This window comes from Nisaea sp. (assembly GCF_034670185.1).
Lineage (GTDB): Bacteria > Pseudomonadota > Alphaproteobacteria > Thalassobaculales > Thalassobaculaceae > Nisaea.
The window spans coordinates 1-461,373 of record NZ_JAXMNY010000003.1 but is presented as its reverse complement, the minus strand read 5'-3'; the positions used below and the strand labels follow the sequence as shown (position 1 = coordinate 461,373).

The following is a 461,373-nucleotide window of genomic DNA, read 5'->3' as shown; positions in this document are numbered from 1 at the left end:
GCGGCGAAGAAATAGCTGTCGGTACCATGCTCAAAATGGGGGAGGGCATGGCCGATTTTGTTCAGATAAACCATCCGGGAACGACCACATTGCCTCATCCGACCCTCCGGGGCCTAGGAGACTTGGAAAAGGACTCAGAACAGCCGTTCGCCGGCTATGTGGGCGGCGTGAGCCAGACCGATCTGCCGATTCCGATCGACGCAGTGCCGGATCCCCTTGTCGTTTTCGATGCCGAGGGCATCATTCGCGGCGCGAACCGGCTATTGAGCCAACTACTCGATTACAACGCGTCTGAGCTTATTGGCCAGCCAGTAGAAATTCTCTATCCCGATGCGGATCGTTCGGCGCACCGCTCGGTGCGTCAGACCTTTCTGTCCCAGGCGGCGGAGCCGGCGCAGACGATGCGGCGAGAGGTTTTTGCCCGCAAGCGCAACGGCGCGCTGATTCCGATCGAACTGTCGATGATGCTGGTGCCGACGACGGTTGGCGTCATGTTCACGGCAAGCATGCGGGACGGATCCCGCCATGTCGAAATCGAGAAGGCCCTGACCGAAGCGGCTGACGAGGCTGATGCCGCCAACGTCGCCAAGAGCCGGTTCCTCGGCACCATGAGCCATGAGTTGCGCACGCCACTGAACGCGATCATCGGTTTTTCCGAGATGATCCAGCATGAAACGCTGGGCCCGCTGCCACATGAGAAATATGCGGACTATGTCCAGACCATCGGCGTTTCCGCACGCCACCTGCTTGACCTGATCAACGAGCTGATCGATCTGTCGCTGATCGAGGACAACAGCCTCCGGCTCAAGCTCGAGCCCTCGGACATCAAGGAAATCCTGGAAGAGTGCCAGGCGGTCATCGAACCGAAGTCCCGCTCGCAAAGCCTTAAAATGCGCCTCCTTCTGCCGCAAGGACCGGTCGCGCATCCGGTCGATCCGCAACGGTTGCGGCAAGTGGTGCTTAACCTTCTCAGCAACGCCATCAAGTTCACGGATTCCGGCGGCACCATCAGCCTTGCCCTGAGCAAGGACGCCACCGGCATGAAGGTGCAGGTGTCCGATACCGGTACCGGTATCGCGCCATCGGTTCTGGAGAACATATTCGATCTCTATGTTCGCTCGGAGACCGACCGCAACGTCACCGCCGGCGGGCTCGGCATCGGGCTGCATGTCTCGAAACGGCTGACGGAAGCCATGGGCGGCTCCATCAACATCACAAGCACCCTCGGAGAAGGCACCACGGTCACCCTCTCCTTCCCGCCGAAAGCCGCCATTCCAGCGAACGAGCGTTAACCGGATCATGACAAGCCTCCGCATCCCCGCCTGTTTCATACGTGGAGGCTCCAGCAAGGGGGTGTTCTTCTCACTGGAAGATCTGCCGCCGGACCGATCCTTCTGGGACCCCCTGTTTCTGTCCGTCATCGGCAGCCCCGATCCCTACGGGCGCCAGCTCAACGGCATGGGCGGCGGGGTTTCGTCCGTGTCGAAAGTGGCCGTGATCTCGCCAAGCGATCGGGACGACGCCGATCTCGATTTTACCTTCGGACAGGTGGCCGTCGGCAATCCGCTGGTGGATTACAGCTCGAACTGCGGAAACCTGTCCTCCGCCGTCGGACCCTTCGCGCTGGAACGCGGCCTGATCCGGCTCGCCGACGGCCAGCGCTCCGTCCGTGTCTACAACACCAACACCGACAAGATCCTGATTGCCCATTTCGCCGTCGAGGACGGTCTTGCGACCGAAACCGGCGCTTTCGCCATCCCCGGTGTCGCCGGCACAGGCGCCCCGATCCGGCTCGAATTCCTCGATCCCGCAGGCGCTGGAACCGGCAGCCTGCTTCCGACCGGCAACCTGACGGACCAAATCAGGACCGACGACGGCCGGAGTTTCGATGCGACGCTGATGGATGTCGGCAACCCAAGCGTTTTCATCGACGCGGCGGCTGTTGGCCGCACCGCGAACGAGACCATCGCGGAACTCGAAGCCGACCGGACGCTGATGGACCTGCTTGATGAAATAAGGCGCAAGGCTGCCGTCATGATGGGGCTGGCCAAGGATGAAGCATCAGCGCCCTCCGCCGTTCCCAAGATCGCCATCGTCGGCGCGCCGCAAGCTGCCCGCGACCTGGCCGGTAACACGATCGATCCGGAGATGGCCGACCTGGCCGTCCGGATGCTCTCCATGGAGAATGTCCACCGGGTTCTGCCTCTGACCGGCGCCATGTGCACCGGCGTTGCCTGCCGATTGTCGGGAACTGTCCCAGCGGCTTTGACGAAGATACCGGACGGGGATGTGCGCCTCGCCAATCCATCGGGCATCCTGCCCGTCGGTGCAGACGTGACCGCGAATGACGGGCCCACAGTCCGCTCCGTTACCGTCATCCGCACGGCACGACTGCTGATGAACGGCGAGGTAGCTGTCCCTGTCTAGCGGTTCAGCGCAATCAGGACCACCGAGCCACAGACCACCAGCACCGCAGCAGCAATCCGCAGCGTCAGAACTTCGCGCCGGAAGACGATCAGGCTCAGCATCATGCTGAAGATCGGCGAAGCGGCAATGATCGGCACCACCGTCACGACTTTACCAATCAACAGCGCCTGGTTGAGGCAGACAACCGCGCTTCCGAAGGTCAGCCCCGCCACAGCAAACCAGCGCGGCCCTGGCGCGTTCCAGGTGAAAGGCACATCGGCCTTCTTCACGAACCGGGCCCCCGTTGCGACAACCGCCGAAACAGTAAAGCCAACGAGCGTGGCGAAATAGGGATCGGGAATGAATTCCATGCCCACCTTGGAAAGCACATGCGCGGCCGAACGGATCGCCGCAGCGGCGACCGGGAACAACAGCGCCCAGACCGGCCAGGAAACCTCCGCCATCTTGCCCCGGCGGGACAGCATGACGACGGCCACAACGATGCCAACCGTGCCAAGCGCGGTCTGCCAGGTCAGCGCCTCACCAAGAACGAGAATACCGAGAGCTAGACCAAACAACGGTGATGTCGACGACAGGGTGGATGACAGGGTCGGGCCGAGATAGCGGATCCCGACGACAGAGAAATTCGCGGAAAGTGCCGGCCTGAAGATGCCGACAGCCATGAAAATCAGTACCGCCGGATGCGCCCATGCAGACCAGTCCATGAAGAACGGCGCGGCGCACCAGCACATCAAGGCTGAGGTGCTGATCGAAATTGCGGTGCCGGTCCGGGAGTCGACCGTTTTCACGCCAAGATTCTGCAACTGCCCGCCGATGGCAAACAGGAACGCCGCGAACAGCGCGAGAAGTAGAGGCGTGTATTCAGACATCCGGAAAGCCCGCTGCAAAGAATTGGCAACGGGTCTGGTAATCCGTGCCTGAACACTGATATTGCTAAAAATTCTCCCTCGTCGGTAGCGCTATTCCACGCACTTATCTATGCCAGATCGCGGCGCCAATGCTGAGCTGTCAGGTACTGGCCATAGGCCTGTTCGTCTTCTTCTGCATAAAGCGTGAACCCGGCCACCTCATAGACGCGGCGTGCCGCGGTCAGCATGCTGTAGGTCGAGAGCACCATCTCGCGATAACCGCGCGAACGGGCAAAATCGATACAGGCTCCGACAAGCTTGTGCCCGAGTCCCAGTCCGCGTGCGTCCGGCTCGACATAGACGATCCTGAGTCGTGCTGTTTCCGGCCCGTCGCGCACCACAGCCGCTGATCCGGCGACCCGGTCATCCACCTCAGCAATCCAGAGGCAATCATCGTCCGGGTTGTAGTGCTCGAGAAACTCGCGTCCGATCTTCAGCAGGGTCAGCTCAAAACCACCGTCCCAACCGTATTCCTGCTCATAAAGCATGGCTTGCCGGGCAAGCGCCCAGGACAGCTCGCCGACCCGATGCGGCCGGATCACCGGCACCGGTTTTCCGGCGGCACTCTCACCACCGAGCAAGTGCTCAGCCTTGCGCAAGGTGGAGACCAAATCTCGACGCGCGTCCTGCCCCAGCGGTTCCAGCACCGCGGAAACCTCCGCACGCGATTTTGCCTGAAGAGCTTCAAGCGCGCTGCTTCCGGCATCTGTCAGCGCAAGGACATGGCGCCTCCGGTCCATCTCGGATACCGACCGGGTGAGGATACCGCGACGCTTCAGGCCATTCAGAAGGCGGCTGAGATACCCCGGATCGAGCCCCAGCATGTCCGCCAGATCGCGGGCACTCATCCCGTCGCAATGGCCAAGCTCGAAAATCACACGGGCTTCCGGCAGCGAGAATTCGCTCTCCAGCAGACGGTCCGCCAGAACATTGATTCTGCCGGTATAGAAACGGGAAAAGTGGCGGACAGCCTCCACCGGGTCATGCATATCGGTCACCATGTTCCTCCCTCATGTGGAAGCATGGTGACCATATTGAATGCTGAAAGCAATTAATTGATTGCCAAAAGCACCTACTTTGCTTTTGGCGCCCGTTGAGAGAAGCGTTTCTCGAAGACACCTTCAGCGATCCGGTTTTTCATCATCTCAAGGCTGCCGCCGGCGATTTGCCAGCCGCGCGTCCGGCGCCAGCAGTATTCCACCAGGCTTTCCTCCGTGTAACCGAGAGCCCCCAGCACCTGCATGGCATCATTCGCGGCCCGGAACCCGGCCTCATTGCAGAGAAACTTGGCGATGGCCGTGTCATAGGCGGACGGCAGTCGCTCGGCAGCTTCCGTCGCGACCTTGTAGAGCATGAGCTGGGCTGCCTCGATCTGCGCGGCGGCTTCCGCAAATTTCCACTGTATGCCCTGGAATTCAGCCAACTCCCTGCCGAACTGTTTGCGTGTCAGGGCATGTTCCCGGGCAATCTCGAACGCGTGCCGGCCAAAGGCCAGCGCCCGGGCGGAGTTGCCGATCCGTTCAACATTGAAAGCCGCGATCTGCTTGCGGAACCCGCCCTCGCCGAGCAACACATTTTCCGCTGGAACGTAGACATCCTCGAAATAGAGCTGGCACCAGTGCTCGCCGCCGACATAGCGCACCGGCTTGCCCATGGTGAAGCCTTCCTGCCCGCGCTCAAGGATCACCGACCCGATCCCGTCCAACCCCGGCCCGAAGCGCACATAGATCAGGAAAATTCCCGCTTCCGGGCTGTGGGTGGAAAAGACCTTCGTGCCGTTGACCCGGAAGCCGTCTCCGTCCGGCGTGGCCGACGTGACGAGATCGGTCGCGGCGGACCCTGCTTCCGGCTCGGACATACCGAGCGAGATCGCCATCTCACCGGCCAGAAGCTTGCCTAGCCACTTCTCCTTGTGAGCGGGGCTGGCATATTCAGCGAAGGTGCGGATCGGGCCGAAATTACCAGCCTGGATGACATCGGCGCTGCGCGGGCAAATCTCGGAGACGGCCTGAATGGCAAGCACCGCGTCCATCACCGAGCCGCCCTGCCCGCCGTCGGCTTCGTCGAACGTGATCCCCATCAAGCCTTGCCCGGCCATCAGTTTCGCCACATCGAACGGGAAACTCTCTTCATGGGCCCGGGCGAGCGCGCCTTCCTGCAGGTGACGCTCCGCAAAACCGCGCACGGAATCCTGGAAGAGACGCTGCTCCTCACTCAAATTGAAATCCAAAACTTCCTCCTGTAAAGCGCGGTTATTCCGCTGCTGATTTTGCCGCAATTTCGCCGAATGGCAGATCGGACAGGGATGCCAGGGCATCGATCCGCCAGAGCGCATCCCGCAATGGCTTGGCCGCCGTGCCCAGCACGCCGCCGGTCAATTCAAAGAATTTCTCATCCAGTTCCGCGTCACTAAGCGGCAAATCGGGATCTCCCTTGCGGGTCCGCGCATAATGGCTGAAACGCTGGCCATCCGCGGTCTCGATCGTGACTTTTGCTGAGCGCCGGCGCGGGAAGGCCGCATCGCATTCAGGGTCGACCGTATGCTCGACCTTCGCCGCGATGTCGCGGATCATCGGGTCGGCAAGCGCCTCCGGAGAGAAGGCCGCGATCCGGACCGCACCGGTCGCGATGACCGCGCCGAGGCAATACGGCAGAGAGAACTTCGCTTCGAAAGCCGTTTTGGGATCGGCATTGCCACAGATCTCAAGCGACTTCTGATAGGAACCAGCTTCGATCCGGCGGATCGACTCTGCCGTGAGGTTATTCGCGGTGACGATTTCCCTCACAGCATCGACGGCCGCATGAACATGCCCGCAAGCAGCGTGGTTCTTCTGCGTGGTCCGCTCGATGGTCCAGTCGGAACCAAGCCCCTCAACAGCGGCCTCCCAGTCCACATCCCGGCTCATCGCCGCTCCGAACCCGGCGGCGCCTTCCAGAATATCGAGCGCGCCGGTGATGCCGGCTTTTGCCATCCGCGCCGCCAGCACGCCGCCTTCCGACGCCCGGCCGGCATGCAATGGCTTGCTCATGGCCTCGGCCCGGAAAGCCTGCTGCAATCCGGCCGCCATGGTCCCCGCAGAGGCAAGCGCATGCGCCGCCTCGGATGCGGTCAGGCCGAGCAGGACGGAAGAGGATGCCGTACCGCCGAAATACCCGATGGTCGCCGTTGTGTGCCAGTAATCGTAATGCGCCGGATTGACCGCTGCGGCGATCCGGTTGGAGACTTCGTATCCGGCAATGACCGCACGGAGAAAAAGCGCGCCATCCGCTCCTGTTTCCTCGGCAAGCGCAAGCGCGGCGGGAATGACGGCAACGCCGGGATGATAGAGTCCGTCCCGGTAAATATCGTCGAACTCAACCGTGTGAGAGCCGGCGCCATTGATCAAGGCCGCGGCCCGCGCTGTCGCAAACCTCCCGGACGGGATCAGCCGCGCGCGCCCGCGGTCAAGATCCTCAGGAACCGCATCGGGCAGCAATGTCGCCGGCGGCAGCACGCTTCCCGGAACCGCCGCCGCGAACCAGTCGAGGACACAACGTTTTGCATGATGTTGTGCCGTCTCCGGGACGGGCATGCCGCTCATCGCGGCAATGAAGTCTCCGTATGTTTCGGTCGGGCTCTTGTCGGCCATTCCGCTTCTCCCTTTTAAAACAGCTTCAGCAGCCGAGCTTGTCGGCAACGCCCTCCATCGACTCCGCGATGACATCGAAATCGTGCTCGGCTTTGAAATCGACCGTCTGCTCCGGTCCGTACTCCGTCGGCCGCGCGATAAAAGCCGTTTTCAGGCCGAGTGCACGGGCAGCGACCAAGTCGCCGTTATGGGCAGCGACCATCATGCATTCCTCCGGAGCGAGACGCAGCATGCGGCACCCGGCGAGATATGTTTCAGGGTCCGGCTTGTAGCTCTGCGCGATCTCGGCCCCGAGAATCATGTCCCAGGGCAATCCGCCATGCTTCGCCATGTCGACCATAAGCTTCACGTTGCCGTTCGACATGGTCGCCAGAATGAATTTGGTTTTCAGCCGGGCCAGCCCCGGCACGCTGTCGGGCCAGGGATTAAGACGATGCCAGACCATATTAAGATGCTCGACGTCGGCGTCACTCAGATCCGCGACCCCAAACTCCTCCAGCACCTCGATCAGGTTTTCCCGGTGCAATGTGTCGAGGTCAATGAAACCGCGCTCGCCACTGCGTATTCGAGCCATTGCCGGGACGTACCGCCGCCTCCAGGAGAGCGCGAAGGCCTGCCCGTCCAGGCCCAGGCCCTTTTCGTCAGAAAAGCGGTCTACTTCCTCAGCAATGCTGTTCCGCCAATCGACAACGGTCCCAAAAACATCAAAAAAAAGCGCTTTAACCACCGTCATTTTGTTTCCATTCCCTCGACATGTTCCCGTAGTCCGGAAAAGCACGTCCCGTTATGCAGTGTTTCCTTGACCGGAAATCGAAAGGCGGGACAATGATATTCAGTTCGATCAGCTGAAAGACCGGAAAACAACGGTTAGCAGACTGACGAAAGGGTAGGCGAACGGAGGAACTTCAGACAACGGTCCAATTGGTAATGAGTCCGTTCTTCGCTTGGCGAAGAAGCAGTGACGTTCATTGCTGGCCGAGCCTATTCAAAAAACAATAAACAAATTCGCTACTAGGGAAGGAACACGTTTATGAAAATGCTTTGGCGCTCTGCAGCCACAACAGCGCTTGCGCTGGGTGTTGCTGCCATCTTCGGGCCCGCCAGCCCCGCAACAGCCGAAACGCCGCAATATGGCGACGAGCTGCGGTTGGTTGTCGGTTCGAAAATTCCGTCTTACGACGCACATATCGAATCCACCTTCGGCATGATCCACCCGATCCGCCCGTTCTACAGCTTGCTGATACGGGTAAACCCGGACAATCCCTCCTCGCCGACAGACTTTGTCTGCGACGTTTGTGAAGGCGATGTTCCGAAGGCGACGGACGGCGGTACCAAATACACCTTCAAGATCCGCAAGGACGTGAAGTTCCACGACGGCACGCCGCTGACCGCGCACGACGTCAAGGCTACCTTCGACAAGATCGCCTTTCCGCCGGAGGGCATTGCCTCGAACCGGCAGGCATACTTCAAGACTGTCGAATCGATTTCAGCGCCTGACGATTACACCGTCGTCTTCAAGCTGAAGAACCCGTCCGGCACCTTCTTGCCGTCTGTCGCCATGCCGTACAACTTCCTCTATGCGAAGAAGGATCTGGACGCGCACGGTTACACTTGGCACCAGAAAAACATCAACGGGTCGGGCGCTTTCCGGTTTGTCGAGCACGTTCCTGGCAGCCACGTAAAGGGTGTCAAGAACGAGAACTACCATCACAAGGGCATGCCCTATCTGGACGGTTTCACCGCGATTTCAGCGCCGAAAATGTCCGTTCGCCTGCAGGCAATTCGTGGTGGCCAGGCCGACATCGAGTTCCGCGGTTTCCCGCCGAAAGCGCGTGACGATCTTGTCAAAGCCCTTGGCGACGCCATCACGGTTCAGGAAAGCGACTGGAACTGCGTTCTAATCGTGACCCCGAACCACAAGGTCAAGCCGATGGACGACGTGCGGGTGCGTAAAGCACTGTCGCTCGCCATCGATCGTGAGGGCGGCTCCAAATACCTGTCCCGTATTGCGATCGTGAAAACCGTTGGCGGCGTTGTCTTCCCGGGTCACCCGCTCGCAGCAACCGAAGCCGAACTTTCTCAGCTTGCCGGCTATGGCAAAGACGTCGAGGCGAACCGCGCCGAAGCGAAAAGACTGCTGAAGGAAGCCGGTCACGAAAACCTGAAGATCACCCTGCACAATCGCGGCGTCGACCAGCCCTACAAGGTTGTCGGCACATGGCTGATCGATCAGTGGAAGAAGATTGGTGTCCAGGCGGACCAGTGGGTCCAGCCGACCACGCCTTTCTACGCCACACTGCGTAAGCAGAAAGACTTCACCATCTCGCTCGACTTCAACTGTCAGTCGATCGTGAACCCGATTGCCGACATCTCGAAGTTCCTGCCCGGCGCCGGCAACAACTACGCCGAGTTCCAGGATGAGCAGTTGCTCAAATGGTATGACGAGCTTCTGGCCGAAGGTGATGAAGCAAAACAGCGCGCCATCATCCGCAAATATGAAAAGCGGGTACTGGACGAGCTGGCATCGCAGTTCATTACGCTCTGGTGGTACAAGATCAACCCGCACCGTTCCTATGTGAAGGGCTGGAAGATCGCACCAAGCCACTACCTGAACCAGGCACTCGACAACATCTGGATCGACCAGGCCGAGAAGAAAAGACAACTCGGCGGTTAATCTACTGCTAAAGACGTCGGCCGCCCCGCCCCCCGGCGGGGCGGTCGCCCTTTTCCAGCAAAGGTTTTACGGCAAGGCATGTACGGATACATCGTCAAACGCTTGCTCATGCTGCTTCCGACCCTGATCGGAGCGGCTATCCTCGTCTTCCTTCTTCTAAGGCTTGTCCCGGGCGATATCTGCCTGATCAAGTTCGGTGGCGAAGGTGCATACGCGGACCCAGAGCAAATCAGGCAATGTCAGGTAAGTCTCGGACTTGAGAACCCAATTTATGTCCAGTTCTGGGACTATATGAAGGGGTTCTTCGTTCTCGATCTCGGCACATCCATGTGGACAGGCAAGGATGTTACATACGAAATCGGCGTCCGGTTCGAGCTGTCGTTGCAGGTCGCAATCATGGCAACACTGACTTCCATCGTAATCGCCATTCCGCTCGGGGTTATCTCCGCAGCGAAGCAGAACACGATGGTCGATTATGTCGTCCGCGGTTTCAGCATCGCCGGCATCGCAATGCCGTCCTTCTGGCTCGGCATTCTCATGATCCTGGGCCTGTTGATCGGAACGCAGGAATTCATGGGAAGACCCTGGATGCCGCCGATCAGCTTCAAATCGATCTTTGATGATCCGGCACATAATATATCGCAGCTCATCTGGCCTGCACTGGCAACGGGATATCGATATTCCGCTGTCGCGACACGTATGACCAGATCGGCCATGCTCGAAGTGCTCGGGGAGGATTATATCCGCACCGCCCGGGCCAAGGGTCTGATCGAGAAAGTCATCGTCAACAAGCACGCGCTGAAAAACGCGATGCTGCCGGTGGTGACCATCATCGGGATTGAATTCGCGTTCCTGATGGGTGGCCTTGTCGTGACCGAGCAGGTGTTCAACCTGAACGGCCTCGGGAAGCTGTTCGTCGAATCCGTGACCCAGTCCGATTACACACTGACACAGGCGCTGGTGATGCTCGTGGTGACGATCTTCGTCTTCATGAACTTCGTCGTCGATGTGCTCTACGCGTGGCTTGATCCGCGCATTCGCTACAGCTAGGGGAGATGCAGGACATGAGCACCATGGATGCAAGTCCCGAAACTAACACCGGCTTCAAGCGAGTCCGGGTTATCGACCACATCAGCCGTATGGTACGGCGCCAGCCGCTGGGCACCGGCGGAGCGATTGTCATCATTCTGATGGTCTTCATGGCTGTCTTTGCCGAAGTCATTGCTCCATACGACCCGGAGGCCAATAGTTTCGAGCATATGCTGGTCGCGCCGAGCATGGATTTCCTGCTCGGCACCGACCAGTTCGGACGGGATCTCTTCTCGCGCATCGTGTACGGCGCCAGAACGGCTCTCTTCGTAGGGTTCGCCTGCGCCTTGGTGGGCGCGTTCGGTGGCCTCATTCTCGGTGTCGCGAGTGCCTATTTCGGCGGCTGGTTCGATCTGATCATGCAGCGCATCATCGATGTCTTTATGGCATTTCCGCTGATCATCATGGCTCTGGCCATCGTCTCGATCTTCGGCACCGGCACGGACAAGGTGATCATTGCGATCACCATCCCCTTCGTGCCGCGCTGCGCTCGTGTCGTGCGGTCCAGTGCACTGGCGATCCGTGAGATGCCCTATGTGGATGCGGCCCGGTCCATCGGATATGGGCATATGCGCATCATCATGAAACACATTGCGCCGAACGTACTCGCACCGTTCCTGATCATGCTGACGGCCTTCCTCGGTGAAGCGATCCTGCTGGAAGCCTCCCTCTCCTATCTTGGGATGGGTGTGCAGGAGCCGACACCGGCCTGGGGCCTGATGCTGCAGGGCGGAGCCGAGGAATATGCGGAAAGTGCGCCTTGGGTTCCGATCTGGCCAGGCCTCGCGATTACCATCGCGGTCTTTGGCTTCAATCTCTTCGGGGACGCGGTCCGGGATATCCTGGATCCGAAACTCAGAACCCGCTGATTAGACCAACACCTTCAGCAAAAAGCCCCGCCATTGGCGGGGCTTTTTCTTTGTCTGGGGATTAACCCAGACAATCAAAATAAAGCTCAAGCGCGGACAGCTTACTACACGGCCACATCGCCCAGCGTTCCGCAAAACTGCTCGAAATCGATATTCCCGCCGGTAGCCATCACAACGACGCGATTGCCTTGAATATAATCTGGCCGCTGCAGCAAGGCCGCCAGCGCCACGGCTCCCGACGGTTCAAGCACAAGTTTCAGAGTCTCGAACGCAACCCGCATTGCCGCACGGACAGTATCGTCACCCACCGCTACATGATGCTGCATACCCGTTGCTCTGGCGCAGGCGAATGGCACCTCCCCAGGAGCCGTTGCCTGCAGCGCATCGCAAATAGATGAACTGTCGCTGCGGATCCGGGTTACCGCGTCCGCTTTCAGGGACTGCCCAAAGCTGTCAAAGCCTTCCGGCTCCACTGCGACGAGCCGTGTCGATGGGGAGAAACGGTTGAAACCCGCAGCAAGGCCTGCAATCAAGCCGCCGCCGCCAACGCATGAGAAAACAAAATCGGGCGCCTCTTTCCCACCGCGCCGCAGCCCCTCGATTATCTCCGCTGCCGCGCTGGCATGTCCCGTCACAACAAGCCGATCATCAAAGGGATGCAGCAAAACCTTGCCTTCACGCTCTGAGATTTCCCTGGCCAGTGCGCTGGCTACCTCCTCGCGCGGGCGGTCACCGTGTTCACTCAAAACAACTGTCGCGCCATAGGCTTCCGTCTTGTGGCGCTTTGCCTCCGGTGCGTCCACGGGCATCACAATCGTGGCCGGAACCCCCAAGACCATCGCCGCGGCGGCAAGTCCCTGGGCAAAATTCCCGGAAGAATAGGCGACGACACCCGCCTGTTTTTCCACATCGGTCAAATTGCAGCACCGCCAATACGCTCCCCGGAATTTGAAGGAACCCGTACGCTGGAGCGACTCAGCTTTCACATAGACCTCTGCCGCTCCCGACAAGCTGGCCAGGTGCGGGGCCGCCATCAGTGGCGTCTCCTCGGCAACGCCCGCCAGCGCGGCTACAGCCTGATCTATATCCGTGCCGCTGGGTACCGCCTGTCCGAGGTCTGTCATTATCGCTCTCCCGCCTGAATGCCGGCAGACTATATCCGGATTTCACACATCGAGACGGCAACAAAAAACGGCGCCCGAAGGCGCCGTTTCTTATTTCAGATCATATCGCTGCCAGATCAGCTCTCCAGCACGAAATGCCCTTCTCCGACCTGCCGGTACACCTGCTTCGGCGGCTCGTAGCCGATCGGCTTCAACGGACTCGGGATCTCATCCGTCATCAGGTTGAGGTCACGCTTGCGGCGCGAAGGATCGGCGACCGGAACCGCTGACATCAGCTTTTTCGTATAGGCATGCTGAGCATTCTCGAACACTGCCGCACGGGGGCCGATCTCTACAATCTCACCGAGATACATAACTGCAACCCGGTGACTGACACGCTCTACCACGGCCATGTCGTGGCTAATGAAGAGATAGGCAAGACCGAACTCTTCCTGAAGATCCATCATCAGGTTCACGACCTGCGCCTGGATCGACACGTCCAGAGCCGAGACTGCTTCGTCCGCAATGATCAGCTTCGGGCCAAGACCCAGAGCCCGTGCGATGCAAAGCCGCTGACGCTGACCGCCGGAGAATTCGTGCGGATACCGTTCCGCATGCTCGGCATCAAGACCGACACGGCGGAGCAACGAAACGACGCGCTCATCCGCATCCTTGCCGGAAGCGATGTTGTGCACGATCATCGGCTCGGCAATGGCCGAACCTGCAGTCATGCGCGGGTTCAGGGACGCAAACGGATCCTGGAAGATCATCTGCATGTCGCGGCGCAGCGGGCGCATGGATTTCGAGTCGAGGTCCATCAACTCCTCGCCCTCGAACTTGATACTGCCGCTGTTCGGCTCCACCAGCTTGATGATGGACCGCCCCGTGGTCGACTTGCCGCAACCGGATTCTCCGACCAATGCCAATGTCTCTCCAGGCTGGAGAGCGAAGGATACACCCTCAACAGCGTGAACCCGTGCCGTGGCTGATCCGAACATACCCTTGCGGATATCAAACCGGGTGGTCAGGCCCTCGACCGTCAGCAGCGGCTTCGCATCATGACGGACCGTGTCCTTCATTTCCTGCAACTCGTGCCCGGCGGACGCGTCCTTGACCGCATCGCCTTCGGCCCTGTTCACATCGACGTTGGAGAACTTGGCCGGGAAGGTCATGCCCTTCATGGAGCCGAGTTTCGGCACGGCGGCAAGCAACGCCTTGGTGTAAGGGTGCTGCGGCGAATGGAAGATCTGCTCCGCCGGCCCCTCTTCGACCTTCTTGCCTTTCAACATGACGACAACGCGATCCGCAACCTCGGCCACCACCCCCATATCGTGGGTGATGAACATGACGGACATGCCGATTTCCTGCTGCAGCATCTTGATCAGATCAAGAATCTGCGCCTGGATCGTCACGTCGAGCGCGGTGGTCGGTTCGTCCGCGATCAGCAGACTTGGACGACAGCTCAGCGCCATGGCGATCATCACCCGCTGGCGCATACCGCCGGACAACTGATGCGGATACTGGCTCAACTGCTTTTCCGGCTCCGGAATACGGACCAGCTTCAGCATCTCCAGGGCCATGTCGAGCGCTTCCTGCTCGCTCTTTCCCTGGTGCAGCATGATGGTCTCGGCAATCTGGAACCCGATGGTGAAGACCGGGTTCAGCGAGGTCATCGGCTCCTGGAAGATCATCGAGATATCGTTACCGCGAATATCCCGCATCGTTCCCTGGCCGGCCTTGGCGATATCGATCACCTCACCGTTCTTGCGCCGGAAATCGACCTTACCGGACGCTATATGCCCACCGGCATAATCGGTCAGCCGCATCAGCGACATCGCCGTCACGGACTTGCCGGACCCTGACTCGCCGACAACAGCCAGCGTTTCGCCCCGGTCAATATGCCAAGAGACTCCATCAACCGCCTTGACCGTCTGGTCATCCAACGGAAAGTGAACCCGAAGATCGTCGACTTCGATCAGTCGGTCATCATGCATTTACACGGCCTCCCATGGCTCGCCTGTTCTGTGCGGTGCTTAAATTTTTTTTCTTTTTGCACCATTTTCAGCGGGGCAGTCTGTATGCTTTTGGTAGTCAAATCCAGACGCAATCTGTCAAATTTCGCACCCCGGAAGAGTTAAGACGTATGAGGCGGCCGTGAGCGAACGGAAAACCGAGAGCGAACATAGCCCCAACCGGAAACAAGCCTTTCGTGAAGGCGTCCGTCACGGTCTCGCGGTCCCGTCGATTGTCGTCTTCGCAACCATGCTCGGTTATGGCTCTCTCGCGCATGCCAACGGCTTTTCCGCCTTCGAGGCTTTGCTCTCGACAGCGCTTATATGGGCCATGCCGGGTCAGGTTGCGATGGCGGACCTGCGGGCCTCCGGTGCAGATCTGTTCGTAACGCTGCTGGCGGTCTCCATGGCCAGCGTCCGGTTCTTCCCGATGGCGACGATCCTGGTCGGAACCTTCCGCGATGCCGTCAAACATCCGCTGAAGCGGATCTTCATCGCACACCTGATGTCTGCATCGACCTGGCCGATGGGCATGGCCGCGGCTCAGCGTATGAATAGAGAGTCGGCTCTGGCTTATTATTGGCCCGTCGCGGGGCTCTGCATCACCATGGGCTGCATTGGCACGCTTGCTGGATACTGGCTTTCAGCGGACATGCCGGCAATTATCCGTCTGACGCTGGTCTTCCTCAATGTTGTGTTTCTGTCGTTGCTGTTTGCACTAAACCGGGACCGACTTGTCATTCTTGCCGTCTGTGCCGGCGCCGTCATCGGGCCGCCCCTGCACAGCATCGAGCCGAATTACGGGGTCATCCTGACAGGCCTGATCGGCGGAACGCTTGCCTACATCGTTCTCGGGAGGCGCCGATGAGCACCGCTGCGGTTTCGCCGCTCGCGCTGGTCCTGCTGGCGGCCTCGGTCACCTTCATCTGGCGCGTCCTCGGCGCCCTGCTTGCGTCGAAGATAGACACGGACGGCGCGCTGTTCCGCTGGATCGGCTGCGTTTCCTACGCCACCGTCGCTGGCCTGATCTCCCGCATGGCGATCCTGCCGACCGGCGATCTGGCCGACACCCCGCTCATGCTCAGGGTCGGTGCAGTGGCGATCGGCTTCGCGGTGTTCTTCCTGGCAAAACGTAACCTGCTGCTGGGCGCTGCAGTCGGCGCAGGATGTTTTGCCGGAGGACTTGCAATACTCAGCCTCTGATCTGTATTGCATGTCCATTCAGCGTCCGATCACAGTCGGCAAAAACGCAGCCGCTCGCGGAACAGCGATTCTCATGTCAAATCTTTCGTCACGACGGAGCATCGGGTGACAGTTCCCAAACACGACGTCGTGCTCGTCAGCACAATGAAACCGGCACCATCCCAAATGAATCACTTCCGCACCGACTGCCGATGCCAGAAGTATGGGAGCGGCCCCCATACCGACAACACAATCAAGCGCCGACAGCATTGCTGCAACGCGGTCCAGTTCATTGCGCTGATCTATCCCCTCGGGGACATGAATCCGGCACCCGTATAGGGCTTCAACCTCATCCAGTTCCTCGTCCCGCGCATCATAAACGAGGCTCACATAATCTGCGTCATCTGCACCGAGGGCGCCCACCAAGTTTGCGGCGCTTGTGAAAAAGGCTTCGCGTATTTTTGTAACCAAGCCACTACGCCAGCAGATCCCAATTTTCGGCTTGTTGCCGAGTCGGTCGAATTTCGACTTCCAGGCAGCCTTCTCAGCCTCATCGACCTTGAGATAACCGCCATGAGGCCCCGGCACCTGCGCATCACGGACAAAAAGACCAGGCAGAGAACCCGCGAAAATTGCATGATCTATATCCTGGCGGCCTGACCAGTTGCTATAATCAAAAATTGCACGACCATGCTCATCGGCGCGGATGTGGCGCCCGACAAATGTCACACCGGGAAAACTTCGGGCATAGAGCGGAAGATTCCGTTCGTCGCACTCGACCGTAAGTCGATCCACCTTCTCGGCGAGCGCCGGAAGAAAACTCAGGAATACGTACTCATCGCCAATACCCTGCTCTGCGGCGACAAAAAGCTGCCCCGGATCCTCCGCCCTGTTTTCCCACAAGGGCGGCAGCGCGATCCGCGCGGGTGATATTCTCGGATCAAGACGCTCCTCGAAAAGAGCCCAGCCCTTTTCAAAATTGCCGCGCCACAATTCCGTTTCAGCGGCGATCAATTTCAGTTCGGCGATATACGGGTAAGCGACAAGTCCACGGTAACATGCCCGTCGCGCCGCTTCGTGATTTCTGCTGCGGTAAATATCCGCAGCAAATCCGTTATGGGATGACTCGTTCAAAGGGTCGAGCACTTGTGCCCTAATGCCCGCGCGGACTGCCGCATCGACTGAATGCTCGCGCGAACATTCGACGGCGAGCTTCGACCAGAGATTAGAGGCTCCAGGACGCAGTCGGGTCGCATACCGGGCCCACTCCACATAATCGATCCGCTTACCTGGGGCAGCATTGGAGCCAGAAAGATGCAGGTAGAACTCGAAAGTACCCGGCGCAATGATAATTCCCCGGCGCACCGCTTTTTCAGCAGCAATCCGATCTCCGGCCGCCTTCCATGCCAGGGCGGTATGCAGATAAGCCTCAAGAGCCAACGGATCGGCCCGATGCACCCCGGCCAGCGCAGACAATGCCGCCTCTGCCTGCCCCGCTTTCAGCAGAAGCGCGCCCAGTCGGCCCAAAGTGACGGCGTGGGCCGGCAGAATATCCACCGCTCGACGGGCCGAAGTGATCGCCTCATCAAGCCGATTGAGCTGTTCAAGCGCCTGCGCCTGGCTCAGCCACCCTTCCGCATTGTCTGCATCTACTGAGCAAACGATCTGGAATTCTTTAAGCGCATCGGCCGGGTTTCCGGCGGCCATCCGCGCGGCGCCCAAATGGAGCCGGGCGGAGGTGGACTCTGGCGCAAGGGCGACCGCACGCTCCAGGAATTCAAGAGCCCTTGCGATCTCTCCGGTTTGGTGAAGCAAAGTGCCGTAGAGGTCTAGTGTGATCGCATGATTGGGGAACCGGTCAAGAATCGCACGGTACCCTTCTGCCGCAATCTCCAGATCCCCTTTCTGGTGTGCGCCGAGCGATTTTTCGAGCAGATCGGAAAACTGCCGAGCGCTCTGCTCTGGAGTCATCGACATCCGGCGCTCCCCTCGCACGATCCCGCACAACGATCCCGAGAAGACCGGCAAGCCTCATGTCGTTCACAAACCCGGCCCAAGTAACTCTCAGCACGCATTTTAAACCTGTTGTACTGGCTTTCTTGAGGGCGACCGACCCCCAAAGAGTAAGCACCGGAGAACTTCATCGCTCTTCAAGCGTAGCACGGTAAAATATAGTGAGCTATCCGGTCCTCTGTCAGCCGGAGGCCCCAACTCAAGCAAGATTTATGAAAGAACGAAAGCGTTTAGCGCTATTATGTTCGGAATTCCGCCCCCGTTCTCGGCAACGTTGACACGCCTAGGGAAGAGGGTGAAGCGACGGAGAGGATCCGATCATGGCCAAGCCACTCAATCCGATCGACACCGATGAAGACCGCGTAGATCCGCTCAACCCGGAGGAAGATACCCCCAGTGAGCTTGAGGAAACGACCCACGCCGAATTCCTCGCAATCTATGCCGATGCCTCCGAAAACCTGCGCTTCGCGAAACATCAGCAATGGCGTGCCGTGCTCTATTTTTCCATCGGTGCCGCAGTCGCGACGGGCTACGGGGAATGGACCCACTGGAAAGATCCGATACTTGCGCATCTGCTTATGGTCATGGTCTGGATTTTCAGCCTCGCCAGCGCTGGCGTGATCCTCAGCTTGCAGTGGTGGCAGTCAGCTGAGGCTCGCAAGATCGACTATGTCACGTCCAAGTGGGGCAGCTTCAGTACCGCCGCCCGCAAGCGGAAATCGAAACTGATCAGCGACTTGCAGCGCTACGGCATGATGATCGCGATGGTGCTCTATCTGGAGCTGGTAACGATCGCGGTGACCAGAATCTTCCTGCTGAACATTTAGCATACTGGCCGGTCCGTTGGGCTGATGCCTCATGCCCTTCCTTCGGAGCGCGGCACCGGAACCATTAAACTTGCCATCAACAAAAGCCCGCCCATACCGGAAATAGCGAGGCAGACATTAGCCATCCCGGCGAAATCCGCGCCCCATCCAGCGAGGATAGTGAAAAGCGTCATGCCGCCGAGGGAGCCGCTGGTCATGGCGACAGATACAGCAGGAACGGCCTCCATCGGACAATCCGCCATCACGTCTGCGCTCAGCCTGACGAAAACGATCTCATGCAGGCACATAAACACGAAATAGAAACCAAGCGCGATCATCGGTGATGCGAAGAGCCATGTTGCAAGCATCATTGCGTATCCTGCCAACCCAATTACTTCATCTCTTATCTTCGAAACACGCTCTCCCCCGACGGTAAGGGCGACCATTATAGACCCGAGCAGAACACCCGCTATCGCGATGGATTGCAGCCAAGCCGGGCCGCTTGCGTCCATCCCCAGATCCCGTATTGGGAAAACAGTACGGGCGGCCATGTGGTAACCCTGCATCGTTGCTACCAGTAGACAGAACAGCATGAACCGGCGGCGTAGCAAGTGGTCAACCCTTAGGACGGATAGCTGTCTCCACCATGATGGCCGAACTTCTCCGACCGCCATCTCCTTGCTCGCGGCAGACAAGTTCAGTGAGGCATAGGCAACCGCTGCTAAGGCAAAACACCCGGACGAAATCAAAGCCACAGACCACAGGTCAAGCCTGTGAACGATGGCTGAGGCCATCAACCCCGCCACAGCCAGTCCAATCACAAAAGATGTCGAGTTTATCGAAAGGGCTTGCTTGAGCCGCTCCCCCGGAAATTGGAGACGTAGCACGATAAGACGCCCAGACTTTACTGCGACATCGATAAGCCCACGGACCACCAGAAGTGGAAATATTGCGGTAATGCCCGTGATCTCAATTGATCCGATCAGGCACACCAGCAGAACGCCCCCGAGCTCGCACGCAATTAATACCAGACGCGGCGAGTTGTAATTGAACAGCCAGCTTGTAGCTGGAGCCAGGAAGAGCGGCACCAGCCACTGCGCTGCATAGACAAGCGCCGCATCTCCGGCATGGTCAACACCCCGATCGTCGAGGATTTTCTGGCCGCACGTTTCTCGGCCGACTGGCAGGCCGGAGAATCCGCCGTGAATTACGAGCCGTTTACCGGCACCGAAAATCCGGGGAAAATCAGGGCGCTCTCCCTGCGCGGCAAGCTGCTTGCCCGCCCAAATCTCGGGCTCGATTCAACGCTGCTCCTGACCGCGTCGCACAGTAGCTACAAGGCACCGCAAGACGAGATCATCGCGCGCCCATTCGACGACCGGACTTCGAACTTCCCGGCACAACCGGTGCACAAACCCTCGACAACCAGCCTCGGTGGAGAGTTCGAGGTCGACCTGGACGAGAACTGGCGGCTGGAACTGGACGCCTCCGCCCCGGATTTCCGGTTTACGCGGACAGTCAGGCCGGGCACCTCGAATGCGCGTATCGACACGCTCGAATTGGCCATGGACCCGCGTGTTCGCTATTCCGGAGACAATGGTTTCGAAGTTCTGCTTGGGACCCATCTCTACCAGGCTCGTCAGGATGAGTTCATCGAGTTCGTCGCCCGGCAGAATTTTGACGACAAGGTCGACACCTACGCCATCTATGGCGAGACGATCATTCCGCTCGCGGATGCATGGGAGCTGACCGTCGGCGCCCGTTACGAGCAGGAACAGCACCGGCGCAGCGGTGGCGACGCGACCGGTACTGTTGCAATCATCGACAGCGACCGGACTTTCGATGCCTTCCTGCCGAGGATCGGCGTGAACTGGGAAGCGGCCTACAACCAGAATTACGGTGTGCTGGTTTCAAAGGGCTACAATGCGGGCGGCGGCGGCATCGCCTTCAACTCTCCCAACCCCTTCCCCGTCGTGCATTACGAATATGATTCCGAGACGGTCTGGAATTACGAGCTCTACGGACGACAGACCCTGGTGGGCGGACGGCTCGGCCTGACGCAGAACCTGTTCTATGCCCGCTATACCAACATGCAGCTGCCCTTCGACCTGACCCCGCTCGACACCCGGGACGAGTCCTTCGTGGTCCGCAACGCCGACCAGGTCGTGACCTACGGCGCGGAGTTGGGCGCGACGTTCGCTCTTCTCGAGAATGTCGGCCTGTTCGGCAATGTCGGCCTGTTGAAGACCGAGGTTGAGGAATATCCGGGCTCGGGGATCGAAGGGAACAGCCTATTCAGTGCTCCCAACCTTACAGGGTCCGCCGGTGTCTCCTGGCAGCAGGACGGCTGGAACGCCAGCCTGGCTGCACGGTATTCGGACAGCTACTTCACGGATATCAACAACCGGCCCCGTGGCAAAACCGACGCCTATATCGTGACGGATGCCGAGATGGGCTACACGTTCGGAAACATCCGCATATTCGGTGAGATGAAGAACATTTTCGATGCGGACACCGCCGTCGCCTTCTATCCCGGCAGCACCGAAGCTGCGGATACTGCCGTCCTGCTCCAGCCGCGCACATTCCGCCTCGGCGTCAGCGCCCTGTTCTGAGGAACCAGTTTGTGAGCATCACTTCCCGCATCGCATCGGACGACTCCCTCTGGCCGCTCGGCATCCTGATGCTGGAGGGAGCGCAGTCCCTGGAGCAGCATGAACAGATGCTGGCGATATGGGACGGCTGGTTTGCCCGTGGCGAGTGTTTTATCCCGCTGCGGGTCCATCTCGACGACAGCGCCCTCGATCAAGCGCCCGGCGTTGCCCGCGCAACAAAGCAATGGCTCAAAGCCGGCGCTGCCGAGAACATGCGCCGGCTGGTCACTGCCATGGTTATGGTGGTGCCGCCATCCCGCTTCGAGACCATGACGCATTTGAGCGTCGAGACGGTTTTCCGCGTCCCGGGAGGCATATTTCCGTGCCTGGACGAGGCACTAGATTGGGTTGGCAAATCGGATAATCTCTCGGCCGAAACGCCGAGCATTGCGCGCAAGATCGTGGAAAGCTTTTGTGCCGGACGATGATCTGCTTTGTGCCCTTTGCTCACGCAACTCCAGCGTTACCGCTAAGAGTTGAGTTACGTGTTCCCGAAATGCCATCCCGCCCCCTATTCCGCTTGTCAGCATTGCGTAGCCCCGGATCTTTTTGTTGAATATCCGAGAAGGTCCAACCTTCAGAAGGAACGTCAGATGCCCGACGATACAGACGGCGGAGAGGATCCATGCTTCAGTCATTTGCTGGTGGACGGTCACCCCGTCGACCCCGACACCCTGCGCGACGTGATTCGGTTCCGACGCGCGGAACGGCAAAGGCTGTACGAGGTCAGAAAGTCCTTCTCACCGGAGCAGCGCGGCGCGGCCACGGAAGCGATCATCAGGGACCTGAAACAGGTTACGGGGCCGCTGAAAGGACGGCGCATCGCGGTCTACTGGCCAATGCTAGGAGAGCCCGACATGCGTCCCTGGATGAAGGAAGCACATAGCCAGGGGGCGCAAATCCTGCTGCCGGAGGTGGTGGTGAAGAAACAGCCCCTGCAGTTCAGGGAATGGCAACCGGGCGCCCGCATGGCCCGTGGTATCTGGAACATTCCGGTGCCCGCCGATGGCGCCGTCGGCACACCCGACATGGTGATCTCTCCCCTGGTCAGCGTAGACGACAAATGCTTCAGGCTTGGCAATGGCGGCGGTTATTACGACATGACCCTGGCCCGCCTCGCTCCCCGCCCGCACATTATCGGGATCGGCCTCCCCGGATGCACCATCCCGACAATCTTCCCGATGCCGTGGGACATTCCCATGGATGTTGTCGTGCTGGGTGACGGCGCGCCGCGCGAACGGGTCGCCACCTGACAACAGAACTCCAGCCGCTACTGCTGCAGAACGTAGGTACCCGGCGCGTCACAGAGAGGCGCGTACCCCTTGTCCGGCGCCCCCATTGCCGGCAGCGCGGCGTCCTCCGTCGATTGACCAGCCAGCCAGGCCTGCCATTCCGGCCACCAGGAGCCGTCTTTCGAAGGGGCCTCCGCCATCCAGGTGTCCGGATCGATATAGCGTTCGCCCGCCTTCTTGGTCGCCACCTGATAGCTCCGGCGCGGGTGGCCCGGCTCGCTGACGATCCCGGCATTGTGGCCGCCGCTTGTCAGCAGGAACGTGACATCCGTCGCCGGGTGGAAGGTGATCTTGTGTACCGACCGCCAGGGCGCGACATGGTCCTTCACTGTTCCGACAGCGAAGATCGGTGCACGTATATCCGCCAGATTGATCGGCCGCTCTCCCACCGTGAACCGTCCCGAGGCGAGGTCGTTGTCAAGGAACAGGCTGCGCAGATATTCAGAATGCATCCGGTAGGGCATCCGTGTCAGATCCGCGTTCCAGGCCATGAGGTCGTTCATTTCCTGACGCTCACCCAGCATGTAGTCGTGGACCATGCGTGACCAGACCAGATCGTTCGTGCGCAACATCTGGAAGGCTCCCGCCATCTGATAGCCATCGAGCACGCCCTGGTCCCACATCATGTTTTCCAGATAGGCGACTTCGCTTTCCCGGATGAACAACATCAGCTCGCCGGCCTCGGTGAAATCCACCTGGGTGGCAAAGGTGCTTATGGATTTCAGCCGGTCGTCGCCATCCCTCGCCATGGCCGCTGCCGCGATCGAGAGCAGCGTGCCGCCGAGACAATACCCGACGGCATGAACCTGTGTGTCCGGGATGATTGCCGAAACCGCATCCAGGGCATCCATGACACCGAGTTCGCGGTAATCATCCATACCGAGGTCACGGTCTTCCGATGTCGGGTTGCGCCAGGAGATCATGAAAACCGTATGGCCCTGTTCGACAAGGTATTTGACCAGCGAATTATGCGGCGAGAGATCGAGGATGTAGTACTTCATGATCCAGGCGGGCACGATCAGAACCGGCTCCCGGAAGACCTGCTTCGTGGTTGGCTCATACTGGATCAGCTCGATCAGGTGATTGCGGTAGATAACCTTGCCCGGCGTCACTCCGACATCCCGCCCGACCTGGAAGGCATCCGCGCCGGACGGCTTCTTGCCGGCAATAGTGCGCTGCCAGTCGTCCGCCATATGCATGGCACCGCGCATCAGGTTCGCGCCGCCCTGCGCAGCCGTCGCCTTCAGTGCCTCAGGATTGGCCCAGAGCATGTTCGACGGTGCATAGCGATCAAGCATCTGCCGGGCCATGAACGACACCGCATGCTCGTCTTCCTTCGAGAGGCCGTCGATCTCCGTTGTGGCATTATGCCACCATTGCTGGGTCAGCAGGAAAGACTGGGAGATCATGTTGAAAGGCCACTGTTTCCAGGCCTCGCCCGAGAAACGGCGGTCCTGGGGAAGCGGTTCGATACAGGGGGGCGCTTCCGCGTTCATCCCGGCCGTTCCGGCATGGATCATAATCCGTGCGGCTTTGCGGGCCGCTTTCTCCACCAGCTCCATATGCTTGCCCGGGGACAGCGCGAGATGTGAGAACCAGTTGAAATAGGATGTCGCAAGCCCGGCGGGAGAGATACCGAGGGTCAGCCGCGCCAGATTGGCCTTGAACGCATGGTCGATCGCCTGCGCCGTATAGTGACCCGGTGTCGGCCGGTCACATTCGGGGACAAGCGGGGCGCTGGCGGGGGCGCTGAATGTCCGGGGCTTACCCTTGCCGGTATCCGTGCTCCGACGGGTCTTCCGCGTGCGTGACTTTACGGTATTGGCCTGCATGGCACTGAGCTCCATTAGAGAAACGCGCCCGCCACGGGACGAGTGAGGCAATCGCCATGAAGCGGACTGTGGAGAAAACCGGCTTGGTTCAGCCAGCGTTCACCGTCTTGTCCGATCCAATAGCGACACATGTGCAGTGCAGCATTGATTCAGGTCAAAAAACCGAGCCGATGTATGAGTGTCCGATGGTCGCTGCATATCTCATATGATCAGCGCGGGGCTTCCGCTCAAGCCCCCCGCACTCGACCTTTGACCCGCCACCGCCACCGCCATCGTCATCGTCACTCCCGCGCATGCGGGAACCCAAGGGATCGGGCCGCTGAACCGGCGGATCCTGGGCCGGCTTGCGCTACTGATAGGCGACGCAGGCTTCGCACGCGGTCCCGGCGACGGACTTTCTCAGATGGGCCTCTCTCAAAGGAGAATTGAGAATTAAGGGGACACACGGAATTGAGAATTAAGGGGACACACGACTTAATTAAAAGAATTAAGGGGAGAATTAAGGGGACACACGCCTTAATTCCGTCCCCGCTCCTCCCATGACACCGGCATGGCACGTTTGGCGCGCGTGGTCGTGCCCGGTCTCGCCCATCATGTGACGCAGAGGGGCAGCCGGAGACAGACCACTTTCTTTTCCGATGCGGATTACACGGCTTACCTGGAAATCCTGGCCGAGGCGCTGCCCCGTGCCCGCGTTGCGCTCCAGGCCTATTGCCTGATGCCGAACCACGTCCATCTCGTCCTTGCGCCGGAAACGGCCAGCGGTCTGGCAGAAGCTCTGGGTGAAGCACACCAGCGCTACACACACCGGGTCAATCTGCGGGAAGGCTGGCGCGGCTACCTCTGGCAGGGCCGGTTCGCCTCCTTCCCGCTCGACGACGCGCATCTGATCGCGGCGGCGCGCTATGTGGAGCTGAACCCGGTGCGCGCCCGGCTCGCGGCCCGGCCGGAAGACTGGGTCTGGTCGAGCGCCCGCGCTCATCTCGGTCTCGATGCAGCGGAGCAAAGAGGTGCCGCCGACCGCATCCTCACGTCAGACCTGCCGGACATGATCGGGGACTGGCGGCGCTTCCTGGATGGCGGCATCGCGCCGGAACTGACGGATCTGATCCGGCGCCACGAACGGACAGGGCGACCGCTCGGGAGCGACGGGTTTCTGAAGGATCTGGAACAGCGGCTCGGCAGAAGACTCAGAAAGCGGAAACCGGGCCCGAAGACGGACGCGACAGACCTGTTATGAGATGCGGAATTAAGGTGTGAATTAAGGTGTGTGTCCCCTTAATTCCCAAGGTGTGAATTAAGGTGTGTCCCCTTAATTCTGTGGATCTGGCGGCGCATCTAATTAAGTAGTGTGTCCCCTTAATTCCACAACAACTGACATTAGTTGAATTAAGGTGTGTGTCCCCTTAATTCTCACTCCAGTAGACGGCATTAATACATTATCAACCATTTACTCTGGCCTTCCCAAATCAAATTATCTGATCACGTTGTTCATCTAGTAACTTCCGGCTTCTACACTGCAATTTTCCAATCCAGAAAAAAATCGCAGGCATAACCACCAACACAAAAATTAATACACGACTTACGAAAACAAAATCAAACAAAGCACATAAAGATATTAAATAAATAAATGAAAACAAGAACGACAAAAAGAATAGAATATTATATGTTATGGAATATTTTATTTCCGATAAATTATTATAAAAAACTAAATATAATGATGAAACAAATGTAAGAAAACAAAACAAAAACACACACATTGATAAAGTTCGTAAATCTGCAATTAAAAGAAAAAATGCCACAACAACACCAACCCATGATGCTGGATGCACCATCCACACTAGAAATCTTACTTGACCGTGCAATAAAATTGTTAATCCTAGAGACATGAAAAAACCTCCATTATAAAATACTGAATAATGTGTTCATTAATTTCATCTTTCCCGCATCCCTTCACTCGCATAGCGCAGTACAGGCTGCAGTACATATTCCAGCACCCGTCTCTCCCCCGTCAGCAGGTCCGCCGTCACGGACATGCCCGGCACCAGGCGCACGTCCCTGCCGTCCACGTTCAGATGTTCTCGTTCGATCTCGATCCGCGCCGTGTAGGACAGCATCTGCGGCGCCGCCTGCGGGCCGGTTGTGGCCGCGCCCGCCGCGCCGGCGGCGTTGTTCGCGTCCTGGGGCACGACAGCGTCGGCGCTGAGGCTGACGATCCTTCCCTCGATGCTGCCGTAGCGCATGTAGTTGAAGGCATCAACCTTCACCGCCGCCCGCTGGCCGATCTCGATAAAGCCGATATCCCGGTTCGTCACCGTCGCCTCGACCGTCAGGCGGTCCCCGTCCGGCACGATCCGCATCAGCGGCGCGCCGGGCTGGATATAGCCGCCGAGCGTATGCACCGAGAGGCCGGTGACCTCCCCCGCCACCGGGGCCGCGAGGGTCAGGCGGCCGACCCGGTCACTTGCCTTGATCCGTTCCTGCATAGCCGCATTCGCCTTCTGCCGGGCTTCCGCCAGGGCGCGCTGGCGCTGTGCCTCGAAGGCGAGCAGCAGGTTCTCCGCCGTCGCCTCCGCGCTGGCGAGCGTCGCCTGCGCTTCCTCGATCTGCTTGTCCAGCACCAGGCCCTGATGCCGGGTCTCCAGCAGCGCCTGCTCATGCTCCAGATAGACTGACTTCTGCGTCAGCTGTTTTTCAAAGAGGATGCGCTGGCCGTCGACCCGCTCCGTCAGCAGCGGCAGTACGGCCGCCACCTTGTCCTGCTCCGCCCGGAGCGAGGCCAGGGTCGCCCGGGCCCGGGCCGCTTCCCGGCCGGCCCGCTGCCGCTCGCCCATCAGCGCCGCCCATTCCGCCCGCAGCCCCGCGATGCTGTCCGCCACCTCATGCGCGGGCGCACCCTCCGGCACCTCGAACAGCTCCTCCGGCGGGATAGGGGCGCCGCCGGATGCGAGTGCCGTGGCAATGTCCAGATGGCCGAACCGGCGCATATCAGCGAAACACAAGACAGGTCTCCGATGCACTTCCTTTGCACCGGATACTATGCATCCGCCCCCGTCGGATCACGCAAAAAAACACCTACTCCGCCGCTGGCACCCGCGCCTCCTTCAGCGCCGCCGCCTGCCGCTTCGCCAGCGCATCCACATCGAAATCCGCGACCAGATCGTGGAACAGGCGGTACCAATTCACTTCCGCCTTCAGATGCAGGAACACCGAGCCGAGCCCGATCGCGGCGCGGTCCATCAGGACGAATTCACGGGGTGGTTTGACGCCTTGCAGGCGGCGGAGTTCGACATGGACCTTTTCCGCCACCTCTCGGCCATACATGCCGGTGTTGGTTTCCTGGATGCGGCGGGCTTTGTCCTCCATCAACGGGGCGTAGATGAAGCGGGCCCACATGTTCAGTACCGATACCGTTTCCTTGTCCAGCCCCTGGAACCCCCAGCTTTCATAGGCATGGACCGCCAGCGCCTCGTCATCGGTTGAGAGGGCGTTGTAGAGATCGATGACGCCCTTGACGAAGCTCGGCGGGAAGACGCGGATACAGCCGAAATCGAGCAGGTTGACGGAGCCGTCCGGGCGGACCGAGTAGTTGCCGAGATGCGGGTCCCCGTGGATCACGCCGTATTCGTAGAACGGCACATACCAGGCCCGGAACATGTTGAGGGCGACGCGGTTGCGGCTTTCCTGATCGTCATGCGCGGCGATGAAATCGAGCAGCTTGGCGCCTTCCAGCCAGTTCATGCTCAGCACGCGCGGCGTAGTCAGGGCATCGACGCTGTGCGGCACATGCACGCCCGCCTCGTCCTTCAGCATCTGGCCGTAGAGCGCCATGTGCAGGGCCTCGCGCTGGTAATCCAGCTCCTCGCGCAGCCGGGCGGAGAGTTCCTTGTAGATCTCGTCCGTATGGATCGCCTTGTCGTAGCGGGCATAGATCGAGAAGATCAGCTTCAACTGGCGCAGGTCCGCCTCGACGGCTGACTGCATGTCCGGATATTGCAGTTTCACCGCCAGCGCGTTGCCGTCCGCATCCGTTGCCTTGTGCACCTGGCCAAGGGAGGCCGCCGCCGCCGCGTCATGCTCGAAGCTGCCGAATTTCTGCTGCCAGCCGGCACCCAGCTCCCGGCTCATCCGGCGCTTGACGAACAGCCAGCCCATGCTCGGCGCATCGGCCTGAAGCTGCACCAGCTCGTTGGTGTATTCCTTCGGCAGCGCGTCCGGGATGGTGGCCAGAATTTGCGCCACTTTCATCAGCGGGCCCTTGAGACCACCCAGGGCTTCGCGCAGCTCCGCCGCGTGCGTGCCCTTGTCCAGCTTCATTCCGAGATAGCGCTCGCCCGCGACCCGCGCCGCGAGGCCGCCAACAGCTCCGGTCACCCGCGCGTACCGCTTCACGCGGCCGCCCAGAGAATTGCGTTCCTGATCTTTCATGGCCGTGAAGATAGGACGCGACAGAGGCAAAGCCAGAGGCAAATGCTCCCTGCTCATTCGGGATTGCCCGAAGATGGTGTCAGCGCTAGGCTCCGCCCGCCGTCTCGCGAGGGACGGCATTGTTCTCGGGGCGGGGCGAAACTCCCCACCGGCGGTAACATGGGCCAACCTGTGAATGGGAAAGCCCATGAAGCCCGCGAGCGCCCGGCTTCGGCCGGGGTCAGCAGATTCGGTGTAACTCCGAAGCCGACGGTCACAGTCCGGATGAGAGAGAACGGCATGGGAGCGGAGATGGCCCTCGCGGGTTCCGTCCCCCTGTTTGTACTCGGCCTCGATTCCAGTGAGTTTTACATGGAGTTGGAACCGATAATGACGACCTCACCAAAAGATACAGGCATCGCGTCCGGCGACAGGATCGCCTTCATCCAGGCAAGCTGGCACAGCGACATGACCGACCGAGCCCGGGACGGTTTCATCGACGAGATGAAGCAGCGCGGCTTCGATACAGCGAAGATCGATTGCTTCCGCGTCCCCGGCGCCTTCGAAATCCCGCTGACGGCCATGAAGCTGATCGCCAGCGAGCGCTATGCCGCTGTCATTGCCTGCGGATTCGTCGTCGATGGCGGCATCTACCGGCACGATTTCGTCGCCTCAGCTGTGGTGGACGGGCTGATGCGGGTGCAGCTCGATACCGGCGTGCCGGTCTTCTCCGTCGTGCTGACGCCGCACCACTTCCACGAAACCGAGGACCATACCCGGTTCTTCCGGGAGCATATGGTCGGCAAGGGCCGGGAAGCCGCCGGAGCCTGCCTCGACGTGCTCGCGCTGGAAGAAACACTCGCGGCTTAGGCCGCTCAACACTTCCCAGCCCAAGGCCGCACCATTCCGGACACGGCCCTCTCACTGGCACGTGAGTAGCCGTGTCCGGCTGCCTGCCCTATGTCTGTTCCTGAGTTTGGTATCGTCGGAGGAACATCATGCTGCTGAAGCGATTGAAGGGCTGGGAATTGCCGGAACGGGCGGTCACGTCTGAATCCGTCTTTCACAACAGGCGCGCCCTGCTGAAAGGCCTCGCGGCCGGGCCGATGATTCTCTCGGCAGCCGCATTGGCCGGTTGCAGCGACGAGGCGAGCGCCGAGGCGGATGCAGCGAAACAGCTCGCCTCCGTGGAGCCCGATCCCTCCTCCCACCTCTATCCGGTGAAACGGAACCCGGCCTTCGCCGATGGCGGACCGGACCGGCCGATCACCGATCCGGACCTTGCCACCAGCTACAACAATTTCTACGAGTTCGGCAGCCACAAGAATATCAGCCGCGCCGCCCAGGCCCTGAAAATCCGCCCCTGGACCGTGACTCTGGACGGCGAGGTTGCCCAGCCGAAGACAATAGATATCGATGATCTGCTGGATCAGATGCCACTTGAAGAGCGTGTCTACCGGCTTCGCTGCGTCGAGGCCTGGTCCATGGTCGTGCCGTGGAGCGGATTCCCGCTGTCAGCGCTGGTCAAACTGGCGGAGCCGCTCTCCTCGGCGAAATATATCCGCATGGAAACCTTCATGGACCCGGATAATGCCAAGGGCCAGAAGCAGCATTGGTACCCCTGGCCCTATATCGAGGGGCTGAGCATCGAAGAGGCGATGAACGATCTCGCCTTCATCGCCACCGGTATCTACGGCAAGCCGATGCCACGGCAGAACGGCGCACCGCTCCGGCTGGCGGTGCCGTGGAAATACGGTTTCAAATCGACCAAATCCATCGTCCGCTTCACCTTCACCTCGGAGCGCCCTGTTTCCTTCTGGGAGGAGCTGCAGAAGAGCGAGTACGGCTTCTGGGCGAACGTGAACCCCGAGGTTCCGCATGCCCGCTGGAGCCAGGCTTCAGAACGGCCGCTTGGCGGCGGCAACGAACGGATACCGACCCTGCTCTACAATGGCTATGCCGAGCAGGTGGCGGGTCTTTACAAGGGCATGGAAGGTGAACGGCTGTTCACCTGAAGACCAGCACCCGGACAATTACGTAACTAGCCGAAAATCGTCCCGTAAACGGTGTCGCCCAGACTCTGACCGAAATTGCTGTGGCAAAAAGCGCCTTTAGAAAGCAACATGATACTCTTTCTAAAGTATCTTGGGTAACGCAACACTCGATCACAGCTCTGCGGTCAGATGAACGAAACCGGCAAAGAAAAAGCCCTGACGGAACTCCGCAGGCGCATTCCACATGCGAATGACAGCCTGTTTGCGTTCTTTGGGGCCTGGCTGGATGCACGCGGGGACGCGTTGGTGCCACAGCGCAAAGCCTTCTCTCCCAACTCCATTCCCTCTTTGCTGCCATTTGTCTGGATTTACAGGTTCGACCTGAATAGGGGCGATTTTGTCTGCCAGCTAGCCGGCGAAACCGTGAACGGTGCCTGGGGAAAAATTATTCGCGGCCGCACCCTGTGCGAAATCGTCGGGACTGTCGATTACCCGGCCATGCGCGGGCGATGGCTTGAGATCGTGGGCCGCCCGGCCCTTATGTATGGCGCAGTCGAAGAAAAGCTCGCATCTCAGGAAACCTGGCGGGCGGAACGGTTGATGCTGCCAATGTCATCGTCGGATGGAACGATCGATGTCGTCCTCGGACTCAGCCTCTATACGCTTCAGCACAGAGCTCCCGGAGCACAGACGGGCGCATCAGACTTTACGGCGCACTATTCCTGCTCAGACTTCCGATAATCCACAAACTCAGGATGCTTTCTCGCGCCGGTACATTACCAGGTTGGTATCCGCGATATGCATCAGCGGCAACGTCCTGGACAGCTCGTTCAGAAACGCAAACACATCCGGTGCATCCGGTTTGTAGTCGTGCCACAGGATCACCCCGTCATCCGTCAGCATGTTCAGTGCTTTGCGGGTGTCGCTCTCGACATAGGAACGGGTGTGTGCGCCATCGATAAAAACCAAATTCACGGAACCGCGCAGCGGCTCCTCATCATAGGATTTACTGTCGGAAAAGATCTGCTTTATGTGTTTTTCCGAAGGCTGGCCGTTGTAGTAAAATGTCTCGAAAGAAGACTCGGCCACCGCGATGTCCCGGTGTTCCTTGTCATCCCCTAATCCGAATTCCGTCGCGGCGAGATCGTCGGGATGCAGCGTCAGCGTGAAGATTTCCGAGTCCGGCGCGGCATTCTGCGCAAACACATGCGCGGTCTTGCCGGAGCAGGTGCCGAATTCGAAGACCCGTTTCACATTCTTCGCCAGCGCCGCCATGACCCAGGACTCCCGGTCGGAGAGTGACGCAACCACGCCTTCCCCGCCGATGAACCGGACTTCGGAGTCCGGGCTCGGCCCGTACCGGGTCATCTCGAAACAGGGCGCGACCTCTTCCAGCTTCACTTTCCGAACGGGATATTCCGAAAAGGCAAAGGCACGCTTTTTCTGTCGGCGGAGCTTCAGCATCCGGCGGGTAACAAAGAAGAGCGCTACCAGCGACACCAGATTGGTCGCGAGAAGAAGGGCTGTCAGCCAAGCGGGCCAATCGGGCATGGATTGCATTCCAATGCTGGGGCTATTTCTGGATCCAGATGAGACATGACGGCGTGGTTGGTGGCTGTCAAGAATCAGCTTTTGAACAATCACGTAACCGTGGAGCATAGGCATGGCGAATGCCGGGATCGAACAGAGAGGGCATTGCCTCTGCGGCGCGACCCGATACACATTTTCCGGCCCGGCGAACTGGGTTGGCCATTGCCACTGCGAGAGCTGCAGACGCCAGACAGGCTCCGCATACACCACCTATATCGGCGTTCCCCGGGAAGCCGCGCATTTCACAGGAACGCCCCCTGCGATTTTCACATCCTCGCCCGGCGTGGAGCGCCTGTTCTGCGGGCATTGCGGAACTCCTATTGCCTACCGCTCCGACCGGTTCGCCGATGAAATCCATTTCTTCGCGGCAACACTGGAAGATCCGGATTCGGTCACTCCCGCATTTCACGTTTACTGGGATGAGCGGCTTTCCTGGACATCCTGCGACGACGAACTGCCTAAACATGCAGGATCTTCTTATGAATGACCTTCGGGCGGCTTGTTCCGCTCTCGCCTGTTGCTTATGTTCGAAGGAACCCTCAGAGACCGGCCGAGACGCCCCCAGATAGCAGGACTGCCCGCCCCCATGACCGAACACCGCGAGAAAATTGTCATCATCGGATCCGGCGCCGCCGGACTGACCGCCGCCATCTACACAGCCCGCGCCAACCTCAAACCGGTTGTGCTCGCAGGCCTACAGCCAGGCGGTCAGATGACGATCACCTCCGAGGTGGAAAACTATCCCGGGTTCGCGGATGTTATCCAAGGCCCCTGGCTGATGGAGCAGATGCAGAAACAGGCCGAACATGTCGGCGCGCGGATCGTCTACGATCTCGTAACCTCCGTCGATTTCTCCAAACGGCCATACACGCTGTCGATGGATAGCGGCGACACGTTCGTCGCCGACGCCGTGATCATCGCCACTGGCGCGCAGGCCCGGTGGCTGGGTCTGGAGAGCGAGCAGAAATACAGCGGAAAAGGCGTGTCCGCCTGCGCCACCTGCGACGGGTTCTTCTTCCGCAACCAGGAAGTCATCGTGGTCGGCGGCGGGAACACGGCGGTCGAAGAAGCTCTCTATCTCGCCAATATCGCCTCCAAGGTGACGCTGGTGCATCGCCGCGACACACTGCGCGCCGAGAAGATCATGCAGGAGCGCCTGTTCCGGCACGAGAAGATCGATGTGGTCTGGGACAGCGCCGTCGAGGAAGTGCTCGGCGGAGAAGGCCCGATGGCCGGTGTCGAAGGCGCGCGCATCAAGAACCTGAAAACCGGCGACGTTTCCGAAATCGCAGCGACCGGATTCTTCGTCGCCATCGGTCACGATCCGGCGACAAAGCCGTTCATAGAAGCGCTCGAAGCGGATGACGAGGGCTATCTGATCACCGAAAACGGCAGCCCGCGAACCTCGATTCCCGGCATTTATGCGGCCGGAGACTGTGTCGACAAGGTCTACCGGCAAGCCGTGACGGCGGCAGGAATGGGCTGCATGGCGGCGCTGGAAGCGGAGAAATATATCGCCGCGCTTGAGGATCAGGCTGCCGTAGCGGCGGAGTAATTCCGGCCGACCCGGTAACGATCCGATAACCCTTTTGCCTTAAAGTGCTTTTTACATCGTGTTCCTCTGGCCCACAGGACTCCTCTGGCCTAGAATAACGCGCGGAACAGTGAGCTAAAAAGGCGAGATCGGTTCATCATGGCCATGGACTGGGACAAACTCCGGGTATTTCATGCCGTTGCTGAGGCAGGCAGCTTCACGCACGCAGGTGAGACCCTTAATCTCAGCCAGTCCGCTGTCAGCCGGCAAATCAGTCAACTCGAAGACTCACTCAAGGTCGCGCTCTTTCACAGACATGCGCGCGGCCTGATTCTGACCGAGCAGGGCGAAACCCTGTATCGGACAGCGCGAGATGTCTTCGCCAAGCTTGCCGCCGCCGAAGCCAGCCTCTCGGAAGGCAAGGAGTTGCCGCGCGGCCCGCTGAAGATCACCACACCGGTCGCCTTCGGCTCAACCTGGCTTGCTTCACGCATCGGCAAATTTCTGGAACTTTATCCGGAGATCACGGTCAATCTGATCATCGATGACGGTGAGCTGGATCTTGGCATGCGCCAGGCAGATGTCGCCATCCGCCTGACACCGCCCCGTCAGCCGGATCTGATTCAGCGCCATATAAAAAATATAAAACTGCACCTCTACGCTGCCCCGTCCTATCTGAAACATGCGGGAATGCCGCAGACTGCGGAAGACCTTCAAGACCATCGCCTGGTGCTTTACGGTGATACGCCGCACCCGCCCTTTCCCAACGTGAACTGGCTGCGCGACGTCGCGACGGGCGGCAACCGGCGCACACATATGAACACCTTCTCGGTGAATAATTACTATGCGATCCTGCGCGCCGTTCAGGGCGGCGTCGGCATTGCCGCGATACCGGATTACCTGGCCCAGGAAGACAGCAGCCTGGTGCGCATTATGCCGGATCTCGAAGGCCCTCAGGTCCCGGCCTATTTTGTTTACCCGGAAGAGCTACGGCACTCGAAAAGAATTACCGTATTGCGCGACTTTCTCATTCAGGAAGTCGCACTGACGCAGTTTTGAGCATAGTGGAATAACGGCCTACCCCACCATTGGCGTAACGATATTAAAGCCGAATGGGAATACCGGTTTTGATTCGCAATTTATTTCATTTCACTAATTTGACATATGAAGGCGAATGGCTATGCATTTTTTGCATATCGGAACTGAACAAAAATGCATGGTCGTTAACGTCTTATAGACATATCTAAATCATTATCACGGTGCTGCTTTGCAGCATCTGACCTTCAGGCCCCCGCCTGAAGTAGAGGGTCCTTCGGGATCCTACGTCTCCCAGACGTGAAGCCTCCCTGTTCAACTTGCCGGGAACCTAAGGGTTCTCGGCATTTTTTCTTTTGGGGATGCCGTATTTAATCCCTGTCCCACTCCGCAGCAAGATCAAACGCCCATATCCCTGCTGCGATGCACAGCCCAACACCGCGCTCTTATGCTTCCGCTCCAGCGGGGAGCAGGACGCGGATTGTCGTGCCGACTCCGAATGTGCTTTCGATGTTCAGACTGCCGCCATGCAGTTCAACGAACTTCTTGGATAGAGCAAGCCCGATACCCTTTCCGTCCGGGTTATGCTTTTTACCGTCCTTGAGCTGATTGAAAGGTTCCAGAGCCTTGGGAATATCAGCCTCGGCCATCCCGATACCCGTATCCGAAACGCTGATTTCCAGAAACCCGTCGGCATTCCTCTTCAAGGCGACGTCAATCCGCCCGCCCGGCAAGGTGTAGTGGATTGCGTTGTTGATCAGGTTGATCAGAACCTGACGCAGCTTGAGACGCTCTGCCGAAATGATCAGCGGGGCGCCATGCCCTGCAGGCACGACATGCAGCTCGACACCGCCCCTTCTTGCCAGTGGAGCCAGCAAATCCCGGCAGAAGACCATGATCTCCTCGACATCCACAGGCTCCTTATCGATCGATGCCTGAAGGCTCTCGTTTTTCCCCAGGTTCAACATTTCGTCGATCAGGTTCGACAAATGTTTTCCACTCTCTGCGACGAGTGATCCGTATTCCTTGTATTTGGCATTCCCGATTGGACCAACAGCCTCAGTGCCAATGATTTCAGCGAACCCGATAATGCTGTTGAGCGGCGTTCGCAATTCATGCCCCAGCTTGTTGAAGGTTTCCTGCTTCAGGTCCTTCTCGAGTTCCGCCTCCCGATGCGCCAGCTCGAGGTTGGCAAGCAAGTGCTCCTTCTCGGCAGCGAGCATCAGGCGCTCGTCTGCCGCCTTTGAAACGGTCCACCCCCAGATCAACACGACAACCAGAAAGACCACCGCCATGAGTGCCAGAACAAGACCGGCATCTCCGTCCATGAAGGCGATGCCGATTGTCGGGCCGATCCCGGCCGGCAGAACAAAGGCCCGGAAGACCTTCTGACTGCCCGTCATGGTGAAGGTCGCGCCTGCCAGCATTCCGCAGGCTGCCATCAACACAACGCCAAGGACTTCGATTGGCATCGGAAAGATCGCTATGGCAAGACCGATCGCCGCCCAGATGCATCCTTGCGCAGCCGCACACAGGAACATGCGCTGCTCCCACATCGGCGCGTCAGAGCTGCCGACTTCCGAGCGGCTAAAGCGTCCGTTGAGAATGATCCGGTATGTGGAGACGCCCCCCATCAACAGGAGCCATCCGAAAAGATACTCAAGCGGGACATGGTCTTTCGCGGCAATGCAGATCAAAGCCGCAATGGCGATATTCGATAAGGCTGGGAATCTGGAATAGAATAGTGGCTCGATACGCCGCAGCACCAATTCTCCACCAGCGTCGTGGAAGTCGGATTCTTTCAAACCCGGAGATGATTTCTTCATCGATCTTCCGCCCCATTGCTCTTTTCTCAAGGCCTATGGGGCGACTAAGCCTGCACGCAATCCAAGAGTCGAGGCCGAATCGAGTTCACTCAACTCCATCTTCCAGCCATTCCGATCTCTCAGAGCGCCCGGAAGCTCCTGAACATAGGTCAGCAATGTTGCCCGTCATACGACGTCCAGTCCAGCGATACACAACCTGAAGATGCATGTCGCTGGATGGCGAAGCCAGTGAGTCTACCCCTTGTAGCCAAGCAGACGCGGCAGGAAGAGCACGAAGTCGGGCACGAAGGTAATCACGCCAAGTGCAACCAGGAGAGCGGCTAGGAAAGGCAGCAGATCCTTGACGATCCGGATCAGCGGTTGCTTCGTGATCGAGGCCACGATGAAGAGCAGAAGGCCATAGGGAGGAGTAATCAGGCCGAGCATGGCATTGACCACGGCAACGACACCGAAATGCACCAGATCGATACCCAGCGCCTGGGCCGTCGGCAGGAAGATCGGCACGATGATCAGCAGGATCGCACCGGATTCGAGAATGCAGCCGAGGACCAGGAACATGAAATTGATGGCCAGCAGGAAACCCACACGCGAAAGATCATACTGTGCGAGGAAATCAGCCATCATCTGCGGCACGTTCTCCCGCGTCACCACATAGTCGAAAGTCAGGGCTCCAGCGATCAGGATACCGACCGTTGCCGTAGACCGGGCGGAGCCGAGCAGTGCCTGGTAGAAGCCCTTGAAGGTCACCGAGCGGTAGAGCAGCACCGAAATTGACAGGGCATAGAATGCGGCCACGGCAGCAGCTTCCGTCGGCGTCATCACGCCGCCATAGATACCGCCCAGCAGAATGACCGGCAGAAGCAGGGCCGGTATGGCGCGGAAAGTCGTCGCCGGCAGCTCCCGCAACGGGATGGCCTCGTCGGTCGCAAAACCCCGGCGGTGCGCGATGATCATGTTCATGATGATCAGCACGACGCCCATAAGCAGCCCCGGCAACATGCCGGCGGCGAACAGGTAGCCAACCGACTGATCCGAGACCAGGGCATAAAGCACCATGGGAATGGAGGGCGGGATGATCGGTCCGATTGTCGCCGAGGCCGCCGTGATGGCAGCGGCATAGGAGCCGGTATATTTCCCGTCCTTGGTCATCATGGTGATGATGATCTTGCCCATGCCGACGGCATCGGCGACGGCGGAGCCGGACATGCCGGAGAAAATCAGCGACGAGACCACGTTCACATGGCCGAGCCCGCCCTTGAAACGCCCGACCAGTGCCTGGCTGAACCGCAGCAGGCGATCCGCCAGGGTGCCGATATTCATGATGTCGGCAGCCAGGATAAAGAGCGGAATGGCAAGCAGCGTGTAGCCGTGGAAGAGCCCTTGCAGCAGCGTCTCGGAGGCGATCGAGGGATCGAAACCGCCAAGCAGCAGATAGGTGAAGGCGCCGCAGATCATCGCCAGCCCCATCGAGAGCCCGCCGAAAGCCAGGAACAGGATGAGCAGGAGTGCGACTGTAAACGGATCAATCATAATCGTGGGTCTCCGCCCCGTGCGTAGGGCTGAAGGCGGGGCCTTTGCCGGACAGGCCATACCAGACACTGCGCAGGGACCGGAAAATCACGGCCAGCGCAAAGGGGACATAAATGGCGAAGACATAATCGAAGCGCAGCCGGATATAGGCCGTCTTCTCGATCTTCATGAAATCGATGAATTCCCAGGCATTCGGTAGCGTCCAGGCAAATATACCGGCGCATATCATGCCCGTGATCACGTCAAGAGCCCGGCGTCCGCCGCGCGGGAACATGTCGTAGATGATGTCCAGCCGGATAATGTCGCTATCCCGGACAACAAAAGCGTAGCCGAACAGAATGCCCCACAGCCAGCAGATCGACACCATCTCGACCGTCCAGCCCAGCGGCAGGTTCAGCACGTAGCGGAAAACAATCTGTATGAGAAAGCTCGCGAACAATGCAGCGAGTACCAGCGCGAGAAAATTCTCGGCGCGACGCGAAAGCCAACCCAGCAAAGCGGTCCCTCCGGAAAAGACAGCGGCACCGGCGCCGCAAAAGCGCCGGTGCCGCCTTGGATTTTAGGTCTTGTTGATCTTTTCGAGGAGTCCGGCGGGCCAGTTCTTCGAATAGTCGGAGTTTTTGTACATATCGAGCGCGTGATTACGGAACGCATCGATGTCCGGCTTGTAGAGCTTCAAACCTTCTTTCTCGAAGAAGTCCGCCATCTCCTTCTCAAGCCCGAGCGTGCTCTTGTCCATGGCAGCCTGGAACTGCATGGAGCATTCCTTGACCTTCGCTTTCTGCGCGTCGTTCAGGCTGTTCCATTTCTTGCCTGACATGGCGAAGATGTTTGTGGCGACCCGATGACTGGTCAGGATGATCTGGTTCGTCACCTCGTAGAACTTCATCTGCTTGTTGGTCGGCAACGGGTTGTCCTGCCCGTCGACGGTACCGGTCTGCAGCGCCGTGTAGACTTCGGTGAACGCTACCGGCGTCGGATTGGCGCCGAGCGCCTTGCCCAGGAACTGCCAGCCCTCACCGCCTGGCATGCGCAGCTTGATGCCAGCCATGTCCGCCGGCGTCATAATCTTCTTGTCACCTTTGATGTTGACGTGGCGCGTGCCTATATAGGGATTAGCTAGGACCTTGACCCCGGTCTTCTCCTGAATCTCACTGAACAAACCGTCCATCACATCGCCATCGAACACCTTGCGCATGTGCTCATAGCCACGGAACAGATAGCCGGTACCAAGAATGGAGGCAGACGGAACCTGGTTCTCGAAGTCGTAGCTGGCGAGGTTGGCCATATCGAGGTTGCCGCGCTGCATCGCGGTCAACTCGGTGCCCTGCTTGAACAGAGTGGCGCCGAAATACGGCTTGAATTCAAAGCCGTCGCCAAGACAACCAGCGAAATGCTCCTTCAGGATACCGCTGCGGCGGTCCGTTTCCTGAACGGTGTCGGAATAGATGATCTCAACCTTGTCGGCGGCATTGACTGCCCCCGATGTGACCAGAAGAGCCATGGCGGCAACAGCACCTCGAAGGGTGCTTTTCATCGTTCGGTTTCGCATTGTTTCCTCCCTTTATTACGAATTTTGCGGACCCTGCGTTCCGCGACGGTCAGTCGAATGAGTCGAACACCGCCTTCATCCGGTCGGCATCCGGCGTAACGCCGGTGAACAGCTCGAAAGCCCGGACGGCTTGAAAGAGCGCCATACCGGCACCCGACAACACCGCACACCCCTTTGCCCGGGCATGTGCCAGCAACTCTGTTTCCAATGGAAAATAGACAATGTCCGCCACCCAATGACGGGGCTCGACAAGCGCGCCGTCGATTGGCATTCCCGGCATTTTCAGCATCCCCACCGGGGTTGCGTTGACGATGCCGTCGGCAGATCCAGCCGCATCTGCGACATCCTCGACAAGCTCGGCGCGCCCGGCACCGACGCGCTCGTTCAGCTCGGAGACAAGGGACGTGGCCAGATCCCGGTTCGTGTCGCAAACCAATAACGTTCCGACGCCGCCATCGATCAGGGCATGCGCGACGGCATGGCCGGCACCGCCTGCCCCCATCAGCAGCACCTTATCGCGCGCCACATCCGGAAGGCCGCGCCGCAGGCTTTCAGCAAAACCCCAATAGTCCGTGTTGTGCCCGATCCTGCCGTTCTTGGTGAACAGCACGGTATTGACGGCGCCCACCGCGCGCGCGTCATCGGAAAGCGCATCGAGGTGCGTCAGAATGTCTCTTTTGTACGGAACGGTTACATTGACGCCGCAATAATCGGCATCCTCCAGATCAGAGAGGATCCGGGCGAGTGTCGCCTCCCCCAGATCGCGCGGCAGATCGATCAGCCGATACTCGTAAGAAAGCCCGAGCGCCGCACCTTCATCCATATGCATCCTAGGAGTCCGCGAGGCCTGAATGCTGTTGCCAATCAGGCCCGCCAGCACACAATCAGGCAGCGAGGCTTCACCGATGCCATCGACTTCAACTTCCACAACGCCCATCCCTTATGTCCATGACCGTTAACAGTCTGGCTCATTTTTCTCGATATTGTTCACAGCGGTTAAATATGTCAATAGTGATGCCGTCAGCCCCTCATAGCGGGCCCGGGAAGCCCGGGTCGGCACGAAGGGCGCAGCCGCTTCAGTACTCCGTTATGCTGAGCCCAACGAAAGAAACTGAAGAACATGAAGGGAGGAAATGTTGGGCGAAGTTGACACGTCGGCAGAGCAGCCAGGCGAAATGTTTCGCAAAGGGTGGAAGCAGGACCCCGACGCGGTCCGGGCCAATATTCTCCAGATCGCACGCGAGATTTTCGCGGCGAAAGGGCTCTCAGGTGCCCGCATTTCGGAGATCGCGGCCAAGACCAAAACCTCGAAACGGATGATCTATTATTATTTCGGCGATAAGGAGGGCCTCTACCGGGCCGCTCTGGAAGACGCCTATCAGGAAATGCGCCGGTCCGAGGACGCCCTTGATCTGACCCAAATGCCGCCGGTAGAAGCCCTGCGGCAGCTTGCTGAATTCACCTTCGACCACCATCGCAACGCGGTCAATTTCGTCCGCCTCGTAACCATCGAGAACATCCATAACGGAGAACATATGTCCCGGTCCGACGGTATCGTCGGGCAGAACAGCTCGGCGATCCGGCTGCTTGAGAACATCTATGCGCGCGGCTGCGAGCTTGGATTGTTCCGGCGCGGACTGACGGCGCTTGAACTGCACTGGCACATCTCGGCTCTCTGTTATTTCAACGTTTCAAACCGGTCGACATTCTCCCGGATTTTCGGTGACGACCTGTTCAGCCCCAGGGGCCAGCAGATGCTGCGCCGGCATGTCGGTGACATGATCCTGCGCTTCGTCATGCGGACCGATACGGACAAAGGACGCAACGTGCTTAATTCATTGGACGAAACGCGCCGGATTCTTCCGGGCATCCTCAGGTTTCTCGACGTCTGGGACGGCAAGTGGGCCAGCCTGGCACCGGGCGCCACACCGGCTGACCGCCGGATCAGATTCGAGGCCATCGCCCGCGAAATGCGGCTGGAAACGCCGGAGAATGTGGAGACGGACGAGGAGCACTGGATCGACAGCCCCGGCGGTCCCGTCCGTGTTCGGATATTCCGTCATGCCGACAGCGCTCCGCAAGCCGCGCTGATCTATATGCATGGCGGCGCCTGGATGCAGGGCAGCCCGGAGACACACTGGGACATCACATCCCGGATCGCCGACTGGAACCGGCAGACGGTGATCAGCGTCGATTATGCGCTCGCTCCGGAACATCCCTATCCCGCCGCGTTCCAGCAATGTGTGTCGGTCGTACAATGGGCGCATGACAATGCCGGAAAACTCGGCATCGATCCGGCCCAGATCGCCATCGGCGGCGACAGTGCCGGCGGCAACCTCGCGGCGGCGGCAGCCCTGAAGTGCCGCGAATTGAACTTGCCACTGCAGGCGCAGCTGCTCGCCTACCCTTCCTGCGATTTCGACCGCACCCGGCCGTCCTATACCGAGAACGCGAACGGTCCATTGCTGAAAGTCGCCGGCATGGCGGGGAACAACGCGCTTTACTGCGCGGATGCAGAGCAGTTGAACAGCGATCCCTATATCGCCCCGCTCGCAGCCGACGACCATGCCGGACTGCCTCCGGCCTACATTGCAGTTGCCCAATACGACCCGCTGCGTGACAGCGGCGCCGCCTATGCGGACGCACTTGAAGCGGCAGGAGTACCGGTTAATCGGGATGCAGGTGAAGGCCTGATCCACGGCTATCTGCGGGCGCTGGAATACTGCCCCGAGGCAGAAGCATCCCTGCGCCGGATGTGCGCCTGGCTTAAAGCCAAATGTGCATAAAAGACCGCAAGAAAACTACGACAACTCCCGCACCTAAGGAGATATGACACCGATGAAAACCTCCATCGCCACGGTCTCGATCTCGGGTGACTTCGAGGAGAAAATGGCTGCCATCGCCGCAGCCGGTTTCGACGGCATCGAGATCTTCGAGAACGATTTCCTCGCCTTCGACGGATCGCCCCGCGACGCCGGGCAACTGGTGCGCGACCACGGCCTGGAAATCACCCTGTTCCAGCCTTTCCGTGATTTCGAAGGCATGCCCGAGCCGCAACGCACCCGCACCTTTGACCGGGCGGAACGGAAGTTCGACCTGATGGGGGAACTCGGCGCGGACCTCGTGCTGATCTGCTCCAACGTCTCACCACTCTCGCTCGGCGGCATCGATCGGGCGGCAGCGGATTTCGCCGAACTTGGCGAGCGGGCGGCCAAACGAGGAATTCGTGTCGGCTATGAAGCCCTCGCCTGGGGCCGCCATATCAACGACCACCGGGACGCCTGGGAGATCGTACGCCGGGCCGATCATCCGAATATCGGTCTGATCGTCGATTCCTTCCACACACTCGCGCGGGATCTTGACCCGAATTCCATCCGGTCCGTTCCGGGCGACAAGATCTTTTTCGTTCAGCTTGCCGACGCGCCGGCGATCGACATGGATCTCTTCCACTGGAGCCGGCATTACCGCTGCATGCCGGGCGAAGGCGATCTCGACGTCACCAAGTTTATGAGCGCCGTCGCAGCCACCGGGTACGACGGCTATGTCTCCCTCGAAATCTTCAACGATCAGTTCCGTGGGGGCTCCCCCAAGACCATCTCCATCGATGGGCACCGCTCCCTTGTCTATCTGATGGACAGGGTCAAACGCTCCGAGCCGGGCATCGTGATGGACGTTCCGGAGATGCCGGACCGGGTCCGGGCCTCCGGTATCGAGTTCATCGAATTCGCGGCGGACGAAAAAGAGGCCGAGGAGCTCTGCTCCCAACTGACGGCGCTGGGGTTCAAGAAAGCCGGACGGCACATCGCAAAGGACGTGAGGCTCTGGCGCCAGGGCGATATCAACATCGTCATCAATACCGAGCGCGAAGGCTTTGCCCATTCGTCCTATCTGGTTCACGGCACAACCGTCTGCGATATCGGCCTGAAGGTGGAAGACGCGACCGCCACAGTGGAACGGGCCCGCCAGCTCGGCGCGACGCTGTTCGAGCAACCCGTCGGCCCCGGCGAGTTGAGCATCCCCGCCATTCGGGGGGTTGGCGGCGGGATCATGCATTTCCTCGACAGCCACAGCGACCTTGCCCGGGTCTGGGAGATCGAGTTCAAGCCGGAAGACGATCAGGCTCCGGGTCTGGATGTCGGCCTGACCAGCATCGATCACCTGGCCCAGACCATGAACTACGAGGAAATGCTGACCTGGCTGCTGTTCTACACATCGATCTTCGATACCCGCAAAACGCCGATGGTCGATGTTGTCGATCCCGCCGGACTGGTCCGCAGCCAGGCAATTGAAAACCCGGAAGGCTCGCTCCGCATCACGTTGAATGGCGCGGAAAACAACAAGACCCTTGCCGGACATTTCATTTCGGAAAGCTTCGGGTCCGCCGTACAGCATGTGGCCTTCAAGACCGACGACATTTTCGCAACCGCGGAGCTCTTGAAGAAAACCGGCTTCGTCCCCCTCGCCATTTCACCGAATTACTATGACGACCTGGATGCCCGTTTTGCACTCGACGAAGATCTGCTCACGCGCCTTCAAAGCGCCTGCATTCTCTACGACAGAGACGAGCAAGGTGAGTATTTCCAGATCTACAGCCCCAATTACGGCGAAGGCTTCTTCTTCGAAATCGTCGAGCGGAGAGGTGGATACTCAGGATACGGCGCAAGCAACGCGCAGTTCCGGATAGCCGCCCAGAAGCGGGCGCTCGAAAGCGAGCCCACAAGCATAAGGGGATAATCTTGATCCATTTTTTCGCGAAAGCTTGAGATCGGCTATCATCTGAGACTGATTACAAGAACAAATCTGATTATTAAATCCAGCCACGGAGCACCGGTCCAGCGCTGCCTATTGGCGGCTCATTGGACCCGTTAGCAAGTCCTGAAAGGTCAGACTAAACGCACGAGCTTGCAGCGCTTCGCGAGCACTCCGGCTCTGAGTTACTCCGCCGCTTCAGGCTGCGGTTCCGGCGGCAGCGTTGCAAGCTGAGCCTCGAAGGCGCGCAGACGCTTATAGACGGAGATCAGCTCGACAATGGTTCCCCAGCTCCTGACCAGGAACTGGAAGGATGATTCCACCCGACCAAACGCCCGGACAATCTGCTGCATGACGCCAAGCGTGATGGCCCCGGCAACAATTGTCGGCGCAAGGGCGATATAGGGCACCAGAACGCCAAACTGCAGATAACTCCATTTGGCGATGTCGAAATACATGTAGTGAAAAAACAGCCGGAAATAGTTCCGCCGGACATTCTGGAACAATTCCCACACGGTCGGCGGTGTTGCACGGTCCTCGTGATCCTCCCCGTAGACCAGCTCCTTCCGGTAAGCCGCCTCAACCTTCTGGTTGTTGAACTCAAGTCCCGGCAGTTTCACACCAACCACAGCCAGCACCGCCGTCCCCAAAAGGGCAAAGATGATCGCGACGTAAACGAGCGCGTGCTCCACCTCGCCAAAGAACGGCACCTCCTTCACCTGCTTCGAGAGGACCCAGAGGATCGGCAGAAAAGCGACCAGGGTCATCAGGGAGTCCAGCAGATTGCTGCCGAGCGTTTCCATGATATTTGCAAATCGCTTGGTGTCTTCCTGAACCCGCTGACTCGCTCCCTCGATATGGCGCAGGCGCTGCCAGTGCGACATGTAGAAGTTGTTCATCGCCTGGCGCCAGCGGAACACCCAGTGCTTGGTGAAAAACCCGAGGAAGACCGCGACGCAAACATAGATCCCGGCAATCTGCCCGAATGTGAGAAGCAGCTTGTAGAATTCTCCGATGGTAATGCTGCCCGGCTCGCCCAACGCTTTCTGGACGGTGTCGTAAAATCCACCGAACCATTCATTGATCTGGACGTCGAGCTGAACCTGATACCAGGTGCCGCCGAAGATCAACGCCATACCAACCCACGACCAGACCGCCCATTCGCGGGTCAGAAAGAAGGATCGAAACATCAGGTCACCTGTTTTCGGTTCTGCTCAATGCTCAGGATGTATAGACAGATCGCCCCCGGAACAACCGGACATACGCACGCCCCGCCTGACGCCCCTGATAGCCTTGGCTAAGCGTCGTCGTCCGGATCTTCTTCGATATCGACCTTGGGCCCCACCGACGTTGTTTCCTGAAGCGCAGGTTTCGGGCCGAGTGCCGCATGCAGCCAGACCGTCACCTTGGTCCCGACACCGAGGGTGCTTTCTATCTTCAACTCGCCCGAGTGAGCCTCAACCAGAGATTTGACGATACTAAGGCCGAGCCCGGTACCTTCGTGGCTGTGATGTGGATGATTGCTCGCCTGGGAAAAGGGATCTGTGATGGTGGGGAGCTTGTCTGCCGCAATACCCTCGCCGCTATCCTCGACGACGATAGCAATCATGTCACCCCGGTCGGGCTGCGCGGAAAGCCGGATCCAGCCATCCTGCGGTGTAAATTTCACGGCATTGGACAGCAAGTTCAGGATGATCTGACGAACGGAGCGGAGGTCCGCGAACAGCCGCAACGGCGAACCCGGTAGCCCCACCTCAAGATTGATCGATTTATCGGCCGCGATTTTGGAAACTTCGACAGTGCTTTCCCGCAACAGATCCAGGAGGCCGATTTCCTCCTTCATGATCACCCGCTTGCCTGCCTCGATGGCGGAAATATCGAGAATGTCATTCACCAGTGCCAGCATATGGTTGCCGCTGTCATTGATGGCATCGGCATATTCCCGGTAGGCCGGCGCGCCGACCGGACCGAGGACTTCCTGCGAGAGCATTTCACTGAAACCGAGAATGGCGTTCAGCGGCGTGCGGAACTCATGGCTCATCGTCGCGAGGAATTCAGACTTCGCCCGGTTCGCCCGTTCGGCATCGAGTAGGGCACGGTCACGGGAAATCTCCGCCTCTCTCTGCCGGGTCACATCGCTGCCCGTTCCGCGATACCCGAGAAACGTGCCGTCATCGTCATAGAACGGCATACCGTTGATCATCACCGCGACTTCATGGCCGTCATCGCCGTGCAAGAGATACCGGAACCCGCTAAATGGCCGCTGCGCTTCGATGTCGGAGATATGCGTTCGCCATTTCTCCGAAGTCAGATCTTCGATTGTCGCCTCAAAACGGGTTCGCCCGAGATTGCTTTCAGGGATCAGTCCGCTGTAGTCCCGTGCGCCATGCGCGAAATAGCTGAAGCGCCCCTCGGCATCGGTTTCCCACAGCCAGTCCGAAGACGCCTCGGCGAAATCCCGGAACCGCTTCTCGCTTTCATGTAGCTGCATCTCCGTGCGATTGCGGTCTGTCATGTCCTGCATGACGACGACAGCTCCAGACCGGGAATCGTCCGGCATCGCCAGAGACATTCTGGAAACGGCGTAGCTGCGGGCCTGCCCCGAAGGAAGAGACAGCACCGTGGAGAAAGGCTGGACCCGGCCTTCCGACATGGGTCCAGCGTCCGGTTCCGCGCCTTGCACGATCCCCGCGTCCGACCAGATCTCGTCGATCTTCTTTCCCGCGACATCAGGCAGGTTGCAGCCTGCAAGCTGCGCAAACGCACTGTTCGCATTCACCAAAACACCGGCATCGTCTTCAACGAAAATCGGCATTGGCACGGCATCGATGATGTTCTGCCGCAAGTCGAGCTGCAAAAGTAAGGCGCTTTCGGCAGCATGGCGCGCATCGGCTTCAGTTTCGGACCGCGCCATCATCCTTTGGTGAGCAATGATCATCAGCCCGAACGCACAGCCGATGGCCAGTACCTGCGCCAGAAGAAAACCGTAAGGCGCAAACCACTCCACATTGCGCAAAAACGGGTAATCCAGCTGATGCAGTCCCCAGAAAACAAAGAGGGCTCCCGTTATCCGGTATCCAGCTCCCTTGCTGTCCGCACCCGCCTTTCGCCAGAGCGACCCGCCGGCAATGATCAACCCGGCTGCGGACAGGAGAAAGACCGGAACAGCTCGAACGAGAAACGGCAGCTGGAAAACTTCGGCTGCGAGGACCCAGAAAACGGTCAGACTGATACCCAGAACAACAAACTGGGCCAGAACTGTATATCCAAGAAATCTGCGCGTTCCGGCAGCCAGCATGAAAGCCGACATGGCCACCAGAGTTTCAAGGAAGATTGCCCCGTATTCCGGCGCAATGAACGCGATGCAGCCATTTGCACCGGAATAGGCCCAAAACCCGCCGGCCCACCAGCTCAATCCATCCGGGGCTTTCGGGATCGACCGCAAATACGTCAATGCAGCGGCAAGCAACAACGACGCTAGCATTGCGCTGAGCGCTGCAGTCTGCAGTGAAATGGCCATATTTAGGCAGTCCCGACTATCCATACGGTTTTCGTTGGAACGCCGAAACCGTAATTATTTTAAGTGCACTAGCGGATACTAAGCCGCGCACCTCGGGCCTGGGCAAGTCTAAATCGCTCTCACGACAATAATTTCACAAGCGAGCGAAAGCTCTACATGGCGTTCGGATTGGAGGCGAGCAGTCTCTCAGCGTTCCCGTATGCAATATTATTGCGAACAGGTTCGGGTAAGTCAGCGAGCCACCCTCGCACCCAAGTTATGTAATCGCCCACATCTTCCCAGCGGGATGGTGTGTAAGTATCGGTGCCGATAGTGAAGCGCTCAGGAAAACGAAGAAAGGTCCGGCGCCAGGCGGGAGAGATTTTCCCATTGGAGACGTGCTCGAAGCGAAAAGACAAGTCAGCCCGGAGTTCCGGGTGAGCACCGAGCATGGCTTCAACCCGCTCGCGGCCCTCGAAACCTGCATGTGCCCACAGGATTCGCGCTTCCGGGTCATGGCGGAAGATCCGGGCGATGGCATCGGCATCCGCGTGGGCATGGAGAAACAGCCCGTGCGTGCGCGCCAGGTCGACCAAGCCGCGAACTGCCGGCTTATCCGCATCAGCGCCAGAGACGTGAAATTCTCCGATCCCGGCATAGCGATTAGCCGCAAGCCGCTCGGCCACCATCCCCACCACGGTCGGATCGTCCACCCAGCTCTGCAATTCGCCCCGTTTCCGGTAGGGACGCAAGACCGGCACGATGAAGTCCGGAGCCTGCCGGTAGAGTTTTTGTGTCCCTTCATCCGGGGAGCTGGACACGAAGGCCCTGCGAAGCCCCGCCTGCCGCAAGATATCCACGGCGTCCTCAGCCGAATATCGCTCCGAGGCATCGTGGCTGAAGTGAATGTGGGTATCAAAGATCCGCAAGTCTTCCGCGGCTACCAGCTTAGAGGAAAGTCCCAGCATGATTGCCATAATCGCGAGGCCGCTCGCCAGTACCTTCATCGCACTCTCCCCACCTGATGCATATCCATCTGAATGATGTGGCGCATTCGCATTTATCGTCCAGCTTGAGCTCAAATTGGTTCGGACGATATGCTCCGGTTTTGAATGAACTCCGGAGAAATAAAATGGAGATTAGGGTCGATGACCTGACCGGACCGGAAATCGCGGAATTGCTGTCCGCGCATATGGAGCATGGCAATGCACATTCGCCGCCGGAAAGCGTCCACGCTCTAGATCTCGACGGGCTCCGCCACCCGGATATCACTTTCTGGAGTGTTTGGCAGGACGGGAGCCTGCTCGGGTGCGGCGCCCTCCGGCAGCTCGCGACGGAGCATGGCGAGCTGAAATCGATGCATACCGCGCGACAGCATCGCGGCAAGGGCGTCGCCCGGGTCTTGGTCGAGCATATTCTGGCCGAGGCGAAGCAACGCGGATACCGGCAGGTCAGCCTGGAGACCGGCTCCATGGAAGCCTTCGCGCCGGCCCGTGCGCTGTACAGCCGTTTCGGGTTCGAGGAATGCCCGCCTTTCGGGAGCTACACCCTCGACCCGTACAGCGTCTTCATGACCCGGGATCTCGCCGCCTGAGGCGTTCAGGTCAGCGGTTCTGCCAACTTGGCCGGCGCTTCTCCAGAAAGGCCGACATGCCTTCCCGGAAATCGGCGCTGGTATAGGCGGCCTCTATCAGATCGCGATCTTCAGGAACCGCTCCGCTGGTGCGCAACCGCCGCAACGCTTCCTTGGTCACGCGCATGGTGATAGGCGCGTGACCTTTCAGCGTCTCCGCCAGCTCGGCGGCGCGCGCCAACACACCGTCCCGGTCCGGCAGCACTTCGGAGACAAGGCCGATCGCCTTGGCTTCCTCCGCTCCGACAAGACGCGCGGTCAGCAGCATCTCCGAAACCCTGGCCGGGCCGACCAGCCACGAGAGGCGCCGCAGATTCTCGTTCGACAGGCAATTGCCGAGTGTGCGGGCAATCGGAAAACCAAACTTCAGGTCCGCCGCCGTCAGGCGAATGTCGCAAGAAGCTGCAACCGCCGCGCCGCCACCCGTGCACGCACCGTGGATCGCCGCGATGGTCGGCACCGGACAACGCTCGATATCCGCCATCATCCTGTTGCCGTTCTCTTCGTAGGAGAAGGCATCCTCGGCAGTCGAGAAATCCTTGAACTGGCCGATATCCGTGCCAGCCGCGAAGGCCTTGTCACCGGCGCCGCACATCACGATGGCGGCCACCGCCTCGCCTTTGCCCGCGTTCCGGCAGATCTCGGCAACACCTTCATACATCGCAAAAGTAAAGGCATTGCGAGCCTGCGGACGGTTGAAGGTGATCCAGCCGATCCCGTCCTTCACCTCGTAAATAAGATCTTCGGTCGCGTGTTCCACAACGTCTCCCCTTTGCCCGCTGACGGGTTATTGATTTTGCCGGTGTGCCCCGGAGAAGTCCGTGGCAGAGTCGGCCCCATGAAAGCAGGAAACAAAACCCTCGGTCCACGCCTTCGCGTCGTTCTCGACACCAATGTCGCCATCGGCCCCGGTCAGGTGGATCTTCTGGAAGCCATCGCGGAGACCGGATCGATCAGCAAGGCCGGCCGCTCGATGAACATGAGCTACCGCAGGGCATGGCTGCTGGTCCAACGGATGAACTCCCATTTCGCGGAACCGCTGGTGGAAACCGCCAAGGGTGGCAACAGCGGCGGCGGAGCACGGCTGACCGCACTTGGACAGGACATCGCCAGCTGCTATCGGCAAATGGAAGCCCGGGCCGCCGACGTGCTGGCGCCGGAGATGGAAAGACTGCGCGGGTTGCTGGCCACCGACTCGGAAGGCGGGGCAGACGATCAGGAGGATTCGGCTGTATCTTGACGAGAGCGTTATATCCAATGATACATAACGCTCATTTCACGGCACTCGCTGCACATCACTGGACCGATCATGAAACCGCGACTTTCCAGGAGTTTGACGAGGCATATCCTCTCTCTGCCGGCCCTCTCTCTGCTGGCCGGGATCGTGACCGGCATCGCCGGGACAGTTCCGGCCCAGGCCGCTGAAGCCACGATAGCCGTTGCGGCCAATTTCTCCTCCACCGCGGACAAACTCGCCAAAGCCTTCAAGGCCGCAAGCGGCGAGACGGTGGTGATCGCCAGCGGGTCCACCGGACAGCTCTATGCCCAGATCAAGCAAGGTGCACCATTCGATGCTTTCCTTGCTGCCGACGAGGCCCGCCCGGCCCTGCTGCATAAGGATGGGACCGCAACGACAGCGCCATCTACCTATGCGACTGGCCGCCTCGCCCTCTGGAGTCCGATCCCTGACACCATCCCGGAAGACGGTGCCGCCTTTCTCGGCCAGGCTGAGCTGAAACGCATCGCCATCGCCAATCCGAAGCTCGCGCCTTATGGCTTGGCCGCCAAGGAAAGTCTGACTGCTCTCGACCTCTGGCAGACCTACAAGACGCGCATCGTGATGGGCCAGAACATTGCCCAGGCGTTCCAGATCGTGGCGGCGGGTGGTGCCCCCGCAGGTTTCGTCGCGCTTTCGCAGCTGCTCGCCGCGCCGGAAGATCTGCACGGCAGCCACTGGACCGTTCCGATGGATCTGCATACGCCGATCCGGCAGGACGCAGTGTTGCTCAAACGCGGCGCGGGAAATCCTGCCGCCGAAGGCTTTCTTGCGTACCTGACCTCTCCCGCCGGCTGCGCGATCATCCGCGACGCGGGCTATCAGCCGCCTGATACCTGCAAATGAGCCCGGGCGATCTTTCCGCCATCCTGCTGACCCTGAAGCTGGCCGGCGCAACGTCGATCATCCTGATCCTCATCGCCACGCCGCTGGCATGGTGGCTGGCCCATACGCCATCCCGGCTGCGCTGGATCATCGAACCTGCCGTCGCCCTGCCGCTTGTCCTGCCGCCGACCGTGCTCGGCTTCTACCTGCTGATCCTGCTCGGCCCCGCGGGCGCCATCGGTGGCGCCTGGGTTCAGCTTACCGGTGAGACCCTGGCTTTCTCCTTCTCCGGCCTGCTGATTGCCTCGGTGATCTATTCCCTGCCATTTGCCGTGCAGCCGTTGCAGACCGCGTTCCAGTCGGTCGGCACCAAGCATATGGAAGCGGCGGCCACGCTCGGCGCCTCGCCACTTGACGCGTTCATGACCGTCGCCTCTCCCATCGCCATCCGTGGCTATTTCACCGCTGCGGTCCTGACTTTTGCCCACACGGTCGGCGAGTTCGGCGTGGTTCTGATGGTCGGCGGAAACATCCCGGATAAGACCCGGATGATCTCCATAGCCATCTTCGAGCATGTCGAAACCCTGTCCTACACAGAGGCCCATCGGCTTTCGATCGGGCTGCTGATCTTCTCCTTCCTTGTGCTGATGGCGGTGACAATCCTGAATCGTCGAACGCCTGTGCGGGCGGGGTGAGCTGGTCATGCTGATCATGCGCGGCACAATCCGGTTCCCGGAATTCACAGCGAACGTTGATGTCTCGGCCCCGCTCGCCGGCATCGTCGGTCTGTTCGGCCCGTCCGGACACGGCAAGACCACCTTGCTCCGGCTCGCCGCCGGTCTCGAGCGCGGCACGAACTGCTATGTCGAGCATGACGGCGAGATCTGGCAGGACGACAAGAACGGGATATTCGTCCCGCCCCACAAACGCCGGGCCGGTTTTGTTTTTCAGGACAGTCGGCTGTTTCCCCATCTCTCTGCCGGCGGCAATCTCGACTATGCGGCCAGGAGGGCAAATACCCACCGCGCCGACCCGACCCGCGACCAGATCGTCGACATGCTGGATCTCGCCCCCTTGCTGCACCGGAGAGTAGAGGAGCTTTCAGGGGGGGAGGCACAGCGCGTGGCCATCGGCCGGGCACTGGTCTCGCGGCCCCGCCTGCTTCTCATGGATGAGCCACTTTCATCCCTCGATATCCGGCGCAAGATGGAAATTCTTCCCTATATCGAACGCGTGCGGGAAGAAATGGAGATCCCCGTCCTTTACGTCACCCACTCTCTCGACGAGCTCAGCCGTCTCGCGGACCATGTGCTCCTGATCAGGAACGGGAGCGTCGCGGCGGAGGGAAGTGTCCCGGACGTGATGCAGCGGATGGATCTCGGTCCGATGCTGGGCCGCTTCGAGGCCGGCGTTATCGTGGAGGGGCCGGTCCTCGCACAAGACCCTGACTATTCCATGACCGACCTGGCAATCGGCGAGCAGGTCCTGCGCATGCCTAATATCGACGCAGAGCCCGGCACAATGATCCGGGTACGTATCCGCGCACGTGACGTGTCGATCGCCATCGACGAGCCCAACGGCCTCAGCATCCGTAATGCCCTGCGGGCCACGATTTCGGAAATCGTTCTGGAAGATGGCGCATTCGCCGAGATCTTGCTGGACCTGGACGGGGTCGGACTCCGGGCAAGAATAACCCGCGAGAGCGTTACCCTGCTAAAGCTTCAAACCGGAATGATTGTCTATGCCCTGATCAAGAGCAGCGCCATCGACCGCCGCCTGATCCCCGGCGGAGGGAAACGCCGGATTTAGAGCTGTTCTGGAGAGATAACGAGATCGTTATACGCCCATGGCCCGGGACGAAATTTATCAGGCTGGTCGATTACCTCAAAAAACCCAGCAGAATAGAGGGTTAGGCGTCCTTCATCCTAAACATTCTGCGGATTTCGATAACGACTCTCATAATTACAATTATTGCTATTGAGAAGAACTCTCATTATCACACTTCTTCTAACGGCTGATTCTTACAAAAAGTACGCGGAGGAAAGTTCATGCGCAGATCGTCAATTCTTGCCACCACAATGCTAACGGCTTTGGTGTTCTCGCTACCGGCGGCGGCCGATGACCGCGTCTATGCAGACTTTCCGGTCACCGTGAAAGGCTATACCGGCAGCAAGACCTCATCGGTCTCCTACTCCGGCCAGATTGCCCGTCATGCTCTGCATGATTCATTGAAGAAGCTCGCGGGTTCCGGCGACGGAAGCAGCCCGGAAGATCTCAAGACCAGAATGATGGCCTACTTTGCGAAAAGCGATGCCGGACGGGATATCCTGGCACCAAAATCCAAAGGGCCATTCGTCATCAAGCAGAGCACGATCGACGAAATCTCCAAGAAAAAGAACCTCGCCGGGAAAACCACGAAGGCGACCGTTACCGGCATGCCGAACAACATGACTGGCCCGGAGCTGGTCGAATTCTGGATCGACAAAGCAGCACAGACCGAGGGCGGGGTCGATCTCGCAAATGGCTACGACTACAGCCAGCTTATTTCCAAATTCGTCATGGGTGCGGTGTCCTACAATCAGGTCGTGGACGGGTATCTGGATGAATATCTGGGCGCGGACAAAAAACCGAACGACAAGCCCTACAGCGACGGCGCAGCGTATACGGGCAAGGAACATGCCTGGGACGAGGCCTTCGGTTACTTCGGCACGCCAGCCCATACGATGCAGCTGACCTCGCGCCAGGTCTATGACATCGCCAAAAGGTCGGGTGATGCGCTCGCCGCGGCGGACTTCAACAAGGACGGCAAAGTCGATCTGAAGACCGAGATGACCTTCGGGCCGGCCTACTACGCTGCCGGCTTCGATGCCTCTGTCTATGACAAAGACAACGCCACCAATTACCTGCACGCGATCACCGGCGCCTTCCTCGACGGCCGTCACCTGCTGACCGATGCCAAGGGCGAAAAGCTGACAGCCGCCCAGCGCGAACAGCTCCGGGCCTATGCCAAGGTTATTGGGGATAATTGGGAGAAGGTTCTCGCCGAAGCGACCTTCAAGTATGCCGGCTCCGTCTACAAGGACATGGTCAAATTGCAGACGATCATGGAAGCGAACGGCGACACGGCGAAGGTCGAGCGCAATTACATCAAGCACTGGGGTGAGCTCAAGGGCTTCAGCCTCGCCCTGCAGACCGGCAAGGAAAATCTCGGCGAGACAGCGACACGTCTTAACCGGCTCATTGGCTACAGCCCGCTGTTGACCAACGCCAGCCAGGTCGTCGATATCGACAATTCAGGAAACTATGTCCGCGACCAGGGATTGCCCTGGGGCGAATACATGCTGCACATGGCAAAAGTTCAGCAGCTGATGATCGACACGTTCAAGGTGCAGGCACGGAATAACGACGTCACCGGGGACATGGCCGAGCTGACGAAAAGCCTCGGCGGCACCAACAGCGCCGAAAACGACTGAATTCAACCATCCGGCGGGTGCTGTCAACGCAGGCTCCCGCCGGCCATATTCGAGTGTCATCAGCCATGGACGACGTCCTATACAGCTACATAGAGCAGGTCATCGCTCCTTTCTGGAACCCGGAGAAGCGGGTTTTCCTGGGCTATCTGGCTGGCGCGATCTTGCTTGCCGCAGTCTTCTATATTCTGACCACGCCGGGACATTGGCGTCAGGCACTGAAGGATGCGTTCGGACGGCGTGTCTGGTGGTCATCCTCGGCAAAGGCCGACTACAAGGTCCTGTTGATCAATCAGGCCGTTCTGATGGGGGTGATGCCCCGCCTTCTCTCGAAGCTTGCCGTCGCGACCGTGATCTTCGAGGGACTGCACATATGGATGGACGGGCGGACCCTGATTTGGCCGGACGCTCCGGTATGGGCCGTCGGCACGCTGTTCACCCTCACTCTCTTCCTTTTGGACGATCTGGCGAAATACCTGACACACAGGGCTCTGCACCGCTGGCCCCTGCTCTGGTGTTTTCACAAGGTCCACCATTCCGCCGAGACATTGACACCACTGACCGTTTACCGGACACACCCGGTTGAAGGCGTGATTTTCGCCTTGCGCGGCATCCTTGTTCAAGGCGCTGTCGTTGCGATCTTCATCTACTTTTTCGGCGGCCGTGCAGAACTGGTCACGATCCTTGGCGCGAATGCGGTTCTCTTCATATTCAACGCCGCCGGCTCTAACCTCCGGCATTCCCATGTCTGGATCTCCTACGGCCGCTGGGTCGAACGCCTTTTAATCTCGCCTGCTCAACACCAGATCCACCATTCCATCGCGCCCGAGCACTACGACAAGAATTTTGGCGCGGTGCTGGCGATATGGGATTGGGTTGGCGGCAGCCTGTGCCTAGCGGGGCGCTGGAAGCCGGTCTCGTTCGGTGTTACCGAACAAGAAGCGCCGACGCCGCATGCACTCAAATCGCTTTATATCACGCCCGTTTTCGAGGCCGCGCAGTGTGTGCGGCGCTCGGCGAGGAAAGGACTGTTCCTGATGTCGTCCATGCTATCGACAGCTCTTCGGCGCACTGTAGCCGGGGGCTTGATGTTTCTGCTCCTGGTTCTGACCACGGCCGGATATGCGTTCTCGCAGCAGGAACTGAATATTTACTCCCACCGGCAGCCCTTTCTGATCCAGCCTTTCATCGACGCCTTTACCGAGCAGACCGGGACCAAGGTGAATATCGTCTATGCCTCGCGCGGGCTCGCCCAGCGCCTCCAGGCGGAAGGCGAGAGCAGTCCGGCAGACGTCATCCTCACGGTGGATATCGGAAGGCTCCATGTCTATGCCGACAAGGACCTGCTTTCCGCCGTCGACTCCCCCGTGCTCCAGAAGAACATCCCGGCACATCTGCGCGACCCGAAAAATCATTGGTTCGCCTTCTCCAAACGGGCCCGCGTGATCGCGATCTCGAAGGACGTCGAAGATGTGCGCAAAATCTCCCGCTACGAGGACCTCAGCGATCCGCAATGGGAAGGCCGCATCTGTTCGCGCCCCGGGAGCCACGTATACAACCGCGCGCTCGTTGCTTCCATGATCGATGCCGACGGCGCGGATGAGGCGGAAAAGTGGGCACGCGGCGTCGTCCAAAACCTGGCGCAGCGGCCGCAGGGCAACGACCGCGCACAGGTTCGGGCGATCTTCCAGGGCGTCTGCGATATCGCGATCATCAACAACTATTATTTCGGCAAACTGAAATTCTCGGACAAACCGTCACAGCGAGAATGGGCGAATGCCGTCACCCTCATTTTCCCCAATCAGCAAGATCGGGGGACACACATCAACATCTCCGGCGGCGGCGTGGCGAAACACTCACGGAACAAAGCCGAAGCCGTCCGTTTTCTTGAATTCCTGACCTCGCCCGAAGCCCAACGGCTTTACGGCGCAATCAACTTCGAGTATCCGGTGAACCCTGCCGTCGACATTCCGGATGAACTCCGGTCGTGGGGAACATTCAAGGAAGATCAGATGCCGATTGCACGCATCGCAGATTTGGCGCCACAGGCACAGATGATCATCGACCGGGTTAGATGGTAGCAGAACCAGTTGCGCCCGGACGCACAGGCGTCCGGACCTTCACCAACCCACTGTTTCTGGCCAGCGGGCTGCTGGCGATTGTGCTGCTTTTCCCCATAGCCGCCGTTTTCGTTGCCGCCGCCGGAGACAGCGAGGGTTTGTGGTCGCATCTGGCCGCGACCGTGTTGCCCTATTATGTCGGCAACACTCTGGTTCTGATGGCCGGCGTCTCGGTCGTGAGTCTCTGTTTTGGGGTCAGTTCGGCCTGGATCGTCACCCGCTACGAATTCCCCGGCTCCCGGTTGTTCGAATGGATGCTGCTTCTGCCTGCGGCCGTGCCCGGTTACCTGATCGCCTACACCTATACGGACTTCCTGGAATATGCCGGACCAGTGCAGATGGCGCTGCGCGCGCTTTTCGGCTGGACCAGCGCACGCGATTACTGGTTTCCGGAAATCCGCTCGATGCACGGTGCAGCGCTGGTGATGGGCGCGGTTCTTTATCCCTACATCTACATGATGGCGCGTTCCGCCTTTTTGACGACACCAGCGTCGTTGCTCGACGCGGGGCGTCTGGCCAACCGCAACCTGTTCTGGGGCATCGCACTCCCCCTGGCGCGCCCGGCAATCGTCGCGGGGCTGGCGCTGGTGCTGATGGAGACGATTTCCGACTTCGGCACCGTCGAGTTCTTCGCCATCCAGACCCTCACCCTCGGCATCTTCAATGTCTGGCTGGGTATGAACAATCTGGCGGCAGCGTCACAGATCGCCTGCGTGGCCTTCGTTCTGATCCTTGCATTGCTCACGCTTGAAACCATGGCCCGCACGCGGCGGCGGTTCGCCGACACGTCGCGCAGGGCCAATACAATGACGGCCCTTCCGGCGCGCAAATGGAAAGCCGTTGTTTGCATTCTCGTCTGCTCAACGCCCATTACGATCGGATTTCTGATCCCTGTCGGCGTTCTGTTGAGCTTCGTCCTGAAAGGGCACTCGATCGACATGACAGGCGTCGCCGCCGAAGCCGTGGTGAACTCGCTCAGTCTCTCGGCCATGGTTGCGGCTCTGGTCGTTGCGTCGGCGACTTTCATGGGCCTGATCGCCGTCTACGGCGGCGGCACTCTCCTCCGCAAACTGACGGCTCTGGCGTCAATCGGTTATGCCTTTCCGGGGACAATCCTTGCGGTTGGCGTCGTAACCGCGGCGGGGCTGCTGGATCGGGGGATGGCCTCGCTTACCGGATACCTGTTCGGACACGCGCAAGGCGGATGGGTGACAAGCGGTATCGGATTGGTCGTGGTCGCCTGCGTTGTCCGCTTTCAGGCTGTCGGCTATGGAGCGGTAGCGTCCGGCCTGCAGCGGGTACCGTCAAATCTCATTGAGGCTGGCCGGACCCTGGGGCGCACATTGACCGGAGGCCTGGTCGAAATCGTTGCTCCGTTGATCCGGACTTCGGTGGCGGCGGGTGGCGTCCTCGTCTTCGTCGACGTGATGAAGGAACTGCCGATGACGCTTCTGTTGCGGCCGTTCAATTACGAGACGCTGGCAACCTTTGTCTATCAATACGCCAAGGATGAACTTTTGGAGGAAGCCGCCCTTCCGGCTCTTCTGATCATTGCGGCGGGCATCCTGCCGGTGATAGTTCTGAGCCGCGCGATATCCGCTTCCCGACCCGGACATCGCCGCCCCGCCTGAGGTCGGCATCGCGAGTCCGAAAATGAGTGCTGAGGCTGCAATTTCTGCGGCGGAACGCCGGAGCCTGTTCCTTCGGCTTTCCGGCTTCTACGGCACCTTCTTCCTGCTGTTCGGCGTTCTGCTGCCGTTCCAGCCGGTCTGGCTCGACAGCCGCGGGCTTGGCCCGATTGAGATCGCGTCGATCATGGCTGCCGTCTTCTGGGTAAAACTGATCTCGCATCCGCTGGTAGCGCATATCGCGGACCGGCGCGGCCAGGGACGGTGGCTCTCCATCATACTGGCCATGCTGTCGCTCTGTACCTGCCTCGCCCTGACCGGCGCCACCGGGTTCTGGCCAATCGCCCTGCTCTGCGGCCTGTTTGCCGCGCTCTATAATCCGATCCTGCCGGTGATGGAGAATACCGCGCTCCGCGTGGTGCGTGATGCGAAGCTCGATTATGGCCGGGTCCGGCTCTGGGGATCCATCAGCTTTATCGTCGGAACGACTGCGACAGGCGCCTTCCTCTCGGGCCGCGATCCGGGCTGGATCATGTGGATTGCCGCCGGTGCGGTCGGCACGATCCTGTTCGCCTGCTGGGGCATGCCGGAACGCGCCCGCCCGGCAACGACAAGCCGCAGCAACCCGCTCTCCCTGCTGGCACGACCGGACTTCCTGCTGTTTGTCGCCACTGCCGGGCTGCTTCAGGTCAGCCATGCGGTCTATTACGCATTCGGCTCCATATCCTGGCGCAATGCCGGGCTGGACGAGAGCATGATCGGGTTTCTCTGGGGTATCGGTGTTGTCGCCGAAGTCCTGCTGTTCGCCTTCGCCGGGCGGTTCTCCCGCAAAATCGGCCCGCTCGGCTTCCTCGCCCTCGCCGCTATCGGCGGGCTGATCCGCTGGCCGCTCACTCCGCTGACCAACGATCCGCTGCTGCTGGTGCCGCTACAATGCCTGCACGCCCTCACCTTCGGGGCGGCGCATCTGGGGGCGATGGCTTATCTCACCCGCGCCATCCCGGATCATCTCGGTGCCACTGGCCAAAGCCTCTATTACGCGCTGACCGGCGGCGTGCTGATGGGCATGACGATGCCGCTTGCCGGCATGATGTATGAGGATGTCGGTACCGCCGCCTATAACGCGATGGGCGCCTGCTCGGGACTGGCCCTGCCGGGGTTGTTCATTCTGTGGCGAATGCAGAAAAGGAAGACAGCCGAGGCTTCGGTCTAATTCAGGCCGCCTGCCGCCTCGGCACCAGCTCCGCCGCCTCACGGATCAATTCCGGTCGGGCATCTTCGCGAAAGGCATTTTCGGACAGATGGCGGCGCCACGCGCGGGCACCCGCACAGCCCTGGAACAGTCCAAGCAGATGCCGGGTGATACTCTTCAGCGGCACGCCCTCAGCCATGCGGCGGGCGGCATATTCCACCATCGCATCCGCCACATCCCAGGGGGTAAGATCCGTCTCGCCAGCATCGTAGAACCGGCGATCCACATCGGCCAGGACCCAGGGTGTCTGATAGGCCGCGCGGCCAATCATCACGCCATCGACATGCGCGAGTTGGGCTTCGGCTTCATCGAGCGTTGAGATACCGCCATTGATCGAGATCTGAAGCGCGTCAAACTTCTGCTTCATGGCATGGACCAGCGGATAGTCCAGCGGCGGCACGTCCCGGTTTTCCTTCGGGCTGAGGCCCTGCAGCCAGGCCTTGCGGGCATGCACGATCACGTGACGAGACCCGGCGTCAGAAACCTGACGGATGAAATCCGGCAATACCGTCTCCGGCTCCTGATCGTCCACCCCGATGCGGGACTTCACAGTGACAGGAATGGACACGGACTCGCTCATCGCCTCGACGCAACGGGCGACCAGATCGGGCTCCCGCATCAGACAGGCACCAAAACTGCCGGACTGCACCCGGTCGCTCGGGCAGCCGACATTGATGTTCACTTCCGAATAGCCCCAGTCCTCGGCCATACGGGCACACTCGGCCATGGCATCGGGCTCACTGCCGCCAAGCTGCAGCACGAGCGGATGCTCGGACGCGTCATATCGCAGGAAGCGCTTGGCGTCGCCGTGCAGCAAGGCGCCAGTCGTCACCATCTCGGTATAGAGGACCGCATGCCGGCTGATCTGCCGCAGGAAATAGCGGTCATGCCGGTCGGTCCAGTCCATCATCGGTGCGACGGATATGCGGTGAAGCTCAGTCACGTCTCTTTTGGTCCATGGCTGCAATCTGCCTCTTCATATCGTCTAGCAGGCAGGGATTCCAACGGGAAATCGGCAGACCTGATCTGCATTTAGCCGAGTGCACGGGCCCGGATCAGAACTCCTCGTGCTCTTCCAGCACGTTATGCAGAGCGTACCAGCTCGCCTTGTCGGATAGCCAGATGTGCCGCACCTCCTCCGATCCCGGATCCGTATCGAGCGTCCCAAGACGCAGGATGACATGACCCGTGCCCTGTTTCTTCGCATAGATCTGCGAGCCGCAAGTGCCGCAGAAATGACGCAGCTTTCCAGGCGATGACTCGAAGGATTTCATGTGCTCCCGACCGGAGAGCACGAAATCTTCATCGGCGACCCCGGCTACGCTGGAAAAGGCACTGGCATGGGCTTTCCGACATGTGGAGCAATGGCAATGCACGATGTCCCCGACCTCGCCCGTCACCTCATATGTCACAGCTCCGCAGAGGCAACTTCCTTCAACCATCCGCTTGTCCCTTTTGACTACCTCACAGAAAAGTGCCGGACAAAATCCGGGTCCGGCTCGATGCCGAGCCCCGGCCCTCCCGGCAGACCGACGCTACCGCCGCTTTCCTTCACCTGCTCGCCGACCCGGAGCGGTTCGGTCAGCAACTCCTCGCGGAACCGGTTCGGCGTGGTGTCATATTCCAGCATCGGCTGGACCGGGTGTGCCCCTCCCGGCAGGTCCGGCAACGCGGCCAGCAGATGCATGTTGGTTGCGACGGCCACTGCCGAGCCCCAGACATGGTTCACGATCGGCATGAAGTGAGCTTCGGCCAGCGCCCGGACTTTCAGATATTCAGTGATACCGCCAAGCCCGCAGACTTCCGGCTGCAGAACATCGACGCAGCGGTTATGGATCAGATCGCGGAAGCCCCAGCGGGTGAACTCACCCTCCCCTCCGGCAATCGGCATGTCGAGGGCAAGGCAGAGGTCGCGATAGCCCTGCCTGTCCTCCGGCGCGACCGGCTCCTCGAACCAGGCAACGCCGAGCCGCTCCAGTTCGCGCCCGAGCGGTATCGCTTCCCGTGCCGTATAGGCATGGTTTGCATCAACCATCAGCCCGATGTCGGGGCCAATGGCGTCGCGGACGGTTTCGACCAGCGCGATGTCCTCTTTCACGCCGCGCCCGACCTTCATCTTCATGGCCTTGTAGCCGGCTGCGCTGATCGCCGCGCTCTCGACAGCGAAGCGCTCCTTCAGGTCAGGCACCCTCTGCAGCATCATGCCGTAGCCATAGACCTGGATACGGTCCCGAAAGGCACCGCCGAGCAACCGGTAGACCGGCACGCCGTGGATCTTGCCGGCCAGATCCCAGAGCGCGATATCGACGCCGGAGAGAGATTGGATCGGCATGCCCTTCTGTCCGTGATCTCGCAGAAGGTTGTAGACCTTGTGCCAGATCACCTCGCGCTCAAGCGGGTCCATGCCGAGCACCATCGGCTGGATCACCCGTTCAACGATGGCCTTGTTGGCGAAAGCGATATCGCCGCCACCGAAACACTCGCCCCAGCCAACCACCCCCTCGTCCGTGGTGATCTCCACCAGATGGGTGGTGCGCTTCAGGTAATATTGCTGGGAATAGCCGAGCTCTTCATCGAGATCGTACTGGAGCACATGGCTCCGGATGCCTGTGATCTTCATGCGCGACAGACCTGCAGTGTTGCCAACACGGGAAGCCTAGATCATCCGGGATCACCCGGGCCATGGCCTTTTCACGGAACGATCCAACTCCCGACGTGAAGCGGCCGTGCCGGGCCGCCTCATGCGACGGATCAGGACGGAACGTCGTAAGCGGTGATTGTCATGTCAGCCGCTTCCTCGCGCAGCGGAATGATCGCCTGATAGGCGTCCGAAGCGTACCAGGCTTTCAAGTCCTGCATGCTCGGGAAGGAGGCTATGCCCGTCGCCTGATGATTGGCATCACCGCCGGTCAGAACCGCCCCTGCTTTCCCGCGCATCACCATTTCACCGCCAAACGGCTTGAAGGTTTCCGCGGCTTGCTTTGAGTAGTCCTGCATCTTGGCCGGGTCCTTGACTGCAACCACAGCTACAAAAAACGCCGTCATGAATATCTCCTCATTCCCTGAGCACTCGACAGAACTTGCCGGGCACGTTATGTACAGTTATGGATAAAACACGCGTCCAACGTTTTGTCCACTGCTGTATAAAAAATATTTTCGTGAGTGATTTGGCCCGCCCGAGCAAATTTGACAGAGACGAAGCCGTCGATACGGCCATGGAAATCTTCTGGCGGGAGGGCTATGAGGCCTGCTCCGTCAAGGCGCTTTCAGAACGTCTCGGGATCACCCGGTCAAGCTTCTACAACGCGTTTGGCAGCCGTGAAGAGCTGTTCCGCGAAGCGCTGACCCGCTATGGCGAACAGGCGCCGGACCGGGCTTTCGCAAGAGACCCTGCTTCAGCGGGCAGCGTCCGCAGGCTGATCACGCAGACGTTCCGCGCCGCATGTCACGCACGCGCCACCGACCCCGATGCGAAGGGCTGTTTCTCTGTGAAAAGCGTGGCTGAACTCTGCAATCGTGACGAAGCGCTCGGCCCGATGCTCGATGAGATGATCCAGGCCAATGTCGCTCGGCTGGAACGATTGCTTGAATTCGGCAAGGCGACCGGCGAGCTCTCCTCCGGGCTCGACCCGCACGCCACTGCGCTCGCGCTAAAGACCGTGTTGGTTGGCCTCAATGTCGTCTGCAAGGTGATCCGCGAGGAGGACGAACTCTGGCTTTCCGCCCGCACCGCCCTCAAGGCCCTCGACCTGTTTGAGGAAGATACCGCGGCCTGACGTGCGTTAGCCGCGAGCGGCCCGGGCACTGCGCCGGGTCGCCAGCAGCAGGTTGGTCTCGGAGTTCGCAATGCCTTCGATCAGCCTGATACGGCGCAGCACATCGTCAAAATCCATCAGGGTTTCGGCACCGATCTCGGCGATAAGATCCCACTTGCCGTTCGTACTGTGCACCGCGCCGACTTCACCAATGCCGGTGAGCTGGCGCACCACGTTCTCCGTCCCGCGCCCCTCGATCTCGATCAGCATGATGCCGCGTACCGGCATTTCCGACGCATCCCCGCGCAGCACCACCGTATAGCCGAGCACATGTCCGTCGCGCTCCAGCCGCTCCAGTCGGCTGCGCACCGTGGCGCGCGACACCCCGACCGTACCGGCAAGCTCGGAAATCCCGGCCCGCCCGTCCCGGCGCAGCGCAGCGATCAGTTTTTGATCAACAGCATCCATATTTCATATCGTCACATAATGATTACCAATTTGATCATATCATGGACCAAATTGCGCAAATTGCCATCTATTTTGCGCCAGAGACTTGCCCACATACTGAACCAAGTTCGATGCGGGCAGATGATCCGCACAATTTCATGGAGCCGAGAATGACCGATCACCGTTCCTGCGTTCTTGTCGGCGCCCCTGTTCAGATCGGGGCAGGCCAGCCGGGCTGCCTCATGGGGCCTGACGCGTTCCGCACTGCCGGGCTCGGCCGGGCGCTGGAAAGCCTCGGCCATAGCGTCGAGGATCTCGGGAACTGCACCGCTGCCACGCTTCCGGAACGCAGCCATCCGAACAAGGCGATCAAAAACCTGACGGAAACCGCTGGCTGGGTGGAGACGCTCACCGAAGCCGCCTATCAGGCCAAGCAGGGTGGACGCACACCGATCTTCCTCGGCGGCGACCATGCACTGGCGGCGGGAACCCTTCCCGGTATCGCCAAGGCCGCCAAGGAAGAAGGCCGCGAGCTTTTCGTGCTCTGGCTCGACGCCCATACCGACTATCACGACCTGAACAGCACCGAGAGTGGCAACCTGCATGGCGTGCCGGTCGCCTATTTCACCGGCCGGGACGGCTTCGACAGTTATTTCCCTCCTTTGGAAGCGCCCGTGAAGCCCGAAAACATCACCATGATGGGCATCCGCTCCGTCGATCCGGCGGAACATCGAGAATTGCTGGACCAGCCAATCGAAGTGATCGACATGCGTGCCATCGACGAGCATGGCGTCAACACACTGCTCAAGGATTTCCTGGCGCGGGTCGAAGCGGCGGACGGCATCATTCATGTCAGCCTCGACGTCGATTTCCTCGATCCCGAGATCGCGCCGGCGGTCGGCACCACCGTTCCCGGCGGCGCGACTTTCAGGGAGGCGCATCTGATCATGGAGAAGCTGAACGATTGCGGGCGCGTCGGCTCCCTTGATCTGGTCGAACTGAATCCGTTTCTCGACGAGCGCGGCAAGACCGCGCGCCTCATGGTCGACCTGGCCGCGAGCCTGTTCGGCCGCAAGGTCATGGACCGGCCGACACGTTCCTTCTGATACCCCGAACCACGGAGACAATCATGGCAAACGCCGCAGACTTCATCGCCACCGAACAGCGCCTCGGCGCGCACAATTACAAGCCGCTGGACGTTGTGCTGTCCCGAGGCGAAGGCGTGCATGTCTGGGACGTGGACGGCAAACAGTATCTCGACTGCCTGTCAGCCTATTCGGCGGTCAACCAGGGGCACTGCCATCCGAAGATCTTCGAGGCCATGGTCGAGCAGGCCAAACGCATCACCCTGACCTCCCGCGCCTTCCATAACGACCAGCTCGCCGGTTTCTACGAGGACATCGCCCGGCTCACTGGCTCCCACAAGGTGCTGCCGATGAACTCGGGCGCCGAAGCAGTTGAGTCCGCCATCAAGGCGGTCCGGAAATGGGGCTATGAGCAGAAGGGCGTGGAGGAGAACAAGGCCGAGATCATCGTCTTTTCCAACAACTTCCACGGCCGCACAATCGGTGTTGTCGGCTTCTCCACTGATCCGGTCGCACGCGGCGGTTTCGGCCCGTTCGCGCCTGGCTTCCGGGTGGTCAAGTTCGGCGACATCACGGCTTTCGAGCAGGCCATCACACCGAATACCGTAGCCGTACTGATAGAACCGATCCAGGGCGAGGCCGGCGTGATCATTCCGCCCACAGGCTACCTGAAGCGGATGCGGACGCTCTGTACCGAGCACAACATCACCCTGATCCTGGACGAGATCCAGTCAGGCCTTGGCCGCACTGGCAAGATGCTGGCCGAAGAGCATGAGGAGATCGAAGCGGACGTGACACTGGTCGGCAAGGCGCTGTCCGGCGGTTTCTACCCGGTCTCGGCCGTGCTTTCGAATACCGAAGTTCTCGGCGTCCTGCAGCCGGGCCAGCATGGCTCCACCTTCGGCGGCAATCCGCTAGCCTGTGCCATCGCCCGGGCCGCGCTCGACGTGCTGGTGAGCGAGGGAATGATCGAGAATTCCGCAGAGCAAGGCGCCTATTTCAAAGCCGGGCTGGAAAACATCCGCTCCAACGCTGTGAAGGAAATCCGGGGGCGCGGCCTGATGCTGGCGGTCGAGCTTCAACCGGAAGCGGGCGGCGCCAAGAAATACTGCGAGGCCCTGAAAGAGCGCGGCATTCTGGCAAAAGACACGCACGAGCATTCAATCCGCATCGCCCCGCCGCTGGTCATCACCCGCGATCAGGTCGACTGGGCGCTCGAGCGGTTCCAGGACGTGCTGACCAACATTCACTAATCGGCGGACGAAACCCGCGCCAGCATCCGGAGCCCGAAGAGACCCGGCTCCGGATGCCGGATGCGATAGACCGGAATAGCCGAGAGATATTCGCTCATCCGGCCCTCTCCGACGAAATGCGCTCGGAACAGATCCTCCCGGAAAGCTTCCCCGGCGTGGCGCAAAACACCACCTGTCAGGTAAACGCCGCCTCGAGCACCGATGGTAAGGGCAGCATTGGCGGCGACGGCACCTAGAAAGATCGCGAACCGGTCCATCGCCTCCCGCGCGATCGGACATTCCGCGTCCACCAGCCTTGCCATGACCTCTTCGCCGGCCCCAGCCCGTATCGCGGCGCCGCCCCGCTCCGCGAGGACATTGAACAAAGCCGCAAGGCCCGGACCGGAGAGAACGGTCTCCGCGGAAACAGGGCCATTCCGGCGCAGCATCCGATGAATCTCCGCTTCATCCTCATCCCGGCACGGCAAATCGACATGGCCGCCCTCTCCGCCCGGGGTCGTCCATTTTCCGTTCGCCAGTACGACCGAGCCGACACCAAGACCGGTGCCAGGGCCGAGCACCAGCTTGGGAGCCGTCAACACCTGCACACCCGCCTGCACCGTCTCCAGATCCTCGTCCTCGAGATAGGGCAGGGCCGCCGCGACGGCGGAGAAATCATTCATCAGCAGGAACCGGTCCCAGCGATAGCGCTCCGCCACAGCATTTCGGGAAAAGCTCCAGGGACTGTTAGTCAGCGAGAAGCAATCTCCGGACACCGGGCCCGCCACCGCCAGCAGCGCGGAAGTCGGGCGGGCGGGAGCGGGCAAGCCGCCCAGATATTGATCGAGAACTGATTCCAGTCCGGGATGATCCGCTGTCCTGAACCGGACCTCGGCTTCAATGGAGGTGCCGTTTGTCAGGGCAAGACGCAGGTTCGTCCCGCCGATATCGCCGATCAATGTCCTTGCGGTCATGCACTACCCGCCGCGCGCGGCGCGGTCCGTCCCTATAAATTCACACTCACGGGGTACCGGAAGCCACCATCCCGCGCAACCGGGACTCAGCAACAGCTCCCGGCTCAACCGTCAGCCGGACCGGGCTATAGGCTCTGACATTGCCGGGATTTCAGGCTCCTGACGAAGGCGTGATTTCACACACCGGGCCGGAACAGGCATATGCTTAACCTTGGTGAAATCGGGAAATACCAATGGAAAGCATCTATTACGTCCTCTCCTGGGCCTGCCACCGGCGCTGCAAGCATTGCTACGAGGAAAAGTTCCGGCCCTATGTCCGCGACGAGCTGAAAGCAGTTGTCGGCGCGGCGCAGGAGAATTTCCCGCGGATTATCGCGAACCTTCCTGAACGCCTGACCTATCTCGACCTCGAACAACCGGACGACAATGCGCCAGGCGGCTATGTCGAGCGAAACAGCCGGATCATTGTCTCTGGCGGCGAGGTGCTGATCGATCCGGTGCGAGAGACGATCCTCTATCCCGCGCTGGAAATGATCCGGGATAAATACAATACACAGGGCGGTGTCAGGCTGGTGGTTCAGACCACGGGCGATCTGCTCACCGAGAAGATCATCGACGAGCTGCTGGAGCGCGGCATCTACATGATCTCGGTCGCGGGGATGGACGATTTCCACGTTGGCATGGAAGGCGAGAAGCGGGTTCCGCTACAGGAACAGCTGACCCAGTGGTTCAAGGCTGCCGGCATGCGCGACTTCGTGCATGAGCCGTCCAAGCGAGCCTGGGAAGATGACGGGCCGGCCTTTTCCTTCTTCGGCGCGACGGAGGATGCCTGGATTGGAAAAATCTGGCCGCGCGGCCGAGCCTGGAAGAACGGCCTTTCGAAAGCCACGATCAGCGACAATTTCTGCAATGTCTGGTCCGGCGGCCTGAACTTCCTGAACCGGCGCTACTCCGGCTCCGAGGTCTCCATCGATCCGAACGGCGACGTCTTCCCCTGCTGCCTGAAGACCAAGGCGCCACTCGGCAACCTGACGGAAGAGCCGCTGGAAGACATCATCGACAGCCTGGTCGGCCACCCGGCCTTCGAGGCAATCTCGATGGGCCATCCGGAGCGCATGGGCATCGCCCACGGCTGGGATGTCGAGACCTTCCTGAAGAAGTCAGAGACCATCACCGTAAAAGGGGAGCCCTATCGCAACCTTTGCATCGGCTGCGACCGGTTCCATACCGAAGTACTTGCCGGCGTGCTAGAGACGGCACGGCACCAAAGACTGTCCGCAAGGAGCCAGGACGCAGCCGACTAGCGCGGACCGCTCGTCGCCAGCAGGACCGTGTAGACACTTTTGGTCGCGGTAATGAAAAGCCGGTTCCGCTTCGGCCCTCCGAAGCAGAGGTTCGAGACAACTTCGGGGACAAGTATCTTGCCGATCAGGTCGCCGTCCGGCGTGTAGCAATGCACACCGTCCGCCGCACTGGTCCAGATCTTCCCCTTGTTGTCGAACCGGAACCCGTCGAAGACGCCGGCCTCGCATTCGGCAAACACATCGCCGCCCCGCAGCCGGTTATCGTCCGTAACGTCGAACACGCGAATATGCTTCGGCGCGCCCGGATAGCGCGTCGCTCCGCTGTCCGCGATGAAGAGCTTCGTCTCGTCGAGCGAGAAAGCGAGACCGTTCGGGCAGGTAAAATCGTCTGTCACCTGAGTGATCGCACCCGTTGTACCGTCGATCCGGTAGACGTGCTGCCCGCCGATCTCTTCGTCGCCTTCGAAACCCTCATAGTCGGATTCAATGCCGTAGGCCGGATCCGTGAACCAGATCGATCCGTCCGATCTCACAACCACATCGTTCGGACTGTTGAAGCGTTTCCCTTCGAACCGGTCGGCAAGCGTCTCGATAGAGCCATCGTGGTTCATGCGCGTGACACTCCGGCTGCCGTGCTCGCAACAGATCACCCGGCCCTCGCGATCAAGGGTGCTGCCGTTCACATTGGCGCCCTCGTTGATGCGGAACTCGCCGACCGCGCCGCTGCATTCGTCCCAGCGCAGGCGGCGGTCGTTGGGGATATCACTCCAGATGAGCGACTTGTAGGCCGGGACATAGACCGGCCCCTCGGTCCATTTACCGCCGGTCCAGATCTGCTCGACGGTCTCGATCGCCTTGACGCATCGGCGGAAACGATCGTCACGGATCTCGTAATCGCTCGCACTCATTGTTGTTTTCTCCCCGCATGAAACCCCGGTCTTCCCATTGTCTTCACAAATCGGCAGGCTCGCTATGACAAAAGAAAATGCATTGGGGGGAACAATGGAACACCGTTACGACGCAAACGCGCTCACGGCCTTCGCCACAGGTCTGTTCGAAGCCGCGGGTCTCGATCGAGACAAGGCAGGTACAATCGCCCCCCTGCTCGTCGAAGCCGATCTTATGGGCCATACGACCCACGGCCTGCAGCTCTGCGCCCCTTATCTGAAAGCGCTTGAGGACGGCACCATGCGCAAGGAAGGTGGCCCGGAAGTGCTGAGCGACCGGGGCGCCGTGGCGACCTGGGACGGCCGCCGCCTGCCCGGCGTCTGGCTCACTGCCCGGGCGGTGGATCAGGCCGTCGAACGCGCGAAGCTTTACGGCACCGCGAGCATCGCCATCCGGCGCAGCCACCACATCGCCTGTCTCGCGGTCTTCCTGGAGCGGGCAACACGGGATGGCTGCATGGTGCAGATCACGTCTTCCGATCCGGCCGTTGCCAGCGTCGCTCCCTATGGCGGCACCGAGCCGCTCTTTACACCGGACCCGATTGCGGTCGGCATCCCCACCAGCGGCGACCCGATCCTGATCGACACAAGCGCCTCCATCACCACGAACGGGCTGACCGGCCGGTTGCACAGTGAGGGAAAGAAGCTGCCTGGAAAATGGGTCATGGATGCGGACGGCACGGCAAGCGACGACCCGGGCGTTCTCTTCACCGATCCCCCAGGCACGATCCTGCCCATCGGCGGCCAGGAGTATGGACACAAGGGCTACGGTCTGGCGCTGATGATTGAAGCTCTGACGCAAGGACTTGCCGGACATGGTCGCGCAGACCCTGCCGATGGCTGGGGTGCCGGCGTGTACATTAACGTATCCGATCCAACCGCGTTCTCGGGTAGAGACGCCTTCAACCGGCAGATCGACCACATCGTCGCGAAATGCCTTGCCACCAAGCCCGCCACTCCCGGAACCCCGGTGCGCCTGCCCGGACAGAACGCGATCCGGAAGCGCCGCGACGGCCTGGAGAATGGCGTACCGCTTTATTCCGGCATCATGGAGGCGCTGCAGCCATGGGCTGAGAAATACGGGATTCCTGCGCCATCAAACCTCGCCCACGTCTAAAGCGGGTCAAATTCAAGATCGCGCAACCAAGCATGCCATAACCCATATTAATTTTATGCGAATAGCCTTCCTAATTCTTGCAATGACAATTTTTGCCTGCAATGCTGTTCGTCCCCAATCGGTCCGGACAGTCAGTCCGACGGCTGCGCGGCCCGCCCAACTTTCGCTCGCAGTCCAGAAACCGGCCTAACGAACAGGAGTGGACATGAAGAAATTTCTTGCTGCGTCAGCGTTGGCTTCGCTGGCGCTTGTCTCTGCTATTCCAGCGGCTCTCGCTGGCAAGGCAGACGACACACTGAACATCGTGTGGGAACGCGAACTGGAGAATGTTGACAGCTACTTCAACACCGCCCGTGAAGGCATCATCGTTACCCGCCTGACCTGGGACGGTTTGCTGTACCGCGATCCGAAGACGATGGATTACGTGCCGCTGATCGCGAAATCCTTCAAGTGGGTAGATGATACCACGCTCGAGTTCGAGCTGCGCGAAGGTCTCACCTTCCACAATGGCGAGGAACTCGACGCCGACGACGTGGTCTTCACGTATAACTGGGTCGCGAATCCGGATAGCGGCGTGAAGACCCAGCGCAATGTGAACTGGATCAAGGAAGCCAAGAAACTGGACAAGTACAAAGTCCAGGTGATGCTGAAAGAACCGTTCCCGGCCGCTCTTGAGTTTGTTTCCGGATCTGTCCCGATCTATCCGCAGGACTACTATTCTAAAGTCGGTCCGGACGGCATGGGCCAGAAACCCGTCGGCTCCGGCCCTTACAAGATCACCGAAGTGGAACCCGGCAAGAAGATCGTCTGGGAAAAATTCGATGGCTACATGAAGGACGGGCCGAAAGGCGCGCCGACCATCGGCAAGATCGTCCAACGCACGATCCCGGAACGCAACACCCAGATCGCAGAGCTTCTGTCTGGCCGGGCCGACTGGATGTGGCGGGTGCCCGCGGACCAGGCCGACCGCCTGAAATCCTCAGGCAAAGTCCAGATCATCAACGAGGAAACCTTCCGCATCGGCTACATCACCATGGATGCGGCGGGTATCACAGGCGACACACCGCTGAAGAACCCGCTGGTTCGCAAGGCGATCTCCTATGCCATAGATCGGAACGCCATCGTCGAGGCGCTGGTCCGCGGCAAGTCGCAGGTGGTGAATTCCGCATGCTTCCCCAGCCAGTTCGGTTGCGAGAGCGATGTGACAAAGTACCCGTATGACCCGGCCAAGGCGAAAGCGCTGCTGGCGGAAGCCGGATACCCGGATGGCTTCGCCATCGATTTCTATGCCTACCGGAACCGGGACTACGCCGAAGCGATGCTTAACTTCTTGAGCGAGGTCGGGATCAAGGCCAACTTCAGCTATCTGAAGTACGCGGCCCTGCGTGACAAGATCCGGTCCAAGGAAGTCCCGATGGCCTTCATGACCTGGGGATCCTACTCGATCAATGATGTATCGGCGATCACCAGCCATTTCTTCACGCACGGCAAGGACGACCTTGCCCTCGATCCGAAAGTGAAGGAGCTGCTGCAGAAGGGCGACACCACGGTGGATTCGGCAGTCCGCAAGCAGGCCTACAGCGAAGCGCTCAAACTGATCGCCGAGCAGGCCTACTGGTTGCCGCTGTGGTCCTACAACACGAACTACGCCTTCTCGAACGACGTCGATTTCACGCCGACATCCGACGAGATTCCGCGGTTCTTCACGGCATCCTGGAAATAACCAGATCATCTTTTCGCCCCCGCTCCGGCCTGAACGCCGGGGCGGGGGTCCTTAATTATAATCCGAGCTGGTAAAAACCGGCCTTACGGGATTTGAGGCATGCTGGTCTACACCCTGAAACGACTGTTTCTGGCTCTGCTCGTCGCCATGACGGTGTCAGCCATTACGTTCTCGTTGACCTATCTTGCGGGCGATCCGGCCATTTCCATGGCTGGCGAGACGGCCAGCGACGCTGACATCGAGTATATCGAGAAGCTTTACGGCTTCGACCGTCCAATTGTGGTGCAGTATTTCGAATGGGCGCTCAACGCGTTCCGCGGCGATTTCGGAGAGAGTTACTACTTCAGGATCCCAGTTGCCGACTTGTTACTGGAGCGCCTGCCCGTCTCCATGACCCTCGGTGTCTCGGCCATCAGTTTTGCGATCCTGTTGTCGATCCCCCTCGGTGTGCTTGCAGCCATGCGCCCGAACAGCCTGCTTGATCGCCTTGCCCTCGGCATTTCCGTCGTTGGGCAGGCCATGCCGAGCTTCTGGTTCGCGTTGGTGCTGATCGTCATGTTCGCCGTCTGGTACCCGATCTTTCCGACCACCGGGTCGGAGACCTGGGTGCACTTCGTCCTGCCGACCATTGTGCTCGGCTACTATGCGACACCTGCCATCATGCGACTGACCAGGACCGGTATGCTTGAGGTACTGGGCTCTGATTACATACGCACGGCCCGGGCCAAGGGACTGCCACAGCACGTCATCCTCTTCAAACACGCTCTGCGCAACGCCGTGATCCCCGTCGTATCGCTGGCCGCCGTCCAATTCGGCTTCATGCTCGGCGGCTCGATTGTGATCGAGAGCATCTTCGCGTTGCATGGTGCCGGTTACCTCGCCTGGGAATCGATCGGACGGAACGATCTGCCGGTTGTGCAGGCCGTGGTTCTGGTTTTTTCGCTATTCTATATCGTCCTGACATTCCTTTCGGATCTGCTGAACGCTTGGCTCGATCCGCGTATCCGGGTGGGCTGAGAACATGACCACAACTATCGCCAATCGTGGCCTGCCCGCTGCGGAAGACATCGTCGGACCGACACCGGGCCAACAGCTGAGACGTCGTATATTCGGTCACCGGGGCCTGATGATCGGCGGCGGCATACTCGTCATCATGTTTCTGATGGCGCTCACGGCGCCGTTTTTGGCGCCTCACGATCCCTATTTCCAGGAACTTCTGGCCCGTGTGAAGCCGCCTGTGTGGACGACGGGCGAGTGGAAACACGTGCTCGGCACCGACCAGCTTGGCAGGGACTACCTCTCCCGCATCATGTATGGCGCCCAGATATCCCTGCTGATCGGTTTCGCAGCCGCCTTCATTTCTGGCGTCATCGGCACAACACTGGGTGTGGCCGCAGGCTATTTCGGCGGCCGCGTCGACATGGTGGTGACTTTCCTTATCACCGTGCGCCTCTCCATGCCTGTGGTGCTCGTCGCACTCGCGGTCGTCGCTCTGATAGGCGGATCTCTTACGGTCGTGATCAGCGTGCTTGGGTTGCTGCTCTGGGATCGCTATGCCGTGGTCATGCGGTCGGCAACCATGCAAATTCGGCAAATGGACTATGTCGCAGCGGCCAAGGCCGTCGGGTGTTCAACGCCGCGCATCCTGCTGACTGAAATCATGCCGAATATCATGAACAATCTGATCGTGGTCGCGACCCTTGAGATGGCACATGCGATCCTGCTCGAAGCGGCGCTGTCGTTCCTCGGAATGGGCGTGCAGCCACCACTGCCCTCATGGGGGCTGATGGTGTCAGAAGGCAAGGACTACATCCTCTTTGAAGCCTGGATGATCACAATACCGGGTGTCGCCCTCTTCCTGCTGGTGCTCGCGATCAACCTCGTCGGCGACGGCATCCGTGACGTTACTGCACCGGAGAACAGAAACTGATGCAAGCCCCCCTCAACTCCCAAATTGGAGCGAAGCGTGTCAGCAGTTCTTGAAGTCAGCGGCCTTACAGTCGACATCCCGGTCCCCTCGGGTGACCTGCACGCAGTTCGCGGCATCGATTTCTCTGTCGATAAGGGGGAAACGCTCTGCATTGTTGGCGAATCCGGCTGCGGCAAATCCCTTACGTCCCTGTCCATCATGGGGCTGCTCCCGAAACGGGCCAAGGTCAGTGCGGACAGAATGCATTTCGTCGGCACCGATCTCCTCGGTATGAAGGAACGGGAATTGGCGGCCATTCGCGGTAACCGGATGGCAATGATCTTCCAGGAGCCGATGACTTCGCTGAACCCGGCCTACACAATCGGCAACCAGTTGATGGAACCGCTGATACGGCACAAGAATGCGAGCGACAAAGAGGCTCGGGACCGTGCCATCTACCTGCTCGAGCGGGTCGGCATCACGGCGGCAGCCAGCCGCCTCTCACAATACCCGCATCAGCTTTCCGGCGGTTTGCGTCAGCGCGTGATGATCGCCATGGCGCTGATGTGCGACCCGGAGCTGATCATCGCGGACGAGCCGACCACGGCGCTCGACGTCACCATCCAGGCGCAGATCCTGCACCTGCTGGCGGAGCTCCGGAAGGAGTTCAACTCGGCCCTGATCCTGATCACCCACGATCTCGGCGTAGTTGCCCGCGTCGCGGACAAGGTGGCCGTGATGTATGCCGGCAAGATCGTCGAGGCCGGTACGGTCGACGAAATCTTCAATCAGCCGCTGCATCCCTATACCCAGGGTCTGATCAACTGCATCCCGGTGCCCGGCAAGACCGCGCGCGGCTCCCGCCTCGGCTCCATCCCCGGCATCGTCCCGACCCTGATCGGCGACATTAAGGGATGCAGCTTCCGCAACCGCTGCGCCTTCGCGCATGGCGAATGCGACACGAAAGACCCCTTCCATACGCTGAGCCCGGGGCGCGGTTACCGCTGCACCCTCGATGTGCCCGCGTGTGAAGCTAATGCGAAGGAGCTGGTATCCGCATGACCGGACAGACCCCGCCCCCCGTCCTCGAAATGCGGGACGTGACGAAGACCTACATGATCCGCCGCGGCATCTTCAGCCCGAAGCAGCCGCTGCGGGCAGTGAATGGTGTTTCCCTGAAAATCGACAGAGGCGACGTCCTGGGCCTGGTCGGGGAATCCGGTTGTGGCAAATCCACTCTTGCCAAGATCCTGCTCGGTCTTGAGATGCCGACCGACGGGGAAATCATGATCGACGGCAAACCGGTCGATCGGGACGGCGACCGGAAAGCGATCGCCCGCCGCATCCAGCCGATCTTCCAGGATCCTTATTCGTCTCTCAACCCGCGCAAGACGATTGGCTCCATCGTTTCCCTGCCATTACGCGTCCACAAGGTCGGCGATCCGTTGTCATGGCGGAAATCGGTCGAGGACATCCTCGACATCGTCGGCCTGCCGCGCCGGGTCTATGACAGTTATCCGAACCAGCTTTCCGGCGGTCAGCGTCAGCGCGTCGCCATTGCCCGAGCCCTGATCATGAAGCCGGAAATCGTGATCTGCGACGAGCCGACCTCGGCGCTTGACGTCTCGGTGCAGTCCCAGATCCTGAACCTGCTGATGGATCTGCGCGAAGAGTTGAACCTCACCTACGTGCTGATCAGCCACAACCTCGCCGTGGTGGAGCATATCGCTACCAAGGTGGCGGTAATGTATCTCGGCCGGATCGTCGAGGAGACAGGCACCGAGGCCCTGTTCGACAAGGCGCGTCACCCCTACACAAAGGCGCTGCTCAGTTCCGTGCTGACGCCGGAGCCCGGTCTCGGCGTGCCGGACAGCGGTCTCGGCATCGCTTTCCCGAACCCGATCAACCCGCCCAGCGGCTGCACCTTCCACCCGCGCTGCGCCAAGGCGTTCGGCCCCTGCTCGGTAGACAAGCCGCCGGTCATTATGGATGCCGACGGCCGCGTGGAGTGCCACCTCTACGCCTGAGGCGCCGAGCGGCAGGGATGGGTCCCGATGCTTTACCGGACACTGCGACCTGACGACTTCGATGACGCACTGGCGTTGTATCGGGAATTGTCCGGAACGAGGCCGGTCGCGGACGGAGATTTCGGCCGGGATCGCTTCCGGGAAGTTCTCGATCGCGACGGTACCGCAATATACGGCGCCGAGATGGACGGAAGCATAGTCTCCATGGCGACAATCCACCTGATGCCGAACATGACCTATGGCGGCCGCCCCTATGCGCTGGTGGAGAATGTCGTGACCCTGAAGACGCATCAGGGACGGGGCATCGGACGTGGCGTGATGAACGCACTGATCGATGCGGCATGGGCTGCCGATGCCTACAAGGTCATGTTGCTGACCGGACGGCGCGCCGAGGCAAGCGGCTTCTATGAAAAACTTGGGTTCGATGGAGACGAAAAGCACGGGATGATCCTGCGCAAAGCCTAGCTCTCCGCATGATTTTCCTGACCGCGTCACGCTGTTGTCATGCTCCCCCGCTAAGGTTCCGGTCATTCCATCAGACATCTTGCCGGAACCGTCATGCCCCTTACCTTCGCGACCTACAATATCCAGTTCGGCCTCGGTCAGGACGGCGCCTTCGATACCGGCCGCATTGCCGATGCCGTCGCCGCTGCCGATATCATCTGTTTTCAGGAAGTGGTGCAGAACTGGCCACGGGACGATTATGAAGACCAGGCCGCCAGCATCGCGGAGCGGCTGAACCTGTTCTATGTCTTCGGCTCCAGCTTCAATGTGGATGGCAGCTTTCGGAACGAGAGCGGCAAGGTCGTGAACCGGCGCCGGACCTTCGGCAACATGGTGGCAAGCCGCTGGCCGATCACGGCGTCCCGCACCCTGCATCTGCGGAAGAAACCGTCACCGGGCGTATTCGACCTGCAGCGCTGTGCGGTGGAAGCGATTGTAGACGCTCCCTCGGGCCCGATCCGGGTCTACAGCACCCACCTGGCACACCAGGCACCGTCGCATCGCATGCCGCAGGTCGAGGCGCTGAGAGAGTATATCTTCCGCGCGCCCTACGAAGGCGGCCCGATTGACGGCCCGCATCCGCTTCCGCCGGAAGCGGCCTTCGACTGGACGGAAGGGCTGGCATTCGCACCGGCGCCGCGCTCCGCAATTCTCGCGGGCGATTTCAATTGCCGCCCGACATCCGAGGAATATGCCCATCTCTGCGGCGAGCCGCACCCGAAGCACGGACGGACCCGGCATTATGACCAGCTGGTCGATAGCTGGGTTGCCGCCGGTAACGGCGAGGAAGGCGTCTCGACCCTCTATACCCGGGACGCCGACTACAAGATCGACCATGTGCTGACGACAGACGATCTTGCGCCGAAGGTTACGAAGAGCTGGGCGGCGACGGACGAGATCGCTTCCGACCATTATCCGGTTTTTGTCGAATTCGACCTCTGACCGGCAAGGCGATTGGCGGCGGGACCGGTTGAACGGCTCGCCTCCCAGGCGCGTCTGAGGCTCCCGCCCTCGCCTTCGAACCGTTCGTCCAGCGGCGTGCATTCATGCATCCGGTCCGGCCGGAAATGCCTGAAGTCCTTCCGCAACCGGCACCAGGCCGCCAGCACGGCAACCTCGGCGTAGTAGATCAGGGCAATCGGCAGGACCTTGCGCCGGGTCAGGGAGCCTGCATCGCCTGCATAGACGATCTGCAAGGTGCGCTCTTCCCGGATCGCAGCCCGGATCTCTGGAAGCAGATCCAGATCCGGCGCGCCCCAACTACTCGTCAGCAAGGCCTCGCTAAGCGGTGTGGCGGCGTTGAGCTTGCGCGCGGCGCGCTCTGCCGCCCTCTTCAGCCCTGCATCACCCGTCCGCGCCAGCATGGACAATCCGACGGAGATGGCTTCCGCTTCCTCGATATCGAAATTGATCGGCGGCAGGTCATAACCGCGCTGCAGGACGTAGCCAATGCCGGGCTCACCCGCGACCGGTATCCGCATGGACTGAAGCGCCACGATATCGCGATAGATCGTCCGGACCGAGACCTCAAGCTGTTCGGCAAGGCGCGCTGCGATTACCGGAGTGCGGGCTCCGCGCAAAATCTGGATGACCTCGAACAATCTGTCAGTAGGACGCATTGATGAACGCCTTTCATACTGAAAAATAACAAATCATTCCTGACAGCATGCTGTCAGCAGGAAATTGATACTGAGTGCCAGCCCAGTTATCCCGCCGAGGAAATGCTGCCATGCTTATCAGTCTGTCCACGCCATCGCCACGCCTCCGGGGCGTCTGCCTTGTCAGCATCTCCGTTCTGTTCTTCAGCACAGCCGGTCTGTTCACGAAAGGCGTTCCGGAAGACGCCTGGACCATTGTCTTCTGGCGCGGTCTGACAGCCACCGGTTTCACTCTTGGCTATCTACTGATGACCAACGGCTTGCGACGGGAGCTTGCCAGCTTCGGCTGGCCCGCCCTGTTCGTCAGCCTGCTCGGGGCGAGCGGGTCAGCCGCCTTCATTTCGTCCTTTAAACTCACCAGCATCGCCAACGTCGCCCTGATCTACGCCACCGTGCCTTTTCTGGCTGCGATCCTCGCCTGGATTTGTCTGCGGGAACGACCGACGAGCAGAACAATACTTGCCAGCGGTGCCACCCTTGCAGGGGTTCTGATCATATTCGGGGGGTCTATAGGCGCCTCCAGCCTGAGAGGCGACCTGCTGGCGCTCTGGATGACCATAACCCTCGCAGGCTCAATGGTGGTCTATCGCCGGTGGCCGGAGACGCCGGCGGGGATACCCTCCGCTCTCTCTTCCATCGTGCTGCTTCCCGTCGCTCTGCTCGTAGCCGCGCCGCTCGATGCCGCGCCCGAATACATGCCTGCCATGACCGGTTTCGGTCTGGTCTTCGCGGTCGCGTCCGTCACGTTGATGGCTGGCGCCCGGCTGCTGCCCTCCGCCGAGACCGCCTTGCTCAGCGCTCTGGAAACACCTGTGGCGCCGCTGCTGGCATTCCTGATCCTGTCTGAAGTTCCCCCGACAGCGACCTTTATCGGTGGCGGCGTGATCTTGTCGGCCATCCTCTGGTCCCAATGGCCCCGAAGATAATGCCGGAAATCAGGTCCCGGCGCGCTTGCGCCGGGCGACCGCTTCGCGGTGCGCGATGTAGGAAATGCTGCCGACGATGATCGCCGCCCCGATCCAGGTAAAAATCTCCGGCACTTCACCGAAGATCGCGAAGCCGATCAGGGCGGACCAGACGAGCTGGACGAACTTGATGGGCTGGATCGCAGACATTTCCGCGACCTTGAAACCCTGGGTCATCAGCAGATGTCCAAGCGTCGCCAAACCGGCAGTGATGAAAACCAGTACGAGTTCTTCAACGGTTGGTGCCCGCCAGACATACAGAGCCGGGATAAAGGTGAAGATGGTCACGAAGACCGACAGGTAGGCGACCACTGCGGCGCCCGTTTCCGTTACCGTCAGTTTCTTCGCAACGATATCGGCGCAGGCAAAGATTGGCGCCGCGAGCAGCATGGCGACTGCGCCAGGATCCACGACCTCGAAACCCGGACGGATGATGACAAGGGCACCGAAGAGTCCGAGCGCAATGGCCACGATGCGGCGCAGGCGAATGACCTCTCCAAGGAACAGGGCGGCCAACAGCGTGGTATAGACCGGCGCCGTGAAGCCCATTGCCGTGACTTCAGCCAGGGGCATCCGCGACATGGCATAGAACCAGAGCAAAACACCGGAACCGTGCAGGAACCCGCGCAGGGCATGCATCAGCAGCTTGGCGCCGCGAAGATCCGATGGTCGCAGCTTCATAAAGAAGGGCGCCATGAAGAAAAGCGCGAAGGCATAGCGCAGGAACCCGGTCTGGATCGGGTCCAACGTGGCGCCGACATAGCGCACGATTGCCATGAAGCAGGAAAAGACCAACCCCGAAAGGGCGATCCAGATCATGCCCTGAACATTGGGCGGAATGGCGTTAAAGCGGGATCTCAGATCCCTGAAGACGATCAAAGGCATATTGGCCATTTGGAAATAATCATGGACCTTTGTCCATCATTACTCCTCCAAGAGGAAATGACAAAGGCCACTTCGCGGCACCGCTATCGGTGGATACCGGCATGAGACTCATCCACAGATCACGCATCCTCATCAGCCGACAATAGATGCAGCCGGGCCTTCTGTGCCCCCCGGATATGTTCCCGCATCAGACGCTCGGCACATTCAGGGTCTTTATCGGCAATCGCCTGAACGATCGCCGCATGTTCGGCTTTCGCCGCGTCGGAACGACCCTCTACACGCATCGTGGTCGGCCCCAGCAACGCCATTGCATCCTGCAGGACATTCAGTGTCTTCAGCAGGTACCTGTTGTGAGCGGCGTGATAGAGGCTTGTGTGGAAGCGGCGGTTATGACCGGCGACCGCCGCGGGAGGGCCTTCACCGGCGGGATCGATCGAGACGATTTCCTGAAGGATCGACACTTCCGCTTCCGAAGCACGATGGGCGGCGAGACCGGCGGCGGTGCCTTCCAGCACCTCACGCATGAAATAGAGTTCCATCACTGCCTGATGGTCGAGTTGAGAAATCACCATCCCGCGATAGGGAGCAAAACTCAGCAAGCCATCCGCCTCCAGACGGCGAAAAGCCTCGCGCACCGGCGTGCGGCTGACATCAAGGCGTGCTGCCATCTCGCTTTCCCGGACCCTTTCGCCCGGCTTGAGCTCGCCGGACCGAATCGCGTCCTTCAGCTTCAGATAGGCGGTCTCTCCACGCGGCTCACCTGCCGGCGCCGCATCGCCATCCTTTGCCATCCGCTTGCGCGTCATTGCCGCCCCCTCCCACGCCGACTTGCAGGCGCTCTTGATATTACGCAACGATACTGGAACGTTCGCCTCGCGCCCACCCCAATGGACCAGACACTGACTTGTCTCTGGCCCGGCGCGACGGCCTCGGCTACGGTGCGCGTCATCTTGCCTGGAGGGAACCCAACACGATGCCTTACGTCTATCCGATCCCCAACCTGCTTCCGCCCGAACTCGTCACCGAAATCCGGAACCGGCTGGAAGCCGAACCGGATAACTGGGTTGACGGCGCACAGACCGCGGGCCGCGAAGCCTCCAAGAAAAACAATCAGGAGCTTGCAGCGGACAGCGCGCTGCGCGTGCAGGTCTCGGACGCGATCACGACGGTCCTGCGCGATTATCAGAGGCGCGAATCCCTGCTCTTCACCTTTCTTGCCGCCCCCGCAAAGATCGGCACCTTCCTGGTCTCCAGCACGGAGACCGGCGGCGGATACGGCGATCACATGGACAACAACGTGATGAGCAAGGGAACATCGGAGGAACTTCGCTCCGATCTCTCCATGACGATTTTCCTATCCGACCCGGAAAGCTATCAGGGCGGTGAGCTGGTGATCGACAGCGACATGACCTTCGCCCCGAGCTTCAAGATGCCGGCGGGCGGCGCGGTGCTCTATGCCACCAATTCCATACACCGGGTCAACCCGGTGACGGCGGGTAAGCGCGTCGTTGCCGTGACCTGGATACAGAGCGAGATCGCCGACCCCTTCATGCGCCAGATGAACGCCGACCTGCTGCAATGTCTGAATGCTGTGTCGCAGAATGCCGAGCAGATACCGCAACTGGCGAACTTCCTGACACTGAAGCTGGAAAAAGTCCGGGGCAACCTGCAGAAGCGGCAACGCTGAGGGAAATCGTCCGGGCGGGATATCCTTCGGGCCAGCCGGAAGGTCTCAGACCTTCCGGTTTTTCTTGGTCGTGACGTAGGTACCGTCCTCGTTCTGCACCAGATCGACCACATCATCTTTCTTGGCCGTGTCAGGCGCGCCGGCGCCATTGCCCCGCGCGGCCTCCTTCAGCTTCTGCTTGCGCGCGGCATCGAGCCTGCCCACGAGTTTGAAGCCGTACCAGATCGCCGTGATGACGGCGACGAGCACGAAGATTTTCTGGATACTGAACATAACCCCGTTTTAGCTGATCGGCCCGGGAGTTCAAGACCCGGAATCGCGATCTATCACATACTTGACCACGCCGTGAGGATGGCCGGGGCTTTCCCGCCGTCCGGCAAAGGTCATTCCGATCTTCTCCAGCACGGCGTGCGAACCCCGATTATCGCCGCGTGAATGGGCAACCAGGACGGGTAGCTTCAACACATCAAGGGCGATATCGCGGATAGCTGACGCCCCTTCAGTCGCGTACCCTTTTCCGCGAAACAGCTCGAACAGGCCGTAGGAAATCTCCACCTCCGCACCGTCATCAGTGTAACGCAGACCGCATTCCCCGCAGAACGCGCCGCTCTCCCGCTCGATCAGCGCATAGAGACCAAAGCCATGCGTGCGCCAGTGCTCCATCAGAATATCGAACGCCAAGCTGGCAGCCACCGGATCACGCGCACCGTATTTACGGATCGCCATGACCCCGGGGTCGCCATAGAAGCGCACCATCTCGGCACGGTCGACTTCCTCGAACCGGCGCAAAAGAAGGCGTTCGGTTTCGATCCGTTCCGGAGCAGCCGACATCACCCGCCGCACCAGTCTTCCGCATAATGGGAATTACTTTGGTTGTTATTGAATTGCCTGCTCATGCAATCATCTCTCCGATACGATTATATACTATGCCGGTGTCCCGCGCCGACAACAGCCGAGGAGAAAGCGTATGAAAGCCGCAGAATTGTCACGTGTTGGTCCGGCAGAGGAAGTCGTGATCTGCCGCGAGGTTGCGGACGCACCCCCTCCGGGCAAGGGTGAAGCCAGTATCGATCTGATTGCCTGCTCGATAAATCCGGCGGACATCCTCGGCATCGAGGGCAATTACGCCAGCATTCCCGAGACGCCATCCCCGCTTGGCATTGAAGGTGCCGGGCGCGTGACCGCCGTCGGCACAGGGGTGAAGGATCTCGCCGTAGGCGACCTGGTGATGAGCCTGCACCGCGCCAACTGGAGCCAGAGCCTGACCGTACCCGCAGCCGCTCTGGTAAAGCTCCCGCCCGACATCGATCCGGAACAGGCGGCGATGATGAAGGTCAATGCCGCCACCGCATTGCTGATGCTGAAAAGCTACGTCACGCTCAATCCCGGCGACTGGGTAATGCAAAATGCTGGCAATTCAGGCGTTGGCACCGACATCATCAAGCTTGCACGGAAACGCGGACTCAACACAGTCAGCGTCGTGCGCCGGCATGAGCTGATCAAACCGTTGCACGATATGGGTGCCAATGTCGTGGTGCTCGAAGGCCCCGATCTCGCCAACCGGGTTGCAGCCGCAACCAACGGGGCGGAGATCAAGCTCGGGCTGGATGCCATCGCCGGTTCCGCCGTAAACGACATGGCGGCGTGTCTGGCCGAAGGCGGCATCATCGTCAATTACGGGCTCCTCAGCGGCAATCCCTGCACACTGGACGCACATCAGGTCGTGTTCCGGGACATCACCCTCACGGGCTTTTGGCTGGCCAAACTGATGCGCGGCATGCAGCCAAAACAGATCCGGAGCATGTATGCCGAACTCAGCGGCTATTTCATCGACGGCACCCTGAAGGTCGCGGTCGAGGCACGCTACGGTCTCGACGACATCCAGCAGGCAATGGCCCACGCCAAACGCGAGAGCCGGAACGGCAAGGTGCTGTTGCGTCCAAACGGATGAGCTAGAGCCCGAACCTGTTCCAGAGCAGCCGCTCCTCGATTGCGGCGATCAGGGAATGGGCAAGCGACGGCGCTTCACCTGCGGGACCGCTGAAATCGGTCCCGCGCCGCAGCCGTTGCCAGAGCGAGCGCTTGGGCCCGTAGCGACGGAAACGGACATCCTCGCCATAGCGTTCCCGCATGACGCTGCGCAGCTCCCCAAGCCCATCTACCAGGCCCTTCTCCAGTGCCCGCGTTCCGGTCCAGACGGCGCCACTGAACAGCTCCTCGTCATCACCCTTCAACTTCGCGCCGCGGCGGCGGCGCACCAAGTCCTTGAAGGAATCGTAGAGATCCTGCTGCAGGGAATCGAGATGCGCCAGATCCGCCGGCTTCTCCGGCTGGAACGGGTCCAGCATTCCCTTGGACGTGCCTTTTGTGTGGACGCGACGTTCGATGCCGAGCTTCGCAATGGCGTCCTGCATCCCGAAACTTGCCGTGATCACGCCGATGGAACCGACGATCGAGGAAGGATGCGCGATGATCTCGTCCGCTCCCTGCGCGATCCAGTAGCCGCCAGACGCGCAGAGATCCTCGGTGAAGGCGGTGACCGGCTTGTCAAACTCGCGGGCCAACGACTCGATCCGGGTCTTGATCAGATCGGACTGCACCGGGGAGCCGCCGGGCGAGTTGATCGAAAGCGCCACAGCCGTCGTCCGGCGGGACTCGAACGCCGCCCGAAGCGGCTCTTCCAGACTGTCGATGGACAGCCCTTGCCGGAAGGCGGCGTTCCCGCCGATGGGGCCATGCAGGCGCACCACGGCAACTTGCGGGTCTTTGGGGCCAAACGGGTTCAGCCGCGACCAGATCGGGCGGGACATGGATGTTCTCCTCTAAAGCGGCGCGCCGAGCGCGAGTGCTGCCCCGTCGAGGGCGGCCGCAACCGGCGGTGAATAGCTCCCATCCATATTGTGCAGCACCACCCCGGATGAAAGGGAAAGCGGTGTCCGGACGCCCTTGCGGGCCATGACGATCACCCGTTTCGCGTCCCGCCCGGCCTTAGGGTAGAGCGGGTGCACTTCAATTCCACCGAAGCGCTTCTGAATGGGTTCCAGCATGTCCGCCAGCCGGTCAGCCCGATGTACCATGACAAGTCTGCCCTTGTGGCGCAGCGCTCGGTAGGCCGCCTCGACCCACTCGGCAAGCGGCACCCCTCCCTCGACATGGGCAGCAGCCTTCAGCGCGCTCTCAGGCAGATCTGCGCGATCTGTCTCAAGATAGGGCGGATTGGCGAGTACAAGATCGAACGCGCCTTCCTCGAAGAGAGGTGGCCGCGCCTCGACCCGCCCGAGATGCGGCGAGAAGCGATCGGTTACGCCGTTGAGAGCCGCATTGCGTTCGGCGAGATCGCGCATTTCCGGCGCCTGCTCGATACCGGTCACGGTCAGATCCGGCACCCGCGCCAGCAGACAGAGAGAAATTGCACCGGCGCCGCAGCCGAGATCGAGCACCCGGTCACCATCCTGCGCCGGGGCGGATGCCGCCAGCAGCACCGGATCGACCGCGGCACGATATCCATTAACCGGCTGCAAAAATCGCACGCGTCCACCGAGCAGGCTGTCCTCGGTTACGCCCACAGGCAGATCAATCCTCGTCGAGCTGCTCACCCGACTCCTCCAACACCCATTTCGCCCGGTCGAAATCTTCATCCCGCACGGCCAGGCGGCGCGGGATCGCGTTAGCGCTGCCCTCGAGCACGCTCATATGACTGTCCAGCACCAGCGGCTCCACACCCGCATCACGCAGCAGCGCGCTGAGGAAAGACAGCCGGACAATGTCAGTCGTACGCAGCAATTCTTTCATGGACGCTCCCTGGAGTGAGATGTGATCGGCGAGCACAAGCCCGCCACATATTCCCGGGTGCGTCACCGGGAAGCGGGCGCAAGACTTGACCGCCGCAAAACCGGACCTATGCTCGCTTCGCGAATGTGAGGCGTCAAGCGACACGGAGTTTGCCTTGGGCGTGGTTGTGGATTTCGAGGACAGCGGGAAGCGCAAAGCCTCAATCAATGGTCTGACCGATCTGGTCAAGGCTGATCTGGAGCGGGTCAACCAGACCATCATCGAGCATATGCAGAGCCCGGTGGCGCTGATCCCGCAGCTTGCGGGGCACCTGATTGCCGCCGGCGGCAAGCGGCTGCGGCCGATGCTCACCCTCGGCGCGGCGGCTCTGTGCGACTACAAGGGCGACAGGCATATACGCCTCGCAGCCTGCGTCGAGTTCATCCACACCGCCACCCTGCTGCATGACGACGTGGTCGACGAGAGCGACCTGCGGCGCGGCCAGGAATCGGCGAATGCTGTCTGGGGCAACCAGGCCAGCGTGCTGGTTGGCGACTTCCTGTTCAGTCGTTCCTTCCAGCTGATGACCGCCGACGGCTCCATCGAGGTCCTGCGGATTCTCTCCGAGGCCTCCGCCGTGATCGCCGAGGGCGAGGTGCAACAGCTCATCACCACGAACGACACTGCGACGGACGAAAGCGCCTATCTGGAGGTGATCCGGGGCAAGACCGCCAAACTGTTCGCCGCCGCCGCCGAAATCGGCGCCGTGGTCGCTGAACGGCCGAAGGCGGAGCAACAGGCGCTCGAAAGCTACGGCATGAATCTCGGCATCGCCTTCCAGCTGGTTGATGATGTGCTGGATTACTCGGCCGAACAGGAAAAGCTCGGCAAGACGGTCGGGGACGATTTCCTCGAAGGTAAAATCACCCTGCCAGTTATCCTCGCCTTCCGGCGCGGCGACGACGAGGAACGTGCCTTCTGGCGCCGTACCCTGGAAGAGCTTGATCAGCAGGACGGCGATCTGGAGAGAGCCCAGGAACTGATGGCAAAGCACAACACGCTGGCCGACAGCCTGGACCGGGCGCGCCACTATGCGTCGATTGCCCGCGACGCACTCGGCCTGTTCGAAGACGGCCCGGCCAAGGATTCCCTTATCGACGTTGTCGATTTCTGCGTCGAGCGGGCCTATTGATCGGCGGCGGCAACGTGCGCGATCCGTTTCACCTACATAGCAGCCGTTATCGCCTTCGCATTGGCGCCATTGTCGTGGAAGACGAGGCTGACAGAGCCATTGCGAGCGGAAGCTACCCGGCTCCGAATGCCGCTCGCAATGCCGTCGATTGAGATCGTACCGTCCGCGCCCTCAGCAAACTCCTGATCCGTTTCGACCTGGCACCCGCCCGGCGCAAGATCGACCACGGTGGCCGCTATCGGGGCTCCTCCGAACTGAAGCGTGCACCCGATCCGGACGGCCTTGCGCTCGTCCCGGCGGCGATCGACGTTCGGATCTGCGGAACGGACCGAAGCAACTACCGTTGACCGCAATTCCTGGACCTCCCGCGCCACTTTTTCGGCAACGCCAGCAACCTCGCCGGCGCGGCGCCCGGTGGATTCCGCTTCCCTGGTCACGGCGGTGATCTGTTCCGTCATCTCGCGTGATGCCGACGCCGTCTCCGCGACGTTGTGAGCGATCTCGTCGGTCGCGTTCTTCTGCTCGCCAACCGCGTGAGAGACGGCTCCAGCCACCTCCTCGATCTCTCGAACCTTGGCAATGATTTCGCTCACCGAGCGCACCGCCGCTTCGGTCACGTTCTGTACTTCGGCGATCTGCTGGTTGATTTCCTCGGTCGAGCTCCCGGTCTGATTGGCGAGGTTCTTGACCTCGCTCGCGACGACCGCAAAGCCCTTGCCGGCCTCACCCGCACGGGCCGCCTCAATGGTGGCATTCAACGCCAAGAGGTTCGTCTGCTCGGCAATGTCCCGGATCACGGTCACAACCTCGCTGATGCGCACCACTGCGGATTGAAGATCCAGGATCGTCTTTTCCGTCCCGGAGCCAAGATTGGCGGCATCCCGGATAATGCCGGTCGCATTACCCATCTGGCCACTGATCTCGTTGATTGAGGCCGTCAGTTCCTCGGCGGCGCTGGCGACGGTTTCCGCATTGGCAAGCGCCTCGTGAGCGGCCGCGGCGACGCTCTCGGAGCGCGCGGAAACACTTTCGGCCGACTGGCCCATTTCCGTTGCCGCATTGCGCAGCTCGGCGGTCTCTCTCGATATCTCTTCCGCAGCCGCGGCAGTCTCGCCTTCGACCGTATTCGCCATGGAGCGGAGGGCCTCAGCCCGAGCTTCCTCGGCACGCGACTGCTGTTCCATCGCCGCCCGCTCAAGAGCGGCGCGCTCCCGCGCGGCGCCGAGGAAAGTTCCCGCCGCCTTGTTGAGATTACGGACCTCCGTCGGCCCGGCATCCGCTTCCCCGATCTGGATAGAGTCGTTGCCGGCGGCAATCGCCAGAAGTGTGTCCGTGATACGGCCGAGTGGCCCCGTGGTTGAACGGATGATCATCCAGGCAGCCGACGCGGCAAGAACCAGAGCGACCAGATTGACCAGTAGAACCTGGATCATCTCGGTGAACTGCGCATCGATATGGCTCTGCGCGTCGAGGATCATCTTGTCCGCAAGCGTATCCTCGACCTGCTTCATCAGGTTGATTCTCTTGGTCGCGGTTGCGAACCAGTCGCCCCCGACAATGCCTTGCGTGTCGTTCGTGGTCGGCAAGTCGACGAGAACCTTCAACCAGTTCTGATATTGCTGCACGTCGGGACCGGTGACGATCCGGTCGAAGATCTCTGTCTCTCCCGCAATCGAGAAAATTTCGAATTCATGCAGGAAGATCTGCTGACCGCGGACAAAATTCAGAAAGCGGGCGTAGAGAGCCGGGTTTCCAAAATTTGTATTGAAGACGCCCGCACCAATCGCCCGTTCTAGCCCGGCATTCTCTTTCGCCCAGATCAGGGCGCGGAGCGCGAGCAACTCTTGTGAAATTTCAGGGTCCGGGCTGGCTTCCTCGACGATCGCGATGATGTCGATCAGATCGCGGATGATGGCGGAATAGAAACCGACATTCTGGGCCACACTTACCGAGCCGGCATCGACCGCAGATCGATGCGCCGCGAGGTCCGCAAGTTCGCCCTCGACCTTATCGAGGAACCTGTGAACATCTTCAAGGTGCTCACCGTCATGCAGAGAGCTGTTCTCTTTGAATGCCTTGGCGAAGGCATCGTAGCGACCGAGTTCTCCGTCGCTGACACCCCTTGCCTTCGCCACCCGCCCGGCAGCACCGGCACCGCCGGTCAACAAGCCGACAGAGGTCCCGCGCTCGATCTGAAGCTCATGCACAAGAGAGCCCGCGCGTTTCGAGAGCTCTCCCAATGGGATAAGAGCCTTCAAGCCATTATAGGTATTGAGCTGCGTGACCAGCAGGAAAAGCGTCACGGCCACCAGGGCCATCAGTGGAATGATCGCTATCAGCGCGATGCGAATTCCCAGCTTGTTGAAATCCATTAACTTCCCCTACCGCAATCCGCACCCGTTTCCGCACGCCAGTGCTCTCCGTATTTCGACATCTCGGAAAGCCGGCCCTTAGCGGTTTTTGCATCGCCTGCTAAACAAAGGGTTAAGGCGGCCGAGTTTTTATTAAAAATCAGAATTTTTTTGAACAGCCAAGCGTCGTAGAATTCTTATGAAAAAAACGAAAATCACCGCTTGATGCTCTCTGGAGACCACGCTATATAGCGGCCTCTCCTCGGTCGGGGAGTAGCTCAGCCTGGTAGAGTACTGCCTTCGGGAGGCAGGGGCCGGAGGTTCGAATCCTCTCTCCCCGACCATTAAACCAAGCACTTCAGCATTCCGGATGAGTTCGCCAGCCCCGGTTTTGCCATCCTTCCAAGCGCTGAAATCCGTCCAAGAAGTTCCCTGCCGCTTGCCGCGAGCACAACGTTCGGCCCACATAGTCTGCTTCCGGAGCCTTAGAGTTCAGCAGAGGCCTTCTTGTGCAGGCCGATGTGCGCCCCGCTCCCACCGTCTGGACGCTCCTGGTGCATCCCCATTTGATCGAGGGTAAATCGCGCCAGCGCAACAAAAGCGAAGGTGTCGCCCTCGATCCGGTAAGGGCAGATCAGACGCTCGATCTCCCTCACATATTCGAACTTTCCGATATACGGCCCCCTCGAGTAAATCGGACAGCGATTCAGGACGGTCAGCCCGAATTCCCGCGCCATCACTTTTTTATTTTTCAGGGGAACATCGGCTAGGAAACGCTTCGAGGCGGAAAACCCGTTATGGGTCTCGATCGCCTGTCCGACCAACTCGTAGAAAAAGCGTCTGGGCTTGCCGATCAGCTTGCACAGGATCAGGTGGCTGATCAACGCCGGCGGTATGTCGAGAACATCGAAGTGCCGATAGGCCGGAAAGACGTCCTCGGCGTCTGCCTGGTGCCTGTGCCAAGCCTCGAGCAAGGGAGAGAAGAATTGCGGGACATGTATATCTCCGTTTGAGAGCAGATGGCGTTCGACTGTATCGAGTCTCTTCATCGTCCCTCCCTCGCCCATCCGAACCGTCGATATGACGGCAGCAGTCAAGTATTTGAGCTGGCGCATCCCGAGCGCGAATAATAATAAAGAGCTTTTTCCAACCAAATAAACTCAATCAGGATATTGCTTTAGGCCGTCAGCGTCGTGTCTCCCCTATCAACCGAGCAGATCCAGCCGCGCTTGGAGCCAGATCAGGGACGGATAGGCGGCGGCCCATACCCAGACGAACCTGTTGAATCCGAACATGACGAAGTTTGCGACGTGGAACGCCATGGCGAGTGTCAGTCCGGCCGCAAGTGCTTCCGTCGACAGCATTGCCAGTGGGAAAAGCAATTCCAGCAGGATGACGGCCCACGACATTACCCAGAGCAAGCGCGGCTGTGTGGCCCATTCTCTGGTCGCTTCGCTGACCGGATAGACGGAAAACGCGAAGACATCCCTCAAGGCCTGCCCGCTCCGCCAGTCCCGGTAGATGACCTTGGCCCAGCCGGACTTGAAGTAGGAAAACACCACCTGAAGCGCCAGGTATCCGAAGACATATTCCTGCCATTGCGCGTTCGGCATCAGGTGCACGACGCAGAGGCAGGTGATCAACAGCACGCTCAACAGGTCGCTGCCGCCGTTATATGGCCCCTGAAAGCTCCTCAGAATGAGCAAGGCATTGATAAACAGGGCAACGCAGACCCATTGCGGCTCGATGCCCGCCAGCAGCAACACGCTCAGCACCAGGCGCACGAGATAATGCATCCGCTCATCCCGCAGTCCGAAAACATGCTCCAGGCTCTGCTGGATAAGGGCGATCGACAGCAGGATTTCCGTCAGCCGGATTGCGAGATCCAGGCTCATCGGTCAAGCGGATCGACGGTTTGATATGGCGGGGAGACGAAGGCGACATCGCGTCTCAGACTGTCATCGTCACGACTGACGAACACCAGCCTGAAGCGGAAAAAGGCCGGTATGTCCCCACCACCCCCCTCGCCTTCGGCACGCAGAAGATCACTTCGCAGGCGCCGCCGGATCTCACGGCTGGCATGCTCCTCCTGGCCCTGAACGAAACGTTCAGCGCAATTCGTCAGGTAGAGTGTTTCGTTCCATCGCGCATTCCAGAAAAACCCTGTAAGCCGGTCCCGAAACCCGAGCTGCGCCGGCCTCGGGCGGCATTCCCGCCAAACCGCTTCATCATTTTCGGGGTTATCGGTCAGGCAAAGCTCAACGCGCGGAGATGGCCCGATCACGTCAAAAAAACGCCATGACGGAAACAAGGCGGGCAGAAGCAGTTTCAATAAATTCAGAATCGCCAAAAACTCAGCTCGTCCCTGAAGCGCTTGATGACACAGGTCGTACGCACGCACATGCGTATCTCAAGTATCGACCAGATCACGCGAAACAGGCTACCGCCAACTTACCGCTTTCGCCTTAGCGCTTTCGGCCCGAGGATTTTTTATCCACGACATAAAGTTTCGGCGGAACAGGCGGTGTCGTCGGCGCCGGAGGCTCGCTGAGGGCCTTGCCCATAATCGTATTGATCGCGGAGACAGGTGCCTCGATCAGGCCGCGATCGCCGGTATCGACCAGGAACTCCAGAATATCCGGAGCAAGCGGCACCGCCTGCTCGGGTGTCATATCGAAACGTACCAGTTGTTCGGCAATCTCTTCGGCTGTCAGCCCCAGATACCCGTCAGCCCCGGCCTCTATCTTGGCTTCCGATCCTTCCGGAAGCCGCAAGCCAATGACGCGTCCCGCCACCGGGCGCATCTCCGCGTCGTGCATGGTCACACCGCTCAGGATGCCGGCCAGCACGACGCCCGGCGCCGGCGGCAGCGCGTAGGTAAAGGTGAGGAGCATCTCCTGATCGCGGCTGACAAGCTGGGTGGTAAGGTTGCGGCCGATCCGCTGTGCCGGGCCGCTCAGCTTCAGCGTGCCCCAGGGCAAATGCTCGATATAGTTAATGAGAAGATTGCCGTTCGGCCCGTGCGAGATGTCCGTCACCCCGGTGATCAGGCATCCGGGCCGGTGCGGAGACCAGGCCCGCGAAAGCGTCAGATACCTGCCAACAAGATACCCGGGAAGCGGATAGGCGGGCGGCGCCTCGTCACGTTCCACCGACGCCGCTAAATTGTTGCGGTCCGAGGCGAGGTCCGGCGCGGGTATATCCGCTAACAGGTCACCGTAACGCCCAAGAAGCAGGCGGTAGAAATCTTCAAAAGGGCAGGTGCGCAGTTCGTCACCGCTGATGCCCAGATCGATCAGGCGAGCGAGATCTTCATAGACCGAATGGTTACGCGGGCTGGAGCGACCCTGAACCCACTTGTATGCTCTGACCGGATCGTATCCTGTCTCCGGGTTAACGGATTTCAGCTTGGCGTAGAACTCCTTTTGGGTCTCGCATCCGGTGACCAGCAAAATCAGCCGGAGCTTGTCGGCGAAACCCTGCGTCACACCTTTCATCCGGTCGGAGCCATTCAATCCAGAATTCCTTTGGAAAAATTGGAAATCAGAGGCAAGCGCCTCACCCCTTATATATAGTGAACCAGCGCGATAAAATGAAGCCGTATTGTAGGAAGAACATTACTAGACAGTGATAATCCCCACTATTTCCCAGAGCATTAACAATAAAAGACAGTAATTAAGATGTATTTTCTTTTGATATTTGATTCAGATTAAATACAACAAAAAATTGATATATTGTCATTATTGGTAATTCCAAAAATTCCAAGCCACTTCCAACTCCTCCCGATATAGCTTGGCGGCGGCACCGTTATCTGCAGTTAGGTGTTGGCGCGGCAGGTGCGGATGTGGGATCGGCTCTACGTGGCAATGCCAGAAGACATGGCAGAGACGGTGTCAGGTTCTCATTTTTTGCATTTCAGAAAACGGATCCCTGAGGCCCTCCTGCCCGTTTCGGGCACACCAAGATAAACAGGCGCATTCAATTTATTCATAATTTCACAACACTTTAAAATCATTCGGCAATTTCCAAAAAAGACAATTTGTCATTTTTGGAAATTCCAACAATTCCAGCCCCTGTTTACCTCCCTTCCGGTTTAAGTGTGTACCGCGCGCCCACCAATGGCAGCGCTGAATGATGGGCGTCTCCGCAAGCCGCCGCCCGAAAGACCTTACGTAAGGATTTTCTATGTCCGCCATCTTTTGTCCGCATTATGGCGCCAAGGCCATGACGACCGGCCCGGCGGCCAAGAGACGCGCTCTGGCAATCCTAGACGCGGCGGTGCCGCAGCCCGACTTGCTGCTGGCCGGGGCCGATCCGGATATGGCCATTGCTCTGGCATGCCCGCACGCCGCCGATCCGGTCGGCAGCGCCCTCGCGAACAGGGAGCACCCGGTCAACGAGCTGCATCTGGTCAGTCACGGGGCGCCGGGGCGTCATGCAATCGGCGGAGAAACACTTGATGGGCGGGCACTGGCCGAACGGGGCCGGCAGTGGCGCCGCTCTCTGGCACCGGATGCGACGATCGTGCTGTATGGCTGCTCCTCCGGACAGGGTGCCGCCGGCCGCCGGCTCGTTCAGGATCTTGCGCGCGCGACAGGTGCCCGGGTTATCGCGTCCTCGACCCCGACCGGATCGGCCTCACGCGGCGGCGACTGGAATTTCGACGTCGCCTCGGCGCCGCTAGGCCACAGCAAGAACGTCGCGCGCGCGACCGTAAGCGCCTTCAGCCGCGCGCACGCCATCTGGCCGGGCTTGCTGACCAATGTCACCAACACCCTCGATACCGGCGCCAACTCGTTCCGCGCTGCAGCCAGCAGCAACTTGATCGACTTCACCGGTCTGGCCGGTGCCCAGAGCCTCACGCTGGGCAGCGCCGTCACGCTCAACAGCGGCGCCAATACGAGCCTTCTGCTCAGCGGCGGCACCACCAACCTGACCATCGATGGCAGCGATATCGCCCTCGCCCTGAGCAATAATAATTTAACAATCGGAGGAACAGGCGGTCCGCTGACCCTGACCATCAACTCGAATATCACCGGCAGCGGCTTGCTGCGCATCGGGGACGGGGACGACGACCTGACGGTCGTCCTCGGCGGCACCAACTCCATGGTCAGGACGACGGGCGGCGTCGGCAACACAGACGCCCCGGTCTCGATCCGGGTTCAGGACGGCGACACCGTGTCGATTTCGGACGACGCCGCGCTCGGAAGCGGGAAACTCAGCCTTGATGACGGCACCCTCGCCGTCACCGGCGCGACCACCATCGACAATGAAATCCATCTCGATAACCTCATCAGCACGATCAACAACAGTGCGGATGTCACGATATCCGGCGCCATCAACGGTACCGGCGGCCTGATCAAGACCGGCGCCGGAACTCTCACCCTCTCGGGCACCAACATCTATCAAGACACCACCACCATCACGAACGGCACCCTGTCCGTCACCGGCGACGCAAATCTCGGAAACAGTAACGACGCCATCATTTTCAACGGCGGCAATCTGACTGTCACCGGCGCCGGCACCATCGACAACACCGTCACCCTTACGTCAAACGCGACGATCACAAACAGTGCGGACGTGACACTGTCGGGCGTCATCTCCAGCACAGGCAATCTGACCAAGGCCGGCGCCAATACCCTGACGCTCTCCGGCGTCAACACCTATACAGGCACCACCACTGTCACCGACGGCACCCTCTCCGTTTCCGCCGACAACAGACTAGGCACAGGCGGCCTGACCCTCAACGGCGGCAACTTCACCGTCACCGGCGCCACTACAATCGACAATGCCGTCACTCTCTCCTCAAATGCCACGATCACCAATAGCGCGAACGCCACCCTCTCCGGGGTGATCTCGGGCGCCAATAACCTGACCAAGGCCGGCGCCAGCACGCTCACCCTCTCGGGAACGAACACCTATACCGGCACCACTACAGTCACCGACGGCACTCTCTCCGTCTCCGCCGACAGCAATCTCGGAAACACCACAAGCGCCCTCACACTCAATGGCGGTAACCTCACCGTCACAGGCGCAACAACCATCGACAACAGCGTTACACTCTCCTCAAACGCGACCGTCACGAACAGCGCCGATGTGACACTGTCGGGCGTCATCTCGGGTGCCAACAATCTGACCAAGGCCGGCGCCAGCGCGCTCACCCTCTCGGGAACGAACACCTATACCGGAACCACAACCGTCACCGGCGGTACCCTCTCCGTCTCCGCCGACAGCAATCTCGGAAACACCACAAGCGCCCTCACACTCAATGGCGGCAACCTCACCGTCACAGGCGCAACAACCATCGACAATACCGTGACGCTCGGTGCCAACGCGACGGTTACAAATAGCGCCGACGTGACACTGTCCGGGGTCATCTCGGGTGCCAACAATCTGACCAAGGCCGGCGCCAGCACGCTCACCCTCTCGGGAACGAACACCTATACCGGAACCACAACCGTCACCGGCGGTACCTTGTCCGTCTCCGCCGACAGCAATCTCGGGAACACCACCGGCGCCCTCACTCTCAATGGCGGCAACCTCACCGTCACAGGCGCAACAACCATCGACAACACTGTCGCGCTCTCCTCAAATGCCACGATCACCAATAGTGCGAACGCCACCCTCTCCGGGGTGATCTCGGGTGCCAACAACCTGACCAAGGCCGGCGCCAGCACGCTGACGCTCACGGGCACCAACACCTATACCGGAACCACAACCGTCACCGGCGGCACCCTCTCCGTCTCCGCCGACAGCAATCTCGGGAACACCACAGGCGCCCTCACCCTCAATGGCGGCAACCTCACCGTCACCGGTGCCACCACAATTGACAACACCGTTACACTCTCCTCAAACGCGACCGTCACGAACAGCGCCGACGTGACATTGTCCGGAGTGATCTCGGGTGCCAACAACCTGACCAAGGCCGGCGCCAGCACGCTGACGCTCACGGGCACCAACACCTATACCGGCACCACGACCGTCAATGCCGGCACCCTCTCGGTAAACGGCGCACTCAACGGCGGCGGCACCCTCACCGTCGCTTCGGGCGGCACGCTGGCCGGGTCGGGCAGCATTACCGGCGATGTCACCGTGGCTTCCGGCGGCGCGCTCACCCCCGGTAACAGCCCCGGCACACTCTCCACCGGCAACCTCACCCTCTCCGCTGGCTCCACGACGACCTTCGAGCTCAACGGCACGACGGCCGGCACCCAGTACGACCAGATCGACGTCACCGGCACCGTCAATGTCACCGGCGCCACGCTCTCGACCTCCGTCGGCTTCACCCCGGCGAACGGCAATACATTCACCCTGATCGACAATGACGGCGCGGATGCCGTCACCGGCACCTTCACCGGCTTGGCCGAAGGCAGCAGCTTTACCTCAGGCGGGCGCACCTTCCAGATCAGCTACACAGCCGGAGACGGCAACGATGTCGTGCTGACGGACGTCACGCCCGTCCCCGCCACACCTGGAAGCGGCAGCGATAGCGGCACCATCGTCGGAACTCCGGGCGCGGACAGCCTGTTAGGCGGCAATGGTGCAGGCACCATCTCGGCCCTCGCCGGAGACGACACACTCTACGGATATGACGGCAACGATACGCTGTACGGCGAGGCCGGCGCTGATCTGATCTATGGCAACCAGGCGGACGACCTTCTCTACGGCAATCAGGGCAGCGACACCCTGTTCGGTGGCCAGAACGCGGATACCATGTGCGGCGGACAGGATGCAGACATCCTCTACGGCAACCGGGGCGCGGACGTGATCTACGGCAATCGCGGAAACGACACCCTCCATGGCGGGCAGGAAGCCGACACGCTTTACGGCGGGCAAGGCGACGACAGTCTCGCCGGTAACAGTGGCAACGATCTGCTGTTCGGCAATATCGGTGCCGACAGCTTCGTCTTCACCCCCGGGTCCGGCGCCGACACCATCGCCGACTACAGCAAGGCCGAGGGCGACACGTTGCAGTTCTCCAGCGGCACGGAGGTGACATCCGCCGCAACCGAAACCGGCCTCACCCTCACGGCGGGCGACGTCACCGTCTCCCTCATCGGCGTCGCAAAGATCGAGGACGTCTCCATCCTCTTCGCCTGAGCAAGAGGGATGGCACGAAGGATCGCCAATGGCCGGATATGACACAATCACAAGCTGGGATCCGGTTCCGGCAGTCGACCACCTCGAGACGATTGTTGCCATCGACAACCGCGTCCCGGACTCGGAATTTTTGCTGGCAGCGCTGGCGGTGCCAGCCCAAACCATCCGGATCGGACCGGACGACGACGCTCTGTCGCGAATATTGAAGACAGTGAGGAAGTCTCCGGGGAACCGGCTCGTCATCATCTGTCACGGGGCGCCAGGCGCCTTGTTGCTCGGCGAACACACCGTCACCAGGGATATGTTGCTGACGCACCGGAACACTCTCTCCCGCATCGGCAGGGCACTCCGTGGAGCGCCCATTTCCCTCTATGCATGCTCGGTGGCACACGGGCGGGACGGGCGGGCGTTTCTGGCTGCACTGGCTTCCGGCACCGGCTGCCCGGTCTCGGCATCCTCGCTGTCGGTCGGCGATGCATCAAAGGGGGGGAAGTGGTCTCTCAATACGATGGTGTCGACAGACCCCAGCCGCTTGCCGGGGCGCGCCGAACCATCGGACGCCGGGCCGTTCGATCCGGACAAGCTTCCCGCCTATCAACACCTGCTCTAGGACCGCCGCAGCTCTACCGGATCAGTTTGCGGCTGCCGCGAGCAGGGAGATGAAGAAGGTACTTCCCTCTCCGGGAACACTCCTCACCTCGATCGACCCGCCATGCTTCTCGACAATCTTCTTGCATTGCGCCAGGCCAATCCCCGATCCGGGCTGACTGCAGCCGCTCTCGAGCCGGGTGAACAGGTTGAAGATTCTCTTTTGCTCCGTCTCGGACATACCGAGGCCATTGTCCTCGACAGTGAAGACGTAGCACCCGTCGTTCGGCCTACAGGCGACACGAATCAGCGGCGCAACGCCCTCACGGCGGTATTTGATCGCGTTCTCGATCAGGTTCTGGAAAAGCCGCAGGAGCTGGGTCTCGTTGCCAACGACCGGCGGCAGTTTTTCAACGTCGATACGGGTGCCGGTATCCTTGACGAGCTGGGCCAGGTTCGCCTGGACATCGGTCAGAACGGACGCGGTCGATACCGGTCTGTGCATCTTCTCACCACCGGTTTCCAGCGAGTATTCGAGAAGCCCCGCGACCATGCCGATCGCCTTGTCGATCCCGGCACCGGCCCGCGTCAGCAAATTGACGTCATCCTCACCCAGCTTGTCCCTGGCAGAGTGCAACAGGAGAGAGACGAAGCCCTTCGCCGCGCCGAGCGGATTGTTGAGATCGTGGGAAATGGCGTGGGCAAATTGCTGGAGCTCCTCATTCGACTCCTTGAGCTGGTTAGTCCGCTCACTGACACGCCCCTCAAGTTGCAAGCGTTCCTCTTCCAGAAGGAAGGTGACATATTTGAGGCGCCTGTTGAGGATGAACATGGCGACGGAGAAACCGGACAGCAGAACGATCAACGCTATCGTGGCCATGATGACCCAGCGGTATTGCTCCCAAACGGACTGCTCCGCGAAACGGATTTCGGCATTGGGGGGAAGCCGGCCGGTGGCGATATCCCACTTCTTCAGTTGCCGGTTGTCGTAGATGGACCGCATGTTGGTCCGGCCGGTCAATACCGGCGCCGCGCCGTGCATGATGGCGCTGATATGCTCCGCTGCGATCCGCCCAACCGCTTCGCCGGATAGCAGGCGTCCGCCCACGATACCGCTGCCCATCAATGTGTCCCATGCGGAAAAGACCGGGGCATTGGCGCTGGCTGCGATACGGCGCACAGCCTCATAGGGGATGAAACGTTCTCCCGCACCGTCCATGAAAACCGGCAGATAAAAGATCGCGCTGTCCGGAGGCAGATTGGCGACCCGTTCCTGAAGCTCAGCCATGGGCAGGTCCACCAGGTATTCGACCCCGGCGTCCGGCTTCAGCCGCTCGACTGCGGCCTCCGCCCCGCCAATACGGGTCTTGCCAATGGCCCCCGTCGTGTCCGCCACGATGAAGATGTGGCGCGGATCGGCGACCCGGAGCATTTCGGCGAACGCCTGTTCGACGTTCGCATTGTAATCAACCCGGGAAGCACCGGCAGGCGCCACAGAGCCCGCCCTCAGATAGAGGCGCGCCGCTCCTGGGAACAGGTCCGGATTGAGCGCAAGAAACCGGCCGGCAGCAAGGCTTTCCGAAATAACCAGATCAAGGGGCACACTGGAGAATTTTGCGTCAAAAAGCCTCCGATGCGCGTCCTCGACCCGCTTCCACGAGAAGCGTCCCGCATCAAGATACTCCACATAAATCTGCGCCTGCAGGCCTGCCTCGTGAAGCCCATCCCGGATCCCCCTCTCCACTGCGGCCTGCCAGGGCTGCTCGGGAAACCAGGAATTTAGGATGAGTATGGACGGAGTTTTCGCACCATCCTCGCTGCGGGCCGGAGCGGAAGCCATGGCGACAGCGAAGAATGCCAGTGCTGCTGACAACACAACGAAACCGGTCGAAAGACGGCTCCCAGCGCCGTCTCCCCGAGATAAAACCGCCCGCAGCCACCGGCGGCCGATCAGGGCGCAGGCACTTATCATTGGGCCACTCTCAAAATTCCTTAAACGAAATCTATTTAAAAACAGTTTAACCACATAATGATTGCACGATAGTAATTTTAGGAACCTCTAATCGGCCATTCGGCCAGCCCGAGCTGGCAAAACGCCTCACCCGAACCGCGAAAACGCGAACGGCTCCAGCAGTTTCGGCTTCGCGTCCTTCAGCACCCAGTCCGCCATCATCTGCGCAACCGCCGGTGCGATAGCCCAGCCGTGGCCGGTCCAGCCGACGGCGTAGAGCACATTTGCATTGCCCGGCAGGCTGTCGATGATCGGGATATGGTCGATGCTTTCAGCCTCGAGGTGATTTGTGTCGGCGGTCTCGATCTGCATGCCCTCCAGCGACGGGTAAGTCGCCACCGCGTCGGCGACGTTCAGATCGACTTCCTTCTGGATCGGCGTGCCGGTGCGCGTTGCCGGATCCCAGATACCGGGACGGCCTCCGGAGATCATCAACCGCCCGTCCGGCTCCCGCTTCAGCGACAGCGTGCGGCTGGCATGGCCGACGAGATGGCGTACCGGATTGTTCTCAAGCGGCTTGGAGACCGCGACGAGGAAGGTCCGGCTCCAGACCGGCAGATCGATCCAGGGGGAAACAAGCCCCTTCACACCGGCATTGCAGAACAGCAGCACCTTGCCGTCGGCGAGGATTTCCTCCCCTTCCGTGGTGAGAATTCCAACCACATTTCCGTTCCGCTCAAGCAGCTTGTCGGCTCCAATGCCCTCGCGCAGCACCGCGCCCTCTGCTTTCGCAAGGGCGGCATAGGCCAGCGTGGTTTTCTCGTGGAAGGCAACGCCGTCATCCGGGCAGAACAGGCCCGCCCGGATCGCCGGAGACACATCCGGCTCAAGCTCCCGAACTTCGTCCGAAGAAAGCACGCGGGACGGAATGCCGAGCCGGGTCTGCAAGGCGGCACGCGCTTCCGCCGGGGCAATATCGATCTCGCGCTCGATAAGCTGTAACTGGCCGGTCGTCTCGAAAAGTGGATCTGTGCCGAGGGTCTCGTGCAGCGTCGGCCAAAGCTCCCGGGCCCGGACCATCAGCGGGATTTCCCGGACGTCACGCCCGTTCGCCCGAACACCACGCCTGCCGGGCCCGCCGGAAGCACCGGTAGCGAGCTTTCCGGCCTCGATCAATTCGACCGCCTCGCCACTTTTAGCCAGATGCCAAGCGACGGCCGCGCCATAGACGCCGCCGCCGACAATGAGATGTTTGGACATGGACCGCTCCACAACAGGATTGCCCTACTCCTATAGGCGAAGACGGGCTCTCTGCGAAGCGGCACCGCAGGAAATGACCTATTCGAATTCCATCTGCGCGAAGACGCGCCCGGCATTCTTGGTCGCCAGTTCCTCATACGTATCCAGGTGCCTGTAGGGAGACTGGTCTACATAGTAGGCATCCGCGAGGGTGCCGCCCTTGTCGAGATGCTCTCGGATCCGCGCCCGAAGATAGACCAGGTAGTCTTTCGTATAGCGCCGCACCTGATCCATGTTGGTCGGGTGGCCATGGCCGGGAATGACATAGGTCGCCTTCAGCGGCTCGAAGCCCTCGTCCCAGCTTTCCAGCCAGGCCGCCGTGTCGGTCTCCTCGAAGATCGGCAGCATGCGCTCGTGAAAGGCCATATCGCCGGCAATCACCAGGCTTTGCCGGGGCAGCCAGACGGATACGTCCCCAGGAGCATGCGCCGGCCCCAGATTGAGAACCTCGATCGGGAAGTCGCCGAACTCGACGACATAGCGCTCGGCGAAGGTCTCGTCTGGCATGACGACCGCCGTCTTCTCTGCCTTCTCCTTCTGTAGCGTGCGAGCCGCTGCGAGACTGTCGTAGCCCGTCGCCTCGAATTCTTCCGCCGCCTCCTCGCTCGCCACGATCTTCACGCCCAGCGCATGCCAATAGCTGTTCCCCAGCATGGCATGGCCCTGGCCGTTTTCATTGACGATGAGGCGGACCGGCTGATCGGTAACCGCCTTGATCTCCTCATGCAGCGCCGCCGCGAGTTGCCATGACGCGCCGCCATTGACGACCACGACACCGTCGCCGGTCACGATGAAGCTGAGATTGTTGTTGTGGCCGCTATTCTCGTAGGTCGGCGGCGCAGTGGCCCCGATCGCCGAGAAGACACCCGGGATGAACTCGACCGGCTTCGAATACAGCACCGAGCCAGGATACTGGTCGGGAATGTCCTGGCTGGCCCCGGCATCCCCTGCGGCGCCCCAGAATAGAGCGCATATCGCCAGAGCGGCGCCTTTCATGATCCTGATCATCTGATGACATTCCTCCCGTCACGCATTGTCGCTGGAGCGTTCCGCTCCTTGATTGATGGCCCGGACTTCCGGACAAAAAACCCCGGCACGATGCCGTGCCGGGGGTAGAAAAGAAGTAGGCCTATTCAGCCGGAGCCTCGTGCCCCTTGGATCCCAGGATCCGTTCCGGCAGCAGCCAGGCAACGGCGATAAAGGCCGCCCCCATAACCAGGCCAATCATCTCACCCGACAGATCAAACAGAGCCGGGTAGTTCGTGCCTGCGATGGTGCCGAGGGTTGTCTTGCCGCCGGCGATATCTGCCAGAAGCCCCGTGGCCTCGACATCGGCATAGGTAACCATATAGGCGAAAGCGCCGAGCAGGCCGCCAAGAGCGAAGACAATGGCGTCATACCGGCCTGAGGCCGCCGCCGCGAGACCTGTGCCTGGGCAATAGCCCGCAACCGCGAAGCCAAGCCCGAGCAGTAGACCGCCGACAAAGACACCGAGATAAGCGGCCTTCACCGAAAGATGCCCAGGGTCGACCAGGCCTGTCAGCAGACCGCCGAAGGCCAGCACCGCGGCAACGCCAATGCCCATAAGGATGGCCCGCATCAGGTGCAGGTTGGTGAGGTTCAGCATCCGGATGATGAAGTTCGGGTTGGTCGCGCCGATCCGGTCAAGCGTGAAGCCGAAAGCGCCGCCGATGACGATTGCAAGAATAATGCTGCTCATCTTATTTCTCCTTCCGGAACAGAATGAGGGCCGTCGGGATACCGGCCGCGAAGACCCCAGCCGCGAAAATGAAACCGGAGACGGCGGTCTGCATCATCCCGCTCATCATGTGGCCGGAGGTACAACCACCGGCCAGGCGGGCTCCATACAGCACGATAAAGCCGGCCAGGAAGGTCGCGAGATAGCGCTTCCACGGCTCATCGCCGAAATTGACGCGCCAGACTTCGGGCATCAACCGTTCGGCTTTTTCCACACCGCCGCGCAGCCGTGCCGAGAGGGCGGCACCGGCCATCAGGGCCAGGACAAAGACGAAGCTGTAATTCAGCGGGTTTTCTATCGATTTTGCATAACTCCCGCCGCTCTTGGCAAGATAGGCATTGCTGCTGGTGTAACCGCTTTTGGTTTCAGCCGACTCGGTCACGATTGAACTGTCGAACGCATCCCAGAGGATGCCATCAAGGATCACAAACTGGGTCGAGACACCGATCGGCTTCACCAGAAGGACCGCCGCAAAGAACACGATCCCTAGCAAAAGTCCGCCGGCTTTCCAGGACAGGGGAGCTCTCATGGCACGACTTCCTTCATCTGCTACTGCAACAAACCGTTGTGCACACACCATACAGGACATGGCATCCATCGGCTGCATGATACATATTCATATTTTTGAATATAACAAACTTTTCTGCTGCATGTCACTAGAAACGGACGCTTTGTCGCACCCTGGGCGACTGATGAGCGCCCCTATTCGGTGAGAAATGCTCACGCTCTGCTTGCGTTTTCGGCGTAAAGTGAAAACATAAAGGAAAAGTAGGCCGTGGGAGAAATCGCTATGATACGACGCGTGGTCCCTGATGTTGTTTCCAATCAGAACCTCCTGACCCTGCCGAAAACCGCGACGGTCGAGCAGGCTGCGGTGTGCATGGCAGAGCGTCATGTTCGCTCCGTTCTGGTGGTCGACGAGGACCGGCTGGTTGGCGTCTTTACCGGCACCGATCTCATTGAGCGGGTCATCGCTGTCGGGAAAGGCCCGCAGGCAACGGTTCTTTCCGACGTGATGAGTGCCAGCCCCGAGACGATCGCCCCCGACCGCCCGGCAATCGAGGCACTTCGGATCATGCAGGCAGGTGGCTTCCGTCATCTTCCCGTCGTTCATAAAAACAAGCTTGTCGGCGTGCTGTCCCGGCGCGACTTCATCCGCGAGGAAGAAGATGAGATCGACCTGGAAGAAAAACTCTGGGAAGAAATGTAGAGATCGGGCTTATCGGGAGCTAATGGTTCTGGAGACCTGACCTGCCGCCAAACCGCTCCACCGACCTCTCAGAGGCCTTTTTCACACTGCGGATTTCACGCCCCATCAGATCTGGACGCGGCAGCCAATTGGCGTCCACACTCTCGGCCAAAATAAGGGAGCGAGAGAGATGGCTGACAAAAAGATTTCCACCGAGGCGCACGGCTTCGCACGCGGCCTGACCAATTACGGTGATTTCGACTTCTCGCTCTACCTGCGGCGTTCCTTCGCCGCCTCCATGGGCTATCTGCCGGAGACGCTGGAAAAACCGATTGTCGGCATCGCCTATACCGGCTCCGGTTTCAACAATTGCCACCGACATTTCCCGGAACTTCTGGAAGCGGTGAAACGCGGCGTGCTGATGGCAGGCGCTTTGCCGATCGACTTTCCAACCATCTCCCTCGGCGAGGTCTACCTCAACCCGACCAGCCTGAAATTCCGCAACCTGATGAGCATGGATACCGAGGAGATGATCCGGGCCCAGCCGATGGATGCGGTGGTGCTGATGGGCGGCTGCGACAAAACCGTGCCAGCCCAGTTGATGGGTGCTGTCTCCGCCGATCTGCCCGCCATCCAGCTAATCGGCGGGCCAATGATGACCTCCCGCTACACGACTGCGGCCGGTGATGAGGAACGGCTCGGCGCCTGCACCGACTGCCGCCGGTTCTGGGCGCAATACCGGGCCGGTACCGTCGATGACGTCGAGATCAGGGACATCGAGCGCCGGCTCGCCACCACGGCGGGCAGCTGCGCCGTGATGGGCACGGCCTCGACCATGGCCTGCATCGCCGAGGCCCTCGGCATGGCCCTGCCCGGCACCGCCGCCATCCCCGCCGTCCATGCAGACCGGCTGCGCGCGGCGGAAGCAACCGGCGCCGCTGCCGTGCGGATGATCGGCCGCCCGATCAAACCGACCGAGATCATTACCCGGAAGTCCGTCGAGAATGCGTTGCGCGTCCTGCTCGCACTTGGCGGCTCGACCAATGCGGTCATTCACCTGGCCGCCATCGCCGGTCGGGCGGGCATCGACATCCCGCTCGACTGGTTTAACGAGCTGTCTGAAACTACACCGGTACTGGTGAACCTGAAGCCGGTCGGCAGCCATTACATGGAAGACCTGTTCGCCGCCGGCGGCCTTGGTGCCGTGCTGCGGGAGCTGAAGCCTCTGCTCAATCTCGACTGCATGACCGTGACCGGGGAAACCCTGGGCGAACGGCTTGCCGCCGAGAGCGGTCCGGTGAACCGGGATGTGGTGTCTCCGGCCAGCGATCCTCTGGAGCCAAAGGGCGGGCTGGTCGCGTTGTTCGGCAGCCTTGCGCCCGGCGGGGCCATCCTGAAGCGGTCCGCTGCCGATCCGGCTCTGCTGGAAAAGGAAGGCCGCGCCGTCGTCTTCAACTCGCTGGAAGACCTGTCGGCCCGGATAGACGATCCGGATCTGGACGTGACGGCGGACGATATATTGGTGCTGCAAAATGCCGGTCCGCGCAGTCCCTCCGGGATGCCGGAGGCCGGCTACCTGCCGATCCCGAAAAAACTCTCCTCCAAAGGCGTGAAAGACATGGTGCGGATTTCAGACGCACGCATGTCCGGGACCGCGTTCGGAACCATCGTTTTGCATGTCACGCCGGAGGCCGCGATCGGCGGCCCGCTCGCTCTGGTGCGTAACGGAGACCGCATCGCCCTTTCCGTGAAGGATAAGCGTCTCGACCTGCTTGTCGACGAAGCCGAACTAGATCGCCGGCGCGCGGATCTGGTAACCACAGAGCGCGACCCGCAGACCTTGCGCGGCTATGACCGGCTCTATGCCGAACAAGTCCTCCAGGCCGACCAAGGCTGTGATTTCAGCATGTTGCAGCCAGTGGTGAAGAACTTAAAATAACTGAGGCATAGACTGTTGCGACACCCTTGCGAACACGCTATGGTACTCACACCACTGGCACGGGTGACGTCTCTATGGATGACAATATTCCACCGAACTGGAATTTCTTCGGTACTGTCGAACGCCTGATCAAGGCGACAGAAGCGCTTATAGACGAGCGTCCGGGGAAGACCGGCGACGATCAGGATCTGGTACGGAACATGGTCATGCGCCTGACGGTGATCATGGAAGATTCCGCGGGCTATCTGGCACAGGAAGAGCAGAGCCGACGCACCCTGCTTGAAAACCGGCTGAACTCAATCAGGGCCAGGCTATCGCCTGACTACGTTATCCGACCGGAGGCCGGGCGGGAACGCGTTGCCTTGGGTCATAACGTTCGGCGATTAGGACGGGCTCCCCTCTAGATCCCCCTTTCCGACGCTCGACGGGAAGCGACGGAAAGGCGGAACCCAGATAATTCCGGGTATTACTCCGCAGCCATCAAAATACCATTGAAGCTGTCGACAGTGGTTCGCATGCTGTAGCCCGGTGCGGTTTCGAGATACTGGGTGCGCATCCGCACTTCTTCCCGCATTTCATCCTCCGTGATCCAGACCAGAGCAAGCGGCACCTCCCCCTCGGCAAACGGGAAAGCATGCGGCTCCGCCATAAGCGAATGACGATATCCGTAAAGACGGGGAGCGAGCTGGGCCGCCGTAATCTTGGGGAGCGTATTTCCGACCGTCGCGGAGGCGCCGGCCTCGATCGCATAGGTATAGGCCACCGTCGTGATATACCAGCTGATGCTGTTGCCGCGGTCATAGCTGTGAAGCCCACCGCGCGAACAGATGTTTCCGCTCAGATTGACCTTTCCGCGCAAGCCGGAATGGTGGTGACGCCAGTCATGCTCCGAGGGCCTGTCGTAGAAGAAGCGGCCTTCCTCGAAATCATCCATAAAGTCGTCCGTCTCAAAGAAACGGAAAGCAATCGTACAGGCAAGTTCACCCGACTCCTTGCGAATACTGACGTAGCGGCTTGCAGACTGATCGAGGTTTTCCGGCATGAATTGCGGATTCACGAATTCTGAATGGCGGCGGATTTCATCGCACCAGAATTCCATGTCCGTGCCGCTTTCGAGCGTGTACCCGAAATTCTCAAGGTAGCTTGAAAAGACCCGCCGGCAACGCGGCACCAGAGCCGAAGATGAGTAATCCATAATTGATAACCCCGTCTCAAATTCAACGGCATTGCCAATTTCCTAGCGCCGTCGATCACAAGCACACGGCGTTCTGCCGCCAGCCAAATAATGACCCTGCAGTTTCAACTGCAAGTTCCCCAACCTGAACAGCGGAATACAGTTTTACCCTTCACCGTCGCGAAAGAACATCCGCCTGAATGTAATTATACACGACTTGAGTGTGAATCAGACGCGGATTCGTTTAGGGATTATTCATAAATCGGAAGAATCTTTATTTTGAAATCACTTCCGCGCGCTTACTCGACATGATTTTCAACCGAACTACGTCTCGGTACCTCCGTTGACCGCGATCATCTGACTACAGACGAATCCGCCTTCTTCGCTGCACAGCATGGAGACCACGGCGGCGATCTCACTTGCCTCTCCCAGACGTCCAACAGGGATGCGCGATAGCTGGGAACGGATATGCTCGGCATGTTCCGAGTCCGTCTCTTCGGGCCGTATGGGGCCGGGCGAGATCACGTTCGTGGTAATTCCTGCCGGGGCGAATTCCTTGCCCAGCGCCTTCGTCAGGCCCCATACCCCGTGTTTGGCGGCCGACACCGGCGCGCGGCCGGCATATCCGTGAATAGCGTTCATACCGGCCATATTCACAATCCGGCCCCAACCCGCATCGACCATCCCGGGTAGAAAAGCGCGGGCGAGATAGAAGGCACCGTTCAGGTCAACGGAAATAACCTGGTCCCAGTCGTCGTCCGACATCTCCAGAAGCTTCTTCTGCGGCCGGATCGCGGCATTATTGACGAGGACATCGACTCGCCCAAACCGTTCGAGGGCCTCGCTGGCCATTGCGCGGACATCGGCGCTGCTGCCGACATTGCCCATGACGACCATGGCATCAACGCCGGCTTCCTTGACTTCGGCCGCCACACGCTCGCAAGCGTCGCGATCACGGCTTCCGTTTACGATGATGTTGAAACCGTCTTGCGCCAGGCGGAGCGCGATGGCCCGCCCGATGTTCCGCGCCGAGCCACTGATGAATGCCGTTTTGTTTGTCGATGCCACGAATGCCGTCCTCCGATTTTTGACGGCAGGATAGCTGTTAAAATCCGGAGGCAAAAGGTGGGATTATTAACGGCGGCAGCGCGGTGGTTGGTCGTAGATCGCCGTGTTGGCGCAATCGCGCTCAAAAAAACCGGCCATATATTCGAACGGATTTTTATCAGCATAAGCTTCCGTGCCAACCCACGCCGCTCCGCCGACAACAGCCGCAGCACAACCGGAAAGACCGAAAAGAATGACCAAAAGGCCAAGCAATCTGGTGTATGGACGCATTTTGCCCCCTCAATCGCAACGCTTTTGTCGCAAATACTATCTAATATACTCTACCAGAACTTTCGACAAAGCACCAGAAGCTAGCGGCACGCTTCTTGCTCCGTTCTCATTGTACCCGGGACAGGGTATACCGGGTTACGCGAACGATAGCCGCAAACAGCATTCGGACGGACAATAATGGGTATTAGTTGGACCAGCGCAGACTATCCGAGACTTACCGATCCTCACTTCATTGATGCAATCGGTCAGATCGTCCATGCGCGCCAGACAGACGGCTACGAGTTTTCCATCGCGCTGATGGGCTATCAGGCGCTGTTCTTCGACCCTGCATTCGAGGAAATGGTCAAACAGGAAACAAAGATTACCGGGTTGCAGACCGTCGTTCACGAGATCCGACGGGGCTCCTTCATCAAGCCCGGTGCGGACGGCTGGGAAGTCAGTTTTCGCGCCGATATCCTGATCCGCAACGAACTCGATCTGGCAACCAAAAAGCCTGTCGGCGAAGTCGACTATGCTTCCGACCTCGAGTACCGCGATCAGGTTCTCTATGCGAGCGATGAAAACGGTTTCGAAAACTTCAAGGCCTGGTGCCGCGAAGGTGGCATTGAGCCCTGACCGGAAGGCGGGCTCAAAAACCTTTCCTTCGTTTGCCTGCTAGTCGCTGAACAGTTTGTCGAACGGGATCGAGTACACCAGAAGCACCGATTCCGTTCCCGGGTTCTGCTCGTCCAGCCCCGCATTCGAGATGTGATGGAATGTCAGGCCCAAACGGGAACGATCATCGAATCGATAGGCAAGCTCCACCCCGGACCGGAACTCAACAGCGTGGCCAAGGTCCTTGCCATCTCCGTTGCCATAGAGGCCAACCGCGAAGTTCGGCGTCAAAACCCAGCGATTACCGAAGAAAACATCGAAACCGATCCCGCCATATCCGTATGTCGCGCCCTCGGCAGTCGCCATAAGCCCGACGAATGGCGTGAAATGCCAGAGCTTGTTCGCTTCCGAGAAGCGGTACTCAACACGGGCTTCCCCGGTCGTCTCGCTGTCGTTCACATCGTAGATGCCGGCACCCACGGAAAGGAAAGCCGGCTCCTGCGCCCGAACGGCGCTTTCCATCGCGATAAAGGCTGCAATCGCCACAATCGCGAAGCTCAAATACTGACGCACAATGATCCCCCCACTTGGAACGCGGGCATGATAACCGGCCCGGCGCGCGCATCAAGTCCCGATAAATCTCCGCAAGCGATCCAGCGCAGCGACAAGCCCCTTGGCGATACCGGGCTCCATGGCCGAATGCCCGGCATCTGTCACGACCTCAAGAATCGCACCGGGCCAGGCAGACGCAAGGCTCACTGCCGTTTCGACTGGGCAAATCACGTCGTACCGCCCTTGAATGATTGTGGCGGGCAAATGCGCGATACGGTCGATGCGATTGATTATTTCACCCGGCTCAAGGAAAACCCGATTCACGAAATAATGCGCTTCCAGGCGCGCCAGGGAAAGCGATCGCGCCGGATCTTCCTGCCCGACGGCAGGCAACGGTAACAGCGTCGAACAAGCCCCCTCATACCCCGCCCAAGCCACAGCCGCCGGCAGATGAACGGCAGGATCGGAATCGATCAAACGGCGGTGATACGCGTGCAGGAGATCGCCCCGCTCGCTCTCTGGTAGGAACTGCTCAAACCGCCGTGCCGCTTCGGGGAAGAATTTACCCATGCCATGCATGAACCAGTCGAGCTCGGCATCAGAACCAAGAAAAATGCCTCGCAAGATGAAACCGAGACAGCGCTCCGGATGCACCTGGCCATATGCCAGCGCAAGGGTGCTCCCCCAGGAACCGCCGAACACGATCCATCGCTCCACCCCGAGCATTTCCCGGAAGCGCTCAATATCCGCGACAAGATCCTGCGTTGTATTGCCCGTCAACTCCGCCAGAGGCGTCGACTTCCCGGTCCCCCTCTGATCGAACAGCAGGACGTTGAAATGCTCCGGATCGAAAAACCTGCGATGCGCTTCGGAAATACCCGAGCCAGGACCGCCATGCAGGAAAACCACCGGAATACCGTCAGGATTACCCACCTGCTCCCAATAAAGCCGGTGCGGCTCGTCTACCGTCAGATAGCCACTGCGGCGCGCATCAACCCTCGGGAAAAGAACTCGGTCCGACACATCAACTCCCGCAGGATAAAACACTAAACGACTCAGGCATTGTCATCCCCACCGGCAAATGTCCGCGTGGAAAAGCAGCTTGCCTGATTCTGTATGTTTGGCGAGTAACTCGACATAGCCGAGATCATGCAGGAAGAAACATTCAGCGAAAACCTACATCACTGCCGAAGAAACAATCAATCGGACCATTCTGACTTCGGCAAACCTGCATCCTCTTCTAGTTCTTGAGACAGCGCGATAGGCGTGATCGGATAGCTCATGAACATTTGCCGCCCCCTGATCCGCTCCCTCGCGCTTTTCCTTGGCCTGCTTCTCTGCAGCATGCCTGCCGCGCAGGCCATTGAGAGGCCCCAGACAGGTCCAGCCGCGACCATCAGGGATCAGGCCGTGACAGAGATTGTCGACGGCGACACGCTGGTGCTGGCATCCGGTAAGGAGGTCCGCCTCGTCGGCATACAAGCGCCAAAACTGCCGCTCGGCCGTGCGGGCTTTGAGACCTGGCCACTTGCAGAAGAATCCCGTAACGCTCTGCAGACGCTGATCGGAAGCCATACTGTCTCACTTCATTTCGTCGGGCGACGGGAAGATCGTTACCGACGTTATCTTGCCCACCTCACACTGCCCGATGGCAGCTGGATCCAGGGAGAATTGTTGGCCAAGGGAATGGCGCGGGTCTACAGCTTCAAGGACAACCGGAAACTGATCAGCGAAATGCTTGCACTCGAACGGGCCGCTCGTCTTGACCGGCGCGGCATCTGGGCCCTTCCCGACTATCGCATCCGCAATCCGGCCGAGACCTGGAACGATATAGACAGCTTCCAGATCGTCGAGGGACGGGTCGTCGACGCCGCCCGGGTGCGCAATGTGGTCTATCTCAACTTTGGCCCGGACTGGCGGACCGATTTCACTTTCAGGATCGATCATCGCGCACTCCGCCTTTTTGAGCGTGCCGGCATTGATCCCCTGACCTTTTCCGGGCGGGCTGTCCGCGGTCGCGGATGGATCAAGCCGCAAAACGGCCCGTTGATCGAAATCACACATCCCGAACAACTTGAACTCCTGGGCGAATAGGTAAACATAACGGACACCGGAACCGTGATCCGACCGATGGAGAGCCTTTTGCCTGACTCGATCCGGCCTATGTTTGCCGCCTCACGTCGCAGCTTGGCGGCCGCCATACTGCTTTCCGTCGCAACGGCCACGCCGCTCCTTTCCGGGTGCAGCACCAATCCAGCGACCGGAGAACAAAGCTTCACGGCTTTCATGTCTCCCGAACAGGAACGCCAGGTGGGGAGCGAACAGGACCCTCAGATCAAGAAGGAATTCGGCGGCGCCTATGACGACGCGGAGCTGGCAGCCTATGTCACCCGGATCGGCAATAAACTCGCCGCCACATCCGAAATGCCCAATCTGGACTTCACGTTCACGGTGCTCAACACACCTGATATCAATGCCTTCGCCCTACCGGGCGGCTATGTCTACGTCACGCGCGGGCTGGTTGCCCTAGCAGAGAATGAAGCCGAACTGGCCGGTGTTATTGCCCATGAAATCGGCCATGTCACAGCCCGCCACAGCGCAGAGCGCTACAGCCGCGGCACGGCGATCGGGCTTGGCGCCGCGATCCTCGGCATCCTCACGGACAGCCAGGCAATCGCCGATCTCGCCGGACTAGGGTCGCAACTCTATCTGAAAAGCTACTCGCGGGATCAGGAATTCGAGGCCGACACCCTCGGGGTGCGCTATCTCAGCCGATCCGGGTACGAAACCGCTGCAATGGCAAGCTTCCTCCAGAAACTGGGCAACGCCAGCCGGCTCCAGGCAGAGATCGCCGGCGCCAATCACGACCCCGATGCCGTCGACCTGATGGCAACCCACCCGCGGACCATCGACCGCGTGCAGAAAGCCCTCATTGCGGCCAGCGTGCGGCCGGCATCAAACCCCATAGTCGGGCGCGATCCGTTCCTCGACCAAGTCGACGGCGTTCTCTTCGGAAGCGATCCGAAAGAAGGGATGATTCGCGGCCAGACCTTCCTGCACAAAGACCTCAATTTTCAGTTCGAGGTGCCGCCGAATTTCCGGATCTACAATCAGCCGGAGCGGGTTTTGGCCGCTGATCCGAATGGCGCCCGGTTCATCTTTGACGCCGCGCCTAAATCCGCCGGACAGGCCCCGGCCGGCTACATCCGGGATAGCTGGGCAAAGGGCCAAGCAGTGCGCGATCTGGAAAACATCGCGATCAATGGCATGGATGCGGCGACAGGCTGGCTGGCAATCACGGCAAAGAACGGCGCCACCTACATCTTGCGGCTGGTGGCCATTCGGTATGATGCAGACACGCTCTACCGGATCCAGTTCCTCATCCCGAGCCAGCGTGCGGGAGCCTTGAACGAAGACATGCGGCGGACGACCTACAGCTTCCGTCAGCTTTCCGCGGAGGAAAGGGCTGGTATCCGTCCCTACCGCGTAAAAGTTATGCGCTATGACGGAACGGCGTCGGAACAATCGCTCGCAGGCAGTATCCCGTTTCCGAGATATGAACTCCGGTATTTCAGGATGATCAACGGCCTTGAACGCGGTGAGCAGCCGCCGCCCGGATCACGCGTGAAAACGATCAGCCCGCAATAACGGCGGGCCTCACGCCTCTGAGTAGAGATCCGAGCTGCGATCGACATTGCGGCTGATATGCTGCTTCAGCTTGAGCAACGCGCGATGCTCAAGCTGCCGCACGCGCTCCTTGCTGACCCCGAGAACCGTCCCGAGTTCTTCCAGCGTTGCCCCATCATCAACGAGCCGACGGCGCTCTATGATGGTCTGCTCGCGCGGGCTCAACTCAGAGAGCGCTTCCTTCAGCCATTTTGAGCGGGTTTCCGCATCCCGCATCCCGATGACAATGGTTTCCGGAGTCGGGCGTTCGTCCGACAACATCTCCATCCACTCGTCCTCACCGCTTTCCCCGATCGTGGAGTTCAGCGACTGGTCAGCGCCGGACATGCGCTGCTCCATCGCCTCCACATCCTTCAGCGGAACACCAAGTTCGGTCGCGATACGCTCGCGCTGCTCCTCCGGAGAAAGGGTTTCGGAAGCCTGCTGGATCTTCGCGCGGAGGCGCCGCAGGTTGAAGAAAAGGGATTTTTGGGCCGCCGTGGTGCCGGTCCGCACGATGGACCAGTTCCGCAATACATAATCCTGAATAGCTGAGCGTATCCACCAGCTTGCATAGGTCGAAAAGCGGATCTCCCGCTCCGGCTCGAACCGGGCAGCGGCCTGCATCAGGCCGATATTGCCTTCCTGGATCAGATCACCCATCGGCAAGCCGTAATTGCGGTAGCGGGTAGCGGAGCTGACCACCAGACGGGTATAGGAGCGGACCATAAGATGCAGGGACTTCTCGCAGCCATCTTCGCGCCAGGCTCTCGCAAGCTCGAATTCAACCTCGCGCTCAAGCAACGGCTCGTTCATGCTCGACTTTATATACGAGACGTTGGCGCGCCGGGTTTCGGGATCGTCAATATGTGCCATGGCTTCATCTCCAGACCGCACCAGCGAGTTTTCTCACAAGTGGATACGCTCCCCCATGGAAAGCGGATCATTTCGGCCTGATTTTGGCGACTCCTATCGAATCACAAAACCGCGAGCCTACCAGATATGGAAAATTCGTCGGGGCCGGACCTACGCGCTGACCTGATCGACGATAGCGCCCGTGGCATCGAGGCAAACGGCATTCAACGGTCCGCCAAACCCTGCGCCCCCGTCGATGCTGAGCGTCATCTCATGCTCGACGATGCCTTCCCGGGCCGGGTCGTACCCACGTACCAGTCTTGTGAAGCCCTGGTAGCCGGACGCGGCGGCTTCAGTAAAGCCTTGGCTGTTCCACCAGAACCCGTCTTCCTGATCGTTGAGATCCTTGGACGGGTCCAGCCCGCCGCTGACAAACAAAAGCGCACCGTCATCCGTGTAAGCAGCCCGGCGAAATCCGGTCATGAATTCATTGTGCCCGGAATGCCCCCGGATGGCCTGCCGCAGCTGCCCCGTCCATCGGCTGACGGCGAGCAATCCCTCCATGATGGCAGAGCGGGCGTCAGAGGCGCGACCGCCATAGGCCGCAAGGGTCGCGTCCGCACCACGCTCCAGCATCCAGTCTAGTATCTCCTGACAGTCACCGGAGAACTGAAGCTGTAGCATCTTGCGCCACATCTCTTCCTGGCGGCCGCGCAAATACACGATATCGTCGAGATGGGTGTAGGGTGGCTGCGCCAGCACAATCCGCCGGAACCGCAGCAATTCGTCCACCGTTTCCAGAATTTCCGGCCCGTACCCGTAGTAATTCCCAAGGTAGACGAAGCGATCCCCCGCCTCATAGCGGTTGGTCAGCGTCTCATGCAGAGCATTGAGCCGTTCGACGTCGCCATGAATGGAGGCAATAGCCCAAATTCTCCGGCAGCGGCGCAATATCGCGAAGCGCTTGTCCGTTCCGGATGGAAGGCTGATGGTCTGGATCACGTTCTGTGCCGCATCTGACATTGCTGATGTGCTCCCACACTCCAGATAGCAATTTCAGCGTCGGCCGCCAACGCCTGTGCTGTATCCAGGGTTCCGCACAAATGAAACAGGCGGCACCGGAGGCGCCGCCTGTAATCACGAAACAATGAAGTTTCGACAGCCGATCAGGCTGCTGCCATGATTTTTTCGAGCCGGTCCGTGGCCGCGTCTTCATCAATTTTTTCAATCGCCGCGAACTCACGGGCAAGACGATCAAGCGCCGCCTGGTACATCTGACGTTCGCTATAGGACTGATCGGCCTGGCCGGTGTTGCGGCGCAGGTCGCGCACCACTTCGGCAATCGATACCGGATCGCCGGAATTGATCTTCGCTTCGTACTCCTGCGCGCGGCGGGACCACATGGTGCGTCGCACGCGTGCACGGCCTTTCAGCTTCGTGAGCGCGACATCCATCTGCTTGCGCGTGCTGAGCCGGCGCAGACCGGAATCGTTGGCTTTTCCGACGGGGATGCGCAACGTCATGCGATCCTGCTCGAAGGTGATCACCAGAAGATCAAGCTCAGTACCCGCGATCTGCTGCGACTCGGTGCCAATGATCTTGCCGACACCATGAGTCGGATAGACCACAAAATCCCCAGCCTTGAACTCCACTTTTTTTGTCATTAGTCGGTCTCTCTCACTTGTCAGGACCACGTAAAACGCGTAAAGCGCAAGGAATCGCCGGTATCGCTAAAAAGCAGGCCTCAGCCCGTCTTTGCGGATACCGCTCGGAATGGTCCGAAACCTTCTCGGAAACGGCGGCGAGGCGAGACGTTTTGCCCCACCGAATTCATAGACCTTATCACAAATCCGATAAAAGTGGGAGTCTGCGGGCGCATGGCCTGCTTTCGTTTGACGCATGGCTTACCGTTTTGTGACGGTTAGCCTCAGTCTCCCTTGCCCGGCGCGGGCGAAAAAAACTTTTCCATCTTGCCCTTAACCTGCTGAAAATCGTCAGCATCAGGCATGGCGTCGATCTTCCGGGTGATGTTTGGCCATTCCTCGGAATATTTCCGATTCATTTCGATCCAGCTCTCTGCTTCCGGCTCCGTATCCGGGAGAATCGCCTCGGCCGGGCATTCCGGTTCGCACACACCGCAGTCGATACACTCGTCCGGGTGGATGACGAGCATGTTCTCGCCCTCATAAAAACAGTCAACCGGACAGACTTCGACACAGTCGGTGTATTTACACTTAATGCACAGGTCGTTGACGATATACGTCATCGGCAGACTCCGGTCCGGCTTCAATCGTCGGTTTCGTTAATGAAAAAACGCCTATTCGGCAAGTCCGAGTTTCTGCATGACACGCTTGCGTGCAGCGCCACTCTCCTGATCGGTCACGTATATCAGTCCCGTGACCCGGCGCATCAGACTGGCTTCATATTCATGCAAGACACCGTCGGCATAGGCGACCTGCCAAAGCATTTCCATGAGTTCAACCCGCTGATCATGGTCGAACTCGTCACGAATTACCTTCGTGAAGCTGTAGAAATCGACGCTGCCTTCCAGATCTTTCACCGCCCCATCGACCTTTTCTGCCGCTTCATCCTTAGAACAGGCGAAACGGGCGGCGAGCAGTGCTTCAATCGCGTGCCGCTCTTGGGCGCCGAAGTCGCCATCAAGCGTCGCAGCCTTCACCAGCAGCGCGGCAACGGCTTCTTCAGATCCGTCGACCTTTGAAGCTTCGCTCGATCCCCCGGAGCGGACCGCATCGAAGAAAACTTTAAGGGAGCCGATCATGGCATTTCCCGGAGTTGGTTGGAATTCAGCCTTTTATCTAAGCTCTCGGCCCGATTTCGCAAGCACGTTTCCGGCGGGCGGACTATCCGGGCATTTTCCAGACGGCAATCGATAATCGACCAGATCATTCATCAGGGGATCGCAGATGGTCGATCAGCCGCCGATCCCGCTTGGTTGGCCGCCCGGCACCCGGGTCACGCTGTGCCGGGGTCGATTTCACCTCGGGCCGATCACTTTTGCCAGCGCCCGCTTCGATCGGCGCGAGATCCTCGTACAGCAGCTGGGCTTCCGGAGCCGGCCCACGGCGCTCAGCCAGAAACAGCACCTTCACGACCCGGATATGCGGCCCCTGCGGAAAGGTCAGCACATCACCGGAGCGGACAAGCTGGTGCGCCTTCGACACCACCTTGCCGGAAAGACGCAAACGCCCTGCACCAACCAGTTTGTTGGCGAGCCCGCGGGTCTTGAAGAACCGCGCACACCAGAGCCACTTGTCGAGACGCTGTGTCTCGTCTTCGTTCATTTTGCCAGTTTGAGCTGCTGCAATATGGCGAAGGGAGAATCCTCGGGACGCATGGCCGGCCCGTTCGAGCTGATCACCTTTGGCCCGCTATTCTGGCGTTTCGGCCGGTCATCCTGGCGCTTAGGCTTACGCGGCCCGCCTTTTTGTCCGCCCTTGGCGCCAGCATTGCGATCCCGCTTTTCACCGGAACCATCCTGCACCGGTTTACCCGGCTTCCTGGCGCGATCCGGTTTGTCCCCGCGCGCGGCTTTGCCGTCACCTTCGGACTTGCCGTTCTGTTCCGCCTTACGCTCGCCTTCCGGCCGGCGCTTCTGTTCCTGACGACGCCGGGCGATGAAACGAGGCTGCTCTTCCACATCCTCACCACGGCGGTACCCGAGATCCTTCAGGATTTCCGCCATGGCGTCATGGCCGACACCGGCGAGCGACAGCATGTCCGCGGAGATCGCAAACGCGCCCTCACGGGCCGCCTGCCGGACCATCTGGGCAACGCGTTCAAGCATATCCGCCCGGACGGCATGACCGCCGACGCGCTTGTAGCCAATCGCCAGGTAGAAGGCGTCGGTCGCATCCTCGGCACGCGTGATCATGACCCGGCCTGCCGGCGGCGGGCCTCCCTCGGGGAACTGGCCGGAGAAAACGCTCCACAACATGGCCCGGAATTCCACCGCCTTCGGCTTCAGCAGTACCGGCAGGAAAACGGTCTCGGTGCCGAAGCGAATGCCGAGACGGGCGAGCGACTTGCGCTGCTCGTCATCGAGATCCCGGCGCAACCCGCCGATCTGGTCGGCAGATACGCCGCCGATGCCTTCGAGCACCTGGAACCCGATACCGCGCGCGGCGCCCTCAAGTTCAGCCGTCTTGATTGCCAGCAACGGGCCGAGTCGTTCTTCCATCTCTCCGGTCAGCCAGGTGCGCAAACGGGTCTCGATCCGCTTGCGCATCTCGCCGTCGATCATCTCCTCGTTCACGACGCGGATCTGCGGCGACAGAATATCGGCACCCGCTTCCAGCGATGCGATTTCCGCCCCGAGCCAGATAAGCGTCCCCTTGGGGCCGATCGAGAAGGCTGCGTTGTCGGCAGCTTCGATTTGGCCCGTACGCCGGGCCAGTTCTTCCGGCAGGACCTTACGCGCAGCCGCCAGCACGGGCTTTGCGTTGGTGCTATCCACTACATCAGGCACGAACTTCAATCCTTCCATGTGACCGACGGCATGGCCCTCCACGACCACTGTGCTGTCAGGTTTTACTGCCGCCGCCAAGTTCCCCCCGTCCTTCAACTTGCGCAAGAACAATGCTGCGCGCTTGTCGACAAAACGCTGGGTAAGCTTGTCGTGCAGGGCATCCGAAAGCCGATCTTCAACTGCCCTCGTCTGGGCCTGCCAATGAACAGGGTCGGATACCCAGTCTGCACGGTGCGTAATATACGTCCAAGTGCGAATATGTGCGATACGGTTTACCAATGTATCTATATCACCGTCCGTCCGGTCGAAACGGCTGACCTGATTGGCGACCCAATCCGTCTCCAGACACTGCGCCCCGTCCGTCAAATCGAAATAGATTTTTGCCAGCAGATTGGAGTGGGATTCGCTCATCGTCTTGCGAAAATCCGGGATCTGGCAGATGTCCCACAACAACCGCACCCGGTCCGGCCCCTTTGCCCGCTCGACCACGGCTTCCATCCGCGCCAGCGATTCCAGCGTCCGGTGATCCTCCGCATCCCGTTTTCTGATCATGTGAGGCTGCTCGCTGTACACCCCGAGAGAGCGCTGCAATTCACCAAGGCTGCGGAACGACATGCGGTGATTACGCCAATAGACGTGCCGGAGCGGATCGAACCGGTGGCTTTCCAGCGCCTCGACCATCTCCTCGTCCAGCGGCGGGCAGTCTCCCGTGACGCCAAACGTGCCGTCATTCATGTGCCGCCCGGCCCGGCCGGCGATCTGCGCCATCTCCGGCGGCGTCAGGCGGCGCGGCGCGCGGCCGTCGAACTTCATGTCCTCGGCGAAGGCGACGTGATCAACATCCATGTTGAGGCCCATGCCGATCGCATCCGTCGCAATCAGGTAATCGACCTCGCCTTCCTGATACATCGCCACCTGTGCGTTCCGGGCCCGTGGCGACAATGCCCCCAGCACCACAGCCGCACCGCCGCGCTGACGCCGGATAATTTCGGCCAGCACATAAACGTCCGCCGCCGAAAAGGCGACGATGGCGGTCCGGCGCGGCAGCCGGGTCAACTTGCGCGGACCGGTATAGGTCAGCCGCGAAAGCCGCTGACGGCCGACAATCTCCGCCTTCGGCACCAGCTTCCTGACCAGCGGGCGAATGATGTCGGAGCCGAGAAACATGGTTTCCTGACGGCCGCGCGCATGCAGCAGCCGGTCAGTGAAGACATGGCCGCGCTCCCGGTCGCCGCAAAGCTGGATCTCGTCGATGGCGAGGAAATCCACCACCCGGTCGACCGGCATGGATTCCACCGTGCAGATGAAATAACGGGCGTGCGGCGGAAGTATCTTTTCCTCGCCGGTGATCAGGGCGACAGCGTTCTTGCCCTTCAGGGAAACGACGCGCTCGTAGTTTTCCCGGGCCAGCAGGCGCAACGGAAAACCGATCATACCGGTGGCATGGCCGAGCATCCGCTCGATGGCGAAATAGGTCTTGCCTGTGTTGGTCGGCCCCAGCATTGCGGTGATCCGACCGTCCTCAAAAACGCTGCTCATGGGAAATTCGGATCCGCTCTCGGCTCAAATGGGAAGTGCTGGGGTCTTGCGCTTGCTATCAACTTCCCACATATCAAGCTCCATCAATCATAACGATGTCATTCTAGGCAAGAGGTGATCACAAAGATGACTGCGGAAAAGCGGACGTTCCAGGCCGAGGTCAGCAAGCTCCTGAAGATCGTCGCCAATTCGCTCTATAGTGAGCGTGAGGTGTTCCTGCGCGAATTGATCTCCAACGCATCCGATGCCTGCGACAAGCTGCGCTACCTGGCACTTACACAGCCTGATCTGACCACTGGTGACGGCGAGTACAAGATAAAGATCGCGGCGGACAAGGATGCCAAGACGCTAACCCTGTCGGATAACGGTATTGGTATGAGCGCCGATGAGCTGAACGACAATCTCGGCACCATCGCGCGCTCCGGCACGGAAGCCTTCGTCTCCAACCTGTCCGGTGACGAGAAAAAGGATAGCGGCCTGATCGGCCAGTTCGGCGTCGGTTTTTATTCGGCCTTCATGATCGCGGACAAGGTCGAGGTCCTGACCCGGCGCGCCGGCGAGAGCAAGGCGCATCTCTGGAGCTCGGACGGTCTTGGCGAATACACCGTCGCGGATGCCGAGAAGGCCAATCGCGGCACCATCATCACCATGCACCTGAAGGACGACGCCCTCGAATTCCTCGAGGAGCAGCGCCTGCAGCACATCGTGAAGCGCTATTCAGACCATATCCCGGTGCCGATCCTGTTCGTGGAAACCAAGGACGGCACCACCGAAGAACGCCCGCTGAACGAGGCCTCCGCACTCTGGACCCGGTCCAAGAGCGACATCACGACGGAGCAGTACGGCGAATTCTACAAGCACGTCGCACATGCGTTTGACGAGCCCTGGCTGACCATGCACTGGAAAGCGGAGGGCGTGATCGAATACAGCTCCCTGCTCTACGTGCCGACCCAGCGCCCATTCGACCTGTTCCATCCGGAGCGCAAGAGCCGGGTAAAACTCTACGTGAAGCGGGTCTTCATCACGGATGATTGCGACGGCCTGGTGCCCGACTACCTGCGCTTCCTGCGCGGCGTGATCGATTGCGAGGACCTGCCGCTGAATGTCAGCCGCGAACTTCTGCAACGCAATCCCGTGCTGCAAAAGATCTCCTCCGCCGTCACCAAACGGGTGCTCACCGAACTCAGCAAGAAGGCGGAAAAGGACCCCGAGGCATACGGGGTTTTCTGGGACGCTTACGGCCCGGTGATGAAAGAAGGCATCTATTCCGAAAACGGCGAACACAAGGACACCCTGATCTCTCTCGCCCGCTTCGATACGACGGAAAGCGACACGCTGGTCAGCCTCGCCGACTACAAGAAGCGGATGAAGGAAGGCCAGGAGGCGATCTACTACATCATCGGCGAGAGCAAGGAAGCGCTGCTGAACTCACCCCATATCGAAGGCTTCAAGGCCAAGGGTGTGGAAGTTCTGCTGCTGTCGGATCCGATCGACGATTTCTGGATCCAGGCCATGTTCGAGGGCTTTGAGGGCAGCCCCCTCAAGTCGATCACCCGAGGCTCCGCCGATCTCGACGCGGTCAAAGGCGCCGACGACAAGACAGACGAGGACAAGGCAGCGGACAAGAAGGACGAGGAGAAAGCCTCCGCCGATATCGCGCCGCTGCTCGCCTCCATCAAGCTGGCCCTTGGCGAGGCGGTGAAGGACGTGCGGGAATCCACCCGCCTGACCGACAGCCCCGTCTGCCTGATCGCCGATGACGGCGACATGGACATCAACCTCGAACGGCTGCTGCGCCAACACAAGCAGATCGACAAATCCAATCCGCGCATTCTGGAAGTCAACACCAAGCACGCGGTGATCAAGGCCCTCGCCAAGCGGGTGAAGGACGGCAAAACCGGCCAGGAACTGGATGACGCGGCCCACCTGCTGCTCGACCAGGCCCGGATCATGGAAGGCGAAGCCATCCCGGACCCGAAAGCTTTTGCCCGGCGGCTGGCGATGTCGATGGAGCGGGGGCTGGTGGGGTAACCACACGTCTGCCATTTGGCGGAAAAGAGTGCGCAGCGGCCGGGTTTTCCCGGCCGCTTTTTTTAGGCCGTACAGGCAGTGCCGTTCCCTTGTTTTCCTGACGTGCCGGCAGACTTCCCGTGACGACACTCCCCGCACCGCCTAATATTCGTCACGGGAAAACAGCAACGGAACCGGATCGGTGGGACTGTATCGGAGCGGTGGCACATGGGCCTGGTTTGGCCATCTCGATATCGTGGTGGCGGCACCGGGCAAGATCGTGCCGGGCGGCAAGGTGAAGGTTGTGGAGAGCAGCCTGCCGGGGATCGTCCGCGCCATTCATGTCGAGGATGGCGATCACGTCGCCGAGGGCGCTCCGCTGATCTCCCTCGACCCGACGGAAAGCGACGCGGACCTCGAGAAACTGACCCGGGAATGGCTGGCGGCACTGCTTGAGGTTTCCCGGGAGGAAGCACTGATCGGCGCCGTGGCCCTGGCCTCCGGCGGCGCCCCGATCCCGCCGGAGGAGCTGTTCGAGGTGCCGGAGGGCGCGCCCGCGCATGAGGTGGCGGACAGCATCGCGGTGCTGCGGGCGGAATGGGCGGCGCTGATGGGCGAACGGCAGAGGGCCGGGCGCGAGGCGGCGCGGGCGCGGGCGACGCTGGCCTCGCTCCGGGCGGAGCATGACAAGGTGGCGGCCGTGCTGCCGCTGCTGACGGAGCGGGTCGACGGCCAGCGCATCCTCTATGAAAAACAACTGACGCAGAAATCCGTCTATCTGGAGCATGAACAGGCGCTGCTGGAAACCCGGCACCAGGGCCTGGTGCTGGACAAGCAGATCGAGGAAGCGCAAGCGACGCTCGCCAGTGCGGAGGCGACGGCGGAGAACCTGTTGCTCGCCTTCGAGGCGCAGCGCCAGCGCGCCCTGGCGGAAGCCCGTCAGAAGGCGAGTGCGGCGGCCCAGGAACGGATCAAGGCAACCGACCGGGTCGGCCGCCTGACCCTCGCGGCCCCGGTGGCGGGAGAGGTCACCGGCCTCTCGGTGCATACGCTCGGCGGCTATGTCCAGCCCGGCGCGCCGCTGATGCGGATCGTGCCGGACGGTGACCGTCTGACGGTCGAGGCGACGGTGACGAACCGGGATATCGGCTTTATCGAGATCGGCCAGCGGGCGGCGGTGAAGGTCGATGCCTTCAATTACATGCGCTACGGCAGCATCGAGGGCAGGATCGTCAGCCTCAGCGCCGACGCGGTTGTGCCCCAGGACGCGAACAACGCCGCCGGCGCGGCGGGGGCGGCCACAACCGGCCCGCAGGCGGCCCCGCAGATGCTGTCCTACACGGCGCGGATCGAGATTGAGCGTGAACATCTGACTGTCGACGGCAGGGACGTGCGTCTGGTGCCGGGCATGTCCGTGACGGCGGACCTGCTGACGGGAGAGAGACGGGTGCTGGAATACGTGCTGCAGCCGGTGCTGCGCTATGCAAGTGAAGGGATGCGGGAGCGATGATCAATAGAAAATCGGAAAGTTAGTAAATTGAACGTGAATTACTCCCCGAATCTTTATTCAAGTACAGGACCAGAATTTAAGATCTGGTTTTCGATTGTAGGATCTATTTTTATTCAATTTGTGTCTATTGTGTTATTTGTTGGGAAAATATCGGCTCCGTGGGTTTATTTAAATGTGTTGGCGATTGCGAATATTTTAATATTGTACAGATATGCGTTGCAAAACAGAAAATACAACATAGTAAATAGTTATTTTTATATAATTGGTGTTGTAATTGTGTTTTTGATTTTCTATTTTCAAATATTTATTATCTCAATATTGAGAAGTAATATTTACTTATTCATAATAAATGTTTCTGGGTTAATGCTTTTTGTTTTTTATAGTTTTTTTCGAATTAAGAAAGTGAGGCGAGAAAGGTTGCGGATGAGGAAAATACGTGGTGCTGGAAAACTTGGGGGAGATGACTGATGCCAATTACTCCATCGACTGGTGTGGTTCCATCGCAACCTATACCGGGTTTAACTAATAACCCGCAGAATTCTGAGAATAGCGATCGCGCCAATGGTGAATTAAGGGGACACACGACTTAATTAGGCGCGCCGCCAGCCCCCGTCTGTCTCCTCAGGAAATTAAGTTATGTCCCCTTATTTCCATCCCGGCCCCGAAAGCGTTTGCGCGGCGGCTGGCGATGTCTATGGAGCGGGGGCTGGCGCTCTAACGACGCGCCTACCGCGCCAGAAAGAAACGTAAGAGAGCGGATAGTCATGACTATCCGCTCTCTTTTTGATGCCTGCTTTACTGCAATCGTATCACAAGAAATCAAATAGATATGAGAACGATATTCATCGCCTCACCCTATTGATTCACTGGTTAAATCGCGTCGATAAGCAGCGAAAACTAGTCTGGTTCGTGTCCCCACAAGTATTCTTCAATTGGGGTGGTGCAGCGCCGTGTTGCCTTTTCAGCATCGGGGCGCCTTCTTCTGAACCTTGATTCAATTACAAGTAGTAATCCAGTAATTTTTCTCGGTGTTATAAAATGCAAGAACGTGACAGGTCGTTTTGTGCTCATCATTTTTGTATAGATAGCCGGTCACATGGGTGTTGCAGGAAGGTACGCCAGCACCGCCGTTGTGCCAGAGAGACGATTTCAAGTAAATGTTCCAATCGGCGGTCCCTGCGATGGCGTTAGCGATACGGTTGTCGTTTGCGCCAGCCAGAGCTTTTTGAACGGTCACATCCTTCTTGCAGGTCGATCCCGCGCTTCGCCCCGGCGTCTCGTTCTTTTGGTTTGTGGTAATAGCGGCCCACGTGTTGCAGTCACCGTCCGTGCAAACGTAGATGCCCGCATTTGCCGGCTGCGTGCCGACCATGAATGTGCCGATGAGCAGACCACCAATAAGCATGGCCGCATAGCGTATATTGAACATAGATAAATCTCCTCTTGCTCCTTGAACCTGGAAGGCTGGTGCGTGAACGGCGGGCCGGCATAGCGGGCATATCGCTCACATTAATGAATATATATTTACTCCAAATAAGGTCGTATTGATATATTATTTTTCGCCTTATACGAGAAACTCGACTTACAAGCACTTTGCCCGGGCAGCAATTGCAGGGACACGAGACCTAATTTGGGAATTAAGCGGACACGCTAAATTAATTTTACGCGCGACCAGCCCCACCCGCCTCCCCACCCAAAGCCACCATTGCGCCCACGCGCGAAGGCGCTATCGTGTCGCCGAATTCAAATTCTCGTTCACAGGATATCGCTCCATGGCGCCGCAGACGGCCACTTCACAGCTTCTCGACAATTGTCTTACCGACGCGGAATTCCCCGAGCTGCCGGATTTCACCCGTGGCAAGGTGCGGGATGCCTACAAACTGCCGGACCGGCGGCGGCTGCTGATCGCGACGGACCGGCAGTCCGCGTTCGATCAGGTCCTGGCGGCCGTGCCCTACAAGGGCCAGGTGCTGACCCAGACGGCGCGCTACTGGTTCGATCACACGAGCGATATCTGCCCGAACCATGTGATCTCCTATCCGGATCCGAATGTCGTCCTGTGCAAGGATCTCGACATGGTGCCGATCGAGATCGTGGTGCGGGCCTATCTCACCGGCTCCACCAACACCAGTGCCTGGACCATGTATGAGCGGGGCGAGCGGGTCATCTATGGCCACCCCTTCCCCGACGGCATGAAGAAGAACCAGAAGCTCGCCGAAACCATCATCACGCCGACGACGAAACCCACCGGCGGCGGGCATGACGCACCGATCACGGAAGCGGAAATCCTCGAAACCCAACTTGTGACGCATGAGCAATGGCGCGAGCTGGCGGAGAAAAGCCTAGCCCTGTTCGCGCGTGGGCAGGAACTCGCCGCCAAACAGGGGCTTATCCTGGTCGATACAAAATACGAATTCGGCATCGACGAGAACGGCACGATCACCATCGCCGATGAGATCCACACCCCGGATTCAAGCCGCTACTGGCGCGCCGACAGCTACGAGCAGAAGTTCGCGGCCGGTGAAGAGCCGGACAGCCTGGACAAGGAATTCCTGCGGTTGTGGATTGCCGGTCAGTGCGACCCCTACAATGACCCCATCCCGGAAATCCCCGCCGACACCCTGATCGCCTTCAGCAACAAGTATGTCGCCCTGTTCGAACAGCTGACCGGTCTGGATTTCGAGCGGCCCGACCCGGCAGTTCCCGTGCGCGACCGTATTCGCGCGGCGCTGGTCTCGGAACTGCCTGAATATTTCCAGGCAGGAAATTAGGGGCACCGAACTTAATTCCTGCCGGAACAACCCGCCTCCTTGCGCGTTTTGCTTTCAAAGGCGGTCCTCAATGTCAGAGAAAAACCAGTACATCGAAAAAGCCAGGGCGCGCATCGCGCAATCGGATGCAGAGATCGACAGGATAAAGGCCAGGGCGGACGAAGCCGGGGCCGACGCGAAGATCGAGTATCAGTCCAGCAGAATGCCATGCTACCGCTGGCTGACGATGCAGGCCGGCAGATGCCAACTCTTCACCGATCCAACATCCTGCAATCCGGCATCGCTCAGTAATTTCTTGGATTAACTGTCGGTATAATTTCGAACTCATATATTTTTAAGCTTAAAGAATCCAACTTCGATTGAAATCATCAATACTCACAACATAAGATATCAAAATCAATCTATTGAATATTATTTGAAACAATAAAAAATAATCCCATACTTCAATTCACTCAATTTTTTCCCATTTTATATTTATTTGGATAAATTAATATTTTGACATACTAAATTTTATCTAATTTTCCTCACATATAGCACTTCCAATTTCCAACTTTTCCAAAATATTTTCCAAAAATTCCCAAAAAGACACCATATTTTTCTTTATTTTTATTGTACCGCTTGGAGGCAGGCGCAGAACTCGAATTGCGCAAGCGATACAGAGAAAATTCGAGTTTGAGGGCTTGCCATGCGTTCCGGTTCATCTGTCGATTTCATCGATCCGTCTGTTTCCCAGCCGGAACTGCGTCATTCAGAGCTGATGCCAGATGCCGCATTAAAGGGAACGCACCCGAATTCCAGTCGCCCAGACTGTAATAGCGAAAGAGCATTGTGGATGAGCCATTCCAGATACCCATCCATTCTGTTCGTCGATAGCGCCGTTCCAGATCGCGAGATCCTTCTGGCGGGCGTCGACCCGCGCACCACAATCGTCCCGCTATCGCCAGCAGGCGATCCGGTTGGACAGATTTCGGATGTGCTAGCCGGTCTGAACGGCGTCCAGAACCTCTCGATCCTGAGTCACGGCGCTCCCGGCCAATTGCACCTTGCCGGGCGCATTGTGGATCTGAAAGCGCTGAGCGAAGCGGCGCCGCATCTGCTCCGGATCAAAGCCGCGCTCGCACCCGATGCGGAAGTCACACTGGTGGCTTGCGCAGCGGGGGCAGGCACTGCAGGCGCGCAGTTTGCCGACAGTTTGGAAGACGCACTCGGCGTTCCCGTGCACGCCGCATCCGCACCACTCGGCGGGGATGCCGGCTGGCGCGCCCTTCCGGCCGCAGCGGCTCTCTTTTCGGCCGAGGCCCTCGCCACCTACGCCCATCGTCTGGCCACCCTTAACGGGACCGCAGATGCCGACACGATACTTGGCACCGGAACTGCCGATGAACTCAACGGCCTCGCCGGAAACGACGTGATCAGTGGTTTCGGAGGCAATGACACCATAGACGGCGGCGCTGACAACGACCAGATCTCCGGCGGCACCGGGGTCGACAGCCTGGTCGGCGGCACAGGTGACGACACCTTCTTTATCACTTCCGGCGATGTCGCGGGCGGCGCCGAGACGATCGATGGCGGCGGCGACTCGGATATCATTTCGCTGGTCGGCGGCGGGAGTTTCGACTTCTCCGGTGCAACCGTCTCCGTGGAGACCATTTCCGGCGGCACCGGGGCGGACACGATCACCGGCACCACGGCCGCGGACCAGATCGACGGCGGCGGCGGCGCCGACATTATCTCGGGCAATAATGGCAACGACACGCTCAGCGGTGGCGCCGGTGCCGACACGATCGACGCTGGTGTTGGCAACGACCAGATCTCAGGTGGCACCGGGGTCGACAGCCTGCTCGGCGGCGACGGTTTCGACACCTTCTTCATCGCCTCCGGCGATGTCGCGGGCGGCGCCGAAACGATCAACGGCGGCAACAACTCGGATATCATTTCACTGACCGGCGGCGGCAGTTTCGACTTCTCCGGCGCGACCATATCCGTTGAAACCATTAACGGCGGTGGCGGGGCGGACACGGTCACCGGCACCACGGCCAGAGACGTGATCTACGGCTACAACGGCGATGACGTTCTGTCCGGTCACGGCGGCAACGACGATGTCTTCGGCCAGGGCGGAAACGACACACTCTACGGCGGCGACGGGAACGACCTGGTTCGGGACAACTTGGGCAACAACGTGCTTTACGGCGACGCCGGCAACGACACGCTCTCCGGCACAGTCGGTAACGACACACTCCAGGGCGGCACCGGCAACGATTCCCTGCTCGCGGGCAGCGGAACCAACCTGCTGGATGGCGGCGCGGGCAATGACACGATCCAGGGATCGCAGGCAAACCTGAATGGCGACACCCTGACCGGGGTCGATGCAGGTGACTCACTGGTCGTCTACTCGAAGGACCTGTCGAGCCTGAACGGCAGCACCGTTACCAGCTCCATCGATCTTGGCGACGGCAACACGCTCAATCTTTCCCTCGGCAACTTCACCGCCACGCTCAGCGCGAACGTGAGTGGCGGCAACACGACCATCGGCTTCGCTCTGAGCGAGATCCAGTCCTCCTCCGGTGACGGGTCAATTTCGAAGTCGAACCAGTCGAACGGTGACGTTGCCGGGACGGAAACCTCCTTCACCCTCGCCAATACCGGTAGCGCGGCGCAAACCGGAACCCTGCTCGAAGACTCTGGAAGCGGGAATATCGTTACCGTCCAGTTGCCAGGCTTCGTCTCTGCCACGGTCAGCGGCCCCGCTTCCTCCGAAGTGCCCGGGTCTGCCAGCGGCACCCTCAACGGCCAGGTCGTGGGCACCGGCTCCACCGATGCAAGCTTCCTGAACCTGCAGGGCTCCCGCTTCCTCGACAGCCTCGGTGCCGGGGCCAGCGTCGATGTCCGTACCATCACCTTCTCCGGCGCCAGCGTCACCACGCCGCAGACCATCGAGATCAGCGACCAGTCAACCGGCTCCGGTGTCGAGGCCTTCATCTTCGACATGTCCGGCCTGCCTGCGGGCTCCACGCTGGTACTGAACGATATTGACTTCGCCATCGTGATTGGCAACGTGACGGTGAACAGCAGCGGCAACGGCCCGATTTATCTCGCGGGCGACAGTTCGGCGCAGACCGTCTCCCTCGGCAATTTCGGCGATACAGTCGCCGGCGGCGGCGGCACCGATACGGTCAATGGCGGCTATGGCGAGGACATCGTCTATGGCAACCAGGGCAACGACTCCCTCTTCGGCGGCGGCGGCAGGGATACGCTCTTCGGCGGCCAGGATCAGGACAGCCTCAATGGCGGCAACGACAACGATATCCTCTATGGCAACATGGGCGAGGATACGCTGGTCGGCGGCGGAAATTCCGATCTGCTTTATGGCGGCCAGGGCAACGACATTGTCTATGGCAATCTGGGCGACGACAGCCTCAACGGTAATCTCGGCAACGACATCCTGTTCGGCGGTCAGGGCAACGATGTGGTCAATGGCGGGGACGGCGCAGACCAGATCGACGGCAACCAGGGCGACGACACGCTGGTCGGTGGAGGCGGGGCCGATACCTTCATCTTCGGCTTCGATACCGGCAACGATCAGGTGAGCGACTTCACGGCCGGCACCGACAGCTTGCAGGTCGCAGACGGGCTGACCTACACAGCGGCGGACAGCGGCGGAAATACTCAGCTCACCCTCTCCGACGGCGGCACCGTCACGCTGATCGGCGTCTCCAAGTCGGAACTCGGCATCACCGCGACTGCTGGATGGGACCTCGCGTAGAAGACGGAGGCTCCGTAAACAGACGGCCCTCCCGTTAGAAAGCGGAAAGCTATCACCGACCGCCCCGCCAAGGCGGTAAAGCGGGATCGTGCGCTCAGGGCTCTACTGAAAACGCTCACCTTTTAGGTCGGGCGCTGCCTGAAATATGGCGTTTGGCCCCATAATTTCACCTTTTTTTAATGTTGAATTGAAATAACTGGTTGTCTATCAGCTAGTCAGCACTCGCGGATTGGCCGCTTAGGTGCGCATGACGGCAATGGTTGATTGAGAGACCGATTTATTGACAAGTGAATTTCAATCCGCAGCGAACATGAGGGATGCCCTCATCAGCGACGACCTGAATGCCGTCGATCGCTATTTCCTGCAATTCGGCGCCCGCAATCCGACTGTCGTCTGGAATCCGGAAGGCAATCAGCTTGAGGATGAGCGCCTGCAACGCCTCTCTTCTTACTGGCGCGGGAAAGCCAACGGCAAGGATGCCGCCCCCGTCGCATCCATCGACCCGACGGATATGCGGTTTGTCCTGGGCTATCTCATGTTGCTCGATGTCATCGAGGACGGCTTCGATTTCCGCTACCGGCTATACGGAACGATGATTTCCCAACGTTTCGGCAGGGATGTCACCGGCACGACGGTCCGTGAGTTCGGCGACAAGGAGTATATCGTCAACTTCTTCCTTGGTGCCTATCAGGCCGTGATGGAGCGGCGTCAACCGCTGCTGACTGTTCACTATCCGAAAAAAGCCTCGGAAACGGCGAGCTGGACCCGCCTCATTCTGCCGCTGAAGAGCGAGAACAACGAGATCGCGAGGCTGCTTGTCGGACAAATCCCCGGCGAGTGGCGGCCAAGGCCTCACGGCGCGGAAGCACCGGCCTTCTGACTTGTCCGGCTAGACCTTCGAAGAAAGGCTCCGGGTTGCCTCCACATTTTCGTCAAGGCGCGCGTGCAGTTTCTCGAAGACCCGCTCCAGCGCGGCGCGCTCCGCATCATCCAGAACAGAGAGCAGATCCGCCTCGAAGCCGCTCGCCAGCGGCACGATCTGCCGGTAGACGGACCAGCCTTCGTCTGACAGCGTGATATCCAGCAACCGGTTATCGGCCGCATTGCTCGCCTTCAAAACGAGTCCCGCCTCTTCCAGCCGGCTGACCGCGCGGCTGACCTTCACCTTGTCCAGATTGACGCGAGCATGAATATCCCGGACAGAGACACGTTCCGACCGGGCGAGATGGGCGATCACTCGCCATTCGGCAATGGAAATGCCGAATTTTTTCGCATAGAGCGCCGACATGGATTTGCTGACCCGGGCGGCGATCACTGCCAGCCGATAGGGCAGAAAACCGTCCAGATCGAGCAGGTCTTTTTGGTCATTCTTCGGCAATTGACAATCATTTCATTTGTAACAATTATGATGACCCTACGGCAGATAGGCCCCCAAAACCAATCAGAAAACGCGCCTCGCTAGCACCTGCCATCGGGAGGAAAGCGATGAACAAGATCTCAGATTCCGCAACCGTGCACAGCGATCCGCTGTCAGGCACCACCTCAGGCTATATGCCGGGTTTCGGCAATGATTTCGAGACCGAAGCGCTGCCGGGCGCCCTGCCGCAAGGTCAGAACAGCCCGCAAAAATGCAATTACGGCCTCTATGCCGAGCAACTTTCCGGCAGTCCCTTCACCGCGCCGCGCGGCGAGAACGAGCGCAGCTGGCTCTACCGCATGCGTCCCTCGGTGAAACATACCGGCCGTTTCGCCCGTATCGCCGTGGATGGCTGGAAAACCGCCCCGCATCAGCCGGAACACGGCCTCGCCCTCGGCCAGTACCGCTGGAACCCGGTGCCGTTGCCAGGAGCACCGACCGATTTCGTATCTGGCGTCCACACCATGACCACCGCCGGCGACGTGAACACACAAGCCGGCATGGCGACCCATGTCTATGCCTGCAATGCGGACATGGTGGACGACTATATGATGAACGCCGATGCGGAGCTGCTCGTCGTCCCCCAGCTCGGCCGGATCGAGATCTTCACGGAACTCGGCCGCATGAGTCTCGGCCCGCGCGAGATCGCGATCATCCCACGTGGCATGATCTTCAAGGTAACGCTGCTGGACAGCGAAGCGCGCGGTTATGTCTGCGAGAATTACGGCGCCAAGTTCACCCTGCCGGGACGCGGCCCCATCGGCGCCAACTGTCTCGCCAATCCGCGCGATTTCAAGACGCCCGTCGCCGCCTATGAAGAGAAAGAGACGCCCTGCCGCCTGATCGTCAAATGGTGCGGCACGTTCAACGTGACGGAGATCGGCCATTCCCCGCTCGACGTCGTGGCCTGGCACGGCAATTACGCGCCCTTCAAATACGATCTCACCACCTTCTCGCCGGTCGGCGCCATCCTGTTCGACCATCCGGACCCGTCGATTTTCACCGTGCTGACGGCCCCGTCGGAGGTACCCGGCACGGCGAATATCGACTTCGTCATCTTCCCGGAACGCTGGCTGGTCGCCGAGCACAGCTTCCGGCCACCCTGGTATCACCGGAACATCATGTCCGAGTTCATGGGCAATATTTATGGTGCCTACGATGCCAAACCCGAAGGCTTCGTACCCGGCGGCATGAGCCTGCACAATTGCATGCTGCCGCATGGGCCGGACAACCAAGCCTTCGAAGGCGCGTCGAATGCGGAGCTGAAGCCGCACAAGCTGGCGGAAACCATGGCCTTTATGTTCGAGACCCGCTTCGCACAGCATCTGACGGAATATGCGGCCAAAGACGCCCCCTTGCAGGATGATTATGTCGGCTGCTGGACCGGGCTTGAGAAGAAGTTCGACGGAACGCCGGGCATCAAGTGACAATGAAAAGCTGGCTTCCTTCCGCCAACGTGCCGGAATGCGATTTTCCGGTCCAGAACCTGCCCTTTGGCGTCTTCTCCCGGGACGGCGAGCAACCGCGCTGCGGCACTGCCATCGGCGACCAAGTGCTGGATCTCGCCGCCCTCGAGCGCGACCGCCTGATCGAGACCGGCGGAACACCTGTTTTCGCGGCAGTCGTCCTGAACCCGTTCATGGAGCGCGGTCCCGATATCTGGAACCTGGTGCGCACCCGACTGACGGGCCTGCTCCGCGAAGGCGGTGATGACGCCGTGCGGGACAATGCGGACCGGTATCTGATCCCGATGACGGATGTCACGCTGCATCTGCCGTTCCGGGTCAGCGAATACACCGATTTCTACGCGGGCAAGCAGCATGCCTTCAATGTCGGCACCATGTTCCGGGGGGCCGAGAACGCCTTGCCGCCGAACTGGCTGCATATCCCCATCGGCTATAACGGCCGAGCCTCTTCGGTCGTCGTCAGCGGCACGGATTTCCACCGCCCGAACGGGCAACTGAAGGCGCCGGACGCGGACACACCGACATTCGGCCCGAGCCGCCGGCTCGATATCGAGCTTGAGATGGGCGCCGTGGTCGGCACCGGAAATGCCTTAGGCAAACCGGTGACGGTTGCCGAGGCAGACGCGATGATCTTCGGATATGTCCTGCTGAACGACTGGTCGGCGCGGGATATCCAGGCTTGGGAGTATCAGCCGCTCGGCCCGTTCCAGGGCAAGGCCTTCTGCACCAGTATCTCGCCCTGGGTGGTGACCCGCGCGGCGCTGGAGCCGTTCCGGACAGCGACGCCAAAGCGGGAAGAACCGCTGCTGCCCTATCTCGCGGAACCCGGCCCGATGCTCTACGACATCGCGCTTGAGGTCGGTCTGACACCTGCCGGGTCCGGCGAGGAAGCGGTGCTGTCTCGAACCAACTACAGCACGATGTATTATTCCGCCGCCCAGCAGCTTGCCCATCACACCAGCAGCGGCTGTCCGATGCGGACCGGCGACCTGCTTGGCTCCGGCACGGTCTCCGGCGACACGCCGGACAATTACGGCTCATTGCTGGAAATGAGCTGGGGCGGCAAGACCCCCATCACCCTGCCGAACGGCGAGACACGCAGCTTCCTTGAGGATGGCGACCGTGTCACCCTGCGCGGCCATGCTGCGGGGGACGGCTACAGGATCGGGTTTGGAAACTGTACGGGCACAGTACTGCCCGCGATTAAACAAGACTGACAAAGAAAACGGGAGGAAGGCCAAATGGCCAAGCAGTTCGCATCAGCCGGCGACATGGCGGAAAAGAAGATCACCTTCAGCGAGATCGGCCGGGACATCTGGGCCTTCACCGCGGAGGGAGATCCGAATACCGGCGTCGTCATCGGTGATGACAGCGTGATGATCGTGGACGCGCAGGCCACCCCGCGCCTCGCCCACAAGGTCGTGGAGAAAATCCGCACCGTGACCGACAAGCCGATCAAATATGTCGTGCTCTCGCATTACCATGCTGTCCGTGTGCTCGGTGCGTCGGCCTACGGGGCGGAGCAGATCCTCGCCTCCGAGAAATGCCGCGCCATGGTCTCGGAGCGCGGCCAGGAGGACTGGGACAGCGAGTTCGGCCGATTCCCGCGCCTGTTCCAGGGCCATGAATCTATCCCGGGCCTGACCTGGCCGACCATGACCTTCACCGACAAGATGACGGTTTATCTTGGCAAGCGCCGGGTCGACCTGATGCATCTCGGCCGCGCCCACACCGCTGGCGACATCGTCGCCTGGGTGCCGGATGAGCGCGTCATGCTGACCGGTGACATCGTCGAGTACAAGGCCGCCTGCTATTGCGGCGACGGCCATTTCAGCGACTGGGGCCAGACCCTCGACAACATCAAGAGCTATGACCCGCTGGCCATCGCGCCCGGCAGGGGTGCCGCCTTGGTCGGCACAGATCAGGTTGATGCCGCGCTTGAGTTCACCCGCGACTTCCTCTTGAACACCTACCGCCCGGCCGCAGCCGTCGCCGCGCGAGGCGGGTCTCTAAAGGAAGCCTGGGACGCGGTGCGCGCCGCGTGCGACCCGAAGTTCAGCGACGTGCCAATCTACGAGCATTGCCTGCCCTTCAACGTGACCCGCGCCTATGACGAGGCACTCGGCATGGACACGCCCCGGATCTGGACCGCCGAGCGGGACCGGCAGATGTGGGAAGCCCTGCAAGGCTAAGGCGGGAGCCTTTCCATGGCCGATATCTTCGAGCAGGCGCTCTATCCCTACCGGCGGTCGCCGGATCAGGACGCGGCAGCGCCGGTGCGCCATCCCGTGATCGTAGTCGGCGCCGGTCCGGTCGGTCTCTCAGCCGCACTGGACCTCGCGCTGAAAGACGTGCCGGTCCTGCTGCTGGACGACAATGACCGGGTCAGCACCGGCTCCCGCGCCATCTGTTTCGCCAAGCGCACGCTGGAGATCATGGACCGGCTAGGCTGCGGTCAGCCACTGGTCGACAAGGGCGTGACCTGGAACAAGGGCAAGGTCTTCTTCGACGAGCGAAAGGTCTACGAGTTCGATCTGCTGACCGAAGCCGGACATCACCGCCCGGCCTTCATCAATCTCCAGCAATTCTATTTTGAGGCGGCCCTGCTTGAACGGCTGCGCGAATTGGAAGCAGAAGCCAGACCGATCGAAATTCGGGGCCGGAACAAGGTCACCGGTGTTACCCGGGACGACAGCAGCGTTCAGTTGACCGTCGAGACGCCCGACGGCCCCTACACCCTCGAAGCCGACTGGCTGATTGCCTGCGACGGAGCAAAATCTCCAATCCGTTCGCTGATGGGACTCGATTTCCACGGCCGGATCTTCGAGGACAATTTCTTGATCGCCGACGTAAAGATGGAGGCGGCTTTTCCGACTGAACGCTGGTTCTGGTTCGACCCGCCCTTCAACCGGGGTCAATCGGCACTGCTGCACAAGCAACCGGATGGTGTCTGGCGCATTGACCTGCAGCTCGGCTGGGATATCGACCGGGACGTTGAAATGCGGGAAGAAAACGTCATCCCGCGCCTGCAGGCCATGCTCGGTGCGGATGCCAAATTCAGCCTCGAATGGGTCTCGATCTACACATTCCAATGCCGCCGGATGGAGCGCTTTGCCCATGGCCGCGTGCTGTTCGCCGGGGACAGCGCGCATCAGGTCTCGCCGTTCGGCGCACGCGGCGCCAACAGCGGCATTCAGGATATCGACAATCTCGCCTGGAAGCTGAAACTGGTGATCGATGGTAAAGCGCCCGAAAGCCTCCTAGAGAGCTACAACCGGGAACGTATTCAGGCCGCGGACGAGAACATCCTGAACTCCACCCGCTCGACCGATTTCATCACCCCCAAGTCCGATATCTCCCACGTCTTCCGTGATGCCGTACTTGATCTTGCCGAAGCCCATCCGTTCGCCCGCCCACTGGTGAACTCCGGACGGCTCAGCGTGCCGACGACCCATGCGGGATCTGAGCTGAATGGCGAGGATGCGCTGCCAGGCGGGCCCAAACGCACCCGTCCGGGCGCACCCGCCGTCGATGCCCCGGTGGGCGACGGCTGGCTGCTGGAAAGTCTTGGGACGGATATCGTCTTGCTTGGAATCAATACGTCACTGCCGGACATGTCCGGCGGCGATGCGCTCCCCGTGACAGTCCTGACGATTGAGACCGAAGACGATAGGCTGGGCGCCTTGAGAGAGCGTTATCTCGGGAGGAACGAACAGGCGGTCTACCTGATCCGCCCGGACCAGCATATCGCGGCGCGCTGGCCCACCTATGACCGCAAGGCCATATCAGCTGCCCTTACCGGTGCGACCGGAGGGACGACATGACGGACTTGATCACCACCCCCAACCTGACCGATGCCGACGGCTTTTACGAGGCGCTGATCGCCGCCCATCAAGACCTCACGCCGGAACAGAGCACGGCACTGAACGCCCGGCTGATCCTGCTGCTGGCAAACCATGTCGGCGACCGGGATATTCTGCTCGACGCCCTGCACAAGGCACGGGAAACCGGACGCTAGCCCTTCCTTTGTCATCACCGCCATCGCGGCAAGGGATGGCGGTGATGTGCGCGGAACCTAGGTGTCTCGGGGAACGTATGGCTCACCCTCGCCGCCGGCCGAACGGGCAAAGACAAAGACGCTCTCCGGGGTCGACTTGATAATCGAGAATTCCGGGGCCTCGTCAACGAAGCGGACATCGTCAACGCTGGTGAAATCCAGATAGACCTGATGGTTGAAGCCGCGCTGGAGATAGAACGGGATGCCGCGCCAATGGCCTGAGATCGGTCGGTGCACGTGGCCGAAGATCATCTGATCCGGCAGGCGTTTCTGAAGGACCTCGTAAAGCGCCTCTCCATCCAGCAGCCGGATCGCGTCCATGTGCGGAATACCGAGATCGAACGGCGGGTGATGGACCGCGAGCACGAAAGGCACGTCCGCCGGCAGTGCGTCGAGTTCCTTGTCGAGCCAGGCAAGCCGTGTCTCGCAGAGACGGCCGGCATGATCGCCCGGAATATCAACCAGGCTGTCGAGACAGACCACGTTGGCATCGCCGGTATCGACGGTGAACTGGATGAAGCCGCCTTCTATTTCCGGCGCGTCCGGAAACACCTCGCGGAACGGGGCACGGCTGTCGTGATTGCCCATCATCAGATGGACGGGCATTTCCAGAGGCGCCAGCACCTCCTTCAGTGTCTCGTAAGCTTCCTTCTCGCCGTAATGCGTGAGGTCGCCGGTGGCGATAACGCAATCGACATCGCCATGGTCGCGGCGGATCAGGGAAACGCCGTCGGCGAGACGCTGTTTCGGGCTGGTTCCGTAAAGCGGCTTGTCGCCGGGAACGAAGTGAAGGTCTGTGATCTGGATGAAGCTCATGACACCGATTTCTTTCCACCGGACGAATACCGGCGACAGGAAGGTAAGCGATTGAACGCAGGTAGCATTTAAAGGGACGGGCCGACAGGGCGGAACCCCGCCGGCCCGATGAAGGTTTTATTTCGGCAGCATGTCACCGACTTCGGCCACCAGATCGCTCTGCAGGGCCTTCATGTCGTCTTCCTCGCCGGTAACGATACTTTCGATACCGTCATAGATCACCTGGGTAACCGCGAGGCCCTTGTCGCCCGGATAGGCGAGCCAGTCGCGCAGCAGCGGGAGCTGGCGGACGGCGGTCTCCTTGTTCGGGTTCCGCTTGTAGAAATCCTTCAGGATGATTTCGTTCGCAGCCTTGTTCGGCGGCATGTAGCCCGTGGTCTCGGCGACAGCGGCGGCACCGGTGCCGGAGGTGATGTATTTCAGGAAGGTCCAGGCAGCCTGCAGCCGCTCCGGATCTTCGGACTGGGAGACCAGCAGAGCGGCGTTACCTCCGGCAGGCAAGCCCTTCGGCTTACCGCCGATGCCCGGGAATTCGGCCGTCTTCATCTCGAAATCGCCTTTCGAGCGTTCCACCGCACCAAGCGCCGAGGTGGACCAGAACATCATGCCGACATCACCGGATGAGAAAGCCGACAGTGCGTCTTTCCAGGACAGGTTCTGCATCTCGCAGCCCCGGAAGATCTTCTTCATGGTCTCGAACGCGACCAGACCGGCATCACCATCGAAATTGACCTTGTTGCCTTTGACGATCGGCTCGTCCTGGGTCCACATCAGCGCCTGCATGAACCAGTTACCGGTGATGTTCCAGCCCCAGAAAATCGGATTCTTGACACCGTTCGCCCGCATGTCCTTGCAGAGCGTGACCACCTCGTCCCAGGTCTGCGGCAGCTTGTCGGAGCCGGACTTGCGGACCAGGTCCATGTTGTAATAGCCGACCGGCAACGAGACGGAGAACGGCAGGCCGTGCACCTGACCGTTGAAGGTCGAGAGGCTCAACATCGCCTGGTGGTAACCGTCCTTCGCGAAGTCAGCTTCCTTGGCGATGAACGGCTCGAGCGACTTGGCGATGCCTTTCTCGACCAGGATTGCCTGCCGGTTCAGGCCCTGCATGGTGACGTCCGGAAGATTGCCCGAGACCGCTTCGCGCAGGATGATGTTGGTGCCGTCTTCATAGTTCTCGTAAGTGGCGCGGAACTTCACCTCGATCTCCGGATGCTCCTTCTTGAAGCTCTCCATGATCTTCTCGTAGGTGACGTCGAACAGGTGGCTGTAGGGATAGCCGACCTCGATCTCCACCGCGCCGGCGGGCGCCGCGTAGAAAGCCGCGGCAGCGGCCATTGCAAAAAGACGTTTCATATCGTAGCTCCTCACTGTTGTTGCGTGCGGCCGTGATGCTCCAAATGCTTTCGGCGACCCGCAATACGGCGGTCCCCATTGCCGTGGGGGCCGCCAAATCCTTTTCCTTCACGCCAACCCGGTCCGTCATTTCATGCCGGTGAGCGTGATCCCCTCGATGAAGCGCTTCTGGGCCATCAGGAATGCGACGATCAACGGCGTGACGATGATCGTCGCCGTCGCCATCATCGCGCCCCAGTTAGACCCGTCGCTGTCGCCCTTGAATTCACGCAGACCAAGCGGCGGCGTGTAGAGATCCCGATCCCCGGTGATCACCACACGGGGCCAGAAGTAATCGTTCCAGTGCGCCACCACGGAGAAGATCGCGAAGGCCAGCAGCGCCGGGATCGCAGTCGGCAGCATGACTTTCCACACGATGGAGAACTCGTTCATCCCGTCCATCCGGGCGGCATCGATCAGATCGTCTGGAACGGTCTTGAAGAACTGCCGCATCAGAAAGATACCGAAGACCGAAATGGTCCAGGGCACGACAAGGGATGCGTATGTGTTGGTCAGCCCGAGCTTGGCCAGCATGATGTAGAGCGGTAATGCGATCGCGTGGACGGGGATCAGCAGGCAGACCAGCACCATGCCGAAGACCATGTCGCGCCCCCAGAATTTGAGCTTGGCCAACGCATAGGCGCAGGGCAACGCCACCAGAGCCTGGATCAGGAAGATCGAAGCCGTAACGATCACACCGTTCGCCAGATAGCGCAGCAGCGGCGCCTTCTTGAAGGCCTGACTGTAATTGAAGATCGCAGGCGTCTCGAGGCAGTCTTCCCGGGCATTGCCCAGCTTGACGCAATACTCGTCGACCATCTGCTCCTGAGCGCCGAAGAAACCGCCTGTATTGGTCTCGATCTCGTGCGGCGCCTTCAGGGAATAGCTCACCATCACATAGAACGGCAGGATGACGATCAGAGCGCCGATGATCAGAACCGCGTGCTTCAGCGCTTCCGAGAAAGGCGAGGCATGTCCGGTCATGTGTAATGCACCCTTCTTTCGACGAGCCAGCGCTGCAGGAAGGTCAGGAACAGCACGAAGGCGAGGAAGACGACGGTGATCGCGGCACCGATGCCGATCAGATTGTGTTTGATCGCTTTTTCGTAGATCGCGAACATCATCACGTAAGTGGTCTTGGAAGGGCCGCCCCCGGTGATCGCTTCCACCGTGTCGAACACCTGGAAGGAGCGGATCGTGGTGATGGTGAGCACGAAGACCGTGGTCGGCCCGAGCATCGGCCAGGTCACCAGCCGGAAGCGGTCCCACGCACTGTCGGCGCCGTCGATGGCGGCAGCCTGGTAAAGCTCCCGAGGCACCCCGGTCAACCCGGCAAGATACAGCACCATGTTGAAGCCGAAGCCCTGCCAGATACCGATGAAGCAGATGGTCCAGATAGCGTAGTCCCGGTCGCCGAACCAGAGCGGGAAGTTCCGCGCGCATCCGGCCGCGTACCAGTCGGAGATCTGCTCCAGAAATGTGCCGCAACCGGACTCGAGAGTCTGGTTCACGATGCCGACCGTCGGGTGCAGGGAGAATTCCCAGACGATGGCCATGGCCAGCAGGGCCGCCATGACGGGCAGGAAATAGATTGTCTTGTAGAAATCCCCGAAGCGCTTCAGGGAATTGATCAGCAGCGCCGCACCAAGCCCGAGGCCGATGGATGCCGGCACGACCACCAGCACATAGGTCGCCGATGCGGTCAGCATCTTGGTGTAGGTCGAGCGGGAGAACATCTTCTCGTAATTCTCGGTTCCGACCCATTCGAACCCGGGATTGCCGAGGCTGTAATCGGTAAAGGACAGCGCGGCCGCGATCAGTACCGGGGCCACCAGTATGACCAGCATCAACAGGATTGCCGGAGCGACGAAAGCGTAACCGGCAAGGCTGGCAGGTGCCAGCGCCCGGCGCCTTGTTTGGCTGACCGGCGCCCGGATTGCCGGGCCCGCTGCAACATCAACCGCCATCTCAGACCTCCGCAAACCGCAGACGGCGGTTGTCCGCGCCGAAGGCCATGGCTTTGCCGGGTTGCGGCCGGACATGGATCTGCTGCCCGAGGGACACTTGCGCTGCCAGTTCCGGCGCGGCACGTGCAATCACCCGTTGCCCGCCACCATTGACATGGCCATGCAGGAAATAGTCGGAACCGAGATTTTCCTTGTGGCTGACCTTGAACGACCAGGCTTCCGTGTCCCCGCCAGCGGTCAGCACGTCGAGATGCTCCGGACGGACACCAATGGACAAAGCCTTGTGCCGGCCGCCAAGCGTTCGCTGCAGATGAATGCCGTGCGCGGTGACATGCCCCGCGCTGTCCGCCTCACCCTCGACCATGTTAATCCGGGGGCTGCCGATAAACTCCGCCACGCGCCGGTCGGCCGGATCGAGATAGATCTCATCCGGCGTACCGAGCTGCAGGATATCGCCCTCCATCATGACCGCCATGCGGTCAGACATGGTCAGTGCTTCGGCCTGATCGTGGGTGACATAGACGAAGGTGGTCTTCAGGGCGTGATGCAGTTCCGCCAGCTCGGAGCGCATATGAACCCTAAGCGCCGCATCGAGGTTCGACAGCGGCTCATCCATCAGAAAAGCGACCGGCTTGCGCACCATGGCCCGGCCGAGCGCGACGCGCTGGCGCTGCCCGCCGGACAATTGTCCCGGCTTACGCTGCAGCAGATGACCGATCTTCAGCGTGTCCGCGGTCTCCCGGACCAGACTGCGCAACGTCTCCAGCTTATCCCCGCGTCCCGGCATGGCGGCACCGACCAACGGCATCCGCTCCCAGCCGTTCAAGTCCCGAAGCCGGAGCGGCGTCTCCATGTTCTGCTGCACCGTCAGATGCGGGTAGAGCGCGTAGGACTGGAACACCATGGCCAGATCACGGCGGCTGGGGCGCACCTGGTTCACCACCGTTCCGCCGATGGCGACGTCTCCCGCGCTCTGCTGTTCAAGCCCGGCGATGATCCGCAACAGGGTCGACTTGCCGCAACCGGACGGCCCGACGAGGGTCAAAAACTCCCCATCGGCAATGTCGATATTGAGCCCGTTGAGAACCTGCGTCGTGCCGTAGCTTTTCTCGATACCAGAAAGAGTGATACGCGCCATAAGCCCTGCCCCGGCGTAAATGAACGAGAGCGAGCCTTATCAAAGATCCTTGACATCAAGATGACTGCGGAAGCGGATGAGTTTCAGGATTTGTCTACCTGAGGCCGCACAATCAAAGAAACATTAGACGCATATGAAAAATGGGAATCCCGAATAACGTCGAGATTCCCATTTGGTAAGAAGCTATTCGCCTCTCCCATGAGGAGGCGATCTCATTCACAAAAGCTTCAAGAAAAAACGCCGGTCATGCCCCCTGATGAGGTCATGAGCCCTTTCCGGACAGACCGCCCGATACTTCATCGGTCGATTCCTCGGACAATTCCTGCGGAAGCACCAGGTTCAGGACGATAGCGATGAAAGCCGCAGGCAGCAGGCCGGACGTCATCAGAATGCGAAGCGTATCCGGCAGATACTGCACCGCCTTCGGTTCCATCTGCAGACCGAGCCCGATGCTGAGGGCAATGGCGAAGATCACCATGTTCCGGCGGTTCCAGCGCACATCGCTCAGCATCGAGATACCGGCCGCGACGACCATGCCGAACATGACGATCACCCCGCCACCCAGCACCTCGATCGGAATGGTGCGGATAATCGCGCCGACCTTCGGTATCAGGCCGCATATGATGAGGAAGATCGCGCCATAGGTCACGACGTGACGGCTCATCACCCCGGTCATGGCCACCAGCCCGACATTCTGGCTGAAGGAGGTATTCGGCAACCCACCGAAGAAACCGGCCAACGCGGAACCAATACCATCGGCGAAGGTCGCGCCCCGGATTTCCTTGTCCGTCGCTTCACGCCCGGCACCGCCCTTCGTGATGCCGGAAACGTCGCCCACCGTCTCCACAGCGGAGACGAAGGCCATCAGACAGAAACCGATGATCGCCGCGCCGGAAAACTCGATGCCGTACTTGAACGGTTGCGGCAGGGCGAACACAGCCGCACGTTCCCACGAGGTGCCGATGGCGCCGAGCGGCAGCATGCCGATGGCAATGGCATAGATGTATCCGACGATCAGGCCGATCAGCACCGCAGACACAGAAAGCATGCCCCGGGCGAAGAATTTCAGGCCGAGTGTGACCAGAATGACGATCCCGGCAGCGGACCAGTTCAGCAGCGAGCCGTATTCCGGCTGGTTCACCGCCGGAACGCCGCCTGCGGCATATTGAATCCCGACCTTAACCAGCGCCAGACCGATCAGCGTGACCACAAGCCCGGTCACAAGCGGCGGCAGGGCAAAGCGGATACGCCCGATCACCGTGCCAAGCAGGGCATGAAAAATACCGCCGACAATGACACCGGTGAAGAGTGCCGCGAGCCCGTCCACGCCTTTACCCGCGACCAGCGGGATCATGATCGGCAGGAAGGCGAAAGACGTGCCCTGCACCACCGGCAATTTCGCACCGACCGGGCCGATGGAGAACGTCTGCAACAGCGTCGCCAGACCGGCAAACACCATCGACATCTGGATCATGTAGAGCAACTCGGGAAAGTCCGGCGAGTTGGAGCCGAACCCGAAACCGGCAGCACCGGCCACGATGATCGCCGGGGTGACGTTCGAGACGAACATGGCCAGCACATGCTGGATCCCGAGCGGGATGGCCGTCATCGGCGGCGGCGTGAAATCCGGGTCGCGAAGCTGGGCCGGCGTTCCAATTGAATTGTCAGACATTCCTGCACTCCTGCTGTTCAAAAGACAGGGCGTTTCCCCTTGGCTTCGCTTGTTCCCCCATGGAGTGTCCGTGCGGCCCCCGCCACACCGCGAAGTCTTGAATTTTCTGTATCATACATTCTGGTGAAGAGCATCCGGCACAGCGCAACCATTGCAGGCCGGCACCAACTCAATCACCCGATAAGGAAGCTCGCCGCGTCGAGTTCGGGCGGTGCCACGCCGATCAGGGTGACGGAGTTGCCTTCGGCGAGATCGAGCTGCGCGTTTCCTGAGCCGTCCGACGTGATACGGGCCAGCATCTCGTCCGCACTGGCAATGCCGGTTCCGTTGATATTTGTGCTCACGCTGATGACGTCCTGACCGACCACGAAGTCCGTGATCACGTCCGCACCGTCGCCGTCTGCGAAGCGGAACAGGTCGTTCCCGGTCCCGCCGACCAGGGTGTCCGCCCCCGCACCGCCGGAAAGCGTGTCCGCGCCGACATTGCCGCACAGGGAGTCGTTGCCAGCGCCGCCGTCGAGATGATCCGCGTCTTTCCCGCCGTAAAGCGTGTCATTTCCGGCTTCTCCATGGAGGGTATCGGCTCCGATATTGCCGTAAAGCAAATCGTTCCCTTCCCCGGCCCGAAGCGTGTCCGCGCCGAGATTGCCCCAGAGACTATCGTCACCCCTGTTTCCATAGACGGCGTCATCTTCCTGACCGGCATAGATCCGGTCGTCGCCCGCCCCGCCATAAAGCGTGTCCTGGCCCATGTTCCCGTAAAGAACATCCGCGTCCTGATTTCCATAGACCAGGTCGGCACCGTCATTGCCGTACAACAGATCGTTTCCGGCGCCTCCGGAGATCGTATCGTCCCCTGCCAGGCCGGATACGGTGTCATCTCCACCGAATACCTTGAACGTATCCGCGCTGGTTCCCCCGACGAGCCGGTCGTCTCCCTCAGAGCCCGACATAATCCCGTCCCCGGCGGCGGCAGGCGTTGCAGGTAGCGTCAGAACCACGTCGTTACCGGTGCCGCCCACATAGCTGATCGTGTAGGTGGCGCCACCGGCGGTAATCGATGCGCCTTCCGTCAGACCGGAAAAGGTCCCGGTGACCGCGTCGGCCCCGTCATTGTCGATCAGGACATAGGTGGCACCGGCTGAGGGAATGTCGGTGACCGTCAGGCTCAGGGTGGCCCCCGAGATCGTAACGGTTCCGGTGACCGCGATCTGGTCGTACCCGGTGCCCGCTGCGGTGCCCTCGATCTCCATGTTTGCCGTGGAGCCGGAGGCAAGCGTCAGGTTGCCGGTCGAGATCTTTCCCGGACTGTTGCCCGGCGCGATGGTGCCGCCGCTCGCGACCGTGACCGCCGTCGAGAAGGTGCTGGTGCCGGCGAGGGTGGCACCGGAAGCGACCGTATAGGTGCCGCCGCCTGCGATGGTGCCGGTGCCGCTGATGGTGCCGGAGAAATTGGTCGACGCGGAATCCGTGAGAGTGAGCGTCCCGGTGCCGATATTGAGCGTGCCGCTGCCGGTGAGGCTACCGATGGTCTCGCTTGTCCCGTTCAGGTCCAGCGTCGCGCCGGAAGAGACGGAGACGGCTCCCGCGTCGGCGAGGGCATTGCCGCCGGAAACTTGCAGGGTGCCGCCGTTCACCGTGGTCCCGCCCGAATAGGTGTTCGTGCCGCTGAGGGTGACGGTGCCCGTACCCGACTTCGTCAGGCCACTGGTGCCGGAGATGTCGTTGTCGATGGTCGTCGCACCGGTCACCGTCAGCCCGCCGCCGCTCAAAGCGACGTTGCCGGTGCCGAGATTGCTGTCGGTCGAGACGGAGAGCGTGCCGCCGCTGACCGTCGTGGTGCCGGAATAGGTGTTCGTGCCGCTCAGCGTCAGCGTGCTGGCACCTGTCTTGGTCAGGTTGCCCGCGCCCGAAACCACCCCGCTCATGGTGACATTTGCGCCGACATTGACGGTGCCGTGCGACGCCCCGAGCGCGATGGCATTGTCGATCGTCGTCGCCCCGGTCACCGCCAGCGTACCGCCGTTGATCGTCACCGTGCCCGCGCTCAGATTACTGTCCGCCGCGACCGAGAGCGTGCCCTGACTGACGGTCATGGAGCCCGTGGCAGTGTTGTTTCCGGACAGCGTCAGCGTGCCGCTGCCGGTCTTGGCCAGCACGTTCGTTGCGCCGCCCTGGACCACAGTGCCGGATATGCTGACAGTGTTGGCGCCGGTATCGATGGTCGCCGTATCCTCGACCTCGATATTCGAGGTGTAGGCACCGCTGGTCGTGAACCGGACGGTCGAGTTGCCCAGGATATCGATCAGGGGCGCCGATGTCGTCGTCCCGATCTCGGCGGTCGTGCCGCCGAGGACCCAGACCTTGCTCGTCCCGCTGATCGAGCCGTTGAGAGCGATGGTTCCGCCGCCTGCCGTCTGAACGATGTAGGACCCGCCGGTGAAAGTGACGCCCGAATTGAGGGTCAGCGTCTGCCCGGCGGAAACCGAGAAATAGAGATGCGAGGTCGCGTCGATGTCCGAACCGCCGATCGTGAGAGAGGTCGTCGTTCCGGTGAAACTGAAACTTGTGGCCCCCGCATTCGTGAAGGTCGGCGAGGCCGCGAGGGTGATCGTGGCGCCCGCCCCGAGGTTATCGAGACGCACAATTTGGTCGACAGCCGCAGCGGCCGCCCGGAGCGTTCCTGCGCTGGCGTCGCCGAGCGTGTTCGTAACATTTACGATGAGCAGGCCGGGCCATGCGGCTGCCCGCTCCGGATCGAGGAGAGGCCGCAGGTCGCCCGGCGACATGCCCGCCGCAACGTCCAGCGTCCAGTCGCCACCGCGCCCGGCAGCACCGGTCGGCGTGCTCGACGCATGCACCGGCGCGTCCAGCGCGAAGGAAAGCGCTTCGACGAACCGCTGCCCCGCCGCGCCGCGTCCAACCGAACAGCCATAGAGAACGAGCGGCCGTCCGGCGAGCGCGCGCCGGAAACCAGCGATACCGTATGCGTCCCGGGTTAGCGTATCGAGAGACACTTCTCCCGCAGAGAGGGAGACCACGCCCGGCCGGCCATGGCTGAACAGATGCACCGAGGAAGCCCGTGGGCTGGCCCGCCTGATCGCATCGCCGAGCACCTGGAAGGCATCGGCGGCGGCGCCAAGCCGGACAACATCTGGCGCCCCCGTCATCGCCTGCATCAGCAGATCCGGGGCGGGAAGTCCGCTGTCTAAAAGAACAAAAGGCGTATGACTGGATTCTGGAAAATGCGGATCACTGCACTTTCGCGAATCAAAATCCGCCCCACAATATACTTTGCAATCCGAAAGCAGTTCGACCATCTGGATTTAAATTCGTCACAAATTTCCCACGGAAACTGGATAAGTTTTTTAAATCACGCGCCGGGAAATAGCTGTTGGAAAAGTTGGAATTTCCAAAAATGACAAATTGGAAATTCTTTGCGCAGCTTTTGAAATTCGCTGAATGGCTGGATGCGGAACAACACGAGCAGCCCCGTCGGCACGGCGCTCCACACATTCTATAAAAGCGCGTTGTTCGCCTGCCTACTCCTCGGAGCGGCTCGTGGCGTCACGATCGCGGTCGTATCGTCGGGTGTCCGGAAACGGCGGCAACCAGGACTCCCGGCGGACACACCAGAGTTCGTAGGTCGGCTTCAGCTGGTCTGGTTCGTCCAGCGCCCCCAGATTCACTTCGATTTCATCCGCGCTACGCCCGAAAACGGTAGAGCCGCAGCGGGGACAGAAAAACCGCCCTTCATAGTCGCGTACCTCACCGTCGACCGTCACCGCATCCTGCGGAAAGATCGCGGAAGCATGAAACAGCGCCCCATGATGCTTGCGGCAGTCCAGACAGTGACAGAGGCCGACCCGGTACGGACGCCCCGACGCCACAATCCGGACATTGCCGCACAGGCATCCGCCGGTGAAACGTACCATGCCGCGCCTCCTTAACATTCAAACGGTCGAAATGGTTACAACGATCGGCACTGTAATAAGATTAGCCTGTAGAGGGCTGCGAGAAAATCAAGCCTGAGCCACGCACGCTATCAATAATTCCGCCCAGCCACATCGATTGATCGACGTGCTGTTCTAAATGCGAATTTCATCTGGGAAGGAATGGTGGGCGCGACTGGGATTGAACCAGTGACCCCTACGATGTCAACGCAACGTTCCGGATCAAAAACTGCTGATTTCTGCGGAAAATCGCGGACACAAAGTGCCTCGAAAGGCATGAACAGGATGCGAACAAACGCGATTTGTACCCAAGACACACCCAAGAGGCTCGGGCAACACCAAGATCCTCGTCATACCTGCCCAACGAACGGGGAGTAGCTCATAATAAATCGTTCAAAGCCGATGCTAAATCGGAAATCTGAAATGGCTTCGTCACGATAGGCGCATCAAGTTCATGAGATGAGAGCTCTCTTTCAAAGTCACCCAAATAGCCGGTAATGAACAGTGCAGGCAGAGTAGGGAAACGCTTTCGAACCAGCTTAGTAAAATTAAAACCATCTATTCCATCAGGCAGCCTTACATCGCTAACGACCGCTGAGATGGCGGAAGAGTCTTGTTCGAGAAACTCCAGTGCATCTACTGGTGAGCTAAATGCGATCACATTGAAACCATAATGGGCGAGACCATCTTGAACGAACGACCGAACGTTTTGATTGTCTTCGACAAACAGGATACGCTTTCCGGCCCCGTCGACTCTCATCAGCGTATTTGGAAATGATCCAGATTCGAGACGATTGCGCGAAAGAGGCAAAAACAAAGTTAATTTCGTTCCCGCTCCAGGCAGCGAGTAGATCGCTACTTGTCCCCCAGAATCATGCGCGAAATCACGAATGATTGATAATCCAAGTCCTGTTCCACCTTTATCAACTTTACTTGAGAAAAATGGCTCAAAGACACGGTCCTGGATCAAAGGGTCGATACCCATGCCGTCGTCTGAGATCGAGATACAAGCCATCGGAATTGGGTTGCCATCTAAAATTGCACGAGACAGCAAGAACCTGATTTGCCCTCCCTGAGGCATTGCATCTCGAGCGTTGGCAAGCGCATTCAGAATCGAACTTTCCAACCGTGCCTTGTTAACTTCACAAACAAGCTCTGCAGCTTCGCTCTTGAAATCAAATTCGATATGCTCGCCGACAAAACCTGTTACCGTTGACAGGAATTGTTCAACGAATGAAACAAGATTTATTGTCTCAGAAGATGAGTGTCTCTGATCGAAAAAATTTAGTAATCGTTCACATGATTCTGCGCCAACTTGAATGGATTCCCGAGCCCGATTGATGAGTCTTCCAGCGCCTTGACTCTCGCCGAACTCAATCTCCAAGAGTTCTAGATTTCCTCCAATGGTCGCAAGCAAATTATTGAAATCGTGAGCGATATCCCCAACCAAACGCGACAGCGTGGCGAGGCGCTCTGCCCTTATCAACCGCTCGCGCATCACGGTGATGCTTGACACATCCTGCACAGTGCCGCGAAAGATGACCGCTTGACCATCCTTGTCGAACTCATGTCGACCGCTCTCCAAAACGTGGGATACTGATGAGTCTGCTCGAATGATTCGATGTTCGATCTGATAAGGTGTCCCAGTCTCCCGCGAAGCATATACAGCAGCCAGCACAGCTTCCAGATCTTCGGGATGTATGAGCTGCTGAAAACTATCCAAGGTTGGATAAAAGGTCTCAGGCGAGACCCCAAAAATATTGTATGTGCGATCCGACCAATGAAGCGTGTTCTGGATAATGTCAACTTTCCAATATCCGATTCCAGTCAGCTGTTCGAATAGTAATGCATTCTCCAAAAAACTATCATTATTGCTATCCTCAGATAATCTATTACTAGTCATACAAGATCATCTCATTGCCATCGATTCATTGCTATCGATACGAAATTTTATTGCCAACATTACTGCTTCGACGCGAGTGCGAACGCCAAATACATCGTAAATTCGACTGACGTGTTCCTTAACGGTTGCTTCCGATATATTCAATAAAGTCGCAATTTGTTTGTTTGTCTTTCCCCTAACAATTAGATGCAGGACTTGACGCTGACGCTCCGTAATTTTGGGCGCTTCACCGATAGATTTCGACAGCTCTTCCTGGCTTTGATTTTTTGCAATTGCGCCAGACAGCGGCGGAAAATATGTCCCTTCCCGATAAACCTTCAGCGCGAGTTGGAGGACGGTTCTGGCGTTAAAGCTTTTCGGAATGAACCCGGCTGCGCCAGCAGACTTAGCAGCGTAAAGATCTGATTCTCCGATTGCTCCCGAGAAAAGTACAACAGGCGAGTTTCCGTATCTTTTGATCACTCTTTCTAGGTCTATCAATCCGCGACCGCCAGGCATCTTGAAGTCAACCAGGACGAGATCGGGCTGGTCCTCTGCACATTCTAAGTCCAAGGCCGATTGATAACTCCCAGCTTCATAGACTGTCAGGCCGGGGATATTCACCGTGAAAAATTCTGCGAGCGTCTCCCGGAGCACGACTTGGTCTTCTATAATCAGCAGGCTCTTCACTTAGCTCTCCAATCAAAGCCTCGCCTCTAACTCGTACATTGCAGACGAGCAAACCACCCTACGAACGGTGGGGCCGGGCATACACTGGTATGCTCGCTACAAAGCGCCCCAGCGCCCCAGCGGTACTTTGGAGAGCCAACAGATCAACGAACAAAAAATCTAAACTCTAGATTAATACATGTCTCGATACGCCACCGCTATACTGAATGGTCAACAACCACCGACTTACATCCGCCGAGCTTGCAACGATTGCGGCCACCCGAATTTCATTGCTCTAGAATAAACATTTCGCACCTGGGGAGTGCAAGGCACCTGATAGTCAATTGTAATTCAACATATTATTTTTCATATCAGGAGATTGCAATGGCGTCAGGTCATTGTCCGACACCTGGGGTTTTCTGGATAAGGGGTGCGGGCGCTACTAATTATCGCCACTCCGGACGTAGCCATACGTTTGGAGGGCGGCGGTAACACAAGATTTAATCAAATGTAAAAGTTCTTAAATCACAAGACACCTCAGATAGCACCTATATTGAGAGATTTTGAAGTGATTGACACATTTGATGCCGCACCGTCTAAAATCTCTGATCTCATTTTTCGCGAAATTGTCAGCAAAACTGCCGATGCGATCATCGTCATCGATCAAGATCAAAAGCTTGTTTTCTTCAATCGCGCCTCAGAAAAAATGTTTGGCTATGAAGCAAGCGACGTGCTCGGCAAACAACTGGAAGTTCTCTTACCGCACCGTCTGCGACTTTCGCACGCTCATCATGTCGGTGAATTTCTCAAATCATCAATTGACACCAAGTATATGGGAAATCGAAACCAGACCATACTAGGGCGCCGCGCAGATGGTTGCGATATCAAACTCGGGGTAACCATTGTACGCATTCGGGATGGCATGAAGGTTTTATTTGCTGCCGTACTGAGAGATATTGGGTGGCGCGTAGAATTAATTGATGAAATTACCGAGATCGCGCGAAAAGATCCTCTTACGGAAATCACAAACCGGCGACGCTTTGAGGAGATCGCCGAATTCGAGTGGGAGCGTGCGCGTTGCTACAAAACAAGTTTTTCTTTTCTTTTCATCGACATCGATAACTTCAAGACTATAAATGACAGATTTGGACATGATTCTGGCGATTATGTACTGAAAGAATTTTCCCAGATTCTACTAAGATCGATACGGGCGATCGATCATGTGTGCAGGTGGGGTGGCGAAGAGTTTGTTGCAGCTGTTCCCGATACAGATCGGGAAGGAGCTTTAGCCATGGCCGAACGATTCCGGCGCTCCGTCGAAGCTCATAGATTCTCCCTCTCCAATGGAGCCATCCTCGAGGTGACCGTTAGTATCGGAATAGACCATAATATAAACGTGGTTGGGGACATAAGCAGATCAATCCGAAATGCTGATGCAGCACTCTATACCGCCAAACAGGAAGGGCGAAACCGGGTCCTTGTCTACGATCACACCAATCCGACAAAGTTCGGCAGCCCAAGTCTTCAAAATCGTGCTGAAGAATGATCAGGTGATCTAAGACCAAAAGGACGGGCAATATTTCAGCGCCTTCAATCAGAGATTCTTTTGTGATTATATCTATTTGGAACTCAACGAGTTAAGAGTGGCATTATACTCAACTTTCCTCCGGCTGTTGATAAAGCCGGAGCGTCGATGCTCTGAGCCCTTTTGCAAGATAGCTCGCGGTTGTTGCTTTCGAGCTTCAATAAGCATGACGGATTCTCTTCGCTTGCCGATTCCGAGAGCCGTAAAGGCGTATTACCTGCTCGAGCTTTGCGGCAGTTGAGCGCCTTGAAAGACGTATTGGCTGCCGGCCTGCCGGACTGGATAACGTCGAGCGCCACGTCGTCCTCATAGACCCAAAGGTCCAGGTCACGAGAGGAATCCGAAACGTGTCGACGATGTTCGTAAGCTATTGCTTCTCCATTAAATATCTCGCTCGCACCTCTTTCGGGCCACCGGCTTCCAGATGGCCTTCAAGAAGCTTCACCCTTGCCCCCCCTTTGGAGGGGGCAGCAAGAATTTCCTTAATTGGGCCTTAAGGAGTTTGACGGAACATCAAACCCAACCCGTCTGGGATTCTGAACGCCAAATGATGTGAAACACTTAGGGCAACTAATTCTCTTTGGGCTAGAGAATCCGCAAGTGGCCTCTCCGCCAACCATCGCCGTAAGCATCAAATTTGATATCCGCTTTGTTGAAGAAAATCCTGTGAAAACAAATAAAAACCTATCAAGCATCCGGAATGAGTTTGTCGCAAATCTAGCGAAGCAAATAAGGGAAATCGAACAGGTTCTTTTTAATGCGAAGAAGCGCGGGGGGGCGGTCGGTCCGCTGAAAGACCTTCTCGGACTGGTGCACAGTATTGCTGGGAGCGCTGGTGCTTTTGAGTTGGCGAGTGTCTCGGAACAGGCCTATGAGATTGAAAAATTATTGCGACGCATAATTGAAGAAGAGTCGAAACCGACCCTCAATGATTGGGAGTTAATTTCTAATAAGGTTTCACGCCTTACTCGCGCTTTTGAAGCAAGGACAGATTCGAATGTGCCGAACTACGGAGTCCCAAGCGTTTGCGTACATACCGCCTCTCACTCACTAGTCTATATCGTTGATGACAATCACGAAACCAATAGCCAGCTCACCGCGCTTCTCCGGGAGAATGGCTACCGCGTGAAATCATTCTCAAACATAACAGACTTCTCGCGCGCTCTTGCGAACGAAAGCGCGGAAAAACCGAATGTGATTATTCTGGATATCGTCTTCGGCAATCAGCAACGTGCGGGCATCGAAAAACTCGAAGAAATTGCAGCAACCTACCAAGCAGACATCCCCATTATAATTTTGTCCGTCCGCGATGATCTCCCGGCAAGGGTCGATTCACTCAGAGCCGGAGCGGCCCGGTATCTCCGGAAACCGATCGATGCTCGGACACTTCTCCATGTTCTCGGCGACCTGACCGGCCAGGCGTTAGAAGAACCCTACAGAGTGCTTATGCTGGACGACGACAAAGTGCTGCTGGATCTCTATTCGCTACTTCTCGCCAGAGAAGGCATGGAAGTCCGCAGTCTGGACCAGCCGATGCAGTTCTTCGAAGTCCTCGACGAATTCGACCCCGACGTCGTTATTCTGGACGTCTACATGCCCGGTGCAACCGGCCCGGAGCTCGCTGCGGTTTTGCGAGACAGACCGGGGTACTCGGAGATACCTATCCTTTTCCTGTCGGGTGAGAACAACCTCGACGAGCAGCTTGCCGCGCTCGGGCTGGGGGGTGACGATTTCCTGGTAAAGCCTATCGAGAATAAGCATCTGATCGCCGCAGTTTCCGCGCGGGCCAAGCGTTATCGTCAGAGCAGGGCGATGGCTCGACAGGTCCAACAATTGCTTTATGAGAAGGAGCGCGAGCACCTTGCACTCAACCAGCATGCGATCGTCAGCATCGCCGACCGTGCCGGCCGAATCCTATATGTAAACGAGATGTTCTGCCGCGTCAGCGGATACGAAAGAGCGGAACTCCTCGGCGCAAATCACCGAATTGTAAAATCGGGTCTGCATCCCGACGATTTTTATAAGGAATTGTGGTCCACAATTTCCAAAGGACAAATTTGGAGTGGCGAGATTTGCAACACAAGGAAAGATCGCTCTCCATATTGGGTACAGGGTACTATTGTTCCTTTTCTCGATATAAATGGAAAACCCTACCAGTATGTCTCCATTCGAACAGATGTAACGGAGGCTAAAGAGAACCAACTCAAAACTGACTTCAAGAATAGATTGCAAAAACGCATCAACCATTGTGCAGAGAATATAGTCTCCGCGAATGCAGATCAGATCGACTTTGCTATCCATGACGCGATTGCCGAAATAGCGGAAGGCGTAGGGGCGGAACGCGCGTATGTACTGCTTATTTCTGACGACAACCAGCGCGTCGAATGCGCGTCCGAATGGTATGCGAACGGTATAGCGCGCGCACCTGACGACTTCTTAAACACCGAACATAGGGTCGCAACGTGGTGGCGTAGCGAAGTCGAGAAATATGGATTGTGCGTAGCCTCATCGGTGAGTTCTTTGGTGGATGAGGCGGAATATGAACGGACACTGCTTTCAGAAGCGGGGGTTCTGTCTCACTGCTCTGTCGCCCTTCGCAGTCACGGTCAGGTTATCGGTTTGATAGGTTTTGACACTGTTTCTGGGGAGCGAGAGTGGACCCACGAACAGCTCGATATGCTGCCAATTTTAGGTGGTATCGTCGGCAGCGGAATGAAGCGAAAGCGCGCGGAAATCGCTCTCGAAGAGAACAAGGAACGCCTTCGCCGAGGACAGATATTCGCCAACATAGGAACTTGGGACTTCAATATCCAGACCGGAGAACTCTATTGGTCCGAACGGATAGCTCCTCTGTTTGGATACCCTTCTGGGGATCTCAAGACGTCTTACGAAAATTTCCTGGAAGCAGTCTATCCTGACGACCGCCAGCTGGTGATCGACAGCGTGAACGCGTGCATCGAACGAGATGTACCCTACGATATTGAACACCGGGTCATTTGGCCGGACGGGACTGTTAGGTGGCTCTCCGAGCGTGGGGCTGTGGAGCGCTCCGAAGACGGTGAACCGCTCCGAATGCTCGGCGTCGTTCAGGACATCCATGACCGCCGGACAGCCGAGGAGGCGTTATTGGAACGTGAGGTTCAACTCAGGGAAGCACAAGCTCGAGCGAAATTAGGCAATTGGCGACTCGACAAGACGAAAGATCTTTTTGAATGGTCAGACGAGACATATCGGATATTCGGGTATGCCCCCGGATCAGTGAAGCCCACTTCGTCGGTGTTTATGGAGCGCATTCCTTTTGACGACCATGCGATCGTAGAGGACGCGCAAAGACGATCGCTAGAAACCGGACAGTTCGACTTGATTCATCGCGTTCAACGGCCGGACGGAAACGTTATTCACGTGCATGAACTCGCGGATATCAAGCATGACAGCGCTGGCAACATCACCGCCATGACCGGCACTGTGCAGGATATTACCGATCAGAAGGTAGCGGAAGAGCAACTGATTGCGGCTCGCGACGAAGCTGAACGCGCGAACAAGGCAAAGTCTGATTTCTTGTCCAGTATGAGCCACGAGTTGCGCACGCCGATGAATGCCATACTCGGTTTCGGGCAGTTGCTTGCCGCTGATGCCAACCTAAGCGAGGACAATGCCGACAGCGTGCAGGAGATCGTTAAGGCTGGGCAACACCTGCTCGACCTGATCAACGAAGTGCTGGACCTTTCGAGGATAGAGTCTGGAAAGACGGGACTCTCGATCGAATCGATCTCTCTGAAATCCATTATCGATGAATGTCTGCCGATCGCCAAATCACTCGCGCGCAAACGAGAAATCGAAATTCAGGCCATGCTGCCAGATAATTGCCACGCTCGTGCTGACCGGACACGAGTCAAACAGGTCGTACTGAATCTCCTATCGAATGCCGTGAAATATAATAATGATGCTGGTGCGGTAGAGATCATAGTCGAAGAAGTGCCTGATAGCAGGATCAGAGTTTCGGTAACTGATACCGGGCCGGGAATTCCGGAAGAGCGCCTCAACGAGGTATTCGAGCCTTTCAACAGACTGGATGCAAACCAGGGAGACGTTGAAGGCACGGGGATCGGGCTTACGATCAGCAAGAAGATCATTGAACAACTCGGGGGCAGGATCGGAGTCACCTCAGAACTTGGCAAGGGCAGTAAATTCTGGGTCGAGCTACCGAAGGAGGCCAACCCTCTTCCGGAAACTGAGTGTGAAACAACTCCTGAGAGTACGCTCTCAGCGGCTTCAGCCGGAGAAAGCGCACACACGGTTCTCTACATTGAAGACAACCCCGCGAACATTAAACTGATGCGACAGGTCTTCAAGAATCGGAAAAATGTTAATTTTATGACCGCCCATACACCCGAAATAGGGCTTGAATTGGCGCTGACGCATTGTCCGGATCTGATACTGCTCGACATCAACATGCCGCAGATGGACGGCTATGAGGTCCTTCGGGTTCTGAAAAAGGATGCGACTCTCAAATCAGTGCCAATCATCGCTGTAACTGCCAATGCGCACAAAGATGATATCAAGCGCGGAAAAGCCGCCGGATTTGCGGACTACATCACCAAACCTTTGATTATTGACAACCTAAATAAAATTATCGACGAGTTGATTTTCGAAACCGCTTAGAAAATTCACCCCCGGGCAGGCCACGCCATGTCAATGCATTGCCCTGAAGACAGCTCCGGTTCGGGTTCGGAGTCCTGATGCCTAACTGTTGTGTGAGACATGCAAGAGAGAAGACAATCGGAGTGCCGGAATGACTGACGCATATTCTTCCAGCCGCAAAATCATGGTGGTGGACGACGAACCAGCCAATCTCAAGTTGCTGCAGAAGACGCTCAGCCGCCATGGATATGATTGCCTAAGTCTGATTTCGGATTCACGTGAGGTCGTCAAGAGATACACGCTTGATCGGCCGGATCTCATACTCCTCGACCTGAACATGCCGCACCTAGATGGCTTCGAAGTCATGAGCCAGCTCGAGAACCTTGACGATCCGCTGCTTCCTCCAATCGTGGTGCTTACTGCGCAGACTGGTAAGGATTTCGTCTTGCGTGCCCTCACGCTCGGTGCGCGCGATTTTATCAGCAAACCGTTCGACCGCACCGAACTTCTCATGCGGGTTCGGAATCTATTGGATGCCCAACTGGCTCATCGGCTGATCCATGATCAGAAAGCGGAACTCGAGCAAATGGTGCGTTGGCGAACGGAGGAATTAGAGGCAACCCGCCTTGAGGTCGTCCGACGCCTCGGATTGGCCGCGGAATATAGAGACGAGGAGACCGGCAACCACATCTTAAGAATGAGCGGGATCTGTGCCGCAGTGGCGAGAGGCGCGGGCTGGGACGAAGAGAGGTGCCTGCTGATCTTGCACGCCAGCCCGATGCACGACCTGGGCAAGATCGGTATCCCTGACGCGGTTCTGCTGAAACCGGGAAAACTCGATCCAGCAGAATGGAAAATAATGAAATCCCATGCACAAATCGGAGCTGACCTTCTCGCAGGAAACGATTCGTCCTTGATGAGAATGTCGCGCGAAATAGCCCTTACGCACCATGAGAAATGGGATGGTAGTGGATACCCCAATGGTCTTTCCGGGCAAGATATCCCTGAAAGCGGTCGGATTGCAGCACTTGCGGATGTGTTCGATGCGCTGACCTCCGAGCGACCGTATAAAACGGCGTGGTCGATCGAGAAAGCTCTCAACCTGATCGAAGAGCAGCGCGGACAGCATTTCGATCCTCGGTTGGTTGATGTTTTTTTCAACGAGTTAGATCAAATTCTTGAAATAAAGAGGGAACGCGAACATTAGCAAAACACAACCGCGGCATCGGTTGCCTCGCTCGCATTCAATTGAAACGTACTAATCGCAAGCGTGAACCTCAGGGGACGAACCACGTTCAATAAACGAGCCGTTGCCTTAAGCTCAGGAGCCATAAAAGGGATTCCTGTCGAAGTAGTAATGTGATTCAAGCTCCGTAAATGCGGTAAGCTTCTCATGTCAAACTACCATTTCTGGAACCTGAACCAGAATTCACCCGCCTTGAGCCCTTGTTGCCGAACAAGCCGCGTGGGATTCCTCGGGTTGATAACCGTCGTCTCATTTCCGGGATCATCCATGTGTTCCGGGGGCGGCCTGATGTGGCGCGATGCGCCGGCGACCTATGAACAACCGAAGACGCTCTACAATCGGTTCATTCGCTGGAGCCGGGCCGGCGTGTTCGACCGGATCTTCCCCACGCTGGCTTCGGTGAGCACTTCAACCGACACCACGATGATCGACGCGACACATCTGAAAGCCCACCGCAGCGCTGCCTCGCTCCTTAAAAAGGGGCTATTTCCCGCCATATCGGACGTACCAAGGCGATCTGAACTCCAAACTACGCTCGGTCTGCGATGGTTATGGCAAGCCCCTGATCTTGCTCGTGACGGGAGGGCGGGTCGGCCGATTATAGCGGGGCCGCGACCGTCTTACCGGCCTTGCGACAGGCGGATATCCTGATTGCAGAACATGACTATGACAGCGATTGGTTCCACCACGCGCCACCGACCGGGGCGGCCAGCCGTGCATTCCGGGCGGTAAAAATCGCGAGCAGCGCATCGACTATGGCGCCGACCGATACAAGCAGCCAACCGCATCAAGCGCATGTTCGCCCTCCTCAAGGACTGGCGACGCATCTTATCGCACTGCGACCGATGCGCTCACACCTTCATGAGCGCTATATGCATCGCCGCAAACGTCATCTTCTGGTTATGAATCCCAAACCTAGAGCGCATCAGATACCCAAGGATTTAAGGCTCTCCATAGTAACTGTTTAAATACACCCTCCCCTCCGTTGGTAGGGAGAGCGCTCAACCTTGCCTTAATGAGAAGCGCGTTAAGCATAGTTGGTCGCTTAGTGGAGGAGCAGAATTTGAATTTCACCGGTAAAGAAGTATTTTTTGATCGCGATGATCTCATCGTGAGCAAAACAGATCCACAAGGCCGCCTTACATATGTAAATCACACTTTTCTTGAAATAGCTGAATACACTGAAGAAGAATGCGTTGGCCAACAGCACAACATGATCCGCAATCCGAACATGCCACGAGCGGTATTCGAGCTGTTGTGGAAAACTATCGCCAATGGCGATGAAATCTTCGCTTACGTCGTCAATGCAACCAAATCAGGTGGTCATTATTGGGTAATCGCCCACGTGACGCCCAGCATCGTGAATGGGCAGATCGTCGGCTACCATTCGACACGCCGTGTGCCGAATGGGGAAACCATTCGCAGCACTATCATGCCTCTCTACGACCGTCTCCAGTCGGTCGAGAAATCCAACTCGCTGAAGAAGGATGCGCTTGCCGCATCGGTTGGCGCCCTCAACGACATGCTGAGGGAAAAAGGCGTGACATATAATGAATTCATTTCAAACCTGATGAAGAGTGACTGACATGTTTATGCGCAACAGCAAGCCCAAGAATGGGTCATTCGCCACCATCAGTGACGAAAGAATCGGCGATATTCTGGACGTTCTCGAAAAGGTTTGCCTCGGCGATTTCGAAGCGCGGGTCAATAACATCACGACGGCCCAAGGCCGAGAGAGAGAGCTTTGCGTCAAGCTCAACGAGATGATCGACCGCGCCGATGCCTATGTTCGCGAGTCCAGAGCTTGCCTCGGCTTCATCGCGAAAAACCAGTATTTCCGACGAATTTCGGAGAACGGCATGCTCGGAGCCTACCGGGAGGCTTCGCAAGCAATCAACGTGGCCGCTGACGGCGTTGAAGAGAAGATGAACCGGTTTGGTGAAATGGTGGAGTCCATTGCCGGAGCTGCACGAGATCTCAACGAGAATTCCGGAACATTGCAGAAAGCCGCCACCATGGCGAGTGACCGCGTTGGTGCTGTCGCGGCAGCAGCAGAAGAGGCTGGAACGAATACCCAAACCGTGGCCGCGTCTGCAGAGCAATTGAACGCCTCCATTCAGGAGATCAACCAACAGGTCGCTGAGTCGAGCACGATGGCGGCCGACGCCAAAGACCGTGCCGGCGAAGCTAACGCGTTGATTGGAGGGCTCTCGGAAGCCTCCGAAAAGATTGGCGGCGTTGTCAAACTGATCAACGACATCGCCGGGCAAACCAACCTGCTGGCTCTCAATGCCACCATCGAGGCGGCCAGGGCCGGAGATGCCGGAAAGGGGTTCGCGGTCGTGGCCGCGGAAGTCAAGGGGTTGGCAGGCCAGACGGCCACAGCGACAGACGAAATCAAAAAGCAGATCGATGATATTCAGGAAGCCACCCGGCACGCCGTCAGGGCAATCAACGAGATTACCGAGAAGGTCACAATTTTCAGCGATGTAACGACATCCATATCGGCGGCCGTCGAGGAGCAGGGCGCAGCCACTCAGGAAATCACCCGTAATGTTCAAGAGACGTCGGCAGGTGTCAGTGAGGTGACGGAGAGTATCGTCTCGGTCAGTGGTAATGTCGATCAGGTGAACGACGTGAGCGGGAAACTCTTTTCCGTCGCAGAAGGCCTCTCAGGGCAAGCAGAGGCTCTGTCCAGAATTCTTCGGGATTAGTCCACGATCCAAGTCGCGGGTGCGGTCAGCCCCGAGACAAGCGAATGCGATAAATCGAGCCAGCAAGTTCGATGTCTGTACGGATGTCGTGCTTGGTGAGCGGGAGGGCGTAGTCAGAGCAACTCGTAAAGACTGAGGGGATCGCCAAAATTTTGGCGCTCATGCTGCGAGTTGACGCCACTCGCCCAAAGCGCAGGTCCGGTTGTGTTTGAAGATCTCACGGGTAGTCAGGTGCCGCTCGAGATTGAAAAGATTGTGGAATGAGGCATGGGCCGCGGGGAATTTTTGCAGGATCTTTACGTCGCGAAATTTCGACATCGCCTCTTCCCTTCGTCGGAATGGCTGGTGTGAATTTTCCGCCCGGTTGTTAAGGCGTCCACCACATTCTTGGCGCTTGGCGTTGCCGATAACATTCATCGCAGCACGGTATGGCGGAAGTCGATCCGTCACGACGGCATTTGGCTGGCCATAGCGCTTCATCGCGCACTTCAGAAATTTCAAAGCAGCGCTGCGTTCACGACGTTTCGTGACGAAGACCTCCAGAACCTCGCCCTCATGGTCTACAGCGCGCCAAAGGTAATGTGTTTCTCCATTGATCCGGACAAACACTTCGTCGAGGTGCCAACGCCAATTTGAGAAGAATCGCCGATCAGCCCGCCGCGTCCTGCTCTCTGCAGCAAAAATCGGCCCGAAGCGGTTCCACCAGAACCGGACGGTTTCGTGGCTGATGTCGATACCGCGCTCGAACAATAGGTCTTCAACCTGCCGGAGCGACAAAGCGTATCGCACGTACATCATCACGGCGAGGCGGATGATCTCCGGCGAACTGTTGAAATATCGGAATGGATTCCTCATCCATCAAAGCTACGAACCGCGCGCTTGCGCCTCAAGCCAGATTAGTCTGACAAAGCCCCCAAAAGCGAGCAATTCAAACTCGGCGGTTTCTGGATCGGAAAGGAATCCGATTCCCCAGGATCCAACTATTACCGTTACTGGTACCCGAATGACGGAAGAAAAAAGGTTAAGCGTGCGTCTCTTGGCACAGCAGATTGGGAAGCTGCCAAGCAAGCGCTCGCCCAATTCGTCCAGCTAGAGCATTCAGAAGGGCCATCTGGCCCGGAAGACATTTGCCTGACAATTGTACTCAAGAAGTACTTGCTGAGCGTGACCGACCGAAAGCCATTCGCGGAGCAGGCCAGGATCTCGGGTGCGCATATGTTGAAGTTCTTTGGAGCAGAAGCTCGTTTGTCGGACGTGTCACCCCGCATCCAGCGAGAGTTTATGCACTATAGCTCGAAGAAGCTGAAACATAGAGTCAGCACAATTGCCCGCACATTGTCGGTCCTCAACGCCGCCAAGAACTTCGCAATCCGGAATGAAATCGCAACACTCGCACCCGCGATCTTGTGTGATCCGTCTTACGTGGCTGAAACCCTAGACCAGGATAGGCCTGAACCCAGGGCATGGATCCCGTCGATCAAACAGATGGCGAACTATTCAACTGGGTTTGCTCCAAACCTCGGCGCGAGCACCAGTTCTGGTTCCTGTTCGGAATGCTGAACACCGGGGCCCGTCCGGCCGCAGTCCTGGAACTGGGACGCAACCAGGTCGAATGGGATCACCAACTCGAGCATCTGAATCCACCCGGTCGACGCCAGCAGCTGCGCAAGCTGCGTCCGTCGATCCGCATATCAAACTGCCTTTGGGACTGGATGCATTATCGCGATAATTGGGAGCACTGGGTCGGCTATGGGCAGAACAACCAACCGATTGCAAACATGAAGAACATGGCCAAGCGCGTCAGAGCCGAACTCGGTTGGGAAGAATATTGTACTTACTCGATTCGACATTTCGTCTCGACGCACCTCTACGCAAGGATGCGTGCCAATGGCGTCGCGGATGCGAAGCAGCAACTTGCCTACGTACTCGGGCACAGTGGCGAGCTGAACAGCACAACAGATCGCTATATCAAATACAGCCCGGATTTCATGTCGGCGCCCATCGATGCCGTGGATGATCTGATGAAAGACATCCAGGAACATACCAAGTACGAGCTGTTTGCACCCAAAACGCACCCAAAGCCCTGATTTTCAGAACTGACGAAACGCCGAAAAATCTAATGAAAATAATGGTGGGCGCGACTGGGATTGAACCAGTGACCCCTACGATGTCAACGTAGTGCTCTCCCGCTGAGCTACGCGCCCTATATCCTGCGGCATCGGGAAAAGTGCGCCGCGAAGGAGGCGTGTGTATAGCCAGCGGCATTCGGATTTGCAAGACCTGATTTAACGGTTTTTCGCCCGGATTTCGTATGACCGCTTCGGCAGCCATCACTGACCGTGCGCCCGGCCAAGGATACGACCCTCTTCTTGGTTTGCCCGTTCCGAATTCCATATTAGGGTGAGGTGAAATTCGCCGGTCCGGGAGACTGCGCTTGAGTGCCGATAAAATGACAGGGAATGCCGTCGGAGACGCGACGGCCGGGGACAGGCTCGAAGATGTCGCCTCGACGCTGATTGAGCCGGGTTTCCTCTGCTCTGGCGATGTGGCCGCGCATCCGGCTCCGGCGGTTCCCGACGAGATTGCCGGCGTTTACCGGATTGAACGCCCCGCACACGCCAACAGCCCGCTTGTCGTCGCCTCACCGCACAGCGGCCGTCTCTATCCACAGGATCTGCTGGACGCCACCCGGCTCGACCCGATGGATTTGCGGTCTTCTGAAGACAGCTTCATGGAGCAGGTGCTTGAGGGGGCCAATCAGGCCGGGGCGGCTCTGCTGACCGCTCTTTTCCCGCGGGTCTATGTCGATGTGAACCGTGAGCCCTTCGAACTTGATCCAAGCATGTTCTCCGATCCCCTGCCCGATGGCGCCGCGACCGACAGCATCCGCATTTCGGCGGGGCTCGGAACCATTGCCCGCGTGGTCGCCAATTCCGAGCCGGTTTACGCCCAAAAGCTCTCCTTTGAAGATGCCGCGCACCGCATCGGTAATTACTACGCGCCTTACCACCGGGCCCTGCAAAGGCTGATCGCCGAAGCGCTCGAGCAATTCGGTTTCTGCCTTCTGATCGACGGGCATTCCATGCCGTCCAGTGCCGTGCGCCATGTTCGCAGCGAACGCCGCCCGATCGATATCGTCCTGGGCGACTGCCATGGCGTGACCGCCGCTCAGGCTTTTACCGAACAAGCGGAGACGTTCTTCAGGGAGCGTCACTACACCGTGCGGCGCAACAGCCCCTATGCCGGCGGATTCGTGACCCGGCATTACGGCCGGCCGGAGGTTGGCGTTCATGTCCTGCAGATCGAGATCAACCGCGCCCTTTACATGGACGAGCGGCGGATCGAGCCACGGGCTGGTATCGAACCGCTGAAGAAGGACATCACGGCTCTGCTGAGCGCTCTGTCGGACACCGCGCGGCGCATGGCCGAGGACGGCACGGCCTCCATCCGCGCGGCAGCTGAATAGCCAGCAAATCAAATAATCGGCACGGTCCTTGCTTATATCTCCGGGTCACAGGAGAAAGACCATGCGCTATCTATCGATGCCGATCATTTTTGCCGCGATTGTCATTGCCACACTCGGCCTGCTCGCCGCGCCCAAGGCGCACGCACTCGGGCCGTCGGACAAGATATGCGCCAATGCGACCCGTCATGCCGAGCAAGAGCATCGTCTGCCGAAGCACCTGCTGTTCGCGATCTCCCTCAAGGAAACCGGACGCTGGAATGATGAGCGCAAGGAAAGCTACACTTGGCCCTGGACGGTGACGTCCGGTGGCGAGGGCCGCCATTATCCGACGGTATTCGCCGCCATGGCCGAAGTGCGCCGACTGCTCGCCAAGGGCACCACGAACATCGATGTCGGCTGCATGCAGATCAACCTGCGCTACCACGGCACCGCCTTCGAGGATCTTGCCGAGGCTTTCGATCCGCTGAAGAACACCGACTACGCGGCCCGCTTCCTGACCGAGTTGAAAGAGCGGCACGGATCCTGGCGGGATGCGACCGAGCACTATCATTCCGGCAACAGCGTGCGCGGCAAAAACTACCGGGACGCTGTATCCAAGCTGCAGCAGAAAGCCTACAGGGGCGAAGCCGTGACCATGGCCGATCCCTCCACCGATAATCTGACACTCGCGTCAGGCGCGGCAGATCGTGCCGACGCCCTGACCGCGAAAGCGCTGGCCCGCAAGGAACAGCAAGCCATCGAACAGGCCCTGCGTGACGAACGAGCGGCCCGGCAACGGGAGATCGCCGAGAAAAGAGCCCTGCAGCTGCGCCAGGAATTTGAGGATCGTAAAGCCCGCCTGCTTGCCGCCTGGGAACAGCGAAAAGCCGCAAGGCGGGTCAAATCCGGCATTCTCGCCTCGGCCAATTAATCAGCCTCCGCCAACGGCCTGGCGCCTTCGCAAACAGCCCTTGCAGATCCATGCGAGCCGGGCGAGCTTAACCTCCCTTGCCACCCAAATTCATGGAGCCGCCAATGCCCGGGCCTATCCGCGGGGTGCTGTTCGACAAGGACGGTACGCTGATCGATTTCGAGAAAACCTGGCTCCCAGGACTGCTGTCTGCCGCACGGCAGCTTGCCGCGACCCATAATATAGAGACCGACGTCGATAGCCTGACCCGGGCCGCCGGAGGCGATCCCGAAAAGGGTGCGGTTGCTCCCGGGACCTTGCTCGCACAAGGCACGGCAACCGAAGTAGCCGCGCTATGGTGCCGACTGGTCCCCGCTTTGCCCGCAGTCGAGGAGACCGCCGCATGGCTTGACGCCTATTGGCTCGATCACGCGGCCCGCAATCTGGCTCCTGCCTGCGATCTTCGCGAGTTGTTCCTCACTCTTCGCGCCCGGGACATCCGAATCGCGATCGTCACAAATGATGCCGAACGTGGCGCATGGGACATGGTCGACGCGCTGGGCCTGAGGGATCTGGTCGATTTCGTTGCCGGCTACGATAGCGGGCACACACCGAAACCGGCGCCAGATATGCTCGAAGCCTTCCTGCGCACCGGAGGCATGGCAGCGGCCGAGACAGTCATGGTTGGCGATAGCCGGGCGGACATGGAAGCCGGACGTGCCGCAGGGTGCCGTGCCACGATTGGGGTCCTCACGGGCGCCACCCCAGAGCCGCAACTGGCCGCTTTGGCGGACTTTATCATCCCCGATGCGGGGCATCTTCCGAACCTGCTTTTACAGGTGCACTGACCTGAAAAGACAAGAAATTCAAGCATAATAACGTATACACAAACGCATTTCCTCCTGACGGAAAAACCCCGCCCCCCAAGCCCTCTGCGAAATTGAAGGCTTTGACGGCGTGTTAAATCACGGCAATACTTCGCGCACCACGGGACCAAGACGCTTCGGATATCGTCCGGGGATGAAAAAATTTCACTGTGGAATGAAGCTAAAGAGGCCCGGATAACCGGGTCCGAAAGCGGATTGAACAAGGGAGGAAGTTCATGAAATCGGGTTTTCTGAAATCATTCGGCATGCTTGCGATCGCCTCGACGATCGCCATCGGCCTCGGCTCAAATGATGCCGAAGCCAAGAAAGTACGCTGGAAAATGCATGCTGCTTTCGGTCAGAACGTAAAAGTTCTCGGCCAGCCGCCGCACCGCATTTCCAAGGGCATCGACCGTATGTCCGACGGCGACTTCGACATTAAGGTATTCGAGCCAGGCGCACTTGCCGGCGGTTATGCCTACTACGATCCGGTAAGCCAGGGCGCGATCGACTCCGCCTTCGGAACATCGGGCGCCAACCAGGGTAAAAACTCTGCCTTTGCATTCCTGTCGACCTGGCCGTTCGGCCCGGCCGCGCCGGAATTCGTGGCTTGGTTCAAGTATGGCGGCGGTGTGGAGATCGGCACTGAACTCTACGCTCGCGACAACATCAAGTTCCTGCTCTGCGGCATGATCCCGCCGGAAACCTCCGGCTGGTTCCGCGAGGAGATCAAGAGCCTCGATCAGCTGAAGGGCCTGAAAATGCGCTTCTTCGGTATCGGCGCGAAGGTGATGCAGAAGTTCGGCGTTTCGACCCAGCAGCTTGCGGGCGGCGACATCTACCCGGCTCTGGAGCGTGGCACCATTGACGCCACCGAGTTCTCCATGCCGGCGATCGACCGGTCCTACGGCTTCTATCAGATCGCCAAGTACAACTACTTCCCCGGCTGGCATCAGCAGTCCACGTCCAACGAATTGCTGATCAACATGGACAAGTGGAATGCGTTGTCCGACGGCCAGCAGGCGATGCTTGAGATCTCCTGTGACAAGAACATCACGGACATGATCGCCGACGGCGAAGCGTCCCAGTTCGAAGCCATGATCGCCAACGAGAAAGACGGCGTGAAAAACATGACTTGGCCGGACTCAGTCCTCGACCAGCTGCGTGGCGCCTGGAACGAGGTTCTTGCCGAAGAACTGGCGTCCAACCCGGACGTGAAAGTTCTCTGGGACAGCTTCACCAAGTTCCACACTGGCTACAAAGTCTGGGGTGACCGCGGTTACCTGAAATAAGACAGAACACATGCGGGAGACTCCGGGCGGAGTCTCCCGCCTCTTTCTTTGTGCCCGTGCCGGGCACAGCGGATACGTCGGCTCACCGCGTCCTGCGAACCAGGCCCAGCCGCTCATTCCGGTCCACTCTAGGAAATTGAGGTTTCAGATATGAAAGCCGCACTGAATATTGCGAGCGTTCTGGATCGCTTCTCGCGCAAGGCGGGCCAGGCCGGGGCTTGGCTTATACTGCCGCTCGTCTTCGTCATCATGTTCGACGTGGTCACCCGTAAGGTCGACTTCATCAGGCTCTATTTTTCAGATTTCTCCATCGAGTACGGCTATTCGGTGTCCACGATCCTGCAGGATTTCGAATGGCACTTGCACGGCGTCATTCTGCTGTTGACCTTCGGTTTCGGCTATCTCGCCAACGCCCATGTCCGCGTCGATGTGTTCCGTGAGCACATCCATCCGCGCAAGCAGGCCTGGCTTGAGTTTATCGGCCTGTTTGTCATGGCCGTTCCCTTCCTCTTCCTGGTCGGCTGGCAGTCCTGGATCCTCATGGCGATTTCCTATCACCAGGGCGAAGGCTCGGAATCCCTCACCGGCATTCCGTGGCGCTATGTCATCAAGTCTTTCATGATCATCGGTGTGGTTGTGTTGAGCATGGCCGTCGTGGCCACGCTGTTCCGCCTCGCCGCCTATCTGTTCGGGTCCAGAGAAGAGCATGAAGAAGCTCGGGATTCGCTCGAAATCTTCAACTACGAACATCACCGGCCGGAATGAAAAATGAACAACGAAAAACCGGCAATCTCCTGGGGGGCAACGCGGTAACCGATGTTTGAAGCTCTATACGATCACATGTACGAATTCATAGGGGCGTACATGTTTCTCGCCCTGGCGCTGATGCTGTTTACGGGGCTTCCCGTCGCGTTCGCGCTTGGCGGGGTTGCCGTCGGCTTCGGCGCACTTGGAATCTGGCTTGATGTGCTCGATTTCGCAGTCTTTTTCCAGGTCATTCAACGGATCTGGGGCGGAGACGGCGCATCGGGCGCGATCCAGAATCCGATCCTGGTCGCCATACCCTGTTTCGTCTTCATGGGCACCATGCTGGAACGGTCGAGGGTGGCCGAGGATCTGCTGCACATTCTGCAGGTTCTCTTCCGGCGGGTTCCGGGAGCGCTCGCGCTCGCGGTGACCGTCATGGGCACCATCATGGCCGCAACCACAGGCATCATCGGTGCCTCCGTTGTCATGATGACGCTGATGGCGCTGCCGACAATGATCTCGCAGAAATATGACCGATCGCTTGCCACCGGTACGCTCGCGGCCAGCGCCACACTCGGCATTCTCATTCCACCGTCGATCATGCTGGTTCTGATGGGCAGCCTGCTCGCGGTCTCGGTCGGCAACCTCTTCATCGGCGCGATCTTCCCCGGCCTTGTGCTCTCCGGTCTTTATGTCGCCTACATCGTGACCATGGGCATCATCTCGCCTGAAAAGGCACCGGCAATCGCCGATGACGCGATCCAGATGGAGCCGAGCAACAAGGCGAACATCGCCAAGTTCTTTGGTTTCAGTGTGATCGCAATCGCCTTCTGCTACGTCATGGAGCAGAGCCATCTTGCGGATATCTTCAACTGGGGCCTGATCGGATTTCTGATGGTCTTCGGTGTCTCGATGGTCATCGGTCGGATGGAAGGCAACAGCTATCTGGGCGGTGTCCTGAAAGGCTTCGTGCCGCCGATCTTCCTGATCACTCTGGTGCTCGGCTCCATCTTTGCCGGCTGGGCCACCCCGACGGAAGCGGCCGGTGTTGGCGCCTTTGGCTCGCTGATCCTCGCCATCTCCAACAGAACGCTAAGTTGGGAGGTCCTGCGCGACGTCGTTCACCGGACCGGCCTGACCACCTCGATGATCTTCCTGATCTTCGTTGGTGCCACGGCCTTCTCGACGATCTTCCGGAACGTCTATGGCGAAGACCTGATCATCGAGTTCATCGAGTGGCTTCAGCTTGGGCCCTGGCCTCTGCTGTTCATGCTGATGTTCGTCGTCTTTATTCTCGGCTTCTTCTTTGACTGGCTGGAGATCACCCTGATCATCCTCCCCGTCTTTGCGCCGGTCATCCAGACAATGGCTCCTGCCTTCGCGCCCCATCTCGGGCTTGAGGTGCCGACCAACAACGCACAGCTCGAATTTGTGCAACAGCAGGTGATCTACTGGTTTGCGATCATCGTGGCCATCAACCTGCAGACATCGTTCCTGACGCCACCCTTTGGCTTCGCACTCTTCTACATGAAGGGCGTCGCCAAGGAGATGGTCTCGATGCAGGAGATCTATAAGGGCATTATCCCCTTCGTCATCCTGCAGCTGATCGGTCTCGCGATTGTGGTTATCTGGCCGGAAATCACGCTCTGGCTACCCAGCGTGTTGCTGGACTAGAGCCAGGCATACATCGAAACAAGAAAACGCCCGGCACAAGCCGGGCGTTTTTTTTATCGACGTCAACTCACAGCGCTTTCAGCCCAAGAATTCTGCCTTCAGGTGGCGAATTCAGCCCGGATCACATCGCTATGCTGACCGAGTGACGGCACTGGCCCGAAGGACGTATCCGCACCAACGAACTGCGCAGGCGGCGCCACCGTTTCGATAGTGCCGACGGGTGTCTCGACCGGCACCCGCCGCAAGGCAGGATGCTCCAGCACATCAGCGACGCTGTTGATGGCACCGAAGGCAATCCCCGCCGCCTTGAGTTTTTCCTTTACCCGATCCCGGCTCAGCGGGCCGAAGACTCCGTTGATTGCATCGTTCATCGCCCCGCGATTGGCTACCCGGTCGGTATTCGTGCGGAACCGCTCATCATCCGCGATCTCTTCACTCCCGAGCACAGAGGCACAAAAGCGGCGCCATTCCCTGTCGTTCTGCACGGCGATCAGGATCATATCCCCACCGGCGCAGACATAGGCTCCGTACGGTGCGATGGCCGGATGACTGAGGCCAATGCGCTGTTCCTTCAGCACGCCATAGGCCTGATGCAGCAGCCAGGGCGACATCCATTCAGTCATACCGCCGAACAGGGACAGCTTGATCTGGCTGCCCTCGCCGGTCCGCGCACGCAGCAGCAGCGCCTCCAGCACGGCCGTGCGGGCAAACATGCCGCAGGCGATATCGCAGATCGAGACACCGACCCGCCCCATTTCCTCTTTCGAGCCGGTGACCGATATCAGCCCACTCTCCGCCTGGACCAGAAAGTCATAGGCCTTCATCTCCGCATAAGGACCCTCATCCCCATAACCGCTGATATCGACCGTGGTCAGGCGCGGGTAGCGTTTGCGGAGGTCGTCCGAGCCAAGCCCAAGCCGATCCGTCGCGCCCGGCGCCAGGTTCTGCAGGAAGACGTCGGCTTTCCCCATGATCCTGTGCAGCAAAGCCAGGTCGTCCGGGTTCTTCAGATCGGCGACCAGGCTTTCCTTGCCCCGGTTGAGCCACATGAAGAAGGCGCTCTGCCCCTTTATTTCATGGTCATAACCGCGCGCGAAGTCGCCTTCGGCACGTTCGATCTTGATCACGCGAGCACCGGCATCGGCCAACCGGGAGGCGCAATAGGGTGCCGCCACCGCCTGATCGATGGAAAGCACCAGCATACCGTCGAGCGGTTTTGTCATGATCTCCTCCGCCGCTCAGTAAGAGCGCGGCAGGCCAAGCACATGCTCGGCGATGAAGGAGAGGATCATGTTGGTGGAGATCGGCGCCGTTCGGTACAGCCGGGCCTCGCGGAACTTGCGCTCCACGTCATATTCCTCCGCGAAACCGAAACCGCCATGGGTCTGCATGCAGGTATCCGCCGCATCCCAAGCCGCTTCCGCCGTCAGCAGCTTCGCCATGTTGGACTCGGCGCCGCAGGGCTCTCCAGCCTCGAACATCTTGGCCGCCTTCTCCGCCATCAGAGCCGCGGCCTCGGTCGCGGCAAAGGCTTTTGCGATGGGGAACTGAACGCCCTGGTTCTGTCCAATCGGACGGCCGAACACTTTCCGGTCGTTGGCGTAGTTGGTCGCCTTCTCGATGAACCAGCGAGCATCACCGATGCTCTCGTGCGAGATCAGGATCCGTTCCGCGTTCATGCCGTCGAGGATATAGCGGAAGCCCTTGCCCTCTTCGCCGATCAGGCTGTCTGCCGGGATCTCCAGATTGTCAAAGAAGACCTCGGTGGTCGCATGGTTGACCATCGCGCGTATCGGCCGGATTTCCAGCCCGTTGCCTTTCGCCTCGCGCATATCGACGATGAAGACGGACAGACCATCCGTGCGCTTCTTCACCTCTTCCTTCGGTGTGGTCCGGGCGAGCAGCAACATGAGATCGGAGTGCTCGGCGCGAGAGGTCCAGACCTTCTGGCCGTTCACGACATACTTGTCATTGCCTTTCTTCACCGCCGTGGTGGAGAGGGAGAGCGTATCGGTGCCGCTGGTCGGCTCCGTCACACCGAAGGCCTGCAGGCGCAACTCACCGCTGGCGATCTTCGGCAGATACTTTCGCTTCTGTTCCTCGCTGCCGTGCCGGAGCAGACTGCCCATGATATACATCTGGGCATGGCAGGCGCCGCCATTGCAGCCGGATTTGTGGATTTCCTCGAGGATCGCCGCGGCGGCGCTGATGGACAGGCCGCTGCCGCCATATTCTTCCGGGATCAGAACGGCGAGATAGCCTGATTCAGTCAGCGCCTGGACGAATTCCGTCGGATAGGCCCGCTCCCGGTCCTTTTCCCGCCAGTATTCGCCGGGAAAATCCGCGCAAAGTGCCTGAACGGCACGCCTGATCTCGGCGATAACATCGCTGTCCGTGCTCATATTTCCTCCCGTTGCGGCTCTTGGCTGCGGCCACAATCTGGTTTTCAGTCTTCTTTCAGTTTGAAGATAGCAAGCCGGACGGCAATCCGGCCCTCCTTCAAATTGCGATAGATGTGTTTCTGCTTCCGGACGAAGGACTCGCCCATGATGACCGGCGCGCCCGTCGGCGGTTCCGGCTCTCCCTTTTCCGCGCGCAGCTGACGCGCGGCACGCTGTTCGTCGAGATAGGACTCGACGAGGGCAGACTGATCTTCCGACCGCTCGGTTGTGAGCCCGGCGGCATTCACCAACGTTTCGATTTCTTCCGCAGAAACCAAATGACTGTGTTCCGGCAAGGTCGCCCAAGGGACGGGCATATGGATCGGCTCTCCCGATCCGGCGACCACGTCATAGAGGCCGAACCGGCCGCCCGGCTTCAGGACACGGGCGATCTCGCGGTAAAGCTCCGCCTTGTCGGCGATGTTCATCGCCACATGCAGTGTGTAGACGACGTCGAAGCTGTTATCCGCAAACGGCATGGCGAGCGCGTCGCCCTGCTCGATCCGGATACGCTCGAGCCCGACCAGGGCATTCAGCTGCCGTGCGCCATCACAGAAAGCCTCAGTCAGATCAATGCCAGTGACATCCGCGCCGTAACGGGTCGCGGCCATACGCGCCGGTCCACCCAGGCCGCAGCCGAGGTCCAGCACCTTGTCACCGGGCTTGATACCGAGACTGTCCAGAAACTCCATCGCCGCCATCCGGCCGCGAAGATGCATCTGATCGACGGAATGAAGATCCGCTTCGGTGATGCTGTCCCGGCTGAGGCCGGATGCTTCAAGAATTGCGATCAGCCGGTCCGCCAGCCCGTCAGAACTATAGTGCGAGGTAACGTCCGGCAGATCGCTCATGGGCGGGCTAGCCCCAGGTTCCGAATTCGGGGGGCTGGATGATACTGCCCTGATAGGTCAGTCCCGGCTCCCGATCCTTGGCCAGCAGCAAAGGTCCGTCGAGATCGACCACGGAGCATCCCTGCGCCACAAGCACCCCTGGCGCCATCGCGAGAGACGTGCCGACCATGCAGCCGACCATCACTTCAAAACCCATCCCCAGGGCCTTGTCACGCAGCAAAAGTGCCTCGGTCAGGCCGCCGGTCTTGTCCAGCTTGATGTTGATCATGTCGTATTTTCCGACAAGTGCATCGAGGGTTTTGCTGTCGTGGCAACTCTCGTCGGCACAAACCGGCACGACACGGTCCAGCCCCTTGAGGCCTTCATCGTCTCCAGCGGGAAGCGGTTGCTCGATCATGGTAACGCCGAGCTTGGCAAACTTCGGCGCGTATTCCTGATACTGCGCCACGGTCCAGCCTTCATTCGCATCGACCACGAGCTTTGCGCTCGGGGCGTTCTTGTGGATCAGGGCAACCCGCTCCAGATCCTTCTCGTCACCGGTCATCTTCAGCTTCAAAACCGGACGAGCCGCATTCTCGGCCGCTTTCGCGCCCATCACCTCCGGCTCGTCCACGCCCAGCGTGAAGACGGTCGTGACCGGTTTCGGTTCGGGCAGGCCTGCAAGCTCCCAGACCCGTTTGCCAGTTTGTTTCGCCTCAAGATCCCAGAGGGCGCAGTCGATGGCATTGCGCGCGGCCCCCGGCGCAAGAGCAGCCGCCAGGCCGGCACGGTCCATGCCGTTGGCGAGTTCACCCGCCACGGACTCGATCTGGTCCGCGACGCTGTCCAGCGTTTCGCCATAGCGCTTGTAGGGAAAGCATTCGCCCATGCCGGCGACATCGTCGCCGGCAATTTCCACCACAATGACTTCCGACTCTGTCCGCGCGCCGCGGGAGATCCGGAAGACGCCCTGCAGCGGCCAGCTTTCACGACGGACGGTAACCGACCTGTACATCGGCTGCTCCTCTTGCGTTCGGGTTAGCCTAGAGCGACATGTTGTCGACGATGGCACCGACACCGTTGCGGATCGGATCCACAGCTGGCAGGCCGGTCTCGTCGCTCGCCTTCTTCAGGAACTCCTCCGCAGCCTTGTCATCCAGGCTGGAGGTGTTCACGCAGACGCCGACGAACTGCGCATCCGGGTTCGTCAGGCGGGCAGCCTGCAGATAGTACGGAATGCACTCGGTCAGGCTCGGAACCTTGTATTCCGGCAGGCCGCGCATATGCGGGCGATTGGCTTCGTGGCAGAGCACCAGCGCGTCCGGCTGGGCGCCATGGATCAGGCCCATGGTGACCCCCGCATAGGAGGCGTGGAACAGCGAGCCCTGGCCTTCGACCAGATCCCAGTGATCCGCATCGTTGGCCGGCGCCAGCTCTTCAACCGCTCCGGAGATGAAGTCTGCAACGACCGCATCGACGGAGACACCGGAGCCGGCGATGAAGATGCCGGTCTGGCCGGTCGCCCGGAAGGTCGCCTTCACATCGCGATTGTGCAGCTCACGTTCGATGGCGAGAGCAGTGAACATCTTGCCGACGGAACAGTCCGTGCCGACCGGAAGCAGCCGCTTGCCGGTGCGCTTCTTGCCATTCGCGACCGAGAAGTTGCCGGTCGGGTGGCGCACGTCATAAAGGCCGAGGCCCTTTTCCTTCGCCTTTGCCGCCAGAGACGGGATTGTGCTGATGCGGGTGTGCAGGCCGCTGGCGATCTCCATGCCGAGATCGAGTGCCTTTTCCAGTTCGACAAGCCAGCTGTCCGGCATGAAGCCACCACGGTTGGCAACGCCGAGGATCACGGTCTTCACGCCTGCTTCGGCGGCTTCCTCGATGGTCATGTCGGGAAGCTTCAGATCGGCCTTACAACCCGGCAGGCGGAACTGACCGACGCACCAGTCCTCGCGCCAAACCTTGACGCCATTGGCGGTCTTAGCTGCGAGCTGATCGGGCGCATCGCCCAAGAACATAAGATAAGGATTGCGGATTTCCACGACGTCACCTTGGCAAAAATGTGGTTGCGCATTGCCCCGGGCGGGGCACGAATTCATCCGTGCCCGCGCCCAGGAGAGTTATATCGACCTTTGGCCGGCTCCCTTGCGGAGCCGGCAGCCTTGGTCAGGTCTCTTCTAGATGGACTTCGTGATCACCCGCGGGAGCCACTTTCCATCCGGACGCTGCACTTCGCCACAGAAGATAGGCGGAAAGCGCTAGCAACGCTACTCCGATAATCGGCCGGACGAAGCCTTCCATCATGAAGAGCGGAACCGAGATCGCCGCTAGCAGGACCGGAATATAGGCAAGGGTCCAGGCCTTGGTTTCCCGCGCTTTCTGGTACCAGGGGAAGCCGATGGAGAAGACCGACACAAGCAGGAAAAACAGCGACCACGGCCGGGTGATGAAAAGCATCAAATCGCTGTCGATCGCCAACGAGCGTGACAGGTTCAGCTCCGCGACATGCCCAAGAACAACCCCGAGAATGATCGGTGCAAGCGGAAAACCCAACTGCCGCATCACGTAGCCGATGATCCCGAAGAAGAACAGCACCCAGATGTCATAGGAGATGTTGTTCAGGGCAAACACCCCGATGGCGCAATAGGCCAGGATCACCGAGGCCAGCACATACATCGGAATCCGCGTCACCATTACAAACAGCCGCAACGTCACGGACTGCATGCCGATCATGATGAAGTGGGCCAGGAAGAAGGCGACAAAGATCGCATATGCCAGATCGGGATTGTCGGAGATGAAGGTCGGGCTGGGCTGAACATTGTGGATCAGCAGGGCTCCGAGCATCACGGCGGTAATGATGTCGCCGGGAATGCCAAGCGCCATCATGGTAATCAGCGCCCCGCCAGCCGTCGCATTGTTCGCGCTTTCCGGCGCGATAATACCATCGGGAGTACCCGTGCCGAACTTCTCCGGGGTCTTCGACGCTTTCTTTGCCTGGTCATAGGCCAGAATGTTGGAGATCGAGCCACCAGCAGCGGGAAGCACTCCCGTAAACACACCGATCACGGACGACCGGAGCAGGTTGGTCCAGCGGGCGAACACCATCCTGATCGCCTTCATATGCTCAATGCGGATCCGGGCATCGGCGCCCGATGCATCCATCAATGGCTGCCGTGCCTTTACTCTGTCCTGCAGATCGGACAAAAGCTGACTGAACGCGAATAGGCCGATCAGGACCGGCAGGAAGGTGAAGCCGGATTCCAGATCATCAATGCCGAAGCTGAAACGCGCCACGCCATTCACCTCGTCCTCGCCGATCGTCGCGATGAAGAGTCCCAGTGCGCCGGCGATCATGCCCTTGACCAGATTCTCGCCGGAGAGGCTCGCGGTGATGGTCAGGGCAAAGAGCACGAGGGAAAAATAGTCCCACGGGCCGAACTCGAGGCCGATCACGGCAAGACGCGGCGCCAGAGTCACCAGCAGGATGGCGCTGAAGATCCCGCCGAAGAACGAAGACCAGACGCCGAGGCCAAGTGCGAGACCAGGTTTCCCGTTCCGCGCCATCGGAAATCCGTCGAAGGTCGTGGCAATGGAGGATGGCGTGCCGGGAATACCGGTCAGCATGCCGGACATCAGGCCACCCGACAGACCGCCGACAAAGACACCAATCATCGTCGACAGCCCTTCGACCGGGCTGAGTCCGAAGGTGAAAGGCAGGGTCAGAACGACAGCCATCGCAATGGTGAAACCCGGGATTGCGCCGGCAATCAGGCCCGCGGTGACGCCGATCGTCATCAGTGCCAGGTTCCAGGGAGCGAAGACGTCGGCGAAAGCATACATAAGTGTTTCGATCATCGCGCTCGTCCTAATTCAGCTGCAAGAGTTCGCCGTCCGGCAGCAGAACGCCGAGACCGAAGGTAAAGATGGACCACATCAACCCGACCGTTCCAATGGCAACGGCCAGATGAAGCGGCACACGTTTCAGCTCTGGCTCACCCAGAAGCGTCAGAGCGAGAAAAACGAAACCGATGCCGCCAAGCAGCATGCCGAGGTAGGGCAAGGTCACGAGGAAGAGGAAAAACAGGACATAGACGGTAATCGCGTTACGGTACCGACCAAGACCACCGCTCCCGGCGCCGTTCTCCGTTTTGACAACGGACGGCTTGAGCACACTCTGCCCGAGCATTGCGAGACAAAAGACCGTCAGCACCCCGAGCACGACCTGAGGCCAGACGCTCGACTGCATTGTCCCGTAATTTGTCTCTTCGATCTCCAGGCTCGCGGAAATCATGACACCGCAAAAGACCAGAAGCAGCAAAGCAATCAACGTATCGCGATTCAAGCGCGCCACCGGCGTTCCTCCATATCCCTTGTCGTTAAACGCAAACGGCGGCCCCCGGGGAACGGGAGCCGCCGCGCGCAGGGCTGATTAATCAGTCGCCCTTGTACAGTCCAACTTCAATCGCGATCCGCTTCCAGTCCGCGAAGGTCTTCTCAAAGTAAGCTGTATACTCTTTCGGGCCGAGATAGTTCACGGTCGTGCCCTTGGCGGTCATCGCTGCGACCACTTTCGGATCGGCAGCCGCTTTCTTGAAGACTTCGGCGTAGTGATTGATTACGTCCTGGCTGACGCCCTTCGGCAGAACAACACCGCGGTCCGTACCATAGATCAGGTTGTAGCCCTGTTCTTTCAGGGTCATGACATCCGGGATTTCCGAGTTCCGCTCCGGCGTGGTGATACCAAGCGCCTTCAGCTCGTTCGTCTGGATGTACTTCTTTGCCGAGGCAAGGTTGATTTCACCGATGTCGATGTTCTTGGCCAGAAGAGCGGTCATCCGCTGACGGGTACCGTCATAGGAAACGTGCTTGAATTTCACGCCTGCGGCATCTTCAAGCAGCAGGAAAATGAAGTGGCTGGTGGAACCGAGCGTTCCGCCGGCCGTTACCGAGCCCGGTGCCTTCTTGGCGGCTTCGACCAGTTCCTTGATGTTATTGTACGGCACATCCGGGCTGGCGCCGATGATGGCCGGAGTCCGGGTCAGCAGCACAACCGGCTCGAACGCGTCCCAGGTGAAGTCCACCCGGCCGTTGAAGAAGCTGGTCAGTGCGCTCTGGTGAATGGCGAACAGGGTGCAGCCGTCCGGCTTCGCCTTGCGGGCTTCCTTGGCGCCCTTGTTGCCACCCTGGCCACCGATATTAACAACCTGCAGCTTCGGCTTGGCGCCGGCTTCGTTCGCTGCTTCGACGAACTGGCGGAAGATGACATCGGTGCCACCGCCCGCGCCCCACGGAACGATCAGTTTGGCGGTACGGCAGGACAGATCCGCGGCCTGGACGGCCGGCGCGCCGGCAAAAGCAACTGACGCTGTCGCAAGAGCCGCGAAGAGTGCTGTCTTGAGCTTCATTTTATTCTCCCTTAAGGCACACCGACCGGACGGACGGTGCTCGAAACCTTCCAGGCGCACCAGAAGCGCGCCCATCTTGTGGCTGACACCCTATGAATACCCTGCCATCTGTCAACTGTTCACAAACGTTTCCGTGGGCATTCCATTGCAACGTGCATAAAGTAAAGTAATTCGCCCAGTGGCCAGGCATATTGATTCAACGAAGTCTTTCGCCCTCAGCTTTTTTGTCCCAGGCGCCCGCCGTTATTCTGGCGTTGAATCATTTCACCCCAATCGGCTGCAAGATTTTCGAGATATCGGGCAAATCCGTCACCGGTGATTAAGGCTGCCTCAGTCCCGTATTCATTGTGCAGGTCCGCCAGAACGCCCCGGGTTTCCATGACCTTCTGCATGATTTCGGTAAGGTTTTTGACGATATCGTTTGGCATGTCGCGTGGCCCGAAGAGCCCGTGATCAATCCCGAATGTCAGCCCGCCCGCCTCAGATCCAATCGTCGGCACACCGGCCAGCATGCCCGGCTCAAACGCTCCACTGACCGCGAGCACATGCAACTGCGTCTCTTTGATCCGCGCCGCCGCGGCCTTGAGAGAAACAAATCCCGCCAAACCCGCCGGACCACTCACCAACTCCCGATAGCGCGAAATGCCGCTGGGGTAGCTGCGGATCCGAAAACGCACACCGAGCGACTCTTCCATCCTCAGAAACAGCAATTGTTCAAGCGGGTCCTCAACGAGGGCGAAAGTAACGCTCTCCGGCTTCTCGCGAAGTCGGGCAACAATGCCGGAAAAACTTGGCGGCTCCGGTTTCTCACCCTTCGGAGTGGCGGGGGGCGGCGCTCCGGCCGACAACACGATTGCCATCGGCGTCCGGGTCAACAGGGCTATCGGCTTGAATTCGCGCCAATCGGTCTTGCCTTTACCCAGAACCTCGAACGCGACCTGAATCTGGGTGTCGAGCATCAGAGTGCAGCCGTTAGGCGCAGCATCCTCGATCAACTGACGAGCAATATCCCGGGGCCGGTTGCGGACCCGGAAGGCGGAGCCCCCAAGCTTCGTCGCCGCATCCGCAACGGCGCGGCCAACCAGATCGCCGGCAGAGCCGACCGCTGACGGTACGATTATGGAAACCGTAATACAGGAAAGCTCTTGTGCCCGGACTTCGTTTGGACGCGTGAGCAGCGCCAAGACGGCCAAGACCACAAGCATCAGGAATTGAAATGGTCTCATTGTGCTCCCATTCGACTGGCGCCCACTATACCCGGCCCGGTATCGCCGTCCAGCGGCAGCAGATTGCCGCGGCCGTTTGACCCGTCGGGATTTTCCGCTACAGAAGGGTGACGAACTCATCGCGCAATCTGGGAACGAAGGAAACAGAAATGGCTGAAAACATGAAAGTCGGCATCGGCGGACTGGGTGCAATCGGCCTGACACTGGCCCGCGCGATCACCGACGGCCGCCTGCCCGGCCTCGAACTCGGCGCCGTTTCTGCCCGCAATGTGGAAAAGGCCCGGGAAAATCTGGCGTCCATCGGCGCCAGCGCACCTGTCATATCACTGGAAGCCCTGGCCGATACCTGCGATGTCGTCGTCGAGTGCGCCCCGGCTTCGGTGTTCCCGATAGTCGCGGAAGCAGCGATCTCCAAGGGACGGATCTTCGTGCCGGTCAGCATAGGAGCCCTGCTCAACCACATGGAGCTTGTTGAGAAAGCGAACGAGACCGGTGCCCGGCTCATTCTGCCGACGGGCGCCCTGATCGGGCTGGACGCCGTGCGCGCCGCTGCGGAGGGTGTTATCGAATCCGTGACGCTGGAGACCCGCAAGCCGCCGCGCGGGCTCGGCGGCGCCCCTTATCTCGTCGAGAATGACATCTCTGTCGAAGGACTGACCGAGGCAAAGAAAGTTTTCGAGGGAAATGCCCGGGCCGCAGCTAAAGGTTTCCCGGCCAATGTCAATGTCGCGGCTGCGCTCAGCTTGGCCGGCATTGGCCCGGACCGGACCAGCGTAGAAATCTGGGCGGATCCGTCTGTCACCCGCAACACCCACACAATCAGGGTCGAGGCGGACAGCGCGCGCTTCACCATGACGATCGAGAATATTCCGACGGAAGAGAACCCGAAGACAGGGAAGATCACGGCACTCAGCGTTATTGCGACCCTGCGTCGCCTGAACGCGCCGCTGACAGCGGGAACTTAATCTCCATCAACAGACCTGGCGGTCTAGCTGAGCAGATTAAGCAGACCGCCACCGCCGCTGATATCCTGAAAAAGACCAACCAGAGACGCGTTCTTGGGCTGCGCAGTGGTGCTGCCGCCGATCGCTTCGAGGTCCTTCTTTATCAAATACTGCTCGATGAACTTGATCGCATAGTTCGTGTTCTCAAGCGGCTTCAGAAAATCGAGAGACTCCGCCGACCCGCTCGTATTGGTAAGCGAAGATTTTTTCTCGCCCAGAATCGAATTCTGGATGTTCAGCGTGAACTTCTCCGCATTAATACGACTGAGGGTCGATCCGACCGAGAACAGGGCATCGTTAAGAATACTCTCGCGCGATGCCGCCAATCCGCCGCTGACAGCGACATACTGGAGTGAACTCAGGGCGTTCTTGAAATCTTCTTTGAAGCCACCTTGCGCGTCGACAGTGATTGTCGTGCTCAGCGTTCCAAGAGCGATTTTAAGATCACGGCCGAATTCCTTGAGCAGATTGTCCCCGCTCTCACCCGCACGCTGGATGATCGCGTCGAGGTCACCATTGATCTGCCGAATTTCAGCATCGATAGCCCCCAATGGATCCGCGACATTTGCCGCAAAAGCAAAGACTTTCCGATCCGTGACAAGATTGTCTTTCAACTCGGACAAGGAATCCGTCACCGTCGTATCGATATAGCTCAGAATACCGTTCGCATTTGCCGCGCTGAGAGTAGTGGGAAGCGCACCGAGAATCACGGTATCCAGAGAACCGCCGCGCGCATCGATATTCTTCCCGGAGGCTGCATCGGCTTCGTAGCTGATCGTGCCGCCGGTCAACAGATTGTCGAACGTGAACGTGTTCGTTCCGTCGGTCGCCGTCCCTGCATCGTTGATCAGGGATGCCAGCTCATCAAGCTTCGCACCATAAGCTGTATTCAATTCGTCAATATCGGCATCATCGGCTTGGGCATCAAATGCCAGCGTCCGAATTTCAGAGATCACTGCCGCTGCCTTCGAAAGGCGCGTGAGCCCATCATCTACTGCCGAAATCCCCTGGGACAGCGCCTGCGTGTTCAGGGAGTAACCGAAATTCACACTGCTCACGCTGCCGGCAAAACTGGATGCATTGACACCGTTATAAACTTGCGCAGATTTGAAATCAGTTTCCACAGCCTCAAAATCAACCTTGGCCGCCGCAATATCCGCAGACAAAGACCCTAGGTTGATTGCCTGAAAAGCCGCGTTGCTATTATCCAGATTTGTCAGAAAACCGGAAAGATCAAGCGAGCTGGTCACAACCGCTGTGCCATCCGACTTCACCACCGTCGTCGTCTTGGCCGACGGCAGGGCATCGATACCGCTCCCCCCATCACCTGACGGCAACAACAAATTCTCGGTCGTACCGGCAGTACTGTCGCTGTAATTCGACCCTTTGATAAAACCGTCCGCACTGGTGATTTCGGTCACCAGCCGATCAAACTCGCTCTTCAGGGCGTCAAGTTCTTCCTGCGTCTCGACCCCGGCCGCTTCTTTGAATATCGCATCGATCCGGGTCAGGTTCGGGTCGGTATTAATCAGCGCTTTTTCGGCTGCCGCGATCAATCCCTGCTGGCGGATCAGCTCCGGTATGGCCGCTTCCTGAACAGGGATTTCATCCGCAAGAACCCCGGTCGGATCAGTAATATTATCGATGTCCTGCAAGTGAATGCGAAGATCTTCGAGCTGATCCTGCAAGGTCGACAACTCAAGGCTGGCGTTCGTGACAGCGGCAAGCCCTTTTTTGACGGAGCTCAGGTCGTTATTGACCAGATCGAGCTCGGTCTTGGAGGCATTCTCCTCGTCCCGGTCCAATGTATTCAGTCTGTCAAAATCGAGTTTCGCATCGATCAAGGATTGCTGCTTCAGCACGGATTGATTAGCGATCTGCGCCGGCAAACCGAGGGCCGTCGTCACAATATTCCGCAGGGGCAAATCACCAAGAATTTCGAGCGCGCTATCAATTTCATTGATGCGCCGCAGGAAAAACACGGCCTCGCGCGCCGCCGGGTTCTCGAACCCGATCGAAACTTCGAACGCATTGGTAAGGTAATCGTCAATGACCTGGGTCTGCGCTTCAGCAGATTTCAGCTTGTTGAAGCCTTCGTTCTTGACGTTCAGAAACTTCGCCAGCTCGCCGTAACGTGAATCGGCCAGCCGGTTAGCATAGGAATTCACATCGTCCGGATCGCTGTTGATGATCGCCTTCAGCTTGCCCGGATTGTTGAGCTCCGCTTCCAGGCCGAAGGCTGTCAGGACGAATTCGAGGGTCTTGCGGTCTTTCAGAAAATCTTCGAGCGAGCTGATCTCGTTTGCGCTCGACTGGAAGTTCTTGATGTTTTTCTGAACAGCAGCGCTTTCGTAAAAATCGCGACGCGCGCCTTCCGGGTCCCGTTTGTACTTTGCAAACGCGGCAACACCTGAAGTCGTCCCGCCACTACCGGCGTTGAAGGACCCACCCAAAATGCTCAATGCGGCGGCTGCGTTAGTCATCGAACCCTCTGCTTCTGCTTGCTTTGTGCAGATATATTAACAAAAATTAATATGCACAAAACGGGCCATCTCTTCTGAGATCCCGGAACATATAGCATTTTCTCCTGAAAACTACAATGCAAGATAGAGTCTGGCGCAATTGCACCCGTGGGCATCCCCGGACTATAGTTGCCGCCCATTCCAACCGACCCTCGCGGATCAGTCATGTTTACCACCAGACCCGAAATTCGCGGCACCTATGGTGTCGTTGCCTCTACGCACTGGCTGGCCTCCTCGGCCGGCATGGCGATCCTTGAGCGCGGCGGTAATGCGTTCGATGCGGCGGTTGCCGCAGGGTTCGTGCTGCAGATTGTCGAGCCACACCTGAACGGCCCAGGCGGCGATCTGCCGCTGATCATGCACAGCGCCAAAGAAAACCGGACGCAGGTGATCTGTGGCCAGGGACCGGCGCCAAAAGCCGCGACGATCCCGGCGATCCGCGATCTCGGCCTCGATCTGATCCCAGGCAGCGGCCTGCTTGCCGCCGTGACACCGGGCGCCTTCGACACCTGGATGCTGATGTTGCGCGACCATGGCACCATGGGCCTCGGCGATGTCTTGGAATATTCCATCGGCTATGCCCGCAACGGCTACCCCGTGGTCTCGAAAATCACCGACACCGTCGAGACAGTGCGCGGGCTTTTCGAAACCGAATGGACGACCTCGGCTGCGATCTATCTGAAAGACGGCAAGGCGCCAAATCCGGGCACGCTGTTCTCCAACCCGAAGCTGGCCGATACCTACGAGCGGATCGTGCGCGAAGCGGAAACAGGCGGCGGCAGCCGCGAGGCCCAGATCGATCGGGCACGGGATATCTGGTATCGCGGCTGGATCGCGGAAACCATCGACCGGTTCTGCCGAGATGCCTACATGGACGCGACCGGACGGCGCCATAAAGCCCTGCTGACCGGAGACGATCTCGCAGACTGGTCGGCTACCTATGAAGATCCGCTGACCTACGACTATGGCCGTTTCACCGTCGCGAAGTGCGGCGCCTGGAGCCAGGGCCCGGTGATGCTGCAGCAACTCTCACTGCTGAAAGCCATGGGCATCGCCGACATGGACCCGACCGGACCGGATTTTGTCCACGCGGTGACCGAAACCTCAAAGCTCTCTTACGCTGACCGCGAAGCTTACTACGGCGATCCGAACTTCGTTGACGTGCCGATGGAAACGCTGCTCAGCGACGCCTATGCGGAAAGCCGCCGGGCTCTTCTGGGGAAAGATGCCTCCGACGCCTTCATTGCCGGCACCATCGAGGGTTACAGCAACAACATTTCCCATTCACTGCTGCCGCATGCACAGGATATTTCCGGCGCCGGCATGGGCGTTGGTGAGCCGACCGTCGGCAAGATGGGAGAGGCCCGGGGCGACACGGTCCATATCGACATTATCGACAAGGACGGCAACATGGTCTCGGCCACGCCGAGCGGCGGCTGGCTGCAAAGCTCGCCCATCATTCCAGAGCTCGGCTTCTGCCTCGGTAACCGGGCGCAGATGTTCTGGCTCGAGGAAGGCTCCCCTTCCACGCTGGCGCCCGGCAAACGTCCGCGCACAACACTGTCGCCCTCCTTCGCGCTGCGTGACGGCGAGGCTTACATGCCGTTTGGCACGCCGGGCGGAGACCAGCAGGACCAGTGGTCCCTGCTGCTGTTCCTGCATCATGCGGACCATGGCATGAACCTGCAGGAAGCCATCGATTGCCCGGCTTTCCACAATGAGCATTTCCCGAGCTCGTTCTGGCCGCGCGGCCGGGTCAACAAACGCCTGGTGCTCGAGGACCGGTTCCCTGCGGAGACTTATGCCGAACTGCGCCGCCGGGGACACGATCTGGAGGTCGGCGACCCCTGGTCCGAAGGCCGCCTGACAGCGGCCGCCAAGGATGGCGACATGTTGCGGGCCGCCGCCAATCCGCGCGGCATGCAGGGCTACGCTGTCGGCCGCTAGAGCGGCCGGCCGCGCGCCGCGCGTTCCATCAGACCTGTCGTAAGGTATTCCCGGAGATAAAGCGCGAGATCGTCATTGAGCGATATCGCGCGCTCCCGTCCGTCCTCGAACCGGAAGGTAATGACGAACCGGTCATCGACGAGATCGATCACGAATGATGCAACCTTCGGAACATCGCCCGCTGACTCCTGAGTCAGCCGCTCGTGGGGCTGTTTTGCGAAAAAATCCAGCCACTCGCGCGCTTCCTTATCCTGCATTATCCCCCCACTCCCTCGGCCCGCAACAGTATCATAGGATCGAAACTCCAGAGGATTGCAGCGGAAATACTGTTCATTCAAATAGGATAGCTGCTAGTGCATAAGCAATAACGGTCCCGGCCAGAATGGAGCGAGCCCCGTGAAGAAACTCATCATATTCGTCACCCTGCCGCTGATGCTCATCGTCGGTGCCGGAATGGGGGCTGTGATGTTCGGGCTGATTCCGGGGTTCGACCCGCTCGGAACCCAGAAGAAAAACGACATGGCGAACGCGAGCAGCGAGCCGAAAGAAGAGCCCTTTCTGAATGAAGCGCCGCCGACATTCGCAGCTTCTCCCCCGGACGCCGTTAATTTTCAGCTTGAAGAGTTCGTCATCAATCTGCAGACCGAACGGCATTACCCGGTCTTCATGCTGCTTAGCATCGCGTTGGAGCTGAAAGACCCGGCGGCCCAGATCCGGGTGACCGCGCTTGAACCGCGCCTCCGGGACAAGGTGATCATCTTCGCCAGCAGCCTGACCGAGCAAGAACTGAACGGCTTCGAGGGCATCAACAAAATTCGGGACGGCCTCTGGGTAAGGCTCCGCGAAATCATTCCCAAGGAGGATCTGCTTAACGTGCAGATCCTGAAGATGACGATCAAGTAGCGGCCGCGCTTTCCAGCTTGCCGGTCTGGGTTTCGATGGCCTCTTCGAGCCGGGCCATGAAACTCTTCCGGTCGAGCCCCGGCGGGATCGGCTCCAGCACATGAACGTCGATCACGCCCGGATATTTCATGAAGCTCTCGCGGGCCCAGAACTGACCCGAATTGAGGGCAATCGGCACCACCGGAACATTCAGCGCACGGTAAAGCGCGTAGACACCCGGATGATAGGCCTGCTCCGTTCCCGGTGCGACGCGGGTGCCCTGCGGGAAGATCACCACCGGCCGGCCTTCGGCAACCCGCTCCTCCGCCGCCTTGACCATCAGCTTCAGCGCACCGGCACCGGCTGACCGGTCGATCGGGACCATGCCGACGCGTCGGAGATACCAGCCGATCACCGGCAGTTTCAGCAGTTCCTGCTTCAGCACGATGGCAGGGTCCCGGCAGAACAGCTGCAGCGCGATCGTCTCCCAGGCGGACTGGTGCTTGCAGGCGATCAATACCGGGCCATCCGGCATCCGTTCCGCACCAGTCAGGCGCCAGCGCAATCCCACCACGAGGCCGAGTAGTGCAATGACACTTCTGGACCAGGCATCCCTGACGGCGCAAACCCAGCTTCGCGGTCCGAGACAGGCCGGCAAAAGCAACAGGCCGACAATTGGCGTGAGCGTATAGAAAAGAGCGTTAAAGAGCGATGCCCGGAAGGCTTTCATTTTGGAGTCCCTTGATTTATGGGACACCCTTTACTGAAGAATGCCGGGCCTGTCAGGGCAAAACTGACCGCACGCCCGTTGTACACTGGAGCCCGAAGCCCCGATGAGCGATGCACAAGGCGCCGAACGTCACGACCATGAACCCTGGTTCGCGCGCATGATCGAGGCGCTTGAAGAACAGGCCCGGGCGCAGCGGACGATCACCTATGCGGAACTCGCGGAAGCAGGAGGCATCGCCGGACGCTACCGCATCCATCGCCTGACCGAGGCGCTTGAGGATCTGACGGCACGCGACCACAGGATCGGCCAGCCATTGCGCGCCGCGGCTGCGATCTCGAAAGCCCGGGACGGTCTGCCCGGTCCCGGTTTCTTCCAGCATTGTGCCAAACTTGGCCTTTATTTCGGCCCAGACCACGGCCCGCAGGCCGAAACCTTCCATCGGCTGGAGTTGAATCGCCTATTTGTGAGATTCGGATAGCGTGGTTTCACTGGTAATTGCGCCGATGAAAGCTGATTAATTATCCTTACTTCCGATATAATCATGTATTCAGAAATTGAAGTGGACGATTTGATGTCTCTTCCAGGATTGCTTCGCGTCATACTTTCGGCGGCCGTGCTCCTCGGCACATCCGGGGCCATGATCGTCATGGCAGCGGACCCGGCCGCGACAATCAGCCAGAAGGGCCGAAATTTCACACCCGATGATATCACCGTGGAAAAAGGCGACATGGTGCGGTTCGTGAACGACGATTTTTACGGGCACAACGTCTATTCGGAGACTGAAGGCGCTGACTTCGATATCGGGCTTCAGCCTCCTGGCGAGGAGCGCGACGTTGTCTTGGAAAAACTCGGCATCGTCGATGTTCGCTGCCGGATCCACCCGCGGATGCGCATGAAGATCACCGTAACCGAATAACCGGCACGCGATGTCTCTCCGCCTCAAACTGATCGGCGCGTTCCTGGTAGCCGTGCTGGCCGCCGGCGCTCTCGCGGGGACCAGCTTCTTTGCCACATGGTCGCTCGGCGACATCGCCAAGGCGATGTATGACCGGCCGCTGCAATCGATCAATTTCGCCCGCTCCGCCCAAACCAACTTCCTGGTCCTGGAGCTGGAGGAACGGCTGACAGGTGCCTCGTCGGAAGAGCGCCTTGGCCGCCTGCGCGAAGATTTCTTCATCGATCTTGAAGTTGCCTCGGATCGTCGGATGTCGGAACGGACACTGGAGCTGGCCGAGGCCCTAAGCACGGACTTCGAAGCCTGGTGGGAGGCCGCCCATACCGCGCGGACCGATCCGGCCATGAAGCCCCAGAGGGACATCATCGCGGAACGGCTGAAGGTCAATCTCGACATCCTGGTGCAGACCGCAGCAGAGGACGGGTATCGCTTCTGGCTTGCCGCCGAACAGAGCGTCAACGATACCAAACTGCTGACGAGCTATATCCTCGGCGGCGTTCTGGTGGTCTCCCTGATCGTCGCCGGCCTGCTGGCCCGCAACATCATCAGGCCGCTGAACCGGCTCGCCAAAGGTACCATATCGCTCGCCTCGGGGGACCGCTCCGTCGCCGTCGACTCGCGCGATCGGACCAGGGGCGACGAGATCGGCGGCATGGCCCGCTCCCTGCTGGTGTTCCGGGACGTCATGAACGAGGTGCGCGAAGCGCGAGACAGCGCCGAGGCCGCCGCCAAGGCGAAGTCGGACTTTCTGGCCATGATGAGCCACGAGATCCGCACACCGATGAACGGCGTCATCGGCATGACCCGGCTGCTGCTGCGCCGACCGCTCGGCAATGAAGAAAAGCATTTCGCCGAGACCGTGCTGGAAAGTGCCGAAGGGCTGATGCACCTGCTGAACGGCATCCTTGATTTCTCAAAACTGGAAGCCGGCAAGCTCGATCTCGAACTGCTGGATTTCGACCTCCACCGTATGGTTGACGGCTCCCTTGCCCTGATGCAGGGCCGGGCGGAGGAAAAAGGCCTCACCTTCCAGGCCGATGTGGACGAGAACTGCCCGCGTTACCTGAAGGGCGATTCAGCCCGGCTGCGCCAGGTGCTGCTGAACCTGGTCGGTAACGCCCTGAAATTTACTGAAACAGGCGGCGTCACCGTCTCCGTCAGCCCGGCCTGGACGGAAGGCAGCTACCGGTTCAGCGTCACCGATACCGGCATCGGCATCCCGCAGGACAAGGTCGACCGGCTGTTCCAGGAATTCAGCCAGGCGGACAGCTCAACAGCCCGGCAATATGGCGGCACCGGGCTTGGGCTCGCCATCTGCAAGCAGATCGTGGAACTGATGGGAGGCCAGATCGGCGTCGACAGCGTCCCCGGTGAAGGCAGCACCTTCTGGTTCGAGATCCCGCTCGCCGACGGTGCGATTCCGGACAATCGCGATCTGCCGGCAAGCGCCGAAACGCTGCCGCCGCTCACTCTGCTCGTAGCCGAGGACAATCTGGTGAACCAGCAGGTCGCCCGCGGCCTGCTTGAGGCCGAGGGCCATACAGTGAAGATCGTCCCGGACGGTGCCGCCGCGCTTGCGGCGCTGGAGGCCGAGCCGCCCGGCACCTTCGACGCAGTGCTGATGGACATGAACATGCCGGTCATGGACGGGCTGGAGGCAACCCGCCGGATCCGTGCCCTCGACCCGCCGCTGTCAGACATTCCGATCGTTGCCGCCACGGCGGCTGCAACGGCCGAGGAGGTCCGACGCTGCCTTGCCGCCGGCATGGACACCTATGTCGCCAAGCCGATCCATCCGGGCCTGCTGTTCGGCGCTCTGGCCCGCGTGCTGAAGCTCGACAGTCTTGAAGACAGCAACAGTGATGACGACTGGGCGGACGATATTCCCGAAGACACCGCCTCCCCCGTGACCGAGCGATTGATGCAGGACGGGCCGGCGCTGGAGCCGGACATTCTCGCCACCTACCGGGATCAACTCGGCGAGGAGTTTGCGGATGAGATGGTGTCCGACTTTCTTGGCGCGGTCGATGCCCACGCCGCCATCATCGAGGAACACCTCAAGGCCCGGAACGCCACCGGACTGAGCGAGGCCGCCCATACGCTGAAGAGCGCAGCCGCCTCTGTCGGGCTACGCGATGTCTACCGGGCTGCACTTTCGGTTGAAACCGGCGCCGAAGCGGATCATTTAGACAACTGCACGGCAGCGGCCGAAAATCTGCTTGCTGCCCTTGAGCAAAGCCGCACCCTTTTCGACAACCAGGCCGCCAGATGAGTTTCATGACGGATCATACCAGCAGCATTCGCCCGAACTTTTCCGAATACCAGGTGATCATCGCCGAAGACGAGCCGATGGCAACCAAGCTCGCCCAGGGCGCGCTGAAACTGATGGGCTTCCGACGTATCTTCCACGCTGCGGACGGGCTGAAGGCCCTGAAGCTGCTGAACGAGCTGAACGGCGACGTGCAGCTCATCGTCTCCGACTGGAACATGCCGGAGATCAACGGTCTCGAATTCCTGCGCGCCGTGCGGAAGACCTACCCGAAGATGCGCTTCGTCATGCTGACCGGAAACGCAAACAAGGATTTCGTCATCGCCGCACGCAAATACGGCGTGGACGCCTATATCGCCAAACCCTTCACGCCGGATCAGCTGAAAAGCAAAGTCGAAGCGATTTTCAAGCTCTGAGTGCGCTCCGTTACGTATCCCGAACACTATCCCGATCTGATCTAGTCTGCCGAGTGCTTCGTAGGAAGCTGTACGCGCCTTGCTTAATTGCTCGTTTCTCGCGCTGACTGCACTTCATTAGCAGACTGGATAGCAGCAATGACCTTCTCAAGAATTCTGGCCACGGCAGCTCTGGTAACCAGCCTCACCTGGGCAGCACCCGCCTTTGCCCTTGATCTGATTGGCCTGACGGCCAACAACCAACTGCTCCTGATGACCGACACGCAGCCGGGCTCGGCGCGGTCACTCGACATCACGGGGGTGGACACCAAGGTTCTCGGTATCGATATCCGTCCGGCCGACCTCGGCCTCTATGCCGTCACCGCGTCCGGCACGATTTACACCATCGACACCAAAACCGGCGCCGCCACCCGCAAATCGAAAATCTCCGAGCGGCTGGAAGCGGTCGACAATCTGGTCGTCGATTTCAACCCCCAGGCCGACCGGTTGCGGGTCATGGCGTCAAACGGCCAGAACTTGCGCGTCAATGTCGAAACCGGCGCCGCCGTGATCGACGGCCGGCTGGCCTATGACAAGGGCGATACACATGCCGGAGAGGAGCCAGGCGTGCTGGCCGGCGCTTACATCAATTCCTACAAGGGTACGAAATACACCCAGCTGTTCGACGTCGACAGCAAGAACGGCATGTATGTCGTGCAGGACCCGCCAAACGATGGCGTGTTGAAAACCGTCGGGCCGACAGGTCTCGCCAAGGGAACAAAGATCGAAGCCATCGACATCTTCACCGACCCGAAAGACGAGTACCACGGCTTTGCTGCCGTCGGGGGCGCGCTTTACACCTTCTCCGTTGCCAAAGGCGCGATGAGCCGCGTCGGCAAGATCGCCTCGCCAGCCGGGGCCGACGTAATCGATATCGCCACGCCGGTCGTGAACCGTTGATCATGGAAACGCGAAGCCGGACACAAGGAGACAGCTCCGGCACTGATCGGAGCCGCCGTTTCGTCACACTTCTCGCGCTGACGACAGCAGCCTGCTGGCTCTCAGTCGGAGGGCTCTACGCGGCAACACCGTTTGTGATTGAGCAGGCCGGGATCGCCTTCCAGCCGAAATCCATCACCATCAAGGCCGGCGACACCGTGACCTTCCTCAACTCGGATGTGTTCGGACACAACGTTTACTCGGACAGCGAAGATGGAGAATTCGATATAGGCCTGCAATCGAACGGGTCGGAAGTGCCGGTGGTTTTCGAGAATTCGGGCCGTTTCATCCTGCAGTGCCGGATTCACCCCCGCATGCGGGCCGAGGTGATCGTCACCCCCTGAGGCTCACCTAGCGAGATGATTTTCAAGCTCTGAAAACCCGGTCATACTCCCCGTTAACGATTGGCCCGAAAGGGCATCATGGGAGGACCGGACAATGAGCCACATTCAGACAGAACATCTTTTCGACATCACACTCGCTGTCGAAGCCCCGTTGCAATTGCTCGGCCACACGCCGTACGGCGAGCGCAAGATCGCTAAGGTAACCGGCGGCAGCTTTGAAGGCCCGAGCCTGAAAGGCACCGTGCGCGGTGGCGGTGGAGACTGGATCCTGGTCCGAAATGACGGCGTGACGCAGCTTGACGTCCGCCTGGTGCTGGAAGCCGACGACGGCGCCCTGATCTACATGACCTATAAAGGCCTGCGCCACGGCCCCGAAGAAGTCATGGCCCGCATGAACGCCGGCCAGCCGGTGAACCGCGACGACTATTACTTCCGGATTACGCCAAGCTTCGAGACATCGGCGGACAAGTATCTCTGGCTGAACAAGGCGGTGTGTGTGGGATCAGGTGACCGGACGCCGGCAGGCCCGGTTTATAACGTGTATCGGGTGTTGTGAGGAACTTTAGATAACTCTGTAATATCAGGTTGTTACGCTTCATCAACGCAGACAGAGGCCGACACCAGATCAAAAAACGGACAAGACAAAAAACAAAGCAACTGCGGAGAACAGGAAATAAACGGCAAAATTGGCAACAATGAACTTCGCAGTTGCAATCCGGGATACAATCCACACCTGGGCAGAAAGATCAGCCTCTACCTGATCTAACGGTCTTCCCGAATCGAACTTTTTTTCAAGAGAACGACCGTATTCTTCCAATGTTTTATATATAGCGATGTCACGAAAATAGACTATCCCCTGGTTTTTCGAGACTTCTTCACTCTGGTACATTTTTTTATTCACCCAATTCAAGAAACTTATTCTACAGGATTTTCTCGAAATAGAGGGAATAAGCGCCAGAGCTGACAGAATAAAAGAAGAAAACAACAAAGCTATAATCAGAAAATCTTTCTCGACTAAAACAGGAAAGTTATCGGAAGACACAATACCCCAAGTCTCCCGTTGACCTCCCAATAAAAACTGAAGGTACGACAATAAAAGCGTAAAACTAACACCAGCAATTACGACGCATTTTGCGTCGCCATAGCGCACCGAGTTCCCAACTTCCCGGAACACATTCAACAAAAACCCTTTCACAACCCCACCCCGTCGGCTCATCGAGAACAATGCTGCTTTCTATAACATCATGAAAAGATAAGAAAACAGGGAATTGAGGGGGAGCTGAGCCTGCTGGCCGGCAGGGTCATAAGACACAGGACAGAGGCGAGGACATGGGGCGAATTACTCCGGCCGCACGGCCTCGGCAAGCATCGTCATGCCCGGGATCATCGGCCCGACCTTCACATCCGTGAAGCCCGTCTTGGTCAGTTGCGCCGCCAGCCATTCGTCATCCAGAGAGCGCGCCTCCGGGGTGAAAGCGGTGTGCTGGAGTTGCCAGAGGGCGGCAAGTTTCGGGCCGGTGCGGTCGGCAGTGACGACGAAATCGTGGATCAGCAAGCGGCCGCCCGGGACCAGATGGTCGTAGGCACGCTTCAGCAGGCTGTCATGCTCGTCGCCCGCCACACCGGAGAACAGGTAGGACATCAGGATCGCATCCTGTTCGCGCGGCCATTCGGTGCGCAGCGCGTCGCCAACGACATATTCGATCCGGTCGCTGAGCCCCGCCTTCTCGACATACCCCTTGCCCAGCGCGGCGACGTTCGGGAAGTCGACGATTGTCGCCGCGAGATCCGGGAACGCTTTACATAAAGTGATGGCGAAGGCACCGGTACCACCACCGACATCCAGCAGCTTCTTGCCTCCACTGAGGTCGATCAATTTCGCCAGACCGCGTGCCGGGCCGAGGGAGCCTGCATGCTGGCTGTTGGAATAGAGCTTTGCCTGTTCCGGGTCGGAGAACCAGTCGGCGTAGGAGCTGGTGGCGTCATCCGGCAGGTTGTTGGCGATGGCATCCTCGATCTGATCCAGCAGCCCGTACATCTGCCGATCTACCTGCAGGCGCAGATAGTCGCCGAAATCGTATTTCGCGCCCTTCACCAGGAAGCTCTCGGCCGCCGGCGAGTTGGCAAAGCGCCCTTCCACCGCGGAGACCACGCCGAGCGAAGCCAGCGCGGTCAGCAGGGTCTGGACCCGATCCGGATGCAGGCCGGTTGCCGCGGCCATCTCCTCGACAGAGAGCGGACCGTCTGCAAGGCAGGTAAAAACTCCATGATGCAGCGCAGCGAACAACGCCTTCGATCCCATGAATCCGAACGCAATATCGGAAATCTCTTCGGCGTTGGTCAGCAACGTCATCGTCATATCCCTGCTTTTTTATCGTTATTCCGACATAAGTTATCTGATTTTTCCAATAACTGCAAAACGGTCATGGTTTTTCGCGACCGGGATTGGATTTAGCGGCATCTGCACGGGTCAATTTATGCTGCACCGCACACGCAAATGAAGTTTGACGGGAGCTATCCGCCGGCGGCGGGCCCACCGACACCCCTCTCCTTGACTCGCTCCGCTATCGGTTGAACGATGATTCAATCAAACAGCGAATGGAGATGACCATGGCTCTCTACAAAGATGATCGGTATCTCTTGAAATCGGCGGTCCCCGTCTTCGACGAACTCCACCGGCCGGGCGACGATGCTCCGCGTTCCGGAATCTATCGCTGCGAAGGGTGCCGGAAGGAAGTGGCATCAAACCAAGGGGAGCCGCTACCGCCGCAGAACCACCATCAGCATGACGAGAGTCTGGGCGATATTCTCTGGCGGCTAGTCGTCTCCGCGGATCACGACCCGAAATAAGCACGGTCAGGCTCCGGCAGACGCCTTGCCGGCTTCCCGTTAGCGGTAAAACTGACTTTATAAGATATGCAGACACAGAAACGCGGAGAAGCTTTTCGGCTTCTCCGCGTTGTAAGTCAGGATCCGAGAAGGTCCAGCAAAGGTCCTAGATCAGGAGCGGATACCAGCAAGGAAGCGCTGGATCTCGGCTTTCAGCTTTTCCGCGTCCTGCGACAGGGCGAGAGATTCGCTCTGGATCGTCTGGGCAACCTCTCCCGTCACCTGGGTGGCGGCGGAGACCTCGGAGATATTGCTGTTCACCTGGTTCGTGCCGGCAGAAGCCTCTTCAACGTTCCTAGCAATTTCTTGGGTGGCGGCGGTCTGCTCTTCGACGGCAGCGGAGATCGCGGCGGCAATCTGGTCCACCTGCTCGATGGTTTGCGTAATCGCACCGATTGCCGTCACGGATTCGTCTGTGGAAGCCTGGATGCCCTGGATTTGGGCCGAGATTTCCTCGGTCGCCTTACCGGTCTGGCTGGCCAGGTTCTTCACTTCGGAAGCAACGACAGCAAAGCCCTTGCCTGCCTCACCGGCCCGTGCGGCTTCAATGGTGGCGTTCAGAGCGAGCAGATTGGTCTGTTCGGCGATATCGGTGATAAGGCCCACCACTTCGCCGATTTTCTGCGCGGCTTCCGCCAGCCCCTGCACCTTGCTGTTCGTATCCGCGGCTTCACGCACGGCACCGGAGGCAATACTGGAAGCCTGCGAGACCTGCTGGCCAATTTCGGTAATTGAGGCACTGAGTTGTTCGGTTGCGGCAGCCACGGTCTGGATGTTCCGGGCCGCGTCCTCGGACGCGGTCACGACGAGTCCGGCTTTCGCCTTAGTTTCCTCCGCCGTCGCGGACATGTCCCGGGCGGACGTATTGAACTGCTGCAGCGAGGTGGAAACATGGTCGACCATGCTACCCACCGTCGTTTCGAAATCGTCGGCGGTGCGGACCATCATCTGCCGTTTTTCGGAATCGCCTCGCTTCTCATCCTCAATACGCTGATCAGAAAGAGTGCGGCTCTCGATGGACGCGGCCTTGAACATCTCCACAGCCTGGGCCAGATCGCCAACATCGTCTTTACGGTCGAGATAGGGAACATCGACATTGAGCTCGTTCGCGGACAGCCGGTGGATAACCCCGCGCAGGACCGGGAACGGTTTCAACAGGCGACCGACAAGCAGTACAGAGATAGCCACCGCGATAACGGCGAGGACAGCCATGACGCTCAGCAGGCTGAAAGTCAGCTCGTCCTTGATCTGCGCGATGTCGGTACGACCGACGCCGACATATAGGATCCCGATAACCTTGCTCTTGTCAGTGGCGGAGAAGATCGGCTCGTAGAGGGTGAAGTATTCCTTGCCGAGGATTGTCGCTAGACCGCGGAAAGTCTGCCCCTTGGTGATGATCGGGTAGACCTTGCCTTTCTTGCCCAGCGGCGTGCCGATGGCCCGACTGCCGTCGTTCTTCTTGATGTTTGTGGTTCGGCGCCAGAAGTCGCCGGTTTCCTCGTCCCAGGCAAAAATCGTCGCCGTCTCTCCGGTGGCAAAGCCGACATCGTCGATGGCGGCGTGCTCTTCGAATGCGGGGATCTTTCCCTTCCAGGAGACTGAAAGCCCTTTGCCTTTCTTTGTGACAACGAGATTTTCGTAAGTGTCAGCCAGCATCATGGCGGCCGTTCGCAAATTGCGATCCTGAGCCGTCGCCGCCTGCTTCTCGACATAACTTGCGATCAAAAAGATCGCTGAATACGCCGTTGCAAGCATTGCAATTGCGACAAGAATAACAGTCACGAAGGTGACCTTATTCCGTACGCTTATGCTGGAAATATTCATGTACACCACCTATTTTACAAGCACATCTCACTGCGGATTTGCTCACCGCCTTGCGTGCAAAATAGGTAATCTTTCTTAACTAAAACTTACCGTGACTTAATAACGCCACGAACCGCAAACATCTGAATACTAAAATATTTTGCAAAACGGCCTTCAAGAAAACTCCGCCAGTCATTAACAATGATGAATGATCTTATTATTTACGCGGAACAAAACACCATATGCGACTATGATTTATGCTCGATGATCCGGTCCTCAGGTTTCGTGTGCATCGCTCCTAGACTATGCAACGATGGCCCCAATCATCGAGCGCACAGGACAGATCGCGCCTGATTATTTTGCAACCGGCCACATCCCAAAACCGTACAGCCCTTCCGGATTCTCGAGTAAAATCCGATCCCGCACTTCTTCATCGGTTACCCAAGCGCCGAGCGATTCCATCAAACCCAAACTCTCGGGCAAGGAATCCGCCTCTCCTGTCCAGTTCAGGTGCGGCCAGGCGCTCCCCCAAACCATGCGTTCCGGTGCCCAGTCTACAAGCGCTCCCGCAAGCTCGGACACTTCCGGGCTACCGTCTTTCCCAATCAAATAGGGCGCTGCAAGCTTCACCCAGACGCGCCCTCTATCGACAAGATGACGAAGCGACCGAAACCCCGGCTGAGTAAGACTGCGGGAAAAGCGAAAGCCGCCGAGGTCGGGAAGGATGATGTTGCAGGGCCAGGCACGAATCATCTGCGCAACCTCGTGCAGGTCCGAGCCATCCATCGCCAATTCGACATCCCATCCGGTCAGGTCATGCACGCGCCGGACATGGCGGTCGATCTCGTCCCAGGGGCAGCTTTCCTGGTGACGCAGCATGGTCACACGCATACCGGTGACGCCCGCCGCGGCAAGATCCTTCAACTCGGCCGCGTCCGTTCCGGGTCGCACCATGCAAAAAGCCCGGGCGCAATCCTCGACGACCCCCTCAGGGTCAGCAGAGAGCACCTGCAGCGCGGCAAGCAGCGTACTGTTGTCGAAGCCAAGCGCGTCCGGCTGGATCAGGACGACGCGGGCAACGCCCAGTTCATCCTGCACCGGGCGATAATGTTCCGCTGGGCAGTCCGGCAGATCTTTCGGCGGAGCTTCTCCGGAGGCGGCTGTGATGCGGACATCACAATCAATCGCACCGGGAGGCGGCGTAACGCGACGGGTATCCGTATCCGCGCGAAGATCGCCGAGGAAGGCTTCGAAGGACATGCTGCTTCCAGTGATCAGAAAAGCTGGAACGCGCCAGTCTCGCGATATCTGGCGAAATGACCGAGCGCGCTTTTATGGGCATGGATCATTTCGGGCAGATCGTCCAGCGGGAACCAGTCCAGCGCCAGGGTCTCGGTCCCGTCGACCGTGAGATCGCCGCTCCATTCACGGGCGACAAAATCCACACCGAAGCCCTGAATCGTATCGCCGTTGGGGTAGACCAGCGTGGATTCCTCCGGCGCGGATGCGTGCCCCCAGGGTGTGGGATCGAGCACCGTCAGGCCGGTCTCCTCCCGCACCTCCCGGACCAGGGTTTCCAGTACGCTCTCGCCCGGCTCCGAGAACCCGGCGGGCAGGCCCCAGACATGGAAGTCACCCCGGAGCTGCAGCAGGACACGGTCTGCATCATCGAGAATGACGCAGCGCGCCCCCGGCATCAGCACCATGCGGCTGCCGATCAGCTTCCGAAGCTGGCCGAGATAACTGTCGGCGAAATCATCGCCCATCAAGATCGCTCCAGGCGCCGTTACATCACCGCCCCGACCTGCCAGGGGATGAACTCATGATCGCCAATCCCGAGCCTTTCGCTCTTGGTCTTCTCCCCGGAAGCAACCGCAAGCACCTGCTGGAAGATCTGCTCGCCCATTTGCTCGATCGTCATGCCCTCGTCCAACACAGCCCCGCAATTGATGTCCATATCCTCGACCATGCGGCGATACATCGGCGTATTTGTCGCCAACTTCATCGAAGGCGCCGGCTTGCAGCCGTAACAGGAGCCGCGACCGGTCGTGAAGGCGACCACATTGCTGCCGCTCGCCACCTGACCGGTGATCGAGCAGGGATCGAAGCCGGGGCTGTCCATGAAGACAAAGCCCTTGGTGTCGATCCTCTCGGCGTACTTATAGACACCGGTAAGGTTCGTGGTGCCGCCCTTGGCCGTCGCGCCGAGCGATTTCTCAAGGATCGTCGTCAAGCCGCCAGCCTTGTTGCCGGGGGACGGATTGTTGTTCATCTCGCCGCCATTGCGGGCGCAATAGGCCTCCCACCACTTGATACGCTCGATCAGCTTCTCGCCGACTTCCTTGCTGACCGCACGGCGCGTCAGCAAATGTTCCGCCCCGTAAATCTCGGGCGTCTCAGCCAACACGGCCGTGCCGCCATGGCGCACCAGCAGGTCCGCCGCATAGCCGAGCGACGGGTTCGCGGTCATGCCGGAATAGGCATCCGAGCCGCCGCATTGCAGGGCCAAAGTTAATTCGGAGGCTGGACATGTCTCGCGCCGGCTCTGGTTGGCCAGCGGCAGCATCTCCTCTATCAGGGCGAGCCCCTTTTCGATGGTCTTCCGCGTGCCGCCTGTTTCCTGCAGCGTCATGGTGCGCAGGCGCGGGCCACGCTCAAGCTGATGGGCTTCCAGCAGGAAGTCGATCTGGTTCACCTCGCAGCCGAGCCCGACCAGAATGATCCCTGCGAAGTTCGGATGCCCGGCAAAGCCCCAGAGGGTGCGCTGCAGGTTCTCGTACCCCTCGCCCGTATCCGCCATTCCGCAGCCCGTCGCGTGGCTCAGCGCCACCACCCCGTCCACGTTCGGATACTTCTCCAGCATTTCCGGAGTAACCGCGTCGGCCAGATACTTCGCCGCCGAAGCAGAGCAGTTCACGCTTGTCAGGACACCGATATAGTTGCGCGTCCCTACCTTGCCGTTCTTCCGTCGGAAGCCCTGAAAAGTCGCGCGGTCCGCCTCCGGGATATAATCTGTCTCGGTCCGGTCCATGCAGAAGGCGTAATCCCGCTCGAAATCCTTCATGGCGACATTGTGTGTGTGCACATGTCCGCCCGGGCGGATGTCCTCGGTCGCGAACCCGATGATCTGATTGTACTTCTTCACCGGCTCACCGGCGCCGATCCTGCGCGTCGCAATCTTGTGCCCTTGCGGCACAGGTGTGAGCGTCGCCACCATCTCTTCCGGAATCTTGACGTTAGCCCCGATCTCGGAACGCGAGGTAACGACATTGTCCGCCGGGTTCAATCGGACCGTCAATTTCTGCGCGTCCTGCGCCCCGCCTGCTTCAGCCATCACCAGCACTCCCTATTATTTAATTATGGTGATGATAGCCCACCACATGTGCCGCGCAAACGCTTGCCGCATGGAAACCCGATGCCGTACTCATGAACCTCGAGAAAATCAAAATCGGGGGAAACATCATGTCAGGACGTTTGGCGGGGAAAACCGCTCTTGTGACTGCATCCGCGCAGGGTATCGGCCGGGCCACTGTCGAGGCTTTCAGCGGTGAAGGCGCGACAATCATCGCGACTGACATCAATCAGGAAAAGCTCGCCGAACTCGAAGGACTCGCCGGTGTCACCACACGCCGACTCGACGTGCTCGACGGCGATGCCGTTAAAGCCGCGGCAGCAGAGATTGGCGCCATTGATGCGTTGTTCAACTGCGCCGGCTTCGTGCATCACGGCTCGATCCTCGAGACAACCGACGAGGATTGGGACTTCTCCTTCAATCTGAACGTCAAGGCGATGTTCCGCATGTGTCGGGCCTTCCTGCCGGCAATGCTCGAATCCGGAGGCGGCTCGATCATCAACATGTCCTCCGTCAGCTCCAGCATGAAAGGCATCCCGCTGCGCTGCGTCTATGGATCAAGCAAAGCGGCGGTGATCGGCCTCACCAAATCGATCTCCGCCGATTTCATGAAACAGGGCATCCGCTGCAACGCGGTCTGCCCCGGCACGGTTCAGTCTCCGTCCCTGGACGGACGAATCAACGCGTTCGACGACCCGGTGCAGGCCCGCAAGGATTTCATCGCCCGCCAGCCGCTCGGCCGCCTTGGCACGGCAGAGGAAATCGCGGCGATGGTGCTCTACCTCGCCTCAGACGAAAGCGCCTACACAACCGGCCAAGCATTTGTAATCGATGGAGGCATCCTCAATTGACCGACCTGTCCGACTTCAAGGCCGCTGCGGAACGGATCCACGGCAAGGTCCGCCGCACACCGCTGCTGGACGCCATCGCCTTGAAAAGCGATCCGGCGCCCGGCGCCCGGTTGCTGCTGAAGCTCGAAAACCTGCAACCGACAGGCTCCTTCAAGGTTCGCGGCGCCACGAACACCGTGATGTCGTTGACGGATGAAGAGCGGTCGCGCGGGCTGATCACGGCCTCCGGCGGCAATCACGGCCTCGGCGTCGCTTTCGGCGCCCGCATGACCGGCTGCCCGGCAGTGATCTATCTGCCGTCCAGCACGCCGCCTTCAAAGGTGGAAAAGCTGAAATCCCTGGGTGCCAAAACCATCATCGAAGGCTCTGTCTGGGACGAAGCAAACGAAGCTGCTCTCGCCCACGCAGAAGCGGATGGCCTGACCTACATCCACCCCTTCGCCGATCCGCGCGTCATCTCCGGACAGGGCACCATCGCGCTTGAAATGCTGGAAGACGTGCCGGAAATCGACACGCTCATCGTCGCCATCGGCGGCGGCGGGCTGATCTCCGGGGTGGCGACGGCGGCCAAGCTGCTGAAGCCGGGCATCAAGGTCATCGGTGTCGAGCCGACCGGCGCGCCCACCCATCACGCCGCCCGCGCGGCAGGCCATCTGGTGACGCTGGACAAAATCGAAACAGCGGCCGGCACGCTCGCGCCCCGCACATCTGCCGCCCTCAATTTCGAGCTGATCTCGAAGAATGTGGACGAACTGGTGCTGGTCAGCGACGCAGAAATGAAAGCCGCCGCCGAATGGCTCTGGGAAGAGACCGGCCTGTCCGCCGAGCTCAGTGGCGCAGCGGCCCAGGCCGCTCTGATGACCGGTAAGGTCTCCGCACCGGCTGGCAGCACTGTCGCCGTTATCGTCTGCGGCGCCGGTACGGACGGGCTACCAGCCGCTTAGCGACACCTCCACAGCCAACAAGGGCCCCGTTCAGGGGCCCTTGCGGATGACAAAGGTGAAGGTGCCTTCCGCCTCAGCTTCGCTGACGAGTTCATGGCCGCCGCTGTTACAGAAGTGTTTGAAATCCAGTGGAGAAGCCGGATCCGTCGATTGCACGGAGATCAACTGCCCCGCCTCAAGGCCTTTGATGGCCTTACGGGTTTTCAACACCGGCAGCGGGCATTTAAGGCCGCTTGCATCCAGGGTAAGTGCCGGTTCGCTCATAAGTCTCCGTCCCACAGGTGATCACGTTTTCTGCATATTGGGTCGCAGGGCCCATAATGCCAATCCCGGTAACGTCGCGGCCATGTCCCGTCGGACGAGCCTCTGCAATCTCCCGGATAATCTTGGCAAGCAGGACGTCTGCAAACGGCGTCTCTTCGTCTGCCACCATAGCGAAGGCACCGAGCCCGCCGATCACGTCCAACCGGTAATGCATTTCCAGCGGAATGTTTCCCGGCCCCCGATGCCCACCGCCACGACTCTTTACAACCAAAGCATTGATGGTGATACCCGCATCCACCGCCCGATCCCGGGCCCAGTCAATCGGCCGGCCGCCAATCTGTGGGCCATCACCGGAAACATCGATGACCATCCGCACGCCCTCATAGGTATTCGTCAGGATCTTGTCCGTGGAATAAGCAATCGCCTCGCTGATCGAATTATAGCCCCAGGCTGCCCGGGGCGCGGATAACAACGCCTCTCCAAATGCGCGAGCATCTTCCGGTCCCGCAATCTCTCGCCAATCGACAATCGTGTGCTGGGACGCTTCATCACCCCATTCGATGTAGCTGACCGCGATCTTGCCCCAGCGGCCAGATGTCACGGCATCCAGAACGCGCCGATCAAGCAGTGCCTCCGCATAACCCTGCCGCTGAAGTAAAAGCTCGTCATCGTCAATCGAGCCGGAACCGTCAGCCGCAAAAACCAACTCGAGATCTACCGGCTCCGCGACACCATAGGGTACACAAACTGTTATTCCCAACAGCCCAAGCGCGGCCGGCAGCCAGCAACGCATAAAACAGACATGGAGACTTAACTTATTCGAAAAAAACCGAAACTTACCTGTGGATAACTTTTTTGGCCGTACAAGAGAGATAGAAGCTTTAGATATGAGAGATCCCGCTCGCCCCATGGTTACCCGCCTCTTGACATTCAGACTTAAAAGTCAATTCAGGATATCGCTTTAAATTGGAAAAGATTGATATTATTCACAAGCCATTCACAGCTTGGCATTTTGGATGTACTGGCGGTGAGTGAAGTTCACCTTGGAATCTGATTTCCAACTAACGAACCCAATTAAATATACTGGTCCCTTCGCTTTTTCAAAACATCAAAAAGACGCGGCGCAGAGAGATCGGAGTGCGGGGCCTCAAGACACAATGTACATCCCGGCGAAACGGCCGGTGGGGACTGTCGCGCCACATCACTTTACACAGCACCTGTTCAATAACCCGCACCACCACCGGGCATCACCTCTAGGACTCGTCTTTCGAAACGAACAGGATTCCCGTCCATCCCCAAAACCTCGGTCTCCGCTATGAGCCAGACAGGCTCCCTCACCCAATAAGGGAAATCTATCTGCAGAACCAAGCGGCCACCGCCGCCAGTCGTCCGCTGAAGCTCACGCCTGTAGCGGCTCTGGTCGACATAGCTGGAAAAAGCGCCATCGATGGTCATGCGCATACGGTGTTCGCCTCTCTCTGCGACACTCATCCGACCAAAGCACACCGGGCCTTTGAAGACGTTGCGATCCGGCGGGATCGCAACCAGATCGCCGCATTCACCGCTAACGGGATCCCGAGGCGCAATAGAAAGGTTGATTAAACCGACCGCATTTTCGCCAGAGCTTTGAGTCCCGTCACCTGTCGAAGAAGGCCAAAGAACAAAGCCCGTCAATGCTGCAATAAACAGAATCGAAATAAAAGCCGCCGCCCAAATGGGCCACGTTAAACGGTCACGCCATGATGCTCTTTTACTCGCCTCAGACAGAGGCTGCTGGAGCAAGAAACGCTCTGCCGCCTCCCGGCCGAGACAGATTTTCAGCGCATCACGCACGCTGGCCACTGGTAGAGACTGCCAGCCGTCCGTATCCGCGACGGCTTCCGATCCACGCGGGTACAAGAAGACACCCTCTCCCTGATCAGGAGCGGCGGCCCGGGCCAATTTTTCGGCGACATGCGTTACCGGCGTCACCTTCAGGTCCCGGTCCAGACCGCCCGTAACCAGAATCGTTTTCCCGGCTACGTCCCCCGGCTTCGCCAGCAGACCGGAAAGCTGAAAGGCATGAGCCAGGAACATTCCCAGCTGCCAGCTCTCTCCTGCCTCAATCGGTGCGGCAACATCGGTACGGTAGACTGGATGACCCGACATGCGCTCCACAACGCCTGTCGGCTCGCGCACGAAAGCATCATAGGCGGGGCTGACCGGCAAGGCCGTGAATGTCCCTCCGACGCAGATGACAGAGCGGACCGCCGGATTTTCACGCGCGATGTTCTGAACCTCTACCGGCCCGCGCGTTGTTGCGATCAGAACCTTGATCAGCGGCATCGTCGCCATCAGGCCAGCAGAAACCGGCTATCCGGGTCGCGAAACAAGTGAAGGAAGGGATCATCGGGCGACAACATGAGCTGAACCCCGCCATCGACGCTTTCAGGCAAAGCCCGCATCACCGGCTCGCCCGCTTCGGGAATGCCAATCGCGAGACGCGGCATGTCACTTCCGTCATCCAGACGTTCCACGATGAAATACGCCAAACCGCCAGCGTCATACGCAGCTTCCAGACGCATCCGGAACGCATCCGTTTCACGTACAGCCAAGACCCCGTCACTCGCGGCGGCAACTGCAGGGAGATTTCCAAGGGCAAACCGCTTGGCCAACGTCATGAGGGTGGACCTGACGTCAGGACGGCGCGCTGCCATTTCCATGACGCGTCGCCCTGTAGCGCTTTCCGGGTCCGCGAGACATTGAACGAACGCCGCGAACGGAACCGGTTTGTCCTCCGCCTCCGCCGCCTCTGAAAGCCAGAGACGGATATCCCGGTCCGCGGAGCTGGCGACAAAAAGGGCTTTGGCAAACCCGTCATCGTCCCCGGGGAGCTTTGGTTCAGTCATGCCGTCTCCCGGTAAAGCGCCGCGAGTGCGGTATGGAAACGGCGGCAATCCTCTTCGAACACCTGCTCTGCGGGGATCAGGTTGAAATGACGTTCAAGTGCCGCAAGGAATGCCCGAAGCTCTTCCCCGCATACCCGCAACAACGGCTCACATGCCGTGGCGGCCTCCATGATCTCGGGCTCGCACACCCGTTCCTCTTCAAAACCGCGCCTGTTCACCTTGGCAAAAGCCAGACGGGACGCCTTGAAAAGGCCGGCTTCCGGCATCGTCTCCGGATCACCTTCAACAGCGCCCTGAAGCAAACGACCGATCGCCCCGCCAGGGCGCAATGGCACCACGTTGTCAGCAAAGTCAATTTCAGGCTCGTTGATCCGGTTTCGCAGTGCCCGTGCGACCTCCGGGAACAGATCGAAACCAATTTCGAAAGCTTCGGGCCGCGCATTCCGGAACAGGATAAACATCAGGGCGAGCCGGACCTTCCTGATCTGCACCGTCAACTCCTGGAAGTCGTCCGTTGCAGCCCCGTAATCCTCGACCGGCTTCTGATCGATCAAGGCCTCAACCGCCCCATGAGGCTCAGTCGCCTTTCTTTTCCGGACAGCCTGAACGATCCGGGCCTGATGCGCGCCGAAACATTCCGCTCTCAATATGGTCAAAGGCAGGACGGCGCCCGCATCGCCCGCCTCCATCAACAATTCCAGCCGCGCGCCCTCACGCTTGTTGATGGCCTTCAACCGGTCAGCCGGTGGCAGGGCCAATTCCGCAAGCACGGACCGCCTACCCTCGACCACCTCGAGGGCACCGCAAATCTCCCCCGGATCGACCTCACCGGCATCCCGCGATGAGCCGATCGGCGCCGCCGCATCAATGGCGAGCCGCTCGGCGGCCGTCTTCAGCGCCAGTCTCAGATGGAGAAAGTTGATCGCAACCGTCCGGAATCCTTTGAAATCGCTCCCCACACGACGGTCGGAACAGCATTCCTCCCAGAAGGCGAGCACCGTTCTGTCATCGATTGCATCGGCACTGACCCGCCGGTCCGTCCTGTCCGCGATGAAGCTGCACATCGCGTTAAACTTCCGCTCATATTGCTGCGACGGCAGGTGATCTTTCAGGAAGTCATAGAGCCGCCGGGACAGTCCATTGGCAAAGGACTGCATGTCTTCCCGGTCCTTCGGGCCGGACAGGAAAGCGGATATGTCATCATCCAGCTCGGCAAATCCGAGCGCGGTGACGCAGAAGTCCAGCAGCGCCGCCAGAAAGGGCATGCGCCCGTAGCTCACCCTGAACAACGGCCCCGGATAACTGATAATCAGCTCATCCGCTCCGGCCTCGATCTCCTTTGGCGCAGTACTCCGCCCCGCTGCCGCGAAAGCAGCGGCCCTGTAGGCACCAGACGTCGCGGCCCGGACTCCCCAGAAGAAACCGACATATCCGTGACGGCCGGAAAGCTGGTCCGCAGCTGCGATCAGATAAGCGAGTTCAAGAAGGGGTTTGCCATAAGCCCTGGCGGCGATTGTCTGCACAAGAGTGCGGCGGGTCCGCGTATCGTAGCGCCCGCCATCGTCACCAGAGGCATCGAGCACTGCGGCAAGCGCCGAGGCCAGCTCATTACTGATCTCGGTCCTGAGACCAGATGCGCTGCCACCGAAATCCAAAATCGGCACTGGACTTACCCAATATGGTGAATATTTTTCTATTTATTCGTTTTTTACGTGTTTATATTTGTCGATTTTTCCATTAACGGCAATAGCTTATCCTTAGCAGAACAAGGCGCATTAAGGCTCTGAGGCGATGACAGTCAGATGAGTGCCGGCTCCATGATCGACGATCCTGGCTCCGGATAATCCGGCCCCCTTGACGATCTTTTCCAAACGCTCACGGAATTCTGTTTCGGATGCCAGGCTGCTGTGGCTGAAGCCAAAGCCGTCCCCCGCGTCCGGCAGGTTGATGACAACCGGCACTAACGGCCCATCTCCCTCGACTGTAAGGATATCGGCAATTGTGAAAACCGCTTCCGGGGCAATTCCCTCGAAAGCGACCTCGAACGTCACGGTCTCTTCCTCCCGGGAGATACCCGCCGGAAGCCCCGCCGCTGCGATCGTATAGGGAAGAATGTGAAGCGCGCCCTTTTGCCCCCGCGTGACAGCCGCTAACTGCCGAAAAAAAACATCCGCAGAGATGGGCGTTGCTGCCGTAAGCACTGCGGGAAGGCCCTCTGCCAGCAGAACGAAGATAGCCTCCCGATCCTGCTTCAGCCCGGTTCGCGCGGCGACGAAAAGTCCGGGCGTACCGCCAACCGGGATGAAGTGCTCCTCACCCGCCGGGATCTGAAGCACGGGTCCAGCCCCATCCACCGTCAGCCGACCGATAAAATGGATAGGCCGGACCATTCCATCCGCCGTCCGGGCATAAAACGCTGCGCTGCGCATGTGCGGAGATGCGGCGATACGGACACGCGGCACCGCCCCGCCACGAAGCTCCGTCACATCGAGCCGGACCTCCTGCTCTGCCGCGCCGGCATTCAGCGGCACCGAAAGGAAGAACGCAAAAATGACACCGGCGAACAGGAGCGGGCGCACCGGATCAGCTCTTGCTCGCCGCGACAGCCTCGGCGAGAACACAGAGGATCTCGAACATGATCGTGGCGCCGGTCAGGGCGGTGATCCCGCTCGGATCGAACGGCGGCGAAACCTCGACCACGTCCCCGCCGATCAGGTTCACCCCGCTCATCCCGCGCACGAGCAGTTGCGCCTCGAGCGCCGTGAACCCACCGATCTCCGGCGTGCCGGTCCCTGGTGCGTAGGCCGGGTCGATACCGTCGATATCGAAAGTGAAATAGGTCGGCCCGTCGCCGATCACACGGCGCGCCTCGGCAATGACCGCGTCCAGCCCCATCTCATGGGCTTCATGGATCTGGATCACGCGCATGCCGTGCTCGTAACTGAAGGCCCACTGGTCCCGCGAATTAATGCCGCCGCGGATACCAATCTGCACGCAACGTTTCGGATCGAGCAGCCCTTCGTCCACCGCCCGGGAGAACGGCGCTCCATGATGAAAACGGGAGCCGAGATAATCATCGCCAGTATCGCAATGGGCATCGATTTGGATCAGCCCGACAGGCCGCTCGCGCGCCAGCACCCTGAGGATCGGCAAGGAGATGGAATGATCCCCGCCGACGCTGAGCGGGACGGCCCCGGTCGTTGCCAGCTTCTTGTAATAATCCTCGATCTCCTGGTGCGCGCCTTCAAGCTGAAAAGGCCGCTCGACAACCGCGTCACCCACATCTCCTATGCTGCACAGCTCATAGGGACTGACGCCGGTCGCCTGATTGATCGTGCGGATCAGGCTGCTTTGATTGCGCACCTCGCGCGGGCCATGCCGGGCACCGGGCCGGTTGGTGACACCGCCATCGTAGGGCACCCCTATCAGGGCAATATCGAGGCCGGCCGCGCTCCCCCGGTAGGGCGTCCGCATGAAGGTCGGGATACCGGTGTAGCGCGGCATTCCCATCGCCTTGATATCCTGATCCGACATCGTCATTGCCCGTCCTCCGGCTGCTTTCATTCCAGTTTGCGATTGCGCCCGACTTGATTGCAAGTCTGGACCCTCGTCACGCAAGAACGCTACAGTCCGTCACCCGCCGCGACATCAAGAGACCGAGATGACACAGTATTTTCCTGCCCCAGGCCAGTCCTGGGAGCGCATTGATCCGCGTGATGCCGGCTTTGACGTCGCCGGTCTGAAAGCCGCCAGCGACTTCGCCACCAAGAACGAATCCACGATGGACCGCGATATCCGCCGCGCGCTGGACAACGATCTCTTCGGCGAGCCGGAAGGCCTGCGGGATGTCATCGGCATCACCCGGCCGCGCGCCGACCCGCACGGCATGATCCTCAAGGGCGGCCGTATTGTCCATGAATGGGGCGACACCAACCGTCCGGACATAACCTTCAGCATCGCGAAGAGCTATTTGTCGATCTGCGCCGGACTGGCGCTGGATGACGGCCTGATCCCCGGCTTCGACCGTCCGGTCGCCGAGCTGGTCGACGATGGCGGCTTCGAGGATGCGCAGAACAAGCCGATCACCTGGGCGCAGCTGCTGCAGCAGACCAGCGAATGGCAGGGCACGCTGTGGAGCAAGCCCGACTGGATCGATCACAACCGAGATCTCGATGCCCAGGCCGGAGAAGGCGCCCTCAAGGGCAAGACCCGCGACATGCAGACCCCCGGCACGTTCTGGGAATATAACGATGTCCGGGTGAACCGGCTGGCCCTCGCCCTGCTCCGGGTCTGGAAGCGGCCGCTTCCGGAAGTCATCAAAGAGCGGATCATGGATCCGATCGGCGCATCCGCCGACTGGGAGTGGCACGGCTACGAGAATTCCTGGGTCGACATCGACGGCAAGAAGATCCAGTCGGTCTCCGGCGGCTCGCACTGGGGCGGCGGCATGTTCATCAGCTCCCGCGATCAGGCCCGCACAGGCCTGCTCATGGCCCGCGGCGGCTCTTGGAACGGCAAGCAGCTGATCTCCGATAATTATATCGGTCAGGCGACAACTCCGTGCCCGATCAACGCGGATTACGGCTATCTCTGGTGGCTCAACGGCGCAGGCGGATCCGCGCCTTCCGCGCCACGCACCAGCTATTTCGCCAAAGGCAAGGGCTCAAACGTCATCTGGGTTGATCCTGAGCTCGACATGGTCGCCGTGGTCCGGTGGATCGAACGCGATGCGTTTGACGGGTTCTGCGCCGCCGTGATGAATGCTATCCGGGAGGCGTAAGGGTTTATTAATCCAAACATAGAATTATCGAGCATTCGGTTAGGTACCTACAGAACCGGCGGGCTTCCAGAATTGCGAATGCCGAGGTTGAAGGAATGCGCACTAATTCTCTGCATTACGCGGTCCAGATCGCTGGATTAGCGGCAATTTTGTTGCCCTGTGGCGCCGCAGTTAGCGCGCCGTCCATCACAGATTCGCTCGTCGTCCTTGAGGCCACCGCAGCACTGGCAGTTACTGAAACGGTCAAAGAGCCCTACATGGCTGACAGTTCTGAGTCTCCGCAACTGAGTACGATACTGCTATGGAGCGGAGCACTCTTTATCCTGCTTCAAAGCGTGTTGATCACCCTGCTGATATTGAGTCGCATGCACCGGCGCCGGGTAGGCGATGCGCTCAAGGCAAGCGAGAAGCGATTCCGCGATATCGCGGCAATCTCGTCTGATTGGTTCTGGGAGGTCGACGAAGAATTCAAACTGACTCAATTGTCGGGCCGGCACGAGAAAGCCACCGGACAGACACTCGCCTCCCAACTCGGCAAATCTTATCTACGGTTTGAGAAACTGGACTGGAACAGCGACCGGGCAGACTCGTGGAAGGAACATCGCGAGACGATCAAGGCTCACAAACCGTTCCAGAATTTCGAGTACGCAGCTCCCGATGCAGACGGCAAGCGATGTTATCGGCGCATCAGCGGCACGCCGATCTTCGAAGATGGTGTGTTCAAAGGCTACCGCGGAACTGGCACGGATATCACCGAGGAACGGGATCGTCAGGAACAGCTGCTTAGGACGATATACGAAGCGGATCACGCAAACCGGGCGAAGAGCGCGTTCCTCGCGAATATGAGCCACGAGCTGCGGACCCCTCTGAATGCGATCATCGGCTTTTCCGAAATCCTGACTGATCAACTCTTCGGGAAGATGCAGAACGATCGGTATCTTGAATATGCAAAAGACATCAACGACACCGGCCAGCACCTGCTGACAGTTCTGAACGACCTGCTCGATATTTCCCGTATCGAAGCCGGCTTTCTAACGCTGGACGAGAACGTGATTGATGTGCAGCGAATGATGCGGTCTTGCGTGCGCATGTTGAACGAAAAGATCTCAGCTGCGGCTCTCACCCTTAGTCTGAATCTTCCAGAGGATCTGCCCGCCCTTCTTGGGGATGAAACACGCCTTCGTCAGGTCGTTATCAACTTGCTGACAAACGCCGTCAAATTCACCCCTGCGGGCGGAAAGATCTCGGCAAGCGTCAGTATTGTCGATGACGGCGGCCTTGAGATCACGGTCGAAGATACCGGCGTCGGAATATCCGAGCAGGACCTTGAACGTGTCATGGAGCCTTTCCAGCAGGCCGAACAGGATCTCTCCCGACGCTACGGCGGCGTCGGTCTCGGCCTCTCCCTCGCCCGGAACCTGACCGAAATGCATGACGGGACGATCAAGCTGGAAAGCGAGCCCGGTGTCGGAACTCTGGTGCGTGTCCACCTGCCGGCTGACCGCGTACGAGCCTACCCCGCCCAAGACGCTGAGAATGCCCCGGGCCAGACCGAGACACTCACTAACTAAAGACGTTTTCAGATCTCGACGATCTTGCCCGGATTCATGATGTTGTTCGGATCGAGAGCCCGCTTGATCGACCGCATCATACCCAGCGCCGGACCATGCTCTTCCTCAAGGTAAGGCATCTTGCCATACCCAACTCCATGTTCACCGGTGCAGGTGCCGTCCATCTCGAGAGCCCGATAAACCATCCGCTGGCTGTGCGCCTTGGCCCGGGCCATCTCATCCGCATCGTCAGGATCGATCACATAGACGAGGTGGAAATTGCCGTCACCGACATGACCTACCAGCGGCGCGCAGAGTCCCGATTCGACGATATCCTTTTTCGTCTCCCGAATGCACTCAGCCAGCCGGGAAACCGGCACGCAAACATCCGTCGGCCAGCCCTGTGAGCCAGGACGCAGCGCAAGCCCGGCATAATAGGCATCGTGCCGCGCCTGCCATAGAACGTTCCGATCCTCAGTCCTGGTCGCCCATTCGAATGAGCTGCCGCCGAAATCGGCGGTGATCATCTCGACCGTCTCGGCCTGTTCCTTAACCCCGGCTTCGCTGCCGTGAAACTCGAAGAAGATGGTCGGCTTGGCTTCATATCCTTTAAGCTTAGAATAGTCGATACAGGCGCCCATCTGGACCTCGTCCAGCAACTCCATCCGGGCGACGGGAACGCCGGCATGGATCGTCGTTATGACCGAGTCGACGGCCCCTTCCAGGGTGTCGAACTGGCAGACAGCCGACGAGATCGCTTCCGGAATACCGTATACCTTCAGCGTGATCTCGGTGATCACGCCGAGCGTGCCTTCGGAGCCGACGAAAAGGCGTGTCAGGTCATAACCGGCGGAAGACTTCCGGGCCCGCCGCGAGGTCCGGATGATTTCCCCGCTCGGCGTGACGACGCGCAATGACAGCACATTCTCCCGCATGGTGCCGTAACGCACCGCATTGGTGCCGGAGGCACGGGTCGCCGTCATGCCGCCAATCGAGGCGTCTGCCCCCGGATCAATCGGGAAGAACAGGCCGGTATCGCGCAGATGTTCGTTCAACTGTTTCCGGGTAACGCCCGGCTGCACGGTGACGTCCAGATCCTCGGCATGGACCGCAAGGACCCGGTTCATCAGCGAGGTATCGATGGAGACACCGCCCCTGAGGGCTGCGATATGGCCTTCAAGCGAGGTTCCGGTACCGAACGGGATGACCGGATATTTCAGCCGGTTGCACACCATGACGGCGCGGGCGATCTCGTCTTCGTTTTCCGCGAAAACGACAGCGTCCGGTGCCATCGGAGCATGATAGCTCTCGTCCTTGCCATGCTGATGACGAACAGCTTCCGCCGTCGTGAATCGGTCCCCGAATATCTGCTTCAGAGCATCGAGCGCTGCGTCACGGGTGGCGGCATCGACTGGCTTCGCCTCTACGTCCATTTCGGGATCTCCGTTCGAAAAGGTAGGTCTGGCAAACTACTCCCGGCTCCAGGCTCCAGCAAGGGGGCTACGCTATCGCGCTGGCGGCGAACGCCCTGTTGACGGAATTACCGGCAGCCGACATGTTCCGATGATATTCTACAAATGTTCCACCATCTCGGCAGTGCTTGAAACGTGAGTATCTGGGGTAAAATCATTGGCGGCGCGGCCGGTCTTGCGCTCGGCGGGCCAATCGGCGCGTTGCTTGGCGCGACCGCTGGCCATGCCGTGGACCGGTTCGCCAGTTCCGACACGCCAAAAAACGAGGAAGCGGCAACCAAGAAAATCGCCTTTACCATTGGCGTGGTCGTGCTCAGCGCCAAGATGGCGAAGGCGGATGGTGTAGTCACCCGCGACGAGATCGCCGCCTTTCGGGAAGTTTTCCATATCCCCCCCGAAGAGGTCCGCAATGTCGGCCGGGTCTGGGACCTGGCCCGACACGATGTCGAAGGCTTCGAGGTCTATGCCCAGCAGATCGCCCGGCTGTTCAATCCGGGCTCACCCGTTCTCGAAGAGCTGTTGCTCAGCCTCTTCCACATAGCCAAGGCGGATGGTGTCATCCACCAGAATGAGATTGCTTATCTTGAACGTCTCTCCGAGATCTTCGGCTTCGATGCCCTTGCCTTCCAGCGCATGCGCGCCGTCGCCGGCGACAAGGACGCGGAAGATCCCTACAGCGTGCTTGGAATCGCACATGGCGCCGACGACGCAGAGGTCAAAAAAATCTATCGCACCCTGATCCGTGAACATCATCCGGACCGGCTGATCGCCGAAGGTCTCCCGGAGGAGTTCGTCGCTGCCGCGACCGCAAAGATGGCAGCCATCAACGCCGCCTATGACCGTATTGCCAAACAGCGCGGTATGAACTGAGCATGGCCCGAGCCTCTTCCGCGCCGCCGATCGTCGCCCTTCGCAACGCCCGGCTCACCCTCAGTGAACGTGTTCTGTTCGACGATGTAGACGTGACCGTGGCCAAGGGCGAGCGCATTTGCCTTGTCGGCCGCAACGGTTCAGGCAAGTCGACCCTGCTGAAATGCCTCGCGGGACAAGTGGATCTCGACCAGGGCGAGCGGTTCGTGCAGCCCGGCGCCAAGATCGCCTACTTGCCGCAGGACCCGCCTCTGCCAAAAGGCATCACCATCCGCGAGCATGTGCGGAGCGGTCTTTCGGTCAATCCAGGCGAGCATCCGGCGGAATATCTGGTCGATTCCATGCTGCTGCATCTCTCCCTCGACGGGGACCGGCTGACCGATGCCCTGTCCGGTGGAGAGTCCCGCCGCGTGGCCCTGGCACGGGCGATGGTGTCCGAGCCCGACGTGCTGCTGCTGGACGAGCCGACAAACCATCTCGACCTGCCGACCATCGAATGGCTGGAAGAGGAACTGGAGGCCTTCAAGGGCGGCATCCTGCTGATCAGCCATGACCGGACCTTCCTCAGCCGGCTGTCGAACCGGACCTACTGGATCGACCGGGGCGAGGTGCGTCGCAATTCCGAAGGCTTTTCAGCATTCGCCGATTGGGCAGACAAGGTGCTGGCGGACGAGGAAGCGACCCAGCGCCGGGTCGACAAACAGATCGCCGAGGAAACCCGGTGGCTGCGCGAAGGGCTTACCGCCCGGCGCAAGCGGAACATGGGCAGGGTCCGTGGTCTGCTCGGCATGCGCCGGGAGCGCGCCGAGCGACTGAAGCGGACGGGTCTGGTCAACCTCAGTGTCGGAGATGCCGAGTCCGGCGGCCAGCTCGTCATTGAAGCGAACCATATTTCAAAGTCCTACACGCAGCCCGACGGCAGCGAGAAGGTCCTGGCGAAAGACTTCTCCACCATCATCAAGCGGGGCGACCGCATCGGCCTGGTTGGCGCCAATGGTGCCGGCAAGACCACGCTGCTGAAAATGCTGATCGGCCAAGAGAAACCGGACAAGGGCCGCGTCCGCGTCGGCTTCGGCGTCGAGACCGTCTATTTCGACCAGTACCGGGAGATGCTGGACGGCGACGCAACCCTCTGGTCGACGCTCTGTCCCGGTGGCGGCGATACAGTGTTCGTCCATGGCAAGCCGAAGCATGTCGTCTCCTATCTCCGCGACTTCCTGTTCGAGGAGCGCCAGGCACGGGCACATGTGAAGAACCTCTCCGGCGGGGAGCGCAACCGGCTGCTGCTGGCGAAGCTGTTCGCCGGACCGCACAACCTGCTGGTGCTCGACGAACCGACCAACGATCTTGATATCGAAACCCTCGATCTGCTGCAGGAAGTGCTCGGCGAATATGACGGCACGATCATCCTCGTCAGCCATGACCGAGACTTTCTCGACCGGGTGGTGACCTCCATCATCGCCGTCGAGGGCGATGGCAAGATCGAGGAATTCGTCGGCGGTTTCAGCGACTACGCGGCGTTCCGGAAATCGGAAGCCGAAGAAGCGGCCGCACCGAAAAAGCGCGAGAGCAAGCCATCGGCGAGCCAGGCCGAAAAACCGTCCCAGCCACGCGCCAAGCTCAGCTACAAGGATCAACGAGCCCTCGACATGCTTCCGGACACGATCGACAAACTCGGAACGGAAATCGAGGCACTCGGGAACGAGCTTGCCAATCCTGACCTCTTCACCCGCGACCCCAAACGGTTCAAGGCCGCGAGCGCGCGACTGGAGGCGGCCCAGGCCGAACTGGACGATGCGGAGAACCGCTGGCTTGAACTCGAAGAACTGCGTGAGACGGTAGAGAAAGCCCGCGCTTCATGAAGCCACAGGACATTCTGCTCGGCGTCGTTGTCATGGTGGTCTGGGGCATGAATTTCGCCTTCGGCAAGATCGCCATGGCCGAATTCTCACCAATGATGCTGATAGGGCTGCGCTACCTGCTCACCGCAATCCTGCTGCTGCCTTTCCTCAGATGGCGGGGCATCAAATTCCTGCATATCTTCGGTCTCTCGGTCACTCTTGGCGTGCTGCACTTCGCCTTCATGTTCACCGGGCTCAAGGGCACCGACGCCTCGCTCGCGGCCATCGCGGCACAGATCCAGGTGCCCTTCGCCGTAATTCTCGCGGTTGTCTTTTTTCGCGAACGTCCGAACCGGCGGCAAATCCTCGGGATTGCCATTGCCTTCGCCGGCGTCGCCATGCTGGCGGGCGCACCAAAGACGTCCAGCAGCCTGTTCAATCTCGGCCTGGTCATCATCGCCGCGCTGCTTTGGGGGCTTGCCCATATTCAGGTGAAATGGATGGGGGCGATAAACCCGTTCGTGCTGAATGCTTGGATGTCGGTTCTGGCCGCGCCCATGATCCTCGGCTCCTCGCTGATCCTGGAGGACGGACAATGGGAAGCGCTGCAAACGGCCGGGACCGCCGGTTGGGGCGGCGTCATCTACATGTCCGTGGGCGTTACCATCTTCGGCTACGGGATCTGGTACAAGATCCTGCAGAAGTACGATGTCTCCCAGACCATGCCGCTGACCATTCTGGCCCCACTGGTCGGCGCGGCCTCCGGCATCATCTTCCTTGGCGAGCAAATGGACGCCTTCCAGATTGCCGGTGCCGCCCTCACCATCGTCGGTGTTGGCGCGGTTACCATCGGACGGACGGCGCCAGCACCGAAAGCCGCTGTGGCAGCGGAAGCCGAGGGATAAGCGCAAGATGGAGGGAGTTGAGAACATGATCGACCGTCTCTCCCCGAATCACGACGCTCGTCCGGACGGAACAGCCATCGATATCCTGCTTCTGCACTATACCGGCATGCAGTCGGCAGGAGCCGCTATCGACCGGCTGACCGATCCGAACGCCAAGGTCAGCGCCCACTACCTGATCGACGAGGACGGCTGCTGCTACCGGATGGTCGATGAGGCTCGACGAGCCTGGCATGCCGGTGTCGCCTCATGGCAGGGAGAGACGGACATCAACGCCCGCTCTATCGGCATCGAGCTGGTCAATCCGGGCCATCAGTTCGGCTACCGGCCCTTCCCCGGCCAGCAGATGGACAGTCTGATAAATCTCGCCACGGCCATCCTGTCACGACACGCTATTCCTGCCTCCCGTGTCCTCGCCCATTCCGATGTATCCCCGGACCGCAAGGAAGACCCGGGAGAGCTGTTCGACTGGGAGAACCTCTCCCGCAGCGGCATCGGCATCTGGCCCACGGACGCCCCGACAACAACCGAAATAATGAAGTTTTCGGAGGCGATGAGGCTGCTTGCAGAAATCGGATATGCGGCACCTGAAGATACCGTGATGAGCCAGTCAGCACGCAACGTTCTACTCGCCTTTCAGCGCCGCTGGCTGCCCAGTGACCTAACCGGCGCCCTGACACCGGAGACGGCTGCGCGCATCCGGGATGTGCATTCAAAGATAATCAGCAGCTAGAAAACGCAAGAACCCAGGTCGATGCGGGTAATAAGAGATGACGGACGTTAGCGGGTGTTGGGCAAAGGCAAGAGGCGCTGATGCACCTCACGCCATTGCAGCGAGCACAACCGGCTGCGTTGCCCGGCCAAGATACCCCGCCTCGTCGTAAAGATCGCTCGCGGTGATGCCGAGACCGCTGGCATTCCAGAACGGTTTTGAGTCCACACCCAGCCAAGGACCAGCGGGCGGGCGATGCAGATGGATGGTAATTTCCGGGTTCGGGAAAACCACTTTCTCCGCATCGACCCAGGCAGGGCGGGAAAGGCCTGTTGCCCAGTCAGCCAAAGACAGAACGCGGGTCAGCGGACCCATGCCTTCCACCACCGGGTTAAGATGCCGCATCCAGACGCGGCCGTCCTCTTCCCGGCGCATCTCGCAAGCATCCGCGAACCAGGGTTGATCCATTGACCGGCCGACATGGAAATCTGTCCCCGCAACCGGGGTCCGTTCCACAGGTTGTTCTTCCAGGAACGGCAATGACTCCGGCGTCAGAAACAGGGCACTCGCCACGGCGCAGGTCTTCCCGCCGGCAACGAGTTCCGACGAGAGCTGGAGCGAGCGGCGCCCCTGACGCAACGTGCGGACGGAGACCGCGACCGGTTCCATCGGTGTCGGGCGCAGCAGGGACAGGGACATCTGCAACCCCATCCCGCCGCCGCTTTCATGGGATGTCTTTTCCATCTCGGCGGCAAGCAGGCCGCCGACAACGCCACCATGCAACCCAGGGAAAGGTCCCTTGGCGAGTGGTCCCGGCACCCAGTGGGTGCCGTCGAATGTGCAAACGGGGGAAGCTGTCATATGTCAGCTTCCCCCGTTCACAAAAGATGTGTCCAGTGCCCGGAGGGAACGGGATCGTTCCCCTAATCCGGTGATCGACTTCTTACTCGGCCGCGACCGCCACGCCGGACGCGTGTGCACGCACCGCCGCATCGTAAGCGTCGACCAGTTTGCGGGTCATCTCACCCGGCGTGAACTTGTAGGTACCGATGGAGCCGACCGGGGTCACTTCCGCGGCCGTGCCGGTCAGGAAGCATTCGGTTGCCCGTGTCATCTCTTCCGGCCGGATGTGCCGCTCGACAATCTCGTAGCCGATGTCGATGGCGAGCTGCTTCACCGTGCGGCGGGTGATGCCGTCAAGGAAACAGTCGGGAGTCGGCGTGTGCAGACGGCCGTCATCCATCAGGAAGAAGATGTTGGCGCCGGTAGCCTCCGCGACATAGCCGCGATAATCCAGCATCAGCGCATCGTGGAAACCGCGCGCTTCAGCATCGTGCTTGGACATGGTCGCGATCATGTAGAGACCGGCAGCCTTGCTGTTCGTCGGCGCGGTGTCGGGAGCCGGACGGCGCCATTTGGCGATGTCCAGATTGATCCCCTTCATCTTCGCTTCCGGGTCGAAATAGGACGGCCATTCCCAGGCGGCGACGGCCAGATGAATGGTGTTCTGCTGGGCGGACACCCCCATCATCTCGCTGCCGCGCCAGGCAACCGGACGGACATAGCCGTCGACGATCCCCATGGAGTCGATCACAGCTTGCTTTGCGGCCTCGATGGCATCGACATCGTAGGGGATCTTGAAGCCCAGAATTCCGGCGGAACGGTGCAGCCGTTCGGTATGCTCGCGGGACTTGAAGATTTGTCCGCTATAAACCCGTTCGCCCTCGAACACCGAACTGGCATAATGCAGCCCGTGGCTAAGTACATGCAATTTGGCGTCACGCCAGTCCAACAAGGTACCGTCCATCCAGATGGCACCGTCGCGATCATCGAAAGGAAGCAGGCTCATGAGGTTTCATCCCAGCAAGCTCCAAAGCCTAACCCGTTCGAATTGTTCATGTTGACGGGCGCTTTGGTTAGATTGTTACCCAAACTTGGGCCAAGAGATAACATTCAAAAGGAATTAAGTCAACATGGTTGACGTAAAAAGCATGGCCAATCCGCTTTTCCTGCGGGAGGAGGAACTGAGGCAAGGCATAGAGATGCTGTTTTTTGCCTATCGGGACTTCACGGGTGAGCCGGATGCCATCCTTTCGGAAATCGATCTCGGGCGGGCCCATCACCGAGTCATTTACTTCGTCGGACGCAATCCCAGGATCACCGTCACCGACCTTCTGAAGATCCTGAAAATCACGAAACAGAGTCTCTCCCGGGTTCTCAGCCAACTCGTCAATGAAGGCTATATCGACCAGACAACCGATCAGGGAGACCGGCGCAAGAAGCTGCTGACCCTGACCGAGAAAGGCGTCGATCTGGAGCATCGTTTGACGGAAAACCAGCGCAAGCGGATCGCCCGCGCGTACAAGGCCGCCGGAGCGGAAGCGGTGCAGGGGTTCCGGGAGGTGCTGCGTGGCATCATCGATCCGGGCGATCAGGAGCGCTTCGAGATCGTCGCCCCGGCCATGCCACCTCAACGCCGCGGCAAGGGATGAACAGCCCGATGGATGGCGAGGACCAGGCCCATATTCTTGTCGTCGACGATGACAGCCGGCTACGCGATCTGCTGACCCGATTCCTGAGCGAAAACGGTTTTCGTGTAACCGCCGCAGGCGATGCTGCCGACGCCCGGCGCAAACTGGCGGCAATCGATTACGACCTGATCGTTCTGGACGTCATGATGCCCGGCGAAACCGGCTTCGAGCTGACCCGGTCAATGCGCCAGACCCGCGATCTGCCAATCCTGCTGCTTACTGCCATGGGCGAGTTGGAAGATCGCATCGAGGGACTGGAAACAGGGGCGGACGATTATCTGACCAAGCCGTTCGAGCCACGTGAACTCTTATTGCGCATCCGCACCATCCTGCGCCGCACCCGCATCGCCCCGGGGATGCCGGAAGCGCCCTCACGCGTCACCTTCGGTCCCTACGTCTACAACCGGACGGACGCCGAGCTGATCAAGGACGGCAGTGCGGTGCACCTAACCGAGTCGGAGGCTTTGCTGCTCGGGTGCTTTGCCCTGACACCAGGCCGCACACTGAGCCGGGAGGACCTGGTTGCCCGCAATGCCGTGAACGGCCACGAGCGTACCGTCGACGTACAGATCAACCGGCTGCGCCGGAAGATCGAGAAAGATCCAAAATTCCCCCGCTTCCTGCAGACCGTGCGCGGCAAGGGGTATGTGCTGAAAGCCAACACGGTCGACAGCTAAGCTTCTCTCCGACGCGTCCAGCTATCCGTCCGGGCCAATTTATTTTACCATCTTCCCAGATTTACCGGGCGTGAGCGCCAGCAAAAAGAACGGCATCCGATCAATGGCAACTCTTGCCGAGAACACCCCCCGGACCAAGCGCCGGTCCTGGCTGAAGCGCCGCATGCCAAAGACCCTTTTCGGACGGGCTTTGGTGATTTTCCTGACGCCGCTGATCCTGATGCAGGCGATCTCGACCTATGTTTTCTATGACCGGCACTGGGACACGATGGTGCGCCGGCTTGCGACCTCGCTTGCCGGAGACATCGCCCTGATCGTCACGGAAGTCGAGACGGATTCAAGTCCGGCCGCGCTGGCCCGGATAGACCGGCTTTCCCGTAACCACCTCGGACTGGTTATCACCTACCGGTCCGGCGCCATCCTGGAAAACCGCGGGACTGCAACCCTTTTCGACCCCACCTTGCAGCAGATGCGGCGTTCGATGACGGAGCAGGTACGCCGCCCCTACATGATCGATACCGAAGCGGGCGACCGGCAGATCGCCATCACGGTGCAGCTTTCGGACGGCGTGCTCGAAGTGCTCGCACACGAGAAGCGCCTCTACACCTCAACCACCTATATCTTCGTCATGTGGATGCTGGGCAGTGCGCTGATCCTGTTCGCTATTGCGCTGATTTTCATGCGCAACCAGATCCGGCCGATCCGAAGACTCGCTATAGCCGCCCGCGCCTTCGGGCTTGGCCGCGAGGTTACCAACTTCAAGCCGGAAGGCGCCCATGAAGTCCGGCAGGCCGCGGAAGCCTTTCAGCAGATGCGGGCCCGGATCCGGCGCCAGATCAAACAACGCACAGACATGCTGAGCGGCGTCTCGCATGATCTGCGCACGCCACTCACCCGGATGAAGCTGCAACTGGCCATGCTGGGCGAGGACAAGGCCGTGCAGGAACTCCAGGCCGACGTGCAGGACATGGAGCGGATGGTCGAAGGCTATCTCGCCTTTGCCCGCGGCGAGGGAACAGAGGCCGCCGTCACGACGGATATCAAGGCTCTGGTTACCGATTTCGCCATCGGTGAGCGGCGCGGCGGCATTCCACTCGAGCTTGAGATTATCGGCCAGCCTGTGCCGCCGTTGGAAATGAAACCGCAATCGATGAAACGAGCGCTGACCAATCTGGTGTCAAATGCAAGACGGCACGCGAAAACGGTACGCATCACGCTCGACGGATCCGAGGACGCGTATGAGATTTTTGTCGATGACGACGGACCGGGTATCCCTGAGGCTGAACGCGGCCGTGTCTTCAAACCCTTCTATCGTGGCGACCCGTCCCGCAACCCGGAAACGGGCGGAACAGGCCTAGGGCTGACCATCGCCCGCGATATCGTGCACAGCCACGGCGGCGAAATAGGCTTGGAAGACTCACCCCTCGGCGGCCTGCGTGTCCGGATCAGAATGCCGGTTTAGTATAGCCGCCCACCGTTCGGGGCATCGAGTGTCGGGCTGATCAGCACAACTTCTCCATCCTCATCCGGGAAGCCGACAACCAGGCACTCGCTCATGAACTTGCCGATCTGTTTCGGCGGGAAATTCACGACGGCAACCACCTGTTTGCCCTTCATCTCTTCTGGCGTGTAGTGCTTGGTGATCTGCGCTGACGTCTTCCGCTCGCCAATCTCCGGTCCGAAATCGATCCAGAGTTTGATCGCCGGCTTGCGCGCCTCGGGATATGGCTCCGCATCGGTCACTGTGCCGACGCGGATCTCGACTTTCTGAAAGTCGGAAAATTCGATGGTCATGAGCAGCTCCCTTATCCGGGAGCGGACCTTATGCGCTCTTCCATTTGTCGTGAAGAAGTTTCCCCCCGTGCAAAAACAAAAAGCCGCTGGAACCAATGGCTCCAACGGCTCTTCGCACTCTCTCGGGGAAAGCTTATTTCTTGCCGGTCAGGGACTGGACTTCTTCGAGGCTTTCGTTGATCCGCTTGTTGATCACTTCGAAGGCTTCCTGATTCGATTTCGCGAGCATCTCGGAGATTTCACGAAGGTTCGTAACAGTGCGCTCAATCGTGGTCTTCACGGTCTCGGTCTGCTTCGCGATCCGGTCTTCCGGTGCACCCTGCGTCATCAAATCACCGAGGGTTTTCTGGGACTCCTCGACAGCCTGCTGGAAGAGCTCGGCCTGACGCTTGCCAATGGCCTGAAGACCTTCCACAGCCAACTGGTTGGCGTTGGTGATGGCTTCGATATTCTTCTGCTGCGCGTTCATCAGCGCGTCTGCATCGATGCCGGGCATCTTGAAGTCCATCATCATCTTCTGGAAATCAAGATTGAGAAAGGGGTTTTCTTGCTTAGCCATTGAACGTCTCCACATTTTTGACCCCGTATTACGCGTGTCACTATGACCGGGATACGGTGGTTATTTTTCGCGTCGCAGCGTTATATTGCACTGCGTCATCCGCCTTGATATCGGTGTATCCCGGGTAAATGTCAAGAAATATGTTGCACCGCAACAAAATTCTCATCTACCCGAAAAACCGCTTTCCTGAAATGGCTTTTTTCGCTTCATGGGGGTGGACGCAACAATCTCGTCAAGCTGTCTCAGCCGCTTGTCGAGCGCGGCCATGGTCGGGCCAAGATCCTCGCTCTCATCGTTTAGCCACACCTGCATGACTGAAATATAGAGTGCGCCCAGAACCTTACGGCGCAGACAACCGAGCGGCCCGCGATCTCCGAGGCCGGTCTGCCGAAGCACCATGCCCATCGCCGGAGAAAGGCGGGTCAAGCCGGCAAGCGTCATACAGGGGTCCAATCGCGCCGCGGCAAGGATCGCCACATAACCGTCCCGATGCTCCTGCAACAGCTCGAACCGGGTCATGATTGCGTCAAAAAGCCGCTCCGGAACCGGCAGGGATGGATCGCGTGCGTCTTCATCAACCGTCGCGTCGGCGAGCCGTTCGAAACGGTCCGCCAAGGCATTCAGTATCGCACGTTTGCCAGGATAAAGACTGATGACTTCGGGCGCGGAGATCCCGGCCTTCTCGGCCACCATCTCAATGGTCAGGTCGCGCCAGCCCTGTTCGCCCGCGACTTTGAGAACCGTATCAAGGATCTTGTCGCTATTCACCGGTTCCATGGCTCGCTCCTGTTGACGTCCCTTTCACATATGCCCCGGTCGGGCATCAAAACAACCGCGGAACCCAGTCACCCCTGATACTCGTCCAGCACCACCGCTGCCGTCGCGGTCGAGACATGCTCAATTGCCGAGATCCGGTCGACCAGCGCTGACAACGCCTGTGTATCGGTAACCCTCACAAGGATCACCGCATCCGTCGGCCCCGCCACGGAAAACAGTCTCTCGACTTCCGGCAAAGCCTGAAGGTGCGCCAGGACGGGCGCACAAGGCCGCTCCGAAATCGTTATGGAAACGAGCGCGGCGACAGGTGGCAGATCGTCCGCCACCGAGACAACCGCCGTATAGCCGAGGATGACGCCCGCCTTTTCCAGGCGCCGGATACGATCCTGCACCGCCGTTCTCGACAGGCCGAGTGTGCGGCCCAGGTCAGATGCGCTGGTGCGGCCATGCTCCTTCAGCAGAGCCAGCAAACGCCGGTTCGTCGGATCCAGCTTTCCGTCATTTCGCATGACACCCTCCCTAATTCACGCCCTTTCGCAAGGCAGATACGTCAGCCCGCAAATTGCCAGCCCTGTCGTTTCCTGCGACCAAGGAACGATCCTGAAACCGTGATGATGGCCCCCGCAATGAAGCACTACAACGCCGCAGACTTCCGCCCCTCAAAGGCCTGGCAAGCGGTGGATATCGAGGTTATCTCGAATGCCAGCGTACGGCTGCACTGGACTGACAAGGCCTACAAATGGCACGTGAACGATGGCCCGGAAGTTTTCGTCGTGCTCGACGGCGAAGTCGACATGAAATACCTGGATGGAACTGAAATACGGTCCATCCGCCTGACACCGGGGGACATCTTCCACGCCGAGGACGGAGATTCGCATGTCGCCGAGCCGATCGGCGAAGCCAGAATCCTCGTTATTGAACAGGAAGGCAGCGTGTAGCTAGCCGGCTAGTTCCCGGGAACGGTCCGCCGCCGCTTTCAGCGCTTTCTCGAAGACTGGACCGATACCGTCATCGGCCATCAGGACCTTGAGGGCTTCCGCCGTCGTCCCGCCCGGGCTGGTGACATTCTGCCTGAGCTGCGCCGCCGGCTCGGAGGATTGCCGGGCAAGCTCACCCGCCCCGGAAACGGTTGCCGCAGCCAGCCGCATAGCGAGATCGGCGGGAAGGCCAAGCTTCTCGCCGGCGGCAGCCATAACCTCGATCACCAGGAACACATATGCGGGACCACTGCCCGAAACGGCCGTGACCGCGTCGAGCATGCCTTCTTCAGGGACCTCAAGCGCTTCGCCGACAGCGGACAGCAGGTCGCCCGCCAGGTTCATCTGCGCCTGGCTTGCCGCCTTGTTGCCGACATAGGCGGTAATCCCGCGTCCGACTGCGGCCGGTGTATTCGGCATGGAGCGGATGATCGCGGCGTCGGAGCCAAGCAGGCTTTCGAAATACCGGATGGTCTTGCCGGCGGCGATGGAGAGAAAGGCAGTTTCCGGGCCTGCGTAGCGGGCAAGCGGTGCCGCTGCGTCCATCATCTGTGGCTTGAGCGCCAGCATGATCATGCCCGGATGGAAATCTTCCGGGACGTCCGCAATATCCCGGACAATCGTCACACCGTCGATGCCTTCGAATTGGGCCGTCGCGGCCTCTGAATGTTCGATGACGCATATGCCATGAGCGGCGTAGCCTTTTTCAAGCCAGCCTTGAAGAAGGGCGCCGCCCATTTTGCCGCATCCGAGCAGCAGGAGAGATTTGTTCATTGCAATCTCAAGCTTCTCCGACGACATCCAGCAGCGAGGCCTGCATGGCCTCTTCCGCCGACTTGCCACCCCAGATGACGAATTGGAACGCGGGGAAAAAGCGCTCGCATTCGGTCAGGGCAACATCGACCAGATCCTCAAGCTGCTCGACGCTCGCAGATTGCGCGCCACGCAGCAGACACGTCTGCCGGAACATCGGCGTCCCGTCCTCAGTGGAGAGGTCGAAATGTCCGAGCCAGAGTTTCTCGTTGATCATTGCAAGCAGGGAATGGACCTCGCGCCGTTTCTCGACCGGAACCCGGCTTTCAAAAATGCACGAGAAGTGAAGTGCTCCCATATCCTCCTGCCAGAGGAAAAAGAGCCGGTAGTCAGCCCAGCGGCCTTGGATTTCGACGGCAAGCTCATCGGTGCTCGCACGCTCGTGAGCCCAATCATTGGCTCCGACAATTTCCTCCATCAGGTCTAACGGATTACGGGGAACTTCAACCGTTTCGACGTAAGTCAGAGACATACTATCAAACCCCCTCTGAGAGGTGCGCTGTCCGGCGCTCCGGGACGATCGTAGACAGGGAAGCTCGGTCCGTCAGACCGCGATTAACAGCCCGACTAGATCTAGCGTGGTACCAATCGCCAAGTACCACGAGGAGTAGCCTCTCAAATGCGAAACCCGCGATCAACCTATATTTCGTGGGTCGCGTCCGAAATATTGGTACATTTAGTTTTCTTTAGAAAACAGCGGCTTATTTGTTCTTTGCCGTATCCGTCGATGCAGATTTGGCGGAAGCCGTTGTTTTTGCCTGCTTTGGCGCCCGGCGCGTTGTCTTCGCCTTGGCCTCCTTGAGGCTTGCGAGCTCCTTTTCGAGCATCGCGACCCGTTGCGCAAGCGCTTCCTGCTCGGAGCGTGCCTTGCTCGCCTGCTCGCGCACGGCCGCGAACTCTTCGTAGGTCACGAGGTCATGTTCGCCGAGATAACGCTCGAACTGCTGCCGAATCATCTGTTCCATCTCTTCGCGAACACCGGCGGCGGCGGACATAGCGCCATTCGCCATCTTGGCGATGTCGTCGAAAAACCTGTTATTCGTCTGCATCGGCGGCTCCTCCTATCTGGCCACGGCTGCCGCATAATCGGCAGAAGTACGCGGCACAAGCAGCGTCCGTCCCCAGACCTACTACTTTCGAGCTTGCGAAAGCAATCCGCGTCGGGCGAGAAACAACCATATAGAGCCAAGAAGCGCGACCGGCAGATCGTGGGTCTGTTTGTCGCAGCAGCGGAGGAACGAGCATGATTGTCGTTACAGGCGGGGCCGGATTTATCGGATCGAACCTGGTTGCCGCACTCAGCGAACGCGAAGACCTAGCCCGGGACATTGTGGTCTGCGACGTCCTCGGCTCGGGCGAGAAGTGGCGCAACATCGCAAAGCGCGAGCTTGCCGACATCATCCCGCCCGAGGACCTGTTCAGCTTTCTCGACTCGCACAAGGACATGGTCGAGACCGTGTTTCATCTTGGCGCCAGCTCCTCAACCACCGAACGCGATGCCGATTTCATCGTGAAGCAGAACTTCCGCACCTCCGTCGATCTGTGGAAATGGTGCGCCGAGAATGACGCGAGGCTGATCTACGCCTCGTCCGCTGCGACCTATGGCGATGGCAGCGAGGGGTTTGAGGATGATGCCAGCATCGACGGCCTCGCCGGTCTGCAGCCGCTCAATCCCTATGGCTGGAGCAAGCATCTGTTCGACCGCCGGATCGCCCGGCTGGTTGCCGAGGGGCGTAAGACTCCGAAACAATGGGCCGGCCTCAAATTCTTCAATGTCTACGGCCCCAACGAATCCCATAAGGGCAACCAACAGAGTGTGGTGGCGCAGATCTACCCGCGCGCCGCAGCCAACCTGCCGGCCACTCTTTTCCGCTCACACAACCCGGATTACGAGGATGGCGGCCAGCTTCGCGATTTCGTCTGGGTCGGCGATTGTGTGGACGTGATGATCTGGCTGCACGACACGCCGGATGTCTCCGGCCTGTTCAATCTCGGCACCGGCCAGGCCCGCTCCTTCGGCGATCTCGCCCGCGCGGTCTATGTCGCGCTTGAGAAGGACCCGCGAATCGATTTCGTCGATACGCCGGTGGAGATCAGGGACCGCTACCAGTACTTCACCGAAGCACGTATGGAAAAGCTTCGGGACGCCGGGTATCCGGGCCAGTTCACCCCGCTTGAAGAAGGTGTACGGCGTTACGTCCAGGACTATCTCGACACCGAAGATCCTTATCGCTGAGCGCGGGAGCGACACTGATGGAGCAGGCTGGCCTGCCTTTCCCGAATATCGATCCGGTGATCTTCTCCATCGGGCCGTTCGCCGTCCGCTGGTATGCGCTGGCCTATATTGCCGGCCTGATGCTCGGCTGGCGCTATTGCGTCCATCTGTGCCGCCGCGCCCCGCGTTTCATGGACCCATCCTCGCTGGATGACCTGCTGGTCTATGCCACGCTTGGCGTGGTGCTCGGTGGCCGTCTCGGCTACGTGCTGTTCTACAATCTCCCCTACTACCTCGAAAATCCGGCGCAGATCCTGATGGTCTGGCAAGGCGGCATGGCTTTCCATGGCGGTATGCTCGGCACGCTCGTCGGGTTGTTTCTGTTCGCCCGGAGGCGCGGCATCAATCCGCTCCTGGTTGGCGACATCGTGGCTGCGGCGGCACCGATCGGCCTGTTCTTCGGCCGCATCGCGAACTTCATCAACGGCGAACTCTATGGCCGCGCCACCGATGTGCCCTGGTCGATGGTCTTTCCGAATGGCGGCCCGATGCCTAGACATCCGAGCCAGCTTTATGAAGCCGCACTGGAAGGCCTGCTTCTGTTCACTGTTGTCGTGCTGCTGATCGCCCGCACCGATATCAGACGCTATCCGGGCGCCATCGGCGGCCTGTTCTTTGCCGGATACGGCATCGCCCGCTTCACCGTCGAATTCTTTCGGGAACCCGATGCGCAACTCGGCTTCCTGTTCGCCGGCGCGACAATGGGACAGCTTCTTTCAATACCGATGATCCTGGTCGGGAGCGCGGTCATGATCTGGGCCCTCCGCCGCCCGTCACTCTCTGATAACGCATGACGGCAAGCCCGCTTTCCACACACCTGAAGGCCTTGATCGAGGCAGACGGCCCGCTCACCGTCGCGCGCTACATGCAGGAAGCCCTGCTGCACCCCGAACATGGCTATTACACAACGCGCGAGCCGTTCGGGGTCGCGGGCGACTTCATTACCGCGCCGGAAATCAGCCAGGTTTTCGGTGAGCTGATCGGCCTCTGGTGCGCCGCCGTCTGGCAGCAGACCGGCAGCCCGTCCAAAATCGCGCTGGTCGAATTCGGCCCCGGCCGCGGCACATTGTTGGCCGACGCCCTTCGCGCTGCCCGCATCGTGCCGGGCTTCTGCGATGCCATTGAGGTTCATCTCGTCGAAGCCAGTCCGAGGCTTCGCGCGCTCCAGCGCGAGACGCTGTCCGGTATCGAAGTCAGCTGGCATGACACAGCGGAAACGCTCCCGAGCCATCCGTCTCTGACCCTCGGCAATGAATTCTTCGATGCCCTGCCGATCCGGCAACTGATCCACCGTGATGGTATGTGGCGGGAGCGATGCATCGCCTGGGACAATGAAAGCGACGCCCTAGGCTGGTCGGATATGCCTGCACCAGTGGAACTGATTCGGCTGGTACCTTCCGCCCTGGCACCGGTCGAGGGCGACATATTCGAGATATGCAAAGACGGCCGCACGGTCGCGGAGCAGATCGCCCGGCATATTGCCCTTTGTGGCGGCGCCGGACTGTTCCTCGATTACGGTCACGGCAAAAGCGCCTTTGGCGATACTTTTCAGGCATTGCGCGGCCACCAGTATGCGGACGTGCTGAACCAGCCGGGGACTGCGGACCTGACCGCCCATGTCGACTTCAATGCACTTCTCGATAGCGCCGCATCCGGCGGGTGCACCTGCTTCGGCACCGTGACACAAGGACAATTCCTCACCGCGCTTGGCATAGAGGCCCGGGTCGAGGCCCTTGTCAGAAAAGCCTCCCCTGCCAAGGCGGCGACAATCCGTAGCGGCGCGCGGCGCTTGATTGAACCCACCGAAATGGGCACGCTGTTCAAGGCAGTGGCAATCGCCGCACCGGGAGTGGGTGCACTTCCCGGTTTCGGCCCGCCGCGAGGCCTGTCGGTGCGTGAAACGGGAGCCTTTTCAGGGTGATCCAACTTGACGAGATGAACACGGACAAAATCCGTCACGCTTTCTATACAAGGCGTGGCGGGGTCAGCCAGGGGATCTATCGCTCGCTCAATTGCGGGCTGGGTTCCGGAGACACGCGAAAAGCCGTCGTCGCCAACCGGGCACGGACCATGGCCGCACTCGATTGCGATGCGGAGTCCCTTTTCACCTGCAACCAGATCCATTCCGCAATCGTCCATGTCATCGACAGCAACGAGCGGCCGGAAGAGCCTCCACGCGCCGACGGCATGGTAACCACGCTCAAGAATGTCGCCCTCGGCGTTCTGACAGCGGATTGCACGCCTGTTCTGTTTTCCGACCCGGGAGACGGCATCATCGGCGCCTGCCACGCAGGCTGGCGCGGCGCCCTGAACGGCGTCATGGAAGCGACGGTCGACGCGATGATCGAACTCGGTGCACGTGCGGACAACATCCAGGCGGCCGTCGGCCCATGCATCGGCCAGACATCCTACGAGGTCGGCCCGGAATTTCCGCAGCCCTTCCTTGAGCAGGACAAGAACAATGCCGCCTTCTTCAGCGCCAGCGAGCGCGAGGGGCACTTCCAGTTCGACCTCTCGAACTACTGCACTTCGCGCCTGTCCTTACTCGGGCTGGGCGAGATCTACCGGCTGGATTGCGATACCTGCAAGGACGAGCCGAACTTCTTCAGTTACCGGCGTTCCCGCCTGCGTAACGAACCGGATTACGGACGGCAACTCTCAACCATCGTCATATCGGAGTAGCTTGTGCTGCATTTCGCCGAACAGGAGCTCGCGGAGCGCCGCACGCGCGCCATTGAGCTGATGCAGCAGCGCGGCCTCGACGGCCTGCTGATGTTCCGTCAGGAGAGCATGTTCTACCTGACCGGATATGACACGTTCGGCTTCTGCTTCTTCCAGTGCCTTTATCTCGGCGCGGACGGACGGCTGGCGCTGATGACCCGGGCACCGGATCTCCGGCAGGCGCAGAACACCAGCATGATCAAGGATATCCGCGTCTGGGTGGACCGGGACGGCGCGACGCCGGCGAGCGAGCTGAAAGCGATGCTGAGCGACATCGGCTGCGCCGGAAAGACGTTCGGCATCGAATACGAAGCCTATGGCCTGACCGCACGGAACGGCATGGCAATCAACGCAGAACTCGACGGCTTCTGCAAACTGACCGACTGCTCCGAGCTGGTCTCAGAGTTGCGTGTGGTGAAGTCGCCGACGGAACTCGCTTATGTCCGCCGCGCCGCCGCATTGGCGGACGATGCCCTCGTCGCCGGACAGGAGCTGACCGCACCCGGTGCCTTCGAGGGAGACATACTCGCGGCCATGCAAGGAGCCGTCTTCAAGGGCGGTGGCGATTACCCCGGCAACGAGTTCATTATCGGCTCCGGCTCCGATGCCCTGCTCTGCCGCTACTTTACCGGCCGCCGCACGCTGGACGCCGAGGATCAACTGACATTGGAGTTTGCCGGGGCATACCGGCACTACCATGCCTGCATGATGCGCACGCTCCCGATCGGAAAGCCGAAGCCCGAGCATGACGACATGCACAGCGCCTGCGTGGAAGCACTGGAGGCCTGTCGGGAGGCACTACGCCCCGGCAATATCGTAGGCTCGGTGTTCGACGCGCATGCCGGTGTCATGGACCGACGCGGTTACAGCCATGCCCGGATGAATGCGTGCGGCTATTCTCTGGGGGCGGTCTTCGCGCCGATCTGGATGGATTATCCGATGTTCTATCATGGCAACCCGGTTGAAATCCGCCCCGGCATGGTGTTCTTCACACACATGATCCTGATGGACAGCGACAAGGATCTCGCAATGACTCTCGGTGAAACTTTCATTGTCACGGAAGATGGAAACGAGCGTTTGTCGAAGCTTCCGCTCGACCTTGTCCGCAAGTAGCACCCCGGGAAAGAAGTCGACGGATGCCTCACCTCCAGATCCTGTTCACCGCCGCTATCATCGGGCTGCTTGTCAGCTGCGTCCTGGTGATTTAAGCCCCCGATCATGAAAGAAAGCCTCCCGTGCCGGGACTTTTCCGCGCGCCTACTCATTCTGCCGGTACTGCTGGCACTGTTCCTGACCGGCTGCGGAGAAATACCCCGCCCGTTCAGCCGGCAGCCTCACGAGAAGCCTGCCATCGAATTTTTTCTCGCCCCCGAAGCCGCCGGCATTTACGTCGAGCCGATTGAGGGACCTGTGGACTGGGTCGGAGAAGCCATGGCAGCGGCGATCTCGAAATCGCTCGTCGAGCATAGTGTCATCGCGAGCGTCAGTGCCCGGAACAAGCGCAGTTATGTCCTGAAGGGTCAGGGCTATCAGCAACTCCATGTCGGCCAGCCGGCCGAACTTGTCCTTGATTGGGAGCTGAGTGATCCATCCGGCAAGGTCATCGGAGAGAAACGCGTCTCGTCGACCCCGCCCTCCGCGTTCTGGGAGGCGCCCATCGCCGCTCATTTCCGGGAAATCTCCAACCAGAACGCGCCAGGCATCGCAGCCTGGCTGCTCCCGCAGCTGGAAACCGTCGCCGCGGCCGATCTTCCCGGGCTCTATGTCGATTTGATAGAAGGCAAGGCCGGCAGCGGGAACGCCATCCTGCGCCAGGCCCTGTTACGCAAACTTCGCGCCCGCGGCGTATCCATAGAGAACAGCGTAGCGACTGCGGAAAGCGCCCTCTCGCTAAAGGGCAAGATCGAGATCAAGCCAATCAATGCGGATACGGACATCGTCGCTATATCCTGGCGCCTTATCGATCCCGCCGGCAGAGAAATTGGCGTGATAGACCAGCAGAACGCGGTACCTTCCGGCAGCATGGATGACAATTGGGTCGCCGACTCCCCGGTTATTGCTGACGGCGCCCTGCAGGGCCTGTTGCCGCTGCTGCGGGCGTATGAGCGCCAAAGAATAGGCGAGAAACCTGTCACAAAGCGGCAATAACCCTTGCGCGCTTTCAACACGCGCTGATATGTTCCGCCCGCTTCTACTGATGCTGGTTTCCTCGAGATCAGGCACAGCAAGATAGGGATTTCACCGCTCCTTTCCCAACCGAGATCACAGGGCACGAATGTCAGACGTTCGTATGAAGATCCTGGCCTGTAACAGTAACAGGCCTTTGGCGGAAACAATTGCCGCCTACCTCAACATGCCATTGGCGAAAGCCGACATCCGCCGGTTCTCGGACATGGAAGTGTTCGTCGAGATCCAGGAGAACGTGCGCGGGGAAGACGTCTTCGTCATCCAGCCGACCTCCTATCCGGCGAATGACAATCTAATGGAACTGCTGGTCACGCTCGACGCGTTGAAACGCAGCTCGGCCCGGCGCATAACGGCTGTCATCCCTTATTACGGCTATGCCCGTCAGGATCGAAAGTCGGGTTCCCGGACACCGATTTCCGCCAAACTGGTCGCCAACCTGATCACTTCCGCAGGCGCCGACCGAGTGCTGACCATGGATCTCCATGCGGGGCAGATACAGGGTTTCTTCGATATCCCGACAGATAACCTGTTCGCAGCACCCGTGTTCCACAAGGACATCACGGAGCGCTACGGCGATGAGGAAATCACCATCGTCTCGCCCGATGTCGGCGGTGTCGTGCGCGCCCGTGCGCTGGCCAAGCCGCTGAACGCCGATCTGGCGATCATCGACAAGCGCCGCGAACGTGCCGGTGTGTCCGAGGTTATGAACATCATCGGTGACGTAAAGGACCGGCGCTGCATCCTGGTTGACGATATCGTCGACAGTGGCGGCACTCTCTGCAACGCGGCCGAAGCTCTGATGGCCTCCGGCGCGGTGTCCGTCGATGCCTATATCACGCACGGCGTTCTCTCCGGTGGCGCGGTCGCCCGCATCACCTCCTCGCCGCTGCAGTCCCTGGTCACAACCGACAGCATCCAGACCACGGAAGCCGTCCGGGTAGCCCGGAATATCCGGCAGATTTCGGTCGCGCCGCTGCTCGGGGAGTCGATCCGGCGGATCAGCGAAGAGCGCTCGGTTTCCAGCCTCTTCAACTTCTAGACCTGTCGCGCCGGACCGGTATCCCGGTCCGGGCCGCTTTGCGCTAGCTTTTTCCGGTGAAAGCCACTAAAACGCCCCGCTCATCCGTTCCGCCTTGCGGGCTGGCACCCCTGGAGGTCAGCCGCACGCGGAACATCTTTATTGGAGAATAAAATGTCTGATGTGATCGCACTGAGCGCCCAGACGCGTGACCGGGTCGGTAAGGGGTCCGCCCGTGCCGCCCGTCGCGCGGGGCTCATCCCGGCCGTAATCTACGGCGACAAGAAAGACCCGGTTTCCGTAACCCTGAATGAACGCGCGCTGACGAAGCTGCTTCATCAGACCGGTTTCTTTTCGACCCTGATCGACCTTGAAGTCGACGGCAAGAAGCACAGCGTGCTCGCCCGTGACGTCCAGCTGCACCCGGTCACCGATCGTCCGGAGCATGTTGATTTCCTTCGGGTCAGCGCCAGCTCGACGATTACCGTCGAAGTGCCGGTTGAGTTCATCAATGAAGAAGAGTGCCCGGGCCTCAAGGCCGGTGGTGTTCTGAACATTGTTCGGCATGAAGTCGAAGTCAGCTGCCGTCCGGACCAGATGCCGTCTTCACTGACGCTTGATCTGTCCGGCTGGAATGTCGGCGACAGCATCCACATCAGCGCGATCGAACTTCCGGAAGGTGTCACCCCGACGATCACCGATCGGGACTTCACCGTGGCAACCATCGCCGCACCGTCCGCGATGAAGAGTGAAGCCAGCGAATCCGAAGACGAGGACGAAGATACGGCTGAAGAAGCCGAAACCGAGTCCGAAGACTAATCGGCCACGCCGTGCCCGCCTCCTCGAGAGGCGGCCCGGCGGGAGGGGACCGAGCGATGTTTTTGTTCGTTGGCCTTGGAAATCCCGGGGCGAAATACGAGCTGACGCGCCATAATATAGGCTTTCTCGTCGCTGACGAAATTGCCTCAAGCTATGGCTTCGGTCCTTTCCGATCACGCTTTCAGGCCCTCACCGCCGACGGAACCGTCGGCGGTGAGAAGGTCCTGCTGATGAAACCGACCACCTTCATGAACGATTCCGGCCGCGCGGTCAGCGAAGCGGTCCGGTTCTTCAAGATTCCTCTCGAAAACATCATCGTCTTCTATGACGAGATCGACCTTGAACCCGGCAAGCTGCGCGTGAAGCGCGGCGGCGGTTCCGGCGGGCATAACGGTATTCGCAGCCTCGACGCCCATGTCGGCAAGGAATACTGGCGGGTCCGGCTCGGCGTCGGCCATCCGGGTGATAAGAACCGGGTGAAGGACTATGTGCTGCAGGATTTCGCCAAGGCGGAGCGCACCGGGTGGCTTTCGAAACTCGTGCCCGCCGTCGCCGACGAAGCGGACCTTCTGGTCCGTGGTGACGAAAGCGGTTTCATGAGCCGGGTCAGTCAGGCCGTGTTCCCGCAACGCCCGAAGCCGCCAAAACCGCCGAAACAAAACAACAAGCCGGACCCAGCCAAGGCTGACGGCGCCAGCGATAACAGTCAGGAAAATTAAGTCATGGGCTTCAAGTGCGGCATCGTTGGCCTGCCGAATGTCGGCAAATCCACCCTCTTCAACGCGCTGACCGAAACGGCAGCAGCGGAAGCGGCGAACTATCCATTCTGCACCATCGAGCCGAATACCGGCCGGGTGGCCGTGCCGGACCCGCGGCTCGACAAGCTGGCCGAACTCGCCAGCTCGAAAACCATCCTGCCGACGCAGCTTGAATTCGTCGATATTGCCGGTCTGGTGCGCGGCGCCAGCAAGGGTGAAGGCCTCGGCAACCAGTTCCTCGCCAACATCCGCGAAGTCGACGCCATCGTGCATGTGCTGCGCTGCTTCGCCTCCGACGACATCACCCATGTCGAAGGATCTGTCGACCCGCTACGCGATGCGGAGACCATTGAGACCGAGCTGATGCTGTGCGACCTCGACAGCCTGGAGCGCCGGATCTCCCCGCTGGAGAAGAAAGCCAAGTCCGGCGACAAGGATGCAAAGATCCAGGTCGCCATCATGACCAGGCTTCTGGAAGCCCTGCGTGACGGCAAACCGGGCCGCTCCATCGATGACTGGAGCCCGGAAGAACAGAAGATCGTCGCCACCCTGCAACTGCTGACCACCAAGCCGGTGCTTTATGTCTGCAATGTCGACGAGGAAAGCTCGGCCGAGGGTAACGAGTATTCCGCCAAGGTGTTCGAGATGGCGAAAGCCGAGGGCGCCGTCGCCGTTGTGATCTCAGCCGCGATCGAGTCGGAGATTGCCCAACTCGGCACCGCAGAAGAGAAAGCCGAATTCCTCGAAACCCTCGACCTCGAGGAGACCGGGCTTGCCCGTGTCATCCGCGCCGGCTACAGCCTGCTCGACCTGCTGACCTTCTTTACGGTCGGCCCGAAGGAGGCCCGCGCATGGACCGTCGGCCGGGGCGCCAAAGCCCCGAACGCGGCAGGCGTGATCCATACCGATTTCGAGCGCGGCTTCATCCGGGCGGAAACCATCTCCTATGACGATTTCGTTGCCTGCGGCGGCGAGAGCGGCGCCAAGGAAGCCGGCAAGATGCGGGTCGAAGGCTCGGAATATCTGGTGAAGGACGGCGACGTCTTCCACTTCCGCTTCAACGTCTGACCACTACGGACTTCACTCGGCATTGGCGGCGGGTATCAGCTTCCGCCGAGCCAGTGCAAGAAACAGCAGCCCGGTTGCGAACATGATCAGGCTGTATGTTGCCGCTGGAATGACGTAGGCGCCGCCGCCAAAGATCAGCACGCCCACCGCGATGGCGAGGGTGCCGTTCTGAAGACCGCATTCGATACAGATCGAAATACGCTGCTCCGGCCCGCTCCCAAGCGACAGTGCTCCGAGGAAGGCGAGCACCATCATGACGATGTTCAGTGCAAGCGTGACCAGTCCGGCTTCGGCAAAATACGCCACCACGTTATCCCGCTCCTGAAGAATTGCGCCCGCGAGGACGAGCACGAAGAACAGAGTCGAGAGTTTGGTGGCGTAGGGAACGCAACGGTCCGTCAAATCGGACACAAAGTGACGCACTGCCATGCCGAGCAGGACCGGCACGGTGACGATCAGGAAAATGCTGATTGCGGTTTTGCCGATTGAGACTTCCCCGGCGAGTGCCTCACCGACAATCTGTTGATAGGCCATGCCCAGAACCAGCGGGATGGTCACCACGCTGAGCAAACTGGCGACGGCAGTCAGCGACACCGAAAGCGCGACGTCTCCTCTCGCCAGCGAGGTCAGGAAATTCGATGTCACACCGCCCGGCGCCACGGCGATCAACATCACTCCCATGGCAATTTCGGGGGCCAAAGGCCAACTGGAAACCAGCAAAAAACCAACGAGCGGCAGGAGCAGCATCTGGAAGACCAATCCAGTCACCATGTCCCGCGGCTGCGTCAGCAAGCGGCCGAAATCGGAAATCCGAAGCCCCAGCCCCAAGGTGAACATCATGAATGCCAGGACCAAGGGCAGGACGATGTCAGTGACGATCCCCATTTCGAACCTCGTTATTCAATTTTGACCGCACCTCGGCGCGCCGAGAATTTCCCCAATATCACAAAGGGTTCGTGAAGGCTTCAAAAGGATGATAACCGCCGGGATCAAGCGTCCTCTCAGAGTACTCCATGCACAATGACGGCAATCCCTTCATTCGGCTCCGGCGTCTCGAAATATCGGGAGATCAGGTCAAAATCCGCATCGCTCGGCGCGAAAGCATGTGTCCCGCTCGCATTGCGCTTGCGGAGACGCTCTCGGCACCGCGCATCGGGCAGGTCGAGATAATGCAGGATCGGCAGGACCTCCGCCTCTTCGGCCACGCCCCGCATCCAGGCCCGCAGCCCCCGTGTGTTGGCCGGAAAATCCAGCGCCACCGACGTGCCTTCACGCAGTAGAGAGACCAGGTGCGGCTCCATGACCGCCCGCAGCCTGGCCGAATAGCGGACATAATCGTCGAAGCTCTGCAGCTCTGGCCCATAGAGTGTGCTCATCCAGTCGTCCTCGCTGATCAGCAGGGAGTCGGACTGACCAGAAAGGCGTTTGGCGAAAGTCGATTTACCGGCGGCAATCTTGCCGCAGAACAGATGCAATATGGTGGACATGGCGCTTTACCGTTTCCGGGGCTTGAAGCCCGGCTGCGGGTTGACCCGCGGGTTTTGGAACAAGGGTTTACAATGACCCGGCCTGCTGGTCAGACCGGGTCGGTAATAACTCGGCACACCACGAGGGTCGCCGCCTTGTTCAGAAGCGCGTTCATGCCTTTTGACTAGCGCATCACACCGAGCCCGTCACGCGGAAACCGCTTTGCCATCTGCAAGCGCTGGCTCTAGAGTTCGCCGCACGGAGCAAAGCCACCGGAGGGACTGATGGGCGAGTTCATGCAATTGACGGCTGCGGACGGACACAAGTTCGACGCATATCTGGCACAGCCGAGCGGCAAGCCCCGCGGCGGCTTGGTTGTCGTTCAGGAGATTTTCGGCATCAACGCGCATATCCAGAGCGTGGTGGACGACTACGCGGCCGAGGGATATCTGGCGATCGCACCGGCCCTGTTCGACCGGATCGAGCCGAAGATCGAGCTCGGCTACGAAGCCGACGACATCGAAAAAGGCCGTGATTACAAGGGCCGCAGCGAGACGGATCCGGCACTGCTGGATATCGCCGCCGCACGGGACACCGTGGCCGCGGCCGGAAAAGTCGGCGTGGTCGGTTATTGCTGGGGCGGTTTCCTTGCCTGGCTGGCTGCAACCCGGATCGACGGCTTCGCCGCCGGCGCCAGTTATTATGGCGGCGGCATCGGCACGGTCGCTGAAGAGAAGCCGAAATGCCCGGTGATCTTCCATTTTGGTGAGCAGGACCACGCCATCCCGAAGGAGGATGTCGAGAAAGTTAAAGCCGCGCATCCGGAACTGACGGTCAACATGTATCCGGCCGGCCACGGCTTCAATTGCGACCATCGCGGCAGCTTCGATGCCACCAGCGCGAAGGTCGCCAAGGAACGCACGCTGGAACTATTCGGCACGCATATCGGATAAGCCGAGCCAGCTCGCCATAATCGCGGTGCCTTGGCTGGCACCGCGATAAGGATGGCACCTCCCACCTGTCAGGTTGGGAGCACGCGTCGCCCAGTGAGACCATTCAAAATGTCTTTGTGAGATTTAGCGGGGCGTCAGGCTCGCAATCTCTTACACTCCTCTGGAATAACGTGGAAATCCGTCGTTTGCGCGACTGACTGTTCAACACTTATCCGTTGTCTCGTAGGTGAGCCCAGACCGTTGGACTCTTATAATATTGCAATCGATTACAGAGACCCTGCATGGATCGCCATAGCATTTCTGTCCGGATTGCTGTTTCGCCAAATCAACCTGCCACCAATGATCGGCTTCCTGGTCGCCGGTTTCGTTCTGCATCTCTTTGGCGCTGAGAGCGATCAGTTCCTTGTCTCCATAGCCGATATGGGCATCACACTGCTGCTGTTCACCATTGGCTTGAAGTTGAGGTTAAGCACGTTGCTGCGCCCGGAGATCTGGGCGACCACGAGCCTCCACATGGGCGCTACGGTTATTCTCGCCGCCGCCTTTATCGCTTCCCTCGGCTGGGCCGGTTTTCTTCTTTTCGAGGGTATGGACTATCAGACCGCGCTGATCATCGCGTTCGCCCTGTCTTTTTCGAGCACAGTCTTCGCCGTCAAGACTCTGGAAGATCGTGGCTCACTGATGTCGCGCTATGGTCAAGCCGCGATCGGCATCCTGGTCATGCAGGATATTGCCGCCGTGGTTTTCTTAGCCTTTTCCGCAGGAAAACTGCCTTCAATCTGGGCGGTATCCCTTCTCGCCCTTATTCCCGCGCGTCATGTGCTGGGGTACCTGATGGAGCGGAGCGGTTATGGCGAACTGCTAGCCGTTTTCGGGTTCAGCATGGCGCTCGGCGGCGCAGCATTGTTCGAGTTGGTGGGCATGAAGGGCGATCTTGGCGCACTCGCGCTGGGAGCGCTATTGGCTAGTCACACCAAGGCCAAACACCTCGCCAATATACTGATGAACTTCAAAGATGTGTTTTTGGTGTGTTTCTTCCTGACCATCGGGCTTACCGGTCTGCCAACATGGGAAACCACAGCAACCGCAATGGTTTTAATGGTTCTCATTCCGATAAAAACGCTCCTTTTCATCTGGCTGTTGACGGTATTCCGGATGCGCGCCAGGGGCTCGACGTTTGGCGGTCTGGTCCTGAGCAATTACTCAGAATTCGGTCTGATCGTTATCGTCATCGCGATTGGCGCGGAGTGGCTTGAGTCCGACTGGTTGACGGTGATCGCTCTGGCATTGTCCATTTCCTTGATTCTCTCCTCTGCCATGAATGTTTACGCGCTAGAGATTTACAGCCGCTTCAGCAATATCTTGGCCAGATGGCAAACTCGAAAACGCTTGATTGGCGATGAAGATATCGATCTTGGCGGGCACCGCATTCTGATCTTTGGAATGGGGCGTGTCGGACGGGCCGCATATGATGAAATGCGCACCCATGCGGAAGACAAAATCATCGGGATCGATTTGGATGAAGCGCAGGTTGAACGAAACCGTGATGAGGGGCGCAACGTTGTACTTGGCGACGCCACAAATCCCGAATTCTGGTCTCGTATCGTGAGACCCCATTTCGGCATTGAAATGATCCTGCTCTCGATGTCGAAGCATCAATCCAATATCGATGCCGCAAGGCAGATGCGTGAGCGCGGTTATGAAGGTCCGATCGTCTCCACATCGCTTTTCCCGGACCAGGAACAGGAACTCCTGGAAAATGGGATCGACGAGGTTTTCAACATCTATGACGAGGCCGGCAGCGCCGCCGCCACACGCATGCACGGACTGTTGGAAAGCCATAGGCAATGAGTATAGGCCTGCCCATCAACCCAAGACCGCGCCGTCACACTCCGGGCAGCCGGTAGTCCCTGAACTGCTCCCGCAAGGACATCTTGGACAGCTTGCCGGTTGCCGTGTGGGGAAGTTCGTCGACGAACACAACGTCATCCGGCAGCCACCATTTCGCGACCCTGTCGCCGAGGAATTCCTGCATCTCCCCGGCGGTCAGCCGCGCTCCGTCCTGCAGCACCGTAATAAGCAACGGCCGCTCTACCCATTTCGGGTGCGGTACCGCGATCACCGCGCATTCCGCCACATCCGGATGCGCCAGTGCCGCGCTCTCCAGATCAATAGAGCTGATCCATTCCCCACCCGACTTGATGACATCCTTGGTCCGGTCCACGAGGAACAGGAAGCCGTCCAGATCGATCCGGGCCACATCTCCGGTCTTCAGCCAGCCCTCTTCGTCGAACGCCCCGTCCGTCGCTTCGTCGTCATTGAAATAGGCGCTCATGATGGCGGCCCCACGCACATGCAGCTCGCCGAAAGCAACGCCGTCATGAGGCAGGCGCGTGCCCTCCCCGTCGACGATCTTGAACTCGACTCCGAACATGCGGCGGCCCTGCGCCGTCTTCAGATGCATACGCTCTTCTTCCGGCAGAGCTCGCTGCCGGGCATAAAAGACACCGACCGATCCAACTGGGCTCATCTCGCTCATCCCCCAGCCATGCACGACGGTGACACCGAAATCGCGCTCGAATTCCTCGATCATCGGTTTCGGCGCGGCGGAGCCGCCGATCAGCACACAATCGAACCCGTCCGGCTTGCGGCCCTGCTTGCGCATCTCGGCGAGCAGACCGAACCAGACCGTCGGCACCCCCCAACTGGTATTGACCTTTTCCTGATCCATGAAAGCGAAAAGCCCCGGCCCGTCGAGGCGCGGCCCCGGCAGCACGAAATCGGTGCCGACAAGCGGCGCGGCGAAGGGCAGGCCCCAGGCGTTGACGTGAAATAGTGGCACCACCGGCAGAAGCGAGCGTTCGGGGCTGAGACCGATGCTTTGCCCGACCGCCAGCAATCCCATGGTGTGGATCAACGTCGAGCGATGGGAATAGAGCACGCCCTTTGGATTGCCAGTTGTCCCCGAGGTGTAGCAGAGCCCGGACGCCTGACGTTCATCCAGATCGGGCCAGATGATGGTGTCCGGCTGCCCTGCCAGCAGATCCTCGTATGCCAGAACGTTCAGACTGGTTTCCGGTAAATCTTCAGCCGCGCACATCACCACATAGCGCAGGTCCGACGGCAACCGGTCTGCCAGCTTTTCCACCAGCGGCAGAAAACTCGTTTCCAGAAACAGAATCCGATCTTCGGCATGTCCGATGATGTAGAGGATCTGGTCTTCGAAGAGGCGCGGGTTGATGGTGTGGCAAACCGCGCCAATACCGGAGATCGCGTAATAGAGTTCGAAATGCCGGTAGCCGTTCCAGGCCAGCGTCGCCACCCGGTCACCGTCCCCGATACCCAGCGTGCGGAGCGCGTAGGCCAGCCGGGAGACGCGCTTGTGCGCATCGGCATAACTGTAGCGGTGCACATCCCCCTCGACCCGGGCGGAGATCACCTGGGCATCGCCGTGAATTTCGGCGGCAAAATCAAGGATGCTCGGAACCGTCAGGGGACGGTCCATCATATTGCCTGGCAGCATGTATTTCCTCCCTCGCGCGCGCCCGCTCTCCGGCTGGCTGTGTCGCGATCCAGGAGGACTCTAGCAAGGCCGGGCGGGCTTTGAACAGATGCCCCGGCGTTGCTAGAGACGCAAAGGCGCGCGATAGTCCACCAGTCGAGCAGACTGGGAGGGCTTCATGACACATCCAGCATTTACCAAAGGAAATGTCGCCGTCGTTACCGGCGCGGCTCTTGGCATCGGCCGTGCCGCCGCACTGAGATTCGCGGAGATGGGTCTGAAGGTGTGTCTGGCCGATCTGCCATCAGACGATCTGGTTACCGCGGCAGCGGAGGTCATCGCGAAGGCGGACGATGCCGCGAATATCATAGCCATCCCGACCGACGTCTCATCGCCGGACCAGATGCGGAAACTGGAAGAAACCGTGCGGGAGAAATTCGGAGGCGCGGATATCCTGCTGAACAATGCCGCCTCGCGCGCCGGGCGCGGGTTCGACGCCGATATCGAGGACTGGCGCCAGCTGGTCGAGGTCAATCTCTGGGGGGTGATCTACGGCACGCGCGCCTTCCTGCCGGGCATGCGGGCACGGGGTACGCCGGCCGTAATCGTCAATACTGGCTCCAAGCAGGGCATCACCAACCCGCCCGGCCACCCGGTTTACAATCTCAGCAAGGCGGCGGTGAAATCCTACACGGAAAGCCTAGCCCATGAGCTACGCAGCATCGGCGTGGAAAACGTGACGGCGCACCTGCTGGTACCTGGCTGGACGACGACGGGCAAGAACGAGCATCGGCCCGGCGCCTGGCTACCAGACCAGGTGGTAGAGCGCATGCTGCAAGGGATCGAGGCCGGGTCATTCTATATCGTCTGCCCGGATGATGAAGTCAGCGAAGAAGAAGATCGCCGGCGCATCCTCTGGGGCGCGGGCGACATCACGGAGGACCGCCCGGCCCTTTCCCGGTGGGACCCAACCGTCGAGCACGCCTATCACAAGTTCGAGCCGTGAGCCGGATTAGCCGCCCGCGATCTCGACCACTGTCCGGCCGCGCACGGCGCCCTTGAGGATCGCCTTGCCCAGTTCCGGCAGGTCTTCCATCTTGTGGCGCTCGATCATGTGATGCAGCTTCCGCATCGGAAGCTCCTTCGCGATCCGCTGCCAGACCTGCAGTCGGCGCTCTTTCGGGCACATTACGCTGTCGATGCCGAGGATGCTGACGCCGCGCAGCAGGAAGGGCAGTACGGTGGTGTTCAGGTCATTCCCACCGGCAAGGCCAACTGCCGCAACGGCGCTGCCGTATTTCATCTGGGTCAGCAGGTTCGAGAGCGTGACTCCGGCAACATTGTCGATGCATCCGGCAAACCGTTCGGCCGCCAGCGGGCGTGACGGCGCCTCTGCCAGCTCCGCCCGGTCGATCACCTGGGAGACGCCAAGATCGCGGAGGTAATCCGCCTGCTCCGGACGTCCGGTCGATCCGGCGACGCTATAGCCAAGGTTGGAAAGGATCGCTGTCGCGACACTGCCGACACCACCGGCCGCCCCGGTTACCAGCACCTCGCCCTGATCCTTCGTCATGCCATGCCGTTCCAGCGTGTCTACAGCCAGCATCGCAGTGAAACCTGCAGTGCCGATTGCCATGGCGTCGTCGAGCCCGATCCCGTCCGGCAGTTTTACCAGCCAATCGCCCTTCACCCGCGCCAGTTCGGCATAGCCGCCCCAGTGCATCTCACCAACACGCCAACCGGTCAGCACGACCTTGTCGCCCGGCTTGAAATCAGGGTGTTCGGAAGTCTCGACCGTGCCGGAGAAATCGACGCCCGGAATATGCGGATAATTCCGCACCAGACGGCCGATTCCGTTCAGTACCATGCCGTCCTTGTAGTTCAGCGTCGTGTAGGCGACACGCACGGTGACATCGCCGTCCGGCAAGTCCGTCACCGGCACCTGCTCGATTGCCGCCGAGACTTTCCTGTCCGCCTCGCGCAGCAGCACGGCCTTGAATGTGTCGCTCATCTTTATCTCCCTGCTCCCAGTGGCTTTCGCATCGCCACCCGTTTTTCGCTTGGAAAATTCACCGCTTCCGATTGCCATATATGCCGGAGCGGCTCATCCATTTCATCCGGCGCCACGATGCCAAAACCGAGGCGCTCATAGTATGGCGCATTCCACGGTACATCGACGAAGGTTGTAAGGCTGATATCTGCGATGCCCCTGCCGGCGAAGAAGCGCTCCACCGCATTCAGGATTGCAGCGCCCCGGCGCGCGCCAGCATGGTCCGGATGCACGTCGAGTTCACGGATATGCAGCCCGTCACCCAAAATTGTGAGGTGCGCCGCACCGACCGGACGGTCATCGGCATCGACCGTGACCCAGAGCCACCAATTGTCCTGGGCTGCGGCAAGGGTCTCCGCATCGTCAACCGGATCACCGGCCGCTTCGGGATAGGGCGTATCGAGAAACATGCGCCCCGCCGCCCGCTGGATGTCCCGGACGATCTCGATTTCGTCCGGGCGCGCCAGCCGGCACGGGCCGCCGCTATTATCCGTCATCGCAAGCCTTTAGCGCAGCGGCTCGAGGATCGAGACGTAGTTCGCCACGGCAGCCCCGCCCATGTTGAAGATACCGCCCATCTTGGCCCCCTTGATCTGCATGTCGCCGGCATCGCCGCGCAATTGCATGGAGGTCAGGACGTGCATCGAAACGCCGGTGGCCCCAATCGGGTGCCCCTTGGCCTTCAAACCGCCGGACGGGTTGACCGGCAGCCTGCCGTCCTTGTGGGTCCAGCCTTCCTTCACGGCGCGGGCACCCTGCCCCGGAGCGGTCAGCCCCATAGCCTCGTACTCGATCAACTCGGCGATGGTGAAGCAGTCATGGGTCTCGACAAAGCTGAGATCGTCCAGACCGACCCCGGCGACACCGAGCGCCTGTCTCCAGGCCTCGCCACAGCCCTCGAACTGGATGATGTCGCGCTTGGACAGCGGTAGGAAGTCGTTCACCTGCGCAGCCGCCCGGAAGGCGATGGCCTTGTCCCGGCCGAGCGCGGTCTCGACATCGGTCAGCACCAGCGCCGCCGCGCCGTCGGAGACCAGCGAGCAGTCGGTACGCTTCAGCGGACCAGCGACAAACGGGTTCTTCTCGGACTCGTTCCGGCAGAACTCGTAGCCGAGATCCTTGCGCATCTGGGCATAGGGATTGTGCACGCCATTGGCATGGTTCTTCGCCGCAATCATGGCCAGCGCATCGGACTGGTCACCATGGCGCTGGTAATAGGCCTGGGCTATCTGACCGAAGACCCCGGCGAAACCGCCTTCAATACCGGCCTCTTCCTTCAGATAGCTCGCCTTCAGCAGCGTCTCGCCGATCTGCTTGCCCGGCAACTTGGTCATCTGCTCGACCCCAACACAGAGCACGACGCGCGCTTTCTTTGCGGCAATCAGGTGCAGCCCCTGATGCACAGCGGCACTGCCGGTGGCGCAGGCATTTTCGACACGAGTAGCCGGCTTGAATCGGAAGTCGTCGGAGCTCTGGAACACCAGGCTGGCGGTGAAGTCCTGGGGAGAGAAACCGCCATTGAAATGGCCGAGATAGACGGCATCCACGTCCTTCGGCTCGAAACCCGCATCCGCCACGGCTTCCGCCGCGACCTTGACGATCATGCTTTCGACATCTTCGCCCTCATGCTTGCCGAAGGGCATATGGGACCAGCCGACGATACATCCGGTCATGAGACTTTCTCCCTGATTGTCAGCGCCGTTCGTATACGGCTTTGGTTTTCCCTAGCAGAAATCGGAGGACGAGTCCCAGCCTACAATGCTGCACTGCGGGATGTAAGCGGTGCCAATCCGGAAAGACCGCCCGTCAGGTAAAGCGCTTCCGAACGCTTACAGTGTCTCGACGAACTTGACCGGCGCACCAGTTGCCTTACCGACAAGCTCGTCCTCACGCATCACGATATTACCGCGCACCAGCGTCGCCATCACCCAGCCCGTGACTTTCTTACCGTCATAAGGAGTCCAGCCGCATTTGCTGGCGATCCAGTCGTTCGTGATGGTGCGCTTCGCCTTCAGATCAACGATGGCGAAGTCGGCATCGTAGCCTTTGGCGATCCGGCCCTTGCAAGCGATGTTGTAGACCCGCTGCGGGCCGGCCGAGGTCAGCTCGACCAGGCGGCGCAGGGACAACCGTCCCTCATTCATATGGTTCAGCATGTTGACCAGCAGGGTCTGCACCCCGGTCATGCCGCTCGGCGTCTGCGGATAGGGCTTCGCCTTTTCCTCCAGCGTGTGCGGCGCATGGTCGGAGCCGATCACGTCGACCACACCCTGCTCAATGGCACGCCAGAGCGCGTCCTGATGATGCTTCTCGCGCACCGGCGGGTTCATCTGGGCGAGCGACCCCAGTTCCTCGTAACAATCCGGCGCGGCCAGGGTGAGATGATTCGGCGTCACCTCGACGGTGGCGATATCCTTGTTGGCGGCGAGGATGTCCATCTCCTCTGCTGTCGTCACATGCAGGATATGCACAGGCCGCCCGGCATCGCGGGCGAGCTTCAGAATGCGATTGGTCGCAAGGACGGCGGTTTCCTCGTCGCGCCAGATATTGTGGACGCGGGGATGGCCTTCTTTCTCGGCGATATGCTTGCGCTCTTCCAGCCGGTATTCGTCCTCGGCGTGAACGGCAAAGCGGCGGCGCCCGTCGGCGAGGATCTTCGCCAGCGTCTCGTCATCCTTGGCCAGCAGGGAGCCGGTCGAGGAGCCCATGAAGATCTTGATGCCGGGGCAACCCGGCAGGTTTTCATATTCGTGCAGCTTGCCGACATTCTCCGCCGAGCCACCGACAAAGAAGGCGAAGTCGACCCAGCCGCCAGCACTCGCGCGGGCGATCTTGTCAGCATGGGTTTCCGGCGTCAGCGTCAGCGGGTTGGTGTTCGGCATCTCGAAAATCGCCGTCACCCCGCCCATGGCCGCCGCCATGGTGCCGTGCGCGATGTCTTCCTTATGCTCCGCACCCGGCTCCCGGAAGTGCACCTGGGTGTCGATTACACCGGGCAGCACATGCAGGCCCGAAGCGTCGAACACCTCCGCCGCAGATCCGGCATCGAAACTGCCAAGCCCGGCAATCTTGCCATCCTTCACCCCGATATCCATCGCCTCGATCGCGCCGGGCGTGGCGACGGTACCGTTCTTGATGATCAGATCGTATGAGGACATGGAAGCGGGCCTTTCAGGAGGATTCAGAAGCGGACGCCTAGCGATACAACCGGACGCGCGCCCAGACAAGCCGGAGCGCGTCAATTGTACATCGCACCATTTTTTGAGAACCCGCAGGTGACATGAATTGCATCGCAGGGTACGACAATAGCGGGGATACAACGTCTACGTGATTTGGGGGCATTGATGACGTTTGAAAGCAGTGGTGCTGGCAGCATCGGGACTGTCGGGGAAAAGGACATTCCGGCTCACAAGCTGGAGTTCGACACGACAGGCAAAGGTGGGCTGATCGGTCTGCACATCGTTAATATGATCTTCATGATCCTGACCCTGATGCTTTACCGGTTCTGGGCATTGACACGAGTCCGCCGGGCGATATGGCCCCGTATGCGCCTGGAAGGGTCGCCTTTCGAATATGTCGGTACAGGCCTTGAGATCTTTATCGGCTTCCTGAAAGTGTTTTTTGTATTTTTACTGCCCATCGCCTTACTCAATAACTGGGCAAGCCAGAAAATTTTCGTGGACGCTCAGGCAGGGACGTTTTCCCGCCCTCTGTTTCTTTTATATTTTTTCTCGCCGATAGCCCTCTGGGCCCTCTATTCAGCCGCGCGTTTTCTGGCTTTCAGATACAGGGTCAATCGAACTCAATGGAGGTCAATACGGGGAGCGGTTCAGGGCAAAGCATATATCTATGCGGCCAATGCCTTGGCCGCTCTTGCACTGACCGTCTGTACGTTGGGTTTCGCCAAGCCATGGACCGACATCTGGCTGTTCAAATACAAGATGAACAATGCCTCTTTCGGCAAAAGAAACTTCAGTTACGAGGGGGCGGTCCGTGAAATCCTGCCTTCTTACCTGATTTTCCTTGTCTGCATCCTCGCGTTTCTCGGTCTTTACATCGGGTCGCAATGGGGTTTTATTTCCGACCTGATGTCGATCGACGCATCATCGGCACAAGATCAATCAACCATCCGGATCACTCCACCATCGGTTCCCCCGTTCGGCTATCTGGCTATAGTGGGCCTCATGGCAGCTATAGCCTTTCTCAATTATCAACTGACCTTCTGGCGCAGCGCTGCCAGTCATACAAGTTTCGGCGCAACCCGCTTCGAGTTCACCCCGACACGATTTCAGGCCATCAGATTGATTGTCGGAAACTGGTTGATCGCAGTGCTGTCTCTTGGGCTGCTAGCGCCGTTTGTCTGGCTGAGAAAAGGTAAGTTCATGGCCAACCACCTTACGATACTCGGTGACCTCGACAGCTCATCCCTCGTCCAGTCGGATCTTGATGTGGGGTCGACTGGTGAAGGGTTCCTCACCGATTTCGATGTCGCCTGACGCCATGAGCTCACATTTCTTCGACGGGTCATCGCCAAAGCGCTATGAAGCCACTCTAAAGATTCGGCCCGAAGGTATCTCGTTCGAGACTGAACGCGGCACCCTGGACTGGCGATACGAGGACCTGATCAGGCTCTGGGATTATCGCCCCGGGGAGCATCTTGCCCTCACTCATGGAAAGCATCAGGACTCTCGGCTGGTGATCGAGGAAGCTGACGCAATTTCCGAGATCGGCCAGCATGCTCCAAATCTGGTGAACCGGAGTCGTGAGCGCCTGAAGTCTGTGCGCATTGCAGGCGCGCTCGCCGGCGGCATCCTTCTTCTGGTTGCGGCCATCTATTTCCTCGTGCCGCCGATCGCAGACCGTATGGCTCGGGCCATGCCTTGGTCATTCGAAGCGAAGGATGCGCCTGAACTGGCGCAGCTCGAACGATTTATAGGCAAGACGTGTACTGCCTCGCGCCCCAATCAGGTGCTCTATGACATGACTGACCGGCTTCTGGCGGCAGCGAATTTTCCACACCCCATTACAGTCGGCGTAACCAATCGCAAGACACCCAATGCCTTCACCTTTCCGGGCGGGAAGATTGTTCTGCTGCGCGGCCTGATCGACAAAGCCCGGACACCGAATGAAGTTGCAGCGGTCATCGGTCACGAGATCGGGCATGTGGTGAATCGAGACCATACCGAGCGCTGGATACGCAACAACGTGCTAAGCGCCGCGACGACGATGCTGTTCGGTTTCAATCCCACCGGATCAATCGGCGAGTCCCTTTTCCAGTCGGGTCTCGCGCTGTCTTTCTCGCGGGAGGATGAGCGAGATGCGGATGCCTTCGCCATCGACCTGTTGAACCAGCTCGATCTCGACCCGAGCGGCGGCGCGGCTTTCTTCAAGCGGCTGTCCAGGTCAGGTGGGCTTGGTGAAATCCTGCCCGACTACCTCAATACACACCCCGAAAGCGAAGGACGCGCCGAGTATTTCCGGGAACACGGCACGGGGACAAAGCAAGCGCTGTCACCGGCGGACTGGCTGATCCTGAAACAGATATGTGTAACGACGGGCTAAAGCGGCTCGCCCGCTTTCTCTTCTTCCAGCGCTACGAGACGTTCCTCGATCCAGGGCATGTGCGGATTGATTTCGAGTGCGGCCGTGAAGGCCTTGATGGCGCCATCTGCACTCTCGATCTGCTCATATATCAGACCGAGGCCGGACAATGCGCCAAAGTGACGGGGTTCCAGTGCCAGCGTGCGCTCGATATCCCGCACTGATCCCGCCACGTCTCCGGTGAGATAAAGCAAGGTCGCACGTTTGTTCCAGCCTTCGGCAAAATCGGGATCGATCTCGACAATCGTGCTGAAGATCCGGATCGCCTCTTCCAACCGTCCCGCATTCATCAGCAATACGCCGCGCTGGAAACGGAGATCGATTTCAGCGTCCGAGCCATGCTGGGACCAGATGGCCCAGATCTCGCGCTCAATATAGCGGGCGTCGGTTGTAGAGGCGGCAGCCTTAAGCTCAGCAAACAACGGATCAAGGCGCGTGTCGGTTTGGTCCGCCGAAACAGGGAAAGCGAGGAATATGGCAAACAGGGCCGTGAGGATCAGTCTCAGCATAATTCTGACATAGATCCCGACACCGCTCCGCCAAGGGCCTCCCGATCACGCGTTCTCAAGCGCTTCCGGTTTAGGCCCGCCGGTCGCCCAGTCGAGCAGCTCCACCGTATGCACCACCGGCACGCCACTGCCTGACGCGATCTGCGTGATACAACCAAGATTGCCCGCCGCGATCACTTCCGGCGCGGTCTTGGCAAGATTGGCCAGCTTGCGGTCCCGCAGTCGGGTGGCGATCTTCGGCTGCAGCATGTTGTAGGTGCCGGCCGAACCGCAACAGAGATGCCCTTCCGGCACATCCTTCACCGCAAAGCCCGCCTTGCGCAGCAGGGCCTGGGGCAGGCTCTTGATCTTCTGGCCGTGCTGCATGGAGCAGGCGGAATGATAGGTCACCCGCAGCCCGTCCCCGGCGCTGCTCTCCGGCAGGTCGAGATCCGTCAGCAGCTCGGTGATGTCTTTCGCCTTGCCCGCGATCCGCGCCGCCTTCTCTGCGTAGGCCTTATCCTCGCGCAACAGGAAGCCGTAATCCTTCACCGTCGTGCCGCAGCCGGACGCATTGATGACGACGGCATCAAGACCGCCTTCCTGCTCTTCCAGCGCCGCCCAGGCATCGATATTCGCGCGGGCCGAGGCCTTCGCCGCTTCTTCCTTGCCCATGTGATGGGTCAGCGCGCCACAGCAGCCGGCCTCTTTCGGTACCACCACCTCGACATTGTGGCGGGTGAGCAGACGGATAGTCGCATCGTTGATCGACGGCGCGAGCGCCTTCTGGGCGCACCCGGCAAGCATCGCCACCCGGAGCTTGCGCGGCCCCACGGCAGCATGTGTACCCGGCTTTTCAAGCGAGCTGCGCGCAGGAAGCTGTTTCGGTGCGAGGGACAGCATGGCCTTTACCCTGCCGCCGAGCGCATCGCCAAAGAGACCGGCGAACGGCCGCGCCATCGCCGCACCAAGCAGAGCGAAGCGGAACCGGTTCGGGTGTGGCAGCAGCCAAGCCAGCAGCGAGCGCAAGGCGCGGTCCAGCAGCGGCCGGCTATAGGTCTGCTCGATATGGGCCCGGGCATGATCGACCAGATGCATGTAGTTCACGCCGGAGGGACACGTCGTCATGCAGGACAGGCAGGAAAGGCAGCGGTCGACATGCCGGACCACCTCGTCATTCGCCGGCTTGTCATTCTCCAGCATGTCCTTGATCAGATAAATCCGGCCGCGCGGGCTATCCAGCTCGTCTCCGAGCAGCACAAAAGTCGGGCAGGTCGCGGTACAGAACCCGCAATGCACGCACTTGCGCAGGATGCTTTCAGATTCTTTGACCGCCGGGTCGGCGAGCTGGGCGAGGGTAAAATTCGTCTGCATTATATCTCGCCCTCTCAGACGCCCGCATACATGCGGCCGGGGTTGAGAATGTGTTTCGGATCAAAACTTTCCTTGAGGCGCAGGCTGAGCGCTGCAATTGCATCCGGTTGCGGATGGAAAACCGGAACGGCCGCCCGCACCTCCTGCCCGGCGCGCACCAGCGTCGCATGCCCGCCCGCAGCCGAAACGGCAGTCCGCACAGCCTCCGCTCCGGCATCGTCCGAGGCCGGAAGCTGCAGCCAGATCAGGCCGCCTGCCCAGTCGGAGAACCAGGCAGCGCCTTCCATCGCGGACAGCGTCTCTGCGACCTCAGCTCCCGCGGACGGCGGCACGGAAATGCGCCAGACCGGATTGGACATCGGTGCAACCAGATACTGCACATCACGCACTTCTCGCCAGAAACCCTGACTGTTCATCGTGTGCAGTTCCTCGACCGCCCCGAACGTGGACAGCTCCTCGCGCAGATCAGCGCAACGGCGCTCGACGGACGGGCCGAACCCCTCGATCCGCAGTGCCGCAACCGACGTGCCAGCGCCCTTGATATAGGAGACAGCGGACTTCCTGGTGAGATCCGCCGGCACATAGGCGGCGGCGGAGACTTCATAGGCGCTATTCATGGCCGCACTCATGGCTTTCACTGCCGCACCGGCATCGAGGCCGAGCACAAGCACCGTGTAGACCTTCTCCGGCGAGGGCAGGACCTTCACGTCGATCTTCGTCACCGCGGCCAGCGTTCCGTAAGAGCCGCAGATCACCTTCGGCAGATCGTAACCGGTGACGTTCTTCACCACCCGGGCGCCGGACTTGAACTGTTCGGCCCGCCCGCTGACTGCCTCGAAGCCGAGCAGATGATCCCGGGCCGAGCCCGCCTTGATACGGCGCGGCCCGCCACTGTTGATCATCAGCGCGCCGGCAAGGCTTCCTTCGGACGATGCGCCACCGAGCAGAGCCGTCAGATCCATCGGCTCGAAGGCGAGCATCTGGTGGTTCTCGGCCAGCAGCTTTTCAACCTCGGCCATCGGGGTAGAGGGATAGGCGGTAAGGACCAGTTCCGCAGGCTCGTAGTCGATCACGCCGGAAAGCCCCGACAGGTCCAGCATGGTCTCTGCCTGGAAAGGCCGCCCCAGAGCGCGCTTGCTGCTCCGCCCGACAATCTCCAGCGGCTCCCCATTGGAGACCGCCCAGGCGACGGCTTCCTCAACCTGTTTGCTGTCTTCCGGCTTAAACGTCGATGCCATGTGTCGTCCCTGTTGCCCCGATGCGGCCTGCCGCCGCTATTGCGTTTCGGTTGGTGTGCCGTCACCCCGGCCACGCTGCTGTTCCGGATGCAGCGATTTTCCGAGGATATGATGATCGTCGCCGACGACATGCGCGCCGGAGCCGACGATCAGCGGGTCGGGCCCGCGCACGATCCGGCGGTCCTTGTTGTCATAAGGCAGACTGGACAGGAAGTGCTGCATGCAGGCCAGCCGCGCCCGTTTCTTATCGTCCGACTTGATGATGGTCCACGGCGCATCGGCCGTGTCCGTATAGAAGAACATCGCTTCCTTGGCCTCGGTGTAATCGGGCCACTTGTCCAGCGACGCCAGGTCGATGGGAGAAAGCTTCCACTGCTTCAGCGGATCGGTCTCCCGCGCTTTGAAGCGCCGTTTCTGCTCTTCCTGGGTAACCGAGAACCAGTATTTGTACAGACGAATTCCGGAGCGGGTCAGCATCTGTTCCAGCACCGGCGTCTGGCGCATGAATTCCAGATAGTCGGAGGGAGAACAGAACCCCATCACCCGCTCGACACCGGCCCGGTTGTACCAGGAGCGGTCGAACATAACCAATTCACCACCCGTCGGCAGATGCTCGATATAGCGCTGGAAGAACCACTGATTCTTTTCCCGGTTGGTCGGCTTGTCGAGCGCAACAACATGGGCCCCGCGCGGGTTCAGATGCTCCATGAAGCGCTTGATCGTCCCGCCCTTGCCGGCCGCATCCCGTCCCTCGAAAAGGATGACGACCTTCTGTTCGGTATCCTGGATCCAGCGCTGCGCCTTCAGAAGTTCTGCCTGCAGACTGGCCTTCTGGCGTTCATAGACGGCCCGCTTTATTTTATCATGATAGGGATATTCGCCAGTCTCGAAGATGCGATGGATCTCTTCCGGGCTATGCCGCATTTCTGAGAGGTGGTGGAGTGTTTGCCCGGCGGCCGCATGCGCAGCTCGGCTATGGTCCGCTGCATCAGGCGCCGCTTTATCAGGCACAGTGTCCACGGCAGGCGCAGTGGCTGCTTTACTCTTCGTCGAGGCAGTCGTTCGCCGCTTGGCTGCCGCAGGCTTCGTCACATCTGTCATATCAATTCTCCCTGATCGGCCGGTCCCACCCGGTCAACCACTTGGCACCTGAAATCCGGCGCGATCATTGATCGATATCAAAATCGCGGAATGTCGGGAAACGGTAGCTGGCCCGCGCTGACATGCATCCGGCCGAGCTCGGCGCAGCGGTGCAGTTGCGGGAACACCTTTCCCGGGTTCAGCAAGCCATCCGGGTCGAAGGCGCATTTCACCCGCTGCTGCTGGTTCAGGTCGGTCTCTGTGAACATCGCGCCCATCAAGTCGCGCTTCTCGATGCCAACTCCGTGCTCGCCCGTCAGCACGCCGCCAAGCTCGACGCAGGACGTCAGAATGTCGGCGCCAAATGCTTCCGCCCGTTCCAGCTCACCCTCCTTGTTCGCGTCGAACAGGATCAGCGGATGCAGATTGCCGTCACCGGCGTGGAAGACATTGGCGACCCGCAAATTGTGCTTCTTCGACATCGCACTCATCCGGGTCAGGATTTCCGGGAGCTGTTTGCGCGGAATGGTGCCATCCATGCAGATATAGTCGGGCGAGATCCTTCCGACCGCCGGGAACGCGGCCTTGCGTCCGGCCCAGAAGGTGTTGCGCTCGTCCTCGCTCTCGCTGATCCGGATTTCGCTGGCACCGTTCGCTTCCGCGATCGCCCGCACCTGGCCGATCAGATAATCGACCTCGACCTCCGGGCCATCGAGTTCCACGATCAAAAGAGCACCGACATCGCGCGGATAACCGGCATGGACGAAATCCTCCGCCGCGTTGATCGCCGGATTATCCATCATCTCCATGCCGCCCGGAATGATCCCGGCACCGATCACAGCCGCGACGCAAGCGCCGGCCTCCTCCGGTGTCGGAAAGCCGACCAGCACGGCGCGCGCTGTTGAGGGCTTGCGCAGAATCCGCACGGTGACCTCTGTGACCACGCCCAACAGACCTTCGGAGCCGGTGATCAGGCCGAGGAAGTCGTAGCCGTCCGCTTCAAGATGCTTGCCGCCAAAACGCAGGATCTCGCCATCAATAGTGACGAATTCGACGCCGAGCACATTGTTGGTGGTGAGACCGTATTTCAAGCTGTGCACGCCACCGGAATTCTCCGCGATATTGCCGCCGATCGAACAGGCAATCTGGCTGGAAGGATCTGGCGCGTAATAGAAGCCGTCATCCTGCACCGCGTGAGTGATGCCGAGATTTGTCACGCCCGGCTGGGTCACCACTGCTCGATTGTCATAATCGATATCGAGAATCCGGTTGAACTTGCCGAGGCCGAGCAGAACACCGTCAGCCAGCGGCAGAGCGCCGCCGGACAAACCGGTTCCCGCACCGCGCGGCACGACCTTCACACCCGCTTTCTTGCAGTAACGCAGAATATCCGCCACCTGCTGCGTGGTTTCAGGCAGCACCACGATCATCGGCAACTGGCGATAGGCGGAGAGGCCGTCGGTCTCGTAGACTCGCATGGAATCGGTTTCGGTGATCACCCCCTCACCAGGGACGATTGCCCGAAGCGCGGCCGCGATTTCCTCGCGGCGGCCGATAACGGACTGATCAGGCTCCGGCATCTGCATAGCGCTCTCCCACTTGTTTTTCAGTCCACAATAGGACCGTCGGACACGGTGGGCAATCTGACGTCGAAATTCCGTATGGAAAGATCCAATCCCACGATATGGAATTACTTTTTCAAACATGAAAAAGGCGGCGGTCCTTACGGACAGCCGCCTTGATCGGATCAGGCCGAGGCTATTAGCCCTGACGTGCCTTGAAGCGCGGATTCTGCTTATTAATCACGTAAGTCCGGCCCTTGCGGCGAACAACGCGACAATTACGGTCCCGCTTTCTCAGCGTCTTGATCGAATTCGCGATTTTCATGACACGAGTCCAAATAATTCTGTCGGAAAGGCTAGCTGCCTTCGAGAAGCGCGGAACATATGGTGGGGGATTGGGGTTGTCAACGCCTGATCCCCGAAAAACGCCCTTGCGGAAACGTTTCCCGGATCAGGCCTTTACGGGCTTCAGAGCGAAATAACGATGCAGCCGGATCTCGCCCGCCTCAAGCAGTGCCGCCAGCCGCGCCCAGCGCTCGACCTCACCCATCAAAATCTCAAGTTGCCGAGGAGTGGCGCTGATCTTGCCTTCCTGATACCGGTCAATGAAGCTCTGGAAAGCCCGGGTCATATAGCCGTGATAGTCTTTGCTGATATTTTCGGACACCCGGACATCCATTTCCAGCGCAGCCATTTCCGCGTCGTAGCGATCCATCGTCCAGAGGTGAATCGGGAAAGGATCGTTCTTGATCCATTTCTGGACCGCAGCTGAAGGCTCTTTGCCAGGCGGGAGTACGAAATCGGTGAGCGACAATTGCCCGTACATCCGAAGCGCTCGCTTCAGGGTACGCAACATCCGGGTCTTATCCTCGGTCCTGAACAGGAACTCCCTGGTCAGGATACAGTCGAAACTGTTCGCCTTGAGCGTGATATTGGCCGGATCGTACTCCTGCAACTTGACCTTCGCCCGGGTCTGCGACATGTCGATATTGCGTTTGGAGATCTCGACCAGCTCCGGCACGTTCTCGAGCAGCGTCGCATAGCAGCCAAACTGACCGACCACCGAGATTGTGCCGCCGCCCATGCCGCTGGTCAGGTCGAGCAGGTTCATCTGGTTGTCGAGAGCGAACGGTTTGGCCAGGGTCAACGCATGCTGCGCACCGCCCGGCATGTTGAAGCCCTTGCCCCAGATAGCCTCGATCATTTCGATGGTTTTCGGATGCCAAGGACCAAGGGCTTCTTCCTCCTCGGGTTCCTTCTCCTCGAGTTCGAAATCGAAATCGAGTTTTGTCTCGTCGACAGAGAGTGTACGCAAAAAAGCGTACCAGACACGCTTTACGCGCCTCGCCACTTTGCTCTGCCGCCAACCACCCGCCAAGCTATCCCCCAAAGACTTCACTCAAATAAAGATACAATTTTATGTTAACCATGAATATTTTAACACTTTATGAATCTCTCACTGAGATTTCATTTTATCCACCTTTGCTTTCCCGTGAAAAATTTCCAAGCGTCATTCATGAAATGACTTTCGCGTATCGCCCGATTCTCCAACTTTTTCAAGTATTAGAAACACAAGAGCATTGAAATAGGGGAATTGACGATCATCAAGCTGAGCGGCCTATAGTCGCATTCTGACTTTGCAAAGCTGGATAGTGGACATGAGTGCTGGATTCTCCGAGACCTTTCGGGGTGACGTTAAAGCCTGGGAATGCGACGTCGTCGAACATTTCACCGTCGCCTATTACTATGAAAAATTTGAAGCGGCCGGCTGGCGCTTCCTGCGGGACCATGGCCTCGACCCGAGGAAGGTCCGCACGACGGACTGCTACACGCGCTATCAAGCCGAACTTCGAAAGGGTGATCTGTTCCATATCGAAACCGGCCTGATCGAGACCGGGCTGCGCCCCGTGATTGCCCACAAACTCTTCAATTCAGAGACAGGCAAGCTCTGCACCACCATGGAGCAGACGCTGGACGGCGCTGCACTGACCGGCTCCGAAGTCGAGTGGGACGGACCGCCGAAGGAAGAGCGGGCTCCCGCATCCGCGTCGGCGAAATGGGTGCGCGCCGGGATGGATGTGGTGCGGCCGAGCGATCTCGACTGGACAGGCAAACTCGGCCTTGGCGGGCTGATCCACCAGTTCTCCGGCTCCGGCTTCCACGCCCTTGCCACCATCGGCATGAGTCCGGCCTATTTGCGCGACAACCGGCGCGGCTTTTCGACCTTCGAATTCCAGATCGAGATGGATCACTGGCCGGACAGCGGCGATCTCGTGCATATCGACAGCACGGTCGCCCATGTCGGCTCGTCCTCCATCCGGATGGTGCATCGCCTGATGGACACGACGAAGAACACCCGGCTGGCCGAACTCAGCCAATTCGGCGTCCATCTCGATCTCGACGCGCGCAAACCGACACGGCTACCGGAATCGATCCTCGAAAAGGCAAAGGAAATGCTCGGCGCCTAAGCCCAAGCCGTTCAGTCCGGCCCATTCAGAAAAGCGGCATCTGACCGAAGCTCAATCAAGGTCGGGCCCGTTGCAGAGAAGGCTTCGGCGAGCGCATTGCCGAAGCCTTCCGCACTTTCGGGGCGGGCATAGCCACAACGATAGGCTGCCGCGAGTGCGGAGAAATCGGGCACCAGCAAATCCGTTCCCAACGGCTGCACGCCGGCGTCGATCATATGATCCCGGATTTCGCCATAACCGCCATTGTTCCAGACCACAACCGGCAAAGGCATACGCAGCTCCGCCGCGACGATCAGTTCCTCCGCCGTAAACAGCAACCCGCCATCGCCGGCAATTGCCATGGCCGGCCGGTCCGGTGCGCCGAGTTTCGCGCCGATCGCCGCCGGCACGCCGGTACCAAGGGTCCCGAAGCCGTTCGGGAAATGCCAGCCATTGGGGTGGTCGATCCGGAAGTAGGACGCGCCGGTATAGGCGACCTGCGTCGAATCGAGGGAGATGAAGCAATTCTCCGGCAAGTATTCGGCCAGCATGTTCAGCATGCGGCAGCGGTTCATCGTCTCGGGCGTCTCATGCACCGCACGGTTCTCTTCCCAGAGACGCGCGGCACGGTCTTGCCCGCCGGAAGCAGGCCTGCCGCCAAGGCTCTGGATCAGCGCTTCCATGGTCAGCGCGGCATCCCCCAGGATCGCGAGGTCGGGACGGAAGCCGCGCACAAGCTGCGCCGGGTCGATATCCACACGGATCAGCCGGGCACCAAGCTGAATATCCGAAGCACTCGTCCAGAAACTCGTCTCCGCCAATTCGGAACCCACCGCGAGGACGATGTCGGCATCGGCGAGCGCGCGCTGTGTCGGCTCAAGTTCAAGAGTTGCCCCGGCGCTGAGGGGGTGCGTTTCCGGAATCGTCCCTTTGGCGGCCGTGGTCGTCACGACCAGGGCGCCAAGCCGCTCCGCCAATGCGAGCGCTTCGGCCCCGGCCCATTTCGCCCCGCCGCCGAGCAGCAGTATCGGACGTTCTGCCTTGGATAGGAGCGCCCCCGCTTTGGCTACAGCACCAACTTCAGGTCCGGGCTTCGACGTTCTTGGCCATGCGGTGGCATCAACGTTGGCGGGCTGATCAAACAGATTGCGCGGCACCTCCAGGCCAACCGGACGGGGACGCCCGCTGTCGAACTGGGCAAACGCCTGGGCAAACACCTCCGGCAGATTTTCCGGAGCCCGCAGTTGATGATTGAAGGTAGTGACGGTCCGCGCCGCGTCGTGCTGGTTCGGCATTTCGTGCAGGAAGCCCTGCCCCATACCGAGCTCGTTGCTCTTGTTCGCCGCGGCGACGACGAGCATCGGCACGGAATCCGAATAGGCCTGACCGATCCCCGTCGCGGCATTGAGCAGCCCTGGGCCGGTGATGACCGAACAGGCTGCCGGACGGCCGGTCGCAAGACCATATCCGTAGGCCATCAGCGCCGCACCCTGCTCATGCCGTGGCGTCACGTGGCGCAGACCGCTCGATACCAGAGCCCGGTAGAAGGCTACGGTATGCACGCCCGGAATGCCGAAGATCGTATCGATCCCGTAGCTTTCCATCAGTCCGACAATCGCATCGGCGCAGCTTTTCTCGGCCATTCCGCCCCCGTTACTTTCTGATAATTAACGCCGACCCGAGCCGGTACCCTGCACCAGTAGGCACTTCACGGGACCCTAACGCCCGGTCTATCGTCGGCAAAACAACAAATTCTTAAGCGCAATTAAGCCCACTTGGAGAGAGACGCCATGACCACGGACATTCAGCAAGCCCGCATCGATCTCGCCTGCTCACTACGCTGGTCCGCCCGCATGGGCCTCAACGAAGGTGTGGACAATCACTTCTCTCTGGCCCTGCCCGATGATGACGGCGTGATGCGCGGCAACCGCTTCCTGATCAATCCGTTCGGCTGGCACTGGTCGGAAGTCACCGCCTCCTCAATGGTCCTCTGCGACGGTGACGGCACTGTGCTGGAAGGATCGGAGACGGTCGAGGACACGGCCTTCTTCATTCACAGCCAGATGCACAAGAACGTGCCGAGCGCGGTCTGCATCATGCACACGCACATGCCCTATGCCACCGCCCTTACCCTGCTGGAAGGCGGACGACTTGAGATGTGCGAACAGAACGCGCTGATGTTCGACGGCCGCATCGCCTATGACGACGAATATGAAGGTCTGGCGCTGGATGAGGACGAAGGTGCGCGGATGGCGAGCAAAATCGGCAACAACGCGATCCTGTTCCTCGCCTGCCATGGCGTCATCACCACCGGCGCCACGGTGCAGGACACGTTCAACGATCTCTATTACCTGGAGCGCGCCGCAAAGGTGCAGGTGCTGGCGAAATCCACTGGCCAGAAAATGCGCACGATTTCGGAACGAGTCCGCTCCCACACCCGCCAGCAGGCCTCGACCGAAAATGCCCGGGTCGCGGACCGGCATTTCAAGGCATTGCGCCGGATGCTGGAAAAGGAAGAGCCCGATTTTCTGAATTAAGATAACAAAGTCTGAAATCGGAACATCAACTGAATAAACTTTTATGGCGAATATTAACGCATGAAAATAACCCTTTAAGGGCATACTGATTGGTGGCACGATCCCGCCTTGTCGTGGGCACAGGTCCGCGACGATGCAGGACCGGGATCGATGGACGGGCACGGGAAAATCGATAGCGACGCCGAGCAGGGGAGTAGTGCGCCAATCGAGCACGCGCTGTCCCCTTATCTCACCATTCAGAAAGCGGCCGCCTGCCTGCGGTCCTTCTATGGCGATGCGGTCAACCGAGCCCAGCTCCTTGAGGAAATCGGCCGGGTTGTCGCGGCACACAAGATTACTCTGCTGTCTATCGACGTCTTCGATACAGCATTGCTAAGGTCACCGGGATCGGAACTTGGCCGTTTCTGGTCTCTCTCGAAGCGCTTCCATGAAACACTTCCGGCAAGTGCCAACGGACCGGATCCGTCGGTAGAAGATGCAATGCTTGTCCGCATCGCCGCGATGCGCGCCACCTATGGAATGCAACGGCACTCCGTCATTGGGAGCGATCCCTCACTCGACGATATTGCCGGAACCGTCTGCTCACTTCTCAACCGACCGGATCTGACCGAGCATTACGTCCGGACAGAACTGGAATGCGAGATTGAGGACGTCACGCTCAACCCGCTGATCCCCGAGATCAGGGAGCGCTTCCCCTCGCTGCGGACTGTATTTCTCTCCGACATGTATCTCGACAGCAGACGGATCGGACGCATCCTCGCAGCAAAGATCAGGTCCAAGCACCGTCCAGAAGTTTATTCCTCGGCAGACGGACACGGTAGCAAGATTGGCGGCGGCCTGTTCGATCATGTTGCAAAATCGCTGAGGGTCAAACCGAACCACGCCCTGCATATAGGCGACCATCTTCAACATGATTATCGCGGTGCCAAGCGCCGTGGCTGGCATGCTCTGCACCTTCCCTTGCCGGATGAAGAACTTCGCGAACGGCGAGCCCATTTTGCCGGCACCCGTGCCGAGATCATCCCGCTGGATGGCGGCTTCGGTCATGAATGTAGGTTTGCGCCATGACTAAGCGCCCCGCCGAAACGAGAGACATCCGGGAGATCGGTCGCGACCTTCTCGGCCCACTCGTCAATCTCTACCTGCTGAAACTGCACGCGCATCTTTTGCAGACCGATCCGCGCCGCGACCGCATCCTGTTCGGGCTTCGTGCAGGGTTGCGCATCCGGTCCCTCTACGGCACATGGCTTGAACGGCGCGGCTCCTCACTTCCAGATCATGCGGTTCTATTCAAAACCTCCCGGTTGATGGCCGTAAAGGCTGCCTTCAAGGCCGCCCCCGATCTCGCCCTGACGGCTCTTGCCCAGGAACTTGATGGAGAGAGCCTCGACACCATCGTTCGCGCCTTGCTCCGGGCGGAGGTGCCATCCAGAGAACTCAAACGCGGCATTCCCCCTATCCAGCAGCAGCCGCTGCACGAGTTTCTGCGCAGGGATATTCCGGAGGCACGGCGCGTCCGGCGCCACCTGCGCCGGCAGGCGGACCTCTTCGCGGACTATCTCGATGCCGTTGCCGGACCGGCGGAGCGGCTTGTTCTTGTCGATACCGGGTGGCGAGGCACTCAACAGCTCCTGCTCGAACGCACCTTCCCGAAGAGAGACTGGGCCGGTATCTATTTCGGCTGTATCGGGCGCGCCGATATTCTCGGGGTAAAGCCTCAGGAAATGTCCGGCCTGATATTCGACAGTCCGGAGATCGATCCCGAAAACCCTGCCTCGGCCCTCATCCTTCACCGTCATCTGATAGAGAACCTATTCGAGCCGTCTTTCCCGTCGGTCGAGCATCTCGACCGCAGCGACATCGAAGCCGCAAAACACGGAACCGCCGTAAAGAGTCCGGTCCGCGAACTGCCAGACCCGGCATATGAAGGCGTCATCGACCATATCGAAGCCCACGCTTTGGACAGCCCACGGGAAATAGCAACTGCCTATGCGATGGCGATGACCCGTCTCCCGGACATGATCGCGGCACCGACACCGGCAGACCTGGAACAGCTTACCCTGAAACCGCGCTCTCTCGATCTCGGGCGGACCGGCTCCGTCTCTGTCCTTCTTCCGGCAAAGGACCGCTATCCCGGCGACAGCCCGCAACAGCGGATCAGAGAGGCGCTCTGGGGACCGGGACAGGCCACCATCGAGTTTGACGAAAATCGCAGGCAACGCGCCCAACGGGCATTGCAGGCAAAAGTGACACGGCCACCGCGTACCGATGAGCCAACCGTTGCGATCATCACCCGCACCAAAGACCGCCCCCTATTACTGGAACGAGCGGCCCGCAGCGTTGCCGAGCAGACCTATCGGAAAATCCGTTGGGTCGTGGTCAACGATGGCGGCGATCCGGAACCGGTGCGCGATGTTCTTGAAGGATCCCTCGTTGACCCGGGCCAGATCATCTTTCGCTCCCACCCGGAAAGCCTCGGCATGGAAGCGGCCTCGAATGCCGGCATCCGCACATCAGCCTCCGACCTGATCGTCATTCATGACGATGACGATAGCTGGGAGCCGGATTTCCTTGAGCAGTCCGTCAACTTCCTCAACCGGCACCAGGGTCTGTATGACGGCGTCGTCTGCCACAGCACACATATCGAAGAGGTCATCTCGGGAAACACTGTTCTTGAGTGTGGCCGCCGCCCCTTCAACAACTGGCTGCACAATGTGCAGACTGCCGAAATGGCGGCCGGCAATGTATTCCCGCCGATATCCTTCCTGTTCCGCCGCGCCTTATGGGAACGCCTCGACGGGTTCGACGAGACGCTCCCGGTACTCGGAGACTGGGATTTCAATCTGCGCTTTCTGATGGAAGCAGATATCGGTGTGCTGCCATTGCCGCTGGCTAACTATCATCATCGCTCGGACGAGGGCGAGGACACGGACGGGAGTTACGCGAATTCCGATAGCGGAAGAGAAAACCCGCATGTCGCTTTCAATGCCATTTTGAGAAACCGCTACCTCCGGCGGGCGGCGCGCGAACCACAATTCGCCACACTCGCCGGGCTGATGGGGCAGGCATACGGATTGGGAGACCTGCGATCGCGCCTTCAGACAGTCCCGGCGACGCCATCCGCAGCGCTGGACGAGGCTGATGCGGGAAAACTGAAAAAGCGCTGTGTCGCCCAACAGCAGGAACTCGACCGGCGCTGGGTTCTCCTGCAAATGACCGTAACGGAGATCATCCGCACCCGGGGTCTGTCCATCGAGGCAGGCGATCTCATCCGGCAAATCTCCAGCCTGGCCGATGAATATGTCCAATCAACCGTGATCCAGCCGCCGCCGGATTTCGACGAGACAGCGTATCGGATGGAAAATCCGGATATCGCCCGGGCAATTGCCGAAGGGCGCTTCAAGACCGCTTTCGACCACTTCACCAAATTCGGCCGGCACCAGGGTCGGCAGCGGCCACATGCGGAACCTGCCGACCAGCAACGGATGCCCGCCGATGACTGAGCAACTCCTCGCCGCCAGCGCCTATATCCGCACCTTGCAGACGGAGATCAGTGCCGCCGAGGAAAAGGCGCAACGGATGCGGCAGACCATCGAGTCCTGTTGGTCGATGGCTGCAAACGCGCTCCCGCCACCAGCCATGATGAATGTCGTAGGGAGCCCGGATGAGACCCATTTCCGCGCAACAATGTGCGATCTGTTTGGCGAGCTGGTACAGCGCGGCAGCATCGACCGGACGGACACAATCCTCGACCTTGGCTGCGGTTGCGGGCGGCTCGCGATCCCCTTCGCCGCCCATCTGGATGGCGGCGCCTATTTCGGCGTCGACGTCTGGCCGGAGGGGCTCGATTGGTGCCGGGAAAACATAAATTCCGACACGGGAACCATCCGGTTCATTCAGAGAGAAGCGGTCAATAACTACTATTTCGAGCCCCGCGATCCCGGTGCCGCCAACCGCTACCACCTATCAGAGCTGGAACGTGAGCAAGTCGATTTCGCGTTTGCCGTCTCCCTCTTTACCCACCTCCAGAAACAGGACTGCATCAGCTATTTCTCCGAACTGTCGCGCGTCCTGAAACGAGGCGGCTGCGCGTACCTGACCTGCTTCATCATTGACGAGTTCTTCTTTGATTTTGTGCGCCGAACCGGCCTGCACCGATCCGTCTCGCAAGAGGAGCAAGGGTGTTATTACGCCTATCAGGGACAGGATTTTTTCGCCGGGTACACCCGGGAAACCTGGACCCGGATGCTGGAGGACAGCGGCCTCAAAATAGTCGGGTTCGACCCCGGAAAATGGGCCGAGAAACCAGGCGCCCTGCATTATCAGGACACATTCATGGTCGTGCCTCAAGGGTATCGAAAGGACTGACATTGGCCACGACAACGACACGACCAAGCAGGAGGAGCATCTCGTGGCATCTCTAGTAGGGGGCAGTTTCGATCCGCTGGAAAACCGGAACATCGACGCGGAGCAGAGCACGCTCATTCGCGATTTTCTCGATCAAATCGGCTTGTCGGAAGGGTCGGTCGAGACTGTCACGGTCCAATCATCTGGAGGCTCGTCCGGTATCGATAGCCAAGAGCCCTTCGTCCTTCCCGACGCAACGACCGCGGCGACCGTTCTGGCTCCTGACGGAGAGCAGATTTCGATCTCGCTCAATCCGGATTCCGCAACCGGACGGGTTCTGATCGTGCAGGGCTCCGGCGACGCCCTAATTACCGGCAGTGGCGGCGACGACAAGGTTCAGGCGGGCAGCGGCGCCGACACTGTCGATGCCGGCCGCGGCGACGATCTTGTTCGCGGCGGTCTCGGCTCCGACAACCTGGCCGGCGGCTTAGGCAATGACATCATTTACGGCAACACGGGAAGCGACACGATCGGCGCGGACGACGGCGCGAACAGTCTTTTCGGTGGCCAGGGAGAAGATTGTATATCCGGCGGAGACGACGGCGATTTCATCATGGGGAACCGGGACGCGGACATCGTCTACGGAAACATCGGCGCGGATGTCGTTTACGGAAACCAGCAGAACGATACGATCTTCGGCGGAAACGGCCGTGACACACTCTATGGCGGTCAGAACAACGATATCCTGGAAGGCGGCGATGGAGACGATGCCTTGCACGGCAATCTCGGCGCCGATCAGTTCGTCTTCCGAACCAACAGCGGCGTAGACATCATTTATGACTTTGTGGCCGGAACCGACACAATCAGGGTCGCGTCGGGGATCAACGGCTTGCCAGTCACGGAAGCAGGGGATCTCGTGAGCCGCATCTCCAGCGATGCACTCGGCAATGCAGTGATCGATTTCGGGAACGGCAATGTTGTCACCATCGACGGCCTGAACGCCAGCGACCTGCTTGGCGACATAAACTCCTACATCAGCGTGGGTTAAGATTAAAGCCACCGGAGATTGAAGAGCTCGGAGCTCTCCCGGAAATGGTAAAAGCCCCCTCAGACCAACAATTCGAGACGACTCGCATACAAATGCAGTCAATGATAGAAACTTATTGGTTGTATTTATGTGAAATCAATAGTGATGCCAAAGCAAGCCAATACAGCCCTGCCACCCTCCCGGCATTTTCAGTCAATTATGATGAAATGCGTACCCGGGCTAGTGCTCTGCATTGTTCTGAGTTTCGCCATTTCACTCACAATGTTCGTTCCGCCCCTCTACATGCTGAAACTGTTCTCCGGTGTAACGGAAAGCGGCAGCGTTGCAACTATTGCCGGATTGTCGCTTCTCGCCGGCGGAGCGATCCTGCTCTATTCTATCCTCGATTACCTGCGCAGCCTCACCTACCAGCGCCTTTCCGGCTGGCTGGCAGAGCGATTAGGTGAGGTGGCAATCGCGCCGATCTCGGCGCTCTCTCTCGGGGGCGGCGAGAGACCGGCCGAACTGCTAAAGGATATCGGACTGCTGCGCGACTTTGTGTCGGGAGGCGCGCTTACCGCCGGACTGGAAATGATTTGGGCGCCGATGTTCTTCGGGGCCCTCTTCCTTATGCATCCCTATTTTGGCTGGCTCGGCCTCGGCGCGGGATTTGTCCTCATGGTCATGGCCGTGACAAACGATCTGCTGACCAGAGCACCAGCCCGGCAAAGCAGCGACTGTGCGGAAACCGCCTATCGCGAGATCGGCGATGCCCTGCGCTGTGGCGAAGTTATCGATGCCATGGGGATGCTCGGCAACGTCGCCCGGAGATGGCGCGTGCAAAATGCAGCAATGATCGCCGCGAATATGCGCGGGGCGCAACGTCAGGCGATCATTCTGAGCACAGCGAGGGGCTTCCGTCTCTCGGTACAACTGGCCGTGTTTGGCGGCGGCACCCTGCTGGTTCTGGAACAGGCCGCCAATTTCGGCACGCTGCTCGCCAGCTCCATCATCCTTGCCCGCGCCCTCGCGCCGCTCGAGCAACTTCTTGACCGCTGGCGGCATTGGAATGCGGCGGCAGGCGCGATCCGGCGCATTGCGGCCACGCTGGGTGAACCCGCCCGGTTGCAGCGCTCGTTGATGCCGCAACCCCGTCCGTGCACCAGGCTGAGTCTCGACAATGTCTCTTTCGTGCCTCCCGGTGGATCGCGGCCAACCGTGAAAGGCGTCTCTCTCGATGTCCGCAGCGGAGAGTTCGTCTGTATCGCAGGCGCGGCGGCGTCCGGAAAAACCACCCTGCTTCAGCTTATGACGGGCCTATGGCAGCCGACCGTCGGCTTCGTCACGCTGGACGGCCACGATACCCATAGCTGGAACCGGGACGATTTCGGCCACCATGTCGGCTATCTGCCACAATCGGCCCAGCTTTTTGGCGGATCAATCCACTCGGTTATTTCGCGGATGTCGGAGGGCGATCCTTACGTCACGGTCAAGGCCGCGAAACTTGCTGGCATTCACCATGTGATCGGCAGATTGCCAAACGGCTATGACAGCCCGCTCGACAGACTGACCGGCGGGCAGAGACAACAGATAGGCATTGCCCGGGCGTTTTATGGCGACCCCGCACTGATCCTGCTGGACGAGCCGGACAATAACCTGGACGGACAAGCCCTGAACACCCTGATTACCACGCTCAAATGGCTGAAGGAGAGGGGCCGGATGATCATTGTGACCAGTCATCGCCAGGAAATGTTGCGTAGTGCGGACCGGGTGATCCTGCTCGACAACGGAGCCGTCGCAAAAATCGCTGTCCCGGCTCCCCCCCCTTCGCCCGACCTGTCCCCACCTTTGCCTGAGCCGGCCCCGTCATGAGCACGCTTACAGATTATCGAACCGGGAAGTTCGATTCCGGTCCTCCCATCGGTTTTATTATCCTGTCCGCTCTCTCTGCGATTACGCTCTTCGTGATCGGAGCAATACTCTGGAGTTGGCTTATTCCAATCAATGCCGCCGTGCTGGCCGAAGGCCGCGTGCTGGTTCAGTCCTACAAAAAAACGGTGCAGAGCCGGGACGGCGGGCGGATTTTGCGGATTCTGGTTTCGGAAGGAGACAGCGTCACCGCAGGGCAACCTCTGCTGCGTTTCGATCCGGCGGAGGCCTGGGCCGAGCATGACATGACCCGCAACCGGCTGATGCAGACACTCGGCCGCGAGGCCCGTCTGTCAGCAGCGCTACGCGGGGCGGACCAACCGGATTGGCCGGCCGCCCTGACCCGAAACCCAGCCGACCCGGATGCTCTGCGGGTAATGGAAATCGAGCAAACCCTGTTCACTGCGGCAAAGCAGGAGCAGGAAGGCAAGGAGCTGGTGCTGGCCCGCCGGATCGCGGAGATAGAGGAAGAAGTCCGCTCCCTTGAGGCGCAGGTTCACTCTACGGACAGACAGTTGCCAATGCTCGAAGAAGAAACTGCGGATGTGTCGACGCTGCTTAACAAAGGGTTAGAACGCAAGCCTCGGCTGCTCGCCCTGAAGCGCGCCCGGGAAGCCCTCCTCGGAGAGCGGAACTCGCTCCGGAGCAAGATCGCCCAGGCTGAGGAGAATTTGGCAGCCGCCAGGCTCAACCTGCTGGCCTTCCGGAGCCAGAGCCAGACGGAACTCGCCGAATCCCTGACCCGCACCTCAAATGAAATCGCAGCGTTGCATCAGCAAATGAAAAGCGCGCGCGACCGTCTCCGCAATACGGAGATACGCGCGCCTGCAGCGGGAGAAGTCGTCGATCTCGCTTTCCACACCATCGGCGGCGTGGCCCAGCCTGGGGAAGCAATCCTGAGTATCGTCCCGCGACAGGATGAGCTGGTTGTCGATGCCCGTATCCGCGCGGCGGATATCGACGCGGTCTATCGCGGACAGCTCGCCGAAATCCGAATCAGGGCCTACCGTTGGAGAGACCGGCCACCGCTGCATGCACGGGTCGTCCGGATTTCAGCGGATCTGCTGGAAGATGCGACAACCGGCCAGCCATTCTACGAAGCGCGGCTGAGGTTCGATATCGGCAGCAGTCAAGCGGCCGCGATATCCGCCCTCAAAGTAGGAATGGCGGCAGACATCGCTCTTCTGACTGAAGCTCGGACCGCCGCCGACTATATCCTGGGCCCGGTCTCCCAGCTTCTGTTCCGCGGATTCCGGGAGCGCTGAGCCACGCATTTCATCACTCGAACCGCTCACACTTTAAATCCGCTTCCCCTGCGCGATATGCTCTTCGCCGAGGGAGAAAACAATGACGCCGACCGTAACGATACTGCAATCACGTATCGAGCTCGTGGATCCGCAGGACTGCACCGATAACTCGGACACTCTCGCCTTGCTGGAGGCCTTGTTCGACGCACTTGTCCGGCGCGGCCCAGACGGACGGTTCGTACCCGCTCTGGCGGAGAGCTGGACATTGGCTGAAGATGCCTGCCTCTGGACTTTCCGCCTCCGGCCGGGGCTGCGCTTTCACGACGGCAGTGCGCTGGATGCGGAAGCGATGAAGTACTCCATCGAACGCATGCAGCGGCCTGACATCGGCGCCACCCTCGGCGCACCGGCTGTCTGGGGTCAGTATCTCGGCGGCGCCCGCATCACTGCACCCGACCCTCTGACCCTGACGATAGAGACGGCAGAGCCAACTGCGGATCTGCTCGATATTCTGGTTTCCGGCTATGCCCTGCCGCCCCATCTCGCCGACCGCCAAGACTTTATGCAGCACCCTGTCGGCAGCGGAGCTTTTCAATTCGAAGGCGCCGAACCCGGTCGGGAGGTTCGCATGACAGCCAATCCCCATTGGTGGGGCGGTGCCCGGCCACAAGAACAATTGATCTGGCATTGTGTGCCTCTGTCAGAAGCGCGGGCGGAAGCGATCGTGGCTGGACGGGCGCAGGTGGCAACCCGTCTGTCGCCGGCAGACGCCGAGCAGCTTGGCGACGGCATCACGCAGCACGATTACTTCGACCCGACAGCGATCATCTACTTGCTGAACGCCGCATCGGGGCCATTCAGCGATCCCCGTGTCCGGCGCGCGATCACGCTCGCTGTCGACAGGCAAGCGCTGATCGCCGATGTACTCGACGGCGCCGGAACACCGCTGGGCGGTTTCGTCAGCAGTGCCCATATCGGCGCCGCGCCGGAGCCGGCAGACACAATACCCGACCCAGAGGCAGCTCGGGCCCTGCTCGCCGAGGCCGGTTATGGCGACGGCCTTGTGCTGGGTGTCGACTGCCCGACCAGACTGCCGGACGAAGCGCAGTCCCTGACCAATGCCCTTGCCCGTCAGTTGGCGCAGATCGATGTTTCACTCATTGTTCACACGGTAGAGGATCGCGTGGCCTATGCGGAGCAGATCCGGGACAAGAAAATCCACGACATGTGCGTCTTCGATTCCAGTCCGATGAGCACGTTCCGCGTGCTGTACGAAAAGATCGACAGCCGGGTCCGCGGTTCCTGGTGGGAAGGCTACCGGAACGATGCGGTGGAGGCACTGCTCGACCGCTCCCGCCGGACAGTTGATCCAGACGCACGCGAAGACAACCACCGGCAGAGCTACATGGCTCTCCGGCAGGATCCGCCGTGGCTTCCGCTATACCATCATCGTTTCACGGCGGCGGTCGCCGGCGATCATCCGGACTGGCGGATGCGCGCCGACGGTGTTCTCGATGTAACGACCCTGCCCTGAGTTCAAACGGTCAGGCGTTGCCGGTCAGATATTCCATAGCTGCCTGGGCGCCGCCCTTCTTGTGCGGCACACCGGCAACGGCAAAGCCCATCTCGACACCGGAGAGGGTGCCCATCAGCATCAGGTCGTTGAAGTAACCGAGATGACCGATGCGGAAGACCTTGCCAGCCACCTTGCCAAGGCCCGAGCCGAGAGACATGTCGAACTTGTCGAGCACCGTCGCCCGATAGGTATCCGCATTGTGGCCGTCGGGCATGACGACGGCGGTCAGGACCGGGCTGTATTCGTCGGCGTTTTGGCACAGCACCTCAAGGCCCCAGGTCTGGACAGCGCGGCGGGTCGCCTCGGCGAAACGCTCATGCCGGGAGAAGACATTGTCGAGACCCTCTTCCATCATCATGTCGCAGGCCTCGTTCAGGCCGTAGAGCAGGTTCGTTGCCGGGGTATAGGGGAACCAGCCATCCGCGTTCATGCCGATCTGGCTTTTCCAGTCCCAGTAGGACCGGTTGATGCGCGCGTTTTCGCTCGCCTTCAGGGCCTTCGGACCAACCGCGTTGAAGCCGAGCCCCGGCGGCAGCATCAGGCCCTTCTGGGAGCCGCTGACGGTGACATCCACGCCCCATTCGTCATGCTTGTATTCGGCGGAGCCGAGACCGGAAATGCTGTCCACCATGAACAGCGCCGGATGGTTCGCCGCGTCGATGGCCTTGCGCACCTTCTGTATCTTCGACGTCACACCTGTCGAGGTCTCGTTATGGACGACGCAGACCGCCTTGATCTCATGCCCCTTGTCTTCCAGCAGCCGCGCCTCGATGGCCGCGGCATCTACACCATGGCGCCAGTCGCCGGGAATCACTTCCGGCTGCAGCCCCAGACGCGTGGCGAGTTCGGCCCAGAGCGAGGAGAACTGACCGGTCTCAAACATCAGCACCTTGTCGCCGACATTCATGGTGTTGACCAGTGCGGCTTCCCAGGCACCGGTGCCGGAGGACGGCAGGATCACGACCGGGCATTCCGTCTGGAAGATCGGCTTCACCTTCGCCAGCACCTCGTTTGCGAGGACCTGGAATTCCGGGCCGCGATGGTCGATCGTCGGCTGACCGATGGCGCGCAAGATCCGGCCAGGGACATGGCTTGGCCCGGGAATTTGCAGAAAATGGGGTCCCGACTTGTAGGTCATTGGTCTTCTCCTAAGTGCAGGATCACGCCAGCGCGCGGTCCAGAATGGTTGCGACATGCACCGCCTCGCGGGCGGCGCCGTCCTTGATCTGATGGCGGCAGGAGGTACCGTCGGCGACGAGCACTGTGTCCCCGTCAGCGGCGCGCACGGCGGGCAGCAGATCGCGCTCCGCCATGGCCATGGATACCTCAAGGTTTTTTGCTTCATAGCCGAACGCACCTGCCATGCCGCAGCAGCTCGACTGGATGACTTCGACATCCATGTCCGGCACGAGCCGCAACGCGGTCTCGACCGCACCCATGGCGGCGAAGGCCTTCTGATGGCAATGGCCATGCACCAGCGCCTTTGCGGCAACCGGCTTGAAGGCAGCAGTGATCTTTCCGGCCTTCTGCTCCCGGGCGATGAATTCCTCGAACAGCAGGGCATGCTCAGCGATCAGGTCGCTATCCGCACCCGGCAGCATCGCCTTGAACTCGTCCCGCAGCGTGAACAGGCAGGACGGCTCAAGCCCGACGACGGGAATACCGCGCCGTGCGTAGGGCAGATAGGCCGCGATCATGCGCCGCGCCTCTTCCTTCGCCTTGTCGACGAGACCGGAGGCCAGGAAAGTCCGTCCGCAGCAGAGATGCCGCCCTCCCTCGCCGCGCGGATCGACGACATGGACGCGATAGCCGAGCGCCTTCAGCACGCGCAACGCGGCCCTCAGGTTTTCCGGCTCGAAATAGGTGCTGAAAGTATCGTTCAGCAACACCACGTCGCGCCCGTCATTTTCATCCGGATCAACATCGTCGGCTTCGCTGCCGGAAAACGGCACGTCGCTCCAGACCGGAAGGCTGCGTTTGGCGCTGAAGCCGAGCAAGGCCTCGGACAAGCCTTTCAGGCCCGGCACGACATCCCGCGCATTCGCCAGATAGCCGAAGCGGGACGCCGCTTCCGCATAGCGCGGCAGGTAGGAAACGAGACGGTCCTTTAACTTTAAACCATGTTTCTTCGTATAATGATGAAGGAACTCAACCTTCATCCGCGCCATGTCGACGCCGGTCGGGCATTCCCGCTTGCAGCCCTTGCAGGAAACGCAGAGATCCATGGTCTCTTTCATCTCCGGCGCAACCAGCGCCTCGGGGCCGAGTTGGCCGGACAGCGCGAGCCGCAGCGTGTTGGCGCGGCCTCTTGTCAGGTCCTTTTCGTTCCGCGTTGCCCGGAAGCTTGGACACATCACCCCGGCATCCCGTTTGCGGCAGGCGCCGTTGTTGTTGCACATCTCCACCGCACCGGAGAAACCACCCCAGTCGGACCAGTCCAGCGCCGTGTCGATCGGAGTTGGCGCATAGCCCGGCTTGAAGCGGAACAAGGAGCGGTCATCCATCTTCGGCGGGTCAACGATGCGGCCCGGATTCATCATCCGCTCCGGATCAAACGCGCGCTTAACCTCGCCAAAGGCATTGACCAGGCGCTTGCCGAACATCTTCTCGTGGAACTCGGAGCGAACGATGCCGTCGCCATGCTCCCCGGAATGGGAACCCTTGTATTCCCGCACCATGTCGAAAGCTTCCTCGGCGATGGCGCGCATGCGCTTCACATCGCCCTCTTCCCGCATGTTCAGCACCGGGCGGACATGTAGGCAGCCGACGGAGGCATGGGCATACCAGGTGCCGTGCGTGCCGTGCTTTTCGAACACCTGGGTCAGCCGGTCGGTAAACTCGGCCAGATCTTCCAGCGGCACCGCGCAATCCTCGATGAAGGAGACCGGCTTTCCGGCCTGTTTCATCGACATCATGATGTTGAGGCCCTGACGGCGGACCTCGCCGATGGTGGCCTGCAAGGCCGGTGCGGTCGCATCCACCACCGCATCCGGATAGCCAAGATCCGCCATCAGCACTTCAAGCTGGCGCAACTGGGCGACGCAGGCCGCATGGTCTTCACCGGCAAACTCGACCACAAGAACCGAGTCCGGCTCCCCCTTCACGAACTCCGCGATCATCGGCTTGAAGATCGGGATTTCCCGGGCCAGCTCGATCATGTTTCGGTCGATCAGCTCGACCGCGTGCGGCTTCAGCTTCACGATATGCTGGGTCGCATCCATCGCCTTGTAGAAGGTTGGGAAATGGCAGACGCCCATGACCTTGTGGGTTGGAATGCGGTGCAGCTTCAGCTCAACCTGACGAAAGGCCGCGAGCGTCCCTTCGGAGCCGACCAGCAGGCTCGCCATATTGTGCCCGGCGGAATTGATCGTGTTGATGTTGTAGCCGCCGACCCGGCGCATGAGCTTCGGGAATTTCGCAGCAATCTCGCCACCTTCACGATCGGCGATAGCGCGCATTTCCTGCACCAGATCGCGGTAGCGCGGCTCCGTTTCAATGGCGCCGAGATTACCCGGCACCGGTCCGAAATGAAGTTGCTCTCCGGTTGGCAGCACGGCATCGATGGAGAGCACATTGTCCACCATGATGCCGTAGTGGATCGAGCGGCCGCCGCAGGAATTGTTCGCTGTCATGCCGCCGATGGTGGCCCGGCTGGCGGTCGAGACATCGACGGGGAAGAACAGTCCGTAGGGCTTCAGAGCCGCGTTCAGATGGTCGAGCGCAATGCCCGGCTCGACAACCGCACGCATGTTCTCCGGATCGATTTCGATGATCCTGTTCAGGTGCTTCGAGCAGTCGAGCACCAGAGACTCGTTCACCGTCTGCCCGCACTGACTGGTACCGCCGCCGCGCGGCAGCAAGGAGACTCCGTTCTCCCGCGCGATCTCCATGGCGGCAATCAAGTCGGCCTGATTCTTCGGGATGACGACGCCGACCGGCTCAACCTGATAGATCGAGGCATCGGTCGAATAACGGCCCCGGGAAAAGCGGTCGAATAGCACCTCTCCCTGCAACGCGCGCTCAAGGCGCACGGCCAGATCCCCATCACTTGGCGACACGGCAGCCATCACTTAACTCCTGACAAAAACTGTGCGCGGAGTCTGGCGCATTCTTCCACCATGACAAATCGACTTCCACGATGCGGCAAGGCGCCGCCACATATCAGTCCTGCGCGTGCGCCTTCTCGAAGTCCCAGACGTCACCGAAACCCATCGTCCGGGAGAAAGCGCCAAAATCGTCCAGCTTCTGGGAGGCACCCTTGCTTGAGCCGGTCTCTTTCAGCCGCCCATAAACGGAGCGCAGCGCCGCGCCCATGGCCAGGAAGCCGGTGCCCGGATAGATCGCCATGGAATAACCGAGATCGGTATACTCTTCCGCGCTCAGCACCGGTGTCTTCCCGCCTTCGACCACATTGACCAGAAGCGGTTTGTCGAAGCTGGCGCAGATCTTCTCCATCTCCTCGACCGTTTCCGGGGCCTCGATGAAGAGCACATCCGCCCCCGCCTTGGCGAAAGCCTCACCCCGGCGCAGGGCTTCGTCGAGCCCGTAATTGGTGCGCGCGTCGGTGCGGGCGACGATGGCAAAATCCGGGTTGTCCCGGCTTTCCACCGCAACCTTGATCTTCTGCACCATGTCCTCGAGCGGAATGACCTTCCGGTTCGGCGTGTGCCCGCATTTCTTTGGGAACTCCTGGTCCTCAAGCTGGATACCAGCCGCACCCGCAGCCTCGTAACCGCGCACCGTGTGCTGCACATTCAGCAGACCGCCATAGCCGGTATCGCCATCCGCGACCAGCGGCGCCAAGACCGTATCGGCCAGCACCTTTACCCGGCCGACCATGTCGGTGTAGCTGGCGAGCCCGGCGTCGGGCAGCCCGAGATGGGAGCCAACCGCGCCATAGCCGGTCATGTAGAGCGCCTCAAAGCCGAACTCGTCGGCAATGCGCGCGGAAATACCGTCGAAGATACCGGGTGCAATCAAAAGCTTGCCCGGCTTGATCAGGTCCAATAGCCGCGTCACGGCACTTCCTCCAGATGTCTCGGGCTCAAGCCCTTGTTCCGGGGACGATACCCAGCCAGACTAGAGACAATCAATCCTCGCGCTTTCCACTCTCGGAAAAACAGCCTGCGCGGTTTGCCCCTAATTCGAACACGGTGCCCCATGACCAAGGACCTTCTCACCCCCGTTCTCGACCGCATTGATGCGGGCCTGGACCAGTCAGTCGAACGGCTTGTCGACGTGCTGCGTATTCCCAGCATCAGCACAGATCCGAAATTCGATCCCGATGTGCTGCGCGCCGCCGAATGGATGGCACGCCAGTTAGTCGAGATCGGCTTCGACGCAGCCGTGCGCCCGGCCTTGAAGCACCCGATGGTGGTCGGCCACATGAAGGGCCCCGAAGGCGCGCCGCACATCCTTTATTACGGCCATTACGACGTGCAGCCGGCCGATCCTTATGAGCTCTGGGATTCCGATCCGTTCGAGCCGGTGATCGTCGAGGCAGAGCGCGGCAAGCGCATCGTCGCCCGAGGTGCCGTCGATGACAAAGGTCAGGTGATGACCTTCATCGAGGCCTTCCGCGCCTGGATGGACGTGCACGGCTCCCTGCCGATCAACGTGACAGTGCTGCTGGAAGGCGAAGAGGAAAGCGGCTCCGAAAGCCTTGAGCCTTTCCTTGCCGCCAACAAGGACGAGCTGAGCGCCGATGCCTGCGTCGTCTGCGATACCGGCATGTGGGCGGTCGACAAGCCGGCCATCACCTACATGCTACGCGGCATCGTCTCCGTTGAGGTCAGCATCAAGGGCCCGAGCCGGGATCTGCATTCCGGCATGTATGGCGGCGGCGTCATCAACCCGATCAACCTGCTCTCCAAGATCCTCGGCGACTTCCATGACGAGACCGGGCGCATCCGGATCGAGGACTTCTATGACGATGTCCTGCCGGTCGGCGACAATGAGCTGAAACAATGGGCCGGCCTCGGTTTCGACGAAGAGGCCTTTCTCAGGGAAGTCGGGCTGGAAGTACCGGGCGGCGAGCAGGGCTTCTCCGCGCTGGAGCGGATCTGGGCCCGGCCGACGCTGGACGTCAACGGCATCACCGGCGGCTATCAGGATCCGGGCGGCAAGACCGTTATCGCCTCCGAGGCATCCGCCAAGATCACCTGCCGGCTGGTACCGGACCAGGACCCGGACAAGATCATCGCCGGGCTGAAAGCCTTCGTCACCGAACGGTTGCCGAAGGGCTACAGCCTGGAAATCGTCCACGAGGGCGGCTTCCCGGCGCTGCGGGTACCGACGGAGTCCGATTATCTGAAAGCGGCGGTCGCCGGTTTGCGGGACGAGTACGAAACGGAGCCCGTTCTGATCGGCTGTGGCGGCTCCATTCCAGCCGCCGGATCTATCCGCAACCTGCTCGGCATGGACAGCCTGCTCGTCGGCTTCGGGCTGGAGGATGACCGCGTGCATAGCCCGAACGAGAAGTTCGAGATGGTCTGCTTCCACCGGGGCATCCGCTCCAACGCCGCCATCATGGCCCGGCTGGCGGAACTCGCCGGATAACCGGCGCACCATCGATCGAAAAAGCGCTGTGAATAATTCATCCACAGCGCTTTTTTATTGGCAGGTCACGGCCTTATGCAGTATTTGGCAATGAGTTTGGGAAATTGGATGCCATGAACATCACGGCCACCACAGAGCGACGAGCAAACCCGCGACGACGACGTATCGCCGCGCGTAGTGCGCTGTCCGTCATCACGCTCTAGGCCGCTTCCCTCTTCGGGACGGCCATCCCAAGGCCGGAAGTCCCGACAATGATCGTCATCGAAAAAGAAACTGCCGCCGATGCGGCTGCCATTGAGTCCCTGCTGGATATCGGTTTCGGCGGGGGCCGTCTTTCCAAGACCGTCTACACGCTGCGGCAAGGCCCGTCCGTGCCGTCTCTCAGCCTCGTCGCCCGTACCGGGTTCGACGCCAAACTCGGCGCCTCGATCAGGTTCTGGCGCTGCGATGTGAAGAGCGACGGCGACGAAATCCTGCCGGCGCTGGTGCTTGGCCCGCTGGTGGTCGATCCCTCTCTGCAGGGCAAGGGGCTCGGTCGGACGCTCGTCGCCCGGGCGCTTGAAGAAGCCGATCAAGAAGGCTGGGGTCTTTGCCTCGTGGTCGGAGAGGCCTCCTACTACAGCCCCTACGGTTTTGTGCTGGCCGAGCCTTACGGGTTCGAGCTGCCGGGACCGGTCGACCAGCCGCGCTTCCAGGTGCGCGCCGCACCGGACCTGCTGCAAGGCCTCGCGGAGGAACCAATGGTCCGCAAAGTGCTGCCTTGGAGCGGCAAGGCAAGTGGCGTAGAAGGTGCCAAGGACGCATTCCGCGCCGCCTGAGCTTCTGACGCTGACAAAGGTTCCGCCACGCTATGTTCGAGAGCGCGTATATCGGGTGGGACCTGCATATCTGGGCCGTCGCCGTCACAGCCACGTTGATCGGTGGGGTCATCCGGGGCTTCACGGGGTTTGGTTTCGCACTGATCCTGATCAGTGCATTGCTGCTGGTAGCCGATCCGATTGCCGTGGTCCCCCTGACTCTGATCCTCGATCTGCTCGCAGGCTTTACCCTGTTGCCACGCACCTTTCGACAAGTGCATTGGACCGGCATCCGGCAACTTCTCATCGGTTCTGCCATTGGCGTGCCAGCGGGTTTCGCCTGCCTGCTCCTGGTGGCGCCGGAGCCGATGAAAATCGCGATCTATTTCGGAATCCTGGTCTCAGTCCTGCTGATCGCCAAGGGTTTCAAGCTCGCGTCGGTGCCCGGCAATGGCATGCTGGCAGGAACGGGGGTCGTTGCGGGCCTGATGTCTGGAGCGTCCGGCGTCCCCGGCCCTCCGGTGATACTGCTTTATCTGTCGTCTCCACTACCTGTCTCGACCACCCGCGCGACCGCCATCGCCTTTTTTATATTTGTCGATATTTTCGCTCTTGGCCTCGCCGCCTATAAGGATCTGATGAGCATCGACATGCTCCTGAGGTGTGCACTCCTGTTCCCACTCATGGCCATCGGCACGACAATAGGACACCGGCTGTATGGCCTTGCCCGGCCTGAAACCGTCAAACTGGCAGCGATTATCCTGCTCGGCGCGCTGGCGATTGTCGGCATCGGCAAGGTTCTGGTAGTTTAGCGCCGCCAACCACAGGGCATCCCCCAGACCTAACGGTGAATTGAATGCCGACCCTCTATCACCTTTGGATTTCGCCTTTCTGCCGGAAGATCCGCGTGTCTCTCGGCGAGAAGAAAATCGAGACCGAAACCAAGGTCGAACAGATCTGGGACCGGCGCCCGGAATTCCTCGCCAAGAACCCCGACGGCACGGTGCCGGTCTTCGTCGACGATGACGGCACCACGGTCGCCAACTCCGGCGCCATATCCGAATATCTCGAAGAAACCCGTCCCGAAGTCCCGCTGCTCCCGGGCGACGCCGCCGCACGCGCCGAAATCCGTCGGCTGGTGGCCTGGTTCGACCGCAAGTTCAACGCGGAAGTGACCGAGATGCTGGTCGGAGAGAAGCTGATGAAACGCTTCCTCGGCACCGGCGAGCCTTCAAGCGCGGCGATCCGTGCGGGGCATACGAACATCGCCACCCATCTCGCCTATATCGGCTTTCTGGCGGAGCGCCGGAACTGGCTCGGTGGAGACCATTTCAGCCTCGCCGACATCGCCGCCGCATCCCATATATCCACCGTCGATTATATAGGCGACGTACCGTGGGAGAAGTATCCGGAGGCCAAGGAATGGTACGCCCGGGTCAAGTCCCGCCCGAGCTTCCGGCCATTGCTGTCAGACCACATCCCCGGCGTCCGCCCACCGGCGCACTACGCCAACCTGGATTTCTGAAGCGCGAAAACCGGTTAGCGGACGACTACGTCCATTTCCTCGATACGCCCGCGTGCGGCAGCTGCGGCACGCGAGTCGGGTGCAAGCCTGATGACCTGCAGCCAGTCACCGCGCGCACCGTCCAGATCGCCCTGATACTGGCGGAGGATTCCCCGTTCAAGCAGCGCATCCGGATTGAACGGCGCAAGCTCCAGAACGATGTCGACTTCTCTTGCCGCATCTTCCAGACGGTCGAGCTGGCGCAGGGTCACCGCCCGGTAGATATGAGCTTCGGCCAGATCCGGGTTACGCCCGATCGCCTCGTCCAGATCGGCGAGAGCTGCATCGTACTTTTCCAGCTCCATCAGCGTGACGGCACGGTCGACCCAGAGCTCCGGGTCGCCCGGCGCCAGGTCCAGCAGCTTGCTTTGCAGATTGAACGCCTTGTCGGGCCGTCCGGCGAGATACCAGGCCTGCCCCGCCTGCATCAGAATGCCGCCCAGAAGGGCCGTACGCGCCGTTCCGAGATCGGTCGCCAGACGCTCCAGCCGTGCCGCGGCCTCGTCATATTGATGCAACTGCAACAAAGCCACCGCAAGACAGTGCCGCGCCGGAATACCGCCACCCTGCTTGTACCAGGCGAGACCGCTGCTATAGGCCTCCTCCGGTCGCTCGCGGGTGAGCGCCATGCAGGCTTCATATTCCTGCTGATGATCGATTTCGGCGGCTGTGGCCGGAAGGATCGTGACGAGGAATGCGATTCCGGCGAGCGATATGCCCGCGAGGCTCAGCCGGCCGCGTCGCACAGCGCGGCCACTGTCTGGGACAAGATTTCGAGATCCCGATCAGTCGAGAGCCGATGATCGCCGTCCTTCATGAAACGGACCTGAACGTCCTCGCTCTCGACATTCTCCGCAATGCGCAGGGAAAGCTCATAGGGCACCGATTCGTCGCGCATGCCATGCAGCAACCGCACCGGCACGCTGATCGGCATCTTCTCCCGCATGACCAGATGCTCGCGGCCATCCTCGATCAGCTTCATGGTGATGGTGTAGGGCTCGTCGCTGTATTCGGAGGGCTCATAATAAACACCATCGCGCAGCAGCGTCTCCTTGATCTCGTCGGAGAATGTCGCCCACATCAGATCCTCGGTGAAGTCCGGCGCGGCGGCAATGCCGACCAGTCCTGCAAGCCGCTCCGGCCGTTGCAGGGCTGCCTGCAGCATGATCCACCCGCCCATGGAGGAGCCGACGAGAACCAGCGGGCCGTCCGTGACCCGGTCGATCAGAGTGAGCGCGTCGGAAAGCCAGATCCCGATAGAGCCATCCTCGAACTTTCCCGAGGACTGGCCATGTCCCTGATAATCCAGCCGAAGAAATGACTGTCCCCGTTCACGCGCCAGAGCCTCAAGCGTCAAGGCCTTTGTGCCCGTCATGTCGGACATGAAGCCGCCAAGGAAGACAATTGTGGGTCCGCGCCCGTCCAGTTTGTGATAAGCGAGGCGTGCGCCATCCGGCTTTTCAATGTAGAGGGGCGTGGGGTCCGGCGACTGCTGGGCTTGCTCGGTCATTGTGGTAAACTTCATGACAATGAAAACAACATGCTTGGAACGCCGGTGAACGACGGCCCCTCCATGAGGCCTAACATACCGAACCTCCGCCAATCGAGCGGTGATTACGATATGTTCCGCCGACCGCCAGAAGACAAGAAGCCGGTCGTTCTCCAGATTCTTCCCGCCCTGGTCTCTGGCGGTGTGGAACGGGGTACGATCGACGTTGCCCGCGCGCTTGTCGAAGCGGGCTGGGACGCCCTGGTGATTTCCGCCGGCGGACCAATGGTGCATGACCTGACCCGAGTCGGCGCGCGTCACATCCAGCACCCTCTCGGCTCGAAGAATCCGCTGAGCTGGCGGCAGAATTTCGATTGGCTGGTCGACGTCATCCATCAGGAAAATGTAGACATCGTCCATGCCCGCTCGCGCATGCCAGCCTGGATCGCCTGGCGCGCGGCGCGCAAGAACAAGGTGCCGTTCGTCACTACCTTTCATGGCCGCTTTCCGGACACCAACCCGCTGAAAAAGCTCTATAACTCAGTGATGGTGCGGGGAGACCGGGTAATTGCCATCTCGCACTTTGTCGCCCATGAGATCGAGACGCGCTTCGGTACAGGCAGCGACAAACTGCGGATCATTCCCCGTGGCGTGAATATAAGCCTGTTCAATCCGGATGCTGTTTCCGCCGAGCGGATGATCAAGCTCAGCCGCGAATGGCGTCTGCCGGACGGCGTGCCGGTTATTGTCATGCCGGGGCGGATCACCCGCTGGAAGGGGCACGACGTCCTGATCGATGCCCTGACCAAGCTGGGCGATCAGCCGGTCCGTTGCATCATGGCCGGGTCGTATGAGGGCAAGGAAAGCTACAAGGCGGAGCTTGAAGAAAAAATCGCCAAGGCCGGACTCAGCGCGTCGGTGATGTTCACCGGTTCCGTGGTGGATATGCCGTGCGTCTACCAGATTGCGGATGTCGTGGTCTCCGCCTCCATCGACCCCGAGCCATTCGGCCGGGTGATGATCGAGGCACAAGCGATGGGCCGGCCGATTGTCGCGACAGATCACGGCGGCGCCCGGGAATCCGTGATTCCGGGAAAAACCGGCTTCCTGGTCAAACCGAACGATGCGGAGGCACTCGCCGAAGGTATTCGCACCGCGCTGGCCCTGACGGCCGAACAGCGCGCGGTGGTCACCGAGGCTGCCGTTGCGCATGTCCGCGAGAATTATACGACCAGCGACATGTGCGCCCGGACCCTCTCCGTCTATGAAGAAGTTCTGCCGCTCTCGCCAAATGCCGGATAAGTCGACAAATCCATCCGGGCCTGGCCGAAGCCACCCGCGCATTCTGGTCATCAAGCTCGGTGCGCTTGGCGATTTCATCTACGCGCTCGGCCCGATGCAGGCGATCCGCCGTCATCACCCGGAGGCGGAGATCATCCTGCTGACGCGCCCCGCCTATGCCGAGCTCGGCGAACGCAGTGGATTGTTCGACAAGGTCTGGAGCGACAGCGAACCCAAACTGTTTAATATTCCGGGAATCCTTGCCCTGCGCGCCAGACTGACCGGCACGGCATTCGAGCGGGTCTATGACCTGCAGACATCGGATCGAACCGGTTTTTATTACCGGCTGTTCTGGCCAGGCCCAAAACCCGAATGGTCCGGCATCGTCCCCGGGTGCAGCCACTATCACCACTACACACGCCCGACCCTGACCCACACCCAGGACCGGCAACGGACCCAGCTCGAAATAGCCGGGATCAAGGATGTCCGACCGTCGGATCTCTCCTTCATGGACAGTGACATCGGGCGGTTCGATCTGCCCGCCCCCTTCGCATTGCTGATCCCGGGATCGTCCCTGAAAATGGCGATAAAGCGCTGGCCGGCGCCTTCTTACGGAGAGATCGCACGGCGCCTGTATGAGACGGGCACCACGCCTGTGCTACTCGGCGGCATGGAAGATCAGGACGCCATCCAGACCATCAAGGACATCTGTCCCAAAGCGCGCGATCTGTCCGGCAAAACCACGCTTTATGACATCCCCGCACTGGCCCGCTCAGCCGATTTTGCTATCGGCAATGACACCGGACCGATGCATATGGCCGCCCTGTCCGGCTGCCAAACCATCGCGATTTTTTCGACAAAAAGCTTCCCGGAGAAAGCGGCACCACGCGGAGAGAATGTCATCCTTCTGGTAGAAGAGACTCTCGCGAAACTGTCAGCTGATTTCGTCTGGGATACACTTCGACGGTGACCCCGGCATAATTCTAGTACCGCGCCCTCTTCCGGTACCGGCGGCATTCCGCGACAAGATGATCTAGCGTCTGCACCTCACGCCGCGGAATGTCGCCGAGATGATCGAAGTGGCTCTCAGTCGGCGGAATACAGACAGCGTTCACCGAAACTTCTGTCGTCAAATCCGAAATGTTCCGACCTTTGAAGTTCGGCCATGCCGCGACTTTGTAAGCCAAAATAAAAATCCGATACCCCAATTCACGCAGTGGATAGATCCAGGACAGATCATCGTCTTCTAGGCCGGTTTCAATGCTCAGAAATGGCGTGAATTTGGAAATCGTATCCAATGCACCCGCCACGACCGCAGCTTCATGTCCTTCGACATCGATCTTGATGAGATTGCACTGATCGAGCGCTAGACCATCGAGCGTGACCTGCTGCGTTTCAACAAAACGTCCAGGCACCCGTTCTGAATTAACTGAAAGAGACATGGACCCGAAGTCGAGGCTATCAATCTTTTCTACATCGGGATCCACAAAGCGCGCGGTTCCTGACGTACTGGAAACGATTGCCCTGGTTGCTGCCGCGTTGCAGACACCGTTCTGGTCCAGATTGTGTCTCAGTAGATCGAAGGCAAAGGGACTGGCTTCAAATGAGCGCACGCTTCCGGCCGGCCCCACCGCATTCGCGAAAGCCAGCGCCATCGCGCCGATATTGGCGCCTACATCAACGACCAAATCACCCTTAGAGAGCAGTCGTTCATAGACAATGACTTCGCCACGGCAATAATCACCGCACTCGGCCAGCGTCTGGCACAAATAGCGATCCGCCGCCGGGAATGTGATTTTCCCGTACCGAAATTTTGTGCTTAGGCAATTGACGAAAATGGAGTTCGGACAGTTCATGCTGTTCGCGTATCATGTAAAAATTCGTGGCGCCATTGTTTCGCCTCCACATTGGCACAATGTACGCCACACCGGCATGGTGCACCCTCACACCATTGCCATCCCTAGCAATACAGCATTCCAGTCTTTCCTTGCGGTAGAGCCATTCCGGCGCTACATAGCCACTCATGCGCAACGGTGAATTTTACGGACCCATGTGGTATCCGACCCAGACAATCGTGACTAGTTAGCCGTTTCGGCCTGGCCGGCCGAGACGGCATACGGATCGGGAACGCTCCCGTCCAAAGGCCTTGCGAAAAATCTGTCACGACGCCACCCCTCAAAAGGGTCCTACATCATGCCTGCCATTACACTTCCCGACGGCTCCGTCCGTTCCTTCGATGCCCCCGTTTCCGGCGCGGAAATCGCCGCCGATATCGGGCCGGGTCTTGCCAAAGCAGCGATCGCCATTCGCATCAACGGCGCACTCAGCGATCTCAGCCTGCCTATTGCTGAAGACAGCCAGGTCGCCCTTGTCACCAAGAAAGACCAGGAAGCGCTCGAGCTGATCCGGCACGACTGCGCCCACATCATGGCCGAAGCCGTGCTGGAGCTGTATCCCGAGACACAGGTCACCATCGGCCCGTCCATCGAGAATGGCTTCTATTACGACTTCTTCCGCGAGGAACATTTTACGCCGGACGATCTGGAAAAGATTGAAAAGCGGATGCACGAGATCGTCGACCGGGACGAGACCATTACCCGGGAGGTCTGGGACCGGGACGAGGCAGCCCTGCACTACAAGAAAGTGCATGAGCCGTTCAAGGTCGAGCTGGTTGAAACCATTCCGTCGGGCGAGGCCATCAGCTTCTACCGCCAGGGTGATTTCCTTGATCTCTGCCGCGGCCCGCACATGCCGTCGACGAAATATACCGGCCATGCCTTCAAGCTGATGAACGTTGCCGGCGCCTACTGGCGCGGCGACAGCAACCGGCCACAGTTGCAGCGGATCTACGGCACCGCCTGGCCGGACCAGAAACAGCTCGACGCCTACCTGCACATGCTTGAGGAAGCCGACAAACGCGATCACCGCAAACTCGGCCGCGAGCTGGACCTGTTCCACATCCAGGAAGAAGCCGTCGGCTCCGTCTTCTGGCATCCGCAAGGCTGGACGCTGTACCGGCAGATCGAGAACCATCTCCGCCGTAAGCTGGATCGCGCTGGCTATCAGGAAGTTAAAACCCCACAGCTGATCGACCGCTCCCTCTGGGAAGCATCCGGGCACTGGGAAAAATTTCGCGAGAACATGTTCACGGCCAATGCCGAGGACGACAAGGTGCTCGCCCTGAAACCGATGAACTGCCCGGGCCACGTGCAGATCTTCAAGCAAGGGCTGAAAAGCTATCGCGACCTGCCGCTGCGCCTCTCCGAATTTGGTTCCTGCCACCGGAACGAGCCGTCCGGCGCACTGCACGGCATCATGCGGGTGCGCGCCTTCACCCAGGACGACGCTCATATCTTCTGCACGGAAGAGCAGATCACCGAAGAGAGTGTGAAGTTCTGTGAGCTGCTTTCGGCGGTCTACAAGGATTTCGGCTTTACCGACGTGCGGGTGAAATTCTCCGATCGCCCGGAAGTGCGTGCCGGTGAAGACGCAATCTGGGACAAGGCCGAGAAATCCCTGAGCGATGCCTGCGACGCTGCGGGCCTCGATACCACGCTGAACCCCGGCGAAGGCGCCTTTTACGGCCCGAAACTCGAATTCGTGCTGACCGACGCGATCGGTCGGGACTGGCAGTGCGGCACCCTGCAGGTCGATTTTGTCCTGCCAGAGCGGCTGGACGCCTCATACATTGACGAGGACAGTAGCCGCAAGCGTCCGGTCATGCTGCACCGTGCCATCTTCGGCTCCATGGAGCGCTGGATCGGCATCCTGATCGAGCAATATGCCGGCCGCTTCCCGCTCTGGCTCTCGCCGGTTCAGGCCGTAATCGCGACCATCACCAACGATGCGGACGATTACGCAGCCGAAGTGATGGCCGCCGCGAAAGCCGCCGGATTGCGGGTTGCGATGGATCGCCGGAACGAGAAAATCAACTACAAGATCCGCGAGCACAGCGAGGCCAAGATCCCGGCAATCCTCGTCGTCGGCCGTCGCGAGGCGGAAGAAGGCAAGGTCGCGCTGCGGCGACTCGGCGGAAAAGCGCAAGAAGTGCTTGCACTCGACGACGCCATTACTAGACTTAAAGAAGAGGCTCTGGCTCCGGATCACCTCTGATCCGGGTCGGCACCTCCCCACACAACAGAAACAGATAACGAAGGAGGCGATAGATCGCCAGACCACCATTCAATCAACCGCCGGCCAAGGATGGCCCGCGGGTGAACCGCGACATTCTCGTAGAACGAGTCCGCTGCATTGATCCCGACGGGGAAATGCTCGGCGTACTGACTGTTCGCGAAGGCATTCTAAAAGCTGAAGAATTTGGCCTCGATCTGGTCGAAGTGTCCCCGAATGCGGACCCGCCCGTCTGTAAGATCCTCGATTACGGTAAATTCAAGTACGAGGCTCAGAAGAAAAAGAACGAAGCCAAGAAGAAGCAGAAGATCATCGAGATCAAAGAAATCAAGCTGCGTCCGAATATCGACGATCATGATTTCGAAGTGAAGATGAAGAACGTTCGCAAATTCATCGCTGAAGGGGACAAGGTGAAGGTCACCCTACGTTTCCGTGGCCGTGAAATGGCGCATCAGGACCTCGGCATGAACGTGCTGAACAGGGTCCGCGACGAGATGGAAGAAGCGGCGAAGGTCGAGTCCTATCCGAAGATGGAAGGCCGGCAGATGATCATGGTCATCGCGCCCCGCTAACCACCGGCACAGTCTCTTCTGCGCCGCGACATTCCGTCCCCATATGGTCCGATGGCCCCGCTCTGGCGGGGCCTTGGCATTTTCGGGATCAGACGGGACTGGTTTCCGACGCCAAGCGTCCTATGTTGGAACCGTTCCAAGTATAACCAATGGACCGCTTCATGGCCCTCGCCCCCAGACAGCTGCCTTCCAACCATCCCGCCCTGCCAGACGAAAAGATCGGTGTTCTGCTGCTCAACCTCGGCACGCCGGACGCGACGGACTATTGGTCGATCAGGCGCTATCTAAAGGAATTTCTCTCGGACGAGCGGGTCATCGAGGTGAACCCGCTTCTGTGGAAGCTGATCCTCAACCTGTTTATCCTGCCCACACGCCCCTCCAAGACCGGCCACGCCTACGAGCAGATCTGGGTAAAGGAAACAGACGAGTCCCCGCTGCGCCTTTACACGCGTAACCAGTCGGAGAAGCTGGCAGCCACGCTGTCGGCGAAGCATCCGAATGTCATTGTCGACTGGGGCATGCGGTACGGCAACCCGAGCACCGAAAGCAAGATCCGCGAGCTGAAGGACAAGGGATGCGAGCGCATTCTGCTGGTCGCACTTTACCCGCAATATGCCGCAAGCACGACAGCGACTGCCTATGACAAAAGCTTCGAAGCGCTGATGAAATTGCGCTGGCAACCCGCAGTCCGTACCGCCCCCGCCTATCATGACGAGCCGGCCTATATCGAGGGCCTCGCCAACTCCATCGATATGCACTTGAAGGGCCTCGACTGGACGCCCGACCTCCTCATCACCTCTTATCACGGCCTGCCGGAGCGCTACTTCCTGAACGGCGATCCCTATCACTGCCATTGCTTCAAGACCACGCGGCTGGTTCGCGAGAAACTCGGCTGGGACGACGACAAGATGATGGTCGCCTTCCAGTCCCGCTTCGGCAAGGAAGAGTGGCTGAAACCGTATCTTCAGGACACGGTCGAAGGGCTCCCTGCAAAAGGCGTAAAGAACCTCGCCATCATTTGCCCCGGCTTCTCCTCCGACTGCGTCGAGACGCTGGAGGAAATCAATATCGGCATTCGCGAGACTTTCGCGGAAGCGGGCGGAGAGAATTTCACCTACATCCCGTGCCTGAACGATAGTGATGATGGCATGAAGGCGATTGAAGCCGTGGTCGAACGGGAACTGATGGGCTGGGTTTAAGCCCTTTCATCCGTTCTCTCCGGACACGCAAAAAACGGCAGTTACGCCAAAACCACGGTCTGTCGATGTTAACGCCCCTCGGGCCTTCCGGCACCTGCGGGACTGGATGTGCCACCGGTTCTTCTGCATCCAAGTCGTAAATGCGCCCTCTCCGACCAGCATGCCGCCAGGATCGCATCAACCGATTCGTTAACTTTGGTAATACTTAAGTTGAATTTTTTCACTTATTTTCTACTCACGCTGAAACGCTCGAACAATCAGCGAATCATCAGATACATGAAAAATAAAAACATCAAATCCAATAAAAAATATTGAAAAAACCTCAAGTATTCGAACTTCTTTTTTATGGATAGTTTCGAATTTTACACTATTATGAATAGGGATAACTGAGAGATCCTCCGTTAAGTGAGGACAGGAAACGCCAATGTTCGGGTTCGGTAAAGAAAAGAGCGCCAACGAGGAAGCTGAAGAACGCCGCATCGAAGCGATGAAGCAGTCGATCGAAGCAGCTCTTGTTCAGATGAAGAAGCAGGCGGATGCCGCCCTCACCGATCGCTGCGAGGCATCTGCAAAGCGTCTCACCGAATTTCTGAAAAATCCCAAACTTCCCAAAGATTACGCCAAGCAGGTCCGGGAAGGCGTCGATAGACTGATGCTGCAAGCCTTCATGAAAGCAACAGCGCTTGCTGCGAAAGAGGCTGTCGATGCAGGCAAGAACGACGACAGTGAGAAGCGTACCGCCAAAATCAAGGAAGCGCGCGAAAAACTGTCCGGAGCCATGAAGAACAAGGCTCCTCAGGAATTCAAACAGCAATGCGAGCGTATGCTTGAGGTTGCCATGCTTTCAGGCGGAGTCAAGGCGAAGGGGCCGACCAAGGCCAAGCCTCGCGACACGGCCCCTAGGGTTGAGAACCGAGCCAAACCTGTTGACACTGCGCCGACAGCGGTGGCACCGGCGAAAAAACCGGAGACCAAAAAGCTCAAGACCTACGCCAAGCCTGTCGGAGCGTAACGCCGTTTGGCACCGCTGACAGAACCCGGATAAGAAACGCCGCCCAACAGGGCGGCGTTTGCATTTGCGGGCGCCATCAGGCGCGCTGTCCCCACGCTCAAACACAATAAATCCGTGTGGATTGCATTTTTGTATAGCAATTACATAAAAAGCATTTTAATCTTTACAGATCATTAACCACGCACCATCAACAGAAAGTTGGAGGCTGCCGATGTTTAGTCAGACGAATACCGGAACTATCGAGGACGAAGCGGCAATCCGCCGGATCCACGAGTTGGCGCCCGCCGTCAACGGAGCTCTCTTCCAGATCAAGAAGCAGGCAGAAAGCGGTCGCACTGACCGCTGCGAAGCGTCTGCCAAATGCTTGAAGGAAGCCATCAAGAGCGCCAAGCTCCCGAAGGATTATACCGACGAGGCAACCGGTGCCGTCGATGCCATCATGCTTCAGGCCTTCATGAAAGCGACCTCGATCGCCTCCCGAGCGGCTATCGAAGCCGCCATGGAAGACGAGATCGAGCGGCGCGCGATGAAGATCAAGGAAGCCCGCGAAAAACTGGCCGGCGCCATCCGATACAAAGCCCCTGAAGAGTTCCGACGCAAATGCGAGCGCATGCTGGAAACGGCACTGTTCTCCGGTGGCGTCAAGGCGAAGGGGCCGACAAGGGCGAAGCCCGGAGATATGCTGATGGAGGACATGGCAGGCGCGGAGTTGGCTCAGGCATAGGGGCGAACAAAAGCTCGCTGTCCCGTTCCTGCCCTCATCTCCGTCATCCCGAACTTGATTCGGGATCCATGTGGGCGGGCGTTCTACCTTACGAAAAGATAGCTCCCGGCTCTCCGGCCGGGATGACAATGGAAAGAAAAAGGCCGGGTATATGCCCGGCCTTTTCGCGTTTGGGTGAAAGCTGTCCTTAGCCGCGAATGCGGCCGCCGGTGGCCTTTTCGACCTGGGCGACGATCTTGCGGGTGACCTCGCCGATCTGCTCGTCCGTCAGGGTCGCGTCGACCGGTTGCAGGGTGATCTGGAGGGCGATGGATTTCTCCGTCTCTTCCAGACCCTTGCCCTGATATTCGTCGAACAGATGCACGCCGGAGATCAGAGCCTTGTCGGCACCGGCTGCGGCCCGGACCAGTTTTTCCGCCGGCACGTCCTTCTCCACCACGAAGGCGAAGTCACGGGTCAGCGGCTGGAACGGGGAGAGCTTAAGGAACGGCTTGGCCGGCCCCTTGGCTTTCGGTGTCGGCACCTTGGCGAGGAATATCTCGAAGGCCACAGCCGGGCCTTTCAGGTCCATCGCCTTCAGCACCTTCGGATGAAGCTCCCCGAAGGTCGCCAGCACGTTCGGTCCGAGGCGCAGCGCACCGGAGCGGCCCGGGTGGTACCAGGCAGGCGCATCGGTCGAGACCTGCAGATTACCCGCCGGCGCCTCCAGAGCCTCCAGCAGCGCCATGACGTCCGCCTTGGCATCAAAGGCATCGACCGCACGGGTCGAGCTGGCCCAGTCCTTCGGGCCGGTACGGCCAACGCGCAGGCCCGCCACTACCGTGGACTGGCCCTTCGGCGTCGCATCCGCATATTGCGGTCCGACCTCGAACAGGGACGCATCGCCAATCCCCATATTCGCGCCCCGGACAGCGGCCGCGATCAGGTTCGGCAAGATCGAGGGACGCATCACGTCCAACTCGCTGGAGATCGGGTTGACCAGCTTCAGCTCGTCCGCACCGCCGCCGAAGAGTTCGGCTTCATCCTGCGACAGGAAGGAGAAGGTGACCGCCTCCATCATGCCCCGGGACGCCAACAGGCGCTTCGACGTGCCTTCGCGGACCTGCGCCTTGCTGAGCGCCGGCTCCGGCACAACATGGCCGGTTTCCAGAGAGACCACCGGGATCTCGTCATAGCCGTTGATCCGGATGATTTCCTCGACCAGACAGGCCTCGCCCTCGACATCGCGATAGCGCCAGGACGGCATGACCGCGCTGATCGCCTCACCGCTGCCGGATACCTCGAAACCAAGCCGCGTCAGGATATCCTTCGCGCGTTCTTCCGGAACATCGATACCAGCGAGGCCCTTGATGCGGGAATGCCGCAGCGTGATGGTGCGTTTCCAGTCTTCTTCCTGACCATGCACGACCAGCTCGCTGGCCTCACCGCCGCAGATATCCAGCACCAGCTTTGAGGCAAGATGGACACCCCAGGTCGGGCTGGTCGGGTCGAGGCCGCGCTCGAAGCGATAACGGGCATCGCTCAGCACGTTCAGCTTCCGGCCCGTCATGGCGACCGAAATCGGATCGAAGATCGCGACCTCGAGATACATGTTCACGGTATCGTCGCCGCAACCGGTCCGCTCACCACCCATGATGCCGGCCATGTCGTCGATGCCGTGCTCGTCGCCGAGCACCAGCATGCCGTCCTCGAAGGTGTAGGTCTTCTCGTTCAGCGCTTCATAGCTCTCACCCGCCTTGGAAAGACGGATGCGGATCTTGCCACCTGACACCTTGTCCGCGTCATAGGCGTGCAGCGGACGGCCGACATCGAGCATCATGTAGTTGGTGATATCGACCAGCGCGGAGATCGGGCGCAAACCGACGGCAACGAGTCGGTCCTGCATCCATTTCGGGCTCGGACCGTTCTTCACGCCCTTGAAATAGCGGCCGACCACATAGGGCACCAGCGACGGCTCCGGCACGTCCACATCCCAGCCGATCGGGCTTGCGAATGTGCCTTTGACTTCACTGGTATCGAGCGGCTTCAGGGTACCGAGACCGGCCGCTGCAAGATCGCGGGCGATACCGCGCACACCGAGACAATCGGCCCGGTCCGGCGTGATAGCGATATCGATCACCGGATCGTCCAGCCCCGCATATTCGGCGTAGGACATGCCGACCGGCGCGTCTTCGGCAAGATCGATAATGCCGTCATGTTCGTCGGAGAGGCCCAGCTCGCGCTCGGAGCAGAGCATGCCGTTGCTCTCCTCGCCGCGAATGACGCCCTTCTTCAGATCGACGCCGGTGCCGGGAACATGACTGCCGGACGGGGCGAAAACGCCCTTCATGCCGGTGCGTGCGTTCGGCGCACCACAGACCACCTGGATGGTCTCCGTGCCGGTATCGACCTTGCAGACGCGCAGCCGGTCCGCGTTCGGATGCTGCACCGCCTCGATGACATGGGCGATGGTGAAGGGCGACAGCTTTTCAGCCGGATTGATCAGCTCCTCGACCTCAAGCCCGAGCATCGGCAGGGTGTCGCAGATCTGCTCGAGCGTGGCCTCGGTCTCGAGATGCTCTTTCAGCCAGGACAGCGAGAACTTCATCGGTTGAGCCCTCCGGCCAGATTGGGAACATCGAAGGGCATGAAGCCGTAATGCTTCAGCCAGCGCAGGTCGCTGTCATAGAACGGGCGCAGGTCGGGAATGCCGTATTTCAGCATGGCGATCCGCTCGATCCCCATACCGAAGGCGAAGCCCTGATATTCGGTCGAGTCGATGCCGCAATATTCCAGCACCTTCGGGTGCACCATGCCGCAGCCGAGGATTTCCAGCCAATCGTCGCCGGCACCGATCTTGAATTCGCCGCCCTTGCGGGTGCAGCCGATATCGACCTCGGCCGACGGCTCCGTGAACGGGAAGTAGGACGGTCGGAAGCGCACCGGCAGATCGTCCACGCCGAAGAAGGCACGGCAGAAATCGATCAGACAGCCCTTAAGGTGGCCCATATGGGTGGCCTTGTCGATCACCAGCCCCTCGACCTGATGGAACATCGGTGAGTGGGTGGCGTCATGGTCCGAGCGGAAGGTTCGCCCCGGGCAGATGATGCGGATCGGCGGGGTCTTCTTCTCCATGGTGCGGATCTGTACCGGGGAAGTGTGCGTGCGCAGAACGCGCGGCGTACCGCTCTCGTCCGGCGGCAGATAAAAGGTGTCGAGTTCCTGACGGGCCGGATGCTCGGGCGGAATATTGAGTGCGGTGAAATTGTAATAGTCGCTCTCGATATGTGGCCCTTCGGCGACGGAGAAGCCCATCTCGGCGAAGATCTGGGTCAGCTCTTCGATGGTCTGGGTGATCGGATGCACCCGGCCGGTCGCCTCCGGGCGGGCTGGCAGGGAGACATCGATCCGCTCGGCCAGGAGGCGGGCATCGAGTTCGGCATCCTCGAACCCGGTCTTGCGCGCCTCGATGGCCGCCTGGATCTCGTCCTTCAGACGGTTCAGGGCCTGGCCGGCTTCCTTGCGCTGCTCCGGATCGAGACCGCCGAGCTGCTTCATCAGGCCGGTGACCCGGCCCTTCTTGCCAAGAGCGCCGACACGGAGCTCTTCGAGTGCGGCAAGATCTCCCGCGCCATCAACGGCGGCGGCGAGTTCCGCTCTCAGTGTTTCAACGTCCTGCATGATCCTCTTTCACCCCAAATCGGTGCCGGTTCCGGTCCAGCGCGGGTTCCTTAAAGCAAAAGGGGCCCGGCTAAGGCCAGACCCCTTTTCAACTCTTTTACCGAAAGACATCCGGAACAGGTTCCGGAAAGACTTTTAGTCGGCAGTTCCGAGCGCGGCCTGGGCTTGATCGACCAGGCTTTTAAACGCCGCCGGCTCGTGGATCGCGAGATCCGAGAGCACCTTGCGGTCGAGCTCGATACCGGCCTTCTTCAGACCATTCATGAACTTCGAATAGGTCAGACCGTAGCTGCGCGCACCGGCATTGATACGCTGAATCCAGAGAGCGCGGAAATCGCGCTTGCGGACCCGGCGATCACGATAGGCGTACTGAGCCGCCTTCTCCATCGCCTGTACGGCAACGCGGAAGACATTCTTCCGGCGGCCGTAATAGCCTTTGGTCTTGTCCGTAACTTTCTTATGACGGGCGTGAGCCGTGACGCCCCGTTTTACACGTGCCATCTCTGGTGCCCTTTCTTAAGCGTACGGAAGGAATTGTTTGACGATTTTCGCATCGGCATCGGACAGGATCATCGTCCCCCGGGCCTTGCGCTTCATCTTCTGGGACTTGTTCGACAGCTGGTGGCGCTTGTAGGCGACGTTACCACGCACCTTGCCGCTGCCCGTGAGCCGGAACCGCTTCTTGGCGCCGCTCTTGGTCTTCATCTTGGGCATTTCGATCTCCGTTTTAGCGGTTACTACCTGCCGGCCTGGCATGCCCTACAAGCCATGACGCGGCGCTCCCCCACGATCACTCATGGGGAGGCGGGTTTATACAGAGCGGGAACGGGAGAATCAAGCGGTCTGTGAGCCCCGCATACCTGCCTGACCGTTAACGGACAGGCTCCGGCAATCTGGACGTCTCCACGTGCCGCCGCTCCGGATGGTTATAGAACGGATCGCGTGGAGGTTCTCACCTTGATATCTCTGAGTGAAGCTCTACCCGGCGGATAATCTTTCGCGCGCAAGACTCAGGTAGTACTGGAGCCCGTAAGCCAACGCTTCGTCATTGAAGTCATAAGCGGAATTGTGCAGCGAAGCCGTGTCGCCGTTACCGATATTCATGAAGTTCCCCGGCACACGGGTCAGCAGCCTCGCGAAATCCTCCGATCCGCCGATCCGCGGCGCATCGCCATCAACACGGGACGGATCGCCGGTCACCGACGACGCCGCTTCAACGGCCGCGGCCGTCAGCTCCGCATCGTTGAGCAATGGAACAAATTCGCGGCTGTAGTCGATCGAGACATCGCATCCGTGCGCCTCGGCGGTCCCCCGTGCAACGCGCCGCATCCCCTGTTCAATACGCTCACTGATCCGGGGATGAAAACTGCGGGCATCTCCAAGAATTTCCGCCGCTCCGGCGATGGCATTGCGCGTGCCGTTCGTCGTGACTTCCGTGACCGACAATACGGAAAGTTCCGACGGGTCGATCTGCCTGGAGACAACCGTCTGCAGCGCCAGAACAGTCGCGCAGGCGGCAACCAGCGCATCCTGGCTTTCATGCGGTCGTGACGCATGACCGCCACTGCCCGTCAACGTGATCCGGAAATTGTCCTCGGCGGCCATGAAGGCGCCTTTCCGGGTGGCGAAATGCCCGACCGGCAATCCCGGCATATTGTGGACACCATAGGCCTCCTCGAACGGGAAGCGCTCCAGCAATCCGTCATCCAGCATCGCCTGCATACCTTTGCCCCACTCTTCGGCGGGCTGGAAAATGAACCTGATGGTACCGCTGAAGTCCCCGCTCTCGCTCAATGCCTTGGCCGCGCCCAGAAGCATGGCTGTGTGACCGTCATGACCGCACGCATGCATCAGGCCGGGAGCGACGGATTTATAGGCTGGCGACCCGGTCTCCTCGATACGCAGAGCGTCCATATCCGCGCGGAAGGCAATCGATCGGTTCCCGTCACCACGCCGCAGTGTGGCAACAATCCCGGTCCCTCCGACACCCTGCTCAACCTCCTTGAAGCCGAACTCATTCAGTTTTTCCGCAACGAACGCAGCCGTCCCCGTCTCCTCGAAACCGAATTCGGGATGACGGTGCAAGTGGCGCCGCCATGTTGTCATCTCCGCATGTAAACGGGCGAAACTCTTATCCATGACGTCTGTCCAGCCGATCCCCAGAGGTATCACATATTGACCTTGGGACAGCGGCTGCGCAATGCAGGCCGGGGTGGCATGATTTTCCGACGCCAACAAACCGACAAACGGCCTTTTTAGGCCTGCCTCGCGCATGAAATTTCAAACTAGTCAGTAACGTGCGCGCACCAGATAAAGTGAGCGCAAAGGACACCGCAGCGCAGAACGCGATCACAGCCACCATCGGGATCGCCGTTCCGTCAATAACAGGGACTGAGACCACAGTTGCGAATTTAGTGGGTCTTTGTCCCGTTCGCGGCCAACCGCAGCTCTCGCAATTGGCCCGTCAGCTCCACCATGTGATTGGAAACGACAACCTGCTGCTTCTCTCCGTCCGCAACGGGACACACAACACGCTCCCAGTCGCAGGGCGCACGCGAATGGACATAGGGGTTGCGGCAGAGGATCAAACGTTCCTCCCTCATGGCCCTCATATATTGTTCCCTGAGGATGTCCCCGACATCGGGCCCCAGATCGGCAACCCATTTGCCCGTCATCTCGAACCCCGTGCGGTTCGCGATCTCGCTTCCATAAAGTCGATACCGAAAATCTTCCCGGGGCGGATCAAATTCGAGAATCATGATATTGCCGAGCCAAGGCTTCAGGGTCTCAAGAGCAAAATCGCTCCTGGACGCCATGCCTTCGCGTGGCTTCACCTTGAGGCAATATTCAAGAAACGAAACCGAGCGCTCATGCACCGGCGTGTTTTCATCCGTTTCAGGATACCAAATCGAAAATTCGCTCGGATCGATCAAGCGTAACTCCAGCCCTATACAGCACCGACCCCAAATCGATTAAACCATAAAATTCCATTTAAATGCTAAAAACAGGGAAACACTGCATCCGTGACTTGCGGGCGCCCGAAAGGCACGGCCCCGCTTCGCGCGAATCGTTGACCTCAGGCGCGCCGCGCCCTAGCTTCCCGCGCACTATTGCAAGCTCAAGGAAAAAAACATGACCTCCCTTATCCCCACCGAGATCGCCGAGAACGCCCGCGCCTGGCCGTTCGAGGAAGCGCGAAAGATCGTTGCGCGGCTCGGGGGCAAGAAACCGGAACAAGGTCATGTCATCCTGGAGACCGGCTACGGCCCGTCCGGCCTGCCGCATATTGGCACTTTCGGCGAGGTTTTCCGCACTACCATGGTGCGTCGCGCTTTCGAACAGCTCATGCCGGATGTTCCGACCAAGCTGATTGCCTTCTCCGACGACATGGACGGCTTCCGCAAGGTGCCGACCAACCTGCCGAACCAGGAGATGCTGGCGGAGTATCTGAATAAGCCTCTGACCCAGGTCCCCGATCCTTTCGGCACGCATGAGAGCTTTGGTGCGCACAACAACAACCGGCTGATGGAATTCCTCGACAGCTTCGGCTTCGAGTACGAGTTCATGTCCTCGACCGAATGCTACAAGAGCGGCATGTTCGACAAGGCGCTGCTGGAAACCCTGCAGCACTACGACGAGATCATGGCGATCATGCTGCCAACCCTCGGCAAGGAGCGGCAGGCAACCTACTCGCCCTTCCTGCCGGTCTGCCCGACCACCGGAGATGTCCTTCAGGTTGCCATCACCGAGCGCAACACCGATGCGGGCACTGTGATTTATGAAGATCCGAACGGCGGCGGCAAGGTTGAGGTGCCGGTTACGGGCGGGCACTGCAAGCTGCAATGGAAGTGCGACTGGGCCATGCGCTGGCACGCGCTCGGCGTCGATTACGAAATGTCCGGCAAGGATCTGATCGACAGCGTCAAGCAGAGCTCCAAGATCTGCCGCACCCTCGGCTCCAGGCCGCCGGAGAGCCTCAGCTATGAGCTGTTCCTCGACGAGGAGGGCGGCAAGATCTCGAAGTCGAAGGGCAACGGCCTTTCGGTCGAGGACTGGTTGCGCTACGGCTCACCGGAAAGCCTGTCGCTGTTCATGTTCCAGCAGCCCAAAAGGGCCAAGCGGCTCTATTTCGACGTCATTCCGAAGAATACGGACGAGTATTTCCAGTTCCTCGACAAGCTGGAAGAAGAGAGTGACGAGGCCAAAAAGGTCGAAAACCCGGTCTGGCACATCACGCAGGGCAAGGGTCGCGGCGACGAGGAGAAGGTGCCGCTCAGCTTCGGCCTGCTGCTGAACCTCGCGTCCGTCTGCCATGCAGAAGACACCTCTGTCCTCTGGGGCTATATCGCCCGCTACGCGCCGGGCGCGACTGCGGAAACCCACCCGGTGCTGGACCGGATGGCTGGCTACGCCGTGAACTACTATCAGGACTTCGCCCGGCCGCAGAAGCAGTACCGCGCTCCGACGGAGCAGGAACGCGCCGCGTTCGAGGATCTGGTCGGCGAGCTCAAAGCCCTCCCGGCAGACGCCGATGCGGAAACCATCCAGACCCAGGTCTACGAGGTCGGCAAACGCCACGATTTCGAGAACCTGCGCGACTGGTTCAAGGCGCTCTACCAGGTCCTGCTCGGCCAGGACCAGGGCCCGCGTTTCGGCAGCTTCATTGCGCTCTACGGACGGGATGAAACGGTATCGCTGATCGAGAAGGCACTGGCGGGCGAGGATCTGGCGGCTTAAGCAGAAAACCCTTCCCCGAACATAAAAACGGCCCTGCTTGACAGGGCCGTTTTCATATTAAGCAGCTGCGCCTCAATCAGAACCGGTAACCGACACCAATACCGAACACCCAAGGGTCGAGATCCGCGTCGACATTGATCGGGCCACTACCGACATTCGTCGTGATCGTGGTGTTGAGAAATATCTTTTTGACATCGACGTTAAGCGACCACGGGCCGGAGATCGCATAGTCGAAACCAGCCTGAAGTGCGTAGCCGAAGCCATCGTCGTAGGAGATCGACTGCGCCGCGCCGGGCTTCTCGTCATAGAAGAAAGTATAGTTGATTCCGGCGCCGAGATACGGGCTGAAGCGCTCCTTGGGCATGAAGTGATACTGCAGCGTCAGGGTTGGCGGCAGCAGCATGACAGAGCCAAGATCAACATTCGGATTCTTCCAATCCAAATCATGCTCTGTCGTTGCCGCAATCAATTCCAGCGCAATGTTGTCGGTGATGAAGTAGGAAAAATCGACTTCCGGAACATAGTCGTTGTTCAGCTCGCCGCCACCGGTCGTAAGCTGATTGGAAGAAGTCTCTTCATCCGGAACCATGGCGATGCCACGGGCGCGGATAACAAAATCACCAGCCTGCTTTGGTTTGAATTCGTCAGACTGGGCCAGCGCCGTACCGCTTACAGTCATGAGTGAACCCAGTACGGCAAATGTGGCTGCCGCCGCCATCACTTTCCCGGAGAATGTCATCCGTCCGTCCTCTTGTATCAAAATTGCTGGCGGCAAATTGCGCCCCGCTTTCGCGGGCGGCTTTGACACAGATCAACAGCGGAAATTAAAACGGCGTTATTCCTTAATAAGTTAACTGACCCAGATCAGTTAACTGGCAGAGCAAAATGAGCGAGTGGCAAGCTGCTCAGCCGCCACTCACTCCACCAGCTCCGCCTTGATCGCCCGCGCCAGGAACTTCGAATAGATTCGCGCCTGCGCGAAGCTGCCGCCGGTGTACCAGAGGCCCGGCTGCCGGGTCGGGGTCCACATGTTGTTCAGCTCCTGAATCTCCGGATCGATGTCCCAGACCTTGCCGACCCGGTCCGCCACCGTGTCCCCAAACAGCACGCGGGTCATGTGATCCTGCCCCTTATAGCCCGTGGCGAGCACGATCAGGTCCGCCTCGTGCGGTGTGCCGTCCTTCATGCGCAGGCCGCCTGCCTCGAAATGCTCGATATCGGCATTCTGGATCAGGCCAATCCGGCCCGCCGCCATCAGGTCCGAGGCACCGACATTGAAATAGTAACCGCCGCCACGGGTGCGGTATTTCAGCGGCCAGCCGGTGCCCCCCTCGCCGAAGTCGAGCCGGAAGCCGACCTTCTCCAGACCGTCGAGCAGCGGCTTGTCGATCTCCTTCACCTTGTCGGTGATGATCTTGTGGGCAACGCGGACCAGATCGAAGGGCGTCGCCAGGTTAATCAGATCCCGGTCCTCCCAGCTCGGCCCCTCGCCCCAGTAGATGCCGTCATAGAGCTGCGCGCTCGGCTCGATATTCACAATCAGGGTCGGGCTGCGCTGGACGATGGTGACGTCGGCATCGTTGCCTTCGAGATCCTGCGCAATGTCGTGCGCGCTGGTACCGGTGCCGAAGATGGTCACCCGCTTGCCCTTCCAGTCCGATCCGGCGGTGAACTGGCTCGAATGCAGCACCGGCCCGTCAAACCGCTCAAGGGTCGGGATGGTGGGGATATTCGGGGTGCCGCTGACGCTGGTCGCCATGACGATATGGCGCGGTCGCATTTCCCGCACCGTTCCGTCCGCCAGTGTCACCTGGGCGTTCCAGCAGCCGGCTTGTTCATCATATTCCGCGCCCTCAAAGGAGGTCTCTGTCCAGAAATTGATGTCCATCGCGTCGACATAGGCTTCCAGCCAGTTGGCGATGCGATCCTTCGGGATGTAGGTCGGCCAGCCCTCCGGAAAGGGCATGTAGGGCAGATGGTTGCTGTGAATGTAGTTGTGCAGCCGGAGTCCGTGATAGCGCAGCCGCCAATTGTCCCCGACCCGCTTCATCCGATCGACCACGAGCGTATCGACATCAAGCCGGTTCAGCCGGGCCGCCGCCGTCAGTCCGGCATGGCCGCCGCCAACAATCAGCACTTCGGGATCACGGTCCGCATAGGCCCGCTCCTTCTCGCGCCTGTCGAGCCAGTTCGGGCCGTGGAATTTCGGGTTGAAGGCAGGATCGTCATTCTGCTCGAAGATCCGAGCTTCCTCGAAGCCCTTTATATCCTCGAGCGCTGTCATGAAGACCCAGGCGCGCGGCGTATCGGACGGGTACTTGATACGCACCAGACCAAGGCCGGTGCCCTTGTCTGTTTCGAAGGACAGGAAACCCTCGATCACGGACGCTCCCGCCCGCTCGACGATGCGGGGGGCGACATGATCCTCCGCAATGGAAAAGCTGCCCAGGCCTTCGTCTGCCGCTTCCGCCAGAAGTCGCTCGGCGATCGCCACATTGCCCGGGACAGTCCGCTGCTGACCGGACAGGATCAACACGTCACGCCAGTAGCCGCTCGGGTCGAAACAATCGGCCAGTGCGCCGGCGTCCGACGCTGTCAGGGCCGCATTCAAACCGGCGAGCCAGCCCTCCAGCACCCCCGTGACATCGGGTTCCGTCATCCGGTTCATCAAGCATCCTCCCTTTGGTCTTTTGCAGAAGACTAGGGGGCGGCCGAATAGGTGTAAACGCGGGTGGAAGACGATTTCACGCCTCAGAAGCACTCAGTGTCCGCGAACAGATCAGACACTCAATCGCCCCATAACCTCTTCAGCGATGGCGAGCGATGATGTAACCCCCGGTGACTCGATGCCATAGAGACTGACCAGTCCGGGCACGCCGTGGTCGGCGGGTCCTTGGATCATGAAGTCCACGGCAGGCTCGCCTTCGGCCTGAATTTTTGGGCGGATGCCGGAATAGGCCGGCGTCAGGCTGTCGTCGGGAAGACCCGGCCAGTATTTCCGGACCGCTGCATAGAAGCTGTCGGAGCGGCTCGGGTCGACGTCGTAATTGATCTCATCGATCCACTCGACATCCGGTCCGAAACGGGCCTGCCCGCCGAGGTCGATGGTTAGGTGGACGCCGAGGCCTGCTGCTTCCGGAGCCGGATAGATCAGACTGCTGAACGGCGCCGCGCAGCCGGTGAGCTGATAGTAATTGCCCTTGCAGAAATGCTGCGCCGGAATCGCGTCTGCCGGGAAGCCCTCGATGGTGCGCATGATGCTCTGGCTGTGCAGACCGGCGGCGACTACGACGGTCTTCGCGGTGATCGTCATACCGTGCAACCCGCCGACGCGCAGCTCGATACCGCCTTCCGTGACCTTCCCGCCTTCGACAGGAGAAAGGAAGGCGATCATGCCGCCATGCTCTTCAAGATCGCCTTGCAGGGCCAGCATGTAGGAATGGCTATCGATCACCCCGGTCGAGGGGGACCAGAGCGCGGTGACGCAGCGCAGGTCCGGCTCGCGCGCGGTGACTTCATTATGGGAGAGGAACTCGAGGTCGTTGACGCCGTTCTTCTCGGCCCGCTCCTTGATCTGCTGCAGGGCCGGGATCTGGTCTTCGGAGGTTGCGACGATCAGCTTGCCGAGTTTCTTGTAGGGCACCCCGTGGCTCTCGACATACTCGTACAGCAATTCCTTGCCGCGCACACAGACATCGGCCTTCAGGCTGCCTGGCGGATAATAGATACCGGCATGGATGACTTCGGAATGGCGCGAGCTGGTCTCCGAGCCGATCAGATCATGCTGCTCCAGCACGATCACCTCGCGCCCGGCCATGGCCAGCGCCCGCGCCGCCGCAAGGCCAACCACACCCGCCCCGATCACCACTGCGTCGACAGCTTCCGACACGCCTTGTTCCTCCAGCATTTTCTTGATCGTCATCCCGGATCGGGTCCGGGATGACGGCCTTATTGATTGATTATGGGGTTAAAACGGCACCTCGTCCGCGTCAACTGACGGTGTTGGAACAGGTGCCGTCCCGAAAAAGGCACGGGTCTCCACCACCGCCTCGGCAAGGCCGCAGCGTCGCACCTCGACACCCTCCGGGAAGGCCCCGAGCAGCCGGGTCGGCATCATCGGATCGAGCAGCACGAAGACACCACGATCATCCGCCCTGCGCACAAGGCGCCCGAAGGCCTGCTTCAGCTTCAGCCGGGTCAGCATGTCCGTGTAGCTGCCACCGCCGAAAGCCGAACGGCGGGCACGATAGAGGATATCCGGGCGTGGCCAGGGCACCCGGTCGAAGACGATCAGGCGCAGGGCGTTGCCGGGCACATCCACCCCGTCCCGCACCGCGTCCGTGCCGAGCAGGCAGGCGTTTTCCTCTGCCCGAAAGATGTCGATCAGGGTGGAAAGGTCGAGCCCATCCACATGCTGGGCATAGAGCGGCAGATCGGCCTCGTCGATAGCGCCGCCGATCCGCCGGTGCACCTCGCGCAAGCGCTGGATTGCGGTGAACAGGCCGAGCGCGCCACCGCCGGAGGCGAGGAACAGCTCCCGATAGGCCGACGCAACCTGCGCCATGTCGTCCTTGCGCACATCGTTGACGATGAAGACGCGGGTCCGGGACGGATAATCGAATGGCGAGGCAACGGCCGCATGCACCGCCGGCGCATCCAGCCAGACCGCCCCGGTCCGCTCTTCCGCCGCTTGCCAGTCGCGGAAATCGTTGCCGGTACCGTCCCGCAATGTGGCCGAGGTCATGACCACGCCCTGCGCGGGTTTCACCACCGCTTCGGCGAAGGGCCGGCCCGGATCGATCCAGTGCCGGTGTAGGCCGAGATCCATGTCCCGGCCGTCCATCCGGTCGATCTCGAGCCAGTCGACATATTCCGCCGGGGTTTCGTGCGCCAGCGCCTTCAGCATGTCGCGCCAGGCGCCCAGCGTCATCTCACCGCGCCGCTGCAGGGAGCGTGCGACCGCCTCGATGCGCAGGCGGATGGCGCTTTCCAGCTCGTCCGCATCCTCGTCCAGCCGGCTCTCCAGCCGCTTCTTCAACGCCTTCAGCGGGGTCAGGATGCGGGCCAGCGCGGTGTCGAGCGCTTCGGCCGCATCCAGCAGACCGTCTACCGGCGGATGGGTGTCCGTCTGCATTGAATAGGGGCTATCCGGCTGCTCGGTCCGGGCATAGACCTGGGTGCGGACAAGTGCCAGGAAACGCTCCGTCTCGCCCCGCGTCTCTCCCTCGGCGATCCGGGTCAACCAGCCCTCGCCCGGCAGCACGCGGGCGGCATGGATTACCTCTTCAAGAGCCTCCAGTGCCTTCTCGTCGTCAGCAATCAGATCCTCGACGCGTTTCTTCAGACCGCGCGCCCGGCCGGAACGGCGGCCCTCGGCGCCGATCAGCCAGCGCCGCAGCTCAATTGTCTCGATCGCAGTCAGATGCGCCGAGAAGGCGCTGTCGGCCGCATCGAAGACATGATGTCCCTCATCGAACACATAGCGGGTCGGCAGTGCCCCGTCGTCGATCCCGCCAAGCGCCGCCTGGATCATCACCAGCGCATGATTTGCGACGACGATCTCCGCCCGCCGGGCCCGGCGCACGGATTTCTCGATGTAGCATTTGGAATAATGCGGGCAGGCGGAATAGATGCACTCGCCGCGCCGGTCCGCCAGCCCGACGGTGCGGCCCCGCCCAAGCAGATCGGCCAGCCAAGCCGGGAAATCCCCGCCCTGCACGTCCCCGTCCCGGGTCACTTCCGCCCAGCGCGCCATCAGGCCGAGGGCGGTGCCGAATTGCGGCATGGTCGGCAGCGTGTTCACCGCCTCTTCCAGATTGAGCAGGCAGAGATAATTCTCCCGCCCCTTGCGCACCACCGCCTTCAGCGCCTTGCGCACCGGGTCCGGATAAAGCCGGTCAAGCTCGCCGTCGATCTGGTGCTGCAGGTTGCGGGTGTAGGTGGAAACCCAGACCGCGCCCTCGTTCTTCTCCGCCCAGACGCTGGCGGGCGCGATATAGCCAAGGGTCTTGCCGACGCCGGTGCCGGCTTCCGCCAACACCACATTCGGGCGCCGTTCCTCTTCGCGCGGCATGAAGGCGGCGGAGACGGCGGAGGCATAGTCCGCCTGGCTCGGCCGCGCTTCCGCTCCATCTCCGAGCAACGTCGCCAGCCTCTCCCGCGCTTCCGCATCGCCAACCGGTTTGTTACCGGCCGGCGGCTCCGGCGCATGTTCGGACCATTCCTCCAGCCGGCGCCAGACCTGCAATCCGCTCGGCCGCACCGGGCCCGGTGGCGGCAATTCCCCGGCACCCAGCGCATGCAGCACCGCATCGCCCCAGGCCCAGCCGCAATTGCGCATGGTCTCGGCAATCGGCCGGGCGCTTGGGTCCCGGTCCTTGTCGGCAAGCTCCGCCAGGAGGGAGGCTGCGGCCGATGACAGCACCAGCGCCTCGTCCTCATGATCCTGCGGCGGCGCCAGCATCAGCGCGTCGGCAAGGCCGCGCGGTGTCGGCAGACAGAATTGGGCGGGGCGGACGAAGGCGAAAAGTTCGAGAACGTCGACTGCCGCGATTCCGTCGAGCCGGAGCCGCCGGGATATCGCACGGGCATGGGCGACGAGGCACGGCCCGGCGCGCAGCCGGCCAGCCGCTTCCTCGTGGCTGATCTGCTCCAGATCACCGTCCGTCCCGAGCCAGACCGCGAAACGCGGGGCGAGGACAAGGCTCGGCAATGAGGGTATACGGATCTCGCGCTCGGAGGAGGTCATCCCCTCCCTTTATCAAGGCCGCGCCGGGTTTGCCAGAAGTGCTTGGAGCCTGCATTCTGTGCCCGTCTGAAGTGAGGAAAAAAGATCATGTTCGCGAGCCCTGCGATCCCGGATGAAAAAGCGACGGCGCTGATCCAGTGGCTGATCTATCAGGCATGGGAAAAAGCGCCGAACGAGGAGCTGGTCGCGGCGACGGCGGAACGGATCGTTGAGGCCGGGGTGCCGCTCGACCGCTGCCGGGTGGCGATGTATACGCTGCATCCGGAAATCGGCTCGCTGATGTTCGACTGGGACCGGGCGGAGAATACCGCCGTCACCGGCCACCGGCACGAGATTGCCTATAGCCGGGACGAATCCGAGGAATGGAAAGCCAGCCCGTTGCGGCACATGATGGCGACCGGCACGCTGCGCCTCCGGCGGCGGCTCACCGGGTCCGATGCCGAACTGGATTTCACTGCCTTCGAAGAATTCCGCGACGAGGGTTTCACCGACTATTACGCCTGCATGTTTGGCGGCGCGGAAGCGCTGCGCCTGATCCGTGAGGGGGAACGCAGTTGCGGCGCTCTGCTGCGCTGGCTGACCCGCCATCCGGACGGTTTCTCCGAGCATGACATCGCCTTCATCGACAGCATCGTGCCGGCCCTGACCTCGGCCATTCAGGCGCATCTCGATCAGGAAATATCTGCGAACCTGCTAGATGCCTATGTCGGCCCGCTGGTCGGCAGCCGCATCCTGAAAGGCGAGATCCGGCGCGGCATGGCGGAAAGCCTGGATGCCGTGCTGATGATCGCCGACCTGTCCGATTTCACCAGCGTCAGCGACATCGTCTCGAAAGAGGAGATGGTCTCGGCGCTGAACCGCTATTTCGACGCCATGCTGGCGCCGGTCCATGCCGCCGGCGGTCAGGTGCTGAAATTCCTCGGCGACGGGTTCCTCGCCATCTTCCCGTTCGAGCAAGGCATGCAGCGGGAGGTCGCCCGTAAGGCGCTGCAGGCCACGACCGAGGCACTGGCCGCTGTCGATGCCTTGGCCGAAACCGAGGCGGGTCTGGAACGTCCGGCCATGGGTCTCAACGTGGCGCTGCATCTGGGCGAGGTCATGTTCGGCAATGTCGGCTCCCGCGACCGGCTCGACTTCACGGTGATCGGCCCCGCTGTGAACGAGGCCAGCCGCATGGAGAGTCTCTGCCGTTCGCTGGGCACCGACGTCATCCTGTCGGAGACCATCGCTGCCCTGCTGCCTGAGCAAACCAGGCTGCTGACCCGGACGGAGTTACGCGGCGTGAAGGGCGAGCGCGCGCTCTATGCCCCCCTCCCGGCAGCCACAGGAGGCGTGCGATGAGTGAGCCGAAATTCGATGCCATCGACCGCGCCATCCTGACCTTTATCCAGAGCAACGGCCGCGCCGCCTACGCCGATATTGGCGCCCATGCCGGCCTGTCCGTCTCCGCCGTCAATGAGCGACTGAAGAAGCTTCAGGCCGCCGGTGCGATCCGCGGCTACGGCGCCATCCTGGAACCGGCAGCCATCGGTCTCGAAGTTCTCGCCTATGTCTCAGTGCTGATTGACTGGAGCGTCCATAACGAAGCCTTCCTGGAAGCGGTGCTCGCCATGCCCGAAGTGCTCGAATGCCATCATGTCACCGGCGACTGGTCCTACCTGCTGAAAATCCGCACCCGCTCCAACGACGCGCTGGAAGACGTGATTTCCAACCGCATCAAGCTGCTGCCGGGGGTAACAAGGAGCCAGACGGTTATCGCGTTGAAGTCACCGAAGGAAAGCGCGGTCCTGCCGGTTTGAGGCGGAACTCTTTCCACCCTCAGCCACCCCACTCAACCAACAAACGCCGTCATTCGCGCGCACGCAGGAACCCAGGAAAACCGGACAACGCTCTGCGATCTCTGGGTCTCTACTTTTGTCGGGATGACGGTTTTGGGGAACACGCGCCCACTATAACCACCCACCGCAATCCGCCCGACTTGAATCAGTCGGGGTCGGGAAGCGGGATGTAGTGAATGTCGAGCCCGGTCGTATCCAGGCCATCGCCGCGCTGGACCCATTCGCATTCGGTGTAGCCAATCAGCCCGCTCGGCTCGCCGTCCTCCCGATCTGACAGCGGCAGAAGAATCCGCGCCCCAAGAGGAACCCGTTCAACCGCGGCATAGACCAAACCGGACATGTAGACGATGTCGCCGTTCTCGGCGAGTGGGCGCCAACGCTCGTGAACGATAGGCGCTGATCCCGGAGGCAACATCTCGTCAAGGTTGACGTCCCGCATCGAGAATTTTTTGGTGAACTGGGAAAAGATTTCTTCAACCTCATTTCCAGCAACCCGGTAGCTGTATTTCTCGGTTTCACGGTCGTAATCGACCAAAAAAATTCGAGACAAGGCCCAAGGAATGTCGATCGGATCGATATCGAGACGGCTCGGCATTCGACGCCCGTTACACTTCGATAACCAATAGTCGGCGATCCGGCGCAGATTGGGTTCGGCTATCAGAGAGAGATCGAAGAACTCCGCCCTCGAATAAGTGGCGATATCGTTGGGCGTGGCTCCGCGATAAGTAGCATTTCCCGCCGCCGTCGTGCTTCGATTCATTTATTCAAAGCCTCATTCTTAAGTCACGTAGTCTCCGGACACGAAGCGATCCGCCCGTATGGGTGAGAACCCGAATAACATCGAAGCATGAATATCAGATTAATCGCGTTTTTCTGACTTGAAGAAACCATGCTCCGGTTCTGCAATTCGGGACTCTGAAGTCCGGGTTATACGGCACGGCTCTGCTCCAAATCACTCTCAACGCAGCCCTCACTAACGGCCATTCGCTCCACTATTCATTCTCCGCGCCCCGTTTATCGACGCGCGCTCACCCGCCAGAATACACTCAAACGAAAATTGGCTCGGGCCCCGGGGAGGCCTTTCAAAATGATACCGACACTCGACAGTATCCTCGCCCTGCTCACCATGGCCCTGCCGCTGATGGGCAGCCCCGGCCCGGCCATCGTCGCTGTCACCGCGAACGGGGCGGCGTTCGGGGTGCGGGCCAGTCTGCCATTTCTGTTAGGCATTTATGCCGGAGTCTTTACTGTGCTGTGCCTAACCGCGTCCGGTGTTACCGGGTTGCTGCTCGCCGTGCCCGGTGCCGGCCCGGTTCTTGTCGGTGCCGCGATCCTCTACATGCTCTATCTCGCCTACAGGATCGCCACGGCGCCTCTGCCCGGCATGCATGCCGATGCGGGAGGCGCCGCGCCGGGTTTTGCCTCTGGCTATACCGTGTCGATGATCAATGTGAAGGCCTATACTGTATTCAGCGCGCTCTATGCCGGGAACGTTCTTATCGAGACGGACCCGATTACCGACACGCTGTTCAAGCTTGGCGTGCTGACCTGTATCATGCTGTTCGTGAACGGCACCTGGCTGGTGTTCGGCGGTGTGTTCGCCAGCTTTATCCGATCCCCGAAGATCGGCAGGGCCTTCAACATCGTCATGGCGATATTGCTGCTGGTCTCGGTCGCGCTTGCGGTAAAGCCATGAATACGGCCTAACTGCTACTGGCTCTTACCTCCACACGTCTGGATCCCGCGTGTCCCTTTTCTTGTTTGTCAGCACCGCCCTGATCTGGGCCACGGGGGCGTTTGTGACAACCCTGCAGGCCGGTATCGTGCCGATTCCGGTCTCGGTCGGCTATCGCATGCTGCTGATGACCGTCGCCATGCTCAGCGTGATCGTTGTGACCCGCACCCCGCTCCGGGTACGCCGCGCGGACCTGCCCTGGCTGGCGGTGCACGCGGCGACCTTCTTCGCCCTGAACTTCATCTGTTTCTATAACGCCACGACCTATATCCCGAGCGGCGTTGCGACGCTGGCCCTGTCCACCTCGCCGATCTTCGCCACCATCATCGGCTTTCTGATGCTTGGAGAGACCGTGCGACCACGCGCCGTCCTCGGCATGGTGATCGGTATCGGCGGGCTCGGCGTGATCGTCGCACCGGACATTGCCGGTCTCTCCGGCGGGTCAACATTGCTATTCGGCATGCTCTGGGGGCTCGGGGCGTCGTTCGGCACCGCGGTCGGGACCGTCATCGGCGCCCGCAACCACCGCGCCAGCGTCCCACCCTTCGCCGCGAATTTCTGGGGCGCCCTCGGCGGCGCCATGATCTGCCTCGCGGTTGCCGGCGTAGCCAGCCAGCCCTTCACCTTCGACTGGTCGCTGCGCTATGTCGGGTCCCTGCTCTATCTCGGGATCGCCGCGTCCTGCGTGGCCTTCCTGATGTTCTTCAGCCTGGTCACCCGGATCGGGCCCGGTCGGGCAGCCTATATCTTCACCGTCGTGCCGGTGATGGCGCTGCTGATCTCGACCGTCCTGGAAGACGTGGCGCTGACCGCAGCGATCGTCGGCGGCACGGCCATGATCCTGACCGGCAACGTGCTTGTCCTGAAGCGCTAACCGGGCCTGACACTATCCGGAGCGGCGCCGATCCTCTTCCAGGGCTTTCTCGTCCCAGACCTGAACAAAGCGCATCTGGCTCGAATTGATCTCCAGCGCCGTCAGCACACCCGTATTCACCGCGCCCGTATCGATACCGATGCGGTGATCGTGCACCAGCGGCTCCCCATGGTTCCACTCGACCGTGTGGCCATGCACAACGGTCAGCTCGAACGGCCAGACGTCCGGGTGGAGGAAGGGATCGCGAATCCAGCAAAGCGTTTTCAGGGTCTGCGCATTGAGTGGCTGGCGCGGATCGATACCTGCATGGACGAAGAGGTAATCGTCGACGCGGTAAGTGACCGACATATTCCTGATGAAGTCCAGCACCGGCTCCGGCAGGCGCCGCCGGGTCTGCATGATCATGTCGCGGGCGCCGACCAGCCGGCTGATGCCGAGACTGTGCCAGGTCTCCTCGCCGCCATTGGCGCCCCAGAACCGGAGGTCTTCATCCTCAAGGGTGCCGTCCACCGCCTGACGCAGCCAGTAATCGTGATTACCGACAAGGCAGATATCCTCGACCGGCTTTTTGGTGAACGCGCTCAGACCGCCCAGCGCAAGGCCGAGCACTTCCAGGCTGTCCGGCCCGCGGTCGATCAGATCGCCCAGCAGGATCGCCGTCACCCGCTCCGGTTTCAGCCGGGCGACATCCTCCGCAATCGCTCCATAGAGCGCGGTCAGCAGATCGGCCCGGCCATGCACGTCGCCGATCGCCACCACCATATGCCCGTTGCTGACCTGCCGCGGTACTTCGCGCCATTCATAGCGGCGTATTTCAAGTTGCGAGTCCAGTTGGCTCTCCGGCATTGATTTCGACAAAGGACATCTTAGGGCGACAGATCACCATCGTGTCCAGAACGCAAATCGACACGTCCGGGTGCCGCACCGAAGAGAGGGACGGCACCGCCCCATAATGGCTATGATGCGCCGGGCCCACGGACAGAGCTTTGATCGCATGGAAAATTACGGGACACCGGTTGTGCGAAAAGTGCCGCTTCTGGCAGGCCTCGTTCTTTTTTGCATCATGCTGCTGGCAGACCCGCCGGCGGCTTTCAGTCCCGCCGGGTGGCACGCCATGGCCGTCGCTGTCCTGATGGCGGTCTGGTGGATCGGCGAGGCATTGCCGTTGCCCGCGACAGCCCTTCTGCCCGCTCTGCTCTTCCCCTTGCTCGGGGTCACGGGTGCGAAAGAGGCGGCCGCGCCGTACGCGCATCCGCTGCTGTTCCTGTTTCTCGGGGGCTTTCTGCTCGGCGCGGCAATCTCCGGCTCGGGGCTTCACAAGCGGCTCTCCTTCACCATCCTGCGGCTGACCGGGACCGGAAGCAGCCGGCTTATCGCCGGGTTTCTCCTGGCTGGAGCCCTGCCCTCGATGTGGATCAGCAACACGGCCAGCGCGATCATGCTGCTGCCCGTCGCCCAGGCAGTTCTCACCGGGGCGCCGCCACGATGCCAGAAGGCACTGCTCCTGGCTGTGGCCTACGGCTGCTCCATCGGCGGTGTCGCAACCCTTATCGGTACCCCGCCGAACGCGATGCTTGCCGCCTATCTCGATCAGGCACATGGCCAGGCGCTCGGATTCGGGGAATGGATGCTGGTCGGCCTTCCAGTCAGTTTCCTGCTGCTTGCGCTGGCCTGGCTAGTCCTGAGCCGGCTTGCCTTCGGCACGGTCGAGCAGCTTGAAGCGGAGGCTATGCCTTCGCCGCCGGGACCAATGACAGTCCGGGAGAAGCGCATGCTCGTCATCCTGACCCTGACAGCGCTGGCATGGGTTTTCCGACCAGCCATCGCTGTCTATTTTCCGGCGCTCAGCGATACCGCGATCGCGCTCTCCGCCGGTCTTGTCCTGTTCGCAATTCCCTCGGGAGAAGAACGCCGTCCGCTGCTGACCTGGGAGGAAGCACGCGGCATCCGCTGGGGCGTTCTGCTGCTGTTCGGCGGCGGTCTCTCGCTCGCCTCGGCCCTCACCGAAACCGGCCTGGCCGCGACACTAGCCGCTTCTCTGTCGGATATAACCGGGGACCTGCCCGCTGCCGCGGCGACAGGGCTTTCAGTTCTCACGGTTCTGCTGACAACGGAGCTGGCAAGCAACACCGCATCAGCGGCTGCTTTCCTGCCGATCATGGCCGGGCTGGCCCAAGCGCTCGGGCTGCCCCTGTTCGCCCTGCTCGCTCCGGTGACCCTGGCCGCGAGCTGCGCCTTCATGATGCCGGTGGCAACGCCGCCGAACGCCATCGTTTTCGGCGCCGGCGGGCTGCGTGTCGCGGACATGGTCCGCGCCGGGATCTGGATGAATGCCGGCGCGGTCGTTGTCCTGACCGCGCTCGGCTGGGTGTTGTTGCAGCTCTTCTAGATGCGGTTGACCGCGCTCATCACAGCCCGGATCGGGGCCATGGTGATCGAGGTATCGATACCAACCCCGAACACACTGCGGCCGTTCGCATCCGGCACATTGAGCTCGATATAAGCGGCCGCCTCGGCCCGCGAGCCGACCGAGCGCGTGTGCTCGGTATAGTCCTTCAGCCGGAAATTGAGCCCGAATTCATGGCGCAATCCGTTCACGAAAGCCGAAATCGGACCGTTGCCTTCGGCCTCGACCACATGATCCTTGCCCTCATGCTTTACCACCGCCGTGATGTGCTCGCGCTCGTTCGAGCCTTCCAGCGATCTGGACTTGAAGGACACCAGGCTGAAAGGCGCGTCCGGCTGATGGATAAATTCCGCATCGAAGGTCGACCAGATAGTCTCGCTGTCGATCTCCTTGCCGGTTGCATCGGTGATCTTCTGGATCGCCTGGCTGAACTGGGCCTGTGCCGGCTTCGGCAGCTTGATCGCGTGGTCGGTTTCGAGCAGGTAGGCAACCCCGCCTTTACCAGACTGGCTGTTGACCCGGATGATGGCCTCGTAATCACGGCCAATATCCTGCGGGTCGATCGGCAGGTAGGGCACTTCCCAATGCGGATCGTTCGCCTTTCGGATCGCCTGCATGCCCTTGTTGATCGCATCCTGGTGCGAGCCGGAGAAGGCCGTGTGCACCAACTCGCCCGCATAAGGGTGGCGAGGATGGATCGGCAACTGGTTGCAATATTCCGCTGTCTCCATCAGGCCGTTGATGTCGGAGAAATCCAGCTCCGGGTCGATGCCCTGGGTGAAGAGATTCAGGCCGAGAGTAATCAGATCGACGTTGCCGGTCCGCTCGCCGTTACCGAACAGGGTGCCTTCGACACGGTCGGCACCGGCCATGATCGCCATTTCCGTAGCGGCAACCCCGGTTCCCCGGTCGTTGTGCGGATGGACGCAGAGGATAATTGAATCCCGGCGGGTGAAGTGCCGATGCATCCACTCGATCTGATCGGCATAAATGTTCGGGGTCGACATCTCGACCGTCGAGGGCAGGTTGATGATCACCGGGTTCTCCGGCGTCGGCTGCCAGACATCCATCACCGCTTCGCAAACTTCCAGCGCGTATTCCAGCTCGGTGCCGGTGAAGCTTTCCGGAGAATATTGCAGGCGCACCCGGGTGCCGGCCTCTTCCAGGCGGGCGAGCCGCTCCTTGACCATGGTCGCGCCTTCGACGGCGATCTTCTTGACTCCTGCCTGGTCCTCATTGAACACAACCCGGCGCTGCAGCTCCGAGGTCGAGTTGTAGAGATGGACGATAGCGCTCTTGGCGCCCATCAGGCTTTCGATGGTCCGTTCAATCAGATGCTCGCGGGCCTGGGTCAGCACCTGGATGGTCACGTCATCCGGGATCAGGCCGCCCTCGATGATCTCGCGGACGAAATTGAAATCGGTGTCTGACGCGCTCGGGAAGCCGACTTCGATTTCCTTGAAGCCCATCTCGACCAGCGTCTTGAACATCCGGTGCTTGCGCGCGCTGTCCATCGGATCGACCAGTGCCTGATTACCGTCCCGCAGATCGACACTGCACCAGATCGGTGCCTTGTCGATGATCTTCGAGGGCCATGTCCGGTCCGGCAGATCGACCCGGGAATAGGCGCGGTATTTTTCGATCGGCATGTGGTTCATCACTTCAACTCCCATGGGCGGCGCATTTTCCTGTGAGCGCCTGCCCGTTTTCAACATTCAAATTCTATTCCTGAATGCGCGCGTCCTTCGAACCGTGCCTGCAAAAAGGCCGACGGAGAAGAGTCTCTGTTCGATTGTGTGAGGCGGGATGGTGATCCATCGGCAACGCATCAGCACGGCTCAAGCATAGACGAGCGACGTGACCCGGACTCTCTAAAGAGCCGGGATCCTAAGTCGTAGCGCGAAGCTGAGGTGCGTGTGCGTCAACATATCGCGCGAAAAATAGCCAGAATCCGGTATACCAGTCAAGCTAAGAGCGTGCAGTTTGACCTGGATCATTAATCCTGGTCGAAAAACGCAAGAGACTTAAGCTGCAAAAACCGGGAGAGAGGCTGTGAACCTCTTCGATATCTGCCGCAACGAGCTGGACCGGATCAAGGCCGAGGACCGCTATCGCGTGTTCGCCGATCTGGAGAAGCAGGCGGACAAGTTCCCCTACTACAAGCACCACCGGGACGGCGACGTGGAACAGGTGCTGGTATGGTGTTCGAACGATTATCTGGCGATGGGGCAGAGCGATGTGCTGCGAAGCGCAGTGCATGAGGCCGTGGAACAAACCGGCGTCGGCGCCGGCGGTACACGCAACATTTCCGGCACCAGTCACTATCATGTCGCGCTTGAGGAAGAACTCGCGGACTGGCACCGGAAGGAAGCGGCCCTGCTCTTTACGTCCGGCTATATCGCCAACGAGGCCAGCCTTTCCACCCTGCTCAGCGCGTCGCCGAACATGGATGTGTTCTCCGACCAGAAGAACCATGCCTCGATGATTCAGGGCATTCGCAAGGGCAAAGCCCGCAAACATATCTTCCGGCATAACGACCTCGCGCATCTGCGCGAGTTGCTGGAAGCGGCCGATCCCGAAAGCCACAAGATGGTCGCCTTCGAGAGCGTTTATTCAATGGATGGCGATATAGGCCTGATCGAGGAGATCTGCGATCTCGCGCATGAATTCAACGCGATCACCTATCTCGACGAAGTCCATGCGGTCGGCATGTACGGGCCACGCGGCGCCGGCATCGCCGAGCGGGACGATGTGCTGGACAAGGTTGACCTGATTGAGGGAACGCTCGGCAAGGCCATCGGCGTGCATGGCGGTTATCTCGCCGGTCCGGCCCACGTGCTGGATTACATCCGCAGCGTCGCCCCCGGCTTCATTTTCACCACCTCCCTGCCCCCGATGGTCGCTGCCGCGGCCACCGCGAGCATCAGGCACCTGAAGGAAAGCAGCCAGGAACGAGCGATGCAGCAACGGCAGGCTGCCCGTCTGAAGGAAGCGTTCCGCGCGGCTGGCCTGCCGGTCATGCCGTCCGAAAGCCATATCGTGCCGTTACTGGTCGGCGACGCGGCCAAGGCCCGAGAGTTTTCAAACCGGCTGCTCTACGATCACAATATCTACGTGACCGCGATCAACTACCCCACCGTGGACACGGGAACGGAGCGCCTGCGCTTCACGCCAACGCCGCGCCATACCGACGCGATGATCGCGGAGCTGGTGGATATTCTGGTGCCGATGTTCAATGAAGCGGGGATCCGGAAGAGCGCGTAACGAGCCTCCCATGACGTCATCCCTGCCGCAGAGCAGGGACCCAGATGATCATTGAACTCAGCTTTATGATCCCTGGGTCCCGTCTTTCGACGGGATGACGGCTAAGTATGGGACAATGGTTGAAGGGCCTGTTTAAACCCCGAGCTTTTCCTGGATCAGCGCCGCATTTTCATCGAGCTCGGCAGTCGTCCCCGTCCAGACCACCTGGCCCTTTTCGACCACATAATGCCGGTCCGCGATCCGCTTTAAATCATCGATGTTCTTGTCAATGACAAGGATCGCCTGGCCCGCCTGTTTCAAACGCTCCAGACAATGCCAGATCTCCTGACGGATCAGCGGGGCCAAGCCCTCGGTCGCTTCGTCCAGGATCAGAAGCTTCGGGTTGGTCATCAGCGCCCGGCCGATGGCGAGCATCTGCTGCTCGCCGCCAGACAGAAGATTAGCCATCGACGTCATCCGGACTTCCAGTTCCGGGAACATGGCAAGCACGCTCTCGACGGTCCAAGGGTCACGGGAATTGAAGCGGTTCGCCGCGGTCGCCACAAGGTTCTCGCGCACACTGAGATTCGGGAAAACCTGGCGGCCTTCCGGCACCAGCCCGATGCCGTAGCGGGCGATCCGGTATGCCGGTGCCCTGGTGATGTCGTCCGCCTCGAAGACGATACGGCCTGACGAAGGGCGAACGATGCCCATGATCGAGTTCACAGTCGTGGTCTTGCCCATGCCGTTCCGCCCCATCAGCGTTACGACCTCGTTCGAGCCGATTTTCAAACTCATTCCGAACAGGGCCTGGCTGGCGCCGTAGAATGTCTCGATCTGTTCTACTCTCAGCATCACGCCACCTCGTCGCCGAGATAGGCCCGGCGCACGGCCTCGTCACCGCGAATCTCCTCGGGTGTCCCGGTCGCGATGACGCGACCGTAGACCAATACCGAAATCCGGTCCGCCAATGCGAAGACCGCGTCCATATCGTGCTCGATCAGGAGCATGGTCTTTTCGCCTTTCAGACTGCGCAGGATCTCTACCATGCGCTTGGATTCCTCCACCCCCATCCCCGCCATCGGCTCGTCGAGCAGCAGCAGGACCGGTTTTGTCGCCAGGGCCATGGCAATCTCAAGCTGGCGATGCTCACCGTGAGACATGGCCTGAGCAACGTCATTGGCTCGATCCTGAAGCCCGACAGCCCGAAGCGCGGCCATCGCAGGCTCCGTCAGAGCCGGATCCTTACGGGCCGCCCGCCAGAACCGGAACGAGTGTCCGGCATGGGCCTGAACCGCGAGTGAGACGTTCTCAAGCACTGTCATGTCCAGCATCAGGCTGGTGATCTGAAAAGACCGGGCAAGACCGAGCAACGAGCGCTTGTAAGCAGGTGTGCGCGTCATGTCGCGACCGTCGAAGCGGATCGTCCCGCCGTCCGGATCGATCTCGCCCGAAAGCTGGGAGATCAGCGTGGTCTTGCCGGCGCCGTTCGGGCCGATGATCGCATGCAGCTCGGACTTGCGGACATCGAGGTCGACATGATCCGTCGCGGCGATCCCGCCATAACTCTTGTAGAGGTTCCGAACCTCGAGAAACGCGCCGCTCATGACCGTCCTCCGATACCGGATTTCATACCGATCCAGCGGAACATTCCGTTGATGCCCCCACGGGTGAAGATCACCACCAGGATCAGCATCGCGCCGAATGGAAAGTGCCAGTACTGGGTCAGGCGGGAGAGATATTCCTCCAACAGGATAAAGACCGCCGTCCCAAGCACTGGCCCGAACAGGCTCCCCGCGCCACCGAGCACGACCATGAAGATCAGCTCGCCTGAATGCACCCAATCGCCCATCTCGGGCGTGATGAAGTTGGTGAAGTTACCGAGCAGCGCCCCGGCATAACCGCAGATAGCGCCGGAGATCACGTAGCAGACAAGGCGATACCGATAGGTCGGAAACCCGACGGCCTGCATCCGGCGCTCGTTCCCCTTGGCGCCGGAAATCACCATGCCGAAACGGGAATGCACGATCCTGTAGACCAGCCCCAGCACTGCGATCAGAGAGACCAGGACGAAGTAATAGAGGGTGAAATTGTCCTCGATATCGAGGAGCCCCGCGAACTCGCTGCGCATGTTGATGGTCAGGCCGTCATCGGCGCCATATTCCTCGATCGACACGAAGGTGAAATACACCATCTGCGCGAAGGCCATGGTGATCATGATGAAATAGACGCCCTTGGTACGCAGCGCGATGGCGCCAGTGACGAGAGCGACTGCCGCCGATGCGAAGATGGCGATGGCGAACTGCAGAAAGCCGTCATAGACATCGTAATAGGCAGGAATACCGACGGCATAGGCGCCAATCACCAGATAGGCAGCATGGCCGAAGCTGACCATCCCGCCATACCCGAGGATCAGGTTAAGCCCGACCGCGGCGATGCTGAGAATCATCAGACGCATGAACAGATCGATCAGGAAGATGTTGTCGACCCATTCGGCAAGTAACGGCAGCAGGGCAAGGAACCCGAGCCCAGCGACCATGACGAAGGCCGGAAGGCCCGTTCTGAACAGCAATGTCATGGGTCAGCGCACCTTCGGCGGGAACAGGCCCTGCGGCCGGAAGGCCAGCACCATGGCCATCAGGATATAGATCGCCATGGCGGACAAGGCCGGCGCCGATGTCTCGGCGCTCTCGGACGACATGAAGAGTTTCAGTAGCTGGTCGAGGAAGGAACGCCCCATCGTGTCAATCAAGCCGACCAGCATTGCGGCAACAAAGGCGCCTTTGATGGAGCCGATACCGCCGATGATGATGACGACAAAGGCCACGATGATGATCTCGTTCCCCATGCCGATACTCGCTTCCGTGATTGGCGCGATCAGCATACCGGCAAGCCCCGCAAGCGCGGCGCCAACGGCGAAAACCAGCGCGAACAGTTTGCCGATATCGACCCCAAGCGCCATCACCATGGTCCGGTTCGAGGCACCGGCGCGGATCAGCATGCCGATCCGGGTATGCACCACCATGACATAAAGGAAACCCGCGACGGCAAGCCCCGTGCAGATGATCAGGATCCGGAACACCGGGAATGTATGGCCACCCATAAGGTCGATATGGCTGTCGAGAATTTCCGGCAGCGGGATGGCCATGCCGGTCGGCCCCCAGATGAAATCAACGGCCGTATCGAAGCAGAGGATCAACCCGAAGGTCGCCAGCACGTGATCCAGATGATCATGCGTGTAAAGCGCCCTGACGACGATCAGCTCGACAAGCCAGCCCAGCAAGGCGGTCAGCGGTAGCGCCAGAATGACGCCGAGAACGAAGGAGTCCGTGACCTGCACCAGGGTGGCGCAGAAATACGCCCCCATCATGTAGAGCGAGCCATGCGCCAGATTCACGAAGTCCATGATGCCGAAGACCAGCGTCAGGCCCGCAGCGAGCAGAAACAGGAGCACGCCAAGCTGCACCCCGTTCAGCATCTGAATTGTAAAAAGTCCCCAGTCCACCCAGCCGTCCTACTCAAACTTTGTTTTTGCGCCAGAGGCGAAAACTGAAACCGGCGAAGCTCTCGCTCCGCCGGTTTTCCGTCATCCAAGGAGGATGATTACATTTTGCATTCGGCTGCGTACGGGTCCTGGTGGTTTTCCATGACCGTGCTGACGATCTTGGTTGTCCAGACACCGTCTGCATCCGCAACGACTTCACGCAGATAGAAGTTCTGGATCGGGAAATGGTTGTTCCCATAGCTGAACTTGCCGCGGGTGGACGGGAAGTCAGCCTTCTTCATGGCGGCGCGCATGCCGTCTTTGTTCGACAGATCGCCATTCACCGCTTCGACCGCGCTCTTGATCAGGAAGATCGTGTCGTAGGACTGGGCAGCATAGAAGGACGGATAGTGGCCATACTTCTTCTTGAAGCCTTCGACAAACTTCTTGTTCTGCGGGTTGTCCAGGTCAGGCCCCCAATGCTGGGTATTGCGGGAGCCGAGAACACCCTGAAGATTGCCAGCCTGCAATTTCGGAAGAGCAATCGAGTCGACCGTGAAGACAGTGTAAAGCGGCATCGTATCGCGCAGGCCTGCCTGCTCGTACTGCTTGATCAGCGCACCGCCGGCCTTGCCGGGATAAAACACCCACAGGGCTTCAGCACCGGAGGCTTTCGCTTTTGCCAGTTCTGCAGAGAAATCGAGCTGCGCGTCCTTGCCCCATTTCGTCAGGTCACGACCGGCGATCTTGCCTTTGAAGGTCCGCTCCACGCCCGCAATCATGTTCTTGCCGGCGGCATAGTTCGGAGCCATGACATAGACAGACTTGACGCCGTTCTGATTCAGGACCTCGCCCATGGCCATCGGCGTCTGGTCGTTCTGCCAGGAGGTTGAGAAGAAATTCTTGTCACACTGCTTGCCGGCAATCTGAGACGGACCGGCGTTCGAGCTGATCAGGAAAGTGCCTGCATCAAGTGCGGACTTTTTCGCGGCCAGCAGAACGTGAGACCAGATGAAGCCGCCGATGAAATCGACTTCGTCCTTCTTCACGAGTTTGTCGACCTTCTGCTTGCCCACCGGAGGCTTGAAACCGTCATCCTCAATGATGAGCTCGACATCAAGGCCGGCCATCTTGCCGCCGATATCTTCCATCGCAAGATTAACCGCATCGACCATGTCTTGGCCGATGACGCCAGCCGGCGTGGTGATGGTGGTAACGAAACCTATTTTAACTTTATCGGCCGCCATTGCCGGAGCAGCAAGAAAAGCTCCCATGGCCGCGAGGGCCGTTATTTTTTTGATCATTGCACAAGCCTCCCAGAATGATGCGGCAACTATGCCACAACAAGTACATGCAACATAGTGCACACCTTCATACGAAAGTGCATTATACTTTCGCCGTTGGCAATCCTGATGCGTAAGGCAGTATGCGGTATTCGTGGCATGGATGCCGCGCCGCTTAAAACCTGCTGCGGCCAAAACTGATTAGAGTTCGATTCAATCAGGATTCGATCACGGCTTCCCGGCCCACATTTTCCGGCGCGATGATCGGAAGCATGACGGTGACCACCGTGCCTTTTCCCTGCTTGGATGACACGGAAACCGTGCCGCCGAGAGCCCCGTGCACTATGGAATAGACCAGGTGCATGCCGAGGCCACTGCCACCACTCCCGAACTTCGTCGTGAAGAACGGCTCAAACACGCGACGCACAACGTTCGGCGCCATACCCTTGCCATTATCCGTTACCGAAAGCGTGACAGTTCCGCTCCTCCCGAAATCACCGGCCACGACAATCCGGTCGATTTCATCTTGCTTGACGCTGTTTTCGTCAAACGCATGGAAGATGGCGTTTTGGATCAGGTTGATCAAAACCTGCCCAAGCGGGCCCGGATATGAATCCAGGCGAATTCCTTCCGGCACATGCGTTTCAATCTTAACCGACCGGCGCCCGATCGTCGCCGCCATGGTCGTGACGATATCGCTGACAGTTTCCGAGAGTTCAAACTCGCGTCTTTTGAGACTGGTCTGATCGACTGCGACCTGTTTGAAGTGAGTGATCAGCTCGGACGTACGCTCCATCCCGCGATGAATAATGCCGAGCCCCTCATCCAATTCCGCGAGAAATCGCGAAAAATGCTTCTGAGAGACCTTACCTTTCAAAAACGACGCCTGAATGTCGCTCAAGGTGGCCATCAATTTGGTGACAACCGTGAAGCTCGCCCCTACAGGCGTGTTGATCTCGTGAGAAATCCCCGCGACCAACCCGCCAAGGGATGCCAGCCGATCAGTCTCGATGAGCTGCGCCTGGGTTTGTTTAAGCTCGCTGATATCCGCAGTCGAGCCGTGGAACCCAGCAAACACGCCATCACTCCAGACCGGCATCGCATTGATCCGAATGGTCCGAATACCAGTCGGATGATGCCTTTCAATCTCAAATCCCCGGACCTGTTCCCTGGCTTCCAGTTTTCCCAGAAACGTCGACCAGACATCCCGCTGATCGACGAGGCGTTCCTCATCCGTCACCAGCGCAGCCATGGACTTACCGATATAGTCTTCGCGCTTTCGGCCGGTCGCTTCAAAAAAGGTCTCCGAACACCAGATGAAATTCAGATCGGCATCCAGTTCCCATAGCCAATCGGCTGACGCCGAAGCGATATTCCGGAACCGCTCTTCACTTTGCCGCAATTCCAGCGTGCGCGCCCGAATCGTGCTCTCCAAATCTTCATTCAATTGCTTGAGAGCATCCTGCGCATTCACAAAATCGGTGATGTCGTACCGCATGCTGGCCACCGCCCGGACAGCTCCGTCTGGACCCGCTATCGGAAAATTCACCACGCGGAACTCGGTTGCCCGCGCATCGCCACCTGACCGGTAAGAATAGTCATAGGTCACCGACCCATGCGTCGCGACAATCTTGCTGGCCGCGTCAAACAAAAGCTCCGCGTCTTCCATGCGATCACATTTAGAGATGACCTCCTCCACGGTGTGGCCGAGCACATCACTGACGCGCAAGCCCAGCTGGATTGCGGCCCTCGTATTGACGCGGATAAAGCAGCCGGTGAGATCCCGAACAAGAATGCCGCAATCAGCATTCTCGAAAACATCGCTCATCAGAGCTTCGGCATCGCGACGAGCCTCTTCCACAACGACCTGTGAGCTCACATCGGCTATCGTCCCGAATGTACGCTCCAGCCCACCGCTTTCAGAGGAGTCAAATTCGCCGGCAACCAGCAAATGGGCGATGCTTCCATCTTTACGGAAGATGCGGACCTGACATTCAAACCCTGAATCTCCTGCGCTGGCTTTATGCTGTATCACCCGAAGTAATTCACGATCGTCAGGATGGATGCGCTTTCGCGCCTCCGCGAAAGTGAAGCGGTCAACTCCTTCCGTACCGAAAATCTCCTGTGCCTGTTCGGAGAAATGGATACGCCTTTCCGAGCGCTCGAAGGTCCAGTGGCCAATACCGCCAAGACGCTGCGCACGCTTGAACCACTTGTCACGTTGCAAAACCTGCCCCTCAAGCTCCTTGAGAGGCGTGATATCCTGAATGGTCCCCATCGTTCCCATCAAACCACCATCACGGTCAAAGAGTGGATGGCCGCTGATCTTCACCCATAACATCCTGCCGTCCAGGCGGTGCGCCCGAGCGATTATGCCGTAGTCCCGTTTTTCCTTTATTCCTGCCTCACGCTCGGCGCGGCAGCGCGGCACATCTTCCGGGTGCATCAAGCTATCCCAAAAATAATGCCTATTCCGCGCCTCCGCCGACCATTCCAGGATCCCGAACATTTCCCGCAGAGCCTCGGACCAGTACGTCGACTGGGTCGCCTCCCAACTATACCAATGACCAATTCCGGCGATCTTCTCGACCTGTTCAAGCGTCGTTTCGGCACCCCTTTGTTCCGTCACATCACGGTAGACAGCGAACAATCCGTCCGGGGAAGTTTCGCTCACGGCAGGCGGTTGCAGTTCGAACAAAACATGACGGCAGTCGTAAAAATCTCGTCCAAACCGGAGTTCGACTTCTTCCGTTACGCCTACTTCGCATTCCTTGGCCCAAACAGCATCGAAGCGCTCAATGTCTGCGGCAAGCAGCCCAGCCCGAATGTCCTCCACCGAAACGGTGTCACTGTCCGGATCGACGATCTGACGGAGAGGTCCGAGAAGCCGGAACCGACCGGTCTCCGCATCGCGCAGGATATAGCCGGCCTGCCCGACTTCCTTGACCATCTCGAAGAGCCTGTCGGCAGCGGGCTCCTGTTGCAGGAATGGCACCGCATCACTCACCCCGACACAAGAGCCAAACCCCGAAAAACCTTCTGACGGAGCTACGCCGGCGGGGAAACCTTTGCCGCTCAAAAGGACCTGGCACTGCCTGGCCCCGTCAGAAATCGTCAGTGGAAAATTGCGGAACGCTTCGCCTCTCAGAGCATGTTCACCCCAGATAGCCAGGACCTGCTCCATATCCTTGCAACAGCCAAGCAGCGGTCGCACGGACAGGACTGCCGGATTGAGACCGGTGAGTGCTCCGAAATTATCCGAAAGGGTTGTCGCCGTACCGTCCCGGTCGCACCGCCAGTGAAAGAAAAATTCTTCCGCTTTTACCGAATACGGTTCGGCAGCCTCTGGGCTATCCATTCCGGTGTTTCTCCGGCGGCTGATCCAGCCAGGCTTCGATCAGCGTCACCTTCTAATCAGCATGGGTCATTCTGATATCGATCATCGTGGTCAGGTTTTTCAGGAATGTATCGACGACCATCGGATCGAAATGACGGCCGCTTTCCTCCTGAATAAGCTGCACGGCTTTTTCCACCGGCCACGCTTTTTTATAGACCCGCTCCGAGGTCAGCGCGTCGAAGACATCGACAAGCCCGATGATCCGCCCCTCGATCGAGATATCCTCGGCCTTGATGTTGCGGGGATAGCCGCCACCAGCCCATTTTTCATGATGCTCAAGCGCGATCCGCGCTGCCAGCTTCAGGATCGGCATGTCCGATGACCGCAGCATTTCGTAGCCTATCGTCGTGTGCTCCTGCATCGCCTGCCACTCGTCCGGATCGAGCTTGCCCGGCTTGCACAGGATGGCGTCAGGAATGCCGATCTTACCGATGTCGTGCAGAGGAGCAGCGCGGAAAAGCAGTTCGGAATCAGACTGGCTGAACCCCAGCTTGTCGGCGATCTCGCGGGCATAGAGAGCAACTCGCGAAACATGCCGCCCGGTTTCACCGGACCGGGTTTCGACAGCCTCTCCCAGACGCAGCACGATTTCGCGCTGCGCGCGTTCGGTTTGATCATGCAGACGAAGATTATCGAAGGCTGTCAAAACCTGGGAAATGAAGATATCGACAATTTGGGCATCCGACCCGCTCAACCCTTGCAGCTCCGGCAAGAGAAGAAGGCTGGTTTGACCATTCCGTCCGACGATCCCGGTCATCAATGCGTTTTCGGTTCGGCTGGTGTGAATACCCGGCCCGCGCCCGGCCAACTCACCGACCAGTTGTCTCGTTTCCTCGTCTAGCGACAGGTCCGAGAGTTTCCGTGACTCTCCATTCCCGCTCCGCCCGGCCACAATCTCGAAATCCTGCGCCGAGCTGGAATCTGCATCCGCCACCGCGAGAACGCCGGATGATCCGAGTCTGTCCTTCGGATCGCGGTTCATGTTCGCGATGTCTCCGAGATTCTCGAGAATCCCGTCGGCAAAATCGTCTAGTCCGGGTTTTTCGAACAGTGCGGTAGAGGCCTGCAACACTTTCATCAGGCCACGGCGATTTTGCTCCATCGAGAGATATTGCTGGTAGGAGCGCAGTCCCGCGTAAGCAAGCGAGAAGAGCTTCTGTGCGCTGAGCTCGGTCTTTTCTTTATAATCGCTGATATCGTAATCGATGATGACGCTTTGTTCCGGCGCATGCCCCGGCTGACCGGTACGCACCACCAGCCGGATCAGCTTGTTGCCCATATCCTGACGAATGTAGTGAATCAGATCGAGACCGGCATTCGGCGTTTCCATGACCACGTCGATCAAGGCAAGGCCGATATCGGGATGTTCGGCAAGGACCTGCTTGGCTTCCGCCGCCGAGTAAGCCGACAGGAGGTTAAGCGGCCTGCCCTCGACCTCAACGTCGCGCAACACAAGAGTGGTCGTCGCCGCAACATCGCGGTCATCATCCACGATGAGAACTTTCCAGGGCTCAGCGCAAGAAGCTGACACGCCGTGCTCTTCGACCAGAAATTCCATGATATTCAGATCGTCGTCGGACATTCCGCTACCAGTGCACCGCACACATTCATGCTCGGCGCAACTCCCCTCAACTCCTCAGGGTCAATTGAAAGAACCCCTTTATTCAATATGACTAGAGATACCTTGGAATTCTGAACTAACGATTAACATCGGCGGCAGAAAGACTCTGTAATCCTTGTTGCGCTCCACGGACAGATGTCTCCCCGAACAAGATCAAGATGGGGCCTTCGCCTCACAATTCGTCACAGTAAGTCGCCCACGCTGCGGTGAGTTTCTCCTCGACACCGCGCGCATATCCTTCCTGATCACACAGCGGCGACACAGAAACCCTTTGGCGCAGCGTCTTGCGGATATGAGCCAGACGCTGAATATCCGAAGCCAGATCCACCCCTATAGCGACGAACTCTTCGGCACTCTCACCGACCCAGTCCGGAAAGCCGGCATTGCTTAAGTGGCTGAGGGAATGGCGGCCGGCGAAATGGCTCTGCGCCGCAAGCGATATAACCGGAACGCCCATCCAGAGCGCCTCGCAGGTCGTCAATCCACCGGAATACGGCATCGTATCCAGAGCGATATCCATCAGGCCGTAGCCGCCGAGAAATTCTTCGTGGTAGGTGAAAGTCTTGAACTCGACACGCTCCGGCGCGACACCGGCTGCACTCAGGCAGGACCGGACATCGTGTTGAATCCCCGGATCGTCGAAACCGCGATAGGCGAGTAGCAACCTTGATTCAGGAACGGCAACGAGAACGCGGGACCACAGGTCCAGTGTTTCATCGGTCAGTTTAGCCGGATTATTGAAGCTGCCGAAGGTGATGAAGCCGTTGGCGAGCGCGGGGCTCGGCACGACCGGCGGCGACGTCGGCGCAGCCAGAAAACAGATATAATCGTTCGGCAGGGTCAGCCAGCGCTCGGAATAAAACTCTTCCGTCCCCGGCTGGGTCTGGAACCGGTCGGTAACGAGATAGTCCATCGTATCGAGACCGGTCGTGCCGACATACCCCATCCAGCTCATCTGGACGGGTGCCGCGCGCCGGGCAAACATCCCCATGCGGTTTGCGGCCGAATGGCCGGCGAGGTCGAACAGGATATCCACCCGGTCTTCCAGTATCCGGTCCCGCAAGACATCGTCGTCCTTGCCTGTCGCGTCGAACCAGTGATCCGCGTGACGGCGGAGCTCCAGCGTGAACAAATCGCCTTTCCCGGCATCGGAATAGACCGATATCCGAAACCGATTACGATCGAGGTGCCTTAATACCGGCAGCAGGAAAAAACCCACCGGATGCCGCTTCAGGTCTGGCGAGACGAAACCAAGATGAATCCGGCGACCAGGCGTCCGGTCCACATCGTAGCCAAGCGGCTCCTCAAGCGGCGCCCAATCGGCCGCCCATGCCTTGTGATCCTGATAGAGAGATCGCGCAGAAACACCACTTTCATAATTATGCCCCATGAGGAGGCCAGACTGGATCGTCCGATCCTGCGGAAAGGCGGATCGGGCCCAACGCAGATAACGTTCCGCCATCGGGTGCTTTCGCGATTGTCGGTATGCATTCGCCAGCCCGACGAGCATATCCCGGTCGGTGTCTCCGCTGACGAGGGCCGACTTGATCGCGTCAGCGGCAGCACTGTACGCACCTCGCTCAAGCAAATACTTGCTGAAGTTCGCCCAGGTTCGGGTGCTTTTCGGGTTAACCCGAAGCGCGCGGCGATATCCGGCTCGAATGCGGTCTGCTGGTACATCCACCTTGGCCAGCTGCACGAGATGGTTTTCGAGTGCGGTCAAGCCTCCCGGCTCCAGCATCAGAGATCGCCGGAATCCGATTTCGGCCGCCGCCGACAGATCGCTCTCGTGCAATGCGTTCGCCAAGGCAAGCCAGTTTTCCGCCCTTGTCTGGTCCAACGTCACACACAGTCGCAGCATCGACACTGCTTGCCGGTGATAGCCCTGTTCGGACAAAGAACCGCCCAACCTGGCGCAAACAACTGTATCGCTCGGGACAAGAAGAAGAGAGCGTTTTAGGGCTTGATCGGCGGAAGCAACTTCCTTCTCGGCCTGCGCCACCAGACCGATCGCCTTCCAGGCAGTCGCGTCCAGGGGATTGCCGCAGATCGCCCGGCGCATCAATCGTGCGCCAGCCAGCCGTTCTCCCGAAACAGTCATCTCAGCCAGCAACTTCAGATGCCCCGGATTCTCCGGATTGATCAAGATGGTTTTGCGAGCCAGCGCCCGCGCAATATCAGGATGCCGGCTGCGCACCAGATTGGCCCAGTCGCTCATCGCTGAAACATTCAGGGGGTCGAGAGTCACAGCCGACGCGTAATGCTCCGCGGCCTGTTCGAGATTTCCCTGCGAGGCCTCGGCAAAGGCCAGAAGCTGATGGAACGAGCTTTTGCGCGGCTCAAGCACAAGAGCCCTGCGCAGCAAAGCCCCACCGTATGCCGGATCACCGTTTGATGTCGCAACGTCGCCGGCGAGGGACTGCACAAGCGCGATCGGCGGATGCACGACCAGGACCTGCCGATAGAGAAGCGTGGCCTCATTCAATTGCCCGGACTGATGCCGTGCAAAAGCCTCGTTCACCCACGCCTGTAAATCCACCCTGCTCGTCCCCCGTAGCGACGCACCCGTTACAGTCTGCCTAATCTTTTACCGTGATGAGGAAAAGTTGGCAGAAGGATTCTGTCAGACGGGAGAGCAGCTTGTCATTGGTCCTAATGGCGCTGCATGATTGAGGTTACTCCTGAGCTATCCTCATTTCTGCCCCCGATCGGAATAAATTCATGCGCGACACTTTGCTTGGCGCTCTCGTCTCTCCGGCCTCCATTGCCCTGGTAGGCGCCTCGAACTCGGAGGGCAAGCTCACCGCGCGCCCGATGCGTTTTCTGCGCCGCCATGGTTATGCAGGCCGGATCTACCCGGTGAACCCCGCTCGCGAAACGGTGCTCGGCGAGAAAGCCTGGCCATCGGTCAGCGCCATCCCGGAGAAAGTGGATTTCGCCTACATTCTGGTCGATGCCGATCCGGCCATCGAGGCCCTCAAGGATTGCGCGGCGGCGGGCGTGAAGGTTGCCGCTATTCTCGCCGACGGCTTTGCCGAGGCCGGGGAAGAAGGCGAACGGCGCCAGGCGGAAGTCCAGCGCATTGCTCGCGAGGCGGGCATGCTGCTGATCGGCCCCAACTCGATGGGTGTCGTGCATACGCCCGCCGGTTTTGCCGCAACAACAAACGCGGCCTTCGGGGCGGAGGAGATCGGCCGCGGCAGGCTCGCCGTGATTTCGCAGAGCGGCAGCGTCATCGGCACCCTGCTCAGCCGGGGGGCGGCACGGGGCATCGACTTCTCGACTTTTGTCTCGGTCGGCAACGAAGCGGCATCGGGCATTGGTACGATTGGCGAAATTCTGGTCGATCATCCGGAAATCGACGGTTTCCTCTTGTTCATGGAAACCATCCGTGACCGGGAAGCACTCGGCCGGTTCGCAGCGAAGGCCCACGCAGCAGAGAAACCCGTGGTCGCCTACATGATCGGCAAATCGGAGGAAGGCCAGGCGCTTTCGGTCTCCCATACCGGCGCTCTCACCGGCTCGACCGAGGCTGCCAATGCCCTGCTGCGCAGTATCGGGATCCGCAAGGCCGACCAGTTGGAAACATTGCTTGAAGCTCCCGGCGCCCTCTTCAAGGCACGCCTCAAACCTGGCCGCCCGAAAAGCGCGACCGTGATTGCCACGACCGGCGGCGGCGGCGCCATGGTGGTGGATCAGCTCAGCGCGCGCGGCGTGACCATCGCCGGCGCCAGCGCCGCAACCCGCGCGCACTTCAATAAACACAAGATCCCGTGCGGCCACGGCAAGCTTGTCGATGTCACCCTCGCCGGCGCGCGCTACGAAGTGATGAAGGAAGCCGTCTCCACCCTGATCAATGACCCGGAAACAGGCGTGCTGATCGTCGCCATCGGCTCTTCCGCCCAGTTTGACCCGGAGCTTGCGGTAAAGCCCATTGCCGACGCCGTTGCAGAAGCGCCTGCCGATGCCGCGCCGGTGCTGGCCTTTCCACTGCCGCACGCGCCGGACAGCATGCGTCTGCTGGAAGCCGCCGGCGTGCCGACATTCCGCACGGTCGAAAGCTGCGCCGAAACGATTGTCATGCTGATGACGGATGCTGCTCCCGCCAAACGCCCCTTATCAGACCTGCCCGCGCACGCGGCACGGCTGATCGCAGACCTCCCGTCCGGGACGGCGGACGAAGTCGCCTCAGGTGCCGTTTTCGATGCACTCGGGCTGAAGGGGCCCGCTCAGATCGTCCTCGATCCGGAAATGACGGTGCCGGACACTCTTCCTCTCGCCTATCCGCTTGTCGCCAAGCTGGTCTCGCCGGACCTGCCCCACAAAACCGACGCTGGCGCCATCAGGGTCGGCATCGCGGACCGTGCGGAACTCGTCACCGCCATTGCCGAAATGCGGGCGTCCGCCGATGATTATCATCCTGGTTTCAGGCTTACCGGCATCCTTTTGCAGGAACTCGCCCAAGGCCTTGGTGAGGCCCTGATCGGCCTGTCCCGCGACCCTGTCGCCGGACCTGTGGTAACCGTCGCCATGGGCGGCGTGATGACGGAGATCTACCGCGATAGCGCCGTGCGTCCAGCACCGGTGACACTCGAAAGCGCACGGGAGATGATCCGGGAAGTGAAAGGGTTCGAGCTACTCCGCGGCTTCCGTGGACGCCCGAAAGGTGATCTTGAGGCGCTGGCCGAAGCGGTCGCCACTCTCTCCCTGCTCGCCAATGATGAGCGGATTGAGGAGGCCGAAGCAAATCCGGTATTGGTCATGCAAGAAGGTATCGGTGTCGTTATTCTCGATGCGTTGATCCTATGCTGCCACGGGCCCCGGAGAGGCTCGGCTAGATAAACCAGCCTTCCTGGAATTCAGATGCAGAGATCCCGGTCAGAGTGACTTCTCCACTTAAACTGTAGTAAATAACATCACGCGAAATAGTCACAACTGCGCCCGTTACACCATCAGCCACCGTCAGAATCATATCATCGCGATCCCAACTCAAATCGATCCGCTCTCCTGCATTTGGATCAAAATCCGCGATCACCGTGCTTCCGAAGGTGGCGCCGCCGTGTGCACTTCCTAACGAGTTTAACTCGAAAAGATCGACGCCATCGCCGCCGCGCAAAACAGTGCTTGGGACATTGCTCGGGTAAGAACCCACTCCCGATATGGTATCGTTTCCTGCCCCACCATCAACAAACAGAGGGCCGGAAAAATAGATACTCTCGGCCGCCGCTGTCCCGGTGAAACTGCCATCCCCATAAACCGATATATGATCAAAAAACCGATCCGCCGAGACACTGTCTCCATTTTCAAGAGTGAGTTCCAATTTCAAGAACTCGACGTTGGCTGGCGTCGTGAATTGATCCAGTGAATCAGTACTGGTATCAAGGTGGAAAACAGCGGTGTCGCTACCTCCATTGATCACGCCTTCGGTAATAACAACCCCGGGGTCAAAGATGGCATACAGATCGTCGCCCGAACCGCCGTTCAGGATGTCACCGTTGTTGTAACCGTGCAGAGTGTCGTTTCCAGTTTCCCCGAAAACCCTGTGCGCATCGTTATGGCCAGGCCAAAGTCTGTCATCGCCGCTCCCTCCATTCATCACGAAGCCGTTTATGCTGATGCCACCCCCAGCCAGGCTTGGATCATCGAATCCCAGCCGCCCTTCCGCCGCACCAAATGCCTCGAAATGGGCACTGCCCGAGTCAAACAGTCCGGCACTCACCGCATCCGCGACGTCGGGATAAGCCTCAAGGTACCAATTCTCGCTAAAACTGGATGAGGAAGTCGATGCCTCATCAACATAGTAGGCCACACCTTCGTAACTATACTGAGGCAAATTCTCGAGAACACTATCGCGTTCATTTGTATCGACTGTATAGAAATGCGTCCCGGTTTGAGTGTTAAAGAACCGGTAGAGAGCTGTGTCGTTATAACTGTTCGAAACAGTCGCCGCTTCATACGCCACACCTTCAAGTTGATATGATGGATTAGACGTCTGTATTGTCCATTTTTCCAGATCGCTGATAGTGTAAAAGTGAGTATTGTCGCTTTTCAGAAAGCGGTATACGGAAGACGCTGTCGCATCGGACTCAGAGACGGAAAAAGCCACACCTTCGTATGTGTAAACAGGCAGGTTCGAGATTACGTTATCCCGCTCAACGGTCGATGACGTATAAAAATGGACGCCGCTCTCTGTATTGAAAAATCTGTAAATATCAGACATTACCAGTCCCGCAGCTCAGCAAAATCGAAGTTACCTAATAATAGGGAATTGGAAACACCATACGAGTTTTATTTTTACCCACCATTCAATCAAAACATGTCGGCCTGAAATCGCATATGACACGATTTCGAAGGAGCGCTATCAGTCCAGACACAAGCCCGCGTCTCGCCAAGACCAAGGTGTTGACGGAATTGTACAAGGACAAAATAGTCCATCCTGCGAGATCACCTCGCCGATGCGCAACCCTGCCAGACGATTGATTTTTAATACTATTCTCAGGCCAGCGTGCTGGAGGTTCCAGTCTGGGCCTGACCGTTTGCTATCGACCCATCACCCGTCTGGACGGCATGCAAGCTGCGATAACGGCCATGCGGCCGAGCGAGCAGCTCGGCGTGGCTGCCTTCTTCAATGATGCGGCCTTCTTCAATAACGAGAATACGGTCCGCATTGACGATCGTTGCAAGGCGGTGGGCGATAACCAGCGTCGTGCGACCCTCGGAAAGATCTGCCAAAGATTGCTGAATGGCGCGCTCTGTCTCGGTATCGAGAGCGGAGGTTGCCTCGTCGAGGATCAGGATCGGCGGATTTTTCAAGAAGATCCGGGCAATGGCGAGCCTTTGCTTTTGCCCGCCGGAGAGTTTCACTCCGCGCTCGCCGATAACGGTGTCGAGACCGTTCGGGAGGCCCGCGATTACATCATCCAGACGGGCGCGCCGCACCGCGTCTGTGATATCTTTCTCAGCCGCATCCAGTCTGCCATAGGCGATGTTTTCCCGGATTGTACCGGCGAACAGGAAAACATCCTGCTGCACGATGCCGATGTTGGACCGTAGCGATTTCAGCGTCAGGGCGCCGGTGTCGATACCATCGATCGTGATCGTCCCGCCGCTGATCTCATAGAAGCGCGGCAGTAACGAGCAGATCGTCGTCTTGCCCGCCCCGGAAGGTCCGACAAAGGCGATGGTCTCCCCCGCCTTGATGGAAAGACTCAGATCCTCAAAAACCGGGGAGCCCGGCTGATAGTCGAACCGCACGGCACGATATTCGATATCACCCTTGAGACGGTCGACGCTCTGCGCATCATCGCGATTTGTAATGTCCGGCCGCGTGTCGAGAAACTGCGTGTAACGCTGGAAGCCCGCGAAGCCCTTCGGATAGGTTTCGATGACGGAGTTGATCTTCTCGACCGGCCGGAAGAAAACGCCGATCAACAGCAGGAAGCCGACGAAACCGCCTGCCGTAAGTTCCTCATGCACGACGAACCAGGCGCCGGCCAACATGACCACGACCTGCACGAAACGCATGGACAGGTAAGAGAGCGACATCGAGGCCGCCATCACCTTGTAGGCTTCGAGTTTGGTGGTGAGGTAACCGGCATTGTTCTCGGCAAACAGCTTGCGTTCGTGATCTTCGTTGGTGAAGGCCTGCACCACACGAATGCCGCCGATATTCTCCTCAATGCGGGCATTGAAGTCAGCGACCCGGCCGTAGAGCGCATGCCATGTCCTGGTCATCCGTCGGCCGTAACGTGTCGTCACCCAGGCTGTCAGAGGAACGATCAAGGCTGTCAGAATCGCCAGCGGCACATGTACCCAAAGCATCAGAAAGAAGGCGCCGATCAATGTCATCAGCGCGATGAACAGATCTTCAGGGCCGTGATGGGCAACCTCTCCGATCTCTTCCAGATCCTTGGTCAGCCGCGCCACCAGATGGCCGGTCTTCTGATTGTCGAAGAAGCCGAAGGACAGCTTCTGCAGATGGTCGAAGGCTTTCCGCCGCATCTCCGTCTCGATCTTGATGCCCAGCATATGCCCCCAATAGGTCACGATGACCTGAAGCCCGGCATTGAGCATATAGATAAGGAGCAATCCCAAAGCCGCCAGCGAGATCAGCCCGAGCTGGTTGGTAGGCAGCAGCCGGTCGATGAAGATCGTTACCGCGATCGGAAAAGCCAGCTCCAGCACCCCGGCCACCACCGCACTGGAAAAATCGAGCGCGAACAGGCCCCGATGCGGTCGATAATAGGCAGCGAAGCGCTTCAGCAGATCAGTCACGGCGTGAGCCTTGTCGTATGTGTGAATGAGGAGCCGTTCACCCGAGGAATCGGCAATGGGGCGGCCACAAAATTGTCTTTAACAGGCGTCTCCGCATCTGTCACGGATGCCAGCCGGTGACTCCATACGATCAACGGCGTACCGCGCCGTGCAGGAAAAAAGCCCGGATCTTTGCGAAAAGGGATTTCTCACGGCTCGTCGCCGGAATTCCTCGATTGTTCTCGCGTTTTTACGCTGGAGAAAACCGGCTATCGCTATCTAAGTCTTTGAAAAACTGGTGCTGCCGGAGTGATTTGAACACTCGACCTCTCCCTTACCAAGGGAGTGCTCTACCCCTGAGCTACGGCAGCATCTTGCGGCGAAAAAGCCTGCAGCGAGGAAGGCCCCTCGCAAAGCGCGGCGGAACATGCCACAGGGACTCCCGAGGTGCAAGTACGTTTCTTGACTGGAATTCACGGCCCTCTCGCGGCATTCTTCGGCCATGGCAAAGCCCCCGAAAACAGCCGCTTCCGGCGACCAGAAGACCGAGGCCGATCTGCGCGCCGAGCGCCGCGCCGCCGCGCTGCGTGCGAATCTGCACCGCCGCAAGGCCCAGGCACGCCAGCGCACTGACGAAGCTGACGCTTCTTCATCCGGCGTGAAGAAAGATAACGGGCAGTGACGCACGGCTGTCCGAGGGGCAACGCCCCTGACAGGCCGTGATTTAATCGCCGCCACTGCAAAAGGCCCAAAATCCTGCCGCATTCTCGGTAAAAGCTCTGCTTACGCGGGCTTGTGAGAGCGTGCGGGGATAAAGTAAAACAAATCGGGGCTCGGTTCCGTTCGGATTGGATCGGATCGGCCCGCATGAAAACTGGGGACCTTGATGGACAAATTGGTGATCAGGGGCGGCACGCCGCTCAAGGGGCAAATTCCGATCAGCGGAGCGAAGAATGCCGCATTGCCTTTGATGGCGGCAACCTTGCTGACGGACCAGCCGGTCACCCTGACCAACATGCCGAAACTCGCCGATATCCAGTCCATGGCGGCCCTGCTGGATCAGCATGGCGTAAAGCGGAAGATCCAGGACGAAGCAAGCGGCGGGCAAACCGTCGACTTCCATGCAAAGACCATCGAAAGCACAACCGCGCCGTATGATCTCGTCCGCAAGATGCGGGCCTCCGTCCTGGTGCTCGGCCCCCTGCTGGCACGGGAAGGACAAGCCACGGTTTCCCTGCCTGGCGGCTGCGCCATCGGCAACCGGCCGGTTGACCTGCATCTGAAAGGCCTTGCCGAGCTCGGTGCGGAAGTCGCCCTGGAAGGCGGCTATGTGAAAGCGGAAGTGCCGTCCGGGCGTCTGCATGGCGGACGCGTCGTGTTTCCGGTCGTTTCCGTTGGCGCCACCGAAAATCTGCTGATGGCAGCCTGCCTCGCGGACGGGGAGAGCATGCTGGTCAATGCGGCCCGCGAGCCGGAAATCACCGATCTCGCGGAATGCCTGATCGCCATGGGTGCAGAAATCGAGGGCCACGGCACAGATACCATCCGCATCCAGGGCAAGGACGCCCTCGGCGGCGCGGTCCACAAGGTCGTGCCGGATCGGATCGAGACCGGCACCTATGTCATGGCCGCAGCCATCACCGGCGGCGATGTCGAGCTGACCAATACCCGCTCCGGACTGCTCGAGAGCGTCTTCGAGATCCTGCGCGAGGCCGGCGTTACCATCGAGGAAGGTGACCGTTCCATCCGGGTCTCGGCGAAGCGCGGCGCCCTCAAGGGCGTCGACGTGATGACCGAGCCTTTCCCGGGCTTCCCGACCGATCTGCAGGCCCAGTTCATGACCCTGATGAGCGTCGCGAACGGTGCCTCCATGATCACCGAGACGATTTTCGAGAACCGCTTCATGCATGTGCCCGAGTTGGCCCGCATGGGGGCGAACATCAATGTGCATCACTCCTCCGCCCTAGTGCGCGGGGTCGACCGCCTGATCGGCGCGCCCGTGATGGCGACGGATCTGCGCGCATCGGTCAGTCTCGTGCTCGCCGCCATGGCGGCAGACGGGGAGACGGAAGTGAACAGGATCTATCATCTCGACCGCGGCTATGAGAATCTGGTCGAGAAACTGAGCGCCTGCGGCGCCAACATTCGCCGTGTCGCGACGAATGCGGATGCATCCGCGGAAGAAGAAACCGTCTGATTGGCAGGATCCATGGCCCCTAGAGATATCAGCCTGCTTGAAGTGGGCGACAAGCCGTTCCGGGTCCGGGCCGAGGATGCCGAAGACCTGGCTGTGGCAGCGAGTTTGCTGCAGGACGCCTTGCTGCCGGTCCGTGAGATGACGTTCGAGGAAAAGGACGGCCGTTTTGCCATGGTCGTCCAGCGCTACAAATGGGAGACCGCGCCATCAGCAGATACGGTCCCCGCTGACGGCGACACGCTCTACAGCGAGAGGGTGCATTGTGGCGTCCGTTTCGAAGGGGTCGGCGCGGTACGCACCCATGGCCTTGATCGGGGCAAGCGGGAGCGCATCCTGAACCTGCTCACCATACACGCATCTCCGGGACAGATTGACCTCGCCTTTGCCGACAACGTGACCATTCGACTCGCAGTTGACCGCATCCTGTGCCATATCGAGGACCTCGGCGAGCCTTGGCCGACCGTCTTCACTCCGTCCCATCCCGATTCCGACGATGAGACGGCTCCGGCGGACGAAGCCTCGGGCGCCTGATCGAACGGCCAGCCGGGCACGGCGGCGGCTGTCGGGTTAAAACAGGAGAGACGCGGTGACCGCGAACCAGCCACTGATCCTCGCCCTGCCGAAGGGCCGGATCCTGAAGGCCATTACGCCCATTCTGAAACGGGCAGGGATTGAGCTTGAGGACGACTTTTTCAACGAGTCTTCACGGCGCCTTCAGTTCCATACAAACCAGGCGGACCTTGAAGTCATCCGCGTGCGCAGCTTCGACACAGCGACTTTCCTCGCCTTCGGCGCCGCCCATCTCGCCATTGCCGGCAGCGACGTGCTGATGGAATTCGACCATCCGGAAATCTATGCCCCGGTCGACCTCAATGTCGGCCACTGCCGCCTTGCCGTGGCCGAGCCGGCGGAGCTTGCCGCGAAAGAGAATCCGCAGCACTGGAGCCACCTCCGGATCGCCACGAAATATCCGAACGTCACACGGCGCCACTTCGCCGCCCGTGGCGTGCAGGCGGAATGTATCAAGCTGAATGGCGCCATGGAGCTGGCACCGGGCCTTGGCCTTTGCCGCCGTATCGTGGATCTGGTCGAGACCGGCTCCACCCTGAAAGCGAACGGGCTCGTCGAGGTCGAACAGATCGCCGCCGTCAGTGCCCGTCTTGCCGTCAACCGCGCAGCTCTCAAGACCCGTCCCGGTCCGGTAAAGGATCTGGTCGATCGCATCGGGGAGGCAGCCCTTGCCGCATAAGCTGACTGCCGGCACACCGGATTTCGACGCTGGATTCGAAGAGCTGGTCGACTCCAAGCGGGAAACCGACAGCGATGTCTCCGATACCGTTGCCGGTATTATCGCCGATGTAATTGCGCGCGGCGACGCTGCACTGATCGATCTCAGCCGCAAGTTCGACAATATCGATCTCGCCGAAACCGGCATTGCGATCTCGGCCGAAGAGATAGCAAAAGCACGTTCTGCCTGTTCAGCCGAGACGCTCGCCGCGCTGGAAAAAGCAGCGGAACGGATCGAGGCTTTTCACAAAGCGCAGCTGCCGGAAAGCATCGATTATACGGATGCCGATGGCGTCGGCCTTGGCCTGCGCCATACGCCGGTGGACGCGGTCGGCCTTTATGTGCCAGGCGGCAAGGCCGCTTATCCGAGCTCCGTGCTGATGAACGCCATGCCGGCCAAGGTCGCGGGCGTGCAGCGCCGGGTGATGATGGTGCCGACGCCGGGGGGCGAGATCAATCCGCTGGTGCTTGCTGCCGCCGAGCTTGCCGGGATCACCGAGATTTACCGGGTGGGCGGCGCTCAGGCCGTGGCCGCGATGGCTTACGGCACCGAAAGCATCAAGCCGGTCGACAAGATCATCGGCCCCGGTAATGCCTATGTCGCCGCGGCCAAGCGTCAGGTGTTCGGCAAGGTCGGCATCGATTCCATCGCCGGCCCGTCGGAAATCCTGGTGGTCGCCGATGCCGAGAACGACCCGTCCTGGATTGCCATCGACCTGCTGTCCCAGGCCGAGCATGACGAAGTCGCCCAGTCGATCCTGATTACCGACGATGCGGATTTCGCAGCCGCCGTCGAAGCCGCCATTGCCGAGCATCTTTCCACCCTGCCCCGCGCCAACATCGCGGGCGCAAGCTGGAACAACCATGGTGCGGTCATCGTGGTCGAGGATCTTGAGGACGCGATCCCACTGGTGGACCGGCTGGCACCGGAGCATCTGGAGCTTGCCGTCTCCGATCCGGATGCCATGGCAGCGAAGATCCGCCACGCGGGGGCCATGTTCCTTGGCCGCCACACGCCGGAAGCCATCGGCGATTATGTCGCCGGCCCGAACCATGTGCTGCCGACGGCACGGACCGCGCGCTTTTCTTCCGGCCTTGGCGTGCTGGATTTCCTGAAGCGGACCACCTGGGTGAAATGCGATCCGGCCAGTCTCGCCGCGATCGGCCCGGCCGCCGTAACCCTGGCGGAAGCGGAAGGGCTCGGTGCGCACGCCCGTTCCGTTGCTATCCGTCTTGGAGCAGCCGCCGAGTAGGCGGCATCAAGCCATGGCGCGCGATTTCGGCGACGGCCCGATCGAGGAAGACGAGGATGCGGGCCGCACCGATGCCCGCATTTCCAAGATCGAGCTTGATGAACCGGCCGTAATCCGGCGCAGTCCCGAGGTCGAGCACGAGCGCGCCGTCGCAATCTACGACCTGCTGGAAGATAACTGCTTTGCCCCGGCCGGCGACGATCAGGGTGGTCCGTACGAGCTGAGATTGCGGATCGAGGAAAATCGCCTGCTGTTCGATATCACCGACCCGGAGCGGGGCGGCAATTACCAGATCTGGCTCGCGATGTCGCCGTTCCGCCGCGTGGTTCGGGACTATTTCAAGATCTGCGAGAGTTATTATGACGCCATCAAAAGGCTGAACCCGTCCCAGATCGAGGCCATCGATATGGGGCGGCGCGGACTTCATAACGATGGCTCGACGCTTCTGATGGAACGGCTGTCCGGCAAGGTCGATATCGATTTCGACACTGCCCGGCGGCTCTTTACCCTCATCTGCGTCCTTCATATCCGGGGGTGAGCCGGACATGACGGATCGACCCTCACTCCCCAACGCCCCGTCACCTCTGGGCGAACCCATTCATGAACCGAGCGCCGTCTTGTTCGCCTGTACCCAGAATGCCGTCCGCTCCCCCATGGCCGAAGCGATCATGAAGCATTTGATCGGTATGAAGGCCTATGTGGATTCCTGCGGCGTGCGAAATGGCGATCTCGACCCCTTCGCAGTCGAGGTTCTGAAGGAAGTCGGGATCGATATCTCGCGCCACGCGCCGAAGAGTTTCGATCAGATGGAGGACGATTTCTTCGATGTCATTGTCTCGCTGTCGCCGGAGGCACAACACCGGGCCATCGAAATGACACGGACCATGGCGTGCGATATCGAATATTGGCCAATGCTGGACGCCACCATCATCGAGGGCTCGCGTGACGTGCGTCTCGACGCATACCGGCAGGTTCGCGACGAGCTGATGCGGCGCATCAGGAAGCGGTTCGCGGCGTTGCTGGATGAAAACAAAACAGCGGAATAACCCGTGCGCAGCCCGGTCATGCTCAGAAAAGGCCTTGACCCGCTGCACTCCACGGCGCACTTAGTTGCCCGACTTTTAAGACTTGAAGGAGCAGGAATGCCGAAAGAAGACGTTATTGAATTTTCCGGAACCGTTTCGGAACTCCTTCCGAACGCCATGTTCCGGGTGAAGCTGGACAATGAACACGAAGTGCTCGCCCATACCAGCGGCAAGATGCGCAAGAACCGGATCCGGGTTTTGGCCGGTGATCGGGTGAACGTGGAAATGACCCCGTACGATCTGACCAAAGGTCGTATCACTTTCCGCTTCAAGTAAGTCTTCAGAGGTGACGGCCATGTCTGGCCCCCTTCGATTGCGCGCCCCTTCCGGCGCGCATTTCGTTTTGGCCTCCGCCTCGCCGCGGAGGCTGGATCTGCTCGCCCGCATCGGGCTTGTCCCAGATGCCGTCAGTCCCGCCGATATCGACGAGACCCCGAAGCCCCGCGAATTGCCGGATGCCTATGCCGAACGTGTCGCCTGGGAAAAGGCGAACGCGGTCGCGGTCGCGCATCCGGATGCCTTTATCCTGGCCGCCGACACAGTTGTCGCCAGCGGGCGCCGCATCCTGCCTAAAGCCGAGACCGAGGCCACGGCTCGCAAATGCCTCGGGCACCTTTCCGGACGCCGTCACAAGGTCATCGGTGCAATTCGGCTGATCGCACCCGGTGGTGAGACACGCAGCCGGATCGCCACCACGACGGTCGCCTTCAAACGGCTGACCGACATGGAAATCGACAGCTATATCGCGTCCGGCGAATGGGACGGCAAGGCTGGCGGCTATGCCATCCAGGGCATGGCAGCGATCTATATCCGCACGCTCTCCGGCTCCCACTCGAACGTGGTCGGCCTCGACCTTTATGAGACCCATGCTCTTTTGGCCGGGCTCGGCTTCCGCTACGGTGGGAGCCATGCATGACCCCAACCGCCTGATCATCGACCGCTCGCCTGGCGAGACCCGGATTGCCGGGCTCGCGGACGGCACCCTGACCGATCTATGGATCGACCGTATTGGAGGCGCGGCCCGGCGGGCCGGCGAAATCGTCATTGCCCGCGTTACCGCCGTCCGGCCAGAGCTGAACGCAGCCTTCGTCGATCTCGGCCATGGCGAGGCGTTCCTGAAGCTCGGCAAGAAGGCGCCGCCGCCGGAAGGTTCACTCGTCGCCGTTATGGTGACGACCGACGCAGCAGGGCGCAAACAGCCCCAGGCAGCACGGCAGATCGTGCTTGCGGGACGGTTTGTCAGTCTGCGGCCGGACGAGCCGGAATTTGCAATCGCCGGTACACTCAAAGCCAAAGGCAAGCGGGAACGGCTGAAAACCCTTTTGCAGCCCCTCCTGCCACCCGATATCGGCCTGCTGGTCTCAGCAAAAGCCGCCGAAGCCGACGATATTCAACTGATTACCGACCTGACCGCGCTGCTGACCGAATGGAAAGCGGTCGACGATGCGCTTGCCGCAGGCGACGGCCCTAAAATTGTACGTGCGGCACCCGACCTTGAGTCCCGGATCCGAACAGCCTTCCCCAGCGCCGAGCTTGCGAAAAGCAGCGACGGATCACTCTTCGTTGAAGAGGATATTGACAGCCAGATCGACCGGGCGCTTGCACGCCGCCTGCAACTCTCCAATGGCATTGCGCTCACCTTCGATGAGACAGAAGCACTGGTCGCCATCGACGTAGACATCGCGGGGGCTTCAGCCAGCCCGAAGGCGTGGCCCCAGCTTTTCGAGGGCATGACCGGAGACCTTGCAGCAGAGATCCGGTTACGCCGCCTCTCAGGCCTTGTTCTGGTGGATTTCCCGAAACTTCCGCTGAAATCCGACCGGGACCGTGTCGCCGACGCGATGCAGGCCGCTTTCGAAGACTGGCCGTCCCAGATGCAGGAACAACCTCCACAGGTGCTCGGCTGGACCCGGAGCGGTGTGCTGGAAATCACCGTGACCCGGACCGGGCGGTCGCTGCGCGACGATATGATGCGCCCCGTCGAGCAGCACCCGCGCGCCGCCACGATTGCGCTTGAGGCATTGCGTCGGCTGCTGCGTGAAACGCAGGGCATCGCACAGCCGGAAATGATCTGCGCTCAGGACGTAGCGGACTGGCTCGACGGACCCGGCCGCAAGGCTCTCGGAGAGACAAAAGACAAACTGGGCGGTTTCCTGAAACTGACGCCCGATCCGGCATTCCGGCTGGACCAGATCGAAATCGGCCCGGCGCGGCGATAAAACGGGGGAACGGGTCCATGGGCGATATCAGCACGTTCGACAAAAAGAAGCGCAAGCGCAAGGCCGGCTGCGCGATCTGCGGCAAACCGATGATGACCGAATTCCGGCCATTCTGTTCGGACCGCTGCAAGACCATCGATCTCGGCCGCTGGCTCGGTGGCGATTACCGGCTGCAGACAAACGAGGTTCCCGACGAAGGTGAGTTGCTCGATCTCGCCCGGGCAATGGAAGAACGCAAAGAACGCTAGCGCGTCAGGCCTGACACCAGAACTGGTACATCGCCAGAAAACTGTCCGGGTATTCCCGCTCAAGCATATCCCAGTTGGCCGGGCTCGTTGCCGCCGGATCGTTCGGAAACTGCTCCCGGTACAGCGCCTTCAGGGCGTCCGTCGGCGTTTCCACTCCAACCAGCTTCAGATCCAGCTCCGCAACAGCCACGCCGATTTCCGGCCAGCCATAGCGTACCTCACGCCGGTGAAAGAGCAGGTCCCGGCAGCCGCTCAGAGAGTAGAAATCACCGGTCTGCCAGACAATGGCTGCCGGATCGTCTTCCCCGAGTTTCAGAATCTCGTTCCGACGACGACGAATCTCCGCCGAAATCCCGGCTTCATCTTCAGCCTCGATCTCTGCCTGCAATTTGGCGAAACGGGCACGGGCGATGTCACTGTAAAGCGCGACCCGCATAAGGCCGCCCGGCTTCAGCAAACCGCGCAGGGCTTTCCAGCCCGCCATCGGGTCCGCCATATGGTGCAGCACGCCGGAGCACTCGATCACATCGAAGCGCTCCTCGAGGGCGCCCAGTCCCAGAATATCGGCCTGGGCGAAATGGATGTTCGTGCGCCCCAGCTCCTCGGCCATGCGCGCCGCATAGCCGAGCGACCGGCGGCTGAGATCGATAGCCGTGACCTCGACGCCCTCGTACCGCGCCGCTGTCTGGATTGCATGCCGCCCGGTACCACAACCGGCAACCAACAGCCTTGGATGGGCCGTATCAATGCTGTCGAACCGGATGGCTGGAAAGCGCTCACGAAGGTGAGCATCCAGCGGTTTGCGCCGGATCTGGCCGTCGACACTGCGCCAACGCGGATAAGGATGGATCTCGTACTGATCGCGCACCCTCTCCGAAGTCGCATCCTCGCCCATCGGGGTCAGCGCGGGCAGTGCGCCCGCCAGCACCTTTTCCGCCGTCGGCTCCGTGACGGCTCGCTCGAATACGAGCGCTGCCGTACCGCCCTCTGCGCCATCCCTCAGAGCTTCGATCGCGGCCGGAATGCTCGCCGGATCCCGGTACAGGGTAATCAACAGCGCTTGTTCCAGGTTAAGCGCATCCTGTGAAAGAAACGCGGCTACCGCCTGGGTTTCATCCGCCGCTTCCATCCAGGCATATTCCGCAGTCATCGCCTGCAACGCCAGAGCGGCAAGCTTGCCTGCTTTCGCCGCGCCCACTCCTTCGAGCAACAATCGACGACGCTCGGCGGTCATCCAGGCTTCCAGCCGAGGATCAGGCAGCGTGGTCCAGACAAGCAGAAGCCCCAGCAAAGGATCATCCGGAAAAGGCGGTGGGGCCTCTCCCTCCTCACGCAGCCAGCGCCAGGCCGTGTCCGCTCCTTTGGCATAGGCCTTATTCGCGAGCACAAGGGACAAAGCAGCCGGGGCCAGCCGCTGAAGATCGATATCCCGGCGCGCGAACAGGCTGGACATCAGAGCCTTCGTTTTCGCGTCCGGGGCCGTGAAGCGCAGACCGGCGAGCGCATCCAGCATCTCCCCCAGATAGCCCGCGTCGGGGGCACGACGGTGCGCGCTTTCGAAATGCCGCGCCGCTCCGGCACCATCGCCGAGTGCACCCAGTACCCGCGCGAGATTGCCTTCCGCAACGGCATAGTCCGGCGCAAGCTTGAGGGCGCGGCGATAGGCTTGCGCCGCCTCTTTCAGACGCCCGGCTGCTTTCAGTGCAACGCCGAGATTATTCTGCAGTTCCGGCTGACGGGGATTTGCGCGCGCAACTTCGGCGAAGATCTCGGCCGCCTCTCCGGCACGCCCCTGCCGCATCAAAGCGGATGCCTCGCGTAACCGCACCATCGGATCGGAGACCATCATTGTTCAGTCATCGACATGCAGGTCGAAGGCAATGCTGATCCGCTCTCCACCGCCCCGGAAAGGAACGGTGCTGTGCCAGACATAGGAGGGGAAGACCACGGCCATGCCGAGTTCCGGACAGACCGCATCAAGCGGACGCGTTCCGCGATGGGGAATGCCATAACCCGGCCGGTTGAATTCGAGCCACCCCGCCCGCTCCTCGTCCTCCGGGCTGACCGTCTCCGGGATCGCCGCGTAATAGGTCCCGCTGAGCCAGCCCGCATTATGGATATGGGCGCTCTGGTGCCCCTCGTCCCCGAGAATGTTTGCCCAGATATTGACGGCATAGCGTTCGGGAATGCGGGCGAAGAAAGGATGCGACGGATCTTTCGCCAGACCGGCGATATAGGAGTCGAGGCCTTCCGACAGCATACGCTCGAACGCGGCAATGGCCGGGCCTTTGTGATCAAAGAGTTGCGGCACGAAGGCACCACCCCGAATCGCCCGTCGCAACGGATCAAGCTCGCCGGAGATATTCGGGTGATTGCGTATTTCCTCGGACAGCGCCGCGTTGAACTCCGCGTGATCGGCATAGCCAGCCGGCACTGGGAAGCGGATCGGCCGGGTCGCACTGCCCTGGGCGATCAGCCGGTCGACCTCGTCATACCGCCCGAGTTCCTCCAGCGCTATGGATTGGTAAGCCGTCGCCCGGACATGAGTGGGGTGACGCTCCAGCACACGCTCAGTCGCCGCCAATGCGCCATTCACATCGTCTTCAATCAACAATGCCTGGGCCAGATTGTTCGCCGCCGAGACATTTCCCGGCTGCCCGATCAGGGCCCGGGCATAAGCGCTCGTCGCTGCATCCGTTTTCTTATCCAGCTGTAACTGATTGCCGATGCCGACAAATGGGCCGGTATTGGCCGGGCCGGTCATCAGGGAGCGGCGCCAGGCGGCCGTAGCAGCCTCCGGCTGCTGGCGGGCATCCAGAACATCCCCGCGTGCATTCCACGCCTGCATGAAGTCCGGCGCGCTGCGGATCGCCGCTGATGTCAGCCTGTCGGCATCTTCAAGCTCGCCCCGTTTAAGGTGAATTCGGGCGCGCAGCGTGGCTGCAGGCGGATTGCCGGGGTCGATTTCCAGAATCCGGTCATAGATTTCCGCCGCCGCCTGATCGCGGCCGGCATTCTGGTGCGAAATCGCAAGCGATAAAGCCTCGGATAACTGCATCGATACGCCACTCCCCGGCAAGCTGATCCTTGGATAGCGCCGATGTGCCGCGCCATCAAGCGGGCCACGAAAAAAAGCACTTATTGGGCGCTGGACAGCCCCAAAGATATCTTCTATACACCTGCCTCTCGTCGGTTCTGCGGCGCTTGCGCAGCGGCATCGACAGTGTGCCCAGGTAGCTCAGTTGGTAGAGCAGCGGATTGAAAATCCGCGTGTCGGTGGTTCGAATCCGCCCCTGGGCACCACTTCCCCCTTCCCCATCGCCAAAATCATCTACGCAAAATCAAGCTCGTATAGCGCGTCGCCTCCAGCGGCTTCGCGGCATCCGCGTATTCCTCGCACAACTTGAGTCAGCAACGGTTGCCGTGTCGGAGATTTTCTACGCCCGATTTTTCCGCATCGCAGCATAACTGTTGGAAAGCTTGGATTTCCGGGTCAAGAGAACATCCATGCCGGATCCCCGGAGACGAAGGAGTAGGAAATGGATGTCATACGCACTAAAGCCGCGCTCCGCGCGCAGGTGGCCGCGTGGCAGCGCGCAGGCGAGACAGTCGCTCTGACACCGACCATGGGGGCCGTGCATGAAGGCCACCTGTCACTGGTCCGGCTTGGTCTGGAACGGGCCGAGCGCTGTGTCGCCACAATCTTCGTCAATCCGCGCCAGTTCGGCCCGAACGAGGATTTCGAGACCTATCCTCGTGACGAGGAAGGCGATCTCGCCAAATTCAGGTCCGCGGGCTGCGATGCCGTCTATATGCCGGATCCAGGCGAGATGTATGGCACCGGCTACAAGACAGAAGTCATTGTGCACGACATCTCCGAGGTCATGGAAGGGGCGAGCCGGCCGGGCTTCTTCACCGGGGTGGCGACCGTGGTCTCCAAGCTCCTGATCCAGTCGCTTCCGGACATCGCTATTTTCGGCGAGAAAGACTTCCAGCAACTGACCGTGATCCGAACAATGGCCCGCGATCTGGATCTGCCGATCGAGATTCTCGGGGCGCCGACGGTCCGTGAAGCCGATGGTCTGGCCTTGTCCTCGCGCAATGCCTATCTCGATCCGGAACAAAGGGACATCGCCCCGGCCCTTCACCGCGCCATGATCGCGGCGGCCGAGGCGGTCCACGCCGGGGCCAACCCGCGCGCCGCAGCGGCCAAAGCGCGTGAAGACGTCCTCGCGGCCGGTTTCGACGACGTGATCTATATCGACATTCGCAATCAGGACAGTTTCGCCCCCGCGGAAGCACCTGCGGAGAATTTACGGATCTTCGCCGCCGCCCTGCTGGGCAACTGCCGTCTGATCGACAATCTCGGGATCTGATCGGACTCGCGCCACACGCTGTTCGTTTGCGGTATGCTTCCATCCTCAAAGTCGCGAACAAGCGAACAAAGAGGAGGAAGCACAATGGCTATCGAAACGCCGAACTATCCCGACCATGCGGGGCTGGGACCTCTCGACTCGCGGATGGTGGACCCGGAGCGGTTGTCCTGGACTCCGACGCGCTTCGAAGGCGTCGACATGAAGATTTTGATGGAGGACAAAGAGACCGGCCTGATGACGGCGCTCTTCCGCTGGGAGCCCGGAGCGGTTCTCCCCTTCCATGAACATGTCGAGATCGAGCAGACCTATATGCTTGAAGGCCGCCTCGAGGACGAGCAAGGGTCGATCGGCCCGGGAGAGTACGCCTGGCGGCCGACGGGCAGCAGACATGTCGCGCGTGCCCCGGAGGGCGCGCTCATGCTCAGCATCTTCCACAAGCCGAACCAGTTCCTCGACGCGGGCGATTGAACCTTACGTCACCTGACCGGCAATGTCGTGAAGGACCAGGTTCTATCAGCTTATTGGAGCTCTAGCTAAAACCTTTGGCGCTCACATACCAATTGGCGACGAATCATTCGGAAAACTGAAGCGCTAATGAATATTATATTGCGTCACCTCGACAAGGAGACACGCACTCAAAGTCCGCAATAGAGTTTGGAATCGTTGCCATCCCGCCACTACTGATAATTCAGATTCAATTTTAGAAAACCCAAAGACATTAACGTTTCGCGCCACCCTATCAATTTAAGCTTGTCGAAAGACTTCCTTCACTTATTCTTGGTACGAAAATAGAAATATTAGTTTTACTTTTTTTGGCGCCTTTATGCCGAACGACGAACGACATTATGCCAGCTCCGTAGCGGACGCCTCACTCCTGACTCACCCGGAACATCGAGCACTGTTCGATCATTGGGCTGAGAATAGGAGCGGCGAGAAGGTCCCCCTACGCGGCAGTTTCGATCCGCTCACCTTTCACCGCTCGATGCCTCGCATGGCGATCATCGAACGGAGCGGCACGAAGGACGCCCCGATCTTCCGTTATCGCCTTGCAGGGACCGAAATCGTCAGGCGGGCGGGACGAGACCCGACCGGCAAGAGTTTCGAGGAACTCTATGAAGGAAGCTATCTCGAGACAGCGAACCAGACCTATCTTGAGATCGTGGAGAACGGGCAAGCCCACTTTTCCCAGCGGGTTTATCCCATCGGCGATGGAAGCAGCAGCCTACGCTACGATCGTCTGATCCTGCCCTACAGCTCCCACGGATCGGCGATCGACCAATTCGTGCTCCTGATTGTCGTCGTCGAACAGGACACCCCGAAAAAACAGATCGGCAGTTTCTCCATTTTCGGCGGGCGAGAAAGCACCTGAGCATCCAGCTACACATAAAAAAACAGGCGCCTTCAAGGCGCCCGTTTCTTGAGTCTGGTCTGTTGATTTGCGTCAGAGCGCTTCGTCGACCCACTGCTGAAGCTGTGCTTTCGGCATCGCGCCCATCTTGGTCGCGGCAACCTGGCCGTCCTTGAACAGGATCAGGGTCGGGATGCCACGGACGCCGTATTGCTGCGGTATCTGCGGGTTTTCGTCGATATTGATCTTGGCGACGGTAACCCGATCACCCATCGACTGCGCCATTTCCTCAAGAGCCGGGGCAATGGCCTTGCAGGGGCCGCACCATTCGGCCCAGAAATCGACCAGAACCGGTTTGTCGGAATTCAGAACGCTGTCGGAAAAGCTGGAGTCGGTGACTTTAACCGTCGACATGGGGCAATCCTCGTTTGACTCATCTCACATGCCGGGCTCGACCCTCGCATGGACAGTGAATCTAGGAAGCCGGAACACCCGCGTCAAGGCAACGGGTGTCGCGTTCAAATTTCCGGAATGAAATCAAAGGCTGCCTTACCCAGCGACGGAGCCCGGACCATATCCGTCGAGCAAATCACCCGGCAAATCGGTCAGAAACGGCCCGTCCGTCCAGAGCAAAAGGCATCGTACCTCACAGCCTTCGAACATTCGGGCAAGCAGCGCCCGATAAGCTGCCATCTGCTTCAAATAGGTTACCGGCACGTCCTCCAGCCGTTCCGGCGGCGGCCGGTTGGTCTTGAAATCAACCACCGTCACCCGGCCCTCCTCGACCAGCAGACGGTCAATCTGCCCCGAGACTACCGTCACCTCGCTCCCCCCGGTCCCGACCTGTCCGACAATCGGCACTTCCGCGCGTGAGCCCGGTGCGAACAGTCCGGCCCAGTCCGGATGTTCCAGCACGGTCATGATCTCGTTGACATAACGCGCGGCAAGCCCCGGCGCGAGCCCGTGAACGGGACGCTGCAGGAATGCCAGTCCTGCCTCCTTGCGCCTTTCGGCGGGAAGATCAGGCAGTACCTGAAGCAAACGATGCAACAACTGCCCACGCTTGAACCGGCCTTCGTCGGCCGCAGAGAGCGGCGAGCGGGTGGCCGGCTCCTGCTCGCTCGGACGGGACGGCATCAGAGGACGCGGCGGTACCGGCTCCGGCGCGGGCTGTGCCAGCGCCCAGAGCGGCAATGGCGGCTTCTCGGAGACCTTAGCCGCCTCCGTAGCCTTTGCTTCCACCGTCCGCTCCTGCGGCGTCTCATAGCGCAGCACCGGCAGGTCGGACCCGGCAGCTCCGGAAACGACGGGATCTTCCACTGGCGTTGCCATCTCGCTCAACGCATTTCGGATCAACTCGTACCAGTTGCCTTCCGGCGCCCGCTGTTTTGTCGCCCAGCCGCCGACATAAAGCCGGTCCTCCGCCCGCGTCATCGCGACATAGAGCAGACGGCGGTATTCCTCGTTCCGCTTGCGCTCCGCCCCTTCCTTCGCCGCCGTGCTGGCGGGTGCATCCTCAGGCTTGGCCGGAGCACAGAGAGGCACCGGCACGCCGTCCTCCCGCTCGCCCCAGAGAATCTTCGCCGTGCCGCGTGGAAGCTGCAGCGTGTCCGGCATGAAAACGATGGGGGCCTGCAGGCCTTTCGAGCCATGCACGGTCATCACCCGGACACGGCCACCCTCGCCGCCTTCCATATCCCGCTTGATATCGCTCTCGGACGCTTCCAGCCAATGCAGGAAGCCCTGCAGGGAGGCAACATGGCCGCGCTCATATTCCAGCGCCTGCGCCAGGAACTCGTCCAAGGGATCGGCGGCCTCAATGCCAAGCCTTTCGAGGATGCGGCGCCGGCCACTAGGCTCGCCCTCGGCCAGAATGCCGGCGAAAAGCTCATAGGGCGGTGTGGTGTCAGTTCGGGCGAGGTAGGACGACAGCAGCCGATCGGCGCGGGCGAATGACACGTTTTCCGGCGCCCGGCGGCGCAACTCGCGCCAGAGCCGATGCTCCTTGCGGCCATGGGCGAGATCGAACAGCTCGTCCTCATCGAGTCCGATCAGCGGGCTTTTCAGCACTGTCGCCAGGGTCAGATCATCATCCGGCAGCAGCAGGAATCGGCCGAGCGCGATCAGGTCCATGACCGCGATCTGGTCACTCAGCACCATGCGGTCGACACCCGCAACGTCGATATCGCGTTCCTTCAGGGCACGCACCATCTCATGCACGAAGCCACCTCGGCGGCGCACCAGAATCATGATATCGCCGGGCCCGACCGGTCGTCCTTTTGAAGCCAGGATTTCGCCCCGGTCGATCCACTGGTGAATGCGCCCGGCGATGGCACCGGCGAGACGGGAGGCCGGGTTGTCGAGACCGCGCTGGGTGACCGGCACGGCCCAAGCGCCTTCATCCTCGCTCTCCACCGGCTCGAACGGCGGCCAGAGCTCAACCAGGCTGGCATCGCCGCTGCGGGAAACACCATGCCGGATCGACAGAAACTCGCCATCCGCACCTGCCTCCAGCACACCCTCGGCGGCGGGACGGCTATTGAACAGGCGGTCGACCAGCCCGAGCACGGCGGCGCCCGAGCGGAAAGACACTTCGAGATCGACCGAAGCCCAGCTCTTGGAAGCAGTCTCCACCCGTGCCGCGAAATGCCGGCGCATACGAAGGAAGCCCTCCGGGTCGGCCCGCTGAAAACTGAAGATCGATTGTTTGACGTCACCCACAGCAAAAATGCTGCGCCCGGCCCCACGCACCTCCTCATAGGCGCCTTCACCGGAGAAGAATTCCTCGGTCAGGGCACGGACCACATCCCATTGCTCCGGGTTAGTGTCCTGCGCTTCGTCGATCAGGATGTGGTCGAGCCCTCCATCCAGTTTGAACAGCACCCAGGCAGCCACACCGGGGCGGCGCAACAATTCGCAAACGGTAGCGACGAGATCCTCAAAATCCACCAGCGCCCCGCGCCGCTTTCCTCCTTCGTACTCCTTAAGTACGGCGGAAGCGATGCGCAGCACGGCGGCCGTTCGCTCCGCCAGCCCGATGGTGTTCAGCAGTTGGCGCACAGCGATCAGGCGTTCTGCCTCCCGCGCCATGACAGTCTCGATATCGGTAAAGGCTTCGACGGCTTTCTTCGTGGCCAGCCGCTTCCGCATATCACCGTCACCAGTGAGGAAGACCGAGCCGTAACTCTCGAAGAGATCGATCCGGGTATCCGGGTCAGATGCCAGGAACGTCGCAAGGTTTTCCGCCCGGTCCACGTCCGTCTTGCTGCTGCCGGAAAGAGCCTCCATGGCGCGGCGCAGGCCGACGGCATCGAACGCTGTGTCGGACACCGCGTTCCGCATCACGCTCTCCCGGCTTTCCCCCTCCGGCAGATCGAGATGGGCGAGCAGGGCCGGTGTGATCTGTCCCGGCCCGCCGATGCCTTCGAAGAAACGGCCAAGCCGGGCACGCTCCATCAGCAGCTCTGAGACGAGACCGTCGAAGGTTTCTTCCGCGAAACGCTGATTGATCAGGCGGAGCGCCTCGCCGAGCGGGCTTTCTGGCGCGGCGGACGCCGCATTCAGAACCCGATCACGGGCGTCTGAGAGGCGTTCGGCGGCCGTCCGGTCATCCATTACCTGGAAATGCGGCGGCAGACCGGCCTCCAGGGGGAAGCGCTTCAGCACGGCCTGGCAGAAAGCATGAATGGTCTGGATCTTCAGGCCGCCCGGTGTGTCAAGAGTGCGGGCAAAGAGGCGCCGGGCAAGGGCGATCTGGTCCTGCATCGGCTGCCGTCCGAGCAATTTTTCGAGCTGCTCCGTCAATGCCGTCTCGCCGATGACGGCCCACTCGGAGAGCTTCGCGGATATCCGGGCGGACATTTCCGCTGCCGCCGCCTTTGTGAAGGTCAGGCAGAGGATACGGCCCGGATCGGCGCCCGCCAGCAGCAGGTTCAGCACCCGGTCCGTCAGCACCTTGGTCTTGCCGGTTCCGGCAGAGGCCGCGACCCAGACCGAGGCGGCGGGATCGGCGGCACGGCGCTGAGCCAAGTCCGCCTCGGCGATCACCGCATTCGGATCATGCTCCGCCATCACCTAAACCTCCCCCGCCGCAGACCATTCCTTGACCCGGGCCAGATGCTCGTAATCGGAATAGCGCGGCGCGTGTTCCGGGGCCGGGCGGGAACGGTAGGGCGTCACGGGATCATCGAAAGCCTCAATCAATTTCAGCAGACCATCCTCTGCTTCCTCGATCAGCTCTTCAAGATTGCCTTTCAGGGGTTTGCGCTCACCTGCTGGCTCCCCCCCACTCAGCCGCCAGTATTCCAGCGCACCGATGGCGCCTGCCGGAATTTCCTCGAACCCGTCCATGGCCAGCATCATCGCTTCCAGCGGAAGCTGCGGAGAGAGCCCGGCCCGGACCTGCTTGTCGGTTGGCGGTGCACCGGTTTTGTAGTCGACAATGACGTAGCTGCCATCCGCCTGCCGCTCGATCCTGTCCGCCTTGCAGGTCAGCTCGACCGGTGCGACAGGGCCGCGGAGCATGATCTGCCCTTTACGTTCGGTCCAGATCCGGGAAAGCATGGCACGGCGCGGTCCGTCCATCGCCATCACCCATTCGGCGATCCGCTCGAAGCGTGGCCACCAGAACGCGTGCACCGAGGGGCGGAGCATAGCCGGGGCGAACTGCTCCCGGCCGATCTCCAGCAAACGTTCCAGGGCTTTTGGTGGAAGTTCTTCCGGGAACTCCCGGACGAAAAGATCCAGCGAATCATGGATCATCGTGCCCCGGTCCGCAGCGCCCGGATCCTCGTCGAGCTCATCCAGGCTTTTCAGGCCAAGGATACGCTTGGCATAGATGGCATAGGGGTCACGCACCCAGGTTTCGATCTCAGTGACGGAGAACTTCCGGGGCCGGACACCGACCGGCGGACAAGGCGCGGGAGGACGAACCGGCTCCAGTTTTTTCGGCGCATCCAGTGCTTGCTGCCAATGCGGATAGGTAGAGACCGGCCGGCTGATCTTGTCCTGCAAGCTCAAGGCCCGGAGAACTGTTTCCATGCGCAGCCACCAGCGCGAGGCAACCGTCGGCGCACCATCGACCCGCTCGGCCCGCGTCAGCACCACTTCCGGCGCAGATGCCGCCATCTGGAAATCGTGCGCCGAGAGGCCAATACGGCGCTCCGGCGACGGCAGACCGAACTCGGCCCGCATGGGACGGCTCATCCAGGGATCGGCGCCGGGATCCGGCGGCCAGGTGCCCTCGTTCAGGCCGCCGAGGACCATCAGATCGAACTGCTGCAACCGGCCTTCGAGCGGACCGAGAATGGCGAGGCGCGGATGCGTGCCGTAACGCGGCCGGTGTACCCTGCCAACCATCAGGGCCTCCAGGAAAGCGCCATAGGACCGGCCCTCTATGGGCGGGAAATCACGGACCGCTTCGACCAGCTCTCCAAGAAAATTCGCCGCATCCTCGCCCGCCTCTCCAGCCCAAAGCCTGCGGTCGCCAGTTTCCTCCTCCGTCGCCGCAAGCGCTTCAGCCACGGCGTTATGAGCGGAGAGCAGATCGATCAGGGAAACCGCATCACTGTCCAGCAGCTCCGAAAAATGCCTGACCGACGGCGCCAGCCGGTCAATCCAGCCGAGTGCATCCTGCTGTTCCTCTTCGGGGTATGAAGAGCGCACCGCATTCAGAAGGCCTTCGATGCCCGGTGCAGGGCGCGGTCCGCGCAAGACGCTGCGCTCCAATGTGCGCACGCGGCGACGGAAACGCGGCGTTTCCATGCCACCTGCGGCAAGCGGATGTTTCAGGGCAGCGAGCAGCGGCACCGGTGCGCAGCCGCTGGCCGCCATTTCGGCGGTCGCCAGCCAGAAAGTCATGGGACCGGTCGCGGCCAGTGGTTGCCCGGCGGAATCGTCCACCTCAATATCCCAGCGCCGGAGCGCCGACTTCACCCGGCGTGCCAGCACCCGGTCCGGCGTCACCAGGGCCGCCGTCCGGGTCTCGTCCTCCAATGCCTCACGCAGCATAAGGGCAATGGTTTCCGCTTCCTCGTGATGGCCGGGACAGGCCAGCATGGAAAGACCGTCGATGCCGCCGGAGAGAAGCTCCGTATGTTCTTCCGGGAGCCGTCGCCAGGCTTCCGTCGTTTCCGCCGGGCGCAGGGTCTCCTGGATCAACCGGCGGCGCGGTGACCGCACCGCACCGACTCCGGGCGACGGCCATTCGCGCACGTCCGACCGGTCGCGACCAAGACTCTTCAAGAGATGAGCCAATCCATGCTGGGCATGGCCCGGGTCCTGCCCGATGGCGGCCCAGGTTACCTCATCCGCATCCCGATCCAGTCCCGGCAGCACCACGGCACCGAGCGGCAGATCCAGCACCGCGCCCATGAGGCGTGCGGTGGCTGGAATGCTACCGGTCGAGCCAGCGACAATGACGGGGTCTTCCGGCGGCTGTTCCGCCCAGCGTGCCGATAGCCTATCAACCAGAGCAGAATGCCGGAGCGGTGCTTCCACCGCTCCTTCCTCCGCCAAGAGCGCCGGCCAGAATTCGGTGGCGATGGACAGAAACTCCAGCACTTCCTGCCAGTGCGACGCGTAACGCTCCTTCGCAAGGCCTGCGAGGCCCTCATAGGGCACCTGCTCGGTGTGGACCTGATCGAGGAAGCCCGCGAGTTCGCCTGCCAGCAAAGTCGCATGATCGACACTCGCAGCCTGAATCGCGGTCCCGCTGTCCTTCCGTTCAAGAAAGCGCTGAACCAGCTGGGTCAGCAGAAGCTGACGGCGCAGCCCCGGAATAGCGGGCGGCAGGTCGCCAGCAGCGGCGGCCCCATCCAGCCCGTTGAACCCGGCTTCGTCATCGTCGATATCGCCGACCGGCCGGAGCGAGGGCAACAGCATCGGGCGGCCATTACCGAGGCGAAGGAAGCTTTCGCGAAGAGTCCGGACCGCGCGGCGGGTCGGCACCAGGACGGACATCCGGGCAAGAACCATCGGGTCCTCACCGGCCTCCTGCCAAAGCCCCCGCGCCAAGGTGTCGGCGAAACCGTCTGTCGCCTCAATGGCGTAGAGCCCGCCGATGCCCATGCCGTCTCCCTTGTTAGCGAACCTCAGAAGAAAGGCACGTCGGGCACGTGGCCCTGCGCATAAAATCTCCGCGCCGTCTCCAGGTCATCGATTGTGCTGATATGATACCAGAGCCCGTCATGCAGGGCACCGAAGAGACGCTCTGCCTCCTCGGCCTTGTCATAGAGCAGGTTCAGGGAGAAGGCCCCGTCCGGCGCCCCTTCGAACAGGCGCGGATGCAGGATCGAGGCACCCATATAGGTATAGGGCGCAACCCGCCGCTCTTCCCGGCGAGTCAAATTACCCATTGGGCCCATGGTGAAGTCTCCCCGGCCAAGGGAGCCTGACACGCGGGCAGAGGGATGCAATAACAGCAGCACATCCATGGTCTTCTCATGCCAAGCCTCGGCCAGTCTCTCCAGCGTCGGCTTCATCGCATCGACCCAAAGACTGTCGCCATTGATGACGAAAAACGGCTCCGTGCCCAGCAGCGGCAGGGCATTCACAACACCACCGCCTGTATCGAGAAGGCTGTCCTCGCGGCTGATGACGATCTCCACATCCGTCCGACCGGCGAGATGCGACTCGATCTGCTCGCCAAGATGGAAGGTATTCACCACCACGCGCTTCACCCCGACCGCGATCAGCCGCTCCAGGATGTGATCGATCAGGGCCTTGCCATCGACTTCAGTCAGCGGCTTCGGAACCGTATCGGTCAGCGGCGCCAACCGTGTGCCTCGCCCGGCCGCAAGTACCATCGCGGTCTCGGGGATCGTCGTCTTTTTCGTCTTCAGTCGGGTCAGCAGCATTGTGTTCGGAACTTCCTCAGGCAGCGCATCCGCCCGGCGGCGGTGTCACGCGATGGGACTCTGGCACGTGTTTTTCGATCCATTCCCGGACGGGCGCAAGAGCCTCGTCGGATAAATTCTCCAGAGTCAGCCTCCAGAGCCGCGGCATATGCGCCAGATAGCCGTGGTTGCCGTAAAGTACCGTCTGCCGGGCAAAGATCCCGAATACCTTGAGATGGCGCTGCGCTCCCAGCACCCGATAGGAGCTGAGGAACGCCTGCCGGTCCACGATCTCCGGCATGGCGGCGAAGTAGTGCTCCATGGTCGATTTGATGACAGGTTCGGAGATGTCCCGGCGGCAATCCTGCAACAGCGACACGAGGTCATAACTGGCGGGGCCGATCACCGCGTCCTGAAAGTCCAGCAACCCGCAGGCCGCTATGCCGGGGCGCCCCGGAAGCAGCATCATGTTGTCGACATGGTAGTCACGAAGAACGAACACTTCCGCCCCGCAGCGGGCAGCAGGCAAGCAGGCACGCCATGCGTCGGCAAAGCTCTCACGCGCCGCGTCATCGATCTCAAGTCCGACACCAGGGCGAAGATACCAGTCGACGAACAGCATCGCTTCCTGCAGAAGCTTTTCATCGCTATAGACTGGAACGCGCCCCGTGACGCCGTCAACGCCGCGCTTGGCCAGATCAGTCAGCAAATCGACCGCCAGACCATAGAGAGCATGTTCGTCCTCACCCGCGGCCAGCGCGCGGGTATAGGTGGTGTCACCCAGGTCCTCCAGAAGCAGAAAACCCTCCGCTTCATCGGCGGCCAACAGCCGGGGGACGCTGTAACCGAAACCCGAGAGAATTTCTCCGACAGAGACGAACGGCCGGACGTCTTCCTTGTTGGGTGGAGCGTCCATAACGACCGCTGCCCGGCCATCCGTATGTTTCAGGCGGAAATAGCGTCTGAAGGAAGCGTCAGCCGCAAGTGGCGCTTCCGTTGCGCCGTCCCACCCGGCCTCTTGCCAGAATGCACGACGCTTCGCCTCTCTCACATCCGCCGCATTCATTTCACTCATCTGGTCCCCGCATGCGTCACTCCGGCTTCGTCACAGGCGGCCACAAAGGCCGCGCGCCATTTGGCCGGAACCCGCGCGGTGACATCGCGCACTTCCGGCCCCGCGGCTTTATCCGCTGCAAAGTCGAAAATCAATTCAATGGCATCTTTCGGGGCAAAAGAGCCGAGACGGTCTGGCCATTCGACAAGACAGATCGCTGTTGCGAAGGCTTCATCCAGCCCCAGCTCAAGAACTTCATCCGGATCGCCGAGCCGGTAGAGATCGGCATGCCAGACCTGAAGCTCTGCACCATCACGATCGAACGGACCATATTGCTGCACCAGGGTGAAGGTCGGACTTGGCACCTCTTCGTCCGCCCCGATCAGACGACGGATGAAGGCGCGGGCGAATGTCGACTTGCCAGCGCCGAGACCGCCAGAAAGCAGAAAAACACAGCCCGGTGTGGCGAAGCCGGCACAGGCGCGAGCCAGATGCTCCGTTGCCGATTGCCCGCTGAGGACAAGGCGCACCAACTCTGCGCCTGATGTCATAGGACCAGCTCACCTGCCGATATTGTCGTCTCGTCCGGCGTGGCGGCATGACGCGGCAGACGGCACTGAATACACAGACCTGCCCCCTCGACCGGCTCCACCGACATGGCCCCGCCATGCAGCTCGACCAGACGCCGGACAAGTGGCAGCGCCAGATCCGGCCCCTGCGCCCTGCCACCCCGATCAGGTCCGGAAAAGGCTTCAAAAATCAGGTTGCGCATTTCGTCCGGCACGCCGCTGCCCTCATCCATGACAGAAAACAGAATATCGTCGCCCTGTGCGCGTACGGAGAGATTTATGCGCTCCCCTTGCGTCGTAAACTGCAGCGCGCTGGACATCAGATTGAACAGGATTTGCCGCAACCGCCGGTCGTCCGCCTCGATCCCGGACACCGCTTCATCGACATCTACTTCAATCTCAACGCCTTGGCTGCGGGCTCTTTCCTCTATCAGCAAGATCGCCGCATCGGCGACCTCGCGGACATCAAGCTCCTGCGGATCGAGTGTCAGGTAGCCCGCCTCAATAGAGGCAAGATCAATAATGTTGCCGATCAATGACGAGAGCCGCCCTGATGAATCAAGAATGGCTTTCAGATATTCCCGCTGCTTCTCGGTGACGTCACCGACATAGCCATCGTTGAGCATCTCGGCAAATCCGATGATCGCATTCAGCGGCGTGCGCAGCTCGTAAGAAACATTCGCGATGAACTCGCTCTTCAGCCGGTCCGCCGTTTCCAGCGCCTCGTTCCGGTCCTGCAAGGCACGCTGCACATTCAGGGTATCCGTCACGTCCAGGAAATTGACCAGCGTCGCGCCATCGGGCAACGGGACGAAAGAGTATTCAAGGGCGGTTCCATCTGGGCGCTCGGTGCGGCCATGCTCGGACACCCTGTCGGCAAACCGGGCAGAGAATTCCTGTTTGTAGTCGTCCCAGTCACGCTCCTCCAGAGGCGGGAAAAGAGGCCGCATGGCATCAAGGACTTCCGACACATGAAGAGATTGATCCCGGAAATCCGGGTCGAGATCCCACATACTGAGGAAGATCGGATTGGACAGGGTCATGCGCCCGTCCGCGCCGAACACGACAACGCCTTCGGCAAGATTGTCGATGGTCTCGCGCTGCACCTCGTTCAAGGTGTTGTAGTTCCGCTCCAGGGCAAGCCGATCGGTCACATCTTCGAAGGTCAGGAACAGCCCTCCGAAAGGGTGCGGCATCACCACCATGCGCAATGTCCGATCATCCGGCAGGAAGAAGAAATCCTCCATCGGATCGATCAGGCGCGTGAAGAGCCCGTTCCAGTGATCCCGGTAAGCCCGGAAATCCGATTGCTCCGGCAGCCGGCGCAACTCGCGCAGCAATTCAAGAAACTCCGTGATGGTCGGGTCGGCGTCGAGCTGCGCCGGATCGACTTGCCAAAGTTCCGCGAAAGCGCTGTTAAAGAATTTCAGCCGCTTGTCCGGGCCAAAAATCGCGATCGCCGTGGACAGCCCCTCAAGGACGTCTTCATGCGCTGCGATATGCCGCGCGATCTCGGCCTGCGACTCTTCCAGAGACGTTACATCAATGGCCCAGCCGACAGTCCCGCGCACATCCGGGCTCGGTGCTTCGGTCACCTCGAACAGCCGACGTTCGCCGTCAACCACGATAAACCGGCTTTCCGAATAGGGTGCCCCAAGCCGGCGGGCGCGCCGCGAGGTATCCCGCGCCGATTCTGAATCCAGATCGATGATATCCGCCGCGATATTCGCAAAGCGGATATGCAGGTTTTCGTCGCGCCGCCAGAATGGAGTGGTCTGCAGATTGATCGAGGCGAGCAAATCCTCGTTCCGGCGCCTTCTGCTGCGCGCTTCCTCTTCTGCGGCCGCACGGCTCTGCACTTCCTCGGAGATATCAACCATCGCCAGAGCCGCCCGGGGGGACGCGCCCGTGCCAACTTCCACCGGAATGCCCGAAACCTTGAGAGCGCGCGATCCGTTGCGGATCTCCGCAACGAATGAAAAGGCTTTCCCCTCAGCCATCAATGCGCGGACCGCCGACCCCAGCGTGACCCCCGAACCTTCGGCGAGATAGCCGGCGATATCATCGATGGTCTGAAGACGTTCAGCGTCGGCGCGCAGCAACGTGCAGACGGACGGGCTGACATAGCGCAGCACGGACTCGTCACCCGACATATTGTCCGTGATCAGTCCGATCACTCCGACATATGGCATCTGGAGCGCAGCATCACGTCCGTCCAGCGCGGCGGCAAGGGCATCGCGCTCCGCGCGCAAGGCTTTGAAACGGCTAAGATACAAAAACTGGATAGCGCCCAGTGCGACAGCAGAGGCAAGCGCAAAAGCGAGAACCACTGCTGTGAACGGGTTTGAAGAAATGCCTTGAGCGAGGCTGTTCATGCCCTCAACAGGTTCCGCATACGCGGCCGGAATGAAAGCGGCCAGACAAAAGGCCGACAAGGACAGGGCGCAACAACGGATCGCATAACTTATCATGGGGTCAGACTACGCGCCCGGCATACACCGCTCAAGGAAAGACGCTCCGCGCTTACCGGTTGTTCCCAAAAAGAAAACCGTAAATCGTCTGATCCAGGCTGGCCGCGGCGACACCGACTTCTTCCAGAGCCTGCATAAGTCCATCATTTGCGTCCCGTACCGACGCCTCCGTAGCGCCATCCAGCAGCGCAACCCATTCAGGTGTCTGTCCCGGCGGCACCGGTTTCCCCTGCGCAACCAGGCCGGCGTTACTGACATCAATGTTGTTCTCGGCAAGGCAGCCACCAAGCATGTTCAGGCGCTTGCCCAGCTCAGGCAGCACCGTTGTCTTGAGAGTTTCGCGCAATCGGTCGCGCACGCCTTGGTCAGGGAAAAACCGGGTAACTCCCAGCCAGCCGGAAAACCCATGGGTCTGATCGACAGTGATATCGGCTGTCAGCCGGTCGAACTTGGTGAAGCCTGCCATGACCTTCTGGCTCCACTCGCTCTGCACTGCGAGCCGGGCCATATAATCCGGATCTGACAGATCCTGCACCGTCCCGGTCTCGTAGCTGGCGAAATACTTCACCCGGGCATCTGCATCCGCCGCGACATAGCGCCGGGCACGATGGAAACCCGGCATCCAGACGCGCTCGTCGATATGCTCGCGATTGTACCACTCGTTGTATTCGTCTTCGTCCTCCGGCGCGACCTCGGTGAAGGTCATCAGCATGCCGGTTCCATACAACCCCATAAGTCCCCCTGACTCCTGTTGTTCAGAGTCCCGTTTTCAGACTGCGTGCGATTTCGGTGACCACATCCCAGCCTTCGCGGACATGACGCTGCTCGGTGTTCGTCTGCCCAATGGAAAAGCGGATGGCCGCCCGCCCCCGAACCTTGTTCTGGGTGAGGTAGATTCGCCCATCGTCATTGATCCGCTCCAGCAAGGCCGCATTGAGACGATCAAGCACCTCGGGCTCGTGAACGCCGGCCGGGTGATAGCGAAAATTGATCAGCGCCAGAGAGCGCGGCGCCACGATTTCGAAATCCGGCTCGCCCTCTATCCATTCCTCAAGCTCCGCTGCAAGATCGATATGTTTGCGGATGATTTTACCCAAGCCCTCGGCGCCATAGGACCGGATCACCATCCAGAGCTTCAACGCCCGGAACCGGCGACCAAGCGGCACGCTCCAATCCCGGTAATCGATAACCGCGCCCTGCTCCCTGCTCTTCAGGAATTCCGGCAGGATCGAAAGTGTGCGGATCAGCGCATCGGGATCGCGCACGAAATGAGCCGAGCAATCGAAATTCGTCAGCATCCATTTGTGCGGATTGAAGACGATGCTGTCGGCATATTCGATACCGTCCAGCATCCAGCGCTGCTCTGGCAGCAGCCACGCCGTCCCGGCCCAGGCAGCATCCACATGCAGGAAAATGCCATGCCGCTCGCAGATCTCGCCAATGGCCCGGAGCGGGTCGACGGCGCCGACGCCGGTGGCGCCGATGGAAGCGACAACGCATGTCGGAATGCATCCGGCCGCCTTGTCCGCCAGAATCCGCTCCTCCAGCACATCCGGGCGCAGGGCGAAATTATCGTCCACATCGATCAGCCGCAGATTCTCCCGCCCGAGACCGATGATCTTCACATTCTTCTCAGTCGCGGAATGGGTCTGATTGGACGTGTAGACGGTCAGCACCGGCTGTTTGCCGAGCCCCTGCTCGTTCGCTTTCCAGCTCGTAACCTTTTCCCGCGCCGTCAGCAGGGCGCAGAGGATCGCCCCGGAAGCAGAATCCTGGATCACGCCGGTCAAACCCTGCGGCAATCCCGTCATCTGCCGGAGCCAGTCCAGCACCCTGGTTTCCATTTCGGTCGCCGCCGGGCTTGTCTGCCACAGCATGCATTGCGCGCCGAGGGTTGCCGTCAGCATTTCAGCCAGTACGGAAGGTGGCGAGCTATTGGCAGGGAAATACGCGAAAAAGCGCGGATGCTGCCAATGGGTAATGCCCGGCATCACGTCCGATTTGAAATCCTCGAAGATCCGCTCCATCGGCTCACCCGCTTCCGGCGGTGTCTCGGGCAGCTTTGACGCGATCTCGCCCGGCGCAGTTTGCGCGCGCACCGGGTATTCCTCCACCGCTTCCATGTAGTCGGCCATCCAGTCGACAAGGTCGTGCGCGTGACGGCGAAAATCTTCAGGAGACATGAGACATCCAGGGTTCAAGATCAGGCGAAGTCAGACTAGACCGATGAGCTTTCCGGCACCAGTAGCGCTCCCCGCACAGGTATTACCGAATACACGACGCGATGTAGGCCGCAATTAACTAAAAAAATTAATCGATTTTTAAGGAAGTCGCTCCATATACGAAATTCGAGATTCCAGATTTAGCCAGCTACCCGCCTCCCCTGCTGTCCGCGCCAAGGTAGCGCCTGCTGGCCGGTTTCAGGCATCAATCAAGGCTTCAGAACGGGGCCGGAAAAGCGTTCGCACCATGATCCTGGGTCATTATCGAGCCGATCATAAATACCGACGCGATCACAAGCATGCCGGCAATCGGGCGGAGGGCCTCCTCGCCTACTGGCACGCCAGCTGCGAGGGTGACGGCATCCCGGACCGGAATGCATTCGACCCTCAAGCCCTCCGTAAATGGCTAGGTTTCATCAGCGTTTATAAATATGTCGAAGAGCTCGACGATTTCGTGAATGCGCTCGAGGGCACCCTGATCTCGCAAATCACCGGGCAGGACTGGACCGGCAAGCTCGCCTCAGATGTCGACAACGAGTTCGGCTCGACATTTCACTATGAATTGTGCGAGGTGCGCCGAACCCGCACCCCATTGCTGGGTCATGTGAAGATCTATCAAAAAGAGTATAAATCCGGCACCAGACTGCTGATGCCTATTGCAGACAAGGGTAGCCAGGAAGCGGATCAGGTCTTCCTCGGGCTATTTCCGGATTGGTCATGACGGACTGCTGAAGCCACCTTCCCGCCTCAACCATTCTGCCCGGACCTCCAGGTCGTTCTCGTCTTCAGAAAGCTCTTTTGCCAAATCTGAAAACCGCTCCGCATGCAGCAGCCGCGACAACGCCCAGACAGCCATGGCGCGGACAATCGCGGACGGGTCCGTCAGAAGCGCCTCAATCATCGGCACAAGACGCTCATCGCCGCTATTGCCGCAGGCGATCAGTACATTGCGCAGAAACCTGTCCCGGCCGATCCGCTTGACCGGCGATCCCCGGAACCGCTCCCGGAAAGCCGCGTCGTCGAGATCGAGAAATTCGGCAAGCGGCGGCAAGGTCAAATCGTCCCGCGCGGCGAAAGCAGCTTCGGCGGATTGTTCGGCGAACTTGTTCCAGGGGCAGACGGAGAGGCAATCGTCACAGCCATAGATCCGGTTGCCCATCGGCACCCGGAATTCCTCCGCGATATGCCCTTTATGCTCAATCGTGAGATAGGAGATGCAGCGCCTTGCATCGAGCGCATAGGGACGCGGGAAGGCGTTGGTCGGGCAGATATCCAGGCAGCGGGTGCAATTGCCGCAATGGTCTATCTCGGGCGCGTCCGGCACCAGCTCCATGTCGGTGAAGACTTCGCCAAGAAAGATCCAGGAGCCGTGCTCGCGGGAGACCAGATTGGTGTGCTTGCCCTGCCAGCCGAGACCGGCACCGGCGGCGAGCGGTTTTTCCAGTACAGGCGCCGTATCAACGAACACTTTCACCTGACAACCAAACTCGGCGACCATCCAGCGGGCCAACCGCTTCAGGCGTTTCTTGATCAGGTCGTGGTAATCCTTGTTCCGGGCATAGACGGAGATGTTGGCCCGGTCGGTAGCATCGAGATTGGCCATCGGATCGTGATCGGGGCCGTAATTCTGAGTCAGCACGATGACGGACCGGGCGTCTTCCCAGATGCCCTTCGGGGCGATCCGGCGTTCCATATGGGCTTCCATCCAACCCATATCGCCATGCTCGCCATTATCGACGAATTCACGCAGCCGATCCTGCTCCCGCGTGCCGATATCGGCGGCGGTGATGCCGGCGGCGGAAAATCCGATCTCCGCCGCTTCCTGCCTGATCCGCTGTTCCGGCTGCATAAGCCCTTTCCGTCCGGAGACCTCAGAGAGGCTCGATATCGCCCTCTGCCTGCCCGGCCCGGAAGGCCGCAGCATGTGCCGACAGAGTGCCGGTCTCGATCGCGCCGCGCAATCCGGCCATCACTTCCTGGAAGTAAGAGAGGTTATGCCAGGTCAGCAACATCAACCCGAGCACTTCGCCGGTCCTGAAAAGGTGATGCAGATAGGCCCGGCTGTAGCTACTGCAGCACGGGCAGGAGCAGCCCGGGTCGAGCGGGCGCGGGTCGTCCGCATGGCGGGCATTGCGGATATTGACCGTGCCGCGCCGGGTAAAGGCTTGGCCCGTGCGCCCGCATCGGGTCGGCAGCACGCAGTCGAACATATCGATGCCGCGCTCCACCGCGCCGACCAGATCGTCCGGCTTGCCGACGCCCATCAGGTAGCGCGGCTTGTCGGCCACCATCGACGGCGTGGTGAAATCGAGGGTCGAGAACATCATCTCCTGCCCCTCGCCCACAGCCAGACCGCCGACCGCGTAGCCGTCGAAACCGATCTTGGTCAGCGCCTCGATGGATTCATGCCGCAGATCTTCGAACACGCTGCCTTGCACGATACCGAACAGGCCGTAGCCGTCACGGTCGACAAAGGCATCGCGGGAGCGCTGCGCCCAACGCATGGAAAGCCGCATGGACTCTGCGGCTTCCTTCTTCTCCACCGGGTAGGGCGTGCATTCGTCGAAGCACATGGTGATGTTGGAATCGAGCTGATGCTGGATCTTGATCGAGCTTTCCGGGGTCAGCTCGTGGGAGCTGCCGTCGACGTGGCTCTGGAAGGTCACGCCCTGTTCCGTGATCTTCCGCAGCTTGGAGAGCGACATCACCTGAAACCCGCCGGAATCCGTCAGGATCGGGCCGTCCCAGTTCATGAACTTGTGCAACCCGCCCAGCTTCTCCACCCGTTCCGCGCCGGGACGCAGCATCAGGTGATAGGTGTTTCCGAGCAGGATTTCAGCACCGGTTGCCTTCACCGATTCCGGCATCATGCATTTTACCGTCGCCGCCGTGCCGACCGGCATGAACGCAGGCGTCTCGATGCTGCCATGCGCCGTGGTCAGGCGGCCGCGCCGGGCGGCGCCGTCGGTCGTGATCAGTTCATAGCCGAGTGTCATGTCACATTATCCGAACGTTCGAGCAGGCAGGCATCGCCATAGGAAAAGAAGCGATAGCCTTCCCGCTTGGCGTGTTCATAGGCGGCGAGCATGCGCTCGCGCCCGACCAATGCCGAGACCAGCATCAGCAGGGTCGATTTCGGCAGGTGAAAGTTTGTCAGCAGCATATCGACCGCCTTGAAGCGATAGCCCGGCGTGATGAACAACCCGGTCTCGCCGGAGAAAGCCGGCACGGTTCCATCTTCCAGTACCGCGCTTTCCAGAAGGCGCAGGCTCGTGGTGCCGACGGCAACGACACGGCCACCCGCGGCACGGGCGCGGTTGATCCGCCGCGCCATTTCCATCGAAATCTCACCCCATTCGAGGTGCATCTTGTGGTCGTCCGTATCCTCGGCCTTCACCGGCATGAAGGTTCCGGCACCGACATGCAGGGTCAGCTCCGCGCGCTCCACACCGGCGGCATCGATCTCCGCCAGCAACCGGTCGGTGAAATGCAGCCCGGCGGTCGGCGCAGCGACGGCACCGTCGCGGGCGGCGAACATGGTTTGATACGAGGTCGCGTCATCAATGGCGGCATCGCCATCGCGCTTTATATAAGGCGGCAGCGGCATCCGGCCGACGCGCTTCAGGGTCTCGATAAGGGCCGCGCCAGTTTCCGGAAAAGCCAGAATGACCTCGCCGCCGTCTCGTTTTTCGCGAACCTCGGCTTCGAGTTCGCCCTCGAAGAGAATGATATCGCCGACACGGCATCGTTTCGCAGGGCGTACGAAAGCAGCCCAGGATCCGTCGGCTTCCGCCTTGTGCAGCGTCGCCTCGATCTTTCCCTCGCCCCGGCGCCCGGTCAGCCGGGCCGGGATCACACGGGTGTTGTTGTAGACGAGAATATCGCCCGCGCGCAGCAGACCGGGAAAATCCGAGATGGAGCGATCCGCCAGCCCCGCCCCGGTCAGGTCGAGAAGCCGCGCGCTGTCGCGCGGCTCCGCCGGTTCCGTGGCAATAAAGTGTTGGGGCAGTTCGTAGTCGAACAGATCGACGTGCATGCGGAGACCTTACTGGGCAGCGTCCGCCGCCGTCTCTTCCTGCGCAAAGCGCTGCGGCAGAAGCGAGATGAAGGCACGGAACGGCACCAGAAGGACCGCTGCCATGGCCAGCTTCGCCCCGTAATCGCCAATCGCCCATGTCACCCACGGCAAGCCCGTGGCGTAGAAGGCGAGAGAGAAGAACAGCGCCGTATCGAGGGCGGAGGACAGCAACGAGGAAATCACCGGCGCTTTCCACCAGCTTTGCTGGCGCAACCGGTCGAACACCCAGATGTCCAGCAGTTGGGCGGTCAGGAAGGCGGTGCCGGAGGCGAGCGCAATGCGCTGATCGGCGAACCAAAGGGACAGCGCGACACCGGTCGCGAAGCCGGCATAGACAACCTTGCGGGCGGGTTTCGGGCCGAAGATCCGGTTCACCAGATCGGTAACGAGAAACGCGATCGGATAGATCAGCGCGCCCCAGGTCAGCCAGTCATTGATTGGGTAATTGACCGCGATGTTAGAGGCGAGCACGACAACGCCCATGGCGCTCATACCCGCCAAAAGCCCTGTACGGCTGAAAGCGGCTGTTTCTGTGGTGGTCATGGACCATGTCCTTTTTCTGTTCTTGCCGATGCGGGAAGCCACATCAGCACGATGTCTTCTGCCGGTGTGGGAAGCCTCACCGGCCAAACAGTGGGGCAGCTCTTAGGTCTTTCACTGCGCTTTGTCGATGTGAAACTCGCCTCGAGGCCATCAACGATCGATAGGGCGCGCCATGAGCGCGCAATATATTGCAACGCAACATGAACAATATTGCATATTCGCGCAGCGCAGGATCCAATCGCGTGCTGCATAGCAGCCGCCCATTAGATCCAATTCGGCATCAATTTGATGATAAAATTATTAATTACCCACAAATGAGACATCTCTATTCTGTGTTTATAGCCAATCAAAAGGAGGCCGATATGCAAACCACCCTGATCCGCACTCCGAGTGACGCCGAAATCAATGCCGGCATCGCCAACGGCAAGCGCGAGCGTGCAATGGCAATAAAATCAATTACTTCCGGAATCATTAGTACTGTCCGGATGCATTTTGAGTGGCGTGAAAACATGAGCCGCACCGCCATTTCCGCCCGGTGCCCGGATTGCAGTTGCTAGTTAACGGGCAGGTATTCGCCACTGCGCGGCATCTCGCACCTGCATCATTTCCAAAATGGCATACCAGCCTTGCTGCATTGCAACATTGAAACGTCAGTGAAGCTGACCTAAATTGTCAGCCACTGGGAAACGCAAATGGCCAAGCAGCAACAATCAGCGGGCTCGCCGAGCAAAAGGAGCACTGTTATGACTGCTACAAAAACTCTCATCAAACGTGAAACCATCAACTTCAGCGAAGTTGAGCGCTATGTCGCCGCCGGTCGCGCCGAGCGGTCCAAAGCCGTCCACGCAGCGCTGCGCGCTCTCGGTCGGAACATCGCGACACTCTTCGACCTTCATGCAGCGATGCAGAAGAAGGTCAGCTTCGAGCCGACCATCAAAGTCGCCCCGAAGCACTGATCTGACTACCCCCGAGTTCGAGACCGGGAAATCGCCGATCAGGCGGTTTCCCGGAGCTTGAACCGCTGGATCTTTCCCGTCGCCGTCTTCGGCAGCTCGTCCGCGTAGATAATCCAGCGCGGATATTTGAAGCTCGCCAGGTCCTTTTTGACGAAAGCGGTCAGGTCCTCCGTCAGCGCGTCTGACGCATCGATCCCTTCCGCCAGCACCACATAGGCTTTCGGCTTGATCAGACCGTCATGGTCCGGATGGCCGACCACAGCCACCTCAAGCACTGCCTCGTGCTTCAGCAGCGCGCCCTCGACTTCGAACGGCGACACATAGATGCCGCCGACCTTCATCATGTCGTCGTTTCGCCCGCAATAGGTATAGACCCCGTTCTCATCCGCGACATACTTGTCGCCGGTCCGTGTCCACGTGCCCCGGAACGTATCGATGCTCTTGGCCCGCTGGTTCCAGTACATCACCGCGGCTGTCGGACCGGACACCTCCAGAATGCCCATGTCTCCGGGCTTGCACAGCGCCCCGTTCTCGTCGACCAGACGCAACTCATAGCCCGGAACGGCCTTACCGGTCGCCCCCGGCACGATCTCCCCGATCCGGTTGGAGATGAAGATGTGCAGCATTTCCGTGCTACCGAGCCCGTCCAGAATTTCCGTGCCCGTTCTCTGTTTCCAGCGATTGAGCAGCTCTTCCGGCAGCGCTTCTCCGGCCGAGACGCACAGCCGCAACGCGTGCTCTTCCGCTGCCGGTAGATCCTTTGACGCGAGCAGCATGCCGTACAGCGTCGGCACCCCGAAGAACAGCGTCGGCTTGTGATCCCGGATGATCTGGCAGACCGTGGCTGGGGCAGGCGGTCCCTCCAGCAAAATTGCCGTCGCACCCACCGCGAATGGAAAGGTCAACCCGTTGCCGAGCCCGTAGGCGAAGAACAGCTTGGCCGCCGAATAGACGACATCTTCCTCGGAAATGCCGAGCATCGGCACGGCATAGAGATTGGCGCTCTCCATCAGATGCGAATGCAGATGCACCGCGCCTTTCGGCATGCCCGTGGTGCCGGACGTGTAGAGCCAGAAGCAAAGATCGTCCGTCGTTGTTTTCGCCGGCGCCGTATCGCTTCCCGGCGCCGAGACGAAATCCGCAAAGGACTGCCGCCCGGCGACTTGAGCACCGGAAACCACAACATGGCGCGGCTCCGTTGCGACTTCAGAGAGAACGGACTCGATCAGATTGTCGGAAACGAACAGGGCCTCGGCCCGGCTGTCCGCCAGGATATAGGCATAGTCCCTTGGCGCCAGACGCGTATTGATCGGCACCGGGATTACCCCGGCCCAGATCGCGCCGAGAAAAGCTGCGGGAAAATCGATAGTGTCGTGCAGGGCGAGGATGACACGCTGCTCCGGCAGGATACCCGCTGCCCGGATCGCGTTTGCGAACCGCTCAACCCGGTCCGCGAGCTCCTGGTAGGTATATGAACCACCGCTGTCGATGACAGCTTTCTTGCCCCCGCGACCCGCCTTGAGATTCCGGCCGATCAAGTCTTCTGCCGCGTTATAGAAACACGCGGCACTGGCGTTCTCCGCCATATGTCCCTCCCAGTTTGGCCGATATGGCCGAATTGACCGGGTGCCGTTTACCGGCACTCCATTCTTTATTTAAAGAGGCGCCGCGCCCTGAAATCAGGCAGCGGCTTTTGCTTGCAGCGCGCCAATCCAGCCTTCGATCCACTCGATGGCTTCATCTTCGGCGAGCGCGCCGGAATTGGCATCATGGATATGCCGCTCGATCACACGCTCCGCCCCGCATTCCGACAGAACAGCGTCGAATTTCGCGCCGGCGAAATTGAAGGTGTCTTCGTATGTCGTATCGCCAAGGCCGAAGACTGCGAAGCTGACCCGCGCGAGGTCCGGCTTTTCGGAAACCAGAGCTTCGTAGAATTCGGTGCCGTTATCGGGGATCTCGCCATATCCGTAGGTCGCGGTGCAGATGATGACGTGACCGCCCTCATCGAGAACCTCGAGGCCGAAATCCCCCATTAGGGTCGCTTCCGCCTCATAGCCCCGGTCTTCCAGGATATCGACCATCTCCTGAGCGCAGAGGTCCGCCGTACCGCCTTGTGTGGCAACGAGAATCTTTACCTTCATTCCTCGAACACTCCTCTTCGGCCGGGTCCCGGTTTGGTAATATGAGCTAAATCAGACACGCACTATAATTCATGTTATCGTAAGGCGCAAAGAATGATAATTCAGGTTCATCCGGTTTATGACGAACCGGGGCCACAAAGCCGAGGAACCGCCCCAGCTCGAAGAGCCGGAGAGCGTAATGAGTCAGAAAGTGCCATGAGGCAGAGAACGCACAGCGACGTGCCGCACCAGCGCCGCAATACGCTCGGGATCGAGGATTACCTCACCCGTCTCGGCGACCGGGTGCGCGCGGCGCGAGCCCAGCGCGGCATGTCCCGGAAAATCCTGGCCCGGGATTCCGGTGTCTCCGAGCGCTATCTCGCCCAGCTCGAAAGCGGCCGCGGCAACCCGTCCGTCGCGGTGTTGCATCAGGTTGCCGACGCCATGGACATGTCGGTGATGGAGCTTGCGGACCCGCATGGCGGCACCGATCCGGCGCTCGCCGAAATTCAGGCCCTGCTCGCGCCTCTCGCTCCGGCGGAACTGTCTGAAGCGGCTGAAATTCTGGAGCGGCGCTTTGCTGGCAGCGGCACACGGGGACGGCGTATTTCGCTGATCGGCCTGCGCGGCGCCGGGAAAACCACGCTAGGCAAGGCACTGGCAGACGCCCTCGGCTTTCCCTTCATCGAGCTTAACCGGGAGATCGAGCGGGATTACGGCGCCAGCATCGGCGAGATGCTCTCCCTCTCGGGCCAGCCCGCTTTCCGGCGTTACGAGAACCGCTGCCTGAACGCGATCCTGAACGAATATGACGAAGCGGTGATCTCCACCGGCGGCGGTATTGTCGCCAATGCGGACACCTACACCATGCTGCTGCGCCGCTCGCACACGATCTGGCTGCAGGCAAGTCCGGAAGAGCATATGCAGCGCGTTGTCGAACAGGGCGACATGCGCCCGATGGCCCAGAATCGCGAAGCCATGTCAGACCTCCGCGCCATCCTCGAGGCCCGCGCCCCGCTTTATGACCGTGCCGAGGCGAGCCTCGACACCGCGGGTGAAACGCCTGTGTCCAGCCTCGCGAAACTCACGGAAACGGCACGCGAGCTGATCGCCTAGGCGAAAGCGGAGATATCGACGGGCAGGCGCTTCTGCCCCCAATTTCCCGGTTTCGGGTCGAACACGCCCGCGAGTTTCGTGCCGCATCCGGTACAGCAGCCCTTCTCATTCAGGTTCCAGTCCGACAGCAAGTACCAGTCCCGGCCGATCACACGCTCGCCGCAGCCGCTGCAATAGGTGCTCTGCCGGCCAAGATCGTGGACGTTTCCGGTATAGGCGTAGCGCACGCCGTTGCGGCGGGCGATCCGGCGCGCCCGGGCCAGGGTGTCGAACGGCGTCCGCTCCTTGTCCAGCATGCGGTAATCGGGATGGAAGGCTGAGAAATGCATCGGCACGTCGGGGCCGAGATGCTCGACCACCCAGCCGGTCATCTCGTCGATCTCCCGCTCACTATCATTCTCGCCGGGGATGATCAGGTTGGTGATCTCGAACCAGACATCGGTTTCTTGCCGCAGATAGAGCAGCGTATCCAGCACCGGGCCAAGCTCGCTCTTGGTCACCGACTTGTAGAAACTTTCGGTGAAGGCCTTAAGATCGACATTCGCCGCATCGACATTGCGGAAGAAGGCGGGCCGCGCCTTGTCCGTCAGATATCCGGCCGTCACCGCGACGGTCTTCACCCCCGCTTCCCGGCAGGCGATGGCAACATCGTCGGCATATTCATGAAAGATGATCGGATCGTTATAGGTGAAGGCGACGGAGCGGCAGCCGAGCTTGGCGGCGGCCCGGGCAATCGCCTCCGGCTGCGCCTCGGACTGCATCGAGTCCATCTCGCGGCTCTTCGAGGTGTCGTGGTTCTGGCAGAAATTGCAGGCCAGATTGCAGCCCGCCGTGCCGAAAGACAGTACCGGGGTCCCCGGCAGGAAATGGTTCAGCGGCTTCTTCTCGATCGGATCGACACAGAAGCCCGAGGACCGGCCATAGGTGGTCAGCACGATCCGGTCATTCTGCCGCGCCCGCACAAAACACAGCCCGCGCGCGCCTTCCTTCAGCTTGCAATACCGCGGGCACAGCTCGCACTGTACCCGCCCGTCATCCAGCAGGCTCCAGAATTCCGTCTCGACGATCGGACCTTTGCCCTTGAGCGCGGGAGGCGCGCTTTCGGCAAGGTTTGGTGCTTCGTGCATGACCATATCGCTCACCAGCAATGTTCTCTCGCCGGGTTCTCGCCCGGACACCTAACGCACTATACTCCGCCCCGTTTTCGACCGCTTCCCCAAACCCGGGACCGCTCCTTGTTCACCACCCTCATTCTGCCCATCGCGCCGATCTTCCTGCTGATCGTTCTCGGCCACCTACTGCGCCGGGGCGGTATTCCGAGCCTGGAATTCTGGAACCTGAACGACAAGCTGGTCTACTGGGTGCTGTTTCCCTGCCTGCTGTTCAACAAGATCGCCACCATCGATTTTTCCGGCGTGCATCTGGGCGGGCTGGCGGTCGCGGTCTATAGCGGGTTCGGCGCAGCGGTGCTGTTCTCTCTGCTGCTGTTCTTCCTGTTCCGCACGGAGCGGCCGCTCTGGACCTCCGTGCTGCAGGGCTGCTCCCGGCACAACACCTTCATCGCGCTGGCCGTTGGGGAGCAGGTCTTCGGCGCCGAAATCCTCGGCACCGCAGCGCTTGTCACAGCCCTGCTGATCCCTGTCACCAATGTGGTGGTTGTCTGCCTGATGGCAACCGCGCTGGCCGAAAAGGACGGCGGCAGCCTGACGGCGGCGATTTTCCGGGATCTGGCGCGCAACCCGCTGCTGCTCGCCATCGGGCTCGGCCTGGTGTTCAACTTCATGGGCTGGACCGAGGTGCCGGTCCTGACCGACATGACGACAATCCTCGGTGCCGCCGCCCTGCCCATCGTCCTGCTCTGCGTCGGCGCCAACATCCGGATCCGGGCCATGGCGACCAATATCAAGGCGACCGTGTTCTGCGTCGCCGGCAAAATAATCGTGTTCCCGGCCGCAATGGCCTTTGCGGGTTACGCCATCGGGCTGGAGCCCACCCTGTTCCTGGCCGCCATGCTGTTCGGCGCCTCGCCAACGGCAGCGGGCGCCTACACGCTGGCCCGCGCCATGGGCGGAGACGCCCCGGCCATGGCCGGGATCGTGACGATCCAGACCGCGCTGTCCTTTGTGACGATGCCGGCGACGCTGTTGCTGGCGCAGTATTTGATCGGGCAATAACCCCTCCCGTTCGCGCCAGTCCGTCCCTATATTCAAACAATGACACAGGGATCGACCAAAACCACCGCCCTCCGCGCGCCGCATGTCGCCGGTGCCTTCTACCCGGCCGAACCGGACGCGCTGGAAAACATCGTCACGCAGTGCCTCACCAGCGCGGCGGAGACGCCGGTGCCGGATGCGAAGATCATTATCTCGCCGCATGCAGGCTATGTCTTTTCCGGCCCCATCGCCGGGACCGCGTTCAAGCCGCTCGCCAGACGCCGCGATACCATCAAGCGCGTGGTTATCGTCGGCCCGGCCCACCGGGTCGGGTTCAAGGGGCTGGCGACGACCAGTGCCGATGCCTGGGCGACGCCGCTCGGCACCGTGCCGGTTGCCTGGGATGCCCTGCGCACGCTTTTGACCCTGCCGAACGTCCACGTCTCCGACCGGGTGTTCGAGGGGGAGCACAGCCTTGAGGTGCATGTGCCCTTCCTGCAGCAGGTGCTGGGCGATTTCGAGATCGTGCCGATCCTGGTCGGCGATGCCGGGGCGGGCGAGGTGGCGCGGGCGCTCGACGCGGTCTGGGGCGGGCCCGAGACACTGATTTCGGTCTCCTCCGACCTGTCCCATTTCCTCGATTACGACAGCGCCCGCACGCTCGACGCCAGCACCATGCAGCGGATCGAGCTGCTGAAGCTGGAAGAGATCGACGGCAAAGGCGCCTGCGGGCACCGGGCGATTGCCGGTGCGCTCAGCCTCGCCCGGCGGCGGGACATGCGGGTGACGGCACTCGACACCCGCAATTCAGGCGACACGCATGGTCCCAAGGACCGGGTGGTCGGCTATGGCGCGGCGGCGATGGAATATGCCGGGAGCGCGCGGATTCCGGAAGCCGACCGGGAGCAGATGATTGAGGCCGCCCGCTTCGCCCTGCGCTTCGGTGCCGAGCATGGCCGCCCGCCGGACGCGCAGCTTGGCAAAAACCTGTCCCCCAGCCTGACGGCCATGCGGGCCAGCTTCGTTACCGTGAATATCGGCGGCAAGCTGCGCGGCTGCATCGGCAGCGTGATCGCGCATCAGCCGCTGCTGCTGGATGTCATGACCAATGCCTACAAGGCCGGTTTCGGCGATCCCCGCTTCCCGCCGCTGACGGCCGAGGAGCTGGCAACAGCGGACCTGCACGTCTCCATCCTCTCCACCCCGCACGCCCTGCCCTTCACCAGCGAGAAGGATCTGGTGTCCAAAGCGCGGCCGGACGTGGACGGGCTGATAATGCAGGAGGGCAACAAGCGCGGCCTGTTCCTGCCGAGCGTCTGGGAAGGCCTGCCGAAAGCGGAAGATTTTATCCGCAACCTGAAGCGCAAGGCCGGGCTGCCGATGGACCACTGGTCCGACAGCCTGCGGGTGTTCCGCTATACGACGGAGAGTTTCGGCGCGCCGTTTGCGGATCGCCCCGAGACGAGAGAGCACGCGGGATGAGCGGCACCGAGGCAACCGCGAACTGGCATGTCCATTACGTCAATGCGCGCGGCAAGCTCGACAGGTTGAAGCCACATGTCGAAGCGGCACTGGAAGACGTCTATCCGCGCATTTCGAAAGTATGCGAGCCGCCCGCCGTCGATATCTTGGTCGAGGCCGTCTGGAACAGCTCCGTCATTCCGGAACGTGGTCATGTGGGATACGGGAACGAAGACCTCGTCACACTCTGGCTAGCCCCGGAGCACCCGAAACTCGACGAAAACCTCGGGGAACCTCTAGCCCGAATGATTGCGCATGAGATGAACCATGTCATGCGGTTCCGATCTGTAGGCGGCCCGGAGTCTCTCGGTGATCACTTAATCTGCGAGGGATTTGCCGGACGTTTTGTCCAAGAGCTTTTCGGCAATAGCCCTGAACCGTGGGAGCAGGCGATACCGAAGACAGAGTTCCAGAGATACATCCCGCAAGCGATGGATGATTTCAACAAGAGAGCTGGCTACAGGCAGGAGAAAATCAGCATGTATGAGTGGATGTTCGCATCCGGGACAATGCCTCGCTGGCTGGGCTATACGCTCGGATACGAAATCGTCGGCCAATATCTCGAAGACCATCCGGACCTCAGAGCATCCGGTCTTCTGGACATACCGAGCACCGACTTCAAACCGGCACTCGCCAAACTCGCGGCTTAACCCGCCGCGCCCGGCAAAGCCGTCACCTGTTTCGACCAGACCGCCAGCGGGGCTTCGAAGCCGCGGATTTTTTGTTCGCCGAGCGGCTTCAGCAGATCGTCCGGCCTTGCTTTCCCCGCCACACCGGCATCGGCCAGCACGGTCGCGCCGACATCCTTCGCCAGAACTTCCAACCGGGCCGCCCGGTTCACCGTATCGCCATAGATGGTGAAAGCCTGCCGCCGCTCAGAGCCGACGCGGCCCGAGGCGATCTGGCCGGCGGCGAGGCCGATACGGACCCGGAACCCGGCCGCCGCGGCGCATTTCAATAGGTCCGACGCGGCATCCAGCGCGGCCCGCTCTGGCTGGCGGATCTCCAGAGGCGTGTTGAAGGCGGCGAGCAGGCCGTCGCCAGTAAAGCTGATCACCACCCCTTCCCGCCTCGAAATCGCCTCGGCGGAGCGGGCGAGGAAAGCGCCCAGCGTTTCGATGACCTCCTCCGGCGGGCGGCCATCGGCATAGGCAGTGAAATTCTCGATATCGAGCACCAGCGCCACCCCGTGCCGGACCTGTGGCGCAAGAGCCCCCCGATTCGAGGCAAGTCGTTCGGCGATGGTTTCGGGAACAAACCGGCCGAATGTCCGGACCGCTCGCTCTCGTGCCTGCTCGGCTTCCACCTGGGCCACGAAAACGCAACGCGCACGGTAAACCGCAAGCGCAAGAATGACGGCCGCGATCATCAGAAGGACGGTTTCCTGGAGACGGCTCCCATAGCCGACGAAATCCGGGGAGAGGAACACTTTCAAATACGCGTCTGCCGTCGGCTCGGCCGGCAGGTCGCGCCAGGAAAGCCGCTGTTCCATGTTGGCAATGGCGAGACCGAAGGCGGCCCACCAGCCAGCGACGGCGATCACACCGGACCAGGCCACCAGGCGCCAGGACAGAGTCAGGCACGCCATGGCGACCAGCGGGAACAGGTAATGGACGCCGAAGGCTCGGAAAGCCAACACCTGCGGCAATTCCGGCGCAAACCGGCTGACCGGGATAACGACGAAGACGGCACAGACCGCGAGGATGTCAATCGCGTACAGGGCATATTTCAGCCACCACCGCTCGTACCGCGTGCCGATCACCGTATAACTTGCAACGCCGATCACACCGAACAGGGCGAGCGCCGTCATGGCCATCGGGCTGGGCACGAATCCGGCGAGGTTCCAGCCGACCGTCAGCCAGAGCATGCCAAAAGCCACCGCGGCAGTCCGGCAGACGACCGCCAGTTTCAGTCCCTGCCGTTCTGCCACCAGCAGACGTTGCCTCGCCACCCGACCTGCCATCTCTTATCCCCGGCGTGTGCGGGCACATCAGTGCGCGCCGCAATCAATGCATTGAGCCCGATCGCGGCGGCTTAGGCCAGACCGACTTGGGCCAGACCGACTTGGGCTAGGCCGACTTGGGCTAGGCCGACAATGCGGCCGCGAGCGGCACCATCGGATGCGCCGCCGCCGAAACACCGTCTTCCGAGACCATGGCGCCCAGCGGGCAGGCATACATGATCGGGTAGGTGGTCGGCGGCCAGCTTTCGGTCGGCGCCACGGCTTTCAGCTTGTCCATGGTTGCCGCATCCAGACGGGCATCGGCATAGATTGTGTCTATGGCGCCCAGATCAACCCGCGGCTGGTTGAGTGCGGTCTCCATGTCCATGCCGAAATCGTTGACGAAGGAACAGAGCTGGTAGACGGCCGGCATGATCTTGCGGCCACCGGAGGCGCCGAAACCGAACCAGGGCTTGCCGTCCTTCGTCACCACAGCCGGGACCATGTTGCAGAGCGGCTTGGTGTCCGGCTTCAGCGAGTTCGGACGGCCCGGGCGCGGATCGAACCAGTTGATGCCGTTATTCATCATGATGCCGGTTTCCGGGAACAGCACCCGGCTGCCGAAGCGCGACAGCAGCGTCGTCGTGATCATGACGATATTGCCCTCGGCATCGGCGGCGGCGATATGGCTGGTGCAGCTCCGGTCGCCGTGATCCCCGGCATGGCCGAGATTTTCCATCCGGTACTCGTAGGAGGCCTTCAGGGTGCGGGCATAGGCGGCATAGGTGTCCGCGTCCGGTGCCTCACCAGAGAAGGCCGGCAAATCTTTCAGTGCATCGACGAAGCTCGGACCGGCGGTCAGACCACCCGGCACATGATAGGTCGCCTCACCGCGCGTCATCGACAGCGGCTCCTGGATTTCCGCCTCATAGGCCTCCAGATCCGCCATCCGGACGGAGGAGCCCAAGCGCTCGGCATCCCTGGTAATGCGCTCCCCGATGGCGCCGCGATAGAAACTGTCGGCCCCATCCCGGGCGAGTTCTTCAAGCGTATCGGCGAGCTTGCCGAGTTTCAGGAATTTCGGTGCCGGGTCCGCGCCCATCGCCGGCGGGAAGCCTCCCGGCAGCCAGGTTTCCGCCGTCGCCGGGCTTTTCTGCAGCGCGGGCATATCGGCGCCACACATCAACATGGTCCACCAGGTCACCCGGTGCCCGCGCCGCGCGAGGGCGGCAGCAGGCGCGATGACATCGGCCAGGCTCTTCGTGCCGTATTTCTCCATCGCCAGCGCATAACCGGCGACCGAACCGGGGACCGCAATCGAATAGGGGCCGTTCACGTTCCGGTCATCCACTACGGCAGGCCAGCCGAAGAGATCGGCGCCGGTACCCTCGGCCAGCGGATAATCAGCCGGGTTCAGCCCCTTGGCGGACTTCATGGCGAAATCCACGACCCGGACCGCCTTTTCCTTCGCCGAATACAGCGTGATGTAGCCGCCACCGCCAAGACCGCTCATCCAGGGCTCGGCGACGGTCAGGGCAAAGGCCGTCGCGATTGCCGCGTCCATGGCGTTGCCGCCGTCCTTGAGGATTGATTGCCCGACGGCGGCCGCTTCGACATTCTGAGAGGCCACGGCACCGCGCGCACCGGTTGCCGCTGGCTTGTCCGATTGCCATGTCTCGTAGGTCCGCTCGAACGCGGCAACGGAAGCGGGAACGCTCATCAGAAGTACTCCGGGCATGAAGGTTGCATTGCCGCAAGAGGGTGCGACACCCTGAGTGTGATATCGATGGTATGTAAAAAGCAATTCGGACGTCAGAAAGGGTGATGTTCCAATGACCAGCTACGGGAAATCGGCCCGCATGGCTGTCCTCGCGATCCTGGCGGCGCTGTGCCTGCAGTTTTTCGCGCTGCATTTGGCCGGAGCGCAGGAAGCGCAGCCGGATGAGCCCCCGAAGGACGTCAACGACGAAGACTGCTCGAAAATCCCGGGCGGCAATGCGCCCATCAATATTCTGGCCCGGCTGAAAGGCGGCATGGCGGTCGAAAACCTGGAATTCACCTACTTCACGAAAAAGCTCCACGAGCTGGCCCAGGAAGATTTCGACTACCTGAAAAAGTTGATCCCCTATTGTGGAAACCAGAACTCAGAACAGATCGGATACATCCTCGACCGCCTCTCGGTACTGGTTCTCGAAGCGCAGCAAACGCGGCAAAAATCCATCGACTGGATCAAGGAGACAACCGATAGGCTTGAGAAAATGCCCGCGACAAAGGCATCGATCGAGGAAGTGCATAACATCGAGATCGAATTGAAGAACCGGCTTCTGGAGATGACCCGGGCCGACGGGAATTATCTTGCCATGAAGCTGAACGAGACCCGTAACCGGCTCTATCGGGACGCGAGCGTGGAACCCACAGGCAAAGAGCCGCAGGACCCGGACCTCATGATCAGTCCCTTCCTGCCGGAGATCCCCGCAGACGAGCGGGAACCCGATCCGAGCTGACACGACAGCCTTTACGTTTTTCCGCGTGCCAAGCCGCCCCACGCGCGACACACTCCCGCTCTCAAACGAATAAAATGGGAGGAAAAAAATGTCGGGGAGTGGAAAAACCGCACTCGTAACCGGAGCCGGAACAGGTGTCGGTCGTGCAGTCGCACTGGCATTCCAGAAAGAAGGCTACAATGTCGTTCTCGCCGGCCGCCGGCTGGAGCCGCTAGAGGAAACCGCATCGATGGCCCATGAAGGCGGCGGGGCAATGCGCGCGGTGCCGGCGGATATCGGCAAGGTGGCCGAGGTCGATGCACTTTTCGATGCACTGAAAAAGACTTTCGGCCGGCTCGACCTGCTGTTCAACAATGCCGGGATGGGCACACCGGCGATCCCGATGGACGAGCTGACCGTCGAGCAATGGCAGGCCGTGGTCGACGTCAACCTGACGGGCTCATTCCTGTGCGCCCAGCGCGCCATGGCGATGATGAAAGCCCAGAAGCCCCAGGGCGGACGGATCATCAATAACGGCTCGATTTCAGCCCATACGCCGCGGCCGAATTCAGCGCCCTACACCTCCACCAAACACGCCATCACCGGGTTGACGAAATCGATCTCCCTCGATGGCCGCGCCTTCGACATCGTCTGCAGTCAGATCGATATCGGCAATGCGGTGACGCCGATGACCGAGCGCATGGTCAAGGGCGAAGGCGTGCCGCAAGCGGACGGCTCGATGATGATCGAACCGCGCATGGATGTGGAACATGTGGCCAGCTCGGCGGTCCATATCGCCCGCATGCCGCTCGACGCGAACGTCCAGTTCATGACGGTGATGGCAACCAAGATGCCCTTTGTCGGGCGGGGCTGACTTGGGTCGGGCGGGGCTGATTTGGCTCAGAGATAATCCTGCAGCATCGCCACCAAGGGCACATCGGCCGGCGGCATCGGGTAGTCCTTCAGACGCATCGGACGCACCCATTTGACCGCCTGCCCTTCTTGCGGCGTGATATCTCCCCACCAGCGGCGACAGAGATAGAGCGGCATCAGCAGGTGGAAATCCTCATAGGCATGTGACGCGAAGGTAAAGGGCGCCAGGCAGCTCTCCTTCGTGTCGATGCCGAGCTCTTCCTGCAACTCCCGGATCAGCGCGTCCTCGGGACTTTCTCCCGGATCCACTTTACCTCCCGGGAACTCCCAGAGCCCGGCCATGGATTTGCCCTCGGGACGCTGTGCCAGCAATATACGTCCGTCCGCATCGATCAGGCCGACGGCAACCACCATGACAATCGGTTTCGCTGTGGTGTCACTCATACCGGCACAACCTTCCCGCCGCGCGCCTGCCAGTCGGAACGCAGCATGTCGAGCTGCATCATATCAACCTCATCACCGAAATTCGGGCGCTTCACAAGCATTGTGCCGGCATGGGCAAGCCCGCATTTCTCCATCACCCGGATCGAGGCCGGGTTGTCCGGCATCGCCGCGCCCCAGATCCGCCTCAGCCCGAGCGCACCGAAGCCGAAATCGAGCAGGGCTGCAAGCGCTTCGCTGGCATAGCCCCGCCCCCAGACCGGTGTGGCGAGCCAGTAGCCGAAATGAGCTGTTTCTTCCGGGTCGAAACGCAGGTCGATGGTGCCGACAGGCTCCGACGCATCCCGGTCGAGGATCAGGTAATAGAGTCCCTTTTCCTCCGCACGCCCGGCCCGCGCACGTTCGATATAGATATCGGCATCCGGACGCGTGTAGGGCCACGGAACAGAGGTCAGATATCTGACGATGCCGAAATCGTTCATCAGCGCGTAGAGCACATCGCCATCACTAGGCTCCGGAGCCCGGAAGGCGAGCCGTTCCGTCGTCACGCTTTCCATCGGACGGAACCCTAGCTCCGGTAATCCGCGTTGATGCTGATATAGCCGTGGGTCAAGTCACAGGTCCAGACGGTCGCGGTACCGTCTCCGGCACCGACGCAAACATCAATGCCGATTTCCTGCCCCTTCAGATGGGCGGCGACCGGCGCTTCGTCATAATTCGGGTTCCGCTTGCCATCGACGGCAATATCGACACCGCCGAAGCCGATACTGATCCTGGAGACATCGATCGGCTGTTCGGACTTGCCGACGGCCATGACCACTCGTCCCCAGTTCGCGTCCTCGCCCGCGATGGCCGTCTTCACCAGCGGTGAATTGGCAATCGAGAGCGCGATCTTGCGCGCGGAGTCATCGGAGACAGCGCCGGTAACGCGCACCTCAATCAGCTTCTGCGCGCCCTCACCGTCCCGCACCACGAGCAGGGCCAGCTCGCGCAGGACCGATTCCAAGGCCTGCTTGAAGCTATCAAGTGCCGGATCCGACGCCGAGGCCGGAGCCGCGTTCCCGGCAGCACCAGTCGCGAACAGCAACAGGGTGTCGCTGGTCGATGTATCGCTGTCGACGGTAATGGAATTGAAGGTCCTGTCGACCGCCGGAGAAAGAATCTCCTGCAGGATTGCCGCCGGAACCGCCGCATCGGTGAAGACGAAGCTCAGCATCGTGGCCATGTTCGGCTGCACCATGCCGGAGCCCTTGGCGATACCGGCGATGGTTACCGTTTTGCCGCCGATCTCGGCCGTGGCACTAGCGCCCTTCGCAAAGGTATCCGTCGTGCGGATCGCGCCCGCCGCCGCGTCCCAGCCACCTTCGGTCAGCTTGGCTTTCGCATCCGGCAGTTTGGCGATGATCTTGTCATGCGGCAGGATCTCGCCAATCACCCCGGTTGAGGCGATGAACACCTCATCCGGCGCGCAGCCGAGCACACCCGCCGCCGCAGATGCGGTTTCCCGCACCGATGCATCACCAATGGCACCGGTGAAGACATTCGCGTTTCCGGCATTGACGACGAGGCCGCGCCCACTGCCTTTGGCAAGGATGTCCCTGCACCAGGTCACGGGCGCGCCCGGTGTCGTGGAACGCGTCAGCGTTCCGGCGACGGTGGTGCCGGGCGCAAGCTCGGCAACCAGCACGTCGTCCCGGTTCTTGTATTTGATCCCGGACAAAACCGTGGCTGTACGCACGCCGGCAATTGCCGGAAGTGTTGGAAAAGAGGCTGGAGCGAGCGGCGAAACCTGGTCGGTCATGATCGGGGTCCTGTGAAAAGACTATTTCGTCTGAAGTTCGGAGCCGTCCGGCCCGAAACGCTTGATATCAACACCAGAGCGAAGCTCCTCGACCGCCTTGGTCAGGATTTCGCGGGTCATGTCCTGCGCCAGCTGGGGCTGCACCTGCTCGAAGCTCGGCGGCTGCACGGCACGACGGTCTTCGACCTTGATGATATGCCAGCCGAACTGGGTTTTCACCGGCACCTCCGTGAATTCACCCGCCTTCATGGCAAAGGCTGCCTCGGAGAAGGCCGGGACCATGGCATCGGCCGTGAAGTAACCGAGATCGCCACCGCTGGAACCGGACGGTCCGGTGGATTTCTCCTCTGCGAGCTTGGCGAAATCGGCGCCTTTCTTCAGCTCTTCGATAATGGCTTTCGCATCGTCTTCATTGGCGACCAGGATGTGGCGGGCTTTAACTTCCTCGCCTGCATCGGCATCGCCTTTGATCGTCTCTTCGTAGCGCTTGCGCAACGCGTCCTCGTCCACCGCATCCTTCACAATATCGGTCATATAGACCTCGGAGATGATGTCAGTTTCAGCCTGTTTCACCCGGACTTTGACCTCGTCCCGGTCCTGAATCCCCGCTTTGCGCGCCGCTTCCGCGATCAGGCGCGAATCAATCGCCCGGTCCAGCATCGGCGGATAGATCTGCTCCATCGGCGCCTGCTGATACTGCTGCGGCAGCTGCTGGATCTGCTGAAGGATTTCCGAAAGAAAAATCGGCTCGCCGCCAACGGTCGCAACGACGGTGGTCGCCGGATCGATCGCTACCTGCTCGGCCGGTTTGGTTTGGGGCGCGGCATTTGTGGTCTGCGCGGCCGCTGGGAAGGCCGACAGGATCGCGCTCAGGGCCAGGATTGGAAGCAGTGCCGTCAACGAGAAACGCAAAGCCGGGACACACAGGGCTGACCGGAAGCGGAGATGTTTCATTAAGGCGCCTTTCACCGGACCTTCGGCCCGCGCTTTGTTCTTGAAATAGCGCGGGAGCCCGGCTTCCGCGCGACGAGCAGCCCTATCAGATCGATCAGGGAGCGGCAAGACGCGTTTGCGGCCTGCAATATGACAAATGCGCGGGTAACGGCGGCTGAATATCAGGGCTTGCGGAACGGCAGGATCAGATCGAAGCGCAGCCATTCCGCCGGAGCGCGGTGATCCGAGAAATCGCTGTTATCGGCGCGGATCAGGACAATGGCGCCTTCTGTGTCATCGCTTCCGCCAAAAAGCGGCAAATCCCGCCGGACCGTCTCGATGATCCTGTTGGCGATGGCCGCTCCGTGTGCGCCGGTATCGACGAAAATTCCCGGACGCGCATCATGCACCGCGGCGTTGCCGCGCACATCGAACACAACCCCGGTCGCCCGCATGTCGATGCGGTCCAGAAAATCAGCCGCACCGATCTCGATTGTCGCCGTACCGCGCAGCCCGTCATAGCGCACCGAAATGTTTTCGAACGCCAGCCCGCGCGGATTGCTGTTCGCGCTGCCGGCCTTCCGAAGATACCGCTCCCGCCCCAACCGCACCGCACTCAGCGCGGCGATATGAAAACGCCGTTCAACATCGTGGGAGGCACTATCCGGAACCTGCATCAGACCATGCACGAGCAGCCCGACATTGGTGACCGCGCGGCGGATCAGGCTGCTGAGATCCTCCGTCAGCAGGACCGCAGTGGACCGGGAAATCAGCACACCGTCAGAACTCGATGACGAAGACGGGGCCGTCGCATTCGCATAAGGATTTGCCGCATAGGGCGACCGCGACCGGGCTTGCGGATACGTTGACGTGGAACCCGCCCCACCGGAGAGACGGACCTCTACAACGCTTTCGTCCGCATCGCTTTGCCTGCGGTTATGATTGGAATCCTGATCGCTCGCACTGTTTCGGCCGCGCCGTTCTTCACGGCGCGGCAAAACTCTCTGATTGAGCGCCTCTCCAGCAACCTGGCGGCTTCTCCGCCCTGCTGTCGGCGCGATCACCCCGGACGTGTATCCGGTGATCCGATCAATCATGCGCTCACCCTTTCTAGGCAATGCATCAAATGCATTAACGAATTTTAATCTAAATTAATCGTAATTTACGATTATCTCCAGAAATTGATTTTCTTTAAAATGAATGCCTAATCTATCACGTATTGCGGCTTATTTCACACCCATACCACGAACACCCCGTTGCGCCGCGCGATTAATGGCAGCAAACCGCCCGACAGAACACAGCGCAGCCGTGTCTATCTCAGCGAAATGCCACGGAATTCTGCGTCAGGTCCTTGACGCTGCTGCAGCCCATCAGCCGCATGTCGCGCTCGATTTCCGCCTTCATCAGCGTCAGCGCCCGTTCGACACCGGCCTGCCCGGCCGCCGCGAGCGGATACAGATAGAAGCGTCCCGCGCCGACGGCCTTGGCACCGAGCGAGAGCGCCTTCAGCACGTGAGTGCCACGCTGCACACCGCTATCCATGATGACGTCTATCTCGTCGCCAACCGCCTGCACGATCTCGTCCAGCTGATCGAACGGCGCGCGCGAGCCGTCTAGCTGCCGGCCGCCATGGTTCGAGATCACGATCCCCGTGCAGCCAATCTCGACCGCGCGCTTCGCATCCTCGACCGACATCACGCCCTTCAGGCAAAACTGCCCGTCCCAGAGCTCTACCATCTTGGCAACATCGTCCCAGGTCATAGAAGGATCGAGCATCTCGGTGAAATACCGCCCGATCGACATCGCCCCGCCCCCCATATCCACATGCTCGTCCAGCTGCGGAAGCTTGAAGGCTTCGTGCGTGACGTAATTGATGCCCCACATCGGCTTCATGGCGAATTGCAGCATGCCGCCGAGGGTCAGACGGAAGGGAATGGAGAAGCCGGTCCTGAGATCGCGCTCCCGGTTACCCCCGGTAATGCTGTCCACGGTCAGCATCATGACATTGACGCCGGCTTCCTTGGCCCGCTCCATCATCGCCTTGTTCAGGCCCCGGTCCTTGTGGAAGTAGAACTGGTAGCATTGCGGGTTGTCGTGCTTGCGGCGCAATTCCTCGAGGCTGACCGTGCCGAGGGAGGAGACCCCGAACATGGTCCCGAACTTCGCAGCCGCCGCGGCCACAGCCCGCTCACCGTCATGATGGAAGAGCCGCTGCAGGGCCGTTGGCGAGCAATAGATCGGCATGGCGAGCTTCTGCCCCATCACCGTCACCGACATATCGACATCCTCCACCCCGCGCAGGATGTTCGGCACCAGGTCGCAGCGCTCGAAACTCTCCGTATTACGCCGGTAGGTCACCTCGTCATCAGCGGCCCCATCGATATAATTGAAGATCGGACCGGGCAGGCGGCGGCGAGCCAACGCGCGAAAATCATGAAAATTGTGACAATCCGAAAGTCTCATCCGTCCCTGCTCCCCGTATCGGCACTAACAGCTTCGGACAGTGCTAGTACATGGCTGGGAATCTTGTAATCGGAATCTGCCCGCTTGATGCCGACACATGGGGCCAGGACCAAGGTTTGAAGAAGACAGAACGGACATTTAGCATCGCCACTCTGCCAATTCCGTTCCGAGCACCAATCGGCGCGTAAAGCCGCAGCCCCGACGAATTGCGCCGCCCGCCAACGGGCGCGGCGGACCGCCCGCGTTGACAGAGTTTGCGCTAGCCCCTATCTGTCAGCCAGCCGGGAATGTCCCGGATATTCTTTACCTTTTCAGAGGTCGGCATGCTCGGCTCACTCGCCAAGGCCCTCTTCGGCTCCGAAAACGAGCGGACACTCAAACGGTTACAGAAAACCGTCGATGCGGTGAACGCGCTTGAGCCGGATTTTCTTGCGCTCGATGATGCGGCGCTGGCCGCGAAAACCGATGCCTTTCGGGAACGCCTGAAAGCGGGGGAGAGTCTCGACGACATCCTGCCCGAAGCCTTCGCGACCGTCCGCGAGGCGGCCAAGCGGACGCTCGGACAAAGGCATTTCGATGTTCAGCTGCTCGGCGGCCTGGTGCTGCATCAGGGCCGGATCGCGGAGATGAAGACCGGCGAGGGCAAGACTCTTGTCGCCACGCTTGCGGTCTACCTGAACGCCATCGAGGGCAAGGGCGTCCACGTTGTTACCGTGAACGATTATCTGGCCAAACGTGACGCCGGCTGGATGAGCCAGATCTACAACTTCCTCGGTCTGTCGACCGGCTGCATCGTGCACGGGCTGAACGACGCGGAGCGCAAGGCGGCCTATGCGTCCGATGTGACCTACGGCACGAACAACGAATTCGGCTTCGACTATCTGCGCGACAATATGAAATTCCGGCTGGAGGACATGGTCCAGCGCGACTTCAATTTCGCCATCGTTGATGAAGTCGACTCGATCCTGGTCGATGAGGCGCGGACTCCGCTGATCATCTCCGGCCCGGCCGAGGACAGTTCAGTCACCTACACAGCCATGAACACCGTGATCCCCGGGCTCGTTCCGGAAGATTACGAAAAAGACGAGAAGCAGCGCACCGTCGCCTTCACCGAGGTCGGCCAAGAGCATATCGAAGAGCTGCTGCGCGACGCCGGCATGCTGGAAGATGGCGGGCTCTACGACATCAACAACATCTCACTGGTGCACCACGCCAACCAGGCGCTCCGCGCGCACCATCTTTTCGCCAAGGACACGGATTACATCGTCAAGGACGACAAGGTCGTCATCATCGATGAGTTCACTGGCCGGGCGATGGAAGGCAGACGCTATTCCGAGGGACTGCATCAGGCGCTTGAAGCCAAGGAACAGGTGACCATCCAGAACGAGAACCAGACCTTGGCCTCGATCACCTTCCAGAACTATTTCCGCCTCTATCCGAAGCTGGGCGGCATGACCGGCACGGCCATGACCGAGGCTGCCGAGTTCGCTGAAATCTACAATCTCGAAGTCGTCGAGATGCCGACCAACGTTCCTATCGCGCGGAAAGACTATGATGACGAGGTCTATCGCACGGCCGAGGAGAAGTGGGACGCCATCATCGACACCATCGCGGAATGCCGCGAAAAGGGTCAGCCGGTGCTGGTCGGAACGGTTTCCATCGAGAAATCGGAGTTGCTCTCCGGCCTGATGAACAAGCGCCGGATCGAGCACAAGGTCCTGAACGCCCGCTTCCACGAGCAGGAAGCGACGATTGTCGCCCAGGCTGGTCAGCCGGGCGCAATCACCATCGCCACAAACATGGCGGGCCGCGGCACCGACATTCAGCTCGGCGGCAACGCCGACATGCGGATCGCGCTGGAACTCGGTGAAGACGCCGTTCCGGCAAAGGTCGAGGCTATCCGAGCCGAGGTCGAGGTGGCGAAGAAAAAAGTTCTGGAGGCCGGCGGCCTCTATGTCATCGGCACCGAGCGACATGAAAGCCGGCGCATCGATAACCAGCTGCGTGGCCGTTCCGGCCGTCAGGGCGATCCGGGCGCCTCCAAGTTCTTCCTGTCCCTCGAAGACGACCTGATGCGGATCTTCGGCTCCGAGCGCATGGACGGCATGCTGCAGCGTCTCGGCCTGGAGAAGGGCGAGGCGATCGTCCATAGCTGGATCAACAAGGCCCTCGAGAAAGCCCAGCAGAAAGTCGAAGCCCGTAACTTCGACATCCGCAAGCAGCTACTGAAATACGACGACGTCATGAACGATCAGCGGAAGGTGATCTTCGAGCAGCGCAAGGACATCATGCGCGCGGAGGAAATCGCCGCGACGGTCGCCGACATGCGACACGAGGTGATCGAGAATATGGTCGCCCGTTGCATTCCGGAAGGCGCCTATTCCGAGCAATGGGATATTCCAGCCCTGCATGAGGAATGCCTGCGGCTGCTCGCGCTCGACCTTCCCGTGACTGAATGGGCCGCGGAAGAAGGCATCGCCGATCAGGAAATCCTCGAGCGGATCACCAAAGCGTCGGACCGTGCAATGGCCGAAAAAGCCGCTAATTACGGCCCCGAAGTCCTGCGCATGGCGGAAAAGAGCCTGCTGCTGCAGATCCTGGATCAGCAGTGGAAAGAGCACCTGCTGTCTCTCGACCACTTGCGCCAGGGTATCAATCTGCGCGCCTATGCCCAGAAGGACCCGCTGAACGAATACAAACGCGAAGCCTTCAATCTGTTCGACGGCATGCTGACCGGTCTGCGCGAGACTGTCTGTGGTGTGCTCTCCCATCTCGAGATCCGCATCCAGGCGACACCTGAGGAAATGGAAGCGCGCATGGCGGCGGAGCGTGCCGCAGCGGAAATGCATGAGGGCCGTGAAGATCCTGCCCTTGCCAAAGGCGCAGAAGGCGATTCAGCGGACGGGGAAACCATGGTCCGGTCCCGGCAAAGTGCGGTCAGCGTCGACCCACAGGACCCGTCGACCTGGGGCAAGGTTCAGCGGAATGCTGCATGCCCCTGTGGATCTGGTAAAAAATTCAAGCAGTGCCACGGTAAACTCTGATCGTGCAGCAGAAGCGGAAAAGCGTCATACGGCCTAGCGAACGAGTGAAATAACCGTCCCGCCAGTGCGGGCTGCCTCGTTGTCGACACTGACCAGACCGACCAGAACGACATCGACCGCGCCGAATTCTCCGCTGAATGGCAGGCAAAGGATCTGCATTCCGCCTATGGAACCCGAAGCCGGTTCCTGGCTCTTTACCGCCGCGAGAATACAGCGGGTTAGTTCGCCCGGCAAACCGCCGTCAGGCTCGGTTGTCGCGCCGATCGGGGTCCCGCCCAGCAAACCGCCGGCGGTATCGCCTGCGAACTCAACCTGAAATCTGGAATTTTCTCCATAGACGAGCAGCACATAGGGCATCTCGTCAACAAGATCGGAGATAAACAGGTTCTCGGAAAGTGGAAGGGTCAGCTGAGCACGGGAGAAGTCCCAATAGAGTCTCAGATCCCGTAATACCGGGGACAACGGCTCCGCCTGCGCGAAACGTCTGTCCGGTTTAAAATCCAATATCATATTCCCCTCCATCGGCGTTGCCATGCGCCGTGGCTATGGATGGCCGACGATGATTTTTCATCGTCCGACACAACTCCAAGCCACCCCCTTGTTCCTTTCGTTCCGGTTCCAGCCGTCACCCAGATCCGGCCCGCCTCGCTCTGTTTGCGCTATTTTAGGCGCTGATTATTCTTGCAGCATAGCACCAAAGCGTATGTGACAAGGCCAAGCCCCGCAACGTCCCGTAGGGCGTATGCGCGTTTTTCAATCATGAATTCTCACCATGCCCAACCATACCTAACCGCGGTGAGATTAATTATCAGCTATCTGGGGCATATTTCTGACCGCCGCGATCCGCTGGATACAGGCTGGCGCCGGAACGGTTACCGTCAGGTCTTCAAATGCGATAACCCTGAGTTCAGGCCTGCATAAAATCAGGAGTTCTTCATTGTGCAGCAGGAAATCCGGATTTTTCGGCCGGCCAAAAGCTTCGTTACCTCTGGCGAAAGTCTCGTAGATCAGCATCCCACCCGGAGCAACAGCCGCAACGATATCCCGCATGATCGGCCGGTGCAGATAGTTCGTCACGACAACACAGCCGAACCGACGGTCGGCAAGCGGCCAGGGTCGTCCGGCTTCCAAATCGAATGCGACAAGCTGAACGTCCGGGTCGGCGGCCATATCGGCGACGGGCGCGATGTTCCGGTCCAACATGACAACCGGGTTCCCCCGGCTGCGAAAGAACCGGCCGTGACGCCCCGCGCCGCAGGCGACATCGAGGACCTCAACGTCTTTCGGCACCAGATCGGCAAACCGCTCGACCCAACTTGATACCGCCTGGACCGATCCCGTTTTGGCGCGCGCCCCGCTCATTCCGCTGCCTCGGCTTTATCAAGCACAGGGATGACCGCGCCGGAGAACGAGCAATCCGCAACCGCGAGCCGCAGGAAAACCGGACCCGCCGCCTTGACCGGTGAGACCGAGCCCGGGTCCTCATCAGGAAAAGCTGCGGCGCGCATGCCTGTGCGCATCGCACCAGGATCGACGGCGTTTGCCCGGATGCCGAACTTCCTGCTCTCAGCGGCGTAAACACGCATCATGGCCTCAATACCGGCCTTGCTTGCCGCATAGGCGCCCCAGTTCGCATGCGCCCCCCGGGCAGCCCCGGAAGTGACGAAGATACACCGACCGGCATTGGACGCGGACAGCAGCGGATGCAGCGCAGCCAAAAGTCGGAACGCCGCGCTGAGATTGAGATCGATCACCCTGTCCCAGGATGCGTTTTCAATATCCGGCAAGGGTTTAAGATCCCCCAGCACCGCGGCATTGAGAACAAGTACATCAAGCCGCCCGCCGCCATTCTCGATAGCTTCCAGCAGCACTGCCATCCCTTCGGGGCGGCTGAGGTCGGCTGGAACTGACACCGCAGTACCTCCTTCCGCCTCTATCTCCGCCTGCCGTGCGGCGAGCCCTTTTGCATCGCGCGCAAGCAGAAAAACGGTGGCGCCTGCACGGGCGAAAACCCGGGCGACCTCGGCACCGATCCCGCGGGAAGCACCCGTGACAAGCGCTACCTTACCGGCGAGCGGTTGCGCCGTGTGTTCAACCACGTCGGCAACCTTCTGCTCCTCGGCGATAATGCCCAGCTCTTTGCGGATGTATTCCAGAGCTGCTTCAAGCGTATCCACGATATCGTCGACCTGATCGTGCGTGACCACGAAAGGCGGCGCGATCAGCAGTGTATCCCGCACGGCGCGCACAATGATGCCCCGCTCCCTGAGGTTCTCACGGCAAACCGCGGCAACCACGCCGGGCGGATCGAACAGGATATGCCGGTCCTTGTCCTGGATCAGCTCCACCGCTCCAAGCAGCCCAAGGCTGCGCACTTCGCCGACCAGTGGATGGCCTGCAAGGCGGGTAAGCGCGCGCTGGAAATAAGGGCCGATATCCTGCGCGACCCGCTCAACCAGCTTTTCCCGTTTCAGGATATTCAGGTTCTCCAGCGCCACGGCGGCTGCAACCGGATGCCCGGAATAGGTAAAACCGTGGGCAAGTCCGCCTTCCGCATCGCGCAGCTTGTCCGCGATCGGGTCCGAAATCATCAGCGCCGAAATAGGCTGGTAACCGGAAGACAGGCCCTTCGCCAAGGTGATGAAATCGGGGCTGAGACCAAACAGTTCCGCCGCCGACCAGGCGCCGAGCCGGCCGAACGCGCTGATCACCTCATCCAGGACGAACAGCACGTCATGGCGCTGGCAAATCCTCTGAACTTCCTGGAGATAGCCTTCCGGCGGAAAAATCAGGCCGCCTGCCCCCTGGATCGGCTCGCAGATGAAGAGCGCGACATTCTCGGCGCCGAGTTCCTTGATCTTGATCTCGAGGGCGTGCGCAGCCTGCTGCGCAAACGCCGCCTCGGACATGTCCGGGCCGTGCAGGAATTTGTATGGCGCCTCGATATGAGCGAAATCCGGCATGCCGATGCCGCCCTGCGCGTGCATGGCCCCGACCCCGCCGGCGCTGATCGTGGCCAAAGTGGAGCCGTGATACCCTTCCTCCCGGCCGATCACGATCCGCTTCGACGGTTTGCCGACCAGTTGCCAATAAAAGCGCGCCAGACGGATCGCACTGTCGCAGACTTCGGAGCCGGAATTCGCGAACAAGGCGGTATTGAGATGCCCAGGCATCAAGGCCGCCAGGGTCTCCGCCAATTCAACCGTCGGCGCCGTCGTCGTGTTGAAGAAGGTGTTGTAGTAGGCAAGCTGCTGCATTTGACGGGCAGCTACGTCGGCCAACTCTTTGCGGCCGTATCCGACATTGACGCACCACAGACCGGCAAGCGCGTCGAGATATCGATGCCCCTGATCGTCCCAGAGGTAACAGCCCTCGCCCCGCTCGATCACGGTCGGCCCACCCGCATCCGCGAGTTCCCGGTTATCCGTGAAAGGATGCAAATGATGGGCGGCGTCTCGCTGCCCCAGGGTCTTGCCGTCCGGATCGCTCACACTCTGTCCCCCGCGCAACGACACACTGGCTTATTAGTGAATATTACACTATTTCGACAGCATGCTACCTGATAGCTGACAGGATGACAGTGGGTCAGTTGGATGATCAAATACAGATTGCGTTGTGACAAGGACCATAGCTTCGACGCTTGGTTTCGCGATAGTGCCGCCTATGACAAACAAGCGGGCGCGAGTCTGCTGGCCTGCCCGACCTGCGGCTCGTCCTCCGTCTCCAAAGCCCTGATGGCCCCCAATGTCTCCTCCTCCAAGAAGAAGAGCGACAGAGAGCCACCACATACCGATACCGTGCCTGCGATCAACGAAGTGCCGCCGGAAATGATCGAGATTCGTCAGAAGCTCGCCGCGCTCCGTTCCGAGGTGGAGAGTAATTTCGACTATGTCGGCAAGGATTTCGCCGAGGAAGCACGAAAGATCCACTACGGCGAAACAGATCCGCACGGCATTTACGGAGAAACCAGCGCCACCGAAGCTGAGGCCCTGCGAGACGAAGGGATCGAGTTTGGTGCCATCCCCTGGGTGCCAAAAAGCGACGCCTGATCAGGCAGCTTCCGGACGGACCGCGAGCATCGCGTAATTAATTCCCAGATCCGATGAGCGCTCGAACGAATCGCCCAGCGGATCGAAACGGATCCCGGTCTTCTCTGCCAACACCAGCCCAGCCTCGGTCAACAACGCCCCCAACTCTTCCGGTGTCAGGAATTGCCACCAGTCATGGGTGCCAGCTGGCACCCAGCGCAGCACATATTCGGCCGCGAACTTTCCGAACAGAAGCGATTTCATCGTGCGGTTCAGCGTGGTGACGAAAACTGCGCCACCCGGGCGAACCAGCTTGGCAAGAGATCCCGCAAAAAGCGCTGGATCGGCAACATGCTCGATCACTTCAGAGGCGATCACCGCATCGAATGCTCCCGGCATTTCCGCAGCCAGGTCTTCCGCCAGAGAAACCCGGTAGTCAATCTCAAGGCCTGTCTGCTCGGCATGCAGCCGCGCTGTCCCGATGGTTCGTGCGTCCGCGTCAATTCCCGTCACCGTGGCGCCGAGTCGGGTAAGCGGCTCAGAGATCAGGCCACCGCCGCATCCGATGTCGAGCACCTTCAAACCATCGAACGGTGTCCCTGCGGCCTCGGGCAGAACGAAATGGTCGCTCAACCATTCCCTGATCAATCCGAGCCGGACCGGTGTGAATTTATGCAGCGGGGCAAAAGGTCCCTGCATATCCCACCATTCCGCCGCCACGGCGGAGAAGCGTGCGACATCTTCCGGATCGATCGTGCTTGCGACTGCGTTCTTCTGGTTCATGGGCGCTCCGTTCAACACCGAGCCCGGTCTTGCCGGGACCGCGACGTGTCGCTATGTATAGCCCCGCCGGGAGCCATTAGGAACGCTCGCGTTCCGGTTTTGGGCATTGGGGATACACTCCTGAAAAGCGGAACGAAATGGCGCGTATCGTGCAAAAGTTCGGCGGCACGTCCGTCGCCGATATTGAACGCATCAAGAATGTGGCTCAGCGAGTCAAGAAAGAGGTCGATGCCGGCAACGAAGTAGCCGTCATTGTTTCTGCCATGGCCGGGGTCACGAATCAGTTGGTCGGTTATGCCCGCGAGATGAGCGTCCTGCATGACGCCCGCGAATACGACACCATCGTCTCGACCGGCGAACAGGTGACGAGCGGCTTGCTAGCCATGGCCCTGCAGAATATCGGCGTCAACGCCCGCTCCTGGCTTGCCTGGCAGTTACCATTCCGGACTGACGGTGTGCATAGCAAGGCCCGGATCGAGAACATCGAGACCGACGAGATCGTCAAACGCTTCGAGCAAGGTCAGGTTGCCGTTCTCGCGGGCTTCCAGGGCATCGGGCCGGACAACAGGATTACCACGCTCGGCCGTGGCGGCTCCGACACCTCGGCCGTTGCCCTTGCCGCGGCGCTCAATGCGGACCGCTGCGATATCTACACGGATGTTGACGGCGTCTATACGACCAACCCTCGGATCGTACCGTCGGCCCGGAAGATCGACCGGATTACCTACGAGGAAATGTTGGAACTGGCCTCTCAAGGGGCCAAAGTGCTGGAGACGCGCTCCGTCGCGCTCGCCATGCAGCACAATGTCAGGCTCCAGGTACTCTCCAGCTTCATCGAAGCTCCGGGCACCCTGGTCTGTGATGAGGATGAGATCGTGGAACAGCAAATTGTCAGCGGCATTGCCTACAGCCCCGAAGAAGCCAAGGTCACCGTGCGCCACGTACCGGACCGGCCGGGTGTTGCCGGGTCAATCTTCGGCAGCCTTGCCGATGCTGCCGTCAACGTCGACATGATCGTCCAGAACGTCACCGAGGACGGCAACACCACCGATATGACCTTCACCGTCGGCAAGACCGATCTCGAACGCGCCCGCCAGGTGCTGGAAAAGCTGAAGGACGAACTCGGCTTCAAGGAAATCAACGCCGACCCGAACGTTGCCAAGGTCTCTGTCGTCGGTGTCGGCATGCGCTCGCAGCCGGGCGTTGCCAAGACGATGTTCCATACCCTGGCCGACAAGGGCATCAACATCCAGGTCATCTCGACCTCGGAGATCAAGGTCAGCGTTCTGATCGCCGCCGAGTATACCGAGCTTGCGGTCCGGGCTCTTCACACCGCATACGGCCTCGACGGGCCGCCAGCGAGCTGAAGCATGACACCGGCGGTCGAGCAAAACGGCTTCGGCCGCAACTCCCGCACCATGTTGCGCAGACTGCGCGATGTGATGGCGGATACGCGCGCACCGCAGGAACGCCTCGACAGCATCACCTCGATCATCGGCGCGGACATGGCGGCGGAGGTTTGCTCGATCTATGTCCGCCGCTCCGACAACCTGCTGGAGCTTTGCTCCACCGAGGGCCTGAATAAAGACGCTGTCCACCGCACGCTAATGCATTTTGGCGAGGGCCTTGTCGGCGACGTCGCCGCCCGCGCCCAGTCTCTCGCCCTGTCGGACGCCCAGTCCCATCCGAAATTCGCCTATTTTCCGGAAACCGGCGAAGAGATCTATCAATCCCTCGCCGGTGTACCGGTGATGCGTGCCGACCGCGTTCTCGGTGTGCTGGTGGTCCAGAATCGCTCCCGACGGCAATATTCCGACGAAGAGATCGAGACGCTCGAGACCTTCGCCATGGTGCTGGCGGAGCTGCTCGCCAATGGCGTTCTCGACGGGCAAGAGAACAAGCAAGATGCGCCTGTCCGCCTCGCCGGTCAGGCAGTCGCGCCCGGCGTGGGCATCGGGATCGCGCATTTCCACAGACCGAGCACCGCGATCCGCCGTGTCGTCGCCGACAATCCGGCGGTCGAAAAGGAGCGGCTCGATAATGCCATGCAGGGGGTGCGTTCACGCATCGATACACTGCTCTCTGCTCCCGACCTCGCCGAGGCAGGCGAGCATCGGGACGTGCTCGAAACCTTCCGGATGATCGCCCACGACCGTGGCTGGCTGACACGGATGAACGACGCGATCGATAACGGCCTGACAGCGGAGGCTGCGGTTCAGCGTTCGCGAGCCGATATGCGGGCCCGTCTCAGCTCGGTGCAAAACCCCTATCTGCGCGAACGCCTCGCCGATTTCGAGGATTTGACGAACCGCCTGCTCGCCCAGCTCGCCGACGAAGAAGAGAATGGCGATGTCGCAGGGAGTATCGACGACGATCAGCCCTATATCGTCGTCGCCCGGTCAATGGGGCCCGCCGAGCTGCTCGACTACGACCGCACACACCTTGCCGGCCTCGTCCTCGAGGAAGGCTCGGCAACAGCGCATGTCGCCATCGTCGCACGGGCTCTGGACATCCCGGTCCTCGGCAACATTCCTGGACTGCTGAGCGAGGTCAACCCGGGCGACCATCTGATTATCGATGCCAACAACAACCAGGTCCTGCTGCGGCCAACAGAAGACGTTCAGGATTCTTTCCGTGCAGGTCTGCGTGCCCAGGCCGAAACCAAGGCGCGCTATCAGGCACTCCGCGACCAGCCGGCCCGCACGCTGGACGGTGTCGATATCAGCCTGTTGCTGAATATCGGTTTGATGTTCGACCTGCAGCAGCTCGATGCCACCGGGGCCGAGGGTATCGGGCTTTACCGGACCGAGATCCCCTTCATGGTCCGTCGTGACATCCCAGACGTGCCCCAACAGACCGACGTCTATCGCCGTGTCCTCGACGCTGCGAGCGGACGGCCCGTCACCTTCCGCACCCTGGATGCGGGTGGCGACAAACACATCCAAGCGTTCGACCACGACCCCGGAGACAATCCAGCCCTCGGCTGGAGGTCGATCCGGATATCCGTCGATCACCCCAGCCTCCTGCGCAACCAGATCCGCGCGATTTTGCGTGCCTCTGCCGGCAAGCCGGTCGATTTGATGTTTCCAATGGTCTCCACCGTCGCGGAGTTCGATACGGCCCGCTCTATTCTCGACCGCGAACTCGAACGGGCGGTGCGGCGCGGCGACATTCTGCCGTCGAAGCTACGCCTGGGCAGCATGCTCGAGGTTCCGTCTCTGGCATGGCAACTTCCCGAAATCTTGAGCAGAGTCGACTTTCTCTCTGTCGGCAGCAACGATCTACAGCAGTTCTTCTTCGCAGCGGACAGGGGAGACCAACGCGTGACCCATCGGTACGATGCCGTGTCCGTTCCCTTTCTCCGACTGCTCAGAGATATATCCAATGCATGTAAAAAGCACGATAAGCCATTGACTTTATGTGGAGAGATGGCCGGATCAAGAATTGGAGCAATGGCCCTCATCGGAATCGGCTATCACCGTTTATCCATGGCGGCAGCCTCGATCGGCCCGATCAAAGAAACTGTAAGATCGTTAAATTACAGCGACTTGCAAGTACTTATGTCTAGATTACTGGAAACGCAGGAAGGTCGCATCACTGATCATTTGAAGGCTTTCGCACGCGATCATCAAATCCCAACCTGAGTCTCCAGATCGAAAAATCCGAATAGATCATTGATTCATTGGAGAATTTAATCTAACTTGGCTTTGATGGTTGGTTACTCCATGGTGTCGCAGTGCGTTTTTCGGAATAATAACTGCAAAAATTGTGTAGCCAAACAGACGCAATATTCGCGGGCAACCAGGTCGTGGATGATATGAGCGCAAAAGCAAAGTTAAGACTCCGGCATATCGAAGATGCCGCAAAGTCAAAGACCGCAAACACTACGCCGCAAGCAGCGACGGTGAAACCTTTTGCGTCGCCAAGCCTTGTCTCCAAAACGAAAAGCACTACACCTGCTGAGCGAAATCCGCTCCCCCAAGTTGAACAAGCCGAACACGGGTCTGCAGTAGGCGAAATCTTGCAGCGGCACCGTATTGAAAGAGATCTCTCTCTTCAGGACATTGCCCAGCAACTGCGCATCCAGCGCAGCTATCTTGATGCACTGGAAAACGGGGACTTCGACAGTCTTCCCGGACTGACCTATGCCATCGGATATGTTCGCAGCTACGCACAACTTCTTGATCTCGACGCAGCGACGCTGATCACTGACTTCAAGGCTGAAGCCAAAAAGCTGCAGGAACCGACGCAACTCTCGTTCCCGTCACCGGCGCCCGAAGGAAAAGTACCCGGCGGGGCGTTGGTATTTGTCGGTGTCTTCCTCGCGGCTCTCAGCTACGGCGGCTGGTACTATTTCTCGACCTCGGAAACCGCGGTCTCCGATCTCACACCCAAAGTGCCGGACCGGCTGGCCTTCCTTCTGGAAGAGCCTGCAATCGACACCCCGGCAACAACGGAAAGCGCGCCGGCCGCGCCGCAGCCTACCGCAGTTGGCGTCGTCACTACGGCACAGGCTTCCAGCAAAGAGCCTTCCGCCCCAACGCAGACTGAAGCCGCTTCAGCGCAGCCAGAGCCGGCAGGCGAACCGGTAGCCGAGGCGACAACCGTGGCACCAGTTGTCACGACACCGGCCGCCACAACACCCGTCGCGGCATCGGCAAGCCCGGAACCCGCGCCCCAGTCCGACGACATACCGGTCGCGGTAAGCGCATCTGCAACGGCTCCGGCCGCGCCTGAAACGGCAGCAGCGACAAGCACCGAGACAGAGATACCTGTTGCTCCGTCAAGCAGCGAGCCGGTCGCGGCTGTCGAACCTGCCGCGGAAACGCCGGCACCAGCCGAAACAGCCAGCGCCGACAGCACAGCATTGCCTTTATCCGCGCCCGAAGAGCCAGCGGCGGCGGAACAGATTGCCAGCGTACCGGCATCCGCTCCTGAACCCGTAACGGCCCAAATCCCGGACGTTCCCGAAATGCCGCGGCAGGAAGTCGCGACGGCCGGGCGGTCGGTCTCGGAAGCCGAAGCGGCAGCCATCGACAGCCGACCGAAACCTGTTTCAGCCGCCGCCGGACCGCTTATCGTGATCAGCGCAACAGACGACAGCTGGGTCCAGGTCCGCGGCACCGATGCGACTCCGCTGCTGACTCGCATCCTGCGCAAAGGCGAGCAGTACAAGGTTCCGGCCCGCACCGGGCTGAAGCTCTTTACCGGGAATGCCGGAGCCTTGAAAATCTCGGTGAATGGAGCGGAAGTTCCGAGCCTCGGCCCGTTCGGCAAAATCGCCCGGAACATCCCGTTGGACGAAACTTTGCTGACCTACTCGGTCACCGACTGACGCCAACAATCCTCAATCGTCACGAAGGCGGCGTTTACCCGCGGCGTCTGCTTGCTTTATAAGACCCGGAACGCCATCTCGCAGTGGCGAGTACAGCGAGCGGATCGATCCCATGAGCGTGCGGCCCTACCGCGACATCTTCAGACGAAAATCCCGTCAGATCTCTGTCGGCAATGTGCTGGTTGGCGGCGATGCGCCGATCACAGTGCAAACCATGACGAACACACTGACATCGGATGCCAAGGCGACCATTGCGCAGATCCAGGAATGCGCCGATGCCGGTGCCGATATCGTGCGCGTCTCCTGCCCCGACGAAGCTTCGACGGCGGCAATGCCGGAAATCTGCAAGGCCAGCCCGGTACCGATCGTCGCGGATATTCATTTCCACTATAAGCGCGCCATTGAAGCCGCCGAGGCGGGCGCTGCCTGCCTGCGGATCAATCCGGGCAATATCGGCAGTGCCGAACGCGTCCGCGAAGTCGTGAAAGCCGCCAAAGATCACGGCTGCTCCATCCGGATCGGCGTCAATGCCGGCAGCCTGGAAAAGCATCTGCTGGAAAAATACGGCGAGCCCTGCCCCGAAGCGATGGTCGAATCCGCGCTCGATCACATCCGCATCCTGGAAGACAACGACTTCTACGAGACGAAAGTCAGCGTAAAAGCTTCCGACATATTCCTTGCAGTCGCCGCCTATCAGGGGCTAGCCGACGCCTGCGATTACCCACTGCATCTGGGCATCACGGAGGCTGGTGGTTTCCGCATCGGCTCCGTCAAATCCTCCATCGGTATGGGCATGCTGCTCTGGAGCGGTATCGGCGATACCATCCGGGTCTCGCTCTCTTCGGACCCCGTGGACGAGGTGAAAGTCGGCTTCGACATCCTGAAGTCGCTTAACCTGCGCCATCGCGGCGTGAACGTGATCTCATGCCCGTCCTGCGCCCGCCAGCAGTTCGACGTCATCAAGACTGTCGAGGTTCTGGAGAAGCGGCTTGCCCATATCACCACACCGATGACCCTTTCGGTAATCGGCTGCGTTGTGAACGGGCCGGGCGAAGCGCGCGAGACCGATATCGGTTTCACCGGCGGCGGCAAGGGAACTCACCAGGTCTATATCGCCGGCCTGCCGCACCACCGCCTGAAGGACGACAATGTCGTCGACCATCTGGTCTCTCTCGTCGAGGAAAAGGCGGCGGAGATCGAGAAGGAGCTGGCCGAAGCGGACGAAAGCCCAGCACAGATCATTTCTCCGGCGGCTTCCTGACACCCTCCGGAATTTCCAACCAACGCAAAATCACCGCATCCGTTTGAATCCGGGACGGAAACGCGGCATAAACCGAGCCTCCCCGGCATTCTGTCGGTTTCGGGGATGTTTGAAAGGACCTCAATCATGGCCAAGTTGCAGCCCGTTCGCGGCACCCACGACCTCCTCGGTGAGGATGCGCGGCGGCATCGCCATGTGGTCGAAACGGCCCTCGAAACGGCGGGTCGCTACGGTTTCAGCGAAATTCAGACACCGATTTTCGAGTTCACCGAAGTCTTCGCCCGCACCCTCGGTGAGACCTCGGACGTGGTTTCGAAAGAGATGTACAGCTTCACCGACCGGGGTGATGAAAGCATAACGCTGCGCCCGGAAGGTACGGCGGGCGTGGCGCGCGCCTTCATTTCCGGCGGCCTGACCCAGGATCTGCCGCTGAAGCTGTTCTATCAGGGCCCGATGTTCCGCTATGAGCGCCCGCAGAAAGGCCGCCAGCGTCAGTTCCATCAGATCGGCGTCGAGCTGATCGGCGTGCCGACACCGCAGGCCGATGTCGAGGTGATCACGGTCGGCGCCGATATTCTCGATGCGCTCGGCATTTTCGATGGCATCGTTCTGCAGCTGAACACCCTCGGCGACACCGAAAGCCGCCAAGCCTATCGCGGCGCGCTGGTCGAGTATCTGATGGGCCACAAGGACGGCCTCTCCGAGGACAGCCTCCGGCGGCTGGACGCAAACCCTCTGCGCATCCTCGACAGCAAGGATGAGGGTGACCGGAAGATCGTCGCGGACGCCCCCTCCTTCGGCGACTACCTCAATGCGGCTTCCGAAGATTTCTACGGCACGGTAAAAGCCGGGCTCGATGCGGTCGGCATTCCCTATCAGCAGAATGACCGGCTGGTGCGCGGCCTCGATTACTATTGCCACACCGCCTACGAGTTCGTCACCGACCGGCTTGGCGCCCAGGGCACCGTGATGGCCGGCGGACGCTATGACGGGTTGATCGAGACCATGGGTGGCCCCTCAACGCCGGGGGTCGGCTGGGCAGCCGGTATCGAGCGTATCGCCATGATGATCGAGGCCCCCGCGGCTCCAGTGCGGCCGCTATCCCTAATCCCGGTCGGCGAGGACGCCACCATCGCGGCGATCAAGCTCGCGCACGACTTGCGCAAGGCGGGCCACTCTGTCGAAATGGGCTATTCGGGCAATCTCGGAAAGCGCATGAAACGGGCCAACAAACTCAATGCCAGCCACGCCGTCATTATCGGCGAGACGGAACTCGAAAAGGGCGTAGCGACGATCCGCGACCTGGATACAGGCACGCAGCTCGAAGTCGCGCTGGGCAAGATCGGGGACCATCTCGGCGCCGAGGCCTAGCGAGGCGCGCGTTGGCGGACCGCTCCGCTTCCCCGCTTTTTCAGGATCTGCACCGCTTCGCCGTCGTCGGCGTCAACCACCGGACTTGTCCCGATGCGATCCGTGAACAACTTTTCGTCGCCGACGAAGAGCTGCCGGTCGTGCTTCGCTCGCTTCGGGTCTTCGGCGTTGAGGAAGCCATGCCGCTCTCAACCTGCGACCGGGTCGAGGTTGCCGGTGTCTTTCCAAACCCGGAAGAAGCCCGCAGCATCATCGCGAAGATCCTCTGCGCCCCGGTTGATCTCGACCCGGCCCTGCTGGAGCCGCTGCTTTACCGGCATGTCGGCGGGGACGCGGTGAGCCATCTGTTCCGCGTCGCCGCCTCCCTTGACAGCCAGGTTATCGGCGAGCCTCAGATCCTCGGGCAAATGCGCGCGGGACACCGGCTGGCACGCAGCCTGAAATCCTCCGGCCCGCTGCTCGACGCAACCATGAGCGCCGCCTTCGAAGCCGCCCGCCAGGTGCGCCGGGAAACCCGTATTGCCGAAGGGCCAGTCTCCATTGCCGCCGCTGCCCTTTCCGTCGCCCGCGACGTCCACGGCGCGCTGGAACGGACCCGCGCAGTGCTGCTTGGCTCGGGCGAGCTCGGCCTCATTCTGGCGGAACAACTTCACAACAGTCACGGCACACCGGTCACAGTGCTCGACCGCATTGCGCGGCGCGCCGAGGCCACAGCCAAATCCATCGGGGCACACCACGGCACCATGGATACTCTTGCGGATGCACTCGTCGATGCCGATATCGTCATCTCCGCCGTCGGGGAAGGCCGCACCCAGCTGACCGAGGAAATGATCCGGCAGACGCTGGTGAAGCGCCGCTATCGCCCGATCTTTCTGGTCGATCTATCGGTTCCGGCCGATATCGACCCGGCGGTGAACAGGATCGATGAAGCTTTCCTGTTCGATCTGGAGGATCTGGAACGGTCCGCCACCGAGGGCAAGAATGCCCGCCGGGCCGAGGCGGAAGCAGCCCGCGAGATGGTCGACGCCGCCGTCGCCCGGTTCCTCTCGGACCAGAGCGGGCGCATCGCCGCTCCCTCCATCGCGCGCCTCCGGGCTCACCTAGAAGGCATGCGCGAGACATTACACGCGGAGCAGCCAAACCTTTCCGCGGAAGACGCAACCCGCTTGTTGCTGAAACGCATCATGCACGGCCCGTCGGAACATCTCCGGCGCCTGGCGGCAACGGACAATCTGGACGACCGGACACTCTCCACGCTGGAGGAACTGTTCGGTCTTGACCAAGAACAAGGAGACGACCTGTGAGCTTGCAGGCAAATCTGGAACGCGTGCTGGCCCGTCACAAGGAACTGGAAGCTATTCTGGCATCCGGAGACAGCTCGGACATAGCCAAGCTGTCGAAAGAACTCTCGGAACTCGCGCCCATCGCCCAGAAGGTGACGGAGCTGAACGACATGCGCCGGGAGCTGACCGACGCCCGAGAGCTGCTGGAAGATCCGGACATGGCGGACATGGCCGCCGACGAGGTGCAGCGGCTTGAGAAAGCGCTGCCGGAGCTTGAGCGCGACGTCCAGATCCTGCTGCTGCCGAAGGACGAGGCGGACGAGAAGAACGCCATCCTCGAAGTCCGGGCGGGTACAGGCGGGGACGAGGCGGCACTTTTCGCCGCCGATCTGTTCGGCATGTACCAGCGCTATGCGGCCCTGAAGGGCTGGAAGTTCGAGGTCATGGAAATCTCCGAGAACGATATCGGCGGCTACAAGGAAGCTACCGCCGAGATCACCGGCCGCTCCGTCTTCGCGCGCCTCAAGTTCGAATCTGGCGTGCATCGGGTTCAGCGGGTGCCGGTCACCGAGTCCGGCGGCCGTATCCACACTTCCGCCGCCACTGTCGCAGTGCTGCCGGAAGCTGAGGATGTCGATCTGAACATCGAAGACAAGGATCTCCGGGTCGATGTGTTCCGGGCCAGCGGCGCTGGCGGCCAGCATGTCAACACGACCGAAAGCGCGGTCCGCATCACGCATATTCCGTCGGGCATCGTGGTCTCCCAACAGGACGAGAAGTCGCAGCATAAGAACCGGGCCAAGGCGATGAAGATCCTGCGAGCCCGGCTTTACGATCATGAGCGCCAGCGCCTCGCCAGCGAGCGGGCAGCAGACCGCAAGGATCAGATCGGCAGCGGAGACCGTTCCGAACGCATCCGGACCTACAATTTTCCGCAGGGGCGAGTGTCCGATCACCGCATCAACCTGACGCTCTACAAAATAGACAAGGTGATTGCCGGCGAGGCTCTGGACGAGTTTGTCGACGCCCTGACCGCCGAAGACGAGGCCGCGCGCCTCGCCTCGATGAGCTGATGACCCAAAACGATCCTGACGCGAACGATCCTGGCGAGACCGAGACCATCGGCGCTCTGCTGCAGGCCGCGACGCAACGTCTGGCTGCGGAAGGCAACGACAATCCCCGGCTCGACGCGCGATTACTGCTTGCCCATGCCCTCGGCGTGGAAGGACGACTGCATGGCCGGGAAGACGATCCGGTTACGGCGGAGGAGCGCACCCGCTTTGCCGCATTTCTGGCGCGCCGAATCGGTGGAGAGCCCGTGTCCCGCATTCTCGGCTCCCGCGAATTCTGGAGCCTGGAATTCGATCTCTCACCTGCCACCCTCGACCCGCGCCCGGACAGCGAGACTCTGATCGACGCCCTTCTGGAGCTTCATCCGGATCGCGATCGAGCCTATCGCATCCTTGATCTCGGCACTGGAACCGGCTGCCTTCTACTGGCGGCGCTGTCTGAATTTCCGAATGCAGAAGGTGTGGGTGTCGATATCGACGCGGACTGCGTCCAAGTTGCTCGCCAAAATGCAGAGAAACTATCTCTTTCCAGCCGCGCACGAATGATCCGTTCCCGGTGGGCGGACAATGTGAACGGACCATTTGATATCGTGCTTTCCAACCCGCCATACATTCCCACATCCGACATCGCCTCACTGCAACCAGAAGTAAAAGTACACGACCCCATGCAAGCACTGGACGGTGGCCCCGACGGCCTGACCGCCTACCGTAACATCGCGGAATGCTTGCCTTCCCTACTCAGCGAAGACGGTCTCGCAGCTCTCGAATTTGGAGAAGGTCAGGGGCCTGCAATTTCCCGCATCGTGGAAGCATCAGACCTCATCGTGGACGGTTTCCGGAACGATCTGGCGGGCATCGAGCGCTGCATTCTGGTGCGGCGAGCCTAGCCTGGCCCTACTCCGTCGCTGCGTTGCTGCGGGGAATTAGAACTTGGAATGCCGCGCCCAACCCGGTAGTCTCCCTTCATGCAACAGAGGCCGGAGGGGGCAGGTCTGTTGCAGGAAACCATCCTGGTTATGAGATGAATGCATCGGCTTGGACCTGGTCCTACCGGATGCTCCGGATGTTTCGATCACGCACGTGGTGTGGATCGGTGTTTTGGCATGGGAGCCCATTTGGCGCCCTTTTAAAACGGCAAAGAATCAAACATGAGACAAGGTCCCCATCAGAAACGTGGGCGGGGTCGCGGCGGAAATAACAATAATCGTCGCCCGAGCACCCCCAACAGAAACCAGACCTTCGACAGCAACGGTCCCGACGTGCGGATTCGTGGCAATGCGCATCAGGTGTATGAAAAATACGTGACGCTTGCCCGGGATGCCTCGACCGCCGGAGACCGGCTGCTGGCTGAAAACCTGTTCCAGCATGCGGATCATTATTTCCGCATCTACAGCGCTTTCAACGAAGAGAATGAAGCCCGTGAAGCCCGGAGAAATGCGCAGCAGGATAGCGGGCAACAGCAGTCTGACAGCTCGCCGCGTAACGACGACTCCCGCAGAGACGACGAAAACGAAGCGGGTAATGTCGTAGAAGCGCGGTCGGTCCAGCCTCCAGTGCCCCAGCCTCAGGCGACACCGTCTTCGGACGAAGAGTCTGCTCCGGCACGCAGGACACGAAGCGAGCGCCGTCAGGACGCTGAAGCCGCAGAGCAAACCGGCGAACAACAAACCAGCGAGCCGGAACAACGCGCACCGCGTCAGCCGCGCCGCCGCCGCAGCGCACCTGCTCCACAGGATACCGCCGCTCCGGCAGCGGATAATGATGCCGCGCTTCGGGCAATGCTCGGTGCCAGTGAAAGCGGTGCACCAAAGGCTGCGCCGGAAGAAGCTTCCGCCGACAGTGTTGAGCCGGAAGCAAAGCCGGTCCGTCGCAGAGGTCGCCCGCGCAAGGTCGTCGAAGCGGTCGAGCCCGCTCTGCCGTTGGCCGGCGAGGACTGATCGGCCTATAGGCACACCATTTTGAGAAAACCGGTTGTCAGTGATGATGGCCGGTTTTTTTATGCGGAAATGTCAGGTCAGCGACTGTATCTGCTTCGTGCCTGGATCTGCTTCCGGAACGAATAGGATGGCTAAGAACGCTGATATCCGATGCGTTCGTAAAAGGCATTGGTACCGTTCCGGCCTCAAGACGAATGACCAGCCCAGAGACTAGAGAACAGTGATTTCGTCACCGACACGGATCGTGCCGCCACCGGTCACATCGACATAGATGCCGCAATCGGTATGGCCGAAACCATTCTGTAGATCCCGCGGGATCGTCAGGTCGCGCTGTGCCGTTGCCGGATCGACATTGGTCGCCGGGCAACGGCCAATCCGTTCGGCAACGCGGATTTCGGCATCGCCGATTTTCAGCGTCTTTCCGACCCAGGTGAATTCTTCCCAAGCCGGCACACCTTCAATCAGGAGATTGCCCCGGAACCGCAGCGGATCGACCGGCTGGCCAACCACGCGTTCGAGATCCCGGACACTTTCCAGATTGATGATCGAGACGAAAGGAACCTTCACGTCGGAATAGGGCTGATCGCCACTTTCGACAATACGCGGCTGGCCCCGGCTTTCCTTCGTCATGAAGGCAGCGAAGAACTGCTCCAGCACCGTCCGTCCATTGACGTCGGTAAGCTTGCCGCTGGAGACGTTCCGGCCCTTGCGCCAGATCTGCAGGATCTCGCTCTCGCCGTCAAAACGCGCTTCCAGTTGAGCGAGCTTCTCGACCTGTGCAAGCTGAAGGAAATTGGCTTTCGCCTTCCAATCCCGGTCTCCGGCTTCCGCACGCCGCGCCGAGGCGCCGTGCAGAATTCCGAAACGACGGTCGTTCGGAAGCATGCGCCCCGCTTCCAGCGGCACGCTCTCCAGAGATTCCCCTGTCATACCCTTGACCGGAAACCTGTAAATCGCACTTATTTTTCCCATAGTGCACCGCACAATAAATAGCTTCGAAAGCCTGTCAACTCGCTTTCCCACCTCTTGCGATAACGCGGCCGCTCACCATATCTGTGATGTGGGTTCCGGATGCCATTATCGGGTTCGGCCCTCTTCCAAGCCGGAACGCAATCGGCGATGCTGAAAAGATCGTCTGTGCTTTCCGGAAATAGGCTTGCGTGCCGCCATAATGGAGCGCGTGGAGCTGTATCGGCAACCTTGCGGTACGAAGGAGACGACCATTGGATTTCGAAAAACTCTCGGAGCGCCTGCGCGGCTTCATACAATCGGCGCAAACCTACGCTACCGGCGCCGGACACCAGCGCCTGACCCCCGAACATCTGCTCAAAGTCCTGCTCGACGATAAGGAAGGCATGTGCGCCAAGCTTATCGACGCGTCGGGCGGTGATGCGAAGGCGGCTCAGCTCGCGGTCGAGGCCGAACTCAGCAAGCTGCCGACGGTTGAAGGCAGCGGTGCGGGGCAGGTTTATCTCGCCCCCGAAACCGCACGTCTGCTGACCCAGGCGCAGGAAGTAGCCGAAAAGGCCGGCGACAGCTTTATCACGGTGGAGCGGTTGCTTCTCGCCATCGCCATGGCGGAAGGCACAGCGGCGGCACGCATCCTGAAGGATGCAGGCCTCACGGCGCAGGCCCTGAACCAGACCATCAACGACGTCCGCAAGGGCCGCAAGGCCGACAGCGCGACCGCCGAGAATGCTTACGAGGCGCTGGACAAATATACCCAGGACATGACCGAGGCTGCCCGCTCGGGCAAGCTCGATCCTGTGATCGGCCGGGACGAGGAGATCCGCCGGACCATCCAGGTGCTGTCCCGCCGGACCAAGAACAACCCGGTGCTGATCGGTGAGCCCGGCGTCGGCAAGACCGCCATCATCGAGGGCCTGGCCCAGCGCATCGTCAATGGCGACGTGCCGGAACCGCTGAAACAGAAGCGGCTGCTGACGCTCGACCTCGGCGCGCTTATCGCCGGCGCCAAGTTCCGTGGTGAATTCGAGGAACGGCTGAAAGCCGTTCTGCAGGAAGTCTCGCACTCCGAAGGCGACATCGTGCTCTTCATCGACGAGCTGCATACGCTGGTTGGTGCCGGTGCCGCCGAAGGCGCGATGGATGCGTCCAACATGCTGAAGCCGGCCTTGGCTCGCGGCGAGCTGCACTGCGTCGGCGCGACCACACTGGACGAATACCGCAAGCACATCGAAAAGGATGCGGCACTGGCCCGACGCTTCCAGCCGGTCTTTGTCGAGGAGCCGAACGTCGTCGACGCGATCTCGATCCTGCGCGGCCTTAAGGAAAAGTACGAGCTGCACCACGGTGTGCGGATCACCGACAGCGCGCTGGTCGCGGCGGCGAACCTCTCCAACCGCTATATCACCGACCGGTTCCTGCCCGACAAGGCCATCGATCTGATGGACGAGGCCGCATCGCGCCGGCGCATGGAAGTTGATTCCAAGCCGGAGAAGATCGACGAACTCGACCGCAAGATCATCCAGCTCAAGATTGAACAGGAAGCGTTGAAGAAGGAAGCCGACAAGGCTTCCAAGGATCGCCTTTCGAAACTCGAGGGCGAGCTGGCGGCGCTTGAGAAAACCTCTTCGGAACTGACCGAACGCTGGCAATCCGAGAAGGAAGTCGTGGTCGGCGTCCAGAAGATGCAGGAGAAGCTGGAAAAAGCCCGGCAGGAGCTTGAGAACGCGAAGCGGCAGGGTAATTTCGAGAAGGCCGGCGAGCTGATGTACGGCGTTATCCCCGATCTGGAAGCCACGATCGGCCAGGCCGAGAACGCATCGGCCGAGAAGATGGTTATGGAAGAGGTAACGGACCGCGACATTGCCTCCGTCGTCTCCCGCTGGACCGGCATTCCCGTCGACAAGATGCTGGAAGGCGAGCGCGACAAGCTGCTTCAGATGGAGGCGAACCTGCATGCAAGGGTGATCGGCCAGGACGAAGCGGTATCGGCCGTCTCCAATGCCGTCCGCCGGGCCCGTGCCGGGTTGCAGGACCCACACCGCCCGATCGGCTCCTTCCTGTTCCTCGGCCCGACCGGCGTCGGCAAGACGGAACTGACCAAGGCGCTTGCCGAGTTCCTGTTCGATGACGAGCAGGCCATGGTCCGGCTCGACATGTCCGAATATATGGAGAAGCACTCGGTCAGCCGCCTGATCGGGGCGCCTCCGGGCTATGTCGGATATGACGAGGGCGGTGCCTTGACCGAAGCGGTGCGGCGTCGGCCCTATCAGGTCGTGCTGTTCGACGAGGTTGAGAAAGCACATCCGGACGTCTTCAACGTGCTGCTCCAGGTGCTCGACGACGGCCGCCTTACGGATGGCCAGGGCAGGACGGTCGACTTCCGCAACACGCTGATCATCCTGACCTCGAACCTCGGCTCCGAGTTCCTCGCGGCCCAGGGTGAGGGCGAGACGGTCGATGCGGTCCGCCCGCAGGTGATGGAAGTTGTGCGCCGGGCGTTCCGGCCGGAATTCCTGAATCGTCTGGACGAGGTGCTGCTGTTCTCACGGCTCGACCGGGCGAACATGACGCATATCGTCGACATCCAGCTGGAACGACTGCGCAAGCTGCTGGAGGACCGCAAGATCACGATCGATCTCGACGATGCGGCCCTGCGCTGGCTCGCCGACACGGGCTACGACCCAGTCTATGGCGCCCGGCCACTGAAAAGGGTGATCCAGCGCTCGCTGCAAAACCCGCTGGCCAACCAGATCCTGGAAGGCAGCATTCTCGATGGCAGCCACGTGAAGGTGACGGCGGAAGACGGCAAGCTGATCATCAACGGCAAACCGTCCGCCCCAAGCTCCGAAGTCCGGATCGAGGCGGCCGAGTAAACCAAACAGGCCCCTCTTGTTGAAGAGGGGCCTGTGCTTAGAAATTTTTTAAAAACCTCAGCCCGTTAGCCTTACTAAGTGGCATTCTCTGGGTTTCGATTCTCCTCCGATTACTTGGTAGACAACAATCACATCGCCTCGAATTTTCTGCTTTGTCCAAATATCTTCTGGACGCGTCGGCGGAAAAATTCGCATCTGCATTCGGTCTGGAGATAGTTCGGGAATTACGGCTGCCCATCCACGCTTCGAATAATCGACGTCTTGCGCGTGCAATTCTATTTCAACATCTTGAAGCTGCTCGCTCGTTTCATCCGGCGTAAGCACCTCTTCAGCGGTATCACCCGGAACTTGAGCGACAATATTTGAAGGAATTGATCTATTACCTACGATTATTTTTGCATTTCGCTGGTTTTTACTCGGAGCGAAAAATCTCAAAGCTGTCCGGCTGAGGCTAACCATTCGCCTTCCTGAATATCTCGATTCTAACGTAGCGCGGATTGTTTCTTCAGGCTTTCCAGTCGCTTCCGCTAATTCCCCTATAAGCTGATCCAACTGCGCCCGGACTCCGTTTGAATCAAGCACGCGACCGAGTCGCTTAATCAAGAAATCTGCCCCGTAAAATAAAACCACCAGAGTTACTACTGTTATGAGCGTGCTGTGATCACCTGGAAGATCCACGCCAAGCATTTCTTCGATTCCTTTCGGAACAGCGGCATTTAGGTCGTCTTGATAAGCAATTAGTAAAGCAACAGTGAATAACTCACGTAGAGGGCTCTTCTGGGATATATGATTTACCGAAATACTTACACGCCGAACTCTGAATCCATCTATTAATCCCGATATTATTACCGCCGCCTCTTTTGCCGCTTGCTCTGTCGCCAAGAGAGAGTCAACGACATCTGATACTGAGGAGGCCTCCTCAGTATCGTAAATTACCTGATGAGGTAGGCTAATCTCCATCACAACTCCCCCTTTACGAGAAAGTTACAACCCCCAAACACAACCCATCAAGATCAATTGATCGTTGATTAAAAAAACTCGAAACCTATCCCCGCTTCTCCAACAAGAACCAGGTCATGTCGTCCGCCGGGAAATTCGGGTCCCGGTGATAGCAGAACCCGTAATCGATCAGCTTGAGATCCGGGAAGCGGTCCATCAGGTCTCCGGCGAAATCCCGCTTGAACAGCCGGTCGTCGTGCCCGCGGTAAGGGATCGCGACTGGTGCCGGATTGTAATATTCCGACAGCGCGATATAGCGCCCGCTCGCCGCATAGAGATTGTCATAGACGCTCGGCAGCGCCTCCGGATTGATGTGGATGAGCACACCGGAGGTGAAGGAGAGATCGTGCGACGTCTCCACCTGCGGCTCCAGAATCGAGCCGTGATGGACATTCAGCCGCTCCTGCGTCTGCAGGATCTTCACCGCTTCGGGATTGATCTCGATGGCGGAGAGTTTCGCTTCCGGCAGCAGCGTGCGCAGGGCCAGCATGTTGAGGCCGATATTGGCGCCGAACTCGACCACCGAGCCGACCGTCCCCGCCCGCGACAGGATGCGGGTGAACATCGCCGTGCGGGAGGCGAGGATGGCGGCGTCCCTGTTCCGGTCGATATAACCATTGCCAAACGACCCGGCCCAGAAGGCTTCCTGCTCGGTGCGGTAAGTGTCCGTCATCGGGTTACTCCGGTTTAGCGGCGGCTCAGGCCTGCTCAGGATAGGCGCCGCTGTCGTTCTTCACGGGCTGGGGGCGTTCATAAACCCCGCGATTGATCGACGGCCAGTCCGGGTGCTGCTCCAGCAAAGCCAGCACGTCCTGATAGGTGAAGGCCGGGCTCACCGGATAGAGCGCTTCGAGGATGCGCCGGACCAGCTCGAAATCCTCCGGATGATCCACCGTCCAGCGATGGCCGGTGATCGGCGGTTCGTGCAACAGGTAGTGGCAGGCGAACCGGTCCTTGTGGTTATAGAGGAAAGGCGTGACATGCTCGCGCTCCTGCCGTGCCTCGGCCTCGCGGTGCGCCGCCATCAGGGCCGCGCCCCGGATCCCCTCGGCATCGAGCCCCATGGGCAGCGTGCGCGGCGTGGTGTTGGAAACGTAATCGAGCGGCGGGCTGCTGTCCCGCAGCGTCTCGACAACCTGATCCACCAGCACCGGGTCGATCAGCGGACAATCGGCGGTCAGGCGCACGACAAGATCGGCACCGGCCATGTCCGCCGCTTCGGCATAGCGCGACAGCACGTCCGCTTCCGAGCCGCGCCAGACGCGCAGCCCCTCGCCCGCGACGAACTCCGCCACCGGATCGTCCGTCGCGTTCACCGTGGTGGCGACGACGATTTCGTCCACCGTCCGGCACCGGCCGACACGTTCAAGCTGGTATCCGAGCAACGGTTTCCCGAGGACTTGCTTCAGCACCTTGCCGGGCAGGCGCGTCGATGTCATGCGCGCCTGAATGATCACAACAGTTTTCACGGAATTCCTGTCCCCGCCCCAATTCCCAGCATGGCATCGATCACCCGCTCCGCCCCGCGCCCGTCCACAAGGGCCGATGCGGTAGTGGAGAGCTTTCGGCGCACAGCTGAATCTTGCAACACCCTGACCGTTTCCGCCACCAGTTGCTCTGCCGGACAGTCCGAAAAACGGCCGAGATAAAGCGCCGCCCCCTTGGCCGCCATGCCCGCACCCACCGGCTCTTCTACTGGAACGCTGGCGCCGAGGATCATCGGCGTGCCCTGCAAGGACAGCTCCCACACCGTGGAGCCCGCGGATGAAATCGCCAGATCCGCCTCGGCGATCAAGGCGCCCATATCCTTCACGCCGCGATGATAGGCGATTATCGGGCCTGCATCCGCCGGCGGTTTCCAGCTGCTTGCCGGGCCGATCACCGCATCGACATGGCCATCTCCCAAACCGGCTTTCAGCAGCGCACGTGCCGCCGCCTGCGCCAGCGCTTCAAGATGCCCGCCAGGGTCCGCTCCGCCGACCAGCACGAGAATACGCTGCGGCCGTTCGGGGATCATCCGGGGCTGAATGCTCTCACGCATGTCGGCACGGATCAGGGCGAAACCGGGCCCAGCTAAAATCGTTGCGTCGGTATGCCCGGCGTAATTTTCCGGCAACGCCTGCACATTCTGGTTCAGCAACAGATCGCAGGGATAGCGCCCTCCTGTCGCCGCATCATCAAGCAGCAGGACTGGCAGGCCCGCGTTGCGAGCTTTGTCGAGATAGCCGGGCGTCACGAAGGAACCGTCGACGACTAGCCAGCGAGCGCCGATCCCGGCTGCCGCCGCGGCAAACTCATCGCCGGTATCCGGTGCGGCAAACGTCCGGTGCTCGATGCCTGCATCATCAAGTCTCGCCAACACCGGATCGGGCAGCGCAGCGCCGGAAAAGAACACCGCTTCACCGCCCTGTTTGCACCACGCTTCCGCCAGCGCGAAGCAGCGCATGGCATGGCCGAGCCCGATCCGTGCGTCAGCATCGGCCCGAATAGCCAGCATCCCCGGACTCATCCCTTTCATATCCCCCCAGCCCTTCTATCCCCCGGTAAAAGAAGCTATTCTGGCGACTTCACATCGCCAAGTCACGGGAACCATGGCCAGCACCTTCGAGATCAACGGACGCCCGGTCGGCCCGGATCACCCGCCCTATGTCGTGGCGGAGCTCTCCGGCAACCACAATGGCGATATCGGCCGAGCCCTCGCCCTGATCGATGCCGCCAAGGCGGCGGGCGCGGATGCGGTGAAGATCCAGACCTATCGCGCCGACACCATCACCATCGATCATGACGGGCCGGAATTCATGCTCACGGACGGGCTCTGGAAGGGCCGCAAGCTCTATGAGCTCTATGAGGAAGCCCATACTCCCTGGAACTGGCATGCGGAGCTGTTCGCCCATGCCCGTAATCTGGACATCACACTGTTCTCCGCGCCGTTCGACCCGACGGCCGTCGAGCTGCTGGAACAGCTGCGCGCACCCGCCTACAAGATCGCGTCGCCGGAGATTGTCGACCTCGATCTGATCGAGCTATGCGCGCGAACGGGAAAGCCGCTGATCATCTCGACCGGCATGGCCAGTTTCGAAGAGATCGAGGAAGCGGTTGCCACAGCACGTGCAGCCGGAGCGACGGAGATTCTGGTCCTGCACTGCACCAGCGGCTACCCGACACCAGTCGATCAGGCCAATCTCTCGACCATCACTGATCTGACGAAACGGCTCGACGTTGCAATTGGCCTGTCCGATCACACACTCGACAATATCGTCGCCGCTGCCGCCGTTGCAGTCGGCGCCGTGCTGGTCGAGAAGCATTTCACCCTGAGCCGCGCCGATGGCGGGGTCGACAGCACCTTCTCGCTGGAACCGACGGAGCTGGAGCAGCTGGTCAAGGATCTGCGCTCCGTGCATGCGGCCATCGGCCAGCCGAACTACCGGCCGACAGAAGCCGAGCTGATTACACTGCCGATGCGTCGCTCGCTTTATGTGGTTGATGACATCGCGGAGGGGGAGGTCCTCAACCGGGAGAATATTCGCTCTATCCGCCCCTCCAACGGCATGCTGCCAAGACATCTGAAGAGCGTGCTTGGAAAGACAGCGACCCGAGCCCTGAAACGCGGAGAACCACTGGCAGCGGATATGATCCGGGGTTTCACGGGCTGATATGACGGACGAAAGCCCGCAGGCTCTGCTTCATCAGGCGCTGCAAAAGCATCAAGCCGGTGATCTCGCGGGAGCAGCTCCGCTTTATCAGCAGGTGCTCAAGGCAAACCCTCAACATCCCGATGCCCTGCACCTGCTTGGCTTCCTGCTGCATCAGGCGGGCAAGCCCGCCGAGGGCCTGAAACTCGTCGATGCCGCCATCGCCATCGCGCCGCAACAAGCCAGTTTTCGCAGTAACAAGGCACGGATTCTTCAGCGCCTCCGACACCAGACGGAAGCGGATACCGCTTTCCGAATGGCACTAACGCTCGATCCTTCCGACGCCGTCACATTTCGGGAACTTGCAGAAGCACGGCGCGCGAACGGTCAGGTTATCGCGGCGGCTCCACTCTTCCGCCGCCTGCTCTGCTTGAGTCCCGCTGACCCGGTTGCCCTGCTTGCCATGGCAACAAGCCGGATCGATCTCGGCCAGCATGACACCGCACGTCACCTGTTGCGAAAGTGCCTGCTGGTCGCCCCCGCCCTGATCGAGGCAACCAACAGCTACGCTTTTCTCGGCATCACCGCCCTCACCTTCGCCGAAGCACGCCGATGGTTCATGCGAACCATTAAAGCCCAACCGCGCTATGCTGCGCCCTATTCCGGGCTGGCCGAGGTCTGTTATTTCGAAGGCGATTTGGATGCCTGCCTAGGCTTTTCCGAACAGGCTGTCGCCCTTACCCCGGACGACCCACAAATCCGGGTCCGGCACGGCATGCGCCAACTCACAGCCGGGTACATCAAAGAGGGCTGGAAGAATTTCGAATGGCGCTTGAAGCGACCGGATGCAATCCAGAGACCCGGTTTGCCCCCGCATTGGCAGGGCGAGCCGCTTTCCGGCAAGCGAATCCTTGTCTGCGCGGAGGAAGGTGTTGGCGACGAGATCCTCTATGCCTCATTGATACCGGACCTGATTTCAGCCGGCGCCTCTGTTGTGATCGAATGCGCGCCGCGTCTGGTGGAAGTCTTCCGGCGCTCCTTCCCGGACTGCATCGTGCACGCCTATATACGGAGTGGCGACCGGTTCAGGCCGGTGCATGAGTATGGCTGGCTGCCGCAGGACCCGCCCGTCGATTATGCCATTGCCGGCGGCAGCCTGCCCGCATTGCTGCGCCGGGATACTGCATCCTATAAGCACCAACGCCCTTATCTCTCTGCATCGCCCGAGCGCGTTCGACGTATAGAGGAAAAGCTGGCCGCCCTGCCGCCGGGACCGCGGATCGGTTTTGCTTGGCGCTCAAAGGACGTGAACCCATTCCGCGACCTCTACTACACACGCCTCCAGGATTGGCGGTCCCTGCTGACCGATCCGAAACTGCAGATCGTCTCGATGCAATACGGCTCCGGCTGGGAACAGGAAATTACTGGTGCAAGGCGTGAATTCGGGGCTCGCTTGCACGTACTCGACAGCGTCGACATGACCAATGATTTCGAGGATATTTTCGCCCTCTCCGCATCAGCTGACTGCCTGATCTGCCCAAGCAGCACTCTGGGCTGGGTCGGCGCCAGCCTTGGAAAACCGACCTGGACGTTTGGCATCTCTCCGACTTTCTTGCGGCTCGGGACTGAAAGTTATCCGGGTTTTCCGAGCATGACGGGCTTTCTCAAACTGGTGACGGAGCCCTGGAGTCCGGTGACGGAAGCTGTGACGGCAGCGGCCAAGCGACTTTGATGAACGCGAAAACACCATCGGGCGCATTTGGCACGGCATTCTCAGCACCGCACCAAGCAGTTAAGCTACCCAACGCAACAAACCCGCGGCCATAATGGACGTTTAGAACGCCAACCATGTCCACTCCTGGAATCCAGAACCTGCTACAGCAGGCACTCACACATCACCAGCAGGGCCGTCTGCCGGAAGCGGCCGTGCTTTATCAGCAGGTCCTTCAGCGTAACCCGCGCGAGCCGGACGCGCTTCATCTGTTCGGTGTGCTGATGCATCAGGGCGGTCAGCACGAAACCGGGTGCCAACTTGTCGAGGCAGCGTTGCAAATCGTGCCCGGGCGGGCGGACTTCCTGAGCAATCTTGGTCAAATCCTGAAGGCCTTGGGCAAACCGGACGAGGCGGAAGGCTCCTACCGCCAAGCCCTCGCCAAATCGCCGGGCTTTGTCGATGCCCTCGCCAATCTTGGAGCGCTGTTGCAGGAACGCGGCGCAATGGCCGAGGCTATCGGTTTCCTGCAGCAGGCAATCCGGAAAGAGCCTGGCCACGCTAATGCGCATATGAATCTCGGCAACGCCTATCGAAAAGACGGCCGTATCGAGGATGCCGAAGCAGCCCACCGGCAAGCTGCCTCCCTTGCTCCTCTCAGCGAGGAGACTCATGCCAACCTTGCCACGACCTTGATCGATCAGGACAAGCTGGAAGAAGCCGACCGGTCACTGAAACGTGCTCTCCTTCTTAATCCTGCACTGGCCGAGGCGGTGAACAGCTTCGGGTTTCTGCTCTTCAATCAGCGGAAATACACGCCCTCCGGCGCATGGTTCGGACGCGCTATTCTGCTGGCGCCCGGTTATGCCGCGGCCCATACGGGTCTCGCCGAACTCGCTTATTTCTCGGGCAATCTGGAGCAAGCACTTCTTCATTCTGAAAACGCACTCCGCCTCGCCCCTGACGAGCCGCAAATCCACCTGCGCCACTCCATCCGGTTGCTGGCGGCAGGCCGTCTGGAAGAAGGCTGGCGGGAACGGGAATGGCGACACAAGGCGCCGGACCGGGTCCGGAGGCTCGGTCTCCCCCCGATCTGGCATGGTGAGCCGCTGAGCGGGAAGCGCTTACTGGTTTGCGCCGAGGAAGGTGTCGGGGACGAGATCCTCTATGCCTCCATTCTGCCGGAAATCAGGGAACTCGGTGCCGAGCTGGTGCTTGAGTGCGACGAGCGTTTGCTACCGGTCTTCCGGCGCTCGTTCCCCGATGCACTGGTGCATGCTTACGCCAGGGCGGGAGACGGCTTCCGGCCGGTGCAGAAATACGATTGGCTGCCGCAGGACAAGCCGGTCGATTACGCGATCGATGCCGGCAGTCTCACCTTCTATTTCCGTCGAACGCTCGAGGATTTCGCAAAGACGCGCCCCTATCTGGAGCCCGATCCGCATCGGGTTCTCCAAGTCCGCGACATGCTCAATAAGACTGGTGACGGTCTGAAAATCGCCCTTGCCTGGAGATCCCGTAAAAGCACGGCTTTCCGGGACGTTCACTACACCGCCCTGAAAGACTGGGTACCGATTTTCGCCCTGCCGGAAGCGCAGGTATTCTCGATCCAGTACGGCGAAAACTGGGACACGGAGATCGAAACGCTCAAACGAGAAACCGGGCACGGCCCGACAATTCTGCCCGAACTGGATCTCACCGACGATTTCGACGACATCCTCGCGCTCATCTCTTCTGTCGACGTGCTTATTTGCCCCAGCAGCACGCTGGGCTGGATCGGCGGCGCGCTCGGCAAGGAGACCTGGCTGTTCCATCCTCAACCGCTCTTCGTGCAGTACGGTGCGGACGGCTTTCCCGGATTCCCGAGCATCAAAAGCTTCGCAAAACCGTTTGAGGAAAGCTGGGAGCACACCATCTCCCAAATTGCTACTGCACTCCGATCAAAGGCAGCGAAATGAGCGCGACATTGCTTCAGGCCGCGTTCGCCTCCCACAGGGCCGGTAATCTTGAGGCCGCCATCGGTTATTATCGGGATTGCCTAGCCTCAGATGCTGGTCAAAGCGCCGTATATGATTATCTCGGCATCGCCTGTACCGGTCTGCCTGAGCACGGCCCGGAAGCTGTGCGTGCCTTTCGGCGCTCCCTGTTGCTCGAGCCCGGGCGCGGTAGCGTTTTGAGCAATCTGGCAACACTCTATGTGCACGCCACTGACGACCCCAGAGCTCTCTTGTGGTTTCGCCGCGCGTCAAAAACAGAGCCTCTGCGCGCCGACAATTGGGCACGCCAGGCAAGTTGCGCGATCCGACTTGGCCAAAATGCCGAAGCACTTACCTGCCTGAAGCAGGCATGCAGGCGTGCCCCGGCTGATTCAACGCACTGGGAACATCTTGGCACTCTGCTGCGCCGAATGGCCCGCCGCGCGGATGCAGAGCGCGCCGTTCGGGACGGATTGCTCATCAATCCCGGGGCTGGGCGTCTCTGGTCTTCCCTTTCCGCCACGCTTCTTGAGACAGATCATGTCGCGTCGGCAATGCGGTTCGGAAGCAGGGCAACGATAGCGGCACCGGCGGATAGCGAGGCTTTCGGAAATCTCGCACAGGCGCTCTACCGGTCCGGCCAGCTTGAAGCTGCGATCTCGAGCGGCGCGCAAGCCATGCGCCTCAATCCCCAGAACCCGATCGTTACATTCAATCTGGCGATCTATCTTCTGAGCAGCGGCGATATGGCGCGCGGCTGGCCGCTTTATGAGGCTCGCCTGATCTCGCTCCGGAAAATGACCCGCAATCTTCCGCCACAACGCTGGGCACCGGATATTTCCGGACCTGATATCCATCTGCTTGTCTATGCCGAACAGGGGCTCGGTGACGAAGTCATGTTCGCCACCTGTTTTCCAGAATTGCAGGAGCGTTTGGCGCGGGGTGAGCTGGGAAGCGTCACGATCGAATGCACCGACCGGCTCCGCGCCCTGTTTGAGCGATCCTTCCCCGAGTTTCGCTTTTTTGACCGCATCCGGAAGCAGGAGCAGCGCTTGCACCCTGCCGACTACGGGACGATTGTCGGCGAACGGGGATGCACCCATGAAGTAGCAACAGGCAGTCTGCCGAAACTCTTCCGCCCGGATCAAACGCGCTTCCCGAACACGTCCGCCATATTGGTGCCCGATCCGGTCAAGGTCGCGTACTGGAGGCGCTGGCTCTCGAGCAAAGGAGACGGTCCCTGGATCGGGCTGTCCTGGCGATCACGGGCCAAGCGCAATCTCGAAGCGGTCTATTATCCGGGACCAGGAAATCTTGGCCCCATTCTCGACATCCCCGGCGCCGGTTTCGTGACCCTGCAATATGACGAGGACGCGGAAGAACTGGCCCGGATTGAAGCGGGAAACGATGTCCGCATCCTGCGGCCCGAGAGCCTTGACCTGACCAATGACCTGGACGGGGTCACCGCACTGATCTCCGCGCTGGATCTCGTGGTCTCACCACAAAATCTGGTGCTTAGCCTGGCAGGCGCTCTCGGGGAAAAAGGCTATTCCATGCCCCATGTCCTGACCTGGGTCTCGCTCGGAACCAGCCGCATGCCGTTCTTCCCCTCGATTGAAGTCGATATCCGGCGAGAGGACGAGGGTGTGGACTGGAAGCCGGTTATGAGACGCCTTGCCGAGCGGATACGATCCCACCTCAATTCCTAGGGTAACAACGCCGTTGAGCTAGCGCTCCGCGACCGCCTCGGCGGCGATCCGGCTGGAACGTGCTCTCTGCGCCTCGCGATAGGTGATGTAGAGCCCACTCCCGACGATAATCCCGGCACCGAGCCAGGTGATGGCATCCGGCAGAGTTCCGAAGATCAGGAAAGTCAGCAGCGTCGCCATCAGCAATTGTCCGTAATTGAGCGGCGACAGCAAGGAAGCCTCGCCAAGCCGGAAAGCCTTGATGACGAGGAAGTGCCCGAGCCCACCGAGAAACCCGATCAGGATGAACAGGCCATAGTCGAGCGCGCTGGTCGGCAGCCGATAATCGAACGGCAGCGCAACAGTCGTCATGAGCGCACCGATCAAGGCAATATAGGTGATCGAGGTTTCAGCGGAATCGCTGCTCGCGTACTTGCGGGTGAGCACCTGATAGACCGCATAGAAGAACGCGGTGCCGATAACCAGGAACATCGCCCAGTGGCTTTCGGCACCCCCCGGCCGGATGATGATCAGCGCGCCACAGAAGCCAACCAGAACGGCAATCCAGCGGCGGATACCAACCTTCTCGCCAAGAAAGGGAACCGCGAGGGCCGTGACGATGATCGGCGAAGTGAAGTTGATCGCGCTGGCGATCGGCACTTCGATATAGCGCACCGCCAGGAAGAACATGCAGGTGCAGCAGAACATCAGCACGGAGCGGATGATGTGAACGCCCGGCTTCTGCGCCCGCAGCAACCCGATCCCATGCTTCGGCATGAAGAGGATCAACGCGAACAGCAGATGCCCAGTATAGCGCGCCCAGACGATCTGCGTTGTCGAGTATTCGGCGGAAAGATAGCGCGCCAGCACGTTCATGCAGGGCAGCACCGTGATTGCGCCAAGCATGAAGAGAACGGCCGTGCCGTAAGAACTCGAAAGGGATTTGGAGGCGGCTGCCTCAGCGTTTGTTGCCATGTTCGCAGTCTACTTTTGCGACACCGGCAAAACAAATTCCAACCCAGAATGAATGAGGCCTCGTCAGGCCCGGAAGCGGCCCAGAGACAGGGCGAGTTCCTTAATACAGACCTCCTTAGGCCTACCCCTTGAAGGTTTGCCGCGCCACGGTCAGGTACATCGCGTTCATGGTCGGGATTGGATGACGCCCTTTCTCGCGAAACCCGGCCCGCTTGAGAGCAATGACGGCCGGCCAGTTGTCCGGATGCGGACAGGCGACGATGCGGTCCGCATCCGTTTCCTTGAATATCTTTCCGGCCAGTGACCGGAGCATGGCTTGTCCGATTTGCCGGTTCAGGAAATCGGTCTCACCGATCAGGAAATCCACGGCGCGGGTTTGCGCGGTGACATCCGGGATGGCGGTCCAGTTCGGATCGCCGTAAGCGCTGTAGACATGCGCGCACCCAATCTCCCCGCCGGCAAATTCCAAGATGTAAAGTGTGGATGCCGGGTCCGATGACCCGCCATCAAGTGCCCCGGAGATCGTCGAGAATATCCGATGCGTCCAGCGCGTTACATGAGGAGCTGAAAGCCACCGGCGGACTGTTTCCTCGTCGGAAGGCTCTGCCTGGCGAAAAAGAATGTCTCCACCGTTACCGGAATCCAGCATCGATATCACCAACCGGCGCTGTTTGCAGGTCCTTGGCCGTGGGCACACGGGCTGCGTCACGCTGTTCCGGGTTCAGCCTGTATTCAATGAAAGCCACGACACGGGTCACGATGAAAACCAGCGCCAGGTAGAAGACCGCGGCAATCAGGAAAATTTCCAACGGCTTGTATGTCTGCGAGATCAGCTTGCGGGCGATGCCGGTCATCTCCAGCAGCGTTATTGTGCTGGCAAGCGACGTCGACTTGATCATCAGGATGATCTCGTTGCCATAGGCCGGAAGAGCCTGACGGATCGCCTGCGGAAAGACGATCCGGCGAAACCGCATGACCGCATTCATGCCGCAGGCCTTGGCGGCCTCGATCTGGCCGAACGGAACGGCCTGGATGCCGCCGCGAATGATCTCGCTGGTATAGGCGCCGGTATTCAGCGTCAGCGCCAGAATTGCGCACCACCAGGCTTCACGCAGCACCGGCCAGAGAAAGCTATCGCGCACGGCCTCGAACTGGCCGGACCCGTAATAGATCAGGAAGATCTGCACCAGCAGCGGCGTGCCGCGGAAAACATAGACAAAGCCGTAGGCAAAACCTGCGAGAGGGCGGAACCGGGAGGTCCGCAGCAGCGCAATGACAATCGCGAGGAAGAAGCCGAGGAAGAGCGACGATGCCGCCAGGATCATAGTGACCGGCAGGCCGCTCAGGATTTTCGGGAAGGCTTCCGCCATCAACTCAAAATCCATGACTCAGGCCCTCCTGACGCCACGGTTGGACCAAAGCTCCGCCAGCCCGAACCCTTTGTTCGAAAAGGCCGTCAGGACGAGATACAGAACGCCCGCCGCCAGATAGAAAGTGAAGGGCTTCTGGGTCGAGCCACTGGCGACCGAGGCCTGTCGCATGATCTCCACCAGACCGACGATGGAGATTAGGGACGTGTCCTTGAGAGTGAGCTGCCAGACATTTCCAAGCCCCGGCAGCGCGAACCGCGCCACCTGCGGCACCATGATCCGGCGGAACAGCAGAAACCGGCTCATGCCACAGGCTTTTGCCGCCTCGATCTGTCCCTTCGGCACGGCGAGAACAGCACCCCGGATCACCTCGGTCGCATAGGCGCCGGAAATCGTCCCAAGCGCGATGGTGCCGATGGCGAAGGCATCGATCTCGATATATTCCTCGTAGCCGAACACGCGGGCGACGGCCATGGCCGCCATGCTGCCGCCGAAGAACAGCAGATAGATGACCAGCAGGTCAGGAACGCCGCGGATCAGCGTGGTGTATGCTTCACCGATCAAACGAACAGCCAGATAACGCGAGAGCTTTATGGCAGCGCCCGCTGTGCCAATGACAATACCGAGCAGAAATGCCGCCATGGCCACCGCAAGCGTCATCAGCATGCCGCGGACCATTTCATCGCCCCAGCCGTCATCGCCCCACTGCAGCAGTAGCATCCAATCCGGCAAATTCACCTGAGCTGTCTCCGGCTTGTTTCAGCAGAAACGCGGCCGCACTGAGGCGGCCGCGTGTATTGTTCTGGGATCAGCAGATGCCGATCATTCCTTAGGTGTGCCGTCAAAGCCGAACCACTGCTTGGAAAGCTTGGAAATCGTGCCATCCACCCGTGCTTCGTCGATCGCCTTGGTGAACATGTCGGCCAGTTCCTGGTCATCCTGACGGATGCCGGCGCCAACGCCGTTACCGAACGGGCCACCGTCCATCTTCGGGCCGACCATCGCCATGGTCTTGCCCTTCTCGCCTTCGAGCAGCGGCACCCAGTAAGAAAGCGACGCCAGGGCGGCATCGATCCGGCCTGCAACGAGATCCAGATCCAGGTTTTCCTGGGTGTCATAGGTTTTCACGGTGACCGTGTCACCCATGTACTCGTTCAGGAAATTCTCGTGCGTGGTGGAGATCTGCACGCCGATGGTCTTGCCCTTCAGGGCCGCTTTCATCGAATCCAGACCGGCCTTTTCCTTGGCATCGACACTGGCAAGGGTCAGCGCGTCGAGACCGGCACTCAGGCTCGCCAGAGGGCTGGCTTTCAGCACCACGAAGGATGCCGGGGAGCCCATGTAGGAGCGCGAGAAAGTAATGACTTCCTTGCGTTTGTCGGTGATCGACATGCCGGCCATGATGGCGTCGAACTTGCCCGCCTGCAGTGCCGGAATTATGCCTTCCCAGGCCGTCTGCACCAGATCGCACTGGACGCTCATGCGCTCGCACAGATTGGCATAGAGATCGACCTCAAAGCCGGCCAGCTTGCCGGAGCTGTCGGTGAAGTTCCACGGCGCGTAGGCGCCCTCAGTGGCAATGCGGACCTTGCTGCCCGCCTTGAAATCCTTGGCATCCGCGGCACCGCTAAAAGCGATGGACGCGAGGGCCAGGGCTGTCAGAAAACGTTTCATTGTTTTGGCTCCCAGTTTGAATCCGGTTTAGTTCCCTGCGGTTTCTGTTGCTGCCTCGATCAGTTTCGTTTCACGAACTGACGGCAGCGCTCCGATCGCGGATTGTCGAACACCTGTTCAGGCGGTCCAATTTCTTCCACACGCCCCTCGTGCAGGAAGACCACCTCGTTCGAGACCTCGCGAGCGAAATCGATTTCATGCGTAACAATGATCATGGTCCGGCCTTCCTCGGCAAGCTGGCGCATCACCAACAGCACCTCGCCCACCAGTTCCGGATCGAGCGCGGATGTCGGCTCGTCGAACAGCATGACCTGCGGCTCCATCGCCAACGCCCGGGCAATCGCGCAACGCTGCTGCTGACCACCGGAAAGATGGCTCGGATACTGATCCCTCTTGTCCGCAATCCCGACCTTCCGGAGCAAACCTTCGGCGCGGGCAATAGCCTCTTCACGCGGCACCTTCAGCACATGGATAGGCGCCTCAATAACGTTTTCGAGCACCGTCATGTGTGTCCACAGATTGAAGCTCTGGAACACCATGGAAAGCCTGGAGCGGATGCGGTCAACCTGCCGGTTGTCCGCCGGAAGCTGGGTGCCGTTCGGACCCGGCTTCATAGCGATGGTCTCGCCATTGACGGACACAACACCCCGGTCCGGAATCTCAAGCAGATTGATGCAACGCAAAAAAGTGCTTTTGCCGGACCCGGAAGAGCCGATCATGGAAATCACATCGCCCTGCCGGGCATCAAGAGAAACTCCCTTGAGGACCTCCAGGCCGGCGAAGCTCTTGTGCAGGTCCCGAACGACCAGCGCCTCGGACGCGGAGTCCGGCGCGTGCGCTACTGCCATATTGACGCAATCCCAACCATAACGGACATGCGCAGCATAATGGTCAATGCGAAACCGGCAAGATTAATGTCACGGAAACGCCATGAAAATTGCACTGAACGGTGCAGTTTTCACTTATCCGCCGAGCGCCTTGATCCGGGCCTCAAGCATTCCGCGAGCGGGCGCATCGGGGCCCATGAGTGTGAGCAAATCGCCCCAGAGTTTCTTCGCAGTTGCAGCATCGCCTTTTCTGTACGCGATGAGCCCTCCATAGAAGAGGCCATCGGGGTTACCCGGCGCCAATGTACGGATATGCGCAACCAGCGAGACGAACTCTTCCGTCATGCCAGTCTCCGGCGTGCCCGGCGGGAACAAAGCACGGGCATATGAAAGCTGGATATCCAGATCATCAGGCGCCAGCCGTGCCGCATTCGCCTGCGCGTTGATCGCCTCTTCGGTCTTGCCGAGCACGCCATAGGCACGTGCGAGACGGAGCCAGCCGTCGAGATCGTCCGGCTCTTCCTGAAGGCGTTCGGCCAGACGGTCCACCATGGACTGGATCATCGCAGACCGGTCTTCCGCGGTCATGTCCTGTGCCGCAGCCACGTCATCCGCACTCGGCCCCGGCACCGATGCAGGAGTCGGGCTTTCGGGGCGGCCTTTTCGTTCGGCCTCTCTGAGAGATGACACATCGATACCGGCTTCCGTCCCGACCTCGTCAATCCGTTGGGTCACCAATGCTTCCCAGGGCGCGCCGGGCGGCGTGTCCGCTTCCAGTGCGATCCACCATTTCAGCGCACCGGCTGCGTCCGCTGCCTGACTGCGGGAGAGCCCAAGATAGTAGCGGGCGCGAGGCTCCTGAGGTTGCTTCAGATTGACGGCGCGGAAATCCGCGACGGCAGCGGGCGGCACCACACCGTCAGCGGCGAGCACCAGCGCTTCGCCGCGCGCCGCGATGAGCTGAAGATTGTCCGGCATCAGCGTGATCGCCTTCGCATAGGCATCGACGGCATCGCGATAGCGTTCTGTCACCAAGTAGGAGCGCCCCAACAGCGCCCAGCCGTCGGCATCGTCCGGATTGTTCTCCAGCTTGGCCTGCAGCCCTGTGATCATCTCCGAAACGCCGGGCTGTTCTTGCTGAGCCCCGGTTGCACGCTCTTGGCCCGTTGCCTGACTGCCGGTGCTCCCTGCAAGAGTCCGGGTTCCCGCACCATCGGTGCGCGCGGTCAGCGGCAGATCCCGCATGCCGGGACTGCCCACGGAGACATAGGTCAGAAGCGCACCGGCAGGGACCGCAAAAATCACCAGAACGGACGCCGCCAACCGGCGCTTGCGGACTGATTGCGGCGATGCGGCCGCGGATTTCTCCTGCTCCGCCGCAGCGGCCAGCATGCGGCGCTCAACCTCAAGCTTTGCTGCTTCGAAGTCCTCGGCGCCGAGGCGACCCGCATCGAGATCGCGCTCCAGCTCCTGCAACTGATCGCGATAAACCGCCAGCGCTTCCTCTCGCGCTCCTTCCCCGTTCTCATCATCGGTCCCGGCGGAAAGAACTGGCCAGAGCAGAAGCAAAACGATGCCGAACGTCAGAACTCCGGCAAAAACCCAAAAGATCATCAGGCTTTCCGATCCTGTTCAGACATCAGTGCGCCGATCCGCTTGCGCTCGTCGTCGCTCAAGGGTGTTGGTATGGTCTCATCGCCACCGCCATCCCGCCGCCGCAGGAGGAACACGGCAACGCCGATTGCCCCCAGAACGCCGATGGCGAACGGCCCGTACCAGAGGAACAATGTCTCCGCCTTGACCGGCGGCTTCAGCAGCACGAAATCGCCATACCGATCAACCAGGAAGGTCTTGATCTCGCTGTCGCTGTCACCGGCGACGAGACGTTCCCGCAAGATCACCCGGAGGTCTTTGGCAAGCCCCGCATTACTGTCGTCAATCGACTGGTTCTGGCAGACGAGGCAGCGGATTTCCTTGCTGAGTTCACGCGCACGCGCTTCGAGCGCAGGATCCTTCAGCATCTCGCCCGGCTCCACCGCAACAGCAGGCACGGTCAGAACGGCAACAAGCAGCGCCATAATTATGGAACGGATCATCCTTTGGCCGCCCTCAAATGTTCGACCATCGGCAAGATCGTCTCCTTCAGGGCTTGAGCAGTCAGCGGGCCGACATGCCGGTAGCGAATATGCCCGCCCGCATCGACGACATAGGTTTCAGGCACGCCATAGACGCCCCAGTCGATGGCGGCACGGCCGTCCCCGTCGACGCCGATCCGTCCGAACGGATCACCCAGCTCGCGCAGCCAGACAAGAGCAGCGTCCCGCTGGTCTTTGTAGTTGATACCGACAAGCGGCAGGTCCGTTTCAGCGGCAAGCCGCATCAGGATCGGATGCTCCGCCCGGCATGGCCCGCACCAGGAAGCGAAGAAATTGACCAACTTCACCTCACCCCTGAGAGCCTCCGGACCGACCCCCGGTTTGTCCTGCAACAACCGTCCCAAGTCATGCGCCGGCGCCGGTTTGTCGATCATCACGGACGGCAGAATGTGCGGGTCCTTCTTGGTCAGGATCGGCACCGTGAAATAGGCGGCGATCACCGCGAAGACCAGCAGCGGCAAGAGGAAGAGCAGCCGTTTCAGCATCTCAGTCTCCCGCCTCCGTCACCGCCGGTCGGGCTGCGGGTCGCTTAGAACGTTTCGGCGCACCTATGCGCAAGCGGCGGTCCGACAGCGAGAACAGCCCGCCGAGAACCATCAGCATGGCGCCGGTCCAGATCCACGGCACCAGCGGCTTGACCCAGACACGGACAATGTAGCCGCCCTGGTCACTGCCTTCACCGATGGCGACATAAAGATCGCCGGAAATGCTGGAGCGGATGGCCGCTTCGGTGGTCGGCATCTGCTGCACCGGATAGAGCCGCCGTTCCGGATGCAGGGTAGCGTATGGAACACCATCCTTGCTGACCTTCAGCGTCGCCATGTCGCGGAAATAGTTCGGACCCTGGCTGCGCTCGACCTTCTCCAGCACCAGTTCGTACTGGCCGAGGGTCAAGGTATCTCCCGCTCGTGCGGTTGCGACCAGCTCCCGGGTCCAGTTCATCTCGCCCGTGGCGCCGCAAATGAATACCGCCATGCCGATATGAGCGAGGCTCATGCCGTAGGCGGCTCCGGGAAGATTGAAGAGACGCCTGAGGCTGTCGACGACCGGAATCCGGAATAGACGGATACGTTCGGCCAGTTCGGTCACCACACCACCCGCCACCCAGGCGGCAAAGCCGAAGCCGAGCACTGGCGCCAGAGGCGCGCCCTCTTCCAGAACCAGAATTCCGCCCGCGACCACGACAGTGAAGAGCGCACTGACCCAGAGCTTTTCGACGGCCGCGCGGAGATTGCCGCGCTTCCAGGGCAGCAGCGGGCCGATGGCCAGCAGGACCAGAAGCGGGATCATCACCGGCACGAAGGTCGCATTGAAGAAAGGTGCACCGACCGACACCTTGTCGCCGGTCATCGCATCCAGGAATAGCGGATAGAGCGTACCGATAAAGACGGTCACCGTCGCCACGCTCAGGATCAGGTTGTTCAGCACCAACCCACCTTCCCGGCTCACCGGCACGAACAGGCCGCCGGCCTTCAGCGCGGGTGCGCGAATGGCAAAGAGCGTGAGCGAGCCACCGACCGCGACGATCAAGATGCCGAGGATGAAGAGACCGCGCTCGGGATCGACAGCGAAGGCATGCACCGACGTCAGGATGCCGGAGCGCACCAGGAAAGTGCCCATCAGGCTAAGCGAGAAGGTGATGATGGCGAGCAGAATCGTCCAGGCCTTCAGCGCATCGCGCTTTTCCACCACGATGGCGGAATGCAGCAGTGCCGTGCCTGCCAGCCAAGGCATGAAACTGGCATTCTCGACCGGGTCCCAGAACCACCAGCCGCCCCAGCCAAGCTCATAATAGGCCCACCAGCTGCCGAGCGTGATGCCGGCGGTCAGGAAGGTCCAGGCGGCGAGAGTCCAGGGCCGCACCCAGCGGGCCCAGGCCGGGTCGACCCGGCCCTCGATCAGCGCTGCCATGGCAAAGGAAAAGGCCAGTGAGAAACCGACATAGCCGATGTAGAGCATCGGTGGATGGAAGGCGAGACCCGGATCCTGCAACAGCGGATTAAGATCGCGACCGTCGAGCGGCGCCGGATCAAGCCGCTCGAACGGGTTCGAGGTCAGCAGGATGAAGCCAAGGAAGGCGAGCCCGATCAGGCCCTGAATAGAGATCACACGGGCCTTCAGCGTGTCCGGCAACTGCCGGCCGAAAGCGGCAACCGCAAAGCCGAACAGGGCTAGGATCAGCACCCAGAACACCATCGAGCCTTCGTGGTTCCCCCAGACGCCGGAGATCTTGTAGAGCAAAGGCTTCAGGCTGTGGGAATTCTGCGCCACGTTGGCAACCGAGAAGTCCGACGTGATGTAGGCGTGCATCAGCGCGCCGAAAGCGATCGAAATGCACAGGAACTGAGCCGAGGCGGCGGGGGCGGCGAAGCCCATCAGAGCAGCATCCCGCCTGGCCGCGCCGTACATCGGCACGACGACCTGCGCAATCGCAACGAAGAAGGCAAGAACGAGGGCGTAATGCCCGATCTCAGCGATCATTTCGCCTCCTCCCCTTCTTTCCAGCGGCCGGATTTCTTCAATGCGTCGGCAACCTCGCGCGGCATGTAATTCTCATCATGTTTGGCCAGCACTTCGCTGGCTGTGAAGACGGTGCCGTTGAACTTGCCCTCTGCCACAACGCCCTGCCCTTCCCGGAACAGGTCCGGCAGGGAGCCGCGATAGACCACTTTCACCGCATTCTGGAAATCGGTGACGATAAACTCGGAGCGCAGCCCCTCCTCGTACTTCTTCCAGCTACCATCCTCGACCATGCCACCGATCCGGATACGACGGTCCGCCCCGACATCCTTTTCGGCGAGATCCGTCGGACTGAAGAAAAATACGAGATTATCCTCGAACGCGGTCAGCACGAGTGCCGCCGCCGTGCCGAGCATGGCAAGTCCGATCAGGACAATGGATAGGCGGCGGCGTTTAGGCGTCATGGCGCGTATCCTCTGGATCGTTCTGCTGGCGGCGTTGTCGCCGAGGCCCCACCCGCTCTTCCAGAGCGGTTAACTCGCGATCCCGTGTCCGAACCCTGATAACTGAGGAGATCAGCATCACGGCAAGCATCACCACGACCACTCCGTAGGACGACCAGACATAGGTCGCATATCCACCCATTTCGAGAAATTCCTGAATGGCCTTGCTCCAGCAAACCGTTCATCAACACTTGGAATTTAGATTAATTCCAAAACCGGTCAAAGCGACGTGAAGTCGCGGGCAATCACAACGCGATCAGTCGGCACCCCCGTCAGGAGACGTCTGACAGGTGCAGCAACCGGATGCGTCGGGCCATCAGCTCGCCACGCATGCGCACAACCAAGAGATACAGGAAGTACAGCTTGAAGGCGGCGGCCATCAGCAACAGCGGCAACAACATCGACGGATCGATGGACGGCCCGTCCATCCGCGCCACACTCGCAGGCTGATGCAACGTGTTCCACCAGTCGACCGAAAACTTGATGATCGGGATGTTCACCACGCCGACCAGCAGCAGAATTGCGCCCGCCTTGGAGCCACGCTCCGGATCGTCGAAGGCATCCACCAGGGCGATATAGCCGAGATAAAGGAAGAACAGGATCAGAACGGAGGTCAGCCTCGCATCCCAGACCCACCATGTGCCCCACATCGGCTGGCCCCAGAGAGAGCCCGTGATCAGTGCCATCAGGGTGAAACCTGCCCCGACCGGCGCGGCGGCCTGGGCCGCGACATCGGCCAACGGATGCTTCCAGATCAGAAAACTGCCCGCCGCAGCGGCCATCACCACATAGATGAACATCGCCATCCAAGCCGACGGTACGTGCACATACATGATGCGCACGGTCTCGCCCTGCTGGTAATCCGCCGGCGAGGCGAACAGCGCAAAATAGAAACCAGCGGCGCCAGTCAAAAGACCGAGCGCCATGATCCAGGGCTGCAGCCGGGCGGCGAAGCGCATGAAGCGCGCCGGATTGGCAAGCCAGTGGAACCAGTTCATCCGAGCATATCCTCCATATACCTTATCGGTATGGATCGGTCCGGCCGCGGGGTCTGCCCCCGTCTCTCTCCGTCCGCAGATTTGTTTGAACACCAACCGGCGGAAAACATCAACCGGCCGCTTGTCTCAGCGCCGCCGCAGTCGCCCACGGCGCGAGCGGAAGGCAAGCCATCAGCATGGCGCCCAGGATCAACAGCTGCGCCTTGGCCGACTGCCCGGTAACAGCAGCCTCTACCGCCGACACCCCGAAGATCAGCAGCGGAATGGTCAGCGGCAGCACCAGCAGGGCAACCAGCGTTCCCGCCCGCCGCGCGCCGAGCACCAACGCTGCACCGACCCCGCCGAGCAGGCTGAGAACCGGCGTGCCCAGAGCCATGCTTGCCAGCAGCACCGGAAAGGCCTCGGTCTGCATGTTCATGAAAACCCCGAGCAACGGCGCCATCAGCAGCATCGGCAATCCGGTGGTCAACCAGTGGGCCAGACACTTCGCCAGCACCAGGACTTCCAGCGGCACCGGGGTCAGCAGCATCAGCTCAAGCGAGCCGTCGTCGTAATCGGTCTGGAACATCCGGTCGAGCGACAGCATGGCCGCGAGCAGAGCGGCAACCCAGACGATGCCGGAAGATATTCGCTCCAGCACACCCGGCTCCGGGCCGACAGCGAGCGGGAACAGGGTCACCACGATGACAAAGAACATCAGCGCCATGGCGGCATCGCTGCCCTGACGGAGAGCGAGGGAGAGGTCCCGGCGAACGAGGACGAGAAAGCACTTCATGACGCGTCCCGGAAAGCGCCGGCCCGGAGCTCCGCGCCGAGGGCACCATAGGCCTCTGCGAGATCGCCCGCGGACGGGGCGAAATCCGAAAGTTCAAGCTCGGCAACACGATCGCCGGTCTCGAACCGGATATGGGTGGCAGCGACAATCATGCCGCCGCGAGCGCGATGCCCGGCAATAGCCTCTTCCAATGCCGCGACGCCATCGACATCCAGCCCAACCGTCGGCTCGTCGAGAATCCAGAGCGGGGCCTCACTGACAAGCAGCCGGGCGAGCGCCAGACGTCGCTTTTGGCCGGAGGAAAGATAGCGCGCCGGAAAATCCGCGCGATGCCCGATCCCGAAACGCTCCAGCGCCGCCACCACGGATATCCCGTTGGCGCCGCGCATTCCGGACCAGAATATGAGGAGTTCTTCAGCCGTCATCGCGGGCTTGGCCGCATCGGCATGCCCGACATAGTGCAGCATCCCGGCATGGGATTGAGGATCGTCCGTGACCGAAACACCGTCCCACAGCAAGTCGCCGCGTGCCGGACGAACCAGAGTCGCCATGGTCCGCAACAGACTCGATTTACCGCTGCCATTCGGGCCTTTCAGGATCAGCACACCGCCTGAGGCGAGGGTGAAATCCAGCCGGTCGAACACCAGACGGCCGCCTCGCTGGCAGCCGAGCCCCCTGCCCTCGAACCGGTGATCACCAAAAACTTCCATGAAAGCAATGCCCTCGCACCCAATACCAACACCATAGGGGAGGTCGCCGCCCGCCTCAACGCGGTAAGGTGCCGCAAGGCATTCTCTGGGCAGTTTCCGGATTTCGCATAAAGAAAGCGGCGCCGGTCTCTGGGGGGAGGGGGATGCGGCGCCGCTTTTTCAGTTCCTGGCCCTCCGAAGAGAACCGGGGAAGGGGACCAGTTCTCGGCGGACTGTCCGCCAAGTCGGTTTACCGGGGACTGCCGGTATATGAAAAATATAGGAACGCCGTATGGTGATTTCGAGACCATGGAGTGTATTTTTTCCATCAACTCCATCCTGCCCGCTCTATCCCAAACGGAGCGACTTGATGAAATAGTCGCGCGTCAAACGACAACAACGATAAAAAATCAGCTCTCAGGGAGTAAACAATGCCCGCCATCCATGCCTCCGAAGCGCTCTCCCGTTTCACCGTACTCGACCTGACACGTGTCCGCTCCGGGCCGACCTGCGTACGCCAGCTTGCCGACTGGGGCGCCAATGTCATCAAGGTCGAATTGCCCGAGGCACTGGAAGCCGGCAATCAGCTCGGCGGCGCCCGCAGCGGCTCCGATTTCCAGAACCTTCATCGCAACAAGCGGGCGATGACCCTGAACCTGAAAGATCCCGATGGGGTCGCCCTGTTTAAGAAGCTCGTGCAGACGGCAGACGTCATCGTCGAAAATTTCCGGCCCGACGTGAAACAGCGCCTCGGCATCGATTACGAAACACTGGCGAAGGACAATCCCCGTCTGGTCTATGCCTCGATCTCCGGCTTCGGCCAGGACGGCCCCTATGCCAAGCGCCCCGGCTTCGACCAGATCGCGCAGGGCATGGGCGGTCTGATGTCGATTACCGGCGCCCCCGGCGAAGGCCCGATGCGGGTCGGCATTCCGGTGGCGGACCTGACCGCCGGGATCTTCGCCTCCCAGGGCATCATGGTGGCCCTGCTGGAACGGGAAGCCTCCGGCAAGGGCCAGTGGGTCCATACCTCCCTGCTGCAGGCGCAGATCTTCATGCTCGACTTCCAGGCCTCGCGCTGGACCATGAGCGGCGAAGTCGCCAAGCAGGCCGGCAACAACCACCCGACCAGCATCCCGACCGGCGTGTTCAAGACCAGCGACGGCTACATGAACATTGCGGTCTCAGGGGAGAAGATCTGGACCCGGTTCTGCGCCGTCATCGGCCGCGAGGATCTGCCGGATAATCCGGACTACAAGACCGCGCCGTCACGCTCGGAGAACCGGGACACGCTGAACGCCATCATCCAGGATGTGATCCTGACCGGGACGACAAAGCACTGGGTCGATCTGTTCAACAAGGAAGGCGTCCCGGCCGGGCCTATCTACACCATCGACCAGACATTCGCTGATCCGCAGGTCAAGCATCTCGGCATGCAAAAAACCGTACATTCCGAGGAGCATGGCGATATCGATCTGGTGGCCCAGCCGATCACACTGTCGCGCACGCCCAGCACCTTCGCCGCCGCACCGCCCGCCTATGGCGAGCATACGGACGAGATTCTGGGCGACCTCGGCATGAGCGCCGAAGAAATCCAGAGCCTGCGCGACCGCCACGTCATCTGACGCACTTTTCGACACGAAACGGACCCGCCCCATGCCTGCCAGCACCGCACCGCAACCGATCCTGACCGAGTTCAAGGGGGGCGTCGCCCGCCTGATCTTCAACAACCCGGCCCGCCACAACGCCATGTCCCTGGAAATGTGGACCCACGGCGCCGAGTTGCTGGAGGCTTTCGGGCGGGACGACAATATCCGCGCCATCCTGCTGACAGGGGCGGGTTCCGAAGCCTTTGTCGCCGGGGCGGACATCTCCAAATTCGGAGACGAGCGGGCCAGCCGGGAAGCGGTTGAAGCCTATGACCGCGCCGTCGCCCGCTTCCAGCAGGTGATGCGGGAGCTGGAAAAACCGACCATCGCCAGGATCGACGGCTTCTGTATCGGCGGCGGCCTCGCCATCGCCATCGAATGCGACATCCGGGTCTGCTCGGAAAAATCCAGCTTCTCCGTCCCCGCCGCCAAGCTCGGCATTGGCTACGCCATGGACGGCATCCGCCGCCTGCGCACCCTCACCGGCCCCGCCTTCGCCGCCGAAATCTTCTACACCGCCCGCCGGTTCTCGGCGCAGGAAGCGGTGATGATGGGTCTGGTCAACCGGGTGCTGCCCGAGGCGGAGTTGGACACCCACGTCGAAGACCTGCTCTCCCGCATCTCCGAAAATGCCCCGCTCGCCATCCAGACAGCGAAACGCGCGCTAATCGAACTGGAGAAACCAGAAGACGAGCAGGACTCCGCCTCCTGCGATGCGTTGGTGCTGAAATGCATGGAGAGCGAGGATTACGTAGAGGGCCGGACGGCGTTCATGGAGAAGCGGAAGCCGGTGTTTCGGGGGCGGTAAATTTGCCGAGCAAAGCTCTCACGATATTACTCTTCTTTTTGCCGCCGCAATTGAAAGCGCCGACTTCAGGCGCGCGATTTGGTTACCAATTTGGAAAATGGTTATTTGCGAAAAAATGGCGCCCAACGCTGATCTACACTCCAGTTTCTCTTATCTCTGCTTACGTGTCTTACAGAACCTACATCGAAGACAACATGAACGGGTTTTACATCTTCGGAACGTTCAGCGCCCTTTGTGTTCTTATTAGCATTGGATGGCCACTTCTTATCGCAAAGCACCAAGAAATTGAGACCCGTTCAAGGACTTCGGGCGAAGACCCGTAGTTGCTCACGCTCATCCAAATCTGCCGTACAGCTATCGCCGATACTGAATCTGTGGAGAACGCCTAATCCACAATAAACAGCTTCGCGCCGGTCTCCGTCGAGGACCGATGCGCAGCGTCGCCGAAGTCCGAGACCTGATAGGACATGCCCGCTGTCATCGTGGTCTTGCGGCCGTCCTTCAGCTCGGAGACCAGCTCACCTTCCAGCACATAGAGAATATGCCCCCGGTCGCACCAGTGATCGGCGAGGTAGCCGGGTGAATACTCGACCTGCCGGATGCGGATGTCGCCGATTTCCATGGTCCGCCAGATGGCCTCTCCGGTCTCGCCGGGATGTCTGGTTTCCGTGACCTCTGACCAGTCGGTGACGGTGAAAGGCAAATCGGGGATTTTCATGGGGGGCTTTCCGGTGGCGGGAGAGAGCTGGAACCTTATGCATGTGCAGGACGCCTGACAACGGCCACCAGTTCTCTCCTGAAAAGGCCGACATCACCTCATCAAAGAAGCGGGCAAGCGGCGCCTTCTTCCACTCCACGCTCACGCCACTGTCGATCCAGAACGAAAACTCATCATAACTGAGCCCCTCGATCCGCTTGAGTTGGTCGATGACTTCAGCCGCCGTCCTGCCAGACAGGATGGTGAGTGCAGCCAAGGTTGAAAAAGTATAGCCGGATGAATATCTTTATACTCATTCGGTGTAAAAAATGCATCACCGCATCGCATTACGAGAGCAACGAAGGTCGCCCGACATCGTCACGGGCCGGTCACGCATCAGTGACGCCTTCAAACTCCGGTCGCCCGACAGCCGCTGGGTAACACCGAACGGGATCTTTGGGGGAGTGACTTTTGGACCTGATCAAGCTGATACGACAAGAGTCCACCGCGTCCTGGTTCGGCTTCGCGTTTTTTGCCGCGGTCTCCGGGCTTGCCAACGCCCTTGTTCTTGCAGTGATTAACCTGGCCGCAAGCGATGTTGCCGAGCTCGATGACGAGCGGCGAACCCATCAGCTGACGATTTTTCTCATCGTCGTCGGGATCTACGTTATTGCCCAGCGAACAGTGATGATTTCCTCGACCCGCGAGGTAGAGGAAATCATCCACAAAATCCGGATACGCCTGATTGAAAAAATCCGGACCGCCGATCTCATACCTCTGGAGCGGATCGGGCGCTCCTTCATCTATGCCAGCATCAACAAGGACACCCTGACCCTCTCGCAGGCCGCCCAGTCGCTCGTCGTCGGCGCGCAGTCCGCCATATTGGTTCTCTTCACGCTGCTTTACATCGCCTGGCTTTCACGCGTTGCTTTTGTCGTCTGCGTCGCGTTCATCGTGGCCGCAACCTGGTTCTACGGGAAGAACCTCAAAGGCCTGAATGCTGAACTTCAGGAAGCTGCAGTTACCGAAAACCGATTGTTCGACCTCCTCACAGACCTGCTGGAAGGGTTCAAGGAGGTCCGGTTAAACAAGCCCCGGAGCGATGCCCTCTACGCCGACCTGGAGCAGATCTCCTCAGAGGCGATGGAAAAGAAGAAGAACAGTCAGTCGGGGATCGCCAAAAGCTTCATTCTCTCCCAGACACTGTTCTATTTCCTTGTCGCCGCCATGGTTTTCCTCGTCCCGCAGTTCGGGAAGTTCTTCAGCAGCGCCGGTACCGATTACCACGAGGTTGTTATCAAAACCGCGACGGCAACCCTGTTCCTGATTGGACCCATCGGTTTTCTGGTCAACTTCATGGCAATCTTCGCCAACGCCAATTCAGCAGCGGAGAACATCAAACGGCTCGATGAAACGCTTACCGAGGCGGTCAGCGAGACGAAGGACGATCAACCCAACCTGCTCGGCAAGACCTTCGAGGAACTCGAACTGAAGCAGGTCAGTTTCCACTACCAGGGCTTACAGCCCGACAATCCGTTTGTTATGGGCCCCGTGGATCTGACGATCCGCAAAGGCGAGCTGATCTTCATCACCGGGGGCAATGGCTCGGGGAAATCGACCCTGATCAAGATCCTCGCCGGTCTCACCTACCCGACCTCAGGCTCCATGCGCGTCAACAGCCGGGAAATCGGGCCGGAGACCTATGACGAATATCGCAACTTGATCTCCATTATCTTCGGCGATTTCCACCTCTTCAAACGTCTCTATGGGATTGATCTCGGGGATGGCGGAAAAGCCAGGCGTCTGATGGAACATATGGAGATCCAGAACAAGACCCAGTTGATCTCCGATGAATTCTCAACGGTCCAACTCTCGACGGGCCAGCGCAAACGGCTCGCGCTTGTGGTCAGCCTGCTTGAGGAGCGCTCCATCTACATCCTGGACGAATGGGCCGCCGATCAGGATCCGGAATTCAGACGAAAATTCTACCGGGAGCTCCTGCCGGAGATGAAACGGGACGGCAAGACGGTCATCGCCGTTACGCATGACGATCAGTATTTCGACGTCGCGGATCGCTGTTTGCACATGGTCGAGGGCCGCCTCGTGACATCCCGGTCGCCCTTAGATGATACAGCCCACTGAATGGCGCCGGAGGATTGATAGATGCCCGAAAGCTCCTTCGCCGCCCATTTCTATTATAAGATTATATTTAAGCATCAATCGATATCTAAAAGTTGTAATCACCTATATCAGCCAACATATATTGGAGAACAGGCACGCGCGAACGGCCGCGGAAGATTCCGCGCCTCCGAAAATAAAGCCGCCATCTGCGCTGAGGGGAACACAAGGGAATCTGGAGCATGAAAGCCCTGAGAGACGTCATGATGCGCAGCCTGCCAAGCGTGACCATCGCCTTCATGATCGCCGCGTTCATCTTTGTCTACTTCACCCCAAATATGGTCACCACCATTCCAGCCGGCTATGTCGGCGTCCTTTGGAAACGGTTCAACGACGGGACCGTGACCAACCATTTCTTCCGCGAAGGCAACCGGCTGATCCTGCCCTGGAACAAGATTATCTCGTACGACGCGCGCATGCAGAGGGTCAGCGAGGATTATGACATCATTTCCGCCAACGGGCTGGCCATCGGCGCCAACATCACTTTCCGCTACCGAATCTCCCGCAAACGGATTGGGTTGCTGCACAAGTATCTGGGACCGAATTATCTGAATACAGTGTTGATCCCGAAGATTGGAGCCATCGCCCGGGCGGAGTCGGCAAAGTACTCACCCGTCCAGCTTTACTCCACGAACCGCGGCGACGTGGAGGAAGCGATCCTTGCGGTCGCAATGGAACAGTTGGTGCGGGTGACGCAGGATGTGATTGCGACCGAAGAGAAAGAGCGCACTGCCCTCAAGCTGCCGCCCTTGCCCGACGCACCGGATCCAATCATTAAATTGCACGATATATCCTTCCGCAGCGTGACCCTGCCACTCCTGGTCGAGAAAGCCATCGAGCGGAAGGAAGAGCAATTCCACGTCAATCTGGAATACAATTTCCGCCTGGATCGTGAGCGCAAAGAGAGCGAGCGCAAAGCTATCGAGGCCCGCGGCATCCAATCCTTTCAGAGGATCGTGAGCGACGGAATTACTGACGCCTATCTGCGATGGAAAGGGATCGACGCGACCTTGCAGCTGGCGCAATCGAACAACAGCAAGATCGTCCTCATCGGCTCGGGCAAGGACGGATTACCGCTCATTCTCGGCCCGATCGACAGCAGCTCGGGCAATGCCGGTGCGCCCGTCCCGGGGACGCACTCAGGCACCGAACTTCAGGCACGGTTTGGCGCGCAATTGGACGCCACCGCTTCGAAGCTAAAACAGGATGCTGAAAGAGCGGACGCTATCTTTCCCAATAGCTCCACGGCGGATCTCGACCCCGGCCGCATCGACACCAAGGACACAAGCACAGGCACCTCCCCGATCAAGACGGCACGCCCCCCCTGCGGGAACCAATGCCGCTGAAAAAACCACCGAACGAAATCAATCGCTCAATTAAAAGTCGCATCCAATTTTCAGCGACAGCAGGAACAACCCCTACCCCACACCAGACCATAAGCAACACAACATATTAATTATATTTATTTTTTTAATATATCGGCTACGGGCACCCGGAAACATGCACGGGAAACCCTACACTCGATAAATATGTTTTTACTCAATCAATAATATGATATTCTCCTATAAGATGAATTAAATGACGCTGTCTCCCGCAAAAAATGGAGTCGAAAGTCATTCCAGTGAATTTGGCTCCTTCATCAATTTTTGAGGCTTCCGAAGTGCCCGAAGATCCCAACGACACTCAAGACCTCAAACGGGAAATTGCCCGACTGAAGAGGGAAGCCAAGACGGCTGAACGCGAAAGGCAGAATGCAAAGAAGGCGATCGACGCGGCGAACGCGCATCGCCAGACCGCAGAGACAGAAACCGCTGCGCTGAAAGAGTCTCAGGCCGCGCGAGATCGGGAAACAAAAGCACTTCAGAGAAAGGTCGAAAGCGCAAACAGAACCAAAGAGAAGCTGAAGAAGGAATCAGCCGATCGAGACAAGGAACTAAAGCAGCTCGAAAGCTCCCTGCGCCAGTCACAGGCACAAGTGGACGGGCTGAAAAAGGCACTGGAAACCAAAACAGAGAAATCCGGCCAGCCCAATGGGCAGGTCGGAGCCGCCGTGACCGGCGTCTCGGCGGCAAAGTCGGATAACCGCGAACAGCGCATTCCGAGCAATGACCGAGACATTAGAAAGGAAACTTCCGCAATGACCGCACAAACCGACACAGGCGGCGCCGCCAAAAACGCGCAAACCGGACAACCCAATCCAGACAACGCCACCCAAACCGCAAACGCAGGGCAGCCGGATGAAGGGCACCTCGTCAAATATGAACTGGCCAAGACCCAATTACTCCAGCAAGACCGGCTCAAGGCGAACCGGATCGTCGCCACCTACAGCGCGATCGGAGCTGGCGTCGGCGTGATCCCCTTTGTCGTCGTCGACATTGCTGGACTTGCTACCGTTCAGCTCATGATGCTGAGCCGACTGGCCCAACTTTATAAGGTGCCATTCTCCGGCAACCTCGGGCGGACCTTGCTCTCCGCTGTTCTGGGCGCCATCATCCCGACGACCCTGAAGGCGGGCACCATCGGGCTGATCCGCTCCATACCGCTCTTCGGGCAGCTGCTCGGCTTTGTCGCGATGCCGACATATTCATGGATGGTGACCTACGCCATCGGCACCGTCTTCACCGACATCTTCGAGCAGAACAAGGACCTCGACTCGGTGAGCATTGAAGAAACCACGGCAAAGGTCAAAAAGGTCATGAATGACCTTGCGACCAAGGAAAAGGCTGAAGCCGCTACCGCACAGCAAGCCGCATAACCGGCCTCGAGCCCGGCGCGCCCGTGACCTTCAAAACCACGGGCGCGCCAGGGCGAAACACCTGAGCCGTCTAGATGGGCGCATGCCCCCGAGGATATGCGCACTCGTTTTTTGGTTAAGTCATCGAGAGAGAGCGGGACGTGGAATACCTTTGGCCGCCGCAACTTACATTCGCGACACTTATCATAATCTACTTCATTAGCTGCGCATTGGTCGGCCTCTATGGACGCGACCGGCTTCTGGGCTTCTGGGGGTTTTTCATTCTGTCTTATATCGTCTCGCCGTTTTTCACCTTGCTGTTCCTCGTCATCACCAGCACACGACGCACCTCGAACTGACCCCCCCCTAAAATCTCAAATTCACCTCAGCGTCGGGCGCAAGAAAGCGTGGCGCGACCGCCATCCCCGACCACGACTTCGGGCTGATCCAACGCCGTCGCCCCATCGCTGCAATACCAACCGATATACAAAAGCCTGCGAACCTTGCTGAGTGGGCCACAAATCAATTCCCGGCGCAAAAGCGCGTGTTCTCCGCCATTCGACCATTCGGTTCCGACATCGGGGAGCGTGACAGTACAAGAGTCCCGGCCGTTGCAAATACGCGCCACCCACCCCAGCCCGGAACACCATTGATCTGCAGAACCGTACTTGGCACTCGAAACTCTAATCCAGGAATCGAAAGCGCTCGCCGTCTCCCGCCGGCCCGGTGCATTTTTTTCGGTTGCACACCCGGCCTCAGCACCGCTCATAGATATCGCCGAACCATCGGCATGACGCATTCCGTCACGATCGCATCCGGACCGAGCGGAGCCCGGATCAAAACACACCAGGAAAAAGGCCAACCCGCAGGCCACGGGCAATCGGCGCGTCAATTCCACTCGCATCCGCTAAATCTCCCTGAACGATCGACAAAATCTACGTAAGAACAGGCTCAATGAGTGCGCCGTGCAATCCCTTCGGCTCGCAGCACAGCGCGGCAAGCGCATCTGGGCTGACCTCGAGGAACCTGAAGAGCACCCTGCCTGAGGGACCGGCGCGAACGGCCACGGCCAGCGTATATCCCGGTATTGGCTGCGACAGCCGGACCTGCCAATCCTCCCCCTCGCCTGCTTCCGGATCACCGAGCAGCGACGGTCCAATCACGAGAGACGGGGGATCGAGGCAAACGGAAATACCATCGAGCGGAATAGAAAGCCCCCGCCCGACAGCTTTCGTATAGGCCTCCTTCGCCGTCCAGATTGCGAAGAACGCATCGCGGCGCGCGCTGTCTTCCAGCTGCCGGAGAAAAGCCAACTCATCCGCCGCAAAAACCTGGCGCGCCAGGCCATCGATATCGGCATCTCGGGTAACCCGCTCGACATCGACGCCAACATCCCGCTCCCGGGTGACCGCACAGCAAACCAGCCCGCGTGAATGCGAGAGGTTAAAGCGCAACCGGCCCTGCTCAGGCTCATCATCGATTTCCGGTTTGCCGTAGCGCCCAATTCGGAAGGTAAAGTCCTGCGCAGGGGTCCCGGATGCAGCCTCGAGGGCGCATCTGGTCAGTGCATGCGCGCAAACATAACTCCGCCGGTCCTCCGGAAAATGGAAGCGCCTGGCTTTGGCGCGCTCTTCATCATTGAGAACCTGGCCGAATGCCGAGAGATGTCCCCCGACAACCATGTCAGGCCTCGATACCCAGATCACAACCTCATCCCGCCACACCGAACAGCTCCACTCTCGGATCGACCGGCAGGCGCCTCTCGACGCCGCGTTCCACGATCCAGAATTGAATATATACTTACTCTACTATCTTAGGGTGCTTTTTGCGATCACAAATCCGCACACGAATTCACAATTATTAGTAATCAAATAAATTTCCAACGCCGGGATAAACAGCGCATTAACGGGACGTAAAGAAGGGATTTCCACTGAGATTTTTTGAAAAAGAAGCCTGCTTGCGCTGAGTAAAATATTATGCATATACTCGACATGGTTGCATAATAAGAAACCAGAAACACCATGCAAACCCCTTGGCACCCCATCGCCTCCGGCTTCTTAGGAGCCGGCATTTTCGGCCTCCTCCGGGAGACTTATCGTACGCCTGAAGTTGGAGCGAAATTGTGACATCAGCCCCCGAAACCCTGATCGACCTGCTCGACCAGCGCGCGGAATCATCGACCGGGAAATATCATTTCCTGAAGGATGGCCGGGATGTCACGGCAACCACCGGGTACGCCCCGCTTCGCAACCATGCTCAAGCAGTCGCCAACCGGCTGAGGCAGCATGTGGCTGAAGGCAGCCGGGCGCTGCTGCTCTATCCGCCGGGACTCGATGTCCTTCCCGCCTTTTTCGGGTGCCTGAATGCCGGCATCGTCGCGGTTCCGGTGCCGCCGCCGGACGGCGTTCGGCTGAAGCATTCCCTGCCTCGCCTTCAAGGCATCGTCGCGGACGCGGAAGCCGAAGTCATTCTGACGACCGCAGGTCTGCAGCAGGATCTCGAGGCCCGGCTGAGCGAGACCATGCCGCAGGTGCACTGGATCGCGACAGACGTGCTGGAACCGGCCGACGTACCGGATTTTGAACGGCCCGACATCACGCCAGAAAGCATCGCCTATCTGCAATACACATCCGGCTCCACCTCCGCACCGCGCGGCGTCATGCTTTCGCACGGGAATGTGCTCGCCAATCTGGCCTACTTGCAGCAGGGCTTCGCGTGCGACGCGGACAGTGTCTGTGTGACCTGGATGCCCTATTTCCACGATTACGGTCTGGTTGAAGGTTTGCTGCAGCCCATGTTCAGCGGCGCAGATTGCTACGTTCTCTCGCCGCTCACGCTGCTGAAGCGCCCTATCCGCTGGCTGGAGGCGATGGACCGGTTCGGCGGCACCCATACCCATGCCCCCAATTTCGCCTACGAACTCTGCCTGGAACGCATAACCGTGGAGCAACGCGAGACGCTCGACCTGTCACGCTGGCGGGTCGCCGGCAATGGTGCTGAGCCGGTTCGCGCAGAGACCCTGCGCCGTTTCACCGAGGCTTTCGTGCCGCAGGCCTTCCGGGCCGAGACATTCTATCCGGCCTACGGAATGGCAGAGGCGACACTTTTTGTCACCGCCCGCGCCCACGACCGAAGCCCACATGCATCGCGCCTGAGCGCCCAGGCCCTGGAACAGAACCGCGTGGTTCCGGCCGATGACGCAGAACCCAAGAGCACGACACGCACGGTTGTGAGCTGTGGCGTACCCCGGCCCGGGACCGACCTGCGGATCGTCGATCCCGCGACCGGGCGAACATGCCCGCCCGATACGGTTGGTGAGCTCTGGATCTCAAGTCCCAGCGTGGGGCTCGGCTACTGGCAGCGTCCCGAGGAAACCAAGGCGACATTCCGGGCCTGCCTGACCGACAGCCCCGACGCCGGCCCGTTCCTGCGGACAGGCGATCTCGGCTTCCTCAAAGATGGCGAACTCCACATCACCGGGCGCCTGAAAGATCTCATCGTTGTCGCGGGTGTAAACCACTACCCCCAGGATATCGAATGGACCGTTCTGGACGCCTGCCCCGATCTCCGGCGAGAGCATTGCGCGGCATTCTCTGTGGAACGGGATGCCGAGGAACGCCTAATCATTCTCGCCGAGGCGGGAAAGCGCACGAAGGACTGGGAGGAGGCATTCGGCATAATCCGTCAGGCGGTGGCCCGGAGCCATGGTCTGGCGACCGCTGAAATTCTGATCCTTGAGCGCGGGCAGATCCGCAAAACCTCCAGCGGCAAAGTTCAGCGCCGCGCCTGCAGGCAGGCTTCCCTCGACAATGAGCTCAAGTGCGTTGCCCGTTGGAGCCGGGAGCAAGCGTCCAGCGCTCGGACTGATCGTCCGACTGGCCCCGAGCTTCGGGACTGGCTGAGCCGAGAGCTCGGTGGGATGCTGTCAGTTGCACCCGAGACGATCGACCAGCAGGCTCCATTCGCGGAACTCGGCCTCGACTCCCGCTCTGCCGTCGCCCTTGTTGCGGCATTGGAAAACCATCTCGGCAGCGCGACACTTGACCCAACCCTGCTCTGGCAACATCCGACAATCGAGGCGCTATCCGACCGGCTGAGCGGCGCTGAAGCGAAACCGGTGCACGCCCCGGCCGACTCCACCGCCAGTCCGACATCGGAAAAAGCATCCGCTATCGCGATCATCGGCCTTGCCTGTCGTCTGCCCGGCGCTCCCAATGCCAATGCCTATTGGGATCTCCTTAGCAACGGAACCTGCGCCGTTCGGACGGACCCGCGCCTTCCCGGCGTGGAGGCCGGGTTTCTCGAGGGTATTGAAAGCTTCGATGCGTCCTTCTTCGGTCTTTCAGAGAGCGAAGCCCGAAGCATGGACCCGCAGCAGCGCATCCTGCTCGAAGTGGCCTGGCATTCTCTGGAACATGCCGGATTACCGGCGGATCGACTGGAAGGCACGCGGGCCGGCGTGTTCGTTGGAATTTCCTCGGCGGATTTCGCCTTCGATCAGTTCAGCCGGAGTGACGCCGAGGGATTGATGAACGCCTACAGCAGCACCGGCATCGCCTTCAGCATGGCGGCCAACCGGCTTTCCTACCACCTCGATCTGCGCGGGCCGAGCATGGCGATCGACACGGCCTGTTCCTCCTCGCTCGTCGCCGTACACCAGGCATGCCAGAGCCTCCGCGGCGGGGAATGCGACGTCGCACTTGCAGGCGGCGTCAACATCATCGGCGGCCCGCATCTCCAGCTAGCTCTCGAGCGTGCGGGCATGCTCTCCCCGAACTGGAGAAGCCGAACCTTCGCTTTCAATGCGGACGGTTATGTGCGCGGCGAGGGCTGCGGCATGGTGGTCCTCAAGCCACTCGCCGCCGCCGAGCGCGACGGCGACCGCGTACTGGCCGTGATCCGCGGCTCGGCGGTCAACCAGGACGGTCGCAGCAACGGGCTCACCGCTCCCAATCCGCTGGCCCAGCAAAGCGTGATCCGGGACGCGCTCAAATCCTCCGGGCTGGAAGCCGCCGACATCGATTTCGTTGAAACTCACGGTACCGGAACCCGGCTCGGAGACCCCATCGAAGTCGGCGCCCTGCAGTCGGTTCTCGATCAGGCGCGACCAAGCGAACGGCCATGCCTGCTCGGCTCCGCCAAGGCCAATATTGGCCATCTGGAAGCTGCGGCCGGAATCGCCGGACTAATCAAAAGCGTGCTCTGTCTCCGCCATGGCGAAGTCCCGGCGCAACCGAACCTCGATACGGTCAATCCACTGATAAATCTGGATGATTCCGCACTGGAGATACCGCGCGTTTCGACAGGCCTGCCGGAGAGTGCGCGAGCGGCAGTCAGCTCTTTCGGCTTCGGTGGCACCAACGCGAATGTGGTTCTGGAGCAGGCCCCGGATCGGGCACGACCGGAGCTGGAACAGGCCGCGCCGCCGCCGTATCTTCTGACGCTCTCCGCCCGCGATCCACACGCGCTGCGCGACCTCGCCGGCCGATACGCGGCCCTGTGCCGCGAAGAGGTCCCGGCGATCGAAGCGGAACAACTCTGCCGTGCCGCAGCCATGCACCGCCCCCATCTCGATCATCGGCTCGCGGTCATTGGCAACTCGCCCCGCGATTTCGCCGAACGGCTGGAAGCGATCGCCGCCGGTGAGGGCGATCTTCACCGGATGCCGGTCAACCCGCCGTCCGTTGCCTTCCTCTTCACCGGGCAGGGCTCCCAGTCTCTCGATATGGGACGATCCCTCTACGGGCGCCATGCAGGCTTTCGCGCGACCCTGGATCGCTGCGATCAGGTGCTCGCAAACATGCTGGACCGTTCCCTGCTATCGGTCATGTTCGGCAAGGACGAGGATCTGCTGGAGCAGACTGCCTATACCCAGCCCGCCCTCTTCGCGCTCGAATATGCGCTGGCCGAACTCTGGCGCGACTGGGGCATCCGGCCGACGGCTCTTTTGGGCCACAGCGTCGGCGAATATGTAGCCGCCTGCATCGCGGGTGTCTTCGATCTGGAGGCAGGGCTGCAGCTGATAGCGGAACGCGCCCGGCTCATTCAGGGATTGCCACTCGACGGCGCCATGCTGGCCGTAATGGCGGAAGAAGCACAGCTCGCTGAATTCGCCGCGCTGCATGCCGACGATATCTCGGTCGCCGCCGTCAACGGACCCCACAATACCGTGCTCTCAGGGCGGCGCAAAACCCTGGCGCGGGTTCAGGAGAAACTGGAGAGCACGGGCCTTCACAGCCGGTTTCTCCCGGTCTCCCATGCCTTTCATTCTCCGCTGATCGATCCGATCATGGAGCAGTTCCGCGAGGCCGCTTCCCGTTTCGATTTCGAAGCGCCCGCGATCCCGCTGGTCAGCAATCTCGACGGCAAGGTTATGGAGGCGGCTCCCGATGAGGATTACTGGACGCGCCATCTGCGCGGCGCAGTGCGCTTTGCCGATGGTATGGGAAGCCTGGCGGCAGATCACCGCGTCTTTCTCGAAATCGGCCCCAAGCCCCTGCTGACCGCGCTCGGCGCGCAATGTGTCGACGCTCCTGACGCGCTTTGGCTGCCGAGCCTGCGCAATGGTGCGGAGGATTGGTCCTCAATCACGGAAAGCCTCTCATCGCTCTATACCGCCGGCATCACGCCGGACTGGGCGGCCTTCCATGGCAGCTCTTCCGGGCAGGTGACTCCGACGCTCCCGTCATACCCGTTTCGCAATCAAAGCTTTCCACTGCCGCCACGACCGGAACATGGCGATGCCGCTGCGCCCGTGCGCACAGCCTTGGCTTCCAGGCTCGCCGAGCCGCATCACGCAGGAACAATCACAGCAGTTCCGGTAGAGGAATGGGGCTTCGTGCCGCGCTGGAAACAGGTTTCCGCCGCGCCACGCGAAGATCACGATACCTCCGAGTGGCTGCTTTTGGCCGACAAGAGCGGAACCGCGAAAGCTCTGGCGAAAACGCTCAAAAAGGCCGGTGACAGCGTTACCGTTATCGCCGGCCCGGCTCCGGATAGCCTTCCCGATGGAGCAGGCCCCTTGAACATCATGTGTCTCTGGTCGCTGGATCTGAACGCGCCCGACCGCATGACCGATGCAGAAGTCTCCGGCGTTATTTCCGCTCTCACCATTCGGCTTACCGGGCTGGCACAAAATCTGGCGGCGCAGGCTGACCGTCCGCTCAAACTCTATCTGGTCAGCCGTCAGGCTTTCGCCATGGCTGACACAGCGCTTCCGAAGGCGGGCAACGGACTACTGCAGTCCTTCGTCTGGGGACTCGGACGGAGCCTGCGGCACGAGCATCCAGACTGGGACCTCAGCCTGATCGATGTGGACGGATCCCCGCGCGAAGCCGCGTCTCAGCTTTTTGCCGAAATCAGCAGCACCCAGCGGGGGAACGAGATTCTCTGGCGCCAGGAAAAGGCCGCCCCCGTCCGGTTCGAGCTCACGCTTGAGGCTGAGCCACTACCGCGACCGGTGAAAGCGCCTGAGCGAGACGGAACATGGCTGGTAACCGGCGGCCTCGGCCGTCTCGGGCAACACATGGCCGAACGACTGGTAGAGCGAGGGGTACGGCATCTAGCGCTTATCTCCAGAAGCACACCAAAAGGAGACACTGCAAAGCGAATTGAAGAGTGGCGCACACGAGGCATCGAAATTCAGATCGGCGCCATCGATGTCACCGATGCGCCGGCACTCTCGGCATTCGTCGATACTCTGCCAGCACACTGGCCTCCTTTGACTGGGATCCTCCATGCAGCGGGCATCCTGGACGATGGAGTCCTGCATCAGCAATCCGCCGAGCGTGTGCTCGCCGTGATGGCGCCGAAGGTGCTGGGCGGCTGGGCACTCCACCGCCTCGCGGCCAATCACCCGATCCGGCATTTCATGCTGATTTCCTCCGCGAGCGGGTTGCTCGGCAATCCGGGTCAGACCGCCTACGGAGCCGCGAACAGTATGCTGGATGCTCTCGCGCTTTATCGCCGCTGTCGCGGGCTTCCAGCTCAGAGTATCTGCTGGAGTGCCTGGGCTGACGCCTCCCGTGACGCGGCTCTGGCCGACAGACTGGCGCGCCACGGGCTTGCTCCAATCGAGACGGCTCAGGGCCTTGAAGCGATGGATCGAGCGACCGCGCTCGACCTGCCCCATGTGGCGATATTGCCCAGACGAAACGGTGCCCGTCTCGCCCATCCTCTGCTTGATGGCTCCCCACTTCAATCGGGTGAACCGCACCCCGCAAACACTGCCTCGGACAGCCGTCTGACGACGCAATTGCGCATGCTGGCGCCCGAAGAACGACTGGACCGTCTCACGGCCTACATCCTCGAGCAGACCGGCGAGGTTGCCCATACCGGAACGGAGGCACCGGACGCCGATCGCGGGTTCTTCGATCAGGGCCTCGACTCGATGAATGCAATCGAGTTGCGCAATCGTCTGCAGACCGGTCTCGGCGGCGTCCTTCCGGCAACCCTCGCGTTCGATTACCCGACCCCGAAACGGTTAGCGCAGCACTTGCTGGAACGCGCCGGGCTCGACAGTGCGGACCGGACCGTCGCGGCCACGGCCAAAAACACTGACGCGGATACCGGGGACGGGATCGCCATCCTTTCTCTTGGGTGCCGCATACCGGGCGGAGTCAATAATCCAGAAACGTTCTGGACACTTCTCGAGGACGGCGTCGACGCAATCACGGAAATTCCGGGGAACCGCTGGAACGTTGATCGGTATTACAGCGCCGATCCCGAAACGCCCGGAACAATCCAGACGCGCCATGGCGGCTTCATCGACAACATCGATCTTTTCGATCCGGGGTTCTTCGGGATCTCACCGCGCGAGGCGACGCATCTCGACCCGCAGCAGCGTCTCTTGCTGGAGGTTTGCTGGGAAACACTGGAACGCGCGGGCATTCCGCCGAGCAGCCTCGAAGGCAGCCAGACCGGCGTTTTCGTCGGCATCAGCACGAACGATTACCTGCATCGCCTGAACCGTGCGCCCAACCAGATCGACGCCTATCTCGGCACCGGTAACGCACTCAGTGTAGCGGCCAACCGGCTGTCCTTCTTCCTCGGCCTGGAAGGGCCCAGCCTGGCCATCGATACCGCCTGCTCCTCCTCGCTGGTCGCGCTTCACCAAGCCTGCATGAGCCTCCGGAGCGGGGAGACGGATCTGGCAATCGGCGGCGGCGTCAACCTGCTGCTCGACCCGACCGTCAGCATCAACCATTCACGCGCCCGGATGCTGGCGCCTGACGGGCACTGCAAGGCATTCGCCGCCGAGGCCGACGGTTTTGTCCGCTCCGAAGGCTGTGGCCTGGTGGTGTTGAAACGCCTATCGGATGCAGTGCGCGACGGTGACCGGATCATGGCCGTAATCCGGGGCTCCGCCGTCAACCAGGACGGCCGCACGAGCGGCCTGACGGTTCCGAACGGACCGGCGCAGGAGCGGGTCATCCGCCGGGCCCTAGACCAAGCCGGCCTCATGCCGGAGCAGATCGACTATGTCGAAGCGCACGGCACCGGGACCGCCCTCGGTGACCCGATCGAGGCCGGGGCGCTGGATGCCGTGTTTGGCGCGAAAGACCGGGACCGCCCGCTGACCATCGGGTCTGTTAAATCGAATATCGGCCATCTGGAATCCGCCGCCGGAGTGGCTGGATTGCAGAAAATCGTGCTGTCCCTCGCCAATGGTGCAATTCCGCCCAGCCTGCATAGCGCCAACCGCAATCCCAATATCGATTGGGCGCGTGTCGGGCTGCGCCTGCCTGAAGGCACCGAGCCCTGGCCAACATCGGGTGCAGTGCGGCGGGCGGGCGTAAGTTCTTTCGGCTTCGGCGGCACCAATGCTCATCTGGTTGTCGAGCAGGCGCCAGAACCCGCTTCACGCCAAATTCCGGAGTTCAGCCAATACCTGCTGCCCCTCTCGGCGAAAAACCGCCCGGCACTCCGCCAGCTTGCGCAGAGCGTTCTGGAAACGCTGAAGGTAAGCCCGGCGCCGCTTGCCGATCTTTGTTTCACGGCAGCTTGCGGACGCGACCATTTCCCCCACCGCCTCGCCCTTCTCGGCAGCGATAAACCTGCGCTGATCGCAGCGCTGGAAAACTGGCTGGAAGGCCGAAGCGACGAAGGCGCTATTGCGCGTGACGGCGCAGTCACACGGCAACGCTCCACAGCGGAGAAAATCTCTGCCGGTCATGCCGGTCCCGTTGCCTGGCGCATCCTGGCAGGACGCTACGCCGACGGCGAGAACCCGGACTGGTCAGCGCTTTATGCCGGATTACCGCTGCGCCGCACCGATCTACCGGGCCACCCCTTCGAGCGGCAACGCTACTGGGTCGAGGCCGAAAACGAGCGGCTTAGCGCATCGCCCGCTACCTACAAGGTGAATTGGGAACTCGTCGCGCCAGCCACGGAAGAGTCCGCTCCTCCGCGTGGCAACTGGCTGATCCTGGCTGACGAGAGCGGCATGGGGCAGGCGTTGGCAAATGAGCTTGAAGCACGCGGCGGTGACGATATGCGCTGTACGTTGATCTTCAAAGCGCCCCTCAACGGACATCGCCGCAACCTCGTTCCGGGAGACGAGGCCGCCGCGCGCGCTCTGCTGGGGGAGTTGGGACCGCTTGAGGGCATTGTCCATCTCTGGAGCCTCGACGGCTCGGGCACCGACGGCCTGACATCCAAAAGCCTCATCGATGAGACGGGCGGCGGTCTCGCAAGCCTGCCGCCGCTGACGCGCGCCTTGCTGGAGCTCCCTGATCCGCCCCGGCTCTGGCTGCTGACACGCGACGCGGTCGACGCATGTCCGGAAGACCGGCTCGAAGGTCTGGCCCATGCGCAGATCTGGGGCTTTGGCCGTAGCATTGCGCTGGAAGCGCCGCACATCTGGGGCGGGTTGATCGACCTCCCACTCTCGGACGACTTGCCTCGGACGGCATCCCGGATAGCGGATGCACTAACCAGCAAGGAAGGCGAAAACGAAGCAGCCCTGCGGGACGGACAGTTCCTCGTACCGCGGCTCCGCTCTGCAGAACCGGTCCCACAGCACACAGTCTCCATCCGGGCCGATGCGAGTTATCTCATCACCGGTGGTTTCGGCAGCCTTGGCCGTGCCATCGGCCTTTGGCTGGCGCAGCAGGGAGCGGGGCGCATCCTGCTGACAGGGCGCCAAGGCGCACAATCAGCGGTCGCGCGCGAGCATGTAACGGCACTTCAGGATCTGGGCGCCACCGTGGAAACGGCCGCACTCGATGTCTCCGATGCGGAATCCCTGGCCGCGCTGATCGCGGAGTGGGGGCAGAACGGCCCGCCTCTCCGGGGCGTGATCCATGCCGCCGGCATCGGAGAGGCTCGAAACCTTGCCGACCTGACCTGGCCAGATTGTGCCGCCGTGATCACCGGGAAGGCCGGTGGTGCCTGGGCGCTCCACACTGCAACAGCCGGAGAGAAACTGGATTTTTTCCTCAGCTGCGGATCGATCGCGGGGCTCTGGGGTGGACAAAAACAAGCCTCTTACGCAGCAGCGAACACATTCCTCGACGGGTTGGCAGCCTTCCGCCGTGCCCGGGGTCTTTGCGGCGCGAGCCTCGATCTCGGCCCCCTATCGGACACCGGCATGGTGAACGAAGAGACTGGTCGCGAATTGCACCGGATGGGTCTTGAACCATTCCCGGCGGACCGCCTCCTAGAACGACTCCCAGAGCTTTTGAACCCGGCGGAGACCTGCACAGCACTCGTTACCGCAGACTGGGCGCGTTTCGCGGAGCTCTATCGCAGTCAAAGGCCCACGGGCTTGTTCGACCCGGTTCTCACCGACAGGGCGACGCCACAAGCCTCACCGGAACCGACCTCCGTCACTCGCGAGGTCTCGCAAAATCGCAAAGAGCCGGATCAGTCACCCCGCGACTGGCTTGCGGCCACCATGAGCGAAGTTCTGCGCATTCCGCCGGACCGGCTCGCCACCGACACACCGCTGCCGATGCTCGGGCTCGATTCCCTGCTCGCCATAGAAATCCGTACCCTCATTGAGCGGGAGCTCGGTTTGACAATCGGCCTGCCGGACCTTCTCGGCAGCCACAGCCTGAACGATCTGGCCGAGCGCCTTGCGCGGAATCTCCCGGCCGGAGCCGCCCCCCATGAATCAGACAACACGTGGATCGCAGGTCAGATATGACAATTGCAGAATTTGTAAAAAGCCTGGCAGAGCGCCGGGTCGAGCTTTCCGTGACCGAAGGTCAGATCCGTTATCACGGCCCGAGCGAAGCCCTCGACGACGAAGTGCTGACCGAAATCCGCGACCGGAAGTCCGACCTGATCGACTATCTGGGCCGCGCATCGGACGCGTTTCCGGAAGATTCGCGCCCCGGAGCGGAACAGCTTTCAATCGGCCAGGAGGCGCTCTGGTTCCTCTACGAGCTCGACCGGCGGAGCATCGCCTACAACACCCTGTTCGCTGCCAGGATGAGGCGCGATCTCGACATAGGGGCACTTCAAACAGCGATCGACAAGCTGACGGAACGGCATGACGGACTCCGCAGCCGGTTTGCCTCCGCCGGAGGCAAGCCCTTCCGCAACATAACGCCGCCCGCGCCCGTCGATATCGAGGTCACGGACGTCACCGGCTGGAGCCCGGCAGAGGTCGAAGCTGCGATTTCGGAATTCGCCGATATTCCGTTCGATCTCGAAGTGAGCCCACCCGTCCGCTGGCACTTGTTCACCGGTGTGAGCAACGGCACGCTGCCGACGCCGGTTCTCGCCTTCGTGGCCCATCACATCACAGTCGATTTCCGTTCCCTCGAAATCCTCATGGCTGAGCTTTCCAGCCTTTATCGTGCGGAGTGCGGGGATGAGCCGGCAACACTGCCGCCCCTGCCCTGGACGAGCCGCGACTATGCCGAACGATCGCGGGCGGCCCTCGCCGCCCCATCGGGAAAGCGCGACGAAGCCTATTGGCTGGACAAGCTGGGCGGCGAGCTTCCCGTGCTCGATCTTCCGACGGACGCACCACGTCCGCCCCGGCAGAACTATGCAGGGGCCACCCGGATCCAGGATCTGAACCCGGTGCTCAGCGAGAAAATCAGTGAGGCGGCCCGGCGTCTTCAGGTAACACCCTACGTCCTCCTGCTCGGGATATTCGGTCTCTTGCTCCGCCGGTATAGCGGTCAGCGCGAAATCCTGATCGGCTCACCAATGCTCGGGCGTACCCAGCCGGAACTGAAGGATCTTGTTGGATATTTCGTCAATCCGGTGACCCTGCGCCTTGAGGTGACCGACGATCTGACCGGGCCGGACTATCTCGCGGGGCTGCGCGAAACCGTTCTCGGTGCGCTGGAGCATCAATCCTATCCATTCCCGCTTCTGGTCGAACGGCTGCAGCCAGAGCGCGACCCCAGCCGCTCCCCTCTGTTTCAGGTCGCCTTTGTCTACGAGCGCGAAACCGGAACGCCGCTCCTTGAACAGGGCCTTTTCAGCGAGTTGCTGATCGGCGGCCAACGCGGCGCGGTATTCGACCTGACGCTGACCGCCCTCGACCGGACGGAGGGTTTCCGCCTGACCTGGGAATATGCCAGCGCCCTCTTCGAAGCCGACACAATCGCCCGCATGCAAGGCCATTTCGAGCGGCTGTTGGAAGCGCTACTGGATCAGCCGGAGCAGTCACTTCAGAACCTCCCCTTGCTCTCGGAGACGGAAGCCGCCCGGATCCGGGACTGGAACAGGACTGACTGTCCGGTGCCGCCGGCTGCAAACCTGGTCGAGCTGATCGCCGCAAAGGTCGCCGCATGTCCGGATGCCGTCGCCGTCGACACCGGCGACACGCGATTGAGTTATGCAGAACTCGACGCCCGGGCCTGCAGGCTGGCGCGTCATCTCCAGGAACGCGGTGTTGGCGCGAACAGCGTGGTGGCGATCGCCCTGCCGCGTTCCGCTGAACAATTGGTCGCTGTCCTCGGCGTATTGCGGGCTGGCGGTGCTTGCCTGCCCGTCGATCCGGAAGATCCAGCAGAGCGTATCGGCTTTCTTCTTCGGGAAAGCGAGGCGGCACTTCTCCTTACCGATCCGGCAGGCAAGGAAAAGATGCCGGACGATGCCGCACCCGTCGTCACTCTCACCCCGGACGACCCGATCTTGACCACCGGCAACGCGGAAGCGCCCGTCTGCCCCGCAGGTCCTGAAGATCTGGTTTATGTGTTGTTCACCTCGGGCTCCACAGGCCGGCCGAAAGCTGTCGCCATGCCGCACCGGGCGCTCGTCAATCTCACTGGCTGGCAATTGACACAGACCGGTTTGGAGAGCCCGGCACGCACCCTTCAATACACGCCGCTGACCTTCGATGTCGCGTTTCAGGAAATCGCTTCGACCTGGTGTTCCGGCGGAACGCTGGTGCTGATCGACGAGACTCGCCGCCGCGATGGCCGCGCCCTGCTCGACTGGATTGACACCCGGAATGTCGAGCGTGCCTTTATGCCCTTCGTCGCGCTGCAGCACCTGGCGGAGAGTGCCGGAGAAAAAGCGCTTCCCGCGTGCCTCCAAGACATCGTGACCGCGGGCGAACAATTGCGGATCACGCCCGCAATTAGGGCGGTCTTCCAGCGCAGCACCTGCCGCCTGCATAACCATTACGGCCCGACCGAAAGCCATGTCGCGACCGCCTATTGCCTGCCTGAAGAGGTGGCGGAATGGGACGATCTGCCGCCGATTGGACAGCCGGTCGGCAATGTCGCGATCCATCTTCTGGACAAGACCGGCCAGCCGGTTCCGGTCGGCGTTCCGGGCGAGCTTTGCATCGCCGGTCCGTGCCTCGCCAACGGCTATCTGAAACGTCCGGACCTCACCTCCGAACGTTTCGTGGACCATCCGGAACATGGACGAATTTACCGGACCGGGGACTTCGCCCGGTGGCGCGCGGACGGGCTGATCGACTATCTCGGACGCCGCGATGATCAAGTCAAACTGCGTGGCGTCCGCGTCGAGCTCGGCGAGATTGAGGCCGTTTTGAGCAGACACCCCGCTGTCGGCGAGGCCGCCGTCATCCTGACGGGCACCGCCGCTTCCAGGCGCCTCGCCGCCTATGTAGCCCCATCTGACGGGACAACCGCCTCCAACTCGCTGCAAGCAGATCTCATGGATCATCTGTGCGCGAACCTGTCGGCACCAATGGTTCCCGGCAGCCTGACCCTGCTTCCGGAACTTCCGAAAACCTCCAGCGGCAAACTCAATCGCCGCGCGCTCCCCAAGCCGTCGGTTGAAGCGGATGAGGCATTCATCGCCCCACGCAACGAAGCCGAGGCACTTCTGGCTGAAATCTGGTCCGATCTGCTCGGCCATGACCGGGTCGGGATAACCGCCAACTTCTTCGAACTGGGCGGCCATTCCCTGATCGCCATGCGTCTCGTCACCCGTCTGCGCGACAGTTTCGACGTGGACCTGCCTCTCAGCGCCTTGTTCGAGGCGCCGACAATCGCCGGACTGGCGGAACGGATCGAACAGCTCCGGGACGGCGAACGCCTGCCGCCCATCACACACGCGCCGGATGCCAGCACCGCGCCCCTCTCCTTCGCCCAGCGCCGGCTGTGGTTTCTGGAACAGCTTGAGGGTCCGAGTGCCACCTACAACATGCCGGCAACGCTGGAGTTGCGCGGCTCACTCGACGCGAGCGCACTTGGCGCTGCAGCCCGGGCGCTGGTCGCACGGCACACCGGCCTCAGAAACCGTTTCCCCTCCTCCAAGGGAGACCCCGTGGCGGAGGTGATCGCGCCCTATGATCCGCTGCGCGTCACGGATCTGACGTCGCTATCTGCCAGCGAACGTGAGGCCGAGGCCCAGCGCCTGGCCCTCAGCCATGGCTCCCAGCCCTTCGACCTTTCCGAAGGCCCGCTCTTCCGTCTGCATCTGCTGCGTTTTGACGATCAGACTCACTGGCTGCTCTTCAACATTCATCACATCGTCAGCGATGGTTGGACCATCGACATCCTCGTGCGCGATATCTCCGCTCTCTACCGAGCGGAAACACAGGGCAAGACCGCCGATCTGACGAGTCTGGCCATCACATACGGTGATTTTGCCAGCTGGCAAAACGAGTGGCTGCAAGGTGAGCCGCTGACGCGCCAGCTCGACCATTGGACCGCTGAGCTCGACGGCGCGCCGACCCTGATTGAGCTGCCGTCCGACCGCCCTCATCCGAAGACGCGCAGCTATCGCGGCGGCCTCCTTACACGCACTCTGGACGCCGGTCTCACCGAAAAGATACGGGGCTTCAACCGAGCCCACGGCGCGACGGATTTCATGACCCTGATCTCCGCCTTCGGCCTCCTCCTGTCGCGCTATAGCGGACAGCATGATCTCCTGATCGGCTCCCCGGTCGCCAACCGTCGCCTGCGCGAATGCGAAGATCTGGCGGGCATGTTCGTCAATACCCTCGCGCTCCGCTGGCGCGACGACGACGCATCTGATTTTGCCGCACTCGTTGCCGAGACCCGGCGCCGCTGTCTTCGTGCCTACGCCAACCAAGACCTGCCCTTCGAGCTGCTGGTTGACCATCTGCAGCCGGAGCGGAGCCTGATGCACAGCCCGCTTTTCCAAGTGATGTTCGCGATGCAGAACGCGCCGCTGGAACACCTGGTTCTAGATGGCGTTGAAACCTGTCTTCTGGCGCCACCGGTCACGGTGTCGAAATTCGACCTGACGCTCTATGTCGAGCCGAGTGACGACGGCTTCGTCACGTGCTGGGAATATAACGCCGACATTTTCGACGAGGCCCGCATCCAACGGATGACCGGCCATTTCGAGCAACTTCTGCAAAGCGCGCTGGTCAATCCCGAGGAAACTCTCGCCGGCATAGAGTTGCTCACCAAACAGGAGCACCACGACATCGCCTGCTGGCGTGACGGCCCGGAGGTGGATCTCGACGCGAAAACCCTGGTCGACGCCATAGAGGAACGGGCCGCCCTCCAGCCGAACGCGCCGGCCTTGGTCGACCGGCGGGAGAGCCTCGATTACGCAGAGGTCAATGCGAGCGCCAACCAGCTCGCGCACTATCTCAGCCAGCAGGGCATCGGGCGCGGAGATATCGTCGCGCTTTGCCTCGAGCCCGGTCCGGAGGCGGTGGTCGCACTGCTTGGCATCGTGAAAGCAGGCGCCGCATATCTGCCGCTCGATCCGGCCTATCCGGTCGACCGGCTGGACGCCATGCTTTCCGGCTCGAAGGCCCGACTGGTTCTGAGCAAGGGCGATCTGGCGGACCGGCTGCCATCTGCGGCTGAAATCTGCCGGTTGGACGCAATCGCCGCAGTGCTCGCGGAAGAGAGCATCGACAATCCGGCCACCCGTCCCGGACCGGACGATCTGCTCTATGTCATCTACACGTCAGGCTCCACCGGCGCGCCCAAAGGCGCCGGGGTCTACCACAGGGGCTTCGCCAACCTGGTGCAATGGTATTGCACAGCGCTGGATCTGGGCGAGGGTGATCGCGGCCTGCTGGTCAGCGCGCTTGGTTTCGACCTGACACAGAAAAACCTGTTTGCGCCGTTGGTCGCCGGTGCCGCTCTTCACTTCCCCGAACCCGGCATCGGCTATGACCCGGCGACCCTTCGCAACACCATCGCGGAAGACGCGATCACCTGGATCAACTGTACACCAAGTGCCTTCTACCCTCTGGTGGAAGGGGACGATTACGTCCCGCTCGCTTCTCTCCGCCACGTCATACTCGGCGGTGAACCGATCCAGACGGACCAGCTGCGCGACTGGCTGGCTGCTCCGACCTGCCTGGCGACGGTGCTGAACAGTTATGGCCCGACGGAATGTACCGATGTCGCGGTGGCGGGTCCACTTGACCCAACCTCGGACGCGGCAGGAGTCCCACTCGGCCGTCCAATTAACAATGTCCGGGTCCTTCTCCTCGATCCGAACGGTGCGCCAGTGCCGGAGGGCTTGCCGGGCGAGCTTTTCATCGGCGGGATCGGCGTCGGCGCCGGCTATCTCGGACAGCCGGATCTCACCGAGGCCAAATTCATCGACATGAAAGTCGACGGCCGCACCGGACGCTACTACGCGACCGGCGATCTCGCCTGCTGGCGCGCCGATGGAACGCTCGACTATCTCGGCCGCCGCGATCAGCAGATCAAGCTGCGCGGTTTCCGGGTCGAGCTGGAAGAGATCGAGACCGCATTGCGCGCAGATCCGCGCGTGAAGGACGCTGCGGTCGTCGTCTCGCAAACCGGCGCGCAGGAGCAATTGGTCGGATATCTGGCAGCCGATGCAGAACTGGACCCGGAGGAGTTGCGTCCGGCCCTGGAACTGCGCCTGCCAGCCTATATGGTTCCATCCCGGCTGATCCGTCTCGACGGTCTGCCGGTCACGCCAAACGGCAAGCTCGACCGCCGCACGCTGGCGAGCCTGACAGTGGCACCGCGCGGCGCCAGGCCGCCGCGCGGACAGACCGAATCCGTGCTATCCGAAATCTGGGCCGGGCTTCTCGGCCTCGATGCAATCGACCGCGAGGCGAACTTCTTTTCCATCGGCGGCCATTCCCTACTGGCAGTCCAGCTGCTCGCCCGCGTCACGGACACATTCGGGATCGAGCTGTCCTTGCGCGAGCTGTTCGAGAAACCAACCCTTTCCGGGCTTGCTTCCCTGATCGAGGCGAGCCGAAACCTGACACGGCCCGATATCACGCCTCTCCCCGACGGAGAGCATCCGGAGCCCTCCTTCGCGCAACAGCGCCTGATGTTCCTCGATCAACTCGAAGGGCCGAGTACCGCCTACAGCATGCCTGCCGCACTCGAACTCCGGGGCGATCTGGACCGCGTCGCCCTCCGCCGGGCCCTGGCGGCGCTCGTCACCCGGCATGACAGCCTGAGGCTCTGCTTCTCGTTCGAGGCCGGCCGCCCGGTCGCGCGTTACCTCGATGCCTACGACCCACTGACGGAACTGGACCTGAGCGATCGTCTGGAGGTAGACGCGGAAACCGAAGCCCTGCGCCTCGCCGATGAACATTCCGGCGCGCCGTTCGATCTCGCCAGCGGACCTTTGTTCCGGCTCAAGCTGATCACCCTGGCTCCGGAGCGGCACCGCCTGCTCTTCAACATGCACCACATCATCAGCGACGGCTGGTCCATCGACCTTCTGATCGGCGATCTTGCCCGTCTCTACACGGCCTTCCGCATGGGATCGGAAGCAATCCCGCCCGCGCCTGCGCTGAACTATTCCGGCTATGCCAGATGGCAGAACCAGTGGCTCCGCGACGAGACGCTGGAACGCGAAATGACCTTCTGGCGCGATCACCTCACCGGGGCGCCGGAGCTGCTCAATCTCCCGACCGATCATCCCCGCCCCGCTGTCCAGATCCGCGATGGCGGCGCCGTGCCTCTGCATATCGACGGCGAGCTCGGCGGAGCGCTGCGAGCACTCGCGCGCGGGAATGACGCCACCCTCTTCATGGTCCTGCTGGCAGCCTACGACCTGCTGCTGTTCCGCTTCAGCGGAGAGCGCGATATCAGTGTCGGCGTTCCCGTAGCCAACCGGGGGGACAGCAGGCTCGAAGACATTGTGGGGCTGTTCCTCAACACCCTCGTCATGCGCACGGAAGTGCCCAATAGCGGGAGTTTCCGGGACTTCCTGTCAGAAATCCGGCAGGCGACTTTCGCCGCCTATGCCCACCAGGATGTGCCTTTCGAATATCTTGTCGAGCAGCTCCGACCGGCCCGCTCCCTCAGCCACAATCCTCTGTTCCAGGTGATGATCAATCTGGTCAACACACGGCGCGAGCAGATCACGCTGGACGGCCTGAAGGTGGAGCAGACCGGTCAGGCAGACGATTTCCTGGCCAAGTTCGATCTGAACCTGAGTTTCACAGAACAGCCGGACGGCTCGCTCGACGGAGAGCTACAATATAATGCGGCCTTGTTCGAGCATGAGACGGCCGCCTTCCTCGGCGACTGTTTCCTCACTCTCTTGCGCGCAATAACGGCAGAGCCGGACGAGCCCCTGACGGAAGTATTGCTCTATCGCGACGAACCTACGGCGCGGCGCGAGATGCCGGAACCGACGGGAGCACCCGTCCGTTTCGGGTCGATCGAACGCTCAATTCCAAACCGCTTCGCCGAACAGGTGGCCCGGCACCGTGATCGCATCGCGGTCCAGACGCCGACGCAATCGCTCACATATGGCGCGCTGGATCTGGAAAGCCGGCGCCTCGCCGCCGCACTGCTGGAGCATCCAGAGTGCAAGCGGGTAGCCCTGCTGCTGCCGCACGACACCAGTATGGCGATCAGCATGCTCGGCGTGCTGCAAGCCGGACGGACCTATGTCCCACTCGATCCGTCGCAACCGCAGCAAAGACTGCAGACGATCCTCGAAGATGTCGGCGCCGAGATCATCCTCTGCACAGCCGAGCACGAAGAGCGCGCCGCAACACTCGCGGGAGCGGGCTGCACCTTGATTTCGCTCGACCGGCTGGACCAGATTCCCGCAACCGAACTTCCCGACCTCTCCCCCGACAGTGTCGCTTATCTACTCTACACCTCCGGCTCGACCGGACGACCGAAGGGCGTGGTGCAGAACCATCGCAACGTGCTCCACTTCATCCGGCGTTATACCGAAAATCTGCGGCTCACCTCCGACGACCGGCTGCTCCAGGTCGCCTCCTACGCTTTCGACGCTGCGGTGATGGATTTTTACGGCGCCCTTCTCAACGGCGCCACGCTCTGCCTCTTCGACGCGCGCAACCAGTCCATTGCTGATTCCGCGCCCTGGCTGGAGCAGGAGGGCGTCACCATCTGGCATTCGACGCCGAGTGTCTTCCGCGCCTTCGCTGCCGATCTGGAGACCCGCCTGCCGTCAATCCGGCTCGTGGTCATGGGGGGAGAGGCCGTCAGCCGGGCGGATTTCGAAACCTTCAGGCAACGGTTCGAGCCCGGCACCCTCTTCGTCAACGGCCTCGGTCCGACTGAGTCGACCGTGACTCTGCAATTCTTCGCCGATCATGAAACCGATCTGCACCGCCATTCGGTGCCTGTCGGTTATCCGGTCGACGGCATGGGCATCGAACTCCTCGACGAGACCGGCGCACCGGCGGACCTGTTCGGTGAAATCGCGATCTGCAGCCCGCATGTCGCGCTCGGCTATTGGCAGCAGGAGTCCGCCGCATTCGAAGTGGACCCGGCACGACCCGGCGCTATCCGATACCGCAGTGGGGACATGGCCCGCCGTCTGCCGGACGGCAGCCTGGAAATGGTCGGACGCCGCGACGGCCAGATCAAGCTGCGCGGCTTCCGCATCGAACTCGGAGAGATCGAAGCGGTTCTCCGCAGCCACCCTGATATTCGCGAAGCGGCAGCCATACTCTACACGCCGGAAGGAACAACGGCCGAACCGAGACTGGTTGCCTATCTAACCGGAACGGCAAACTCGGGAACTGCCCTTGCATGGTGCCGGGAACAGCTCCCGAGCTACATGGTGCCGTCCGAGGTGACCGTTCTCGACGCCTTGCCTCTGACGGTCACAGGCAAGCTCGACCGCAAGGCGCTGCCCGTGCCGGAGGTGGTTGAGCGGGCTGGTTCGGGTGCGCCCGTGACGCCGGGCGAGGAGCTGCTCGCGGGCCTCTGGGCGGACGTGCTCAAGACTGGCATTGTCGGCCGAGGGGATAACTTCTTCGATCTCGGCGGGCATTCCCTGCTGGCGACACAGCTGCTCTCCCGGATCCGTG

390 protein-coding genes, 4 tRNA genes, 1 pseudogene and 1 riboswitch are annotated in these 461,373 nt (G+C 60.2%); of the genes and pseudogenes, 191 read left to right on the top strand and 204 right to left on the bottom strand.

The genetic code is table 11. The features are described 5' to 3' along the window. Positions 1–122 precede the first annotated feature (122 nt). Positions 123–1,292: a PAS domain-containing sensor histidine kinase gene (locus VOI22_RS15665; protein WP_323797389.1), complete on the top strand. Its 1,170-nt coding sequence runs from the start codon at positions 123–125 to the stop codon at positions 1,290–1,292. A gap of 7 nt (positions 1,293–1,299) precedes the next feature. Continuing rightward, on the top strand, positions 1,300–2,427 hold the full coding sequence (locus tag VOI22_RS15660) for a 2-methylaconitate cis-trans isomerase PrpF family protein (protein ID WP_323797388.1): 1,128 nt from the start codon (positions 1,300–1,302) through the stop codon (positions 2,425–2,427). On the opposite strand, the gene VOI22_RS15655 is transcribed toward VOI22_RS15660, so the two are convergent. The 5 genes from VOI22_RS15655 to VOI22_RS15635 form a co-directional block, all read right to left on the bottom strand. Beyond that, entirely contained in the window at positions 2,424–3,296 is an 873-nt protein-coding gene (locus VOI22_RS15655) for an EamA family transporter (protein WP_323797387.1), read from the bottom strand. The genes VOI22_RS15660 and VOI22_RS15655 overlap by 4 nt on opposite strands. A 107-nt stretch (positions 3,297–3,403) precedes the next feature. Continuing rightward, complete coding sequence (locus VOI22_RS15650) at positions 3,404–4,336, bottom strand: helix-turn-helix domain-containing GNAT family N-acetyltransferase (RefSeq protein WP_323797386.1); 933 nt, start codon at positions 4,334–4,336, stop codon at positions 3,404–3,406. A gap of 71 nt (positions 4,337–4,407) precedes the next feature. Next, the gene (locus tag VOI22_RS15645; protein ID WP_323797385.1) at positions 4,408–5,565 is read right to left on the bottom strand and encodes an acyl-CoA dehydrogenase; all 1,158 of its coding nucleotides are present in this window, start codon (positions 5,563–5,565) and stop codon (positions 4,408–4,410) included. A gap of 22 nt (positions 5,566–5,587) precedes the next feature. Further along, positions 5,588–6,964 carry an MmgE/PrpD family protein gene (locus VOI22_RS15640; protein ID WP_323797384.1) on the bottom strand — a complete coding sequence of 459 codons (1,377 nt, stop codon included), beginning with the start codon at positions 6,962–6,964 and terminating at the stop codon, positions 5,588–5,590. Positions 6,965–6,989: 25 nt separating this feature from the next. Next, positions 6,990–7,697: a haloacid dehalogenase type II gene (locus VOI22_RS15635; RefSeq protein ID WP_323797383.1), complete on the bottom strand. Its 708-nt coding sequence runs from the start codon at positions 7,695–7,697 to the stop codon at positions 6,990–6,992. A 297-nt stretch (positions 7,698–7,994) separates the two neighbouring features. Here VOI22_RS15635 and VOI22_RS15630 point away from each other — a divergent pair, with 297 nt between their 5' ends. The 3 genes from VOI22_RS15630 to VOI22_RS15620 all read left to right on the top strand — a co-directional run bounded on the left by VOI22_RS15630 (position 7,995) and on the right by VOI22_RS15620 (position 11,596). After that, on the top strand, positions 7,995–9,638 hold the full coding sequence (locus tag VOI22_RS15630; RefSeq protein ID WP_323797382.1) for an ABC transporter substrate-binding protein: 1,644 nt from the start codon (positions 7,995–7,997) through the stop codon (positions 9,636–9,638). A gap of 78 nt (positions 9,639–9,716) precedes the next feature. Then, positions 9,717–10,688 (top strand): ABC transporter permease, encoded by a 972-nt coding sequence (locus VOI22_RS15625; RefSeq protein WP_323797381.1) that lies wholly within the window; start codon positions 9,717–9,719, stop codon positions 10,686–10,688. Between the two features lie 14 nt (positions 10,689–10,702). Continuing rightward, the gene (locus tag VOI22_RS15620; protein ID WP_323797380.1) at positions 10,703–11,596 is read left to right on the top strand and encodes an ABC transporter permease; all 894 of its coding nucleotides are present in this window, start codon (positions 10,703–10,705) and stop codon (positions 11,594–11,596) included. A gap of 104 nt (positions 11,597–11,700) precedes the next feature. On the opposite strand, the gene VOI22_RS15615 is transcribed toward VOI22_RS15620, so the two are convergent. Continuing rightward, positions 11,701–12,720, bottom strand: coding sequence for a threonine/serine dehydratase (locus tag VOI22_RS15615; protein WP_323797379.1), 1,020 nt, complete (start codon positions 12,718–12,720; stop codon positions 11,701–11,703). A 116-nt stretch (positions 12,721–12,836) separates the two neighbouring features. Then, positions 12,837–14,693, bottom strand: coding sequence for a dipeptide ABC transporter ATP-binding protein (locus VOI22_RS15610; protein WP_323797378.1), 1,857 nt, complete (start codon positions 14,691–14,693; stop codon positions 12,837–12,839). Between the two features lie 160 nt (positions 14,694–14,853). On the opposite strand from VOI22_RS15610, the gene VOI22_RS15605 reads away from it, so the two are divergent. Further along, positions 14,854–15,579 carry an AzlC family ABC transporter permease gene (locus VOI22_RS15605; protein ID WP_028467336.1) on the top strand — a complete coding sequence of 242 codons (726 nt, stop codon included), beginning with the start codon at positions 14,854–14,856 and terminating at the stop codon, positions 15,577–15,579. After that, the gene (locus tag VOI22_RS15600) at positions 15,576–15,914 is read left to right on the top strand and encodes an AzlD domain-containing protein (protein WP_323797377.1); all 339 of its coding nucleotides are present in this window, start codon (positions 15,576–15,578) and stop codon (positions 15,912–15,914) included. Before VOI22_RS15605 ends, VOI22_RS15600 begins: the two co-directional genes overlap by 4 nt. 18 nt (positions 15,915–15,932) lie before the next feature. On the opposite strand, the gene VOI22_RS15595 is transcribed toward VOI22_RS15600, so the two are convergent. Then, a complete protein-coding gene (locus VOI22_RS15595) occupies positions 15,933–17,870 on the bottom strand; it encodes a tetratricopeptide repeat protein (protein ID WP_323797376.1) in 1,938 nt (645 codons plus the stop codon). 356 nt (positions 17,871–18,226) lie between these two features. On the opposite strand from VOI22_RS15595, the gene VOI22_RS15590 reads away from it, so the two are divergent. Beyond that, positions 18,227–18,733 (top strand): hypothetical protein, encoded by a 507-nt coding sequence (locus VOI22_RS15590; RefSeq protein ID WP_323797374.1) that lies wholly within the window; start codon positions 18,227–18,229, stop codon positions 18,731–18,733. Between the two features lie 29 nt (positions 18,734–18,762). On the opposite strand, the gene VOI22_RS15585 is transcribed toward VOI22_RS15590, so the two are convergent. Beyond that, positions 18,763–19,866, bottom strand: coding sequence for an MFS transporter (locus VOI22_RS15585; protein WP_323797521.1), 1,104 nt, complete (start codon positions 19,864–19,866; stop codon positions 18,763–18,765). On the opposite strand from VOI22_RS15585, the gene VOI22_RS15580 reads away from it, so the two are divergent. The 3 genes from VOI22_RS15580 to VOI22_RS15570 all read left to right on the top strand — a co-directional run bounded on the left by VOI22_RS15580 (position 19,840) and on the right by VOI22_RS15570 (position 22,616). Then, the gene (locus tag VOI22_RS15580) at positions 19,840–21,324 is read left to right on the top strand and encodes a TonB-dependent receptor (RefSeq protein ID WP_323797373.1); all 1,485 of its coding nucleotides are present in this window, start codon (positions 19,840–19,842) and stop codon (positions 21,322–21,324) included. The genes VOI22_RS15585 and VOI22_RS15580 overlap by 27 nt on opposite strands. A gap of 11 nt (positions 21,325–21,335) precedes the next feature. Further along, complete coding sequence (locus VOI22_RS15575; protein ID WP_323797372.1) at positions 21,336–21,791, top strand: hypothetical protein; 456 nt, start codon at positions 21,336–21,338, stop codon at positions 21,789–21,791. A gap of 165 nt (positions 21,792–21,956) precedes the next feature. After that, entirely contained in the window at positions 21,957–22,616 is a 660-nt protein-coding gene (locus VOI22_RS15570; RefSeq protein ID WP_323797371.1) for a 5-formyltetrahydrofolate cyclo-ligase, read from the top strand. 17 nt (positions 22,617–22,633) lie between these two features. Here VOI22_RS15570 and VOI22_RS15565 read toward each other — a convergent pair whose 3' ends face one another. Beyond that, positions 22,634–24,487 (bottom strand): PHA/PHB synthase family protein, encoded by a 1,854-nt coding sequence (locus VOI22_RS15565; protein WP_323797370.1) that lies wholly within the window; start codon positions 24,485–24,487, stop codon positions 22,634–22,636. A 550-nt stretch (positions 24,488–25,037) separates the two neighbouring features. Between VOI22_RS15565 and VOI22_RS15560 the strand changes: the two genes are divergently transcribed. Then, on the top strand, positions 25,038–25,727 hold the full coding sequence (locus VOI22_RS15560; protein WP_323797369.1) for a transposase: 690 nt from the start codon (positions 25,038–25,040) through the stop codon (positions 25,725–25,727). Positions 25,728–26,421: 694 nt separating this feature from the next. Here VOI22_RS15560 and VOI22_RS15555 read toward each other — a convergent pair. After that, on the bottom strand, positions 26,422–27,489 hold the full coding sequence (locus tag VOI22_RS15555) for an HlyD family type I secretion periplasmic adaptor subunit (RefSeq protein ID WP_323797368.1): 1,068 nt from the start codon (positions 27,487–27,489) through the stop codon (positions 26,422–26,424). 73 nt (positions 27,490–27,562) lie between these two features. Then, complete coding sequence (locus VOI22_RS15550; protein ID WP_323797520.1) at positions 27,563–28,915, bottom strand: ABC1 kinase family protein; 1,353 nt, start codon at positions 28,913–28,915, stop codon at positions 27,563–27,565. Between the two features lie 117 nt (positions 28,916–29,032). Further along, a riboswitch (FMN riboswitch) is annotated at positions 29,033–29,195 on the top strand. 89 nt (positions 29,196–29,284) lie between these two features. Between VOI22_RS15550 and VOI22_RS15545 the strand changes: the two genes are divergently transcribed. From VOI22_RS15545 to VOI22_RS15535, 3 genes are all read left to right on the top strand, one after another. Continuing rightward, positions 29,285–29,764: a 6,7-dimethyl-8-ribityllumazine synthase gene (locus VOI22_RS15545; protein WP_323797367.1), complete on the top strand. Its 480-nt coding sequence runs from the start codon at positions 29,285–29,287 to the stop codon at positions 29,762–29,764. 128 nt (positions 29,765–29,892) lie between these two features. Next, complete coding sequence (gene msrP, locus VOI22_RS15540) at positions 29,893–30,909, top strand: protein-methionine-sulfoxide reductase catalytic subunit MsrP (RefSeq protein ID WP_323797366.1); 1,017 nt, start codon at positions 29,893–29,895, stop codon at positions 30,907–30,909. A gap of 168 nt (positions 30,910–31,077) precedes the next feature. After that, complete coding sequence (locus tag VOI22_RS15535; RefSeq protein ID WP_323797365.1) at positions 31,078–31,629, top strand: PAS domain-containing protein; 552 nt, start codon at positions 31,078–31,080, stop codon at positions 31,627–31,629. 9 nt (positions 31,630–31,638) lie between these two features. Here the strand turns inward: VOI22_RS15535 and VOI22_RS15530 are convergent, their stop codons facing one another. Beyond that, on the bottom strand, positions 31,639–32,439 hold the full coding sequence (locus VOI22_RS15530; RefSeq protein ID WP_323797364.1) for a class I SAM-dependent methyltransferase: 801 nt from the start codon (positions 32,437–32,439) through the stop codon (positions 31,639–31,641). 112 nt (positions 32,440–32,551) lie between these two features. On the opposite strand from VOI22_RS15530, the gene VOI22_RS15525 reads away from it, so the two are divergent. The 3 genes from VOI22_RS15525 (at position 32,552) to VOI22_RS15515 (ending at position 35,071) form a co-directional block, all read left to right on the top strand. After that, complete coding sequence (locus VOI22_RS15525) at positions 32,552–32,965, top strand: GFA family protein (RefSeq protein WP_323797363.1); 414 nt, start codon at positions 32,552–32,554, stop codon at positions 32,963–32,965. Positions 32,966–33,064: 99 nt separating this feature from the next. Then, positions 33,065–34,033, top strand: coding sequence for a thioredoxin-disulfide reductase (gene trxB / locus VOI22_RS15520; RefSeq protein ID WP_323797362.1), 969 nt, complete (start codon positions 33,065–33,067; stop codon positions 34,031–34,033). A gap of 144 nt (positions 34,034–34,177) precedes the next feature. Then, the gene (locus VOI22_RS15515; protein WP_323797519.1) at positions 34,178–35,071 is read left to right on the top strand and encodes a LysR family transcriptional regulator; all 894 of its coding nucleotides are present in this window, start codon (positions 34,178–34,180) and stop codon (positions 35,069–35,071) included. Between the two features lie 422 nt (positions 35,072–35,493). Here the strand turns inward: VOI22_RS15515 and VOI22_RS15510 are convergent, their stop codons facing one another. The 5 genes from VOI22_RS15510 to VOI22_RS15490 form a co-directional block, all read right to left on the bottom strand. Continuing rightward, a complete protein-coding gene (locus VOI22_RS15510; RefSeq protein ID WP_323797361.1) occupies positions 35,494–36,873 on the bottom strand; it encodes a HAMP domain-containing sensor histidine kinase in 1,380 nt (459 codons plus the stop codon). Positions 36,874–37,107: 234 nt separating this feature from the next. Next, positions 37,108–38,403 carry a TRAP transporter large permease gene (locus VOI22_RS15505; protein ID WP_323797360.1) on the bottom strand — a complete coding sequence of 432 codons (1,296 nt, stop codon included), beginning with the start codon at positions 38,401–38,403 and terminating at the stop codon, positions 37,108–37,110. Beyond that, entirely contained in the window at positions 38,396–38,899 is a 504-nt protein-coding gene (locus VOI22_RS15500; protein WP_323797359.1) for a TRAP transporter small permease, read from the bottom strand. The genes VOI22_RS15505 and VOI22_RS15500 overlap by 8 nt, the downstream gene beginning before the upstream one ends. A gap of 63 nt (positions 38,900–38,962) precedes the next feature. Continuing rightward, positions 38,963–39,955, bottom strand: coding sequence for a TRAP transporter substrate-binding protein DctP (gene dctP, locus VOI22_RS15495; RefSeq protein ID WP_323797358.1), 993 nt, complete (start codon positions 39,953–39,955; stop codon positions 38,963–38,965). Between the two features lie 49 nt (positions 39,956–40,004). Further along, a complete protein-coding gene (locus VOI22_RS15490) occupies positions 40,005–40,892 on the bottom strand; it encodes a shikimate dehydrogenase (RefSeq protein WP_323797357.1) in 888 nt (295 codons plus the stop codon). A 196-nt stretch (positions 40,893–41,088) separates the two neighbouring features. On the opposite strand from VOI22_RS15490, the gene VOI22_RS15485 reads away from it, so the two are divergent. Then, positions 41,089–42,741, top strand: coding sequence for an alpha/beta hydrolase fold domain-containing protein (locus VOI22_RS15485; RefSeq protein ID WP_323797356.1), 1,653 nt, complete (start codon positions 41,089–41,091; stop codon positions 42,739–42,741). A gap of 52 nt (positions 42,742–42,793) precedes the next feature. Beyond that, positions 42,794–44,689, top strand: a complete 1,896-nt coding sequence (locus VOI22_RS15480; RefSeq protein WP_323797355.1) for a bifunctional sugar phosphate isomerase/epimerase/4-hydroxyphenylpyruvate dioxygenase family protein — start codon at positions 42,794–42,796, stop codon at positions 44,687–44,689. Between the two features lie 200 nt (positions 44,690–44,889). On the opposite strand, the gene sbmA is transcribed toward VOI22_RS15480, so the two are convergent. From sbmA to VOI22_RS15465, 3 genes are all read right to left on the bottom strand, one after another. Then, the gene (sbmA, locus tag VOI22_RS15475) at positions 44,890–45,894 is read right to left on the bottom strand and encodes a peptide antibiotic transporter SbmA (RefSeq protein WP_323797354.1); all 1,005 of its coding nucleotides are present in this window, start codon (positions 45,892–45,894) and stop codon (positions 44,890–44,892) included. Positions 45,895–46,001: 107 nt separating this feature from the next. Next, positions 46,002–48,224 (bottom strand): ATP-binding protein, encoded by a 2,223-nt coding sequence (locus VOI22_RS15470; RefSeq protein WP_323797353.1) that lies wholly within the window; start codon positions 48,222–48,224, stop codon positions 46,002–46,004. A gap of 152 nt (positions 48,225–48,376) precedes the next feature. Beyond that, the gene (locus VOI22_RS15465; RefSeq protein ID WP_323797352.1) at positions 48,377–49,210 is read right to left on the bottom strand and encodes an amidohydrolase family protein; all 834 of its coding nucleotides are present in this window, start codon (positions 49,208–49,210) and stop codon (positions 48,377–48,379) included. 125 nt (positions 49,211–49,335) lie between these two features. Between VOI22_RS15465 and VOI22_RS15460 the strand changes: the two genes are divergently transcribed. Next, on the top strand, positions 49,336–49,797 hold the full coding sequence (locus VOI22_RS15460) for a GNAT family N-acetyltransferase (RefSeq protein ID WP_323797351.1): 462 nt from the start codon (positions 49,336–49,338) through the stop codon (positions 49,795–49,797). A gap of 10 nt (positions 49,798–49,807) precedes the next feature. Here VOI22_RS15460 and VOI22_RS15455 read toward each other — a convergent pair whose 3' ends face one another. Continuing rightward, positions 49,808–50,596 carry an enoyl-CoA hydratase/isomerase family protein gene (locus tag VOI22_RS15455; protein ID WP_323797350.1) on the bottom strand — a complete coding sequence of 263 codons (789 nt, stop codon included), beginning with the start codon at positions 50,594–50,596 and terminating at the stop codon, positions 49,808–49,810. A gap of 78 nt (positions 50,597–50,674) precedes the next feature. Here VOI22_RS15455 and VOI22_RS15450 point away from each other — a divergent pair, with 78 nt between their 5' ends. The 8 genes from VOI22_RS15450 (at position 50,675) to VOI22_RS15415 (ending at position 60,368) form a co-directional block, all read left to right on the top strand. Further along, positions 50,675–51,076 (top strand): winged helix-turn-helix domain-containing protein, encoded by a 402-nt coding sequence (locus tag VOI22_RS15450; protein ID WP_323797349.1) that lies wholly within the window; start codon positions 50,675–50,677, stop codon positions 51,074–51,076. Positions 51,077–51,169: 93 nt separating this feature from the next. Then, positions 51,170–51,958 (top strand): molybdate ABC transporter substrate-binding protein, encoded by a 789-nt coding sequence (gene modA, locus VOI22_RS15445; RefSeq protein WP_323797348.1) that lies wholly within the window; start codon positions 51,170–51,172, stop codon positions 51,956–51,958. Further along, positions 51,955–52,632: a molybdate ABC transporter permease subunit gene (modB, locus tag VOI22_RS15440; protein WP_323797347.1), complete on the top strand. Its 678-nt coding sequence runs from the start codon at positions 51,955–51,957 to the stop codon at positions 52,630–52,632. The genes modA and modB overlap by 4 nt, the downstream gene beginning before the upstream one ends. Before the next feature lie 7 nt (positions 52,633–52,639). Next, positions 52,640–53,746, top strand: coding sequence for a molybdenum ABC transporter ATP-binding protein (gene modC, locus VOI22_RS15435; RefSeq protein WP_323797346.1), 1,107 nt, complete (start codon positions 52,640–52,642; stop codon positions 53,744–53,746). Between the two features lie 239 nt (positions 53,747–53,985). Then, positions 53,986–55,410 carry a DUF4856 domain-containing protein gene (locus tag VOI22_RS15430; protein WP_323797345.1) on the top strand — a complete coding sequence of 475 codons (1,425 nt, stop codon included), beginning with the start codon at positions 53,986–53,988 and terminating at the stop codon, positions 55,408–55,410. A gap of 65 nt (positions 55,411–55,475) precedes the next feature. Continuing rightward, positions 55,476–57,488, top strand: a complete 2,013-nt coding sequence (locus tag VOI22_RS15425) for an extracellular solute-binding protein (RefSeq protein WP_323797344.1) — start codon at positions 55,476–55,478, stop codon at positions 57,486–57,488. Further along, a complete protein-coding gene (locus tag VOI22_RS15420) occupies positions 57,482–59,158 on the top strand; it encodes an iron ABC transporter permease (protein WP_323797343.1) in 1,677 nt (558 codons plus the stop codon). Before VOI22_RS15425 ends, VOI22_RS15420 begins: the two co-directional genes overlap by 7 nt. 22 nt (positions 59,159–59,180) lie before the next feature. Next, the gene (locus tag VOI22_RS15415; RefSeq protein WP_323797342.1) at positions 59,181–60,368 is read left to right on the top strand and encodes an MFS transporter; all 1,188 of its coding nucleotides are present in this window, start codon (positions 59,181–59,183) and stop codon (positions 60,366–60,368) included. Position 60,369: 1 nt separating this feature from the next. Here VOI22_RS15415 and dusA read toward each other — a convergent pair whose 3' ends face one another. The 4 genes from dusA to VOI22_RS15395 form a co-directional block, all read right to left on the bottom strand. Beyond that, entirely contained in the window at positions 60,370–61,350 is a 981-nt protein-coding gene (dusA, locus tag VOI22_RS15410; RefSeq protein ID WP_323797341.1) for a tRNA dihydrouridine(20/20a) synthase DusA, read from the bottom strand. A gap of 112 nt (positions 61,351–61,462) precedes the next feature. Beyond that, a complete protein-coding gene (locus tag VOI22_RS15405) occupies positions 61,463–61,849 on the bottom strand; it encodes a GFA family protein (protein WP_323797340.1) in 387 nt (128 codons plus the stop codon). A 17-nt stretch (positions 61,850–61,866) separates the two neighbouring features. Further along, positions 61,867–63,027 carry a mandelate racemase/muconate lactonizing enzyme family protein gene (locus tag VOI22_RS15400; RefSeq protein ID WP_323797339.1) on the bottom strand — a complete coding sequence of 387 codons (1,161 nt, stop codon included), beginning with the start codon at positions 63,025–63,027 and terminating at the stop codon, positions 61,867–61,869. A gap of 131 nt (positions 63,028–63,158) precedes the next feature. Then, positions 63,159–63,452 carry a DUF1330 domain-containing protein gene (locus tag VOI22_RS15395; protein ID WP_323797338.1) on the bottom strand — a complete coding sequence of 98 codons (294 nt, stop codon included), beginning with the start codon at positions 63,450–63,452 and terminating at the stop codon, positions 63,159–63,161. 113 nt (positions 63,453–63,565) lie between these two features. Here VOI22_RS15395 and VOI22_RS15390 point away from each other — a divergent pair, with 113 nt between their 5' ends. Next, positions 63,566–64,183 carry a TetR/AcrR family transcriptional regulator gene (locus VOI22_RS15390; RefSeq protein ID WP_323797337.1) on the top strand — a complete coding sequence of 206 codons (618 nt, stop codon included), beginning with the start codon at positions 63,566–63,568 and terminating at the stop codon, positions 64,181–64,183. 6 nt (positions 64,184–64,189) lie between these two features. Here VOI22_RS15390 and VOI22_RS15385 read toward each other — a convergent pair whose 3' ends face one another. Next, entirely contained in the window at positions 64,190–64,630 is a 441-nt protein-coding gene (locus tag VOI22_RS15385; RefSeq protein WP_323797336.1) for an Lrp/AsnC family transcriptional regulator, read from the bottom strand. A gap of 149 nt (positions 64,631–64,779) precedes the next feature. Here VOI22_RS15385 and rocF point away from each other — a divergent pair, with 149 nt between their 5' ends. Beyond that, positions 64,780–65,715: an arginase gene (gene rocF / locus VOI22_RS15380; protein ID WP_323797335.1), complete on the top strand. Its 936-nt coding sequence runs from the start codon at positions 64,780–64,782 to the stop codon at positions 65,713–65,715. A 23-nt stretch (positions 65,716–65,738) separates the two neighbouring features. Next, positions 65,739–66,947 (top strand): ornithine--oxo-acid transaminase, encoded by a 1,209-nt coding sequence (rocD, locus tag VOI22_RS15375; protein ID WP_323797334.1) that lies wholly within the window; start codon positions 65,739–65,741, stop codon positions 66,945–66,947. Here the strand turns inward: rocD and glk are convergent. Continuing rightward, positions 66,944–67,900 carry a glucokinase gene (gene glk / locus VOI22_RS15370; protein WP_323797333.1) on the bottom strand — a complete coding sequence of 319 codons (957 nt, stop codon included), beginning with the start codon at positions 67,898–67,900 and terminating at the stop codon, positions 66,944–66,946. The two genes, rocD and glk, sit on opposite strands and share 4 nt — an antisense overlap. A 233-nt stretch (positions 67,901–68,133) precedes the next feature. Here glk and VOI22_RS15365 point away from each other — a divergent pair, with 233 nt between their 5' ends. After that, the gene (locus tag VOI22_RS15365) at positions 68,134–69,204 is read left to right on the top strand and encodes a radical SAM protein (RefSeq protein WP_323797332.1); all 1,071 of its coding nucleotides are present in this window, start codon (positions 68,134–68,136) and stop codon (positions 69,202–69,204) included. Here the strand turns inward: VOI22_RS15365 and VOI22_RS15360 are convergent. Next, positions 69,201–70,112, bottom strand: coding sequence for an SMP-30/gluconolactonase/LRE family protein (locus VOI22_RS15360; protein ID WP_323797331.1), 912 nt, complete (start codon positions 70,110–70,112; stop codon positions 69,201–69,203). The genes VOI22_RS15365 and VOI22_RS15360 overlap by 4 nt on opposite strands. 94 nt (positions 70,113–70,206) lie before the next feature. On the opposite strand from VOI22_RS15360, the gene VOI22_RS15355 reads away from it, so the two are divergent. The 8 genes from VOI22_RS15355 to VOI22_RS15320 all read left to right on the top strand — a co-directional run bounded on the left by VOI22_RS15355 (position 70,207) and on the right by VOI22_RS15320 (position 78,373). Further along, positions 70,207–71,268, top strand: a complete 1,062-nt coding sequence (locus VOI22_RS15355) for an Ldh family oxidoreductase (protein ID WP_323797330.1) — start codon at positions 70,207–70,209, stop codon at positions 71,266–71,268. Positions 71,269–71,473: 205 nt separating this feature from the next. After that, positions 71,474–72,991: an ABC transporter substrate-binding protein gene (locus tag VOI22_RS15350; protein ID WP_323797329.1), complete on the top strand. Its 1,518-nt coding sequence runs from the start codon at positions 71,474–71,476 to the stop codon at positions 72,989–72,991. A 99-nt stretch (positions 72,992–73,090) separates the two neighbouring features. After that, complete coding sequence (locus tag VOI22_RS15345) at positions 73,091–74,008, top strand: ABC transporter permease (RefSeq protein WP_028467287.1); 918 nt, start codon at positions 73,091–73,093, stop codon at positions 74,006–74,008. A gap of 4 nt (positions 74,009–74,012) precedes the next feature. Next, complete coding sequence (locus VOI22_RS15340) at positions 74,013–74,921, top strand: ABC transporter permease (protein ID WP_051285144.1); 909 nt, start codon at positions 74,013–74,015, stop codon at positions 74,919–74,921. A gap of 36 nt (positions 74,922–74,957) precedes the next feature. Then, positions 74,958–75,962 carry an ABC transporter ATP-binding protein gene (locus tag VOI22_RS15335; RefSeq protein ID WP_028467285.1) on the top strand — a complete coding sequence of 335 codons (1,005 nt, stop codon included), beginning with the start codon at positions 74,958–74,960 and terminating at the stop codon, positions 75,960–75,962. Continuing rightward, positions 75,959–76,927, top strand: a complete 969-nt coding sequence (locus VOI22_RS15330) for an oligopeptide/dipeptide ABC transporter ATP-binding protein (RefSeq protein WP_323797328.1) — start codon at positions 75,959–75,961, stop codon at positions 76,925–76,927. The genes VOI22_RS15335 and VOI22_RS15330 overlap by 4 nt, the downstream gene beginning before the upstream one ends. 27 nt (positions 76,928–76,954) lie before the next feature. Beyond that, positions 76,955–77,392, top strand: a complete 438-nt coding sequence (locus VOI22_RS15325; RefSeq protein WP_323797327.1) for a GNAT family N-acetyltransferase — start codon at positions 76,955–76,957, stop codon at positions 77,390–77,392. 93 nt (positions 77,393–77,485) lie between these two features. Further along, positions 77,486–78,373, top strand: a complete 888-nt coding sequence (locus VOI22_RS15320; protein WP_323797326.1) for an endonuclease/exonuclease/phosphatase family protein — start codon at positions 77,486–77,488, stop codon at positions 78,371–78,373. Here VOI22_RS15320 and VOI22_RS15315 read toward each other — a convergent pair. Further along, a complete protein-coding gene (locus tag VOI22_RS15315) occupies positions 78,343–79,050 on the bottom strand; it encodes a YafY family protein (RefSeq protein WP_323797325.1) in 708 nt (235 codons plus the stop codon). The genes VOI22_RS15320 and VOI22_RS15315 overlap by 31 nt on opposite strands. 110 nt (positions 79,051–79,160) lie before the next feature. Here VOI22_RS15315 and VOI22_RS15310 point away from each other — a divergent pair, with 110 nt between their 5' ends. After that, on the top strand, positions 79,161–80,015 hold the full coding sequence (locus tag VOI22_RS15310) for a DMT family transporter (RefSeq protein ID WP_323797324.1): 855 nt from the start codon (positions 79,161–79,163) through the stop codon (positions 80,013–80,015). 9 nt (positions 80,016–80,024) lie between these two features. Here VOI22_RS15310 and VOI22_RS15305 read toward each other — a convergent pair whose 3' ends face one another. Further along, positions 80,025–80,948, bottom strand: a complete 924-nt coding sequence (locus tag VOI22_RS15305; protein ID WP_323797323.1) for a DMT family transporter — start codon at positions 80,946–80,948, stop codon at positions 80,025–80,027. Positions 80,949–81,058: 110 nt separating this feature from the next. After that, positions 81,059–81,745, bottom strand: a complete 687-nt coding sequence (locus VOI22_RS15300; RefSeq protein WP_323797322.1) for a GntR family transcriptional regulator — start codon at positions 81,743–81,745, stop codon at positions 81,059–81,061. A gap of 98 nt (positions 81,746–81,843) precedes the next feature. On the opposite strand from VOI22_RS15300, the gene VOI22_RS15295 reads away from it, so the two are divergent. Next, positions 81,844–82,626 (top strand): Fe2+-dependent dioxygenase, encoded by a 783-nt coding sequence (locus VOI22_RS15295; RefSeq protein ID WP_323797321.1) that lies wholly within the window; start codon positions 81,844–81,846, stop codon positions 82,624–82,626. Positions 82,627–82,671: 45 nt separating this feature from the next. Here the strand turns inward: VOI22_RS15295 and VOI22_RS15290 are convergent, their stop codons facing one another. Continuing rightward, entirely contained in the window at positions 82,672–82,899 is a 228-nt protein-coding gene (locus tag VOI22_RS15290) for a hypothetical protein (RefSeq protein WP_028467280.1), read from the bottom strand. 30 nt (positions 82,900–82,929) lie between these two features. Beyond that, on the bottom strand, positions 82,930–83,457 hold the full coding sequence (locus VOI22_RS15285; protein ID WP_323797320.1) for a GNAT family N-acetyltransferase: 528 nt from the start codon (positions 83,455–83,457) through the stop codon (positions 82,930–82,932). A gap of 136 nt (positions 83,458–83,593) precedes the next feature. Here VOI22_RS15285 and VOI22_RS15280 point away from each other — a divergent pair, with 136 nt between their 5' ends. Further along, positions 83,594–84,577 carry a zinc-dependent alcohol dehydrogenase family protein gene (locus VOI22_RS15280; RefSeq protein ID WP_323797319.1) on the top strand — a complete coding sequence of 328 codons (984 nt, stop codon included), beginning with the start codon at positions 83,594–83,596 and terminating at the stop codon, positions 84,575–84,577. Between the two features lies 1 nt (position 84,578). Here the strand turns inward: VOI22_RS15280 and VOI22_RS15275 are convergent, their stop codons facing one another. From VOI22_RS15275 to VOI22_RS15265, 3 genes are read right to left on the bottom strand one after another with little or no spacing between them, the layout of a single operon-like run. Continuing rightward, on the bottom strand, positions 84,579–85,436 hold the full coding sequence (locus VOI22_RS15275; RefSeq protein ID WP_323797318.1) for a S49 family peptidase: 858 nt from the start codon (positions 85,434–85,436) through the stop codon (positions 84,579–84,581). Positions 85,437–85,448: 12 nt separating this feature from the next. Then, on the bottom strand, positions 85,449–86,222 hold the full coding sequence (locus VOI22_RS15270) for a tRNA1(Val) (adenine(37)-N6)-methyltransferase (protein WP_323797317.1): 774 nt from the start codon (positions 86,220–86,222) through the stop codon (positions 85,449–85,451). Next, positions 86,200–86,418 carry a DUF2007 domain-containing protein gene (locus tag VOI22_RS15265; protein WP_028467276.1) on the bottom strand — a complete coding sequence of 73 codons (219 nt, stop codon included), beginning with the start codon at positions 86,416–86,418 and terminating at the stop codon, positions 86,200–86,202. Before VOI22_RS15265 ends, VOI22_RS15270 begins: the two co-directional genes overlap by 23 nt. 154 nt (positions 86,419–86,572) lie before the next feature. Between VOI22_RS15265 and VOI22_RS15260 the strand changes: the two genes are divergently transcribed. Continuing rightward, complete coding sequence (locus VOI22_RS15260) at positions 86,573–87,589, top strand: polyprenyl synthetase family protein (RefSeq protein WP_323797316.1); 1,017 nt, start codon at positions 86,573–86,575, stop codon at positions 87,587–87,589. Between the two features lie 32 nt (positions 87,590–87,621). Here VOI22_RS15260 and VOI22_RS15255 read toward each other — a convergent pair whose 3' ends face one another. Then, positions 87,622–89,961 (bottom strand): methyl-accepting chemotaxis protein, encoded by a 2,340-nt coding sequence (locus VOI22_RS15255; protein WP_323797315.1) that lies wholly within the window; start codon positions 89,959–89,961, stop codon positions 87,622–87,624. 246 nt (positions 89,962–90,207) lie between these two features. Here VOI22_RS15255 and VOI22_RS15250 point away from each other — a divergent pair. Continuing rightward, positions 90,208–90,284: transfer RNA gene (locus VOI22_RS15250), tRNA-Pro, on the top strand. Between the two features lie 141 nt (positions 90,285–90,425). Here VOI22_RS15250 and VOI22_RS15245 read toward each other — a convergent pair. The 4 genes from VOI22_RS15245 to VOI22_RS15230 all read right to left on the bottom strand — a co-directional run bounded on the left by VOI22_RS15245 (position 90,426) and on the right by VOI22_RS15230 (position 93,455). Further along, a complete protein-coding gene (locus VOI22_RS15245) occupies positions 90,426–90,989 on the bottom strand; it encodes a hypothetical protein (RefSeq protein WP_323797314.1) in 564 nt (187 codons plus the stop codon). Between the two features lie 156 nt (positions 90,990–91,145). Further along, positions 91,146–91,835 (bottom strand): HTTM domain-containing protein, encoded by a 690-nt coding sequence (locus VOI22_RS15240; protein ID WP_323797313.1) that lies wholly within the window; start codon positions 91,833–91,835, stop codon positions 91,146–91,148. Further along, positions 91,832–92,224, bottom strand: a complete 393-nt coding sequence (locus VOI22_RS15235) for a hypothetical protein (protein WP_323797312.1) — start codon at positions 92,222–92,224, stop codon at positions 91,832–91,834. Before VOI22_RS15235 ends, VOI22_RS15240 begins: the two co-directional genes overlap by 4 nt. A 181-nt stretch (positions 92,225–92,405) precedes the next feature. Continuing rightward, the gene (locus VOI22_RS15230) at positions 92,406–93,455 is read right to left on the bottom strand and encodes a hypothetical protein (protein WP_323797311.1); all 1,050 of its coding nucleotides are present in this window, start codon (positions 93,453–93,455) and stop codon (positions 92,406–92,408) included. A gap of 670 nt (positions 93,456–94,125) precedes the next feature. Between VOI22_RS15230 and VOI22_RS15225 the strand changes: the two genes are divergently transcribed. Both VOI22_RS15225 and VOI22_RS15220 read left to right on the top strand, forming a co-directional pair. Further along, complete coding sequence (locus VOI22_RS15225; protein ID WP_323797310.1) at positions 94,126–98,040, top strand: autotransporter-associated beta strand repeat-containing protein; 3,915 nt, start codon at positions 94,126–94,128, stop codon at positions 98,038–98,040. Positions 98,041–98,068: 28 nt separating this feature from the next. Beyond that, complete coding sequence (locus tag VOI22_RS15220; protein WP_323797309.1) at positions 98,069–98,650, top strand: DUF4347 domain-containing protein; 582 nt, start codon at positions 98,069–98,071, stop codon at positions 98,648–98,650. Positions 98,651–98,671: 21 nt separating this feature from the next. On the opposite strand, the gene VOI22_RS15215 is transcribed toward VOI22_RS15220, so the two are convergent. The 5 genes from VOI22_RS15215 to VOI22_RS15195 form a co-directional block, all read right to left on the bottom strand. Beyond that, complete coding sequence (locus VOI22_RS15215) at positions 98,672–100,600, bottom strand: HAMP domain-containing sensor histidine kinase (RefSeq protein ID WP_323797308.1); 1,929 nt, start codon at positions 100,598–100,600, stop codon at positions 98,672–98,674. Positions 100,601–100,726: 126 nt separating this feature from the next. Next, positions 100,727–101,839: an FAD-binding oxidoreductase gene (locus tag VOI22_RS15210; RefSeq protein ID WP_323797307.1), complete on the bottom strand. Its 1,113-nt coding sequence runs from the start codon at positions 101,837–101,839 to the stop codon at positions 100,727–100,729. A gap of 78 nt (positions 101,840–101,917) precedes the next feature. Next, positions 101,918–102,886, bottom strand: coding sequence for an MBL fold metallo-hydrolase (locus tag VOI22_RS15205; RefSeq protein WP_323797306.1), 969 nt, complete (start codon positions 102,884–102,886; stop codon positions 101,918–101,920). Positions 102,887–103,007: 121 nt separating this feature from the next. Beyond that, positions 103,008–103,598, bottom strand: a complete 591-nt coding sequence (locus tag VOI22_RS15200; protein ID WP_323797305.1) for a YeeE/YedE thiosulfate transporter family protein — start codon at positions 103,596–103,598, stop codon at positions 103,008–103,010. A gap of 1 nt (position 103,599) precedes the next feature. Then, positions 103,600–104,166 (bottom strand): YeeE/YedE thiosulfate transporter family protein, encoded by a 567-nt coding sequence (locus VOI22_RS15195; protein WP_323797304.1) that lies wholly within the window; start codon positions 104,164–104,166, stop codon positions 103,600–103,602. Positions 104,167–104,427: 261 nt separating this feature from the next. Between VOI22_RS15195 and VOI22_RS15190 the strand changes: the two genes are divergently transcribed. From VOI22_RS15190 to VOI22_RS15180, 3 genes are all read left to right on the top strand, one after another. Beyond that, positions 104,428–104,847: a cyclic nucleotide-binding/CBS domain-containing protein gene (locus VOI22_RS15190; protein ID WP_323797303.1), complete on the top strand. Its 420-nt coding sequence runs from the start codon at positions 104,428–104,430 to the stop codon at positions 104,845–104,847. A 169-nt stretch (positions 104,848–105,016) separates the two neighbouring features. Then, positions 105,017–106,765 (top strand): dihydroxy-acid dehydratase, encoded by a 1,749-nt coding sequence (locus VOI22_RS15185; protein WP_323797302.1) that lies wholly within the window; start codon positions 105,017–105,019, stop codon positions 106,763–106,765. Positions 106,766–106,839: 74 nt separating this feature from the next. Next, positions 106,840–107,169, top strand: a complete 330-nt coding sequence (locus VOI22_RS15180; protein WP_323797301.1) for a hypothetical protein — start codon at positions 106,840–106,842, stop codon at positions 107,167–107,169. A gap of 62 nt (positions 107,170–107,231) precedes the next feature. On the opposite strand, the gene VOI22_RS15175 is transcribed toward VOI22_RS15180, so the two are convergent. Further along, the gene (locus VOI22_RS15175; protein WP_323797300.1) at positions 107,232–107,960 is read right to left on the bottom strand and encodes a hypothetical protein; all 729 of its coding nucleotides are present in this window, start codon (positions 107,958–107,960) and stop codon (positions 107,232–107,234) included. Between the two features lie 303 nt (positions 107,961–108,263). Continuing rightward, positions 108,264–109,007, bottom strand: a complete 744-nt coding sequence (locus tag VOI22_RS15170) for a 3-oxoacyl-ACP reductase family protein (protein ID WP_323797299.1) — start codon at positions 109,005–109,007, stop codon at positions 108,264–108,266. 447 nt (positions 109,008–109,454) lie between these two features. Here VOI22_RS15170 and VOI22_RS15165 point away from each other — a divergent pair, with 447 nt between their 5' ends. After that, positions 109,455–109,892: a hypothetical protein gene (locus VOI22_RS15165; protein WP_323797298.1), complete on the top strand. Its 438-nt coding sequence runs from the start codon at positions 109,455–109,457 to the stop codon at positions 109,890–109,892. A 39-nt stretch (positions 109,893–109,931) separates the two neighbouring features. On the opposite strand, the gene VOI22_RS15160 is transcribed toward VOI22_RS15165, so the two are convergent. Beyond that, positions 109,932–110,444 carry an acyloxyacyl hydrolase gene (locus tag VOI22_RS15160; RefSeq protein ID WP_323797297.1) on the bottom strand — a complete coding sequence of 171 codons (513 nt, stop codon included), beginning with the start codon at positions 110,442–110,444 and terminating at the stop codon, positions 109,932–109,934. Positions 110,445–110,495: 51 nt separating this feature from the next. Beyond that, positions 110,496–111,446 carry a prolyl aminopeptidase gene (gene pip / locus VOI22_RS15155; RefSeq protein WP_323797296.1) on the bottom strand — a complete coding sequence of 317 codons (951 nt, stop codon included), beginning with the start codon at positions 111,444–111,446 and terminating at the stop codon, positions 110,496–110,498. A gap of 258 nt (positions 111,447–111,704) precedes the next feature. Between pip and VOI22_RS15150 the strand changes: the two genes are divergently transcribed. Both VOI22_RS15150 and VOI22_RS15145 read left to right on the top strand, forming a co-directional pair. Further along, the gene (locus VOI22_RS15150; RefSeq protein ID WP_323797295.1) at positions 111,705–112,517 is read left to right on the top strand and encodes a thermonuclease family protein; all 813 of its coding nucleotides are present in this window, start codon (positions 111,705–111,707) and stop codon (positions 112,515–112,517) included. Positions 112,518–112,565: 48 nt separating this feature from the next. Continuing rightward, complete coding sequence (locus VOI22_RS15145) at positions 112,566–114,071, top strand: M48 family metalloprotease (RefSeq protein ID WP_323797294.1); 1,506 nt, start codon at positions 112,566–112,568, stop codon at positions 114,069–114,071. 9 nt (positions 114,072–114,080) lie between these two features. On the opposite strand, the gene VOI22_RS15140 is transcribed toward VOI22_RS15145, so the two are convergent. From VOI22_RS15140 to VOI22_RS15110, 7 genes are all read right to left on the bottom strand, one after another. Continuing rightward, positions 114,081–114,965 carry an RNA polymerase factor sigma-32 gene (locus VOI22_RS15140; RefSeq protein WP_323797293.1) on the bottom strand — a complete coding sequence of 295 codons (885 nt, stop codon included), beginning with the start codon at positions 114,963–114,965 and terminating at the stop codon, positions 114,081–114,083. Positions 114,966–115,115: 150 nt separating this feature from the next. Next, the gene (locus VOI22_RS15135; RefSeq protein ID WP_323797292.1) at positions 115,116–115,967 is read right to left on the bottom strand and encodes a hypothetical protein; all 852 of its coding nucleotides are present in this window, start codon (positions 115,965–115,967) and stop codon (positions 115,116–115,118) included. Between the two features lie 143 nt (positions 115,968–116,110). Then, entirely contained in the window at positions 116,111–116,608 is a 498-nt protein-coding gene (locus tag VOI22_RS15130) for a CarD family transcriptional regulator (RefSeq protein ID WP_028467251.1), read from the bottom strand. Between the two features lie 263 nt (positions 116,609–116,871). After that, entirely contained in the window at positions 116,872–117,210 is a 339-nt protein-coding gene (gene fdxA, locus VOI22_RS15125; RefSeq protein ID WP_028467250.1) for a ferredoxin FdxA, read from the bottom strand. Between the two features lie 51 nt (positions 117,211–117,261). Next, positions 117,262–117,726 (bottom strand): TerB family tellurite resistance protein, encoded by a 465-nt coding sequence (locus tag VOI22_RS15120; RefSeq protein ID WP_323797291.1) that lies wholly within the window; start codon positions 117,724–117,726, stop codon positions 117,262–117,264. A gap of 124 nt (positions 117,727–117,850) precedes the next feature. Continuing rightward, positions 117,851–118,249 carry an RNA-binding S4 domain-containing protein gene (locus VOI22_RS15115; protein WP_323797290.1) on the bottom strand — a complete coding sequence of 133 codons (399 nt, stop codon included), beginning with the start codon at positions 118,247–118,249 and terminating at the stop codon, positions 117,851–117,853. Next, complete coding sequence (locus VOI22_RS15110; RefSeq protein ID WP_323797289.1) at positions 118,246–120,972, bottom strand: helicase-related protein; 2,727 nt, start codon at positions 120,970–120,972, stop codon at positions 118,246–118,248. Before VOI22_RS15110 ends, VOI22_RS15115 begins: the two co-directional genes overlap by 4 nt. 126 nt (positions 120,973–121,098) lie before the next feature. Between VOI22_RS15110 and htpG the strand changes: the two genes are divergently transcribed. Together htpG and VOI22_RS15100 are read left to right on the top strand one after the other, a co-directional pair. Then, on the top strand, positions 121,099–123,003 hold the full coding sequence (gene htpG, locus VOI22_RS15105; RefSeq protein WP_323797288.1) for a molecular chaperone HtpG: 1,905 nt from the start codon (positions 121,099–121,101) through the stop codon (positions 123,001–123,003). Positions 123,004–123,184: 181 nt separating this feature from the next. Further along, on the top strand, positions 123,185–124,492 hold the full coding sequence (locus VOI22_RS15100; protein WP_323797287.1) for an HlyD family type I secretion periplasmic adaptor subunit: 1,308 nt from the start codon (positions 123,185–123,187) through the stop codon (positions 124,490–124,492). Between the two features lie 994 nt (positions 124,493–125,486). On the opposite strand, the gene VOI22_RS15095 is transcribed toward VOI22_RS15100, so the two are convergent. Continuing rightward, positions 125,487–125,921, bottom strand: a complete 435-nt coding sequence (locus VOI22_RS15095; RefSeq protein WP_323797286.1) for a hypothetical protein — start codon at positions 125,919–125,921, stop codon at positions 125,487–125,489. A gap of 343 nt (positions 125,922–126,264) precedes the next feature. Here VOI22_RS15095 and VOI22_RS15090 point away from each other — a divergent pair, with 343 nt between their 5' ends. The 4 genes from VOI22_RS15090 (at position 126,265) to VOI22_RS15075 (ending at position 131,906) form a co-directional block, all read left to right on the top strand. After that, positions 126,265–127,263 carry a phosphoribosylaminoimidazolesuccinocarboxamide synthase gene (locus tag VOI22_RS15090; RefSeq protein WP_323797285.1) on the top strand — a complete coding sequence of 333 codons (999 nt, stop codon included), beginning with the start codon at positions 126,265–126,267 and terminating at the stop codon, positions 127,261–127,263. A gap of 70 nt (positions 127,264–127,333) precedes the next feature. Continuing rightward, entirely contained in the window at positions 127,334–127,567 is a 234-nt protein-coding gene (locus VOI22_RS15085) for a hypothetical protein (RefSeq protein ID WP_323797284.1), read from the top strand. A gap of 528 nt (positions 127,568–128,095) precedes the next feature. Continuing rightward, a complete protein-coding gene (locus tag VOI22_RS15080; protein WP_323797283.1) occupies positions 128,096–131,026 on the top strand; it encodes a DUF4347 domain-containing protein in 2,931 nt (976 codons plus the stop codon). A 310-nt stretch (positions 131,027–131,336) separates the two neighbouring features. Then, positions 131,337–131,906, top strand: a complete 570-nt coding sequence (locus tag VOI22_RS15075) for a PAS domain-containing protein (RefSeq protein ID WP_323797282.1) — start codon at positions 131,337–131,339, stop codon at positions 131,904–131,906. 9 nt (positions 131,907–131,915) lie between these two features. Here the strand turns inward: VOI22_RS15075 and VOI22_RS15070 are convergent, their stop codons facing one another. Further along, positions 131,916–132,404, bottom strand: coding sequence for a MarR family winged helix-turn-helix transcriptional regulator (locus VOI22_RS15070; protein WP_323797281.1), 489 nt, complete (start codon positions 132,402–132,404; stop codon positions 131,916–131,918). 107 nt (positions 132,405–132,511) lie between these two features. Between VOI22_RS15070 and hmgA the strand changes: the two genes are divergently transcribed. Genes hmgA through VOI22_RS15045 form a run of 5 tightly spaced genes read left to right on the top strand, consistent with a single transcriptional unit; the run spans position 132,512 to position 137,927 of the window. Then, positions 132,512–133,870 (top strand): homogentisate 1,2-dioxygenase, encoded by a 1,359-nt coding sequence (hmgA, locus tag VOI22_RS15065; protein WP_323797280.1) that lies wholly within the window; start codon positions 132,512–132,514, stop codon positions 133,868–133,870. A 2-nt stretch (positions 133,871–133,872) separates the two neighbouring features. Then, the gene (fahA, locus tag VOI22_RS15060) at positions 133,873–135,126 is read left to right on the top strand and encodes a fumarylacetoacetase (protein WP_323797279.1); all 1,254 of its coding nucleotides are present in this window, start codon (positions 133,873–133,875) and stop codon (positions 135,124–135,126) included. Between the two features lie 24 nt (positions 135,127–135,150). Further along, positions 135,151–136,101: an MBL fold metallo-hydrolase gene (locus tag VOI22_RS15055; protein ID WP_323797278.1), complete on the top strand. Its 951-nt coding sequence runs from the start codon at positions 135,151–135,153 to the stop codon at positions 136,099–136,101. A 15-nt stretch (positions 136,102–136,116) separates the two neighbouring features. Beyond that, positions 136,117–137,733: an FAD-dependent oxidoreductase gene (locus VOI22_RS15050; RefSeq protein WP_323797277.1), complete on the top strand. Its 1,617-nt coding sequence runs from the start codon at positions 136,117–136,119 to the stop codon at positions 137,731–137,733. Further along, positions 137,730–137,927, top strand: coding sequence for a DUF2783 domain-containing protein (locus tag VOI22_RS15045; protein ID WP_323797276.1), 198 nt, complete (start codon positions 137,730–137,732; stop codon positions 137,925–137,927). Before VOI22_RS15050 ends, VOI22_RS15045 begins: the two co-directional genes overlap by 4 nt. Positions 137,928–137,984: 57 nt before the next feature. On the opposite strand, the gene VOI22_RS15040 is transcribed toward VOI22_RS15045, so the two are convergent. The 10 genes from VOI22_RS15040 to VOI22_RS14995 all read right to left on the bottom strand — a co-directional run bounded on the left by VOI22_RS15040 (position 137,985) and on the right by VOI22_RS14995 (position 151,479). Continuing rightward, positions 137,985–138,782, bottom strand: coding sequence for a phosphodiesterase (locus tag VOI22_RS15040; RefSeq protein ID WP_323797275.1), 798 nt, complete (start codon positions 138,780–138,782; stop codon positions 137,985–137,987). Between the two features lie 117 nt (positions 138,783–138,899). Next, on the bottom strand, positions 138,900–140,138 hold the full coding sequence (locus tag VOI22_RS15035) for an extracellular solute-binding protein (RefSeq protein ID WP_323797274.1): 1,239 nt from the start codon (positions 140,136–140,138) through the stop codon (positions 138,900–138,902). A gap of 126 nt (positions 140,139–140,264) precedes the next feature. Continuing rightward, on the bottom strand, positions 140,265–141,161 hold the full coding sequence (locus VOI22_RS15030; RefSeq protein ID WP_323797273.1) for a carbohydrate ABC transporter permease: 897 nt from the start codon (positions 141,159–141,161) through the stop codon (positions 140,265–140,267). Further along, positions 141,158–142,144: a sugar ABC transporter permease gene (locus VOI22_RS15025; protein ID WP_323797272.1), complete on the bottom strand. Its 987-nt coding sequence runs from the start codon at positions 142,142–142,144 to the stop codon at positions 141,158–141,160. Before VOI22_RS15025 ends, VOI22_RS15030 begins: the two co-directional genes overlap by 4 nt. A gap of 1 nt (position 142,145) precedes the next feature. Continuing rightward, positions 142,146–143,282, bottom strand: a complete 1,137-nt coding sequence (locus tag VOI22_RS15020; RefSeq protein ID WP_323797271.1) for an ABC transporter ATP-binding protein — start codon at positions 143,280–143,282, stop codon at positions 142,146–142,148. A gap of 262 nt (positions 143,283–143,544) precedes the next feature. Continuing rightward, positions 143,545–144,954 (bottom strand): nucleobase:cation symporter-2 family protein, encoded by a 1,410-nt coding sequence (locus VOI22_RS15015; RefSeq protein ID WP_323797270.1) that lies wholly within the window; start codon positions 144,952–144,954, stop codon positions 143,545–143,547. 173 nt (positions 144,955–145,127) lie between these two features. Next, the gene (locus VOI22_RS15010) at positions 145,128–148,274 is read right to left on the bottom strand and encodes a DUF4347 domain-containing protein (protein ID WP_323797269.1); all 3,147 of its coding nucleotides are present in this window, start codon (positions 148,272–148,274) and stop codon (positions 145,128–145,130) included. A 222-nt stretch (positions 148,275–148,496) separates the two neighbouring features. After that, a complete protein-coding gene (locus tag VOI22_RS15005) occupies positions 148,497–148,889 on the bottom strand; it encodes a GFA family protein (protein ID WP_323797268.1) in 393 nt (130 codons plus the stop codon). Between the two features lie 397 nt (positions 148,890–149,286). Further along, positions 149,287–150,810: a PAS domain-containing hybrid sensor histidine kinase/response regulator gene (locus tag VOI22_RS15000; protein ID WP_323797267.1), complete on the bottom strand. Its 1,524-nt coding sequence runs from the start codon at positions 150,808–150,810 to the stop codon at positions 149,287–149,289. A 6-nt stretch (positions 150,811–150,816) separates the two neighbouring features. Further along, a complete protein-coding gene (locus VOI22_RS14995; protein ID WP_323797266.1) occupies positions 150,817–151,479 on the bottom strand; it encodes a response regulator transcription factor in 663 nt (220 codons plus the stop codon). Positions 151,480–152,026: 547 nt separating this feature from the next. On the opposite strand from VOI22_RS14995, the gene VOI22_RS14990 reads away from it, so the two are divergent. The 6 genes and pseudogenes from VOI22_RS14990 to VOI22_RS14965 all read left to right on the top strand — a co-directional run bounded on the left by VOI22_RS14990 (position 152,027) and on the right by VOI22_RS14965 (position 161,644). Continuing rightward, positions 152,027–153,004, top strand: coding sequence for a sensor domain-containing diguanylate cyclase (locus tag VOI22_RS14990; protein ID WP_323797265.1), 978 nt, complete (start codon positions 152,027–152,029; stop codon positions 153,002–153,004). Positions 153,005–153,643: 639 nt separating this feature from the next. Further along, a complete protein-coding gene (locus VOI22_RS14985) occupies positions 153,644–157,705 on the top strand; it encodes a response regulator (RefSeq protein ID WP_323797264.1) in 4,062 nt (1,353 codons plus the stop codon). A 130-nt stretch (positions 157,706–157,835) separates the two neighbouring features. Next, positions 157,836–158,891 (top strand): HD domain-containing phosphohydrolase, encoded by a 1,056-nt coding sequence (locus VOI22_RS14980; protein ID WP_323797263.1) that lies wholly within the window; start codon positions 157,836–157,838, stop codon positions 158,889–158,891. 203 nt (positions 158,892–159,094) lie between these two features. Continuing rightward, positions 159,095–159,836, top strand: a pseudogene (locus tag VOI22_RS14975) (IS5 family transposase). Positions 159,837–159,993: 157 nt separating this feature from the next. Beyond that, positions 159,994–160,515, top strand: a complete 522-nt coding sequence (locus VOI22_RS14970; protein WP_323797262.1) for a PAS domain-containing protein — start codon at positions 159,994–159,996, stop codon at positions 160,513–160,515. A 1-nt stretch (position 160,516) separates the two neighbouring features. Beyond that, entirely contained in the window at positions 160,517–161,644 is a 1,128-nt protein-coding gene (locus VOI22_RS14965) for a methyl-accepting chemotaxis protein (RefSeq protein ID WP_323797261.1), read from the top strand. A 159-nt stretch (positions 161,645–161,803) separates the two neighbouring features. On the opposite strand, the gene VOI22_RS14960 is transcribed toward VOI22_RS14965, so the two are convergent. Then, entirely contained in the window at positions 161,804–162,499 is a 696-nt protein-coding gene (locus tag VOI22_RS14960; protein WP_323797260.1) for an IS6 family transposase, read from the bottom strand. A 608-nt stretch (positions 162,500–163,107) separates the two neighbouring features. Here VOI22_RS14960 and VOI22_RS14955 point away from each other — a divergent pair. Then, positions 163,108–163,731: a hypothetical protein gene (locus tag VOI22_RS14955; RefSeq protein ID WP_323797259.1), complete on the top strand. Its 624-nt coding sequence runs from the start codon at positions 163,108–163,110 to the stop codon at positions 163,729–163,731. 42 nt (positions 163,732–163,773) lie between these two features. Here VOI22_RS14955 and VOI22_RS14950 read toward each other — a convergent pair. Next, a tRNA-Val gene (locus tag VOI22_RS14950) sits at positions 163,774–163,848 on the bottom strand. Between the two features lie 230 nt (positions 163,849–164,078). Here VOI22_RS14950 and VOI22_RS14945 point away from each other — a divergent pair. From VOI22_RS14945 to VOI22_RS14920, 6 genes are all read left to right on the top strand, one after another. Next, positions 164,079–165,110, top strand: a complete 1,032-nt coding sequence (locus VOI22_RS14945; RefSeq protein ID WP_323797258.1) for an N-formylglutamate amidohydrolase — start codon at positions 164,079–164,081, stop codon at positions 165,108–165,110. 61 nt (positions 165,111–165,171) lie between these two features. Next, on the top strand, positions 165,172–166,020 hold the full coding sequence (locus VOI22_RS14940) for a transglycosylase SLT domain-containing protein (RefSeq protein ID WP_323797257.1): 849 nt from the start codon (positions 165,172–165,174) through the stop codon (positions 166,018–166,020). Between the two features lie 104 nt (positions 166,021–166,124). Continuing rightward, on the top strand, positions 166,125–166,847 hold the full coding sequence (locus tag VOI22_RS14935) for an HAD family hydrolase (RefSeq protein ID WP_323797256.1): 723 nt from the start codon (positions 166,125–166,127) through the stop codon (positions 166,845–166,847). A 254-nt stretch (positions 166,848–167,101) separates the two neighbouring features. Further along, positions 167,102–168,157: a TRAP transporter substrate-binding protein gene (locus VOI22_RS14930; RefSeq protein WP_036554907.1), complete on the top strand. Its 1,056-nt coding sequence runs from the start codon at positions 167,102–167,104 to the stop codon at positions 168,155–168,157. 150 nt (positions 168,158–168,307) lie between these two features. Next, positions 168,308–168,922, top strand: coding sequence for a TRAP transporter small permease subunit (locus VOI22_RS14925; RefSeq protein ID WP_323797255.1), 615 nt, complete (start codon positions 168,308–168,310; stop codon positions 168,920–168,922). Positions 168,923–169,021: 99 nt separating this feature from the next. Continuing rightward, positions 169,022–170,578, top strand: a complete 1,557-nt coding sequence (locus VOI22_RS14920) for a TRAP transporter large permease (protein ID WP_323797254.1) — start codon at positions 169,022–169,024, stop codon at positions 170,576–170,578. A gap of 98 nt (positions 170,579–170,676) precedes the next feature. Here the strand turns inward: VOI22_RS14920 and VOI22_RS14915 are convergent, their stop codons facing one another. The 9 genes from VOI22_RS14915 to VOI22_RS14875 all read right to left on the bottom strand — a co-directional run bounded on the left by VOI22_RS14915 (position 170,677) and on the right by VOI22_RS14875 (position 180,483). Beyond that, positions 170,677–171,801: a CaiB/BaiF CoA-transferase family protein gene (locus tag VOI22_RS14915; RefSeq protein WP_323797252.1), complete on the bottom strand. Its 1,125-nt coding sequence runs from the start codon at positions 171,799–171,801 to the stop codon at positions 170,677–170,679. Positions 171,802–171,816: 15 nt separating this feature from the next. Beyond that, complete coding sequence (locus VOI22_RS14910; RefSeq protein ID WP_323797251.1) at positions 171,817–172,980, bottom strand: acyl-CoA dehydrogenase family protein; 1,164 nt, start codon at positions 172,978–172,980, stop codon at positions 171,817–171,819. A gap of 44 nt (positions 172,981–173,024) precedes the next feature. Further along, on the bottom strand, positions 173,025–173,870 hold the full coding sequence (locus VOI22_RS14905; protein ID WP_323797250.1) for a class I SAM-dependent methyltransferase: 846 nt from the start codon (positions 173,868–173,870) through the stop codon (positions 173,025–173,027). A 7-nt stretch (positions 173,871–173,877) separates the two neighbouring features. After that, the gene (dgcA, locus tag VOI22_RS14900; RefSeq protein ID WP_323797249.1) at positions 173,878–174,864 is read right to left on the bottom strand and encodes an N-acetyl-D-Glu racemase DgcA; all 987 of its coding nucleotides are present in this window, start codon (positions 174,862–174,864) and stop codon (positions 173,878–173,880) included. A 28-nt stretch (positions 174,865–174,892) separates the two neighbouring features. Then, positions 174,893–175,894 carry an N-acetyltransferase DgcN gene (gene dgcN, locus VOI22_RS14895; protein WP_323797248.1) on the bottom strand — a complete coding sequence of 334 codons (1,002 nt, stop codon included), beginning with the start codon at positions 175,892–175,894 and terminating at the stop codon, positions 174,893–174,895. 124 nt (positions 175,895–176,018) lie between these two features. Then, positions 176,019–177,707: a tripartite tricarboxylate transporter permease gene (locus VOI22_RS14890; RefSeq protein ID WP_323797247.1), complete on the bottom strand. Its 1,689-nt coding sequence runs from the start codon at positions 177,705–177,707 to the stop codon at positions 176,019–176,021. A 10-nt stretch (positions 177,708–177,717) separates the two neighbouring features. Continuing rightward, positions 177,718–178,203, bottom strand: coding sequence for a tripartite tricarboxylate transporter TctB family protein (locus tag VOI22_RS14885; protein WP_323797246.1), 486 nt, complete (start codon positions 178,201–178,203; stop codon positions 177,718–177,720). Positions 178,204–178,285: 82 nt separating this feature from the next. After that, positions 178,286–179,257 (bottom strand): tripartite tricarboxylate transporter substrate binding protein, encoded by a 972-nt coding sequence (locus VOI22_RS14880; RefSeq protein WP_323797245.1) that lies wholly within the window; start codon positions 179,255–179,257, stop codon positions 178,286–178,288. Positions 179,258–179,472: 215 nt separating this feature from the next. Next, complete coding sequence (locus tag VOI22_RS14875) at positions 179,473–180,483, bottom strand: tripartite tricarboxylate transporter substrate-binding protein (protein WP_323797244.1); 1,011 nt, start codon at positions 180,481–180,483, stop codon at positions 179,473–179,475. Positions 180,484–180,632: 149 nt separating this feature from the next. Between VOI22_RS14875 and VOI22_RS14870 the strand changes: the two genes are divergently transcribed. Continuing rightward, on the top strand, positions 180,633–181,448 hold the full coding sequence (locus tag VOI22_RS14870) for an aspartate dehydrogenase (protein ID WP_323797243.1): 816 nt from the start codon (positions 180,633–180,635) through the stop codon (positions 181,446–181,448). Positions 181,449–181,471: 23 nt separating this feature from the next. On the opposite strand, the gene VOI22_RS14865 is transcribed toward VOI22_RS14870, so the two are convergent. Then, positions 181,472–183,970, bottom strand: coding sequence for a DUF1217 domain-containing protein (locus VOI22_RS14865; RefSeq protein ID WP_323797242.1), 2,499 nt, complete (start codon positions 183,968–183,970; stop codon positions 181,472–181,474). A gap of 204 nt (positions 183,971–184,174) precedes the next feature. On the opposite strand from VOI22_RS14865, the gene VOI22_RS14860 reads away from it, so the two are divergent. Beyond that, on the top strand, positions 184,175–185,956 hold the full coding sequence (locus VOI22_RS14860) for a gamma-glutamyltransferase family protein (protein ID WP_323797241.1): 1,782 nt from the start codon (positions 184,175–184,177) through the stop codon (positions 185,954–185,956). Here VOI22_RS14860 and VOI22_RS14855 read toward each other — a convergent pair. Further along, complete coding sequence (locus VOI22_RS14855; RefSeq protein ID WP_028467210.1) at positions 185,953–186,213, bottom strand: hypothetical protein; 261 nt, start codon at positions 186,211–186,213, stop codon at positions 185,953–185,955. The genes VOI22_RS14860 and VOI22_RS14855 overlap by 4 nt on opposite strands. 139 nt (positions 186,214–186,352) lie before the next feature. On the opposite strand from VOI22_RS14855, the gene VOI22_RS14850 reads away from it, so the two are divergent. Then, positions 186,353–186,859 carry a flagellar basal body-associated FliL family protein gene (locus tag VOI22_RS14850; RefSeq protein ID WP_323797240.1) on the top strand — a complete coding sequence of 169 codons (507 nt, stop codon included), beginning with the start codon at positions 186,353–186,355 and terminating at the stop codon, positions 186,857–186,859. On the opposite strand, the gene VOI22_RS14845 is transcribed toward VOI22_RS14850, so the two are convergent. Further along, positions 186,852–187,568: a lysophospholipid acyltransferase family protein gene (locus VOI22_RS14845; RefSeq protein ID WP_323797239.1), complete on the bottom strand. Its 717-nt coding sequence runs from the start codon at positions 187,566–187,568 to the stop codon at positions 186,852–186,854. The genes VOI22_RS14850 and VOI22_RS14845 overlap by 8 nt on opposite strands. Before the next feature lie 103 nt (positions 187,569–187,671). On the opposite strand from VOI22_RS14845, the gene VOI22_RS14840 reads away from it, so the two are divergent. From VOI22_RS14840 to VOI22_RS14810, 7 genes are all read left to right on the top strand, one after another. After that, positions 187,672–188,046, top strand: a complete 375-nt coding sequence (locus VOI22_RS14840) for a hypothetical protein (RefSeq protein WP_323797238.1) — start codon at positions 187,672–187,674, stop codon at positions 188,044–188,046. 93 nt (positions 188,047–188,139) lie between these two features. Continuing rightward, positions 188,140–188,484, top strand: coding sequence for a cupredoxin domain-containing protein (locus VOI22_RS14835; protein WP_323797237.1), 345 nt, complete (start codon positions 188,140–188,142; stop codon positions 188,482–188,484). Between the two features lie 10 nt (positions 188,485–188,494). Continuing rightward, complete coding sequence (locus VOI22_RS14830; RefSeq protein WP_323797235.1) at positions 188,495–190,795, top strand: ATP-binding protein; 2,301 nt, start codon at positions 188,495–188,497, stop codon at positions 190,793–190,795. After that, on the top strand, positions 190,792–191,208 hold the full coding sequence (locus VOI22_RS14825; protein ID WP_051285107.1) for a response regulator: 417 nt from the start codon (positions 190,792–190,794) through the stop codon (positions 191,206–191,208). The genes VOI22_RS14830 and VOI22_RS14825 overlap by 4 nt, the downstream gene beginning before the upstream one ends. A gap of 138 nt (positions 191,209–191,346) precedes the next feature. Next, complete coding sequence (locus VOI22_RS14820) at positions 191,347–192,147, top strand: DUF4394 domain-containing protein (protein WP_323797234.1); 801 nt, start codon at positions 191,347–191,349, stop codon at positions 192,145–192,147. A 2-nt stretch (positions 192,148–192,149) separates the two neighbouring features. Further along, the gene (locus tag VOI22_RS14815; RefSeq protein WP_323797233.1) at positions 192,150–192,530 is read left to right on the top strand and encodes a plastocyanin/azurin family copper-binding protein; all 381 of its coding nucleotides are present in this window, start codon (positions 192,150–192,152) and stop codon (positions 192,528–192,530) included. Between the two features lie 94 nt (positions 192,531–192,624). Continuing rightward, positions 192,625–193,086 (top strand): DUF3237 domain-containing protein, encoded by a 462-nt coding sequence (locus VOI22_RS14810; RefSeq protein ID WP_323797232.1) that lies wholly within the window; start codon positions 192,625–192,627, stop codon positions 193,084–193,086. A gap of 69 nt (positions 193,087–193,155) precedes the next feature. Here VOI22_RS14810 and VOI22_RS14805 read toward each other — a convergent pair whose 3' ends face one another. Then, entirely contained in the window at positions 193,156–193,746 is a 591-nt protein-coding gene (locus VOI22_RS14805; RefSeq protein WP_323797231.1) for a hypothetical protein, read from the bottom strand. Between the two features lie 123 nt (positions 193,747–193,869). Then, positions 193,870–194,883, bottom strand: coding sequence for a methyltransferase (locus tag VOI22_RS14800; RefSeq protein ID WP_323797230.1), 1,014 nt, complete (start codon positions 194,881–194,883; stop codon positions 193,870–193,872). 257 nt (positions 194,884–195,140) lie between these two features. Here VOI22_RS14800 and VOI22_RS14795 point away from each other — a divergent pair, with 257 nt between their 5' ends. After that, positions 195,141–195,380: a hypothetical protein gene (locus VOI22_RS14795; RefSeq protein WP_323797229.1), complete on the top strand. Its 240-nt coding sequence runs from the start codon at positions 195,141–195,143 to the stop codon at positions 195,378–195,380. Positions 195,381–195,530: 150 nt separating this feature from the next. On the opposite strand, the gene VOI22_RS14790 is transcribed toward VOI22_RS14795, so the two are convergent. The 4 genes from VOI22_RS14790 to VOI22_RS14775 form a co-directional block, all read right to left on the bottom strand. Continuing rightward, on the bottom strand, positions 195,531–197,243 hold the full coding sequence (locus VOI22_RS14790) for a methyl-accepting chemotaxis protein (RefSeq protein WP_323797228.1): 1,713 nt from the start codon (positions 197,241–197,243) through the stop codon (positions 195,531–195,533). Between the two features lie 333 nt (positions 197,244–197,576). Beyond that, positions 197,577–198,482: an amidohydrolase family protein gene (locus VOI22_RS14785; RefSeq protein ID WP_323797227.1), complete on the bottom strand. Its 906-nt coding sequence runs from the start codon at positions 198,480–198,482 to the stop codon at positions 197,577–197,579. 14 nt (positions 198,483–198,496) lie between these two features. Beyond that, on the bottom strand, positions 198,497–198,988 hold the full coding sequence (locus tag VOI22_RS14780; RefSeq protein ID WP_323797226.1) for an NUDIX hydrolase: 492 nt from the start codon (positions 198,986–198,988) through the stop codon (positions 198,497–198,499). Between the two features lie 20 nt (positions 198,989–199,008). After that, positions 199,009–200,556, bottom strand: a complete 1,548-nt coding sequence (locus tag VOI22_RS14775) for an altronate dehydratase family protein (RefSeq protein ID WP_323797225.1) — start codon at positions 200,554–200,556, stop codon at positions 199,009–199,011. 128 nt (positions 200,557–200,684) lie between these two features. Here VOI22_RS14775 and VOI22_RS14770 point away from each other — a divergent pair, with 128 nt between their 5' ends. Further along, positions 200,685–201,425, top strand: a complete 741-nt coding sequence (locus VOI22_RS14770) for an SDR family oxidoreductase (protein ID WP_323797224.1) — start codon at positions 200,685–200,687, stop codon at positions 201,423–201,425. Next, positions 201,422–202,369, top strand: a complete 948-nt coding sequence (locus VOI22_RS14765; protein WP_323797223.1) for a threonine/serine dehydratase — start codon at positions 201,422–201,424, stop codon at positions 202,367–202,369. The genes VOI22_RS14770 and VOI22_RS14765 overlap by 4 nt, the downstream gene beginning before the upstream one ends. Before the next feature lie 30 nt (positions 202,370–202,399). On the opposite strand, the gene VOI22_RS14760 is transcribed toward VOI22_RS14765, so the two are convergent. The 7 genes from VOI22_RS14760 to speB form a co-directional block, all read right to left on the bottom strand. Continuing rightward, on the bottom strand, positions 202,400–202,633 hold the full coding sequence (locus tag VOI22_RS14760) for a sulfurtransferase TusA family protein (RefSeq protein ID WP_028467194.1): 234 nt from the start codon (positions 202,631–202,633) through the stop codon (positions 202,400–202,402). Beyond that, positions 202,593–203,426: a DUF1194 domain-containing protein gene (locus VOI22_RS14755; RefSeq protein WP_323797222.1), complete on the bottom strand. Its 834-nt coding sequence runs from the start codon at positions 203,424–203,426 to the stop codon at positions 202,593–202,595. Before VOI22_RS14755 ends, VOI22_RS14760 begins: the two co-directional genes overlap by 41 nt. Positions 203,427–203,854: 428 nt before the next feature. Next, entirely contained in the window at positions 203,855–204,841 is a 987-nt protein-coding gene (locus tag VOI22_RS14750; protein ID WP_323797221.1) for a hypothetical protein, read from the bottom strand. A 125-nt stretch (positions 204,842–204,966) separates the two neighbouring features. Continuing rightward, the gene (locus tag VOI22_RS14745; RefSeq protein WP_323797220.1) at positions 204,967–205,521 is read right to left on the bottom strand and encodes a hypothetical protein; all 555 of its coding nucleotides are present in this window, start codon (positions 205,519–205,521) and stop codon (positions 204,967–204,969) included. Beyond that, entirely contained in the window at positions 205,518–207,185 is a 1,668-nt protein-coding gene (locus tag VOI22_RS14740) for a hypothetical protein (RefSeq protein WP_323797219.1), read from the bottom strand. The genes VOI22_RS14745 and VOI22_RS14740 overlap by 4 nt, the downstream gene beginning before the upstream one ends. Before the next feature lie 111 nt (positions 207,186–207,296). Further along, a complete protein-coding gene (locus tag VOI22_RS14735; RefSeq protein WP_323797218.1) occupies positions 207,297–208,100 on the bottom strand; it encodes a hypothetical protein in 804 nt (267 codons plus the stop codon). Positions 208,101–208,104: 4 nt separating this feature from the next. Continuing rightward, complete coding sequence (speB, locus tag VOI22_RS14730; RefSeq protein WP_323797217.1) at positions 208,105–209,061, bottom strand: agmatinase; 957 nt, start codon at positions 209,059–209,061, stop codon at positions 208,105–208,107. A gap of 121 nt (positions 209,062–209,182) precedes the next feature. Here speB and VOI22_RS14725 point away from each other — a divergent pair, with 121 nt between their 5' ends. Together VOI22_RS14725 and VOI22_RS14720 are read left to right on the top strand one after the other, a co-directional pair. Beyond that, positions 209,183–210,301: a serine hydrolase domain-containing protein gene (locus tag VOI22_RS14725; RefSeq protein ID WP_323797216.1), complete on the top strand. Its 1,119-nt coding sequence runs from the start codon at positions 209,183–209,185 to the stop codon at positions 210,299–210,301. Between the two features lie 257 nt (positions 210,302–210,558). Then, the gene (locus VOI22_RS14720; protein ID WP_323797215.1) at positions 210,559–211,872 is read left to right on the top strand and encodes an ATP-binding protein; all 1,314 of its coding nucleotides are present in this window, start codon (positions 210,559–210,561) and stop codon (positions 211,870–211,872) included. Positions 211,873–211,880: 8 nt separating this feature from the next. Here VOI22_RS14720 and VOI22_RS14715 read toward each other — a convergent pair whose 3' ends face one another. Next, on the bottom strand, positions 211,881–213,284 hold the full coding sequence (locus VOI22_RS14715; RefSeq protein WP_323797214.1) for an FAD-linked oxidase C-terminal domain-containing protein: 1,404 nt from the start codon (positions 213,282–213,284) through the stop codon (positions 211,881–211,883). A gap of 174 nt (positions 213,285–213,458) precedes the next feature. Between VOI22_RS14715 and VOI22_RS14710 the strand changes: the two genes are divergently transcribed. The 4 genes from VOI22_RS14710 to VOI22_RS14695 are packed head-to-tail and all read left to right on the top strand — an operon-like array spanning position 213,459 to position 217,669. Further along, positions 213,459–214,193 (top strand): TerB family tellurite resistance protein, encoded by a 735-nt coding sequence (locus VOI22_RS14710; RefSeq protein ID WP_323797213.1) that lies wholly within the window; start codon positions 213,459–213,461, stop codon positions 214,191–214,193. Between the two features lie 2 nt (positions 214,194–214,195). Further along, positions 214,196–216,055, top strand: coding sequence for an ATP-binding cassette domain-containing protein (locus VOI22_RS14705; RefSeq protein ID WP_323797212.1), 1,860 nt, complete (start codon positions 214,196–214,198; stop codon positions 216,053–216,055). Beyond that, positions 216,052–216,939, top strand: coding sequence for a DMT family transporter (locus VOI22_RS14700; protein ID WP_323797211.1), 888 nt, complete (start codon positions 216,052–216,054; stop codon positions 216,937–216,939). Before VOI22_RS14705 ends, VOI22_RS14700 begins: the two co-directional genes overlap by 4 nt. 25 nt (positions 216,940–216,964) lie before the next feature. After that, a complete protein-coding gene (locus VOI22_RS14695; RefSeq protein WP_323797210.1) occupies positions 216,965–217,669 on the top strand; it encodes an N-acetylmuramoyl-L-alanine amidase in 705 nt (234 codons plus the stop codon). An 87-nt stretch (positions 217,670–217,756) separates the two neighbouring features. Here VOI22_RS14695 and VOI22_RS14690 read toward each other — a convergent pair whose 3' ends face one another. Together VOI22_RS14690 and VOI22_RS14685 are read right to left on the bottom strand one after the other, a co-directional pair. Next, entirely contained in the window at positions 217,757–218,509 is a 753-nt protein-coding gene (locus tag VOI22_RS14690) for a thioesterase family protein (protein ID WP_323797209.1), read from the bottom strand. Between the two features lie 82 nt (positions 218,510–218,591). Beyond that, positions 218,592–219,497 (bottom strand): branched-chain amino acid aminotransferase, encoded by a 906-nt coding sequence (locus tag VOI22_RS14685; RefSeq protein WP_323797208.1) that lies wholly within the window; start codon positions 219,495–219,497, stop codon positions 218,592–218,594. Between the two features lie 124 nt (positions 219,498–219,621). On the opposite strand from VOI22_RS14685, the gene VOI22_RS14680 reads away from it, so the two are divergent. From VOI22_RS14680 to VOI22_RS14670, 3 genes are all read left to right on the top strand, one after another. Then, complete coding sequence (locus tag VOI22_RS14680; RefSeq protein ID WP_028467180.1) at positions 219,622–220,140, top strand: MarR family winged helix-turn-helix transcriptional regulator; 519 nt, start codon at positions 219,622–219,624, stop codon at positions 220,138–220,140. Between the two features lie 8 nt (positions 220,141–220,148). Next, complete coding sequence (locus VOI22_RS14675) at positions 220,149–220,856, top strand: response regulator transcription factor (protein WP_323797207.1); 708 nt, start codon at positions 220,149–220,151, stop codon at positions 220,854–220,856. A 70-nt stretch (positions 220,857–220,926) separates the two neighbouring features. Further along, entirely contained in the window at positions 220,927–222,318 is a 1,392-nt protein-coding gene (locus tag VOI22_RS14670) for an ATP-binding protein (protein ID WP_323797206.1), read from the top strand. Here the strand turns inward: VOI22_RS14670 and VOI22_RS14665 are convergent. The 4 genes from VOI22_RS14665 to VOI22_RS14650 all read right to left on the bottom strand — a co-directional run bounded on the left by VOI22_RS14665 (position 222,315) and on the right by VOI22_RS14650 (position 224,495). Beyond that, positions 222,315–222,650 (bottom strand): tRNA-binding protein, encoded by a 336-nt coding sequence (locus VOI22_RS14665; protein WP_323797205.1) that lies wholly within the window; start codon positions 222,648–222,650, stop codon positions 222,315–222,317. The genes VOI22_RS14670 and VOI22_RS14665 overlap by 4 nt on opposite strands. Positions 222,651–222,783: 133 nt before the next feature. Next, on the bottom strand, positions 222,784–223,209 hold the full coding sequence (locus tag VOI22_RS14660; RefSeq protein WP_028467176.1) for a phasin family protein: 426 nt from the start codon (positions 223,207–223,209) through the stop codon (positions 222,784–222,786). A 162-nt stretch (positions 223,210–223,371) separates the two neighbouring features. After that, a complete protein-coding gene (locus VOI22_RS14655) occupies positions 223,372–223,986 on the bottom strand; it encodes a TetR/AcrR family transcriptional regulator (RefSeq protein WP_323797204.1) in 615 nt (204 codons plus the stop codon). 68 nt (positions 223,987–224,054) lie between these two features. Next, entirely contained in the window at positions 224,055–224,495 is a 441-nt protein-coding gene (locus VOI22_RS14650; protein WP_323797203.1) for an Lrp/AsnC family transcriptional regulator, read from the bottom strand. A 102-nt stretch (positions 224,496–224,597) separates the two neighbouring features. Here VOI22_RS14650 and VOI22_RS14645 point away from each other — a divergent pair, with 102 nt between their 5' ends. Then, complete coding sequence (locus tag VOI22_RS14645) at positions 224,598–224,924, top strand: cupin domain-containing protein (RefSeq protein WP_323797202.1); 327 nt, start codon at positions 224,598–224,600, stop codon at positions 224,922–224,924. Here the strand turns inward: VOI22_RS14645 and proC are convergent, their stop codons facing one another. The 3 genes from proC to VOI22_RS14630 form a co-directional block, all read right to left on the bottom strand. Beyond that, on the bottom strand, positions 224,925–225,737 hold the full coding sequence (proC, locus tag VOI22_RS14640) for a pyrroline-5-carboxylate reductase (protein ID WP_323797201.1): 813 nt from the start codon (positions 225,735–225,737) through the stop codon (positions 224,925–224,927). Positions 225,738–225,744: 7 nt separating this feature from the next. Then, complete coding sequence (locus VOI22_RS14635; RefSeq protein WP_028467172.1) at positions 225,745–226,248, bottom strand: YbjN domain-containing protein; 504 nt, start codon at positions 226,246–226,248, stop codon at positions 225,745–225,747. A 229-nt stretch (positions 226,249–226,477) separates the two neighbouring features. Then, a complete protein-coding gene (locus VOI22_RS14630; protein ID WP_323797200.1) occupies positions 226,478–226,825 on the bottom strand; it encodes an accessory factor UbiK family protein in 348 nt (115 codons plus the stop codon). Positions 226,826–227,019: 194 nt separating this feature from the next. Here VOI22_RS14630 and rfaD point away from each other — a divergent pair, with 194 nt between their 5' ends. The 10 genes from rfaD (at position 227,020) to ychF (ending at position 236,622) form a co-directional block, all read left to right on the top strand. Further along, positions 227,020–228,012 (top strand): ADP-glyceromanno-heptose 6-epimerase, encoded by a 993-nt coding sequence (gene rfaD, locus VOI22_RS14625; RefSeq protein ID WP_323797199.1) that lies wholly within the window; start codon positions 227,020–227,022, stop codon positions 228,010–228,012. A 17-nt stretch (positions 228,013–228,029) separates the two neighbouring features. Continuing rightward, positions 228,030–228,845 carry a prolipoprotein diacylglyceryl transferase gene (lgt, locus tag VOI22_RS14620; protein WP_323797198.1) on the top strand — a complete coding sequence of 272 codons (816 nt, stop codon included), beginning with the start codon at positions 228,030–228,032 and terminating at the stop codon, positions 228,843–228,845. Beyond that, entirely contained in the window at positions 228,842–229,972 is a 1,131-nt protein-coding gene (locus VOI22_RS14615; RefSeq protein WP_323797197.1) for a class I SAM-dependent methyltransferase, read from the top strand. Before lgt ends, VOI22_RS14615 begins: the two co-directional genes overlap by 4 nt. Next, a complete protein-coding gene (gene pgeF / locus VOI22_RS14610) occupies positions 229,969–230,733 on the top strand; it encodes a peptidoglycan editing factor PgeF (protein ID WP_323797196.1) in 765 nt (254 codons plus the stop codon). Before VOI22_RS14615 ends, pgeF begins: the two co-directional genes overlap by 4 nt. Before the next feature lie 3 nt (positions 230,734–230,736). Continuing rightward, positions 230,737–231,885 carry a Xaa-Pro peptidase family protein gene (locus tag VOI22_RS14605; protein ID WP_323797195.1) on the top strand — a complete coding sequence of 383 codons (1,149 nt, stop codon included), beginning with the start codon at positions 230,737–230,739 and terminating at the stop codon, positions 231,883–231,885. A gap of 105 nt (positions 231,886–231,990) precedes the next feature. Beyond that, positions 231,991–232,920 (top strand): hypothetical protein, encoded by a 930-nt coding sequence (locus VOI22_RS14600; RefSeq protein ID WP_323797194.1) that lies wholly within the window; start codon positions 231,991–231,993, stop codon positions 232,918–232,920. 142 nt (positions 232,921–233,062) lie between these two features. Further along, positions 233,063–233,998 (top strand): ribose-phosphate pyrophosphokinase, encoded by a 936-nt coding sequence (locus tag VOI22_RS14595; RefSeq protein WP_028467165.1) that lies wholly within the window; start codon positions 233,063–233,065, stop codon positions 233,996–233,998. A 153-nt stretch (positions 233,999–234,151) separates the two neighbouring features. Further along, complete coding sequence (locus VOI22_RS14590; protein ID WP_323797193.1) at positions 234,152–234,796, top strand: 50S ribosomal protein L25/general stress protein Ctc; 645 nt, start codon at positions 234,152–234,154, stop codon at positions 234,794–234,796. A 56-nt stretch (positions 234,797–234,852) separates the two neighbouring features. After that, on the top strand, positions 234,853–235,515 hold the full coding sequence (gene pth, locus VOI22_RS14585; protein ID WP_323797192.1) for an aminoacyl-tRNA hydrolase: 663 nt from the start codon (positions 234,853–234,855) through the stop codon (positions 235,513–235,515). Between the two features lie 3 nt (positions 235,516–235,518). Continuing rightward, complete coding sequence (gene ychF, locus VOI22_RS14580) at positions 235,519–236,622, top strand: redox-regulated ATPase YchF (protein WP_323797191.1); 1,104 nt, start codon at positions 235,519–235,521, stop codon at positions 236,620–236,622. 12 nt (positions 236,623–236,634) lie between these two features. On the opposite strand, the gene VOI22_RS14575 is transcribed toward ychF, so the two are convergent. Further along, positions 236,635–237,507, bottom strand: coding sequence for a bile acid:sodium symporter family protein (locus VOI22_RS14575; RefSeq protein ID WP_323797190.1), 873 nt, complete (start codon positions 237,505–237,507; stop codon positions 236,635–236,637). Positions 237,508–237,623: 116 nt separating this feature from the next. Further along, entirely contained in the window at positions 237,624–238,109 is a 486-nt protein-coding gene (locus tag VOI22_RS14570; RefSeq protein WP_323797189.1) for an ATP-binding protein, read from the bottom strand. Between the two features lie 264 nt (positions 238,110–238,373). Here VOI22_RS14570 and VOI22_RS14565 point away from each other — a divergent pair, with 264 nt between their 5' ends. After that, positions 238,374–239,042 (top strand): dienelactone hydrolase family protein, encoded by a 669-nt coding sequence (locus tag VOI22_RS14565; protein WP_323797188.1) that lies wholly within the window; start codon positions 238,374–238,376, stop codon positions 239,040–239,042. Positions 239,043–239,282: 240 nt separating this feature from the next. After that, positions 239,283–240,893 carry a cation:proton antiporter family protein gene (locus VOI22_RS14560; RefSeq protein ID WP_323797187.1) on the top strand — a complete coding sequence of 537 codons (1,611 nt, stop codon included), beginning with the start codon at positions 239,283–239,285 and terminating at the stop codon, positions 240,891–240,893. 34 nt (positions 240,894–240,927) lie between these two features. Here the strand turns inward: VOI22_RS14560 and VOI22_RS14555 are convergent, their stop codons facing one another. Further along, positions 240,928–242,565: a long-chain-fatty-acid--CoA ligase gene (locus VOI22_RS14555; RefSeq protein ID WP_323797186.1), complete on the bottom strand. Its 1,638-nt coding sequence runs from the start codon at positions 242,563–242,565 to the stop codon at positions 240,928–240,930. 157 nt (positions 242,566–242,722) lie between these two features. Between VOI22_RS14555 and VOI22_RS14550 the strand changes: the two genes are divergently transcribed. Further along, the gene (locus tag VOI22_RS14550) at positions 242,723–243,550 is read left to right on the top strand and encodes an SDR family NAD(P)-dependent oxidoreductase (RefSeq protein ID WP_323797185.1); all 828 of its coding nucleotides are present in this window, start codon (positions 242,723–242,725) and stop codon (positions 243,548–243,550) included. A gap of 6 nt (positions 243,551–243,556) precedes the next feature. On the opposite strand, the gene VOI22_RS14545 is transcribed toward VOI22_RS14550, so the two are convergent. From VOI22_RS14545 to VOI22_RS14530, 4 genes are all read right to left on the bottom strand, one after another. Beyond that, positions 243,557–244,555: an MDR family oxidoreductase gene (locus VOI22_RS14545; RefSeq protein ID WP_323797184.1), complete on the bottom strand. Its 999-nt coding sequence runs from the start codon at positions 244,553–244,555 to the stop codon at positions 243,557–243,559. A 2-nt stretch (positions 244,556–244,557) separates the two neighbouring features. Beyond that, positions 244,558–245,091: a GNAT family N-acetyltransferase gene (locus VOI22_RS14540; protein ID WP_323797183.1), complete on the bottom strand. Its 534-nt coding sequence runs from the start codon at positions 245,089–245,091 to the stop codon at positions 244,558–244,560. A 9-nt stretch (positions 245,092–245,100) separates the two neighbouring features. Continuing rightward, a complete protein-coding gene (locus VOI22_RS14535; RefSeq protein WP_323797182.1) occupies positions 245,101–246,267 on the bottom strand; it encodes an acetyl-CoA acetyltransferase in 1,167 nt (388 codons plus the stop codon). A 156-nt stretch (positions 246,268–246,423) separates the two neighbouring features. Continuing rightward, complete coding sequence (locus tag VOI22_RS14530) at positions 246,424–247,752, bottom strand: dihydroorotase (protein WP_323797181.1); 1,329 nt, start codon at positions 247,750–247,752, stop codon at positions 246,424–246,426. A 186-nt stretch (positions 247,753–247,938) separates the two neighbouring features. Here VOI22_RS14530 and VOI22_RS14525 point away from each other — a divergent pair, with 186 nt between their 5' ends. Together VOI22_RS14525 and VOI22_RS14520 are read left to right on the top strand one after the other, a co-directional pair. Next, positions 247,939–249,090, top strand: a complete 1,152-nt coding sequence (locus VOI22_RS14525; protein ID WP_323797180.1) for a YjgN family protein — start codon at positions 247,939–247,941, stop codon at positions 249,088–249,090. Between the two features lie 4 nt (positions 249,091–249,094). Further along, a complete protein-coding gene (locus tag VOI22_RS14520; RefSeq protein ID WP_323797179.1) occupies positions 249,095–250,156 on the top strand; it encodes a M48 family metallopeptidase in 1,062 nt (353 codons plus the stop codon). Here VOI22_RS14520 and VOI22_RS14515 read toward each other — a convergent pair. From VOI22_RS14515 to VOI22_RS14485, 7 genes are all read right to left on the bottom strand, one after another. Further along, a complete protein-coding gene (locus VOI22_RS14515) occupies positions 250,153–250,704 on the bottom strand; it encodes a tetratricopeptide repeat protein (protein ID WP_323797178.1) in 552 nt (183 codons plus the stop codon). The genes VOI22_RS14520 and VOI22_RS14515 overlap by 4 nt on opposite strands. Positions 250,705–250,749: 45 nt before the next feature. After that, positions 250,750–252,057, bottom strand: coding sequence for a glycolate oxidase subunit GlcF (gene glcF / locus VOI22_RS14510; RefSeq protein ID WP_323797177.1), 1,308 nt, complete (start codon positions 252,055–252,057; stop codon positions 250,750–250,752). A gap of 14 nt (positions 252,058–252,071) precedes the next feature. Then, positions 252,072–253,295 (bottom strand): FAD-binding protein, encoded by a 1,224-nt coding sequence (locus tag VOI22_RS14505; protein ID WP_323797176.1) that lies wholly within the window; start codon positions 253,293–253,295, stop codon positions 252,072–252,074. A gap of 36 nt (positions 253,296–253,331) precedes the next feature. Then, positions 253,332–254,396: a polyphosphate kinase 2 gene (gene ppk2 / locus VOI22_RS14500; RefSeq protein ID WP_323797175.1), complete on the bottom strand. Its 1,065-nt coding sequence runs from the start codon at positions 254,394–254,396 to the stop codon at positions 253,332–253,334. A 77-nt stretch (positions 254,397–254,473) separates the two neighbouring features. Beyond that, the gene (locus tag VOI22_RS14495) at positions 254,474–255,961 is read right to left on the bottom strand and encodes an FAD-linked oxidase C-terminal domain-containing protein (protein ID WP_323797174.1); all 1,488 of its coding nucleotides are present in this window, start codon (positions 255,959–255,961) and stop codon (positions 254,474–254,476) included. A gap of 175 nt (positions 255,962–256,136) precedes the next feature. Further along, a complete protein-coding gene (gene ykgO / locus VOI22_RS14490) occupies positions 256,137–256,262 on the bottom strand; it encodes a type B 50S ribosomal protein L36 (protein WP_028467147.1) in 126 nt (41 codons plus the stop codon). A 126-nt stretch (positions 256,263–256,388) separates the two neighbouring features. Then, the gene (locus tag VOI22_RS14485; protein WP_323797173.1) at positions 256,389–257,288 is read right to left on the bottom strand and encodes a class I SAM-dependent methyltransferase; all 900 of its coding nucleotides are present in this window, start codon (positions 257,286–257,288) and stop codon (positions 256,389–256,391) included. Positions 257,289–257,595: 307 nt separating this feature from the next. Between VOI22_RS14485 and VOI22_RS14480 the strand changes: the two genes are divergently transcribed. Then, positions 257,596–258,405: a thioesterase family protein gene (locus tag VOI22_RS14480; RefSeq protein WP_323797172.1), complete on the top strand. Its 810-nt coding sequence runs from the start codon at positions 257,596–257,598 to the stop codon at positions 258,403–258,405. 11 nt (positions 258,406–258,416) lie between these two features. On the opposite strand, the gene VOI22_RS14475 is transcribed toward VOI22_RS14480, so the two are convergent. Beyond that, positions 258,417–260,027, bottom strand: a complete 1,611-nt coding sequence (locus tag VOI22_RS14475; protein ID WP_323797171.1) for a 5-guanidino-2-oxopentanoate decarboxylase — start codon at positions 260,025–260,027, stop codon at positions 258,417–258,419. Between the two features lie 147 nt (positions 260,028–260,174). Between VOI22_RS14475 and VOI22_RS14470 the strand changes: the two genes are divergently transcribed. From VOI22_RS14470 to VOI22_RS14435, 8 genes are all read left to right on the top strand, one after another. Continuing rightward, entirely contained in the window at positions 260,175–260,921 is a 747-nt protein-coding gene (locus VOI22_RS14470) for an aldolase (protein ID WP_323797170.1), read from the top strand. A 108-nt stretch (positions 260,922–261,029) separates the two neighbouring features. Continuing rightward, entirely contained in the window at positions 261,030–261,989 is a 960-nt protein-coding gene (locus VOI22_RS14465) for a hypothetical protein (protein WP_323797169.1), read from the top strand. Continuing rightward, positions 261,986–264,424: a glycosyltransferase family 2 protein gene (locus VOI22_RS14460; protein ID WP_323797167.1), complete on the top strand. Its 2,439-nt coding sequence runs from the start codon at positions 261,986–261,988 to the stop codon at positions 264,422–264,424. Before VOI22_RS14465 ends, VOI22_RS14460 begins: the two co-directional genes overlap by 4 nt. Continuing rightward, positions 264,417–265,289: a class I SAM-dependent methyltransferase gene (locus VOI22_RS14455; protein WP_323797166.1), complete on the top strand. Its 873-nt coding sequence runs from the start codon at positions 264,417–264,419 to the stop codon at positions 265,287–265,289. Before VOI22_RS14460 ends, VOI22_RS14455 begins: the two co-directional genes overlap by 8 nt. Positions 265,290–265,332: 43 nt before the next feature. Continuing rightward, the gene (locus tag VOI22_RS14450) at positions 265,333–266,316 is read left to right on the top strand and encodes a calcium-binding protein (protein ID WP_323797165.1); all 984 of its coding nucleotides are present in this window, start codon (positions 265,333–265,335) and stop codon (positions 266,314–266,316) included. A gap of 144 nt (positions 266,317–266,460) precedes the next feature. Further along, positions 266,461–268,167, top strand: a complete 1,707-nt coding sequence (locus VOI22_RS14445) for a type I secretion system permease/ATPase (protein WP_323797164.1) — start codon at positions 266,461–266,463, stop codon at positions 268,165–268,167. Next, on the top strand, positions 268,164–269,489 hold the full coding sequence (locus VOI22_RS14440; protein ID WP_323797163.1) for an HlyD family type I secretion periplasmic adaptor subunit: 1,326 nt from the start codon (positions 268,164–268,166) through the stop codon (positions 269,487–269,489). The genes VOI22_RS14445 and VOI22_RS14440 overlap by 4 nt, the downstream gene beginning before the upstream one ends. Before the next feature lie 82 nt (positions 269,490–269,571). Next, positions 269,572–271,005, top strand: a complete 1,434-nt coding sequence (locus VOI22_RS14435) for an ABC transporter substrate-binding protein (protein ID WP_323797162.1) — start codon at positions 269,572–269,574, stop codon at positions 271,003–271,005. Positions 271,006–271,015: 10 nt separating this feature from the next. Here the strand turns inward: VOI22_RS14435 and VOI22_RS14430 are convergent, their stop codons facing one another. The 3 genes from VOI22_RS14430 to VOI22_RS14420 all read right to left on the bottom strand — a co-directional run bounded on the left by VOI22_RS14430 (position 271,016) and on the right by VOI22_RS14420 (position 276,066). Further along, on the bottom strand, positions 271,016–272,185 hold the full coding sequence (locus tag VOI22_RS14430) for a pyridoxal-phosphate-dependent aminotransferase family protein (RefSeq protein ID WP_323797161.1): 1,170 nt from the start codon (positions 272,183–272,185) through the stop codon (positions 271,016–271,018). 22 nt (positions 272,186–272,207) lie between these two features. Then, the gene (locus VOI22_RS14425; RefSeq protein ID WP_323797160.1) at positions 272,208–275,114 is read right to left on the bottom strand and encodes an FAD-binding and (Fe-S)-binding domain-containing protein; all 2,907 of its coding nucleotides are present in this window, start codon (positions 275,112–275,114) and stop codon (positions 272,208–272,210) included. A 94-nt stretch (positions 275,115–275,208) separates the two neighbouring features. Next, positions 275,209–276,066: an isocitrate lyase/PEP mutase family protein gene (locus VOI22_RS14420; RefSeq protein WP_323797159.1), complete on the bottom strand. Its 858-nt coding sequence runs from the start codon at positions 276,064–276,066 to the stop codon at positions 275,209–275,211. Positions 276,067–276,207: 141 nt separating this feature from the next. Between VOI22_RS14420 and VOI22_RS14415 the strand changes: the two genes are divergently transcribed. From VOI22_RS14415 to VOI22_RS14400, 4 genes are all read left to right on the top strand, one after another. After that, positions 276,208–277,605 carry a dipeptidase gene (locus VOI22_RS14415; RefSeq protein ID WP_323797158.1) on the top strand — a complete coding sequence of 466 codons (1,398 nt, stop codon included), beginning with the start codon at positions 276,208–276,210 and terminating at the stop codon, positions 277,603–277,605. A 251-nt stretch (positions 277,606–277,856) separates the two neighbouring features. Continuing rightward, on the top strand, positions 277,857–278,423 hold the full coding sequence (locus VOI22_RS14410) for an N-acetyltransferase (RefSeq protein WP_323797157.1): 567 nt from the start codon (positions 277,857–277,859) through the stop codon (positions 278,421–278,423). Positions 278,424–278,455: 32 nt separating this feature from the next. Next, the gene (locus tag VOI22_RS14405; protein ID WP_323797156.1) at positions 278,456–279,214 is read left to right on the top strand and encodes a sulfite exporter TauE/SafE family protein; all 759 of its coding nucleotides are present in this window, start codon (positions 278,456–278,458) and stop codon (positions 279,212–279,214) included. A 44-nt stretch (positions 279,215–279,258) separates the two neighbouring features. Beyond that, positions 279,259–279,927: a glutathione S-transferase family protein gene (locus VOI22_RS14400; protein WP_323797155.1), complete on the top strand. Its 669-nt coding sequence runs from the start codon at positions 279,259–279,261 to the stop codon at positions 279,925–279,927. 14 nt (positions 279,928–279,941) lie between these two features. Here the strand turns inward: VOI22_RS14400 and VOI22_RS14395 are convergent, their stop codons facing one another. Further along, positions 279,942–280,712 (bottom strand): tetratricopeptide repeat protein, encoded by a 771-nt coding sequence (locus VOI22_RS14395; protein ID WP_323797154.1) that lies wholly within the window; start codon positions 280,710–280,712, stop codon positions 279,942–279,944. Next, positions 280,694–281,476: an alpha/beta hydrolase gene (locus VOI22_RS14390; RefSeq protein WP_323797153.1), complete on the bottom strand. Its 783-nt coding sequence runs from the start codon at positions 281,474–281,476 to the stop codon at positions 280,694–280,696. Before VOI22_RS14390 ends, VOI22_RS14395 begins: the two co-directional genes overlap by 19 nt. 111 nt (positions 281,477–281,587) lie before the next feature. On the opposite strand from VOI22_RS14390, the gene VOI22_RS14385 reads away from it, so the two are divergent. Next, entirely contained in the window at positions 281,588–282,757 is a 1,170-nt protein-coding gene (locus VOI22_RS14385; RefSeq protein ID WP_323797152.1) for a glycosyltransferase family 4 protein, read from the top strand. Further along, on the top strand, positions 282,747–283,706 hold the full coding sequence (locus VOI22_RS14380; protein WP_323797151.1) for a glycosyltransferase family 9 protein: 960 nt from the start codon (positions 282,747–282,749) through the stop codon (positions 283,704–283,706). The genes VOI22_RS14385 and VOI22_RS14380 overlap by 11 nt, the downstream gene beginning before the upstream one ends. Before the next feature lie 13 nt (positions 283,707–283,719). Here the strand turns inward: VOI22_RS14380 and VOI22_RS14375 are convergent, their stop codons facing one another. Continuing rightward, on the bottom strand, positions 283,720–284,592 hold the full coding sequence (locus tag VOI22_RS14375) for an FkbM family methyltransferase (RefSeq protein WP_323797150.1): 873 nt from the start codon (positions 284,590–284,592) through the stop codon (positions 283,720–283,722). A 337-nt stretch (positions 284,593–284,929) separates the two neighbouring features. Here VOI22_RS14375 and thrS point away from each other — a divergent pair, with 337 nt between their 5' ends. The 5 genes from thrS (at position 284,930) to VOI22_RS14350 (ending at position 290,374) form a co-directional block, all read left to right on the top strand. Continuing rightward, entirely contained in the window at positions 284,930–286,849 is a 1,920-nt protein-coding gene (thrS, locus tag VOI22_RS14370; RefSeq protein WP_323797149.1) for a threonine--tRNA ligase, read from the top strand. 101 nt (positions 286,850–286,950) lie between these two features. Beyond that, a complete protein-coding gene (gene infC / locus VOI22_RS14365; protein ID WP_245577586.1) occupies positions 286,951–287,439 on the top strand; it encodes a translation initiation factor IF-3 in 489 nt (162 codons plus the stop codon). A 161-nt stretch (positions 287,440–287,600) separates the two neighbouring features. Further along, positions 287,601–288,638, top strand: coding sequence for a ferrochelatase (hemH, locus tag VOI22_RS14360; protein ID WP_323797148.1), 1,038 nt, complete (start codon positions 287,601–287,603; stop codon positions 288,636–288,638). A 424-nt stretch (positions 288,639–289,062) separates the two neighbouring features. Then, positions 289,063–289,650, top strand: coding sequence for a hypothetical protein (locus VOI22_RS14355; protein WP_323797147.1), 588 nt, complete (start codon positions 289,063–289,065; stop codon positions 289,648–289,650). A gap of 211 nt (positions 289,651–289,861) precedes the next feature. Then, positions 289,862–290,374 (top strand): hypothetical protein, encoded by a 513-nt coding sequence (locus VOI22_RS14350; protein WP_323797146.1) that lies wholly within the window; start codon positions 289,862–289,864, stop codon positions 290,372–290,374. Between the two features lie 187 nt (positions 290,375–290,561). On the opposite strand, the gene pheT is transcribed toward VOI22_RS14350, so the two are convergent. The 6 genes from pheT to VOI22_RS14320 all read right to left on the bottom strand — a co-directional run bounded on the left by pheT (position 290,562) and on the right by VOI22_RS14320 (position 296,967). Then, complete coding sequence (pheT, locus tag VOI22_RS14345; RefSeq protein ID WP_323797145.1) at positions 290,562–292,961, bottom strand: phenylalanine--tRNA ligase subunit beta; 2,400 nt, start codon at positions 292,959–292,961, stop codon at positions 290,562–290,564. Next, a complete protein-coding gene (pheS, locus tag VOI22_RS14340; protein WP_323797144.1) occupies positions 292,958–294,034 on the bottom strand; it encodes a phenylalanine--tRNA ligase subunit alpha in 1,077 nt (358 codons plus the stop codon). Before pheS ends, pheT begins: the two co-directional genes overlap by 4 nt. 135 nt (positions 294,035–294,169) lie before the next feature. Then, positions 294,170–294,535, bottom strand: a complete 366-nt coding sequence (gene rplT / locus VOI22_RS14335; protein WP_193172694.1) for a 50S ribosomal protein L20 — start codon at positions 294,533–294,535, stop codon at positions 294,170–294,172. A gap of 15 nt (positions 294,536–294,550) precedes the next feature. Continuing rightward, entirely contained in the window at positions 294,551–294,748 is a 198-nt protein-coding gene (gene rpmI, locus VOI22_RS14330) for a 50S ribosomal protein L35 (RefSeq protein WP_028467118.1), read from the bottom strand. A 264-nt stretch (positions 294,749–295,012) separates the two neighbouring features. Beyond that, positions 295,013–296,173 carry a M20 aminoacylase family protein gene (locus VOI22_RS14325; protein ID WP_323797143.1) on the bottom strand — a complete coding sequence of 387 codons (1,161 nt, stop codon included), beginning with the start codon at positions 296,171–296,173 and terminating at the stop codon, positions 295,013–295,015. A gap of 272 nt (positions 296,174–296,445) precedes the next feature. Beyond that, positions 296,446–296,967: a hypothetical protein gene (locus VOI22_RS14320; protein ID WP_323797142.1), complete on the bottom strand. Its 522-nt coding sequence runs from the start codon at positions 296,965–296,967 to the stop codon at positions 296,446–296,448. Between the two features lie 199 nt (positions 296,968–297,166). Here VOI22_RS14320 and VOI22_RS14315 point away from each other — a divergent pair, with 199 nt between their 5' ends. Next, complete coding sequence (locus VOI22_RS14315; RefSeq protein ID WP_323797141.1) at positions 297,167–298,771, top strand: lysine--tRNA ligase; 1,605 nt, start codon at positions 297,167–297,169, stop codon at positions 298,769–298,771. 76 nt (positions 298,772–298,847) lie between these two features. Here the strand turns inward: VOI22_RS14315 and VOI22_RS14310 are convergent, their stop codons facing one another. The 4 genes from VOI22_RS14310 to VOI22_RS14295 all read right to left on the bottom strand — a co-directional run bounded on the left by VOI22_RS14310 (position 298,848) and on the right by VOI22_RS14295 (position 305,519). Continuing rightward, entirely contained in the window at positions 298,848–299,489 is a 642-nt protein-coding gene (locus VOI22_RS14310) for an OmpW/AlkL family protein (protein WP_323797140.1), read from the bottom strand. Positions 299,490–299,687: 198 nt separating this feature from the next. Continuing rightward, positions 299,688–301,439, bottom strand: coding sequence for an NAD(P)/FAD-dependent oxidoreductase (locus VOI22_RS14305; RefSeq protein WP_323797139.1), 1,752 nt, complete (start codon positions 301,437–301,439; stop codon positions 299,688–299,690). A 111-nt stretch (positions 301,440–301,550) separates the two neighbouring features. After that, entirely contained in the window at positions 301,551–302,693 is a 1,143-nt protein-coding gene (locus tag VOI22_RS14300) for an NAD(P)/FAD-dependent oxidoreductase (protein WP_323797138.1), read from the bottom strand. 45 nt (positions 302,694–302,738) lie between these two features. Continuing rightward, the gene (locus VOI22_RS14295) at positions 302,739–305,519 is read right to left on the bottom strand and encodes an ATP-dependent DNA helicase (RefSeq protein ID WP_323797137.1); all 2,781 of its coding nucleotides are present in this window, start codon (positions 305,517–305,519) and stop codon (positions 302,739–302,741) included. An 87-nt stretch (positions 305,520–305,606) separates the two neighbouring features. Here VOI22_RS14295 and VOI22_RS14290 point away from each other — a divergent pair, with 87 nt between their 5' ends. Both VOI22_RS14290 and VOI22_RS14285 read left to right on the top strand, forming a co-directional pair. After that, complete coding sequence (locus VOI22_RS14290; protein ID WP_323797136.1) at positions 305,607–306,860, top strand: adenylate/guanylate cyclase domain-containing protein; 1,254 nt, start codon at positions 305,607–305,609, stop codon at positions 306,858–306,860. Further along, a complete protein-coding gene (locus VOI22_RS14285; protein WP_323797135.1) occupies positions 306,857–307,318 on the top strand; it encodes an Lrp/AsnC family transcriptional regulator in 462 nt (153 codons plus the stop codon). The genes VOI22_RS14290 and VOI22_RS14285 overlap by 4 nt, the downstream gene beginning before the upstream one ends. A gap of 184 nt (positions 307,319–307,502) precedes the next feature. Here VOI22_RS14285 and VOI22_RS14280 read toward each other — a convergent pair whose 3' ends face one another. Continuing rightward, entirely contained in the window at positions 307,503–308,117 is a 615-nt protein-coding gene (locus VOI22_RS14280) for a PAS domain-containing protein (protein ID WP_323797134.1), read from the bottom strand. A gap of 327 nt (positions 308,118–308,444) precedes the next feature. Between VOI22_RS14280 and VOI22_RS14275 the strand changes: the two genes are divergently transcribed. Both VOI22_RS14275 and VOI22_RS14270 read left to right on the top strand, forming a co-directional pair. Beyond that, positions 308,445–309,053 carry a LysE family translocator gene (locus VOI22_RS14275; RefSeq protein ID WP_323797133.1) on the top strand — a complete coding sequence of 203 codons (609 nt, stop codon included), beginning with the start codon at positions 308,445–308,447 and terminating at the stop codon, positions 309,051–309,053. 49 nt (positions 309,054–309,102) lie between these two features. Continuing rightward, on the top strand, positions 309,103–309,966 hold the full coding sequence (locus VOI22_RS14270; RefSeq protein WP_323797132.1) for a DMT family transporter: 864 nt from the start codon (positions 309,103–309,105) through the stop codon (positions 309,964–309,966). A 12-nt stretch (positions 309,967–309,978) separates the two neighbouring features. Here the strand turns inward: VOI22_RS14270 and VOI22_RS14265 are convergent, their stop codons facing one another. Beyond that, complete coding sequence (locus tag VOI22_RS14265) at positions 309,979–310,812, bottom strand: metallophosphoesterase (RefSeq protein WP_323797131.1); 834 nt, start codon at positions 310,810–310,812, stop codon at positions 309,979–309,981. A gap of 172 nt (positions 310,813–310,984) precedes the next feature. Here VOI22_RS14265 and VOI22_RS14260 point away from each other — a divergent pair, with 172 nt between their 5' ends. Beyond that, the gene (locus VOI22_RS14260; RefSeq protein ID WP_323797130.1) at positions 310,985–312,355 is read left to right on the top strand and encodes a DASS family sodium-coupled anion symporter; all 1,371 of its coding nucleotides are present in this window, start codon (positions 310,985–310,987) and stop codon (positions 312,353–312,355) included. Here the strand turns inward: VOI22_RS14260 and leuA are convergent. Further along, on the bottom strand, positions 312,352–314,031 hold the full coding sequence (leuA, locus tag VOI22_RS14255) for a 2-isopropylmalate synthase (protein ID WP_323797129.1): 1,680 nt from the start codon (positions 314,029–314,031) through the stop codon (positions 312,352–312,354). The genes VOI22_RS14260 and leuA overlap by 4 nt on opposite strands. Positions 314,032–314,425: 394 nt before the next feature. Between leuA and hemA (VOI22_RS14250) the strand changes: the two genes are divergently transcribed. Then, positions 314,426–315,637: a 5-aminolevulinate synthase gene (hemA, locus tag VOI22_RS14250; RefSeq protein ID WP_323797128.1), complete on the top strand. Its 1,212-nt coding sequence runs from the start codon at positions 314,426–314,428 to the stop codon at positions 315,635–315,637. A gap of 132 nt (positions 315,638–315,769) precedes the next feature. Here hemA (VOI22_RS14250) and VOI22_RS14245 read toward each other — a convergent pair whose 3' ends face one another. The 8 genes from VOI22_RS14245 to VOI22_RS14210 all read right to left on the bottom strand — a co-directional run bounded on the left by VOI22_RS14245 (position 315,770) and on the right by VOI22_RS14210 (position 327,940). Further along, positions 315,770–316,471, bottom strand: a complete 702-nt coding sequence (locus VOI22_RS14245) for an ABC transporter ATP-binding protein (protein WP_323797127.1) — start codon at positions 316,469–316,471, stop codon at positions 315,770–315,772. Further along, positions 316,471–317,223 (bottom strand): ABC transporter ATP-binding protein, encoded by a 753-nt coding sequence (locus VOI22_RS14240; RefSeq protein WP_323797126.1) that lies wholly within the window; start codon positions 317,221–317,223, stop codon positions 316,471–316,473. The genes VOI22_RS14245 and VOI22_RS14240 overlap by 1 nt, the downstream gene beginning before the upstream one ends. Continuing rightward, positions 317,220–318,194, bottom strand: coding sequence for a branched-chain amino acid ABC transporter permease (locus VOI22_RS14235; protein ID WP_323797125.1), 975 nt, complete (start codon positions 318,192–318,194; stop codon positions 317,220–317,222). The genes VOI22_RS14240 and VOI22_RS14235 overlap by 4 nt, the downstream gene beginning before the upstream one ends. 3 nt (positions 318,195–318,197) lie before the next feature. Further along, positions 318,198–319,121: a branched-chain amino acid ABC transporter permease gene (locus VOI22_RS14230; RefSeq protein ID WP_323797124.1), complete on the bottom strand. Its 924-nt coding sequence runs from the start codon at positions 319,119–319,121 to the stop codon at positions 318,198–318,200. 98 nt (positions 319,122–319,219) lie between these two features. Then, positions 319,220–320,404 (bottom strand): ABC transporter substrate-binding protein, encoded by a 1,185-nt coding sequence (locus VOI22_RS14225; RefSeq protein WP_323797123.1) that lies wholly within the window; start codon positions 320,402–320,404, stop codon positions 319,220–319,222. A 196-nt stretch (positions 320,405–320,600) separates the two neighbouring features. Then, the gene (locus VOI22_RS14220) at positions 320,601–323,567 is read right to left on the bottom strand and encodes a PAS domain S-box protein (RefSeq protein WP_323797122.1); all 2,967 of its coding nucleotides are present in this window, start codon (positions 323,565–323,567) and stop codon (positions 320,601–320,603) included. A 226-nt stretch (positions 323,568–323,793) separates the two neighbouring features. After that, positions 323,794–325,362 carry an HD domain-containing phosphohydrolase gene (locus tag VOI22_RS14215; RefSeq protein WP_323797121.1) on the bottom strand — a complete coding sequence of 523 codons (1,569 nt, stop codon included), beginning with the start codon at positions 325,360–325,362 and terminating at the stop codon, positions 323,794–323,796. Between the two features lie 211 nt (positions 325,363–325,573). Continuing rightward, positions 325,574–327,940 carry a tetratricopeptide repeat protein gene (locus VOI22_RS14210; protein ID WP_323797120.1) on the bottom strand — a complete coding sequence of 789 codons (2,367 nt, stop codon included), beginning with the start codon at positions 327,938–327,940 and terminating at the stop codon, positions 325,574–325,576. A 182-nt stretch (positions 327,941–328,122) separates the two neighbouring features. Between VOI22_RS14210 and VOI22_RS14205 the strand changes: the two genes are divergently transcribed. Then, positions 328,123–330,243: an acetate--CoA ligase family protein gene (locus VOI22_RS14205; protein ID WP_323797119.1), complete on the top strand. Its 2,121-nt coding sequence runs from the start codon at positions 328,123–328,125 to the stop codon at positions 330,241–330,243. Here the strand turns inward: VOI22_RS14205 and VOI22_RS14200 are convergent. From VOI22_RS14200 to VOI22_RS14190, 3 genes are all read right to left on the bottom strand, one after another. Then, a complete protein-coding gene (locus tag VOI22_RS14200; RefSeq protein WP_323797118.1) occupies positions 330,236–331,621 on the bottom strand; it encodes a hypothetical protein in 1,386 nt (461 codons plus the stop codon). The two genes, VOI22_RS14205 and VOI22_RS14200, sit on opposite strands and share 8 nt — an antisense overlap. Before the next feature lie 275 nt (positions 331,622–331,896). Beyond that, entirely contained in the window at positions 331,897–333,675 is a 1,779-nt protein-coding gene (locus VOI22_RS14195; RefSeq protein ID WP_416366255.1) for an ABC transporter ATP-binding protein, read from the bottom strand. A gap of 275 nt (positions 333,676–333,950) precedes the next feature. Next, positions 333,951–334,025, bottom strand: a tRNA-Thr gene (locus tag VOI22_RS14190). A 131-nt stretch (positions 334,026–334,156) separates the two neighbouring features. Between VOI22_RS14190 and VOI22_RS14185 the strand changes: the two genes are divergently transcribed. From VOI22_RS14185 to VOI22_RS14135, 11 genes are all read left to right on the top strand, one after another. After that, positions 334,157–334,336: a hypothetical protein gene (locus VOI22_RS14185; protein ID WP_323797117.1), complete on the top strand. Its 180-nt coding sequence runs from the start codon at positions 334,157–334,159 to the stop codon at positions 334,334–334,336. A 204-nt stretch (positions 334,337–334,540) separates the two neighbouring features. Then, a complete protein-coding gene (murA, locus tag VOI22_RS14180; protein WP_323797116.1) occupies positions 334,541–335,851 on the top strand; it encodes a UDP-N-acetylglucosamine 1-carboxyvinyltransferase in 1,311 nt (436 codons plus the stop codon). A 12-nt stretch (positions 335,852–335,863) separates the two neighbouring features. After that, positions 335,864–336,382: a DUF2948 family protein gene (locus VOI22_RS14175; protein ID WP_323797115.1), complete on the top strand. Its 519-nt coding sequence runs from the start codon at positions 335,864–335,866 to the stop codon at positions 336,380–336,382. 55 nt (positions 336,383–336,437) lie between these two features. Then, a complete protein-coding gene (gene hisG, locus VOI22_RS14170) occupies positions 336,438–337,100 on the top strand; it encodes an ATP phosphoribosyltransferase (RefSeq protein ID WP_028467093.1) in 663 nt (220 codons plus the stop codon). Next, positions 337,090–338,391 (top strand): histidinol dehydrogenase, encoded by a 1,302-nt coding sequence (gene hisD, locus VOI22_RS14165; RefSeq protein ID WP_323797114.1) that lies wholly within the window; start codon positions 337,090–337,092, stop codon positions 338,389–338,391. The genes hisG and hisD overlap by 11 nt, the downstream gene beginning before the upstream one ends. A gap of 13 nt (positions 338,392–338,404) precedes the next feature. Continuing rightward, entirely contained in the window at positions 338,405–338,929 is a 525-nt protein-coding gene (locus tag VOI22_RS14160) for a UPF0262 family protein (RefSeq protein ID WP_323797113.1), read from the top strand. Positions 338,930–338,936: 7 nt separating this feature from the next. Then, a complete protein-coding gene (locus VOI22_RS14155) occupies positions 338,937–339,437 on the top strand; it encodes an arsenate reductase ArsC (protein WP_323797112.1) in 501 nt (166 codons plus the stop codon). Between the two features lie 96 nt (positions 339,438–339,533). Then, positions 339,534–339,752 carry a translation initiation factor IF-1 gene (gene infA / locus VOI22_RS14150; protein WP_028467089.1) on the top strand — a complete coding sequence of 73 codons (219 nt, stop codon included), beginning with the start codon at positions 339,534–339,536 and terminating at the stop codon, positions 339,750–339,752. A gap of 19 nt (positions 339,753–339,771) precedes the next feature. Continuing rightward, positions 339,772–340,392, top strand: coding sequence for a nucleoside triphosphate pyrophosphatase (locus VOI22_RS14145; RefSeq protein ID WP_323797111.1), 621 nt, complete (start codon positions 339,772–339,774; stop codon positions 340,390–340,392). Beyond that, on the top strand, positions 340,385–341,695 hold the full coding sequence (locus VOI22_RS14140) for a ribonuclease E/G (RefSeq protein ID WP_323797110.1): 1,311 nt from the start codon (positions 340,385–340,387) through the stop codon (positions 341,693–341,695). Before VOI22_RS14145 ends, VOI22_RS14140 begins: the two co-directional genes overlap by 8 nt. A gap of 17 nt (positions 341,696–341,712) precedes the next feature. Further along, positions 341,713–341,943 (top strand): DNA gyrase inhibitor YacG, encoded by a 231-nt coding sequence (locus VOI22_RS14135; protein ID WP_323797109.1) that lies wholly within the window; start codon positions 341,713–341,715, stop codon positions 341,941–341,943. A 4-nt stretch (positions 341,944–341,947) separates the two neighbouring features. On the opposite strand, the gene VOI22_RS14130 is transcribed toward VOI22_RS14135, so the two are convergent. Together VOI22_RS14130 and VOI22_RS14125 are read right to left on the bottom strand one after the other, a co-directional pair. Next, positions 341,948–343,792 carry a methyltransferase domain-containing protein gene (locus VOI22_RS14130; RefSeq protein ID WP_323797108.1) on the bottom strand — a complete coding sequence of 615 codons (1,845 nt, stop codon included), beginning with the start codon at positions 343,790–343,792 and terminating at the stop codon, positions 341,948–341,950. A 3-nt stretch (positions 343,793–343,795) separates the two neighbouring features. Then, positions 343,796–345,001: a putative 2OG-Fe(II) oxygenase gene (locus VOI22_RS14125; protein ID WP_323797107.1), complete on the bottom strand. Its 1,206-nt coding sequence runs from the start codon at positions 344,999–345,001 to the stop codon at positions 343,796–343,798. Positions 345,002–345,170: 169 nt separating this feature from the next. Here VOI22_RS14125 and VOI22_RS14120 point away from each other — a divergent pair. From VOI22_RS14120 to VOI22_RS14105, 4 genes are all read left to right on the top strand, one after another. Further along, positions 345,171–345,246, top strand: a tRNA-Phe gene (locus tag VOI22_RS14120). Between the two features lie 236 nt (positions 345,247–345,482). Next, positions 345,483–346,319 (top strand): pantoate--beta-alanine ligase, encoded by an 837-nt coding sequence (gene panC, locus VOI22_RS14115; RefSeq protein ID WP_323797106.1) that lies wholly within the window; start codon positions 345,483–345,485, stop codon positions 346,317–346,319. Positions 346,320–346,403: 84 nt separating this feature from the next. Beyond that, complete coding sequence (locus VOI22_RS14110) at positions 346,404–346,787, top strand: cupin domain-containing protein (protein WP_323797105.1); 384 nt, start codon at positions 346,404–346,406, stop codon at positions 346,785–346,787. Between the two features lie 355 nt (positions 346,788–347,142). Beyond that, on the top strand, positions 347,143–347,688 hold the full coding sequence (locus VOI22_RS14105; protein WP_323797104.1) for a PAS domain-containing protein: 546 nt from the start codon (positions 347,143–347,145) through the stop codon (positions 347,686–347,688). A gap of 72 nt (positions 347,689–347,760) precedes the next feature. Here the strand turns inward: VOI22_RS14105 and trxA are convergent, their stop codons facing one another. The 9 genes from trxA to VOI22_RS14060 all read right to left on the bottom strand — a co-directional run bounded on the left by trxA (position 347,761) and on the right by VOI22_RS14060 (position 361,779). Next, positions 347,761–348,081, bottom strand: coding sequence for a thioredoxin (gene trxA / locus VOI22_RS14100; RefSeq protein ID WP_028467080.1), 321 nt, complete (start codon positions 348,079–348,081; stop codon positions 347,761–347,763). A 135-nt stretch (positions 348,082–348,216) separates the two neighbouring features. Continuing rightward, on the bottom strand, positions 348,217–351,738 hold the full coding sequence (gene addA / locus VOI22_RS14095) for a double-strand break repair helicase AddA (RefSeq protein WP_323797103.1): 3,522 nt from the start codon (positions 351,736–351,738) through the stop codon (positions 348,217–348,219). 3 nt (positions 351,739–351,741) lie between these two features. Then, positions 351,742–354,735, bottom strand: a complete 2,994-nt coding sequence (gene addB / locus VOI22_RS14090) for a double-strand break repair protein AddB (RefSeq protein ID WP_323797102.1) — start codon at positions 354,733–354,735, stop codon at positions 351,742–351,744. Between the two features lie 23 nt (positions 354,736–354,758). After that, positions 354,759–355,523 carry a nucleotidyltransferase family protein gene (locus tag VOI22_RS14085; protein WP_323797101.1) on the bottom strand — a complete coding sequence of 255 codons (765 nt, stop codon included), beginning with the start codon at positions 355,521–355,523 and terminating at the stop codon, positions 354,759–354,761. A gap of 16 nt (positions 355,524–355,539) precedes the next feature. Further along, positions 355,540–356,577: an aminoglycoside phosphotransferase family protein gene (locus VOI22_RS14080; RefSeq protein WP_323797100.1), complete on the bottom strand. Its 1,038-nt coding sequence runs from the start codon at positions 356,575–356,577 to the stop codon at positions 355,540–355,542. Next, on the bottom strand, positions 356,574–357,107 hold the full coding sequence (gene tsaE / locus VOI22_RS14075) for a tRNA (adenosine(37)-N6)-threonylcarbamoyltransferase complex ATPase subunit type 1 TsaE (RefSeq protein ID WP_323797099.1): 534 nt from the start codon (positions 357,105–357,107) through the stop codon (positions 356,574–356,576). Before tsaE ends, VOI22_RS14080 begins: the two co-directional genes overlap by 4 nt. Beyond that, complete coding sequence (locus VOI22_RS14070) at positions 357,104–359,500, bottom strand: PAS-domain containing protein (protein ID WP_323797098.1); 2,397 nt, start codon at positions 359,498–359,500, stop codon at positions 357,104–357,106. The genes tsaE and VOI22_RS14070 overlap by 4 nt, the downstream gene beginning before the upstream one ends. A 148-nt stretch (positions 359,501–359,648) precedes the next feature. Beyond that, positions 359,649–360,329, bottom strand: a complete 681-nt coding sequence (locus tag VOI22_RS14065) for a hypothetical protein (RefSeq protein WP_323797097.1) — start codon at positions 360,327–360,329, stop codon at positions 359,649–359,651. A 22-nt stretch (positions 360,330–360,351) separates the two neighbouring features. Beyond that, entirely contained in the window at positions 360,352–361,779 is a 1,428-nt protein-coding gene (locus tag VOI22_RS14060) for a pyridoxal phosphate-dependent decarboxylase family protein (protein WP_323797096.1), read from the bottom strand. A 286-nt stretch (positions 361,780–362,065) separates the two neighbouring features. Here VOI22_RS14060 and VOI22_RS14055 point away from each other — a divergent pair, with 286 nt between their 5' ends. Then, positions 362,066–362,539 (top strand): PAS domain-containing protein, encoded by a 474-nt coding sequence (locus VOI22_RS14055; protein ID WP_323797095.1) that lies wholly within the window; start codon positions 362,066–362,068, stop codon positions 362,537–362,539. Here the strand turns inward: VOI22_RS14055 and queG are convergent. From queG to VOI22_RS14035, 4 genes are read right to left on the bottom strand one after another with little or no spacing between them, the layout of a single operon-like run. Then, positions 362,534–363,667, bottom strand: coding sequence for a tRNA epoxyqueuosine(34) reductase QueG (gene queG, locus VOI22_RS14050; RefSeq protein ID WP_323797094.1), 1,134 nt, complete (start codon positions 363,665–363,667; stop codon positions 362,534–362,536). The two genes, VOI22_RS14055 and queG, sit on opposite strands and share 6 nt — an antisense overlap. 22 nt (positions 363,668–363,689) lie before the next feature. Next, positions 363,690–364,814 carry a tRNA guanosine(34) transglycosylase Tgt gene (gene tgt, locus VOI22_RS14045; protein ID WP_323797093.1) on the bottom strand — a complete coding sequence of 375 codons (1,125 nt, stop codon included), beginning with the start codon at positions 364,812–364,814 and terminating at the stop codon, positions 363,690–363,692. Beyond that, a complete protein-coding gene (gene queA / locus VOI22_RS14040) occupies positions 364,811–365,854 on the bottom strand; it encodes a tRNA preQ1(34) S-adenosylmethionine ribosyltransferase-isomerase QueA (protein ID WP_323797092.1) in 1,044 nt (347 codons plus the stop codon). The genes tgt and queA overlap by 4 nt, the downstream gene beginning before the upstream one ends. 9 nt (positions 365,855–365,863) lie before the next feature. Continuing rightward, positions 365,864–366,439 (bottom strand): queuosine precursor transporter, encoded by a 576-nt coding sequence (locus VOI22_RS14035; protein WP_323797091.1) that lies wholly within the window; start codon positions 366,437–366,439, stop codon positions 365,864–365,866. Positions 366,440–366,639: 200 nt separating this feature from the next. Between VOI22_RS14035 and VOI22_RS14030 the strand changes: the two genes are divergently transcribed. Both VOI22_RS14030 and VOI22_RS14025 read left to right on the top strand, forming a co-directional pair. Further along, complete coding sequence (locus VOI22_RS14030) at positions 366,640–366,996, top strand: hypothetical protein (protein WP_323797090.1); 357 nt, start codon at positions 366,640–366,642, stop codon at positions 366,994–366,996. Positions 366,997–367,182: 186 nt separating this feature from the next. Next, entirely contained in the window at positions 367,183–367,395 is a 213-nt protein-coding gene (locus tag VOI22_RS14025; protein WP_323797089.1) for an RSP_7527 family protein, read from the top strand. Positions 367,396–367,433: 38 nt separating this feature from the next. On the opposite strand, the gene VOI22_RS14020 is transcribed toward VOI22_RS14025, so the two are convergent. Together VOI22_RS14020 and VOI22_RS14015 are read right to left on the bottom strand one after the other, a co-directional pair. Then, positions 367,434–368,981: a benzoate-CoA ligase family protein gene (locus VOI22_RS14020; protein ID WP_323797088.1), complete on the bottom strand. Its 1,548-nt coding sequence runs from the start codon at positions 368,979–368,981 to the stop codon at positions 367,434–367,436. A 93-nt stretch (positions 368,982–369,074) separates the two neighbouring features. Next, positions 369,075–369,539, bottom strand: coding sequence for a flavodoxin domain-containing protein (locus VOI22_RS14015; protein WP_323797087.1), 465 nt, complete (start codon positions 369,537–369,539; stop codon positions 369,075–369,077). Between the two features lie 195 nt (positions 369,540–369,734). On the opposite strand from VOI22_RS14015, the gene VOI22_RS14010 reads away from it, so the two are divergent. Continuing rightward, a complete protein-coding gene (locus VOI22_RS14010; protein ID WP_323797086.1) occupies positions 369,735–370,634 on the top strand; it encodes a helix-turn-helix transcriptional regulator in 900 nt (299 codons plus the stop codon). Here the strand turns inward: VOI22_RS14010 and amrS are convergent. After that, complete coding sequence (gene amrS / locus VOI22_RS14005; RefSeq protein WP_323797517.1) at positions 370,631–371,767, bottom strand: AmmeMemoRadiSam system radical SAM enzyme; 1,137 nt, start codon at positions 371,765–371,767, stop codon at positions 370,631–370,633. The two genes, VOI22_RS14010 and amrS, sit on opposite strands and share 4 nt — an antisense overlap. 102 nt (positions 371,768–371,869) lie before the next feature. Between amrS and VOI22_RS14000 the strand changes: the two genes are divergently transcribed. The 3 genes from VOI22_RS14000 to VOI22_RS13990 are packed head-to-tail and all read left to right on the top strand — an operon-like array spanning position 371,870 to position 374,958. Next, positions 371,870–372,808: an AEC family transporter gene (locus tag VOI22_RS14000; protein ID WP_323797085.1), complete on the top strand. Its 939-nt coding sequence runs from the start codon at positions 371,870–371,872 to the stop codon at positions 372,806–372,808. A 39-nt stretch (positions 372,809–372,847) separates the two neighbouring features. Then, positions 372,848–374,269 (top strand): AmmeMemoRadiSam system protein B, encoded by a 1,422-nt coding sequence (gene amrB / locus VOI22_RS13995; protein ID WP_323797084.1) that lies wholly within the window; start codon positions 372,848–372,850, stop codon positions 374,267–374,269. Further along, positions 374,266–374,958 (top strand): DUF2268 domain-containing putative Zn-dependent protease, encoded by a 693-nt coding sequence (locus VOI22_RS13990; protein WP_323797083.1) that lies wholly within the window; start codon positions 374,266–374,268, stop codon positions 374,956–374,958. Before amrB ends, VOI22_RS13990 begins: the two co-directional genes overlap by 4 nt. Here the strand turns inward: VOI22_RS13990 and VOI22_RS13985 are convergent. Both VOI22_RS13985 and VOI22_RS13980 read right to left on the bottom strand, forming a co-directional pair. Beyond that, entirely contained in the window at positions 374,955–376,271 is a 1,317-nt protein-coding gene (locus VOI22_RS13985; protein WP_323797082.1) for an adenylate/guanylate cyclase domain-containing protein, read from the bottom strand. The genes VOI22_RS13990 and VOI22_RS13985 overlap by 4 nt on opposite strands. A 121-nt stretch (positions 376,272–376,392) precedes the next feature. Next, positions 376,393–377,970, bottom strand: a complete 1,578-nt coding sequence (locus VOI22_RS13980) for a gamma-glutamyltransferase (protein WP_323797081.1) — start codon at positions 377,968–377,970, stop codon at positions 376,393–376,395. 112 nt (positions 377,971–378,082) lie between these two features. On the opposite strand from VOI22_RS13980, the gene VOI22_RS13975 reads away from it, so the two are divergent. Both VOI22_RS13975 and VOI22_RS13970 read left to right on the top strand, forming a co-directional pair. Further along, entirely contained in the window at positions 378,083–378,754 is a 672-nt protein-coding gene (locus VOI22_RS13975) for a hypothetical protein (protein WP_323797080.1), read from the top strand. A gap of 88 nt (positions 378,755–378,842) precedes the next feature. Beyond that, complete coding sequence (locus VOI22_RS13970; RefSeq protein ID WP_323797079.1) at positions 378,843–379,607, top strand: SDR family oxidoreductase; 765 nt, start codon at positions 378,843–378,845, stop codon at positions 379,605–379,607. Between the two features lie 26 nt (positions 379,608–379,633). Here the strand turns inward: VOI22_RS13970 and mutT are convergent, their stop codons facing one another. From mutT to VOI22_RS13940, 6 genes are all read right to left on the bottom strand, one after another. Beyond that, entirely contained in the window at positions 379,634–380,050 is a 417-nt protein-coding gene (mutT, locus tag VOI22_RS13965) for an 8-oxo-dGTP diphosphatase MutT (protein WP_323797078.1), read from the bottom strand. Next, positions 380,047–380,604, bottom strand: coding sequence for a GNAT family N-acetyltransferase (locus VOI22_RS13960; RefSeq protein ID WP_323797077.1), 558 nt, complete (start codon positions 380,602–380,604; stop codon positions 380,047–380,049). Before VOI22_RS13960 ends, mutT begins: the two co-directional genes overlap by 4 nt. An 11-nt stretch (positions 380,605–380,615) precedes the next feature. Then, a complete protein-coding gene (gene argJ, locus VOI22_RS13955; RefSeq protein ID WP_323797076.1) occupies positions 380,616–381,848 on the bottom strand; it encodes a bifunctional glutamate N-acetyltransferase/amino-acid acetyltransferase ArgJ in 1,233 nt (410 codons plus the stop codon). A 21-nt stretch (positions 381,849–381,869) separates the two neighbouring features. Next, complete coding sequence (locus tag VOI22_RS13950) at positions 381,870–382,802, bottom strand: peptidylprolyl isomerase (protein WP_323797075.1); 933 nt, start codon at positions 382,800–382,802, stop codon at positions 381,870–381,872. 161 nt (positions 382,803–382,963) lie between these two features. Next, a complete protein-coding gene (locus tag VOI22_RS13945) occupies positions 382,964–383,878 on the bottom strand; it encodes a hypothetical protein (protein WP_323797074.1) in 915 nt (304 codons plus the stop codon). 220 nt (positions 383,879–384,098) lie between these two features. Further along, positions 384,099–385,244 (bottom strand): alpha-hydroxy acid oxidase, encoded by a 1,146-nt coding sequence (locus VOI22_RS13940; RefSeq protein ID WP_323797073.1) that lies wholly within the window; start codon positions 385,242–385,244, stop codon positions 384,099–384,101. 323 nt (positions 385,245–385,567) lie between these two features. Between VOI22_RS13940 and secA the strand changes: the two genes are divergently transcribed. Continuing rightward, positions 385,568–388,288 (top strand): preprotein translocase subunit SecA, encoded by a 2,721-nt coding sequence (secA, locus tag VOI22_RS13935; RefSeq protein ID WP_323797072.1) that lies wholly within the window; start codon positions 385,568–385,570, stop codon positions 388,286–388,288. A gap of 33 nt (positions 388,289–388,321) precedes the next feature. Here the strand turns inward: secA and VOI22_RS13930 are convergent, their stop codons facing one another. The 3 genes from VOI22_RS13930 to VOI22_RS13920 form a co-directional block, all read right to left on the bottom strand. After that, complete coding sequence (locus VOI22_RS13930) at positions 388,322–388,798, bottom strand: hypothetical protein (protein WP_323797071.1); 477 nt, start codon at positions 388,796–388,798, stop codon at positions 388,322–388,324. A 291-nt stretch (positions 388,799–389,089) separates the two neighbouring features. Further along, positions 389,090–389,650 (bottom strand): class I SAM-dependent methyltransferase, encoded by a 561-nt coding sequence (locus VOI22_RS13925; protein ID WP_028467057.1) that lies wholly within the window; start codon positions 389,648–389,650, stop codon positions 389,090–389,092. Beyond that, entirely contained in the window at positions 389,647–391,779 is a 2,133-nt protein-coding gene (locus VOI22_RS13920) for an aminotransferase (protein WP_323797070.1), read from the bottom strand. Before VOI22_RS13920 ends, VOI22_RS13925 begins: the two co-directional genes overlap by 4 nt. A 102-nt stretch (positions 391,780–391,881) precedes the next feature. Between VOI22_RS13920 and VOI22_RS13915 the strand changes: the two genes are divergently transcribed. Then, entirely contained in the window at positions 391,882–392,337 is a 456-nt protein-coding gene (locus VOI22_RS13915) for a DUF1178 family protein (protein ID WP_323797069.1), read from the top strand. On the opposite strand, the gene ubiG is transcribed toward VOI22_RS13915, so the two are convergent. Beyond that, positions 392,338–393,099 carry a bifunctional 2-polyprenyl-6-hydroxyphenol methylase/3-demethylubiquinol 3-O-methyltransferase UbiG gene (gene ubiG / locus VOI22_RS13910; protein ID WP_323797068.1) on the bottom strand — a complete coding sequence of 254 codons (762 nt, stop codon included), beginning with the start codon at positions 393,097–393,099 and terminating at the stop codon, positions 392,338–392,340. Positions 393,100–393,236: 137 nt separating this feature from the next. Between ubiG and VOI22_RS13905 the strand changes: the two genes are divergently transcribed. From VOI22_RS13905 to VOI22_RS13865, 9 genes are all read left to right on the top strand, one after another. Next, a complete protein-coding gene (locus tag VOI22_RS13905; protein WP_323797067.1) occupies positions 393,237–394,466 on the top strand; it encodes an aspartate kinase in 1,230 nt (409 codons plus the stop codon). Between the two features lie 3 nt (positions 394,467–394,469). Then, positions 394,470–396,743, top strand: a complete 2,274-nt coding sequence (gene ptsP, locus VOI22_RS13900; RefSeq protein WP_323797066.1) for a phosphoenolpyruvate--protein phosphotransferase — start codon at positions 394,470–394,472, stop codon at positions 396,741–396,743. A 377-nt stretch (positions 396,744–397,120) separates the two neighbouring features. After that, complete coding sequence (locus VOI22_RS13895) at positions 397,121–398,434, top strand: helix-turn-helix domain-containing protein (RefSeq protein WP_323797065.1); 1,314 nt, start codon at positions 397,121–397,123, stop codon at positions 398,432–398,434. 112 nt (positions 398,435–398,546) lie between these two features. Beyond that, a complete protein-coding gene (ispG, locus tag VOI22_RS13890) occupies positions 398,547–399,695 on the top strand; it encodes a flavodoxin-dependent (E)-4-hydroxy-3-methylbut-2-enyl-diphosphate synthase (protein ID WP_323797064.1) in 1,149 nt (382 codons plus the stop codon). 126 nt (positions 399,696–399,821) lie between these two features. Beyond that, positions 399,822–401,066 carry a histidine--tRNA ligase gene (gene hisS / locus VOI22_RS13885; protein ID WP_323797063.1) on the top strand — a complete coding sequence of 415 codons (1,245 nt, stop codon included), beginning with the start codon at positions 399,822–399,824 and terminating at the stop codon, positions 401,064–401,066. Between the two features lie 11 nt (positions 401,067–401,077). After that, positions 401,078–402,370 carry a glutamyl-tRNA reductase gene (gene hemA, locus VOI22_RS13880; RefSeq protein ID WP_323797062.1) on the top strand — a complete coding sequence of 431 codons (1,293 nt, stop codon included), beginning with the start codon at positions 401,078–401,080 and terminating at the stop codon, positions 402,368–402,370. Beyond that, complete coding sequence (gene prfA / locus VOI22_RS13875; RefSeq protein WP_323797061.1) at positions 402,367–403,422, top strand: peptide chain release factor 1; 1,056 nt, start codon at positions 402,367–402,369, stop codon at positions 403,420–403,422. Before hemA (VOI22_RS13880) ends, prfA begins: the two co-directional genes overlap by 4 nt. Continuing rightward, positions 403,422–404,306, top strand: a complete 885-nt coding sequence (gene prmC / locus VOI22_RS13870; protein WP_323797060.1) for a peptide chain release factor N(5)-glutamine methyltransferase — start codon at positions 403,422–403,424, stop codon at positions 404,304–404,306. The genes prfA and prmC overlap by 1 nt, the downstream gene beginning before the upstream one ends. A 261-nt stretch (positions 404,307–404,567) precedes the next feature. Then, the gene (locus VOI22_RS13865) at positions 404,568–405,356 is read left to right on the top strand and encodes a DUF4167 domain-containing protein (protein ID WP_323797059.1); all 789 of its coding nucleotides are present in this window, start codon (positions 404,568–404,570) and stop codon (positions 405,354–405,356) included. A 210-nt stretch (positions 405,357–405,566) separates the two neighbouring features. On the opposite strand, the gene VOI22_RS13860 is transcribed toward VOI22_RS13865, so the two are convergent. Continuing rightward, positions 405,567–406,328: an MOSC domain-containing protein gene (locus tag VOI22_RS13860; RefSeq protein ID WP_323797058.1), complete on the bottom strand. Its 762-nt coding sequence runs from the start codon at positions 406,326–406,328 to the stop codon at positions 405,567–405,569. A gap of 251 nt (positions 406,329–406,579) precedes the next feature. On the opposite strand from VOI22_RS13860, the gene clpB reads away from it, so the two are divergent. Continuing rightward, complete coding sequence (gene clpB, locus VOI22_RS13855; protein ID WP_323797057.1) at positions 406,580–409,198, top strand: ATP-dependent chaperone ClpB; 2,619 nt, start codon at positions 406,580–406,582, stop codon at positions 409,196–409,198. 57 nt (positions 409,199–409,255) lie between these two features. On the opposite strand, the gene VOI22_RS13850 is transcribed toward clpB, so the two are convergent. The 4 genes from VOI22_RS13850 to VOI22_RS13835 form a co-directional block, all read right to left on the bottom strand. Then, positions 409,256–410,158 (bottom strand): hypothetical protein, encoded by a 903-nt coding sequence (locus VOI22_RS13850; protein WP_323797056.1) that lies wholly within the window; start codon positions 410,156–410,158, stop codon positions 409,256–409,258. An 85-nt stretch (positions 410,159–410,243) separates the two neighbouring features. After that, the gene (locus tag VOI22_RS13845) at positions 410,244–410,870 is read right to left on the bottom strand and encodes a pseudaminic acid biosynthesis-associated methylase (RefSeq protein ID WP_323797055.1); all 627 of its coding nucleotides are present in this window, start codon (positions 410,868–410,870) and stop codon (positions 410,244–410,246) included. 25 nt (positions 410,871–410,895) lie between these two features. Then, a complete protein-coding gene (locus tag VOI22_RS13840) occupies positions 410,896–411,666 on the bottom strand; it encodes a glycosyltransferase family protein (RefSeq protein ID WP_323797054.1) in 771 nt (256 codons plus the stop codon). Further along, positions 411,663–412,706, bottom strand: coding sequence for a hypothetical protein (locus VOI22_RS13835; RefSeq protein ID WP_323797053.1), 1,044 nt, complete (start codon positions 412,704–412,706; stop codon positions 411,663–411,665). The genes VOI22_RS13840 and VOI22_RS13835 overlap by 4 nt, the downstream gene beginning before the upstream one ends. Before the next feature lie 82 nt (positions 412,707–412,788). On the opposite strand from VOI22_RS13835, the gene pseI reads away from it, so the two are divergent. From pseI to VOI22_RS13815, 4 genes are all read left to right on the top strand, one after another. Then, entirely contained in the window at positions 412,789–413,850 is a 1,062-nt protein-coding gene (gene pseI, locus VOI22_RS13830; protein WP_323797052.1) for a pseudaminic acid synthase, read from the top strand. Position 413,851: 1 nt separating this feature from the next. Next, complete coding sequence (locus tag VOI22_RS13825; protein WP_323797051.1) at positions 413,852–415,561, top strand: tetratricopeptide repeat protein; 1,710 nt, start codon at positions 413,852–413,854, stop codon at positions 415,559–415,561. 116 nt (positions 415,562–415,677) lie between these two features. Next, entirely contained in the window at positions 415,678–417,498 is a 1,821-nt protein-coding gene (locus VOI22_RS13820; protein ID WP_323797050.1) for a tetratricopeptide repeat protein, read from the top strand. After that, positions 417,495–419,225, top strand: a complete 1,731-nt coding sequence (locus tag VOI22_RS13815; RefSeq protein ID WP_323797049.1) for a tetratricopeptide repeat protein — start codon at positions 417,495–417,497, stop codon at positions 419,223–419,225. The genes VOI22_RS13820 and VOI22_RS13815 overlap by 4 nt, the downstream gene beginning before the upstream one ends. An 18-nt stretch (positions 419,226–419,243) precedes the next feature. Here VOI22_RS13815 and VOI22_RS13810 read toward each other — a convergent pair whose 3' ends face one another. The 15 genes from VOI22_RS13810 to ccmA form a co-directional block, all read right to left on the bottom strand. After that, positions 419,244–420,179, bottom strand: a complete 936-nt coding sequence (locus VOI22_RS13810; RefSeq protein ID WP_323797048.1) for a DMT family transporter — start codon at positions 420,177–420,179, stop codon at positions 419,244–419,246. Positions 420,180–420,300: 121 nt separating this feature from the next. Then, on the bottom strand, positions 420,301–420,828 hold the full coding sequence (locus tag VOI22_RS13805) for a GNAT family N-acetyltransferase (RefSeq protein ID WP_323797047.1): 528 nt from the start codon (positions 420,826–420,828) through the stop codon (positions 420,301–420,303). After that, a complete protein-coding gene (locus tag VOI22_RS13800) occupies positions 420,812–421,564 on the bottom strand; it encodes an ABC transporter permease (protein WP_323797046.1) in 753 nt (250 codons plus the stop codon). Before VOI22_RS13800 ends, VOI22_RS13805 begins: the two co-directional genes overlap by 17 nt. 3 nt (positions 421,565–421,567) lie before the next feature. After that, positions 421,568–422,287 (bottom strand): ABC transporter permease, encoded by a 720-nt coding sequence (locus VOI22_RS13795; RefSeq protein WP_323797045.1) that lies wholly within the window; start codon positions 422,285–422,287, stop codon positions 421,568–421,570. Positions 422,288–422,371: 84 nt separating this feature from the next. Then, positions 422,372–423,223, bottom strand: coding sequence for a transporter substrate-binding domain-containing protein (locus tag VOI22_RS13790; protein WP_323797044.1), 852 nt, complete (start codon positions 423,221–423,223; stop codon positions 422,372–422,374). Between the two features lie 59 nt (positions 423,224–423,282). Beyond that, positions 423,283–424,071: an ABC transporter ATP-binding protein gene (locus VOI22_RS13785; protein ID WP_323797043.1), complete on the bottom strand. Its 789-nt coding sequence runs from the start codon at positions 424,069–424,071 to the stop codon at positions 423,283–423,285. A gap of 114 nt (positions 424,072–424,185) precedes the next feature. Next, positions 424,186–425,664 carry a c-type cytochrome biogenesis protein CcmI gene (gene ccmI / locus VOI22_RS13780; RefSeq protein WP_323797042.1) on the bottom strand — a complete coding sequence of 493 codons (1,479 nt, stop codon included), beginning with the start codon at positions 425,662–425,664 and terminating at the stop codon, positions 424,186–424,188. Then, positions 425,664–426,146, bottom strand: coding sequence for a cytochrome c-type biogenesis protein (locus VOI22_RS13775; RefSeq protein WP_323797041.1), 483 nt, complete (start codon positions 426,144–426,146; stop codon positions 425,664–425,666). Before VOI22_RS13775 ends, ccmI begins: the two co-directional genes overlap by 1 nt. Continuing rightward, on the bottom strand, positions 426,143–426,691 hold the full coding sequence (locus VOI22_RS13770) for a DsbE family thiol:disulfide interchange protein (protein ID WP_323797040.1): 549 nt from the start codon (positions 426,689–426,691) through the stop codon (positions 426,143–426,145). The genes VOI22_RS13775 and VOI22_RS13770 overlap by 4 nt, the downstream gene beginning before the upstream one ends. Before the next feature lies 1 nt (position 426,692). Beyond that, complete coding sequence (locus VOI22_RS13765) at positions 426,693–428,687, bottom strand: heme lyase CcmF/NrfE family subunit (RefSeq protein ID WP_323797039.1); 1,995 nt, start codon at positions 428,685–428,687, stop codon at positions 426,693–426,695. Next, positions 428,684–429,130, bottom strand: a complete 447-nt coding sequence (gene ccmE, locus VOI22_RS13760; protein ID WP_323797038.1) for a cytochrome c maturation protein CcmE — start codon at positions 429,128–429,130, stop codon at positions 428,684–428,686. The genes VOI22_RS13765 and ccmE overlap by 4 nt, the downstream gene beginning before the upstream one ends. Continuing rightward, the gene (gene ccmD / locus VOI22_RS13755; protein ID WP_323797037.1) at positions 429,120–429,311 is read right to left on the bottom strand and encodes a heme exporter protein CcmD; all 192 of its coding nucleotides are present in this window, start codon (positions 429,309–429,311) and stop codon (positions 429,120–429,122) included. Before ccmD ends, ccmE begins: the two co-directional genes overlap by 11 nt. A gap of 130 nt (positions 429,312–429,441) precedes the next feature. After that, positions 429,442–430,167, bottom strand: a complete 726-nt coding sequence (locus VOI22_RS13750) for a heme ABC transporter permease (protein WP_323797036.1) — start codon at positions 430,165–430,167, stop codon at positions 429,442–429,444. Between the two features lie 109 nt (positions 430,168–430,276). After that, positions 430,277–430,942: a heme exporter protein CcmB gene (gene ccmB / locus VOI22_RS13745; RefSeq protein ID WP_323797035.1), complete on the bottom strand. Its 666-nt coding sequence runs from the start codon at positions 430,940–430,942 to the stop codon at positions 430,277–430,279. Next, on the bottom strand, positions 430,939–431,652 hold the full coding sequence (ccmA, locus tag VOI22_RS13740; protein WP_323797034.1) for a heme ABC exporter ATP-binding protein CcmA: 714 nt from the start codon (positions 431,650–431,652) through the stop codon (positions 430,939–430,941). The genes ccmB and ccmA overlap by 4 nt, the downstream gene beginning before the upstream one ends. A 410-nt stretch (positions 431,653–432,062) precedes the next feature. Between ccmA and VOI22_RS13735 the strand changes: the two genes are divergently transcribed. Together VOI22_RS13735 and VOI22_RS13730 are read left to right on the top strand one after the other, a co-directional pair. Then, complete coding sequence (locus VOI22_RS13735) at positions 432,063–433,256, top strand: CaiB/BaiF CoA-transferase family protein (protein ID WP_323797033.1); 1,194 nt, start codon at positions 432,063–432,065, stop codon at positions 433,254–433,256. Positions 433,257–433,287: 31 nt separating this feature from the next. Next, the gene (locus tag VOI22_RS13730; RefSeq protein WP_323797032.1) at positions 433,288–434,088 is read left to right on the top strand and encodes an enoyl-CoA hydratase; all 801 of its coding nucleotides are present in this window, start codon (positions 433,288–433,290) and stop codon (positions 434,086–434,088) included. 385 nt (positions 434,089–434,473) lie between these two features. Here VOI22_RS13730 and VOI22_RS13725 read toward each other — a convergent pair whose 3' ends face one another. Beyond that, positions 434,474–434,806, bottom strand: coding sequence for a DHCW motif cupin fold protein (locus tag VOI22_RS13725; protein ID WP_323797031.1), 333 nt, complete (start codon positions 434,804–434,806; stop codon positions 434,474–434,476). Positions 434,807–435,256: 450 nt separating this feature from the next. Between VOI22_RS13725 and VOI22_RS13720 the strand changes: the two genes are divergently transcribed. The 3 genes from VOI22_RS13720 to VOI22_RS13710 all read left to right on the top strand — a co-directional run bounded on the left by VOI22_RS13720 (position 435,257) and on the right by VOI22_RS13710 (position 439,718). After that, positions 435,257–436,927 carry a cyclic peptide export ABC transporter gene (locus tag VOI22_RS13720; RefSeq protein WP_323797030.1) on the top strand — a complete coding sequence of 557 codons (1,671 nt, stop codon included), beginning with the start codon at positions 435,257–435,259 and terminating at the stop codon, positions 436,925–436,927. 218 nt (positions 436,928–437,145) lie between these two features. Next, positions 437,146–438,309 carry a prohibitin family protein gene (locus VOI22_RS13715; protein ID WP_323797029.1) on the top strand — a complete coding sequence of 388 codons (1,164 nt, stop codon included), beginning with the start codon at positions 437,146–437,148 and terminating at the stop codon, positions 438,307–438,309. Positions 438,310–438,563: 254 nt separating this feature from the next. After that, positions 438,564–439,718, top strand: a complete 1,155-nt coding sequence (locus VOI22_RS13710) for a YcjF family protein (protein ID WP_323797028.1) — start codon at positions 438,564–438,566, stop codon at positions 439,716–439,718. A gap of 914 nt (positions 439,719–440,632) precedes the next feature. On the opposite strand, the gene VOI22_RS13705 is transcribed toward VOI22_RS13710, so the two are convergent. Continuing rightward, positions 440,633–441,379 (bottom strand): 4'-phosphopantetheinyl transferase family protein, encoded by a 747-nt coding sequence (locus VOI22_RS13705; RefSeq protein ID WP_323797027.1) that lies wholly within the window; start codon positions 441,377–441,379, stop codon positions 440,633–440,635. A 440-nt stretch (positions 441,380–441,819) separates the two neighbouring features. Here VOI22_RS13705 and VOI22_RS13700 point away from each other — a divergent pair, with 440 nt between their 5' ends. Together VOI22_RS13700 and VOI22_RS13695 are read left to right on the top strand one after the other, a co-directional pair. After that, positions 441,820–451,845: an SDR family NAD(P)-dependent oxidoreductase gene (locus VOI22_RS13700; protein WP_323797026.1), complete on the top strand. Its 10,026-nt coding sequence runs from the start codon at positions 441,820–441,822 to the stop codon at positions 451,843–451,845. Continuing rightward, on the top strand, positions 451,842–461,373 hold a 9,532-nt coding region (locus VOI22_RS13695), incomplete at its 3' end, for a non-ribosomal peptide synthetase (RefSeq protein WP_323797025.1). The genes VOI22_RS13700 and VOI22_RS13695, both read left to right, overlap by 4 nt.

Bases quoted from the DNA above. Each gene is read 5' to 3' on its own strand.
- VOI22_RS15660 (WP_323797388.1), top strand. From the start codon at position 1,300: ATGACAAGCCTCCGCATCCCCGCCTGTTTCATACGTGGAGGCTCCAGC.
- VOI22_RS15655 (WP_323797387.1), bottom strand. From the start codon at position 3,296: ATGTCTGAATACACGCCTCTACTTCTCGCGCTGTTCGCGGCGTTCCTG.
- VOI22_RS15650 (WP_323797386.1), bottom strand. From the start codon at position 4,336: ATGGTGACCGATATGCATGACCCGGTGGAGGCTGTCCGCCACTTTTCC.
- VOI22_RS15640 (WP_323797384.1), bottom strand. From the start codon at position 6,964: ATGGCCGACAAGAGCCCGACCGAAACATACGGAGACTTCATTGCCGCG.
- VOI22_RS15635 (WP_323797383.1), bottom strand. From the start codon at position 7,697: ATGACGGTGGTTAAAGCGCTTTTTTTTGATGTTTTTGGGACCGTTGTC.
- VOI22_RS15630 (WP_323797382.1), top strand. From the start codon at position 7,995: ATGAAAATGCTTTGGCGCTCTGCAGCCACAACAGCGCTTGCGCTGGGT.
- VOI22_RS15625 (WP_323797381.1), top strand. From the start codon at position 9,717: ATGTACGGATACATCGTCAAACGCTTGCTCATGCTGCTTCCGACCCTG.
- VOI22_RS15620 (WP_323797380.1), top strand. From the start codon at position 10,703: ATGAGCACCATGGATGCAAGTCCCGAAACTAACACCGGCTTCAAGCGA.
- VOI22_RS15615 (WP_323797379.1), bottom strand. From the start codon at position 12,720: ATGACAGACCTCGGACAGGCGGTACCCAGCGGCACGGATATAGATCAG.
- VOI22_RS15610 (WP_323797378.1), bottom strand. From the start codon at position 14,693: ATGCATGATGACCGACTGATCGAAGTCGACGATCTTCGGGTTCACTTT.
- VOI22_RS15600 (WP_323797377.1), top strand. From the start codon at position 15,576: ATGAGCACCGCTGCGGTTTCGCCGCTCGCGCTGGTCCTGCTGGCGGCC.
- VOI22_RS15595 (WP_323797376.1), bottom strand. From the start codon at position 17,870: ATGTCGATGACTCCAGAGCAGAGCGCTCGGCAGTTTTCCGATCTGCTC.
- VOI22_RS15590 (WP_323797374.1), top strand. From the start codon at position 18,227: ATGGCCAAGCCACTCAATCCGATCGACACCGATGAAGACCGCGTAGAT.
- VOI22_RS15580 (WP_323797373.1), top strand. From the start codon at position 19,840: ATGGTCAACACCCCGATCGTCGAGGATTTTCTGGCCGCACGTTTCTCG.
- VOI22_RS15570 (WP_323797371.1), top strand. From the start codon at position 21,957: ATGCCCGACGATACAGACGGCGGAGAGGATCCATGCTTCAGTCATTTG.
- VOI22_RS15565 (WP_323797370.1), bottom strand. From the start codon at position 24,487: ATGCAGGCCAATACCGTAAAGTCACGCACGCGGAAGACCCGTCGGAGC.
- VOI22_RS15560 (WP_323797369.1), top strand. From the start codon at position 25,038: ATGGCACGTTTGGCGCGCGTGGTCGTGCCCGGTCTCGCCCATCATGTG.
- VOI22_RS15550 (WP_323797520.1), bottom strand. From the start codon at position 28,915: ATGAAAGATCAGGAACGCAATTCTCTGGGCGGCCGCGTGAAGCGGTAC.
- VOI22_RS15545 (WP_323797367.1), top strand. From the start codon at position 29,285: ATGACGACCTCACCAAAAGATACAGGCATCGCGTCCGGCGACAGGATC.
- msrP (WP_323797366.1), top strand. From the start codon at position 29,893: ATGCTGCTGAAGCGATTGAAGGGCTGGGAATTGCCGGAACGGGCGGTC.
- VOI22_RS15535 (WP_323797365.1), top strand. From the start codon at position 31,078: ATGAACGAAACCGGCAAAGAAAAAGCCCTGACGGAACTCCGCAGGCGC.
- VOI22_RS15530 (WP_323797364.1), bottom strand. From the start codon at position 32,439: ATGCCCGATTGGCCCGCTTGGCTGACAGCCCTTCTTCTCGCGACCAAT.
- VOI22_RS15525 (WP_323797363.1), top strand. From the start codon at position 32,552: ATGGCGAATGCCGGGATCGAACAGAGAGGGCATTGCCTCTGCGGCGCG.
- trxB (WP_323797362.1), top strand. From the start codon at position 33,065: ATGACCGAACACCGCGAGAAAATTGTCATCATCGGATCCGGCGCCGCC.
- VOI22_RS15515 (WP_323797519.1), top strand. From the start codon at position 34,178: ATGGACTGGGACAAACTCCGGGTATTTCATGCCGTTGCTGAGGCAGGC.
- VOI22_RS15510 (WP_323797361.1), bottom strand. From the start codon at position 36,873: ATGAAGAAATCATCTCCGGGTTTGAAAGAATCCGACTTCCACGACGCT.
- VOI22_RS15505 (WP_323797360.1), bottom strand. From the start codon at position 38,403: ATGATTGATCCGTTTACAGTCGCACTCCTGCTCATCCTGTTCCTGGCT.
- dctP (WP_323797358.1), bottom strand. From the start codon at position 39,955: ATGCGAAACCGAACGATGAAAAGCACCCTTCGAGGTGCTGTTGCCGCC.
- VOI22_RS15490 (WP_323797357.1), bottom strand. From the start codon at position 40,892: ATGGGCGTTGTGGAAGTTGAAGTCGATGGCATCGGTGAAGCCTCGCTG.
- VOI22_RS15485 (WP_323797356.1), top strand. From the start codon at position 41,089: ATGTTGGGCGAAGTTGACACGTCGGCAGAGCAGCCAGGCGAAATGTTT.
- VOI22_RS15480 (WP_323797355.1), top strand. From the start codon at position 42,794: ATGAAAACCTCCATCGCCACGGTCTCGATCTCGGGTGACTTCGAGGAG.
- sbmA (WP_323797354.1), bottom strand. From the start codon at position 45,894: ATGTTTCGATCCTTCTTTCTGACCCGCGAATGGGCGGTCTGGTCGTGG.
- VOI22_RS15470 (WP_323797353.1), bottom strand. From the start codon at position 48,224: ATGGCCATTTCACTGCAGACTGCAGCGCTCAGCGCAATGCTAGCGTCG.
- VOI22_RS15465 (WP_323797352.1), bottom strand. From the start codon at position 49,210: ATGAAGGTACTGGCGAGCGGCCTCGCGATTATGGCAATCATGCTGGGA.
- VOI22_RS15460 (WP_323797351.1), top strand. From the start codon at position 49,336: ATGGAGATTAGGGTCGATGACCTGACCGGACCGGAAATCGCGGAATTG.
- VOI22_RS15450 (WP_323797349.1), top strand. From the start codon at position 50,675: ATGAAAGCAGGAAACAAAACCCTCGGTCCACGCCTTCGCGTCGTTCTC.
- modB (WP_323797347.1), top strand. From the start codon at position 51,955: ATGAGCCCGGGCGATCTTTCCGCCATCCTGCTGACCCTGAAGCTGGCC.
- modC (WP_323797346.1), top strand. From the start codon at position 52,640: ATGCTGATCATGCGCGGCACAATCCGGTTCCCGGAATTCACAGCGAAC.
- VOI22_RS15430 (WP_323797345.1), top strand. From the start codon at position 53,986: ATGCGCAGATCGTCAATTCTTGCCACCACAATGCTAACGGCTTTGGTG.
- VOI22_RS15425 (WP_323797344.1), top strand. From the start codon at position 55,476: ATGGACGACGTCCTATACAGCTACATAGAGCAGGTCATCGCTCCTTTC.
- VOI22_RS15420 (WP_323797343.1), top strand. From the start codon at position 57,482: ATGGTAGCAGAACCAGTTGCGCCCGGACGCACAGGCGTCCGGACCTTC.
- VOI22_RS15415 (WP_323797342.1), top strand. From the start codon at position 59,181: ATGAGTGCTGAGGCTGCAATTTCTGCGGCGGAACGCCGGAGCCTGTTC.
- VOI22_RS15405 (WP_323797340.1), bottom strand. From the start codon at position 61,849: ATGGTTGAAGGAAGTTGCCTCTGCGGAGCTGTGACATATGAGGTGACG.
- VOI22_RS15400 (WP_323797339.1), bottom strand. From the start codon at position 63,027: ATGAAGATCACAGGCATCCGGAGCCATGTGCTCCAGTACGATCTCGAT.
- VOI22_RS15395 (WP_323797338.1), bottom strand. From the start codon at position 63,452: ATGACGGCGTTTTTTGTAGCTGTGGTTGCAGTCAAGGACCCGGCCAAG.
- VOI22_RS15385 (WP_323797336.1), bottom strand. From the start codon at position 64,630: ATGGATGCTGTTGATCAAAAACTGATCGCTGCGCTGCGCCGGGACGGG.
- rocF (WP_323797335.1), top strand. From the start codon at position 64,780: ATGACCGATCACCGTTCCTGCGTTCTTGTCGGCGCCCCTGTTCAGATC.
- rocD (WP_323797334.1), top strand. From the start codon at position 65,739: ATGGCAAACGCCGCAGACTTCATCGCCACCGAACAGCGCCTCGGCGCG.
- glk (WP_323797333.1), bottom strand. From the start codon at position 67,900: ATGACCGCAAGGACATTGATCGGCGATATCGGCGGGACGAACCTGCGT.
- VOI22_RS15365 (WP_323797332.1), top strand. From the start codon at position 68,134: ATGGAAAGCATCTATTACGTCCTCTCCTGGGCCTGCCACCGGCGCTGC.
- VOI22_RS15360 (WP_323797331.1), bottom strand. From the start codon at position 70,112: ATGAGTGCGAGCGATTACGAGATCCGTGACGATCGTTTCCGCCGATGC.
- VOI22_RS15355 (WP_323797330.1), top strand. From the start codon at position 70,207: ATGGAACACCGTTACGACGCAAACGCGCTCACGGCCTTCGCCACAGGT.
- VOI22_RS15350 (WP_323797329.1), top strand. From the start codon at position 71,474: ATGAAGAAATTTCTTGCTGCGTCAGCGTTGGCTTCGCTGGCGCTTGTC.
- VOI22_RS15345 (WP_028467287.1), top strand. From the start codon at position 73,091: ATGCTGGTCTACACCCTGAAACGACTGTTTCTGGCTCTGCTCGTCGCC.
- VOI22_RS15340 (WP_051285144.1), top strand. From the start codon at position 74,013: ATGACCACAACTATCGCCAATCGTGGCCTGCCCGCTGCGGAAGACATC.
- VOI22_RS15330 (WP_323797328.1), top strand. From the start codon at position 75,959: ATGACCGGACAGACCCCGCCCCCCGTCCTCGAAATGCGGGACGTGACG.
- VOI22_RS15325 (WP_323797327.1), top strand. From the start codon at position 76,955: ATGCTTTACCGGACACTGCGACCTGACGACTTCGATGACGCACTGGCG.
- VOI22_RS15320 (WP_323797326.1), top strand. From the start codon at position 77,486: ATGCCCCTTACCTTCGCGACCTACAATATCCAGTTCGGCCTCGGTCAG.
- VOI22_RS15315 (WP_323797325.1), bottom strand. From the start codon at position 79,050: ATGCGTCCTACTGACAGATTGTTCGAGGTCATCCAGATTTTGCGCGGA.
- VOI22_RS15310 (WP_323797324.1), top strand. From the start codon at position 79,161: ATGCTTATCAGTCTGTCCACGCCATCGCCACGCCTCCGGGGCGTCTGC.
- VOI22_RS15305 (WP_323797323.1), bottom strand. From the start codon at position 80,948: ATGGCCAATATGCCTTTGATCGTCTTCAGGGATCTGAGATCCCGCTTT.
- VOI22_RS15300 (WP_323797322.1), bottom strand. From the start codon at position 81,745: ATGACGCGCAAGCGGATGGCAAAGGATGGCGATGCGGCGCCGGCAGGT.
- VOI22_RS15290 (WP_028467280.1), bottom strand. From the start codon at position 82,899: ATGTTCAGTATCCAGAAAATCTTCGTGCTCGTCGCCGTCATCACGGCG.
- VOI22_RS15285 (WP_323797320.1), bottom strand. From the start codon at position 83,457: ATGTCGGCTGCTCCGGAACGGATCGAAACCGAACGCCTTCTTTTGCGC.
- VOI22_RS15280 (WP_323797319.1), top strand. From the start codon at position 83,594: ATGAAAGCCGCAGAATTGTCACGTGTTGGTCCGGCAGAGGAAGTCGTG.
- VOI22_RS15275 (WP_323797318.1), bottom strand. From the start codon at position 85,436: ATGTCCCGCCCGATCTGGTCGCGGCTGAACCCGTTTGGCCCCAAAGAC.
- VOI22_RS15265 (WP_028467276.1), bottom strand. From the start codon at position 86,418: ATGAAAGAATTGCTGCGTACGACTGACATTGTCCGGCTGTCTTTCCTC.
- VOI22_RS15255 (WP_323797315.1), bottom strand. From the start codon at position 89,961: ATGGATTTCAACAAGCTGGGAATTCGCATCGCGCTGATAGCGATCATT.
- VOI22_RS15245 (WP_323797314.1), bottom strand. From the start codon at position 90,989: ATGAAGAGACTCGATACAGTCGAACGCCATCTGCTCTCAAACGGAGAT.
- VOI22_RS15240 (WP_323797313.1), bottom strand. From the start codon at position 91,835: ATGAGCCTGGATCTCGCAATCCGGCTGACGGAAATCCTGCTGTCGATC.
- VOI22_RS15225 (WP_323797310.1), top strand. From the start codon at position 94,126: ATGTCCGCCATCTTTTGTCCGCATTATGGCGCCAAGGCCATGACGACC.
- VOI22_RS15220 (WP_323797309.1), top strand. From the start codon at position 98,069: ATGGCCGGATATGACACAATCACAAGCTGGGATCCGGTTCCGGCAGTC.
- VOI22_RS15215 (WP_323797308.1), bottom strand. From the start codon at position 100,600: ATGATAAGTGCCTGCGCCCTGATCGGCCGCCGGTGGCTGCGGGCGGTT.
- VOI22_RS15210 (WP_323797307.1), bottom strand. From the start codon at position 101,839: ATGTCCAAACATCTCATTGTCGGCGGCGGCGTCTATGGCGCGGCCGTC.
- VOI22_RS15205 (WP_323797306.1), bottom strand. From the start codon at position 102,886: ATGATCAGGATCATGAAAGGCGCCGCTCTGGCGATATGCGCTCTATTC.
- VOI22_RS15200 (WP_323797305.1), bottom strand. From the start codon at position 103,598: ATGAGCAGCATTATTCTTGCAATCGTCATCGGCGGCGCTTTCGGCTTC.
- VOI22_RS15195 (WP_323797304.1), bottom strand. From the start codon at position 104,166: ATGAGAGCTCCCCTGTCCTGGAAAGCCGGCGGACTTTTGCTAGGGATC.
- VOI22_RS15190 (WP_323797303.1), top strand. From the start codon at position 104,428: ATGATACGACGCGTGGTCCCTGATGTTGTTTCCAATCAGAACCTCCTG.
- VOI22_RS15185 (WP_323797302.1), top strand. From the start codon at position 105,017: ATGGCTGACAAAAAGATTTCCACCGAGGCGCACGGCTTCGCACGCGGC.
- VOI22_RS15180 (WP_323797301.1), top strand. From the start codon at position 106,840: ATGGATGACAATATTCCACCGAACTGGAATTTCTTCGGTACTGTCGAA.
- VOI22_RS15175 (WP_323797300.1), bottom strand. From the start codon at position 107,960: ATGGATTACTCATCTTCGGCTCTGGTGCCGCGTTGCCGGCGGGTCTTT.
- VOI22_RS15165 (WP_323797298.1), top strand. From the start codon at position 109,455: ATGGGTATTAGTTGGACCAGCGCAGACTATCCGAGACTTACCGATCCT.
- VOI22_RS15150 (WP_323797295.1), top strand. From the start codon at position 111,705: ATGAACATTTGCCGCCCCCTGATCCGCTCCCTCGCGCTTTTCCTTGGC.
- VOI22_RS15140 (WP_323797293.1), bottom strand. From the start codon at position 114,965: ATGGCACATATTGACGATCCCGAAACCCGGCGCGCCAACGTCTCGTAT.
- VOI22_RS15135 (WP_323797292.1), bottom strand. From the start codon at position 115,967: ATGTCAGATGCGGCACAGAACGTGATCCAGACCATCAGCCTTCCATCC.
- VOI22_RS15130 (WP_028467251.1), bottom strand. From the start codon at position 116,608: ATGACAAAAAAAGTGGAGTTCAAGGCTGGGGATTTTGTGGTCTATCCG.
- fdxA (WP_028467250.1), bottom strand. From the start codon at position 117,210: ATGACGTATATCGTCAACGACCTGTGCATTAAGTGTAAATACACCGAC.
- VOI22_RS15120 (WP_323797291.1), bottom strand. From the start codon at position 117,726: ATGATCGGCTCCCTTAAAGTTTTCTTCGATGCGGTCCGCTCCGGGGGA.
- VOI22_RS15115 (WP_323797290.1), bottom strand. From the start codon at position 118,249: ATGAACGAAGACGAGACACAGCGTCTCGACAAGTGGCTCTGGTGTGCG.
- VOI22_RS15110 (WP_323797289.1), bottom strand. From the start codon at position 120,972: ATGAGCAGCGTTTTTGAGGACGGTCGGATCACCGCAATGCTGGGGCCG.
- htpG (WP_323797288.1), top strand. From the start codon at position 121,099: ATGACTGCGGAAAAGCGGACGTTCCAGGCCGAGGTCAGCAAGCTCCTG.
- VOI22_RS15095 (WP_323797286.1), bottom strand. From the start codon at position 125,921: ATGTTCAATATACGCTATGCGGCCATGCTTATTGGTGGTCTGCTCATC.
- VOI22_RS15090 (WP_323797285.1), top strand. From the start codon at position 126,265: ATGGCGCCGCAGACGGCCACTTCACAGCTTCTCGACAATTGTCTTACC.
- VOI22_RS15085 (WP_323797284.1), top strand. From the start codon at position 127,334: ATGTCAGAGAAAAACCAGTACATCGAAAAAGCCAGGGCGCGCATCGCG.
- VOI22_RS15080 (WP_323797283.1), top strand. From the start codon at position 128,096: ATGAGCCATTCCAGATACCCATCCATTCTGTTCGTCGATAGCGCCGTT.
- VOI22_RS15075 (WP_323797282.1), top strand. From the start codon at position 131,337: ATGAGGGATGCCCTCATCAGCGACGACCTGAATGCCGTCGATCGCTAT.
- hmgA (WP_323797280.1), top strand. From the start codon at position 132,512: ATGAACAAGATCTCAGATTCCGCAACCGTGCACAGCGATCCGCTGTCA.
- fahA (WP_323797279.1), top strand. From the start codon at position 133,873: ATGAAAAGCTGGCTTCCTTCCGCCAACGTGCCGGAATGCGATTTTCCG.
- VOI22_RS15055 (WP_323797278.1), top strand. From the start codon at position 135,151: ATGGCCAAGCAGTTCGCATCAGCCGGCGACATGGCGGAAAAGAAGATC.
- VOI22_RS15050 (WP_323797277.1), top strand. From the start codon at position 136,117: ATGGCCGATATCTTCGAGCAGGCGCTCTATCCCTACCGGCGGTCGCCG.
- VOI22_RS15045 (WP_323797276.1), top strand. From the start codon at position 137,730: ATGACGGACTTGATCACCACCCCCAACCTGACCGATGCCGACGGCTTT.
- VOI22_RS15040 (WP_323797275.1), bottom strand. From the start codon at position 138,782: ATGAGCTTCATCCAGATCACAGACCTTCACTTCGTTCCCGGCGACAAG.
- VOI22_RS15035 (WP_323797274.1), bottom strand. From the start codon at position 140,138: ATGAAACGTCTTTTTGCAATGGCCGCTGCCGCGGCTTTCTACGCGGCG.
- VOI22_RS15030 (WP_323797273.1), bottom strand. From the start codon at position 141,161: ATGACCGGACATGCCTCGCCTTTCTCGGAAGCGCTGAAGCACGCGGTT.
- VOI22_RS15025 (WP_323797272.1), bottom strand. From the start codon at position 142,144: ATGGCGGTTGATGTTGCAGCGGGCCCGGCAATCCGGGCGCCGGTCAGC.
- VOI22_RS15020 (WP_323797271.1), bottom strand. From the start codon at position 143,282: ATGGCGCGTATCACTCTTTCTGGTATCGAGAAAAGCTACGGCACGACG.
- VOI22_RS15015 (WP_323797270.1), bottom strand. From the start codon at position 144,954: ATGTCTGACAATTCAATTGGAACGCCGGCCCAGCTTCGCGACCCGGAT.
- VOI22_RS15010 (WP_323797269.1), bottom strand. From the start codon at position 148,274: ATGGTCGAACTGCTTTCGGATTGCAAAGTATATTGTGGGGCGGATTTT.
- VOI22_RS15005 (WP_323797268.1), bottom strand. From the start codon at position 148,889: ATGGTACGTTTCACCGGCGGATGCCTGTGCGGCAATGTCCGGATTGTG.
- VOI22_RS15000 (WP_323797267.1), bottom strand. From the start codon at position 150,810: ATGACTAGTAATAGATTATCTGAGGATAGCAATAATGATAGTTTTTTG.
- VOI22_RS14980 (WP_323797263.1), top strand. From the start codon at position 157,836: ATGACTGACGCATATTCTTCCAGCCGCAAAATCATGGTGGTGGACGAC.
- VOI22_RS14965 (WP_323797261.1), top strand. From the start codon at position 160,517: ATGTTTATGCGCAACAGCAAGCCCAAGAATGGGTCATTCGCCACCATC.
- VOI22_RS14960 (WP_323797260.1), bottom strand. From the start codon at position 162,499: ATGAGGAATCCATTCCGATATTTCAACAGTTCGCCGGAGATCATCCGC.
- VOI22_RS14955 (WP_323797259.1), top strand. From the start codon at position 163,108: ATGGATCCCGTCGATCAAACAGATGGCGAACTATTCAACTGGGTTTGC.
- VOI22_RS14940 (WP_323797257.1), top strand. From the start codon at position 165,172: ATGCGCTATCTATCGATGCCGATCATTTTTGCCGCGATTGTCATTGCC.
- VOI22_RS14935 (WP_323797256.1), top strand. From the start codon at position 166,125: ATGCCCGGGCCTATCCGCGGGGTGCTGTTCGACAAGGACGGTACGCTG.
- VOI22_RS14930 (WP_036554907.1), top strand. From the start codon at position 167,102: ATGAAATCGGGTTTTCTGAAATCATTCGGCATGCTTGCGATCGCCTCG.
- VOI22_RS14925 (WP_323797255.1), top strand. From the start codon at position 168,308: ATGAAAGCCGCACTGAATATTGCGAGCGTTCTGGATCGCTTCTCGCGC.
- VOI22_RS14920 (WP_323797254.1), top strand. From the start codon at position 169,022: ATGTTTCTCGCCCTGGCGCTGATGCTGTTTACGGGGCTTCCCGTCGCG.
- VOI22_RS14915 (WP_323797252.1), bottom strand. From the start codon at position 171,801: ATGACAAAACCGCTCGACGGTATGCTGGTGCTTTCCATCGATCAGGCG.
- VOI22_RS14910 (WP_323797251.1), bottom strand. From the start codon at position 172,980: ATGAGCACGGACAGCGATGTTATCGCCGAGATCAGGCGTGCCGTTCAG.
- VOI22_RS14905 (WP_323797250.1), bottom strand. From the start codon at position 173,870: ATGAGCGATCTGCCGGACGTTACCTCGCACTATAGTTCTGACGGGCTG.
- dgcA (WP_323797249.1), bottom strand. From the start codon at position 174,864: ATGTACAGGTCGGTTACCGTCCGTCGTGAAAGCTGGCCGCTGCAGGGC.
- VOI22_RS14890 (WP_323797247.1), bottom strand. From the start codon at position 177,707: ATGATCGAAACACTTATGTATGCTTTCGCCGACGTCTTCGCTCCCTGG.
- VOI22_RS14880 (WP_323797245.1), bottom strand. From the start codon at position 179,257: ATGAAGCTCAAGACAGCACTCTTCGCGGCTCTTGCGACAGCGTCAGTT.
- VOI22_RS14875 (WP_323797244.1), bottom strand. From the start codon at position 180,483: ATGAGACCATTTCAATTCCTGATGCTTGTGGTCTTGGCCGTCTTGGCG.
- VOI22_RS14870 (WP_323797243.1), top strand. From the start codon at position 180,633: ATGGCTGAAAACATGAAAGTCGGCATCGGCGGACTGGGTGCAATCGGC.
- VOI22_RS14865 (WP_323797242.1), bottom strand. From the start codon at position 183,970: ATGACTAACGCAGCCGCCGCATTGAGCATTTTGGGTGGGTCCTTCAAC.
- VOI22_RS14860 (WP_323797241.1), top strand. From the start codon at position 184,175: ATGTTTACCACCAGACCCGAAATTCGCGGCACCTATGGTGTCGTTGCC.
- VOI22_RS14855 (WP_028467210.1), bottom strand. From the start codon at position 186,213: ATGCAGGATAAGGAAGCGCGCGAGTGGCTGGATTTTTTCGCAAAACAG.
- VOI22_RS14845 (WP_323797239.1), bottom strand. From the start codon at position 187,568: ATGAAAGCCTTCCGGGCATCGCTCTTTAACGCTCTTTTCTATACGCTC.
- VOI22_RS14840 (WP_323797238.1), top strand. From the start codon at position 187,672: ATGAGCGATGCACAAGGCGCCGAACGTCACGACCATGAACCCTGGTTC.
- VOI22_RS14835 (WP_323797237.1), top strand. From the start codon at position 188,140: ATGTCTCTTCCAGGATTGCTTCGCGTCATACTTTCGGCGGCCGTGCTC.
- VOI22_RS14830 (WP_323797235.1), top strand. From the start codon at position 188,495: ATGTCTCTCCGCCTCAAACTGATCGGCGCGTTCCTGGTAGCCGTGCTG.
- VOI22_RS14825 (WP_051285107.1), top strand. From the start codon at position 190,792: ATGAGTTTCATGACGGATCATACCAGCAGCATTCGCCCGAACTTTTCC.
- VOI22_RS14820 (WP_323797234.1), top strand. From the start codon at position 191,347: ATGACCTTCTCAAGAATTCTGGCCACGGCAGCTCTGGTAACCAGCCTC.
- VOI22_RS14815 (WP_323797233.1), top strand. From the start codon at position 192,150: ATGGAAACGCGAAGCCGGACACAAGGAGACAGCTCCGGCACTGATCGG.
- VOI22_RS14810 (WP_323797232.1), top strand. From the start codon at position 192,625: ATGAGCCACATTCAGACAGAACATCTTTTCGACATCACACTCGCTGTC.
- VOI22_RS14805 (WP_323797231.1), bottom strand. From the start codon at position 193,746: ATGAGCCGACGGGGTGGGGTTGTGAAAGGGTTTTTGTTGAATGTGTTC.
- VOI22_RS14800 (WP_323797230.1), bottom strand. From the start codon at position 194,883: ATGACGTTGCTGACCAACGCCGAAGAGATTTCCGATATTGCGTTCGGA.
- VOI22_RS14795 (WP_323797229.1), top strand. From the start codon at position 195,141: ATGGCTCTCTACAAAGATGATCGGTATCTCTTGAAATCGGCGGTCCCC.
- VOI22_RS14790 (WP_323797228.1), bottom strand. From the start codon at position 197,243: ATGAATATTTCCAGCATAAGCGTACGGAATAAGGTCACCTTCGTGACT.
- VOI22_RS14785 (WP_323797227.1), bottom strand. From the start codon at position 198,482: ATGTCCTTCGAAGCCTTCCTCGGCGATCTTCGCGCGGATACGGATACC.
- VOI22_RS14780 (WP_323797226.1), bottom strand. From the start codon at position 198,988: ATGGGCGATGATTTCGCCGACAGTTATCTCGGCCAGCTTCGGAAGCTG.
- VOI22_RS14775 (WP_323797225.1), bottom strand. From the start codon at position 200,556: ATGGCTGAAGCAGGCGGGGCGCAGGACGCGCAGAAATTGACGGTCCGA.
- VOI22_RS14770 (WP_323797224.1), top strand. From the start codon at position 200,685: ATGTCAGGACGTTTGGCGGGGAAAACCGCTCTTGTGACTGCATCCGCG.
- VOI22_RS14760 (WP_028467194.1), bottom strand. From the start codon at position 202,633: ATGAGCGAACCGGCACTTACCCTGGATGCAAGCGGCCTTAAATGCCCG.
- VOI22_RS14755 (WP_323797222.1), bottom strand. From the start codon at position 203,426: ATGCGTTGCTGGCTGCCGGCCGCGCTTGGGCTGTTGGGAATAACAGTT.
- VOI22_RS14745 (WP_323797220.1), bottom strand. From the start codon at position 205,521: ATGACTGAACCAAAGCTCCCCGGGGACGATGACGGGTTTGCCAAAGCC.
- speB (WP_323797217.1), bottom strand. From the start codon at position 209,061: ATGACGATGTCGGATCAGGATATCAAGGCGATGGGAATGCCGCGCTAC.
- VOI22_RS14725 (WP_323797216.1), top strand. From the start codon at position 209,183: ATGACACAGTATTTTCCTGCCCCAGGCCAGTCCTGGGAGCGCATTGAT.
- VOI22_RS14720 (WP_323797215.1), top strand. From the start codon at position 210,559: ATGGCTGACAGTTCTGAGTCTCCGCAACTGAGTACGATACTGCTATGG.
- VOI22_RS14715 (WP_323797214.1), bottom strand. From the start codon at position 213,284: ATGGACGTAGAGGCGAAGCCAGTCGATGCCGCCACCCGTGACGCAGCG.
- VOI22_RS14705 (WP_323797212.1), top strand. From the start codon at position 214,196: ATGGCCCGAGCCTCTTCCGCGCCGCCGATCGTCGCCCTTCGCAACGCC.
- VOI22_RS14700 (WP_323797211.1), top strand. From the start codon at position 216,052: ATGAAGCCACAGGACATTCTGCTCGGCGTCGTTGTCATGGTGGTCTGG.
- VOI22_RS14695 (WP_323797210.1), top strand. From the start codon at position 216,965: ATGATCGACCGTCTCTCCCCGAATCACGACGCTCGTCCGGACGGAACA.
- VOI22_RS14690 (WP_323797209.1), bottom strand. From the start codon at position 218,509: ATGACAGCTTCCCCCGTTTGCACATTCGACGGCACCCACTGGGTGCCG.
- VOI22_RS14685 (WP_323797208.1), bottom strand. From the start codon at position 219,497: ATGAGCCTGCTTCCTTTCGATGATCGCGACGGTGCCATCTGGATGGAC.
- VOI22_RS14680 (WP_028467180.1), top strand. From the start codon at position 219,622: ATGGTTGACGTAAAAAGCATGGCCAATCCGCTTTTCCTGCGGGAGGAG.
- VOI22_RS14675 (WP_323797207.1), top strand. From the start codon at position 220,149: ATGGATGGCGAGGACCAGGCCCATATTCTTGTCGTCGACGATGACAGC.
- VOI22_RS14665 (WP_323797205.1), bottom strand. From the start codon at position 222,650: ATGACCATCGAATTTTCCGACTTTCAGAAAGTCGAGATCCGCGTCGGC.
- VOI22_RS14660 (WP_028467176.1), bottom strand. From the start codon at position 223,209: ATGGCTAAGCAAGAAAACCCCTTTCTCAATCTTGATTTCCAGAAGATG.
- VOI22_RS14655 (WP_323797204.1), bottom strand. From the start codon at position 223,986: ATGGAACCGGTGAATAGCGACAAGATCCTTGATACGGTTCTCAAAGTC.
- VOI22_RS14650 (WP_323797203.1), bottom strand. From the start codon at position 224,495: ATGCGAAATGACGGAAAGCTGGATCCGACGAACCGGCGTTTGCTGGCT.
- VOI22_RS14645 (WP_323797202.1), top strand. From the start codon at position 224,598: ATGATGGCCCCCGCAATGAAGCACTACAACGCCGCAGACTTCCGCCCC.
- proC (WP_323797201.1), bottom strand. From the start codon at position 225,737: ATGAACAAATCTCTCCTGCTGCTCGGATGCGGCAAAATGGGCGGCGCC.
- VOI22_RS14635 (WP_028467172.1), bottom strand. From the start codon at position 226,248: ATGTCTCTGACTTACGTCGAAACGGTTGAAGTTCCCCGTAATCCGTTA.
- VOI22_RS14630 (WP_323797200.1), bottom strand. From the start codon at position 226,825: ATGCAGACGAATAACAGGTTTTTCGACGACATCGCCAAGATGGCGAAT.
- rfaD (WP_323797199.1), top strand. From the start codon at position 227,020: ATGATTGTCGTTACAGGCGGGGCCGGATTTATCGGATCGAACCTGGTT.
- lgt (WP_323797198.1), top strand. From the start codon at position 228,030: ATGGAGCAGGCTGGCCTGCCTTTCCCGAATATCGATCCGGTGATCTTC.
- VOI22_RS14615 (WP_323797197.1), top strand. From the start codon at position 228,842: ATGACGGCAAGCCCGCTTTCCACACACCTGAAGGCCTTGATCGAGGCA.
- VOI22_RS14600 (WP_323797194.1), top strand. From the start codon at position 231,991: ATGAAAGAAAGCCTCCCGTGCCGGGACTTTTCCGCGCGCCTACTCATT.
- VOI22_RS14595 (WP_028467165.1), top strand. From the start codon at position 233,063: ATGAAGATCCTGGCCTGTAACAGTAACAGGCCTTTGGCGGAAACAATT.
- VOI22_RS14590 (WP_323797193.1), top strand. From the start codon at position 234,152: ATGTCTGATGTGATCGCACTGAGCGCCCAGACGCGTGACCGGGTCGGT.
- pth (WP_323797192.1), top strand. From the start codon at position 234,853: ATGTTTTTGTTCGTTGGCCTTGGAAATCCCGGGGCGAAATACGAGCTG.
- ychF (WP_323797191.1), top strand. From the start codon at position 235,519: ATGGGCTTCAAGTGCGGCATCGTTGGCCTGCCGAATGTCGGCAAATCC.
- VOI22_RS14575 (WP_323797190.1), bottom strand. From the start codon at position 237,507: ATGGGGATCGTCACTGACATCGTCCTGCCCTTGGTCCTGGCATTCATG.
- VOI22_RS14570 (WP_323797189.1), bottom strand. From the start codon at position 238,109: ATGTCCACCATATTGCATCTGTTCTGCGGCAAGATTGCCGCCGGTAAA.
- VOI22_RS14565 (WP_323797188.1), top strand. From the start codon at position 238,374: ATGGGCGAGTTCATGCAATTGACGGCTGCGGACGGACACAAGTTCGAC.
- VOI22_RS14555 (WP_323797186.1), bottom strand. From the start codon at position 242,565: ATGCTGCCAGGCAATATGATGGACCGTCCCCTGACGGTTCCGAGCATC.
- VOI22_RS14550 (WP_323797185.1), top strand. From the start codon at position 242,723: ATGACACATCCAGCATTTACCAAAGGAAATGTCGCCGTCGTTACCGGC.
- VOI22_RS14545 (WP_323797184.1), bottom strand. From the start codon at position 244,555: ATGAGCGACACATTCAAGGCCGTGCTGCTGCGCGAGGCGGACAGGAAA.
- VOI22_RS14540 (WP_323797183.1), bottom strand. From the start codon at position 245,091: ATGACGGATAATAGCGGCGGCCCGTGCCGGCTGGCGCGCCCGGACGAA.
- VOI22_RS14535 (WP_323797182.1), bottom strand. From the start codon at position 246,267: ATGACCGGATGTATCGTCGGCTGGTCCCATATGCCCTTCGGCAAGCAT.
- VOI22_RS14530 (WP_323797181.1), bottom strand. From the start codon at position 247,752: ATGTCCTCATACGATCTGATCATCAAGAACGGTACCGTCGCCACGCCC.
- VOI22_RS14525 (WP_323797180.1), top strand. From the start codon at position 247,939: ATGACGTTTGAAAGCAGTGGTGCTGGCAGCATCGGGACTGTCGGGGAA.
- VOI22_RS14520 (WP_323797179.1), top strand. From the start codon at position 249,095: ATGAGCTCACATTTCTTCGACGGGTCATCGCCAAAGCGCTATGAAGCC.
- VOI22_RS14515 (WP_323797178.1), bottom strand. From the start codon at position 250,704: ATGCTGAGACTGATCCTCACGGCCCTGTTTGCCATATTCCTCGCTTTC.
- glcF (WP_323797177.1), bottom strand. From the start codon at position 252,057: ATGCAGACGAATTTTACCCTCGCCCAGCTCGCCGACCCGGCGGTCAAA.
- VOI22_RS14505 (WP_323797176.1), bottom strand. From the start codon at position 253,295: ATGGCATCGACGTTTAAGCCGGAAGACAGCAAACAGGTTGAGGAAGCC.
- ppk2 (WP_323797175.1), bottom strand. From the start codon at position 254,396: ATGACAGATGTGACGAAGCCTGCGGCAGCCAAGCGGCGAACGACTGCC.
- VOI22_RS14495 (WP_323797174.1), bottom strand. From the start codon at position 255,961: ATGCAGATGCCGGAGCCTGATCAGTCCGTTATCGGCCGCCGCGAGGAA.
- ykgO (WP_028467147.1), bottom strand. From the start codon at position 256,262: ATGAAAATCGCGAATTCGATCAAGACGCTGAGAAAGCGGGACCGTAAT.
- VOI22_RS14480 (WP_323797172.1), top strand. From the start codon at position 257,596: ATGAGTGCTGGATTCTCCGAGACCTTTCGGGGTGACGTTAAAGCCTGG.
- VOI22_RS14475 (WP_323797171.1), bottom strand. From the start codon at position 260,027: ATGGCCGAGAAAAGCTGCGCCGATGCGATTGTCGGACTGATGGAAAGC.
- VOI22_RS14470 (WP_323797170.1), top strand. From the start codon at position 260,175: ATGACCACGGACATTCAGCAAGCCCGCATCGATCTCGCCTGCTCACTA.
- VOI22_RS14460 (WP_323797167.1), top strand. From the start codon at position 261,986: ATGACTAAGCGCCCCGCCGAAACGAGAGACATCCGGGAGATCGGTCGC.
- VOI22_RS14455 (WP_323797166.1), top strand. From the start codon at position 264,417: ATGACTGAGCAACTCCTCGCCGCCAGCGCCTATATCCGCACCTTGCAG.
- VOI22_RS14445 (WP_323797164.1), top strand. From the start codon at position 266,461: ATGCCAAAGCAAGCCAATACAGCCCTGCCACCCTCCCGGCATTTTCAG.
- VOI22_RS14440 (WP_323797163.1), top strand. From the start codon at position 268,164: ATGAGCACGCTTACAGATTATCGAACCGGGAAGTTCGATTCCGGTCCT.
- VOI22_RS14435 (WP_323797162.1), top strand. From the start codon at position 269,572: ATGACGCCGACCGTAACGATACTGCAATCACGTATCGAGCTCGTGGAT.
- VOI22_RS14430 (WP_323797161.1), bottom strand. From the start codon at position 272,185: ATGACCTACAAGTCGGGACCCCATTTTCTGCAAATTCCCGGGCCAAGC.
- VOI22_RS14425 (WP_323797160.1), bottom strand. From the start codon at position 275,114: ATGGCTGCCGTGTCGCCAAGTGATGGGGATCTGGCCGTGCGCCTTGAG.
- VOI22_RS14415 (WP_323797158.1), top strand. From the start codon at position 276,208: ATGACCAAGGACCTTCTCACCCCCGTTCTCGACCGCATTGATGCGGGC.
- VOI22_RS14410 (WP_323797157.1), top strand. From the start codon at position 277,857: ATGATCGTCATCGAAAAAGAAACTGCCGCCGATGCGGCTGCCATTGAG.
- VOI22_RS14405 (WP_323797156.1), top strand. From the start codon at position 278,456: ATGTTCGAGAGCGCGTATATCGGGTGGGACCTGCATATCTGGGCCGTC.
- VOI22_RS14400 (WP_323797155.1), top strand. From the start codon at position 279,259: ATGCCGACCCTCTATCACCTTTGGATTTCGCCTTTCTGCCGGAAGATC.
- VOI22_RS14390 (WP_323797153.1), bottom strand. From the start codon at position 281,476: ATGACCGAGCAAGCCCAGCAGTCGCCGGACCCCACGCCCCTCTACATT.
- VOI22_RS14385 (WP_323797152.1), top strand. From the start codon at position 281,588: ATGTTCCGCCGACCGCCAGAAGACAAGAAGCCGGTCGTTCTCCAGATT.
- VOI22_RS14380 (WP_323797151.1), top strand. From the start codon at position 282,747: ATGCCGGATAAGTCGACAAATCCATCCGGGCCTGGCCGAAGCCACCCG.
- VOI22_RS14375 (WP_323797150.1), bottom strand. From the start codon at position 284,592: ATGAACTGTCCGAACTCCATTTTCGTCAATTGCCTAAGCACAAAATTT.
- thrS (WP_323797149.1), top strand. From the start codon at position 284,930: ATGCCTGCCATTACACTTCCCGACGGCTCCGTCCGTTCCTTCGATGCC.
- hemH (WP_323797148.1), top strand. From the start codon at position 287,601: ATGGCCCTCGCCCCCAGACAGCTGCCTTCCAACCATCCCGCCCTGCCA.
- VOI22_RS14355 (WP_323797147.1), top strand. From the start codon at position 289,063: ATGTTCGGGTTCGGTAAAGAAAAGAGCGCCAACGAGGAAGCTGAAGAA.
- VOI22_RS14350 (WP_323797146.1), top strand. From the start codon at position 289,862: ATGTTTAGTCAGACGAATACCGGAACTATCGAGGACGAAGCGGCAATC.
- pheT (WP_323797145.1), bottom strand. From the start codon at position 292,961: ATGAAGTTCTCGCTGTCCTGGCTGAAAGAGCATCTCGAGACCGAGGCC.
- pheS (WP_323797144.1), bottom strand. From the start codon at position 294,034: ATGCAGGACGTTGAAACACTGAGAGCGGAACTCGCCGCCGCCGTTGAT.
- rplT (WP_193172694.1), bottom strand. From the start codon at position 294,535: ATGGCACGTGTAAAACGGGGCGTCACGGCTCACGCCCGTCATAAGAAA.
- rpmI (WP_028467118.1), bottom strand. From the start codon at position 294,748: ATGCCCAAGATGAAGACCAAGAGCGGCGCCAAGAAGCGGTTCCGGCTC.
- VOI22_RS14325 (WP_323797143.1), bottom strand. From the start codon at position 296,173: ATGGATAAGAGTTTCGCCCGTTTACATGCGGAGATGACAACATGGCGG.
- VOI22_RS14315 (WP_323797141.1), top strand. From the start codon at position 297,167: ATGACCTCCCTTATCCCCACCGAGATCGCCGAGAACGCCCGCGCCTGG.
- VOI22_RS14310 (WP_323797140.1), bottom strand. From the start codon at position 299,489: ATGGCGGCGGCAGCCACATTTGCCGTACTGGGTTCACTCATGACTGTA.
- VOI22_RS14305 (WP_323797139.1), bottom strand. From the start codon at position 301,439: ATGAACCGGATGACGGAACCCGATGTCACGGGGGTGCTGGAGGGCTGG.
- VOI22_RS14300 (WP_323797138.1), bottom strand. From the start codon at position 302,693: ATGACGATCAAGAAAATGCTGGAGGAACAAGGCGTGTCGGAAGCTGTC.
- VOI22_RS14295 (WP_323797137.1), bottom strand. From the start codon at position 305,519: ATGACCTCCTCCGAGCGCGAGATCCGTATACCCTCATTGCCGAGCCTT.
- VOI22_RS14290 (WP_323797136.1), top strand. From the start codon at position 305,607: ATGTTCGCGAGCCCTGCGATCCCGGATGAAAAAGCGACGGCGCTGATC.
- VOI22_RS14285 (WP_323797135.1), top strand. From the start codon at position 306,857: ATGAGTGAGCCGAAATTCGATGCCATCGACCGCGCCATCCTGACCTTT.
- VOI22_RS14280 (WP_323797134.1), bottom strand. From the start codon at position 308,117: ATGAATCGAAGCACGACGGCGGCGGGAAATGCTACTTATCGCGGAGCC.
- VOI22_RS14275 (WP_323797133.1), top strand. From the start codon at position 308,445: ATGATACCGACACTCGACAGTATCCTCGCCCTGCTCACCATGGCCCTG.
- VOI22_RS14265 (WP_323797131.1), bottom strand. From the start codon at position 310,812: ATGCCGGAGAGCCAACTGGACTCGCAACTTGAAATACGCCGCTATGAA.
- leuA (WP_323797129.1), bottom strand. From the start codon at position 314,031: ATGAACCACATGCCGATCGAAAAATACCGCGCCTATTCCCGGGTCGAT.
- VOI22_RS14245 (WP_323797127.1), bottom strand. From the start codon at position 316,471: ATGCTGAGAGTAGAACAGATCGAGACATTCTACGGCGCCAGCCAGGCC.
- VOI22_RS14240 (WP_323797126.1), bottom strand. From the start codon at position 317,223: ATGAGCGGCGCGTTTCTCGAGGTTCGGAACCTCTACAAGAGTTATGGC.
- VOI22_RS14235 (WP_323797125.1), bottom strand. From the start codon at position 318,194: ATGACATTGCTGTTCAGAACGGGCCTTCCGGCCTTCGTCATGGTCGCT.
- VOI22_RS14225 (WP_323797123.1), bottom strand. From the start codon at position 320,404: ATGATCAAAAAAATAACGGCCCTCGCGGCCATGGGAGCTTTTCTTGCT.
- VOI22_RS14220 (WP_323797122.1), bottom strand. From the start codon at position 323,567: ATGGAGCAGGTCCTGGCTATCTGGGGTGAACATGCTCTGAGAGGCGAA.
- VOI22_RS14215 (WP_323797121.1), bottom strand. From the start codon at position 325,362: ATGTCCGACGACGATCTGAATATCATGGAATTTCTGGTCGAAGAGCAC.
- VOI22_RS14205 (WP_323797119.1), top strand. From the start codon at position 328,123: ATGCGCGACACTTTGCTTGGCGCTCTCGTCTCTCCGGCCTCCATTGCC.
- VOI22_RS14200 (WP_323797118.1), bottom strand. From the start codon at position 331,621: ATGTCTGATATTTACAGATTTTTCAATACAGAGAGCGGCGTCCATTTT.
- VOI22_RS14185 (WP_323797117.1), top strand. From the start codon at position 334,157: ATGGCAAAGCCCCCGAAAACAGCCGCTTCCGGCGACCAGAAGACCGAG.
- murA (WP_323797116.1), top strand. From the start codon at position 334,541: ATGGACAAATTGGTGATCAGGGGCGGCACGCCGCTCAAGGGGCAAATT.
- VOI22_RS14175 (WP_323797115.1), top strand. From the start codon at position 335,864: ATGGCCCCTAGAGATATCAGCCTGCTTGAAGTGGGCGACAAGCCGTTC.
- VOI22_RS14160 (WP_323797113.1), top strand. From the start codon at position 338,405: ATGGCGCGCGATTTCGGCGACGGCCCGATCGAGGAAGACGAGGATGCG.
- VOI22_RS14155 (WP_323797112.1), top strand. From the start codon at position 338,937: ATGACGGATCGACCCTCACTCCCCAACGCCCCGTCACCTCTGGGCGAA.
- infA (WP_028467089.1), top strand. From the start codon at position 339,534: ATGCCGAAAGAAGACGTTATTGAATTTTCCGGAACCGTTTCGGAACTC.
- VOI22_RS14145 (WP_323797111.1), top strand. From the start codon at position 339,772: ATGTCTGGCCCCCTTCGATTGCGCGCCCCTTCCGGCGCGCATTTCGTT.
- VOI22_RS14140 (WP_323797110.1), top strand. From the start codon at position 340,385: ATGCATGACCCCAACCGCCTGATCATCGACCGCTCGCCTGGCGAGACC.
- VOI22_RS14135 (WP_323797109.1), top strand. From the start codon at position 341,713: ATGGGCGATATCAGCACGTTCGACAAAAAGAAGCGCAAGCGCAAGGCC.
- VOI22_RS14130 (WP_323797108.1), bottom strand. From the start codon at position 343,792: ATGATGGTCTCCGATCCGATGGTGCGGTTACGCGAGGCATCCGCTTTG.
- VOI22_RS14125 (WP_323797107.1), bottom strand. From the start codon at position 345,001: ATGCAGTTATCCGAGGCTTTATCGCTTGCGATTTCGCACCAGAATGCC.
- panC (WP_323797106.1), top strand. From the start codon at position 345,483: ATGGATGTCATACGCACTAAAGCCGCGCTCCGCGCGCAGGTGGCCGCG.
- VOI22_RS14110 (WP_323797105.1), top strand. From the start codon at position 346,404: ATGGCTATCGAAACGCCGAACTATCCCGACCATGCGGGGCTGGGACCT.
- VOI22_RS14105 (WP_323797104.1), top strand. From the start codon at position 347,143: ATGCCGAACGACGAACGACATTATGCCAGCTCCGTAGCGGACGCCTCA.
- trxA (WP_028467080.1), bottom strand. From the start codon at position 348,081: ATGTCGACGGTTAAAGTCACCGACTCCAGCTTTTCCGACAGCGTTCTG.
- addA (WP_323797103.1), bottom strand. From the start codon at position 351,738: ATGGCGGAGCATGATCCGAATGCGGTGATCGCCGAGGCGGACTTGGCT.
- addB (WP_323797102.1), bottom strand. From the start codon at position 354,735: ATGGGCATCGGCGGGCTCTACGCCATTGAGGCGACAGACGGTTTCGCC.
- VOI22_RS14085 (WP_323797101.1), bottom strand. From the start codon at position 355,523: ATGCTGCTGACCCGACTGAAGACGAAAAAGACGACGATCCCCGAGACC.
- VOI22_RS14080 (WP_323797100.1), bottom strand. From the start codon at position 356,577: ATGAGTGAAATGAATGCGGCGGATGTGAGAGAGGCGAAGCGTCGTGCA.
- tsaE (WP_323797099.1), bottom strand. From the start codon at position 357,107: ATGACATCAGGCGCAGAGTTGGTGCGCCTTGTCCTCAGCGGGCAATCG.
- VOI22_RS14070 (WP_323797098.1), bottom strand. From the start codon at position 359,500: ATGAACAGCCTCGCTCAAGGCATTTCTTCAAACCCGTTCACAGCAGTG.
- VOI22_RS14065 (WP_323797097.1), bottom strand. From the start codon at position 360,329: ATGGGGTTGTATGGAACCGGCATGCTGATGACCTTCACCGAGGTCGCG.
- VOI22_RS14060 (WP_323797096.1), bottom strand. From the start codon at position 361,779: ATGTCTCCTGAAGATTTTCGCCGTCACGCGCACGACCTTGTCGACTGG.
- VOI22_RS14055 (WP_323797095.1), top strand. From the start codon at position 362,066: ATGATCCTGGGTCATTATCGAGCCGATCATAAATACCGACGCGATCAC.
- queG (WP_323797094.1), bottom strand. From the start codon at position 363,667: ATGCAGCCGGAACAGCGGATCAGGCAGGAAGCGGCGGAGATCGGATTT.
- tgt (WP_323797093.1), bottom strand. From the start codon at position 364,814: ATGACACTCGGCTATGAACTGATCACGACCGACGGCGCCGCCCGGCGC.
- queA (WP_323797092.1), bottom strand. From the start codon at position 365,854: ATGCACGTCGATCTGTTCGACTACGAACTGCCCCAACACTTTATTGCC.
- VOI22_RS14035 (WP_323797091.1), bottom strand. From the start codon at position 366,439: ATGACCACCACAGAAACAGCCGCTTTCAGCCGTACAGGGCTTTTGGCG.
- VOI22_RS14030 (WP_323797090.1), top strand. From the start codon at position 366,640: ATGAACAATATTGCATATTCGCGCAGCGCAGGATCCAATCGCGTGCTG.
- VOI22_RS14025 (WP_323797089.1), top strand. From the start codon at position 367,183: ATGACTGCTACAAAAACTCTCATCAAACGTGAAACCATCAACTTCAGC.
- VOI22_RS14020 (WP_323797088.1), bottom strand. From the start codon at position 368,981: ATGGCGGAGAACGCCAGTGCCGCGTGTTTCTATAACGCGGCAGAAGAC.
- VOI22_RS14015 (WP_323797087.1), bottom strand. From the start codon at position 369,539: ATGAAGGTAAAGATTCTCGTTGCCACACAAGGCGGTACGGCGGACCTC.
- VOI22_RS14010 (WP_323797086.1), top strand. From the start codon at position 369,735: ATGAGGCAGAGAACGCACAGCGACGTGCCGCACCAGCGCCGCAATACG.
- amrS (WP_323797517.1), bottom strand. From the start codon at position 371,767: ATGGTCATGCACGAAGCACCAAACCTTGCCGAAAGCGCGCCTCCCGCG.
- amrB (WP_323797084.1), top strand. From the start codon at position 372,848: ATGACACAGGGATCGACCAAAACCACCGCCCTCCGCGCGCCGCATGTC.
- VOI22_RS13990 (WP_323797083.1), top strand. From the start codon at position 374,266: ATGAGCGGCACCGAGGCAACCGCGAACTGGCATGTCCATTACGTCAAT.
- VOI22_RS13985 (WP_323797082.1), bottom strand. From the start codon at position 376,271: ATGGCAGGTCGGGTGGCGAGGCAACGTCTGCTGGTGGCAGAACGGCAG.
- VOI22_RS13980 (WP_323797081.1), bottom strand. From the start codon at position 377,970: ATGAGCGTTCCCGCTTCCGTTGCCGCGTTCGAGCGGACCTACGAGACA.
- VOI22_RS13975 (WP_323797080.1), top strand. From the start codon at position 378,083: ATGACCAGCTACGGGAAATCGGCCCGCATGGCTGTCCTCGCGATCCTG.
- VOI22_RS13970 (WP_323797079.1), top strand. From the start codon at position 378,843: ATGTCGGGGAGTGGAAAAACCGCACTCGTAACCGGAGCCGGAACAGGT.
- mutT (WP_323797078.1), bottom strand. From the start codon at position 380,050: ATGAGTGACACCACAGCGAAACCGATTGTCATGGTGGTTGCCGTCGGC.
- VOI22_RS13960 (WP_323797077.1), bottom strand. From the start codon at position 380,604: ATGGAAAGCGTGACGACGGAACGGCTCGCCTTCCGGGCTCCGGAGCCT.
- argJ (WP_323797076.1), bottom strand. From the start codon at position 381,848: ATGACCGACCAGGTTTCGCCGCTCGCTCCAGCCTCTTTTCCAACACTT.
- VOI22_RS13950 (WP_323797075.1), bottom strand. From the start codon at position 382,802: ATGAAACATCTCCGCTTCCGGTCAGCCCTGTGTGTCCCGGCTTTGCGT.
- VOI22_RS13945 (WP_323797074.1), bottom strand. From the start codon at position 383,878: ATGATTGATCGGATCACCGGATACACGTCCGGGGTGATCGCGCCGACA.
- VOI22_RS13940 (WP_323797073.1), bottom strand. From the start codon at position 385,244: ATGAGACTTTCGGATTGTCACAATTTTCATGATTTTCGCGCGTTGGCT.
- secA (WP_323797072.1), top strand. From the start codon at position 385,568: ATGCTCGGCTCACTCGCCAAGGCCCTCTTCGGCTCCGAAAACGAGCGG.
- VOI22_RS13930 (WP_323797071.1), bottom strand. From the start codon at position 388,798: ATGATATTGGATTTTAAACCGGACAGACGTTTCGCGCAGGCGGAGCCG.
- VOI22_RS13925 (WP_028467057.1), bottom strand. From the start codon at position 389,650: ATGAGCGGGGCGCGCGCCAAAACGGGATCGGTCCAGGCGGTATCAAGT.
- VOI22_RS13915 (WP_323797069.1), top strand. From the start codon at position 391,882: ATGATCAAATACAGATTGCGTTGTGACAAGGACCATAGCTTCGACGCT.
- ubiG (WP_323797068.1), bottom strand. From the start codon at position 393,099: ATGAACCAGAAGAACGCAGTCGCAAGCACGATCGATCCGGAAGATGTC.
- VOI22_RS13905 (WP_323797067.1), top strand. From the start codon at position 393,237: ATGGCGCGTATCGTGCAAAAGTTCGGCGGCACGTCCGTCGCCGATATT.
- ptsP (WP_323797066.1), top strand. From the start codon at position 394,470: ATGACACCGGCGGTCGAGCAAAACGGCTTCGGCCGCAACTCCCGCACC.
- ispG (WP_323797064.1), top strand. From the start codon at position 398,547: ATGAGCGTGCGGCCCTACCGCGACATCTTCAGACGAAAATCCCGTCAG.
- hisS (WP_323797063.1), top strand. From the start codon at position 399,822: ATGGCCAAGTTGCAGCCCGTTCGCGGCACCCACGACCTCCTCGGTGAG.
- prmC (WP_323797060.1), top strand. From the start codon at position 403,422: ATGACCCAAAACGATCCTGACGCGAACGATCCTGGCGAGACCGAGACC.
- VOI22_RS13865 (WP_323797059.1), top strand. From the start codon at position 404,568: ATGAGACAAGGTCCCCATCAGAAACGTGGGCGGGGTCGCGGCGGAAAT.
- VOI22_RS13860 (WP_323797058.1), bottom strand. From the start codon at position 406,328: ATGGGAAAAATAAGTGCGATTTACAGGTTTCCGGTCAAGGGTATGACA.
- VOI22_RS13850 (WP_323797056.1), bottom strand. From the start codon at position 410,158: ATGGAGATTAGCCTACCTCATCAGGTAATTTACGATACTGAGGAGGCC.
- VOI22_RS13845 (WP_323797055.1), bottom strand. From the start codon at position 410,870: ATGACGGACACTTACCGCACCGAGCAGGAAGCCTTCTGGGCCGGGTCG.
- VOI22_RS13835 (WP_323797053.1), bottom strand. From the start codon at position 412,706: ATGAGTCCGGGGATGCTGGCTATTCGGGCCGATGCTGACGCACGGATC.
- pseI (WP_323797052.1), top strand. From the start codon at position 412,789: ATGGCCAGCACCTTCGAGATCAACGGACGCCCGGTCGGCCCGGATCAC.
- VOI22_RS13825 (WP_323797051.1), top strand. From the start codon at position 413,852: ATGACGGACGAAAGCCCGCAGGCTCTGCTTCATCAGGCGCTGCAAAAG.
- VOI22_RS13820 (WP_323797050.1), top strand. From the start codon at position 415,678: ATGTCCACTCCTGGAATCCAGAACCTGCTACAGCAGGCACTCACACAT.
- VOI22_RS13815 (WP_323797049.1), top strand. From the start codon at position 417,495: ATGAGCGCGACATTGCTTCAGGCCGCGTTCGCCTCCCACAGGGCCGGT.
- VOI22_RS13810 (WP_323797048.1), bottom strand. From the start codon at position 420,179: ATGGCAACAAACGCTGAGGCAGCCGCCTCCAAATCCCTTTCGAGTTCT.
- VOI22_RS13805 (WP_323797047.1), bottom strand. From the start codon at position 420,828: ATGCTGGATTCCGGTAACGGTGGAGACATTCTTTTTCGCCAGGCAGAG.
- VOI22_RS13800 (WP_323797046.1), bottom strand. From the start codon at position 421,564: ATGGATTTTGAGTTGATGGCGGAAGCCTTCCCGAAAATCCTGAGCGGC.
- VOI22_RS13790 (WP_323797044.1), bottom strand. From the start codon at position 423,223: ATGAAACGTTTTCTGACAGCCCTGGCCCTCGCGTCCATCGCTTTTAGC.
- VOI22_RS13785 (WP_323797043.1), bottom strand. From the start codon at position 424,071: ATGGCAGTAGCGCACGCGCCGGACTCCGCGTCCGAGGCGCTGGTCGTT.
- ccmI (WP_323797042.1), bottom strand. From the start codon at position 425,664: ATGATCTTTTGGGTTTTTGCCGGAGTTCTGACGTTCGGCATCGTTTTG.
- VOI22_RS13775 (WP_323797041.1), bottom strand. From the start codon at position 426,146: ATGATCCGTTCCATAATTATGGCGCTGCTTGTTGCCGTTCTGACCGTG.
- VOI22_RS13770 (WP_323797040.1), bottom strand. From the start codon at position 426,691: ATGCTGAAACGGCTGCTCTTCCTCTTGCCGCTGCTGGTCTTCGCGGTG.
- VOI22_RS13765 (WP_323797039.1), bottom strand. From the start codon at position 428,687: ATGATCGCTGAGATCGGGCATTACGCCCTCGTTCTTGCCTTCTTCGTT.
- ccmE (WP_323797038.1), bottom strand. From the start codon at position 429,130: ATGACGCCTAAACGCCGCCGCCTATCCATTGTCCTGATCGGACTTGCC.
- ccmD (WP_323797037.1), bottom strand. From the start codon at position 429,311: ATGGGTGGATATGCGACCTATGTCTGGTCGTCCTACGGAGTGGTCGTG.
- VOI22_RS13750 (WP_323797036.1), bottom strand. From the start codon at position 430,167: ATGAACTGGTTCCACTGGCTTGCCAATCCGGCGCGCTTCATGCGCTTC.
- ccmB (WP_323797035.1), bottom strand. From the start codon at position 430,942: ATGAAGTGCTTTCTCGTCCTCGTTCGCCGGGACCTCTCCCTCGCTCTC.
- ccmA (WP_323797034.1), bottom strand. From the start codon at position 431,652: ATGGAAGTTTTTGGTGATCACCGGTTCGAGGGCAGGGGGCTCGGCTGC.
- VOI22_RS13735 (WP_323797033.1), top strand. From the start codon at position 432,063: ATGCCCGCCATCCATGCCTCCGAAGCGCTCTCCCGTTTCACCGTACTC.
- VOI22_RS13730 (WP_323797032.1), top strand. From the start codon at position 433,288: ATGCCTGCCAGCACCGCACCGCAACCGATCCTGACCGAGTTCAAGGGG.
- VOI22_RS13725 (WP_323797031.1), bottom strand. From the start codon at position 434,806: ATGAAAATCCCCGATTTGCCTTTCACCGTCACCGACTGGTCAGAGGTC.
- VOI22_RS13715 (WP_323797029.1), top strand. From the start codon at position 437,146: ATGAAAGCCCTGAGAGACGTCATGATGCGCAGCCTGCCAAGCGTGACC.
- VOI22_RS13710 (WP_323797028.1), top strand. From the start codon at position 438,564: ATGGAGTCGAAAGTCATTCCAGTGAATTTGGCTCCTTCATCAATTTTT.
- VOI22_RS13705 (WP_323797027.1), bottom strand. From the start codon at position 441,379: ATGGTTGTCGGGGGACATCTCTCGGCATTCGGCCAGGTTCTCAATGAT.